The 461,373-nt window shown below is 36.6% G+C and carries 425 protein-coding genes, 16 tRNA genes, 7 pseudogenes and 2 riboswitches (2 of these 450 running past the window's edge); of the genes and pseudogenes, 340 read left to right on the plus strand and 108 right to left on the minus strand.

All coding sequences use genetic code 11. The annotated features are described in order from the left end of the window. From nusA to FHY47_RS02160, 45 genes are all read left to right on the plus strand, one after another. Positions 1 to 1,046, plus strand: the 3' portion of a protein-coding gene (gene nusA / locus FHY47_RS01940) for a transcription termination factor NusA (RefSeq protein ID WP_066100344.1). The gene continues 91 nt to the left of window position 1, outside the view; only the last 1,046 of its 1,137 coding nucleotides appear in the window; the start codon falls outside the window, past its left edge; its stop codon occupies positions 1,044 to 1,046. Further along, positions 1,027 to 1,353 (plus strand): RNase P modulator RnpM, encoded by a 327-nt coding sequence (rnpM, locus tag FHY47_RS01945; protein WP_316245980.1) that lies wholly within the window; start codon positions 1,027 to 1,029, stop codon positions 1,351 to 1,353. Before nusA ends, rnpM begins: the two co-directional genes overlap by 20 nt. Then, positions 1,350 to 1,652: a YlxQ family RNA-binding protein gene (locus tag FHY47_RS01950; protein WP_139891224.1), complete on the plus strand. Its 303-nt coding sequence runs from the start codon at positions 1,350 to 1,352 to the stop codon at positions 1,650 to 1,652. Before rnpM ends, FHY47_RS01950 begins: the two co-directional genes overlap by 4 nt. 19 nt (positions 1,653 to 1,671) lie before the next feature. Further along, the gene (gene infB / locus FHY47_RS01955; protein ID WP_066100338.1) at positions 1,672 to 3,975 is read left to right on the plus strand and encodes a translation initiation factor IF-2; all 2,304 of its coding nucleotides are present in this window, start codon (positions 1,672 to 1,674) and stop codon (positions 3,973 to 3,975) included. Beyond that, positions 3,972 to 4,250, plus strand: coding sequence for a DUF503 domain-containing protein (locus FHY47_RS01960; RefSeq protein WP_066100337.1), 279 nt, complete (start codon positions 3,972 to 3,974; stop codon positions 4,248 to 4,250). Before infB ends, FHY47_RS01960 begins: the two co-directional genes overlap by 4 nt. A gap of 14 nt (positions 4,251 to 4,264) precedes the next feature. Next, on the plus strand, positions 4,265 to 4,624 hold the full coding sequence (gene rbfA, locus FHY47_RS01965; RefSeq protein WP_066102267.1) for a 30S ribosome-binding factor RbfA: 360 nt from the start codon (positions 4,265 to 4,267) through the stop codon (positions 4,622 to 4,624). 66 nt (positions 4,625 to 4,690) lie between these two features. After that, a complete protein-coding gene (gene truB / locus FHY47_RS01970) occupies positions 4,691 to 5,617 on the plus strand; it encodes a tRNA pseudouridine(55) synthase TruB (protein WP_066102266.1) in 927 nt (308 codons plus the stop codon). A 39-nt stretch (positions 5,618 to 5,656) separates the two neighbouring features. After that, positions 5,657 to 6,601: a bifunctional riboflavin kinase/FAD synthetase gene (gene ribF / locus FHY47_RS01975; RefSeq protein ID WP_066100336.1), complete on the plus strand. Its 945-nt coding sequence runs from the start codon at positions 5,657 to 5,659 to the stop codon at positions 6,599 to 6,601. Positions 6,602 to 6,729: 128 nt separating this feature from the next. Further along, positions 6,730 to 6,999: a 30S ribosomal protein S15 gene (gene rpsO / locus FHY47_RS01980; RefSeq protein ID WP_066100335.1), complete on the plus strand. Its 270-nt coding sequence runs from the start codon at positions 6,730 to 6,732 to the stop codon at positions 6,997 to 6,999. Between the two features lie 207 nt (positions 7,000 to 7,206). Next, a complete protein-coding gene (pnp, locus tag FHY47_RS01985) occupies positions 7,207 to 9,321 on the plus strand; it encodes a polyribonucleotide nucleotidyltransferase (RefSeq protein WP_066100333.1) in 2,115 nt (704 codons plus the stop codon). A gap of 126 nt (positions 9,322 to 9,447) precedes the next feature. Next, the gene (locus FHY47_RS01990) at positions 9,448 to 10,407 is read left to right on the plus strand and encodes a polysaccharide deacetylase family protein (RefSeq protein WP_139891223.1); all 960 of its coding nucleotides are present in this window, start codon (positions 9,448 to 9,450) and stop codon (positions 10,405 to 10,407) included. 107 nt (positions 10,408 to 10,514) lie between these two features. Then, the gene (locus tag FHY47_RS01995; protein ID WP_066100332.1) at positions 10,515 to 11,747 is read left to right on the plus strand and encodes a M16 family metallopeptidase; all 1,233 of its coding nucleotides are present in this window, start codon (positions 10,515 to 10,517) and stop codon (positions 11,745 to 11,747) included. Positions 11,748 to 11,895: 148 nt separating this feature from the next. Then, complete coding sequence (locus FHY47_RS02000; protein ID WP_139891221.1) at positions 11,896 to 12,153, plus strand: YlmC/YmxH family sporulation protein; 258 nt, start codon at positions 11,896 to 11,898, stop codon at positions 12,151 to 12,153. A 119-nt stretch (positions 12,154 to 12,272) separates the two neighbouring features. Next, positions 12,273 to 13,172 (plus strand): dipicolinic acid synthetase subunit A, encoded by a 900-nt coding sequence (dpaA, locus tag FHY47_RS02005; protein WP_066100326.1) that lies wholly within the window; start codon positions 12,273 to 12,275, stop codon positions 13,170 to 13,172. Beyond that, positions 13,172 to 13,765: a dipicolinate synthase subunit B gene (locus FHY47_RS02010; protein WP_139891556.1), complete on the plus strand. Its 594-nt coding sequence runs from the start codon at positions 13,172 to 13,174 to the stop codon at positions 13,763 to 13,765. Before dpaA ends, FHY47_RS02010 begins: the two co-directional genes overlap by 1 nt. Before the next feature lie 181 nt (positions 13,766 to 13,946). Next, positions 13,947 to 14,990, plus strand: a complete 1,044-nt coding sequence (gene asd, locus FHY47_RS02015) for an aspartate-semialdehyde dehydrogenase (RefSeq protein WP_066100321.1) — start codon at positions 13,947 to 13,949, stop codon at positions 14,988 to 14,990. 73 nt (positions 14,991 to 15,063) lie between these two features. Beyond that, positions 15,064 to 16,317, plus strand: coding sequence for an aspartate kinase (gene dapG / locus FHY47_RS02020; RefSeq protein ID WP_139891220.1), 1,254 nt, complete (start codon positions 15,064 to 15,066; stop codon positions 16,315 to 16,317). Positions 16,318 to 16,343: 26 nt separating this feature from the next. Next, positions 16,344 to 17,219: a 4-hydroxy-tetrahydrodipicolinate synthase gene (gene dapA, locus FHY47_RS02025; RefSeq protein WP_066100317.1), complete on the plus strand. Its 876-nt coding sequence runs from the start codon at positions 16,344 to 16,346 to the stop codon at positions 17,217 to 17,219. Between the two features lie 336 nt (positions 17,220 to 17,555). Further along, entirely contained in the window at positions 17,556 to 19,223 is a 1,668-nt protein-coding gene (locus FHY47_RS02030; protein ID WP_139891219.1) for a ribonuclease J, read from the plus strand. Between the two features lie 113 nt (positions 19,224 to 19,336). Beyond that, entirely contained in the window at positions 19,337 to 19,789 is a 453-nt protein-coding gene (locus tag FHY47_RS02035) for a GNAT family N-acetyltransferase (RefSeq protein ID WP_066100312.1), read from the plus strand. 936 nt (positions 19,790 to 20,725) lie between these two features. Next, positions 20,726 to 21,424 (plus strand): ClpP family protease, encoded by a 699-nt coding sequence (locus FHY47_RS02040; protein WP_373925464.1) that lies wholly within the window; start codon positions 20,726 to 20,728, stop codon positions 21,422 to 21,424. Between the two features lie 2 nt (positions 21,425 to 21,426). Next, complete coding sequence (locus FHY47_RS02045; RefSeq protein WP_139891216.1) at positions 21,427 to 21,636, plus strand: YlzJ-like family protein; 210 nt, start codon at positions 21,427 to 21,429, stop codon at positions 21,634 to 21,636. A gap of 110 nt (positions 21,637 to 21,746) precedes the next feature. Next, a complete protein-coding gene (locus tag FHY47_RS02050; RefSeq protein WP_139891215.1) occupies positions 21,747 to 24,080 on the plus strand; it encodes a DNA translocase FtsK in 2,334 nt (777 codons plus the stop codon). A 443-nt stretch (positions 24,081 to 24,523) separates the two neighbouring features. Continuing rightward, the gene (locus FHY47_RS02055; protein ID WP_066102259.1) at positions 24,524 to 25,609 is read left to right on the plus strand and encodes a BMP family lipoprotein; all 1,086 of its coding nucleotides are present in this window, start codon (positions 24,524 to 24,526) and stop codon (positions 25,607 to 25,609) included. A 478-nt stretch (positions 25,610 to 26,087) separates the two neighbouring features. Further along, entirely contained in the window at positions 26,088 to 26,813 is a 726-nt protein-coding gene (locus FHY47_RS02060) for a GntR family transcriptional regulator (RefSeq protein WP_148629582.1), read from the plus strand. Positions 26,814 to 26,866: 53 nt separating this feature from the next. Next, positions 26,867 to 27,952: a BMP family lipoprotein gene (locus FHY47_RS02065; RefSeq protein WP_066100296.1), complete on the plus strand. Its 1,086-nt coding sequence runs from the start codon at positions 26,867 to 26,869 to the stop codon at positions 27,950 to 27,952. Between the two features lie 180 nt (positions 27,953 to 28,132). After that, entirely contained in the window at positions 28,133 to 29,659 is a 1,527-nt protein-coding gene (locus tag FHY47_RS02070; protein WP_066100293.1) for an ABC transporter ATP-binding protein, read from the plus strand. Beyond that, positions 29,659 to 30,711 (plus strand): ABC transporter permease, encoded by a 1,053-nt coding sequence (locus FHY47_RS02075; RefSeq protein ID WP_148629583.1) that lies wholly within the window; start codon positions 29,659 to 29,661, stop codon positions 30,709 to 30,711. The genes FHY47_RS02070 and FHY47_RS02075 overlap by 1 nt, the downstream gene beginning before the upstream one ends. After that, positions 30,712 to 31,671: an ABC transporter permease gene (locus FHY47_RS02080; protein ID WP_148629584.1), complete on the plus strand. Its 960-nt coding sequence runs from the start codon at positions 30,712 to 30,714 to the stop codon at positions 31,669 to 31,671. Positions 31,672 to 31,933: 262 nt separating this feature from the next. Further along, a complete protein-coding gene (gene yfmF / locus FHY47_RS02085) occupies positions 31,934 to 33,211 on the plus strand; it encodes an EF-P 5-aminopentanol modification-associated protein YfmF (RefSeq protein ID WP_066100285.1) in 1,278 nt (425 codons plus the stop codon). After that, the gene (yfmH, locus tag FHY47_RS02090) at positions 33,211 to 34,497 is read left to right on the plus strand and encodes an EF-P 5-aminopentanol modification-associated protein YfmH (RefSeq protein WP_066100283.1); all 1,287 of its coding nucleotides are present in this window, start codon (positions 33,211 to 33,213) and stop codon (positions 34,495 to 34,497) included. Before yfmF ends, yfmH begins: the two co-directional genes overlap by 1 nt. A gap of 244 nt (positions 34,498 to 34,741) precedes the next feature. After that, complete coding sequence (gene ymfI / locus FHY47_RS02095; protein WP_066100280.1) at positions 34,742 to 35,467, plus strand: elongation factor P 5-aminopentanone reductase; 726 nt, start codon at positions 34,742 to 34,744, stop codon at positions 35,465 to 35,467. Positions 35,468 to 35,581: 114 nt separating this feature from the next. Then, positions 35,582 to 36,376 carry a DUF3388 domain-containing protein gene (locus tag FHY47_RS02100; protein ID WP_066100277.1) on the plus strand — a complete coding sequence of 265 codons (795 nt, stop codon included), beginning with the start codon at positions 35,582 to 35,584 and terminating at the stop codon, positions 36,374 to 36,376. 18 nt (positions 36,377 to 36,394) lie between these two features. Next, entirely contained in the window at positions 36,395 to 37,282 is an 888-nt protein-coding gene (locus FHY47_RS02105; protein WP_140461289.1) for a helix-turn-helix domain-containing protein, read from the plus strand. A gap of 81 nt (positions 37,283 to 37,363) precedes the next feature. Continuing rightward, positions 37,364 to 37,942, plus strand: coding sequence for a CDP-diacylglycerol--glycerol-3-phosphate 3-phosphatidyltransferase (gene pgsA / locus FHY47_RS02110; protein ID WP_066100270.1), 579 nt, complete (start codon positions 37,364 to 37,366; stop codon positions 37,940 to 37,942). Positions 37,943 to 37,985: 43 nt separating this feature from the next. Then, positions 37,986 to 39,233 (plus strand): competence/damage-inducible protein A, encoded by a 1,248-nt coding sequence (locus tag FHY47_RS02115; protein ID WP_148630234.1) that lies wholly within the window; start codon positions 37,986 to 37,988, stop codon positions 39,231 to 39,233. Between the two features lie 258 nt (positions 39,234 to 39,491). Continuing rightward, positions 39,492 to 40,535, plus strand: a complete 1,044-nt coding sequence (gene recA / locus FHY47_RS02120; RefSeq protein ID WP_066100261.1) for a recombinase RecA — start codon at positions 39,492 to 39,494, stop codon at positions 40,533 to 40,535. Positions 40,536 to 41,070: 535 nt separating this feature from the next. Then, the gene (gene rny / locus FHY47_RS02125) at positions 41,071 to 42,630 is read left to right on the plus strand and encodes a ribonuclease Y (RefSeq protein WP_066100258.1); all 1,560 of its coding nucleotides are present in this window, start codon (positions 41,071 to 41,073) and stop codon (positions 42,628 to 42,630) included. A gap of 111 nt (positions 42,631 to 42,741) precedes the next feature. Next, positions 42,742 to 43,539 (plus strand): TIGR00282 family metallophosphoesterase, encoded by a 798-nt coding sequence (locus tag FHY47_RS02130; RefSeq protein ID WP_066100255.1) that lies wholly within the window; start codon positions 42,742 to 42,744, stop codon positions 43,537 to 43,539. 135 nt (positions 43,540 to 43,674) lie between these two features. Continuing rightward, complete coding sequence (spoVS, locus tag FHY47_RS02135; protein ID WP_066100252.1) at positions 43,675 to 43,935, plus strand: stage V sporulation protein SpoVS; 261 nt, start codon at positions 43,675 to 43,677, stop codon at positions 43,933 to 43,935. Positions 43,936 to 44,054: 119 nt separating this feature from the next. Beyond that, the gene (locus tag FHY47_RS02140) at positions 44,055 to 44,975 is read left to right on the plus strand and encodes a dipeptidase (protein ID WP_066100249.1); all 921 of its coding nucleotides are present in this window, start codon (positions 44,055 to 44,057) and stop codon (positions 44,973 to 44,975) included. Positions 44,976 to 45,146: 171 nt separating this feature from the next. Then, the gene (locus FHY47_RS02145; protein ID WP_066100246.1) at positions 45,147 to 46,883 is read left to right on the plus strand and encodes a 2-oxoacid:acceptor oxidoreductase subunit alpha; all 1,737 of its coding nucleotides are present in this window, start codon (positions 45,147 to 45,149) and stop codon (positions 46,881 to 46,883) included. Continuing rightward, positions 46,884 to 47,750 (plus strand): 2-oxoacid:ferredoxin oxidoreductase subunit beta, encoded by an 867-nt coding sequence (locus FHY47_RS02150; protein ID WP_066100243.1) that lies wholly within the window; start codon positions 46,884 to 46,886, stop codon positions 47,748 to 47,750. It abuts the gene before it with no gap. A 345-nt stretch (positions 47,751 to 48,095) separates the two neighbouring features. Beyond that, on the plus strand, positions 48,096 to 49,136 hold the full coding sequence (gene tdh, locus FHY47_RS02155) for an L-threonine 3-dehydrogenase (RefSeq protein ID WP_148629585.1): 1,041 nt from the start codon (positions 48,096 to 48,098) through the stop codon (positions 49,134 to 49,136). A gap of 112 nt (positions 49,137 to 49,248) precedes the next feature. Next, the gene (locus FHY47_RS02160) at positions 49,249 to 50,427 is read left to right on the plus strand and encodes a glycine C-acetyltransferase (RefSeq protein WP_066100241.1); all 1,179 of its coding nucleotides are present in this window, start codon (positions 49,249 to 49,251) and stop codon (positions 50,425 to 50,427) included. 141 nt (positions 50,428 to 50,568) lie between these two features. Here the strand turns inward: FHY47_RS02160 and FHY47_RS02165 are convergent, their stop codons facing one another. Continuing rightward, positions 50,569 to 51,129 carry a GNAT family N-acetyltransferase gene (locus tag FHY47_RS02165; protein WP_066100238.1) on the minus strand — a complete coding sequence of 187 codons (561 nt, stop codon included), beginning with the start codon at positions 51,127 to 51,129 and terminating at the stop codon, positions 50,569 to 50,571. A gap of 537 nt (positions 51,130 to 51,666) precedes the next feature. Between FHY47_RS02165 and lepB (FHY47_RS02170) the strand changes: the two genes are divergently transcribed. From lepB (FHY47_RS02170) to FHY47_RS02190, 5 genes are all read left to right on the plus strand, one after another. Continuing rightward, positions 51,667 to 52,221, plus strand: a complete 555-nt coding sequence (lepB, locus tag FHY47_RS02170; protein ID WP_148629586.1) for a signal peptidase I — start codon at positions 51,667 to 51,669, stop codon at positions 52,219 to 52,221. Between the two features lie 412 nt (positions 52,222 to 52,633). After that, positions 52,634 to 54,172: a tRNA (N6-isopentenyl adenosine(37)-C2)-methylthiotransferase MiaB gene (gene miaB, locus FHY47_RS02175; protein ID WP_139891208.1), complete on the plus strand. Its 1,539-nt coding sequence runs from the start codon at positions 52,634 to 52,636 to the stop codon at positions 54,170 to 54,172. Positions 54,173 to 54,174: 2 nt separating this feature from the next. Beyond that, a complete protein-coding gene (locus FHY47_RS02180; RefSeq protein ID WP_066100229.1) occupies positions 54,175 to 54,606 on the plus strand; it encodes a YlbF/YmcA family competence regulator in 432 nt (143 codons plus the stop codon). A gap of 139 nt (positions 54,607 to 54,745) precedes the next feature. Next, positions 54,746 to 55,957 carry a phospholipase D-like domain-containing protein gene (locus tag FHY47_RS02185; protein WP_187393412.1) on the plus strand — a complete coding sequence of 404 codons (1,212 nt, stop codon included), beginning with the start codon at positions 54,746 to 54,748 and terminating at the stop codon, positions 55,955 to 55,957. A 73-nt stretch (positions 55,958 to 56,030) separates the two neighbouring features. Continuing rightward, positions 56,031 to 57,020, plus strand: a complete 990-nt coding sequence (locus FHY47_RS02190; protein ID WP_066100226.1) for a Gfo/Idh/MocA family protein — start codon at positions 56,031 to 56,033, stop codon at positions 57,018 to 57,020. 230 nt (positions 57,021 to 57,250) lie between these two features. Here the strand turns inward: FHY47_RS02190 and FHY47_RS02195 are convergent, their stop codons facing one another. Continuing rightward, the gene (locus FHY47_RS02195) at positions 57,251 to 58,975 is read right to left on the minus strand and encodes an ABC transporter ATP-binding protein (protein ID WP_148629588.1); all 1,725 of its coding nucleotides are present in this window, start codon (positions 58,973 to 58,975) and stop codon (positions 57,251 to 57,253) included. A gap of 202 nt (positions 58,976 to 59,177) precedes the next feature. Between FHY47_RS02195 and FHY47_RS02200 the strand changes: the two genes are divergently transcribed. The 3 genes from FHY47_RS02200 to FHY47_RS02210 are packed head-to-tail and all read left to right on the plus strand — an operon-like array spanning position 59,178 to position 63,975. After that, positions 59,178 to 60,629: an ABC transporter permease gene (locus FHY47_RS02200; protein WP_373925463.1), complete on the plus strand. Its 1,452-nt coding sequence runs from the start codon at positions 59,178 to 59,180 to the stop codon at positions 60,627 to 60,629. 14 nt (positions 60,630 to 60,643) lie between these two features. Further along, positions 60,644 to 62,119, plus strand: coding sequence for an ABC transporter permease (locus FHY47_RS02205; RefSeq protein ID WP_139063783.1), 1,476 nt, complete (start codon positions 60,644 to 60,646; stop codon positions 62,117 to 62,119). A 47-nt stretch (positions 62,120 to 62,166) separates the two neighbouring features. Next, positions 62,167 to 63,975 carry an ABC transporter substrate-binding protein gene (locus FHY47_RS02210; RefSeq protein WP_395940458.1) on the plus strand — a complete coding sequence of 603 codons (1,809 nt, stop codon included), beginning with the start codon at positions 62,167 to 62,169 and terminating at the stop codon, positions 63,973 to 63,975. A 162-nt stretch (positions 63,976 to 64,137) separates the two neighbouring features. Here the strand turns inward: FHY47_RS02210 and FHY47_RS02215 are convergent, their stop codons facing one another. Further along, complete coding sequence (locus FHY47_RS02215) at positions 64,138 to 64,899, minus strand: TPM domain-containing protein (RefSeq protein WP_066102243.1); 762 nt, start codon at positions 64,897 to 64,899, stop codon at positions 64,138 to 64,140. Next, positions 64,899 to 65,414 (minus strand): LemA family protein, encoded by a 516-nt coding sequence (locus FHY47_RS02220; RefSeq protein ID WP_180349931.1) that lies wholly within the window; start codon positions 65,412 to 65,414, stop codon positions 64,899 to 64,901. The genes FHY47_RS02215 and FHY47_RS02220 overlap by 1 nt, the downstream gene beginning before the upstream one ends. A gap of 485 nt (positions 65,415 to 65,899) precedes the next feature. Between FHY47_RS02220 and FHY47_RS19395 the strand changes: the two genes are divergently transcribed. The 6 genes from FHY47_RS19395 to FHY47_RS02245 all read left to right on the plus strand — a co-directional run bounded on the left by FHY47_RS19395 (position 65,900) and on the right by FHY47_RS02245 (position 69,320). Further along, positions 65,900 to 66,070: a hypothetical protein gene (locus FHY47_RS19395; protein ID WP_225983674.1), complete on the plus strand. Its 171-nt coding sequence runs from the start codon at positions 65,900 to 65,902 to the stop codon at positions 66,068 to 66,070. 44 nt (positions 66,071 to 66,114) lie between these two features. Continuing rightward, positions 66,115 to 66,477, plus strand: coding sequence for a hypothetical protein (locus FHY47_RS19400; RefSeq protein WP_257468940.1), 363 nt, complete (start codon positions 66,115 to 66,117; stop codon positions 66,475 to 66,477). Positions 66,478 to 66,653: 176 nt separating this feature from the next. Further along, complete coding sequence (locus FHY47_RS02230; RefSeq protein ID WP_066100214.1) at positions 66,654 to 66,971, plus strand: hypothetical protein; 318 nt, start codon at positions 66,654 to 66,656, stop codon at positions 66,969 to 66,971. A 304-nt stretch (positions 66,972 to 67,275) separates the two neighbouring features. After that, entirely contained in the window at positions 67,276 to 67,659 is a 384-nt protein-coding gene (locus FHY47_RS02235) for a hypothetical protein (protein WP_139891203.1), read from the plus strand. A 234-nt stretch (positions 67,660 to 67,893) separates the two neighbouring features. Further along, the gene (locus FHY47_RS02240) at positions 67,894 to 68,547 is read left to right on the plus strand and encodes a response regulator (RefSeq protein ID WP_066100207.1); all 654 of its coding nucleotides are present in this window, start codon (positions 67,894 to 67,896) and stop codon (positions 68,545 to 68,547) included. A 125-nt stretch (positions 68,548 to 68,672) separates the two neighbouring features. Next, on the plus strand, positions 68,673 to 69,320 hold the full coding sequence (locus FHY47_RS02245) for an EAL domain-containing protein (RefSeq protein WP_187393413.1): 648 nt from the start codon (positions 68,673 to 68,675) through the stop codon (positions 69,318 to 69,320). Between the two features lie 130 nt (positions 69,321 to 69,450). On the opposite strand, the gene FHY47_RS02250 is transcribed toward FHY47_RS02245, so the two are convergent. Then, positions 69,451 to 70,161 carry a DsbA family oxidoreductase gene (locus tag FHY47_RS02250; protein ID WP_066100201.1) on the minus strand — a complete coding sequence of 237 codons (711 nt, stop codon included), beginning with the start codon at positions 70,159 to 70,161 and terminating at the stop codon, positions 69,451 to 69,453. Between the two features lie 472 nt (positions 70,162 to 70,633). Here FHY47_RS02250 and ppc point away from each other — a divergent pair, with 472 nt between their 5' ends. The 9 genes from ppc (at position 70,634) to FHY47_RS02295 (ending at position 81,163) form a co-directional block, all read left to right on the plus strand. Next, positions 70,634 to 73,384: a phosphoenolpyruvate carboxylase gene (gene ppc / locus FHY47_RS02255; RefSeq protein WP_139891202.1), complete on the plus strand. Its 2,751-nt coding sequence runs from the start codon at positions 70,634 to 70,636 to the stop codon at positions 73,382 to 73,384. A gap of 518 nt (positions 73,385 to 73,902) precedes the next feature. Continuing rightward, positions 73,903 to 74,364: a competence protein ComK gene (locus FHY47_RS02260; RefSeq protein ID WP_187393414.1), complete on the plus strand. Its 462-nt coding sequence runs from the start codon at positions 73,903 to 73,905 to the stop codon at positions 74,362 to 74,364. A 378-nt stretch (positions 74,365 to 74,742) separates the two neighbouring features. Then, entirely contained in the window at positions 74,743 to 74,964 is a 222-nt protein-coding gene (locus FHY47_RS02265; protein ID WP_066102241.1) for a DUF2187 family protein, read from the plus strand. 739 nt (positions 74,965 to 75,703) lie between these two features. Further along, positions 75,704 to 77,242, plus strand: coding sequence for a class I adenylate-forming enzyme family protein (locus FHY47_RS02270; RefSeq protein ID WP_148629591.1), 1,539 nt, complete (start codon positions 75,704 to 75,706; stop codon positions 77,240 to 77,242). A gap of 24 nt (positions 77,243 to 77,266) precedes the next feature. Continuing rightward, positions 77,267 to 78,157, plus strand: a complete 891-nt coding sequence (locus FHY47_RS02275) for a R2-like ligand-binding oxidase (protein ID WP_066100189.1) — start codon at positions 77,267 to 77,269, stop codon at positions 78,155 to 78,157. 109 nt (positions 78,158 to 78,266) lie between these two features. Further along, complete coding sequence (locus tag FHY47_RS02280) at positions 78,267 to 79,445, plus strand: acyl-CoA dehydrogenase family protein (RefSeq protein ID WP_148629592.1); 1,179 nt, start codon at positions 78,267 to 78,269, stop codon at positions 79,443 to 79,445. 82 nt (positions 79,446 to 79,527) lie between these two features. Beyond that, positions 79,528 to 80,292: a beta-ketoacyl-ACP reductase gene (locus tag FHY47_RS02285; protein WP_066100185.1), complete on the plus strand. Its 765-nt coding sequence runs from the start codon at positions 79,528 to 79,530 to the stop codon at positions 80,290 to 80,292. Positions 80,293 to 80,306: 14 nt separating this feature from the next. Beyond that, positions 80,307 to 80,756 carry a MaoC family dehydratase N-terminal domain-containing protein gene (locus FHY47_RS02290; protein ID WP_066100182.1) on the plus strand — a complete coding sequence of 150 codons (450 nt, stop codon included), beginning with the start codon at positions 80,307 to 80,309 and terminating at the stop codon, positions 80,754 to 80,756. Beyond that, on the plus strand, positions 80,753 to 81,163 hold the full coding sequence (locus FHY47_RS02295) for a MaoC/PaaZ C-terminal domain-containing protein (protein WP_066100179.1): 411 nt from the start codon (positions 80,753 to 80,755) through the stop codon (positions 81,161 to 81,163). The genes FHY47_RS02290 and FHY47_RS02295 overlap by 4 nt, the downstream gene beginning before the upstream one ends. Before the next feature lie 39 nt (positions 81,164 to 81,202). Here FHY47_RS02295 and FHY47_RS02300 read toward each other — a convergent pair whose 3' ends face one another. Together FHY47_RS02300 and FHY47_RS02305 are read right to left on the minus strand one after the other, a co-directional pair. Continuing rightward, a complete protein-coding gene (locus tag FHY47_RS02300; protein WP_066100178.1) occupies positions 81,203 to 81,559 on the minus strand; it encodes a helix-turn-helix domain-containing protein in 357 nt (118 codons plus the stop codon). A 225-nt stretch (positions 81,560 to 81,784) separates the two neighbouring features. Next, positions 81,785 to 82,375: an FtsB family cell division protein gene (locus tag FHY47_RS02305; RefSeq protein ID WP_066100175.1), complete on the minus strand. Its 591-nt coding sequence runs from the start codon at positions 82,373 to 82,375 to the stop codon at positions 81,785 to 81,787. 213 nt (positions 82,376 to 82,588) lie between these two features. Between FHY47_RS02305 and FHY47_RS02310 the strand changes: the two genes are divergently transcribed. After that, positions 82,589 to 83,110: a type 1 glutamine amidotransferase domain-containing protein gene (locus FHY47_RS02310; RefSeq protein ID WP_066100172.1), complete on the plus strand. Its 522-nt coding sequence runs from the start codon at positions 82,589 to 82,591 to the stop codon at positions 83,108 to 83,110. 62 nt (positions 83,111 to 83,172) lie between these two features. On the opposite strand, the gene FHY47_RS02315 is transcribed toward FHY47_RS02310, so the two are convergent. Then, positions 83,173 to 83,475 (minus strand): hypothetical protein, encoded by a 303-nt coding sequence (locus FHY47_RS02315; protein WP_066100171.1) that lies wholly within the window; start codon positions 83,473 to 83,475, stop codon positions 83,173 to 83,175. A gap of 320 nt (positions 83,476 to 83,795) precedes the next feature. On the opposite strand from FHY47_RS02315, the gene FHY47_RS02320 reads away from it, so the two are divergent. Beyond that, a complete protein-coding gene (locus FHY47_RS02320; protein ID WP_262365954.1) occupies positions 83,796 to 84,029 on the plus strand; it encodes a metal ABC transporter permease in 234 nt (77 codons plus the stop codon). 533 nt (positions 84,030 to 84,562) lie between these two features. Beyond that, positions 84,563 to 85,759, plus strand: coding sequence for a S1C family serine protease (locus FHY47_RS02325; protein ID WP_066100167.1), 1,197 nt, complete (start codon positions 84,563 to 84,565; stop codon positions 85,757 to 85,759). A 191-nt stretch (positions 85,760 to 85,950) separates the two neighbouring features. Here the strand turns inward: FHY47_RS02325 and FHY47_RS02330 are convergent, their stop codons facing one another. Together FHY47_RS02330 and FHY47_RS02335 are read right to left on the minus strand one after the other, a co-directional pair. Next, positions 85,951 to 86,436, minus strand: coding sequence for a DUF2628 domain-containing protein (locus FHY47_RS02330; protein WP_066100164.1), 486 nt, complete (start codon positions 86,434 to 86,436; stop codon positions 85,951 to 85,953). A 76-nt stretch (positions 86,437 to 86,512) separates the two neighbouring features. Next, a complete protein-coding gene (locus tag FHY47_RS02335; RefSeq protein WP_140461299.1) occupies positions 86,513 to 86,707 on the minus strand; it encodes a hypothetical protein in 195 nt (64 codons plus the stop codon). 203 nt (positions 86,708 to 86,910) lie between these two features. Between FHY47_RS02335 and gnd the strand changes: the two genes are divergently transcribed. Beyond that, positions 86,911 to 87,807, plus strand: coding sequence for a phosphogluconate dehydrogenase (NAD(+)-dependent, decarboxylating) (gnd, locus tag FHY47_RS02340; protein ID WP_148629593.1), 897 nt, complete (start codon positions 86,911 to 86,913; stop codon positions 87,805 to 87,807). 1,130 nt (positions 87,808 to 88,937) lie between these two features. On the opposite strand, the pseudogene FHY47_RS19480 reads toward gnd, so the two are convergent. Further along, positions 88,938 to 89,228 (minus strand): annotated as a pseudogene (locus FHY47_RS19480) (3D domain-containing protein); the annotation flags it as partial. 1,438 nt (positions 89,229 to 90,666) lie between these two features. Here FHY47_RS19480 and lepB (FHY47_RS02350) point away from each other — a divergent pair. From lepB (FHY47_RS02350) to FHY47_RS02360, 3 genes are all read left to right on the plus strand, one after another. Then, entirely contained in the window at positions 90,667 to 91,197 is a 531-nt protein-coding gene (gene lepB, locus FHY47_RS02350) for a signal peptidase I (RefSeq protein WP_066102238.1), read from the plus strand. A gap of 152 nt (positions 91,198 to 91,349) precedes the next feature. Next, the gene (locus FHY47_RS02355; protein WP_066100150.1) at positions 91,350 to 91,646 is read left to right on the plus strand and encodes a hypothetical protein; all 297 of its coding nucleotides are present in this window, start codon (positions 91,350 to 91,352) and stop codon (positions 91,644 to 91,646) included. A gap of 205 nt (positions 91,647 to 91,851) precedes the next feature. Beyond that, positions 91,852 to 92,331, plus strand: coding sequence for a DinB family protein (locus FHY47_RS02360; protein ID WP_066100145.1), 480 nt, complete (start codon positions 91,852 to 91,854; stop codon positions 92,329 to 92,331). Between the two features lie 348 nt (positions 92,332 to 92,679). Here FHY47_RS02360 and FHY47_RS02365 read toward each other — a convergent pair whose 3' ends face one another. Next, positions 92,680 to 93,147: a hypothetical protein gene (locus FHY47_RS02365; RefSeq protein WP_139891193.1), complete on the minus strand. Its 468-nt coding sequence runs from the start codon at positions 93,145 to 93,147 to the stop codon at positions 92,680 to 92,682. Between the two features lie 38 nt (positions 93,148 to 93,185). Then, positions 93,186 to 93,557, minus strand: coding sequence for a hypothetical protein (locus FHY47_RS02370; protein ID WP_148629594.1), 372 nt, complete (start codon positions 93,555 to 93,557; stop codon positions 93,186 to 93,188). A 386-nt stretch (positions 93,558 to 93,943) separates the two neighbouring features. Between FHY47_RS02370 and FHY47_RS02375 the strand changes: the two genes are divergently transcribed. Next, positions 93,944 to 94,504, plus strand: a complete 561-nt coding sequence (locus FHY47_RS02375; protein ID WP_066100133.1) for a transglycosylase SLT domain-containing protein — start codon at positions 93,944 to 93,946, stop codon at positions 94,502 to 94,504. Between the two features lie 175 nt (positions 94,505 to 94,679). Here FHY47_RS02375 and FHY47_RS02380 read toward each other — a convergent pair whose 3' ends face one another. Next, a complete protein-coding gene (locus FHY47_RS02380; protein ID WP_180349930.1) occupies positions 94,680 to 95,153 on the minus strand; it encodes an 8-oxo-dGTP diphosphatase in 474 nt (157 codons plus the stop codon). Between the two features lie 283 nt (positions 95,154 to 95,436). Further along, the gene (gene yfkAB / locus FHY47_RS02385; RefSeq protein WP_140461303.1) at positions 95,437 to 96,564 is read right to left on the minus strand and encodes a radical SAM/CxCxxxxC motif protein YfkAB; all 1,128 of its coding nucleotides are present in this window, start codon (positions 96,562 to 96,564) and stop codon (positions 95,437 to 95,439) included. Positions 96,565 to 97,086: 522 nt separating this feature from the next. On the opposite strand from yfkAB, the gene FHY47_RS02390 reads away from it, so the two are divergent. The 6 genes from FHY47_RS02390 (at position 97,087) to FHY47_RS02410 (ending at position 100,610) form a co-directional block, all read left to right on the plus strand. Further along, a complete protein-coding gene (locus FHY47_RS02390) occupies positions 97,087 to 97,392 on the plus strand; it encodes a hypothetical protein (RefSeq protein ID WP_148629595.1) in 306 nt (101 codons plus the stop codon). A 356-nt stretch (positions 97,393 to 97,748) separates the two neighbouring features. Beyond that, complete coding sequence (locus FHY47_RS02395; RefSeq protein ID WP_066100123.1) at positions 97,749 to 98,063, plus strand: thioredoxin family protein; 315 nt, start codon at positions 97,749 to 97,751, stop codon at positions 98,061 to 98,063. Between the two features lie 563 nt (positions 98,064 to 98,626). Beyond that, a complete protein-coding gene (locus tag FHY47_RS19115; protein ID WP_225983677.1) occupies positions 98,627 to 98,767 on the plus strand; it encodes a hypothetical protein in 141 nt (46 codons plus the stop codon). A gap of 23 nt (positions 98,768 to 98,790) precedes the next feature. After that, positions 98,791 to 99,021: a hypothetical protein gene (locus FHY47_RS19120; protein WP_262365955.1), complete on the plus strand. Its 231-nt coding sequence runs from the start codon at positions 98,791 to 98,793 to the stop codon at positions 99,019 to 99,021. Positions 99,022 to 99,383: 362 nt separating this feature from the next. Further along, positions 99,384 to 100,145 carry a threonine/serine exporter family protein gene (locus FHY47_RS02405; protein WP_225983679.1) on the plus strand — a complete coding sequence of 254 codons (762 nt, stop codon included), beginning with the start codon at positions 99,384 to 99,386 and terminating at the stop codon, positions 100,143 to 100,145. Between the two features lie 12 nt (positions 100,146 to 100,157). Then, positions 100,158 to 100,610 carry a threonine/serine exporter family protein gene (locus tag FHY47_RS02410; protein ID WP_077247931.1) on the plus strand — a complete coding sequence of 151 codons (453 nt, stop codon included), beginning with the start codon at positions 100,158 to 100,160 and terminating at the stop codon, positions 100,608 to 100,610. Between the two features lie 244 nt (positions 100,611 to 100,854). Here the strand turns inward: FHY47_RS02410 and hemH are convergent, their stop codons facing one another. Next, complete coding sequence (gene hemH / locus FHY47_RS02415) at positions 100,855 to 101,829, minus strand: ferrochelatase (protein ID WP_222861895.1); 975 nt, start codon at positions 101,827 to 101,829, stop codon at positions 100,855 to 100,857. A 126-nt stretch (positions 101,830 to 101,955) separates the two neighbouring features. Between hemH and FHY47_RS02420 the strand changes: the two genes are divergently transcribed. Next, on the plus strand, positions 101,956 to 102,849 hold the full coding sequence (locus tag FHY47_RS02420; protein WP_373925461.1) for an alpha/beta hydrolase: 894 nt from the start codon (positions 101,956 to 101,958) through the stop codon (positions 102,847 to 102,849). A 410-nt stretch (positions 102,850 to 103,259) separates the two neighbouring features. On the opposite strand, the gene FHY47_RS02425 is transcribed toward FHY47_RS02420, so the two are convergent. After that, entirely contained in the window at positions 103,260 to 103,808 is a 549-nt protein-coding gene (locus tag FHY47_RS02425; RefSeq protein ID WP_066100113.1) for a 2'-5' RNA ligase family protein, read from the minus strand. 269 nt (positions 103,809 to 104,077) lie between these two features. On the opposite strand from FHY47_RS02425, the gene FHY47_RS02430 reads away from it, so the two are divergent. Together FHY47_RS02430 and FHY47_RS02435 are read left to right on the plus strand one after the other, a co-directional pair. Continuing rightward, positions 104,078 to 104,386, plus strand: a complete 309-nt coding sequence (locus tag FHY47_RS02430) for a GNAT family N-acetyltransferase (RefSeq protein WP_395940463.1) — start codon at positions 104,078 to 104,080, stop codon at positions 104,384 to 104,386. A gap of 281 nt (positions 104,387 to 104,667) precedes the next feature. Next, positions 104,668 to 105,198, plus strand: a complete 531-nt coding sequence (locus FHY47_RS02435) for an NADPH-dependent FMN reductase (protein ID WP_066100107.1) — start codon at positions 104,668 to 104,670, stop codon at positions 105,196 to 105,198. Positions 105,199 to 106,510: 1,312 nt separating this feature from the next. Here FHY47_RS02435 and FHY47_RS02440 read toward each other — a convergent pair. Next, positions 106,511 to 106,963, minus strand: coding sequence for an RrF2 family transcriptional regulator (locus tag FHY47_RS02440; RefSeq protein ID WP_066100101.1), 453 nt, complete (start codon positions 106,961 to 106,963; stop codon positions 106,511 to 106,513). 166 nt (positions 106,964 to 107,129) lie between these two features. Between FHY47_RS02440 and hmpA the strand changes: the two genes are divergently transcribed. After that, the gene (gene hmpA, locus FHY47_RS02445) at positions 107,130 to 108,341 is read left to right on the plus strand and encodes an NO-inducible flavohemoprotein (protein ID WP_066100099.1); all 1,212 of its coding nucleotides are present in this window, start codon (positions 107,130 to 107,132) and stop codon (positions 108,339 to 108,341) included. A 1,013-nt stretch (positions 108,342 to 109,354) separates the two neighbouring features. Here hmpA and FHY47_RS02450 read toward each other — a convergent pair. The 4 genes from FHY47_RS02450 to FHY47_RS02465 form a co-directional block, all read right to left on the minus strand. Beyond that, positions 109,355 to 110,038 carry a Na-translocating system protein MpsC family protein gene (locus tag FHY47_RS02450; RefSeq protein ID WP_140461306.1) on the minus strand — a complete coding sequence of 228 codons (684 nt, stop codon included), beginning with the start codon at positions 110,036 to 110,038 and terminating at the stop codon, positions 109,355 to 109,357. 236 nt (positions 110,039 to 110,274) lie between these two features. Further along, the gene (locus FHY47_RS02455; protein ID WP_139891187.1) at positions 110,275 to 112,128 is read right to left on the minus strand and encodes an ABC transporter ATP-binding protein; all 1,854 of its coding nucleotides are present in this window, start codon (positions 112,126 to 112,128) and stop codon (positions 110,275 to 110,277) included. Then, positions 112,125 to 113,855, minus strand: a complete 1,731-nt coding sequence (locus FHY47_RS02460; RefSeq protein ID WP_140461307.1) for an ABC transporter ATP-binding protein — start codon at positions 113,853 to 113,855, stop codon at positions 112,125 to 112,127. The genes FHY47_RS02455 and FHY47_RS02460 overlap by 4 nt, the downstream gene beginning before the upstream one ends. 14 nt (positions 113,856 to 113,869) lie before the next feature. Next, positions 113,870 to 114,316 carry a MarR family winged helix-turn-helix transcriptional regulator gene (locus FHY47_RS02465; protein ID WP_066100083.1) on the minus strand — a complete coding sequence of 149 codons (447 nt, stop codon included), beginning with the start codon at positions 114,314 to 114,316 and terminating at the stop codon, positions 113,870 to 113,872. 310 nt (positions 114,317 to 114,626) lie between these two features. Here FHY47_RS02465 and FHY47_RS02470 point away from each other — a divergent pair, with 310 nt between their 5' ends. Continuing rightward, positions 114,627 to 116,387: an ABC transporter ATP-binding protein gene (locus tag FHY47_RS02470; protein ID WP_139891185.1), complete on the plus strand. Its 1,761-nt coding sequence runs from the start codon at positions 114,627 to 114,629 to the stop codon at positions 116,385 to 116,387. Between the two features lie 154 nt (positions 116,388 to 116,541). Here FHY47_RS02470 and FHY47_RS02475 read toward each other — a convergent pair whose 3' ends face one another. Beyond that, positions 116,542 to 117,768: an aminopeptidase gene (locus tag FHY47_RS02475; RefSeq protein ID WP_066100078.1), complete on the minus strand. Its 1,227-nt coding sequence runs from the start codon at positions 117,766 to 117,768 to the stop codon at positions 116,542 to 116,544. A gap of 128 nt (positions 117,769 to 117,896) precedes the next feature. After that, a complete protein-coding gene (locus FHY47_RS02480) occupies positions 117,897 to 119,198 on the minus strand; it encodes an NCS2 family permease (protein WP_066100075.1) in 1,302 nt (433 codons plus the stop codon). Between the two features lie 428 nt (positions 119,199 to 119,626). Then, positions 119,627 to 119,753, plus strand: a riboswitch (cyclic di-AMP (ydaO/yuaA leader). Positions 119,754 to 120,119: 366 nt separating this feature from the next. Between FHY47_RS02480 and FHY47_RS02485 the strand changes: the two genes are divergently transcribed. Next, positions 120,120 to 120,776 (plus strand): response regulator transcription factor, encoded by a 657-nt coding sequence (locus FHY47_RS02485; RefSeq protein WP_066100072.1) that lies wholly within the window; start codon positions 120,120 to 120,122, stop codon positions 120,774 to 120,776. Next, positions 120,769 to 122,247 carry a sensor histidine kinase gene (locus FHY47_RS02490; RefSeq protein WP_180349908.1) on the plus strand — a complete coding sequence of 493 codons (1,479 nt, stop codon included), beginning with the start codon at positions 120,769 to 120,771 and terminating at the stop codon, positions 122,245 to 122,247. The genes FHY47_RS02485 and FHY47_RS02490 overlap by 8 nt, the downstream gene beginning before the upstream one ends. Before the next feature lie 229 nt (positions 122,248 to 122,476). Here FHY47_RS02490 and FHY47_RS02495 read toward each other — a convergent pair whose 3' ends face one another. Together FHY47_RS02495 and FHY47_RS02500 are read right to left on the minus strand one after the other, a co-directional pair. After that, the gene (locus tag FHY47_RS02495; protein ID WP_066100066.1) at positions 122,477 to 123,700 is read right to left on the minus strand and encodes an MFS transporter; all 1,224 of its coding nucleotides are present in this window, start codon (positions 123,698 to 123,700) and stop codon (positions 122,477 to 122,479) included. Positions 123,701 to 123,710: 10 nt separating this feature from the next. Beyond that, positions 123,711 to 124,130, minus strand: coding sequence for a MarR family winged helix-turn-helix transcriptional regulator (locus FHY47_RS02500; RefSeq protein WP_139891183.1), 420 nt, complete (start codon positions 124,128 to 124,130; stop codon positions 123,711 to 123,713). Positions 124,131 to 124,310: 180 nt separating this feature from the next. Here FHY47_RS02500 and FHY47_RS02505 point away from each other — a divergent pair, with 180 nt between their 5' ends. Continuing rightward, entirely contained in the window at positions 124,311 to 124,931 is a 621-nt protein-coding gene (locus FHY47_RS02505) for an FMN-dependent NADH-azoreductase (protein WP_066100058.1), read from the plus strand. A 122-nt stretch (positions 124,932 to 125,053) separates the two neighbouring features. On the opposite strand, the gene FHY47_RS02510 is transcribed toward FHY47_RS02505, so the two are convergent. Both FHY47_RS02510 and FHY47_RS02515 read right to left on the minus strand, forming a co-directional pair. After that, positions 125,054 to 125,914, minus strand: coding sequence for an EamA family transporter (locus FHY47_RS02510; protein ID WP_148629597.1), 861 nt, complete (start codon positions 125,912 to 125,914; stop codon positions 125,054 to 125,056). Positions 125,915 to 126,170: 256 nt separating this feature from the next. Continuing rightward, complete coding sequence (locus FHY47_RS02515; protein WP_139891181.1) at positions 126,171 to 127,703, minus strand: FAD-dependent oxidoreductase; 1,533 nt, start codon at positions 127,701 to 127,703, stop codon at positions 126,171 to 126,173. A 142-nt stretch (positions 127,704 to 127,845) separates the two neighbouring features. On the opposite strand from FHY47_RS02515, the gene FHY47_RS02520 reads away from it, so the two are divergent. The 4 genes from FHY47_RS02520 (at position 127,846) to FHY47_RS02535 (ending at position 129,896) form a co-directional block, all read left to right on the plus strand. After that, positions 127,846 to 128,319 carry a DUF2243 domain-containing protein gene (locus FHY47_RS02520; protein WP_140461313.1) on the plus strand — a complete coding sequence of 158 codons (474 nt, stop codon included), beginning with the start codon at positions 127,846 to 127,848 and terminating at the stop codon, positions 128,317 to 128,319. Beyond that, entirely contained in the window at positions 128,312 to 128,770 is a 459-nt protein-coding gene (locus FHY47_RS02525) for a hypothetical protein (protein ID WP_066100045.1), read from the plus strand. Before FHY47_RS02520 ends, FHY47_RS02525 begins: the two co-directional genes overlap by 8 nt. A 101-nt stretch (positions 128,771 to 128,871) precedes the next feature. Then, complete coding sequence (locus tag FHY47_RS02530; RefSeq protein ID WP_066100042.1) at positions 128,872 to 129,669, plus strand: type II toxin-antitoxin system SpoIISA family toxin; 798 nt, start codon at positions 128,872 to 128,874, stop codon at positions 129,667 to 129,669. Positions 129,670 to 129,716: 47 nt separating this feature from the next. Continuing rightward, complete coding sequence (locus tag FHY47_RS02535) at positions 129,717 to 129,896, plus strand: hypothetical protein (protein ID WP_139891179.1); 180 nt, start codon at positions 129,717 to 129,719, stop codon at positions 129,894 to 129,896. A 326-nt stretch (positions 129,897 to 130,222) separates the two neighbouring features. Here the strand turns inward: FHY47_RS02535 and trhA are convergent, their stop codons facing one another. Continuing rightward, on the minus strand, positions 130,223 to 130,873 hold the full coding sequence (trhA, locus tag FHY47_RS02540) for a PAQR family membrane homeostasis protein TrhA (RefSeq protein WP_066100039.1): 651 nt from the start codon (positions 130,871 to 130,873) through the stop codon (positions 130,223 to 130,225). 414 nt (positions 130,874 to 131,287) lie between these two features. Here trhA and FHY47_RS02545 point away from each other — a divergent pair, with 414 nt between their 5' ends. Beyond that, on the plus strand, positions 131,288 to 132,166 hold the full coding sequence (locus tag FHY47_RS02545) for a Cof-type HAD-IIB family hydrolase (protein WP_066100036.1): 879 nt from the start codon (positions 131,288 to 131,290) through the stop codon (positions 132,164 to 132,166). A 299-nt stretch (positions 132,167 to 132,465) separates the two neighbouring features. Next, positions 132,466 to 132,903 carry a GNAT family N-acetyltransferase gene (locus FHY47_RS02550; RefSeq protein ID WP_077247926.1) on the plus strand — a complete coding sequence of 146 codons (438 nt, stop codon included), beginning with the start codon at positions 132,466 to 132,468 and terminating at the stop codon, positions 132,901 to 132,903. A gap of 284 nt (positions 132,904 to 133,187) precedes the next feature. Here the strand turns inward: FHY47_RS02550 and FHY47_RS02555 are convergent, their stop codons facing one another. Next, the gene (locus FHY47_RS02555; RefSeq protein ID WP_066100033.1) at positions 133,188 to 133,562 is read right to left on the minus strand and encodes a YuzC family spore coat inner layer protein; all 375 of its coding nucleotides are present in this window, start codon (positions 133,560 to 133,562) and stop codon (positions 133,188 to 133,190) included. Positions 133,563 to 134,005: 443 nt separating this feature from the next. Here FHY47_RS02555 and FHY47_RS02560 point away from each other — a divergent pair, with 443 nt between their 5' ends. The 3 genes from FHY47_RS02560 to FHY47_RS02570 all read left to right on the plus strand — a co-directional run bounded on the left by FHY47_RS02560 (position 134,006) and on the right by FHY47_RS02570 (position 138,166). Continuing rightward, positions 134,006 to 135,388, plus strand: coding sequence for a DHA2 family efflux MFS transporter permease subunit (locus tag FHY47_RS02560; RefSeq protein WP_066102227.1), 1,383 nt, complete (start codon positions 134,006 to 134,008; stop codon positions 135,386 to 135,388). A 311-nt stretch (positions 135,389 to 135,699) separates the two neighbouring features. Continuing rightward, on the plus strand, positions 135,700 to 137,145 hold the full coding sequence (locus FHY47_RS02565) for a UDP-N-acetylmuramoyl-L-alanyl-D-glutamate--2,6-diaminopimelate ligase (protein ID WP_066100031.1): 1,446 nt from the start codon (positions 135,700 to 135,702) through the stop codon (positions 137,143 to 137,145). A gap of 166 nt (positions 137,146 to 137,311) precedes the next feature. After that, entirely contained in the window at positions 137,312 to 138,166 is an 855-nt protein-coding gene (locus tag FHY47_RS02570) for a DegV family protein (protein WP_140461315.1), read from the plus strand. A 55-nt stretch (positions 138,167 to 138,221) separates the two neighbouring features. On the opposite strand, the gene FHY47_RS02575 is transcribed toward FHY47_RS02570, so the two are convergent. The 4 genes from FHY47_RS02575 to FHY47_RS02590 all read right to left on the minus strand — a co-directional run bounded on the left by FHY47_RS02575 (position 138,222) and on the right by FHY47_RS02590 (position 142,292). Continuing rightward, a complete protein-coding gene (locus FHY47_RS02575; RefSeq protein ID WP_148629598.1) occupies positions 138,222 to 139,109 on the minus strand; it encodes a DUF6612 family protein in 888 nt (295 codons plus the stop codon). Positions 139,110 to 139,796: 687 nt separating this feature from the next. Next, positions 139,797 to 140,867 (minus strand): DUF3900 domain-containing protein, encoded by a 1,071-nt coding sequence (locus FHY47_RS02580; RefSeq protein WP_066100020.1) that lies wholly within the window; start codon positions 140,865 to 140,867, stop codon positions 139,797 to 139,799. Positions 140,868 to 141,073: 206 nt separating this feature from the next. Further along, positions 141,074 to 141,535 carry a hypothetical protein gene (locus FHY47_RS02585; RefSeq protein ID WP_139891175.1) on the minus strand — a complete coding sequence of 154 codons (462 nt, stop codon included), beginning with the start codon at positions 141,533 to 141,535 and terminating at the stop codon, positions 141,074 to 141,076. Between the two features lie 313 nt (positions 141,536 to 141,848). Then, positions 141,849 to 142,292, minus strand: a complete 444-nt coding sequence (locus tag FHY47_RS02590; RefSeq protein ID WP_066100014.1) for a hypothetical protein — start codon at positions 142,290 to 142,292, stop codon at positions 141,849 to 141,851. 1,224 nt (positions 142,293 to 143,516) lie between these two features. On the opposite strand from FHY47_RS02590, the gene dacB reads away from it, so the two are divergent. After that, the gene (gene dacB, locus FHY47_RS02595) at positions 143,517 to 144,986 is read left to right on the plus strand and encodes a D-alanyl-D-alanine carboxypeptidase/D-alanyl-D-alanine endopeptidase (RefSeq protein ID WP_148629599.1); all 1,470 of its coding nucleotides are present in this window, start codon (positions 143,517 to 143,519) and stop codon (positions 144,984 to 144,986) included. A gap of 124 nt (positions 144,987 to 145,110) precedes the next feature. On the opposite strand, the gene FHY47_RS02600 is transcribed toward dacB, so the two are convergent. Next, a complete protein-coding gene (locus tag FHY47_RS02600) occupies positions 145,111 to 145,338 on the minus strand; it encodes a hypothetical protein (RefSeq protein WP_139063780.1) in 228 nt (75 codons plus the stop codon). Between the two features lie 412 nt (positions 145,339 to 145,750). Here FHY47_RS02600 and FHY47_RS02605 point away from each other — a divergent pair, with 412 nt between their 5' ends. Then, positions 145,751 to 145,963 (plus strand): hypothetical protein, encoded by a 213-nt coding sequence (locus FHY47_RS02605; RefSeq protein ID WP_140461317.1) that lies wholly within the window; start codon positions 145,751 to 145,753, stop codon positions 145,961 to 145,963. 301 nt (positions 145,964 to 146,264) lie between these two features. Here the strand turns inward: FHY47_RS02605 and FHY47_RS02610 are convergent. Together FHY47_RS02610 and FHY47_RS02615 are read right to left on the minus strand one after the other, a co-directional pair. Next, a pseudogene (locus FHY47_RS02610) lies at positions 146,265 to 146,636 on the minus strand (DUF4306 domain-containing protein); the annotation flags it as partial. Between the two features lie 211 nt (positions 146,637 to 146,847). Beyond that, positions 146,848 to 147,885, minus strand: a complete 1,038-nt coding sequence (locus FHY47_RS02615) for an endonuclease I family protein (protein ID WP_148629601.1) — start codon at positions 147,883 to 147,885, stop codon at positions 146,848 to 146,850. Between the two features lie 394 nt (positions 147,886 to 148,279). Between FHY47_RS02615 and FHY47_RS02620 the strand changes: the two genes are divergently transcribed. From FHY47_RS02620 to FHY47_RS02635, 4 genes are all read left to right on the plus strand, one after another. Beyond that, positions 148,280 to 148,675: a hypothetical protein gene (locus FHY47_RS02620; RefSeq protein WP_066099998.1), complete on the plus strand. Its 396-nt coding sequence runs from the start codon at positions 148,280 to 148,282 to the stop codon at positions 148,673 to 148,675. Between the two features lie 465 nt (positions 148,676 to 149,140). Beyond that, entirely contained in the window at positions 149,141 to 149,908 is a 768-nt protein-coding gene (locus tag FHY47_RS02625) for an alpha/beta fold hydrolase (protein WP_066099995.1), read from the plus strand. A 333-nt stretch (positions 149,909 to 150,241) separates the two neighbouring features. Continuing rightward, positions 150,242 to 151,663, plus strand: a complete 1,422-nt coding sequence (locus FHY47_RS02630) for a hypothetical protein (protein ID WP_066099991.1) — start codon at positions 150,242 to 150,244, stop codon at positions 151,661 to 151,663. A 62-nt stretch (positions 151,664 to 151,725) separates the two neighbouring features. Further along, complete coding sequence (locus tag FHY47_RS02635; protein WP_066099988.1) at positions 151,726 to 152,202, plus strand: BsuPI-related putative proteinase inhibitor; 477 nt, start codon at positions 151,726 to 151,728, stop codon at positions 152,200 to 152,202. A gap of 179 nt (positions 152,203 to 152,381) precedes the next feature. Here the strand turns inward: FHY47_RS02635 and FHY47_RS02640 are convergent, their stop codons facing one another. Continuing rightward, a complete protein-coding gene (locus FHY47_RS02640; RefSeq protein WP_066099986.1) occupies positions 152,382 to 153,362 on the minus strand; it encodes an ABC transporter permease subunit in 981 nt (326 codons plus the stop codon). Then, positions 153,355 to 154,191, minus strand: a complete 837-nt coding sequence (locus FHY47_RS02645) for a peptide ABC transporter permease (RefSeq protein WP_140461319.1) — start codon at positions 154,189 to 154,191, stop codon at positions 153,355 to 153,357. The genes FHY47_RS02640 and FHY47_RS02645 overlap by 8 nt, the downstream gene beginning before the upstream one ends. A gap of 810 nt (positions 154,192 to 155,001) precedes the next feature. On the opposite strand from FHY47_RS02645, the gene FHY47_RS02650 reads away from it, so the two are divergent. Then, on the plus strand, positions 155,002 to 155,376 hold the full coding sequence (locus FHY47_RS02650; RefSeq protein ID WP_066099981.1) for a DUF2750 domain-containing protein: 375 nt from the start codon (positions 155,002 to 155,004) through the stop codon (positions 155,374 to 155,376). Positions 155,377 to 155,753: 377 nt separating this feature from the next. On the opposite strand, the gene pepT is transcribed toward FHY47_RS02650, so the two are convergent. Further along, entirely contained in the window at positions 155,754 to 156,986 is a 1,233-nt protein-coding gene (gene pepT, locus FHY47_RS02655) for a peptidase T (protein ID WP_148629602.1), read from the minus strand. Between the two features lie 164 nt (positions 156,987 to 157,150). Between pepT and FHY47_RS02660 the strand changes: the two genes are divergently transcribed. Further along, the gene (locus FHY47_RS02660; RefSeq protein ID WP_066099977.1) at positions 157,151 to 158,074 is read left to right on the plus strand and encodes an aromatic acid exporter family protein; all 924 of its coding nucleotides are present in this window, start codon (positions 157,151 to 157,153) and stop codon (positions 158,072 to 158,074) included. Positions 158,075 to 158,135: 61 nt separating this feature from the next. Here FHY47_RS02660 and FHY47_RS02665 read toward each other — a convergent pair whose 3' ends face one another. Next, positions 158,136 to 158,552: a hypothetical protein gene (locus FHY47_RS02665; protein WP_066099976.1), complete on the minus strand. Its 417-nt coding sequence runs from the start codon at positions 158,550 to 158,552 to the stop codon at positions 158,136 to 158,138. 358 nt (positions 158,553 to 158,910) lie between these two features. Here FHY47_RS02665 and FHY47_RS02670 point away from each other — a divergent pair, with 358 nt between their 5' ends. Then, on the plus strand, positions 158,911 to 160,398 hold the full coding sequence (locus tag FHY47_RS02670) for an aldehyde dehydrogenase family protein (protein ID WP_066099972.1): 1,488 nt from the start codon (positions 158,911 to 158,913) through the stop codon (positions 160,396 to 160,398). 145 nt (positions 160,399 to 160,543) lie between these two features. Here the strand turns inward: FHY47_RS02670 and yidC are convergent, their stop codons facing one another. Further along, positions 160,544 to 161,326 carry a membrane protein insertase YidC gene (gene yidC, locus FHY47_RS02675; RefSeq protein WP_308810529.1) on the minus strand — a complete coding sequence of 261 codons (783 nt, stop codon included), beginning with the start codon at positions 161,324 to 161,326 and terminating at the stop codon, positions 160,544 to 160,546. A gap of 26 nt (positions 161,327 to 161,352) precedes the next feature. Further along, positions 161,353 to 161,670, minus strand: a complete 318-nt coding sequence (locus FHY47_RS02680; RefSeq protein ID WP_187393415.1) for a hypothetical protein — start codon at positions 161,668 to 161,670, stop codon at positions 161,353 to 161,355. 318 nt (positions 161,671 to 161,988) lie between these two features. Between FHY47_RS02680 and FHY47_RS02685 the strand changes: the two genes are divergently transcribed. After that, positions 161,989 to 162,294 (plus strand): DNA-binding protein, encoded by a 306-nt coding sequence (locus tag FHY47_RS02685; RefSeq protein ID WP_148629603.1) that lies wholly within the window; start codon positions 161,989 to 161,991, stop codon positions 162,292 to 162,294. A 113-nt stretch (positions 162,295 to 162,407) separates the two neighbouring features. Here the strand turns inward: FHY47_RS02685 and FHY47_RS02690 are convergent, their stop codons facing one another. Beyond that, positions 162,408 to 162,824 (minus strand): organic hydroperoxide resistance protein, encoded by a 417-nt coding sequence (locus FHY47_RS02690; protein WP_140461321.1) that lies wholly within the window; start codon positions 162,822 to 162,824, stop codon positions 162,408 to 162,410. 182 nt (positions 162,825 to 163,006) lie between these two features. On the opposite strand from FHY47_RS02690, the gene FHY47_RS02695 reads away from it, so the two are divergent. The 19 genes and pseudogenes from FHY47_RS02695 (at position 163,007) to FHY47_RS02770 (ending at position 179,200) form a co-directional block, all read left to right on the plus strand. Beyond that, a complete protein-coding gene (locus FHY47_RS02695; protein WP_066099964.1) occupies positions 163,007 to 163,633 on the plus strand; it encodes an NUDIX hydrolase in 627 nt (208 codons plus the stop codon). A 58-nt stretch (positions 163,634 to 163,691) separates the two neighbouring features. After that, positions 163,692 to 163,850, plus strand: coding sequence for a hypothetical protein (locus tag FHY47_RS19405; protein ID WP_316245981.1), 159 nt, complete (start codon positions 163,692 to 163,694; stop codon positions 163,848 to 163,850). Then, a complete protein-coding gene (locus FHY47_RS19410) occupies positions 163,850 to 163,999 on the plus strand; it encodes a GNAT family N-acetyltransferase (RefSeq protein ID WP_316246002.1) in 150 nt (49 codons plus the stop codon). The genes FHY47_RS19405 and FHY47_RS19410 overlap by 1 nt, the downstream gene beginning before the upstream one ends. A 128-nt stretch (positions 164,000 to 164,127) precedes the next feature. Beyond that, positions 164,128 to 164,751: a pyridoxamine 5'-phosphate oxidase family protein gene (locus FHY47_RS02705; protein ID WP_148629605.1), complete on the plus strand. Its 624-nt coding sequence runs from the start codon at positions 164,128 to 164,130 to the stop codon at positions 164,749 to 164,751. 421 nt (positions 164,752 to 165,172) lie between these two features. After that, entirely contained in the window at positions 165,173 to 166,093 is a 921-nt protein-coding gene (locus FHY47_RS02710; protein WP_139891164.1) for an ABC transporter ATP-binding protein, read from the plus strand. Beyond that, positions 166,086 to 166,940: an ABC transporter permease gene (locus FHY47_RS02715; protein ID WP_066099955.1), complete on the plus strand. Its 855-nt coding sequence runs from the start codon at positions 166,086 to 166,088 to the stop codon at positions 166,938 to 166,940. The genes FHY47_RS02710 and FHY47_RS02715 overlap by 8 nt, the downstream gene beginning before the upstream one ends. 361 nt (positions 166,941 to 167,301) lie before the next feature. Beyond that, positions 167,302 to 168,693 carry an FAD-binding oxidoreductase gene (locus FHY47_RS02720; protein WP_139891162.1) on the plus strand — a complete coding sequence of 464 codons (1,392 nt, stop codon included), beginning with the start codon at positions 167,302 to 167,304 and terminating at the stop codon, positions 168,691 to 168,693. Positions 168,694 to 168,792: 99 nt separating this feature from the next. After that, positions 168,793 to 169,191: pseudogene (locus FHY47_RS02725) on the plus strand (thioredoxin family protein); the annotation flags it as partial. A gap of 9 nt (positions 169,192 to 169,200) precedes the next feature. Continuing rightward, a complete protein-coding gene (locus FHY47_RS19130; RefSeq protein ID WP_262365993.1) occupies positions 169,201 to 169,353 on the plus strand; it encodes a hypothetical protein in 153 nt (50 codons plus the stop codon). Between the two features lie 356 nt (positions 169,354 to 169,709). After that, the gene (locus FHY47_RS02730; protein WP_066099948.1) at positions 169,710 to 170,258 is read left to right on the plus strand and encodes a nucleoside/nucleotide kinase family protein; all 549 of its coding nucleotides are present in this window, start codon (positions 169,710 to 169,712) and stop codon (positions 170,256 to 170,258) included. A gap of 22 nt (positions 170,259 to 170,280) precedes the next feature. Then, positions 170,281 to 170,577 carry a DUF2087 domain-containing protein gene (locus FHY47_RS02735; protein ID WP_262365956.1) on the plus strand — a complete coding sequence of 99 codons (297 nt, stop codon included), beginning with the start codon at positions 170,281 to 170,283 and terminating at the stop codon, positions 170,575 to 170,577. A 415-nt stretch (positions 170,578 to 170,992) separates the two neighbouring features. Then, a complete protein-coding gene (locus FHY47_RS02740) occupies positions 170,993 to 171,637 on the plus strand; it encodes a hypothetical protein (protein ID WP_140461326.1) in 645 nt (214 codons plus the stop codon). A gap of 89 nt (positions 171,638 to 171,726) precedes the next feature. After that, positions 171,727 to 171,885: a hypothetical protein gene (locus FHY47_RS18790; protein WP_187393416.1), complete on the plus strand. Its 159-nt coding sequence runs from the start codon at positions 171,727 to 171,729 to the stop codon at positions 171,883 to 171,885. A gap of 167 nt (positions 171,886 to 172,052) precedes the next feature. Continuing rightward, positions 172,053 to 172,769 (plus strand): 5-oxoprolinase subunit PxpB, encoded by a 717-nt coding sequence (gene pxpB / locus FHY47_RS02745; RefSeq protein ID WP_140461327.1) that lies wholly within the window; start codon positions 172,053 to 172,055, stop codon positions 172,767 to 172,769. Then, positions 172,763 to 173,740, plus strand: coding sequence for a 5-oxoprolinase subunit C family protein (locus FHY47_RS02750; protein WP_066099934.1), 978 nt, complete (start codon positions 172,763 to 172,765; stop codon positions 173,738 to 173,740). Before pxpB ends, FHY47_RS02750 begins: the two co-directional genes overlap by 7 nt. Beyond that, positions 173,733 to 174,512 (plus strand): LamB/YcsF family protein, encoded by a 780-nt coding sequence (locus FHY47_RS02755; RefSeq protein ID WP_066099931.1) that lies wholly within the window; start codon positions 173,733 to 173,735, stop codon positions 174,510 to 174,512. Before FHY47_RS02750 ends, FHY47_RS02755 begins: the two co-directional genes overlap by 8 nt. 77 nt (positions 174,513 to 174,589) lie before the next feature. Further along, entirely contained in the window at positions 174,590 to 175,780 is a 1,191-nt protein-coding gene (locus FHY47_RS02760; RefSeq protein WP_066099928.1) for an NRAMP family divalent metal transporter, read from the plus strand. A gap of 754 nt (positions 175,781 to 176,534) precedes the next feature. After that, positions 176,535 to 177,389, plus strand: a complete 855-nt coding sequence (locus FHY47_RS02765) for a malate synthase (protein WP_066099925.1) — start codon at positions 176,535 to 176,537, stop codon at positions 177,387 to 177,389. 530 nt (positions 177,390 to 177,919) lie between these two features. Next, positions 177,920 to 179,200, plus strand: a complete 1,281-nt coding sequence (locus FHY47_RS02770; protein ID WP_148629606.1) for an ADP-ribosylglycohydrolase family protein — start codon at positions 177,920 to 177,922, stop codon at positions 179,198 to 179,200. A 113-nt stretch (positions 179,201 to 179,313) separates the two neighbouring features. Here the strand turns inward: FHY47_RS02770 and FHY47_RS02775 are convergent, their stop codons facing one another. Beyond that, positions 179,314 to 179,571, minus strand: coding sequence for a hypothetical protein (locus tag FHY47_RS02775; protein ID WP_148629607.1), 258 nt, complete (start codon positions 179,569 to 179,571; stop codon positions 179,314 to 179,316). A gap of 388 nt (positions 179,572 to 179,959) precedes the next feature. On the opposite strand from FHY47_RS02775, the gene FHY47_RS02780 reads away from it, so the two are divergent. Both FHY47_RS02780 and FHY47_RS02785 read left to right on the plus strand, forming a co-directional pair. Continuing rightward, entirely contained in the window at positions 179,960 to 181,711 is a 1,752-nt protein-coding gene (locus tag FHY47_RS02780) for an Hsp70 family protein (RefSeq protein ID WP_066099917.1), read from the plus strand. A 37-nt stretch (positions 181,712 to 181,748) separates the two neighbouring features. Further along, positions 181,749 to 184,055, plus strand: coding sequence for an SEL1-like repeat protein (locus tag FHY47_RS02785; RefSeq protein ID WP_148629608.1), 2,307 nt, complete (start codon positions 181,749 to 181,751; stop codon positions 184,053 to 184,055). A 226-nt stretch (positions 184,056 to 184,281) separates the two neighbouring features. Here the strand turns inward: FHY47_RS02785 and FHY47_RS02790 are convergent, their stop codons facing one another. Continuing rightward, positions 184,282 to 185,226 (minus strand): ATP-grasp domain-containing protein, encoded by a 945-nt coding sequence (locus tag FHY47_RS02790; RefSeq protein ID WP_066099910.1) that lies wholly within the window; start codon positions 185,224 to 185,226, stop codon positions 184,282 to 184,284. A gap of 162 nt (positions 185,227 to 185,388) precedes the next feature. Between FHY47_RS02790 and coaA the strand changes: the two genes are divergently transcribed. The 9 genes and pseudogenes from coaA to FHY47_RS02835 all read left to right on the plus strand — a co-directional run bounded on the left by coaA (position 185,389) and on the right by FHY47_RS02835 (position 195,342). Then, positions 185,389 to 186,324 carry a type I pantothenate kinase gene (gene coaA / locus FHY47_RS02795; protein WP_066099908.1) on the plus strand — a complete coding sequence of 312 codons (936 nt, stop codon included), beginning with the start codon at positions 185,389 to 185,391 and terminating at the stop codon, positions 186,322 to 186,324. Positions 186,325 to 186,354: 30 nt separating this feature from the next. Beyond that, positions 186,355 to 186,919, plus strand: a pseudogene (gene maa, locus FHY47_RS02800) (maltose O-acetyltransferase). A 207-nt stretch (positions 186,920 to 187,126) separates the two neighbouring features. Continuing rightward, on the plus strand, positions 187,127 to 187,876 hold the full coding sequence (gene pssA, locus FHY47_RS02805; protein WP_066099906.1) for a CDP-diacylglycerol--serine O-phosphatidyltransferase: 750 nt from the start codon (positions 187,127 to 187,129) through the stop codon (positions 187,874 to 187,876). 371 nt (positions 187,877 to 188,247) lie between these two features. Continuing rightward, positions 188,248 to 189,987, plus strand: coding sequence for an ABC transporter ATP-binding protein (locus FHY47_RS02810; RefSeq protein ID WP_148629609.1), 1,740 nt, complete (start codon positions 188,248 to 188,250; stop codon positions 189,985 to 189,987). Positions 189,988 to 190,019: 32 nt separating this feature from the next. Next, positions 190,020 to 191,795: an ABC transporter ATP-binding protein gene (locus tag FHY47_RS02815; RefSeq protein WP_225983715.1), complete on the plus strand. Its 1,776-nt coding sequence runs from the start codon at positions 190,020 to 190,022 to the stop codon at positions 191,793 to 191,795. A gap of 456 nt (positions 191,796 to 192,251) precedes the next feature. Beyond that, a complete protein-coding gene (locus FHY47_RS02820; protein ID WP_066099901.1) occupies positions 192,252 to 192,464 on the plus strand; it encodes a DUF1659 domain-containing protein in 213 nt (70 codons plus the stop codon). Positions 192,465 to 192,506: 42 nt separating this feature from the next. Next, a complete protein-coding gene (locus FHY47_RS02825) occupies positions 192,507 to 192,725 on the plus strand; it encodes a DUF2922 domain-containing protein (protein WP_066099898.1) in 219 nt (72 codons plus the stop codon). Between the two features lie 74 nt (positions 192,726 to 192,799). Continuing rightward, entirely contained in the window at positions 192,800 to 192,949 is a 150-nt protein-coding gene (locus FHY47_RS02830; protein WP_066099896.1) for a YvrJ family protein, read from the plus strand. 323 nt (positions 192,950 to 193,272) lie between these two features. Further along, complete coding sequence (locus FHY47_RS02835) at positions 193,273 to 195,342, plus strand: catalase (protein ID WP_148629610.1); 2,070 nt, start codon at positions 193,273 to 193,275, stop codon at positions 195,340 to 195,342. Between the two features lie 65 nt (positions 195,343 to 195,407). On the opposite strand, the gene FHY47_RS02840 is transcribed toward FHY47_RS02835, so the two are convergent. Next, positions 195,408 to 196,781, minus strand: coding sequence for an MATE family efflux transporter (locus FHY47_RS02840; RefSeq protein ID WP_225983684.1), 1,374 nt, complete (start codon positions 196,779 to 196,781; stop codon positions 195,408 to 195,410). Positions 196,782 to 196,959: 178 nt separating this feature from the next. Between FHY47_RS02840 and fosB the strand changes: the two genes are divergently transcribed. The 4 genes from fosB to FHY47_RS02860 all read left to right on the plus strand — a co-directional run bounded on the left by fosB (position 196,960) and on the right by FHY47_RS02860 (position 201,098). Further along, positions 196,960 to 197,379, plus strand: a complete 420-nt coding sequence (fosB, locus tag FHY47_RS02845; RefSeq protein WP_140461336.1) for a metallothiol transferase FosB — start codon at positions 196,960 to 196,962, stop codon at positions 197,377 to 197,379. Positions 197,380 to 197,713: 334 nt separating this feature from the next. Continuing rightward, on the plus strand, positions 197,714 to 198,673 hold the full coding sequence (locus FHY47_RS02850; RefSeq protein ID WP_148629611.1) for a DMT family transporter: 960 nt from the start codon (positions 197,714 to 197,716) through the stop codon (positions 198,671 to 198,673). A gap of 372 nt (positions 198,674 to 199,045) precedes the next feature. Beyond that, positions 199,046 to 199,756 carry a 6-phosphogluconolactonase gene (locus FHY47_RS02855; protein ID WP_066099884.1) on the plus strand — a complete coding sequence of 237 codons (711 nt, stop codon included), beginning with the start codon at positions 199,046 to 199,048 and terminating at the stop codon, positions 199,754 to 199,756. A gap of 379 nt (positions 199,757 to 200,135) precedes the next feature. After that, positions 200,136 to 201,098: a S8 family peptidase gene (locus FHY47_RS02860; protein WP_066099880.1), complete on the plus strand. Its 963-nt coding sequence runs from the start codon at positions 200,136 to 200,138 to the stop codon at positions 201,096 to 201,098. Positions 201,099 to 201,289: 191 nt separating this feature from the next. Here FHY47_RS02860 and FHY47_RS02865 read toward each other — a convergent pair whose 3' ends face one another. Further along, positions 201,290 to 201,580: a hypothetical protein gene (locus FHY47_RS02865; protein WP_066099877.1), complete on the minus strand. Its 291-nt coding sequence runs from the start codon at positions 201,578 to 201,580 to the stop codon at positions 201,290 to 201,292. Between the two features lie 241 nt (positions 201,581 to 201,821). On the opposite strand from FHY47_RS02865, the gene FHY47_RS02870 reads away from it, so the two are divergent. Beyond that, on the plus strand, positions 201,822 to 202,331 hold the full coding sequence (locus FHY47_RS02870) for an LURP-one-related family protein (protein WP_066102213.1): 510 nt from the start codon (positions 201,822 to 201,824) through the stop codon (positions 202,329 to 202,331). Between the two features lie 59 nt (positions 202,332 to 202,390). Here FHY47_RS02870 and FHY47_RS02875 read toward each other — a convergent pair whose 3' ends face one another. Further along, positions 202,391 to 202,654, minus strand: coding sequence for a hypothetical protein (locus FHY47_RS02875; RefSeq protein ID WP_066099872.1), 264 nt, complete (start codon positions 202,652 to 202,654; stop codon positions 202,391 to 202,393). 772 nt (positions 202,655 to 203,426) lie between these two features. Between FHY47_RS02875 and FHY47_RS02880 the strand changes: the two genes are divergently transcribed. Beyond that, positions 203,427 to 204,248: an STAS domain-containing protein gene (locus FHY47_RS02880; protein ID WP_066099869.1), complete on the plus strand. Its 822-nt coding sequence runs from the start codon at positions 203,427 to 203,429 to the stop codon at positions 204,246 to 204,248. Between the two features lie 64 nt (positions 204,249 to 204,312). On the opposite strand, the gene zupT is transcribed toward FHY47_RS02880, so the two are convergent. Continuing rightward, complete coding sequence (gene zupT / locus FHY47_RS02885; protein ID WP_066099864.1) at positions 204,313 to 205,122, minus strand: zinc transporter ZupT; 810 nt, start codon at positions 205,120 to 205,122, stop codon at positions 204,313 to 204,315. Between the two features lie 207 nt (positions 205,123 to 205,329). Here zupT and FHY47_RS02890 point away from each other — a divergent pair, with 207 nt between their 5' ends. After that, entirely contained in the window at positions 205,330 to 205,812 is a 483-nt protein-coding gene (locus FHY47_RS02890; RefSeq protein WP_175354207.1) for a GNAT family N-acetyltransferase, read from the plus strand. A 25-nt stretch (positions 205,813 to 205,837) separates the two neighbouring features. Beyond that, positions 205,838 to 206,380 carry a GNAT family N-acetyltransferase gene (locus FHY47_RS02895; RefSeq protein WP_066099858.1) on the plus strand — a complete coding sequence of 181 codons (543 nt, stop codon included), beginning with the start codon at positions 205,838 to 205,840 and terminating at the stop codon, positions 206,378 to 206,380. 108 nt (positions 206,381 to 206,488) lie between these two features. On the opposite strand, the gene FHY47_RS02900 is transcribed toward FHY47_RS02895, so the two are convergent. From FHY47_RS02900 to FHY47_RS02915, 4 genes are all read right to left on the minus strand, one after another. Further along, on the minus strand, positions 206,489 to 206,965 hold the full coding sequence (locus FHY47_RS02900; RefSeq protein WP_066099855.1) for a MerR family transcriptional regulator: 477 nt from the start codon (positions 206,963 to 206,965) through the stop codon (positions 206,489 to 206,491). A gap of 21 nt (positions 206,966 to 206,986) precedes the next feature. Then, a complete protein-coding gene (locus tag FHY47_RS02905; RefSeq protein WP_066099853.1) occupies positions 206,987 to 208,024 on the minus strand; it encodes a MerR family transcriptional regulator in 1,038 nt (345 codons plus the stop codon). Positions 208,025 to 208,384: 360 nt separating this feature from the next. Next, the gene (locus FHY47_RS02910; protein WP_139891144.1) at positions 208,385 to 208,609 is read right to left on the minus strand and encodes a hypothetical protein; all 225 of its coding nucleotides are present in this window, start codon (positions 208,607 to 208,609) and stop codon (positions 208,385 to 208,387) included. Between the two features lie 431 nt (positions 208,610 to 209,040). After that, positions 209,041 to 209,475, minus strand: coding sequence for an LptM family lipoprotein (locus FHY47_RS02915; protein ID WP_066099846.1), 435 nt, complete (start codon positions 209,473 to 209,475; stop codon positions 209,041 to 209,043). A gap of 540 nt (positions 209,476 to 210,015) precedes the next feature. Between FHY47_RS02915 and FHY47_RS02920 the strand changes: the two genes are divergently transcribed. The 4 genes from FHY47_RS02920 to FHY47_RS02935 all read left to right on the plus strand — a co-directional run bounded on the left by FHY47_RS02920 (position 210,016) and on the right by FHY47_RS02935 (position 212,650). After that, complete coding sequence (locus FHY47_RS02920) at positions 210,016 to 210,765, plus strand: aminoglycoside phosphotransferase family protein (RefSeq protein ID WP_148629612.1); 750 nt, start codon at positions 210,016 to 210,018, stop codon at positions 210,763 to 210,765. A gap of 145 nt (positions 210,766 to 210,910) precedes the next feature. Beyond that, a complete protein-coding gene (locus tag FHY47_RS02925) occupies positions 210,911 to 211,375 on the plus strand; it encodes a hypothetical protein (protein ID WP_148629613.1) in 465 nt (154 codons plus the stop codon). Positions 211,376 to 211,621: 246 nt separating this feature from the next. Continuing rightward, entirely contained in the window at positions 211,622 to 212,341 is a 720-nt protein-coding gene (locus tag FHY47_RS02930; protein ID WP_066099835.1) for a YebC/PmpR family DNA-binding transcriptional regulator, read from the plus strand. 108 nt (positions 212,342 to 212,449) lie between these two features. Continuing rightward, positions 212,450 to 212,650: a ChaB family protein gene (locus FHY47_RS02935; protein WP_066102205.1), complete on the plus strand. Its 201-nt coding sequence runs from the start codon at positions 212,450 to 212,452 to the stop codon at positions 212,648 to 212,650. 28 nt (positions 212,651 to 212,678) lie between these two features. Here the strand turns inward: FHY47_RS02935 and FHY47_RS02940 are convergent, their stop codons facing one another. The 3 genes from FHY47_RS02940 to FHY47_RS02950 form a co-directional block, all read right to left on the minus strand. Further along, the gene (locus tag FHY47_RS02940) at positions 212,679 to 212,987 is read right to left on the minus strand and encodes a hypothetical protein (protein ID WP_148629614.1); all 309 of its coding nucleotides are present in this window, start codon (positions 212,985 to 212,987) and stop codon (positions 212,679 to 212,681) included. Positions 212,988 to 213,169: 182 nt separating this feature from the next. Further along, a complete protein-coding gene (locus FHY47_RS02945) occupies positions 213,170 to 213,946 on the minus strand; it encodes a C40 family peptidase (RefSeq protein ID WP_066099829.1) in 777 nt (258 codons plus the stop codon). A gap of 145 nt (positions 213,947 to 214,091) precedes the next feature. After that, complete coding sequence (locus FHY47_RS02950; protein ID WP_066099827.1) at positions 214,092 to 214,358, minus strand: acylphosphatase; 267 nt, start codon at positions 214,356 to 214,358, stop codon at positions 214,092 to 214,094. A gap of 264 nt (positions 214,359 to 214,622) precedes the next feature. Here FHY47_RS02950 and FHY47_RS02955 point away from each other — a divergent pair, with 264 nt between their 5' ends. The 5 genes from FHY47_RS02955 to FHY47_RS02975 all read left to right on the plus strand — a co-directional run bounded on the left by FHY47_RS02955 (position 214,623) and on the right by FHY47_RS02975 (position 220,463). Then, positions 214,623 to 215,162, plus strand: a complete 540-nt coding sequence (locus FHY47_RS02955) for a histidine phosphatase family protein (protein WP_148629615.1) — start codon at positions 214,623 to 214,625, stop codon at positions 215,160 to 215,162. A 130-nt stretch (positions 215,163 to 215,292) separates the two neighbouring features. After that, positions 215,293 to 216,360: an undecaprenyldiphospho-muramoylpentapeptide beta-N-acetylglucosaminyltransferase gene (locus FHY47_RS02960; RefSeq protein WP_066099816.1), complete on the plus strand. Its 1,068-nt coding sequence runs from the start codon at positions 215,293 to 215,295 to the stop codon at positions 216,358 to 216,360. 94 nt (positions 216,361 to 216,454) lie between these two features. Then, complete coding sequence (locus FHY47_RS02965) at positions 216,455 to 217,954, plus strand: amidase (RefSeq protein WP_148629616.1); 1,500 nt, start codon at positions 216,455 to 216,457, stop codon at positions 217,952 to 217,954. Positions 217,955 to 218,095: 141 nt separating this feature from the next. Beyond that, positions 218,096 to 218,275, plus strand: a riboswitch (cobalamin riboswitch). A gap of 192 nt (positions 218,276 to 218,467) precedes the next feature. Then, the gene (locus FHY47_RS02970; protein ID WP_066099809.1) at positions 218,468 to 219,439 is read left to right on the plus strand and encodes an ABC transporter substrate-binding protein; all 972 of its coding nucleotides are present in this window, start codon (positions 218,468 to 218,470) and stop codon (positions 219,437 to 219,439) included. Continuing rightward, positions 219,429 to 220,463, plus strand: a complete 1,035-nt coding sequence (locus FHY47_RS02975) for a FecCD family ABC transporter permease (protein WP_148629617.1) — start codon at positions 219,429 to 219,431, stop codon at positions 220,461 to 220,463. The genes FHY47_RS02970 and FHY47_RS02975 overlap by 11 nt, the downstream gene beginning before the upstream one ends. A gap of 80 nt (positions 220,464 to 220,543) precedes the next feature. Here the strand turns inward: FHY47_RS02975 and FHY47_RS02980 are convergent, their stop codons facing one another. Beyond that, positions 220,544 to 221,029 (minus strand): CDI toxin immunity protein, encoded by a 486-nt coding sequence (locus tag FHY47_RS02980; protein ID WP_077248052.1) that lies wholly within the window; start codon positions 221,027 to 221,029, stop codon positions 220,544 to 220,546. A 63-nt stretch (positions 221,030 to 221,092) separates the two neighbouring features. After that, positions 221,093 to 222,121: an IS1595 family transposase gene (locus FHY47_RS02985; RefSeq protein WP_148629618.1), complete on the minus strand. Its 1,029-nt coding sequence runs from the start codon at positions 222,119 to 222,121 to the stop codon at positions 221,093 to 221,095. A 119-nt stretch (positions 222,122 to 222,240) separates the two neighbouring features. On the opposite strand from FHY47_RS02985, the gene FHY47_RS02990 reads away from it, so the two are divergent. The 14 genes from FHY47_RS02990 to FHY47_RS03055 all read left to right on the plus strand — a co-directional run bounded on the left by FHY47_RS02990 (position 222,241) and on the right by FHY47_RS03055 (position 242,302). Beyond that, a complete protein-coding gene (locus tag FHY47_RS02990) occupies positions 222,241 to 223,038 on the plus strand; it encodes an ABC transporter ATP-binding protein (protein ID WP_066099802.1) in 798 nt (265 codons plus the stop codon). A gap of 94 nt (positions 223,039 to 223,132) precedes the next feature. After that, entirely contained in the window at positions 223,133 to 223,660 is a 528-nt protein-coding gene (locus FHY47_RS02995; protein ID WP_140461344.1) for a hypothetical protein, read from the plus strand. A gap of 271 nt (positions 223,661 to 223,931) precedes the next feature. Continuing rightward, entirely contained in the window at positions 223,932 to 224,357 is a 426-nt protein-coding gene (locus FHY47_RS03000; RefSeq protein WP_066099796.1) for a hypothetical protein, read from the plus strand. A gap of 521 nt (positions 224,358 to 224,878) precedes the next feature. Continuing rightward, the gene (locus tag FHY47_RS03005; RefSeq protein WP_395940459.1) at positions 224,879 to 225,907 is read left to right on the plus strand and encodes a PTS sugar transporter subunit IIC; all 1,029 of its coding nucleotides are present in this window, start codon (positions 224,879 to 224,881) and stop codon (positions 225,905 to 225,907) included. Positions 225,908 to 226,659: 752 nt separating this feature from the next. Next, on the plus strand, positions 226,660 to 229,227 hold the full coding sequence (gene pulA, locus FHY47_RS03010) for a type I pullulanase (protein ID WP_148629620.1): 2,568 nt from the start codon (positions 226,660 to 226,662) through the stop codon (positions 229,225 to 229,227). Between the two features lie 410 nt (positions 229,228 to 229,637). Further along, the gene (locus tag FHY47_RS03015) at positions 229,638 to 230,981 is read left to right on the plus strand and encodes a glycoside hydrolase family 28 protein (RefSeq protein ID WP_148629621.1); all 1,344 of its coding nucleotides are present in this window, start codon (positions 229,638 to 229,640) and stop codon (positions 230,979 to 230,981) included. A gap of 290 nt (positions 230,982 to 231,271) precedes the next feature. Continuing rightward, the gene (locus FHY47_RS03020; RefSeq protein ID WP_140461346.1) at positions 231,272 to 232,609 is read left to right on the plus strand and encodes an ABC transporter substrate-binding protein; all 1,338 of its coding nucleotides are present in this window, start codon (positions 231,272 to 231,274) and stop codon (positions 232,607 to 232,609) included. A gap of 161 nt (positions 232,610 to 232,770) precedes the next feature. Further along, positions 232,771 to 233,715, plus strand: coding sequence for a carbohydrate ABC transporter permease (locus FHY47_RS03025; protein ID WP_148629622.1), 945 nt, complete (start codon positions 232,771 to 232,773; stop codon positions 233,713 to 233,715). 8 nt (positions 233,716 to 233,723) lie between these two features. Then, positions 233,724 to 234,560: a carbohydrate ABC transporter permease gene (locus FHY47_RS03030; RefSeq protein WP_148629623.1), complete on the plus strand. Its 837-nt coding sequence runs from the start codon at positions 233,724 to 233,726 to the stop codon at positions 234,558 to 234,560. Between the two features lie 28 nt (positions 234,561 to 234,588). Further along, on the plus strand, positions 234,589 to 235,908 hold the full coding sequence (locus tag FHY47_RS03035) for an ABC transporter substrate-binding protein (protein ID WP_066099773.1): 1,320 nt from the start codon (positions 234,589 to 234,591) through the stop codon (positions 235,906 to 235,908). Positions 235,909 to 236,007: 99 nt separating this feature from the next. Beyond that, positions 236,008 to 237,102 carry a glycoside hydrolase family 88/105 protein gene (locus FHY47_RS03040; RefSeq protein WP_375138408.1) on the plus strand — a complete coding sequence of 365 codons (1,095 nt, stop codon included), beginning with the start codon at positions 236,008 to 236,010 and terminating at the stop codon, positions 237,100 to 237,102. A 512-nt stretch (positions 237,103 to 237,614) separates the two neighbouring features. Then, entirely contained in the window at positions 237,615 to 239,420 is a 1,806-nt protein-coding gene (locus FHY47_RS03045) for a cache domain-containing sensor histidine kinase (protein ID WP_140461347.1), read from the plus strand. Continuing rightward, positions 239,407 to 240,969, plus strand: coding sequence for a response regulator transcription factor (locus FHY47_RS03050; RefSeq protein WP_148629624.1), 1,563 nt, complete (start codon positions 239,407 to 239,409; stop codon positions 240,967 to 240,969). Before FHY47_RS03045 ends, FHY47_RS03050 begins: the two co-directional genes overlap by 14 nt. Positions 240,970 to 241,456: 487 nt before the next feature. Next, complete coding sequence (locus tag FHY47_RS03055; RefSeq protein WP_066099764.1) at positions 241,457 to 242,302, plus strand: sugar phosphate isomerase/epimerase family protein; 846 nt, start codon at positions 241,457 to 241,459, stop codon at positions 242,300 to 242,302. Positions 242,303 to 242,451: 149 nt separating this feature from the next. Here FHY47_RS03055 and safA read toward each other — a convergent pair whose 3' ends face one another. Next, on the minus strand, positions 242,452 to 243,054 hold the full coding sequence (gene safA / locus FHY47_RS03060; RefSeq protein WP_148629625.1) for a SafA/ExsA family spore coat assembly protein: 603 nt from the start codon (positions 243,052 to 243,054) through the stop codon (positions 242,452 to 242,454). 373 nt (positions 243,055 to 243,427) lie between these two features. Here safA and FHY47_RS03065 point away from each other — a divergent pair, with 373 nt between their 5' ends. From FHY47_RS03065 to FHY47_RS03075, 3 genes are all read left to right on the plus strand, one after another. Beyond that, positions 243,428 to 243,709 carry a putative periplasmic lipoprotein gene (locus tag FHY47_RS03065; protein ID WP_148629626.1) on the plus strand — a complete coding sequence of 94 codons (282 nt, stop codon included), beginning with the start codon at positions 243,428 to 243,430 and terminating at the stop codon, positions 243,707 to 243,709. Between the two features lie 127 nt (positions 243,710 to 243,836). Beyond that, positions 243,837 to 244,517: an HAD family hydrolase gene (locus FHY47_RS03070; protein WP_140461351.1), complete on the plus strand. Its 681-nt coding sequence runs from the start codon at positions 243,837 to 243,839 to the stop codon at positions 244,515 to 244,517. A 176-nt stretch (positions 244,518 to 244,693) separates the two neighbouring features. Next, entirely contained in the window at positions 244,694 to 246,718 is a 2,025-nt protein-coding gene (locus FHY47_RS03075) for a penicillin-binding transpeptidase domain-containing protein (protein ID WP_225983686.1), read from the plus strand. A 284-nt stretch (positions 246,719 to 247,002) separates the two neighbouring features. Here the strand turns inward: FHY47_RS03075 and FHY47_RS03080 are convergent, their stop codons facing one another. Together FHY47_RS03080 and FHY47_RS03085 are read right to left on the minus strand one after the other, a co-directional pair. After that, a complete protein-coding gene (locus FHY47_RS03080) occupies positions 247,003 to 247,299 on the minus strand; it encodes a hypothetical protein (RefSeq protein ID WP_140461352.1) in 297 nt (98 codons plus the stop codon). A 211-nt stretch (positions 247,300 to 247,510) separates the two neighbouring features. Then, positions 247,511 to 249,613 carry a 5'-nucleotidase C-terminal domain-containing protein gene (locus tag FHY47_RS03085; protein ID WP_187393417.1) on the minus strand — a complete coding sequence of 701 codons (2,103 nt, stop codon included), beginning with the start codon at positions 249,611 to 249,613 and terminating at the stop codon, positions 247,511 to 247,513. A 302-nt stretch (positions 249,614 to 249,915) separates the two neighbouring features. Between FHY47_RS03085 and FHY47_RS03090 the strand changes: the two genes are divergently transcribed. The 3 genes from FHY47_RS03090 to FHY47_RS03095 all read left to right on the plus strand — a co-directional run bounded on the left by FHY47_RS03090 (position 249,916) and on the right by FHY47_RS03095 (position 253,414). Beyond that, positions 249,916 to 250,671 (plus strand): NAD-dependent epimerase/dehydratase family protein, encoded by a 756-nt coding sequence (locus FHY47_RS03090; protein WP_148629628.1) that lies wholly within the window; start codon positions 249,916 to 249,918, stop codon positions 250,669 to 250,671. A 78-nt stretch (positions 250,672 to 250,749) separates the two neighbouring features. After that, complete coding sequence (locus FHY47_RS19135) at positions 250,750 to 250,872, plus strand: hypothetical protein (RefSeq protein ID WP_258188141.1); 123 nt, start codon at positions 250,750 to 250,752, stop codon at positions 250,870 to 250,872. A gap of 274 nt (positions 250,873 to 251,146) precedes the next feature. Next, positions 251,147 to 253,414, plus strand: a complete 2,268-nt coding sequence (locus tag FHY47_RS03095; protein WP_140461355.1) for an AraC family transcriptional regulator — start codon at positions 251,147 to 251,149, stop codon at positions 253,412 to 253,414. A 48-nt stretch (positions 253,415 to 253,462) separates the two neighbouring features. Here the strand turns inward: FHY47_RS03095 and FHY47_RS03100 are convergent, their stop codons facing one another. After that, entirely contained in the window at positions 253,463 to 254,332 is an 870-nt protein-coding gene (locus FHY47_RS03100; protein WP_066099743.1) for a carbohydrate ABC transporter permease, read from the minus strand. Positions 254,333 to 254,612: 280 nt separating this feature from the next. Here FHY47_RS03100 and FHY47_RS03105 point away from each other — a divergent pair, with 280 nt between their 5' ends. From FHY47_RS03105 to FHY47_RS03160, 12 genes are all read left to right on the plus strand, one after another. Then, a complete protein-coding gene (locus tag FHY47_RS03105; RefSeq protein WP_077247914.1) occupies positions 254,613 to 255,599 on the plus strand; it encodes an ABC transporter permease in 987 nt (328 codons plus the stop codon). A gap of 36 nt (positions 255,600 to 255,635) precedes the next feature. Beyond that, positions 255,636 to 256,262 carry a YesL family protein gene (locus FHY47_RS03110; RefSeq protein ID WP_066099741.1) on the plus strand — a complete coding sequence of 209 codons (627 nt, stop codon included), beginning with the start codon at positions 255,636 to 255,638 and terminating at the stop codon, positions 256,260 to 256,262. Between the two features lie 71 nt (positions 256,263 to 256,333). Then, complete coding sequence (locus tag FHY47_RS03115; protein ID WP_148629629.1) at positions 256,334 to 257,830, plus strand: extracellular solute-binding protein; 1,497 nt, start codon at positions 256,334 to 256,336, stop codon at positions 257,828 to 257,830. Positions 257,831 to 257,905: 75 nt separating this feature from the next. Continuing rightward, positions 257,906 to 259,477: a glycoside hydrolase family 43 protein gene (locus FHY47_RS03120; protein WP_262365957.1), complete on the plus strand. Its 1,572-nt coding sequence runs from the start codon at positions 257,906 to 257,908 to the stop codon at positions 259,475 to 259,477. Further along, complete coding sequence (locus FHY47_RS03125) at positions 259,477 to 260,598, plus strand: glycoside hydrolase family 88/105 protein (RefSeq protein ID WP_066099733.1); 1,122 nt, start codon at positions 259,477 to 259,479, stop codon at positions 260,596 to 260,598. The genes FHY47_RS03120 and FHY47_RS03125 overlap by 1 nt, the downstream gene beginning before the upstream one ends. Continuing rightward, positions 260,599 to 261,957 (plus strand): glycoside hydrolase family 28 protein, encoded by a 1,359-nt coding sequence (locus tag FHY47_RS03130; RefSeq protein ID WP_148629630.1) that lies wholly within the window; start codon positions 260,599 to 260,601, stop codon positions 261,955 to 261,957. Positions 261,958 to 261,970: 13 nt separating this feature from the next. Then, the gene (locus FHY47_RS03135; RefSeq protein ID WP_148629631.1) at positions 261,971 to 262,873 is read left to right on the plus strand and encodes a dienelactone hydrolase family protein; all 903 of its coding nucleotides are present in this window, start codon (positions 261,971 to 261,973) and stop codon (positions 262,871 to 262,873) included. 13 nt (positions 262,874 to 262,886) lie between these two features. Beyond that, positions 262,887 to 264,539, plus strand: a complete 1,653-nt coding sequence (locus FHY47_RS19490; RefSeq protein WP_187393418.1) for a pectinesterase family protein — start codon at positions 262,887 to 262,889, stop codon at positions 264,537 to 264,539. 681 nt (positions 264,540 to 265,220) lie between these two features. Then, on the plus strand, positions 265,221 to 266,651 hold the full coding sequence (gene uxaC, locus FHY47_RS03145; protein WP_148629632.1) for a glucuronate isomerase: 1,431 nt from the start codon (positions 265,221 to 265,223) through the stop codon (positions 266,649 to 266,651). 57 nt (positions 266,652 to 266,708) lie between these two features. Continuing rightward, the gene (locus tag FHY47_RS03150) at positions 266,709 to 267,722 is read left to right on the plus strand and encodes a LacI family DNA-binding transcriptional regulator (protein WP_066099720.1); all 1,014 of its coding nucleotides are present in this window, start codon (positions 266,709 to 266,711) and stop codon (positions 267,720 to 267,722) included. A 74-nt stretch (positions 267,723 to 267,796) separates the two neighbouring features. Continuing rightward, entirely contained in the window at positions 267,797 to 269,266 is a 1,470-nt protein-coding gene (locus tag FHY47_RS03155; protein ID WP_148629633.1) for a tagaturonate reductase, read from the plus strand. Between the two features lie 12 nt (positions 269,267 to 269,278). Continuing rightward, on the plus strand, positions 269,279 to 270,766 hold the full coding sequence (locus FHY47_RS03160; RefSeq protein ID WP_148629634.1) for a UxaA family hydrolase: 1,488 nt from the start codon (positions 269,279 to 269,281) through the stop codon (positions 270,764 to 270,766). 209 nt (positions 270,767 to 270,975) lie between these two features. Here the strand turns inward: FHY47_RS03160 and FHY47_RS03165 are convergent, their stop codons facing one another. Both FHY47_RS03165 and katA read right to left on the minus strand, forming a co-directional pair. After that, positions 270,976 to 271,758, minus strand: coding sequence for an alpha/beta hydrolase (locus FHY47_RS03165; RefSeq protein ID WP_066099711.1), 783 nt, complete (start codon positions 271,756 to 271,758; stop codon positions 270,976 to 270,978). 568 nt (positions 271,759 to 272,326) lie between these two features. Beyond that, on the minus strand, positions 272,327 to 273,778 hold the full coding sequence (gene katA / locus FHY47_RS03170; RefSeq protein WP_139063775.1) for a catalase KatA: 1,452 nt from the start codon (positions 273,776 to 273,778) through the stop codon (positions 272,327 to 272,329). Positions 273,779 to 274,281: 503 nt separating this feature from the next. Here katA and FHY47_RS03175 point away from each other — a divergent pair. The 4 genes from FHY47_RS03175 to mutL all read left to right on the plus strand — a co-directional run bounded on the left by FHY47_RS03175 (position 274,282) and on the right by mutL (position 280,197). Beyond that, the gene (locus FHY47_RS03175; RefSeq protein WP_066099705.1) at positions 274,282 to 274,716 is read left to right on the plus strand and encodes a DUF4395 domain-containing protein; all 435 of its coding nucleotides are present in this window, start codon (positions 274,282 to 274,284) and stop codon (positions 274,714 to 274,716) included. A gap of 216 nt (positions 274,717 to 274,932) precedes the next feature. Continuing rightward, positions 274,933 to 275,532 (plus strand): outer spore coat protein CotE, encoded by a 600-nt coding sequence (gene cotE, locus FHY47_RS03180; RefSeq protein ID WP_148629635.1) that lies wholly within the window; start codon positions 274,933 to 274,935, stop codon positions 275,530 to 275,532. A 105-nt stretch (positions 275,533 to 275,637) separates the two neighbouring features. Then, entirely contained in the window at positions 275,638 to 278,250 is a 2,613-nt protein-coding gene (gene mutS, locus FHY47_RS03185) for a DNA mismatch repair protein MutS (protein WP_148629636.1), read from the plus strand. A gap of 15 nt (positions 278,251 to 278,265) precedes the next feature. Beyond that, the gene (gene mutL, locus FHY47_RS03190; RefSeq protein WP_148629637.1) at positions 278,266 to 280,197 is read left to right on the plus strand and encodes a DNA mismatch repair endonuclease MutL; all 1,932 of its coding nucleotides are present in this window, start codon (positions 278,266 to 278,268) and stop codon (positions 280,195 to 280,197) included. Positions 280,198 to 280,541: 344 nt separating this feature from the next. Here mutL and FHY47_RS03195 read toward each other — a convergent pair whose 3' ends face one another. Both FHY47_RS03195 and FHY47_RS03200 read right to left on the minus strand, forming a co-directional pair. Next, positions 280,542 to 281,726, minus strand: coding sequence for a hypothetical protein (locus tag FHY47_RS03195; RefSeq protein ID WP_148629638.1), 1,185 nt, complete (start codon positions 281,724 to 281,726; stop codon positions 280,542 to 280,544). Next, positions 281,727 to 283,850 carry an N-6 DNA methylase gene (locus tag FHY47_RS03200; protein WP_148629639.1) on the minus strand — a complete coding sequence of 708 codons (2,124 nt, stop codon included), beginning with the start codon at positions 283,848 to 283,850 and terminating at the stop codon, positions 281,727 to 281,729. 267 nt (positions 283,851 to 284,117) lie between these two features. Between FHY47_RS03200 and FHY47_RS03205 the strand changes: the two genes are divergently transcribed. Then, positions 284,118 to 285,020 carry a hypothetical protein gene (locus FHY47_RS03205; RefSeq protein ID WP_148629640.1) on the plus strand — a complete coding sequence of 301 codons (903 nt, stop codon included), beginning with the start codon at positions 284,118 to 284,120 and terminating at the stop codon, positions 285,018 to 285,020. A gap of 380 nt (positions 285,021 to 285,400) precedes the next feature. Here the strand turns inward: FHY47_RS03205 and FHY47_RS03210 are convergent, their stop codons facing one another. Next, the gene (locus FHY47_RS03210; RefSeq protein ID WP_066104258.1) at positions 285,401 to 285,814 is read right to left on the minus strand and encodes a YkvA family protein; all 414 of its coding nucleotides are present in this window, start codon (positions 285,812 to 285,814) and stop codon (positions 285,401 to 285,403) included. 183 nt (positions 285,815 to 285,997) lie between these two features. Between FHY47_RS03210 and FHY47_RS03215 the strand changes: the two genes are divergently transcribed. Then, complete coding sequence (locus tag FHY47_RS03215; RefSeq protein WP_148629641.1) at positions 285,998 to 286,219, plus strand: hypothetical protein; 222 nt, start codon at positions 285,998 to 286,000, stop codon at positions 286,217 to 286,219. A gap of 45 nt (positions 286,220 to 286,264) precedes the next feature. On the opposite strand, the pseudogene FHY47_RS03220 reads toward FHY47_RS03215, so the two are convergent. Further along, positions 286,265 to 286,959 (minus strand): annotated as a pseudogene (locus FHY47_RS03220) (YqjF family protein). 1,014 nt (positions 286,960 to 287,973) lie between these two features. Here FHY47_RS03220 and miaA point away from each other — a divergent pair. From miaA to FHY47_RS03240, 4 genes are all read left to right on the plus strand, one after another. Beyond that, positions 287,974 to 288,924 carry a tRNA (adenosine(37)-N6)-dimethylallyltransferase MiaA gene (gene miaA / locus FHY47_RS03225; protein ID WP_139891113.1) on the plus strand — a complete coding sequence of 317 codons (951 nt, stop codon included), beginning with the start codon at positions 287,974 to 287,976 and terminating at the stop codon, positions 288,922 to 288,924. Positions 288,925 to 288,953: 29 nt separating this feature from the next. Then, entirely contained in the window at positions 288,954 to 289,181 is a 228-nt protein-coding gene (hfq, locus tag FHY47_RS03230; RefSeq protein ID WP_066104248.1) for an RNA chaperone Hfq, read from the plus strand. Between the two features lie 271 nt (positions 289,182 to 289,452). After that, positions 289,453 to 290,406 carry a stage V sporulation protein K gene (gene spoVK / locus FHY47_RS03235; RefSeq protein ID WP_066104245.1) on the plus strand — a complete coding sequence of 318 codons (954 nt, stop codon included), beginning with the start codon at positions 289,453 to 289,455 and terminating at the stop codon, positions 290,404 to 290,406. Positions 290,407 to 290,697: 291 nt separating this feature from the next. Continuing rightward, positions 290,698 to 291,456: a hypothetical protein gene (locus FHY47_RS03240; RefSeq protein WP_148629643.1), complete on the plus strand. Its 759-nt coding sequence runs from the start codon at positions 290,698 to 290,700 to the stop codon at positions 291,454 to 291,456. 127 nt (positions 291,457 to 291,583) lie between these two features. Here FHY47_RS03240 and FHY47_RS03245 read toward each other — a convergent pair whose 3' ends face one another. Then, positions 291,584 to 292,186: a trimeric intracellular cation channel family protein gene (locus FHY47_RS03245; protein ID WP_148629644.1), complete on the minus strand. Its 603-nt coding sequence runs from the start codon at positions 292,184 to 292,186 to the stop codon at positions 291,584 to 291,586. Between the two features lie 145 nt (positions 292,187 to 292,331). Here FHY47_RS03245 and hflX point away from each other — a divergent pair, with 145 nt between their 5' ends. From hflX to glnA, 4 genes are all read left to right on the plus strand, one after another. Beyond that, positions 292,332 to 293,582, plus strand: a complete 1,251-nt coding sequence (hflX, locus tag FHY47_RS03250) for a GTPase HflX (protein ID WP_066104235.1) — start codon at positions 292,332 to 292,334, stop codon at positions 293,580 to 293,582. A 15-nt stretch (positions 293,583 to 293,597) separates the two neighbouring features. Beyond that, a complete protein-coding gene (locus FHY47_RS03255; RefSeq protein WP_139891110.1) occupies positions 293,598 to 294,863 on the plus strand; it encodes a methionine gamma-lyase family protein in 1,266 nt (421 codons plus the stop codon). 685 nt (positions 294,864 to 295,548) lie between these two features. Further along, on the plus strand, positions 295,549 to 295,962 hold the full coding sequence (locus FHY47_RS03260; RefSeq protein WP_066104229.1) for a MerR family transcriptional regulator: 414 nt from the start codon (positions 295,549 to 295,551) through the stop codon (positions 295,960 to 295,962). A gap of 46 nt (positions 295,963 to 296,008) precedes the next feature. Continuing rightward, entirely contained in the window at positions 296,009 to 297,343 is a 1,335-nt protein-coding gene (glnA, locus tag FHY47_RS03265) for a type I glutamate--ammonia ligase (protein ID WP_066104225.1), read from the plus strand. A 112-nt stretch (positions 297,344 to 297,455) separates the two neighbouring features. On the opposite strand, the pseudogene FHY47_RS19550 reads toward glnA, so the two are convergent. Next, a pseudogene (locus tag FHY47_RS19550) lies at positions 297,456 to 297,688 on the minus strand (tyrosine-type recombinase/integrase); the annotation flags it as partial. 211 nt (positions 297,689 to 297,899) lie between these two features. On the opposite strand from FHY47_RS19550, the gene FHY47_RS18800 reads away from it, so the two are divergent. From FHY47_RS18800 to FHY47_RS19495, 6 genes are all read left to right on the plus strand, one after another. After that, on the plus strand, positions 297,900 to 298,037 hold the full coding sequence (locus FHY47_RS18800; RefSeq protein WP_180349899.1) for a hypothetical protein: 138 nt from the start codon (positions 297,900 to 297,902) through the stop codon (positions 298,035 to 298,037). Positions 298,038 to 298,144: 107 nt separating this feature from the next. Next, on the plus strand, positions 298,145 to 298,267 hold the full coding sequence (locus FHY47_RS19145; protein ID WP_257468928.1) for a hypothetical protein: 123 nt from the start codon (positions 298,145 to 298,147) through the stop codon (positions 298,265 to 298,267). A gap of 290 nt (positions 298,268 to 298,557) precedes the next feature. Further along, positions 298,558 to 299,175 carry a glycoside hydrolase family 25 protein gene (locus FHY47_RS03275; RefSeq protein ID WP_139891109.1) on the plus strand — a complete coding sequence of 206 codons (618 nt, stop codon included), beginning with the start codon at positions 298,558 to 298,560 and terminating at the stop codon, positions 299,173 to 299,175. A gap of 163 nt (positions 299,176 to 299,338) precedes the next feature. After that, positions 299,339 to 299,653, plus strand: a complete 315-nt coding sequence (locus FHY47_RS03280) for a hemolysin XhlA family protein (protein WP_066104219.1) — start codon at positions 299,339 to 299,341, stop codon at positions 299,651 to 299,653. A gap of 12 nt (positions 299,654 to 299,665) precedes the next feature. Continuing rightward, entirely contained in the window at positions 299,666 to 300,043 is a 378-nt protein-coding gene (locus tag FHY47_RS03285) for a hypothetical protein (RefSeq protein ID WP_066104215.1), read from the plus strand. A gap of 167 nt (positions 300,044 to 300,210) precedes the next feature. After that, positions 300,211 to 300,333 (plus strand): phage holin, encoded by a 123-nt coding sequence (locus tag FHY47_RS19495; RefSeq protein ID WP_375138409.1) that lies wholly within the window; start codon positions 300,211 to 300,213, stop codon positions 300,331 to 300,333. A gap of 98 nt (positions 300,334 to 300,431) precedes the next feature. Here the strand turns inward: FHY47_RS19495 and FHY47_RS03295 are convergent, their stop codons facing one another. The 5 genes from FHY47_RS03295 to FHY47_RS03310 all read right to left on the minus strand — a co-directional run bounded on the left by FHY47_RS03295 (position 300,432) and on the right by FHY47_RS03310 (position 308,133). Then, entirely contained in the window at positions 300,432 to 302,813 is a 2,382-nt protein-coding gene (locus FHY47_RS03295; RefSeq protein ID WP_148629645.1) for a DUF6359 domain-containing protein, read from the minus strand. A gap of 428 nt (positions 302,814 to 303,241) precedes the next feature. Next, entirely contained in the window at positions 303,242 to 303,400 is a 159-nt protein-coding gene (locus FHY47_RS18805) for a hypothetical protein (RefSeq protein WP_187393419.1), read from the minus strand. Positions 303,401 to 303,688: 288 nt separating this feature from the next. Further along, positions 303,689 to 304,456, minus strand: coding sequence for a YqjF family protein (locus FHY47_RS03300; RefSeq protein WP_139891106.1), 768 nt, complete (start codon positions 304,454 to 304,456; stop codon positions 303,689 to 303,691). Between the two features lie 268 nt (positions 304,457 to 304,724). Then, a complete protein-coding gene (locus tag FHY47_RS19070) occupies positions 304,725 to 304,997 on the minus strand; it encodes a phospholipase A2 family protein (protein WP_139891105.1) in 273 nt (90 codons plus the stop codon). A 190-nt stretch (positions 304,998 to 305,187) separates the two neighbouring features. After that, complete coding sequence (locus FHY47_RS03310; RefSeq protein ID WP_148629646.1) at positions 305,188 to 308,133, minus strand: SH3 domain-containing protein; 2,946 nt, start codon at positions 308,131 to 308,133, stop codon at positions 305,188 to 305,190. A gap of 283 nt (positions 308,134 to 308,416) precedes the next feature. Between FHY47_RS03310 and FHY47_RS03315 the strand changes: the two genes are divergently transcribed. After that, a complete protein-coding gene (locus FHY47_RS03315; protein WP_139891103.1) occupies positions 308,417 to 309,109 on the plus strand; it encodes a DUF1919 domain-containing protein in 693 nt (230 codons plus the stop codon). 109 nt (positions 309,110 to 309,218) lie between these two features. On the opposite strand, the gene FHY47_RS03320 is transcribed toward FHY47_RS03315, so the two are convergent. Further along, positions 309,219 to 309,680, minus strand: a complete 462-nt coding sequence (locus FHY47_RS03320) for a PH domain-containing protein (RefSeq protein ID WP_066104197.1) — start codon at positions 309,678 to 309,680, stop codon at positions 309,219 to 309,221. Positions 309,681 to 310,059: 379 nt separating this feature from the next. On the opposite strand from FHY47_RS03320, the gene FHY47_RS03325 reads away from it, so the two are divergent. The 3 genes from FHY47_RS03325 to FHY47_RS03335 are packed head-to-tail and all read left to right on the plus strand — an operon-like array spanning position 310,060 to position 312,346. Further along, positions 310,060 to 310,860 carry a hypothetical protein gene (locus FHY47_RS03325; protein ID WP_066104194.1) on the plus strand — a complete coding sequence of 267 codons (801 nt, stop codon included), beginning with the start codon at positions 310,060 to 310,062 and terminating at the stop codon, positions 310,858 to 310,860. Between the two features lie 24 nt (positions 310,861 to 310,884). Further along, complete coding sequence (locus tag FHY47_RS03330) at positions 310,885 to 311,964, plus strand: toxic anion resistance protein (RefSeq protein WP_066104191.1); 1,080 nt, start codon at positions 310,885 to 310,887, stop codon at positions 311,962 to 311,964. Between the two features lie 13 nt (positions 311,965 to 311,977). After that, a complete protein-coding gene (locus FHY47_RS03335; protein ID WP_066104187.1) occupies positions 311,978 to 312,346 on the plus strand; it encodes a hypothetical protein in 369 nt (122 codons plus the stop codon). Positions 312,347 to 312,593: 247 nt separating this feature from the next. Here FHY47_RS03335 and FHY47_RS03340 read toward each other — a convergent pair whose 3' ends face one another. Then, complete coding sequence (locus FHY47_RS03340; protein WP_066104184.1) at positions 312,594 to 313,871, minus strand: dicarboxylate/amino acid:cation symporter; 1,278 nt, start codon at positions 313,869 to 313,871, stop codon at positions 312,594 to 312,596. 213 nt (positions 313,872 to 314,084) lie between these two features. After that, positions 314,085 to 315,128 (minus strand): DctP family TRAP transporter solute-binding subunit, encoded by a 1,044-nt coding sequence (locus FHY47_RS03345; protein ID WP_139891101.1) that lies wholly within the window; start codon positions 315,126 to 315,128, stop codon positions 314,085 to 314,087. An 88-nt stretch (positions 315,129 to 315,216) separates the two neighbouring features. Between FHY47_RS03345 and FHY47_RS03350 the strand changes: the two genes are divergently transcribed. From FHY47_RS03350 to FHY47_RS03380, 6 genes are all read left to right on the plus strand, one after another. Beyond that, on the plus strand, positions 315,217 to 316,797 hold the full coding sequence (locus tag FHY47_RS03350; protein WP_139891100.1) for an ATP-binding protein: 1,581 nt from the start codon (positions 315,217 to 315,219) through the stop codon (positions 316,795 to 316,797). Positions 316,798 to 316,809: 12 nt separating this feature from the next. After that, positions 316,810 to 317,499, plus strand: a complete 690-nt coding sequence (locus FHY47_RS03355) for a response regulator (protein WP_066104175.1) — start codon at positions 316,810 to 316,812, stop codon at positions 317,497 to 317,499. Between the two features lie 182 nt (positions 317,500 to 317,681). Next, the gene (locus FHY47_RS03360) at positions 317,682 to 318,743 is read left to right on the plus strand and encodes an NAD(P)H-dependent flavin oxidoreductase (RefSeq protein ID WP_140461377.1); all 1,062 of its coding nucleotides are present in this window, start codon (positions 317,682 to 317,684) and stop codon (positions 318,741 to 318,743) included. Between the two features lie 326 nt (positions 318,744 to 319,069). Continuing rightward, a complete protein-coding gene (locus FHY47_RS03370; protein ID WP_187393420.1) occupies positions 319,070 to 319,471 on the plus strand; it encodes a hypothetical protein in 402 nt (133 codons plus the stop codon). Positions 319,472 to 319,604: 133 nt separating this feature from the next. Next, positions 319,605 to 320,312 (plus strand): Type 1 glutamine amidotransferase-like domain-containing protein, encoded by a 708-nt coding sequence (locus FHY47_RS03375; RefSeq protein ID WP_140461379.1) that lies wholly within the window; start codon positions 319,605 to 319,607, stop codon positions 320,310 to 320,312. A gap of 126 nt (positions 320,313 to 320,438) precedes the next feature. Further along, the gene (locus FHY47_RS03380) at positions 320,439 to 321,362 is read left to right on the plus strand and encodes a TIGR01777 family oxidoreductase (RefSeq protein WP_148629648.1); all 924 of its coding nucleotides are present in this window, start codon (positions 320,439 to 320,441) and stop codon (positions 321,360 to 321,362) included. 25 nt (positions 321,363 to 321,387) lie between these two features. Here FHY47_RS03380 and FHY47_RS03385 read toward each other — a convergent pair whose 3' ends face one another. Next, entirely contained in the window at positions 321,388 to 321,756 is a 369-nt protein-coding gene (locus FHY47_RS03385) for a hypothetical protein (protein ID WP_140461381.1), read from the minus strand. Between the two features lie 187 nt (positions 321,757 to 321,943). Here FHY47_RS03385 and FHY47_RS03390 point away from each other — a divergent pair, with 187 nt between their 5' ends. The 8 genes from FHY47_RS03390 to FHY47_RS03425 all read left to right on the plus strand — a co-directional run bounded on the left by FHY47_RS03390 (position 321,944) and on the right by FHY47_RS03425 (position 331,279). Further along, positions 321,944 to 323,086 (plus strand): acyl-CoA dehydrogenase family protein, encoded by a 1,143-nt coding sequence (locus tag FHY47_RS03390; protein ID WP_148629649.1) that lies wholly within the window; start codon positions 321,944 to 321,946, stop codon positions 323,084 to 323,086. Positions 323,087 to 323,501: 415 nt separating this feature from the next. Beyond that, positions 323,502 to 324,449 (plus strand): L-lactate dehydrogenase, encoded by a 948-nt coding sequence (locus FHY47_RS03395; protein ID WP_306821530.1) that lies wholly within the window; start codon positions 323,502 to 323,504, stop codon positions 324,447 to 324,449. An 18-nt stretch (positions 324,450 to 324,467) separates the two neighbouring features. Then, positions 324,468 to 325,484 carry a PTS sugar transporter subunit IIC gene (locus FHY47_RS03400; RefSeq protein WP_140461383.1) on the plus strand — a complete coding sequence of 339 codons (1,017 nt, stop codon included), beginning with the start codon at positions 324,468 to 324,470 and terminating at the stop codon, positions 325,482 to 325,484. Between the two features lie 369 nt (positions 325,485 to 325,853). Further along, positions 325,854 to 326,054, plus strand: coding sequence for a cold-shock protein (locus tag FHY47_RS03405; RefSeq protein ID WP_050614125.1), 201 nt, complete (start codon positions 325,854 to 325,856; stop codon positions 326,052 to 326,054). Positions 326,055 to 326,643: 589 nt separating this feature from the next. Beyond that, complete coding sequence (locus FHY47_RS03410; RefSeq protein ID WP_148629650.1) at positions 326,644 to 327,516, plus strand: pirin family protein; 873 nt, start codon at positions 326,644 to 326,646, stop codon at positions 327,514 to 327,516. A gap of 473 nt (positions 327,517 to 327,989) precedes the next feature. Next, positions 327,990 to 329,582: a PTS transporter subunit EIIC gene (locus FHY47_RS03415; RefSeq protein WP_262365959.1), complete on the plus strand. Its 1,593-nt coding sequence runs from the start codon at positions 327,990 to 327,992 to the stop codon at positions 329,580 to 329,582. Positions 329,583 to 329,758: 176 nt separating this feature from the next. Further along, positions 329,759 to 330,445, plus strand: a complete 687-nt coding sequence (locus FHY47_RS03420) for an N-acetylmannosamine-6-phosphate 2-epimerase (protein ID WP_140461385.1) — start codon at positions 329,759 to 329,761, stop codon at positions 330,443 to 330,445. A gap of 39 nt (positions 330,446 to 330,484) precedes the next feature. Further along, entirely contained in the window at positions 330,485 to 331,279 is a 795-nt protein-coding gene (locus tag FHY47_RS03425) for a MurR/RpiR family transcriptional regulator (RefSeq protein ID WP_262365960.1), read from the plus strand. Positions 331,280 to 331,719: 440 nt separating this feature from the next. Here FHY47_RS03425 and FHY47_RS03430 read toward each other — a convergent pair whose 3' ends face one another. Beyond that, positions 331,720 to 332,400 (minus strand): EcsC family protein, encoded by a 681-nt coding sequence (locus FHY47_RS03430; RefSeq protein WP_225983687.1) that lies wholly within the window; start codon positions 332,398 to 332,400, stop codon positions 331,720 to 331,722. 627 nt (positions 332,401 to 333,027) lie between these two features. Between FHY47_RS03430 and FHY47_RS03435 the strand changes: the two genes are divergently transcribed. The 15 genes and pseudogenes from FHY47_RS03435 to FHY47_RS03505 all read left to right on the plus strand — a co-directional run bounded on the left by FHY47_RS03435 (position 333,028) and on the right by FHY47_RS03505 (position 350,707). Further along, a complete protein-coding gene (locus FHY47_RS03435) occupies positions 333,028 to 334,311 on the plus strand; it encodes an extracellular solute-binding protein (RefSeq protein WP_148629651.1) in 1,284 nt (427 codons plus the stop codon). A gap of 66 nt (positions 334,312 to 334,377) precedes the next feature. Next, positions 334,378 to 335,253, plus strand: coding sequence for a carbohydrate ABC transporter permease (locus FHY47_RS03440; RefSeq protein WP_148629652.1), 876 nt, complete (start codon positions 334,378 to 334,380; stop codon positions 335,251 to 335,253). 13 nt (positions 335,254 to 335,266) lie between these two features. Continuing rightward, entirely contained in the window at positions 335,267 to 336,115 is an 849-nt protein-coding gene (locus FHY47_RS03445; protein ID WP_139891075.1) for a carbohydrate ABC transporter permease, read from the plus strand. 6 nt (positions 336,116 to 336,121) lie between these two features. Then, positions 336,122 to 337,846, plus strand: a complete 1,725-nt coding sequence (locus tag FHY47_RS03450; RefSeq protein WP_148629653.1) for a cache domain-containing sensor histidine kinase — start codon at positions 336,122 to 336,124, stop codon at positions 337,844 to 337,846. Next, on the plus strand, positions 337,843 to 339,417 hold the full coding sequence (locus FHY47_RS03455) for a response regulator transcription factor (RefSeq protein ID WP_148629654.1): 1,575 nt from the start codon (positions 337,843 to 337,845) through the stop codon (positions 339,415 to 339,417). Before FHY47_RS03450 ends, FHY47_RS03455 begins: the two co-directional genes overlap by 4 nt. Positions 339,418 to 339,420: 3 nt before the next feature. Further along, positions 339,421 to 340,860, plus strand: a complete 1,440-nt coding sequence (locus tag FHY47_RS03460; RefSeq protein ID WP_148629655.1) for a glycoside hydrolase family 1 protein — start codon at positions 339,421 to 339,423, stop codon at positions 340,858 to 340,860. A 304-nt stretch (positions 340,861 to 341,164) separates the two neighbouring features. Continuing rightward, positions 341,165 to 342,490, plus strand: coding sequence for a hemolysin family protein (locus tag FHY47_RS03465; RefSeq protein WP_140461391.1), 1,326 nt, complete (start codon positions 341,165 to 341,167; stop codon positions 342,488 to 342,490). Between the two features lie 356 nt (positions 342,491 to 342,846). Then, the gene (locus tag FHY47_RS03470; protein WP_066104124.1) at positions 342,847 to 343,155 is read left to right on the plus strand and encodes an HIRAN domain-containing protein; all 309 of its coding nucleotides are present in this window, start codon (positions 342,847 to 342,849) and stop codon (positions 343,153 to 343,155) included. Positions 343,156 to 343,452: 297 nt separating this feature from the next. Then, on the plus strand, positions 343,453 to 344,025 hold the full coding sequence (locus FHY47_RS03475) for a hypothetical protein (protein ID WP_187393422.1): 573 nt from the start codon (positions 343,453 to 343,455) through the stop codon (positions 344,023 to 344,025). 479 nt (positions 344,026 to 344,504) lie between these two features. Then, positions 344,505 to 345,002 (plus strand): hypothetical protein, encoded by a 498-nt coding sequence (locus FHY47_RS03480; protein WP_148629657.1) that lies wholly within the window; start codon positions 344,505 to 344,507, stop codon positions 345,000 to 345,002. A 376-nt stretch (positions 345,003 to 345,378) separates the two neighbouring features. Then, positions 345,379 to 345,727 (plus strand): annotated as a pseudogene (locus FHY47_RS03485) (GyrI-like domain-containing protein); the annotation flags it as partial. Positions 345,728 to 345,961: 234 nt separating this feature from the next. Next, positions 345,962 to 346,636 (plus strand): response regulator transcription factor, encoded by a 675-nt coding sequence (locus FHY47_RS03490; RefSeq protein ID WP_066104114.1) that lies wholly within the window; start codon positions 345,962 to 345,964, stop codon positions 346,634 to 346,636. Between the two features lie 59 nt (positions 346,637 to 346,695). Further along, a complete protein-coding gene (locus FHY47_RS03495; RefSeq protein ID WP_262365961.1) occupies positions 346,696 to 347,649 on the plus strand; it encodes a sensor histidine kinase in 954 nt (317 codons plus the stop codon). Positions 347,650 to 347,946: 297 nt separating this feature from the next. Further along, positions 347,947 to 348,714: an ABC transporter ATP-binding protein gene (locus FHY47_RS03500; RefSeq protein WP_148629658.1), complete on the plus strand. Its 768-nt coding sequence runs from the start codon at positions 347,947 to 347,949 to the stop codon at positions 348,712 to 348,714. Then, positions 348,704 to 350,707 (plus strand): ABC transporter permease, encoded by a 2,004-nt coding sequence (locus tag FHY47_RS03505; protein WP_148629659.1) that lies wholly within the window; start codon positions 348,704 to 348,706, stop codon positions 350,705 to 350,707. Before FHY47_RS03500 ends, FHY47_RS03505 begins: the two co-directional genes overlap by 11 nt. 343 nt (positions 350,708 to 351,050) lie before the next feature. Here FHY47_RS03505 and FHY47_RS03510 read toward each other — a convergent pair whose 3' ends face one another. Further along, positions 351,051 to 351,785: an alpha/beta fold hydrolase gene (locus tag FHY47_RS03510; protein ID WP_066104104.1), complete on the minus strand. Its 735-nt coding sequence runs from the start codon at positions 351,783 to 351,785 to the stop codon at positions 351,051 to 351,053. 110 nt (positions 351,786 to 351,895) lie between these two features. Further along, positions 351,896 to 352,018 carry a hypothetical protein gene (locus FHY47_RS19155; RefSeq protein ID WP_262365962.1) on the minus strand — a complete coding sequence of 41 codons (123 nt, stop codon included), beginning with the start codon at positions 352,016 to 352,018 and terminating at the stop codon, positions 351,896 to 351,898. Positions 352,019 to 352,256: 238 nt separating this feature from the next. Here FHY47_RS19155 and FHY47_RS03515 point away from each other — a divergent pair, with 238 nt between their 5' ends. From FHY47_RS03515 to FHY47_RS03600, 18 genes are all read left to right on the plus strand, one after another. Further along, positions 352,257 to 352,745 (plus strand): hypothetical protein, encoded by a 489-nt coding sequence (locus tag FHY47_RS03515; RefSeq protein ID WP_066104100.1) that lies wholly within the window; start codon positions 352,257 to 352,259, stop codon positions 352,743 to 352,745. A gap of 529 nt (positions 352,746 to 353,274) precedes the next feature. After that, a tRNA-Leu gene (locus FHY47_RS03520) sits at positions 353,275 to 353,356 on the plus strand. A gap of 7 nt (positions 353,357 to 353,363) precedes the next feature. Continuing rightward, a tRNA-Gly gene (locus FHY47_RS03525) sits at positions 353,364 to 353,438 on the plus strand. Positions 353,439 to 353,452: 14 nt separating this feature from the next. Beyond that, positions 353,453 to 353,538: transfer RNA gene (locus tag FHY47_RS03530), tRNA-Leu, on the plus strand. An 18-nt stretch (positions 353,539 to 353,556) separates the two neighbouring features. After that, positions 353,557 to 353,633, plus strand: a tRNA-Arg gene (locus FHY47_RS03535). Positions 353,634 to 353,641: 8 nt separating this feature from the next. Next, positions 353,642 to 353,718 (plus strand) — tRNA-Pro (locus tag FHY47_RS03540). 13 nt (positions 353,719 to 353,731) lie between these two features. Further along, positions 353,732 to 353,807 (plus strand) — tRNA-Ala (locus tag FHY47_RS03545). 118 nt (positions 353,808 to 353,925) lie between these two features. Further along, positions 353,926 to 354,018: transfer RNA gene (locus tag FHY47_RS03550), tRNA-Ser, on the plus strand. Between the two features lie 47 nt (positions 354,019 to 354,065). Further along, positions 354,066 to 354,139 (plus strand) — tRNA-Met (locus tag FHY47_RS03555). Positions 354,140 to 354,144: 5 nt separating this feature from the next. Next, positions 354,145 to 354,221: transfer RNA gene (locus tag FHY47_RS03560), tRNA-Asp, on the plus strand. A 16-nt stretch (positions 354,222 to 354,237) separates the two neighbouring features. Next, a tRNA-Phe gene (locus FHY47_RS03565) sits at positions 354,238 to 354,313 on the plus strand. A 44-nt stretch (positions 354,314 to 354,357) separates the two neighbouring features. Beyond that, positions 354,358 to 354,430, plus strand: a tRNA-Thr gene (locus FHY47_RS03570). Between the two features lie 12 nt (positions 354,431 to 354,442). Further along, positions 354,443 to 354,526 (plus strand) — tRNA-Tyr (locus FHY47_RS03575). Positions 354,527 to 354,534: 8 nt separating this feature from the next. Next, a tRNA-Trp gene (locus FHY47_RS03580) sits at positions 354,535 to 354,608 on the plus strand. A 90-nt stretch (positions 354,609 to 354,698) separates the two neighbouring features. Continuing rightward, positions 354,699 to 354,772, plus strand: a tRNA-Gly gene (locus FHY47_RS03585). Positions 354,773 to 354,861: 89 nt separating this feature from the next. Then, positions 354,862 to 354,936: transfer RNA gene (locus FHY47_RS03590), tRNA-Asn, on the plus strand. 3 nt (positions 354,937 to 354,939) lie between these two features. Beyond that, positions 354,940 to 355,011: transfer RNA gene (locus FHY47_RS03595), tRNA-Glu, on the plus strand. 392 nt (positions 355,012 to 355,403) lie between these two features. Then, complete coding sequence (locus tag FHY47_RS03600; protein WP_140461395.1) at positions 355,404 to 355,604, plus strand: hypothetical protein; 201 nt, start codon at positions 355,404 to 355,406, stop codon at positions 355,602 to 355,604. 599 nt (positions 355,605 to 356,203) lie between these two features. On the opposite strand, the gene FHY47_RS03605 is transcribed toward FHY47_RS03600, so the two are convergent. Beyond that, entirely contained in the window at positions 356,204 to 358,054 is a 1,851-nt protein-coding gene (locus tag FHY47_RS03605; protein ID WP_148629660.1) for a V4R domain-containing protein, read from the minus strand. A 206-nt stretch (positions 358,055 to 358,260) separates the two neighbouring features. Between FHY47_RS03605 and FHY47_RS03610 the strand changes: the two genes are divergently transcribed. The 8 genes from FHY47_RS03610 to FHY47_RS03645 all read left to right on the plus strand — a co-directional run bounded on the left by FHY47_RS03610 (position 358,261) and on the right by FHY47_RS03645 (position 365,592). Then, the gene (locus FHY47_RS03610) at positions 358,261 to 359,205 is read left to right on the plus strand and encodes a VOC family protein (RefSeq protein WP_148629661.1); all 945 of its coding nucleotides are present in this window, start codon (positions 358,261 to 358,263) and stop codon (positions 359,203 to 359,205) included. An 11-nt stretch (positions 359,206 to 359,216) separates the two neighbouring features. Then, positions 359,217 to 360,044 (plus strand): alpha/beta fold hydrolase, encoded by an 828-nt coding sequence (locus tag FHY47_RS03615; protein WP_262365963.1) that lies wholly within the window; start codon positions 359,217 to 359,219, stop codon positions 360,042 to 360,044. Between the two features lie 147 nt (positions 360,045 to 360,191). Then, entirely contained in the window at positions 360,192 to 361,382 is a 1,191-nt protein-coding gene (locus tag FHY47_RS03620; RefSeq protein ID WP_066104087.1) for an acyl-CoA dehydrogenase family protein, read from the plus strand. Between the two features lie 72 nt (positions 361,383 to 361,454). Then, on the plus strand, positions 361,455 to 362,330 hold the full coding sequence (locus FHY47_RS03625; RefSeq protein WP_148629663.1) for an acetaldehyde dehydrogenase (acetylating): 876 nt from the start codon (positions 361,455 to 361,457) through the stop codon (positions 362,328 to 362,330). A 12-nt stretch (positions 362,331 to 362,342) separates the two neighbouring features. Next, entirely contained in the window at positions 362,343 to 363,356 is a 1,014-nt protein-coding gene (gene dmpG / locus FHY47_RS03630) for a 4-hydroxy-2-oxovalerate aldolase (RefSeq protein ID WP_066104081.1), read from the plus strand. A gap of 102 nt (positions 363,357 to 363,458) precedes the next feature. Continuing rightward, entirely contained in the window at positions 363,459 to 363,929 is a 471-nt protein-coding gene (locus FHY47_RS03635; protein ID WP_066104078.1) for a flavin reductase family protein, read from the plus strand. A gap of 45 nt (positions 363,930 to 363,974) precedes the next feature. Beyond that, entirely contained in the window at positions 363,975 to 364,784 is an 810-nt protein-coding gene (locus FHY47_RS03640) for an FAD synthase (protein WP_066104075.1), read from the plus strand. A 19-nt stretch (positions 364,785 to 364,803) separates the two neighbouring features. Further along, complete coding sequence (locus FHY47_RS03645) at positions 364,804 to 365,592, plus strand: 2-keto-4-pentenoate hydratase (RefSeq protein WP_066104072.1); 789 nt, start codon at positions 364,804 to 364,806, stop codon at positions 365,590 to 365,592. Between the two features lie 481 nt (positions 365,593 to 366,073). Here the strand turns inward: FHY47_RS03645 and FHY47_RS03650 are convergent, their stop codons facing one another. Then, a complete protein-coding gene (locus FHY47_RS03650; RefSeq protein ID WP_066104069.1) occupies positions 366,074 to 366,985 on the minus strand; it encodes a LysR family transcriptional regulator in 912 nt (303 codons plus the stop codon). A gap of 164 nt (positions 366,986 to 367,149) precedes the next feature. Between FHY47_RS03650 and FHY47_RS03655 the strand changes: the two genes are divergently transcribed. Continuing rightward, positions 367,150 to 367,908 (plus strand): SDR family NAD(P)-dependent oxidoreductase, encoded by a 759-nt coding sequence (locus FHY47_RS03655; protein ID WP_140461402.1) that lies wholly within the window; start codon positions 367,150 to 367,152, stop codon positions 367,906 to 367,908. Positions 367,909 to 368,759: 851 nt separating this feature from the next. Here the strand turns inward: FHY47_RS03655 and FHY47_RS19430 are convergent. Both FHY47_RS19430 and FHY47_RS19435 read right to left on the minus strand, forming a co-directional pair. After that, positions 368,760 to 368,969 (minus strand): tyrosine-type recombinase/integrase, encoded by a 210-nt coding sequence (locus FHY47_RS19430; protein WP_316245982.1) that lies wholly within the window; start codon positions 368,967 to 368,969, stop codon positions 368,760 to 368,762. A 208-nt stretch (positions 368,970 to 369,177) separates the two neighbouring features. Further along, on the minus strand, positions 369,178 to 369,672 hold the full coding sequence (locus tag FHY47_RS19435; RefSeq protein ID WP_316245983.1) for a tyrosine-type recombinase/integrase: 495 nt from the start codon (positions 369,670 to 369,672) through the stop codon (positions 369,178 to 369,180). 499 nt (positions 369,673 to 370,171) lie between these two features. On the opposite strand from FHY47_RS19435, the gene FHY47_RS03665 reads away from it, so the two are divergent. The 10 genes from FHY47_RS03665 to FHY47_RS03710 all read left to right on the plus strand — a co-directional run bounded on the left by FHY47_RS03665 (position 370,172) and on the right by FHY47_RS03710 (position 382,350). After that, complete coding sequence (locus tag FHY47_RS03665) at positions 370,172 to 371,764, plus strand: long-chain-fatty-acid--CoA ligase (RefSeq protein ID WP_148629664.1); 1,593 nt, start codon at positions 370,172 to 370,174, stop codon at positions 371,762 to 371,764. Between the two features lie 302 nt (positions 371,765 to 372,066). After that, positions 372,067 to 372,681, plus strand: coding sequence for a TetR/AcrR family transcriptional regulator (locus FHY47_RS03670; RefSeq protein WP_066104057.1), 615 nt, complete (start codon positions 372,067 to 372,069; stop codon positions 372,679 to 372,681). Between the two features lie 67 nt (positions 372,682 to 372,748). After that, a complete protein-coding gene (locus FHY47_RS03675) occupies positions 372,749 to 373,891 on the plus strand; it encodes an acyl-CoA dehydrogenase family protein (RefSeq protein WP_140461404.1) in 1,143 nt (380 codons plus the stop codon). A gap of 34 nt (positions 373,892 to 373,925) precedes the next feature. Further along, on the plus strand, positions 373,926 to 375,563 hold the full coding sequence (locus FHY47_RS03680) for an AMP-binding protein (protein WP_254654701.1): 1,638 nt from the start codon (positions 373,926 to 373,928) through the stop codon (positions 375,561 to 375,563). Between the two features lie 12 nt (positions 375,564 to 375,575). Further along, the gene (locus tag FHY47_RS03685) at positions 375,576 to 376,928 is read left to right on the plus strand and encodes an acetyl-CoA carboxylase biotin carboxylase subunit (protein WP_139891593.1); all 1,353 of its coding nucleotides are present in this window, start codon (positions 375,576 to 375,578) and stop codon (positions 376,926 to 376,928) included. An 11-nt stretch (positions 376,929 to 376,939) separates the two neighbouring features. After that, the gene (locus tag FHY47_RS03690) at positions 376,940 to 377,155 is read left to right on the plus strand and encodes an acetyl-CoA carboxylase biotin carboxyl carrier protein subunit (protein WP_066104050.1); all 216 of its coding nucleotides are present in this window, start codon (positions 376,940 to 376,942) and stop codon (positions 377,153 to 377,155) included. Positions 377,156 to 377,171: 16 nt separating this feature from the next. Beyond that, a complete protein-coding gene (locus tag FHY47_RS03695; RefSeq protein WP_148629665.1) occupies positions 377,172 to 378,089 on the plus strand; it encodes a hydroxymethylglutaryl-CoA lyase in 918 nt (305 codons plus the stop codon). Then, complete coding sequence (locus FHY47_RS03700; protein WP_066104044.1) at positions 378,089 to 378,862, plus strand: enoyl-CoA hydratase; 774 nt, start codon at positions 378,089 to 378,091, stop codon at positions 378,860 to 378,862. The genes FHY47_RS03695 and FHY47_RS03700 overlap by 1 nt, the downstream gene beginning before the upstream one ends. Before the next feature lie 25 nt (positions 378,863 to 378,887). Next, entirely contained in the window at positions 378,888 to 380,420 is a 1,533-nt protein-coding gene (locus FHY47_RS03705; protein WP_139891590.1) for an acyl-CoA carboxylase subunit beta, read from the plus strand. A 19-nt stretch (positions 380,421 to 380,439) separates the two neighbouring features. After that, a complete protein-coding gene (locus FHY47_RS03710) occupies positions 380,440 to 382,350 on the plus strand; it encodes an AMP-binding protein (protein WP_148629666.1) in 1,911 nt (636 codons plus the stop codon). A 224-nt stretch (positions 382,351 to 382,574) separates the two neighbouring features. Here FHY47_RS03710 and FHY47_RS03715 read toward each other — a convergent pair whose 3' ends face one another. Next, positions 382,575 to 383,225 carry a 2OG-Fe(II) oxygenase gene (locus FHY47_RS03715; protein WP_139891588.1) on the minus strand — a complete coding sequence of 217 codons (651 nt, stop codon included), beginning with the start codon at positions 383,223 to 383,225 and terminating at the stop codon, positions 382,575 to 382,577. Positions 383,226 to 383,735: 510 nt separating this feature from the next. Here FHY47_RS03715 and FHY47_RS03720 point away from each other — a divergent pair. Continuing rightward, positions 383,736 to 384,185, plus strand: coding sequence for a hypothetical protein (locus tag FHY47_RS03720; protein ID WP_066104031.1), 450 nt, complete (start codon positions 383,736 to 383,738; stop codon positions 384,183 to 384,185). Between the two features lie 447 nt (positions 384,186 to 384,632). After that, the gene (locus FHY47_RS03725) at positions 384,633 to 387,104 is read left to right on the plus strand and encodes a helicase-related protein (RefSeq protein ID WP_148629667.1); all 2,472 of its coding nucleotides are present in this window, start codon (positions 384,633 to 384,635) and stop codon (positions 387,102 to 387,104) included. Between the two features lie 196 nt (positions 387,105 to 387,300). Here FHY47_RS03725 and lexA read toward each other — a convergent pair whose 3' ends face one another. Beyond that, on the minus strand, positions 387,301 to 387,927 hold the full coding sequence (lexA, locus tag FHY47_RS03730) for a transcriptional repressor LexA (protein WP_066104026.1): 627 nt from the start codon (positions 387,925 to 387,927) through the stop codon (positions 387,301 to 387,303). 153 nt (positions 387,928 to 388,080) lie between these two features. Between lexA and yneA the strand changes: the two genes are divergently transcribed. From yneA to FHY47_RS03775, 10 genes are all read left to right on the plus strand, one after another. After that, positions 388,081 to 388,404, plus strand: coding sequence for a cell division suppressor protein YneA (gene yneA / locus FHY47_RS03735; protein ID WP_066104023.1), 324 nt, complete (start codon positions 388,081 to 388,083; stop codon positions 388,402 to 388,404). 69 nt (positions 388,405 to 388,473) lie between these two features. Continuing rightward, positions 388,474 to 389,124, plus strand: a complete 651-nt coding sequence (locus FHY47_RS03740) for a YneB family resolvase-like protein (protein WP_066104021.1) — start codon at positions 388,474 to 388,476, stop codon at positions 389,122 to 389,124. A 76-nt stretch (positions 389,125 to 389,200) separates the two neighbouring features. Then, a complete protein-coding gene (locus FHY47_RS03745) occupies positions 389,201 to 389,431 on the plus strand; it encodes a DUF896 domain-containing protein (RefSeq protein ID WP_066104018.1) in 231 nt (76 codons plus the stop codon). 138 nt (positions 389,432 to 389,569) lie between these two features. Further along, positions 389,570 to 391,576 carry a transketolase gene (gene tkt, locus FHY47_RS03750; RefSeq protein WP_066104013.1) on the plus strand — a complete coding sequence of 669 codons (2,007 nt, stop codon included), beginning with the start codon at positions 389,570 to 389,572 and terminating at the stop codon, positions 391,574 to 391,576. 120 nt (positions 391,577 to 391,696) lie between these two features. Continuing rightward, entirely contained in the window at positions 391,697 to 392,029 is a 333-nt protein-coding gene (locus FHY47_RS03755) for a PadR family transcriptional regulator (RefSeq protein WP_148629668.1), read from the plus strand. After that, a complete protein-coding gene (locus FHY47_RS03760) occupies positions 392,026 to 392,667 on the plus strand; it encodes a hypothetical protein (RefSeq protein WP_148629669.1) in 642 nt (213 codons plus the stop codon). Before FHY47_RS03755 ends, FHY47_RS03760 begins: the two co-directional genes overlap by 4 nt. An 81-nt stretch (positions 392,668 to 392,748) precedes the next feature. Further along, positions 392,749 to 394,233: a DUF4153 domain-containing protein gene (locus FHY47_RS03765; RefSeq protein ID WP_148629670.1), complete on the plus strand. Its 1,485-nt coding sequence runs from the start codon at positions 392,749 to 392,751 to the stop codon at positions 394,231 to 394,233. Between the two features lie 375 nt (positions 394,234 to 394,608). After that, positions 394,609 to 394,722, plus strand: coding sequence for a TetR-like C-terminal domain-containing protein (locus FHY47_RS19555; protein ID WP_180349939.1), 114 nt, complete (start codon positions 394,609 to 394,611; stop codon positions 394,720 to 394,722). A gap of 167 nt (positions 394,723 to 394,889) precedes the next feature. Next, entirely contained in the window at positions 394,890 to 395,333 is a 444-nt protein-coding gene (sirA, locus tag FHY47_RS03770; RefSeq protein WP_066103999.1) for a sporulation inhibitor of replication protein SirA, read from the plus strand. A 167-nt stretch (positions 395,334 to 395,500) separates the two neighbouring features. Beyond that, positions 395,501 to 395,716, plus strand: a complete 216-nt coding sequence (locus tag FHY47_RS03775; RefSeq protein WP_066103996.1) for a YneF family protein — start codon at positions 395,501 to 395,503, stop codon at positions 395,714 to 395,716. A 361-nt stretch (positions 395,717 to 396,077) separates the two neighbouring features. Here the strand turns inward: FHY47_RS03775 and FHY47_RS03780 are convergent, their stop codons facing one another. The 3 genes from FHY47_RS03780 to FHY47_RS03790 all read right to left on the minus strand — a co-directional run bounded on the left by FHY47_RS03780 (position 396,078) and on the right by FHY47_RS03790 (position 397,887). Further along, entirely contained in the window at positions 396,078 to 396,620 is a 543-nt protein-coding gene (locus FHY47_RS03780; protein ID WP_066103993.1) for a hypothetical protein, read from the minus strand. 241 nt (positions 396,621 to 396,861) lie between these two features. Next, entirely contained in the window at positions 396,862 to 397,032 is a 171-nt protein-coding gene (locus tag FHY47_RS03785) for a type II toxin-antitoxin system antitoxin (protein ID WP_139063817.1), read from the minus strand. A 9-nt stretch (positions 397,033 to 397,041) separates the two neighbouring features. Continuing rightward, positions 397,042 to 397,887 (minus strand): SPFH domain-containing protein, encoded by an 846-nt coding sequence (locus tag FHY47_RS03790; protein WP_139891992.1) that lies wholly within the window; start codon positions 397,885 to 397,887, stop codon positions 397,042 to 397,044. A 222-nt stretch (positions 397,888 to 398,109) separates the two neighbouring features. Here FHY47_RS03790 and FHY47_RS03795 point away from each other — a divergent pair, with 222 nt between their 5' ends. Beyond that, complete coding sequence (locus FHY47_RS03795) at positions 398,110 to 399,879, plus strand: ABC transporter ATP-binding protein (RefSeq protein ID WP_148629671.1); 1,770 nt, start codon at positions 398,110 to 398,112, stop codon at positions 399,877 to 399,879. Next, positions 399,858 to 401,651 carry an ABC transporter ATP-binding protein gene (locus FHY47_RS03800; protein ID WP_148629672.1) on the plus strand — a complete coding sequence of 598 codons (1,794 nt, stop codon included), beginning with the start codon at positions 399,858 to 399,860 and terminating at the stop codon, positions 401,649 to 401,651. Before FHY47_RS03795 ends, FHY47_RS03800 begins: the two co-directional genes overlap by 22 nt. Positions 401,652 to 401,826: 175 nt before the next feature. On the opposite strand, the gene FHY47_RS03805 is transcribed toward FHY47_RS03800, so the two are convergent. Further along, complete coding sequence (locus FHY47_RS03805; RefSeq protein WP_077248028.1) at positions 401,827 to 402,003, minus strand: aspartyl-phosphate phosphatase Spo0E family protein; 177 nt, start codon at positions 402,001 to 402,003, stop codon at positions 401,827 to 401,829. A gap of 233 nt (positions 402,004 to 402,236) precedes the next feature. Here FHY47_RS03805 and FHY47_RS03810 point away from each other — a divergent pair, with 233 nt between their 5' ends. The 10 genes from FHY47_RS03810 (at position 402,237) to FHY47_RS03850 (ending at position 408,320) form a co-directional block, all read left to right on the plus strand. Further along, complete coding sequence (locus tag FHY47_RS03810) at positions 402,237 to 402,944, plus strand: cytochrome c biogenesis CcdA family protein (protein ID WP_066103982.1); 708 nt, start codon at positions 402,237 to 402,239, stop codon at positions 402,942 to 402,944. 61 nt (positions 402,945 to 403,005) lie between these two features. Next, complete coding sequence (locus FHY47_RS03815) at positions 403,006 to 403,365, plus strand: response regulator (RefSeq protein ID WP_148629673.1); 360 nt, start codon at positions 403,006 to 403,008, stop codon at positions 403,363 to 403,365. Between the two features lie 54 nt (positions 403,366 to 403,419). After that, positions 403,420 to 403,917 carry a CcdC family protein gene (locus FHY47_RS03820; protein ID WP_148629674.1) on the plus strand — a complete coding sequence of 166 codons (498 nt, stop codon included), beginning with the start codon at positions 403,420 to 403,422 and terminating at the stop codon, positions 403,915 to 403,917. Between the two features lie 541 nt (positions 403,918 to 404,458). After that, complete coding sequence (locus tag FHY47_RS03825; RefSeq protein ID WP_140461419.1) at positions 404,459 to 404,722, plus strand: hypothetical protein; 264 nt, start codon at positions 404,459 to 404,461, stop codon at positions 404,720 to 404,722. A gap of 185 nt (positions 404,723 to 404,907) precedes the next feature. Then, positions 404,908 to 405,444 (plus strand): ATP-binding protein, encoded by a 537-nt coding sequence (locus FHY47_RS03830; protein WP_066103966.1) that lies wholly within the window; start codon positions 404,908 to 404,910, stop codon positions 405,442 to 405,444. Positions 405,445 to 405,591: 147 nt separating this feature from the next. Continuing rightward, a complete protein-coding gene (locus FHY47_RS03835) occupies positions 405,592 to 406,023 on the plus strand; it encodes a VOC family protein (RefSeq protein ID WP_148629675.1) in 432 nt (143 codons plus the stop codon). A gap of 255 nt (positions 406,024 to 406,278) precedes the next feature. After that, positions 406,279 to 406,428 carry a hypothetical protein gene (locus FHY47_RS18815; protein WP_187393423.1) on the plus strand — a complete coding sequence of 50 codons (150 nt, stop codon included), beginning with the start codon at positions 406,279 to 406,281 and terminating at the stop codon, positions 406,426 to 406,428. Between the two features lie 217 nt (positions 406,429 to 406,645). Next, complete coding sequence (locus FHY47_RS03840) at positions 406,646 to 406,993, plus strand: hypothetical protein (RefSeq protein ID WP_148629676.1); 348 nt, start codon at positions 406,646 to 406,648, stop codon at positions 406,991 to 406,993. Positions 406,994 to 407,171: 178 nt separating this feature from the next. Further along, complete coding sequence (locus FHY47_RS03845; protein WP_187393424.1) at positions 407,172 to 407,552, plus strand: DUF3021 family protein; 381 nt, start codon at positions 407,172 to 407,174, stop codon at positions 407,550 to 407,552. A 153-nt stretch (positions 407,553 to 407,705) separates the two neighbouring features. Next, positions 407,706 to 408,320, plus strand: coding sequence for a hypothetical protein (locus FHY47_RS03850; RefSeq protein ID WP_148629678.1), 615 nt, complete (start codon positions 407,706 to 407,708; stop codon positions 408,318 to 408,320). A gap of 319 nt (positions 408,321 to 408,639) precedes the next feature. On the opposite strand, the gene FHY47_RS03855 is transcribed toward FHY47_RS03850, so the two are convergent. Then, a complete protein-coding gene (locus FHY47_RS03855; protein WP_148629679.1) occupies positions 408,640 to 408,825 on the minus strand; it encodes a hypothetical protein in 186 nt (61 codons plus the stop codon). 945 nt (positions 408,826 to 409,770) lie between these two features. Here FHY47_RS03855 and rsgA point away from each other — a divergent pair. Further along, a complete protein-coding gene (gene rsgA / locus FHY47_RS03860) occupies positions 409,771 to 410,859 on the plus strand; it encodes a ribosome small subunit-dependent GTPase A (RefSeq protein WP_225983692.1) in 1,089 nt (362 codons plus the stop codon). 349 nt (positions 410,860 to 411,208) lie between these two features. On the opposite strand, the gene FHY47_RS03865 is transcribed toward rsgA, so the two are convergent. The 3 genes from FHY47_RS03865 to FHY47_RS19160 form a co-directional block, all read right to left on the minus strand. Further along, on the minus strand, positions 411,209 to 413,821 hold the full coding sequence (locus tag FHY47_RS03865) for a calcium-translocating P-type ATPase, PMCA-type (RefSeq protein WP_187393425.1): 2,613 nt from the start codon (positions 413,819 to 413,821) through the stop codon (positions 411,209 to 411,211). A gap of 525 nt (positions 413,822 to 414,346) precedes the next feature. After that, positions 414,347 to 415,189, minus strand: coding sequence for a manganese catalase (locus FHY47_RS03870; RefSeq protein WP_139891984.1), 843 nt, complete (start codon positions 415,187 to 415,189; stop codon positions 414,347 to 414,349). Between the two features lie 301 nt (positions 415,190 to 415,490). Next, a complete protein-coding gene (locus FHY47_RS19160) occupies positions 415,491 to 415,619 on the minus strand; it encodes a hypothetical protein (protein WP_257469051.1) in 129 nt (42 codons plus the stop codon). A gap of 468 nt (positions 415,620 to 416,087) precedes the next feature. Between FHY47_RS19160 and FHY47_RS03875 the strand changes: the two genes are divergently transcribed. Then, complete coding sequence (locus tag FHY47_RS03875) at positions 416,088 to 416,519, plus strand: DUF2621 domain-containing protein (protein ID WP_148629680.1); 432 nt, start codon at positions 416,088 to 416,090, stop codon at positions 416,517 to 416,519. A gap of 100 nt (positions 416,520 to 416,619) precedes the next feature. Here the strand turns inward: FHY47_RS03875 and FHY47_RS03880 are convergent, their stop codons facing one another. Continuing rightward, complete coding sequence (locus FHY47_RS03880; protein ID WP_148629681.1) at positions 416,620 to 417,189, minus strand: HD domain-containing protein; 570 nt, start codon at positions 417,187 to 417,189, stop codon at positions 416,620 to 416,622. A 241-nt stretch (positions 417,190 to 417,430) separates the two neighbouring features. Here FHY47_RS03880 and FHY47_RS03885 point away from each other — a divergent pair, with 241 nt between their 5' ends. Next, positions 417,431 to 417,931 carry an NUDIX domain-containing protein gene (locus FHY47_RS03885; RefSeq protein ID WP_148629682.1) on the plus strand — a complete coding sequence of 167 codons (501 nt, stop codon included), beginning with the start codon at positions 417,431 to 417,433 and terminating at the stop codon, positions 417,929 to 417,931. A gap of 78 nt (positions 417,932 to 418,009) precedes the next feature. Here the strand turns inward: FHY47_RS03885 and FHY47_RS03890 are convergent, their stop codons facing one another. Both FHY47_RS03890 and FHY47_RS03895 read right to left on the minus strand, forming a co-directional pair. Continuing rightward, positions 418,010 to 418,621, minus strand: a complete 612-nt coding sequence (locus FHY47_RS03890) for a hypothetical protein (RefSeq protein WP_148629683.1) — start codon at positions 418,619 to 418,621, stop codon at positions 418,010 to 418,012. A 420-nt stretch (positions 418,622 to 419,041) separates the two neighbouring features. After that, positions 419,042 to 419,182: a small acid-soluble spore protein P gene (locus tag FHY47_RS03895; RefSeq protein ID WP_077248027.1), complete on the minus strand. Its 141-nt coding sequence runs from the start codon at positions 419,180 to 419,182 to the stop codon at positions 419,042 to 419,044. 147 nt (positions 419,183 to 419,329) lie between these two features. On the opposite strand from FHY47_RS03895, the gene FHY47_RS03900 reads away from it, so the two are divergent. The 7 genes from FHY47_RS03900 (at position 419,330) to FHY47_RS03930 (ending at position 426,797) form a co-directional block, all read left to right on the plus strand. Beyond that, positions 419,330 to 419,605, plus strand: coding sequence for a hypothetical protein (locus FHY47_RS03900; RefSeq protein ID WP_066103951.1), 276 nt, complete (start codon positions 419,330 to 419,332; stop codon positions 419,603 to 419,605). Positions 419,606 to 419,834: 229 nt separating this feature from the next. Next, positions 419,835 to 422,564: an aconitate hydratase AcnA gene (gene acnA, locus FHY47_RS03905; RefSeq protein WP_148629684.1), complete on the plus strand. Its 2,730-nt coding sequence runs from the start codon at positions 419,835 to 419,837 to the stop codon at positions 422,562 to 422,564. A gap of 159 nt (positions 422,565 to 422,723) precedes the next feature. Further along, positions 422,724 to 423,218: a TlpA family protein disulfide reductase gene (locus FHY47_RS03910; RefSeq protein ID WP_066103947.1), complete on the plus strand. Its 495-nt coding sequence runs from the start codon at positions 422,724 to 422,726 to the stop codon at positions 423,216 to 423,218. Positions 423,219 to 423,344: 126 nt separating this feature from the next. Next, the gene (locus FHY47_RS03915) at positions 423,345 to 423,476 is read left to right on the plus strand and encodes an FbpB family small basic protein (protein WP_077248025.1); all 132 of its coding nucleotides are present in this window, start codon (positions 423,345 to 423,347) and stop codon (positions 423,474 to 423,476) included. 68 nt (positions 423,477 to 423,544) lie between these two features. Beyond that, positions 423,545 to 423,688, plus strand: coding sequence for an acid-soluble spore protein N (locus FHY47_RS03920; RefSeq protein WP_066103946.1), 144 nt, complete (start codon positions 423,545 to 423,547; stop codon positions 423,686 to 423,688). Positions 423,689 to 424,035: 347 nt separating this feature from the next. After that, positions 424,036 to 426,342, plus strand: coding sequence for an AAA family ATPase (locus FHY47_RS03925; protein WP_148629685.1), 2,307 nt, complete (start codon positions 424,036 to 424,038; stop codon positions 426,340 to 426,342). Positions 426,343 to 426,377: 35 nt separating this feature from the next. Next, entirely contained in the window at positions 426,378 to 426,797 is a 420-nt protein-coding gene (locus tag FHY47_RS03930; protein ID WP_148629686.1) for an acyl-CoA thioesterase, read from the plus strand. A 46-nt stretch (positions 426,798 to 426,843) separates the two neighbouring features. On the opposite strand, the gene FHY47_RS03935 is transcribed toward FHY47_RS03930, so the two are convergent. The 3 genes from FHY47_RS03935 to plsY all read right to left on the minus strand — a co-directional run bounded on the left by FHY47_RS03935 (position 426,844) and on the right by plsY (position 429,525). Next, entirely contained in the window at positions 426,844 to 427,134 is a 291-nt protein-coding gene (locus FHY47_RS03935) for a HesB/YadR/YfhF family protein (protein ID WP_066103940.1), read from the minus strand. Between the two features lie 334 nt (positions 427,135 to 427,468). After that, complete coding sequence (locus tag FHY47_RS03940; RefSeq protein WP_066103938.1) at positions 427,469 to 428,608, minus strand: CapA family protein; 1,140 nt, start codon at positions 428,606 to 428,608, stop codon at positions 427,469 to 427,471. 308 nt (positions 428,609 to 428,916) lie between these two features. Continuing rightward, positions 428,917 to 429,525, minus strand: coding sequence for a glycerol-3-phosphate 1-O-acyltransferase PlsY (gene plsY / locus FHY47_RS03945; RefSeq protein WP_066103936.1), 609 nt, complete (start codon positions 429,523 to 429,525; stop codon positions 428,917 to 428,919). A 171-nt stretch (positions 429,526 to 429,696) separates the two neighbouring features. On the opposite strand from plsY, the gene FHY47_RS03950 reads away from it, so the two are divergent. The 4 genes from FHY47_RS03950 (at position 429,697) to FHY47_RS03965 (ending at position 435,744) form a co-directional block, all read left to right on the plus strand. After that, the gene (locus FHY47_RS03950) at positions 429,697 to 430,107 is read left to right on the plus strand and encodes a CoA-binding protein (protein WP_148629687.1); all 411 of its coding nucleotides are present in this window, start codon (positions 429,697 to 429,699) and stop codon (positions 430,105 to 430,107) included. Positions 430,108 to 430,444: 337 nt separating this feature from the next. Further along, entirely contained in the window at positions 430,445 to 432,412 is a 1,968-nt protein-coding gene (parE, locus tag FHY47_RS03955) for a DNA topoisomerase IV subunit B (protein WP_395940464.1), read from the plus strand. Then, positions 432,406 to 434,841, plus strand: coding sequence for a DNA topoisomerase IV subunit A (gene parC, locus FHY47_RS03960; RefSeq protein ID WP_148629689.1), 2,436 nt, complete (start codon positions 432,406 to 432,408; stop codon positions 434,839 to 434,841). The genes parE and parC overlap by 7 nt, the downstream gene beginning before the upstream one ends. 147 nt (positions 434,842 to 434,988) lie before the next feature. Further along, on the plus strand, positions 434,989 to 435,744 hold the full coding sequence (locus FHY47_RS03965) for a hypothetical protein (protein ID WP_140461426.1): 756 nt from the start codon (positions 434,989 to 434,991) through the stop codon (positions 435,742 to 435,744). Between the two features lie 227 nt (positions 435,745 to 435,971). On the opposite strand, the gene FHY47_RS03970 is transcribed toward FHY47_RS03965, so the two are convergent. Further along, on the minus strand, positions 435,972 to 436,391 hold the full coding sequence (locus FHY47_RS03970; protein ID WP_148629690.1) for a F0F1 ATP synthase subunit C: 420 nt from the start codon (positions 436,389 to 436,391) through the stop codon (positions 435,972 to 435,974). Between the two features lie 460 nt (positions 436,392 to 436,851). Here FHY47_RS03970 and FHY47_RS03975 point away from each other — a divergent pair, with 460 nt between their 5' ends. The 4 genes from FHY47_RS03975 (at position 436,852) to FHY47_RS03990 (ending at position 439,525) form a co-directional block, all read left to right on the plus strand. After that, complete coding sequence (locus tag FHY47_RS03975; RefSeq protein WP_139891974.1) at positions 436,852 to 437,769, plus strand: nucleoside hydrolase; 918 nt, start codon at positions 436,852 to 436,854, stop codon at positions 437,767 to 437,769. A 170-nt stretch (positions 437,770 to 437,939) separates the two neighbouring features. After that, positions 437,940 to 438,389, plus strand: coding sequence for a staygreen family protein (locus FHY47_RS03980; RefSeq protein ID WP_139891973.1), 450 nt, complete (start codon positions 437,940 to 437,942; stop codon positions 438,387 to 438,389). A gap of 81 nt (positions 438,390 to 438,470) precedes the next feature. Further along, complete coding sequence (locus FHY47_RS03985) at positions 438,471 to 439,031, plus strand: YcxB family protein (RefSeq protein WP_148629691.1); 561 nt, start codon at positions 438,471 to 438,473, stop codon at positions 439,029 to 439,031. Then, a complete protein-coding gene (locus FHY47_RS03990) occupies positions 439,028 to 439,525 on the plus strand; it encodes a metallophosphoesterase family protein (protein ID WP_139891971.1) in 498 nt (165 codons plus the stop codon). The genes FHY47_RS03985 and FHY47_RS03990 overlap by 4 nt, the downstream gene beginning before the upstream one ends. A gap of 48 nt (positions 439,526 to 439,573) precedes the next feature. Here the strand turns inward: FHY47_RS03990 and FHY47_RS03995 are convergent, their stop codons facing one another. Both FHY47_RS03995 and FHY47_RS04000 read right to left on the minus strand, forming a co-directional pair. Then, complete coding sequence (locus FHY47_RS03995) at positions 439,574 to 440,596, minus strand: HAAS signaling domain-containing protein (RefSeq protein WP_066103916.1); 1,023 nt, start codon at positions 440,594 to 440,596, stop codon at positions 439,574 to 439,576. Continuing rightward, positions 440,583 to 440,930: a PadR family transcriptional regulator gene (locus tag FHY47_RS04000; protein ID WP_139891970.1), complete on the minus strand. Its 348-nt coding sequence runs from the start codon at positions 440,928 to 440,930 to the stop codon at positions 440,583 to 440,585. The genes FHY47_RS03995 and FHY47_RS04000 overlap by 14 nt, the downstream gene beginning before the upstream one ends. 406 nt (positions 440,931 to 441,336) lie before the next feature. Between FHY47_RS04000 and FHY47_RS04005 the strand changes: the two genes are divergently transcribed. The 7 genes from FHY47_RS04005 (at position 441,337) to FHY47_RS04035 (ending at position 447,468) form a co-directional block, all read left to right on the plus strand. Further along, positions 441,337 to 441,888, plus strand: a complete 552-nt coding sequence (locus FHY47_RS04005; RefSeq protein WP_066104338.1) for a site-specific integrase — start codon at positions 441,337 to 441,339, stop codon at positions 441,886 to 441,888. A 131-nt stretch (positions 441,889 to 442,019) separates the two neighbouring features. Then, positions 442,020 to 442,520 (plus strand): hypothetical protein, encoded by a 501-nt coding sequence (locus tag FHY47_RS04010; RefSeq protein WP_066103913.1) that lies wholly within the window; start codon positions 442,020 to 442,022, stop codon positions 442,518 to 442,520. 303 nt (positions 442,521 to 442,823) lie between these two features. Then, on the plus strand, positions 442,824 to 443,102 hold the full coding sequence (locus FHY47_RS04015) for a hypothetical protein (RefSeq protein ID WP_139063816.1): 279 nt from the start codon (positions 442,824 to 442,826) through the stop codon (positions 443,100 to 443,102). Between the two features lie 39 nt (positions 443,103 to 443,141). Beyond that, entirely contained in the window at positions 443,142 to 443,420 is a 279-nt protein-coding gene (locus tag FHY47_RS04020; RefSeq protein WP_148629692.1) for an alpha-amylase family glycosyl hydrolase, read from the plus strand. Between the two features lie 442 nt (positions 443,421 to 443,862). After that, a complete protein-coding gene (locus FHY47_RS04025) occupies positions 443,863 to 445,176 on the plus strand; it encodes a sugar ABC transporter substrate-binding protein (RefSeq protein WP_148629693.1) in 1,314 nt (437 codons plus the stop codon). Positions 445,177 to 445,261: 85 nt separating this feature from the next. After that, positions 445,262 to 446,563, plus strand: a complete 1,302-nt coding sequence (locus tag FHY47_RS04030) for a carbohydrate ABC transporter permease (RefSeq protein ID WP_148629694.1) — start codon at positions 445,262 to 445,264, stop codon at positions 446,561 to 446,563. Further along, positions 446,560 to 447,468: a sugar ABC transporter permease gene (locus tag FHY47_RS04035; protein ID WP_148629695.1), complete on the plus strand. Its 909-nt coding sequence runs from the start codon at positions 446,560 to 446,562 to the stop codon at positions 447,466 to 447,468. Before FHY47_RS04030 ends, FHY47_RS04035 begins: the two co-directional genes overlap by 4 nt. 158 nt (positions 447,469 to 447,626) lie before the next feature. On the opposite strand, the gene FHY47_RS04040 is transcribed toward FHY47_RS04035, so the two are convergent. After that, entirely contained in the window at positions 447,627 to 448,619 is a 993-nt protein-coding gene (locus FHY47_RS04040; RefSeq protein ID WP_066103902.1) for an aldo/keto reductase, read from the minus strand. A 575-nt stretch (positions 448,620 to 449,194) separates the two neighbouring features. Between FHY47_RS04040 and FHY47_RS04045 the strand changes: the two genes are divergently transcribed. From FHY47_RS04045 to FHY47_RS04095, 13 genes are all read left to right on the plus strand, one after another. Beyond that, a complete protein-coding gene (locus FHY47_RS04045; protein ID WP_148629696.1) occupies positions 449,195 to 450,055 on the plus strand; it encodes an HAD family hydrolase in 861 nt (286 codons plus the stop codon). A 188-nt stretch (positions 450,056 to 450,243) separates the two neighbouring features. Beyond that, positions 450,244 to 451,155, plus strand: a complete 912-nt coding sequence (gene murQ, locus FHY47_RS04050) for an N-acetylmuramic acid 6-phosphate etherase (protein WP_066103898.1) — start codon at positions 450,244 to 450,246, stop codon at positions 451,153 to 451,155. 25 nt (positions 451,156 to 451,180) lie between these two features. Further along, positions 451,181 to 452,041 carry a MurR/RpiR family transcriptional regulator gene (locus FHY47_RS04055; protein ID WP_148629697.1) on the plus strand — a complete coding sequence of 287 codons (861 nt, stop codon included), beginning with the start codon at positions 451,181 to 451,183 and terminating at the stop codon, positions 452,039 to 452,041. A gap of 22 nt (positions 452,042 to 452,063) precedes the next feature. Next, the gene (locus FHY47_RS04060; RefSeq protein ID WP_066103894.1) at positions 452,064 to 453,428 is read left to right on the plus strand and encodes a PTS transporter subunit EIIC; all 1,365 of its coding nucleotides are present in this window, start codon (positions 452,064 to 452,066) and stop codon (positions 453,426 to 453,428) included. Next, complete coding sequence (locus FHY47_RS04065) at positions 453,425 to 454,426, plus strand: MupG family TIM beta-alpha barrel fold protein (protein ID WP_148629698.1); 1,002 nt, start codon at positions 453,425 to 453,427, stop codon at positions 454,424 to 454,426. The genes FHY47_RS04060 and FHY47_RS04065 overlap by 4 nt, the downstream gene beginning before the upstream one ends. 183 nt (positions 454,427 to 454,609) lie before the next feature. Further along, entirely contained in the window at positions 454,610 to 454,861 is a 252-nt protein-coding gene (locus tag FHY47_RS04070; protein ID WP_140461438.1) for a GlsB/YeaQ/YmgE family stress response membrane protein, read from the plus strand. A gap of 210 nt (positions 454,862 to 455,071) precedes the next feature. Then, the gene (locus tag FHY47_RS04075; RefSeq protein ID WP_148629699.1) at positions 455,072 to 455,344 is read left to right on the plus strand and encodes a YhdT family protein; all 273 of its coding nucleotides are present in this window, start codon (positions 455,072 to 455,074) and stop codon (positions 455,342 to 455,344) included. Next, positions 455,341 to 456,780, plus strand: coding sequence for a sodium/pantothenate symporter (panF, locus tag FHY47_RS04080; protein WP_140461439.1), 1,440 nt, complete (start codon positions 455,341 to 455,343; stop codon positions 456,778 to 456,780). The genes FHY47_RS04075 and panF overlap by 4 nt, the downstream gene beginning before the upstream one ends. A 237-nt stretch (positions 456,781 to 457,017) precedes the next feature. Next, positions 457,018 to 457,164: a hypothetical protein gene (locus FHY47_RS18820; protein WP_175354260.1), complete on the plus strand. Its 147-nt coding sequence runs from the start codon at positions 457,018 to 457,020 to the stop codon at positions 457,162 to 457,164. 70 nt (positions 457,165 to 457,234) lie between these two features. Continuing rightward, positions 457,235 to 457,369 (plus strand): DUF6254 family protein, encoded by a 135-nt coding sequence (locus FHY47_RS19075; protein WP_219847586.1) that lies wholly within the window; start codon positions 457,235 to 457,237, stop codon positions 457,367 to 457,369. A 109-nt stretch (positions 457,370 to 457,478) separates the two neighbouring features. Then, positions 457,479 to 458,093, plus strand: a complete 615-nt coding sequence (locus tag FHY47_RS04085) for a PH domain-containing protein (protein WP_066103882.1) — start codon at positions 457,479 to 457,481, stop codon at positions 458,091 to 458,093. Positions 458,094 to 458,704: 611 nt separating this feature from the next. Continuing rightward, positions 458,705 to 459,112, plus strand: coding sequence for a hypothetical protein (locus FHY47_RS04090; protein ID WP_140461440.1), 408 nt, complete (start codon positions 458,705 to 458,707; stop codon positions 459,110 to 459,112). A gap of 179 nt (positions 459,113 to 459,291) precedes the next feature. Then, complete coding sequence (locus tag FHY47_RS04095; RefSeq protein WP_139891959.1) at positions 459,292 to 460,956, plus strand: FAD-binding dehydrogenase; 1,665 nt, start codon at positions 459,292 to 459,294, stop codon at positions 460,954 to 460,956. 38 nt (positions 460,957 to 460,994) lie between these two features. Here FHY47_RS04095 and FHY47_RS04100 read toward each other — a convergent pair whose 3' ends face one another. After that, positions 460,995 to 461,373 carry the final stretch of a glycoside hydrolase family 3 protein gene (locus FHY47_RS04100; RefSeq protein WP_066103876.1) on the minus strand. Its footprint extends 1,388 nt past the window's final position, so the window shows 379 of its 1,767 coding nt (coding positions 1,389-1,767); its start codon lies off the right edge, out of view — the gene reads right to left on this strand; it ends in the stop codon at positions 460,995 to 460,997.

The following is a 461,373-nucleotide window of genomic DNA, read 5'->3' on the forward strand; positions in this document are numbered from 1 at the left end:
TTGTATCAGCCTATAAGAGAAATTTTAATCAGGCTCAAAATGTCCGTGTGGATTTTAATTTGGTGAATGGATCCATGCGTGTATTTGCTCGTAAAGAAATTGTTGATGAAGTTTTTGATTCCCGCCTTGAGATCTCTTTGGAAGAAGCAAAAAGCATCAATCCAAACTATGAAGTAGAAGATGTTCTGGAGCTTGAAGTTACACCAAAAAACTTTGGTCGTATCGCAGCTCAAACAGCTAAGCAAGTTGTAACTCAACGTGTACGTGAAGCTGAAAGAGGCATTGTATACAATGAATTTATTGACCGTGAAGAAGACATTATGACTGGAATTGTCCAACGCCGTGATTCTAAATATATATATGTAGCTCTCGGTAAAACAGAAGCATTGCTTCCAGCCAATGAGCAGATGCCGAATGAATCCTATCAACCGCATGAACGTTATAAAGTATTTCTAACAAAAGTAGAAAAAACTTCAAAAGGGCCGCAAATTTTCGTTTCACGTACACATCCGGGCCTTTTAAAGAGATTATTTGAACTTGAGGTGCCTGAGATTTTTGACGGCACAGTTGAAATTAAATCTGTTGCCCGTGAAGCAGGAGACCGCTCAAAAATATCAGTTCATACTGATAATCATGAGGTGGATCCGGTAGGTGCTTGTGTAGGTCCTAAAGGCCAACGTGTTCAAGCGATTGTAAACGAACTAAAAGGCGAAAAAATTGATATCGTAAAATGGTCAGATGACCCTGTTGTTTTCGTAGCTAATGCTTTAAGTCCTTCAAAAGTACTTGAAGTCATTGTGAATGAAGAAGAGAAGGCAACAACAGTTATTGTACCTGACTATCAGCTTTCCCTGGCAATTGGTAAACGTGGGCAAAATGCTCGCCTTGCTGCAAAGCTTACTGGGTGGAAGATAGATATTAAGAGTGAAACAGATGCGCGTGAAGCGGGAATCTATCCTGTTAATCGCCTGACTGAAGAAAGTGATGAAGACGAGCTCGAATTTAAAGGCTTTACTTTCGGACTCGATGATGAAACAGAAGAATGATCCTATTGGTGAGGTGAAAATGGTGAACAACCGAAAGAAAGTACCGCTGAGAAAATGTATCGGCACCGGTGAAATGAAACCAAAAAAAGAAATGATCCGGATTGTTCGCTCCAAGGAAGGAGAGGTTTCAATAGATCCGACCGGCAAGAAATCAGGCCGCGGGGCCTATTTGAGCCTATCTGAGGAAGCCATTAACGCTGCCAAAAAGAAGAATAGCCTATCTAATCATCTGGAGGCAGATGTAGATCCTTCTATATACGAAGAACTTTTAAAGCTGGCTGCTAAGGAGAACAAATCACGACCATGATGCAAAAACAATGGATGTCCCTTTTGGGACTCGCATATCGAGCGAGAAAAGTTATTTCCGGGGAAGAATTGGTTATAAAAGAAATACGCTCTCGTCGAGCGAAAATAGTTTTATTATCAAAAGATGCTTCTTTAAATACGGAAAAGAAAATCACCGACAAATGTCATTTTTACAAAGTACCGATATGCCGAGTTGAAAACCGAACCGTGCTTGGTCAAGCAATAGGCAAGGATTCAAGAGTGGTAGTCGCTGTACTTGATGATGGATTTGCAAAGAAATTAATCTCCTTGCTCGATTAACTAATTCGGGGGTGAAGGAATGGGTAAAGTACGTGTATATGAATATGCGAAGAAGAACAATGTTTCTAGTAAAGTGGTAATTAATAAACTTAAAGATATGGGGATTGACGTCAATAATCATATGACGGCTCTAGAGGATCAGGCAGTAGAAAAATTAGAAAAACTGTTTAATCCTAAATCGGAAAAGATAAATACCGAGAAACCTCAAAATACTAACCAAACTAGAACTAGTCAAAATCAGAACCAGAACCAAAACCGAGGAAATATAAACGGGCAACAACAAAAACAGCAAACAAATAGTAACCAGCAAAGAGGTGGCCAGCAAGCTTCAAGGCAATCTCAAAGTTCCGCAAGACCTAATCCTGGTGTAACAGCAACTAGGAATAACCAGGGAACTAATCAAAATACAAAGAATAAACCGGCATCTAAGGGTAATGAAGGGAAAAAAAGCGTGCAAGATAATCAAAAAAGAGGTAACTTCAGAAATAATCGAAATAAAAAAAATAACCAACGTCATCAAAGTAAGTCAACTTATCAACCAACACCTAGAAAAGAAAGAGAATTACCGGAGAAAATCACATTCACCGAATCTCTGTCTGTGCAGGAGTTAAGTAAAAAGATTTATCGTGAACCAAGTGAAATTATTAAAAAACTATTTATGCTTGGAGTCATGGCAACGATTAATGCAGAATTAGATAAAGATGCAATTGAACTTATTTGTGCTGATTATGGCGTAGAAGTAGAAGAAATCATTAAAATTGATGTAACAGATCTTGAAGCTGTCATTGCGGATGATGAAAATCCAGATGAAAATACAGTGGAAAGACCGGCAGTAGTTACGATTATGGGTCACGTTGACCATGGTAAAACAACATTGCTGGATGCAATCAGAAATACAAAAGTTACTGAAGGCGAAGCAGGCGGAATTACGCAGCATATCGGTGCTTATCAAGTTGAGGTAGATGGTAAGAAAATCACGTTCCTTGATACACCGGGACATGCTGCCTTCACTACAATGCGTGCGCGTGGTGCTCAAGTAACGGATATTACAATTATCGTTGTAGCTGCTGACGATGGAGTAATGCCACAAACAGTTGAAGCGATTAACCATGCTAAAGCAGCAGAGGTTCCAATTATTGTGGCAGTTAACAAGATGGATAAAGAAGGAGCTAATCCTGATCGCGTAAAACAGGAATTGGTTGAAAATGGCCTGGTACCAGAAGAGTGGGGCGGGGATACTATTTTTGTACCAATGTCTGCGAAAAAAGGTGAAGGTATCGAGACATTGCTTGAAATGATTTTACTTGTAAGTGAAGTAAATGAATATAAGGCAAATCCTAAACGTAAAGCCATTGGTACGGTTATTGAAGCGGAATTGGATAAAGGACGTGGATCTGTCGCTACTTTACTTGTTCAAAATGGAACACTGCGTATAGGAGATCCAATTGTTGTTGGAGATACTTTTGGTAAAGTACGTGCGATGGTAAATGATTTAGGCCGCCGTGTTAAAGAAGCGGGTCCATCCACTCCGATTGAAATTACCGGATTAAACGAGGTGCCTCAGGCAGGCGATCGCTTCGTTGTATTTGAAGATGAAAAAACAGCACGCCAGGTTGGGGAAGCTCGTGCTCAAAGACATATCTTAGCTTCACGTAATGAAAGCTCCCGTGTAACACTTGAAAACTTGTTTGATCAATTAAAACAAGGGGAAGTAAAAGAAATTAATATCATTGTAAAAGGTGATGTTCAAGGTTCTGTTGAAGCGGTAGCTGCTTCCTTGCAAAAAATTGAGGTTGAAGGCGTAAAAGTTAAAATTATTCATGCGGGTGTTGGTGCAATTACTGAATCCGATATTATTTTAGCGACTGCCTCTAATGCAATTGTAATTGGTTTCAACGTGCGTCCGGATGTTAATGCTAAGCGTGCTGCTGAAGCTGAAAAAGTAGATGTACGTCTGCACAGAATTATCTATAAAGCAATCGAAGAAATCGAAGCAGCGATGAAAGGGATGCTTGATCCTGAGTATGAGGAGAAAGTAATCGGTCAGGCTGAAGTTCGTCAAACCATCAAAATTTCCAAAGTAGGAACAATTGCAGGAAGCTATGTAACAGATGGTAAGATTACACGTAACAGTGGAATCCGTCTAATCCGTGAAGGCATCGTAATCTTTGAAGGTGAACTGGATACACTTAAACGCTTCAAAGATGACGTGAAAGAAGTAGCTCAAGGCTACGAATGCGGAATAACGATCAAAAACTTTAATGATATTAAAGAAGGCGATGTTATCGAAGCATATGTAATGGAAGAAATTAAAAGAGCATGATTGCTGCGGCAGAATGTGAATGTTTGATTCCTAATGCTCAATCCTTAAAGGAAAAAAGAGCGGTTCTGCAGCGCGTTATGACGCGATTAAAACAAAAATTTAATGTTTCTGTCGCAGAGGTTGACTATCAGGACATGTGGCAACGCACGGTTATCGCAATCGTGGTTGTCTCGTCGTCCAGAACCAGTTCTGAAAGGGAATTGCAAAAAGCATTATCCTACCTCGATTCTTTTCCTGAATTGGAGAGTATTGCGACAAATATAGAATGGCTTTAAAAGAGGTGAAAAATATGAGCCTTAGAGCTACCCGTGTGGGAGAGCAAATGAAAAAAGAACTCAGTGATATACTTGGCAGAAAAATCAAAGATCCACGAGTTGGATTTGTGACTGTCACAGATGTTGAAGTTTCTGGAGACCTTCAGCAAGCCAAAGTCTATATATCGGTTCTCGGTGATGCCGAAAAAAGAGAAGATACACTTAAAGGTCTTGCTAAAGCTACTGGATTTATTCGTTCTGAGCTGGGCCAGCGTATTCGATTACGAAAAACTCCGGAAATTATTTTTGAATTTGATGAGTCGATTGACTATGGAAACAGAATTGAAAATCTATTGCATCAAATTCATCAGGAAAATAAAGAACCCAATGAATAAGGACTAGGATAGACGTTATGTCTATCCCCTTTTTATATAAAAAATTAGGAGAACAGGGTGATAGTGATGGAAGAGTTAAATGGAATCCTGATTCTCAATAAACCGGCAGGATTTACTTCTCATGACTGTATTATGAAAGTCAGAAAAATACTGAGGATGAAAAAAGTCGGACATACAGGAACGTTGGATCCGGATGTCACAGGTGTACTGCCTATATGTCTTGGAAAAGCAACCAGAGTTGCGGAGTACATAACGGATGCTGGTAAAGAATACATAGGTGAAGTGACTATTGGCTGGTCCACAACCACAGAAGATGCTTCGGGCGACATGGTGGATAAGAAGGTAATTGAGAAGCCGATAAAACGTACTAAGATTATCGAGATTTTGAACTCGCTCACAGGAACGATTGTTCAAACACCTCCAATCTACTCAGCTGTTAAAGTAAATGGAAAGCGCTTGTATGAGTACGCATTAAAGGGAGAAAAGGTAGACATACCCTCGCGTAAGGTGAATATTTATGAAATTGAACTTTTGGACGATAGAGAACTATTTGAAGGTGAATCCATTTCGTTTTCTTTTCGTGTCTCATGTGGGAAAGGAACGTATATCAGAACGCTCTCCTGCATGATAGGTGACCAATTAGGTTATCCAGCCCATATGTCTAAGCTCATCAGGTCACGCTCAGCGGCTTTCACCCTTGAGGAGGCAATTACACTTGAACAGCTGGCTTTACATGCGGAGAAGGGCACTGTAAGCGATGTACTGAAGCCTATAGAAGAAGGTGTTCCCAATCTGCCGATTATTAAGGTTTCCAGTGAAATTGCAGAAAAAGTCCGTAATGGTGCTGTACTGACCTCTGACAACCTATCTGCTGAAAATACGGAGAGTCCTTTTGCTATTTTTAATGAACAAGAAGAACTAATGGCAATTTATCAGCATCATCCAGAGAAAAAAGGATTGTGTAAACCGGTTAAAGTTATTCCATTTATATAGTATGATATGGATGGAGATTGAAATTAGAGGGGAATAGAGATGAAAATAATCAATATTACACATCCCCATGACTATAAGCGGGGGGACTTTCCGCCAATAGCAGTAGCTCTTGGTTATTTTGATGGCGTTCATATTGGCCATCAAAAGGTTATTGAAACGGTAAAACAAATTGGTGAAGAAAAAGGGCTGGCAACAGCGGTGATGACATTTGATCCTCACCCATCTGTCATTTTGAATAAACATATAAAGCACGTGAGGCTTTTAACACCATTGCAGGATAAAATTGAATTAATGAAGAACATAGGGTTGGATTATCTTTTTATTGTCCAATTCACACCTGATTTTTCAAGTCTTTCACCACAAAAATTTGTGGATGATTATTTGATTTCATTGCATATTCAGCATGTGGTTGCCGGCTTTGATTATTCATATGGACAATACGGAAGAGGAACTATGGAAACTCTTCCGCACCATGCAAAGGGTATGTTTGATGTAACAACCGTGTCAAAGCAAGATATTGGAGAGGAAAAAATCAGTTCAACTCGTATTCGAGAGGAATTAATTAACGGCCATACTGAAACAATTAATCAATTATTAAGCAGGTATTTCACTGTTAAAGGATGTATTGTAGATGGAGAGAAACGCGGGAGGCTATTAGGGTTTCCTACTGCCAATATAGAAGTGGACCCCGATTATTATCTTCCTGGTACCGGAGTTTATTGCGTACGTATGAAAGTACGCGGTAATTGGTATAATGGTATATGTAATGTAGGCTATAAACCTACTTTTCATACGGAAAAAGAAGAGATTCCCACTATAGAAGTACATCTATTAGATTTTGAGGCTGATATCTATCAAGAGAGAGTTGTGGTAGAGTGGCATAAACGCATACGGAGTGAACAGAAATTCAGCTCTGTGGAACAATTGGTTACTCAGCTTGAAAAAGATAAACAATTCGCAATAGAATATTTTGGAGTGAATTAAGTACTTGCTTTTTTAACCGAGAAGTAGTATTCTTAATATCGTATGAAAAGAACCTTTCCTTGGCTAAGCGCATCACCAACGTTCGCTCAGGAATAGGGGATTTTGAAAATTTTAGGAGGTGAATTAGGATGGCATTAACGCAAGAGCGTAAAAATGAGATCATTAATGAGTACAAAACTCATGAGAGCGACACTGGTTCTCCAGAAGTTCAGATCGCTGTCCTTACTGAACAAATCAACACACTTAACGAACACTTACGCACTCACAAGAAAGATCACCACTCACGTCGCGGTCTTTTGAAAATGGTAGGTAAACGTCGTAACTTACTTACTTACCTGCGTAATAAAGACGTTACTCGTTATCGCGAATTAATCAACAAGCTTGGTTTACGTCGATAAACTACTCAGAAAAAGCGGGATTTTTCCCGCTTTTTTGTTATACATAGAGGAGAAAGAGGAAAGTTAAAGGGTAATGTCGCTTTTTAACTCGACAACTATGGAGTATACTAATATTAATTTGATTGAAATCCAACAGATCTTGTCAAAATGATGAGAAACAGGATAAATTTTGTAAGATTATTGTAAGTAGAGAGGAGCAATGAAGAAATGGAGCAAACAAAACGCACATTTTCTTTAGATTGGGCAGGACGTCCATTAACGGTTGAAATCGGCCAATTAGCAAAGCAAGCTAATGGTGCTGCTTTGATTCGCTATGGCGATTCAGCCGTATTAAGTACAGCTGTAGCTTCAAAGGAACCGAAGAATTTAGATTTCTTCCCATTAACTGTAAGCTATGAAGAAAAATTATACGCAGTAGGTAAAATCCCTGGAGGGTTCATTAAACGTGAGGGTAGACCAAGTGAAAAAGCGGTACTTACAAGTCGTCTAATCGACCGTCCAATTCGCCCGCTGTTCGCAGATGGGTTCCGTAATGATGTACAAGTAGTCAGTATGGTTCTTAGTGTAGATCAAAACTGCCCAACTGAAATGGCAGCTATGTTCGGATCCTCATTGGCACTTTGTGTTTCTGATATCCCGTTTGAAGGCCCAATTGCCGGTGTTATTGTAGGTCGCGTTGATGGAAAGTTTGTCATTAACCCAACGATCGAACAACTTGAAAACAGTGATATTCATTTAACTGTTGCAGGAACAATGGATGCTATTAACATGGTTGAAGCAGGAGCACAGGAAGTGCCGGAAGAAACCATGCTGGAAGCTATCATGTTTGGACATGATGAAATCAAGAAACTGATTGCATTCCAAAATGAGATTGTGGCTGCAGTTGGTAAAGAAAAACGTGAAATAACTCTTTATGAGCTAGATGCAGAATTAATCGAGGAAGTTAAAGGTATGTGTTTAGAAGAAATGAACACTGCTGTGCAAGTTCAAGAAAAACATGCTCGTGAAGATGCAATCAAAGCAGTAAGAGAAAAAGTTGTTGCTGTCTTTGAAGAAAAAGAAGCTGATGAAGAAAAGCTTAAGCAAGTAAATGAAATCTTGAGTAAATTGGTGAAGGATGAAGTTCGCCGTTTAATTACGGAAGAGAAAATCCGCCCTGATGGAAGAAGTCCTGAAGAAATTCGTCCATTATCCTCTGAAGTTGGCTTATTGCCTCGTACTCATGGTTCCGGATTATTTACTCGTGGACAAACTCAAGCCCTTTCTATTGCTACACTGGGTGCATTAGGAGATGTTCAGATATTGGACGGGCTTGGCCTTGAAGAGTCTAAACGTTTCATGCATCATTATAATTTCCCGCATTTCAGCGTTGGTGAAACTGGACCTATCAGAGGACCAGGCAGACGTGAAATCGGACATGGTGCATTAGGTGAGAGAGCGCTTGAGCCGGTTATTCCAAATGAAAATGATTTTCCATATACTATTCGTCTTGTGTCAGAAGTACTTGAATCTAATGGCTCTACGTCTCAGGCAAGTATTTGTGCAAGCACATTGGCATTAATGGATGCGGGTGTTCCAATTAAAGCGCCGGTAGCAGGAATTGCAATGGGTCTTATTAAAAAGGGAGAACATTATACAGTTCTTTCCGATATTCAAGGAATGGAAGACCACTTGGGAGATATGGACTTTAAAGTAGCAGGTACAGCAAAAGGTGTAACTGCACTTCAAATGGACATAAAAATTGCAGGTCTGACTCGTGAAATCTTAGAGGAAGCATTAATGCAAGCTCAAAAGGGCCGGAATCATATTCTGAATCACCTTACAAGCACATTAGAGCAGCCAAGAAAAAATCTTTCTCAATATGCGCCTAAGATTTTAACGATGGCTATTAAACCTGACAAAATCAGAGACGTTATTGGACCAAGCGGAAAACAAATCAATAAAATTATTGAAGAAACCGGTGTAAAAATTGATATCGAGCAGGATGGTACAATCTACATCGCATCCACTGATCAGGAAATGAATGAAAAGGCTAAAACGATTATTGAAGATTTGGTACGCGAAGTTGAAGTTGGCCAAATTTATCTTGGTACGGTTAAACGTATTGAGAAATTTGGATGCTTCGTTGAAATCTTCAAAGGTAAAGATGGTCTTGTCCACATTTCTGAACTGGCAGAAGAACGTGTAGGAAAAGTCGAGGATGTAGTAAAAATTGGTGATGAGATCCTTGTTAAGGTAACTGAAATAGACAGACAAGGAAGAGTCAACCTTTCTCGTAAAGCAGTTCTAAAAGAACAAAAAGAAAAAGCAGAACAGAAATAAACATGACTTGGTCGGCTAGGAGACATTGGTTTCCTAGTCTTTTAATCATGTTCATATCTAATTATGGATTCTTGCGGTTCTAACCCGTCCTACCTGCTCATACATTTTGTGTGAGGAGGAGAAGAGATGGATAAAAAATTGTTGCAATTTCTTGCATTTTGTACCATTTGCGTTATATCATGGGTGTTGGTGCAAAGCTCATTTATGGACCAATATGTAAAAGGTATTCCAAATGGAACTGTCGCTTATGTTACAAATACAAATGATGAACTGTACCAACAAATTGAACAAGCAGCTAAAACATATAATCAAGAGCCTGTAGACGCTGTTATAGATAAGGTGTGGAAGAAAACACCCGGATACAATGGCATTCAGGTCAACATTGAGAAATCTTATAAAAAGATGAAAACTAAGGGTAAATTTCAGGAAGCTCAACTCATTTTCAAAGAAAACAGCCCTAATGTTCATTTACAAGACTTGTCACCATCGCCAATATACCGTGCGAATCCAAATAAACCCGTTGTATCCTTTATTATTAATGTAGCCTGGGGTAATGAGTATATTGAAGGAATGCTGGACACTTTAAAGAGACATAAGATTCATGCTACATTTGTATTGGAAGGACGCTGGGTAAAGAATAATCCGGATCTAGCCAAGCGGATAGCAGCAGCCGGTCATGAATTAGGGAATCATTCATATACTCATCCAAATATGCAACAATTATCAGCTGCGGCTGCCGAGAAAGAAATCAGCGAAACAAACCGGGTCATCCAGGAGGTAACAGGATATACTCCTAAGCTATTTGGACCTCCGAGCGGAAGTTTTAATGATCGTACAGTTAAGGTTGCAGCAAGTCTTGGAATGGAAACCATATTATGGACAGTTGATACAGTAGATTGGAAAAAACCCACACCGGAAGTCTTAACAAAAAGGGTCCTTGACCACATACATAAAGGTGCGCTTATTCTTATGCACCCAACAGAATCAACATCAAAATCAATGGATATATTAATCAAGAACATTGAGAAGGAATATAAAATTGTACCTGTCAGTGAGGCATTCAAAGAAGAACGTATAAGTCCCTGAAGACTTTCCTGCCTTTATTTTGGCGGGAAAGTTTCTCTATGCTATAAAAATGTATACATATTGGGTATGGTAATAAAGAGGGGCATCATGAATAGGAGGAACATTTGTTGATAAAAAAATATACTTGTCAAAATGGGGTCCGTATCGTATTGGAAACAATCCCTACTGTTCGTTCAGTGGCGATTGGTATTTGGATTAAAACCGGTTCCCGAAATGAAGATTCCTTAAATAATGGAATTTCGCATTTCTTGGAGCATATGTTTTTTAAAGGAACAACAACAAGATCTGCCAAAGAAATAGCCGAATCATTTGATCGGATTGGCGGTCAGGTAAATGCTTTCACCTCAAAAGAATATACGTGCTACTATGCCAAAGTATTGGACGATCATGCACCTTATGCGCTGGATGTTCTTGGTGATATGTTCTTTAATTCTACATTTGCTGAAGAGGAATTGAAAAAAGAAAAAAATGTAGTTTGCGAAGAGATTAAGATGTATGAAGACACACCTGATGATATTGTTCATGATATTTTAAGCCAGGCTGTTTACGAAAAACACCCGCTTGGTTACCCTATTTTAGGTACAGATAAAATTCTTGATACCATTAATTCAGAGACATTGAAACAATATGTCTATAATCACTATACACCTGATAAAGTGGTAATCTCGATTGCAGGAAATGTGGATGAGAGTTTTATCAAGCAGGTTGAAGGTTTATTTGGAAGCTATGAAGGCGGTACAGCACGTCCTGAATTGGAAAAACCAACTTTCCATACCAATAAGATTGTCAGAAAAAAAGATACCGAACAAGCCCATTTATGTCTTGGGTATAACGGTTATGATATAGGCAATGAAAATATTTATAGCTTAATCACTCTGAACAATGTACTTGGAGGATCTATGAGCAGCCGTTTATTCCAAAATGTGCGAGAAGAAAAAGGGCTTGCTTACAGTGTCTATTCCTATCATACCTCCTATCAGGATAATGGTATGGTGGTTATTTATGGTGGAACAGGGGCAAATCAAGTTCATCAGCTTTATGATACAATACAGGAAACTCTTACTGAATTGCGTAATGACGGCATTACTGCCAAAGAGCTTGATAACTGTAAAGAGCAGCTGAAAGGAAGTTTGATGCTAAGCTTAGAAAGCACAAACAGCCGAATGAGCCGTAACGGTAAAAATGAGCTGTTATTGGGTAGACATCGAACTCTTGATGACATAGTTGAATTAATCGATGCTGTTTCGCTTAACAGCGTAAATCAGTGTATAGAAGATATTTTTACAGACTCCTATGCAGCAGCTTTATTGGGTCCGCAAGATGAGTGGAACTTAGATTAAAAAATAAATCTCTGGCAAGCTGGCGTGAACATCCATTGGATTTTGCGCCGGCTTGTTTTTTTGCGTGTTTGGAACAACTTTTTCTTCTAAAAGGATGTCACTCATTCATATAGTGAGATTAAGCAGAATGTGATAGGAGTGTCCTAAAATGAAGCTGAGCGAATTAAGTGGCAAAGAAATTGTGGATGTAAAAAAAGCAGAACGATTGGGCGTCCTTGGTCAAACTGACCTTGAGATCGATGAGTTAACCGGACAAATAACCGCCCTTTTAATCCCATCTGGAAAATGGTTTGGTTTTAGAAAGAATGGTGATGAGGTCCGTGTGCCATGGAGTCAAATAAAAAAGATTGGTACGGATATGGTCATCATTGATATTCCTGATGGAAATTCAATAAAGGAAACTTAAAAAACGCCGAAGGGCGTTTTTTTTTTGTTTACCTCGTTTTTATCACGTCTGGTTCCTGTATTTCATACTATGGGTTGTATGAATTGATCTTTAAAAAATAAAGAAGGTGAAAATCTTCCATGCTCACAGGAATGAATATTGCCGTTCTTGGTGGAGATGCCAGGCAGCTTGAAGTGATTCGAAAATTAACCGAGTTGGACGCAAAGGTATATTTAACAGGTTTTGAACAGTTAGCACATGCATACACGGGAGCAGTAAAGGAAAAACTGGAAGATTTGCCGGTAAAAGAGCTGGATGCGATTATTTTGCCTGTTGCTGGCACAAATATGGAAGGTAAGCTGGATACCATTTTTTCAAATATGCAAGTCATCCTGACAGAAGCTTTTTTAAAGGAGACACCGGAACATTGTACAATCTATTCCGGTATAAGCAATGATTATTTAATAAATATAACGAAACAGGCAAACCGTAAACTAGTTCAATTATTTGAACGAGATGATGTAGCTATTTATAATTCTATTCCCACAGTAGAAGGTACCATTATGATGGCCATTCAGCATACAGATTTTACGATACACGGATCAAATGTGATTGTTCTTGGATTAGGAAGAGTGGGAATGAGTGTGGCACGTGCTTTCCATGGACTCGGGGCCAAAGTTCAAGTTGGTGCCCGTAAATCAGAACATATAGCCAGAATAGAGGAAATGGGGTTAACTCCCTTCCATTTATCTGCGTTGGAATCTGTGGTTGAAAATGTGGATATTTGTATTAATACGATTCCTCACAAAATCATTACCGCAGGAATTATTTCAAGGATGCCGTCCCGAACGTTGATTATTGATTTGGCTTCGAAACCGGGCGGAACAGATTTTAGATATGCAGAAAAACGTGGAGTTAAAGCCATATTAGCACCAGGGTTACCCGGTATAGTGGCCCCAAAGACAGCCGGTCAAATTATTGCAAATGTGCTGGGACAGTTATTGTTGGATGATTTAGGAAATGGAAGGGAGACACCATGATGGATGTTAAGGGGATGAGAATAGGGTTTGGATTGACAGGATCGCACTGTACGTATGATGAAGTATATCCACAAATTGAAAAGCTAGTACATGCAGGAGCCGAGGTTGTCCCTGTTGTCAGTTATACTGTTAAAAATACCGACACAAGATTTGGCAAGGGAGAGGATTGGATAGCAAGAATAGAAAAACTGACAAACAGAAAAGCGATTGATACCATCGTCGATGCGGAGCCTTTAGGTCCCAAATATCCGTTGGATTGTATGGTGATTGCACCCCTGACAGGTGTTTCGATGAGTAAATTTGCAAATGCACAAAATGATTCACCCGTTTTAATGGCTGCAAAAGCTACACTTCGGAATCATCGCCCAGTTGTTCTCGGTATATCGACAAATGATGCCCTAGGTTTAAATGGTGTGAATTTAATGAGACTCTTAAGCACTAAGGACATATACTTCATTCCATTTGGCCAGGATGATCCTGAAAAAAAACCAAATTCTATGGTTGCCCGAATGGAAAGTCTCGTGGAAACGGTGGAATATGCTCTTGAGGCAAAACAAATCCAGCCTATTATCATCGAAAAATACAGAGATTAAAGTGCATGATTTAAAAAAAAGATATCTTATGATATATTTTATAGAAGAATATATTCATTGTTCTGAAAAGAAGGTTGCTCCTTTTATAAAAAATATATAAATAGCTATGACAGCATATCTTATTATTTCTAGTAGTTTACATGAAAATAAATACCTAATTTTATAGGAAGGGGTAACAAACATGAATGAAAAAAAATTACACGTAGCTGTAGTCGGGGCTACTGGTGCAGTTGGACAGCAAATGATTGACACTCTTCAAAAAAGGAATTTCCCTATTGGGAAGATAAGTCTGTTATCCTCTTCTCGTTCAGCAGGTAAACAAATCGAATTTAATGGAGAGACCATAACAGTACAGGAAGCAAAGCCAGAGAGCTTTGAAGGGGTAGACATTGCCCTGTTTAGTGCTGGCGGAAGTATATCTAAAGCATTAGCTCCTGAGGCTGTTAAAAGGGGTGCTATCGTTGTGGATAATACAAGTGCCTTCCGTATGGACGAAAATGTTCCGCTTGTAGTTCCTGAGGTGAATGAGGATGATCTTCGTAAGCATCAGGGAATCATAGCTAACCCTAATTGTTCGACAATCCAAATGGTAGCAGCACTTGAACCAATCAGAAAAGCCTATGGACTTAAAAAAATTATTGTTTCCACTTATCAGGCTGTTTCTGGAGCGGGTGCAGCAGCTGTTGAGGAATTAAATACGCAAGCAAGCGATATTTTAGCCGGTAAGACTGTTAATCCATCTATATTACCTGTTAAAGGTGCGGAAAAACATTATCAGATAGCTTTTAATGCTATTCCTCAGATTGATGTTTTCGGTGAGAATGGGTATACATTTGAAGAAATGAAAATGGTAAATGAAACGAAGAAAATTATGCATTTGCCGTCACTGCAGGTAGCAGCAACATGCGTTCGCCTTCCAATCGCAGTTGGTCATTCAGAATCCGTGTATATAGAAATTGAAAATAACGGTGTCAGTGCTGAGCAAGTAAAAGAAATATTACTAAATGCTCCTGGAATTGTCCTTCAGGATGATCCCGCCAATCAAGTCTATCCAATGCCGGCAGATTGTGTTGGGAAGAATGAAGTTTTTGTTGGGAGAGTAAGGAAAGATTTGGACGAAGATGCCGGGTTCCATATGTGGGTTGTTTCCGATAACCTATTAAAAGGGGCCGCCTGGAATTCTGTTCAAATTGCAGAGAGCCTTATTCGATTAGGGCTAGTGTAATTATTGAAATGATAGGATATCTTGGCCTTCTTATTTTCTCTAAAGTAGGAAGGCTCATTTTGGGGTGTAAAAAGTGAAGATCATCATTCAAAAGTTTGGCGGTACCTCTGTAAAAGATGCAGAGAGCAGAGAGTATGCGTTTCAACATATAAAAAGAGGTATAGGCAAAGGGTACAAAATAGTGGTTGTTGTATCTGCAATGGGAAGAAAAGGTGATCCATATGCAACGGATTCCTTACTTTCACTTGTTAATGAAAAAGGAATGTACTTGGGGGAACGTGAGCAGGACTTGCTATTATCTTGCGGAGAGATAATCTCAGCGGTTGTATTTACCAATATGCTCTTAGAAAAAGGAATTCGAGCGACTGCCTTAACTGGCGGACAGGCCGGTTTCAGAACAAATAATGACTATACAAATGCAAAAATAATGGAAATGAAGACCGATAGACTGATTGATGAGCTAGGAAAATCAGACGTTATCGTTGTGACTGGTTTTCAGGGTATTGCTGAAAATGGCGATATTACAACGATAGGGCGCGGCGGCAGTGATACATCTGCTGCAGCCCTTGGAGCTGCACTGAAGGCAGAGTATGTTGACATTTTTACGGATGTAGAGGGAATTATGACAGCTGATCCCCGTATTGCGGAACAAGCCAGACCGCTGTCAGTAGTAACCTATACAGAGGTATGTAACATGGCCTACCAGGGGGCTAAGGTCATTCATCCACGTGCTGTTGAAATTGCGATGCAGGCAAAGGTGCCGATGCGAATCCGTTCAACCTATGCTGAAGGTGAGGGTACGCTGGTTACAGGTCATCCGAAACACCGTCGAGGCAGTGATATACAGGAACGTCTTGTTACTGGTATTGCCCATGTAAGCAATATCACTCAGATAAAAGTAAAGGCTAAGGAAGATCAGTATGATCTGCAGGCGGAAGTCTTTACAGCGATGGCGAATTCAGGCATAAGCGTTGATTTTATTAATATTTATCCAAATGGTGCTGTGTATACTGTCTCCAACAACGATGCTAATAAGGCAATTTCGGTATTACGTGAATTAGGATATGAGCCTGGTATCCAATCAAACTGTGCCAAAGTGTCTGTCGTTGGAGCCGGGATAACGGGAGTGCCGGGAGTAACAGCGAAAATTGTTACTCCATTATCAGAACGAGGCATACAGATTCTGCAATCCGCAGATAGCCACACAACGATATGGGTATTAGTTAAAGAAGAAGATTTAGTAGAAGCTGTAAATGCTCTTCATAATGCCTTTAATCTCCATTTAATGGACGATGATCTGTTTGAATGGGAAGAACTTGCGGAATAATAAAATATAAGATTGGAAGTGGAAATATGGGTCTTTTTGGACGCGTGTCCACCGCGATGGTTACACCTTTTGATAATAAAGGGAATATTGATTTTGGTAAGACTGCAAAACTCATAGATTACTTAATTGAAACAGGCACAGATTCACTGGTGGTTTCAGGAACTACTGGTGAATCCCCAACCTTGTCAACAGAAGAAAAAGTGGCATTATTTGAATATGTCGTGAAAATTGTAAACAAACGCATCCCTGTGATAGCAGGAACTGGCTCAAATAATACGTATGCGTCCATCCATTTAACAAAGAAGGCGGAAGCGGCCGGTGTAGATGCGATTATGCTTGTAGCGCCTTATTATAATAAACCAAACCAAGAGGGGCTATATCAACATTTCAAATCTGTGGCGGATGCTACTACTCTGCCGTGCATGATTTATAATGTGCCAGGCAGAACGGTGACGAATATTCATCCGGAAACCGTTATTCGCCTGTCAGAGATTCCGAATATTGTTGCTGTAAAAGAGGCCAGCGGTAATTTAAATGCAATGACAAAAATTATTGCCAACACACCGGATGATTTCGATTTATACAGTGGAGATGATGGTTTAACTTTACCTGTACTTTCAATTGGAGGAGCAGGTGTGGTCTCGGTGGCCTCCCATATAATTGGACGTGACATCCAAAAAATGATTGAACATTTCTACGCTGGTGAAATGGCTGAGGCAGCCCAAATGCACCAGAAATTACTGCCAGTCATTGAGGGGTTATTTTTGACACCAAGCCCAGCTCCTTTAAAGACAGCCTTGCAAATCAAGGGTATGAGCGTTGGGTCTGTTCGTTTGCCTCTTGTACCAATGAATGAAGTTGAACGGAACACATTGATAAATCTATTAAATACATTAAAATAATGCTTAGTTTGTCTGTTTTTAGAGTCTGCCTGAGGATAAGCCAATCCAATGCGATTGGCTTATCTATCTATTTAGTACAATTTTATACATATTCTTTTTTATACATGTTTAGTTAGCATTGAAGATGTCTGCTTTTTTTGTTATGCCTATAGCAAACAAACAGCAGTGTATATATATTATGAACCTAAAGAAAAGCATATTTTCAAAAAAAGAACGATAGTCGGAATTCATAGATAAATCTAAAAAGATGATGTCAGTGGCATGCCGATACACTATCGGTTATAATGGATTCAACTGGAAAATGGACGAGTAGTTGATAACAGGAGGAACAATAAATTGGTTAAACAAATTAGACAGAAGATCAAAGTAATTGCATTAGGCGGAGCAGGAGAGATTGGAAAAAATATGTATCTCGTCGAAGTAGACGAAGATATATTTGTGCTGGATGCCGGGTTAATGTTTCCGGAAACCGAAATGCTTGGAATAGATGTAGTAATTCCAGATATCTCTTACCTTATCGAAAATAAAGAAAGAATTCAGGGGATTTTTCTATCCCATGGTCATGAGGATCATATTGGTGCACTCCCTTATATTATTGAGGAATTGGATGCACCGGTTTATGGTACAAGATTGAGCATAGAATTAACAAAATCCAAAATCGCAGAAATTAACGAAAATTTAAATGTTGACTTTGAAGTAATAGATTCAAATACATCCCTGCGTTTTTCTTCTGCAAGAATCACATTTTTCAAAACAAATCACAGCATTCCTGATTCTGTTGGAATCTGTATTGAAACAAAAGATGGTGCAATCGTTTATACGGGTGATTTTAAATTTGATCAGGCTGCCCAGGGACTTTACAAAGCGGAAATTGGCAAAATGGCAGCAATCGGTGAGTCAGGAGTTCTCTGTCTATTATCAGATAGCTCAGGAGCAGAACGGATTGGATTTACACCTTCTGAATCCCTTGTTGCAAGAAATATGTCTGATGAATTTTACAATGCAAAAGGCAGAATTATTGTAGCATGCTATGCATCTAATCTTAACGGTCTACAGCAAGTGTTCAATGCTGCGTTTGATAATCATAAAAAAGTAGCGGTTGTCGGTAAATCTATGGAAAAAGTATTGGAAATTGCCTTGGAATTTAATTATTTGGATGTCCATGAGGATGTGTTGATTCCGATAACTGAGATCGACCAATATGAAGATCGTGAAATAATTATCCTTGCGACTGGATTGCAGGGAGAGCCATTTGAAGCACTGCAAAAAATGGCTAAGCATGGTCATAAACAAGTTAATATTAAGCAAGGTGATACTGTATTATTGGCGGCTAATGCTGTCCATGGCGGAGAATTGCTTATGTCCAGGACTATCGATTTATTATTTAGAGCAGGTGCAAAGGTAGTAGCTGGTAAAAATCAAATCCATGTATCGGGCCATGGCAGCCAGGAAGAGCTAAAAATGATGCTTAACCTCATGAAACCGAAGTATTTTATTCCCATCCAAGGTGACTATAAAATGCTAATTGCTCATATGCGCATTGCAAAATCAATTGGCTTTAACCAAAATCAAATCCATATACCAGAAAATGGTGAGGTTATTGAAATAACAAATGACTCGATTGAAAGCGCTGGAAAAGTGACTGCTGGGAATGTTTTGATTGATGGAAGTGGCGTTGGTGATGTAGGAAATATTGTCTTGCGTGACCGCCGTTTGCTATCTCAGGACGGAATTCTAATTGTAGTTGTGACTTTAAGCCGTGCGGATAAGAGTATAGTAGCAGGTCCTGAAATCATTTCACGTGGATTTGTGTATGTTCGAGAATCAGAATCATTAATGGAACAATCAACAAATATTGTGCGTGAGATTGTAATCAAAAATACTTCTAAAGACCATTTTGACTGGGCCGGAATGAAACAGGAAGTCCGTGATAGTCTAAATCATTATTTGTTCGATAAAACAAAAAGACGCCCAATGATTTTACCAATTATTATGGAAGTGTAAAAAAGGACGTAAATGGCTATCCAGCGGATAGCCATTTTTCTTATTCGGGTAAGTTCCTGGTGAAAAAGATAGGCTAGTTTATGAATTAAAGAAGAATGGGAGAGTGATACATAGTGATTACATTTGAACGCGTAACAGAAGAGAATTTATATATAGCAAAAGAAATGATGGATTCTAATTCTTCCTATTTTGATAATGAGTACGGTATATCGAAAAATAGGGAGGAAGTGTTAAAATTATTGACTCCAAACCAAGGTGATTATTTGATTAAAGCCGAGGATACGTATATTGGACTAACTGCTTTTATGGAGCATAAAGAGGAGCAGCTCGTTACGATTAATCTGATGATCATTCATGCAGATTACCAGGGATTTGGTTATGGTACTACAGCCTACTATGAATTGGAGGATCTATTTATCAAGCGTGGATTTAAAAAAACTACACTGAATGTGAGAAGTGATAACAACAGAATCAAATTATTTTGGGAGAGAAATGGGTATACAGCTAGTGAACAAGATACAAGTAATGAGAAAGATAGGGTTCATTACGAAAAGCATCTAGTTTAGTTTTAAGGTTACAGGCGGCTTGTTATAGAAAAGCCGCTCTGTTTTGTTTCTGCTCACATTTAAGACTGATGATATGGAAGTAATTTCACCAATCAAAAAAAATAAAAAAAATTTAAATGAAAACGGTTTATTCTCTTAGAAATGGGTATTATATAAATAAGAAAGGAGGAAACAATAAAGTTTAACACTTCAGGTGACTCAATCATATAGTGTTCGTTCCGTAAAAGGAAGCTTAAGTAATAAGAGTGAACGATATATGATCGAAACTATTTCTAAAAGGATTATGTGAATCTTAAACAAATGTGATAATGTGGTTTAATTCTAATGGTGAATTCTTAGGAAATTAACTCAAATGGGGAAGGATTGAAAGACAGATTTATACTGGATAGTAAGAAGTTTCAGTATAAAAAAGTCCAGATATGTTTAACCAAAAGCCTTTCACCGGATATTTTTCAAAAGGGTGGAGTTAATAATAATAGGATTCTTACCAAATGAAAAACCAAAAAAGGCAAGGTGATGGTCACAATTGGATAAGAGTGGAATGGTTGTTTAGTTCCACATAATCAGGATTGATTGAAATGGAAAATCGGGTATGAGTAACCAATAATTGAATATGCAGTGTGTTTTCAAGGTAAACGTAAAAGGTGTAAAGAAACCTTTATAATGCGGAACTAACACACTTCAGCTGAAAAGTTTGTACAGAAGTACCGGGCAGTAAAAAGTTATAATCAGCTGATGCATGGTTGAGTCTCCTAAGGTGTTAAACGATTGTTTCTCCTCAAGAATCCTAAATAAGGATTCTTTTTTTTGTATGTACTAAGTGCCCCTCAAATTGAATGGAAATGATTCCGCTGTACATACTAAAGGGGAGAGCGTTTTTGTAGAGGGGGATTAAGAGTGGATAAAAAGTTAGAGGTACCTCATGAGGAAAAGCCAGTGGATGATAATAAGGGAGCTCCCAGTGCACTTGTAGATAAGATACAAGCTTTGGGACAAACCAATGTGCCGCAGTTGCCAAAAGATTCAACCATCCATTGTTTAACGATTATAGGGCAAATAGAGGGTCATGTACAATTACCTCCACAGAATAAAACAACAAAATATGAACATGTTATTCCACAGCTGGTGGCAATAGAACAAAATCCTGATATTAAAGGGTTATTGGTTATCTTAAATACCGTTGGGGGTGATGTGGAAGCAGGGCTTGCTATGTCAGAAATGATTGCTTCTCTATCAAAGCCGACTGTATCTATCGTTTTGGGGGGAGGTCATAGTATCGGCGTCCCTATTGCAACTAGCTGTGACTATTCTTTCATAGCAGAAACAGCTACTATGACAATTCACCCTATTCGTCTTACAGGACTTGTAATCGGAGTACCCCAATCATTTGAATATCTTGATAAAATGCAGGATCGGGTTGTGAATTTTGTGGTCAAGCACTCAGACATTAATGAAGACACATTTAAGGATTTGATGTTTGCGAGAGGAAATCTTGCGAGAGATATTGGAACAAATGTAGTGGGGGAAGATGCTGTGAAAACAGGTTTAATTGATGAGGTTGGCGGAATCGGTGCAGCGATTTCAAAGCTTAACGAGATGATAAGAGAAAAAAGTGACTCTTCGAAAGGAGATTAAATATGACTTTTTATACAATTATGCCTTTGGATACTTTGATGTATGAAGAATTATATCAAGCCAGTCATGAAATGTTTAAGAAGGATGGTATTCCGTTTATTGGTGAAAGATTACCTAATGGAGCAGTAAAGGTTAACCGGATTATCAGTACAGATCCGAATGATTACTTATCAGAGACACTTGCGCCAGGAGCGGTAATTAACAACCTGTAATAGCAGTCAGTGTGTATTATTTATGCTATAATAAAGGGTGAACGGGGTAAAGGCAGCCAAGTTGGCTGCTTTCTTTCGTTTTTAATTCTATATGAAATACGGGTGGTCGAATGAGTAAGAAAAAAAAGAAATCTCGCTCCAAAAAAGGTGACCAAATAAAGTCAACTTTAAAATATGAAATATCGGGACTTTCTATATTTGGGTTTTCTGCGATTGCGATGGCAAAGCTTGGGGCAGTAGGTACTTCATTCGTGTTTCTTTCTAGGTTTTTTATGGGTGAGTGGTACATTTTACTTCTGCTTGGCTTAATGGTCTTTGGTGTGTTCCTAATGTGGAAAAGAGAGATTCCGTTCTTTTTTAAACGCCAGCTGGTCGGTATATACTTCATTATTTTAGCAATCTTACTCTCATCACATATTATTTTATTTGAGAATTTGTCCTCTAATAATGGATTTACCCAGCCAAGTGTCATTTTAAATACCTGGGAAATCTTTTGGATGGAATTACAGGGAACTGCAAGTACCATTGATCTTGGCGGTGGGATGATAGGTGCAATCCTTTATGCCGTCTTCCATTTTTTATTTGCAGATGCCGGCAGTAAATTTATTTCATTTTTATTGATTGTTGCAGGTTTAATTCTTATAACCGGTAAAGGCTTAAGTGATTCAATTGGCAAAGTACTTGGTGCGATTGGAAGATTTATCGTCAGCCAGTGGAAATCGTTTATGGCTGAACTGCGAGAGCCTAAGACTTCAAAGAATAAAAACAAAAACCAGAAAGCTAAAAGTAAAAGTGAATCGGTACAAGCTTCCTCAGTACTACAAGATGAGGGAAGTAATCCAGAAAAAGAAGATACACTTGAAGAAAGAATTATTTCGAATTTTGCTGATCGTGCCTATTTGGATGAGGAAATTGATGATAAGAAAAATGATGATCAGATAAGTAAACCAAATGATAGCACAGAAGCTCCTGCTGAACCTGTGCCACATATGAATTTTACAGAAGTTGAAAATGTGGACTATAAACTTCCAAAATTATCGCTATTGAAGTCACCAAAAAAAGCAGATCAAAGTGGAGAATATGAATTAATACATACAAATGCTGAGAAATTAGAGAGTACTTTTAAAAGCTTTGGAGTGAAAGCTAGGGTCACTCAAGTTCACTTAGGACCTGCAGTTACGAAATATGAAGTACATCCTGATGTAGGTGTAAAGGTTAGTAAGATTGTGTCATTATCAGACGATCTGGCATTAGCGCTCGCTGCTAAGGATATACGTATTGAAGCACCAATCCCAGGTAAATCAGCGATTGGGATAGAAGTGCCTAATTCAGATGTAGCAGTCGTTTCATTAAGAGAGGTTCTCGAGGTACAGCCTTCTGAAAAAAGCGGTTCTAAACTATTAATTGCTTTGGGTAGAGACATATCAGGTGAAGCAGTTTCTGCTGAACTGAATAAAATGCCTCACTTACTCGTAGCCGGAGCAACCGGAAGCGGGAAAAGTGTCTGTATTAACGGAATCATTACTAGTGTACTCATGAGAGCAAAACCACATGAAGTTAAAATGATGATGATTGATCCAAAAATGGTGGAGTTAAATGTTTATAATGGAATTCCTCATCTATTAGCTCCAGTTGTAACGGATCCTAAAAAAGCAGCTCAGGCATTAAAGAAAGTTGTTATGGAAATGGAAAGACGTTATGAGCTGTTTTCCCACTCAGGAACTCGAAATATTGAGGGGTACAATGACTTAGTGACGAGACAAAATTTAGAAGAAGGCGAAAAAAATCCTTTATTGCCATATATTATTGTCATTGTGGATGAGTTGGCAGACCTTATGATGGTTGCGTCCAGCGAGGTGGAGGATGCGATAACAAGGCTTGCACAAATGGCAAGGGCTGCAGGCATACATTTGATTATTGCAACCCAGCGGCCATCTGTAGATGTTATAACAGGAGTTATAAAAGCTAACATACCATCAAGGATTGCCTTTAGTGTTTCCTCCCAAATTGATTCAAGAACCATATTAGATATGGGAGGGGCAGAAAAACTTCTCGGTCGCGGGGATATGTTATTCCTGCCTGTAGGTGCGTCAAAGCCAGTACGGGTACAAGGTGCCTTTTTATCAGATCAGGAAGTGGAAGATGTAGTAGACTTCGTGATTTCTCAGCAAAGAGCCCAATATCAAGAGAATATGATTCCGGATGAAGTTCAGGAAACAGTAAGTGAATCAACAGATGACTTATATGATGAAGCCGTCAAATTAATTGCTGATATGCAAACCGCCTCTGTTTCGATGCTCCAAAGACGATTCAGGATTGGGTATACAAGGGCTGCACGTTTGATCGATGAGATGGAAGCTCGCGGTGTCGTTGGTCCGTATGAAGGAAGCAAACCAAGAACTGTACTTGTTCCCAAGGACTTCGATCAAGCTAGTAATTCATAAAAAGAGCAGTATAGATACCAAACCCGAAAGTTAGATTAAAAAACTAACTTTTGGGTTTTTTAGTATGTTAAATAACTGAATTTTGAACTGTAAAGAAATTTTATAAGTGAGTATTTTTTCAAAAAGTTATCAATAATTTTATATTAGGATAATTTATTTATTTTTACTTAAATTCATGTTAAATTAAAATCGAATTAGCAAACATATATATATATAATTATCAGGAAATAATTTTTCCGGATAAGAAGTACATGCACTTATTTATTGTACATATTTGTATAATACAAAAGCGAAAAATTGTACCCAAGTACACAATGCACCATTTAAGTATGGATTTTCTATAATCATTTAACAGATTCATCTAAAACGATGTTATGTGTAAAAGGATAGGGAAAAGCTCATACTATATGGAGCACCGACTAATTATTTTGGAGGTTGTTATGTTGAAAAAGAGTAAATTTGGACTGGCTTTGTCTCTTGTGCTAGCTGCTAGTACCATTCTTGGTGCTTGCGGAAGCAAAGAGGAGAGCAATGAAGGCGGCACGGCCAATGAGAAAAATAATTTCACTGTCGCAATGGTTAGTGACACAGGTGGTATTGATGACAAATCCTTCAATCAATCTGCATGGGAAGGTATTCAAGCTTTTGGTAAAGAGAATGGATTAAAAGAAGGTAAAAACGGCTATACCTACCTGCAATCTGAATCAGATGCTGATTACACCACAAACTTAAACCAACTTGTACGCCAAAAGTATAATTTAATATATGGTGTCGGATTCACAATGGAGGATGCAATTAAAGAAGCGGCTGATCAAAATCCGGATGGGAAATTTGCAATTATCGACTCAGTGGTTGAAGCTGATAACGTTGCAAGTATCACATTCAAGGAGCATGAAGGTTCATTTATTGTAGGTGTTATTGCCGGTATGCAAACAAAATCCAATAAAGTTGGCTTTGTAGGTGGAATAGAGAACCCGCTAATTCAAAAATTTGAAAAGGGCTTTATTGCTGGTGTTAAAACAGTAAATCCTAATGCTGAAGTACAAGTGAAATATACAGGAAGTTTCAGTGATGCATCTCTTGGTAAAGCAACAGCATCAGCTATGTATAAATCAGGTATTGATGTCATTTATCACGCAGCAGGAAATGGTGGTAAAGGAGTCTTCACTGAGGCAAAAAACATTAAGAAAAGCAATCCTGAAAAAGATATATGGGTAATTGGTGTAGATAAAGACCAAGCTGATGAAGGTGAAATCAGCGGTACAGACATGAACGTAACGCTCACCTCCATGGTTAAGCGTGTTGACTTAGCTGTACAAGAAGTTTCAAAACAAGCGATGGAAGGATCCTTCCCAGGAGGAAAGAACGTAGAGTTTGGTCTTGAAAATAACGGTGTTGATATTGCACCGACTAAAGATAACTTATCTGACGATATACTTAAAAAAGTTGATGAATATAAAGGTAAAATTAAGAATGGTGATATAAAAGTACCATCTACTCAAAAAGAACTTGATGCATTTTTAAAATAAGATAAAGGGATAAGGGCCTCGGTCCTTATCCCTTTAATCTCTAAAGGACCTATTAGGACTTAGCAAAGGGAAAATAGTTTTGAGGATGGACCACGATACCAGTCTTTCGTAATTAGGCTAGAAGAATATGAAAGGTATTTTAGAAAAATATTAAAAGTCAGTCACATGGTACAAAAGGGTAGCCTAGCGATTAGATGGAAAATAGATATTTATTGAATTTTTTTTCAGTTTATGTTTTAACAGAATATTTATAATATATAAACTTTTTTTGTAGGAAAAAAGACTTACGTGAAAAAAAGTCAGATATACCAGGGTTTTTTCGACATTTCCGTGGAAAAAAACGGATAAGGTAACGCTTCCAAAATATGATATTTTTGTGAATAGCTATTTCTTTCTTTGGAAATACATGATAAATTATGAGTGGTTAGTAGATAACATCAATAGAATGAGAGTGGGAAATTTCCTGGGGGAAAAGAGTATGTCTATCAGACACGACAACCGACAATTATATCTGCAAGTAATCGACAAGATTAGACAGGACATAAGAACCGGTATCTATAAGGAGCATGAAAAATTGCCATCTGAGTCTGAATGGGCCAAAATACTCGGTGTGAGTAGAGCGACATTAAGAGAAGCACTCAGAATTTTGGAAGAGGATAATGTGATTATACGCAGGCATGGGGTAGGTACTTTTGTGAATTCCACTCCTTTATTCTCTTCGGGAATTGAACAATTAAAGAGTGTGACAGATATGATCTGCGAAGCAAACATGAAACCAGGAACAATTTTTTTAAACTCATTCATAGAGGGTGCAACAGAAGAAGATATGCGAAGGTTCGACTGTCAAATTGAGGATCAGTTTTTAGTAATCGAGCGAGTCAGAACTGCTAATGGGGAACCTGTCGTTTATTGTTTGGACAAGATACCTGTTCGTGTGTTACCGGATCCAGTTCTTTACCAAGAGGAATCATTACTTCATGTCTTGGAAAAAACTGCTGGTATACAAATTACATACGCTGTGGCTGATATCGAACCACATGGCTATCACGAAAAGATTTCACCTATTTTAAATTGCAAATTGGACACTGCTCTGCTTTTACTAAAACAAACTCACTATGATAGTAAGGACAAACCATATCTATACTCGGCCAACTTCTTTAAAGCGGATACATTTCGCTTTCATATTTTGCGTAAAAGAACATAATTTATGCGCAAAATAAGAGAACTACTGCCAAAAAAATATAGGGGGTTAAGACCTTGAAAAAACGCAAATTTGGAATGGCATTGTCACTAGTTCTGGCTGCGGGCACAATTTTAGGTGCTTGTGGAAACAAAGAAGAGAAAGGTAACAGCAGTGAAACAGAAGGTAAGGACAATTTCACAGTTGCCATGGTAACAGATACAGGCGGGGTTGATGACAAATCCTTTAACCAATCCGCTTGGGTAGGTATACAACAGTTTGGTAAAGATAACAATCTTGAAAAAGGTAAAAACGGTTATGATTACCTCCAGTCCAAATCTGATGCTGATTACACTACTAACTTAAATCAGCTGGTACGACAAAAATTTGACCTTATTTATGGGGTAGGTTTCTTATTGTCTGACTCCATTACAGAAGTTGCCGAGCAAAATCCTAAGAGCCAATTCGCATTAATTGATTCTGTTGTAGATGTTGATAACGTGGCAAGTATCACATTCAAAGAGCATGAAGGATCCTTCCTGGTAGGTGTAGTAGCCGCGATGCAAACTAAATCCAATAAAATTGGATTTATTGGTGGAGTTGAAAGTGAACTTATTAAAAAATTTGAGAGCGGATTTATAGCAGGTGTTAAATCAGTTAAACCTGAGGCAGATGTTCAGGTAAAATATGCAGGTGATTTTAATAAAGCTGATATTGGTAAAGCTACAGCACAAGCAATGTATAAATCCGGTATTGATATTATCTACCATGCAGCCGGCGGAACAGGTAAAGGCGTATTTACAGAAGCAGTTAACATCACTAAAAATGATCCAAGCAAAGAAATCTGGGTTATTGGGGTTGACTCTGACCAAGCAGCATTAGGTGATGTACCTGGTACAGACAAAAATATCACATTAACATCTATGATTAAACGTGTTGATTTGGCAGTTGTGGAAGTATCCAATCTTGCTAAGGAAGGCAAATTCCCTGGCGGAGAAAATGTTGAATTTGGTTTAGAAAATGATGCAGTTGATATCGCACCTTCACAAGAAAACTTGTCAGATGAAATTAAAACTAAAGTTGCAGAATATAAAGAAAAGATTAAGAGTGGAGAAATTAAAGTACCATCTACTCGTGAAGATTTAGATACATTCTTAAAATAAGCACTTCCTAGTAAGGGATGAGGATGTGATCCTTATCCCTTGCGATTACCTTGGCTGATGTCAGTCTGACATCAGACCTTTAAGCAATATGGTAAAGGAAAGGTTGCTAAAACTAGATTGGCAACTTTTCTTTTGTCATCTTACTTATGAATCTTCTCTGGAAAAAGGAGTGAAAAAACTGTGGACTATGTTATTGAGATGTTGCACATCCGTAAAGAGTTCCCGGGCATCGTCGCAAATGATGATATCACCTTGCAATTAAAAAAAGGTGAGATTCATGCGTTGTTGGGAGAAAATGGTGCAGGAAAATCCACGTTAATGAATGTCTTGTTCGGTCTTTACCAGCCAGAACAAGGGGAAATCCGTGTAAATGGTAAGGAAGTAAAAATTACAAGCCCAAATATTGCAAATGACTTGGGCATAGGAATGGTGCATCAGCATTTCATGCTTGTTGATACGTTCACAGTAACAGAAAACATTATTCTTGGTAAGGAGCCCACCAAAGGTGGAAAAATTGATTTAAAAGAGGCTGCCCAGGAAGTTAGGCAGTTATCAGAAAGATATGGATTGAAAATTGATCCGGATGCCAAGATTTCTGATATCTCTGTAGGTATGCAGCAAAGGGTTGAAATCCTTAAAACTCTATATCGTGGAGCTGACATTCTTATTTTTGATGAACCTACAGCCGTATTGACACCACAGGAAATCAAAGAGTTAATACAGATCATGCAAAATTTGATCACTGAAGGTAAATCCATCATACTGATTACTCACAAACTTAAAGAGATTATGGAAGTCTGTGACCGTTGTACGGTTATTCGTAAAGGAAAAGGAATTGGTACTGTAAATGTCAGTGAAACGAATCCTAATGAATTAGCGAGTCTGATGGTAGGGCGAGAAGTGGTTTTTACAACTGTGAAGCAGGATGCAAATCCAAGTGGAGAGGTATTGAATATACAAGATCTTGTAGTTAAAGACTCCCGTGGTGTTGAAGCAATTCGAAGCCTTAACCTATCCGTTCGTGCAGGAGAAATTGTGGGGATTGCAGGTGTCGATGGAAATGGACAATCTGAGCTGATTGAAGCAATCACTGGCCTGAGAAAACCAGAATCCGGTACCATTTCTATAAATGGGACTGAAATCCAGAAGAAGAGTCCAAGGAAAATTACAGAAACAGGAATTGGGCATATTCCTCAGGATCGACATAAATATGGTCTTGTACTAGACTATTCAATTGGCGAGAATATGGTTCTCCAAACATATTATCAAAAACCACTTTCAAAATGGGGAATCTTAAATTATAAAAATATCTTTAATAAAGCTCGTACTTTAATTAAAGAGTTTGATGTTCGTACTCCAAGTGAGTATACTCCGGCAAGAGCTTTGTCTGGAGGAAACCAGCAAAAGGCGATCATTGCTCGTGAAATAGATCGAAATCCTGATTTGTTAATTGCTGCTCAGCCAACACGTGGCCTTGATGTAGGAGCTATTGAGTTCATTCACAAACGTTTAATTGAGCAACGAGATCAGGGGAAAGCAGTATTGCTTGTTTCCTTTGAGCTGGATGAAATTTTAAATGTTAGTGACCGTATTGCTGTTATATATGAAGGTTCCATTGTGGCTATTGTTGATCCTAAGAAAACGACTGAACAGGAACTCGGATTATTAATGGCAGGAAGTAAGGTTAAGGAAGCGGGGAAAAGCTAATGTATAAAAGATTATCGAACTTATTAATCCCTGTTATAGCTGTCTTGCTCGGTTTAATCGCAGGTGCTATCGTAATGTGGGTCAGCGGTTATGATCCGATAGCTGGTTATGGAGCTTTATGGGATGGTATATTCTATGATTCCTATGCAATAGGTGAGACAATCCGTCAAGTGAGCCCTTATATACTTGCAGGTTTAGCCGTTGCCTTTGCATTTAGGACTGGACTTTTTAATATTGGTGTTGAGGGCCAGTTTTTAATGGGATGGTTAGGTGCTGTTTGGATTGGAACGTTATTTACTGACCTTCCTAAAATCATCCATTTGCCGCTTGCGGTCATTGTTGCTGCTTTAGCTGGTGCTTTATGGGCATTCATTCCAGGTCTCTTAAAAGCTAAATTTAGAGTGCATGAAGTTATAACAACCATTATGATGAACTACATTTCTCTTCATGTAGTCAACTATATTATCAGTTACGTTTTAACTGATAACATGGACAAAACTGAAAAGATTGCTCCATCAGCATCTTTACGTTCTGATTTTTTAGCTGAAATGACGATTAACTCTAGATTACACTGGGGATTTGCGGTAGCAATTCTTGGAGCAATCATTATGTGGTTTTTATTAGAAAAAACAACAAGAGGCTACGAATTAAAAGCGGTTGGTTTTAACCAGCATGCATCTAAATATGCAGGTATCAGTGTAGATCGTAATATAGTATATGCCATGCTGATCTCTGGTGCTTTTGCAGGACTTGCCGGTGCTATGGAAGGACTTGGAACATTCGAGTATATTGGTGTAAAAGGAGCGCATACAGGGGTAGGTTTTGACGGAATCGCAGTGGCATTACTAGGTGCCAATACAGCGATAGGTGTTGTACTTGCTGCTTTATTATTCGGTGGATTGAAATATGGTTCATTGAATATGCCAATGGAAACTGGAATACCAACTGAAATCATTGATGTAGTTATAGCTTTAATCATATTCTTTGTTGCATCCAGTTATGTTATTCGTCTCATGCTGAGAAAGTTTAGCAAGAAAAAGGGGGTGGAATAAGTGAGTTTTTTAGAGATACTAGCGATACTTGTTCCTTCTACACTTGTTTACGCCTCTCCACTTATTCTGACAGCCCTCGGTGGTGTATTTTCTGAGCGTTCTGGTGTAGTAAATATTGGATTAGAAGGTTTAATGGTAGTTGGTGCTTTTACAAGCATTGTATTCAACTTGACATTTGCAGATACATTTCATGAATGGACTCCTTGGATTTCATTAGTTGTAGCTATGGTAGTTGGTGGGGTTTTCTCCCTATTGCATGCAGTTGCATCTATAACATTCAGGGCTGACCAAACAGTCAGTGGGGTAGCCATTAATATGTTGGCGCTTGGAGCTTGTATGTTCCTTGTGAAATTAGTTTACGGAAAAGGACAAACTGATAAAATTGCTGAACCATTTTACAGTTTTGATATACCTGGTTTAAGTGATATACCTGTATTGGGTAAAATTTTATTCTCAGATGTATATTTAACCTCGATCCTGGCGATTGTGATTGCTGTGATTTGCTGGTATGCCATTTATAAAACACCGTTTGGTTTACGCCTTCGTTCAGTTGGTGAACATCCAATGGCCGCTGACACAATGGGGATAAACGTTAATAAAATGCGTTATATTGGTGTTATTTTAAGTGGAATTCTGGGAGCGTTGGGTGGAGCTATTTATGCTTCGACTATTGCTTTAGACTTTACTCATGCGACAATATCCGGACAAGGTTTTATGGCGCTTGCAGCTATGATATTCGGTAAATGGCATCCAATTGGTGCAATGGGCGCAGCGTTATTCTTTGGATTTGCGCAATGTTTAAGTATTGTAAGCTCAATGCTGCCATTCTTTAGTGACATTCCGAATGTATATATGTTAATTTTGCCATATGTATTAACGATTCTGGCTTTAACAGGATTTATTGGACGTGCAGATGCTCCAAAAGCATCCGGTACGCCATATATCAAAGGAAAACGTTAAAAGGTAAACTCATTCATGATTTAATCAAAGACAAGTGCTGTTCTTATTGCAAGAGCAGTCCTTGTCTTTTTTTTTCTCACCTAAAGCGTGTCGATTTTAATTAGATCGAATTTAGAAGAAAGAATGAAAGAAGGTCAGGGTCAGTTCCTTGATTTACATTCCATTTAACCTGTATATTCAAACTAAAGGTTTAAAAAAAATCCTTGAGACGAACAATATGGTTAAGAACCTGCATAACATTGAGTAAAGGGAGGTCAAAAATATGGCAGTTATTGATGAGATTAAACTAAAACAAGCTGGCATTACGATTCATTTTGTACCAACTAAGAAATTTAAAACAACGACGCTTGTTTGGAAGATGAAAGCACCTTTAAAGGAAGAAACCGTTACATATAGAGCTTTGTTGCCAAATGTCCTGCAAAGTAATACAGCTGCATATCCAACATCTACAGCTTTCCGCTCCCATCTAGATCAATTATATGGAGCCAGTCTTTTTACAGATGTCAGTAAAAAAGGCGAATATCATATTATGAGTTTTCAAATGGAAATGGTAAATGAACGATTTTTATCCAAGCCTGAACCGCTGTTGGAACAAGCGTTTAAGCTTTTACATGATGTTTTGATTAATCCTAATGTAAAGGGAGATGCTTTTGATGCAGATACAGTTGCAAAGGAAAAGCGTGCTCTGAAACAAAGGCTGCAGGCTGTATATGATGATAAAATGCGTTATTCTTCATTACGCTTAACTCAGGAAATGTGTATGGAAGAAAATTATCGGCTGGAAGCAAACGGGATTATAAGCGAAGTCGATGAAATCACTCCTGAATCCCTATACAATTATTATAAAAAAGCGTTTGCCGAAGATGAATTGGACCTCTATGTAATTGGGGATTTGGATGAAGCCAGGGTAACGCAAATGTCTAGTGAATACTTTCAGTTCGCGGAGAGAAAACCTGAACGGGTTATGCATAATAAACATGATATCCTTGAAGTGAAAGAACTGAAAGAAACGCAGGATATCAAACAGGGTAAGCTGAATATTGGCTACCGAACAAATATCACTTATGGCGATCGAGATTATTTTGCTTTGCAAATGTTTAATGGGATATTTGGAGGGTTTTCACACTCTAAACTTTTCATAAACGTTCGTGAAAAAGCAAGTTTGGCGTATTATGCCGCATCACGACTTGAAAGTCATAAAGGTCTTTTAATGGTTATGTCCGGCATTGATAATAAAAATTATAATCAGGCAGTAACGATCATAAAAGAACAAATGGAAGCTATGAAAAAGGGCGAATTTTCGGATCAAGAAATGGAACAAACAAAAGCAATCATTAAAAATCAATTGCTCGAAACGATCGACACCTCCCGTGGTCTAACAGAAGTTCTATATCATAATGTGGTTGCCGCTGTTGATAAACCATTGGATGATTGGTTGTCTTCGATTGATAGAGTAACAAAGGATGAAATTGTGGCTTGTGGAGAAAAAATTCAAATGGATACGATCTATTTTTTAAGTGGAGATGAGGTGACTGAGTAATGGAGAAAATACTATTTGACCAGCTTCAGGAAGAATTATATTTCGAAAAAATGGATAATGGTTTGTCTGTGTACATCCTTCCGAAAAAAGGATTTAATAAGACCTATGCCACTTTTACAACTAAATATGGATCAATCGATAATCATTTTAAAGAGCCCGGTGCAGATGAATATTCCAGGGTCCCGGATGGAATTGCCCACTTCCTAGAGCATAAATTGTTCGAAAAAGAAGATGGTGATGTATTCCAGCAGTTCAGTAAACAAGGTGCAGCGGCCAATGCTTTTACATCCTTTACTCGAACAGCGTACCTTTTTTCCAGTACAACGGATGTAGAGAAAAATTTAGAAACATTAGTTGATTTTGTCCAGGAACCATATTTCTCGGATAAGAGTGTGGAAAAAGAAAAAGGGATTATTGGCCAGGAAATTACCATGTATGATGATAATGCAGATTGGAGATTATATTTCGGTATTATTGAAAATCTATATCATAATCATCCTGTGAAAATTGATATAGCTGGTACCATTGAGTCGATTTCAGGAATAACAAAAGAACTGCTCTATAAGTGCTACAATGCATTTTATCATCCAAGCAACATGCTTCTGTTTATTACAGGGCCATTGGATCCGGAAACAATCATGCAGCAAGTTCGTGACAACCAGGCTAAGAAAAACTTCGATAAACGTGGGGAAATCGAACGGAAATTTGATGCAGAGCCGGCTAATGTCGCTACTAAAAAACGCTCAACCAATATGCATGTCCAGACGCCTAAGTGTGTGGTTGGATTGAAGGCAAATAATCCAACTCTCCAGGGGATTGATTTATTAAAACAAGAGCTATCTATCAACCTCTTTCTGGATATGACTTTTGGAAAAAGCTCCGAGTATTATGAAAAACTATATTCTGAAGGGTTAATTGACCATTCATTCTTTTATGATTATACACAGGAATATGGATTTGGATTTGGAATGGTCGGCAGTGATACAGATAAGCCGGATCATTTAGAGGAAGAATTGAAAAATATTCTTTTTGCGGCCCGCGAAGGAAAAATTGTAACAGAGGAAAAATTAAATTCAATTCGTAAGAAGAAAATTGGTGCCTTCCTCAGGTCATTGAATTCACCTGAATCGATAGCCAATCAATTTACACGATATGCTTTTAATGACATGAAGCTATTTGATGTTGTGACTGTTTTGGAAGCTTTGACCTATGATGAAGTGAATAAAGCAGTACAGGAATTTATAGATGAGGATAGAATGTCAGTATTTCAAATACTTCCATCCTGAATGGGTAAGAGCCAAGCCGTAATGGTTTTGGCTCTTTTTGTATTTAAATTTGTTTATATAATACAAGGTAAACGGACAATTAACCAGCTTAACTGATTCACTGGTTTACGATAACTATTTGGTAGGATTAAAGAAGCTTATATTAGAAACAATTGACTATTTTCAATTGGTGGTTTTACTTTTCATCTTCAAGCTTTATAATGAAAAGTATTGTAAGTGTTATTTACGGCAAGGGGTTTTTATTATGAATGGAAAATATGCACTCATTACGGGTGCTAGTGGAGGAATTGGTCAAGCAATTGCATTACGTTTGGCTGCAGAGGGCTGGAATCTATATCTCCATTATAACCGTAATCTTAGCGGAATTAATTCGCTTTTAGATCAGTTAAAACCATTTCAAATACAGGTGAAAGTAATTCAGGCTGATCTAAGTAAAGATGGCGGACATCAAGTTATAATTGACGAAATTAATCAAATTGATACGATAATACTAAATAGCGGTGACAGTCATTTTGGTTTAATAACAGATATAACCGATGACCGAGCCAAACAGATGGTTTCATTACATATTACATCTCCCTTTTTATTGACTAAAGGACTAGTTCCTAAGTTAATACAAAAAAAAGATGGCAGTATCATTGCCATTACTTCTATTTGGGGAGAAGTGGGTGCTTCCTGTGAAGTTCTTTATTCAATGGTAAAAGGTGGACAGAATTCTTTTATCAAGGCACTTGCGAAGGAGCTTGCACCTTCCGGAATCCGTGTAAATGCTATATCACCCGGTGCAATTTCCACACCTATGCTCAATCGATTCGATTCTGAAGAGCTTAGAGAATTGGAAGAAGAAATCCCAATGGGGCGGCTGGGGCATCCGAAGGATATCTCTGGAGTTGTTTCCTTTGTCCTCTCAGAAGACTCCAGTTATATAACAGGGCAGATTATCAGTGTGAATGGCGGATGGAATACATAAGTATTTAATGCTACACTATGTATTTTGCTTTCCACTCGTCAGTAAATCAGATATGATAGGATATAGGGAAAATATTGAAGGAATTTGTCAAATATTTCTCTTAGGGGGAACGGTATGGACAAGAAGGAATGGTATTTTGAATATGAAATTAAAATTAACCGTCCCGGTTTGTTAGGGGATATTTCTTCTTTGCTAGGAATGCTCTCCATAAATATCGTAACCATCAATGGTGTGGATGAGGGGAGAAGAGGTATGCTTCTCTTGGCGAAGGATAATCGTCAAATTGAACGCCTGGAATCAATTCTGCAAACAATGGATACGATAAAAGTAACTAAACTTAGAGAGCCGAAATTAAGAGATCGGTTAGCAGTCAGACATGGTCGTTATATACAAAGAGATGCAGATGATCGAAAAACATTCCGATTTGTAAGAGAAGATCTTGGGCTTCTAGTTGATTTTATGGCCGAGCTTTTTAAACAGGAAGGCCATAAACTAATTGGAATCAGGGGTATGCCCCGGGTTGGTAAAACTGAATCGATTGTTGCTGCAAGTGTTTGTGCGAATAAGCGGTGGTTATTTGTATCTTCCACCTTATTAAAACAAACCGTTCGAAATCAATTAATTGAAGATGAATACAATGAAGATAACTTATTTATTCTGGATGGGATTGTTTCAACTCGCAGAGCCAATGAAAGGCATTGGCAGCTTGTGCGTGAGATCATGAGACTTGATTCAATTAAAGTTGTTGAACATCCTGATGTGTTTGTACAAAATTCAGAGTATACAATGAACGATTTTGATTATATTATTGAACTACGTAATGACCCGAACGAAGAGATCACATATGAAGCAGTAGACCAACAGTCCTCTTTATTTGGAGGATCCGAATTTGGATCGTTTGATTTTTAGTGATTAGAAGGTGTTTATATGACGGAATTAGGTAAAGTATTAAAGGAAGCCAGAGAGTCTAAAGGATTAACCCTGGATGACCTTCAACAGATAACCAAAATACAAAAGCGTTATCTTGTTGGTATAGAAGAAGGCAATTATGAAATGATGCCGGGCAAATTCTATGTCAGAGCGTTTATTAAACAATATGCTGAAGCAGTTGGATTAGATCCTGAACAGCTTTTTGCGGAGCATCAAACGGATATTCCTGCGGCAGTTCAGCAGGAGGAGATTCCTCAAAAATTATCTAGAGTGCAATCGAAAAAAACATTGCCAGTACAGCATTCAAAGTGGATGGAAGTACTTCCTAAAATTTTGATAGCTGTGTTCCTTGTTGCAGTAGTGGCTATTATTTATTACTTTGTAGCAAAAGCCATTGGTAATAATGATGACACAGGGACAGTTAATCAAAACGGTGACCCTGTAAGACTTGAGCAGGGTGAATCCACAAACCAAGAAGAAAACACCAATGAGAAAGAAGAAACGGAAACAGAAGAAGAAAGTAATCCAGAGAATGCTGAGGAAGAATCTAAAGAGCCGGAAGAAGCAGGTTCTGCTGAGCTGAAAGTGACCTCCGCGAATGGAAAAAATACAACATATGAATTAAGTAATACAGATGAATTTAAGGTATCAGTAAAATCTACCGGCGAGACATGGGTATCTGTTAAAAACTCCAAGGGAGAAAATCTCTTCAATGGGGTGATTCAAAATGGAGAAAGCCAGGATTTTGATCTTTCAGATGATAATCAAATAGTCATGAATATAGGGAAAACTCCAGACACTGAAATTTTTGTTAATGATGAAAAACTAGAGTATGAAAGTGAACTGATTGTCCAAAACATAACGATCGATTACACGAAGGAGTAAGATTGGAAGGTCATCAATGGATGGCCTTCTCTCGTCTATCCTTTTATAAATAAAATTTAAAAGTAAAGTGAGGAACATCAAGTGAATTTACCGAACAAGATAACAATTTCCAGAATTTGCATGATCCCTGTGTTTATGATTATCATGCTTCCTTCCATTGATTGGGGAACGTGGGTGATTAACGATGTGGAGTTGCCTATCTCTCATTTTGTTGGAGCTATCATTTTTATCATTGCTTCCACTACTGATTGGATTGATGGATATTATGCTAGAAAACATAATCTGGTCACAACCCTTGGAAAGTTTCTTGATCCGTTGGCAGATAAACTTCTTGTATCTGCAGCATTAATTATACTTGTAGGATACGAGTTGGCGCCTGCTTGGATTGTTATTTTAATTATCAGCCGTGAATTTGCGGTAACAGGTCTTCGCCTGGTTCTAGCCGGTGAAGGTGAAGTGGTTGCAGCGAATCAATTGGGTAAAATTAAAACATGGACTCAAATCATAGCTATAGCTGCATTACTATTGCATAATCTACCATTTGCTTGGATTAATTTCCCGTTTGCTGATATAGCTCTTTACGTAGCCTTATTCTTTACTCTATGGTCTGGCTGGGATTACTTTGCTAAGAATAAACATGCGTTTTTAAATTCTAAATAAGGGTATCATTCTAAATATAACTTGTTAAATGGCGGGTGACAGAATGAATGCAGAATTAATAGCGGTAGGCTCTGAGTTATTACTTGGACAGATTGCAAATACCAATGCTCAGTTTATATCAAAAAGCCTGGCAGAGATAGGTATTAACGTATATTACCATACAGTAGTTGGGGATAATCCTGTACGATTAAAAAAGGCTATTGAAATTGCAGAATCCCGAGCAAATCTCATAATATACACTGGTGGGTTGGGACCAACAAAGGATGATATAACAAAAGAAGTTGTAGCTGCCCATATAGGTAAAACATTAATAACAGACCAAAAAGCTATGGAAAATATTGAAGAATATTTCAAGAAAATAAAACGGGTGATGACAGAAAACAACCGGAAGCAAGCATTGGTTATTGGAGGATCGGAAGTATTCCCTAATCAAAATGGAATGGCTCCCGGAATGGTTGTGTCTCATGGGGATTTTCTTCACATTTTATTACCAGGTCCTCCAAGTGAAATGCAGCCAATGCATCAAAATTTTGCAGTTCCTTATCTTTTGAGATTAATGGACAGGGTGGAGCGTATAGATTCCCGAGTCCTCCGTTTCTTTGGTATTGGGGAATCACAGCTTGAAACAGAAATAGAAGATTTACTGGATCAGCAAAGTAATCCGACAATAGCGCCTCTTGCCTCAGATGGAGAGGTAACTCTTCGGATTACAGCTAAACATGAATCTATTGAAGAAGCTGACAAACTATTAAAAGAGACAGAAGAAAAAATTCTTTCGCGTGTGGGAGAATATTTTTACGGATATGATGATGCGACTATTATGACTGAACTTATCAATCTTTTAAAAGAAAATGAGCTTACAATATCGGCAGCAGAAAGCTTAACCGGCGGAATGTTTCAGGAAAAAATGACGGATATACAGGGAGCCGGTTTAATCCTTAAGGGCGGTATTGTTGTTTATACCAATGAAGCAAAGGAAAAGCTTTTGAAGGTCGAACAATCAACCATCGACCAATATGGAGTTGTCAGTGAGCAATGTGCTATGGAAATGGCTGATAATATTAAAGCCATGCTCCAATCTGATATTGGGATTAGTTTTACTGGAGTAGCTGGACCAGATGAATTGGAAGGTCATCCGGTAGGGACTGTTTATATCGGTATAGCCATTTCCGGTCAGAAAACGTACGCAAAGAGATTGGACTTAGGCGGTATGCGTGAGGTTAATCGGGTAAGAAGCATGAAGTATGGCTGTCATTTTCTTATCCGAAAGTTGAGAGAGTTATATGCATAATAGAAAACCCCAACTTATATGGTTGGGGATTTCTATTGTTTATAAAATTGAGATAATTTTAGTTTTACTTTAATTACTGCTAAAAGCATTCTGTTTGCTAGAGAGTTTCTTTAAATTTATTAGCAAAATTACCATTAAAACAATACGAATAAATGTTCGCTTTTTTACTTGTTAAATGGGGACAGATGAGGTATAGTATAAATAAGTTCTAAATTATACATGTAATGTTTTTATATAGATATGGGGAGGAAATAAACTGTGAGTGAACGTCAAGCTGCGCTCGATATGGCGCTAAAACAAATTGAAAAGCAATTTGGTAAAGGTTCAGTAATGAAGCTGGGGGAAAGAGCAGACAGAAAGGTTTCTACCATTCCAAGTGGTTCGCTTGCTCTTGATTCAGCCCTCGGTGTGGGTGGATATCCAAGAGGTAGAATAATTGAGATTTATGGACCGGAGAGTTCCGGTAAAACGACAGTAGCTTTACATGCAATTGCTGAAGTACAGGCACAGGGTGGACAAGCAGCATTTATTGATGCAGAACATGCTTTAGATCCGGCATATGCACAAAAGCTTGGCGTAAATATAGATGAATTATTACTTTCCCAACCAGATACAGGTGAACAGGCATTGGAAATTGCTGAGGCGCTTGTACGAAGTGGTGCAATTGATATTATCGTTGTTGACTCAGTGGCTGCTTTAGTACCAAAAGCTGAGATTGAAGGTGAAATGGGAGATTCTCATATGGGTCTACAAGCCCGTTTAATGTCTCAGGCTCTTCGTAAACTTTCTGGATCCATTAATAAATCTAACACCATAGCAATCTTTATCAACCAAATCCGTGAGAAGATTGGTGTTATGTTTGGTAACCCAGAAACAACTCCAGGTGGTCGTGCTCTTAAGTTCTATTCTACGGTTCGCCTTGAAGTAAGACGTGCAGAACAACTGAAACAGGGAAATGATATTGTAGGGAACAGGACTAAAGTAAAGGTTGTTAAAAATAAAGTGGCTCCACCTTTCAAAGTGGCAGAACTTGATATTATGTATGGTGAGGGTATTTCCAAAGAAGGAGAAATCATCGACATTGGTTCTGAATTGGATATTATTGAAAAGAGTGGGTCTTGGTACTCATATAATGGAGATCGCTTAGGACAGGGAAGAGAGAATGCGAAGCTCTTCTTAAAAGAAAATCCAGATGTTCGGGATGAAATTTCCATTAAAATCCGCTCAGCCTATGGATTAAACGGTGAAGCGAAAGTGGTTGAAGCAGCAGAGGAAATGGATAAATTTGATTTACCTGAATAAGTAGTTTGTAATGGGCAAACCTGATTATGGGTTTGCTCTTTCTATAGGTGGGCCTCAGGGTGTGTTTTATTATAAATTTAGCTGTTTCTGAAGAGAATCATGAAAGAAATAATATTTAGGTAGTATAGTGACTGGCAGAGTATGATCAATCAGTAAGTGTTGTTTGAGAAAAATCTATAACTTTATTAGAAAAGATGCGAAAAACAAATAATTTCTTCGGCTTTTGTACTTTTACTCAACTTAATGGGAAGCGGCTGTCTTAAAGTGGAGAGTATTATTAGAAACTATGACCTAGGTGGATAGGGTCACGAAAATTGTATATCTGTCTGTATTTTCTAAAAACGATTAAAAGAGCGTCAGGACTTGCTCTTGACAACAAATTTTCATAACTTTACAATAGAAATGTATTAATATCTTTTTTTATGACATGCCTAAAAGCGATTGTGCTGTATATTTTTAGATGATGTACATGCCAGAATTGAAAACAATGTAGTAAAAGAGATTAAAAAAGTTAATAGCAAGAGGAGGTGTAATGATGGATCCAATCGCTATCATCTCCATTTTGCTTGGCCTAATTGTTGGTGCAGTTGTTGGCTATTTGTTAAGAAGATCTATAGCTGAATCTAAAATATCCGGCGCAACGAACGCAGCTGAAAAAATTATTGAGGACGCAAAGCGTGAAGCGGACGCCTTGAAAAAGGAATCCCTTCTTGAAGCAAAGGATGAGATTCATAAGCTTCGGACTGATGCTGAAAAGGAAGTTCGTGATCGACGAACTGAATTACAGAGACAGGAAAATCGAATTCTACAAAAAGAAGAGAATCTGGACCGTAAAGCAGACTCTCAAGATAAACGTGAGGCTTTATTGGAGAAGAAAGAAGATTCTCTGAACCAAAGACAACAGCATATTGAACAGATGGAAAGCAAAGTGGACGAGATAATTCAAGCTCAAAGTTCTGAACTTGAACGTATTTCTAGCCTGACTAGAGAAGAAGCAAAAGCCATTATCCTTGATCGTGTTGAGAAAGAGCTATCACATGATATTGCAATCATGATGAAAGAGAGCGATAACCGAGCGAAGGAAGAAGCAGACAAAAAGGCACGTGAAATCTTGTCACTTGCGATTCAACGTTGTGCAGCAGATCATGTGGCCGAAACGACCGTTTCTGTTGTTAATCTTCCAAATGATGAAATGAAAGGTCGAATTATCGGTCGAGAAGGACGTAATATTCGAACACTTGAAACGTTGACGGGAATCGATTTAATTATTGATGATACACCTGAAGCTGTCATTTTATCTGGATTTGATCCAATTAGACGTGAAACTGCAAGACTTGCCCTTGAAAAGCTTGTTCAGGATGGGCGTATCCATCCGGCTCGTATTGAAGAAATGGTTGATAAAGCAAGAAGGGAAGTCGATGAGCATATCCGTGAAATCGGTGAGCAAACAACATTTGAAGTTGGGGTTCATGGCTTACACCCAGATTTAATAAAAATTCTTGGCCGCTTAAGATACCGTACAAGCTATGGTCAGAATGTGCTTAAACATTCGATGGAAGTAGCTTATTTATCCGGCTTGATGGCAGCAGAACTTGGTCAAGATATTACATTGGCAAAGCGCGCTGGACTATTGCATGATATCGGTAAAGCGATTGACCATGAAGTAGAAGGAAGCCATGTGGAAATAGGAGTGGAACTTGCTACGAAGTACAAGGAACATCCTGTTGTCATTAATAGTATTGCTTCTCACCATGGAGACGCCGAACCAAAATCTATAATTGCCATTCTGGTAGCAGCTGCTGATGCATTATCTGCAGCTAGACCTGGAGCTAGAAGTGAAACGCTTGAAAACTATATTCGTCGCCTTGAAAAACTTGAGGATATTTCTGAATCCTATGAAGGTGTTGAAAAATCATTTGCAATCCAGGCAGGACGAGAAGTTCGTATTATTGTTAAGCCTGAAAGTATTGATGATTTAGAGGCACACCGATTAGCCAGAGATATTAGAAAACGTATTGAAGATGAACTGGACTATCCGGGACATATTAAAGTGACGGTTATTCGTGAGACCAGAGCAGTTGAATATGCAAAATAAAGCGGTGTTCCTCACCGCTTTATTTTTTTGGAGATCGAAACTTTTTTAAACAAAAAAGTTAAACTATACCAAAGATAATCTTGGCCTAGTTTCAAAGAAAGGAAAGCGAAAATGAGGTTATTATTTATAGGGGATATTGTTGGATCACCTGGAAGAGCAATGGTGAAAGAATATTTAGGGAAGTTAAAGGAAAAATATAGACCGCAGTTTGTCATCATTAATGGAGAAAATGCTGCAGCTGGAAGAGGGATTACCCAAAAAATTTATAAAGAATTACTTGAGTACGGAGCTAATATCATTACACTTGGTAATCATTCCTGGGACAATCGTGATATTTTTGAATTTATAGGAGAAGCAAAATATCTGGTGCGCCCTGGGAATTTTCCGGAGGGAACACCGGGCACGGGACTTTCCTTTGTTAAGATGAATCAGTTTGAATTGGCTGTTATTAACCTGCAGGGCAGAACCTTTATGCCTGCGCTTGATGATCCATTTTTATGTGCAGATAAATTGGTAGAAGAGGCCAGTAAGCGAACGCCATTTATATTTGTTGACATGCATGCTGAAGCAACCAGTGAAAAACAGGCAATGGGATGGTATCTGGATGGACGAGTGTCAGCGGTAGTTGGGACCCATACACATGTCCAAACAGCTGATAACCGAATTCTGCCTAAAGGAACTGCTTACATGTCTGACGTAGGAATGACAGGGCCTTATGATGGTATTCTAGGAATGGAACGCGATGCTGTCATCAAGAAATTCTTAACAAGCCTGCCTGTGAGATTTGAAGTACCAAAAGAGGGAAGAGCTGTACTTAGTGGTTTAATTATTGATTTAGATCCTAAAACGGGCAAAGCGAAAAAAACTGAGAGAATTTTAATTAATGAAGATCATCCATTCTTTTATTAAAAACGATTGCGAGGAGCCAACCTATAGGGGTTGGCTTTTTTGTATGGTATATCTTTTGTTCATTATGAATATAGTTAACAGAAAAAACATACTCACTAGGGGACATGTCTTGGAATAAGATGAGGAGGACCAGAAATGGAAATATTAAAGGTTTCAGCAAAATCTAATCCCAACTCTGTGGCTGGAGCGCTGGCTGGAGTACTTAGAGAAAGAGGAGCAGCAGAAATCCAAGCAATAGGTGCAGGTGCATTAAACCAAGCAGTAAAAGCCGTAGCGATTGCAAGAGGATTCGTCGCACCCAGCGGGATGGATCTTATATGCATTCCTGCTTTTACAGATATCTTAATTGATGGTGAGGAACGTACCGCCATAAAACTAATTATAGAACCACGGTGAAATGAAACTGCAGTAAAACTGGAGCTGACTCTGATAAGGGATCGGTAGGCGTATTCTCCGACCGGGAGGATGCTCCTTTTTGTTAACCGAAGCTAACATAACATGGGGGATTAGCTTAAATGAGAATATTTGATGCACATTGTGATGTGTTAATGAAGCTGTTTCTTAATCCAAAATTGGACTTTTATCATAGCAGGGAGCTAGAGGTAACAAATCTTGGTTTGAAAGCAGCTAATATACAAGTACAAGTTTTCGCTATTTATATACCGGAAAATGTACATCCTTCTATCCGCTTTGATGCAGCTCTTGCCATGGTGGATATTTTTTATGACCAAATAATTGGCACAGGGAAGTTAAAATTCATTCGAAAGTATAAGGATATTGGCAGGCTTAAAGAGGGAGAGACAGGTGCGATTCTCATGTTGGAGGGTTGTGACTGTATTGGCGACGACATGTTGAAGTTGAAGCTATTACTGAGGCTTGGTGTTACAGTGGTAGGGTTGACATGGAACTGGGCTAATCTGGTCGCTGATGGTGCATTGGAAAAACGCGCTGCCGGTCTAACCGCCTTTGGGAAAAAGGTAGTTGAATTGTTGAATGTTACGAACAACTGGTGTGATGTATCTCATTTATCGGAGAGAGCATTTTGGGATTGCATGGAAATACATAGCAGACCAATTGCTTCTCACTCAAATTGCCGATCGCTAGTTGATCATCCAAGAAATTTGAGTGATGAACAAATTAAAGCATTAATTCAAAAAAAATCGGTTATGGGACTTACATTTGTCCCTGAATTTTTAACAGGTACCAATCAGGCAAACTTGACTGATGTATTGAGGCATCTGGAACATGTTTGTTCACTTGGAGGTGCCCGTCATGTAGGATTTGGATCTGACTTTGATGGGACGACAACAAGCGTACATTCTCTCAGCAGAGTGGAACAATATAGTAATCTGGTTAACGAGCTGCTGAAGTATTATAAGGAAGAGGATGTCCGTCACTTCTTATTTGATAATTTTGCATCAAGATATGGCCAATAGGGGTTGAATTGAATACGCTATTTCTTTATTTATGGTTTTTTTAGAAACTTAAGCTTAATATTGTAGACATAATGGTATATTCTAGTAAATAATAAAATTATTGTTAATAGTTTTATAGCTGACATGAAAAACCAATATTTCATATAAGGGAATCGAAGGGGTGTAAAGGAAATGAATAAACAACTTTCATGGAAAGTTGGAGGGCAGCAAGGTGAAGGCATAGAAAGTACTGGAGAAATTTTTTCTATTGCATTAAATCGTCTGGGATATTACTTGTATGGGTATCGCCATTTTTCTTCCCGTATTAAAGGGGGCCATACAAATAATAAAATTCGAGTAAGCACAACACAGGTTCGATCAATAGCCGACGATTTGGATGTGTTAGTGGCATTTGACCAAGAAACCATTGATGTGAATTATAAAGAATTACATAAAGACGGTATTATTTTGGCCGACACCAAGTTTGATCCCAAAGCTCCTTTAGATACCGAAGCAGTACTCTATTCCGTCCCATTTACAGAAATAGCCTCTCAGCTTGGGACATCTTTGATGAAGAACATGGTAGCTATCGGCGCTTCTAGTGCTGTGCTTGGTTTAAATATTCAGGTATTTTCAGAAGTGGTTGAGGAAATATTTGGAAGAAAAGGAGCCGCTGTCGTTGAAAAGAATTTAGAAGCGATTCAAGCTGGCTATGACTTTTTAATGGAACAAATGGGTAACAAGGCTGGAGTGTTGCAGCTAGTAGAAGCTGATGGAAAAAAACGTTTATTCATGATTGGTAATGATGCGATTGCCATGGGTGCTCTGGCTGGTGGAACTCGCTTTATGGCTGCCTATCCGATTACGCCTGCCTCTGAGATAATGGAGTATTTAATTAAGCAACTGCCAAAGTTTGGAGGAGCCGTCATACAGACAGAAGATGAGATTGCTGCTTGTACGATGGCAATTGGCGCAAATTATGCAGGTGTACGCAGTTTAACAGCTTCAGCTGGTCCAGGTTTATCGCTAATGATGGAGGCAATTGGATTGTCGGGTATTACAGAAACTCCGCTTGTAATTGTCGACACACAACGTGGAGGCCCTTCGACAGGTATGCCTACAAAACAGGAACAATCCGATTTGATGGCAATGATTTATGGAACTCATGGTGAAATTCCAAAAATCGTTCTTGCACCAAGTACAGTGGAGGAAGCATTCTACGATACAGTAGAAGCTTTTAATTTAGCTGAAGAATATCAGGTTCCGGTGATTATCCTTTCCGATTTACAATTATCATTGGGTAAACAAACCGTTGAGCCTTTAGATTTTAGCAGGGTTGAGATTAGGAGAGGTAAATTAATTTCTGAGGAGTTACCTGAGCCTACTGATAAAAGTTATTTTAAGAGATATGCTGTAACGGAAGACGGGATATCACCAAGACCTCTTCCAGGAATGAAAAATGGAATCCATCATGTTACAGGCGTTGAACATGATGAGACGGGAAAACCCTCAGAGGTTGCTTCCAATCGTGTAGCTCAAATGGATAAACGAATGCGCAAAATCGAGTCTGTAAGATTTAAAGATCCAATCCATATAAATGCTGTCCATGAGAATCCAGACTTGCTATTGGTCGGATTTATTTCTACTAGAGGTGTCATTGAAGAGACGATGAAAAACCTGGCTGATGACGGGATTAAAGTCAACCATGTACATGTAAGGCTTCTTCATCCATTCCCTGCCCATGAGTTACTGCCCTATGTTCAGGATGCGAAAAAGGTAGTTGTTATCGAGAATAATGCAACAGGACAACTTGCCAACATTCTGAAAATGAATATTGGCCATGCCGAGAAGATTACGAAGCTTTTAAAATATGACGGCAATCCATTTTTGCCGTACGAAGTGTATACAAAATGCAGGGAGTTGGTTTAAATGGCTACATTTAAAGACTTTAGAAATAATGTAAAACCAAACTGGTGTCCCGGCTGTGGTGACTTCTCTGTTCAGGCCGCTATCCAGAGGGCAGCAGCTAATGTAGGTCTGGAACCGGATCAACTTGCTGTGATTTCCGGAATAGGCTGTTCAGGCCGTATTTCCGGTTATATCCAATCCTATGGGTTTCACAGTATACATGGCCGTTCTTTACCAATCGCACAGGGTGTCAAAATGGCGAATCGTGATTTAACCGTCCTTGCCTCAGGTGGAGATGGTGATGGATTTGCAATTGGCATGGGTCATACAGTACATGCGATTAGGAGAAATATTGATATCACCTATATTGTTATGGACAATCAAATATACGGTTTAACGAAGGGTCAGACATCACCGCGCTCTGCAGCCGGCTTTAAGACGAAATCTACGCCTGGAGGTTCGATTGAACAGGCGATATCTCCAATGGAAATGGCCTTGTCAGTTGGTGCGACTTTTGTGGCGCAAAGCTTTTCCAGCGACTTAAAAGATTTGACAGCATTGATTGAAGCAGGTATTCGTCATAAAGGTTTTTCTTTAATTAATGTTTTCAGTCCATGCGTGACCTATAATAAAGTGAATACGTATGATTGGTTCAAGGGTAATTTAACAAAGCTTTCAACAATTGAAGGTTACGATCCATCCAATAAAGAAGCAGCGATGCAGACGTTAATGGAGCATAAAGGCTTAGTTACCGGCTTAATTTATCAAAATACTGCTCAGCCTTCCTATCAGGAATTAATTCAGGGGTATGCTGAAAAACCTTTATCTTCTGCTGATTTGAAATTGACTCAGGAACATTTTGATAAATTGACAGCAGAATTTATGTAATTGAATAAACACCGGCCGAGTAATCGGTCGGTATTATTTTTATGTAATGTGAGGTAAGTATTCATGGAGAAATCTCTTGAAGAATGAACCCCTTGATATATCAGGGGTTTTTATTATGATTAGCAGATACCTTTGATAACGACTTATACATGGGGATTCATTCTTAGATGACAATGTAGGTTGTCTTAGTCCGGACAAAATATTCACTTTAGTATACTTTTTTAAAAAAATATTCTTCTTATAATCAACTGTCCGCCATACGAGGAATAGCCTATTTACATAATTAAGTTAAAAATTTAAAATTTTGGTATAAACCAGGTTTTTTTAGACAGGAGTGTGTATACGGTGGATGGAAAAATGAAAGCGGTTGTAAAACATAAAAGAGGTTATGGAGCAGAACTCCAATTGATTGATATTCCTTCTATCAAAGAGGATGAAGTGTTGATTAAAGTAAAGGCGACGTCCATATGCGGGACGGATGTCCATATTTATACTTGGGATGAATGGTCTCAACATAGGGTTAATCCTCCTTATGCATTTGGGCATGAATTCTCAGGAGAGATTGTTGAAGTGGGAAATAAAGTACAGGATTTCCAGATAGGTGATTATGTTTCCGCTGAGACACATTTAGTTTGTGGAATCTGCCCTCAATGTATGACGGGACAATATCATATATGTAAAAACACAAAGATAATTGGGGTTGATACACAGGGGTGTTTTGCTGAATATGTAGCTTTACCGGCATCTAATCTTTGGAAAAATCCTGTAGATATGCCTATAGATGTAGCTTCTATACAGGAGCCTATGGGGAATGCGGTCCACACCGTATTGTCAGGTGAAGTAGTCGGGAAAACGGTCGCTATTATCGGTTGCGGTCCAATTGGTATTATGGCAGTGGGAGTGGCAAAAGCAGCTGGGGCTTCACAGGTCATTGCGTTAGATCTTAATGATTACCGTTTAGAGCTAGCGGGTAAATTGGGCGCTACTGTGATGATTAATTCATCGAAGACAGATCCTGTTCAGGCAGTTTATGATTTAACGGGTGGAAATGGGGTTGATATTGTTTGTGAAATGAGTGGTCATCCTATAGCCATCGATCAAGGATTTAAAATGATTACGAATGGAGGCAGGTTTTCTATTTTAAGCTTACCCTCTAAGCCTGTGCCTCTCAATATTACTGATGATATCGTTTTTAAGGGGATAACCGTTCAAGGAATTACAGGGAGACAAATGTTTAAAACGTGGCAGCAGGTTTCCCGATTGCTGGAATCAGGGCAGGTTGATGTTAAACCATTAATCACCCATCACTTCCCTTTAGAAGAGTATGAAAAAGGCTTTGACCTTATGATCAAAGGTGAGTGTGGAAAAGTGATATTACTGCCGTAAAAGGGTGCTGAATGAGGAAGAGTAATAAATTTATTCAATACTATTGATATAATGCAAAAATATAGGGAATAGAAGGAATATAAGGTAAACAATTGGATGAGGAGGAAGCGATTTGAAGGGGTTTGAATACTTGCAAACAGAATTAGACGAAATGAAAGGAACAGGTTTGTTCCATCCATTAATTCCTCTGGAATCAGAACAAGGTACAAAAGTTAAGATTAATGGGGAAAATTTGATTCAATTATCATCTAACAACTATCTTGGATTGACTTCACATCCTCGTTTAAAGGATGCAGCGCTTGATGCCATTGAAGAATATGGAGTGGGAACAGGTTCGGTACGTACAATTGCCGGTACCATGGATATGCATATAGAGTTAGAAGAGAAGTTGGCGAAATTTAAACATACGGAAGCGGCTTTAGTATTTCAATCTGGATTTACAACGAATCAAGGAGTTCTATCCGCGATTCTTACACAGGAAGATGTGGTTATATCGGATGAATTAAACCATGCTTCCATAATCGATGGAATAAGACTAACAAAAGCTACACGCCGTGTTTATAAGCATGTCGATATGAACAGCTTGGAGGATGTCCTGAAAGAGACTCAATCCTATCGTAAACGCTTAGTTGTAACAGATGGTGTCTTTTCCATGGATGGCAATATCGCACCGCTACCCGAGATTGTGGAGTTAGCAGAAAAATATGATGCACTTATTATGGTCGATGATGCGCATGCCTCAGGAGTACTTGGCCAAAATGGGCGTGGAACCGTCAATCACTTCGGTTTGGATGGACGTGTTCATATTCAGGTAGGTACGTTAAGCAAGGCTATAGGGGTTCTTGGAGGATATGTGGCAAGCAGCCGTACATTGGTTGATTATTTAATTCATAAAGGCAGACCTTTCTTATTTAGTACATCACACCCGCCTGCAGTGACAATGGCTAATATAGAAGCAATTGATGTATTATTGGAAGAACCGGAATTAATTGAGCGTTTGTGGGAGAATACAAAGTTTTTCAAAGAAGGACTAGAATTTATGGGCTTTAATACCGGAAAAAGCGAAACACCGATCACTCCCATTATCGTTGGGGATGAGGCTTTGACAAATAAGCTGTCTAATAAATTAATGGAATATGGTGTATTTGCTCAGGGGATTGCATTCCCAACTGTTGCAAAGGGTCATGCACGTGTCAGGACCATTGTAACAGCAGAACATTCCAAAGAGGAGCTGGCTAAAGCATTAAATGCATTTGAAAAGGCTGGTAAAGAGCTGGGGATTATTAAATAAACTGTATGAATGGTCTTTCGAAAATAGTTATTTAAAATAATAGGCTACTTAGAGGGAACTTCAGATATCTCTAATTAACAAGTTAATAGTAATACAGAAAAGCATTAATTCATGAAGAACGTGAATTAATGCTTTTTTTAGTTAGTTAGTCTGTCGCTTGTTCCATTCTTCTCTCAGTAAACCATATACATGTACATCATGGAATGACCCAAATCTGAAGATTTCATTTCGTAATGTACCCTCCTTACTAAAATAGCATTTTTCGTAAGAGCGGATAGCATTGGTATTAAAACTGAACACCTGAAGTTTGATTTTATGGATATGGATGTAATTAAAAACAAAAGAAATTAATGTATTCATAGCATCTGTGCCAAAGCCTTTATTGTGCCACTCGTTGCCAATGGATATCCCAACAAAACACGTGCTATTCTTCCAGTTAATTGCGAATACACCACATGATCCAATAAGTTCATTTGATTCTTTCTCAAAAATACCAAACATAAACTCTTCTTTTTTCCCACTAATCGTTTTGAAAAAATTTGTGTGATCTTCAGCTGTTAATGGAAATGGAATATCATCATTTGCAAGTAATAGTGTACTATTTTCATTTTCAATTTCAGCAAAGCGCTCAAAATGATGTGGTTCCATTTGTTTCAATAAAACTGTTTTACCTGATAAATAGTTATCAAAAAATTGTTTCATGTTTTTCTCCCTTTAATAAGGGGTGCAGTCGGAGATACACTCCCTCAGATTATTTGTTGGTTAACAAAACATCTACTGCCATATGCGCGGTCATATCCACAACTCCTTTTTATTAATAGTATAACTATATCCCAAAACCAAATATTTGAAAATTACAAATAGTATTTAAAAGGATTCTCGCTTGTTTAGGATGAGTAACCTTTAGGGTCGATATCTCTGAAAGTAGTTTTAATGAACAAAATGAAGAAAAAGCAGTGGGGGGAAACTTGTCATTGATTCACTAGGTAATCCTATTCAGGTGGCTTTATTCTTTTTTCTATGTAATTGTCCTATTGCGCTATCTGTTTTTTTGCTATTCTCCAACAGTCTTTAAGTGGTACAGAAAATTCATTAAGAATGATAGAACATAAAGGCTTGTTAGCTCATTGACATTGTACGTCTTATACATCCAACACGTTTGTATTGTTCTTTGTAAGGGAATGAATGAAGAAGAGAACAGAGCGGGTGTACATGAATTAGGTTAAAGGAGTACGGTTTATGAATGATAAAATAAATATAGGAAAAGAAGCTATGTCAGTGTTTAAATCTGTCGTATTGGCAATTGTTATTGTGACTTTAATGCGTCAGTTTGTTTTTACGCCAACTACAGTGAGGGGAGAATCTATGCTTCCCAGTCTCGAGGATGGAAATCGGGTTATCTTAAGTAAAATGACAACGATTAACCGTTTTGATGAGGTCGTATTTCATGCAACAGATTCATCTGATAGTTATGTAAAACGTGTAATTGGTCTTCCAGGAGATACTGTTGAGATGAAGAATGATGTTCTATATATCAATGGAAAAGCGGTTGATGAACCTTATCTGGTGGAATTTAAGAAGGATTTACAAGAGAGGGAACGTCTGACTGAAGATTTTACATTGAGGAATTTGACAGGTAAACAAAAAGTTCCAAAGGGACAAATGTTTGTTCTTGGAGATAATCGCTTGTACAGTAAAGATAGCAGGATATTTGGTTTTGTGCCGATGGATCGAATTATTGGTGAAGTGAAACTGCGCATTTGGCCAATAAGTGATATTGGTTTTGCGAAGTAACATGAATAGTGTTGGAGGATGTTTGTCTGCCTTATATCAAAGAATACATTGGTATAACGCAGACAAACATTTTTTTGGAGACATATGTGATTGATTTAGGGATTGTTTAGAAAGACAAATGCTCTTAAGTAATAGGAAGAACCAAAAAAAATTGTATATATGCCTGTACAGGTATTTTTATCTGCATGTTTATCCCAAAAAAGGCTATTTTACACTTCATATTGAGAAATTTGCCCAAAACCATTATACTAAATGAATGTGACAAAGATAGTTTTAAAAATGATTGCAATACAGTTTGTAATTGTTATTTTTGAGTTTAGTGCTTTTATAATTGTGTTTATGAGTGGTTTGGTCTATTTAATAATATATATAGATTTAATCAATAAGTGTGGATACATGGAAGGGGATTTATATGAACGAGCAGCAACGATTGGATACAACGACCGCTGTTAAAAATGACAAAAAGCAAGAGAAAGATTATAGCAAGTATTTTGAAACGGTTTACATGCCACCATCCTTAAAAGATGCTAAGAAACGCGGAAAAGAAGCGATTAATTATCATAAGGATTTTAATATTAATGAACAATTCCGTGGTATGGGTGAAGGACGCAAGTTTTATATCCGTACGTACGGTTGCCAAATGAATGAGCATGATACTGAAGTTATGTCCGGTATCTTTTTAGCTCTTGGATATGAACCAACTGACAGCGTGGAGGATGCCAATGTAATTTTATTGAATACATGTGCCATTCGAGAAAATGCTGAAAATAAAGTGTTCGGTGAACTTGGCCATTTAAAAGCATTGAGAAAAAATAAGCCTGATTTATTGCTTGGTGTATGTGGATGTATGTCACAGGAAGAATCTGTTGTGAATAAAATTTTACAAAAGCATGCCTTTGTAGATATGATATTTGGAACACATAATATCCATCGTTTACCGGAAATACTGATGGAAGCATATATGTCCAAAGAAATGGTTATTGAGGTTTGGTCCAAGGAAGGGGATATTATTGAGAACCTTCCAAAAGTAAGAAAAGGAAACATCAAGGCTTGGGTTAATATTATGTATGGCTGTGATAAGTTCTGTACGTACTGTATTGTTCCATTTACACGTGGAAAGGAACGGAGCCGCAGACCTGAAGATATCATTCAGGAGGTTCGTCAGCTGGCTGCTCAAGGATATCAGGAAATCACATTGCTTGGGCAAAATGTAAATGCATACGGTAAGGACTTTGAAGATATCGACTATCGTCTAGGCGATTTAATGGAAGAAATTCGTAAAATCGATATCCCGCGTGTGCGCTTCACGACAAGTCACCCTCGTGATTTTGATGATCATTTGATTGAAGTTCTGGCTAAGGGCGGAAACATGATGGATCATATCCATTTGCCTGTTCAATCCGGTAATAATGATGTCTTAAAAATCATGGCTCGTAAATACACTCGTGAACAATACTTGGAATTGGTTCGTAAAATCAAGGAAGCAATCCCTAACGTCACACTGACAACTGATATTATAGTTGGCTATCCGAATGAAACGGACGAACAGTTTGAAGAAACGATGTCTCTTTATCAAGAAGTTGGATATGACTTGGCTTATACATTTATTTATTCTCCGCGTGAAGGTACACCAGCCGCAAAAATGAAGGATAATGTTCCGATGGAAGTCAAAAAAGAGCGTCTTCAACGCTTGAATGCACTGGTAAACGAAACAGCCAACAAAAAGAATCAATTATATAAAGGCCAAATTCTCGATGTTTTAGTTGAAGGGGAAAGTAAAAATAATCCGGATGTACTGGCGGGTTATACAACTAAAAATAAATTGGTTAACTTTAGAGCTCCAAAATCTGTTATCGGTAAAATTGTAAAAGTAAAAATTACAAATGCTAAAACATGGTCACTTGATGGTGAGTATGTGGAAGAAACAAATGAGGTAGAGGTGGGAGTTTAAAAATGGGGAACTACACGAAAGAACAAATTATTGACAAAGCAAAAGACTTGGCTAAAATGATCTCAACGACTAATGAAGTTGATTTCTTTAAACGAGCGGAAGCACAAATCAATGAAAATAAAAATGTAGCTGAGTTAATGTCAGTAATCAAGGGGTTACAAAAGCAATCGGTCAACTTCCAACATTATGGAAAGACAGAAGCCTTTAAAAAGACAGAGGAAAAATTAGCGAAGGTAGAACGTGAATTGGATGAAATTCCGATTGTCCAGGAATTCAAACAATCGCAGATGGAAGTTAATGATCTTCTGCAGATGGTAGCTAATGTCATCTCAAATACAGTGACAGATGAAATCATTAAAGCAACTAATGGTGATTTGTTACGTGGGGAAACTGGCTCAAAAGTAAAAAATAATTCTCACAGCCATAGCTGCTAATTTTAGAAAGCCATACATTACTCCTTTATTAAAAAGGTGTGATGTGTGGCTTTTTTACTTATTTAATAATATGGATTCATTTACACATACTAAGCAAAAAGGAAGATGTAATTTGTCTTCCATTCAAAGGACAGTCAGGATGCTGAAAAAAATAATTATATATTTCATTAACGGTCTTTTACTGTTTAGTACCTTTATAGGCTTGCTTTTAGTATGGGTGAATTATGATATTAAAGCGGGAAGAGAAGCGGCGGAAGCAGGTAGCCAACCTCATACCTATCCAATTCGTAACAGTAATTTTGGATTGTACACGGATTGGAAAACTTTTTATCCTCAGTTTTCAAAAGATATTTTAGAGGCTAAGGAATATGTGTATATTCATTATTTTTCAATTGGTAGCGGTGAAGCAAGCGAAAAATTTTTCGATTTATTGAAGAAAAAGGCGAATCAAGGAGTCGAAGTTTATTATTCGGTAGACCGAGCAGGCTCTTTAAAGGGTAAGAATGATTGGTTTGATGAACTGAGAAAAGCAGGGGTGCATATAACCTATAGCAATGATCCTCATTTTCCTCATATTTGGTACTCCATCCAGCATAGAAATCATCGTCGAATAGCTGTGATAGATGGGAAAATCGGATACACAGGCGGACTTAATGTAGCACAAAAATATACAAAGAATACATGGCATGATTATCAGATCCGTATGACAGGTGAGGGTGTTCAGGACTTTGAACAACAATTTTGCGAGGATTGGAAGGTAAATACAGGTAACTCTCCACCTATACATAAGGTTGACTTGGAAAAAGGAGAAACCAATCATTATTTGAAGGTATATTCAAGTGGATTTGGCTTGGTTGAGGATTTTATTCAAGAATTCGATGCGGCAAAAAAACAAATTATAATTGCGACCCCCTATTTTATTCCAGATAATCGTGATTTTATGGATGCTTTAAAACGGGCAAGAAAACGTGATGTGGAGGTTATCATCATGTGGCCCAAACATTCAGATGGATTAATGTTAACCCAGGCTGCGTATCCTTTTGTCAGAGAAGCACTCGAAAACGGAATGAAGGTATACCAATATGATAAAGGAATTTTCCATGGGAAGGTTGTCCTAGTAGATTATGAAAGATTAATGACTGGAACAGTCAACATCGATTCACGTTCATTTAGGTTGAATGATGAAATGACTTTATTTATGAAATCATCACCATTTAGTCAAACGGTTCAAAAACAATTAGATGTAGATCTCGGGGATTCAAAGGAAATTAAATTAGATTATTTTGATAACCTTAAAATGAAAGATAAAATACTGATGAAAATTGCCAAATATGTACATTATTATCTATAATAGAAGTAACTTCTAAGAAACGGATCATTGTAATGATCCGTTTTTTTTAGGACTTTGGAAAGGAGAAATAAGAATGCCAAAAATAAAATGGGGTATTTTAAGTACGGCAGATATTGGGCAAACTCAAGTGATTCCCGCCATTAAACGTTCTGTCCATGGAGAGGCAACAGCGATTGCCAGCCAAAGTCAAAAGGCTAAAGATGTGGCTGCAAGCTTGGAGATTCCGAGGACATATGATTCATACGAAGAATTATTAGCGGATCCTGAAATACAAGCTGTTTATATTCCATTACCAAATCATTTGCATGCAAAATGGACAATGGAAGCAGCAAAAGCTGGTAAACATGTGTTGGTTGAGAAGCCAGCTGCTTTGACAGAGGCAGAAACAATTGAAATGATGAATGCGTGTGAGCGTTATGGTGTGAAAATGATGGAAGCGTTCATGTACCAATTTCATGCCCAACATAAACGTGTAAAAGATATTATTAAAACGGGAGAAATAGGCGAGGTAAAGTATATGTATGCCAGTCATTCGTTTTTATTAAGTGATGATGAGGATAATATTCGTTTATCTTCGGAAAAAGGGGGAGGGGCCCTATATGACGTTGGCTGTTATAATATCCATGCTATCAGGCATATTTTAGGAGCTGAACCAATAGAAATAATGGGCTTTGCAGATCTGAATAATCCTTATGATGTAGACTTAACTACCACAGCGCATATGACGATGGATAATGGTGTGCGAGCGATGTTTGATTGCAGTTTTGAAATGACTAATCGAAATGAATACCGCGTGGTTGGCACTCTAGGAGAGATTATATGCAGAAATGCTTATCGTCCAGATCTTGTTGGACATCAAGGGGAATTATTGGTTAAAAGCGGAGGGGAGACCCGAAAAGAAGTGATTATGTGTGATCAATATATGATGCAAGTGGATCATTTTGCAGAATGTATACTTAACGATCAAACCCCAGCATATACGCCATTGGATACCGTGCAAAATATGAAAATAATTGAAGCTTGTTATAAATCAATCAAAGATCAAAGTATTGTTAAGTTGTAACTTTTAATTGAGGTCTGTTAAGTGCGAAACATAAGTTTTTTCTGTGAGTATATGAAAGAAGAGTTTAGACAGATCAACATTGATTATACTTACTATATACTGCCAGACGAGCAAAATTTCCAGTTTGTGTATCCAGTTGTGGAAGAGCTGGTTATGTAAAAAACAAAGAAGTGGAAAGAGGCATTCAGGATCTTGGATGCCTCTTTAAGTTTTCAAACCAATGATTAAGGCTAAATGGCAACCCAGTGTCCGGCAGACACTTCCACTAGTTTTGTGTTTTCAACATTATACTCTTTTTTCTCTGTTTTAATTGATCCATCATTTTTTCTTTTTTGTGTTTCAATCTTTGGATCCGGGATAGGGATCGAGGCCAATAACGATTTTGTGTAATCATGCTGAGGGTTAGAATATAATTCTTCACTTTCGGCCAACTCTACTATTTTTCCTTTATACATGACGGCTACCCTATCGCTAATGTGTTTAACCATGGAAAGATCATGAGCGATGAACAGGTAGGTGAGACCGAGCCGTTGTTGCAAATCTTCCATCAATTCAACGATCTGTGCTTGGATGGAGACATCGAGGGCTGATAATGGCTCGTCACACACGATGAAGGCAGGGTCGACTGCTAATGCCCTGGCGATACCGATTCGTTGTCTTTGCCCTCCAGAGAATTCATGCGGATATCTCATCGCGAATGCAGGATCCAAACCAACCATATCAAGCAAAGTCTCAACCCGTTTCTTTCGATTTGATTTATTGGTGGCGAGATGATGGACATCCAGTGCTTCACCTATGATATCCAATACCCGCATCCTTGGATTGAGAGAAGCATAAGGATCTTGAAAGATCATTTGCATATGACGCCGCATGATGAGCATTTCATTAGGAGAAAAGTCGTTTAGCGCCATACCTTTAAAAAGAATATCCCCTCCGGTAGGGGTATGTAATTGAAGGATTGAGCGTCCGGTAGCGGATTTACCGCTTCCTGATTCGCCGACGATTCCTAATGTTTCCCCAGCTTTAATACTGAAAGAAATATCATCTACTGCTTTTATTGTATTGCCTTTGCCAATATCGAAGTATTGCTTAAGATTGCGCACTTCCAGCAACGGGACATCTTCAGTATTTCTGATTATATTAGGTACCGGTTTCAATTTCTTCTTTTCATTTAGTTTCGGAAGTGCATGAAGTAACTTCTTTGTATAAGGGTGAGTGGGTGAGGTAAAGATTTTCTCTGTCGAACCAGTCTCTACAATTTCCCCGTTTTGCATGACGGCTACTCGGTCGCACATTCCAGCTACTACACCAAAGTCATGCGTGATTAAAATGATTGAAGTTCCGAACTTTTCTTGCATCTTCTTCATTAGATTAAGGATTTGCGCCTGAATGGTGACGTCAAGAGCAGTTGTAGGTTCATCTGCTATTAGCAAAGACGGTCGGCATGCCAATGCTATTGCAATCATTACCCGCTGTCTCATTCCCCCAGAAAATTCATGAGGATACTGTTCATAGCGAATTTCGCTGTCCTTAATACCGACCAATTCCAACATATCGAGCGCTTGGTTTTTGGCTTGTTTATCGGATAGATTTTCGTGTTTTATTAATCCTTCTGCAATCTGATCTCCGATTTTCATGGTCGGATTCAAAGATGTCATTGGATCTTGGAATATCATTCCGATATCGCGTCCACGAATGACCTCCATTTCTTTTTCTGAGTATTTCCCAATATCTTTTCCGTTAAAGAGAACCGTTCCGTTCTTTCGTCTGGCGCTCACTGGTAACAGCTGCATGATTGAACGTGCAGTGACGCTTTTACCACTGCCTGATTCACCGACAATTCCTAAGGTTTCTCCTTTATTAAGTGAAAAGCTGATATTTTGTACAGCTTGAAATTCCTGTTCTTCTTGTTCAAAAGATACCGATAGGTGTTGCACTTGCAATAATGAATTCATCAAAAGACACCTGCCAAATCATCATATTGGTCCAAAAAAGGCTAATGGATATATTTCCTCGTACTGTTGACTTTTACCAATTGCTAAAATAAAATATACTATACCACTCGGAAAAGTGCAATTATTCTTAAATCTTTTGTTTATACGAATGATTATATGTATTCGGCTAAACGCTGAAGGAAAAAAGGAGGGGATATTATTGATTAATGAGCAGGAGTGGAAGGGGAACCATTCTTTTGTACAGAGGATAGATCAAATTTTTAGGAAAATGATGGCTAACTCTGCATATAAAAGTTTCCTCCTGATTTTGGGGGCTCCGCTCTTTTTAATTGTTATGTTTTATTATCTTTTCAAAAGAAACAAAGGTAGTTATACAGCTGCAGAAGCAGAGCTAAAGCAATCCCTTATCGATTCTGGCCATTTCACTGCTTTTAAGAAGGACTATCAGGATCAGCTTAGAAAAAAGCGGGATTTCTTTGACAAGAAAGTAGACGATAAGGAGATTGAGCAAAAAGCAACCCAACTTGCCGAGCATCGATTAAATGTCTATATATCAGAGTTAATGGTCTCTTCGACTCGCGATGATAGTGAACCGTGGAAAGGGAAGATGCAGTTCGAGGATGTATTTTCTGTATTGCTCCGCGAAAGGTGGTTCTTCTTCATTTCCTTCATTGCTGGTTTTTTTATGTACATATTGATGTTTATCTTTAGTTACCCTTATGTAAAATACGTGATGGAACGTTTAATCATGACTATTTTCGTTGTTTTGGGTGTAAGTATACTTGTCTTTACGATTTTGTATATTTCACCGTTCAATCCTGCTGCTAACATATTGGGAGAAACGGCAACGAAGGAGCAGATTGCCGCATTCAATACTTTGCATGGATTGGATCAGCCCTACTTTATTCAATTACGAGACACCATAATCGGAATCTTCACTTTTGATCTAGGTAGTTCTTTTGCTGGAAATGAAGACGTGATATCTTCCATTATGCGTAAGTTTCCAATTACATTGACGATCGCCGTCTTTTCTTTATTGCTCGCAGTACTGGTCGCATTACCAACCGGAATCATTTCGGCTATCAGAAGGAATACAATCTTTGATCATTCTTTTATGTTAATTGCCTTGCTTGGACTATCAATTCCGAGTTTCTGGCAAGGGCTGATCTTCATATTGGGCTTCTCGGTTCATTTAGAATGGCTACCTGCAACGTATCGTGCTAACAATTGGCTTTCGCTAATCATGCCTGTCGTGGTACTTGGAACAGGACTGACAGCTGCAGTTGCCAGAATGACCAGGTCATCGACACTTGAAGTCATACATGAAGATTATATGTTGACGGCAAGGGCAAAAGGTTTAAGTGGAAAAAGAGTTGTCATGAGACATGCAGTACCAAATGCTCTTATCCCAATTATTACGGTGATAGGACTACAATTTGGAGGAATGCTCGGAGGGGCAGCAGTCACAGAAAAAGTGTTTAATATCAGCGGTCTGGGCAGTTATATTGTCGATAAACAATTTATACCGGATGTGCCGGCAGTAATGGGCGCTGTCATCTATACAGCCATTATCATTTCTATTGTTAATATGTTCATCGATATCTTGTATGCATTCTTTGATCCGCGGATTCGGCATAAGATGAAACAATACTAAAGCAGGTGTATGAAATGAATAGTTTAAAAGCTTCACAGGAATATAGACAGGCGAAGTTCGCTTTAGGTATTTCTTTGATACTTACAATCATTTTTCTGCTAAATGTCTATGATTTCAAAAGTATGGAAAGTAGAGGATTTTTCTTATGGATGTTTGGGATTTATACCTGCTTTACTGCCATACAGGGCATTTTGCTGAGGAGAATGAAAATAGACTTACTGGAAAAAGGAGATATTTCGATTATTACCAGGAGGCTGGGGATTATTCAACTGGCAAGTCTATTCAGCGGGAATGTCTTTTTGACAGCAGCTGCGTTGATCTTGATTAAAAAGAAGAAAAATCTCTATTACTCTCTTGGAATTTATATGCTATTGGTTGATTGCTTTGTAATAGGTGTTTCTGCCCTTAATTTGTTTAAACCGTATGTGTCAAACAGTTTTATGACAGGAATGGCTACCTTGATTGCGATAACATTGTTCCATCTGTTAGGTGTTTTGTTGCTCCTGAAAGGGAGACTGCATAAGAAGGCATCCATCGTTGTCGCTATTTTCTTTCTGTTGAGCACCCTTACCGGAAATCTGTTTTCTCTAGTGTTTGGAATAACGATCCTACTAAGGGCTAGAAATCTGCAGTATGGTGTTAAGACTGAGTGGGAATCAATATGGGAAAGGTTATCAAAGCATTTTGCAGCGATGCTGAGTTTGTTTTTTATCATCTTTCTGTTCATGATTTCAGTGTGCAGTATGTTTACTTTTGAAATGAGTCTTGCAATCGAAAATAATTACGGAGCAATCTTGCAATCTCCGAGTCTCGTTTATCCATTCGGTACGGATAATTTCGGCAGGGACGTTTTTTCCAGGCTTGTATTCGGTGCTAGAATATCACTCATTGTTGGTTTCCTGGCTACCCTTATTCCTGTATTGATCGGAGGATTCCTAGGTGCCATCTCAGGCTATTATGGCAGACATACTGATAATATCATCATGCGGCTTTTAGATATTTTATATGCTATCCCAGGTATTTTGCTGGCGATTACAATCATTGCTGCCTTTGGAGCTAATACTGTTAATTTGATTATCGCCTTAAGCGTAGGGGCTATTCCTACATATGCCAGGACGATGCGCGCTAATGTGCTCCAGGTTTCTAATTATGAATTTGTAGAGGCTTCGAGGGCTCTTGGAGTAAAGGATCGTGCCATCATTTTCAAACATATCATCCCTAACTCCATGGCTCCTATGATCGTGAAATCCACTTTAACAATAGGTGCAGCTGTCATATCGACAAGCAGCTTAAGTTATCTTGGACTTGGGGTTGAACCACATATACCAGAATGGGGAAATATTTTGCGAATTGGAAGCGCCTACTTGGAATCTAATCCTTATCTTGCTATTTTTCCTGGAGTAGCAATCGTTTTGCTTGTGTTGTCATTCAATTTTCTTGGGGATGGTCTGAGGGATGCACTTGATCCTAAGCTTGATCGATCATCCTGATTATGAAAAGAAGCTTTATCAAATATGAATCATTTGGGGGAGTTATTTTGAAGATAAAAGGATTTATGCCGTTATTGCTTGTATTCTTATTGGTTCTTAGCGCATGCACAGTCCAAACAAAAGATGATGTAAGTAATAAAGTTAATGATGGTGAAAAAAAGGAAGCTTTTGAGATTGAAATATTGAGTACGAGTGCCAACGAGTCAGATGTAAATATTCTTCGTGATCAACTTACGAAAAATGGATTTGAAGTCAAATTGAATCTTCAACCGGATTTCGGAAGCTTTAAAGCACAGGAAGATGCAGGCAATTTCGATGTGTCTATGTCGAGTTGGACCACAGTTACGGGTAATCCGGATTATGCGGTGCGATCGTTGTTTATAACAGGAGGGGATTATAGCATTATATCAGATCCTAAATTGGATAAATTGATTAATAAAGCATCTACTCAAACTCCAGAAGAATATAAAGGAACCTACAAAGAGTTAGAAGACCACCTTGTATTTGAAAAGGCTTATATTGCTCCTTTGTATATATCCAACAAAAATCAAGCGGTTAATACAGATATATTAAAGGAAAAATCCGTACGTTTGTCGAAGTCGCGGGCCTTGGCGTGGGATTCAATTGATTTTGCCGATACTACAAAGCGTGATAAGGAACCTTTGAAATTGACACAGTCGATGTCTACGCTAACTTCTCTTGATCCAATCAAAGGGAATGATGGTTCCATCAACCAATTGAATACGAATATGTATATACGTTTGGTGAATTTGACTGACGATGATAAAATCACCTCGGATGCATCCTTATCGTTGAATCATGCCATTGCTGAAGGAAATACGGAATATTATTTTGTACTCAGAAATGACATTCGGTTTGCTAAAGTAGAAAATAAAAAGGCAGTTGACTCAGGTGAAAGAGTCGGAGCAGAAGATGTCATATTTTCCTTGAATCGTGCGAAAGACAAAGATTCCGTACCGGACCACAGAACATACAGCTTGCATGAGCATATCAAGAAAGTAGAAATCGTTGAGGACGTGGCGAGCCTTGAATCAGTGAAGCTTTCCAATGAGAAAGGCACCGTAAAGGACGCTCTTAATAAAGATCTGGAAAGTGAAATAACGGGACTAGTCAAAGCAAAAGAGGATGCCGATCAAAAAAATGGGAAGTATCAAGTCGTAAAAATGACAACAACTGAGCCATTCCCACAGGTGTTGAATTATCTGGCCCACCAATCTGCAGGAATTGTTTCGAAAAAACAAGTTGAAAGCATCAATACTTATGATGTAGCTTCTTTCGATGTCAAGAAAGATATCCCTTATGGAGATCAAAGTACGGTAACCGAGGGCAGCCAATATAATAACACGTTATATACAAGCGGACCTTATATAATGCTGTACAAAAATGACTATGAAGCTGTATTCCAAAAGAACCCTGCTTATATGGAAGGGGGAGAATACGAACCATATATTAATAGAGTTTCCGTACGATTTATCAAAGACCCTGATAGCGCATTTAGTGCACTACGAAGCAGTGAAATCGACATGCTATCCGGTGTACCAGAAACAAAGTTTGATATTCTTAAGGAAGACAGCAAGATGAAACTACAAAGCATCCAGAGTAATGCCGTTTCTTACTTGTTATTTAACACGAAAAATCGTGATGTTGCACAAAGTGAGAACTTAAGAAAGGCAGTTCTTTATTCCATTAATCAGGATGAGTTCATTCAATTCTATAAAGGCGATAAAGCAAAGGCTATTTCAACCGTCAGCCCACTTGTTGATACAGGTAACGAATTATCCCCTGATGCTGGAAAAGTCAAAAAAGCTTTAGAAGCCTATCGCTCTGAAAAGTAAATAGAAACAAAAAAAGAATCCCGAAAAGGATTCTTTTTTGTTCAGTATGACTGATTAAGAATATATTCTGTATATACAAAATACGAAACTGGGAAAGGAAAACAACTGATTTTCTATCGCCGGGTTCAATTATGGTATTGATTAGTTATAGGTATTTATAATTTACCAGCCTCTCGAAGCCCCGCCGCCGCCAGATGAACCGCCACCGCCGCCGCGATTTCCACCTCCACGACCTCCGCCGTTCCTTGAAAATGCAGACAGAATGTGAAGAAGCATATAAGTAAATGTACCACCAAAGAAAGTCATATCAATAATGATAAATGTAACAAGTGCAGCTCCTATTAATAGTTTTTTCCAGGTCGCCATACCGCCTTCATTATTTACTTCGGAGACATAAGCTTTCGAATCGGTTGATTCATTTAGTTGATATTCCTGAGAGACGACATTAAATAATTCCTTATACGTATTGATGACAGCCTCGTTAGGTTGGTTAGATTGCATATATGGAATAGTATACGTGTCCAATATTCTGCCAACCTTTCCATCAGGCAATGCCCCTTCAAGACCGTATCCAACTTCAATACGGGCTTTTCTATCCTTATTCGCTATTAATAAAAGGACACCATTATTAAGTTCCTTATCACCTAGCTCATATGTACGGAAGGCATCCAGTGCGTATTCTTCAGGTGTTTGATTATCTAAAGTATTTACGGTTAACACAGCAATTTGGGCTTTTGTTTGATCTTCCAATGTACGACCTAACTGAATCAACTGTTGTTTCTCACTGTCATCTAATAGATTGGCGAAATCCTGAACGTAAATATCCCCTTGTGGTTTGGGAACAGCTGCGGACACTGGACTTCCAATCAAGCTGACCAATAAGAATAAGAAAGTCGCCATTGAGTGGAGAATTCTTTTAAACATCATTCAGTTCCATTAAAATCTACTGTCGGTGCCTGCTCTGCGCCATCAGCAGCTTTAAAATATTCCTTGCTATCAAAATTAAATAATCCGGCAATCAAGGCACCGGGAAATTGCTTCACTTTTTTATTATAAGTGGATACTTCCGTATTATAATCCTGTCTTGCTACAGCAATCCGATTTTCAGTACCGGCCAGTTCATCCATTAATTGCTGGAAACTTTGATTGGCCTTCAGATCAGGATAGTTTTCAACAACAACTAATAGTCGATTTAATGCACCTGTAAGTTCATCATTGGCCGTTGCTTGTTCCTGCGGTGTATTAGCACCGGCAAGATTTGCACGAGCAGTTGAGACATCATTTATAACGGCTTCTTCATGCTCGGCATACCCTTTAACGGTATTAACTAAATTAGGAATTAAGTCCATCCTTCTTTGTAATTGGTTGTCGATCTGGGAATAAGCTTTATCGACATTCTCTTCTGCGTTCACAAAGCCATTATAACTCGAAGCAAACATAGCGATTATAATGCCAATAACCACAACCCCAGCAAGTAATATGATTGATCCTCTTTTCAATATTTTTGCACTCCTTTCTTACACTATATAACGTTTGATGGGTGAAAAAGTTTCATTAATCATCATACCCCTAAATATAAAAAAGCAATCTTAGTTGAAAGGCTTCATTTCCTAATTATAATGGGGTTTACCTAATAAAAAGAATGTTTTAATTAATATTCTTGCCAAATTGTCAGGTTAGTATAGTAAAGAGAAATGTTAAAGAGAGGTCAGTCTAAATCAGATAATAATTTGCAAGCAAGTTGAAGCCAATTGAATAAAATGCGACAGAGTACTGTCGGCCATTTATTATCTAAACAGTATAGGAAGAGTTTTGTTGAACTATTCTCCAAGTTCTAGGTGATAACCTGGCTATTGTATTAAATGGTTAAAGGGTTGTGAATTGAGGAATATATTGACTATCTTATTCTTGGAAGGGGTTGTTTATGATTAGACGGGAGTTAAATACTCTTGTCTTTATCTTAATTGTGGTTATTAATGCTTTGGCTAACTTGCTGCCAATCAACGGTCAGACGACAGGAGAAATATCAAATCGAATTGATGTATTAATCACACGTGCAGGTTACGCATTTTCTATCTGGTCTTTAATATTTTAATAGGTATATGGATTATTCGACAGTATCCAAGGGAGCGTCGAGGATTGCCTGTTTATACAAATACTAGCATTATATTTATGTTAAGCGGGCTATTGAACTGTACGTGGATCCTGACCTGGCATTATGAATATTTCATAGCTAGTCTTGCTGTTATGTTTACCTATTTAATCAGTTTGATCATCTTGTATAGGCGAATGAAAAATAGCAATCCTGGCTTATTAGACATCGCACCATTTTCAATCAATCTTGGATGGATTAGTGTTGCGACAATTGTTAATGTAGCTTATGTATTGAAAGAATATGGGTGGGACGGCTTTGGTTTATCCGGTGAGATATGGACAGCTATTATGCTTGTGGTTGGTACAGGACTGGCGATTATCTTTAAATTTAAGGAATCGAATTATTGATATCCCTTTGTCTTTGTTTGGGCATACAATGCGATTGGAATTCGTAATCAGGAGACTTCAGAGGGCATTGCCTACATGGCATATGGGTTGGCTGTTATCATCTTTATTGCATCATGTATCCCGGTAAACAAACAAAAACAAACATATAATCACAACGTAAGGTAGATAAATAGTTAATGTTAAAGAGGCTGGGACAAATAAAACGAAATAAAGACAATAGAGCTCAGCATAATCCTCCTTCAAATATACCGATCAGAATGCTAGTTTATAAATTTGAAAGGGATATGAAGGGTATACATAAAAGAAAGTTTGGAGAATTATTCCGTGATTGGCTGAACCGGATTCATTTAAATAATGATGAGCTGAATCGTCAATTAAGCGAAATATATGAAAGATCTCGTTATGGGGAAGAGGATATTCCGAAAAACGATGTAAAGGTATTTAAAGAGATGCTTAAGCAAATTAAGAAACAATTGGATAAATCAGCTGAATAATTGGATATAAATAGATATGATAAGCACCGACTGGATAATAAATAACAAAAATATATTATAGCACGTGCAATAATGAATTAAATTTATAGCAATGTAATAATACAGCTGCTCACAGATATTCTTCTAGAAGGATAAAAATTTCATGATTATTAGTTAGATAAATAAGTAAAAGGGCTTATCTTCCTTAAATATTAAAATGACTTTGGGCATCTTTTCATATCCGTAGGTAACGACTTATACTAAAAATATAAATTAGTCAGAATATTTGGTATTATGGAATTGGAAAAACTCTAAAGCAGGGAGGATGAAAGATTTGTTGATTCATTCACACGAAAAGAGTTTACATAAAAATAGAAGCAGGATAAGTACACAGGTACCCTATATGGATAATCCGGATCAAAAACTTGATGTTTTATTAAATGTAGCCGGGAATGTACTTTTGGTTCAAGGTTATCTGATGGAATTTGAGAAGATGATTCAATTATCTAAAGATGCAAAAAGGATAAAGAGACAGTACATAAAAATTATGAATTATATTAATGCGGAATTGCATGAAGATTATCGGGAATATTATTCAGAACGTGCCCAAACTTTATATGCTGAGTATATGAGATCATCTAAAAAAAGAAACTTTGGAGGAATCCATATACTTCATAGATACATACCACAGCGTAAATCCATCTATTAATAACTAATCATATTATTTTTCTGATCTTTATAAGAGCCTCATTTCCTTTTTAGGGAATGAGGCTCTTAGTTTATTTTACAATACTAGGAATACTTAGGAAAAAAGTATATACTTCGACAAAACTTGTTATTATACTAGGACTATAGACTTGTTTTACCAAAAATTACAAATAGGTAAAGTGTATAAAACTTTTCAATAATCCAGTAACGAAGGGTAAGAAGTGACGTGGAATGTATGAGTAAAATAAATATTCTTATAGGAGAGAGTCAGGCCATTATTCGTGATGGATTATTTATGATTTTGAAGGATGAACATGACTTTGAAATGACAGGTTGTGCTGGAGATACTGATAGTCTTATAAAAATGATGTCTGAGCAAAAACCAGATGTAATACTCCTTGATAGCAATCTTCCTCCAAATGGAGGGAATGAAGCCTTAGCAATCATTAAAAATGCCTATCCTTCCAGTCAAGTAATCATGCTTGCAGCGGATACAAATGAAGATGAAATCATCGATAGTATCAAAAAGGGAACAACCGGGTATATTTTAAAAAATGTGGAAACGAAGCATCTTCTTTATTCAATTAGGCAATGCGTGAATGGGCATATCGTACTGCCCTCTATTATTCAAAAGAATTTAATTATGTATTTACAAAATGAACCATCATCGCCAATACCAATTAAACTGGAGAAACAGGGAATTAACCTGAACGATCGGGAACATGACATTATTAAACTATTGTCAGAAGGGCATACAAATGAACAAATAGCCCACTATTTATTCTTATCTAATGGTACAGTTAAGAATTATGTAAGTCAGCTATACAGAAAGTTTAAAGTAAATAACCGTTCAGAATTGATGGCTTATATATATTCTTTAGTGAATTAAATAAATAGGAATGAAATAGTCGATTGAACTTCACCCAAGAATGGTCGATAAATAGAGTGGGATTCTTTTTAATACTCACTAAATTATTGATTAGGCTGCTAGAAATGAAAAGAGGTGAGCTATCTTTGTTTAGTCATTATTATACCTATGGATTCATGTCGCCGGCTGTATTCATCAAGATAGCTGAAGAGGCCAAACTTATTGTACCGCTTGAAAGGTTAATTATCCGGCAAGTTATCCAGCAAATTAAGGTATGGAAAAGGGAAGGGATATATATTCAACTTATTTCAATAAATATATCTGTTATTCATTTTTCACAGGAGGACTTTGTTGAATTTTTTGCAGAAGCATTAAAAGAATATGGGTTAACCGGGAAAGAAATTGGTATTGAAGTGATCGAAACTATCATGATGCATGATAAACAGGAAAATAATCATTTATTACAACAGCTCCGTCAAATGGGGATACAAGTCAGTATTGACGATTTTGGAACCGGATATAGTTCATTTAGTTATTTAAATCAATTGGCTGTTGACACTTTAAAGATTGATAAAAGCTTTGTTGATGATTTCGAAAGTAATAGTAAAATCATTTCTGCTATTATTTCGATGTCACATTCTCTAAATTTGAAAGTAATCGCTGAAGGTGTGGAGACGGATAAGCAGATGGCATTTCTAAAAAGTATCCGCTGTGACGAAGTCCAAGGTTATTTATATTCAGAACCTGTGCCTGCACATGAACTAAAAACAAAGCTTAGGAGAATCGCTAATTAACTAGTAAATTAGGTCCTTGTTCTTATGCATAGAACAAGAGGCTTTTTAGTTGAGGGAAAGTATCTGTCCAAAAATAAAAAACGCGAGCAAGGCTATTAGGATCTATTGCCTTCTCGCGTTTTATTCAATTTTAATCGAAGCATCCATCATCTGTGCAAAATTCATTTACATGTTGTTTGTTTGAAGCGGTCATTAATGCCATATCATATTCTTCTTCCCATACATCCTGAAGCACTTCTTTAAGTGTTTCAGTGCTTTGGGCTCCGGAGATGGCATATTTATTATTGAATACGAATAAAGGGACTCCCTTAACTCCTATTTGTTCGGCTATTTGTATATCCTCATTTACTTGTTGTTTATATTGCTCCGTGTTAAGTACATCTAGTACTTCATGTCCGGGAAGTCCTATTTCATTTGTAAGTTTCAGAAGGGTTGCGCGGTCTCCTATATGCAGTGATTCAGAAAAATAAGCTTTAAGTATTCGTTCAGTCATCTCCTCGCTTTTCCCATACTCCTTAGCATAGTGGGTAAGACGGTGAGCATCTGTTGTATTTGTAGGAATCATTGAATCAAAGCGAAATATAATCCCTTCTTCGCGGGCCTGTTCAGATATATGTTCATTCATTTTTCTGGCATGGTCAACTGTAGTGCCATATTTAGCAGCAATAAGCTCATGAATATTTGAATTTGATTTCTTTGGAGCATCAGGCTGCAGTTGATAGCTGTGAAAATGTACTTCTATCTGATCTTTGTATATGAATTCAGCTATGGCGGCTTCTAATCGCCGTTTCCCTATATAACAGAAAGGACAAGCATAATCGAACCATATATCAACTCTCATTTTTCAAGCCTCCCTGGTCTATCTGGTTGTATGTTCAAAGTATACATTTTCAAATAGGGCATGACAATATACATGCTTGCAGGTGTGTGTCTTATCGGGTAACAGTTCGGAGTTTAATTGCTCTATGTAGTTTGCCTTAGATACATATTATACATGTTGATATATATATGAATGCTGCAACCAGAGTATCTGGACTAATTAAATTTTCCGCTTTTGAACAAAGGAATACTGCATTGGATTTACAAAGGAATCCTGATAAATACAGTTATTTTATTTGATTATAATGACTTTTACAACAATGGAATAATCCTTTTTAAAAAGCGAAAGAGATATGTCACTTTATACATGGTTATCAATAAAACAATGAAATTGAGTTAAATAATGTCATTTATTTAGATAGTTATATATAATTAATAGAAATACTCGAAATATTTGAAGTATTTATTGGTTAGAGAGTGGGAGGGATTTTTGAGTGGTCACAAAACAGGATACGAATCAGCCGTTGCGCAAGGAAGTAAAATTGCTAGGCAATATACTAGGAGAGGTTCTCATCTATCAGGGTGGACAAGAGCTTTTTAATACCGTTGAAAAGATTCGTACAATGTGTAAATCTCTTCGTTTACACGTGGAAGATGAGACGTATCATACATTAAAAAAGGAAATAGAAATGCTTAGCCCAGAGACAAGAATGCAAGTTATTAAGGCTTTTTCCGTTTATTTTCACTTAATAAATGCAGCTGAACAAAATCATCGTATTCGACGAAAGCGTGAATATCAACTGAACAATTCCGATGAGCAGCCTGGTTCAATTGAAAAAGCCATCCAATCTATGAAGGATAAAAATATTAGTGGTGAAATTATACAGCATGTTCTTGAACGAATATCACTGGAATTGATTATTACTGCCCATCCTACAGAGGCGGCTAAACGGTCTATATTAGAAATCCAAAAGAGATTATTACTTCTCCTTAAAACGCTTAATAATCCTATGTTAACCGAAAATGAATATAAGGAAATTAAAGAAGACCTCTATAATGAGATTACTACTTTATGGCATTCTGATGAATTAAGGGACAGGAAACCAACAGTCATTGATGAAGTCAGAAATGGATTGTATTATTTTGATAAGATTTTCTTTGATGTCATACCCGAAATACATCAGGAAGTAGAAGACAAATTGACTGAACATTACAGCGGTGAAATCTGGAATGTGCCAAATTTTCTTCGATTCGGTTCATGGATTGGAGGGGATCGGGATGGAAATCCGTATGTAACCCCAGCTGTTACATGGGAAACTCTAAATAGACACAGAGCATTAGTTCTCAAAAAATATGAAAAGGCTTTAATTGAATTAATGAAACGTTTATCTCACTCAACAGTCCAAATTAGAGTTGGTGATGAGATAATGAGATCGATAGAATTGGGAGAATCAAAATATATAAACGACGATAAAAAATGGCCTGTCAAAAATGAAGCGTACCGTCGTAAATTGGCTATTATGGTTGAACGTGTCCGCATGGTGGCTAATGATGAACGAGGGTATCAAACATCGGAAGAACTGCTTGAGGATCTACTGATGATTAAAGAAAGTATAGATACGCATCATCCAAAAGGGCATCAGTTAAAGCTTTTACATAAATTAATTAGACAGGTTCAGTTGTTTGGCTTCCACCTTGGAACATTGGATATTCGAAATCATAGTGATGAGCATGCAGGTGCCATTGATGAAATCCTAAGGAAAATTAAGATTACAGACAGTTATGCAAATTTGACTGAGCCTGAAAAAGAAAAGCTGCTGGAAAAATTGTTGATGGATCCAAGGCCGCTATTGCTAGACAATGAAGAATATACCAAGGAAACGCAGGAAATTATTACGGTATTTAAATTAATCAAAAAGGCCCATAAAGAATTTGGAAAAGCATCCATTAGGGTCTATATCGTCAGTATGACACGTTCGGCAAGTGATTTGCTGGAAGTTTTATTATTGGCCAAAGAAGCGGGATTATATAAGCTTCATGCAGATGGTACAGTTGAAAGTGATTTGAATGTAGCTCCATTACTAGAAACAATAGAAGATTTGTCAAACGGACCTGCTATTTTAAAAGCATTGTTTGACCTGCCAGTTTATCGTGAGCATCTAAGAAAGCTGAAAAACCAGCAGGAAATTATGCTGGGGTATTCGGATGGCAGTAAGGATGGGGGGACTCTGACCGCCAATTGGAAGCTTTATAAAGCACAGATAGAACTGCATGAATTGGCAAAGGAATATGATATTTCAACAAAATTCTTTCACGGCCGTGGTGGTTCTCTTGGCCGTGGTGGCGGGCCTTTGAGCAGAAGTCTTCTCTCTCAGCCGCTCGAAACACTGGGAGACGGGGTGAAAATAACAGAGCAAGGAGAGGTATTATCGTCTCGTTATTTAATAGAAGACATCGCATATCGTTCCTTAGAGCAAGCAACGTCAACGCTTCTGGAAACGGCTGCTAATGTTTCGAAATCTTCTGAACAAGGCCATTTAAGGGATGATAGCTGGGTACGCGCCATGGAAAGTATCTCTGATATCTCTTATGAAAAATATCAGTCACTTGTATTTAAGGATGAAGGTTTTTTAACTTACTTTAACCAAGCTACACCTCTAAAAGAAATTGGTGAACTGAATATTGGTTCCAGACCGATGGCTCGTAAAAACAGTGATAAGTTTGAAAATTTACGAGCTATTCCCTGGGTGTTTGCCTGGACACAAAGCAGACAGTTATTTCCTGCTTGGTATGCTTCCGGTACTGGTCTAGCAACATACGCATATAAAGAAAAAGGCAATATAGAGACATTGAAAGAGATGTATCAGGATTGGCCATTCTTTAGATCCACAATTGATAATTTGCAAATGGCATTAATGAAAGCAGATCTTAAAACAGCGAAAGAATATGCTGATTTGGTTGAAGATCCTTTAATTGGAGATCGGATATTTGAGGATATAGTGGAAGAGTACAACAAAACCAAATCAGTTCTGCTTGAGATAACTGGAGATGAAGAATTACTTGATCAAACACCGAATATTAAGGATTCAGTTCGTCTTCGAAATCCTTATGTGGACCCATTGAATTTCATTCAAGTTCACTTAATTAAAGAACTAAGAAGTTTAAAGGAAGTGGATACCCAATTAGTTGTTCAGGTATTACATACGATTAATGGTATAGCCGCAGGTCTTCGTAATACAGGATGATTGATTAAGGTAGGGAGGATGACAGTAGAGTCATCCTTCTTTTTATTTTCTTGAAATGCGTAAAAGCATTTATTTGAATTTATTGTGAAAAATTAAAAATTAAATTTTACAGGTAAATTTTCTCCGAATTTAAAGGTTTTCCTACGGGAAACATGAAAATTATACGGTAAAAACTGCTTATTTATTATGATTTTGCTATAATACCAATTTCAAAATATATTATTATAATATAAAAACCTAAGGATGTAAATAAACGATAGATTTTAAGGTAAAGACGCTTATAAAAAATGATATAGGAAAGATTTGGAGAAGAATGTCGGTTGTCATATAATTATTTAAGGATAGGATAAAAATCCTATCTATTTCCAGGAAAGGAGATTAAGAGGATATAAGAAATTGGGCCTGCAGTCTGGGGGACCGGGCCCAATAGTCTGTTGCTGGGTACACCAACATAATAGTAGTATACCCATTATTGAATAGAAAGCAAATATAATTCAAAAAGGGTGGAGTATATGATAGTGGAAAACAGACCATATATTAGGATAGATACAAAGGTTTTAATACCCGTTTTTGTGGAAGGTTATTTGTATACTCAGTTATATTTTCAGGATACTTTTTATATGGTGGAGAAATCTCCGCTTGCTATTTTAAAAGACAGTATCATTGGCTATGGTGCTGATTATCAAGGGGCAAAAAACAGTTCAAAATCATATCTGGGAGGAAGTTATATTTTGCCTCTGCAGATTAGCGGCCAACATAGTATTTATATGTTTCCGACTCATTCTTGTCGTGATGTAGAATGTGCTTGGATAGCACTAGATCACTATCGAGGATGCGACCCGATTGATAGTAGTGAGTGTTACGTATACCTTTCCAATCAAACAACTATAAACATTAATTGTAAAGCATCCATACTAATGAAACGATATAATAACGCATTAAAGCTAAAAGATAAAATAGAAAAGTTCAGTCTCACTTAATGATCTTTCTTTGAAATCATGAAGGCTGTTTAATAGAAAGTTTCGTAATTTTGAAAAATGATATTCTAAAAGTTTAGATTAAAAGAATTCAGCACTAGACTGGATTCTTTTTTGTTAGGTTTTAAGTGCAAAGCGACAGACGTACTGCTACTTCTATCTATTTAAGATATAAATAGTAAATAATCAGAATAGTAGTTATTTTAGAAAACAAAATGAGAAAATAGACTCTTTTTTTTGAAAACTCAATTGATTCTTAATACTATTTGTGTTAAATTCTATGTAAATGGTCACAAATTACACTGATTTGTTGAATTAATTACTAAATTATGCATAAAAATTTATATATTAGTCTGATGAGGAGGAAAAGAAGTGGATAATATGCTACTAAATGAACTTGCTATAGAGGATAAAGGTAAAGTGGGAGATATCGTTGAATTTGAGCGACGTGGTCTTTCTATTTTAGGAAAAGTATCAATTGTTAGGGAGTTATCATGTATTGTTGAAATAGATGAAGAAGTAGCAGAGCATTTTTGTTATGAAACACCGAGAACGGTCGTGCGCCATAATAATTACAAAGTAGTTAGATCATCATCCATGTAACCTGTATCTGTCTATAAAACTAGCACTTAAACTGAATGAAATAGATTTAATAATCTGAAATATTCATATATAGATAAAAGCACTCGGTTTATGAACTGTACATAAAAGTTAGCTGCTTATCTAACTTTCTTAGTTCAGATTTTTATGCTGAGTGCCTTTATCTGTTCATTCTTCTTGTAACCAGTGACTTGGTCTATCAATCTGTATAAAAAGCTGGTTATTCCCACAACAAAAAAAATTTATTCCCCCAACAAATTATCATAATAATTTTTCTGAATATTTAAAATTATAGGTAGGAATTTAAAGGTCGTGTAAAGAACATATTGTAAGAAGCATAGTGGAATTAATCATCTGAAAAAAGATAGCTTTGTTTGTATCGACAGTTTTTTAAAATTTTATTTGAAAACGTTTACATGCAAAAGGGGTGTTTAATAGGCTTTGTTTATTCTTTTATTTACGTCCTGGAGTCTTTAGATAAAAAGGTAAAGTAGTACCGTAATCTTTCTTTGTTTCTAATATGCAAGAGAATGGTTAACTGCTACATTGAAAATCCTTTGGTAAATTTATGAATCCTCTGAGGTATCGTAGCGTTTTAAATAGGAATAACACTTCAAGATTAGCAGTGTTCAGTTTGATATAATTGGTAGTTTTAATTGGTAGGTCCTTATAGGAAGCTTCAAGCTGGAGACATGAGAATTTATTTTTTTTGTGAAAAATTCCGCGAATTGGAGGAGAAAAAGTGAAGCTATCACAATTGCTTGATTCGAATATCGAAAAATTCGATGAGTACTCTTTTTTATTCTATGGAAACAAGCAATTTACAAATGTAGAGACAAGGAGATATGCCAATCGATTGGCCAATGGATTTAGAAATAGAGGGATTCAGCCAGGAGACAGAATCCTTGTCATTATGCCAAATATGCCTGAAGTATTAATTGCGTATCAAGGGATAACAAGAGCCGGTGCTATCATTGTACCTGTTATGTTTTCACTCCATCCAAAAGAAATTGCCTATATTGCCGCAAATTGCGGATCCAAACTAATTATCACCTCTAAAATCATACTCGATCATATCCAACAAGCGATTGATTTATTAAACATAAAACCAACCGTAATTATTACAGATGATGATACTTCCAGTACTGCGATTAATATATATGAATATATGGATTCCAATGAGAATTTGGACAAGCGATTTTCTATAGATATCGATTCAAAAGATACTGCTGTTATTCTCTATACCTCAGGTACTACAGGTAACCCAAAGGGAGTTATGCTGACTCATTCAAACCTCTATTCAAATGCGGTTAACTCTGCCAAACATGCTAATACAGAGAGAGGAACGACACTCGGAATTCTTCCGCTAGCTCATGTGTATGGGTTAACCATATCAAATACATGTTACATAGTGGGAAGTTCAATTGTTATCTTCTCCAGGTTTGACCCTGCAAAAACATTAGCAGCAATAGAAAAGCACAGAATTAAATCGTTTGCCAGTGTTCCTGCCATGATTCATGCCTTGGTCTCGTATCCTGATTATAATCAATACGATCTTCAAAGCTTGGAATCTATAAGTTCAGGTTCTGCGCCATTACCCACTGCCTTGCTGGCAGCATTTGAAGAAAGGTTTGGGGCAAAGGTTTATGAAGGTTATGGATTATCTGAGGCCTCACCTATTGTTACAGCTCATAAAAAGGGTCAGCCGGTTAGACCCGGATCTGTTGGATTTCCTATACCGGGGGTACAAATTAAAATTGTGGATGGATTGGCTTTGGAGCTGCCAACCGGTGAGATTGGAGAAGTGGTGGTGAAGGGAGAAAATGTGACACCCGGTTATTTTCACAATGAAAGCGAAACAAACAACGTATTAATAGACGGTTGGTTGCATACGGGAGATTTAGGACGTATCGACGAAGATGGTTATTTATATATTGTCGACCGAAAAAAAGATTTAGTTATCCGTGGAGGGTTCAATATTTATCCACGTGATGTAGAGGAGATATTAAGTCAGCATCATGCGGTATCTGAAGTGGCTGTCATTGGAATACCAGATGCCAGTATGGGTGAAGAGTTGGTAGCATGCATTGTCAGGGAATCAAAAAAAGATATCCAGGAAGAGGAAATAATTGCATATTGCCAGGAACATCTTGCAAAAAATAAAACGCCAAGAAAAATATTATTTTTTGATGCACTACCGCGGAATGGTGTAGGGAAAATTCTGAAGACTCATCTCCGAACTGCCGCATCCGAGAGAATAATAGAGAGGGACTATAAATAATTTTAATGAAGGGAGTTTATAAATATGAGAGAAACCATTACAGCTACGTCAAGAGGCCTCTTGGTAGATTCATTTCCATATCGTTTGTATCAAAAAGCAAAAAGGGTGGGGACATGGAATCCAGCTGATATCGATTTTACAAAGGATGCTACGGATTGGAAGCAGGCAACACCGGGACAAAGGCATAGCATTCTTCGTCTTCTTTCACAATTTCAGGCAGGAGAAGAAGCTGTCACACTTGATTTATTACCGCTTATGATGGCAATTGCCAAGGAGGGACGGATTGAAGAGGAAATGTTCCTGACTACCTTCCTGTTTGAAGAAGCAAAGCATACTGAATTTTTTAGAGCCGTCTTGGACGCAATTGGAGAAAAGGGTGAGTTAAATCCTTTATTAACAGATACGTATAAGCAAGTATTTCAAGTCATTTTACCAAATGCAATGGATCGCCTGCTTACAGATCAATCACCTGAGGCGATTGCGGATGCCTCCACTGTATATAACATGTTTGTAGAAGGGGTACTTGCTGAAACGGGATATTTTTCATTTTATCAATCGCTGGAAAAATCAAATTTAATGCCAGGATTGCTTGAGGGAATTGGCAATTTGAAGAGGGATGAATCTCGCCATATCGGCTATGGTACTTACTTGCTTCAGCGTTTGATTTGTGAGCATCCTCATATATATGATGATGTTGTCATGAAACGGATGGCGGAGTTAACGCCGATGGCTCTAACAATTGTGGAAGAGGGATTAACAGATGCGGATATAGAGGCATTTGGGACAAGCCCTGAAGAGGTTGTTAACTTTTCCATGAAGCAGCTTCAAATTAGAATGGATATTCTATCAAGGGCGAGAGGAAAGAAAATTGAAGAGATCTATAGAACTTCTGAAAGCGAAGTTGGCATGATTTAAGTAAGAACACTCGACTCTATAAATCTAGTAAATCTATTCAGGTGCTCTATAGAGCATCTGTAAATAAAACATACCGACTGGTTAGTATTTAAATGATAGGGGGATTAGTATGTATTTACGTTTAACTGATGAACAAAAAATGGTTCAAAAAACAATTCGTAGATTTGTGGAAAAGGAATTAATGCCATTAGAAAATGAAGTGTTACGAAATGAACGAGAAGGGAAACCAAGCCTCTCTCCGGGTAAGCTTAAGGAATTACAATTAAAAGCGAAGGAAGCTGGATTTTGGGGCATTAACACACCTGAAGAATATGGCGGCGCTGACTTAGGTCAGATGATGATGGCTATTGTAGCTATTGAGGTAGCCAAAACGTTTGTCCCTTTCACCTTTGGCGGTTCAGCGGACAATATTCTGTACTATGCAAATGATGAACAAAAGAAAAAATACTTGATCCCTACAATAAACGGTGACAAGAAATCCTGTTTCGCCATGACAGAACCAGGTGCAGGCTCGGATACGCAAAATATAAAAATGACAGCTGTAAAGAATGGCTCAGAATGGGTCCTTAATGGAGAGAAGACCTTTATTACGGGAGGAAATGATGCTGACTTTGTTATGGCCATGGCAATTACCGATAAACAACAGCACATCGAATCAAGAGGTCGTGAAGGAGTAACCTGTTTTATCGTAGACCGTGATATGGGATGGCGTTCTGAGTTTATCCAAACGATGGGGGAAGGAGGTCCAGCCGGATTAGTGTTTGATAATGTTCGAGTTCCTGAGGAAAATATCTTAGGTGAATTGCATAAAGGATATAATTTAGGGCTTGAATGGATTGGCTTTGCAAGATGGATTGTAGGAGCGCGCGCTGTTGGTGCGGCTGAGCGATTATTGCAAATGGCAATTGATTATGCAAAGGAGCGTATCACATTCGGTAAACCAATTGCCGAGCGACAAGCCATTCAATGGCAGATAGCTGATTCTGCGGTTGAGATTGAAGCAGCGAGGTGGCTTATCTTAAATGCTGCATTTACTCTTGATCATGGGGAAGATAACCGGCATGTAGCGTCGATTGCAAAATTGTATGGGGCCAATATGGGAAATCGGGTGGTCGATCGGGTTTTACAAATTCATGGTGGTATGGGTTATACGAGAGAATTACCGATTGAGCGTTGGTACCGTGAAGCAAGACTTTGGAGAATTTATGATGGAACTGACGAAATCCAGCGAATGATCATCGCCCGTAATCTTATAAAAGGTCATGTTAAAATAGGAGAATTTAGCTGAATCAACTCCTAATAAAAGGAATTTTATGGTTTTTGTAGAAATAATTAAAGTTTATCTTATTTGAAAGGGATGTGAACGTAGCATGACTGGGAGATTTGAAAATAGAGTGGCCATTATTACCGGAGGAAGTAGAGGGATAGGTAAAGCAATTGCAGAAAATTTGGCCGTACAAGGTGCTAAGGTAGCGCTTTTTGATGTAAATGAAGAAGCACTGCAAGCGACTGCGGAACAATTTAAACAGAAAGAATTTGATTGTATGACTCGTGTTGCAGATGTTACTTCATCAGAGGAAGTGGAGAAAGCTGTAAAGGAAGTATATGAACACTATGGCGCTATTGATATTCTGGTTAATAATGCAGGAGTCATCCGAGATAACCTGATTTTTAAAATGACAGATACAGATTGGCAATTGGTAATGGATGTTCACTTGAAGGGCTCCTTTAATATGACTAGAGCAGCGCAAAAATATATGGTCCAGCAAAAGTATGGGCGCATTATTAATATCTCCTCCACCTCAGCGCTTGGGAACAGAGGGCAAGTGAATTATTCTGCAGCAAAGGCCGGTTTGCAGGGGTTTACTAAAACCTTGGCTATTGAACTGGGTGGGTTTGGTATTACGGCTAATTCAGTGGCACCTGGATTTATTGAAACAGATATGACAAAGGAGACAGCTGCTCGAGTCGGTATACCATTTGAACAGTTAATTGAAGCAAATGTTTCAATCATTCCTGTTGGACGCAGTGGTAAACCTGAAGATATTGCTAACGCTGTTTTATTTTTTGCTGATGAAAAGTCTTCGTTTGTAAACGGACAGGTTTTATATGTGGCAGGTGGACCTAAAAATTAATTGAGGTGAGATGAATGTTTGCTCAAGCAGTAGGCAAGAGATCAAATCGAGTGTTAAATAGAGTTGACAGAGAACGTGTTAAACAATTTGCCAAAGCAATTGGAGATGAGCATCCTATATATGTTGATCGGGAATATGGCAAGAAATCAAGATACGGTGAGAATATCGCTCCACCAACATATCCAAGAGTATTCAATTATGGAGAGTTAGAAGGTCTGGAGCTGCCATCTAAAGGACTAATCCATGGAGAGCAAATCTATCATTATGAGAGACCTTTATTAATAGATGAAGAAGTATATTGTTTTGCAAAAGTAAAAGATTATAAAGAGAGAACTGGAAGTAACGGAAAAATGGGCATTTTGCGGATTGAAAACAATGGTGAAGATAAAGAAGGAAACTCGATATTTACTTCTACCATTGTCATTATTATAAATGAAGTTGTGCAAAAGGAGTTGAAAGCATGACATGTTTGCTTGATATACAGACTGGTGATGAATTGGAAGAAGTAAAATTGGAACCTGTTTCTAAAGAAGCATTGGTTGAGTACGCTAATGCTTCTGGGGATCATAATCCTATCCATAAGGATGAGGAGCAAGCAAAAAGATTAGGACTTCCGGGTATTATAGCACATGGAATGTGGACAATGGGGAATCTGTCAAAACTGTTTACCCCTTATTATGAGGATGGATTTATAAAAGATTTTACAATTCGTTTTCGTGACATGGTCTTTTTGAACGATTCAATAAGATTAAAAGCAAAGCTTGAAACAAAATTAGAAAATGAGTTACATTTTATCGTTTCTGCTATTAATCAAAAAGAGCAGGAGGTACTGAAAGGTACCGTAGTGTATTATTTATACGAAACTAGTTAAATACAGGCAGCTTTTAAGCTGCCTGTATCCGGTAAATGATTAACGATAGAAGAGGCCTAATGAGATATCTAACAGACGCTGTTTTTCATCCTCTGTTAAGGTTCTGCCATATAGCACAATCTCATTCTCATGCATGAATTTATGCAAGTCATAGGATCCTTGTAACTGTGTTAATTCAGGTATTTTTCGTTCATTAGAGTTACCCAGTAAATAATCGACAGATACATCAAAATAATGGGCAAGTTCCAATATTCCGTCAATACTTGGTTCGCGTGTTTCCCGTTCGTAAGATCCCATGGTTGATTGTGCGACCCCTATAATAGCTCCTAGTTCTTCCTGTGACAAACGCTTCTCTTTACGCAACTCTTTTAACCTGCTTCCAAAAGAGGATTTCATGGTTGCTCCCACCTTTTACGAAACGTATTGTATATATATATTATAGGACAAAAGTTACAAATGAGCGAGTAATAAGGTGTAAAATGTCTCTTTATAGTACATTTTATATGTCTTTTTATCGTGCATAATTAGAAATCACCCAAATTGTGCCTATGATCTCTTTTATCCTTCTTGTTGTCTAAACAATGCCGTAATCCATATTTAAGTATTGCCAATCAGTATGGCTCAACCATTAATTTCGTAAACTTTTCCTGTTGTAACGTTAACTCCATACCATCCCCAGGTTGCGGTATGCTGGCTTTCTCCCTCATCAACTACTACTTCATATACATGTATAGATAAATCCTCAGTGCCTGATATCTTCCCTTGGACTTCGAAATGAACGTTTGATTCATTGGTATAATTAATATGATCCTTTACGAGATTAATAGCCTGATCCTGAGCGGATTCGAGATCAGAAGTGCCCTGTTGTTTTTCGTTTTCTTCATCAGACGAGAGTTTGGTTGTTTCATCTTCAACCGTATTCGTTGTATCAGCAGTGTTTATTTTATCTTCTGTGGAGTTTATATTTGAATCAACATCATCGGTAATAGGTGATTCCTCTTCGGCGTATTTTTCGATTTCTTTGTGTAAATTTATGATTTCCCTTTCCAACTGTTTATTGTTTTCTTTAGCAAGATTAATTTCTTTATTTAATTGTTCCAGCTCAGCGGAAGCTTTAGAATGCTGATAGTAATATTGAATGATTAATCCGAGGCTAAACAAACCTGCTAAAACAAATAATAGTACTATTTTTCTTGTGTTTAATTTTCTCATATGAATCTCCCTCTTGTTATTTTAATATAATTTTATAAATAAATAGGCTAGATGTGTAGTCTAAAATGCGAATATTCCGTTTTATCTTGAGTTGCTAAAGTGTGTTGATAAAATTGATTTAATAAATGCATAAGTGGTTGATATGATTACGAAGAATAGTTTTATAAGAATAGGGAATAGGTACATAAGAAATGATTGATAGGGAGTGACATTATGAGATTAAAGGATAAGAAGATTCTAAGTTTTGTACATCATGAATTTGAGGACCTCGAATTGTGGTATCCAATTCATCGACTGCGTGAAGAAGGAGCAATAGTTCATTTGGCGGGTGAACAGGCAAAAGTCAAGTATATTGGCAAGTATGGCGTACCCGCAGAAAGTGAGTATAGCTTTGCAGAAGTAAATCCAAATGATTATGACGCAGTTTTAGTTCCTGGAGGCTGGGCTCCTGATAAACTTCGCAGATTTCCAGAAGTATTAGAGTTTATCCAAAAAATGGATGAACGGCAAAAACCAATCGGACAAATTTGCCATGCAGGCTGGGTATTGATATCAGCTGATATTTTAAAGGGAGTAAAGGTGACAAGTACACCTGGAATACGAGATGATATGGTCAATGCAGGAGCTTCCTGGTATGATGAAGCGGTTATCGTAGACGGACATATTGTTTCAAGTCGACGCCCGCCTGATTTACCGGATTACATGCGTGAATTTATCAAAGTACTAGAGAACTAATAAAGAAGCCAGTGTTTAAATGTAAACACTGGCTTCTTTATATTGTCTGTGGATCCTAAGACTTAAGATGGAATAGCTACTCTTAATTGTCGAATCACATTATTAATATATTTTCTGTTTTTGTAAATGAAAAGTTTTAATTGATCACCTGAAAGCTGTAATTCATCTATGTCGCTATAAAACTCTCCCTTACCATGCGCTGTCCATTTTCCTTCTTTATCATAAAACATTAAGGTCCAGTGGCCACCTCTAATATGGTCTTCAAAGATAAAGTAATACTTCTTACCAACTTCATCATAAGAAGAGATAGATTTAAAATCAGCCAGGAATTGATCGATATCTTTTTTATACACAATGACCTTCATACAAGTTCCCTCCTAATTTATTATTCTACTCTTAACATGAGTTTTTTATAAGAAACATGTGTGTATGGTGTCCTATAAGATTTAATTATATAATTTTATCTGAATTTTCACCATAGCTAGATTTTCGATATTGTTAACTAAAATTTAATATGGAGAAAGTTCTTTTAAATGACCAAAACTGTAATATTTTTTATTTATAATTATTATAAATAAAAAGGGTTCTTGGAGAGCGAATGGGATGGAATAGATACACTTATAAAACTTTTTTAGTGATATTGATATTTTAAAGGTTTATAAGTGTTTTTTAAAGGGGGGAGAGTGTGGGCGCTATTCTTGTTATAGGTATGTTGATTATACCGGCCTCAACTGCCTATCTTTTAACAGAGCGCCTGAGTGTCATGATTATGATCAGTTTAATAGTTGGGGTAAGCTCCGTTTTCGGTTATTACACAGCCGTTGTTTTAGATGTCTCTATTGCCGGTTGTATGGTTGCAGTGTCTGGCTTGATTTTTGGACGTGTTTTTGTTCTCACCTACCCATGGAATCGTGTTTAAAAATTTCCAACATAGAAAATTAAGAAATTATTTTATTTAAAATGTTCAAAGGTAAATGAAGCGATTGTCTAATAAGCTGAACAGAAGCAGTTTATTGAGCAATCCTTGTTTTGTTTATGTTCTTTATTCATCTGGCGGTTTAAAGTATGGTAACATGCTAAGGGAAGATTTTAGGTAAAAAGGATAAAAGGAGTTTTTATGAAAGTTTTTAAGTTCATCAGTTCTTCACTTGTAATTGTAATAGCTTATTTTTGTCGTTAAAGAGAGCATTTGGCTTTATCCGTACTTGCATATGTCGATAGGATTCATGTTTATGGTGACGTGTATTGAACAAATACGTTTAAAACATAAGGGATTAGCTATAGTAAACGGTGTGCTATCGTTTTTCTTTTTCAGTTTAGCTCTTATTAGGCTATTCTACGCTGAATTGTAGAATATTTTATGACCATGCTTCATTTTTCTGGCGTGAATGACGAAATAATGTATAAGAGATGATGGTCATTTAGCTGTCAATGAAGAAGCAGGTGTAAAGAATGAAATGTCGCTATTGTCAGAATGAAATAAATACCCGAAGTAAGTACTGTTTGCATTGTGGTAAATTGAAGAATGGACCAAAAAGAAAGAGATCAAAAGTTGTCTTGGTTTCTTTTAGTATCATCGCTATTCTTTCAGCAAGCATCTATTTATTAGCTGCAAATCAAACGGATAATCATAAGCAGGTCGAATATGGAAGCATAAAAGAAATAAAATTGGTACATAAAGAGAATGGAAAAACGAATCAAGCAGAGGAAATTAAAACAACGCCTAAACCGGCAACTGAAATAAAAGTAGATACCAAAAAAGAGGTTTCTGAGATTATAACTGAATCACTTGCAAAAGTTTTTACTATTTTCACTGAGGATAATCAAGGTACTGGATTTATCATTAATGATCATGGAGATATCCTTACAAATGCTCATGTAGTAGAGGGCTCTGTTGATATAACAGCAATCGATTATACAAGTCAATCCTATGCAGGAAAAGTCATTGGATATTCGAATATCCATGATGTCGCAATTATCAGGATACCTGAATTGGCGAATCAGCAATCCTTGGGGCTAGCTACCCAGGAATATGCTTCGATAGGTGAGGAAGTAATAGCATTGGGGAGTCCGCTCGCAAAAACTAATACAGCAACTTTGGGAACAATTGCAGCCATTAACCGAAGTTTTTATATTGGGGAGCGTATATATGAAAATATTTACCAAATGACTGCTCGGATATCTCCTGGAAGCAGTGGCGGTCCATTAGTATCTGTAAAATCAGGCAAAGTAATTGGAATCAATTCAGCGAGATCGATTGAGGATGAATCAATTGGGTTTAGCATTCCCCTGAAGGATGTTTATTCGTTTATCAGTGGTTGGGTTTCAAATCCGTTATCGGAGAGTGATATACCAGGCTTGTTTTATACGGAGACCGGTGATTTTCATTTTGAGGAAGAAGATGAAGAAATTGACGAAGGATATTTTGAAGGTGGAGAAACAACTGATGAGCCAGGGGTTTATTACGAAATTCCTGAAGACTGGTATGAGGTAGATGGGGAATATAATAATCAATCTGAGGCTGAAAAAGAGGATGTTATTGAAGGAAATCTTTTAGACAATAAACAAGAGGAACAATTAATAGTAGAACCCAGTGACGAAAAACCAGTAAGTATTTCTGTAAAAGAACAAAAGGAGAACGAAGAATAATCAACTTCTGTAAGGTTATCCATTATGGAATTTTCGCTGAAGTAATTTTGGGGTCTAATTATAATAGACAGAGGGAAAAAATGTACATATTTGCCGAAGGATAGGAATCGTCTGATCTAAATTGAAAACCTTATAGGTCAATAGTGTTAGAGTGATTTGGATAATCACTCTAATTTTTTGTTAAGTATCATTTAAAAATATGAGGCTACTATAATTTTAATATCGTCGATAAACACATAGGTATGAATAAGAACAAAATAGATAAGTAAAGGCAAAATAAAACACCAGCTGGTTCGCCCTTTTTTTATTAGTAAGCGTTTCATCTCCTTTTCATCGAGATGTGGATGTTTACGTCTTATCTGTTCAACATGTTTTTTTGTACCGGCTAAATATAAAAGATTACCGCTTCTGCCTATATAAAGGTGCATTAATGCGGCAAAAACTAACCAATAAAACAGGTGATTACGGAATAGAAGAGATACCAAAATATCAATCAGGATGAAAATACCGACAATCAGATATCTTTTTCGATATGCAAGCCAGAACATCCCGAAGACTAAACCGAAAAAATTCCAACTTTTAATTCTATGATTCTCATTTAAAAATGAATGATAGTGATCGCCGATATATACCTTTATATTTTGTTTTTCCTGCTGAGAATCTTCTAATTTAACCATAAAAATACCTCATTTTTATTTACACGATTGAATGATGGTTGATCAATGACTGCTACTAAATTTTATTATTAAGCTATTATATTTTGCCATTGCCATTGCACTCAGGACATTTCTTTATGGCAGGATATAATCTGGTTGCCCTTTTAAAGGCTTCGTCATAGGAAAAATGGCTTACTTCAATAAGGCGAACTAACTCACGATCTAGATTTTCATATTGCTCATGTTGTTCATCAACTATATTCCCATCAAAGCATTCTTTGCAAATTGCCATCTTATTACTCTCCTTTATTATTTATCTATATAGAATTTTAACCAATTTTTGTTGATTAGGCAAAGAATTGGAAACCTCACTGCACAATTAAGAATTCGAAAGTTTAGTATTAGACTATTTGGCAAGATGTGAAGGATTGAAAGGTTTATTTGTTGAAAATAACGGTATGTAACTAATAAAGATATTAATAAGGAGGAGACTTGATGAAGTTAGGTTTAATTGGTCTTGGCAAGATGGGGATGAATTTGGCTAAAAATTTAATAGACCACCAAATTATTGTGCATGCTTATGATGTAAATTCAGCTTCGGTTGAGAGCCTTCAAAAATATGGTGCCATTGGCAGTCCTAATATGAAAGAAATAGTGGATAAACTGGAGCAACCCAGAGTCATATGGCTGATGGTACCACATACTGTGGTTGATAATGTTATAGAAGAGCTTTTTCCACTGTTAAGTCCTGGAGATATTTTAATAGATGGGGGAAATTCAAATTATAAGGAATCGATGAGACGAAGCAGGGTATTAAAAGAAGCTGGAATCTATTTTATGGATGTCGGTACTTCCGGGGGAATGGAAGGAGCAAGAAATGGGGCATGTTATATGATTGGTGGCGATCAAAACGCATGGAAAGTGATTGAACCATTATTTGCAGCCACTTCCGTACCAAATGGGTACTTATATGCAGGTGATTCGGGGAGCGGACATTATTTAAAAATGGTTCATAACGGAATTGAGTATGGGATGATGGCAGCTATTGGTGAGGGATTTGAAATCCTCGAAAAAAGTGAGTTTAATTTTGATTATGAACAAGTAGCAAGAGTCTGGAATAATGGATCGGTTGTGCGCTCCTGGTTAATGGAATTAACGGAGCAAGCTTTTGCTAAAGATGCCCGTTTGGAAGAAATTAAGGGAGTTATGCATTCGTCTGGTGAAGGAAAATGGGCACTAGAAACTGCTTTAGACCTTCAAGCCTCGACACCAGTAATGGCATTGGCCCTATTAATGCGTTTTCGCTCACAGGAAAATGACACATTTAACGGTAAGGTTGTAGCTGCTTTAAGAAATGAGTTTGGCGGCCATAAAGTCGAAAAAAATGAATAAATACAAGTAGTACATGATTAATAGATTAATGAACAAGCATACCTGTTAATGGAGGTATGCTCTTTGTATAGGGGATTTGTTACTAATTTGATCAACTCTTTGCGACCAAAGAACGAGTGAATCAAATACTTTTAACAAAGATATAAAGTTTATCACGGAAAAATATTTATGGAAGTGTGAAAAAGCCAGCTTCATTAGGAAACGGACAACGGATTATTCAACTAAGTCCCCGACTGCGGAATGGGAGATTATTATCAATTAAAGGCTTTCCATCCTTTATCGCCCATGACAGTCAATTCGGAAGCTGGAAAGCTATCATGAAAATATAGGACTCCTGTCTCATTATCACGAATAATTTTAGATAATCCCCTGTATAAACATCCTCAAAATGTTTATTTTCCACTATGACATACTCTTTTTTGGTTTGTTGAAGTAGCTAACTTCATATATAATGGCACCACAAAATAGTAATTTTATTCTTCTTATAAATCAAAATCTATTAGAAAACAGCATTTTATAGAAGCGACCCACAAAGTTAATTAGTAAATCATAATACTTAAAGAAATGATAAATAATGATTTGGAGATGTAGAATAAGTATATTCGAGTAGCTATTTAAATTCCTATATAGGAATTACTTTACAGGAAGTGGTTCATTGAATGGACATAGATGATTTATTGAAGTAACCGATGATTCTCAATTCATAATTCATAAGAAATAAATATGTGATTTTTCAAGATTTAATAAGCCAATAAAAATACGAGAAACAGCTTTTAATAAACAAAATTAGATTAAAAAAGATTGGCTTATTGTTTTGTCAGTAGCATCACAAAGTTCTATCTTTATCATTATAAATGGAAGATGAGCGGAACCTGACTTTAAAGAGGTCATGCTATTTAAATCCCCGATACCCTTAAGAAGTCATGAGGATGAATAGATCATAAATAAATTTAATTGATTGTAATTGTTCTTGATATATTTATAGTGTTGTACGTAGGTTTAGACAGGGTGAGTAAGAATGTATTTCAGTTGTTTTTAAGGAGAAATAGTAGATTGAAAAAGAAAAATATATATAAAACACCTTCGAGAACTGGATGTAAACTCGAAGGTGTCGTTTAAAGCGAAATGTGTTAGTTTAAAATTTGAATGTTAACTTGTTTACGTCCCCAATTAAGAGCAGCATCTTGTGTAGGGATGAAAACATCTATTTTGTTCCCTTTAATAGCACCACCGGTATCAGCAGCAGTAGCATATCCATAACCTTCAACATAAACTTTTGAACCTAATGGAATTACACTAGGGTCAACTGCGATTACTTTAGCATTTGGATTCGCATTTAAATCGACTCCGGTAGCAGTGACGCCAGAACAACCGTTACAACTAGCTGTATAAGCTGTGGCTGAAACAGAGAGAGTTTTTCCTGCTTTTTGCCCAGTAGACTTTGCAGTAGTAGTTGTTGTCTCTGTTTTTGTTTCAGTTTTAGTAGTTGTTGATGTAGTTGTTGTTTTTTGTTGAACAGCTTCAGTATTATTTTTTGCCGGTTGGCCTACACCAGACAAATTAAGGACTTGACCTGGTTGAATAATTTCTGAATTTAAGCTATTCCAACTTTTTAGCTGATTAATAGAGATTTTATTTTTAACAGCTATCTTCCAAAGACTATCACCTTTTTTAACGGTATAAGTTTTTGGTTGGTCTTCCTTTACGATCAATTTAGTATTCTCAATAATGATATCGGAATCTAAATTATTGAGTTCTTTAATATGATCAACAGAAGTGTCGTATTTATTTGAGATACCCCATAGTGTATCACCTTTTTTGATTGTGATTTCTTGGGCAGATGCTTGGGGTCCGCCCATAGCAACGGCGATGGAAGCTACCGCTACGAATGATAACAAAGTTTTCTTCATGTAGTTTGAACCTCCTAAAATTGTTTGTTTTGAGCTAACAGTGACAATCTTATCAGGTTTACGAGAAAGAAGTAATAACGAGGAGATGATAAATTCATTACTGATATAACGGGAATATGTCAAATACATATCTAATAATTTGAATATTCAGAAAACTATAGGTAAAAAAACTTAATAAAACCATGGTATTAATATATTTTTCTAGTAAATTTAGATAGAGGAGTTTTTGTCATAATTGTCACAAAAATATCCATTATTTTGAATTAATGGTAAAAAAAGAGATTAAAAAAACTGAGAAAAAATATTAAACTTATGAAAAACAATGCTTAAAATTGGAAGAAAAGGGTAATGAATGGGTGTGATTGCTATAAAGTAAAAAATGAAAATATCAAAAATTATAGTTCGTAGTTATAAGAATAGATGTAAATTTAGTTTTTAAGAGAATGGATGTTGATAACTAATTAGTAATTAAAAGAAACTTTAGTAAATTCATTTTCCTGTATGTAAGGAAGCATATTAGCTGGTCGATTTTCATTCTTTTGTTGTAATAAAATAATCTATTCCTATTATACCCTAAAATATGACATAGTTCTAAGGTTTTTTTAAATAAATTAGGTTAACGGACTTAATTCGTCAAAAAGATAATTAATCAGTTCTTGAAAGAATCAATATAATAGAAGAAACACGATAACAATTTGTTAGAAATCTGCTAATGAAACGCTAAATTACCGTATGTCGAGCTTATAAAGATGAGGAGATTGTTTTTAGTCAGATATCGGAACGAAAGAGAGTAACTGATGCCATATCTGGATAGTATGTAATAAAGAATTGACTGGATACATAAGAACTTAAATAATGCCTTATATGCTTGGAGGATTGAAAAGTTTTATTACTTGAGTTCCAGCCCTTTTAGAAAGATGAGGTGAATTATTTGATTCCTGATAGAAATATGAAAAATGAAACATTTAGCTGGTTAAAGTCCATTCTGATCATTGTTGCTGTCATTATGTTAATCAGGACTTTCCTATTTACTCCGTATAAAGTGGAAGGAGTATCGATGGAACCTACTCTCCGCAATCAAGAGAGAATACTGGTCAGTAAATCATTAGTAGAAAAGAAATATAATAGAGGAGATATTGTCATCATTAAGGGTGATAACAGTGAAATGTTCATTAAGAGAATAATTGGTGTAGCAGGGGATAAGATTGAAGTAAAAAATAATATCCTTTATATTAATGATGTTCAGAAAAAGGAAAGATATCTGGATAAAAATCGACAAGAAACCCATGAAGAAGGCGAAAAATCAAATGGAGATTTCGAAGCGATTCTTATTCCTGAAAATGAATATTTTGTTATGGGTGATAATCGTCTTGTAAGTATGGATAGTCGCAATGGATTAGGGTTAATTAAACAGGATCAGGTTATAGGACAAGGTAAATATGTCTTTTATCCATTTACCGATTTAAGAAAACTGGACTGAGGAGTCTTCTTAAATCAATGAAAAATAATTCTATTTCAAGTACATATTAATAGTTTATAAAAAGTGAATTTCTTAATAATAGTAAAGTATGTGGTGTATTGTCATTTTTTGTTATAAAATAAAGTTAATATATGGAGGCGGAGGTAGTCTGCGTGGTGTATATATTAACTTTATTCATTGTTATGATTGCTTTTTTATTGTTTATTAAATATAAACGGGATGAGAGAAATACAATTATACTCAGGATGAATGAAACGTATCCAAATGCGAATGAATATGTAGTTGCCATTAAATATGAGTTGGAGAAACAAGGGAAATATGTTGCCTACTCTGGCAATGGACATTTTATCGTTGATGGAATGAATTACAAGATAAAGGAACGGAAAAAAATCATAACAGACGGTATATCGATGCAGCTTACTATACTTAAGTGTCTAAAGTCCTCCTGATAAAGAAGAAAACATCCAACCAAGATTGGATGTTTTTTTGATTGAATTGAATTTCTTATCTTTAGAGGTTTCGTACTATGGAATGGTAATTTAGTTGATTTTTAGCTTCATTTAAATAGTTATTCTAATTGGTTACAAAGTAGGAAGGGAATTGTCAATCACAGCCCGAAATAAATGGATATACCACAATTTAGGAGGGTTGAATATGTTAAAAAGACATGAAGTACTCTTTAAGCAATTGGCTGATTATCGGCATGAATTGTTAGTGGCGGTGGATTCGATGAATGAGGATGAGGTGAATATTGTACCTGAGGGATTTCGAAATAATATACGATGGAACCTGGGACATGTATACCTGGATCAATATTTGTGGATTCAACATTTGACAAAGGAACCAATCATCCTGCCTAATCATTTTAATGAATGGTTTGGTTATGGTACGAGCCCGGAAGATTGGAGGGGAGAGGTTCCTAAACTTGATTATTTAAAAAGACTGCTTGCTGTACAGCCTTTTATGATTCGAGATTTATATGGAGAAAGACTGGAAGAAGAATATTCTGTAACGGAATCTGGAATGTTTACAGTGGAACAAGTCCTCGTTAGAACTATTTTTCATGAAGGAATACATTTGGGGAATATTCTTGCATTGAAAAAGCTTGTTACATCTCAAGAGGTATTAAGTTAAAATAATTTAATCCTTATAGGAAGACAAGTAAAAAAAGCTGAATGAATCCCTATTTTATATGCATGATAGAATAAAAAAACATTCAACTCCATTTATTTGTTTTCCTCTTTAATTAGTAGCCATATATCCCTTGTGCTAAATCAATTAAATTATATAACTCTAAATAATAATTATTTGTAATGATTTTCTTGGAAAAATATGAAGAAGTGCACTTAAAGTGCATATGGAATCCATAAAGTGATCAGAAACTGTAATATATAATATATCTAAAAGCCTCGCAATTCCCAATGGATATGTTTTTTTAAGAAACGGAAATGTTTTAATGGTACTGTTAAATGGCTGACCTCCTTAAATATCATTACTTCGAATATCCAAATACCATAATGAAGATTTTTGTAATTTTTTATAAACTCCATCAGTCCATCCTGTACTTTGTTCCTTTTCGAAATCTCCATGATTCAAAATCCAACGAGCTATTTTTAGTAGTTCCTCATCTTTAAGCTCTTTCTGAATAGCTGTTAATTTGTCCAACCAAGGCTTTTTTGGTGAACTGCCAACAGCATTATCTAACCAAATTATACAATCTCTTTTAATTTCGAATGTCCTGTAACTATTAGTTTTGAGATCATTAAAAATGAAGCTTATAATTTGATAGCACCCCTGATTATTATTTACTTTGTAATGAACAAGGTAATGTATGATATCCGTATTATCTGGTTTTATAAATCCTATAATTTTCTTGAAATCCTTGATAGTATGATGGAATCCTCTTATCTCATTTAGGTCCAGTAGGTATTTAAGAGCTTTATTGCGCATAAAAAAATCAGCAGAATGAAAGAATTTACTTAGTTTTTCTATTTTCCAAATATAATCAAACCTATTAAAGAAAATGCTTCATCTATATACTCTTTAATCTTCCATGTAGTACGATCTATAACGGATGAAAAAACATTGCCCCACATAGAGTCGTAAATCTTAAGAAGCCGACCTAAAATATATTTTAAAGAACTACTATCTAAAGAATCTGATGCTCCCTGCAGAGTATTATAAATCGAAAAAAAACCCTCCGTTTGTTTGCTCCCTATTTCTTTCTTTGTATTGATTTCGATCAATGATTCCACCCAATTATCTATCAATTTTGCTTCTTCTTTTTGTAGTTTAAGACTGGCGGCAAAAGTAGCAGCTTGAAGAATTTCTGTTTCTCTGTATCTTTCTAACTCGTTCAAAAACATAGATTCACCTTCTATTCGTGGATTATTAAATTGAAGTACAGAGCTTTGGTGGCTAAAAAAAGGGTGTGCGTGTGCGGTTCTTTTTTATTTATTTTCCAACCCCCCTAAGAGAATTGCTGCTATTGCAACCATACTGAAATGATAGATTTTCCTATAAAAAGTAAAACCTTTTTATATAGAAGAATATTGATTTCTAAATCAGTTCACTCCATTTTTATATTGAAATTGTACTACTTATTTTACAAACAGATTACATAGAAGACATCATCCTTACAATAACGTTATAATCTGATGAATTCATACATTTCTGGCAAAGACTTTTGATATAGTACAAGAGTAACAAAAAGTAGTAAAAAAGTTGCTAATGAAAAGGAGTTTATATGATTAAATTACAACCTAAACTATTTGGGAAAATTGCTATCAGTTTACTATTCATTTTTGCGTTAATCGCAAGTACGACTATACCGGGACAAAAAGCTGATGCAGCAAGTAGCAGTTTAGCTGGATTTAAGTATTCAAAAAAAGTTCCTTTGCCTAAAGCTCAACAACAATATCTCTATAAAATGACTAAACAAAGAGGATTGGATTATAAAGAAACGCTGGCAGTGATGCTGCATGAAAGCAATATGAAAGTAAAAGCAAAAGGTGGAAGTAATTACGGATATTTCCAAATTAATAAAATTAACCATAAAAATTTAGCTAAAATTACAAAGACAAAGAACAAACCCTATGATCCATACGTAAATATGAATTGGGGAACATACATGTTATCCGATTTACAAAAGAAATATAAGAAAAAAGGTTATAAGGGTACTGCTTTAAAAGAAGCTACCTTGAGTGCTTATAACAAAGGTGAAGGTGGATTTAAGAAGTATGGAAAAGCCAAAGCCTACATAAAAAAGCATAACCAATGTCTAGCGAAAGTTAAAAAATGGTTCTAATTAACACTAATTAACAACAGCGTTCGTTTATCGGACGCTGTTGTTATTTGATTAATGAAAGTGCATAAATATCTATAATTATAAGGAACAGTACTATAATGATTAAGGTTTATCGGAAGAATTTTATTTAAACAGCAATTAAAAAGAAGTATCTAGAATCTCGTGTACCAGTAGCTTAGGTCTTCTTTATAGAAACTTTACCTTCTTGATTTCTCTCATTATCCAATTCGACCTGAATCTCAAATGTTCCTTCTTCAAAAAACAATGGAAATCTTCTTCTTATAGATTCTTGCATAGGGAGATTAGAAGCTTCATCTATATGAACCCATACAGGTTTACCCTCGGTTGAGTTTTGCAACAATGTGCCGCTAAAACTAGTAGCTAAATAGTTAAAAATAATATGTCTGTCATGTTTTTCGGGATTGACATACTCATAAAGCCCTTTGTAGACAAGATTACTTACATTTAACCCTGTCTCTTCTTTCACTTCTCTAATAGCGGAATCCGTAAAACTTTCTGGAAACTCTACTTTTCCTCCTGGTGGTATAAATCCCTTGAAATGATCGTGTTGTCTATTTAATAACAGGACATAATCTCCATTCTGAACCAAACAAACAGTCCAAAATTTGTAATGAATAGATTGCTCCAGTTCCACCTAATTCACCTCGATCATCAGTCTTTAATAACTATCGGTATTAAATTTAATTTTACCTTAAAATTCCATAATATCACCAAACTAAATTAGATAAACCAGATTGATCAAAAGATAAAAAAGAATGGAGAAGAAATGAGGGATGTCGGGGATTGAACAAAGTGTTTGGTGGTTTAATCGATCCTTTCCTATCTATATAGACATAAAAAATGGCCGATTTCTAAAAATCGACCATTCTTTTTTTAAATAGCGGTCTGTTCGTATTTAAAAGATGGAACCGTTATAAATTGGTTTTATTTAATTTGAAATTCATTTCTGGATAATAAGCGTTTTTAACCAATACATTTGGACCTAGGCATTTTACTGTCGGGCAATGGCAATTTAATGAATCGGCCAGGCTTGATTTCATCCAATTATTATAGGCGACAGGCAATGACTGCTCCTTAATATTGCCAAGTGGCGGAGTATCTCCAAAGTCAGTTACGATTACATCACCACTAAAGATATTTACATTTAAACGAGATCGTCCGTCAGGGTCGTTCCGAACAGTCACGTTTTTACTTGAATATAATCTTTGCAGTAATTCGAGATCTTCACTGTTTTGGCTGCATGGGTAAAAAGGCAGTGTACCAAACAGCATCCAAATGTTTTCATTACGAATATCCAGAAGATGGTGAATGGCTTTTCTTGTTTCATCCAATGAAAGTGTTTCTAAAGTAGATGCAAAAGAACTAGGGTACATAGGATGCACCTCATGCCTTTGGCAGCCCATTTCTTCAACAATTTGTTTGTGAATATGTTCTAAATGGGGGAGCGTTCTTTTATTGAGCATGGTTTCAGCAGATACGAGTACTCCCGCTTTCGTTAATGCCTGGGAATTGGTAATAATTCTATTAAATAAGACTTCTCGCTGTTCACGAGTTGGTTTTCTTTCCATCATAGCAAAACCGCCATCTATAAAATCATCGATGGTTCCCCAGTTATGTGAAATATGTAAAACATCCAAATAAGGAATAATTGTTTCATATCTCTCTAACGGAAGTGTTAAATTAGAATTTATTTGTGTTCGCACCCCACGTGAGTGTGCATATTTTAATAGAGGCTGAACATAATTTTCAACACTCTTTTTTGAGAGCATAGGTTCACCGCCGGTTATACTGATGGAACGTAAAGCAGGGATTTCTTCCAGACGGTGTAAGATTAGTTCCAAAGGCAGAGCATCAGGATCTTTCGGTTGCAGGGTATATCCAACAGCACAATGCTCACAACGCATATTACATAGAGTTGTGGTTGTAAATTCTATATTAGAAAGGGTTAGCTTTCCATATTGTTCTATATCCATATAGGTTTCCCATGGGTCATAATCCGGGCTTAAAGGCGTTGCTTTTTGTGTGCTTTTCGTGATCATCCTATTACTCCTCATAAAAATTCATATCCCATATTATGGTCATTAATTTAGAAGTATGTCAACATTCTTATAATTGAGATTCTATAAAATTATTAAAATTGAAATGGAGAGAAGACTCGGATAATAGATAAAGGGCATAAGAATATCCTATTAGCTTCAGTGAAAATAAATGATTGGGTTAAGATTGGGTAGGATATGAGGATTTAATCCCCACTTACAGAAATATTTGGTAAAAAGCGGAAAATATATAACGAATATGCTAATTTTATTTTGATGGTAGGCGTTTAATTTATACTTCGAGAGCTAAGGGGAATTTTATAAGTGATAATTCAAGATGGATTAAGAAATTAGTATCTACAATGTAACGGTAAAGTTTAACGCACTGGGGGAGCAAACATTAGGATAATCATAAGAAATTTACTATCGGTTATTATTGTTTCTGTATTAACATCCTTATTTCTTACAGGTACTTCATATATCTTAGGAGAACAAAGTGATAATGTAATTAAATTTTTTTAATTCTTGGCATTTCCATATTCATTCCTGTTTGTTTTTCTTTATGGATTTATAGCATCAATCATTGGAGAAATAATCGCTGGTCTAGTACAGCATAAAAAAGCACGACTTCTAATAAAAATTACAGTATATGGAATGTTTCTTTCAGGATTTTTATTTGTAGCAATGGAGACTAAATTTTTTGCTTATCTTGGGATTGTTGCAGCGATTTTGTATGTAGTAATAGATGAATATCTTAGAAAAAGAACAAACCTAGCTTTTACGGATTCACACTATAATAAAGGATCTGTTGGGAATGACCATATCGATTAATAGAAAAAGGATTTATTGAAATAGCAGAAGCAAAGGTAAGCTTATATGTAAAAATTGTTTTCTGCATTCGAATAGAACTACACCCATTCGAACGAGCGACCCAAATGAGGACATCTCTACTGATTCTTGCAGTGTGTTTTTTAATAAATCAATCGCTTCTTCTGTTTATTCTATAGACATTAGATGTAACTATAGCATAAAAAACCTCCATTACAGTAATCTCATTATATAAGCCTATTGTACCAATTTATGAAGAGAATAGTTATTATTGTAAACATCATAATAAGCATTTAAAATGTGTAAAGTATTTAAAATGTTTACTATAGTAATAGAGAAAGAGAAGGGAGATTTAGAGAATGCAACAAGTTACATCTATAGAAGAATTTGATAATCAAATAAAAAGCGATAAACTAACAGTAAATATATTTACGACTACTTGGTGTCCAGATTGTAAACGACTTGATTTATTTATTGACGAAATTATTACGGAGCATCAAGATAAACAATGGTTTACAATTGATAAAGATGAATTACCCGAATTGGCAGAAAAAGAAAATGTTATGGGAATTCCGTCCTTATTAGTTTATAAAAATGGAGAAAAAATAGCTCATTTACATAGCGCTAATGCTAAAACGCCTGATCAAGTCAGAGATTTTTTAAGCAATTTCTAAAAAAGAGGTTAACCAATCATCTCTATTGCTGAGAAAAATTATCCAGGCATAAAGTAGATTAAATAAAGAGCATAACAGATTAGAATATCATATCTGTTATGCTCTTTATTATTGGCTTTATTCGTATATATTATTGCTTTTGCACCTATTTTACATAGTTTGCTTTATAAGAGAAGTAGATATGTATAGTACGTCTCAAACTAGGTTGGTCTAATATGGATGCTTCTCATTGAATGGGAATGGATTCTATAGCCAGTGAGAACGTTCTGATTAAACTTTTTGAATATAATCACTCAGTAGCGAGTGGAGAGGGATTCGATCCGCTAAGCTGTTCGCTCCCTAGAGAAGGACCTTAGCATGCAAATGAAAAATATCTATCACTATATAATGTAAATAAACGAGAATATAAGGAGTAACTGAAGAAAATAAACGGAACGAAATCTTTAAATATTGCATTTTTAATACTGATAATATCTGTCCTATCAGCTTGTGTTTCAAATCCCGATTTCGAGTTATACGAAGGAAATGCCTTACGGATAGCTGTTGTTGGAGAAAAACCGGAAGTGAAAGAAGAACAAGTGGAATTTACAGAAATTTCATTTGGAGAAATGACAAACAAAGAAATGAACTCTTATGATGCTGTCATTATTTCGGAAAATAACCTTTTGAAGCTGCTGAAAGTCAATATGCAGATGTTTACTTAAATTCTGCTATCCCTTACTTTTTTATGAGAACAAATCATTATGCCTCTTTTACTGAAAAAGATTTGGAATACGATAAAATAATGAATTGGACTTCAGGTAATAGTTATGCTGTTGGAATTTTTACAACACAAGATGATGATACATTAAAAAAGTGGGGATATGGTTTATATAATGATGAAAAAAATGATGAACATATAAAAGATGTATATTCCAGGATTTTCAAGACAATAGATGAACTAAATTCAAATGAATAATCCTAATAATATAAATTGGGGCGTTAGATCAATAATGGAGACAGCTATAGTCGGCTGTCTCCATTATTGATTTATTAGCAACAAATGTCTGGACAGAGCCCTGTTATTTAAGCTGAATTACAGTAGTATAATATTTGAAGTAATTTAGTCTAATTTATGGATTTCCTGATAATTGGATAATTCATAACAAGAATATCGACTTAATCATTGCGAAATAGTGAATTATAGGGTTAGATTATTAGTCTTATCCTCTCTATTAACAAAGTTTTAGTTTTCGCTCATTTTACCTCTATCTTTTCAGAAAAATTATTGTACAATATATAGGCATTGATTGATATTAAATGTGAAGTGAGTTGACGAAAGTGGCAGTAGACAAAAATAAGATTATTATTGATGCCAGTCTTCTGGCCGGGCGTATTATGCTGGAAAACGGAGCGGAAACGAGCCGGGTAGAGGATACAATGGAAAGAATGATTAGTACTTCACTAGGAATAAAGCATGGAACAAATGCATTTACATATGTGACAGTTAATGGAATTTTTGTGAATATAGGCTTGGACAATACGAATTTCGTTAGAATCGATAATCGGGATCATAATCTTGAAAAGGTAACGAAGGTCAATCAAATATCAAGAATGTATTCAGAAGGCCGTCTGACAATTGAGGAAGTTCTTTCGGAACTGAAAGCAGTGGATCAGGACCCGCTTGACTACCCCTTATGGTTCAGACTTATTTGTACAGCTGTATTGAGCGGAAGCGTTATGCTGATTATGAATGGCACATTTGTGGATTTACCGGCTAGTATGATTGGTGGCCTTTTGTGTTATATAACCTATTTAATTGGCTTTAAAATAATGAAAACACCATTCATAGTGGAATACATAGCTGCTTTTTTGGGTGGGATTGTTGCCTATTATATTAACAGTATAATGGGAAGTCATTTAAATTCCGTCATGATAGGGACGGTTGCACCGCTTGTACCTGGAATTGCGATGACCAATGCTATTCGCGATATGATGGCAAAGCATTATCTCTCAGGAACAATCCGGTTAGTGGAGGCTGTCTTCATTGCGGGTGCGATTGGTACGGGTATTGCTACCGTCTATTATTTATTTATCAATTAGGAGGCGGAAATAGTGAATCAGATCCTTATTCATATGGTTTTTAGCTTTCTATCATCGATATCCTTCGCAGTTATTTGTAATGTTCCGCGCAAGTCTATACCAATAGGAGGACTTGTAGGGATGTGCGGTTGGATGGGATACTGGATTTTAAGCACGGAAGGGTACGGCGTATTTCTATCCAGTATAGTGTGTTCGTTGTTATTAGCCTTTGCTGGACAAATCTCTGCACGAATTTTTAAGATGCCGCTGACTGTCTTTTATGTACCGGGATTGGTGCCAATCGTTCCGGGAATAACAGCTTTTCAGGCATTTCGTTTATTAACACTACAGGACTATGATGGTGCGCTAATCGGATTTTTAAATGTTGGTTACTGTGCAGTTGGAATTGCAATTGGACTGGTTGTATCAGATATCCTATTTAAGAGCAGTTTATATATGATTAAAAATTTCAAGATAGTTCGTTAAGGCAGTATGATAATAATCATACTGTTTTTTAGTGGAGTTAATTAGGAGAGAAAATTATCTAGTGGAATAGGTTCCTTTAAATGAATATATGATAAAAATGGAAGAAATGTTGCTAGATTAGAAATTCATGAACCGAGCTAAATAAACAATAAAGGACGTTCCAGAAAAAGGGTTGGTTCTTTATTGTTTATTTTTTTGCTGGTTATGATAAAATTAAATTGGAATATTTTCCAATATTGCTATGCTAAATGATTTTTATTGGAGCCAAATAAGGCTTAATGATATCCATCAGGCATTCAATAAATAAAGGATCGTCATTGGCAGCTTCTATATAATGATATTTTTCACCGCCGTTTTCCATAAAAATAGTATGATTCTCAACCTGAAGTTCTTCCAGTGTTTCCAGGCAATCTACTGTAAAACTGGGAGCGAGAATGTGAATATGTTTAGAACCGCTTTTGGCAAGATGACGTAACGTTTCACTGGTTGAAGGTTCAAGCCAAGGTTCCTTACCAAATTTAGATTGATAGCATGTAATGATAGTGTGATCTGGCAATTCTTTTTTTAGAGCTTGAGTGGTTTTTAAGCATTGGTATGGATAATCGTCACCATCAGATACATATCTTTTAGGTATGCCATGATAGGACAGGACTACCGCATCAGGGTGGCCATGTTCTTTTGTGCATAGTTCAATACGCGTTTTTAATAATTTAATCCATATTGGATGATCAGGGTAGTCACGTATAAATATTACTTCCGGGATATCTCTCCATTTAGATAATGTTTGGTTCAAATGATCCCATACAGATCCTGTAGTAGTGGAGGAATATTGCGGAAATAAAGGCACGACAATTAATCGGCGCATTCCCCATCTATGCAGCTTTTCTAATTCATCCTTTATAGATGGTTTACCATAATTCATAGCAAGTGAGACTTTAATATTAGAATGTGCGAATTGTTTCTCTAATTCTTGTTTTTGTTTAATAGAGATGGTTAATAAAGGTGATCCTTCATTCGTCCATATAGATTGGTAGAGCTTTGCGGTTTTCGGCGGCCGTGTTCTCAGAATAATTCCGTGCAGGGCAGGCATCCATTTCCACCTAGGTAAATCAATTACTCTACTGTCACTTAGAAATTCTTTTAAATACGAACGTACAGAGGACGTGGTTGGTTGATCAGGTGTACCCAAGTTAACTAAAAGAATAGCTGTCTTTTCCATATCCATTCTCCTGCCGTATAATAATATTGTTATTATTATTTTAATATATATATAATTTATATTACAAAAACTTTTTGTACAAAAACGTACTATTTGACTCAATTGTTACAGTCCCAGATAAAAGGAGTGTGTATATTGCTTGTTCTAAATCAAAAAATACTCGCAAAGACCATTCGGATGATGGAACGTAAGATGGTACAGGCCTCCTTCCTGAAACCTAGTATAAAACCTAACGTTGAAAGGGAGGAGCGGTTGATTGAAACAAATTTAGGAAATACTCGCGTCATTACATATCGGCCAAACCGGAATACAGAGGGACCATTACCCGTTTTTGTGAATATGCATGGCGGTGGATTTGTGATGGGAAGTGCTGAATTGGATGATGCGTGGTGTCCTGTGATAGCGGACCGAGCCAGTTGTTTAGTAGTGAATATTGATTATCATCTGGCACCAGAATATAAATTTCCTGCTGCAATATATGAATGCTATGATATTCTGAAATGGCTTTATGAGAACCCCAATGTCCTTCAGGTAGACAATAAGCGAATAGCAGTTGGGGGACATAGTGCAGGTGGGAATTTAGCAGCTGCTCTTTGTTTGCTGAACAAGGAGAGAGAGCAGATTCCTTTAGTGAAGCAAATCCTTAATTATCCACCGCTGGACCTTGCTACTGATCCGGACCTGAAATTCAAGCATAAAAAAGCCATACCACCCAGACTGGCAAAACTGTTTAATGAATCCTATTTAAAATCAATGAAAGATGCGGAAAACCCATTGGTCTCTCCTGTATATGCTGAGGATTTGGAAGACTTGCCGCCTGCTTTAATCATCACTGCTGAATTTGACTCTCTTGCAGATGAAGCCGACTACTATGCAAGCCAGCTTGAAGAAGCTGGGGTGACAGTCAAGAAGAAGAGGTACATGGAAGCTGCACATGCATTTACTCATACAGGTGAATTGAAACAGGCTGAAGAGGCATGGCACTTAATTAGTGATGAATTAAAAGAGGCCTTTTCCTAGATTAATGCTGGGCTTACGCTGTCCTGATGATTTTTGATAAATCTATATAAATAAATCGAAAAACAATGGCGGTTCAATTCATTTAGAGTTGGACTGCTTCTTTTTATAAGCACATATCCTTAAACATATTTATTGAAAAAGTTCATAATAATGTTATTAAATGGATATATATACATGAATGATGGATTTTATTAATAATAAGGCTGTTTTGTATAGTTTGTGCCCTGTATAAATGGGTATAATTGATTTAAGGATAATATTGGAAATTATCTCTATTGGTTCCATTGGCTTGAATCAGGAAAAGATTTAGGATTTAATAAACGCGTGAAACAAATGTTTATTTCAAAAAAATCTAATTATAAAACAGTTGGAATGTTGAGAAATGCATAAAAAGACCTTGATATGTGTGATCACCTTAAAGAGATATCTAAATATTTTTCATATCTTTGCTTTTCAATGTTCAGTTCATATATTCTAATAAAATCTACTGTAAAATTAGGGTACGGTTTCAACTCTCTATCTGCTATTTTTTCCATTTCTATTAGTTCTTTTTTAGAGAGCCCAGTAGAAATATTTCCACCGTATTTTTCTTTCCCCAGAGTTAAGTGAGGTACAAAGGCATCAAGTTCAAAATACTGTTTTATTAAGTCTTCTGACGGTGAAATCTCATTAATGATTTTTTGATGCAATTTGTGTAAGTTAGTTGAGTTAACACTCAAATATAAAACGCTATCTCCAAAATAGTTGGGCTTATCTAATGATACTTGAAAAGGTTTGAAGGTATCGCATACGGTTTGTACCTTATCAATCCATTGTTTATCTGGAGTTAGTCCTCCTTGTGCTTTCAATGTTATGTGTGGTTCTACACCCGATTGTTTAATCCATTTACTTTGAAAATGCTCAATACGTTCCAAATATTCTTCAGGTGGAACAATCCCTATAAAATACTCCAAATTCATTCTTCTTTACACCCTTATTTTCAGTTTTAATTATTTTAACAGAAAATTCCGAACATGCAAATGGAATTATTACGTGAAAAACAACAGCCATAAAAAAGATGCTATTCATATACTTTTAATGAGACAAAGAAACTTTAACTGTCTCGAAGTTTAAGACTTTAATATAAAATTTGTATTCAATTATATCTTCAATAGTCCTTATGAGGATTAGCTTCTAAAATGTTATATACCGATAATCAACCAGTCTATTCATATACTTTACAGATGTCATAAATAATAAAAGATGGGAGAGGGTTATTGTGCCTGGCTGTAGTAACGATTTTTATATAGCAATTGGCGGTAATATTGTTGCTCAGATAGAATTTGTGGCAGATGAGCAAGAGGTATCTGAACAAGGGAGTATCATCATTAATCATACATTAGTTGCAAATAGCTACAGGGGGAAAGGTTTGGGCAAGGCATTAGTAAACCGTGTAGTATTGCATGCAAGAAATGAAAATAAATATATTAAGCCCGTTTGTCCATTTGCAAAAATGATGCTTGAAAATAAAAAAGAATATCAGGATGTTTTAATGTAATCCAATAATCTAAAATGTACACACCTATTTCACTTCCTTATTTGCAAAAGTAAGGATTTTTGTTTTTAAAATATGGATATACAAAATCTGTTTGGGCCGAGGTACTTCTTGTTTTGCTGACATTAAAGAGGCTTTCACCCCTTTATGTTAATGATTTGTTATTTCGAATACAGATTTTTACGAAAAGCAGAAATAGTAGATATTCCGTCCTCCAAAAAGTATGATAAAAGTATAGAAATAACAAAATATGGCGATGCATGGAGTGGGAGTGTGAATAGGTAATGAAAGTAATAGGATTATCAGGTTCCATAATTGGTGAAAAAACACCTAAATCAGTGGAAGAGGTATTGGCAGCTGTAAACAAAATAGATAATCAATTAGATACAGAATTAATAGATCTTAGAAATTATAATGTGGAATTTGTAAGAGGCATTCCTTTTTCATCCTATAATCAGGATACCCGAACGGTAGTCAATAAACTAAACGATGCGGATATTATAATAATTGGTACACCCATTTATCAGGCGTCGATACCGGGTGTTCTAAAAAATCTATTTGATCATTTAGCTCCGGATTGTTTTAAAGGAAAAGTGGTAGGAATTGTTACGAATGGAGGATCTGAAAAACACTTTTTAGTAACTGAGTACCAATTAAAACCGATATTATCTTATTTCAAAGCGATAATACCATTTAATAATGTATTTTTACATACAAGCTGCTTTGGACCTGGCAATAAAATTGTAAATGAAGAGGAGAATAATAGGATCCAAGCATTGGCTCAGGAAGTTATTGATTTAAAGGAGATTCACTAAAATTTTATCAGATCCTCTAACTAAATGTGAATGAGAAAAATGGTATCTGCATTCCTAGCATTTCAATAGAATATAGAGCATTCAAGATAAAGATAGGAGTAGACGACTTACTAAGACATAAAAAAGTAAGAGATTTTCTTCCTACAGAGAATTGGATGAAGAGATTGAATTGATTTTTAAACTGCTCAATCTCTTTTTCATTCAATTTATATGAAAGGGTTAATTGTGTTTATTAAAATCAGATGAATAGTTTGAAATATCGCTTATTAATGATTTATCTTCATTGATATCCAATGTACGAAGTTTCATAATTAAATGTACGCGTCGTTTATAAAAATCTTTGTGTGATATGGACCGGTTATCATAGTACATTTGATAATTTTTTCTCAATTCATTTAATAATTCATTATATTTTTTTTGAGCGCACACTATATCACCTTCTTTCCTCATGATGTTATATTTAAATAATATCACAAAAGATTCTGTTAATTCACCGTTAAAATTTTTCCACATTCAAAATATTATGTAAATTATAACCCTTAAGACTAATGGTTAGTATCAAGTTCCTGTTAAAGGTAGAATCCTATTTAGAATTAGACCGAGATTGTTTATAGTAAAAATTGTATCACGACGAATTTCCTTTCGTAGGTTCCAACCTTCGCATAGAATGACATTCAAAAAAGCTTCAGGTAATGATAAATGGTCTAAAATAGACCATGATATCAAAGAGAAAAACTTACTGCCTTTTAAAGAGAGGCGAGGCTGGGACAAGTATTTCAGTTAATGATAAACCCAAACTATTAGGTGATATTTCAATTGGATATTCGCCGGCTAGGTTGCGTTTTAATTGTCTTCAATAGAAAGGTTCATTCTGCATACGATTATTCATATCAAGTGGAATGGAACGGAAGCCACTCGACTCCTTGGGAAGTAGAGGAGGCTTAAGACCCAGCAGGCTCAGCCGAGGAAGCGCCCAATGGAACAGACTTTTTTCTCAAACTTAACTCTTTAATAAGCAACAAAGTCTAGTAAGATTAATTTAGATATCGTTCGTCTACAGGATTGTTTTCAAGTTATTTCCCAGCCTCGTTTTTTTATTTGCTTATCTATAATACTCTCACAGCGAACGATTATGATTATTGGAATTTAGATGATAGAAGAATGAAGATTTAATATAGGACGGTTCTCTTCAACGATTTAATGTGGTACGTAAATATAATTTGTCTAAAAAGGCAGTGCAACAGGCCATAAATGACTGCCGCACTGCCTTTTAAATAGATTTGTATCATAAATGTTATTTCTAAAGTGGATTTTACGAATCATTGTTTACTTCGGAATAAGCTCCTAGAAATTGAGCTAACACTTCTTTGTTTTGAGATATATCTGCGAGTGTATAGCCATCTAATACGTTTAAAAAAGCATACAATGCTTTATTTAAAATACCTCTCAACGTACAAACAGGAGAGATGGGACATGTATTATGATCAGAAAAACACTCAACTATGTTAAAATCTTCTTCAGTTTTTCTTACTAAACCCCCGATATTGATTTCATGAGGTTTCATTGCCAGTCTCATGCCGCCATTACGCCCACGTATTGTTTCTATATAACCTAACTTGCCCAGCTGGTATATAATTTTCATTAAATGATTTTTGGATATGCCATAGGCATCAGCAATTTCTTTTATATTTACTAATCGATCGGGATGACTTGCCAAGTACATAAGCACCCTGATGGAATAGTCACTGAAATTTGTTAATCGCATAGTCACGCCCCGCTTCAGATTATCTACTCATCTTTAATACTACCATACATAAATAGGCTTCCAAAGAAAGTTCACAGAAAAGATGTATCTGAAATATTGCTTTTACTTTCCAATAGAGTAAAATTAAAGATGTATTTCAAATACATCTTTAAAAGGGGATTTTTATATGTTGTCTACTCAAACAATCGAAATTGTGAAATCAACTGCACCAATATTGGAAACAAGGGGTAAGGAAATAACTACGGTATTTTATAAAACGATGTTTGAAGCACATCCTGAGCTTTTGAATATTTTTAATCATGCAAATCAAAAAAGAGGCAGACAGCAGACTGCATTAGCAAATACGGTAACAGCTGCGGCCTATTATATCGATCAATTGGAAGTGCTTCTGCCGGTTGTAAAACAAATTGCACATAAACACCGTAGTTTAATGATTAAACCTGAGCATTATCCGATTGTAGGAAAATATTTATTGTTGGCTATTAAAAAAGTATTAGGTGATGCGGCTACAGATGATATTTTAAAAGCGTGGGAAGAGGCCTATGGGGCAATCGCTGATATCTTCATAGGGGTTGAACGTGAAATGTATGAAGAAGCGGAAAATAAGGTTGGTGGTTGGAGAGACTATCGAGAATTTGAAGTCATAAAGAAAGTGAGGGAAAGTGACGGTATTACTTCCTTCTATTTAAAACCAACCGATGGGCTGGCAATACCCGAATTTGAACCGGGCCAATATATAACTGTTCGGGTTCAAATTCCAGGAGAACAGTTTATGATGAATCGCCAATATAGCTTAACGAATGTATCCAATGGTGAATACTATCGAATTTCTGTAAAAAGTGAAAGTATGCATGACAATCCTGATGGTAAAGTATCTAATTACCTGCATAAGGAAGTTTGTACGGGTGATATAGTACAACTAACGGTACCAGCGGGAGATTTTACTTTAGAAGAGGACACCGAGCCAATTACCTTTATAGCTGCCGGAGTAGGGATAACGCCATTTATTAGTATGTTGAATACACTTTATAAACAGGAATCATTAAGAAAAATTACTTTGATACACGCGTTTAAAAACAGGAAGCTTCAAGCATTTGCTGATGAGCTCTCCATGTTAAACAGGCAAATGCATGATATGACAATCAACTTTTATAATGAAGAAGCTGATGTAATCGAGGAGAATTATAAAATAGGCAGAATCAATGAAGAGGTATTGAGGCAATTAGATCAGAATGGAATTTTCTATGTTTGTGGGCCAGTCGAATTTATGCAAGGTGTCATTCAAATGCTTTATAAACTAGGCGTACCGCAAGAAAAAGTACGGTTTGAATTTTTTGGACCTTCCATGAAAATCGAAACAGTAACAGAAAAAGTGTGAAAAAAACATGCTGGGAAGTTTATTCCTGGCATATTTTTTATAAATTCCTCGTCTGTTAAACTCTTTGTTGTGAAAATCAGCAGAGAATATGTTTTGTCTCCGTAACTCACCATGATTTTATTATTCTATAACGATCCCAAACATTACTAAAAGTGTGCGCTGAATTGATTGGTTTAATAGATTAAAAGAGGGGAGGATGGTAAAGGAATATACAGAGATAAAGATTATAAAAAACAATAAGAAGAATTCCTCAAGCACCTTTAGTGCGTTTGTTGATCAGGTATTAATTACCGTCATTTGTTTAGTGAAAGACATTCAAATGAAGTGCCTAAGGATTAATCTAATACTTCTTGCCTTAAATCGGTATGTTCAGAGACACAACTATCTCAGCTGGTTAACCCTAAATGATTAATCTGCAGCTGTACACAAAAACCAGGTTTCTTTTAGTCTATATGTACATTTCATATGTTTGCATTGACATTTCATAAAGGTAGCTGATTGAATGGCTAGATAGTCAGTATACTTAATAAAAGGATCACCCGATAAAATCAGTCTCTATTCATATCGGTTAATAATTTGGTGTCGTGTATAATATGTACCGTAGCGAAACAAGAATTTCAATTGTAATTGACTCTCATTGATACAGAAATAATAAACAGTGTTAGTCGAATTTGACTCTTTTTTATAATTAATTGATAAAGAGCTTGCAACATTTTCTATATAATGTTCCATTTCCATCCGTTTAATTATGTGGCTGCCTAATAATTTCTGTTTCTTAAACGAATCTAATCTGTCTAATAGTTCCTTCTTTATTAGTATACAATCTTCCATATTTATAGGTAATCATCCCCTGTTTTTTTTGAATTTATTCATAAAAAAAGCCAGAAAAGGACAAATTTATTAATCCTTTCCTGACTTATGTATGGTTCTATGCCCACTCATTGCTATCAGTTATTTTATTAAGATGTTACAGATAACTTTATCGCAGATGGGGGTTATTGTCAATCAACCAATCAACTTTGCAAAATGAAAATAATATAGCTAGTATCTTTCTCGAAATTCCAAAAAGTAAATTTATCGATTATTTTGGTGTTTAAATAGTTCTCGAAGTTTCTTTTATGCTCTATTATCAAACGTTTCTCCAAATCCCGCTTCGCGATCGTTAATTGTTCAGTAAAGCCGAACTTGATCAATTCCTTTTCGATCGGAACCATTATACCTTTTCGGACAATCATCAGCTGCCGCTTATTGAGCATAGTTGAATAGATTTCCACTGGTTCTTTTTGAGCAAGCTTGGTAACCTTCGCTAATTCTCGTTCGACTTTCTCTCTATTTCTATAATCACTGATGCTCGTTGCTGTTTTTGATAGCGTAATAATAAACATGCCAGTCGAAGTTTGCAAATTCCAATCATAAAAGAATTCATCAACTTTTGTTCCTAATGCTGCTTCAATATAGGAGGTGATGTCTTTGATTATGGTTTCCATGAGAAGGTCCCGGTTCTTTTGCACGTAAACTTCACCATCTTGATTAGCCAATAAGGATTTCTCCATAGGGGAAAGGAAATCGGCAAGATGCACAGCAAGAGTAGGAGACGATAACGTACAAATAACGTGGCTGGGGCCCCGTCCGAAGGTTTCTCTTAGCATTCTTCCTATATAACTGCTAATGTCTTTTTCGGCTTTTGTTATATCCATATCATACACCTCAGGCTTTGTGACTTTCTTATCATTTATCCCTAAGTAATTTTTTTGAAACATCAGACAAAGACTTATTACAGGGGATTTTAGTCTGAATTAAAAGATTAAAGTCAACGAAAACATCTAGAAACGATTAGGACATGAGAGGGGTGATTGGTCAAACTTTGGCGCTGCGGAAATAATATTTAATATTATCAAATGTGCCGGGAAGTTTTCTTCCCGGCACATTTGTTTTATACAGCTTCATCTGCAAACTGGCTGTTATAAAGATCCGCATAGAAACCATTTTGTCTCAGCAACTCATCATGAGTACCTTGTTCAATGACGGTTCCTTTATTCATTACTAGAATTAAATCTGCATCTTTAATCGTGGATAAACGGTGAGCGATCACAAAGCTTGTACGATTTTCCATTAAGCGATTCATCGCTTTCTGAATAAAGATTTCAGTTCTTGTATCAACACTGCTTGTTGCTTCATCCAAGATTAGAATAGAAGGGTTTGCTAAAATGGCACGAGCTATTGTAAGCAATTGTTTTTGACCCTGTGATATATTGGATGCTTCTTCATTTAATTCAGTTTCATATCCTTCTGGCAATGTACGAATAAAATGATCGGCATGAGCTGCTTGGGCTGCTTCAATAATTTCTTCACGAGTGGCACCTTCACGACCATAGCCAATATTATCTGCAATGGTACCATTAAAGAGCCATGTATCCTGAAGAACCATACCGAATAATCCATGGAGATCTCCGCGTTTCATTTCTTTAATATCGACACCATCAATTTTTATGCTTCCGCCATTTAATTCATAAAAACGCATTAACAGGTTAATCATTGTTGTTTTACCTGCACCGGTCGGACCTACTATGGCTACTTTTTGCCCTGGTTTGACATCAAGATTCATATCTTCAATCAATAGCTGATCCTGCTTATATCCGAATGCAACATGATCAAAAACCACATGTCCTTTTGGATGAGAAATCATTTGTGGATTCGTTGTTTCTGCTTCCTCCTCCTCCTCATCTAGCAGTTCAAATACACGTTCTGCAGAAGCAACAGTAGATTGAATAATGTTAGCGATATTCGCCGTTTGAGTAATCGGTTGTGTGAATTGGCGTGCATATTGTATAAAAGCCTGTATATCACCAACTGTTATTCTTCCGTTTGTAACAAAAATACCGCCAACTACACATATGAGTACATATCCGATGTTTCCGATAAATTGCATGAAGGGCATAATTACACCTGAAATAAACTGTGCTTTCCAGGATGATTCGTATAATTTTTCATTTATTGCCTCAAACTCTTCCAAAGCTTTTTCCTCTTGGCCAAAGGCTTTCACGACCTCATGTCCAGTATAGATTTCTTCAACATGGCCACTTAAATTTCCAAGTGATTTTTGTTGGCCAGCAAAGTAGGTTTGAGATTTTTTGGCTACAAATACAGCGACTACTCCGCTTAAAGGTAATGTTAAAAGAAGAATTCCTGTCATAACCGGGCTGATCGACAGCATCATAATAATAACACCAATAATCGTTACTACACTGGTAATAAGCTGTGTTAAGCTTTGTTGTAAGGTAGTGCTGATATTATCAATATCATTCACAATCCGGCTTAAAGTTTCACCTGTAGTTGTTCCATCAAAATACTTTAAAGGCAGCCGAGATACCTTAGCTTCAGCTTCTTCTCTTAATGTAAATACCGTATTTTGAGCAACGCTTGCCATAATATATTGCTGGATAAAGGCGAAGATTGAGCTAAACAAATATAAGGCGCCGAGTAGGAAGAGAATTCGAATGATATACTCAAAATCGATGCCTGCGCCAGGAATACCTGACATTTTTTCCATAATGCCTTCAAATATTTTGGTTGTCGCTTTACCTAATACTTTTGGGCCGACAATGGTGAAAACCGTACTGAGGATTGCAGCCAGCAATACAGTTAAAAGGCGAAATTTATAAGGTGCTAAATAACGAATTAATCGTTTTAACGTACCCTTAAAATCTTTTGCTTTTTGTATCGGTGCTCCTGGACCACCTGGAGGACCAAATCCCGGATTTGATTGTCTTCTTGTCATTCTGCTCATGCAATCTCCTCCTCAGAAAGCTGTGACTTCACAATTTCTTGATAGGTTTCACATGATTTTAGTAATTCTTCATGTGTACCAATTCCCATAACATTTCCTTCATCCAATACAATGATACGATCGGCATCCATAACCGTAGATACACGTTGGGCAACCAATAAAACCGTTCCTTCCGTGGTTTCACTTTTTAAAGCTTTCCGCAGCTTAGCGTCCGTTTTGAAATCCAGTGCAGAAAAGCTGTCATCAAACATATAGATTTCCGGTTTTCGAACCAAGGCTCTCGCAATGGACAGACGTTGCTTTTGTCCTCCGGAAATATTTGTACCGCCCTGAGAAATAGGAGAGTCAAAGCCTTCCTTCATATTAGAAACAAAATCATAGGCTTGTGCGACTTTTGCAGCATGGATGACTTCCTCATCACTGGCATTCTCATTTCCGTAGAGGATATTTTCCTTTACGGTACCGGTGAATAAAACAGCTTTCTGAGGAACTAGACCAATTCGGTTACGTAAATCCACTAATTCCAGTTCCTTAATATTGATTCCATTTAGATAAATACTGCCTTCAGTCGGTTCATAAAAACGAGGAATCAGCTTTAATAATGTTGATTTCCCAGAACCAGTTCCGCCGATAATGGCTGTAACCTCACCAGGACCAGCGCTAAATGAAAGGCCTTTTAAGGCAGGTTCTTCGGCACCTGGATAGCTGAATGTAACATTCTTAAATTCCAGGTAGCCAGTTTTAGTTGGTTTAGCTTCATGTTTAATTGGCTCATCTTTAATAGTGGGCTTAATCGCCAATACTTCATTAATACGAGCTGCGGAAGCAGAAGCACGAGGAATCATGACAAACATCATGGAAAGCATAACCATGGAGAACATAATTTGCATGGCATATTGAATAAAGGCCATTAAATCACCGACCTGCATATCTCCATGATCAATCCTGATTGCACCAAACCAAACAACCGCAATGGTTGTATAGTTCATAATCAGCATCATGAGCGGCATAAGTGTAGCCATTAATTTATTCACTTTGATAGTAGTGTCTCTTAAGTCTTTGTTGGCCTTCTTAAAACGTTCCTTTTCAAAATTGATCCGATTAAAGGAACGAATGACACGGACACCAGTCAAATTTTCGCGAATGACACGGTTTACAGCATCCAATCTGCGTTGAACCAGTTTAAATAGAGGGACGCCTTTCCAGATGACAAAAAGAATAACGCCCACTAAGACCGGAATCGCAAGGATGATAACCCAGGATAGTTCGGGATCTTTTGAAAAGGCCATAATAATGCCACCAATAGCCATTAAAGGTGCCATTATCATCATTCTAAGGATCATGTTAAGGACCAATTGTACCTGTGTTATATCATTGGTTGTTCTTGTAATTAAGGAAGCAGTACCAACTTGTTCAAATTCATGAAGTGAAAAATTCTCAACATGGGAGAATACTCTGGAGCGAAGATTTTTGCCAAATGACATGGATACTTTGGCGCTGAAGTAACTTGCCGTAATAGAGCAAAGCGTACCAACTGCAGCAACCAAAAGCATAAATCCGCCAATTTTCCATATGTATGGTATGTTCTGATTAATGACACCTTTGTCGATGATGTCAGACATCAATGTGGGTAAGAATAATTCTGATAATGACTGTATAAATACCAATGCGAATATAAAAACAATCGGTAATTTATACGGTGCTAAATAGCGAAACAATTTCCTCAAAAATTAACAACTCCTTAATACTGATTTTCATTAAAAAACTCATACACTTTGGTTAATAATCGGGTGAGTTCCTTACTATCATCTAATCCGATATATTCCTCTAGAAGGGTAAAAGTTTGATGTAATTTAGCAAGTGCTGCATCTGCTACAGAATCTCCCTCACATGTTAATGTAACCAGTACCACCCTGCGATCATTTTTATCAATTCTGCGGGTAATTAGGTTATGCTGTTCCAGCTTATTTAAAATGGGGGTAACAGATGGCATTTTAACATTTAACTGCTTGCTGATCTCGGATACCTTAATCTCGGTAATATGTTGAGTTTTTTCTTTGATACATGTCAAAACTCTTATTTCACTTGGTTTATATCCTTTTATTGTTTTCTTTTCCCAATCCAATTTGTCAAACTGTGTAAAAGCCCTGATCAATTTTTCAACTGATCGGTCTTTGTTAACTGTCATACCTCCACCTCTAAAACAAAGTCTTCCTAATAGTTAAGTAACCAAATTAAAAGCAAATAAAATTATATTTATATAATATATACAAGTCAATATAGCTATACAGTTTCAGAAAGTGTAAAATATGACAAATTAAATACGATGGTTTTGTAGGTCTGTTAAATAAAAGAAATAGGAAATGAAAAAATGTATAATGTATAAAACATATTAAATTCAGCTTAAAATCCCAATGTTTTACATAATTAGGATTGTCTTTATATCAGTTCTTCGGTAACGTTATATATAGAAGCTAAACTCAGGAGGAAGAAAGTTTATGAAAGAAAGAAAACAGAAGGGGAGTTATAAACGCTTTTTTCGGTTATTGCATGCAACGAACCCTTCATATGGAAGACTTGGTTTTGCACTCGGTCTGAGTATTATTACTACCCTTATTGGGTTGCTCATTCCATTGTTAACAAAGGAATTGGTAGACGGCTTCAGTATGTCTTCATTATCTAAAAGTCAGATTCTCATAATTGTATTGGTGTTTATTGCTCAAGCTGGTTTAAGTGCATACGCGACCTATGCACTTGGATATAATGGTCAAAAAATCATTGCAGGCTTGCGGGATTTATTATGGAAAAAGTTGATTAAGCTGCCTGTATCGTACTCTGACAAATATGGTTCAGGGGAAATGATTAGCAGATTAACAAATGACACAATGGTCGTCAAAGAATTGATAACTACCCATTTAGTTGGGGCTATTACTGGAATGATTTCAGTTATTGGGTCTATAACGATATTATTTATCATGAACTGGAAATTAACCCTGTTAATATTTATTGTTTTCCCAATAGCAGCCATGATTTTAATACCAATTGGCCGAATTATGCTTAATATCTCGAAGGAGACCCAAGCTGAAACTGGTAGATTTACAGGGGTATTAAATCAGGTCCTACCTGAAATCCGCTTAGTCAAGGCATCCAATGCAGAAGAAATTGAATATAATAGGGGAATGTCAGGTGTAAACCGGTTGTTCGCTCTTGGTTTAAAAGAAGCGAAGACCCAGTCTCTTGTTTCACCAATTATCACATTAGTGCTAATGGCTGCTCTAGTAGGAATTATTGGGTATGGCGGTATGCAGGTAGCGAGCGGAATTATTACAGCAGGTTCGCTTGTAGCTTTTATTCTTTACATTTTTCAAATTATTATGCCTATGGGGCAAATTACGACATTTTTTACTCAATTGCAGCGTTCGATGGGAGCAACCATGAGAATAATTGAAATCCTGAATGAAAAAGAAGAGGATTTACTCAAAGGGAAAGAACTAGTAAAAGCAAATGTCGATATCGTTCTCGATGATTTATCATTTGGATATGCAGAGGAGTCTTTAATTCTTCGTCATTTAAATGCAAAGATTGAAGCGGGAAAAGTAACAGCGATTGTTGGACCAAGCGGTGGAGGGAAGACGACTCTGTTTAAATTGCTTGAACGCTTTTACGAACCAAGTGAGGGATCAATCAGGATAGGTGAAATTCCTATCGGTGAATACAATTTGCAATCGTGGCGGAAGCATATTGGGTATGTATCTCAAGAAAGCCCGCTGTTGGCAGGTACGATCCAGGATAATATATGTTATGGTTTGGAAAGGGAAGTCACCTCCGCTGAACTGGAGCAAGCAGCTGAAATGGCTCATGCACTTGAATTCATTCAGCAGCTTCCAGAAGGATTCCAAACGGATGTAGGGGAGAGGGGATTGAAGCTGTCAGGAGGACAGCGCCAACGAATTGCGATAGCAAGAGCGTTATTGAGAAATCCAAGTATTCTAATGCTAGACGAGGCCACATCAAGTTTAGACAGCCAGTCTGAACAAATCGTGCAGGCTGCATTAAATAAACTAATGGTAGGGAGGACGACAATCGTTATTGCCCATCGATTATCAACCGTCGTCAATGCCGATCAGTTGTTATTTATTGAAAAAGGTGAAATTACAGGTAGAGGAACACATGAAGAATTAATGCAAACTCACAAGCTCTACCATGAATTCGCAACACAGCAATTAAAAATTAATGAGAATTTAAAAGAGAAGGCATAAATTGCACAAAGCATAACAATTTTTTTTGATATTTAAGAATGAACAACTAGCTAAGCGAAACCAAAACTCGCTTAGAAATATTTTACTAAGCGCGTTTTGGTTTTTTTAAAAGCAATTTTACTATTATTTAAGGGTTATAAACCTGTAAATAGAATCAAAACGCCCAATTCCCATTTCGGAATATGGCCTCACGTGTACCATCAGGCAATTCTCCATCAATGTCCATATCAGCTGAACCAATCATAAAGTCCTCATGCACTTGGCTGATATTTACCCCATACTTATGCAATTGTTCGATATTCATTTCTTCTCCACCTTCGAGGCAAAATGGATATCCAGCTCCAATGGCGAGGTGGTTAGAAGCATTTTCATCAAATAACGTATTATAGAATAAGATATTTGATTCAGAGATCGGTGAATGGTGAGGTACCAGCGCAATTTCACCCAGGTATTTAGCTCCTTCATCAACATTGATAAGATGATTTAAAATTTTATTTCCTTTTTTTGCCACGGCATTTACGATTCTTCCTTCTTCAAATGTTAACGTAAATTCATCAATTACATTGCCGCCATAAGCTAACGGTTTTGTGCTTGAAACCGTGCCATTTACTCCATTTTTTAAAGGAATCGTAAATACTTCTTCAGTAGGCATATTGGCTACGAATTCTTTGCCGGTTGAGTCTTTAGCTCCTGCTGCGCACCACTTATGTTTCTCGGAAAGTTCAATTCTTAAATCCGTACCAGGTGCTTTATAGTGTATGTATTTATATTTTTTGTTATTTAAATAATCAGCTTTACTGATTAATGTATCAAGATGCTCCTCCCATGCTTGGATAACATTTTCCTGATCAACACGGACTGAAGAAAAGATGGCATCCCAAAGTAAATCTAAGCTGTTTTCTTGTCCAGGGAATATTTTTTTGGACCAACCCTCACCTGCAGCAGCAACGACTGTCCAACTGATCTTATTGGACTGCATTGCTTCGCGTAAATTATTGAGAGCCTTACCTGCAGCCTTTTGAAAATTAGCGATCCGATTTGAGTCGATCCCATTCAGTAAATCCGGATCTTGAGAGACAATCGTTATAAAAGTTGCACCTCTTTCAACCATTTCGTTTCTGGAGGCAGCCATCCATGAAGGAAATTCAGTAAATGCCTCGTCAGGTGCCAGCAAATATTTCGTTCGGTTAATTTCTTCATCACTCCATTCCACAAAAACCTGCTTTGCACCTGCTTCATAGGCTTTTTTAACAAGTTTACGTGTAAATGGTGCAGTTTCAATAGTGGATATGATGAATACAATTTGATCCTTTTGTACATTAGCAGCTTTCTTAACAGTCAAGTCAGCATAACGATCTAATTTTTCTTCAAAATTATTCATGGATTAATCCTCCCCATACAATATTATTTACTATAAAAGTATATCATCTAGATATCAGAAAATATCAAAAATTTATTTGGATAAAAATATAGAGCTGGATCTATAAGAAATCCAGCTCTATATTTTTATTAATGTCCTCCTAAGAAGACCAATTGAATAAGGAATAGTACACCAAAGATGTAAACAAGAGGTGGAACTTCTTTCGCTTTGCCACCAACTAATTTCAAGATTGGATAAATAATAAATCCAAATGCGATTCCAGTAGAGATACTTGAAGTTAAAGGCATCGCAAGGATAATAACAAATGCTGTAAAAGCTTCATCAAACTCAGACCATCTAATCTTTGATATACCTTCCATCATAAAGCACCCAACAATAATTAAAACAGGAGCTGTAATGGAAGCTAAGTTTGAGATGGCTCCAATAAATGGTGAGAAGAATAATGCTAAGCTGAACAATATAGCAACAACTACTGCTGTTAAACCAGTACGACCACCGGCAGCAACACCTGTACTTGATTCTACATATGCTGTTGAAGGACTTGTACCAAAAGCAGCACCAACAGTAGTAGCGATAGAATCACCAAGGAAAGCTTGCTTTGCCCTAGGAAACTTACCGTCTTTTAATAATCCGGCCTGTTCGGATACAGCCACCATTGTACCTGTTGTGTCAAAAATCGTTACGAGTAGGAATGAAAATACAACGGCGTATAAGCTGTTAGTGAATACACCACCGAGATCTAAATCAAAAAATGCTATTCCTTCTGGAAGTGAAGGGAGTAATTGCTTGGCTGTAATGTCCAGCATGCCTGTAAAATAGCCAATAATTGCTGTAATAATCATTCCAATAAACAAAGCACCAGGTACTTTTCTTACCATAAGAATAAGGGTAATGAATAAACCGGCAATTGTTAATAATGGAACAGGAGCAGTTAAATCACCTAAACCAACAAGATTGCTTTCGTTTGCGACAAAGATTTGTGCTTGTTTAAAACCAAGAAACGCTATGAATAAACCAATACCGGATGTAATTCCATATTTAATAGAAAGAGGGATGGAATTAATGATCTTTTCACGTAAATTACTAAAACTTAATAACATAAATAAAAGTCCGGCGATAAATACTGCGCCTAAAACCACTTGATAGCTAAGTCCTTGTGTCGCAACAACACTCGTAAAGTAAGCGTTTATTCCCATACCTGGCGCAACGGCGATTGGGTATTTTGCATACAAGCCCATAATTAAAGTACCAATTACTGCCGAGATAATGGTAGCAATAAATACCTGATTAAAGGGAATTCCTGAAGCGGAAAGGATTGCCGGGTTAACTATTACAATGTACACCATTGTAAAGAAAGTAGTTATACCAGCTAAAACTTCCGTTTTAACAGTAGACCCGTTTTGGCTAATTGAGAAAAATTTGTCTAACAATTCGTATACCTCCATCTATTCACCTTTAAAAAAGCGAACGTTTTTGACGACATTTAATATAATATTCGCTTTTAGGTTATTTTTCAACCACAAATTAATAATTATATTAATTATTTGCAATAACTACTTATAATATGAGGATTAAAGAGAGGCTTTATCCTAGTTATGAGGTTGATATTTAAAACATTATCATACTAAAACTGATTGTTAGTATTAGAAGTCATTATGAATAGTGCTTCAACATTTCAGGACTTTGATTTGTAAATGGTTGATGTTACTTTTGTGACTTCTGTATAGGTTGAAATACAAAGTAGACTGTGACCAAAAAACAAAAAGAAATTTATGTGAATAAATTAAAAATATACAAAAATTAGTAGATGAAAATATTTACATTTTTCATATCGGGAGTATTATTATCAAAGTTTCTAATTTCTAAATCGCTTAAGCATAATTGCGCGGGGGACCCATTGTGTTCTAGGGTGAATCCATTATGGTAGGGCTACTCAGTAGGCACGAATTCGACAGCTAACTCCTCAGCGTTTTATGAGAAGGAAGGTGGAACTTGTGAGACGAAACTAATATAACGTCTGCAGGTCTATTTATTGATGGCTTGCAGGCGTTTTTTGTTGATCAAGCTATTAATTTATTAATTTCTTAATAATAAAAGCGGGTGAGCAGAGTGGTTTCATCAATAAAACGTATACTCATTGGTCGTACTTTAAAGTCAATATAAACACAGAGTGATTTCCGCTATTAATGGAATCACTCTTTTTTTGCTTAAACTACACATCCCTTTAGATTTAATAGTTATATGAAATAATGATGGCATTTTTATGCATAAAAATACAAGTAAGTATTTACCTCAAAAAATTATGGTGATATAATTTATTTACTTTTTTAAAGAGGGTGATTCCCATTAGAATGTTAATTTTAGAAGATGAGCCTGTTGCGAGAAAAGTACTAAGGAAAAGGCTTGAATTACAAGGATATACAGTAGATGATTTTGACGATCCAGAGGATGCAATTATAGCTTGTGATAAAGTGAAATACGATTTATTAATTTTTGATATTACCATTCATGGTGCAATTATTGATGGTTTGGAAGCTGCTTCTATTATAAGGAAAAAACATAATATTCCCTTTGTCCTCGTTACCGGAGCAGATTCGTCAGATGCAAGATTGCGAGGATTACAGGAAGGTGCGCTTTTGTATTTTACAAAGCCTTTCAGCTACAAAGAACTTGTCCTTAACATAAAAAATATTATGGAAAGTACAGCAGTAAAAAATAATTCGTATTATATACATAGAGGATTAAAAATTGAGCCTCTTCGTGGTACGATTACGAAAGAAGATGGCAGTGTTGAAACGCTATCGAAAATTCCAATGCAGGTGTATACGTATTTATTAGAACATAAAAATCAAGTTGTCAGTAAACAAGAATTATGGGAAAAAATATGGACTGAGCATGGGGATATGAGTGATGACATTATTAATACAACGATAAATCGGATTAGACGAAAGATAGGTAAGAATAGCATTAATACGATTAAAAATGTTGGATATGAAATCAATGACTAAAAATTGGCTTACTGTTAAACGGTTTACCATTTTATCCAATATTCTCATGTTCTTGATATTTACAGGCATAGTCTTACTGCAAAATATTAATCGGGTAAACGATTATGCAAAACATCGAATCAATGAAGTATTGCCGAACTTCTATTTGGTTGAAACTCATTTAGCTGAATACGGTTTACAGGAAGACTTTCTAAATGATAAATTCGGTAAGCTACCTGGTGCTTATGAGTATATGATGATTTTGGATAATGACTCAAGTTATCAAAATATTGCTTATAACCAAACATCAAAGAATATCAATATTTATGAAGGAAAAGATAAAAAATATTTACCAATAATTAAGTGGTTATTAGGTCAGAGTCGAGAAGACATCTATGTAAAAGATGGTTTAAGTGATAAAAAAATTAAGGTTGAGTTTTATGAAGTTAATGGATCTGTAATAGCTGAAATTGAGCATGCCATTCATACGGAAGCATTCAATGGTCAGTTATATACGAAAATAAATCTCTCGGTTCTGCTTATTGAAGATTTTAAAGAAATACTCATCACGAATGGTTATTTATATTTGATTATATTCATTTTTTTCTTTTTGTTTCAGGCCTTATTATTTGAAACTATTTTTAAACCTTTATCGAAGATGACCAATCATTATAAGCTGAAAAACAAGTTTAATATTACACCCCATTTTATGAATGACTATATGTTAAGGGAAATGGAAGAGTTAAACAATGTTACCAATAGTAGTGTTGAAAAAATGCTCGCTGTAACCGACGAGACGCATGCTTTCCTAGAAGAGATTGTCCATGAGGTTCGGAATCCTGCTCATAATATTAAGAATACCATTGAATATTTGGAGGACCTGATTGATAACGAAACTCATCCTGAGATTAAAGAAGGATTGTTTCATATTAAAAACCAATCTAGTAATATAGATTCGTTATTAACAGGTATTAAATTATCGCATGAACTTTATTATTTAGGAGGAAATCCTCCCGATAGCTGGATAGAACCAAAAGGTTGTATTGAACCATTAATGGCTGCCTATATGAGGAATTACCCCTCCTACACATTTATTTTTAATGATAATGTAAGTAAAACCACCAAAATCTGGATTGATGAGTATTCATTTGAATTAGTCATGCAGAATTTATTGAGCAATGCAGTGAAATATTCTACAAAGGAATCAACCATTTTTGTGGGAATTAGAGAGAATAAGCTTGATAATACTATTAATATTGACGTAACCAACACTGGCTCATCTATCCATTATTCTAATATCAATAAGATCTTTGATAAGTATGTACGTCTAAGTATGGCTAAGCAGATAACGTCTGGATCGGGTATTGGGTTATGGATTGTTAAAAGGGTTTCTGAAATTTATGATGTGAATATTGATGTAAATAGTACAAATCAATCAGCAACCTTTTCGCTGAAGTTCAAGCATATTAAACAGGAAAATATTGAAGAATAGCGCAGGGAAGAGTGGGGCAACAATTTAATGCATGCCTCACTCTTTTTTACATTACTGAATATTTCTTGGAGAATACGTTTTATTACTTGAAGTTTTAGCTGCTTTAGAGCATTTATCATAGCGGTTAAAATAGAATGAGAATGCTATTATGCTGAATGAAAATCGAATTAATAGAAAAAAGCGGAATATCCAAAATCGGACATTCCGCTTTTTTTCCTTAATGGTGATTTTAATTTGATTTTGTTTCCTCTAGCTTTGTTAATTTATTGCGCATCTCTAAAGAATCCTTTTTTCCATGCATAAAATAATAGACTACGATTAATGCCAATACGAGAATCGACATGATTAGATAGAGATTTCGATAGCCTGTGAAAGGAATAATCATTCCAAGTACATATGGGCCAATTCCGAAGCCTACATCCAAAAAGATAAAAAAGGTTGCTGTTGCTAAACCGATTCGGTGAGGAGGAGTCACTTTTACGGCAATAGCCTGAGTTGTAGATTGGATATTCCCAAAACCGAGTCCAATAATTGCGCCGGCTAAAAGCAAAATAAATCCGTTATTAGCATAGCTTAATAGAAGAAGTCCAAGGGCAAATACAAGTAAGCAGGGATACATAATAATATTAGATCCTTTTAAGTCTAACAAGCGGCCAGTAAAAGGTCTTGACACTAAAACCGCTGCTGCATAAACGACAAAAAAGAAACTTGCTGCTTCAACTAATTGAATCTCTTCTGAATAGAAAGTAATAAATGATAAGACGCTTGAATAGCATAGGGCTCCCAGCATCATAACGATAGCAATGGGGATAGCCTTTGGTTCAATAAAACTGGAAAGCTTAACTCTATTGTTTTCTGATTCAACAGAAGTGTGAGATTGTTCATTTTGTATTTTTAATAGAAAGGCAGTTAAAAAGCTAACAGCTCCCAATGCTATACAAAAGCTGAAAATGACTTCAAATGTTGTATGCTGTTTTAAATAAATACCTAAAAAAGGACCAATCGCAGTAGCAAGAGTGGCACTAAGGCTAAAATATCCAACGCCTTCACCACGTCGTTCTGCTGGTATGATTTGCGCTACAATGGTACCGGTAGCCGTACTTGCAATTCCTAATCCGATTCCATGTAATAAGCGGTTAACCATCAAAAAAGACAAGCTATTAATCCCAAAATATAAAATAGTTGTTAATGTAAAAACGATAAGTCCGAATAATAATATTCTTTTTCTGCCGTATTTATCGATAATTCTACCTGTCAGAAGTCGGCCAATAAGTGCTCCAATAATAAAAATTCCGGTAACCAGTCCTGCTTCACTCGTTGAAGCACTAAATTGTTCAACAGCATAGACCGAAATTGACACCATTAATAAATAAAAAACAAGTGTTAATAAAAAATTAATGGTGGATACAATGATAAAATCTTTTGTCCATAATTTTGCTCGTTCCGTTTGCATAGTTATCTCCTTACTCATTAAAATTTTGCTTAATCCTTTCTAGGATATTTAGGAATTGTTCTTGTTCATCTGTCGTAATACCTATTAACTTTCCAATCTGAAATTCATCAATCTCACTTCTTACAACTTTATATTGTTTCTCTCCTTTAGCAGTCAGTTGAATATTTTTCTTCCTTTTATCTGAGCTTGAAAATGACTGAATATACCCTTGCTGCTCGAGGCTGTTGACTGTGCGGGTTATCGCTGGCTTTTCGATACTTTGATATTTAGATATCTCAACAAGGGTATGTGGCCCATAATTAAAAAGGATATACATAATTGTCCATTGTGGTCTGTTCAAAGCATATCTACCTAGAATTTCATTTAACTGGTCAATATAAGGTTTATGCACCATAGACAACTCGTGAAATAACTGTTGATATCTTTTCATTTTACCTCCTTATAAATTAGTTACTTTAGTTAACTAATCCAATTTTTTTATTATGGCAGAGAAGAGGAGAAGATGTCCAGTCTTTTTATAATGGTAAAAGATAGGCATATTATTTTGCTTTGAATTCAAACTATATTAAAATAAATTTACAAATCATATATCGTACATGGAGGTATACATATGACTAAAGTTTTATTTGTTAAAGTAAACGATCGACCGGCAGACCAAGCTGTTTCTGTTCAAATGTACAATGCATTTTTACATGCATATAAAGAAGCAAATCCAACTGATCAAATTACAGAGCTGGATTTATTCCAAGTAGAACTCCCTTACTATGGAAATGCGGCGATTACCGCTCTTTATAAAAACAATCAAGGAATCGAATTAACAGAAGAAGAAACTAAATATGTTAATTTAGCAAATCAATATATCGATCAATTCTTATCCATGGATAAAATTGTTTTTGCCTTCCCTCTTTGGAATTCAACTGTTCCTGCGCCATTAATTACGTATATTTCGTATTTGGCTCAAGCCGGAAAAATGTTTAAGTATACTGCTGAAGGTCCGATAGGATATGCAGCTGATAAAAAGGTAGCACTATTGTCTGCAAGAGGTTCTGATTACTCAGCTATACCAGGAGCGGAAATGGCAGTTAATTTAGTTAAATCTGCTATTAGCCTTTGGGGAATTACTAACCCAGAAGTTATGGTTATTGAAGGACATAATCAATACCCAGACCGTACGGTTGAAATTGTTGCAGAAGGGCTTGAGAAAACCGCTAAACTTGCTGCCCGCTTCTAATTAAGAAACATCAATACTATATCGTTGGATTTACCATTAATATAGAAAACAATAAAAACAGTGGGATTCGATTAAGAATTCCCACTGTTTTTATATATAAAGGACGATAAATGACGCGTTTGTTAAAAAATAAGCAGAATAGTACCAATTGTAATCGCAATACCACCAATAATCGTATTTTTATTAGGTTTTTCTTTTAAAATAATAAAGCTTAACACCATTGTAATGACTACGCTGAATTTATCGATGGGAGCTACGATAGACACCTTTCCGATTTGAATGGCAGCAAAGTAGCACAACCAAGATAAGCCAGTTGCGAAACCCGATAGGATTAAAAAGACATAGGACCTATTAGAGATCGTTTTAAGATCTTTTTGCGTTCTTTGGAAAAATACAATGCTCCAGGCAAAAATTAAGATCACTACAGTACGAATGAAGGTGGCGACATTTGAATCGACATCCTCGATACCGATTTTCGCCAATATACTGGTTAGTGCTGCAAAAACGGCTGATAAGACAGCCAGGAAAATATACGACTGAAGATAGCCTTCTTTCTTCTTTTTTTCTCTCTTACCGATAAGAATAAAAGTACCAATCGTAATAACGACCCCTCCTGCAATCACTAACGGAGTCAACGGTTCCTGAAGGATGATAAAGGATAAAATAATTGTAATTATGACGCTTGATTTATCAATAGGAACTACTTTTGATACATCACCAATTTGTATGGCCTTAAAAAAACATAGCCACGATAGGCCAGTGGTTATACCTGATAAGATAATGAAAATCCATGCCTTAGGATGGATAGTATACAGCTCATCCCATTGCCCGGTTATTCGAACAACGGCATAAGCCATAATTAGGACTACAAACGTTCGAATCGCAGTGGCCAAATTTGAATTCACATTATTAATCCCGATTTTTGCTAATATTGACGTTAATGCTGCAAATAAAGCAGCCAGTAAAGCTAACAGTATGCTCATGAAAATCCTCGCTTATTTATGTACTTAGAATCGGTTTGTTCCTCTGGTTTTTTCTAACTTTAACTATAACTCAATTCCATTTAAAAAGGTATTTGGTTTCATATAAGTTTAAATACTTGATTCTTGAGTTGTATTTACATGAAGAAAAAATACACTCCTTATGTCACATAGATTATCTACCCGGCATAAAAAGTGTATTTTAGTTTTAGGATTCAAAGGATATATAGTAGGGATATGGGAATCTCATTTCAAGCTGTTAATTCAAACGTTCCAACGGTTTAACTGCTGGGCCTTCGATGACTTCCCCGTTAGGTGCAAAGCGGGATCCATGACATGGGCAATCCCAGGAACGTTCTCCATTATTCCATTTCACTTCACACCCCATATGGGTACAGGTAGTATCTACTACACAAACGTTACCTGTATGGTCGCGATAGGCACCGGCTCTTTTACCATTAAAGGTAACGATACTGCCTTCATCGGGTTTAAGTTCATCTGGACTGATATCTTTATCAGCAAGTTTTCCTTTAATTAATTCTTTTGCTACATTTATATTTTCTTTTATGAATTTACCGGCAGATTGTATATGTGTTTCTGAACGAGTGGGGGTAAACAGATCAAAATATGGATTTTCTTTTCCACGTACTAAATCACTTAAAATTAGAGCAGCGACAGCTCCGTTCGACATTCCCCATTTCCCAAAACCAGTTGCAACAAAAATATGATCCTTCATAGAAGAATATGGACCAATATAAGGGACATAATCCAATGTTTCTAAATCCTGTGCTGACCATCTGTATGGAAGGTCATTAACTGTGTAATACTTTTCGGCAAAATCCTTTAGTGCTTCATAATGCTTAAATGGATTTTCGCTTTGACCGGTTTTATGACTTTCTCCTCCAAATAATACCAGGGTTTTATCCCCGTCTTTTGTATGGCGGATTGAGCGGGTAGGCTGCTCGGCGCTAATGTACATTCCATCTGGTAGGTCTTCCTTGATTTCAGCGGCAACAATGTAAGAGCGTTTCGGGCTCAGGCGAGAGAAGTACAGTCCCTGCATATCATAGAATGGATAGTGGGAAGCAATCACAACTTTATTGCAATAAATGGTATGTCCATTCTTCACTTTAACTTGAACAGGTCCTTTATCGTCATCTTCAATAGCTTCTACTGGCGATTGTTCAAATACTTGTCCGCCTTTTTTTATAATCAGGTTTAAAATATGGCCTAAGTATTTAACTGGATGAAATTGTGCTTGATTAGGCATAATAATGGCATTTTTGATTGGATAAGGCAAAGGCAGGTGTTCGACAAGTTTACCTGGAATGCCCAGTTTTTGATAAGCTTCGAACTCTGACTTGATTTTCTTTTCAAATTTTTCAGTCTCTGCGTAAAGGATGGCTTCCTGTTCTTCATAATCACAATCGATCTCTTCTTCTTTGTAGAGAGAATGGATAAATTCAAGGCCATCCATATTTGCCTGATAGTATAGTTTCGCTTTTTCTTCACCTACCGAATTAATTAATTTGTCATAAATTAATCCATGCTGGGCGGTTATTTTTGCTGTTGTATGGCCTGTTGTCCCATTCATCACTTCGCTTGCCTCAACTAATGCAACCTTTACTCCTTTGCTGACCAATTGATAAGCCGTTAAAATACCGACTATTCCAGCTCCAACTATAACAACATCTGTTTCTAAATCATTTTGTAGCTTATTAAATTTCAGTTCTTCTTGATTCTGCATGAACTTCGTCCAATATGAACTCGATTGATTAGGTAATTGATTCATTTTAACCCCTCCGGTTTTTCCAATATAGTATATAGTTACCCATGTTTTGTTAAAAAAATCAGCTAATTATGATAAACGGATTGTTTATAATGAAGACCGATTGGATATTAAGTAAAAAAATGGGGGCTGGAGGGGAATTCGATTGAGGAGTCAAACTAAAAAGAAATTATTAGTAATAGGAAGCTTTCTGTTGGGATTCGGCTTTATGGGTGCTATGGATGGGATTATTTTTCATCAGCTTTTACAATGGCATAGTGTCGTGATGGAAACGAGTCGCTCAGGTCAAATCATGAGTGATGGGATTTTTCATTTTGCGGTGACGATTGCTTTGGTGGCAGGGGGCTTTATTTTATGGCTTGCTGGTAACCCATCAGACCAAAAGCAGGGTGTCAAACAGATTATTAGTTGGTTTTTAATTGGCTCAGGTTTATTCAATATGTTGGAAGGGATTGTTAATCATCATATCCTGCAGATTCATAGGGTAAAACCAGGTGATCCCAATGCTTTATTCTATGATATAGCGTTTCTGATAGTTGGAGCTATTTTATTTTTGATTGGTTTGTATTTGAAAAATAGTGCGTCCAGGCATAAGGGTGGCGAAGAGATTCATGTATAGAATACTTAGCTTTATTGTTATCGCTGGGTTTGTATCCATCATGCTATATTTTCATCAACAAAGCAGCCATTTCAGCAATGATGCTCATGCTGGGCATACGGGACAACATGATGGATTAGAAATAAGCAATATAAGTGAAGTGAAAATTCCGGAAATTAATGGATGGATCAAGCAGGATCAAACAGGGTGTTGGATGCTGAAAATCAACACAAAAAACTTTTCGTTTAAACCAGAAAAGCTGGGTTCGAATGAGCAACGAATTAATGAAGGTCATGCCCATCTATATATGAATGGAGATAAAAAGAATAGAATTTATGGTCAATATTATGATTTAGGCACACTCAAACCAGGGGTGTACAAGGTGAAGGTTACGTTAAATACGAATAATCATAAAGCACTAATGTATAACGGTAAGGAGATTGCCTATCACTATAAACTTAAGGTGAAATAGATTACAAACAGTCATCTGACAATTCAGAAGATATACCTATATGGTAATTTGGAATTAAATGGTATGATTATTCATATAAATGATTATCGATGGAGGATGAAATGTTTGGAAAAATTTATATTGCTATTCTAGTATGTTTTTCTCTCGTTTCTTGTATGATGGCCATCGTAAAACCTTCCATATTTGACTTGCATTTAAAAAATTTTCGCCGAAGCCTTTATACGTTATTTGTGCTTTGCCTCGGAATCGGCATTATTGCAGGCGGAATAAATATAACCAACTGGACATATATATTGAGTTTAACTGCAATCGTTGTTTTTATCGATTTATCCGTTCTTTTAACACCAAGCATTTTAAAGATATGGCAGGCAGAGTTTATAACAGGTTCTGAATTTCTTGAAGCTACCATAAAGGAAAATGAAAAAATTCAACGAGCGACGGTGACAAAGGTAGAGCATATGTCCTTATTAGTACAGGATGCTATCTATTATTTTGAGCAAAAGCCTGTTCCTGAAAACGGAGAAGAATATGAGAGAGAGTTAAAGAAATATCTTGTCCTGTATTGTGAGGAATTTGGTTTGTCAGTTGATATCAATCAGTACGAAGCTGACGATTCGATTGACTTAGATATATCCGTCAGGGAGAGAATTAAACAAAAGCTTATCAGGATTGATCATATACATAATTTCGATTTTAATCAGCAGCTTTTACAAAGCTTTACCGATTCGATTTTCAATTTAGAGGTTATCACCCTTGAAGACCACGATGCTTTGTTAATTCCTATCCATTTACAAATGTATAACTTTATTATAGTTTTAAAGAAAGATAAGGGCATTCCCATTGAAGTGGATGGTGTTCATATTGCTAATTTAGTTCACATTTATGATTCGTTTATGTAAAACTTTGGTATAATAAGGGTATAAAAGTTAAGGAAGAGAGGAGTAAGATGGCTATGAGGCGTAGGAGAAATAACATTCAGTCTGACGATTCCGCTGAGGCAATGGCAAAAAACTCCCAGTCAGGTCCCAAAATCACCCATCTCTCTGATAAATCAGTCAGTAAGCAGACAAAGAAAGTAAAAGAAATGAATAAAAAAGCATTGGCTTATATATACTCTGTAAAATAACAAAGTGATGGGACTTTGTTATTTTTTTTGTATTGCTTTTTTGTGTTATAGCATAAGCTATAACAAAATGCACATGTTAGGAGCATAAAATATGACATCTAAGAATGTAACTAAACAATTAGGAAAAAACAGAAGGTACACAGTTTTGGGCAATAAGGCATTAAGGATCAGTAAAATGAATCATGAGGCCATTAGAGTTTTAAAAAAACTTCGAGGTAAATTTGGATAATTGAAGAGACTAAAGGCTAAATAAAACATTCGTTAAAGATAAAAAAGACAGCTTCCGGATAGGGAGAGCTGCCTTAAATTGTAATAAGAATATGTTATTATTTATCCCATGGAAGTAAGTAGAAGAGAATACAGAAGAAATGCATAACACTTCCGGCGATAACGAAAAGATGCCAAATGGCATGATGGAATTTGAAGCCTCTCCATACATAAAAGATAGCACCTACCGTGTATAGAATACCTCCAGTAACTAATAAAATCATTCCATTTGGCTCAAGGAAGTTGACCAATGGTTTCCATGCGAAGACAATCATCCAACCCATTACTATGTAAAGAAGTGTTGATACGATCATATATTTTTTAACAAAAAATGATTTAAAAACTGTTCCCCCAAAAGCTATTCCCCAGACAATACCGAATAAAGTCCAACGTGTCCAACCGTCCAATACAATAAAACAAAATGGCGTGTACGTACCTGCGATAAAAAAATAGATAGCTGAATGGTCGAATATTTCAAATACATTCTTAGCTTTGCCCTGGGGTAAGCTGTGCAAAAGAGTGGAGCACAGATACATAAGAAGCATTGTTATTCCAAATATAGTAAAACTAACGATGTGCCAAGCGGTCCCATATATAGAGGAATGGAAAACCAGCAAAATCAGCGCTACTATACTTAATATAACACCCAGGCCATGGGTAACTGCATTTGCGATTTCTTCACCTTTGCTATAAACATGAATGTCCTTCATTAAATTTCCTTCTTTCTAGTACAATATGAATTATTATCATTAGTATAATGCAATATCATTAATATGTAAATATTAATACTCTATATTATTGCTTCGACAATTCATTATATAGTTTTAATAACTACTTATCACCCTTTTTATAGTATGCATGTTAAATGAGATATTTTTGAATTCATCTTAATTAAGAAAAGGAAACTGGTTATCAGTTTTTTTGTGGTTTACGCAGGTCTGTTATATGAAAGATTTAACTATACCAAGACTCGCATTAGTTCTTCTGAGGCGTGTTGTTTAACTATTCAATAAGAATCATTATTTTAACCATTATAAATAATGAATGGCTTCTACGAATTTAATGAATATAGTAGTATACTAGTATGGTATTTATTTAAGTTACAGTAAAAGGAATGATTGACGTTGAGATTAATTGCAACAGACATGGATGGGACTTTGTTGAATGGTAAAGGTCGTATCAGTAAGGAGAATATAATCGCAATTGAAAAAGCACAGGCGGAAGGGATTCAGGTAGTTATTGTTACAGGAAGACCATACAGTTATGCCTTGATGCCATTGGAACTGGCTGGATTGTGTTGTCCTGTAATTGCATTAAACGGAGCTGAAATAAGAGACGAGCAGGGAGAAGTATTAAATAAACTCCCACTAAAAAAAGAATGGTGCCGCTCAATTCAAAAAGTACTGGAAAATAAAAACGTATATATTGAGTTTTTTACTAACGTTGGAGTTTTTTCTAAAAGTATGGAACAGTATATTGACATTAGAATGCAATTAAAAATGGAGAGATTCCCATACGCTGATGAAGCTCTAATGCTAGAGGATGTTAGAAGAAGAGCGGAGGAACGATTTAAATTCGAACACTGCCATTTTGTAGATAACTTTGAAGGTATATACCTGGATGAAGAATTGATTATCTATAAGATTTTAGTATTATCAGCTGATATGGATGAATTGGCACGTATAAATAGCGAATTAGCCGGTGAAACCGAGTATATCATTACCTCTTCTGAGCGCGGAAACATAGAATTTAATCATCCAAAAGCTCAGAAAGGAACATCATTAAAGATGTTGGCTGATCAATTTAATATCGAGATGAAAGAAGTTATGGCACTTGGTGACCATTTAAATGATGTTTCCATGCTTCAGCTGGCTGGACGTGGAGTAGCTATGGGAAATGCTTCCGATGAGGTGAAAGAACTCTGCCAATATCATACTAAAACGAATGTAGAACATGGTGTTGCCTGTGCGATTGAAGAAGTCCTTGCAATACGTCAAGTTTAAGGTAGTTAGTATGATTACAGCTTAAGTCAATTCTAAATGAGATTGCTAATAATATATTTCATCAAGTCTAATTCTAACAAAACTCAAACTTTATATATGATATATGATTTTCTGCTGATTCTAACGTGATATGTTTATAAATTTTCAGTTGTTAACATCCGTATATACATTCATTTTGTTTATATAAATATGTAAAACAATAGCGAAATAGAATGATTGGTGTATAATGGTAACGGAGCTGACTCCGTAAAATTTTGCAGGGTTATAATTGATCTAATTATAGCCTCAGGAGGAAAAACATGACGATAAGCACAGAAAATATTATGGAATTGATTACGGTTGACCAATGGGATGATGCATATTCAATAATGAAGCAATTACGTACTGATTTGGATAAGCATTCGTATTTAGAATTAATGAATCAAATGCATAAAGAAGGGTACAGGCTTTTTGCATTGTTTTTAGGTGAAGAAGTGGTAGCTGTAATTGGTGTTAGTTCTCGTGTGAATTTCTATAATAAACGTCATATCATTGTTCATGATTTGGTAACAACTGAAAGTAAACGTTCGAGAGGATATGGGGAAAAGCTGCTTGTTTTTATTCATGAATGGGCTAAGGAAAATGGTGCGAATTATGTAGCATTAGAATCTGCTCTTTCACGCACGGATGCTCACCGCTTCTATGAAGAAAAGTTAGGCTACGATAAATGGTGTTACTCATTTCGTAAAAAGCTGTAATACATGATTTCAGATTCTGCGGAACGCCCTTCTTTCGGCATACAAGGTGCAAGCTTTGCATATTTTATTTTTTTTGCCGTGACCATTTTGATATTTGCGTAAATCTTTATCTTTCTTTTTGCAAATAGAACATTTATTGAAAAAAGTGAACATACAAACTTTCTCCTTTAGGAATAAAATAATAGTAGCATAGAACTACTATGAGTATGATAATGAATAACAAAAAAGCCGAAGAAATGTTGTTAATCAGCATTTCTTCGGCTTTTTTGATATTTGCTGATGACTTAAAAAGCTTCATGCCACAGCATAGTTATGGTTAAGGCACTGCTGGAGTCATTTGGATTACCTGGGAATAATTTAATTAATATGGCTCCTGGTGTAAAGACTACCTCTGGGCGATGCTTTAAAGGTAAACTGTTAAGCATTCCTAAGATTTCATTTTTTTGCCCATGCTGAGCATACGTCATTATTTGTCTTGAAAACTGTGGATTGTTTTGAATGTGGTTAGTTATGGTGTAGGCATCATTTATAAGCTCCTTGGCAACCCCTGCTGAATTAATAAATATTACTGGTTGAACTGGAGGAAGCTGGCGATCATAATTTTGGTAATTATTATGGTAACCGGGGTGCATATTATTCATGTCATATGGATTATTCATGTTCCTATCTCCTTTTATCAAAGTAATTATAAATGAATGGATATTAAAGATGGTCTATAGTATTCATACCTATGAAGAGGACTGGCGATAGGTGAATCTTTGGATATGTAAGGAGAAGATGCCTGGTTAAAGTGTTAATGATACTTTTACTTATAATTACTCCTTGTTTTATTGGGATTTTAGTTGGGTCCTTAACCTAGACAACCTATATAGCTGGTTGTCTTTTTATTTACTCTTCTTTAAAAGAAGAACTAAGAAAAAAATTCCACTAATAATCTGCTTTAAATAAGGCATGATATATCAGAAAAATGATATAGACGATCTAGCAGATTAACTCATTGTAAGTGTATTAGAAACTTTTTGATGTGAAGCTAACAGGAGGTATTTCATTGAATGCTGGAAAAGTGGATTTAGAAGAGAAAAAGGAGTTCAGGGCTGTACCAATGATGGCAGTTTTGGCAGTGGCAGCATTCATTGGTTTATTCAGTGAAACAGCCTTAAATTTGGCTTTAATCAATATTATGCATGACTTTAATATAGAAGCTTCAACAGCACAATGGCTGACCACAGGATATTTATTGACATTGGGAATTTTGGTACCTGTTTCGGCTATCTTAATTCAAACGTTTACGACCAGGCAATTGTTTTTTTTCTCTCTGGCGATGGGAATTGTTGGCACATTGATTGGTGGCCTTGCGCATTCATTTCCTATATTGGTGTCGGCGCGAGTCATCCAGGCCATTGGAACCGCTATTCTTTTACCCTTAATGACTAATTGCACACTTATTATTTTTCCTCCGCATAAACGTGGGGTAGTGATGGGATTAATGGGGCTTGTTATCATGTCTGCTCCTGCATTTGGCCCTACCTTCTCTGGAATCATTGTAGACCAATTAAGTTGGCATTGGATTTTTTGGACATGTTTGCCGATATTATTGCTTTCCATGGGTGCCGGGATATTTTTTATGAAAAATGTTACAAAACTAACAAAACCAAAGATCGATATAAGGTCAGTAATACTTTCCTCAATTGGATTTGGCGGGATTGTTTACGGATTTAGTGCTGCCGGAGAGGGCGGAGGTGGATGGGGAGAAGCACATGTGTTACTCCCTATTGGAATCGGTCTATTTTTCTTGATATTGTTCTCCTTCCGTCAAATTTATACTGATAATCCTATGATTAATTTGCGCGTATTCACTTACCCTATGTTTTCCCTGGGTGTCTCATTGGTTTTTTTAGCTATGTTAATGATTTTATCGAATGCCATTCTATTACCGATGTATTTAAAAGGAGGGCTACTATTATCGGCATTTACAGCTGGTTTAACGCTTTTGCCTGGTGGGATAATGAATGGGATTATGTCTCCAATTAACGGAAAATTAATGGATAAATATGGGGCGAGATGGTTGGTGGTTATTGGGTTTGTATTAACTAGTATAGCGAGTATTTTATTTTTACAAATCACAGCTGATACTTCTTTATCGACAATTATCATAATGCATGTTTGCTTATCAATTGGCATTGCTTTTATCATGATGCCTTCACAGACAAATGGCTTAAATCAATTACCCAGAAAATATTATCCTGATGGGACCGCTGTCATGAGCACGCTTCAGCAAATTGCCGGAGCTATCGGAACTGCATTGGCGATTACCTTTATGACAATGGGGCAAAATTCATATTTAAATGAAGCAGGGAGTTATCCTAATTCAGAGGTTCTAACGGAGGCTCTCATTTATGGTGTGAAAAAAGGGTATATCCTTATAATGGTTGCTTCAATTACCGGGTTATTATTATCTTTATTTCTGAAAAGAGTGAAAGTATAGAGAAAGAAAACTCCTTATGTGAAATAGGGAGTTTTCTTTTTGGGTATATAGGCCGATTATTTTGAAATAAATGTATATATTAAAGTAAAAAAATAATCAAAAAGTGTAAAAAGGGTTTATAAGTTTGTAAATAGAGGAATTTAGGTATAGGTGTTGTTCTGTTTGTATAATATGAAAGCTAATACAAAACATATAACTAACTATCTTTTATACAGATAGTAAATCGGAAAAGATAGTGAATTACCATAGAATACCACAAAAAATCTTGAATATTTTCAGAGAAGCAGAAGAACAAAAGGGGTTGCTAAGACTTGAAGCTTAAAAATTTGTTGAGTGATGTCGCAAAAGTGTCAGATAAGGATAAAGAAATATATATTACCGGGATTGCTAATAATTCATTAGAGGTAAAAGAGGGATTCATATTTGTAGCCATTACAGGATTTCAGGTGGATGGTCATACGTATATTGAAAAGGCAATTGAAGCTGGAGCGAGAGTTATAATCGGCGAAAAAGAAATCACTGATCTATCGGTCCCGTATATTAGGGTTGAAAATAGCCGCGCTATCCTGGCTGATTTAGCTAAACGTTTTTATCCTGTGCAAGCAGATAGAACAATTATTGGAGTAACAGGTACAAATGGAAAAACTACTACTTCGTTTATGTTGAAGCATATCCTTGAAGCTTATGGTAGATCCTGTTCTTTATTTGGTTCGGTTTATAATTATATAAATGGTGAAAAATCTACACCCTCTGTAAATACAACCATGGATGCATTGCAATTACAAAAAGAATTATCAAGAAGTCAAGATGATATTGTCATAATGGAAGTATCTTCACACGCACTGTCACAATATCGAGTGAAAGGGATTAGCTATGATTATGCTCTTTTTACAAACTTAGACCATGACCATTTAGATTATCATAAGGATATGGATGATTATTTTTCAGTAAAAGCACAGCTTTTTACTCAATTAAAGCCAGATGGTGCTGCTGTGATTAATACGAATAACAAATGGGGCAGTAAACTTGAAAAAAGGTTATGCGGTACTAATGACCAAATTTTTTGTGTAGGGAATAAAGAATCTGATTTGTATATTCAGCAAAATAAAACGGGTGATATACAGTTTGTATATAAAAATAAAGAAATCTATCCTATTAGGCTTTCTATTAAGGGAAAACATAATATTCAAAATGCGGCGCTTGCATTTCTAACAGCGAGAAATATGTGTGTACCAGGTGAAGTAATAATTAATGCACTACAATCATTCCCTGGCGTGCCGGGGAGATTTGAAGTAGTGAATCACCCGACAGGTGCACAGTTAGTTGTAGATTATGCTCATACTTGCGATGCTTTTGCACAATGTCTTAAAACCGGAAGAGAGATGGGGGCAAAGCGCATCATTCATATCTTTGGATTTAGGGGAAATCGAGATGTGACAAAGAGACGTGGTATGGTTGAAATCTCGAAAAAGCACAGTGACCTATGTATTTTAACGCTGGATGATTTAGGGACCGAATCTTTTGAGGGGATGATAGAAGCACTACATGATTTAAAGCCATCTGCCAAAGGGAAGGTCATACCGGATCGTACGTCGGCAATCGAATATGCTTGGAAAATTGCAAAAGATGGTGACTGGATTTTTATTACCGGAAAAGGCAATGAAGTTTATAAAAATACGTATCTTTTACCGACTAATTCCGACATAGATACATTAACTTATCTTTCAAAAGAGGAAAAAACAGTTAAGGTAATTTGAGCCTGATTGCAAAATTTGTTGAATAAATAATAATATAGTCGAATTTCCAAGAAAACGTTTGACTATAGTAAGTAGTTAAATTATATTAAGTATGTAGTAATGATTACTACATACTATTTTTAATATAAAATTGGTCATACCATTTTGTTTAAAAGGGGAAGAGGGAATGAAACAAGAACCACCAAGAATTGCTTGGATTACAGACACGACATGCACATTAAACGAGAATTTTATTAAAAAAAATCGAATAAATATTATTCCTTTACAAATTGTTATCGATGGAGTTTCATACAAAGAAACAATTGATATTACAGAAAAAGAATTTTACGAAAGAATGGCAAGTGAAAATACCACTTTCCAATCATCACAACCATCAATTGGTGAATTTGTTGAATTATATGAAAAACTGAAAGAAGAGTATGATTATGGAATAGCGTTCCATTGCTCGGGTAAACTATCAGGTACTTTTTCAACATCTGTAATGGCTGCTGAGCAAGTAGGTTTTAAATTGTTTGCAATTGATTCACGTACTGGATCTTACCCTCTTTCTTATTTGATGAAAAAAGGTATAGAGTTATTTGAACAGGGTTTTGATGCTGAAGAAATTGTCAGACAAATCGAAGAAATCAAAACGAATGCAAGGCTTTTCCTCATACCGTCTAATCTTAATCAGCTCCATAAAAGCGGGCGAGTCTCAGGAAGCCAACGGCTCATTGCTAACTTGTTTAATATTAAGCCTATTCTTTCTATAGAAACAGAAGGGGCTAAAATTAGAGAAAAAGTTAGAACTGAAAAGAGAGCTATCCATTATATATTGGATTTATTAAGAGAAGATATGAAAGTTTGTAAGGTTAGTAAAATAGTAGTTATCCATGCTGATGACGAAGAAAATGCGCGTAAATTGGAAAAACAAATAAATGAAGAATTTAACTCCATTCCTACTGAGCGAATGCTATTGGTTCCTGTTGCTGGAGTCCATACAGGAGTAGGAACAATCGGAGTCTCATGGGTATGTGAATAAATAGTAAAACTAAAGAAACTAAAGCTCCTCGACTGGGAGCTTTAGTTTTTTATAGTTACATACTGGTTGTATCATTTAAATTTATTTCGTTTGGATTATCCAATGCTTCCTTAGGAAGTACAATCTTATCAATTTTATTATAGTCATAGTAGCTAGATTCAATACTTTGTTCTAATACAAGGGAATTTCCGTTTTCCGAGATACCTATATTCATATCTACATTCATCACCGATGGTAAAAAAGTATTTTTGTCTATAAAGATTTCATATTCGACTTCTTGTAGTGTCATAGATTTCAGAGCTGTTTCTAATTCAGGTATATTAGCAGGTAATGATCCTTTTACGTATTCATTTAATTTTTCATCATTGCCTGCTAAAGTTAAAACATATTGATCAGCTTCCTGCTCAAAGGTAAAGTCGTCTGCAAATGACTCTAAATCTTTCAGAGAATCTAATTGATTCGTTCCCGGCTGTAAATTAAGCCCTTTCGCCACCTCAGTATAATCTGCATTATATCTTCCCCACTGATCTCCCTCGATATCGTGCATGAAAAATCCTTCATCTGTTAAATATTGATCGATTTTACCTTCCTGTTCTCCGGTTGCTGGATTTTTATAATAAATTTCAATCTGTTGGTATAAGGACAAAGGTTCCTGAATCATTTTAGAGTCTGTCCTTGTTTCTGTTGTCAAAATGATTCCATCAGCTTCAGTTGATATTTCTTGATCTATATCTAATTTAAGACCAAGACTTTTAACTTCAGAAGAAGCCTCAACCATTTTTTTATAGACTTCCTTGGCTGTTAGTTCAGATTCACCATTTTTTGTTTCCTCTGCCTTTGCTACCTCATTGCCATTTTTAGATACCGGTGAAGCTTCCTCATTACAAGCAGTTAAAAATAAAATGAAAAAAATACTTCCCAAATAAGATACTGACTTCTTCAACATATGTTCCTCCTTGATATTGAATTCACTGAAAACGAAGTACATTCTAAAGCATATTAAGCAAAGTCATATATGTATAAATTAATTGCAAGTTTGCAAGTGCTTAACTAAGTAGACAATTGGACTGATATCAGGAAATGAATTTTTTATACTGATTGAGATGATACCTAATGAAGAGAGCATCTGGAGATTATTCATAGTGGTAATGATCAAATCAACAATAACACAATACCCTAAATTTTGTAAAAAATGCATCTTTATAAATATAATTAATATTTTGTTTGAATATGATTATAGCAACTGTATTACTAGTTATATAAGTAAACAAAACAGAAGAGAAGGGGGGCAAAAGCTGGTGTGAATTCTGAATGGAGGATACCGCTACATTAATCTAAACTTTAAATTTATAAATGATAATCTAAAAGTAGCAAAGAATGGCTGGATCAATGAAAGGGGTTCTGGCCTATTTTATATAGCCGGTTTTGTCAGAATGCAGATAAATTTTTTACTAGCAATAGTGGCAAAAAATGGATTGTCTTAATATCCAATCTTAAATAGTGTTTAAAAAAATAGGCTGTCGACAAAGTCGGCAGCCTAAAAACCATCTAATCTAAAGGTTATCATATATCAGGATTTATAGCTTTAAAATCAGAACCCTTCTTTAAATCATGGAATTTAACCTATGATTTAAAAAGTATTATTTTCATAGGTCTTTTTATTTATTTTATCGATTACCCTATGCAGGTCATCAGGTTTGTGGAATTCGATGGGGGAGAATCCCTTCTCAAATAAAATTTGCTCTGCTTCAATCACCAATACATAACGATTGTTAATTTTGGCTAAATGAATGGTTTCACCGAAATCGGCCAGCAATCCTTTAATATTCGTATTATCCAGCTTCATCTTTAGTTCAATATCCGGTTCTTGTTCAACAATTTGAGCGGCTGCTTCTACAACTTGTTCAGTTGTTAATCGTTCCTGAAGCTCACGCTTGGGACTGTCAGCCCAGATTTCAATAGCTTCTTCAAACTGACGGCGTTCCTCACTTTCGGGCTCATATACTTCACCAATATGCTCCTGTACCATGTCAATGACATGATTCTTCACTAATTCTTGTTTAGATTCACCATACTCTACAAATTTTAAAAAATCTTCGAAATATCGGGCATGTGAGGATTGATGAATTTTTAATTCGCTTTCCTCAATCATGCCTTCTTCAGGCATATGAGGGTATAGAATGGATTTCATATTTTTAGTAGTGATGGCCATCTCGACATTGCGAATTAATGTTTTTTCATCAGATATAGAAGCGACCTTTGGTTCAAAATCACATTTCATTAAAAATAAAAATCGATGTTCGAAAAATTTCCGCGGTACGGCTGAAGCCATAACAAACACACCGCCCCGAACTGCACTTGTATCAAGATAAGCATGAACGAATTCCTCACTGAATGCTTTAAAATCTTCTTTATTATCAGCAAAGCGAGTACGGTTAAATGCATTGTAGTTTGGATTTGAATCCAATGTATGACCTGGTTCAATTATAAAATGGCCCAGCTTTGTTGGTACTTGTTCTGAATTGGGATGACGATCGACTTTACGCTTTACGATTTTCTTGAATTCGCCATCAAGGAAATCTTTAAGAGCACTTTCCTCATATTCATCTGTATCAAGTGTTTGATAATGCTTAGCTGTAGGCTGTTCCTTATCTTCTGTTTCCACAACAAAGAAAGATAAAAATTTAATCTCAAATTCCATGTTATACACCTTTTTTCCTTAGAGTCAGCCTTTTCAGTATCCCAAAACAGAGGTATTTCGTCAATGAAGACATGGTCGAAGATCGAAATAAAGAAAGCTGAGAGTTCTTTTTAAATTTAACCAACCATCTAGCCATGAACTTTCCTTAGTGATGCAATAATAAAAGCGAATGAACAGGGTGCTTCATTCGCTTAGAAGGTAGATATTCAGGAGGCTTCTATACTGTTTTTATGATTCCTGTTAAGTACCAATAAACGTCTTTTTAATTCATTGGCATATAGGATATCATGATGTTTCATAGCTATATTAAGTAAATCTAATAAATCATCAAGTGTTAGATGAGGGGTTGATTGTTCGTCAACAGAAGGCATTTGATCTTTAAGAGGGTTATCTTCATTCTGATTGGTATAAAAATCAGTGAAAATATCTACCAATAAGGCATCTGTGATTTTTTCCCCATTTGTTTCTGGTAGTCGATTCTGAGACTCAAGTTCTTCTACAACACAATCGAATCCTTTATCGGATAAGGAAAACTCTCCGTTTCTGCCGAATAATTGTTTGAAAATAGTAAGTAGGACTGGAGTTGTTAATGATATCAATAGCTTTTCATATACAGTTTTTGTCTGCCTGATTTCTGATACTATGATTTCCTTAGTCGTTGATTTCATTTAAATCCCCCTCAAAAAATAATAATCGCACAATATTTTGTTGGGACCATAATAACATATACCTTTATATGATTTACACTGTAGTGAACTGAATAATTGCAATTGTCACAATATAGTAGTATTTTCCCTATATTAGAAGGAATACCCTGTAATTAGATGGCATCTTTGTTGGAAATACTTCTATATGTAATCGCTTGGCAAAATAATCTATTTATAATGGTTGCTGATCAATTTTGATATTTTATTGTAATTAACATTTGTACGCATTAAAAAGGATGCCTTTTAAAAAAGCATCCCCACATATTTATAATTTTTATCGTAATAAAGAACAAATTTGAGAAAGGCGATCTTTAATATGTTCTGCATAAAGCTCATCATGATCTTCGTTTGCGAAATTAAGTAAATCTAGTAGGTCATCTACTGTTAAATCATTTGTTTCTTCTTTGGAGTCCCCTTCATCATCCTCCAAAACGGTCTCAGCCGTGACGTGCCTGCCAATCTTGTCATAAAATAAATGAATCAGTGTTGAACTGGCATATGGCACAGAAGTGTTTGGAAGCTCTTCCGTGTGGTCTTTCAATTCAGTAAGAATTTTATAATAAGCATTTTCACTTAACCGGTGTGTCCCAGAAGGTCCGAATAAATTATAAAACATTTTTATAATAATCGGAGCTGATAAAGAATGTAATAATTTTTGAGAAACTTGGTCTGATTGATTTAGTTCAGCAATAATTGTATGATATGTGTTTTTTTTCATCTTAAGACCTAACTTTCCTTTTTTAATAATCTATGATAGAACAAAAAATAAAAAAAACAAAATATTTTGATTCCATATGAATCATATATTTATAATTTCATCTAACATAAATCATTCTTATAGCAAGGTTTTAACGTTTGTTTTTTAGAGGTCCTCTTGAAATACGGAAATGTTATTACAAAATAAAGGAAAATAGGTGTTAACATTTGGCAAGGGATTACGGTATAGTGAAAGTAGAAGACTTTCAGAAAGGTTGAATAAGATGGCTCATATTATAATATTTAACAAAAATATTCTTACCACTATTATTTCTTTTATAAAGATAATTTGCTCTGCACTATTTGTTGGATTCATTGCTGTTGCTGGTATAGCATTAGTGATTTACACTTTTATGATATTAGAGGAATTCATTTCCTCAATTATATAGGTTGTGCTCGGTTTAACATATGCTTAGATTTTAAAATGATTGTTTACATAATATTTTTATTTAGTATTAGTAAAAGTTTTGACTAATGAATCTAAAAACAACTAAAAGTATAGAATTATGTATATATCTCTACATTATATAATAAGAATTAACTACATAGTTAAGGTGACAGCTTGTCTCTTCATTGGTCATTCAAATTAAGTATGTTCTACATATTTTAAAATTAGAGGTTATGGCTACTCCAATCATATAAAAAAGGATGCTAACGCCTGGCATTATTCTTTTTATAATATGATTGGTGATTCGAGCTGTTTGAATACTGTTGCCAAGACCACACTATAACTTTATAGGTCTTTCCATCCTTGTACATATTTTTCCCCTTGATAACCCCAACATTTACTCCAAACATCAAGACAAGCACTGGGGGTACTAACCCTGTTTCTGAAAACGTGTTTGTACATAATCTTCCTAACTCACAGTCTTTTTTAGCTGTTTCTTCATCCCCACACTATATAGCTAATAAATCAGAATATATAAAGTTAAGGGGGAGCAACCAATGTATTCGCGAACTATATCCCTTCTCTGAATGTTTTAACAATAGAAGCAGTACTAGTAAATATGATTAGGGAGAAGATAATTAGTAAAAAGTGTGAGGTCATTTTTTTAAAAATGATTCTCCTTTTAGGTGCTTTCATATACAAATTAATATGGCTATGCCTTCATAGCCAGTTATACTCTGCTGTTTAATAAAAGTGTTTAAAAAAAATATAGAAGGGGAGAGTCCATTGTACAAGCAGATGAAATGGTTATGTCTGTTAATGGTTGTTATGGTTATTAGTTTTAGCTCTGTCAGTCCCTTGAAAAAGGACGAGGCTTCTAATGCCGCTGGAGGAAGCCAGTTAAGCTCTAAAATCGCCAAGGTGCTAAGCCATCCTGATTTAAAAGGTGCCAGTATTGGAATAAGCGTGAGAAATGCATCTAATGGAAAAATAATATACAAGCATAATGGGGATACCAGATTAAGGCCGGCCTCAAGTATGAAGTTAGTTACCGGTGCTGCTGCTCTTCAATTACTTGGAGAAAACTATCGTTTCAAAACTGAGATCTATACAGATGGTAAACAAAAAGGAAGTACCTTAAAGGGAAATATTTACATCAGGGGGAAGGGGGATCCTACTCTAGGGGAGAAGGATCTAGACAATATTGCTTTAGCTCTAAAAAAGAAGGGGATAAAGAAGATTAAAGGAAATCTTGTGGCGGATGATACATGGTATGACCAAATCCGATTATCATTGGATATGCCATGGAGTGATGAGCAAGAGTATTATGGTGCTCAAATTTCTGGATTAACCTTTTCCCCCAATGCTGATTATGATGCAGGTACAGTGATTATACAAGTCAAGTCTGGCAATAAAGTAGGTAAAGCCGCCTCTGTAACCATGACTCCAAAGACGGATTATGTGAAGATATCGAACAAAACCAAAGTTGGTAAGGTTAACAGTAAAAATACTGTTAAGATACATAGAAAACATGGCAGCAATGGAATTACTGTCACCGGGAATGTCCCTCTAAATTCCGGTACTACAAAAACATGGATTTCTGTATGGGAGCCTACTCGATATACCCTTGCTTTATTTAAAAGATCTTTAGAAAAGCAAGGCATTAAAATTACTGGGAATTATACAGCCGGAAAAATACCAGCTAAGCCTACAAAGCTTGCCACCGACCTTTCACCTAAATTGGGTACGATTCTTGTACCATATATGAAGCTTAGTAATAATACAATATCTGAGGTTCTTGTAAAAGAAATGGGCAGGGTAAAAGGAAAAGTGGGAAGCTGGGATAAGGGATTATCAGTTGTTGAGGGCCAGTTTGTCGATTTGGGGATTGGAAATGATGCCATACTTATGAGAGACGGTTCAGGGTTGTCTCATGTTAGTATGATCTCAGCTAACGCATTAACAAATTTACTTTATAAAGCGCAAACCAAACCATGGTATAAAACATATAAGAATGCACTTCCAGTAGCAGGTGATAGTGATCGAAGTGTAGGAGGGACATTAAGAAACAGAATGAAGGGCACAGCTGCACAAGGTAAAATCATAGCCAAAACAGGTACGATTTCAACGGTCAGTAGTTTGACGGGATATGTAAAAGGAAAGAAGGGGAATAAATACGTTTTCTCCATCATTATTAACAATGCCAAGAAAGAAAATCAGCTGAAGAAAATTGAAGACGAGATGGCTGTCATTCTGGCTAGCAATTAGAAAGAACAATCCAATTAAGTAGGACCTGCACTATTATGAGCTCAAGACCATCTAACCTTGGTGCAGGTCATGCTGATATCTGAATTAGTTTTGTATTTTATAGTAATCTATAAATTATTTGAAATCATGAGTATAAAGTGATGAAGATTCTTAATAGGAAGATCATTGGTAATAAAATGATAAATTTTGTCACGGAGTATTTCGATAGTCCTTCAATAACTAAAATGGCAAATACGGCATATATGGTTATAAGCAATCCGAAAATCCAGTCATTAAAGCCAAAGTTCAACTGTAAAAAGGTTATGCAAATAATCGCTAAGAAATGGAGACCGTCGTACTTATCTCTGTTCAAAAAAACCGCTCCTTTCCTTTATAGTCTATTCATGATGTAGGAATGGGAACATTTTAAAAACATCATTAAAACAAATAAACATGTAACTGACGTCTTTATTCTGAGGCACATTCGTTCCTTTAAACTGTACACTATGTCAATTGTATTTTTATAAACATAAGGGGGAGACCTATATTAGGTATTACCTTATACTATAAAGTTAATGGCAAAGGTATACCTCCTATTTTTGTAAAATTCATTGGTACATAGAATAATGCTAATTAGTTGGAATCCTTTTACTTAAAAAGCGGCATTTAGCAATTCTAAATGATAATTTTTGATGATAAAATCAATAAATAAGTTTCACTTAATTATTGAAAAAATCAGAATACATGTTTAAGAATATGCTGATGAATTATGAGGAGGAAAGAGAATGCTTTTGCCTTCTGTTGTACTTGCGGTGATCGGTATATTACTCATGATGAGTGGGAACTCGATTAGAAAAAAAGGAAAAACGTCCTTTATCGCAGGGAATAATGAAGTCTTTATTCCGAAGAATGAGAAAAAATTGGCTGAAAGAATAGGGTGGCTATTGGTTTTATTTGGTTATGAAACCGTTGCTTTTCCCATCTTTTTTATTATATAAAAATCCTTGAAGGATACCATTTCGCAATATTGGCAATTCTTCATTTGGCGATTGTTTTTATTTTTATGCTTATGGATCAATTCGAAGCAGGGAATTCATAAGAAGATATGCCTCTTGGAGTACTCCTTTTTAAAACTATTCATTACAAAAACATTGACTTAGCACATTAGACATATCGACAATGGGATGGTTTTTGCAATTCCGCTAATCTCATCCTTAATCATTAACAGAGTTGAAACAAAAGAATGTCGCAATAAAAGGAGTGGAATTTCCACTCCTTCTTTTAATTATTGGTATTATTTTAAGTCTCATTTTGCTTAAATGTAGATTGTGTGAGTGTTTGAGTAAAGTGCTGATAGGCTAAGAGAGAGGAAATAATAACTCCTGATAGTAGTATGCTGGAATAAATAAATTTTGTCCCCACATGATCAGAGAGTATCATTAAACCTGCACTTGCCATTACACAAGCCAAGACCGAAAAATAATAAGCATGAGTCTTTGGATTTTTAATACCAATATAACTGGCTAAGATGAGGATACTAATGAGACATATCAACATAATAGCAGGAAAAAACGGCTGGAATTTTGCAGCATAAACCAGGTAATCTAATTTTGATACTTGATCGGCATGTGAAATTCTTTCTGCTGTAAGCATAGTAAATGGAGTGGACCACCGCCATTCGAAATGTCATCTCGGAGAGCACTTCCTTCATAGAAAGCGGCCATTGTTGATAAACATAGCAATAACAATGAAGCTGAAAGCGGAATAATGGTTTTCAGTTTCATTTTGTATCCCTCATTTTTTATAGTATGGATCATGTAGTTACCAAAAAATATGACTGGAATCTTCAATTGTTAGCAAACTCTGAAAAAATATCTTATAATCATGTGAAATCCAGCTCAGGAAAATCAATATAGGGATTTCGATTTCCTTGGAGTTTAAAAATTGCCCAATTTCGATGTTTTTCATGAAGAGAGACCGGATGGTTGTTGTGCCATTTTTTGTATAGGTCGATATCAATCAATGACATTTTTTCTTGTATAATTTCATCAGGATACCTCATTAAAAAATATAAGCATGCTCGTGCTATTTCACCTTTGCCATTTTCAGGCTCAAACCTTTGATTGCCATCTCTTTTTCCGCAAAAGGATTTTATGACTTCTTTATAAGCTCCAGGTTTGTAGTCTTCAAAATCATAATAAGGAATATTACTTCTGAATGAATTACAATCTTTTTCACACGTAAATAAATGATGAAGATCTCCAACCATGGGGTGTCTTTTCTCAAACCACGATTGTGGAATGACATGTTCAATATTGAATTGGAGAGACCGCAATACGGACTCAATCAATATATTTTTATGTTCATGAAGCACTCCGAAATCCTTACTCAATACTTGTATCATTTGGTCGATTGCCGCATCTTCCAGCAGTTTATCCTGAGCAATTACATCACCGGGATTTAAGCTTTGGCCGGAATATATGCTTTTTATTTGACCATCTTCACGCAAATCTACCCATGAATGGAGCGCTTTTCTGCTGGTTGAATAGGAGAGCTGGGGATTATGAGTTCTTGTCAGCAATTCGGTCAGCTCCGAAACTAAATTGTCATTTGAAAAGTCATCCAGTGGAAGGTTTTTGTAATACATATCAATAATGCTCTGGTCCTCTTTTTCATCGTAATAAATTTCATTAATCATGTCTGTAACTAGCTGGAATTCAATTTTCTCTGTAGGTTGTTCCTGAAGTTGGCGGGTAAGGGGTTGTGTAACATGAATAATAGAGTCATAGCATACATTAAGAGTTTCCTTTATCAAACGGTGTGAGGGATTTTTATGGAATAAAGCTAGCAAAAAATGGACGGTATCCTGCAAGATTATTTCATAGGAATGAGAAAAAGACGGATGGATTCTTTTTTTCATCAGCTTCACCTCTTTATTTTGATAATATCAAGTGTGGAAACAAATGTAAATAAATGATGGTTACAGATTATCTAGAGGTTAAGAAATATATGATTTCAGTAGAATGATTATAAGATAATCATAGAGTGAATATTAACAAAAAGGGTGTAGAAATTCTTCGAATAATAAAATTTTCTATAAATCAATGTATAATATATCGTTTAAAGTTAGAATTAGCTATTGTATACGAGGGTAGAACTATTTATTACATAATGTAATCATTATTCCAAAATTGTAGTTATATTTAAAAGAAAATTCTAAATATAATTACTTTTTATATCCTTCCATATATAAGAAGACAACTTTTGGTAAACCGTTTATACTTTTAAGTACTTAGCAGAAGGAGTTGGTATTTATGGTTACAAGCACTAGTTTAGAAGTAGAAGAAGAGATTAAGGCTATACAAGCTGAACATGAAATGTTAGAAGACACGCCTGAGGATTTCTTTGAAAAAGCTCCGTATCACTACAAAAATAATTACGGTGTAAAATTTGCTGCAATCATTGAAGAAGACTCTGTATTATTTACGAAGGATGATCAGGATTGGGGAAATAAGCTTTTAAGATTCTCAAAAGGTCAAGCTGAAGAAGCTATTATTCAATTAAAAAAAGAACAGATAGGTAAACTTGATAGAGAATCGATTAATATGCATAATCCAATGAATCGAATTTTAATCAGTATAGGAGAAACTCTTTTTTTAGCATCTGTATTACAGACTGCACTTGAAAAATGGCGCAGTCCCAAAAAATAAATATTTGAATATTACTATTATAACGAAATAATACCTCTAGTCTCATAGACTTGTCTATGGGGCTTTTATTATATCGGCCGATGTTAATTTATCATGAACTATAAAAAGTGCTTTTTCTCTTTTGGCTTATTTAATACTCTGATTATCGTTTGTTTCACAAAGTCCCTTACTGAAAGATTCAGTATGATTAGACTATGTATCGTCTTTTACCGCTGCTCCTTCATTTATTAAAAATATTTGTATATCTAGCACCCAAGAGGAAATAAATGTTAGAAGTGATAAATGCTTGATCAAACGCTAGCAGGAAGCGAAAAAATTATAGATATGTTCGGTATCTGATAAATGGAAATGTTTACGGATATTACTTTTGGGCATACATCTAATGTAAAATACTCTAAAATTTGAAACCATGAGTGTTGCTGTACGTAATGATAGTATATGTTAAATAACTAAAGGATGAAAAATTTGTTACATTATAAAATCTATAGTCAACAACATAAAGAATGGGTTGTTTTAGTACACGGTGCAGGAGGTAGCTCAACTATTTGGTACAAGCAAATTCGAGTATACCGTAAGCATTTTAATGTGTTGGTCGTCGATCTTCGCGGCCATGGTGATTGTGAGATTGAGAACAGTCCAACTAAATATACACTTGATTTGGTTAGCGAAGATATTTTAAATGTTTTAGATGAAGTAAAGATTGATAAAGCTCACTTTGTAGGAATTTCACTGGGGACAATGCTGATTCGTCAGTTAGCTGAGACGAACCCTGAAAGGTTTCATTCGATGGTACTTGCAGGCGCTGTAATACGTATTACACCAAGGCTGCACTTTTTACTTGGTATCGCAAATATGTTTAAGAAAATAATCCCATTTATGTGGTTATATAAACTATTTGCCTGGATTTTAATGCCGAGAAAAACCCATGAAACTTCACGTCATTTATTTGTTCAAGAGGCGAGAAAAATTAAGCATAGAGAATTTTTGCGTTGGTTATCACTAACTGGTGATATCGCAAGCTATTTATTGAAAATCAATGAAAAAGATACACATATTCCTACATTATATATTATGGGAGATGAGGATTATGTGTTTTTAGAACCAGTGAAGCGGCTAGTAAAAAAACAATCATCAAGTCAGTTAGTCATATTAAAGGATAGCGGTCATGTATGTAATATAGATCAAGCTGCCCAATTCAATGAGATATCCTTACAATTTTTATTGGCGCATTGAAATAACAAAAAGCCAAAGTTGATGATAGTAAAGCGATTGGCATATATATCGATTAAACAATTCATTTACTAAAATAATCTTAATTCTTTTACATCGGTTATTAAACCTTTTAGAGTGATGTGGTAATCTCTCTAGAAGGTTTTTTATTTTGGACTGTGAATGGGTGTGATGAGAGAATATAGTCCACTCTCCTCTTAATATTAGTACTTGTTTTGTATATATTGAATATAAACCCAATTATTCATCATAGGTTATTATATAAACCAATCAATAAGTTTTTTAATCCAGTATTGAGGGAAAAGAGAGATAGATAGAGAGATGGGGGTATACAGAATGTCTAAGATAGAAATCCCAGAACTTCAAGTGGAACAATCCTACCTACAGTTCATCTTCCCCTTTCAAATAAAGGACTCACGGAGTGAGGGCTTGGTTCAGCAGTTAATAAAAGAGCAGTGGGAGTTTTTTGATTTAAGAGATACAAGTCAGGATTGCAAATTTTATGGAGATATACGAGTATCTCATGAACGCATGGAGAAATTTTTTCTTCCTAATATGGAGCCCATTTTATTTCCCCCAACTATAAAGGATAAAAATGCATTTCGTCGCTTTAGTAAAATTATCAATCAAAAGGGTTGTTTACAATCCAAGTATTTAGAAACTGATTTTATATTAGTATCTTTTGATATCTTTGTTTGTCCGTATAATATTGGCATTATGAATATGCGAATTAATTTGCCTGATCATATGAGCTATAATGATGTTCTTCATTTTATAGACTTATTCAGACAACTAGATAAACCGCATGATATAGTTATTAGATTAAATGAAAAAGAGTATTCTGAAACAAAAGGAATTATTTTCAATGAATATTGTCCATGGCTGGAGGATCATTTATCAAAGAAAGAGCATACAACCTATTTTGGCAGTTTGCCATTTTTTATAGAAGAACGTATGCAAGTTTACTACTATTTAGCTTTCGAAAAGAATACCCTCCTGGATGAAATTTCTTTATACAGAGCCGCTTTGATTAAGGGATATGATAGGGAAGGACATCCCTATGCCGGTGCTAAATCGGAGGCATACATCCATCGCTTTTGTGATCAGCATGTATATGATCGATGGGGCGATTCTTCCTATTATATAATCAGTAATTATGCATTTGTCTGTCTATCAAATGAATGTGAAGAGAAAAGTAAATTTATTGCTGAGCGTATGTATGGAGAAAATTTTTACACAAATATTTTATTCTTTTTCAATCGACTCCTCTTATTAGAATTATCGTATGAGAATTCCCAGCTGAGAGTGGATGATAAAAAAGGTTCTATTGAAAAGCTTATCATTCGAATCACGAATTTTTCTGCACAATTTTATCAGCCTGAAGTACATAGCCGGATTTTTGGGAAAGAAATCTATTTAAAAATGAAAGATATTTTTCATATGGATGAGCTTTATAATCATGTGAACCGAACACTTGGCAATCTCTATAAAAACCACGAAAAGCTAACAGGGAAACGACATGAATATTTACTTACGTTTTTAACTACATATACGGTTATTTCGGGAATTTACGGCATGAATCTGGTCATTGAACAGGATTGGAAAGGGAATATTAACTGGTCCCAGGCTGCATCCTATTCCTTCTTTGAATATATCGCTTTATTTGTAGCATTATCCGGAATTGCGTTGGGTGGAGTGTTAGGAATCGTAACAGTCTATAAATGGATGAAGGAAAAAATAAAATCTAAGAATGATTGAGCAGGGGAATGGCAGATGATTGTAGAACCTAACAAACAAAGGAATTATAAGGAGGTGTGAGTTTGAAAAAAAGTCTAAGCTTTATTTTATGTATCCTCCTGTTGGCAGCATGCGGGCAAGAACCCAGTCCAAACAAAGGAAGTGATGATAAACCAGTGAATATAGATAAGAGTACAAATCGTATCAATGATGCAAGTTTAACGTCAAGCTTAGTCCAAAAGAACAAAGTCGAAAATGATTACTTATTTGTATATACAGTTGAAAACGAGACAGCGAAACCGATTAAATTAACGTTTAACAGCGGCCAAACGTTTGATTATATTTTAAAGGATCAAGCGGGAAAAACAATCATCCAGTATTCAGAGGGAAAATCCTTTATACAGGTTATTACTGAAAAAGAACTGGTTAAAGGAGCGCAATTAACGCATGATATCCATTTGAAAGACCTTGAACCTGGAGAATACACTCTAGAAGCATGGTTAACAGCCAAAGGGGTGAAGGATGACTCAAGGAAAAAAATTCAGTTCAAAGTAGACTAACGAAAGGAGGGTACCAATTTATATTATATTTGGATACTTAACCTTCAAATCAATGTAAAAAAATAGCCCAATCATATTTTAATTTTATAATATGATTGGGCTATTTTTTTATGATTCAATTCCTAATGATTCTACCTTATACAACTATCAAGCCAGACACATTCGTGTTCATTAAATAGTTAGTTTTGTGTTTCTATCTTCTTCTTAGCAGCACGTTTTCTCGGTTTAGATACTTTAGCCAGATATAAAGCTTTATTATTTATTACATCTGTGAACCCGCTTAGCATCATTTGAGCGGATAAAATGGTTAATCCTAAAAATAGGATAGGTATAAGTGGTAACCAGGGATACCCGATCAGATTATCGTAAGCTTGGCCAATCAAACCTGACCATTCGTGAGAAGCTGAGTTAGCATTTCCATCAGAATCCTGTAATGTACCGCCAAAGAAAATTTTTAGTACTCCTAGATGAGCTAATACAACGAGTACTTGTATGTACTGCTGAATCAAAATAATAACGATATTTTCTTTTAAATGAGGAAGTATATGTGTCTTTAATTTATGTAGTTTACCGCCACCTAACACCATAGCAGCCTCCATGAATTCTTCTTTATGAAGTTTTTTTATTTCATTAGCTTGATAGATAGCCAATGTCGGTACAGCATAAAAAGTTAGAATTGCTATTTCAAACAAAGCTCTTTCCCAAAATGGAAAAGGAGAACCATCTCCTCCATAGACAATTACACTGAATAGAACATAGTATGCTACTAACGTTAGTGGAATCACCGTAATTGGATCAAATATTTTTTCGTACCAACGAATATACTTTTGGCAATATACTCCTAAAAAAGCGCCAAATATTAAGGCAAATAAAACCCGTAAGATAGCAATGAGAAAAGCAATCCCTATCGTAAATTTTGCACCATGTATAATCATATGAAGTAAATCTCTTCCACCTGAATCTGAACCAGCTATAAACCCATGTGTAAATGGCTGGTAAGGAGGAGAATCTACTATATTCGCTTGATCATCCATATATAGAGGCACAGTTCTAATCGTACTATCGTTAAAGAGTGTATTAGCCATACTCAAAATCAATAAGATAAATACAAATAAAAATCCAACCATAAATGTTTTATTTTTTAGCAAAAGTTTAATCAATCGCTTCACCTCTTACAACCGGGGGAATTAACCAATCGCATATACGATAAATAAGATATAATGGCAAATAAATCATCAGTATACCGATTACAAATATTTCGGGTGATTTTCTAAAGATAAAATAGATAATCCCTGTCATATTGAACATATACTCCAAAATAACCAAATTAGATATAACAAACCAAATCGCCGTTTTGGAATAGTGGTATAAACTGAATAATACATTTTTAAATATATGAATATTAAATATGTATAGTGGCTTCATTCCCTTAGTTACAGCATATTCTACATATAACTTCCCTTGTTCTTTCTCAAATTGCTGTATTAAAAATTTAGTCAACAGTAAGGTTAAAGGCAAACTAAGACATACAATAGGGAGAAAAAAGGCCCGATCATCCCCCGCGGAAGCTACGTTAAATAAGAGCGTACCTGTTTTTTTAAAGGACATAATAGTAAGAAATTGAAGTGCGATTATATAAAATATATCTGGTAGGGACTCAATAATCGTGAGAAACCACATAATCTTACCTTTAATTGTTTGAAAAACTAATAGGATTAGGTAAGTTAATAAGAATGCAAGTATGGTTGAAATTAAAAGTGATGCAACAATCAGTAGGACTGATTCTTTATAATGGTAGAATATTTGTGGAAAAACTGGTCTTTGGATGCCCATCCCATATGTGATATCTAGAGGGTGTAATAACGATAGAAAAGTGTTTTTGATTTCTACTAAGAAAGCAAAAAAATTAACAGAAATATCTCTGAAGAGTGTTGGCAATGCACTAACGCAGATAATTACAAAAATGGCTATAAGCACTTCTGTTATCATTACTGCAGTTTTTTTGAAAATTAAAATAAAATCATCTCCTTTTTATCCTAATTTTTGGATATAATTTTATCATAATTATATCTATCTTTTTTGTCTATAAATTATTTTTGTTTCCAGAATACGAATCTTTAAGTCTATTTACACGAATATATGGTTATTTAATAAAAGGAAGTTTGTTAAAAATAACTGAGAGGAAGTGATTAATAATAAAAGGTTTCTGCCCATATTTTTGCTTATTTTTCTTGTAACGTTAGTAAGCTGTTCTCCAAAAAAAGAAACCGAAAATAATAAACCAAAAGAAACCATAATGAATCAAGAATGGCAAGTTCGTAATGAATATAAATTTTATTAACGGTAAATCCAGAACCTAATTTAATAGCAGGTAAACCATTTGGGTAGGTATTCCATTTTACTGCCCCTTTTAAAACCTTTGAAGGTAAAGAATTAGCTATATATGCCTATCATAAAGAAACAGAAGAGAAGATAACGGCTCTAAATCCAATAAGAATCAAAGAACCGTCACCGGGTTATTCAAAATTATAGCGTTTTACAGTTAATTTTGAAGTTCCTCAAAGTGGGTTATGGCGTTATGAAGTTATATAAGACAATGAGTTTTATGCAGACGTTGTTTTTTTAATTAAAAATAAATAGAGTAATAGATTTAATAGCGGCATTGATTCAAGGCGAATTACTGCCTTTTTTCGATGAATTCTTACAGGGGTAAAGGGCAGTTCTTCGGAAGAAAGAAGGACTTTCTATTTTATCTGTCGAATAAATTTAAATTATATGTCGTGAAAAGGAATGGTCTATATGAAGTTAATTAAACAATTTATTTTAAAACGTCCTGCTGAAAAAAGACTTACTTATTTTTATGCTATGGTTGTGACGGATGAACAGGTGTGGCTACTTCGTGATAAAAATAATGGCGACTTATTACTATTAGAAGATGAAGGAGAATATCATTTTTTGCTTCCAGTTTGGCCAAGCCGAAGTTTTGCTGAAATAGAGGCTGCTAAAATAGATCATAATTCATACGAAGCTTTTAACGTTCCATTAACTACATTTTTAGATGATATACTTGTTGATATTGAAAATGACCGTGGTATTGCGGTGATTTTTCCTAACGGGAAAGATTCGAACATTCAATCACGTGATGAAATTAAGGAAATGATTCGTAATCTATAGGATAGGTTGTTCCTACTGGCTGGGTAGGTTAAATGAATAATAAATGGAATTATTTTGTACTGTGAAAGGGGAATAGGATTGTGATTTTTAATTATAGTGATTTTATTAGTCTATCTCTTTGACTTTGTAAAACTGAGAAAGCAAAATGAAATAATAATCGCACAAAACGAAAAAGTTATTGCCCTATTGGAGAAAATTGAAAATAAGTAGTATATATTTTGCGGCTTGCGGAGGGATATAATTGGGGTTTTAATAGTTCTTTTATATTGGATATACCATTTTCCTTGTCTGGTTAAATTCAAATAAAAGAGGATACCTAGCCTCTATAATAGACTTGGTATCCTCTATTCTGCACACTCTTTTTCATATAAGAGAAATTATGCCCGTTTCTCAAATAATTGTACAAGTTCTATGATGACTTCGGTGGCTTTTTCCATACTTTCAACAGCTACATATTCATATTTACCGTGGAAATTTTCTCCTCCGGCAAAGATGTTAGGAGTAGGCAGGCCCATATAGGATAGTTGGGAACCATCTGTACCGCCGCGAATTGGTTTAACAATTGGTTTAATGCCCAAGTTTTCCATGGCTTGATGGGCGACATCGACTATTTCCTTTACAGGTTCAATTTTTTCTCCCATATTATAATATTGATCATTCATATCTAATATAATATTTTCTTCGCCGTATTTAGCCTTGTATTTTGCAACAAGGTCTTTCATCGTCGCTTTTTTGGCTTCAAATTTTTCACGGTCATGATCGCGGATAATATAAGCGGCATGAGTACGTTCTACATCACCGTTTAACGATAGGAGATGATAGAAGCCTTCGTAGCCTTCTGTATATTCGGGTGATTCTTCTTTTGGAAGCTCATCATTGAAATTCATGGCAATCTTTAAGGAGTTGACCATTTTATTTTTAGCGGATCCTGGGTGGACATTGGTTCCTTTAAAAGTCAATTTTGCCCCTGCAGCATTAAAGCTTTCAAATTCAAGTTCACCAATGGGACCGCCATCCAGTGTGTAAGCAAAGTCAGCATTAAAACGCTCCACATCAAACTTATGAGGGCCTCTGCCAATTTCTTCATCCGGTGTAAAAGCGACACGAAGTTTGCCGTGCTTAATTTCCGGATGTTTAATTAGGTAATCCATTGCCGTTACGATTTCAGCGATGCCTGCTTTATCATCAGCACCAAGCAGAGTAGTGCCGTCAGTGGTAATAAGTGTTTTACCTATATACTCTTTTAGCTCAGGAAAGTCTTTCGGTGATAGGATGACATTAAGATTTTTATTAAGCGTAATATCACCGCCATCATAATTCTCTACGATTTGTGGTTTTACATTCTTACCGGTAAAATCAGTAGCCGTATCGACATGAGCAAGGAAGCCGATTGTTGGTACTTCTTTTTCTGTATTCGCGGGAAGGGTGGCAAATAAATAGCCATTTTCATCAAGTGTTACTTCTTCCATTCCTATTGTCTGCAATTCATCTTTTAGAAGATTTAAGAGGTCAAATTGCTTCTCTGTAGAAGGGCATGTTTGACTGTTTTCATCGGATTGGGTATCAATTTTTACATATGTAATAAAGCGTTCAACTAATTTATTATTCATCAGATTCATCTCCTTCTGTATTCCTATTATAACGAAAGTTTTATTGATCAACAAAAAGTTATTCGAATTTTCTTTAGGTTAATATTTCCGTACAGAGGTAATTTTATTTATTTCGGGTATTCTTATATAATGGGGATGGAAAGAAAGAAGGGATCGATACAACCATGTTTACAATTGGAAGCCGCACAGTTAAGACAGCGATTGGCGCGATGATTGCCTTGGTTATTGCTCAAGTTTTGTCGCTGGAAAATACAGCAACCGCTGCAGTTATCACCTTATTAAGTGTTCAGAGTACACAGCGCAGAAGTATACAGATTGCATGGCAGCGGTTTGCAGCTTGTATACTTGGGATTTTATTGGCTGTATTGATATTTGAAGGATGTGCTTATACAGCTGTTGCAGTAGGTTTATTATTATTTATTTATATACCGGTCATGGCTAAGCTGGGGCTTCAGGACGGTATTGTACCTGGTTTTGTTATTGTCATGCAATTATACATATCGCAAAATATTACGTATGAGCTTATTTTAAACCAAATCTGCATCGTATCGATTGGAATTCTGGTCGCTCTTTTGTTCAACTTATATATGCCAAGTGTTGAAGGTGAGATTAAGAAGATTATAAAGGAGCTAGAAGGAAATTTTAAAGTGATCTTCTTGCAATTCGGTCAGTTTATTCGGAAAAAAGAACGTGTTTGGAATGATGAATACATTATTAAAACAAAGAAGCTAATCGAAGTGGGTATGGAATTAGCCAAGAGAAGTGAGGAAAATTCCTTTTTTAAAAGAGACTCCTATTATTTGCAATACTTCACTAAAGTGCATCAGCAATTCCAAATCGTTGAGCGAATGGCTCCTTTAATCATTCATCTGCCTACAACATTTGAGCAGAATGAAATGGTAGCTGACTTCGTAGATGATTTGGGTGCAAATATAGAAGACCGGAATCGTCTACTGTTAAAATTACAGAATCTAAGAGGTAAGTTTGAGAATATGGATTTACCAAAAACAAGGGAGGAGTTTGAAACTCGTGCTGCCCTGTTAATCTTGATCAATAAAATTGAGCAATTTATCGAAATCCAATCGTAGTAAAGAGAACGTGCTGTTTTCAAAACAGTTCGTTTTTTTGTGTGGAAGAAAGGTATGGCGTCTATAATATTGCTGCTTCTGGCCGTAAACTTTCACAGTATTCATGCAACAATTTCCATCCATCTTCATATCTTTTAAATCTCTGTACAAACAGTTTAACAACCTCTTTCTTTTCACCATCCATTTCAAATGTTACCCAAAATAAAACAATGACCTCATCCTCAGACGCTGGAGTAGTATGTAAAATAGTAAAATTCCATTTTGGGTTATGTCCGCAATATTGTTCAAAAGCTTCTGCCCATCCTAGGCAAGCCTCCTTATATCCCCAATCTGAAACGACACCATCCGCATTTGCCCAACGAACAGATAAATTCAGAGAAAGCTTGGAAATCATCAATTCAGTATTACAGCTATTCCATATAGATTGAAATTCAAGAAAGAAGGACTTAAAATCCTCAATAAGTACTGACTGATTCAAATTGGAACCTCCTCGTTAAAGTAAAGATGGAGCCTCTTTAATACTATTCTATACAATGGATATATTTCCCTTTTATCAATAAGAGAAACTATTTTGTATGAGAGCATTTTATCATTCATTTTGAAAGCATGTGTTTAAAAATGCAAAAAGCGCGTCTATGTTGCTAAAAGAACACAAAAGTACAATATAGATCAAGCTTTGCTCTTTTTCAACAAATATATGGTGTATTGAATTAATTCATGTCAAAAAGGAGCGAACGATTCATTTGCTCTTCAGATGGTAATTAATTGAAAATGGAAAATAGATGGAATATACTGAAAACGTTCACAAAATGATGGATATAAATGGAGGGAATTAAATGACCACTACTATAAGCTCTAATATTAGTCCCAAATTAGCAGAGTTTCTAAAAGGTACAAAACAGTTATATATGAATGGTGAATTCGTAGACTCAGTATCTGGTAAAACATTTGAAACAATGAATCCTGCTACTGGTGAAGTTTTGGCTGTGATTTCAGAAGCGCAATCTGAAGATATTGATTTAGCTGTCAAAGCTGCACGTAAAGCATTTGATCAAGGACCATGGAGAACAATGAATGCTGCAGAACGCAGTCGTTTAATATACAAATTGGCAGATTTAATGGAAGAAAACAAGTTGGAGTTGGCTCAATTGGAAACATTGGATAACGGGAAGCCTTTCCGTGAAACATCTAATGCAGATATTCCATTAGCCATTGAACACTTCCGCTATTTTGCAGGTTGGTCGACTAAAATCATGGGACAAACCATCCCAGTAGCCGGTAATTTTTTTAATTATACAAAACATGAACCAGTTGGAGTGGTTGGGCAGATTATCCCGTGGAATTTCCCATTATTAATGGCTGCCTGGAAACTCGGAGCGGCACTTGCTACCGGGTGTACAATCGTATTAAAACCAGCAGAAAACACACCTCTTTCTGCATTATACCTGGCACAACTAATTAGTGAAGCTGGATTCCCGGATGGAGTCGTCAATATTGTCCCAGGATATGGTCCGTCAGCAGGACAACCATTGGTCGATCATCCAATGATCGATAAGATTGCCTTTACGGGTTCGACTAAGGTGGGTAAACAAATTATGAAATCAGCTGCTGATACGCTGAAACGCGTAACATTGGAACTTGGAGGAAAATCGCCGAATATCATTCTTCCGGATGCAGATTTATCAAAGGCTGTTCCGGGTGCATTAATGGGTATCATGTTCAATCAGGGGCAAGTTTGCTGTGCAGGCAGCCGTTTATATGTCCAAAAGAAAATGTATGATAATGTCGTTTCTGATTTAATAACGTGTGCCAAGGATATTAAACAGGGTAATGGGTTAGAAGAAGATACAACGATGGGCCCGCTTATTTCCGCCCAGCAGCAGTCCAGGGTAAAAGGATATATTGACCAAGGTGTTGAAGAAGGAGCCGAAGTGTTAATTGGAGGGGATATTCCATTTGATAAAGGCTATTTTGTATCACCGACCGTGTTTGCAGATGTAAACCATAGCATGACAATAGCAAAAGAAGAAATATTTGGACCTGTTGTAGCGGCCATGCCATTTGATGATATTGATGATCTTATACAAAAAGCCAATGACAGCAACTACGGGTTAGCGGCAGGTGTTTGGACACAGGACTTGAAAAAGGCTCATCAAATCGCACATAAGTTACAAGCGGGTACGGTATGGGTAAATACCTATAATACATTTGATGCGGCTTCTCCTTTTGGAGGGTACAAACAATCCGGTATTGGTCGTGAAATGGGAAGCTATGCACTCGATAACTACACAGAAGTGAAGAGTGTATGGATTAATATGGACTAAGATCTTTAAGAAAGCAGTGTGGTTATGGACGGTAATCACACTGTTTTTCCTTATTTGGTTAATCAGTTAAATAAGAGCATAAATAAGCCCCATAAAAGTCAGAGCTATGTCTGTCTTTTATGGGGTGATTTTATTTATTAAGAGCTTAGCTTTTCTTTAAAGATGGCTCAGTTTGAATTTTTGGAAGGTCTTTTGGTTCTTCCTGTTTAAAGATACTTTGTAAAACGAATGTCTGGATGATCAAGAAGATTCCGCTTGTTATCCAATAGAGCGGAAGAGCAGCCGGAGCCGAAAAAGAAATGAACATAATCATCATAGGTGACAAGAGTCCCATTAATTTCATTTGATTCTGCTGTTCAGGCTGCATTTGGCTTGAGCTGACTTTGAATTGGAGATAGTAAATCAATCCGGCAATTAACGCCATGATCATGTTCGCCTCGCCAAGACTAAACCAAAGGAAGTCATGGGTTGCAATTGTATGTGAGTCCCTAATGGCATAATAGAATCCCATTAATATCGGCATTTGAATCAGCATTGGTAAGCATCCGATATTGAGAGGATTTACGCCATGCTTCTGATAAAGCTGCATCATTTCCTGTTGAATTTCTGCTTTCTTCGCTGCATCAGTTGTTTGTTTTAATTTTTCTTGTATAGCTTCCATCTCAGGCTTTAAAACTTCCATTTTCCGTTTCATATCAGCTTGAGTTTTATACTGTTTAACAGTCAACGGCATGAGCAATAATTTAATCAGCAACGTAGCCAAAATAATGGCGAGCCCATAATTCCCCTGAAATAGATCTGCATTAAATTCCAGTAAGGATAATAAGGGAGAGACAATAAAGTGTTGGAAAAAACCGTCTCCGTTAGAATTGGCTGAACATCCACTCAACAACATTCCTGCGAATAAAACACCTATTAATTTTTTCAATCCATTTCCTCCGATCATGTATTTGTTTATACGATGGGATGGAAATGGCTGCTTTCTTTATCTCCGGGGTTTACCTTAATACGAAATAAAGTGAAAAAGCGTTGAATATGGCGTTTATCTATAATTGGCTGTTTCTTATTGCTTTTTAAAATCGGTTGATTCGTTCCTTCTTCATAGTGGTTACTGAAAAGGACTTTATTTTGCTTATGCACTATGAATAAGGCGGCTAACGGAAAGACAACCGAGAATAAAAAGGCAATTATTAATGTCTGCTGTATGACATCATAATCGTATTCAATTAATAATCCTATCATGGCTGGCAACTCTCCGTTTAAGATTTTCAAATTATGAAGTGATTTGTTATGGATACTATACCATTAAATGAATGCCAGGGATAGAAGAAGTTCTCTTATTAAGTGAGAAGAGACGAATAAGAAGGGAATAAAGTTTTAGCTGAGAGGTGAAGCAGTTTTTTGATTGATATTTACTTATATAAACAAAGGTGTTAGCTACCTTAATCATTATGCTGCAAGACCAAAATAAAGTTTAATAAAAGGATTTAACAATATTTTAATCGAATAAATATAGATGCATATAAAAGAGTCGGAATTCGAAGGGAAATTTCTTTATGTTTACTAGAATTAAAGAAGGGGGAGATAGATTTGGAAATAGATATATCAGGTGCAGGAATAAATTTTGGGCTATTTTGTATTGGAGTTGGATTAGCTTTATTGGGGCATTACGTAGGTAAAGGACTCATAAATTTTCGTCAGTCTAAAAATGTAATTGATTACAATGTGTTTTTAAAAGAGAGTGACCTAGCCTATGTTTTTAAATTAAATAGGAATGAAATAAAGGCTTTATTGACTGAATATCAGGATGTCCCTAAGCTGGTATTAAACGGAACTACCTATTATCCTAAAAATCAATTAATTGAATGGATTTCATCCGAGAATTTTAGCAGTTAAACGGACGGTTTAAGTAAAAAAAGAACAAACGGCTGGTTTCCCAGTCGTTTGTTCTGTTATTTATAAGCGAATAGACTCTATCCTATAAAAATACTTATATAGAAAGTAAGTAATCACACCGTAATAATGGTTACCTCAATATTTCCTCGCGTTGCTTTAGAATAAGGGCAAACCTGGTGGGCCATATCAGCATATTTTTTAACTTCTTCTTTATCCAAACCAGGGATAGAGACATCTAAGCGGACAGCCAGTTTAAAACCGCCATCTTCTTCATCTTTACCAATCGTTACATTAGACGTGACCGTTGTATCTACTTTTTTTCGATCCTTACGTAATACGAGGTTTAATGCACTGTCATAACAGGCAGCATATCCTGCTGCAAACAGTAATTCTGGGTTTGCAGCTTGTTCTCCGCTACCTCCCAATGCTTTTGGTTGCCTCACATCTAAATCTATAATCCCGTCTTCAGATTTTACATGTCCTTCACGACCGCCTGTAGATGTGACGGTTGCTGTATATAATGGTTCCATCAAACCAACTCCTTAATTAATGATATATAGCACTTTTCCCTATTTTGGTTTTATTAAACAGATTGTCAAAAGAATAGGTATTAATCATTATGAAAATATTTCCTTTTTTATCTAGACTACATAGAAAAGCTAGGCATATAATAATGGTGAAAGTAAATATATGGGAAGTAGTGTGTATATGTATGGAAACAGAAATGCTAACTATTTTTGATGAATCAGGTTCCGCGATTGGGGTAGCCACACGCGATGAAGTCCATAATAAAGGATATTGGCATCAAACCTTTCAATGTTATGTGGTTGGAAAAGAAAATCATGAAGAATATATGTATCTTCAACTTAGAAGTCATTTAAAAAAAGATTTTGCTAATGTTTACGATATAACTGCAGCGGGACATATTCTTTCAAACGAAACGGTAGCTGATGGTGTAAGAGAAGTTAATGAGGAACTTGGATTAAATGTTACCTATGATCAACTAAACAGCCTTGGTATGTTTCCTAATGTAATAGAAACAGAGACAATCAAAGACCATGAATTAAGTCATGTTTTTCTTTATGAAATGACAGAACCTATGGAGACTTTTATCCTGCAGCCGGAAGAAGTATCTGGAATGGCAAAAGCTCGATTATACGATTTTATTTCTTTTTACAATGGAGATTCAGATCATTTGGAGATTGAAGGCTATAAGCAGGATTCTAGCGGAGGTAAAACCTGGTTTAAGGAGACAATAAGTAAGGACCGGTTTGTACCGCATTCTAAGCAGTATTTTGTTAGCGTGGCAGAAGCTATTTGCTCTAACCGGAAAGCTTAAATCGAGGAAGTGCTTAGAAAAGATAAACGATCGGTAGCATAGTCAACTGAATCTCGGAATGGACATAGAAATCAAAGTAAATTATAACTCAATATATGCCGAGTCTATGCAGCAAGTCTATCAATCTGTGGGCTGGAATAAGCATACAATTGAAATGATTAATCAAGTATTCACAGTAAGCACGCATGTGCCATTGCTTTTAAAGAAGATAGACTAATTGGTTTTGGAAGAGCGCTATCAGATGGTGTATTTAATGGTGCGATTTATGATCTCGTAGTCCATACAGACGAACAGGGTAATGGAGTAGCTAAGGAAATTATTAACTCTCTATTAACACAATTGAATCCGTATCTTGTATCCACTTAATTTCGACAGTCGGAAACGAGGAATTTTATAAAAAATGCGGATTTTACCCATTGAAAACAGGTATGGCCCGCTATTTGAATCAGGAGTTGGCTGAAACCTATTTGGTTAAATAAAAAAGGGGGAATACAATGTTTGAACAGATTATAACGGAGGCAAATGAACTGCGTGCTCTGATAGGAGAACCAAGTAAACTAGTAAAAAATAAAGTGATTAAACGATTGGATGATCATTGTGTTCATTTCATAAGCAAATCTCCGTTTGTGTTTTTTGGTACAACGGATGGAAACGGGAATTTAGATGTTTCACCTAGGGGAGACCAAGCTGGATTTGTTCGAATATTGGATGAAAATTATTTGATAATTCCAGAACGGAGAGGCAATAAAAGAATGGACACCCTATACAATCTTCTAATGAACCCTGGAGTAGGCTTGTTGTTTATTATTCCAGGCTTGGGTGAAACCCTCCGTGTAAATGGAAAAGGGTACGTAGTAAAAGATCCAGACTTGCTTGAGTGTTTAGGTGTTAATGGAAAGACACCAAACATCGGTATTGGGGTTAAGGTAGAGGAATGCTTTATTCATTGTGCAAAAGCATTTATTAGATCAGAATTATGGAACCCGACAACGTGGCCAGATAAAAATTCTCTTCCTCAAGCTTCAAAGATACTTGCAGCGCATGCCAGCAAATTGAAAACAAGAGCTGAAGACATTGAAATTCAATTAAAGGAGGGTTACACAACCAGATTATATTAAGCAATTTTTTTGTTGCTCTCTGATAGTAATCTTATTCTTTCGCCACAGTAAAAATAAGACTGTTTTCGTAAGGATGTGGCTGTTCTTGTTATTTAAAGAAATCACGCGTTAATTCATGTACCTTTTTACATATTTATAGAGTGGTTTTACATCATTAATCGGTTTATTTTTTAATACATTAAGAAAATTGAGGAGCATCATATTGTCGTGTAAATATCTCGAAGTTCTCCCTCAATCTGTAAATCCAGTCTATATATGTTTTAATCAGGATAGAATGTTCACTTCACCGCATATATTCCATCGCCAAATTGCTTCTATCCGAGCTATAATATAATTAAATATTACAAATTGACCCCATTTTTAAAACTCTCCAACGAAAAAACATTCTAATCTGCCTATTTATATGAATTGAGGTGTTTATATGGAAAAAATCATTGAGGTACGCCGCCTCACCAAAACCTATGGTGACATTACTGCGGTGAATGATATTGATTTTTATGTAGAGCAAGGAAAGCTGTTTGCCTTCCTCGGTCCTAATGGCGCGGGCAAAAGCACGACAATTGATATGTTATGCACGCTCTTGAAGCCAGATAAAGGAGAAATCATCATCAATGGCTTTCAGATTGCTAAAAATGATTCAAAAATCCGTGAATCAATCGGGGTAGTCTTCCAGGAAAGTCTGCTCGACCCTCTCCTGACTGTACGGGAAAATCTCCTAACAAGAGCCAAATTCTATCAGATTCCAAAATCGGAGCTCAAATCCAGAGTGGAACAAGCAGCGATTGCAGCTGATGTCATGGACTTTATTGATCGCCCATACGGAAAATTATCAGGAGGACAAAGGCGCCGCGCTGATATAGCAAGAGCTCTTGTGAACACACCGAAGGTTCTTTTCCTGGATGAGCCGACTACCGGTCTTGACCCCCAAACAAGAAGAAGTGTTTGGGAGACGATTACGAACCTGCAAAGAGATCAGGGACTGACTGTATTCTTGACGACACATTATATGGAGGAAGCCGCCTCTGCCGACTATATCATGATTATTGATGATGGAGAGATTGTGGCAAAGGGAACTCCTTATGAACTGCGAAATACATATAGCTCAGATATGCTGAAAATTGAACCGATTGACTATGCTGCTCTCGATGAGCTTTTTCAAGCCAATGGAATCAGTTACAAAAACGAGCATCAACTGATGATCATTAAAATAGCGAATACAAAAGAGGCCCTCTCGATTCTAAAATTGGCAGAGCCCTTGATTGCAAATTTTGAAGTGATGCATGGGACAATGGATGACGTGTTCATCGAAATCACAGGAAAGGAAATACGTGCTGATGTTTAATTTAGCAAAGCGTAATCTAAAACTATTTTTTCGGGATAAAAGTGCGGTCTTCTTCTCCTTATTGGCCGTCTTCATTATCATTGGCTTATATGTCCTCTTTCTTGGAGATACCATTGCAGGGGACATGACCGAAATTAAGGAAGCTCGATACTTAATGGACAGTTGGATTATGGGCGGTCTTCTTGCCGTTACCTCTGTCACGACGACAATGGGCGCTTTTGGCACAATGGTAGAGGATCGGGCAAATGGCAATGCAAAAGATTTCTATGCTTCGCCATTAAAAAGGTATCAAATCGCTGGTGGTTATGTAATCAGTTCATTTATGGTCGGCCTCATCATGTGTATGGTCACTTTTGTCTTAGCGGAGATATATATTGTCGCAAACGGTGGGGAGCTTTTGCCACTCATAGGTATGTTAAAAATCATTGTGTTGATGTTCCTATCGGTTCTAGCCTCAAGCGCAATGGTGTTTTTCTTAGTTAGCTTCTTTTCAAGTGTTAATGCATTTGCAACTGGCAGTACGATTATCGGGACATTAATCGGATTTCTTACCGGCATTTACATACCAATTGGCAATCTTCCTGATGCTGTACAAATGATTGTGAAGATCTTTCCGGTCACCCATGCAGGCGTCTTATTTCGTCAGGTATTTATGGAAGAGCCCTTAAAAATATCATTCGACGGTGCACCAAGTGCTGCAGTCGATGGTTTTAAAGAAGAACTGGGTGTTGTGCTGACATATGGTGACTTTACTGCCCAAGGCAGCACGCATATTCTTGTCCTGGTAGGAGTCACCATTTTATTTTTCGCTCTTGCCGTATGGAATGTATCACGAAAGAAATCTTAGCAGGGGACATAGTTTCCTGCTATTTTCATGCACTAATATAGTTATCTTTTTCCTGAATCAATTTCATGTTAATCCAGCTAAATTGCCCTTCACCGCATCCTCAACCAGTATTTTTTAATAATGACTCTTATTCGATTATTATATCGAAGCTGTATGATCCTTTCTTATTCCCTAAAGCTTTAATTAGAATCAATATTAGGGAATGTGAATTGCAAATATTTTCCTAATATTTGATATAATGGTAGAGGTTGGAGAGAATTGAAAGTAAGAGGAATTACTATAAAGGTATATTTTTATAATTCAAACAGCAAAAATACCATTAACAAATACCGCGGAAAAATGATAATAAGGGGCGAATAAATTGATCAAAACCACTGAAGAATTGTTAATTGCTCTGCGAAGTGTTATTCAAGAAAGCCGAGTAACGACCAATCATACTATTTTAGAACAACACAGCATAGATGAATCGTATCATCGTGCTAGTCTGCCTGATATAGTAGTGTTTCCGACAAACACAGAAGAAGTGAGGGAGATAATTACTATAGCGGATCAATATAAAGTGCCGATTGTGCCATTTGGAAGGGGAACAAGCTTGGAAGGGCATGTTATTCCTTATGACCATGGAATCATGATTGACTTTTCTCTTATGGATAAAATAGTAGAGGTTAGGGAGAAGGACTTTCTTGTGAAAGTTCAACCAGGGGTGACGCGTTCTCAGTTGAATAAAGAGCTGAAAAAATACGGATTGTTTTTCTCCGTAGATCCGGGAGCAGATGCAACACTTGGTGGGATGGCAGCTACAAATGCCAGTGGAACAACATCTGTTAAATATGGAATTATGCGTGACCAAGTTCGGGATTTAGAGGTTGTTCTCGCAGATGGCACAGTGATTCATACAGGAAATTTAGCAGAAAAATCTTCTTCTGGCTATCATTTAAATGGTGTATTTGTTGGTTCGGAAGGGACACTTGGATGTTTTACTGAATTGACATTAAGAGTGTACGGTATTCCTGAAAATATTATGGCAGCGCGAGCATCCTTTAAAACAGTTAGTGATGCTGTTGAAGCAGTCTTGAATATTTTACAAGCGGGAATTCCAATTGCAAGAGTTGAGCTCGTAGATGAACCTTCTATGAAACAAGTAAACCTTCATAATAAGACGGCCTATCTGGAACAGCCAACCTTATTTTTAGAATTTGAGGGGAATGAGGCGGGCTTAAAGCAAGATGTTGAATTTATGAAAGAGATTGTGGAGGCTCACAATTGTGAACGTATTGAATTCGAGACCGATAATGCTGCTCGAAATCAGCTATGGGAAGCTCGCCATAATCTAGCTTACTCCTATATTCATGGACACCCAGGAAAAAAACTCATGATAACCGATGTTTGTTTGCCCCTTTCCGAGTTAGCAGGTGCTATTGCTCATGCAAGAGAAACACTTGATTTGTTAATGCTTACAGGCGGTGTTGTTGGGCACGTCGGTGATGGCAATTTTCATGTTCTGTTAATGATTGATATGAATGATTTTGATGAACTGAAAAGAGCTGATCAATATAATGAAATGATTGTCATGTATGCACTTGAACGAGGAGGAACTTGTACAGGAGAACATGGTGTCGGCATTGGGAAACAGAAATACCAAGAGAAAGAACACGGAGAAGCACTGCTGGTGATGGAAAAGATTAAACGGGTACTAGATCCAGATAATCTTCTAAACCCAAATAAAATTTTTAAAATAAAGAAAGAGAAATAAATAGATTGGTAGAATTTGTTTTAACCTTGATAGCTCTCTTAAGATAGAGACATGTATTGGTGGATGAGTTTTTATAATGATAACAGGAGGGTTTTAGGGGTGGAATTACAACAATGGTTTGAAAAAGGTTTAACAACGGAACAGTATATCGATGGTATGAAAACAAATAAAGAAAATCTCCTAAAGGTATATGAATCGTTCCATCTATCAGGGGAGAGTAAAGAGGCGCTTTTAACTATACCGCCCACTGGGATTAAGGTTATTGTGTTGACAGAAGATTGGTGCGGGGATGCAATGGTAAATATCCCGATTTTACTGCGTATTGCAGAGGCAACAAATATCGACGTTCGTTTTATCCTGCGTGACAGCAATTTAGAGTTAATGGATTAGTATTTAACCAATGGAACGGCTCGATCGATCCCGATTTTTATTTTCATAGATGAGGATGGAAATGAATTAACCGTCTGGGGACCACGCGCTGCTAAAATTCAACAAAGCTTTGAGGAATTGAAATCACAGTTACCAAGCGCAGATGCCCCTGATTTTAAAGAAAAACAACTTGAGATGTTCAAAGAATTTGTAAATAAATTTACGGTGGATTATGATACTTGGCATGTTATTGCAGATAGCATTATTAGTAAGTTAAAAGAAATTAAGTAGCGAGTGATTCATCTAAAAGTATTAGAAGAGGATATATCACCGAGAAAAGCTTAGGCGACATACAAGGACGGGCTTCAATGATTCAATAGAATGGAATCCAGCCGTAAAATTTTGACAATCATTTAACTTCAGGCTTCGGTAATTAGGAACTTAAAATCTAGATAATTGAATGTGTAGAGAAAATATTTTTGGAAAGGACAGAAGGAGCAGGCTTCCCAACAAGAAGAAACCTGCTTTTATATATGGGCCATTAAAAAATGTGAAAGGATTGCAAAGTCAATAAAAGACGGTGGAACTGCAAAGTTAGTCAAGTACTCAAAGGAATAGAATGCTGGTTATATGAAAGGATTTTTGAATTGGAGAAATATAAAAAAAGAAAGTGTCCGTTTGTTATTTCAATTGCTGCTGTTTCAGGTGGAGGAAAAACGACCATCACCTCTTACCTGAAAAATAATTTGCAAAATAGTGGAACTCTATCCTTTGATGATTATGATTTTAATGGTCCCAATGACATGATTAATTGGATTGATAATAGAGGTAATCCAGATGATTGGGATTTATCACCGCTTCTTACAGATATAAAAAAGTTAGTTAATGAACCGCTGGATTACATAATAGTAGATTTTCCATTCGCTAATTTACATAGTCAAATGAAGGAAATTATTGATTTTGCAGTATTTATTGATACTCCACTGGATATTGCCATGGCACGAAGATTAACTCGAGATTTTAGAAATGGTGCCGTTGAGGAGATTATGATGGATTTAAATTACTACATTGGTTGGGGAAGAAGGGGATATCTTCATATGTTGAATACGATCAAACCGATTTCTGACCTCATTGTAGATGGAACATTACCTGAATATGAGATTGTAAATATTATTACTAAAAAAATAGAAACATAGTTGATTTTAGGGGGTAAACATGGTGAATATACGCTATGTAACAACAGAAGAGGAAAAGCAAAAGGTCTTGTCAGCCTATTTTAAAGAAGGTTTGAGTGGTCAATTAGATACTTTTCCGAGTAAGGAGAAAAGAAAGCTGATCATTTTACAAAATATAAGTGAACGTTTTGAACTGGGGAGAGTATATTCAGAAATAGAAATTAACGAAGTATTGAAAACAATTTACGGTGATTTTGCAACAATTAGAAGAGAGCTTATCGTGTATGGATTTATGAATCGCAGCAAGGATTGTTCGGAATATTGGATAAAAGAAGATTAAATGGATAAAATTTATATTGAGCAAGCCAAGCAAAAATGTTAGGGGATAATAGGATATTTAAATTATGTTGAATGATGAACTATTTAGTCTCACCCTTTGGAGACCGGTATTCTATCAAACTATAGCGAAAGTCCACGGCTGTCAAATTGACGGTCTTCTTTTATGCTGTTAAAGAGCAGTTTAGTTGAAAACAAATAGTGGATTGATAAACTGAAATAAGTGTATATTTATACTATGAGTGTAATAATGAAACTAATTTGATTAGTAGGTTTTGTAATCATAATACAAGTATACTGCATGAAATAAAAGTTTATTTACATAATATGATTATTATACGGCAATCATTTCTTTTGACCGACGAAAAAGGGTATCGGATAACTAATTATATAAATTATACAACTAAGGGTGAGGTAGCATGAAAAACTTATTAAAAAAGATAACCCGATTTTTCAAAACAGATAAAGAGTTATTTATTGAAGAATTGAACGATTACCGCCAAATATTAGATGATGCTATAAAAATTTTAGAGGAGAACATTCAAATTTTAAAGTTAGCATTAGCAAAGCATATAGAAATCGGTCATTACTTGGATATGAAACAATCGAACAAGCTTATTCGAATTGAAAGTATAAATAAGTTAGTCACACAGTATGTGGATCATAAGAAAGATACAGCTGCCAGGGAAATGATTCGAGAAAAAGTTAAGGAACAGCAGAAATTACAATGTCTGAATGAAATAATAGATATGCATAATCAAAGAATCCAAGAATATCAATATAGGCTAAATAAAGCCCTTTGTGTTTTAGATAATGATAAAAGCAATCGAGAAGCTTTTATTATCAAACAGAAAATAGCATTACAGGAATTGGTGATTTCTGAAAAGTTAGACAGAGGGAACTGCAAGAAGCATATTGAACGGATTAAAAGGGAAATTATCGATAAAGAGTCCTATAAAGAACTTAATCCAAAAGAGGATACAGTAAATGAAGTGTTAATAGATAGCGAGATTGAGAAGGAACTTTCCATCTTTAAACTGAATTACTCTTCAAGTAATGTGTAAATCCTTTAAAATCAAAAGCTTATGTTGAGCTTTTATGAGGTTAGTTTTGGTCGGGCTAATCGAATAAAGGTTTATGATGCCATTAACGTATGAATATTAAGATTGAAGACAGGGAGATTATTTCTCTGTCTTTTTTACTTTTTCATTTAGGACTTCGCTTTCTTGCTGTTAAGAATGATCATTGCCATACTATCTTGTTCGATATTATCTTGGTTCAGTTTATCAACAGAAGAATTGAATTGAAGTAAGGATAATTACAACGATAACGAATGGAGTAAATTATAAATGGTGATAATTTAAATATTTTAATAATTCAAACACTTAAAGTATAATAATGGAATATCTGGAGATTTTTATTATTCCTACAAAACATTACATATTTCTCTTGAATGGGATGGAAGGTGAGGGATGGTAGTTGAATTATTCGTTACATCCACTTGGAGACCGAGCAATTTTAATTGAATTTGGCAAAGAGATAGATGAAGAGACCTATAACTCTGTCCGAAAGATAAGCAACATATTGGAAAGTGAGCAACCTGAGTGGCTGATTGAGGTGGTTCCCGCGTATACAACACTTACCTTATTTTATTCTCCTGAATATGTTTATCGAGCATTTCAGGAAAGTCGGCTACCATATGAAGTAATCACTAGTGAATTAAAAAGATTGCTAGACCGTCTTCAACCATCAATTAAAAACGAACAAAGAAGAGTGGAAATTCCAATTTGCTATGGCGGAGAATACGGTCCGGATCTAGTATATGTGGCTAAATATAATTATTTAACTGAACAGGAAGTTATTGAGATTCATTCAAGTGGTGATTATCTTATATACATGCTTGGTTTTGCACCTGGATTCCCCTATATTGGAGGAATGTCTAAGGAAATTTCAGCACCAAGAAGAAAATCGCCAAGACAAAATATACCCCCGGGAACGGTAGGAATTGCTGGTGAACAAACAGGAATTTATCCAATTGAAACACCAGGAGGTTGGCAGTTGATTGGTAGAACTCCTCTGAAATTATTTAATCCAACTGATTCGTCACCCACTTTATTGCAAGCTGGGGACCGGGTTCAATTTAAACCAATTAGCCCTGAAGAGTATGTCAGTCTGGAGGGGGAACGGCAATGTTAATAATTGAAAAATCGGGTTTGTTAACCTCCATTCAGGATTTAGGAAGGTATGGATTTAAAAAATATGGGATTATCACAGGCGGAGCAATGGATCCGTTATCTCATAGAATGGCAAATCTGTTGGTCCAGAATCATGAAAATGAACCGACGATTGAAATGACCCTCTATGGTCCAACTATACGATTTTTAGAGAATACGATAGTTTCTTTGTGCGGAGGAAACTTATCCCCTTCTTTAAATGGCAGGCCAATGCAAATGGCAAGTCCTATTCACATTCAAAAAGGGGATGTTCTGACATTCGGCCAGCCTAAGACAGGATGCCGTGCCTATTTAGCAATACGCGGGGGCATAAAGATTCCAAAAGTGATGGGGAGCTATTCCACTTATTTACGTGCACAAATAGGGGGATTCAAAGGGAGACCTTTGCAAAAGGGCGATCACTTAGGGGCTGGTCCTTTAAAACTTGAGAGGGATGTAATTAGCACGAAGTGGTTTGCTTCGGACTTGTTGCATATAGAGCCAGAAGGCCGTAAAAAGGTAAGGGTTTTAAAGGGCAGGCATTTTGAAGAATTTACAAAAAGGAGTATAGATGCCTTTTCTAAGCAATCTTATAAAATTTCTCCTCAATCAGATAGAATGGGTTATCGTCTTGATGGAGTCTCGCTTGAACTTTTTAAGCAGAAAGAGATTATTTCAGAAGCCGTCACTTTTGGGACGATACAGGTTCCTGCAAATGGGAAACCAATTATATTGATGGCTGATAGTCAGACGATCGGCGGCTATCCAAAAATAGCAGAAGTTATTTCGGTTGATTTGCCAGTTGTTGCCCAGGCAAAACCAGGTGATTCTTTGCAATTTGAATTCGTCACATTGGATGAGGCGCAGCAGCTTTATATTAATCAAGAAAAACAACTGAAAATTTTAAAAAGGGGAATTGGGATGAAATTTAATAAGGGGAAACAATATGTATAAGATTGACATTAATTGCGATATGGGAGAAAGCTTTGGGCAGTATCGATTGGGGCGAGATGAAGAGATACTAAATTATGTATCTTCAGCTAATATAGCCTGTGGTTTTCATGCAGGCGATCCATCGACAATGAAGAAAACAGTACGGTTAGCGCTTTCGAAGGGAGTTGGAATAGGAGCACATCCGGGTTTTCAGGATTTAATAGGTTTTGGGCGCAGGGAAATGAGGGTTAGTCCTGAGGAAGCCTATGATCTGGTAATCTATCAAATCGGTGCATTATATGCGTTTACAAAGGCAGAGGGAGGCAAGCTACAGCACGTAAAACCGCACGGAGCTTTATTTAATATGGCGGCAAAGGATGTTGCTCTGTCCGAAGCCATTTCGGAAGCGGTATATGATGTCGATCCTGAATTGATTTTATTTGGATTATCCGGTGGAGAATTGGTGAAGGCGGCCAAACGTATTGGTTTACGTGCTGCCAGTGAGGTTTTTTCAGACCGCACTTATCAGGCGGATGGAACATTAACCTCCAGAACGGAAGCCAATGCATTGATTAAAGATCCAACAAAAGCCATTCATCAAGTTGTTCGTATGGTGAAAGAGCAGAGGGTTACTTCCGTTCAGGATGAGGTGATAACGATAAAAGCAGATACAGTCTGTATTCATGGAGATGGAGAAAACGCGTTGGAATTTGCAAAGCAAATCTCAGAAACATTAAAAAGAGAAGATATCGAAATTCAAAAAATAGATCGTTTCATAAATGAATTGATATAAAAAATCTCTTTGGAAGACATTTGAATACAGCTGGTTGTTATTCTAACTAATGAGCCAAAGCTGGATGGGGGAGTCGTATGAAAAAGAAAGAATCGCATTTGAGTATTTTAGTAGGGGCTGCCTTTTTAATGGCCACATCAGCGATCGGCCCAGGATTTTTAACACAAACGTCTGTATTTACTGAACAGCTATTGGCGAGTATGGGCTTTGTTATTTTGATATCCATTATTATAGATATTGGGGCACAGGTGAATATTTGGAGAATTATAGCTGTATCAGAAAAGAGGGCGCAGGATATAGCGAATGAATTACTACCGGGATTAGGTTATTTTTTAGCTACTTTAATTGTATTAGGGGGATTAGCATTTAATATTGGGAATATTGCGGGGGCAGGACTCGGTATCAATGTAATCACTGGGGTCGATGCAAAATGGGGTGCGCTTTTAAGTGGATTAGTTGCGGTAGGAATATTCTTAGTTCGTGAGGCTGGTAAAGTAATGGATCGGTTTGTACAAATTATGGGCTTTATTATGATTTTTCTTACTGTTTATGTAATGTTCACAGCTAATCCTCCCTATGCCAAAGCTCTTGTACATACAGTGTGGCCTGATGAGATTAATCTGCTGGCGATTGTCACATTGGTTGGAGGAACAGTCGGTGGTTATATAACTTTTGCGGGTGGGCACAGATTAATTGATGCCGGGTTGACTGGAAAACAAAATTTACCTCAAGTTACTAAGAGTGCGGTTAGTGCCATTGGCATTGCATCCATCATGCGAATATTTTTGTTTTTAGCAGTATTGGGAGTGGTTTCACAGGGCTTTGTTTTGGATGCCGGTAATCCGGCAGCCTCTGTCTTTAAGCAAGCTGCAGGGAATGTAGGATATAAAATGTTTGGGGTCATAATGTGGGCTGCTGCCATTACTTCAGTTATAGGTGCAGCATATACATCGGTTTCCTTTATCAAAACCTTTAGTAGTTTTGTTGATCGTTATCAAAAATGGTTTGTCATTGCTTTTATCGTTATTTCAACGGCAGTGTTCGCGACAATTGGCCAGCCTGTACAGATTCTCGTGCTGGTGGGGGCATTAAATGGTTTGATTCTTCCTGTGGCTCTTGGTGTTATGCTAATAGCAGCCTATAAGAAGAAAATAGTAGGAGACTATAAACAGCCTTTATGGCTTACTGTTTTTGGTGTAGTTATCGTTATTGGTATGGCGATAATGGGAGGTTATTCACTCATTAATGGTTTGTCACAATTGTTTTAGTAAATAATCTTTGATTAATGAGTCTCAATATCATTTAATCCATTGAGAAGTTATAACATCTAGATTTTAATCAAAACCCTAATTTCGTTCATATAATCTTTGTGAAAATCAGGGTCTTTTTATGTAATGTTCCGCATATATGGTTCGTGGCACGGATTCATTCATCGGTTAATTTTCCAGGAAAGGAATCAACTTATTGTATATTATATTCACCCCTGTTTATCACCGGTAATCAGCGGTGATTTAAGCGGATTTCCTTAGAGTTTTGCGCCTTTTTATACACCTTAAATTTATGGTTATTATACGTAAGTGCGTGGAATAAAATTTCATTTTACATCAATACAAAATGTTTTGTCAATAATTAATTTGTAAAAATATCAAAAAAATGGTATAATAGTTTTACAGTTGTTTTTTATCGTATTTCAAATTCCGCTGGACTTTTCTTTACAGATAGAATTTGCATACGTTTTTTTTTATATACTTTTATAAAACGAAGGAAAATTCAGATGTTTTTTAAGCTTTAAAGTAAGTTAGTTGAATAAAATTTTCAATAAACTATTTATCCCGTTCAAACTGGTGCTAAGACTCCGCCTTCAAACGTAAGCAGAAGCAATCACGGTTAAGGCGGAGATAAGCGTCGGTAAGAACCCGATTGGTTCAACGAATGCTCGGGAGGGGATGAAAGAAAACCTTCACCGAGCAAAGTTTCACTTTATTAGTAAACGAGTTTTTATATACAAGGAGGACTTTAATAATGAATCTAATCAATAAGAAAGTTACACACAAACGTTTTGGAACGGGTAGTATAGTTGGGCATAATGAGTCTAAAATTGAAATAAATTTCGAATCGGAAAATAAAATGTTTGTTTACCCTGATGTTTTTGGAGAGCATCTAAAACTACATGATAAAAGTGATGCTAAGTCACTCGAAGAAATTATACAAAAAAAGGAAGACGAACTAAAAGAGGAAGAATGGAAAAAGGAAGAAGAAAAAAAACTACAACGAAAAAAACAGGAACTTCGCGTAGAACACGAAAAACTTATGAAGCATCATAAGCTACATCCTGAATCACAAATGGTTTTTTGGTGTGACACAGAAGAACAGAATAGTTCTCTTTCAGAGTGGAAGGTTTTTTCGGGTGTAATAAAAAGCGGTAAAAACAAAGGAAATCCGAACAAGCCAGTCCGTTTACATCAAAATAGCGCTGTCCTGTTAACTGCAGTCGATTCCAATATGTCTGAAAAAGACAGACGTATCTTAGGTGTCTATATGGTGCATGAAAATTTTGTCGGAAAGATGTGTGAAGATGGAATTATTCCTGCTCATTCAAAATACAGAATCCAACTTACAGAAGAGGAATCAGATCAGTTGGCTTTCTGGGAATATTATGTAAATGAGAAAAATCCAGAAAAAATGACATGGAATACAGGTAAATACCGTTATTTCGATAATTTATGGATGGCTCAAATTTTACTTGCTATCATTTCGTTGAAAAGTGACCCGAATGAACGAGAACTTGCACAGCAATTCTTTAATCATTTTTGTAAAATGAATCAGATCATGGAACAAGATATACCAAAGCCTAATGGCGCTATAATGCGTACTTAGACGCTAGTCTAAAGATTAGTTGAAGACGAATAAAAAATAGCGAGCATATGTCATTAAAACCAACAGGATCATGTGTACACACATATAGTATACTCTAGGTTGAGTGAATGACACAGATTGAAACAGTTTTAATTCGAATGAAAGTACCCTAATCTCTGAGCGGAGATTAGGGTTTTTTATATGCCGTGTGAAAAAGTAAAATTAAAAATCTGATTTTTGATTTATAGGTATATGAACCACTTGATGTTATATTAAAATATTGGTGGAGACGTATATATAATTAATTTTATACTGTGAGTGGTTACTGAAGTGTAGATATATTTAAAAATTTGAATAGCTCTTTTGCAAACTATATTTGTTTTCGTGAACAATGAAACCTCAGTAAGAGAAGCTGGAACATTAGAAATTTGATTTTTTATTACCAAGGTAATGCTAATGACTTAAAGGTTGTTACAGTTGTCTGTCTAAATTTCCTTTCGTTTTTTAAGCCTAGAAATAGTGAGTTGAGTAATGAGAGAGAGGGATTATTTATGATTGGTGCGATTATAGGTGATGTTGTTGGATCTCGTTTTGAATTTAATAATCATCGTAGCAAGGAATTTGAGTTGTTTACCGAAGAGTGCCGAGTAACGGACGACAGCATTATGACTCTTGCGATTGCTAAAGCTTTTATGGAGACAGAAGGGTCTATTCACTCTTCTATCACTGCAAGGGATTATGACGGTGAGTACGAGACACTGCTTGAGAGTATGTCGATTACATTTATGCAAGAATTGGGGCGTAAATATCCGAATTGTGGGTTTGGTGGGATGTTTGCGAAATGGGTCTTCAGTGATAATCCCGAACCTTATAACAGTTTTGGAAACGGGGCAGCGATGCGAATAAGTCCTGTAGGTTTTTTAGCCAGAACCGAGAATGAAGCAAAGGATTTATCTAAGATTGTTACCAGAACAACCCATAATCATGAAGAGGGAATAAAGGGTGCTGAGGCTACCGCTCTAGCCATATTTATGGCGAGACGTGGATTTACCAAAAGTGAAATTAAAAATAGGATTAATGGTTATTACTATCATTTAGATTTCTCAATTGATCAAATCCGAGACACATACGTGTTTAATGAGATATGCCAAGAGACCGTTCCGCAAGCGATTGTTGCTTTTTTAGAATCAACGTCCTTTGAAGATGCAATTCGTAATGCCATTTCGATTGGTGGAGATAGTGATACTCTGGCAGCCATTACCGGCGCTATAGCGGAAGCGTATTACGGAGTACCTGAAACCCTGAAGGAAAAGGTATTAACCTATTTGGATGATGAACTGCAGTCTATTTACGATGACTGGTGTCTTTATAAGAACGAACATCACTCTGGTAAGTTCACAGTACTAACAAAATATATACCTAAAATTTGTGATACGGGTTCCTTTGGTGAATGGTTTATAGATCGAGAGTATAATGAAACACTAGGGCAATCCATCCAAATGCCATATGTCATGTATAAAAAGCTTATAAATTTATTTGTTAAGGAATTCTATCACTTTTCCGAATCCCATCCGGAATACAATTTGACCAGTTACAGTGATATTTTGGAGAGGAATGGTCTTAAATGGAATCAGGAAGCAATGCGTAATGCGGATGAGGATTCTCTCGATGCCCAATGTATCCTTGCACTCATTATGGGTGCCACTCGAGCGGAGCGATTCAGTGAGGGGGCTCTGCTAAGCTTTTTTGAGGATGGATGCATGGTGAAGTGGCTAAAAAGGTTGAAAACGATTGATGAGAATAATTCTACTGGTATTAATGGAATTTGTTAAACTGGTGAGTATCCGGAAAGAAGAATGTTAAGTACCAATATTGTGTAATTAATAAAGGATTATATCCAGAGTATTTTAAATAATCATCTGGGCGTAATCCTCACGTATATGTATCAATACATAACAATCGCATACTTTTTTTCTTCTTCCTCTTCATCAAAGATAAAGGCAAAGTTAAGTGTCACATCCACTCCATCTTCTGTTAACCAATTAAAAGGAAAAGTGGCAGGCTGAGCACTAGTTGTTAATCCATGCTTTAAAATTACCTTTCTTTCGAATGTGCTGAATGCTTCTTCAAGTCCGTGCTTCTGAAAATCGTATTCTGTTATTAAATAATTTTTTAATAAGGGCCAGCTGTAAAATTCAATCACGATAGAAACTCCTTTATTTGTATAGAATCAGGTTTATTATAAGTGTTGCTTGATGGATAAACAAATTCAAGTGCTTGATTACAACATATACATAAGTTTGAACCATTATTCTAAGAGCACAATGGCAGTAAAGCCTTTGTGTTTTTATTCGTTATAAAAATTAATATACGATATTTGATACCGTAGCTGTTAATTCACTTTTTCTCTTTTATATAATTACAAACTTTAATCTGACCAACCAATCAGGTATAAAAAATCGTTAAATAACTTGAATTAACGTTTAATTATAAGAATTTAGAGAAATTATATTAATATAGAATAAATGCTCTTATTAAGAGAAATAGACTTATAAAATCGAAAACAAGCTAATGTGAAGGAGAGAGGGCAAATGGTCAAAGGACTAGGAATTGACTTGGGAACAACTTTTTCATGTGTGGCGTATATCGATGAAAACCAAAATCCAATTGTATTAAAAAATGCAGAAGGCAATGCTACAACACCATCTGTTGTTTATTTTGAATCACAGGAAAATATTGTAGTAGGAGAAGTAGCAAAACAAAGCTTGGTATCTGAACCGGATAATACGGTAGCCTTTATTAAGCGTGATATGGGGAAAATAGACGATGAAACAAAGGCGCCAATTATGAGAACAATTCATGGAATAAGTATGTCTCCACAAGAGATTTCGGCAAAGATTCTTACGAAAATAGTCAAGGATGCTAATGCTGAGCTAAGGAAAATAGGGAAATTAAGTGATGGAAATCCAGATATTAAGGATGTGGTGATTACCTGTCCTGCCTATTTTGGTATGGCTGAAAGAGAGGCAACTAAGGCTGCAGGCAAGATTGCAGGTTTAAATGTAATGAATATTATCCCAGAGCCTACAGCTGCAGCATTAAATTATGCTCATGTTAATAAGGGTAAAGAACAAACCGTTATGGTTTATGATTTAGGCGGAGGTACATTTGACGTTACGATTATTGAAGTCCACGATGGTATTCCGCGAGTTATTTGTACAGATGGTAGTCATACATTAGGCGGGAAAGATTGGGATGATGCACTTGTTCAATATTTTGCTGAAAAATATATAGAAGAAAAGGGTGAAGACCCTAGAGAAAACCTGGATATCTTACAGGAGTTATTTTTAAAGGCGGAACAAACTAAAATAACTCTGAGCAACAGAGAATCAGCACCAATTATGATTATTGGTGATTCAGGACGAATAAACTTTACGATGACACGCAACGAATTTGATGAAAAAACGAAGGATCTATTAGAAAGAAGTATTAGTTATACAGATAAATGTTTGAAAATTGCTGCAGCGAAAAAATATGGAAAAGATATTGAAGCTATAACGAATGAAGAAATAAATAAATATCTTCATGAAGAACTTACCGACATATTATTAGTCGGGGGTTCTTCCAAAATGCCTCAAGTATCAAAATTAATTCAGAGTAAATATGGTATTAAAGCAAAAGAAGCAGACTTGGATGAGGCTGTTGCAAAGGGAGCGGCCATTTGTGCAAGCAATGATTATGTGGAATTCAGTGAAGAAGACTGGCAATTGGTAAAAAAATCAGTTGGCGAGCAAGATTATGATTTTGTGAAAGAAGCGATTCAGGAGGGAAATGAAAGCATAATCAAACAGTATGAAGATGTACTGCCAAGACATATGGTTCAAAAGCAAGAATCGCGTGGCATGATTTTTACAAATGTTTCTCCAAGAACATACGGAACAGCAGCCTATGAAAGCTCTTCCAGAGATAAACTAGTAATCTTTAATTTTATAAAAAGAAATGATGAACTTCCACAAAAACAAACCCTGATGTTTTATACGATGGATGAAGGGCAAGTTGGAGTGGATATTGACGTATATGAATCATTTACTATGAGTGCAAAGGCTGAACTTGAAGAAGGTAATAAAATTGGATCAGGAATACTTGAGTTTCCAAATAGCATGCCGAAGGGAACACCTATTGAGATCACACTTCGCATGAATAGTGCTGGTTTATTGGAAGTTAGTGCCTTTCATAAAGAAACAAATAGTATGTATAATGGTACTTTTGATGTTTCGAACTCTTTATCCACTGAGGAAACAAAACGAGCTATAGAACGTAATAAACACCAATCATTCAATTAAGAAGAAAATCATACAACCTTGGAATGTGGTGATTGATATGACGAATGATAATTATTTTGATTTGTTTAAACTTAAAGTGGATGAGTCGCTGATATTAAATCCTACTTCTGAGTATGAAGAGCAAATAAATAAAGCTTTTTTAGAAACGGAAAACAGATGGAAGCAATTAAAGCTAAAACATTTAGGTAAGAAAAGCGATGAAGCGTCTGAAAATTTAAAGAGATTGAAAGCACATGAATTTGATATTTTAAAAAATCCGACAGAACGACAACGGTATTACTTGAAAATTAAAGAGGAGAAGCAATCGGAACTAAAAACTAGATTAATCGAATCTAATGAAGAGGATATGGATCTTGAAGCTTTAAAGAAACAATACCATCAATATCTAGATGAATCGGAAATTGAAAAAATAGTCAAAGAGATATTTAAAGCTAAAGAAAGACCAGATGAAGCCATATCAATGAATCTACTTAATAAGCTAGCCATTTATGAAAATGAATTGAAACAGTTAGGAGAAGTGAATTTATTTACTGCTTTTGGATTTGATGAAAAAGTAAACTATGAAACAGTCAAAAATAAAATCAAGCAAAAACAAGATGATTTACAAAAAATATATGATGAGCACCCAAATGATAGTAGTTATAAAAAATATATTAATAAGAAGGATATCCTGAAAAAGTTTGAAAAAGAAGTGTTCTTAACAAATGATTTCAAAGATCACTATGAGGAATATAAACATTTTCTAAAATATTCAATGTTTATCCAATTATTACTGAATATGAAAGATAAGGATATTACTACCATTTATTTCAAAGATATTTTATTGGAGAAAGTAAAAGAAGAAGGTATCGATGAAAAAAAATTCATCTTGTTTTTATTAAAAAACCACAAGTATTTTGGCATTAAAGGTATTTCTCCTGTTACGGATTATTATATCGCCAATGTCGGGCATAAGGATTTTGGAGAGGAAGATACTCAACAAACATTGCAAAAAGTTCTTTCTATAAAAGATTATGAGTATCATTGTGGTCGTGAGGCATTAAAAAATAAAGAGTTTGATAAAGCTTTTGAGCATTTTAAAGAATCTAATATTATTGATCACAGTTATGCACTGTATGAATTAGCTGAATTATATTATACAGGTACAGATAGCCTTCCTAGGGATCTGAATAGGGCAATAAAATTACATGAAGAGGCGATAAATAAAAACAATTCTAAAAAAGGAAATAATAAAAATTCGTTGTATCGGATAAGTCAGATGTGTTTCAGTGGAGAGGGTTGCGTAAAAAATGAACAAGTTGGTTTTAGTCATTTAAAGGAATTTGTCAATAATTTGCATGCTTCGAATGATTTTTACAATCAAGCTCATTTAGATTTAGGTGACTGTTATTATAAAGGGAAAGGCACTACTAAGAATTATAAAAAAGCACTGGTTCATTACAACAAAGTAAGTGATGAAACGGCTAAAGGAAGAATAAGAAAAATAGAGCGAGAGATTACTTATAGGCCAATTATAATGATTGGGATAACTTCAGGTTCTTATATTTTATTGTGTTTAGTATCTTTGTATTATTTACAAGAAGTTCTTCCAACTGATTTTAATATAGCTAATGTATTAATCTATTTTGGGATATTATTTGCATGGATGATCTTTACAAGCTTGTATTTCTATATAAATCCATCATGGTTAAATCAACTAATCAAGTTTGATAATATAAGGACACTTCAGGCAAAGATTGTACAATATATATATTTAAATAAAAAGCGGATATTAACCATAGCGATATTATTGTTTGGATGTGTTTGTTTCTTGTTGTTTTACACGGAGGGGTTAATTAAACCTTGGTTAACTGAAGCAGACGTTGGAGAAATCCCGGAATTTTTATCCCTCCTATTAAATTATGGAGTAAACTGGGTTTCTGTGGGAATATATTTAATAGTGTTGTTTCCTCTATATATTATTAAGGAAGTTCATAGTCCAAATGACGCAATTAAGGTCAATGTTAAAACAATCATTTTTGACGGAGTAAAAACTTATTTATTCGCATCAGGTATCTATTATGCTATCCAGTGGTCTGCAGAAAACGTATTAACAGAGTTTAGTGTATTAAAGTATATTGGAATAAGTATTTTTTTGTTGATAATCGTATCAATAATTAATACTACAAAAATAATTAATCGGTTATTTAATGGAAAGTTAACCGTATATGTATTTGCGGTGTTATTGTTGTACGGTTCATTAACTTGTGCATTAGTGGCTGAAAATAACGGGGACTTGCCAATAGCTACTACATTGCTGCAAGTCGCGTTTACCTCTCTTTTTATAGAGACAAAGAACCCATAAATTATTTTTTGACCTTGGGTTAGTCGTTTTGCTAATTAATACAAGAAATGATTCAATAAATAATACGTTAAATTAACTTTAATACCATCTAATTGGTAATGGTATAGTTAGCTCTATATGAAAATAAATTTCATTATATAATTAACAGACCTCCAATTGTAAAAACAATTGGAGGTCTTTCGTTCTTTAAGATTATAGGTAAAGAATATTAATACTACAGGCTAGATTAAGACCTATTTGCTTTATCTAATTCGGCTCCCAAAAATTTTGCGAGCTCAAGCATTCCATATAGGCCTGCCTCAGCTTCGGCGTCGGAATTATAGTTTGTATTTGTATTGATATCATATGTGTAAATCATTCCATCCTGATCACGGATAAACTCAATTCCGGCAATGTCAATACTTGCTGAGGTAAGAAATTCTTCGTATTTCGCAATAATAGGATCATTGAAATCCTTAATAATTTTAAATTGCGGAGATATATCCTCTTGTTCTCCAACTGGGCAAAATAAATCCTCTATTTGGCAGGCATCGGCAGGACATAATTCAAAACCTTTTGATGTATCAACACGAACAGCATAAAGAAATTTTCCTCCAATAAATTCACAACGGGTTATTGAAGAATCAGGAGAGAGGATATATTGCTGTATGAGTGTGATCCCATCTACTGGCTCTTCAAAAAGAGGGCTGTTTACGTATTCCTCTAGGGCTTCTACAGATTGAAATAGCTGCACACCAAGACCTTTTCCAGCTCTGTTGTGTTTAGTAATAAAAGGTGTCATTCCAAGTTTTTTAGCGGCAGAAATGATATTACTCCGACCGACAGCTGCAATCGTGGCAGGAGTTTTGATACCTGAAGCTTGAAGAGCTGTATATTGATTGATTTTGCTGATTTCCATTCCTAAAGCCTTTGAACCGTTAAATACTTTTCGATTATGACGTTCGAGCCAGTTGATTACTCCGCTAGCAAGTTCAGGTGCATAACGGTGTCCGCGTGTGTGGGATGACGCACTCATACGGTTGTAAAAAATACCATCTGGCGGTGTATCCGTCAAATCGACTAAGCCCTCAGCTAAATGCCAGTTTTTGTATGGAAGGTTTAATTCTTCCATTCTATTAATTAAATGATTGGTCCAGTCATCATTTTCATGAATGATATGTATATGTGTCATTAGGAAAATCTCCCTCTAGTTTTCGTCAATTTATGAAAATCATACCATTTAACTTGGAATTGGGTCAAATGTTGAAATTTAGGAAAAATAATTATTGCAGTGGAAAAACCGTTTGGCAAAGTTTATACTGTTGATTGAGAAAGAGATTAAAAGGGAGATACCATGCCAAATTTTTCGCCATACAGATATTTTTCAAAAAAAGACTGGGCTAACTTGCGATTTAATACGCCAATGACATTGACTCAATCGGAAATAGAAGAACTTCAAGGTGTTAATGAAAAGCTTTCTGTTGAGGAAATTACGACTATTTATCTGCCGTTAACCCGTTTATTAAATTTATATGTGAACTCATCACAAATGCTGCACACGGTCACGGACACATTCTTTGGGAATACCACAAGAAAAGTGCCATATGTTATTGGTGTAGCAGGAAGTGTGGCTGTAGGGAAAAGTACAACAGCCCGTATTATTCAGGCTCTTTTATCCCGATGGCCAAATACTCCACAGGTAGAAATTATCACAACCGATGGATTCCTCTATCCTAATGCTGTGCTGGAGGAACGAGGAATAATGGACAAAAAGGGCTTTCCTGAGAGTTATAATACGAAGGAATTAATCAAGGTTTTATCTAGAATTAAAGCTGGTCATCCAAAAGTGAAGGCACCTATATATTCGCATCTATATTATGATATAATGCCTAACCAATATACCGTCATCCAACAACCGGATATCGTCATCGTGGAAGGAATTAATGTTCTGCAAACTCCTAAACAGGATGATCATTTTCCAAGTGTTTACGTATCAGACTTCTTCGACATCTCCATCTATGTCGATGCCACTGAAAATAATATTTATAATTGGTATGTTGAACGTTTTAAAACGCTTCGTAAAACCGCTTTCGCCAATCCGGAGTCTTATTTCCATCGTTATGCCGATTTGACGGATGAAGAAGCAGACGAAATTGCAACAAATATTTGGAACACCATTAATAAAATCAACTTGGACTTAAATATTGCTCCAACTAAAACGAGAGCGAACATTATTCTTAAGAAGGATTCAGATCATTCTATTTCCTCGGTGAAATTGAGAAAGATTTAAAAGGATGTACTCATAGGGAGCAGGTGAACTATGGCAACTGAGAAACAGAAAATGATTAATGGAGAATTATATAGGCCACTAGATGAAGAGCTCGTCCATGACCGTCTCCGTGCCAGGAAGCTTACGAGACTATATAATCAGACGATAGAAACTGATTATGCAGAACGAACCGCTTTATTAAAAGAGTTATTCGGTTCAACCGAAAAAAATTGCTATATTGAACCGACTTTTCGGTGTGATTATGGGTACAATATTCATGTTGGTGAAAACTTTTATGCTAATTTTGATTGTGTTATCTTAGATACATGCGAAGTGCGAATTGGTCAAAATTGTATGCTTGCACCTGGTGTTCATATTTATACTGCTACACACCCGCTCAACCCTGATGAACGAAATTCCGGTAAAAGAATATGGAAAGCCGGTCACAATTGGTGACAATGTATGGATTGGTGGTCGGGCGGTTATTAATCCAGGAGTTACAATTGGTAACAATGTAGTGGTAGCATCAGGAGTTGTTGTAACGAAAGATATTCCAGATGATGTGGTTGTTGGCGGTAACCCAGCCCGCATTATAAAACGAATTGATAAAGAATAAGATTCTATTCCCGTTTACATAATGAGTTGTGTAGGAAGAATAATATTCCTTGGTGCTATTATTCCATTGATAAATGAACTTATTGTTAAAATGAGATTATTTTGATTACATTATATGGGTACTTTTGATAAAATTTAATTAATAGTTTAAGATATAATAGCACTTATAACTTCAAATGAAGTACGAACAAAATTGAGGATGTGAAGAATGAAGAAACATATACCAAATTTATTGACTTTAGGAAATCTTTATTGTGGTTATCTGTCCATTTCTTACATTATCAGCGGGGATGTGCGAAATGCGACTATACTCATTTTTATTGCATTGATGCTTGATGCGCTGGATGGAAGAATGGCAAGAATTTTAAGGGTAGCCGATGATATGGGAAAACAGCTTGATTCATTGGCTGATATTGTATCATTTGGGGTCGCGCCTGCCTTTTTAGCATCTTATACATATTTATACGATTTTGAACAATATGGTCTTTTGATTGCCGGTTTGTTCCCGCTTTTTGGATGTTATCGACTTGCAAGATTTAATATTACGCCTACTGAGGAATCATTAAAGCATTTTAAAGGAATCCCAATTACATTTGCAGGGGGACTTGTTGCCTTTTTAGTACTATTTGAAAACTGGATTCATGTCAGCGTATTTGTCATTATATTCTTTAGTTTGGCAATCTTGATGGTCAGTACCATTAAAATCCCAAGCTTCAAAAAGGTAAAATTAAATTATTATACGGTCATTATAACTTTATTCCTATTGTATATGTTTTATCTTATTGCAAAGTCAGGGTTTAAAAGTGTTCCTGAATTTTTCTATGTTGCCATTGCTATTTATATTATCTTTATCATTGCCAGATACATAAAAGGTAAGACACCTAAGTTTCGTCTGAAAAAAATGAGAACGATTCGGGTCAGAAAAAAGAAAATTAATAAAGGAATGAAAAAGAAATAATGATCTATTGAGTCTACTGCACCTTATATTCCTTTTTGGTTTCTATGACATAGAAAGTTAAAAGGCATTCAGGTTTTAAAAATAAGAAGACTCATATTCAAACGTTTTATGATCCTCTGAGCTTTTTCACACCCCAAATGTTGGATTTCGAATCTGACTTTTGGGGTGTTTATTTATGGTTAATTTTTGAGAAATGGATAGCTGGGGAAGAATCCTATGTAACAATCGGAAAGAAAGGGTAGGATTCAGATTTAGATATGGAGTCTGAAAATTAAGACATCCGAGATAAGCTATCCTGCAACTATTTCTAGCTATTATCCTAAGTAAATGAAATTGATTGTTTGACAGCATAAGTGAAGGTGAGGGTTTTTATGAATTCATTTTTAGCATTAATCAAATATCTAAAGTCATACAAGTTAATTGTATTGCTTGGCCCCTTATGTATGATTGTGGAAGTAACTATGGACCTGATTCAGCCGACAATCATGCAAAATATTATTGATAAAGGGATTGCTTCGAGTGATAGTCGTTATGTAGTAACAATGAGTATATTTATGCTGTTCTCTGCAATTATAGGGCTGCTTGGTGGTATGGGAAGTACGATATTCAGTACGCGCTCAGCGATCCATTTTTCAACTGACCTTCGCAGAGATGTTTTCGAAAAAATTGATTACTTTTCTGGAGAAAATACAGATAAATTCGGTGCTGGAAAACTGATTACTATTATGACGAATGATATATCAGCCGTGCAGCAGGCTGTCATGATGACCTTACGTATATTTGTTCGTGGCCCAATTATGTTTATTGGCAGTATTATTATTGTGTTTTTTACTGCCAGAGAACTTTTTCCAATTCTTCTGGCAGTTGTACCTGTATTAACAATATTAATCGTTTTATTTACATGGAAGGCCGGTCATCTTTTTCAAATGGTGCAGAAGGCAATTGATCGTGTCAATACGAAATTACAGGAAAACCTTGCTGGAATCAGGGTAATTAAAGCATTCGGTACACAGAACCATGAAATGAAACAATTTCAGATTGTTAATAAGGAATTAACAGCGGTCAATATCCGTGCTGACCAAGTCATTATGGGGTTAATGCCCATACTATTGTTTATCGTTAACATGGGAATAGTTGCGGCTATTTGGATGGGTGCGATTAAGGTTGATAACGGAAGCTTGAATGTGGGAGTAATTGTAGCATTTATAAATTATTTAACAATCATTTTGAACTCCCTTATGACAAGCAGTAATGTTCTCATGCAAATCACTAGAGCTTTTCCATCTGCAGGGCGGATTGTTGATGTATTGAATACAGAGCAAGACATTAAACAATCTGACCAACCGCTTGTTCCTGTACCGGATAAAGGTACTTTGGAATTCAAAAATGTGAGTTTTAGTTATAGCAAAAATGGGGAGAAAGTTCTTTCTAATGTTTCTTTTAGTGTACCGAGTGGACAAACACTTGGAATCATTGGAGCAACAGGTAGCGGAAAGACAACGCTGGTCAAATTACTACCTAGACTTTATGACGTGGATGAAGGGCAAATCCTGTTGAATGGAATAGATATCAAAGATATGGATATACAAGAATTACGAAAGTCCGTCGGATTTGTACCGCAGAAAGCGTTGTTATTTTCTGGAACTATTAGTCAGAATTTAACTCAGGGTAATGAAAATGCAACAAAGGACGACATGACAGAAGCTCTTCAAAATGCTGAAGCCCTTCAATTTGTAGAACAATTAGACCCGGATTATGCATATGAACTCACTCAGGGGGCAACTAACCTATCAGGTGGCCAAAGACAAAGAATATCCATTGCTCGGGCTTTTATACGGAAGCCATCCGTAATTATATTGGATGATTCTACTTCAGCGGTGGATGCGATATCAGAAAGCCGTATCAGAAAAGTATTGATAAATAAATATCCGGATTCAACTAAAATTATTATTTCTTCAAAGCTTTCATCATTAAAACATGCGGATCAAATTTTGGTTCTTGAGGATGGTAAAGTAACTGGAATTGGCAGCCATAGTGATCTTTACCAAAAAAATGAACTCTATCGTGAATTATGCTCTATACAGAGTGAGCAGGGGGTGAGCCATCTATGAGCCAGCAGACGCAAACTCAAAAACAAGTGAATATGAGACCAGGTCACAGACATTCATTTGGGCCTAAAAGCAAGGCAAAACATCAAAAGGAAACGGTCCTAAGAATATGGACCTATCTTAAAAGGCGAAAATTAACACTGTATGCGTCAATCATATGCGTACTATTTTCGACTGTGTTCAGTTTGCTTGGTCCTTATTATATTGGTATCACAATTGATGAATATGTACTTGTTAAAGATGTAGATGGTTCTATTCGAATGACTTTGCTATTAGCCGTTATTTATATAGCAGGTGCGATTCTTACCTGGCTCCAGCAAAACTTGATGATACATATTTCATTAAAAACGATTCGGACAATTAGAGAAGAATTATTTTCAACCCTGCATACATTAAGCCTCCGATTTTTTGATAAACGCTCATCCGGCGATTTAATGAGCCGGGTAACCAACGATATTGATAATTTAAATAATGCATTAAGCCAAAGTGTAGTCCAGATTTTTTCTTCCTTACTGACAATCATTGGTGTCTCAATCGCCATGTTTGCATTAAATTGGGTGTTGGCTATTGTCTCATTTCTTGTGATACCCCTTATGATTTTTACATCCAAAAAGATTATCCAAGTGAGCAGCCGTAATTATGCCAAGAGGCAGCAAAATTTAGGTAACCTGAATGGGTATGTAGAAGAAGCAATAAGCGGCAAAGAGGTCATCACTCTTTTTGGACGAGAGCAGGAGACTATCAAGGAGTTTAAAAAGATCAATGAGGACTTGCGTGAATCGGCTATACAGGCTGATACATATGGTGGTTTTCTCGGCCCTGTCAATAACTTTATCAATAATCTCGGCCTTAGCTTGATTATTGGCACTGGGGCCATCATGTCGGTGCATGGGCTGACAACAATAGGTGTAATCGCTGCTTTTGTTACGTATTCAAGATTATTTTTCAGACCGATCAATCAGTTATCCAATTTGATGAATACGATTCAATCCGCTATAGCAGGAGCTGAGCGTGTGTTTGAGATAATGGATGAAGTACCTGATTTAAAGAATAAAAGGGGAGCTATACCAGCGACTTCTATAAAAGGGAATGTCCGATTTAAAGGTGTTCGATTTGGCTATGAGAAAGAGAAGGAAATTATAAAAGGTATTTCCTTAGAAGCTAAAAGCGGACAAACCATAGCATTGGTAGGCAAAACTGGTTCAGGAAAAACGACTATTATTAATCTGCTATCAAGATTCTATGATCGATTAAGCGGTGAAATATGGATTGATGACAGATTAATAGAGGATTATTTAGTCGAAGATTTAAGAAAAAGGATAGGAATCGTTCTACAGGAAACATATTTGTTTTCTGGAACAATCATGGAGAATATCCGTTATGGTAAACTGGATGCCTCTGATGAGGAGGTCATTCGAGCTGCTAAGATTGCTGCTGCACACCAGTTTATTAAACATTTGCCAAATCAATATAATACAGTCATCACATCGGGTGGTATCAACTTAAGCCAGGGTCAAAGGCAATTAATCTCGATTGCACGAGCGGTTTTAGCAGATTCAGATATTTTAATATTGGATGAAGCCACTTCAAGTATTGATACACGCACAGAAATAGCCATTCAAAACGGAATGAAGAATTTGACTAAGGGTCGTACAACCTTTGTAATTGCACACCGCTTAAAAACAATCGAGAATGCTGACTGTATATATGTCATCGATGATGGGTTGATTGTGGAACATGGAACTCATAACGAGCTTATTCAAAATAAAGGGTATTATCACAGACTATATGAAAGCCAATTCACGACTTGATTTCACTATATAATATGCTTTTCAAAAGAAGAGCAATGGATTTACTTCCGTTGCTCTTTTTTCGTTCAAACTGGAGTCAAGATCCTCACTTCAAACGAATGAGAAGCAATAACGAATAGTGGGAGACTAGCGGATTAGTTCAACTGACGCTAGAGCCCTGCACCGAGCATGTATACTATCTTGCTTTCGGTCTTACAATTACATTCATCAGTACAGGGATATTTCTGCCAAGAATAAAACTGTACTTTACTTCCAAAAAAGTACAAATTGCATTCAAAAAAGAAATTTATAATAGGAAGAATGATTGCCTAATATCATAAACAGCACGATATCGAGATAAATACATCGGTTGCCCAGAAATATCAAACTAGCTAAGAATAGAGAAATAATATTTTTTATAGATGCTCCTTTTTAGCTTCTTTATTTATATATAAGAGGTGAAAAGGAGGTGAGAACATGGAAAACCAATTTTTAGAGTTAACAAAGCTGCAAATTGAATTTGTTGTTGGGGTTGATGCACAAGGGGAACCAATCACCCAAAAAAGAACACTATCCAATATTAATAATGGGGCGGATGGTGAAGCATTAAAACGATGTGCAAATGCGATTATCTCTCTTCAAGTCCATGAAGTAGCAGGGGTAAGGCGCTTGGATACTTGGCAAATCTAGTATCGGTAGAAGGGAATATCGGATAGAAAGGAGGGGCTACAGATGGAAAATGTTCTAGAATTATATTTTCTAACAGAAGAAGGTAAAACTGCTAAACTATCAATTGATAACCCAAAAATGCCAGTTGACCAAGAAGCGGTTAGACAGGCAATGGATATCATTATTGAATCGAAAGTATTCTTAACAAAATCAGGTTTTTACGTTAGTAAAGAAGAAGCACAGTTAGTTGAAACAGCAAAAACCGAATATTCATTTATGTAATTGATGAACAGATGGCTAATCCAAATAAGCTGGATTAGCCATTTTTTAAGGATTGAGCGAGGAGGTGGCAATCCGTGAACGATTTAATTCCGTTAATTAAAGATGTGGGTTTCCCTATTGTGGTAACCGTTTATCTTTTATACCGTATTGAAGGGAAGCTGGAGATGCTGAATAATTCCATACAATCATTGCCTTTAATGCTTAGTGAACTGATCAAAAAATAATTATAAGGCTTGCCATCAGTAAGAATGGCAAGCTTTTTTTATTGGGCCATCACTCATTGCGAATACTAAGTGCCAGTGTAGTAAGTGCAAGTGATACGTATGAAATAACAACCGCTTTCAACACCAATACAGCTCTCTGGCTTCGGCTTTCTAGTTTTATCCTATATGTTTTATTTTCTACCTAATTAACATTTCTATATTAATTCCTTTTAACTTTTTAAGGTTTAAAAATAATGAATCAGTGGTATTTTTTGAAAAATGTGTATTTTTATATATGTTTATGTATATATGAAACCATTAGACAAAGAGATGAGGTAGAGATGATGGCTGATAACCATATTCAAAACAAAAAAGACAAGCAATTAGATGATTTTAGAGTGGATAATAGTGAAAAAAAATTAACAACCAATCATGGTGTACGAGTTTCTGAAGATGAACATTCTTTAAAAGCGGGTGACCGTGGACCGACTCTCATGGAGGATTTTCATTTTCGGGAAAAAATGACGCATTTTGACCATGAGAGAATTCCGGAACGAATTGTCCACGCTCGTGGTTTTGGTGCACATGGTTATTTTCAGGTGTATGAACCAATGACGAAGCTGACCAAAGCAAGTTTTTTGCAGGATCCATCTAAAAAAACACCAGTCTTTGTACGATTTTCCACTGTGGCAGGCTCCAGGGGATCTGCTGATTCTGTAAGGGATGCCCGTGGATTTGCAACCAAATTTTATACGGATGAAGGTAATTTTGATCTCGTAGGAAATAATATTCCTGTATTTTTCATTCAGGATGCGATTAAGTTTCCAGATTTAGTTCATTCCTTTAAGCCTGAGCCACACAATGAGATGCCTCAAGCAGCAACAGCCCACGATACTTTTTATGATTTTGTTGTAAATAATACTGAATCTGCACATATGGTTCTATGGACGAACTCTGATAGGGGTATACCTAGAAGCTATCGGATGATGGAAGGGTTTGGTGTCCATACATTTAGACTTGTAAATGAACAAGGAGAAGCCCATTTTGTTAAATTCCATTGGAAACCAATACTTGGGGTCCATTCTCTTGTCTGGGATGAAGCGCAAAAAATCGCAGGTAAAGATCCTGATTTTCATCGTCGTGATTTATATGAAGCGATTGAAATGGGAAATTATCCAGAGTATGAGTTTGGTATTCAGGTAGTTAAGGAAGAAGATGAATTTAAGTTTGATTTCGATATACTGGATCCTACTAAAGTGTGGCCAGAAGAACTCATACCTGTACAGAAAATAGGTAAAATGACGCTTAATAAAAATGTGGATAATGTATTTGCGGAAACGGAACAGGCGGCATTCCATATTGGTCATATTGTACCGGGAATTGATTTTACCAATGATCCATTATTACAGGGGCGTCTATTCTCTTATACGGATACACAGCTGTTAAGGCTTGGGGGACCGAACTTCCAACAAATTCCGATTAACCGCCCGATTTCACCCGTACACAATCACCAACGTGACGGATATCATCAAATGCGTATCGATAAAGGACAGGTTAGCTACAATAAAAATGGGTTAGCCAATAATTCTCCATCACCGGCCTCTCTTGAAGAAGGCGGTTTCGAGCATTATCAGGAAAAGGTAGATGGATCTAAAGTTCGGAAGAGAAGTGAAAGTTTTAAGGATCACTACAGCCAAGCTAAATTATTTTGGAACAGCATGTCTTCAGTAGAAAAACAACATATCATCGATGCATTCCGCTTTGAGCTTGGTAAATGTCTAAGTAAGGATATCCAACAACAAGTTGTTAATATGTATGCGAATGTGGATCATTATTTGGCTGAACAAATTGCGATTGGTTTAGGTCTTGAGGTACCATCAAATACTGAAGTTAAAGAATCAAAAGTAATTGATTCATCACCTGCACTCAGTCAATTGAATACAACCATGGGTGCCGCGACAAGAAAGGTTGCTGTCCTTGTCCATAATGGATTTGATGGAATTGATTTAAAACAGGCGCTGGTAGCCTTTGAGGAGGCTGGTTTAATTGCTGAAATTGTTTCTGAGAACCAAGGAGAAATAACTAGCGCTAATGGAGCTGTGTTAAAGGTAGACCAGACGTTTTTGACAACAGATTCAGTTTTATATGATGCTGTCTATCTTGCTTCGGGTCAACATAGTGTAGATGCTCTAAAAACGATCAACAAGGTGAATGAGTTTATAATGGATGCATTCAATCACTTTAAAGCAATAGGTGCCCCAAAAGAAGCTGCAGATTTGGTTGCTCCATTTATCCGGACATCTAATGGAGCTGCCGGTATTATTACCTCGGCTTCTGATGAACCAATAAATAAGTCAGTTGAGCAGTTTATTGAAGCGGTTGCTAAGCATCGCCACTGGGATCGTATTCAATAAGAAAGTTCAAATATTGATTAAAAAGCCTCTAATCCACAACAACGGATTTAGAGGCTTTTTGTCAGTTAGGAAATATGAATAGGATCTTGTTTTTTTGTCTGATGAGCGAATTTTTTCTCCCATGGACGGCTGTGCCAGCGTTTGACTGCAAAGATTGCACGGAACCATTCGTCAATTCCCTGAGCAATCCATATTCCGAGTAAACCAAGCCCGAATGTAATGCCAAACAAATACCCGAAACCTACAGTAAATGTCCACATAGATAAAATGCCGATAATGACTGGGAAACGAACATCCCCTGCTGATTTTAATGAGCTCATTAAAACAATGTTGACAGCTCTGCCAGGTTCAACAAAGGCAATTCCCCAGAGAACAGGCAAAGCAATCGCTAAAATGGCCGCATTAGATGTAAATAACTCAATCAATGAATTTCCCATTAGTGCAAATGTCAGTGACACAGCTGTAGAGGCAAATACAGCTATTTTTACGGTTTTCATTCCTCTTTTTAAGGCCTGATCAAAGTGACCGCCCCCTATATATCTTGCAACCAACAGTTGTGTTCCCTCGCCAATCGCAACGCTGAATAAATAACAGAGCATTGTAATATTCGTTAAATAAACACGTGCAACTAATGAAGCATCACCGAGGGTGGCAACGAAAGCAGTTACCAACAGCTGTGAAAAATGATAGGATAAATTTTCACCGGCAGAGGGAATACCTATTTGAAAAAGATTTTTCATGTCTTCAGTGTTAATATGAAATAAATCACTTAATCGGAAGCGCAATGCAAGCTCTTTGGCAACGATCATTATTAAAGCGACCACTGCAAAACTTCGAGCAATAACCATCGTCCATGAAACACCAGTCACACCGGTTATCGGAAGATTGAATACTCCGTAAATACTAATGACATAGCCTAGTGTGCTGATAATATTCATAAAGAGTGAAACATACATAGGTTCCTTTGTTCTTCCATGGCTCCTGAGAATAGCGCTTAGAACAAGTGAAATTGACTCAAGAAATAAAGAAAATCCAACAATCCTTATGAATAGAAGAGCATAGTCATAAACCTCTCCGCTAATGTCAAATAAATTCAATAAACTCTGCCCGAAAATAACTACAATAAGAGATATGAGGACACCAAACCATACATTAATGCTAAATGCAGATCTTGATAATTGTCTTGCTTTATCAAGACGCTGTGCCCCGATCCTTTGTCCAATTAAGATCATCGCACCAATAGAAGAGACATTAAAAACTAAGATAAAAATACTTATTAATTGGTTGGCGACACCTACTCCTGCTGCAGCTAGGTCAGAATAATGTCCAAGCATCAATGTAGCCAGTAACCCCATTGCTATATGTAAGCTAAGCTCTATAAATAAAGGCCATGATATAGAAAAAAGCGATTGATTTTTTAAATTTTCTGTATTTACCAATCCGTCTGACTCCTTTAGTTTAAATTAAACACCTAATAAATCATTCTATAATACTTTACCATTATATGTATAGAAGAGATTATGAAAACATGAGTTTTATCTTTTGGAAGTATCTTTTATCTGGGGGATTTGGTTCGTTTTCAAGTATAATGAACCAAAAACAAAGGGTGAATAAAGGATGAATATAAAAGGGATTAATCATTTGTTATTTTCCGTATCCAATCTGGATCAATCCATTTTATTTTATGAACAAGTGTTCGAAGCGAAATTACTTGTAAAAGGGAGAACAACTGCATATTTTAATTTTAATGGTTTATGGTTAGCATTGAATGAAGAAAAAATGATACCTCGGAGGGACATAGAATATTCATATACCCACATAGCTTTCTCCGTAGAAGAAGCAGATTTCGATGAGTGTATAAATCACTTAAAAAAGTTAAACGTGAATATTCTTCCAGGAAGAATAAGAGATCTAAAAGATCAGCGATCCGTTTATTTTACTGATCCTGATGGACATAAATTTGAGTTCCATACTGGGAATCTTGATGATCGTCTTTCCTATTATAAAGAAGCGAAAACCCATATGAAGTTTTTTTAGTTGATGTGAAAGCAGCTTAAAGTAATCATTATTCTATATTTATTAAGCTTGGATGCCAATGATAATGTATTCACGCAGCATTTAAAAAAAGATAAAATGATTGAAACTTGTTCCTTAATTCTAACTTTTTTGCCGTTACGAATATTACACGTTTCATAGATAAACGTTTGAGGAAAAGAATGATTTTCTTGTTATTAGAAGGTTGTTAATAATTCCAAATGTACATTTTATTTTACCTACGCATCTTTTACATTTGTAAAACCTTTTATAATAGATGGTTTAAGAGAAAGGCATAGCCATTTTGAGAAGAATTTAGTATAGGGAGTTGATGTGAGTGCAATCCATATTGTTAGGTATATTGGCATCTTTTTTCTTTGCGGTGACATTTATACTAAACAGGTCAATGGAACTCTCAGGAGGTAGCTGGCTTTGGAGTGCGTCATTGCGCTATATTTATATGATTCCATTTTTAATGGCAATTGTTTATTTCCGAAAGAATTTATGGCAATTGTTTGTTATTATGCGAGAAAACTTAAAGGCATGGTTTTTTTGGAGCTTTATTGGTTTTGGGATGTTCTATCTGCCTTTATGTTTTGCTGCAGCATATTCTCCAGGGTGGCTTACAGCAGGAACCTGGCAAATTACAATAGTGGCAGGTACTTTATTGACACCATTGTTTTTTGAATTTAAAGAGGGGATTTATTCAAAAAAAGGTATCATACCTAAAAAGCAATTGTTTTTCTCATGCTTTATTTTACTGGGGATTTTATTGATACAGATGGAAAATATGAATCAGTTAACAATAAAGGAATTCTTATTTGGTTTTATCCCAATCCTGATAGCAGCATTTGCTTATCCATTAGGAAACCGTAAAATGATGGAAATTACAAAAGGTCGGTTGGATGCATATCAACGAGTACTAGGAATGACCATAGCCAGCTTACCTCTTTGGATTATGGTCTCCATTCTGGCGCTGTCTACAGTTGGACCACCAAGCCCTATGCAAAATATTCAAACATTGATAGTTGCTATTTCTTCAGGAGTCATTGCCACCGTTCTATTTTTTAAAGCAACCGATCTCGTTAACCGTGATATGAAAAAGATGGCAGCGGTGGAGGCCACTCAATCCATGGAAATTTTGTTTGCTTTAGCAGGAGAGATGATATTCTTATCTATTTTATTTCCGTCCATCTCGGCTATGATTGGAATATTTATTGTCATGTTTGGATTAGTCTTGCATAGCTTAAGTTCTGTTGAGAAGAAAGAGAATACGATTACTGCAAAAGAAATATAAAAAGGTAGAAATATATAAATAGTAATCCTAAAATGTTAATTCTGCTGAAATTGACATTTTTTCTTTTTTTATCTCCTAGTAAGACTTTATTCTGATTAATTTAACAAAAATTTCAGACATCTTTCTTGCCTAGGAGGATGGAAGCATTGTATTATTGGAAAGGTAGTTTGATAAAACCAACAATTTCTTATAACTTCTAACTTCAATACAGTTTATAACCTCCTCTGTTTAGTACATAAATGATTACTTACTCCGCCTCTGTACTTTCTCTTAAATTTCACAAATTGGACTAGTTAATGAATGACTGAATAGAAATACATCTTTAGGATAATGAATTAAATGCTTAAATATTGGAAGGAGTATTGTGAGAAAATGAACTATACAATTTTTAAAGATTACGAAGAAATGTCCACATCCGCGGCTGAAATAATCATACAAGAAATCAATGAAAAACCAAACCTTTTTATAGGTCTCCCTGCAGAAAATAGTCTAAGGCGAGTATTGGAGATATTAGCGAACCAATATTCATTGGGGTTGGTTGATTTTTCAGAGTGCCGTTTTGCAGTTATGTATGAATGGATGGGCAGAAGCACTTATGATGAAGGCAGCTGCAATCAATTCCTCTATAAAGAATTTTTTTCTAAAGTTAATGTCAAAGCTTCACAATTGGTTTTTTTTAACGGAAAATCTGAGATACCTCATAAGGAATGTAAGAGAATTGACAATGATATTATTAAAAACGGGGGATTAGATTTAGTCCTATTGGGAATTGGCGGAGATTGCAAGATTGGTTTTATTAGTCCCAGTAGTTCTTTTTCTTGTTATTCACATGTTCGCCGCATAGGAGATAAGGATTATTATAATCAGTCTGATACACAGGATCTGCCTGCAGCTTACTTGGTAGGATATAAACATATAATGGGAGCACGGGAAGTTATTGTGTTGGCGAATGGTTTGCATAAAGCGCAAATAATCAGGAAAACGTTAAAGGAGAATTTACATTTACATACACAAAAGAAAGTTTTACACCAAAATACAACTTTCTTATTAGATCAGGAAGCTGGAAGCTTATTAAGGGTTTAAAAAACGTACATGGTATAAAAATCAATATTAAGTAAAATAATCAGTCAGCTTTATTACATACCATTTTCTGAATATTCATTATACTATTTATCGGTTTTGAATCAGTGAAGAGGTCGGATAATCGTTTTTTGTATTAGTGATAAAATACGATTTTGTCTTTCATTTTTGAATCACGCCCATTGTTACACTCAGGTTAATTATAATGTTAACTTGTCAAATTATAACGATTGATAAGTAGTAACCATGAATCATGAATAATTATGTAAATAAGCTAATTAAAAATCAGTGCGAATGTACCTATGATATTTTTGTATATATTGTTAAAATATGGGTAACAACTGGTACCGGCTTCAAATTAATCTCAAGTGGAGGAGATAAGATGAAGAGAGAAGTGCAAGTTATACCATATCATATTGATCAACAGCTTGATTCAGTCAATGAGGTGCCAAAGGGCATTGAAATGATTGAAGCCCCTGAAATCTGGAATGTTACGATGGGTGAAGGTGTAACCATTGCAGTGTTGGATACTGGTTGTGATGTGAACCATCCTGATTTGGCAAAGCAAATTATTGGCGGCCGGAATTTTACTACAGACGATGATAGTGACCCTGATAAATTCCAGGATTATAACGGGCATGGTACACATGTGGCGGGAACAATTGCAGCCACGCAAGATAAAAGTGGGGTAGTTGGGGTTGCTCCAGCTGCCAAGCTGCTTATTCTGAAAGTATTGGATAAGGATGGCTTCGGTGAATATGACTGGATTATTAACGGGATTCTTTATGCAATCGAGCAAAAAGCAGATATTATTTCTATGTCTCTAGGGGGAACAGAAGATGTACCTGAGCTGCATGAAGCAATTAAGAAGGCAGTAATGAATAATATTGCAGTTATTTGTGCCGCAGGCAATGATGGAGATGGTAATGAAGAGACGGAAGAGCTTTGCTATCCGGCAGTTTACAACGAAGTCATCAGTGTTGGCGCAATTGATCTCGAACACCGGTCATCCCGATTCTCTAATTCGAATAAGGAGATTGATTTGGTAGCACCTGGTGAGAAAATTCTATCCACTTATTTGAACGGAAAATATGCGACTTTAAGTGGAACATCTATGGCTACGCCTCATGTGGCAGGAGCAATGGCTCTTATTAAGGTTATGACCAATAACAGCTTTGAACGTAACTTAAGTGAGCCGGAAATATATGCACAATTAATAAAGAGAACAATACCGCTTGGGAACTCACCTAAATTAGAGGGAAATGGCTTGCTGTATTTGACAGCCCCTGACTATTTAACAGAGCTGGTTAATAAACTGTCCTTAGATGATGCTATAAATATGTAGATTGTTGACAGTACAAAAGTATTCTTGAATCGTTAAAAAGATTTATGATGCGAATGAGAAGATTTGAAAAGCTTCATTATAACAGTGATAGTAAGATTGGCCGCGTAACCATAAAAAGGACCGCCACACTGAATAGCTAGCTCAGTATGGCAGTCCTTTCGTTTATGTAGGAAATGGATTAGCATTCTTTTTTAATGATGACGATTGATATGGTTTGTGTTGAAGATGCGCCAGCCTCTGTGAGTCAATGCGCCAATAAAGGAAATGAAGAGGAGAGCGCCAGTCCAAATTTCAAATTGTTCAGGAACATAGTTGAAAACGGAAAATGCTAGATTCTCAACTTTAAGGCTAAAAGATAAAATAAGTACAAACAAGCCTATCATTAACAGTTCTTTAAATAAATTAATAAGTTTAATGTTGTTCTGATCCCAGCGAATAAGAAAGAGAGCAATCGCTAGGGCGCCAAATAAATTCCAATCCAATGTCTCCACTCCTTTATTAGTTATTCTTTTAATATATGAAAAATGATTGGTGGGCAGGGCGGATAAAGGGCTTCATTAACGAATGCCAATCATTTAGGGGTACATCGTGAAAATGGATAATTTTGTATTCATTATAAAGGTAGACAAACTTCAGTGGCAATATATATTTTAAGGCAGGAATACGGTTTTAGATGTAGAAATGTTAATGAAGAGGGAATTAAGAATGTCAGGGAGTGGCAATATGGATTATAAGAATTTATACTTTACAGATAGTTTTTTTTCATCTGGCCAAAAAGATATTTATACAAGGGATGAACACATTGTTGGTAAATTAGATTTAAAAAGTGCCTTTACTTCCACAATCGATGTATTAGATTTGAAGGGAAATATTTTGATTAGCGGCAAATTCCCGCTTTTCAGCAACAGGTGGATCGTTACAAATCAAGAGGGGGATGAACTTGGCTTCGTACGTGCAAGATTTAGCTTTTTTGCCAAAAAATACGAGTACACAGCTCATAACCGGGGAGTATTCCGCATTGATTCAGAAACCTTTTCCAAAAGATATGAAATCCTCAGTGAAAAAGGAAAGCAAGTTGGCCGATTTAGAAAAGTCAACTCCATCTTATCAAGTCCTGCCTATGAATTATCTAAAACTTCCAATGAAATCGAAATAGGTGAAATGATAGCTGTTGTCATGGGTGTAAATGCTATTCAAAAAAGGAGTCATTCGGCTGCGAACAGTACCGTATAAACGAGAGATTACTCTTTAAAACTTTAATTGATAGAACTAAAAGAGTAAATAGAGGTGACTTAGCCAGAATGATTGAACGCGATAATAATTGAAGTGCCTCCAATAAGTAATTGAACAATAAAGTTGAAGGCACCATGATAGGTTTTTAATATATCTAATTGGATAATCTTAATAAGTGTTATCATGGTAATAATGGGACAGACAAAATAAGCGAGCTGGGAAAAAGAAAATGTCCAATCCTGAAGTAAGGACTCTGTTAATAAGGGTAAAAGGATAAATAAGTTCATAGCTGTGACTCCATATAAGGATTTTATCGTTATCATCCTTAACCTCCGTTAAAAATTTTCATAATCCATATTAGTATATAATTGAATTTACAAAAAAGTAGTAGAAATTAAGAGTAACAATTTTTAATCAAACAAATGCTATGAGACTAAAATGAACTCTGTAAGCGAGATTATATGGGTTCATTCTAGTTTTTTTTATGTTCTTCTAAGTGACCAACGATTCGTTCCAGAATACTAACCCTTCATGACTTTTCTTTTTTAAAGGCTGTTTTCGTGATGGTTATACCAAATGGGGGTTGATATATTAAGCTTAAAGAGGGAATAACGATATTTTTTATAGTAGACTGAAGATCCGTTAGTATATTTAAGTTGTTGCAACTCAATATTTGATAACTGCCTCAATTGGTTTCGCTGGCTTAAATTAGGAAAGAGTTTAGGTGTGGAAAACACGTATAGACACAACTACATACAAGCTCAAAAATGTCAAAGATCCCCAATATCTTTTATACATTGAATCCCCCATCTAATTAAAATACTACAAGTATTTATATCACATTTCTCTTCGTATTTATTGGATTTTTTTCACTTTATTTTCCTCTAATTTGGGTTTTCGCACTCAACCTTTGACTACTAACAACAAACTATACGAAAAGCCTTTATAAAGGGTAAAATCCTTTGTAGCTTTTCTGTCATACGAATTAATAAGATGACCTATTAAATACTTTAGAAAGGAAGAGTTAATATTTTACGATTTTTGAAGTGTCTGATAAAATTTATGTAGCCAGACGACTATAATAGGAGGGATAGAATGGATACAACCTTGGATAAAGCTGCCATGATCAAAGAATATATCGTGGAAAATCGCCAGTCCTTTAGTGATATGTTATTATCTGAAGCAGTAAATGTCAGGCGGAAAATAGAAGAAATCTTACTGATTGGCAATATTGATTTGATAAATAACGCCCATAAACTGGTTATATACGTTCTTGACCAGGAGAAGAAAGAAGTTATTGATTTTGCTAAGCAAGAAGGCATAGCTTGGGCTACTCATTCCCTTACTTTGAATTTTAAATTGGAATGGGTACAGGCAATAAGAAGAACGATGTGGGCATTTATCAATCAATTTGTTCAACAATCAGAAGAATCTTTTAATATGGAAGATTTTTTTATTATGGAAAAACAAATTAACAATCAAATTGATAGTTTCTTGAATACTTTCTTTATCAGCTATTCGAATTATAAAGATATATTAATTGAAAAGCAGACTAAAATGGTTGAAAATTTATCCGTCCCGATTATACCGATCACACCGACGATTTGTATCTTACCACTAATCGGTGTATGGGATGATAATAGGTCCAAAATTATAGAAAAGAAAGCGTTACAGGCAGTTGGAGAACACCATATCCAAACCTTAATTATTGATTTATCCGGTATAGCTGAGATGGATCCTGATGTTATTGATCAACTAATGAAGTTAATTGAGGGTACTTCAATGATGGGGTGTGAATCCATTATCACAGGACTTCGCCCCGATATTGTACAGCAAATTATCCATATGGGGATTAATTTTGAAAACAAAGCTACTACAATGGGCAGTCTTCAACAAGCTATCAAAAGATTTCTTTAAAACTTTTAAGTAAAAGAAAAGTAGGCCCTGAAAATTCAGGACCTACTTTTTTTGAAATAGCTGGTTAAATAAATAATAATAAACTGATTGCCATTAACGCCATCCCTGCTATCAACCCATAAATGGCATGGTGACCTTCATCATACTTTTTAGCTGCAGGTAATAATTCATCCAACGAAATGAATACCATAATCCCCGCAACCGCCGAAAAGATAATTCCAAACAACATATCAGTTAAGAATGGCATTAACAGTAAGTAAGCTACTAGAGCACCGACTGGCTCTGCCAATCCGGAGAGAAATGAAAGTTTAAAGGCTTTTCGTTTGTCCCCGGTCGCAAAATAGATAGGCACGGCAACCGCTATCCCCTCGGGAATATTGTGAATAGCGATGGCGACTGCAATAGCAATTCCTAAGCCAGGATCCTGTATTGCTGATGTAAATGTAGCGATACCTTCCGGGAAATTGTGAATACCAATTGCCAAAGCGGTAAACACACCCATTTTCATAAGCTCATCACTATGAATTTCACTTCGCGGCTTATTCATGTCCTCCACTTTTTTTGGTTCATGAGGATTCCCTTGCTTTGGGATAAAACGGTCAATTAAGGCGATAAGTAAGATACCGCCAAAAAAACCAACCACAGTCATTGTATAGCCCTTTTCATAGCCTAAAGCACTGACAAGAGAATCTTTTGCCTTAACAAAAATTTCAACCATTGAAACATAAATCATGACGCCGGCAGAAAAGCCAAGGGAAACGGATAAAAATACTTTATTGGTACGAGATGTTAACAGAGCAATCAAGCTCCCGATTCCTGTTGCTAAACCAGCCATGAGTGTTAATGCAAAGGCAAATAAAATAGTTTGATCCATTATGAAAACCTCTCTAACCTTATAACTTAAACATAGTGTACCTTTTTGAATCAAGTAAAATCAAAATATAACTCTATAGATTATAATTCTATACTCTAATTAATATGTTCGTCAAAAGTATATTGTTCATAAAAAATTGAATCTTTAAAATAAATTAGGTATTATAAATTATTACTTCTATTTTGAAAAATATGGAGGATGAAACATTTGGATACTTCTAAAATTACATTAGCTAGTTATTCCGACGAATATATAGAAGGTATAAGAGATTATAAGCTACCCCCTGAACAATATCTATTTACATCATATCCGCTCGAAGCATTAGAACAAGTATATCAGGGTTGTGATAAGTTTCCAGTGTTGATTCTTAATAACGGAAAGGCAGTCGGCTTTTTCTGTTTATACAGTGGAAAAAGGGTGGCTGAAGTGACGACAAACCATAGAGCACTGTTATTAACCAGTTTTTCAGTTAATTATAAATACCAAAAGAGAGGGTTTGCCAAACAAGCATTATACTCCATCTCCAACTTTATCAAAAATCATTTTGAGGAAATTGATGAAGTTGTTCTGCTAGTGAATATGAAAAATATCCCTGCTCAATCCTTATACATAAACTGCGGCTTTAAGGATATGGGGGAGAGGAGAATGGGGAAAAGAGGAGAACAAATGGTTTTGCATTTGAAGATTTAAGGGGATAAGAAATGGAGGAGTTAAAATGGATTTTGTAGAATTAGAAACTAAGCGTTTACAATTAGTAAGATTAAATACCTCTCATCTAAACCAGTATTTTACGATCATGTCTAAACAAGAAGTAATGGAGTATTATGGGATGGAGCCTTTGACCAAAAAGGAAGATGCTGCTTTAATTTTTGCAACTCTGGATAGAGGGCTGGCACTTGGGCAATCCATAAGGTGGGGTATTACTTTAAAGGAATCTGGTCAGTTAATTGGTACAGTTGGCTTAAATAATCTTAGTTTAAAAAGCAAACGTGCCGAGATTGGGTATGAGATTCATCCGGATTTTTGGCGGTTAGGATATGCAACAGAAGCTATTATATCAGTAGTAAACTATTCCTTTCATCAACTTGATTTATTCCGGATAGGGGCTATTACGTATCCGGCTAATACTTCATCTAATCATTTGTTGCTGAAAATGGGTTTTACATTAGAAGGGACACTTCGAGGATATTTATATCAGAGAAATCAATCACATGATGCCTATGTATTTTCAATTACGAAACCGGAATGGAAACACTGATAAATACTCCGCTGTATTATTTTTCGGCGGTTGGACGTATACAGACATTAATAAAGCAAATAACGGAACTTATTGAAAAAGTCCCGTTATACTTCTAAGTTAATATCCTTATAACCCAAACATGATTTGTGTTATTTTCCGTTTCCTTTTTCGCCTGGATTTTATTGTATCAAGTGCAATCGGCTTAGAAATAGCGGGAGGTTTTTTTGTTCCGCTTAATTGGGTCTCAAGATGATCCATTCGAGTTGTTAGTTCATTTACGATTGACAGTAAATCCTCAAGTTCATTTCGATGTTGGAGTAGCTGGATGGACGCAACACCATCCGCTTTTTTATACAGTTTTAATTCAAGTTCATTAACTTTTAGTTTTAGTTTCTCTACCTCTTCGTTATTTGGATGAGAGAGCATTTGAACGGATTGAATTTGATCTTGATTATGATAGTGTTCCAATTGGCTGAATTCTTCCTTTGTAAAGATAAAGTGCCCTTTAGAATTTCTGGCAGGTTCAATAGATAGGTGTTTAACCCAACGTTTAACTGTACTCGATGAAACCCCTAAGATTTTAGCTACTTCGTTTGTATTCATTTTTAATACCACCTTTAGATTTTACTTCTTGCGTCGAAAACTCCACCATTTCTTTTCTGCTGGAACCATATCCTTTTCCTTTAAAGTCTGTTTATCTTGCTTATTTTTTTCTGTTTTGACTTTTCCTTTTTCCTTTGTTTTATTCTTTTTAACGTCTTTAAATTTCACTGTTTTTGGTTTTTCTATTTCTTTTGTAGGTGCCGCATCTCGGAAGCTCATGACCATTTGTTTAAAAGCTTCCTCTCGTTGACGGATGTCATTTCGATACTGGTCTAATTCATTATTCATCGTTTCGAAATACTGCTCGCGATCCTGATACATGGCCTCTGTTACACTTTTAATTTCTTGTTGTGTTTCAGTTACGGACGCAGAGAGGTCTGCAAGTAAGTCACGATAACCATCTGCGGCCGCTTCGGATATCCGTTTGGAAAACGATTCAAAGGCTCCCTCTGAAGACCTCGCAATGGTGGTCGTTAGTGCTCCGAATGTTTCGGATGTACGCTCTGATGCTTTTGAAACATTTAGAGAAAGTTTTCGTAACTCTCCGTTTGTTTTTATATTGGATCGTTGAATCGTTTTCGATAGGCCTTTAATCGTATCAATTGAACCTTGTGAAATTTCTTTTTTTACCTCTTCAATCATAAGGTTCCGATTATTTCGTAACTCTGCTGACATTTCTTTCATTAAATTATTCTTATAATCATCCATGGCTACCAAGAAATCCTCCATCCTTGGTTCAGCTGGTTTTTCTACAACAGCCAAAGAGGTTCCGGAATCTTCAGAAGGGGGTTCTGAAACAGGCTGTTTTTCTTGAGTTAAATGTTTTTGTAGCATGTCCTTAATAATTTCCTTACTAAGATTTTTATCACGCATTTCCTTTATTCTTTTTAAAATTGAAATTTCAACTTCAGTATAAAAACGGGCTCCCTGTTTAGAACGCGGAATAATTAATACGCCATTTAAGTCCTTTTCCCATTGGCGGATTGTTCCTGCAGGTACATTTATTCTCCGTGAAACTTCTTTAATGGAATATGCTCGTAAGATTTGATTATCTTTCATAATTAACAATCCTTTCCCTTTGTCGTTTAGGTATATTTGTATCTTTCTAATACATGTATTCTTCACAGGCAATATACTTTTCCTGCTGCATGACAAAAGCTATCAAAACAAGTTGTATTTCTTCAGTGTCCTTGTTTTTATGTTCATTTCGGGAGGTTTACCTATCTAAAAACAGAGAATGCTGGGAAGGATTCATAATACGGACGAGGCATGGCAATTATATGCACGATAAAGGGGGAAACAGGATAGGTTGAAATATTTTGCGGTAGAAAAAAGTGAAGTTTGTAGCTTAACAGTAAAAAGGTGTAGGACAAAAAAAGCAAATAAAAAAACCCTCAGCAAGTACCTGAGGGCCAAACATTAAGAATGTTCTTTTACAAAGTTATAAACAGAATATCCTAGCATTGCCATTCCGATAAAGAAGACAAACCCGCCTAACAAAACTCCGTTGGAAATACTCTCAAGAACGGTTGTGTTGGAGTATACCTCAATACCATTTGGCTGTATGCTTCCGGAAACTTTAAAATGTCCTATAACAGCAAAAATAATGGAAAGTATAAATAACCCGTATGTTTTTAATTTCATTTGAACCCCACCCTTTGTAGGAATAGTAAAAAAATTTAAATTGTTACAATTATCGTAACAGATTGTGTATATTTTGTGAACAAATAATGCTTAATTATTTTTTTGTTAAGAGATCCTTAATTACGCAGGGCTGATTTCCAGGAATTCATTGTTTGTTGAGCATAAAATTTACGGAAGTAAAAAGGTGAAAAATGAATCATTTAGATTTTGTTATTAGCAATCGGTGCAGTGATGTATTTAGTTTGCGAAAGTAAAACCCAAAGGATCTTATATAGTAGCGAAAGTTGGCGTTGCTAATTTAGAGGGGATACTTCCTTTGAAAAGGTATCCAAATTAATGAAATCAAAAAAGATGTTCATGAGAAAAGGCCAGAGGGCATTTGGCCTCTGACCTGTTTTTTTTCATGGGCTTTCAATTTATGCTAAGATGATTTACTGTCTTTCCAATTTGATAGTAGTAGTTGTTCCCATAGCTGATGCTTCATAGGAAATCACACCATCTTTATAAGTGAAATCTTTAGTGTCAGCACCAGATGCTAACAAGGCACTGTCAGTTTTTTCTTTATCATTTTTAGATGTCCATTCATATTCATTAGTGGATTTAGTTGGCGCTTCATATGTGCCAGACCAGTACAATGATTTTGTTTCCCCTTTATCACTGATCCAGTTGATTTCAATTGTGCCATCTGCAATAGTGGCTTCCTGCCAAGCTTCATCAGAATTGCTATTAATTTGAACCCATGTACCTGAAAGATCTAGTGGTTTAGCAGGTGTATATCCCTCCTGTTTACTACTAGATGAACCGCCACATGCAACTAACCCCGTGCACATTACAAGTGCAAGTATTATGAAAAAAAATTTCTTCATGTTTTTTTTCCTTTCTCACGTAAGATACCTATTTTTGTAATTACATTTTAATGAACATCAGGGAAGAAAGAAATAGTTTTATGCCTTTTGGTAATAAGTTACATTTTCTTGATGACTGCGCTAAGGCAAAGAGAATTCGAATACTTACGGATTAGGCCAAAGAAACTTCCGAATGTCCCTATTGCCAGAATGAATGTATAAATAAAACACAGGAAATGTTTAAATTTATCAGTTAACCACCATAACATTCCGCATTATCTAATAATATGACTGGAGGGGAATAGCTCTATTTGATTGATGAACCTCAGGAAATATAGATAGGATGCAATTATAAGAAGTTAATTGCAATCTTTATTTTTGTATAAATTCATCCTTAAATGAGGCTCTTTTGTTGATAAGCGGCATTAAACGTACTATAGAAAGAGGAATTACACAGTATTTGTTGAAATATAAAGAAGTAATCAGGCAATATATATATTATTTTTTAGAGTAATGTCTACAGTGGAAGCTACATGAGTATGAATCAAGGGGAGATATTCAATGGAATTAGCCGCTCCATTCGCGATGGGGAATACAGCAAATATATATCTTTGGGATAATAAGATTATCAAAGTATTTAAAGAGTATTTACCAGCGACGGAAGCAAGGTATGAAGCTAATAAGCAAAAGCTAGTTTTCTCTTTGGGACTTTCTGTTCCAGAAATAGTGGATGTGACAGTAATAGATGGAAAACAAGCAATCATAATGGAGTACATTAAGGGCAGAACATTTGGCAGTATCGTATCTGAAAACATGAGTAAAGCTGAATATTACATGAGTATGTCGATTGATATACAACAGGAAATACATTCGGTTATTGCTGATTCTCTTGAACTCATGACAGATAAATTAATACGCCAAATTGAACAGGCAGCAGTTTTAAAAAGAAAACATAAGGATATTTTGATACAAAACATGAATGAAATGTCATATGATAAGCGACTTTGCCATGGTGATTTCCATTTATTTAATTTAATCGATTCAGACAATAAAGTAACGATTATTGATTGGGTAGATAGCAGCGTAGGAGATATTCGTGCTGATGTATGTCGGACGTATCTTTTGTATTCAGAAGTTTCAATGGAGTTGGCCGAAATGTATTTGCATCTGTATTGCGTGAGAAGCGGGTTATCAGAAAAGGATGTTTTGCAGTGGATCCCAATTATTGCTGGAGCAAGATTAGCAGAGCATGTTTCCTTGGAAAAATCTAAATATCTATTGGAGATTGTTCATCAGCATTGTCCGCTATAGAATAAGATTTATTAAAATATCCATACTCGTAAGAGGGTTATTAATTTACATAATATTATTATGGTTTTGTATAGATGTAAAAGGTGACAGTTTTAAAATCCCAATAAGTCTTCTTTGAGAGTTAAGAGAATGGAGGTAACAGTATATGAGAAACTATATTATGGGTATGTTAATATTCGTTATACTTCTAATGACAGGTTGTTCAAATAATGCCGATAAAGAAACCATTGCGAATGAATTTCCTCCATCTATGAAGGGACTAGTATTGGTTAATGGAATTGAGTATCAGATGGAGAAAGGGAATTATAATTGGGAAAGGATTATCGGGAGTGAGAAGGAAATGGTGCAAACAGATTACGCCTCTCCTTACCAAATAGCAGACAACATGGAACCAATTAAGGTTAAATCTATTCAAAAAGCCACTATCGAAATTGAAGACAACCCGAATATTAAAATTTATTTATGGAATGAAAAGGGCAGAGGACAAGAAATTGAACATAAAAATAATCAATTTTATATTCCTGCAAGTAAAGGCCGTTATATATATGAGGTATTAGCTGAATGGAATGATGGTACGATTTCTTATACCTTTGTGTTAGATATTGAGTAGCATTAATAAGATTAATTAAAGGGTTTCTTTACTGAGTGAATCGCTCCCTGATATTAAATTTAAAATCTCTATTCCTTCATTATCTTAACCGTTAAATGTATAATATATGAGGTATAATAGTAAAGTTGCTTCATTTATACATAGAATCTTGGAGAGACCAAGGGATTGTAACAAAAAGTATTGAAGTAAAAGCTTATTCGTATTACTATTTTTAAGTAGATATATAGTGGAAAGAGAGTGTTCATAATGGGACGTAAATGGAATAACATTAAAGAGAAAAAGGCTTCTAAGGATGCTAATACCAGTCGTATTTATGCCAAATTTGGACGTGAAATATACGTAGCTGCAAAACAGGGTGAACCAAGCCCCGAATCTAACCAAGCATTAAAAATGGTACTTGAACGTGCAAAAACATACAGTGTACCAAAAGCAATTATTGATCGTGCGATTGAGAAAGCTAAAGGCGGAGCAGAAGAAAACTATGATGAGCTTCGTTATGAAGGTTTTGGGCCAAATGGTTCCATGGTGATTGTGGATGCATTAACGAATAATGTTAATCGTACAGCTTCAGAAGTCCGTGCAGCGTTTGGTAAGAATGGCGGGAATATGGGTGTCAGCGGATCTGTTGCCTATATGTTTGATGCTACAGCAGTTTTTGGTATTGAAGGGAAAACATCTGATGAAGTGCTTGAATTGCTAATGGAAGCAGACATAGATGTTCGTGATATCCTGGAAGAAGATGAGGCGGTTATCATCTATGCAGAACCGCATCAATTCCATGCTGTCCAAGAAGCATTGAAAAATGTGGGAATTACAGAATTCACTGTGGCAGAGCTTACCATGCTTGCTCAAAATGATGTAACGTTGGATCCAGATGCACAGGCGCAATTTGAAAAAATGATTGATGCAATTGAAGATTTAGAGGATGTTCAGCAAGTTTATCATAATGTTGATCTTGGTGAATAATTTTATTTAATGTCTCTCCGGGGTATTCCTTTGGAGAGACTTTTTGTTTAAAGAAAGGGGATACAAGGTAATAGAATGTTAAAACATTTATTACTGGAGGTTTATCATATGCCCTACAAATCTGTTAGTGAACTCCCAGATTCCGTAAAGGACTCGTTACCGCATCATGCTCAGGAAATATTTAAAGAAGCCTTTAATTCGGCAAGAGAAGAATATGATGAAGAAGAAACAGCTTTTAAAGTAGCCTGGAGTGCGGTGAAAAATAAATACAAGAAAAACGATGATGGCGAATGGGTAGAAAAAGAATAGGCTAATTTAAGAGGAATACTCCTTTCGATTATGGAGTATTCCTTGTTTTTTCATAAAGAATTTTTAAATCATAAAATTTAGGGTGATTTAATAAATGAAGATTATCTGATAAGAGAATTTCCTTTAGGGCATCTTCCTTTGAAATGGGGTAGCCAATGCTTTCTTGTTCAACCCATTGCTTTTGTTCAATAATCAGATAGCTGCCATCTTCCAAACATGATATTCCTTTATGATAGGATAAGCCATCATTTAGTTGCTCCCAGTAATCTCGTTCAGTTTCTCCTTGAATGGATGCAAATAGTATATGTAATGGGTCATTTCCAAATACTTTAGCCATCTGACAATCTCCTTACATAACCGATTTAAGAATATGATGTCCGAATGATATTCAGCTATACGGCTAATTCCTAATTGTATAAATTTAGATAAATCCTCAAATAATGAAATCATAATTCAGAAGAAAAAATAAAAAATCGGCAAGCAATAGTAGCTTACCGATTTTGATTGATAAAGATATGCTTATAGGCTTCTTGCACCTAAGTATTTTGGTTTCCAATAGGATGATGTCATATCAGCCTGTACAACACCGCTGGAGCCAGCGTGGATGAATTTATTGTTTCCAACATAGATTCCCATATGAGAAGCACCGGAAGTATATGTTTCAAAGAATACAAAGTCACCTACAGAAGGTGTGTTTACTTTCTTCATAGTAGAGAAGTAAGTTGCTGTGTTAGTACGTGTAAAGCTTGGGCGTTCTTGTTTAACGATATAGTAAATGAACCCGCTGCAATCGAATCCTGATGGTGTTGTTCCACCCCATTTATAAGGAGTGCCAATTAAACTTTTTGCCGTAGCAACCATGCGCTCAGCTTCTGATTTTGTAACCGTACTGCCTGAAGTGGTACCAGTTGAAGTAGTTGATTTGCTTACAACCAATACTTGTCCAACATAAATGGTGTCGCTTTTTAAATTATTCCAAGATTTTAAGTTTGCAACAGTTGTATTATAGGTATTTGCAATTTTCCATAAAGAATCACCGGATTTTACTGTATATTTCTTTGTAGAAGTGCTTGCAGTCGTATTTTCACCAATATTAAGTGTTTGACCTATGTAAATAGTATCAGACGTTAGGTTGTTTTCCTTTTTGATTGCAGACACAGTAGTATTATATTTAACTGCTAATTTCCATAAAGAATCACCTTTAGAAACTGTGACGGTAGCAGCAGAAGCAGCACCAGCAAAAATAGAAGACGCCAGGACAGCGGTAGCAGTAATAGATAAAACTTTATTCTTCATGTTGACCCCCACTAAACTTAGTAAAATTTTAAAGTACTAGCCTAGTGTAGTAGATTCGACAAAAAATTACTAGGTATGTTTCCTAAATGTAACAAAACAGAAAGTTTATTGTAATAAAAGTGAGTTTTCTGTGTTTTGGATAAGTTTACTTAATTGTAAAATTTTTATATTCAGTAGCGACCTGAGTGTTAACCTCTACATGGTTTATTCGACTATATTTTGGGCCTATTCTAATTTTGCCAAGAAAATGATCCAATGCTTCTTCTGTTCCTTGTGCAACAATTTCTACATCACCATTTACTAAATTACGCACCCACCCGTGTATATCATAATCTTTTGCTGTAAGCAGAGTAAAATAGCGAAATCCTACACCTTGAACAATCCCAGAGACAATTATGTGATATTGCTTCATTATTTATCCTCCTATTCTGATATATAGATAGAATCCCAATATCTTTAATCCCAAGCATCTCAAATATTTAGAATTTACATGAGTGTACAAGACTAGGTGCTTCAGCACTACTTGTTTTAAGAATTCATATTTCTATATTTTAATGGTACTTATTTTTTATTTAACTATCAACAATAGGATGACGTACTAACCAAAGCTCTAATGGAATTCCTTATATGGTAGAATATAGTAAATAAAATTTATAGGGAGTAGGAGAGTGTCGTGTTGAAATACATATATTTAGTTCGACATTGTGAGGCTACCGGACAGGGTTCTGAATGTAATTTAACAGAAAAAGGGAAAATACAGGCGAGGGAACTAGCTGATTTTTTTAACTCTATTTCAATAGAGCGTATAGTCTGCAGTCCATATAAAAGGGCAATTGAGTCTTCTGAAGCAATTGCTGAAGAAAAGAATATACAGCTCGAATATGATGATCGTTTAAAGGAACGGATCTTATCTGGACATGATTTACCTGATTGGAAAAATAGATTATACCAATCGTTTTTGGAACGCGATGTTAAATTAGCCGGAGGAGAATCCAGCAATGAGGCTGCTAAAAGAGGTTTTACTGTAATAAAGGAGGCATTGGATAGCGAGAATCTCAATATATTAATCGTAACACATGGTAACTTACTGACTTTAATCCTAAATCATCTGGATGAATCCTTTGGTTACGAAACTTGGTTGGGTCTGACTAATCCGGATGTGTATTGTTTAAAGATAGATGAGGATCAAAGCAATATCACAAGGGTGTGGAAGTAAGTCACTGATGACATCTCCGTTTTTGATTAGCAAGGTGAATAGGAGAGAATAAAATTTAGATTTCATGTCTTAGCATACATATTAATGGTTACTTTCCATGACTCGTTTAAATTTGTCGGAGGTTTATAAAATGAAAAAAAGAATCATTTTAACAGGTGGGGGATCAACTGGGCATGTTGCTGTCAATTTGGCGCTCATTCCCTATTTGATTGAAAGGGATTGGGAGATTTACTATATAGGATCTAAAGAGGGAATTGAAGTCTCTTTGATAAAGGAGTTTGATCGTGTCACTTATTTTCCAATATCCACAGGTAAACTTCGCAGATATATGGATATAAAAAATGTAAAAGACCCTTTTAATATTTTGAAAGGCTTTATGCAATCAAGAAAGATTATTAAGCGGTTACAGCCGTCCATAATCTTTTCAAAAGGTGGCTTTGTTTCCGTTCCTGTCATTCTTGCTGCGGCGAGTAGAAAAGTACCGATCATTTCGCATGAGTCAGACATTACACCAGGGTTGGCCAATAAGCTATCATTGCCTTTTGTTCAAAAAATTTGTTATACCTTTCCGGAGGCTAAAAATCATATTCCTGCAGAAAAGTCTTTTTTCTTAGGGCCCATCGTAAGAGATGAACTGCGTCAGGGTGACCCATCGATTGGAATGAAAATATGCCAATTTAATACAAGGAAACCTGGATTATTGATCATGGGAGGCAGTCAGGGTTCTGAAGCAGTGAATAAGGCTGTGCGTAAGGACTTGGATCGATTGCTCAAAACCTTTAATGTCATTCATTTATGCGGAAAAGGAAAGGTAGATTCCACCCTACATCGTGATGGATATGCTCAGTTTGAATATATTAACCAAGGCTTGGCAGATATATTGGCTATGACAGCTGTGGCTGTTTCAAGGGCCGGTTCAAATTCTATTTTTGAATTTTTAAGTTTAAAAATTCCAATGGTCTTAATCCCGTTATCAAGGAAAGCCAGCAGAGGCGATCAAATCATGAATGCTGAATCATTTAAAAAGCAGGGTTTTGCCTATGTTATTGAAGAGGATGAGCTTTCGTTAAACACGTTAGCTGATAAGGTAGAAACTATATTTAAAAACAAACAGATGATTATCGATAAAATGAACAATTTTGAGGAAGAAGATGGACTGGAACGCTTGTATGAATTGATTGATACCTATAAAATTTAATGTTGAAATGATAAGTATTATTCTATATACGAAAAAAGCATTAAAACAGAACACTAAACAGGATTTGTAGCCAAAAAGTAGGAGTGTCGGAGCAATGAATCTTAAATGTTATACCCAATATGATGGACTTGGGTTAGCGAAGCTTGTAAAGGAAAAACAAGTATCCGCAATAGAATTAATAGAGGACGCATTTGAACAAATAAATGAACTAAATCCTAAAACAAATGCAGTTGTTCGAACTAGATTCGAAAAGGCAATGATGGAAACTGGAAAGTCTGAATCTATATACGGACCTTTTGCAGGAGTACCTATCTTATTAAAAGACTTATCACAATCTATTAAAGGCGAACCGATTACAGCGGGTTCAAAATTACATGTAAATCGGATTGCTAAACGGGATTCTAATTTTGTGAAAAAAATTCGTGAGGCAGGATTTGTCATTATTGGACAGACGAGTTCTCCGGAGTTTGGTCTGAAAAATATTACTGAGCCAGCTGTATATGGAGCGACACGTAATCCATGGAACCTGCAGCATTCATCGGGTGGATCAAGCGGCGGAGCATCAGCCAGTATAACTTCAGGTATGGTCCCAATTAGCGGTGCCAGTGATGGCGGCGGCTCTATTCGTATACCGGCATCATTCACTGGATTAGTAGGCTTGAAGCCAACAAGGGGAAGGACACCCGTTGGTCCAGGTGTGGGCCGCCAATGGCATGGAGCTGCGGTAGATTTTGCCTTAACCAAAACGGTTCGTGATAGTGCAGCTATGCTGGATGCCTTGCAAATCATTCAGCCGGATACTGCCTTTCAGGTACCTTTATATAATGGGAGCTATTTGAAGGAGCTTTCGAATCCATTGAAAGAAAGGTTTAAAATTGCTTTTTCCACAAAGTCTCCGGTGGGAACACCCGTTAGTGAAGAAGCTGTAGAAGCGGTACATAAGACAGTCAAATGGCTGGAACAGGCAGGGTTCACCGTTGAAGAATGTGATAATGGGGTAGATGGAATCCGCCTTATGGAAAATTACTATATTATGAATAGCGGAGAAATGGCAGCAGATATACTGTCCATTGAGGAAGCCATTGGACGGCCGATTACCGTTAATGATATAGAGATAGTCACATGGGTACTCAGAACTGCCGGGCAGAATGTATCAGCTGTTCAATTTACACGCAGTTTAGCTGAATGGGATACGGCAGCTGCACAAATGGCCAGGTTCAATGAGGATTATGATTTGTATTTGACGCCGGCAACAGCTTTCTCAGCTCCAAAGGTGGGCGAATTGACGCATACGGATGAACAGAGCTTGCAGTTATTGAAAGTATATGAACTAAAACCCTCTGAACAGTTAGCAATGGTCTATGAAATGTTTAAACCAAGTTTAACGTATACGCCTTTTACACAGTTGGCGAACATCATCGGACAGCCTGCGATTAGCTTGCCTGTTCATATGACAGATTCTGGCTTACCCCTTGGAGTGCAATTGATGGCTCCAAAGGGAAGGGAAGATTGGCTTCTTAAAATAGGAGCGTTGTTAGAGCAATCCGATATATGGGTTGGACAGAAAGGGAATCCATATATTGGATGGCGATAAAAGTGATAGATCGACTAGAAGATGCGTGTAATTCAGTTGGTCAATTAAAACAGTCATTTCACTTGTTTATATTTATGTGAATTCCTATATATCAAAAATATCTTCCGTTTACATTTTCAACATGATATATTAATAGTACGAAAATTTAAAACAATCATAAGTGCTCACTTTTGTGAGGTAAAAGGGAATCCAGTGTAAATCTGGAACAGCCCCCGCTACTGTAAGAGCTGATGAAATCACGTGACCACCTTTAAAAGAGGGAAGGTGTGAGAGTAAAGTGAAGCTCAGAGTCAGGAAACCTGCTTATGAATGTGTATTGCTTACTTTTCGGTGGGAAAAGGGATGGCGAACGTAGAGATGATTGTGTCTTTGCGCTGATTTTGACAGCGTTTTTTTGTCTGTGCATGAATCAAGCCTGTTTTCCTTAATCGGGAAGACAGGCTTTTTTATGTTTAATATTTCAGCGTAAATTCGCTAAATATAAATAAATTTTGAAAAAGGGAGAATAGTGAGATGAAAAAGATTGCAAGCTTATCACTTTTGGTGTTCTTATCCGTTTTTGCATTGTTTGCATGCGGAAATGATGAGACAGTAAACAACCAGGAAAAAGAAACAAACCAGGAAACAAGTGAGTATCCGAAAACCTTAACAGACGGTCGTGGGGAAGAGGTGACCCTTAAAGAAAAACCTTCAAGGATTGTTTCGACCACATTGGCTATTGATGAATATTTATTGCCTTTGGTTGATGAGGAGCGGATTGCCGCGGTAACGAAAATGTCTACAGACTCAGGGATTTCGAATGTAGCAGATCTAACAGATGGAATTGATACAAAAATTGAATCAGTCACATCTGAATTGGTGCTGTCACTTCAGCCTGATTTAGTGCTGATTCCTTCCTATGTAGATCCTGAGGTTCTTAAACAAATTGATGCTGCAGACATCACCACCTACCAACTTAAAGATGATTCCTCTATATCAGGTGTATTGGATGGTCTAATGGAGGTTGGTACCATTGTTGGCGAGGAAGATAAAGCAGAAGAAATCATAGCTGATGTCAAAAAGAGGATGTCAGATTTACAAACGAAAGCAAAAGCACAAACAGATAAAAAACGAGTGGTTTACTGGACACAGCAAAATTCTTCAGTTACTGAGAATACTACAATAGGAGAAATCATCACCTTAGCAGGCGGGATAAATGCCATTACAGAAGCGGGCATTACCGGTGAAGAGTATCCTGATTATCCAAATCTTTCAAAGGAAAAATTAGTTGAGATAAATCCAGATGTGATTATTACAAGCGATTGGCAGTATGACGGTTCAAAAGCAACATTCGTCGAGGAATGGCAAAAGGATCCGGCACTTAAAAATCTTAAAGCCTTTAAGAATAATGAAGTGCATGTGATAGATAGCGCAAATTTAACAACGGCTTCCCATTTTGTGATTGAGGGAGCAGAAGATATTTATCAAGTTTTATATGGAGAATAATATGGTTTGTAAACAGTCTAAACAGGTTCTTATTTTTGGAATCCTGATTTGTTCCTTGCTCGTATCGTTACTTTTAGCAACCATGTATGGCGGGGTCATCGTTCCATTTACGGAAACTGTGAAAGTATTACTCTCACTGCTTCCATTTATAGAGTTTGACTATAACCCAATGTATGAAACAATCCTTGTGCAGATTCGCCTGGGGCGGGTTGTTGTGGCTGGATTAGTCGGGGCAGCCTTGGCAATATCGGGAGTCGTGATGCAAAGTGTGTTTCGCAACCCGATGGCTGACCCCGGCATAATTGGTGTTTCATCAGGTGGAGCATTCGGAGGTGTACTGGCCATCTATTTTGGTTTGGCCGCGATCCATTCTCTTTTCGTCCCATTAATGGGCTTTATCCTTGCTGCATTGACTTTGTTTGCAATTTATATGATTGCGACCAATCAAGGAAGGACCTCAGTACTGACATTGCTGCTGACGGGTATTGCGATTAGTTCTTTTTTATCAGCCTGTACCTCTCTGCTAATCTCTTTTTCGAATGCAGGAGTGATGCAGCAGATTGTCCAATGGATGATGGGGAACTTAAACGGGCGTGATTGGAGTCATGTACAAATATTAACTGTTCCTGTTTTATTTTCGATTTGTGTCTTTTTGTACCATGCCAACGACTTAGATATCTTTCTGCTGGGTGAAGAGCAGGCCCAGAATATGGGGATTTCCGTTCAGCGCACCCGTAATCTATTGTTAATTACTGCTTCATTAGTAACTGGAATGAGTGTCTCATTAACGGGAGCCATCGGTTTTGTTGGTCTGATTGTCCCTCATATGATCCGTATGATCATTGGGCCCTCGCATCGAAATTTACTACTGGCTAGTGTCTTAGGGGGAGCGAGTTTCTTGATTCTTGCTGACTTAATATCCCGTTTGGCCATTAGGCCTGCTGAGATTCAAATCGGTAGTATTACAGCTTTTTTTGGCGCTCCGTTTTTCCTTTATTTAATTTTAAAAAATAGGCTGTGTTAAATTTCAATGTTGATATTAGGTGAGATTAAAGGGAAACCTTATCAATAAGGTTTCCCACCATCTGTTTATCACGAACGATTTTACAACCAACCCACAGATATTATGTCATCGTGGAAAAACTCAATCACATATTTTGATAAAGGGCAGTAAATCCACTGGTCTGGTCCCATACTCATAATCTCTTCAATATTGTCCAAAGCTGTCGTTAATGAAGTCTTGACCACAGGGTATTTGTATAATCCGACAATTATATAGACTGGTAACGTATTTTCCAAACTTTGTTGTGATAGGAAAAACGGTATATTTGAAATATCTTCGTTCGGGATAACTATTTTGTTACTCAACTTATCCCAATCAATTCTTCCGTACCACGCAATCGGAAAGCATTCTGTCATTTCAGTTTCAACCTTATCACTTTCTTTTTCATCTAATATTTCCACTTTATCTTTATCAGGGAATAGTTCTAACATCTCCGTAATTCGTCGTTCGGTTTCTAATTTTTCTTCATTCTTTTTTCTTTCTCTCAGTATTTCTTCCAAACGCCTTTTTCTTTCTTCTCTTTCCATAAGTTAATTCTCCCTTTCAGATAGCTGTGCTAAATAAACAGGTTTTTCAAAATAGAGAAGAAACTAAGCTCTGAATTTTGATAAACGTAAACTATCATAAGTATCAGTCATTTCAAATACAAATGATGTGAGTAAGAACTCTTTAATGTTGTGTTTTGTGCTTTCGTTACTCCTGCTATCTACAAACAAGAACCACGCAAGGTAGTTATCTAAATACTTTGTAGCCACACCTTTAAATCGGTCTATCCATTGTTTCATACGAGAATGGAGACCATTTACATTTTGAATGTGATACAAGCCCTTGATAACGTGCTTACCATCGTTTGATTTAATTCTGTAATGTTCAATTCCTTTCTCTTTAGCATAGGTTTTGTAGGCTCTCCAAGCGTCTGTAACAAGTACATTATTCGGTGTCAGTTTAGAACCTATCATATTTTCTACCTTGGTTTTAACAACACGCCCCATACAAGCTACTTTTGATACAGTTGCTTTGGTGCGGTCTCTTGCGACAAGAACACAAACTTGTTCGTGGCTTATTCCTCTATGCTTAGATTTGCCACCTCGCTTACGAGGTTTTCGTTCTGTAATGCCACGTTGTCCTTTTTGAGAGTATAGGAAATAGGTCTCGTCAACTTCGACAATACCTTCGAATTGCTCAAAATCCAATTGTTTTAATGCACTTAACAATTTGTGTCTCCAATAAAAAAGTGTAACCCAAGTAACCCCTACAATTTCGGCAGATTTTCGCAGAGAATAGCCTTTAAACATACAGTCAACAAACGTAATCCATTCATCACCTTTACGAGTACGATATAGAACAGTGTTTGTTGTATCAGTAAATGTTTTACTACAACACTTGCAACGATAGCGTTGACGACCATTGTGTTTTCCAAATCGAACAATATGTTCAGATGCACAATGAGGGCATTGAAAGCCTTCTTTAAAACGAGTTTCTCGCATTTCATTGATTAGGCGACCACCGACAGAGGAAGAAGGTTCAACGTAGCGTTTTACCCATTGAAACACTCGTTCTTTTTCTGTATGTGACAAATTGCCGATATGTTTTAATAGATTACTGAACGCTTTGCTCAACCTTGTCGCCTCCCGAATGTTTGTTCTAATGGTAATTATACAAACTTTTCGGTAAGGTTTCAAATATCAACATTTACCTTTAACAGAGCCAAAAAATAAAAAGAAGGGGGAAATCTGAGATGACAGCTATTTTGAATGCGGAGAAACTCAGCTTTAGCCGTGGCAAACAGGTGATTTTAAAAGCAATGGATATCTCTTTGGAAACTAACCAATTTACCTGCTTGATTGGTCCGAACGGTACCGGAAAATCTACTTTACTGCGCTTAATGGCAGGATTGCTAAAGCCACCTGCAGGGTCAATAGCCTTTAAGAATCATGCTCTCTCTGAGATGACTACTCTTGAAGTGGCCAAAGCAATCACCTATATGCCACAAAGCACGGTCCTTGACTATGAATTTACAGTGAGTCAGGTAGTACTTATGGGAAGGCATCCGCATCGGAAGAAATGGCAATTCTCACAAAAAGATGATAATCAATTGGCAGAGAAAGCGATGAAACAAACAGGAATTTATCATTTAAGAGACCGTTATATCACATCCCTTTCAGGAGGAGAACGTCAGCTTGTTTTCTTAGCTAAAGCCATCACTCAGAATTCTGAGGTTATTTTGTTGGATGAGCCAACTTCAGATCTGGATATTTATCATCAGGTCCAAATTGCCGAGGTCATCCGGGAGCTTGTAAAAGAGGGAAAGGCTGTCTTCGCGGCCATCCATGATATTAATTTAGCCACTCGCTATTGTGATCGACTCATACTTATGGGAAATGGAGAACTCGTTGCAGCAGGGGAACCCGAACAAGTCATTACGGATCTTAACTTGATGCGTATTTTTAAAACTCATACGTATACATACAATGATTCCTATTTTGGAAAAAGGCAGATGATTCCTTATGCCATAGATATAAAAGGGGAGGCATGAAGAATTCGTGTGCGATGGCCTTCTATGTGAAGGCGTCGCGGAGTTACCATTATTTCATACTAAAACCTAAGTTTTAAATAAGGGGGAATGAACCTTGAAAAAAGACTGGCGTTACTCCAGTTATCCATTCATGAGAGAAAAAAGCTGTTTAGTTGATTATGAGATTCGCACTGATACTTTAACTACAAGGCTTGGAGCTGTTTTCCCGTTATTGACTGAGAAAGAGCAAGCAGTCATTGATGACCTTCGTAAGGTTCAAGCGCTATGCTATCATGTGAACGGTTCTGTGCGCGGAAAATTGGCGATAACTGAAGCAGATTTACAGTGGTTGAGTGATAGATATGATTTTTATGTTGAGAAAACAGGGGAAAAGGTAAAACAATTCGTATTACCGCAAGGAAGCAACGCTGCATGCGCACTTCATGTCGTACGCAGTGAGGCCAAGAAATCCTATCGTGCCCTGCATAAAGTTAGTGAAGAGCGAGAAGTGCTAGACATCTTATTTGATTTCCTAGGATTGCTCGCAAATGTTTGTTTTGTGATGGCTGTTTATGTAAATCAGGTGAACGGCATACAGGAAATTCCTTTTGTCAGTAAATCATATGCTGTGAAAAAGAAATGAATGTTTAAGCCTACATCTAAAATAATAGAGTTAGATAGATCTTGTTATCCATTTTTAATGAAGAGAGAATGTATGATTTGATAAAAAGAAAAGCACGATTCTTTCATAACCAAAGAAAGAATCGTGCTTTTTTATGGATGAAAAGAGGACACATTAGTAGGGAATGTAATTCTAGCCATGTTACGATTAAGTTATATTAAAAAGAAACAAGCAGAAGTAAAATTTGAGTTTAATTAAACCGGAAACTAAATACTTTAGGAGTGTTGCCACCGTGCTGGATAAATTTAAACAGAAATTTAACGAAATAAGTAAAAATGGAGTGACCGTTCCTATTAAGCCAGTAATGTTAGAACAACTAATAAAAAGACAGTCTGGCCAAAAAGATATAAAAGTAGAAATAACAACAGGCCACTTGAATATTCGCGGTACAACAGATAAAAATATTTCATATATGATAAGTCTGAAACCTATTCATATGGAAAAAAGAATGATTATTTTTGAAATTGAGAGTTTGAATCCTACTGATATGAATAAAGATGAAATTAAAATACTTAACAGTCCGCCATTTTCAGATTCTACAAATCAGACGGTTAAAATGGATTTTAATTCCTGGGATATCGTGAAAAAGATACCTGTTGGAAAAATTAAATCGTATGAGATGAATGATGGGACAATCAAGTTAACATTATCATTATAAGAAGAGCGAGGATTTCCGTAAAAGTACGGAAATCCTTTTTTTTTGGACCAAAAAGATTATACGCAGCAGCTATTATAAACAGAGATACTCAAAATCATTCATATACTTCGCACTGGTTATGAGGTAGAACAAGTTTTGTGTATTTGCCCGTTTTTATGTTACTTTACGACTAAAATAATTAATAAGTATTCGTAAATCAAAATGTGTAATTAGATTATATTTAAAAATAGAATTATTGGCTGTGGAAAGTGGAGAGTGAAAAAAGGAAAATGCCAGAAACCAACTATTACTGTAAGTTAAAAATATAATATGAATATGGAAATTCAGTTGATAAAAACGTTATGGAATTATTTTGAAGTTAAAATTATTAATTTATATTAAATTTTCAAAATATTTTGCTATTTTTATTTTAGGTGTGTTAATATATCTAAATACTAATATCTCCAATAAAGGAAGGATGCAGAAAAAAGAAAACATAACACCTTTATTTTTCAGAATATTTAATTAACTACTAAGGGGCGATGGGGATGAAGAGAAAAGAATATATTATTGATCGAATGTATAAGGCATCTACGGGAATCGCAAATGCCGTTTTAGTAACATTAGGAATCGGTCTATTATTCGAATCAATTGGGGGTTACTTTGATTGGCAAATATTCCTTACTATTGGAGGAGCGGCAAAGGTCTTGCTTGCGCCTGCTCTTGGTGCAGGGATTGCCTATCAGCTTGGAGGTAACTCATTAGTACAATTTAGTGCAATGGCATGTGCCTCTGTTGGTGGAGCCGCTATTCAAAAAACAGCAGAAGGTGCTTTTACGATTGTCACTGGACAACCTATATCAGCTGTATTGGCTGCACTCATCGCTACACATATAGGCAAGAGGATGGTTGGTAAAACAAAATTGGACATTATGGCAATTCCGATTACAGCTATTTTTATTGGTGGGATTTCCGGAGTTGGATTAGCAGCGGTGACAACACCATTACTAACAAGGATAAGTGCACAAATTACAGCTTCTGTAGAAGGCTCTCCTTTAATTGGATCGATTGTCTTATCCTTAATATTTAGTCTTTTATTAATGACCCCAGCTTCATCAGCTGCGCTTGCGATTGCTCTGCAGTTGGACCCAGTATCAAGTGCAGCAGCCTTGATTGGCTGTACGGTACAATTTGTAGCCTTTACAGCAATGAGCTATAAAGATAATGATTTAGGTGGCTTTCTTGCACAATCAATCGTGACACCAAAGGTACAGTTTCCAAATTTGATAAAAAACCCAATCTACATTATACCTGCGTTTACGGCTGCCGCAATTGCTGCGCCAATAGCTACGATGGTCTTTGATTTTAAAGTACCGTATGAACTAGGCGGGATGGGGCTAAGCTCGTTGATTGCACCGATAAACATCTTAGCTAATCAAGGGATGGGCATATTCCTCAACTATGTAGGAATAGGGATGGTGCTTCCTGTTATGATTGCTCTTGCGATTCACCGCCTCCTAAAAATGGCTGGAAAGGTTAAAGCAGGTGATCTTCATCTTGAAGTTCAATAGTTGTCTGCTTTGTCTCTTTTGAAATATTGACTCAGATAGGGGTTTAGGTAAATCATACGAAGAAGAGAATCTATTTTGATAGAATGTGTTAAAAATGAACCTAAACAATGATGAATAGAGAAAGTTAGTTCTATTTTCATTTTATTGAACATATAAAAATTTTACGTGGTGGGTAGATGGTTTCTGTATGATGCAGAGACCATCTTTCTTCGTGTACAGAATGATAGCTTAGTTGCTTGTTGATTTAAAATATAAAGTACTTCAGTTTACTTAAGTACAAAGAATGTTTCAGGTGGGCCATGAGTTTAAGAATATGGCTAGAATATTTCACGATTATTCTTTGGGGGATAATATGTCTTCGTAATCAATAATCAGATTATTGTTGGGGTGAAAAATATCTCCATTATGTAAGAGAATTCTGCAATATAGTAGCAGATACATATAATTAATGACATTTGTATGTTGATGGGCAACTTTCCTTCTGTCAAAGAGGACTTATTCAAGAATTACGGATCTTTTTGGTAAGGTAAAATGATTCAACTGCCTGAAAATCTTCTTTCGTGTATTTTATATGAAGGTATAGGTATAAAGTCCATATTTCTGAATCATATTCTTCTAAAAATAGGAAAACGTAAACTGTTCTTCAGAAAGCTAGTTTACTAGAATGGAAGGGTGTAATTATGAAAACGATTACATATATGAATTTATGCAATCGTTTGCCTACTAAGAGAAGAATGAAGGAGGAGTGGAAGATGTCTGTGAGAAAGAAGAGAATTATCGCGTGGCTAGGCACATTTTGCTTGTTATTGACAATGCTCCCTCAGCTAAGTGCAAAAGCAGAAGATGGAAACACGGAGATTGTCATCCATTATCAGGAAAATGATGATGCAAAGGATTGGAATCTATGGGTATGGCCTGAAAATGGAGAAGGTCATGTCGAACAGTTTGAGGAAGAAGATGCATTTGGAAAGGTTGCGAGATTTACACTGGAGGGACTTCATGAGCGGGTTGGCTTTATTATTCGTACTGATTCATGGGAAAAAGATGGAGGCGACCGTTGGATTGAAGGAATAAAGGATGGAAAGGCGGAGGTGTGGATTATTTCAGGAGATGATGAAGTGTACTATTCAGAACCAAACAGTGAGCCGAGCATCAAAAAGGCAGCGATGGACAGCTTTACAGAAATCACTGTCACGACAAATAATCCACTTGATATAAACAGAACAGTGATTGAGCTTGAAAATGCACCCATTCAAGCAATTATTCCTGAGGAAGGGAATAACTCAGTAACAAATAAGTTTACGATAAAAACAAACAAGAAGCTTGATGTGCGTGGAAGCTATGCCGTGAGAATTGAGGGCTATGGAGAGCGGGCTGTTGAGATAGGAGGAGTGGTGCGGACAGAGGAGTTTGATCGCCAGTATTATTATGGTGGCAATGATCTTGGGAACACCTACTCACGTTTTTCGACCAACTTCCGTTTATGGGCTCCAACAGCTCAAGAGGCAAAGCTCGTTCTTTATGAAAATTGGAATGATCCTAAGGGCAAGGAAATTACGATGAAGTCGGATAAAAAGGGGACATGGACGGCTAAATTAAAAGGAAATCAGGATGGTCTCTTTTACACATATAAAGTGAATATAGGTGGGAAATGGACAGAGGCTGTTGATCCATATGTAAGGGCAGCGTCAGTCAATGGTCAAAAAGGAGCCGTGATAGAATTAGCGAAAACAAATCCGAAGGGCTGGGATAAACATAAGAGACCAAAGTTAGCGAATCCAGAGAGTTCAATTATTTATGAATTGCATGTACGCGACTTGTCCATCCAGTCAGAAAGCGGAATTAAGCAAAAGGGGAAATATTTAGGCGTTACGGAGAAAGGTACAAAGGGACCAAATGGGCTTCCAACCGGTCTTGATCATATACAATCATTGGGAGTAACTCATGTTCAATTTTTGCCAATCTATGATTATAAAACAGTAGATGAAACAAAGCTTGACGAGCCACAGTATAACTGGGGGTATGACCCACAAAACTACAATGTACCGGAAGGGTCTTATTCTACCAATCCCTATGAACCTAAAGTGAGAATAAAAGAACTGAAGCAAATGATCCAAACGCTCCATAAGGAGGACCTACGTGTAGTAATGGATGTTGTCTACAACCATATGTATGATGCTGCAGAGTCAAACTTTCAAAAGTTGGTTCCTGGCTATTACTACCGCTACAACGAGGATGGTACATTGGCCAATGGTACCGGTGTCGGCAATGATACTGCCTCCGAGCGAAGAATGATGCGTAAATTCATCGTCGACTCCTCAAGCTATTGGGCGAAGGAATATAAACTGGACGGATTTCGATTTGATTTAATGGGAATCCATGATGTTGAGACAATGAATGATGTAAGGAAGGCTTTGAAGCGTATTGACCCATCATTTATTATCCATGGGGAAGGTTGGGATTTAAATACTCCGCTTGCGGCTGACATAAAGGCAAATCAGAAAAATGCTGAAAAAATGCCTGGCATTGCTCATTTCAATGATGACATTCGAGATGGACTGAAGGGCAGCGTATTTGAAGAGCAGGATAATGGATTCGTAAATGGAAAATTGAATATGGAAGATCGGATCAAAAAAGGCATCATGGCCGGTCTTGATTATGATAATAACCAGGCGACATACCGTGATCCGGAACAGGTCATCACTTATGTAGAAGCACATGATAATCACACCCTTTGGGACAAGTTGGAATTGACGAATCCAAATGCAAGTTATGAAGAGAAAAAACAAAGACATAAACTGGCCTCGTCTATCATTTTAACTTCACAGGGGATCCCATTTATTCACGCCGGACAGGAATTTATGCGAACTAAGTATGGAGACCATAATAGCTATAAATCCCCAGATGAAATTAATCAATTAGATTGGAAACGGAATGCAGAATTTGTGAATGAAGTGAAATATATGTCGGGGTTGATAGATCTTCGTAAAAACCATCCAGTATTCAGGATGACGGAGGCCAGCGCAATAAAGGATAGTATTCGCTTTTTGGATACACCGGTAAATACGATTGTCTATACGATTACTGAACCATCAAGAGGAAAGCAAAATGGGAGCTATTTTGTAGCACATAATGCCAACACAAATGATGTTGAAGTTGTACTTCCAAGAAACGCTGTATGGAATGTACTCGTTAATGCGAATGAGGCTTCCTCGAAACCCATATATAAGCTGAAAGGGGATAAGGTAATTATTCCAGCATTAAGTACGGTTGTGTTTCAAGAAAGGAATAAATGGAGTAAACATAAAGAAAATAAATAGAAAATCGATATGGTAGGAACTCCTCTTTAGGATTGAAGAAGGAGTTCTTTTTTTATAAATAAAAATAACAATACTAATATTAGCATAGAAGAATAGATGTATTAGCTACGGGAATCTAGAAACTAATGAATTGATTATCGGTACATAAGTTATATCAGCGCTTTAAAAGCAAATAAAATATTATACATTTCTGAAAAAAATTTGAATTATATTTATTTGTCATTTTTTTTAAAATAAATGTAGTACATCATCTTTAAAAAACAATATTTTAAATCTTTCCATAGCAAACATTAAAATAAAAATTTCTTGATGGAATTAGCTTTTTCTGATTTTTGAGAGCAAAGAGATGATCTCTGACGGATACATCGATTACCCATATCCATATAATAATAGATTGAGGAGGAATACTAATGACGATTTCCGTTCCCTCTTGCGTATACGATATTCAAAATTTTGGTGCAGTAAATGATGGTGAGACAATTAATACAGTAGCTATAACTCAAGCTATTGAAACATGTTCAGAAGCAGGTGGAGGCACTGTTTACATACCTGCAGGTGAATGTTTAACAGGGGCAGTGATATTAAAAAGTAATGTTCATTTATATATAGAAGCTGGAGCTATCCTTAAGTTTACGACAGATATTAATGCATATCCGATTGTGAATTCTCGGTGGGAGGGAACGGAACAAGAAGTTTATGCTTCCTGTATTTATGCAGAAAATGTTGAAAATGTCTCGATAACCGGTCACGGTACAATAGATGGTAATGGTGCATTTTGGTGGGAGGTTTTCCGTAGGAAAGAAAATCAATATCCAAGGCCAAAATTAGTCAGTTTTGATTCATGCAAGCGAGTCATAATCTCTGGATTGAAAATGATTAATTCTCCGAGTTGGACTGTCAATCCAATTTGTTGTGAGGATGTCACAGTCAATTTGGTTACGATTGTAAATCCACCGGATTCTCCAAACACAGATGGCATAAATCCAGAATCATGTAGAAATGTGAGAATTTCAGATTGTCATATTGATGTAGGAGATGATTGTATCGCGATAAAGGCTGGCACAGAAGCGACAGACAAACGTATTCCTTGTGAAAATATAACGATTACGAATTGTACAATGATACATGGTCATGGAGGCATTGTACTAGGAAGTGAAATGAGTGGGGACATCAGAAATGTAACTGTGAGTAACTGTGTGTTTGAAGGAACTGATCGCGGTATTCGGTTAAAATCAAGACGTGGCCGTGGGGGAGTAATTGAAGATATCAGGATTAACAATATCGTTATGAATAGGGTGATTTGCCCATTTATTGCTAACCTTTATTATTATTGCGGGCCACGAGGGAAAGACGAGTTTGTATCTGATAAAAAACCATATCCCATAACAGAGGAAACCCCTGTTTTCAGACGAATTCATTTTTCTAATATTACTGCTCGAGAAGTGAGCGCGGCTGCAGGCTTCTTTTTTGGATTAGCTGAGAAATATGTGGAAGATGTGACATTTAATCAAGTTTCTGTTGCAATGGCTAATGATGCTGAACCAGGGTTACCTGCAATGATGGAAGGACTGGAGCCAATGAAACAAGTTGGTTTCTATTGTTCTAATGTTAAGGATATGATATTTAATCAAGTTATCGTATCTAATCATAAGGGTCCGGCATTTTGTATTGAGAATGCTATCGGAATTGAAATTAAGGACTGCAGTTCGCGGACAGAAGAACCCAACTTATATGTTATGAAGAATGTTAAGTAAATATAATATATAAAACTTGTATTTGGATACAAATATTTTAAGAAGATGGTGTTTTACTAAACGCTCTCTCTTTTTATTGAATAAGGCATAAAAAGCTCAGGAAAACTAAATAAGAATAGAAATGACTTGCCTATTCTCTAATGTAGATATCATTTAAAAAGCCCTTTTGAAGTATGTTTCCAAATAGCCGTTTTTAAAAGAATACAATTATATACCTATTAAATAATCATTATATCAATTACGCTAAACTTAATGTAGGTAGGAAAGACAGGGAATGAAGGGGAAATATAATGGTGTATATGAAAATAATTGCTCCAGTTTTTGTAATTGCTATAGTAGGCGTACTATTGGCAGGGTATGGGGCAATAAATCCTCAGCCAATAAAACAAATAGATGATAAGGTGGAAATTACGTTTTGGGATGATAGTGAAGATCCGGACCGCATAGCTCTATGGGAAGAGTTAATTAAAAGGTTCGAGGTAGAAAATCCAACAATCGAAGTGGAATACATCGCCCTGCATAAGGATTCAGCAAAATCGAAATTTGACTCAGCAATTGCTTCAGATGATACACCAGATGTAGCAAGTGTCTATACGAGCTGGCTTCCCGAGTTTAAGGATCGAGATGCTTTACTTCCATTGGATTCTTACTTTGAAAACTGGAGTAAGAAAGAGAAGATAAATTCAAAAGCTATTCAATTTAACCGAAAAATAATTAAAGATAATCTATTATATGGAATTCCATACACACAAAATCTTGATATATTATGGATACGTTCGGATTGGTTTGAAGAAGAAAATGTGAAAATACCGGAAACGTGGAATGAGTTTTTTCAGGCGGCTAGAAATATGACAGATAAATCAAAAGATCAGTTTGGTTATTCTATTCGTGGCGGTGTTGGAGGTTCATTCCAACTACAAAGGCTGATGTATGCTTATTCAGGTATCGGGGAGTATATCAAGGATGGGAAGAGTACAATAAATAATCAAAAGCATGTAGAATTCTTAAAGGATTATTTTGCATTATACCAGGAATATACGCCAAAAAGTGATATAGCTAATGATTATAATGCGTTAATTGCTGGCTTTGATGCTGGGCGAGTGGCGATGATTCAGCATAATCTTGGTTCATATGGGGATCATATGAAATTATTAAAAGACAATCAATTTCAAGTAATTCCGGTGCCGAAATCGATGGATGGAAGATTTGTAGTTGAAGGGGGAAACACGATTGGTTTAAGCATCTTTAAGGATACAGAGTATCCGAAAGAGTCATGGGAATTTGTTCGTTTTATCAATTCAAAGAGTGCTCAAAGCTATTGGAATCAAGTCGTTGGTCAAATTCCAACCAACTCAGATGTATTAAATGATAGCTGGGTAAAGGAATCGCTTCATATAAAGAAAGCAATTGAAATTTATAATGACCCAGAAACGATTATTTACGAACCTGCCTTTTATCTCCCTGAATATCGATCCATTCTTAATTTAATGGTAGATTCAGGTATTCAATCAGTGTTAAGCGGAAAAAAGACTGTTGAAGACTTCTTAGATGAATGGGCAATAGCGATAGAGGATGCAATGAGACGGTACGAGAATAAATATCCGGTTCAAACAAAGAGACCAGATTGAAGTCAATCTGGTTTTTCTTTGTCATTATTGCTAGGTATTGTTTGTAGAAGGATTATCTAAAGAATTAAAATACATTAATATATTTATCAAAAATCTAAAAATCTTTAATTATTTAAGAAAGCGGTTTCAACTATAATGAAAGCATGAAAGGAGGAGGAGAAATGGGTGTTCTTGAAAAAACGAATGAAACCGCTTTCGAAAGGGAGGGACCAGAGAGGAAGAAGCGAAAAATAAAAAAAGAGAAACTTATTCCTTATCTATTTTTACTCCCATCATTGCTTTTTGTTGCTGGTTTCTTATTTTATCCAATTGCAACAGTTTTTTATTACAGTGTTCAGCACTATGATATATCAGCACCCTATTATAACGGATTTGCTGGTCTTGAAAACTTTGTGAATATTTTTACAAACGATAAATATTTCTTACCAAGTCTATGGAACAGTATTAAGTGGGTTGTAACAGAAGTTGGTTTGCAATTGACCTTTGGAATGATTTTAGCCTTACTATTAAATCAAACTTTTAAGCTAAGAGGACTTATACGTGCTATCGCCTTTGTTCCCTGGGCAATCTCTGGTGTTTTAGCTTCTGTAATGTGGTCTTTAATGTATAACGAGCATATGGGGGTTATCAATGATTTGCTCATGAGGTTTGGGATTGTAGATGAACCGCAAGCATTCTTAGCAAGTACTTCCACGGCGTTTGCATCTGTTGTAATTGCAGAATTATGGCGAGGAATCCCATTCTTCGCAATTACATTATTGGCATCATTACAAAGTATTCCTGAAGAATTATATGAAGCTGCTCGGGTTGATGGAGCAAATAGATGGAAAACACTCATTTTTATTACTCTACCGCAATTAAAAAATACAATTATTTTAACAACCTTACTTAGAGTTGTTTGGGAGTTTAATAACGTAGACCTTATCTTTAACTTAACAGGTGGAGGGCCGTCTCACTCAACTACCACACTGACAATGTATATTGCTGATCTTGCCGTACACGGCAGTAATTTTGGATATGGATCAGCATTAACAGTGATATCTTTCGGAATCCTATTCATTTTTGCTATCATTTATCTCAAATTATCACGCTATGAAAGGGAGTGATTTCTGAAATGTTGACAAATAAAAAGGTGATGGATAAGTTTCTATTCTTGTATCTGCCGCTAACTTTCATGTTGAGTTTTACAATATTCCCAATATACTGGACGATTAATACAGCATTAAAATCTGAAGGGGATATCATGAAACGCCCGTTGGAATACGTACCTTTGGCGCCAACACTAGATAACTTTGTGACAGCATGGAGCAGTGTCGGGTTTGCAACTTATTTTAAAAACAGTCTGATTGTCGGAATCAGTACTGTAATAATAGTAATCGTGTTATCTACATTATCTGGATATGCTCTAAGTCGTTACCAGTTTAAAGGGAAAAAAGGATTTCTATTAATGCTTTTATGTACGCAATTCATACCAAGGGCAATGATGATTATTCCACTTTTTATCATCTTTAAAAACCTTGGCCTAATCAGTAATCCGCTTTCACTCATTCTTACATATACAGCGGTTGAAATACCTTTTACGACGATTTTGATGACTGGCTTTATATCGAATGTCCCAAAAGAATTAGAAGAAGCTGCACAGATTGATGGTTGCAGTAAGTTGCAAGCCATTCGCTATGTGGTACTGCCGTTGCTGATTCCGGGAATTGTTGCCACAGCTGTGTTTACGTTTATCTATACTTGGAATGAATTCTTAATAGCACTCATGTTAACGAATCAACAATCAATGTTCACATTGCCAGTAGGATTAAGCTCAATGATGGGAGAGTTTAACGTGAATTATGGTGCATTAGCAGCAGGAAGTGTAATTGCTCTTATTCCGGCAGTCTTACTGTTTGCTTATGCTCAAAAACACCTTGTTAACGGTATGGGTGGAGCAGTAAAAGGTTAATATTAATTCATTTATGGGGGGATATAAAATGTTAAAATCTACAAAATCCTTACTAGCACTATTATTGGTAGTAGGTGTACTTCTTGCAGGTTGTAAGGGAGAAGAGGGAGCCACTGGAACATCAGGGGATGAAAAAGTTAAGATAACGTTTTGGGATGAGAACGCAGGACCAGAGCGTACGCCAATTTGGAAAGAATTGATTGAGCGTTTTGAAAAGGAGAACCCGAATATTGAAGTTGAATATGTAGGGATCCCAAATAAATCATCAAAATCGAAATACGATGCTGCAATCGCTGCTGATGATATGCCTGATGTAGGCTCAGTTCAAACAAGTTGGTTGCCTGAATTCTCTATACGAAATGCCTTACTGCCTCTTGATTCCTATTTTGAAAAGTCTGAGTTGAAGGATTTGATTAATAAAGGAGCAGTTGAGTTCAACAAGGACATTACACAAGATGGCAAGCTATACGGTCTTCCATATACACAAAACCTTGACATTCTTTGGATACGATCAGACTGGTTTAAAGAAGATGGCGTGAAGGAGCCTGAAACCTGGAATGATTTCTTTACAGCTATCGAAAAAATGACAGATAAAGAGAAACAACGCTATGGATACACAATCCGTGGAGGTGCGGGAGGTTCCTTCCAGTTGCAGCGTTCTATGTATGCTTATAGCGGAATTGAAAATTACTTTGATGAAAACGGAAAAGCGACTATTAATGATTCTAAACATGTAGAGTTTATTGAAAAGTACTTGGCCAATTATAAAAAATTTACACCAAAGAGTGATATCACAAACGGCTACAAAGAAATGATTGCTGGATTTGACACAGGTGTTGTAGCGATGGTGCATCATAATATCGGCTCTTATGGGGAGCACAAAAAGTCATTAAAAGACGGACAATATAAGGCAATCCCGCTTCCTAAAACTGAAGATGGAAAATACGTAGCAGAAGGCGGAAATGCAATTAACACTGCAGTTTTTAAAACAACGAAACATCCTGACGCTGCATGGAAATTTGCGGAGTTTATTAACACAGCTGAGTCCCAAAGCTATTGGAATGAGCAAGTGGGTCAAATTCCAACCAATTCAGATGTCTTAAAAGAAGAATGGGTTAAGAACAGCCATCATATTAAAGTTGCTTTCGATGTATACGATAACCCAGAAACTATTCTTTACCAGCCTCCTTTCTATTTGCCAGACTATCGTTCTATCCTTGACAATATTGTCGACCCTGGTACTCAATCGGTTATGAGTGGAGACATGACTGCACAAGAATTTTTAGATGAATGGGCAAAGGCAATTGAAGATTCACAAAAACAATATGATGGAGTATTTAAAAAATAGATGAATAAGTATGGGGTGTTGATTGCATTAACACCCCATTTATATTTATAAGAAGTAAAGAATTATAGATTGAAAGGAGAGTACATAAGAATGACTCATATTCAGGAAACAGTGAACCAGAAGGCGTTGATACTGGCTGAGAAAGCATGCCAAGCAATAATGAATACATACCAACCGGAGGAGCTCCCACCAGCTAATTCCTTTCACTATCATCAAGGTGTCTTTTTATACGGGATGTTACGTGTTTGGGAAGCCACAGGAAAAGATGAATATTTCGATTATATGAAAGCCTATATTGATAGTCTGATTGATGAAGAAGGGAATCTTTATTTTGCCAGGGATGAACTTGACTCTGTACAAGCTGGAATCTTGTTATTCCCTCTTTATAAAAAGACAAAGCATCGAAAATATATGATTGCTGCAAGGAAACTCCGCCAGTTATTAGAAACGATTAATCGAACGGAAGAAGGTGGATTCTGGCACAAAGATAAATATCCGTACCAAATGTGGTTAGATGGATTGTTCATGGCAGGACCGTTCATGTTGTTGTATAGCAAGAATTTCCAAGAAGATGATTTAATTCAAACGGTCCTTCGGCAAGAAAAGCTTATGAGAAAGAATATGACTGATAATGAAACTGGCTTGCTTTATCACGCTTGGGATGAGAAAATAGTTCAGCCTTGGGCGAATAGTGAGACAGGTTGTTCTCCAGAATTCTGGGGCCGTTCCATTGGATGGTATGGAACCGCTGTCATTGATTTGTTAGAGCTTTTAGGAGATAAAAAACGTGGACAGGAAGAACTTATTCCTTCGCTTCAAAAACTAATCCGATCTATTGCTGCATATCAGGATGAAAAATCAGGATTATGGTACCAAATTGTGGATAAAGGGGATCGTCAGGATAACTGGTTAGAGTCATCTTGTTCCTCACTATTTCTCTACTTCATTGCCAAGGCAATCAAACACGGGTATGTAAATGATTCCTATCATGCAATAGTCCATAAGGGATATAATGGTTTGTTAAAACTTATGGTTAAGGAAGAAGAAAGTACTTTGACACTAAGTGGTATTTGTATTGGTACTTCAGCTGGATTATATGATTACTATGTAGGTCGTCCAACTTCCGAAAATGATTTGCACGGAATGGGTGCATTTATTTTAGCTAGTATGGCTATATATGACCTTTCTAACTAGATTCGAACTTTTTACATCTAGAACTCAATATTTTCAAGTGACGTCAAGAAACCTTTTCTTATGTTGGAGTTTGTTCAACTTAGAAAAGGTTTCTATAAAATTTTGAAAGGAGGAAGGATAGAAGCATTTTGTTACGACTGGCAAAACAGGCTACATATAGTGGAAGTGGTTAGCGCAGGGAAAGGGATGAAATATGTAAATTGAAAAGAGAAAGAATTTAGATATTGTTTAAAATGATTTAGATTGAAGTGGTTGATTATAGATGGAGCGGTTTTGGTCTTAGTAAAACAATTTATTTAGTACCTGATTAAGACAGGGTTTGGTTTTTATAGTCTTAGAGAGTAATGATGTATATTTTCTTGGTAATCGTCTTTAATAACTAGAATGATTATTCAATCTTATTATTACTATATCCGACATGGCTTAATTGGTGTTTTAGGAATGCTAGCTACCCACACAAAGAATAATTTGGTAAAATTAAGAAATAAGCCCTTTAATGAGGAGTAGCTAGCATGATTACTGAAAGAACGAAAACTTTGGTAAGAAAGTATTTTTTGTTTTCTGTAAAATCGACAATTAATTCACTGTATCTTCCTATAATGATTGTTTTTATCATTATTATTGGTTGGGTATCCACTTTGCTCGCAACAAAACAAATAGAAGAAAATACATATAATAGTATGAGTGATACCGTCTATCAAACGAAAAACTACTTAGAATACATGCTTTCTGATGCATTTCAACAGTTAGTTGCCATATCTAATGATCCAAAAATTCAAATGCTTGCTGTTGATGAAGAAGGCGATGTAAGTCCAGAGACATATATTGCTTTTGATAATAAACTACAAGTTATATACAGTCACTTTAACGTTATGCTTGAATCGATATTAATCGATATTAATCGTGGTGAATTTTCCGTTTACCGGAACAGTGACCAGAGCTTTCCAACTATTTCATATGAAGATTATTTTGAACCAGACCGAGGGAATAATGAATCCTATTATTGGCGTAATCTACATAGTAATCAAGCATTTGCAGAAGGAAACAAGGTAGTATCAGTTTATAAGTTAATTAATAATCAAGATACATCAACAGAAGGAATTATTTTATTTAATTTTCGAGAGGACTTCTTTAAGCAAATTCTTAATAAATCTTTAATAGAAGGAAATGGGTATTTAACTCTCATCAGTCCAGATGGGCATTTTGAATCAAAGGATGTAGAGGAAGAATATCAACTAGACGAAAGTATGATTACATATTTACAAACTGTTAATAAGGACGTTGGAAGACTAACGTTTAAAAATAAGAATAACGAGACCATGATAGCCTTATATGACACGATTGGCGTGAATAAGTGGAAGCTGGTTTCGATAATACCTCAATCAGAAATTCTTCAGCGAGTCAATTATATTAAGTATCTGACCTTCACACTCATTGCGGTAATGAGTGTTATAGCGATATTTCTCTCAAATTTCATTGGCCGATTTGTATCAGGCCCATTTGAAAAATTAGCAAGACAAATGAAAACAATTGAATCGACAAATCTTCATTTGAATTTTGAAATGTCGGGTCCAAAAGAAATGAAGATCCTTCAAAATGGTTTTAATCAACTAAATATACAAATTCATGCTTTAATGAATCAAATACGATTGGAGCAAGAGGAGAAGCGGCAATTAGAGTTTGCTGTCATGCACGCCCAGATTAATCCTCATTTTCTCTACAATACTCTCTATTCAATTAAGGGGTTGTCTGATATGGGATTAAATGAGGATGCAAGTAAAATGGTAATGGCACTCTCTAGCTTTTTTCGAATTGGCATTAGTAAAGGAAAAGAAATAATATCAATAAAGGAGGAAGTCGAACATATTGAGAACTATTTATATATACAAGAAATGCGATATGGCGATGATTTTTCCTATAAAATTAATGTTTCAGAAAAGATTCTCAATTACAACATTATTAAACTATCATTACAGCCGTTGTTAGAAAATTCTATTTATCATGGTGTTAAACAAAAACGGGGCCAAGCAAAGATAGAAATTTGTGGCTACGAAAAAGACGATTTAATTTATTTAGATGTAATCGATAACGGTAGCGGTATCAATAAAGAAAAATTGGAAGATATTCAAAAGGAACTCAATTCAGCTTATGGAGAAAAGAAAAGGTTTATTGGTGTGGGTTTACAAAGTGTTAATGAACGCGTGAAAATTCATTTTGGTAAAGAATATGGAATATTCATAGTAAGTGATCAAGGAGAAGGCACGAAAGTAACCATTATAATTCCCAAAACAAAAGGGGAAATCAATGACCATGTATAAAGTAATTATTGTTGAAGATGATCGTATTATCCGTCAAGGCTTATGTAAAACAATTCCTTGGGAGCATCATGGTTTTTGTGTTGCAGGGGAGGCAGGGGATGGAGAAATTGCAATGGAATTAATCGAACAGGAACAGCCGCAAGTTGTGGTTTCTGATATTAATATGCCTTTTATGAATGGAATTGAGATGGCCAAGCTTGTGAAAGAAAAAAGCCCAACATCGAAAATTATTTTTTTAACGGGCTATGAAGATTTTAACTATGCACAAGAAGCAATCAAATTAAGAGCGTTTGACTATTTATTAAAACCAGTAGACTCAACTCTGTTGCTCGAAAAAGCAAAAGAAGCAGCGTTTGAATGGGAAAAAGAAAGAGCGGATTATAAGAAAATTCAAGCATCTATTCCGTTACTTCAGCAGAATTTCCTTCAAAAGCTTGCCAGGCAGGAGAAAGAGCGTGTGGATATCGAGGAAGAATTATTCTCACTCGGAATTCATTTAGAAGGCCCTTTTTATTCCTCTATGCTGATTCATTGTGAACAAGAGGAAGGATTAATCGATAAGTTTAGCGCTAAGATAGCAACCTTGATATCAGAATCTGTGAAACCATGCATGGGAGTGGTTTTGAATGCCGGAGAAAATGAAATTGCTATCTTTCTATCCTTAGAAACGAATCAGAATAACAGGATGAATTTGTTGGCAAATAATATCCTCAAGCTGATGGGTTCGACTAGACTATTAATGACCATCACATTAGGCAGAATATATAATAATTTATTCGAGTTAAGCAATTCATTTCTAGACTGTCGGTTGGCCATGGATATTAGGCATATTATGGGACATGGTCAAATTTACTCTATTGATGATGCCCCCTCTGATTGGCAGATAAGCAAAGAAAAGTTGATAGGAATTGAACGTAAACTAGAGGAACAAATAATACTAGGTTTACCTGGGTCAATAACTAAAACTCTTGATGAATTAAATGAAGTCATTTTTAATTGCAGAAACCTTACATTAAAAGAAATGAAGATACTAGCAATTAAATTTAGTTCAATGCTTTTCTATGAAATTGAAAAGTGGAAACAGGAAGAAATGAATAGTTTTGATTCATCCATATACTACGATGATATCATGGGTTTGAAATCGCTTAATGAAATGATGGAAATCCTTCAGCGCTTAGTTCAGGAATGGGCCTTGTTAATGAATAAGGGGCTAAAAAATAATCGTTACTCTCTTGTCGATCAGGCAATCAATTATATGAAGGAATCTTATCAAGAAAGTGGATTAACTTTATTAAAAGTAGCTAAACAAGTGCACGTTAGCCCACCATATTTAAGCAACTTATTTAAAGTTGAAAAAGGGTTTAACTTTGGTGACTTTTTATTGGAACTAAGGATGAATAAAGCGATTGATATATTAACCACTGAGTATGTTAAAACATATGAGGTTTCGGAGAGGGTTGGTTATAACAATCCTCAGTATTTCAGTATTTGTTTTAAGAAATATACGGGTTATACCCCAGCCGAGTTTCGTAAAAAACATCGAGCATAATGTTAATTTTTTATGAAATAAATTAAAATTTTAATGGATTTTAGGGCATAGGTTTAACTTATTTCATTCGACCGATATAATCGAATCAATTGAAGAATTTATTTACTAATCAACCAAAAAACATCTTTTGAGTGATCGGATTAAACGGTTATAAATGATGATCCAGTTATCAAAGAATTAACCAATTTTCATAAAGATAAGTAGGATGTTATCGTTGGTGCCGACACTGTATTAGAAGCGTTAACTGCCAGGATTGCAGTTTTAACGGGGCACGATTTATTATAAGTCCAACATTTGATAGTGAATCCCCAAAAATATGTAATCGCTATTAAATTCCGTATAGGCCTGGTTTTATGACAAATTTAGAAAGTAGCTACCACCCGTAGTTGATGGCAGAGGGGCAGCAAAATAAATTGGTCTATTTAATGCCTATCATAATTGAAAATGATACGGTCATTTTTAAATATTGCTATACTGGAGGAACGAAATGAAAGCAAATATCGGAATACGAGCGCACGACATAGAACATCTTCCATTAGAACAATTAGCAAGTGTCGTTTCAAGGAAAGGATTAACATCAGTACAATTGGCTTTGGCAAAGTCGTTTGGTTCTGACTTTGAGACAGGTTTTGGCACATTGAGTCCGGGATATGCTCATCATATTGGAAATGCTTTTCGTAAAGAAAATATTCAAATAGCTGTTCTGGGTTGTTACATTAACATGATCCATCCTAATGATACAGAAAGGATAAAAGAGTTAGACCGTTTTAAGGAGCATATTCGTTTTGCGCGAGATTTTGGCTGTAGTATTGTTGGAACGGAAACAGGAAATATAAATCCTGAAAACGTCTATACAGAGGAGAATTTTACAGAGGGACCGTATCAAAAGGTAGTTAATAGTGTACGAGAACTTGTTAGTGAGGCAGAGAAACATGGAGTTATCGTAGGAATCGAAGGGGGTATTAATCACCCTATTCACACGCCTCAACGAATGAAACGCTTGCTTGAAGACATCAACTCTAACAATCTTCAAGTCATTTTTGATCCGGTGAATTATCTGACAGTAGATAATTATCTCTACCAAGAAGAGGTCTTTAAAGAAGCTTTTGAATTGTTTGGCGAACGAATTGTCATTCTTCATGCGAAAGATTATATCATTGAAAATAATCGGGTCAAAATGGTGCCGGTGGGCACAGGTTTATTAAATTATAAAGCTGTATTTCGATACATAAAGAAAAATAAACCCTTTATTAATATATTGCTAGAAAACACTAGGGAACCATATATCAATGATAGTATAGCTTTTATGCAAAAAGAGTATGAACTAGTCTAATGGATAATCGTTATACAAACTGAGGAAGGATTTAGCCGGGTTACGTAAAACTCGGAACTTAACTAGAGGTCTTTATTAATCACTAAATTTGTTACTTCTAGATACAAACCTTAATATTCGAAAAAGAGAAAGCCAAAAAGGCTTTCTTTTTACTTAGAGATAAATTGCTGAGTCCAGATGTGGCCAGACTTCGCATAACCTACGCCAATATGAGTAAACTTCGAGCTTAAAATATTTGCTCTGTGACCTGAGCTATTCATCCACGCATTTACAACTTGTTCAGGTGTTGTTTGACCTTTTGCGATGTTTTCACCGGCAGATTTATAATTGATGCCAAAGTTTTTCATCATGTCGAATGGAGAACCATAAACAGGACTAGTGTGACTAAAGTAATTATTATCTCTCATATCTTCTGACTTGTATCTAGCTACTCTGGCAAGCTCCCAATCATATTTTAATTCCCGCAAACCTTGTTTTGCTCTTTCAACATTGACGAGCCTGATAACTTCTTGCTCATAGGCCTTAACATCGTCTTGAGTAGGAATATTGATCTTTTGACCAGGATAAATCAAGTTTATATTTGAAATTTGAGAATTGGCTGCAATAAGTTCGCTGATTCCTGTCTCTGTTTTAACAGCAATCTTCCATAAAGTATCACCGGAGACAACCGTATATTGATAGTCTGCAAAAGCGGTGGCTGTAGGTAGCAGTAAAGTAGTTGTGAGTATAACTGATGTGATTTTTTTCTTCATCTTTCCTCTCCTTAAAATTTTTATTACGGGTTCGATTATATAAAAGAATGGAAGAGAATTGGTTGTCAATATCAGGAATCTACTAATATTGCCATTTGAACCCCTCTAGAAAGGGATTTATACAAATTTGGTAAATGATAGAATTGGCGATATAACTATTAGAGGGAGAGCTGATTTTTTAATAACCGATTATTAATGTTAAGAGTATAAACATCCAAGCTCGGGGCTTTTTTGTTGCGAAGATAGGGGTTAAGAGATGTGTTGAAATTTGATTTAGAAAATAATGAAATATGACAAATTCAAAAACAGTATATACGTTCCTTCTATAAGTCTTTTATACTAGAAGTAGGCAAATGGAAGGGGGGGCCATATAATGAAAAAGATGTTAATCGCATTAGGTGTAACATTATTATTTACAGGGTGCAGTGCTAGCGAAAGTTCAATTAAGGTAAACGAAAAGGTGAAGATTGAGAGTTCTGTTGGACAAAAAGCCGTACATACATATATTAAGAAAGCAAAAGCTCATCTCAGTACAGCTCCTAATTATAATCCGGCAGTCTATGATGATCGGCTTATGAAAATGGCAAGTGATTCATTTCAGATATCTGTGGAAGAAGCAACTGAGATTTACAAAGCCTATGAATATGATAAATAATTTTTTTATTTAAATTTAAAGCGCTTTCATTTGATGGGAGTAAAACTTTATTTTAGTTCTGTATTAACCTTCTTACAAAAAGGGTAATAAACTATTGATAGGGCTAATACAGAGAGGAAGTGGCACGGTGAGTCTCCAGACCGTTCTGTTTGATTTTGATGGAACTATTGCCGATACTTTACCTGTTAGTTTTGAAGCTTTTAGGTATGTGTTTAATAAATATGATCAAAGAAGTTTAACTGATGAAGAGATTATTCAATTATTTGGTCCCATTGAGGATGTTATTATAAGAAATCATTTACGTAATAAGGAAAAGGTGGAGCATGCCATAGAAGATTTTTATGATTTATATGAAAAAGGGCATAATCGTGAGTTTGAATACTTAACAGAAATTCAGGAAATGCTGGATGTTTTAAAGGACATGGATATAAATCTGGGAATTGTTACTGGAAAAAGCAGAAGATCATTAACACTCTCACTAGAGTTGTTGAATCTATACGACTATTTCGATGTGACCATTTCTGGCGATGAAGTTAAAGCACCTAAACCCGATCCTGAAGGGATACAGAAATCACTATTTTTACTCCATAATGATCCATCTGAGGTCATCGTTGTTGGAGATAGCCAGGCTGATATCGCTGCAGGAGCTTCAGCGCACGTAACGACCATCGCAGCTCAATGGTTTAGCACAGTTCAAACGAGCTTGTATGGAACAAAGCCTACTCATATTTGTAAGACTCTTCCTGATTTTATTAAATTGATAAAAAAATATAAGCATGAAACTTCAATTAAAATACACAAAAAATAAATAGTTTATTCTAATTAATTCCTTTTAAATTAACTCTTTGTAGTTAAACTTAAAAGGTTTTTTTGTCTATTCGCTTTAGTAAAATTGTTTATAAGCTTTATTTTGAAGATGAAACATTGTGAAAATCATTGATTAGTTTAGTATAATAGTCTTGTATGTGAAAGGGGGCTCTCACGTTGAAGGTTAAAAAAACCATATGGGGAAGTATAGGAATGTTATTAATGGTTCTTATCTTGGCTGGTTGTAATGAAACTGTCAGTCCAGAAGAGCGATTGAAGGAATACATAAACCTGTGGAACGATCAGAAATTTGATAAGATGTATTCGAACTATGTAGCAGACTCAGCCAAAGACAAGTTTAAAAAAGAACAATATGTCGATCGATATCAAAAGGTCTATAAGGACCTGGAGATTTCCGATTTATCAGTTAAAAGCGAATTCAAGGATGAGAAAGAGCTGAAGAGGGATCAAAAAAGTATAACACTTCCCATTCAAGTAAAAATGAATTCCCTTGCAGGACCGATTGAATTTGAAAAAGAAGTAACCATGAAGCTTGAAACGAAGGATAAGGAAGAGAATTGGTATGTAGACTGGGATACAACTTATATTTTCCCTGAACTTCAGCCAGACGATAAGATTGGGATTAAAACGACAACTGGTAAAAGGGGCGAAATCCTTGATCGTAATGGAAATGGACTTGCGATAAATGGAATTGCTCAAACTGTAGGTATAACACCAGAGAAGTTTGATGAATCCAAAAAAGCTGAGTTAACAAAATTATTGAATCTTAGCAATGACTATATTGATAAACAGCTTAATCAAAGCTGGGTTCAGCCAGGTTATTTTGTGCCAATTAAAACAATCCAAAATAACCAAACAGAGCTGATTGAAAAATTAAAAGTTATTAATGGTGTCAGTTTCCAAGAAAAAGAGATTCGGGAATATCCATATGGTGAAAGTGCAGCCCATTTGACAGGATATGTAGGTACTATTACTGCTGAAGAGCTAGAGAAAAATAAAGATAAGGGCTATTCAAATGACAGTATAATTGGCAAAAGAGGGCTTGAGCAATTATTAGAGGATAAACTGCGCCCGAAAGATGGCAATACGATTTATATTAACCGCGAAGATGACCCTATAGTCATTGCTGAAACAGAAGCAGAGGATGGGGAAAGCTTTAGGTTAGTATTGGATGGTGAATTACAAAAACAAGCATTTCAAAATATGAAGGGAGCTGCGGGGACATTTGCTGCGGTACATCCAAATACAGGAGATGTATTGGCGCTTGTAAGTTCTCCGTCGTTTAATCCAAACGACTTTGTACTGGGAATTAGCTCAGAGAAGTATAGTCAGCTGGAAAATGATAAAAAACTGCCATTGTTAAATCGATTTGCGGCCGCTTATTCACCTGGTTCAACGATCAAGCCGATTATTGCAGCAATTGGTTTAAAAACGGGTAAGCTTGACCCAGAAAAACAGCTGAATATTAAAGGCTTAAAATGGTCTAAAGGGAAAGAATGGGGAAATGCCTCTATTACAAGAGTAAGCGATCCAGGAAAACCTGTTAATCTTCAAACTGCCTTACAAATCTCAGATAATATTTATTTCGCACAGACAGCTCTTTCGATTGGTGAGACTGATTTGATTAATGGATTTAAGGAATTAGGGATTGGCGAAGAAAAATTCCCGCTCGAATATCCAGTCCGCGCATCACAATATTCAAATAGCGGCAAATTGGAGAGCAGTAAATTATTAGCTGATACTGGCTATGGTCAAGGAGAAGTATTAATGAGTGCGGTTCATTTATCCAGTATTTACGGTACAATTGTCAATGATGGAAAATTGATGAAGCCTCGTCTTTACCTTGATACTGAAACTGCCGTTTGGCATGATTCTTTTATTACTGCTGAACAGGCTAAAACATTGAAAACTGACTTGAGGAAGGTTGTTACAAGCGGCACAGGAAAGGCTGCAAACACACCTAAACTGGAATTGGCAGGTAAGACAGGTACAGCTGAGCTGAAAAGCACACAAGGAGAAGAAGGTATTGAAAATGGGTTATTCGTAGCCTATGATCAAAAAAATCCGAAGGCTGTCATGGCACTGTTAATAGAAGATGTACAAAATAATGGCGGAGGTAAAAATGTTCAATCCATTGTTCAAAAGACATTCTTGGATTGGGATTCCTCTGAAATTGATTAATTAAAAAGGTAAACAAAAAATAGAAAAGAAGCTTCCATTCAGAACATGAACGATACTCTGGATAGCGGACACTGATAAAAAAGTGCCACTATCCGGGGGTATCTTTCAAGTAAGGGTGGGAGCTTCTTTTTTCACGCTTCTTTACAGGTTTTATTTTTGCATCATCCAAGTTAATAGTTCTTTTTATTTTTTCATCAATACTTTTAGTTATTTACTATCTTCTGCTGAGTGCACCTTAAATAGATAAACTAGTAATCTGAAAAAATAATAGTGATGTAAATCGATTAACGGGATTTAATTCTCCTCACCAGGTAGATGATGCCTGCTAAGATGATTCCTGCGATGCTCACAAATCCCATTAGCAATATAGAAAAGCCTAATCCAATGTTCGCATCTTCAGAGGGGGTAATCACTTCAGCAATAATTAAGAACGTATACAAGCCAAAGGTAGCTAGGTAGATTAATAGTGCTGCATAACGCTCGCTTTTACTCCCTTGCCTGGTTACTGCATAAACGCAAAAAAAGGAAAACGCCAGGAGAGCGTACCTCAAGATAATCTCAGTATAATTAATATAATCCATAATCATCGCATCCTATCTCGATTTATTTAATATATTGAACATCCTATCTCATTATAAAGTTAAAATGGGTATTTATGGAATAAGTAAAAAGGCATGTCCTGTCAAAAACTTATTTTATCCGTTTTGTTAGCCGATTAAGGTTAACGAAATTACTGTAACAGTCATTGGAAAAGGCATCAGTCTTAAACTGATGCCTCTTATTTTCTTTATCTTAATTAGCTACATCAATAATCCTGCCTTCAACATTAGGTGAAACAGTTTGTTCAGGGAAGGACTGGATGTAATCGGAGAAAATCTCCCAATCAACGAAGCCGGGTTCGCTTACGCGGCCATCTGCATAAATATCAGCAAAGACAGAATAACCATCCCCGCCTTTGGCAGTGAAGATGTTCGTAGCAGCGAAGTAGGTCTGTGTATCCACGAGTGATGTATATTCACCATTCTGGTTTATTTCGACTGATTGCACGCGTGTGCCTACTGGTTTAGAGCTATCATAGGTAAAGCGCATGCCTGCGACCTGCAGGTATCCACCGCTAGCGCTTGGAGCAGCACTAACGCTATGTTCAAGAGCTGTTTTCAATGCCGCTCCGCTAATTTCCATGATTGCGAGTGCATTGCTGAAGGGGAGGACTGTCATAACGTCAGCTAATGTGATTGGCCCTGCCTTTAAGGTTGTCCGGACACCGCCACCATTTTGTAGGGCGATGACAGTATTTGGATTGATGGCTTTTGCCTTATCGAGCATTCCATCAGCAATCAAGTTGCCAAGATTAGTTTCGCCTGTTCTTGCAGCAGGATTGCCGCCAATCAGATCGACGGCTGTTGTTCCGACAACTTGCTTTTTCTTTGCGTCAACAACAGGCTTATACTTCGCTAGAATTTGAGCTGCTGCCGGGTCTTCGGCAAAGATATAAGATCCTTCCGCATTCTTAGCATCAATGCTAATCAGTTCGCCATCATAGGCGATAACTTTTCCTTTTTTATCAAAGCTCACATCAAGCTCACCAAGATATTTGGAATACTCGTTTGCTTGTACGATAACAGTCGGTTCTTTGTATTTATCTACAACGACTGGCTCATTCAGTTGTGAATGAGAGTGGCCGCCAACAATAATGTCAATACCTTCGACTTGATTAGCAAGCTCGAGGTCATTGTCTCCTCCGCCATCATTGTAGCCAATATGGGTAAGGGCGATGATTTTATCGACACCTTGTTTCTTAAATGCTTTAACGGAGGCCTTAGCTGAATTGATATATTCCTCGAATCTAACATCACCAGGACTAGAGATACTGGTAGTCTCAGCGGTCGTTAAGCCGAAAATACCAACTTTCTCCCCGTTTACATTTTTAATGATACCGTCGTAAATTTTTCCATCATGTGGCTTAGCAGTATATGTGTTTTTCTGAAGTCTTTTCATGAGGGCATCATCGCTGAAGTCAACATTTGCACTCACAAATGGGAACTCAGCGCTTTGAACGAATGGCAGCAAAGTCTCAGTGCCAAGGTCAAACTCGTGGTTACCGAAAGTAAATGCATCGAATCCGGCTAGATTCATCAATTCAAGATCGGCTAGTCCCTTAAATTCGTTAAAATAAAGGGTGCCAGAGAATACATCACCAGCATGGAGAAGAAGATTATTCGTATTTCCATTGCGATGTTCATCAATCGCGGTTATTTGTCGTGGTGTATTTTCAATATTTGCGTGTGTATCGTTCACATGAAGAACACGCAATTGATAATCTGGGGCTTTTAGGGCTAGTTGCAGCATGGAAATAAGCTCAGATAAGCTAACCTTTTGGTTATAACCAAATTCAGTATCGGAAATAGACTCAGCGATACCGTATAGAAGGATAGAACCGATTCTTTCCGTGTGTTTAGCAGGTACATCAGAGAAGTCTGTTACTGTGCTTCCTTTCAACTCGAAAGCCTTCGCAATCCAAACAGCAAGCTCCCCACGAGTTAAAGGCTCATAGCTGCCAAACTTATTCTTGCTTTTCCCATCAAGAATACCGGCATAGACTAATGAGTTTACTGCTTTTTGGGACGATTTTGGCACATCTGTAAAGTTTGTCTTTGGAGCTTTCTGGTTATCGAGTTTTAATGCGCGCGCCATCAGAGCAGCTGCATCAATTCGAGATATGGATCTCTGTTTCTTCATACTTTGGGACGAAACGCCCAATTCCTGAATAAAACGTGCTTCATTCTGGCGATCAGCTGTCTTTGCATCCACAGCCGGCGCAACCAATGTTCCAGCAAGCGCAACAACCATTGTTATAATGGCCAACATACGATAAAACTTCAATCGAAACTTCATATACCGCTCCCCTTTTGTTTGATATGGCCAAGATATAGGCCTCATATCTGATTATAATTAGTTTTGGAGGGAATCGACATAATTTTCAAATAAATGGTAAAATAGAACTATTTATTTTGTGATTATTCAAGTTAGTATACCTATTTAGCACCCTTTTATGAGCCATTTACTTGGCTTCTGTGAGGTATCGGATATCACAATTCTTAGGTATTTTTATAAATATGTTGAGTTTGTAAAAAAAAGGGAGGGGTAAAATAAGATATATAATAGCGATTTGGTATATTTAATCTAGGGAGGAAGATATGAAAAAAAAGGTAGTTATAATTGGCGGATCAGGAACCATTGGTAAAGTGCTAAATGAAGGTCTTAATGAAAAATATGAGGTAATTATTCTGGATAAACAAAAACCATCCTTTCAAGCTGAATTTATCGAAGTGGATGCCACTAATTTTGACCAATTATTAGAATGCATACCAGGTGATTCTGATGCTTTGGTCAATTTGCTAACAATCAAGACAGAACATGATTTGGAAGTTCTTGAAGAATTTCATAAAATGACAGAAATTCATTTCATCGCTTCTTTCTATATTTTACGTGCCGCTGTTGAATTGGAAATTCCTAAAATTGTCTATGCGAGCAGCAATCATACAACAGATAGGTATGAAAGGGAAGGGAGGTCTACATTTGGAAGAGAGATTAATATTAGCGATTATCCTAATTCACGAGGTCTTTATGGTGTATTGAAGCTTGCTTCTGAAAGTATTGGGCACATATTTTCTAAAGAGATTGGATATCCCCATTCGGTCATTAACCTGAGGATTGGTACTGTAGTCCCCTATGAAAAAGAAGCGGTAAAAGAAAATGAACGTTTGCGTCATACATTGTTATCGCATACAGATGCTGTACAATTATTTGACTTGGCAATAGAATCTACAGTTAAGTATGGGACTTATTATGGCGTCTCAGATAATCCTGATAAGCCATGGACAACAGAAAATGCTTGGAAAGAGCTTGGATTTATATCAAAAGTGAATGCAATAGATGTGTCTAAAGAGTAGAGGCCGCCATTTAAATGAAGGTAGGCCTTTTTGTGTGCCTTAAAACCTCCTTTATATCAAGTATGTGGTGCCAAGTGTTTGGATAGAGAAATCCTATTATTAAAAAGCATGATTGCGAAGATTCCAGAAGAAATCAGCCATTCAGAAACAGGTTCTTCTTCAATGATTAGCACGAGCTTAATACCACTCAATCGACCATAATAATGATTTATATAACTTGCTTGTATTTTTCTATAATGCTGTCGTTATATGAAATATTTCATTAATATTCGTATTTTTCATCAATTAATATATTAATCAATTAGCAATGTTGGAATTTAATTGGAAAAATACAATTAATATTATAGCGGAAGATGGCCAATGAATATCTTTCATAAAATTATTATAAACATTTCGTATTGACACTTTTTTACAGAATACTATATGGTTGTTTATGTAAGCGTTTGAATAATTTTGGCAACGAGGGGTGTTTAGGATGAAGCATAAACCCAAGTACTTTTACCGAATATTTTTCCCATTCGTATTGGTTGGAAGCCTTGTAATGATTATCTTTAACTGTTTTGCATTCCTTTTTACGAGGGATTCTCTGGAAGAGAAAATTATAGTTGAAAAACAAGAAAATGTCGTTCAGACAATGAATACTCTTGAGCAAAAACTTCAAGTAGTAGACTATATATTTAACGCTTATATTTATGATTCATCCTTTAATTCTATTGTCAGCGATTCTTTAACTGCAAAGGATTTTAGTACATACAAAGAAATTGATCAGCAATTAAATTACATATCCTCCTTTGGCCCAAGCCAAACTATAGCTGAATTGATTAGCTTAAAAGGTAATTGGGCAGTAGGAGAACACGGGTTAGAAAGGTTATCGAACGAGAAGAGAGAAATGATTATAGAAAAATATCTTTCTCTTCCCCATGTATCTACCTGGTTGAAGGAAAAAAAAGAAGCCAACATTAAGCTTGTTAAGCAGGTACCATTTTCCCAATCAGATAAAACAGGTGTATTGGTTGTTACGATTCCCTTAAAATCGTTTGGGGATCTGATATACAAACCGTCACATAGTGATCCAATCTACATCTTAAATCAGGAAGGTTCTCTACTTTATCACAGTAATGCTCCTGCCTCAAATGAGGATCCTATTGATCTGGACATTTCAAATGTAATAAGAACCAGTGATAAGCCGACAGGGCTTATGAAGGTAAAAGGAGATAAGGATGAATACAAGGTGGTCTATTCCAAGTCTAGCTATAATGGTTGGGTGTACATTACTAAAATAAATCAATCAGAAGTTGCCCAAGCGATGAAACCTACAATTATTGGAATAAGTGCGATGAGTATCTTTATGCTATTGGTGACAATCGTGATTGCTTATATAAGTTCAGACTATTTTTCAAAGCCGATTAGAGAACTTCAGAATTTTATTCCAAATATACATAAAGAAGGAGTTCGCGATGAATTTGAGCTAATCGGAAATTCTCTGAAAGATGTTATGAAAAAAAATGAATCTTTGGAAAGCATGGTGACTACTCAGCATGAGCAATTGAAGACTTTATTTATGCTTCATTTATTTCATGGCCGATTGGATGAAGAGGAGATTAATGAGGAATTACGCAGTTTTAAATTTCCGCAGGACTGGCGCTGCCTCTATGTCCTTGCAATTCAGTTTGATGGTGTGAATAATTCAGATTATACAAGAAAGGATAAGGACTTGCTTTTATTCTCAATTAATCAAATTGTATCTGAAATGATTGATGAAAACGAAAGATTAGCGCCAGCCGTCATTGATGACAATACTCAGGGTACAATCTTTTTAGGCAGTGGAGAAAAGAATGATAATGATATTACCATCCTGAATCAATATGCTGAAAGTATACAAAAAAAGGTGAAAGGCATATTTAATTTAACGATTAGTATAGGGATTAGCAGTCCTTACAAGAAGTTAAGCGACAGCAAGAAGGCGCTTAAAGAAGGAATAGATGCATTAAAATATCGGTTAAAAGTGGGAAAGGAATCTATTATTTTTTATGAAAGTGTATCTTCCATCCTATCAAACAATCAGATTAATACTTATTTCCCTAAAACACTAGAAAATCAATTATTCGATACTATTAAATTAGGTGACAGTGAAAAAGCAAAGGATACATTGTATCAGCTGCTTGCAGATTTATTTAAAAACAACCCAAATCCTCTTGGACTTGAAGTCAATTTGATGAGGTTTTTGAATGATTTATTGAATCTCATGCAAATTATGGGGATGGAACAATTGACAATGGAAGAGCATCAAACCATTTATCAAGCGATATCTGATATGAAAACATCCGAGGAAATTGAGAGATTTGTCACTGATAGAATCGTGTATCCTATGATAGATACTGTATCAGAAAGAACTGATTCACAATATAAGACGATCTCCAGTAAGATTATACATATTATTCAAACGGAATTTGATCAAGATCTTTCACTTGAAGTAATTGCGTCTCGTCTCCATTATAATAAGAATTATTTAAGTAGTATATTTAAGAAGGAATTCAAGCAATCATTTAGTGAATACTTAGCTTTTTACCGTTTTGAGATGGCTAAAAATTGGCTCATTGAGACAAATATATCTGTTAAGGAAATATCAGAGAGGCTTAGATATAATAACTCGCAGAATTTTATTCGTTCATTTAGGAAGTTAGAAGGGACTACACCAGGAAAATATCGAGAACTGCATCGGAAGGATGAAATGTCAATGTAGGCGTAAAAAAGAACAGTCTGATTACAAACCAGACTGTTCTTTTATGGGTTACGCTTTCACTGAGCCGACAAAAGCACCTTTAATAAAATATTTTTGCAAGAAAGGATATAGAATCAACATTGGTAGAGTGGCGACAGAGATAACCGCCATTTTAATCGTTTGGGCAGGAGGAACAACCTCGACAACTGAGTTATCTGCCTGCATGCCGCTTGATACAATGACGATTTGGCGAAGTAAGACTTGAATGGGCCATTTAGATGAATCATTAATATAAAGAATTGCGTTGGTATATTCATTCCAATAGGCAACCGCATAGAACAAAGAAATTGTTGCGATTGAAGGTAATGAGAGAGGTAGGATAATTTTAATGAAAATCATAAAATCATTGCACCCATCCACTTTTGCTGATTCCTCCAGGCTTTCGGGAATCGCTTGGAAAAAATTCCTCATGATAATGAGATTGAAGGCACTGATTGCGATAGGCAAAATGAGTGCCCAGTAGGTATCAATTAACCCTAAATTTTTGACTACCAGGTAAGTCGGGATCATGCCTCCACTGAATAACATCGTAAAAACGACCACAAAGTTTAAGAACCGTCTGCCAACCAAATATTTTCGGGAAAGGGAGTATGCCATTAAGGATGTCAGAACCATACTAACGAGCGTCCCTACTCCAGTCACCCCAATCGAAACGGCAAAGCTTTTAAAAATGGTTGGTGTTGAAAAAATATACTCATAGGCACTTAAAGTGAAGGTTGTGGGAAACAAGATAAAATCCTTTTCAACTACCTCTTGGGTAGTAGCAAAGGAGCTGGCAATTACATTTAGAAATGGAATGAAGCATGCCAGGCCAATAATAAGTAATAATGAGTAATTGAAAAAATTAAAAATTCGATTTCCGATACTCTTCTCTTGCAAGTAAACCCCTCCTTAAATATTGCTTATCCTCACTATATCAAGCTGTCTTTTGGAACGTCTATAATCATTTTTTCAACTGATATCCATGCAATTAACTAAGAGAAAAATTGGTATGCTCAATTCTAAAAGAAAGTAATCATTACATCAGATTAGTTTTAGAAAACGCTTACAAAAAGCTGTTAATTCAGCAATCTAACAGGATGATTATAGACGTTACTTGAAATTTTCTTTAATTTTAAAATCAGGAACATTGAAGTAAGAAAAAGGAGGGATGTTTTTGATGAAGGATACAGCGGTTGTCGTCAAAGATGATCCGCAGGGAACAGCAACACTCCATAAAAGAACTGGGGTGAAGAATTTGAGCAAAAGGTTCATAACGAACCTCATTAAATATAAATTTCTTTATTTAATGTTGTTACCTGGTCTGTTGTATTTTATTATCTTCAAGTACTTTCCTATGGGAGGATTAATCATCGCTTTTCAGGATTATCAGCCTTTCCTGGGAATCAGCGAAAGTCCATGGGTGGGATTTAAACATTTTATTCGCTTATTTACAGAACCAACATTTTTTACATTATTATCAAATACATTAATACTTTTTGCATTAAACCTGTTTATTTTTTTCCCGATCCCTATCATTCTCGCGCTCATGTTAAATGAAGTAAGAATAAAAATGTTCAAGAATGCAATACAAACAGTCATTTATATTCCGCATTTTATGTCATGGGTCATTATTGTTTCTATTTCTTATGTATTTTTAACAACCGATGGGGGCATTGTTAATGAAATGCTTGCCCAGCTTGGAGGTCAGAAGGTTGATTTCTTAACGGATGGTGCCTGGACTAGAGCAATTTATATACTTCAGATTATATGGAAGGAAATGGGTTGGTCGACAATCATTTATCTTGCAGCAGTAACAGCGGTTGACCCTCAGCTTTATGAAGCGGCTAAGATGGATGGAGCGAATAGATTAAGGCAGATATGGCATGTTACTCTTCCCGCCATTCGTCCTGTAATCATCATTCTTTTAATCTTGAAAATTGGACAAACACTTGATTTAGGATTTGAACACGTTTATCTTCTATTAAACTCATTGAACCGTGAAATGGTAGAAATCTTTGACACGTATGTGTATACGGCTGGATTGAAAAATGGACAATTAAGCTATAGTACTGCTGTTGGTTTATTTAAAGGGTTGGTCGGACTTGTTCTAGTCATAGGTGCCAACAAACTCGCCAAGAAGTTTGGAGAGGATGGGTTGTATTGAAAATGATAGCGCTATCATTATGTGGAGGGGAAAGAAATGGATAGGTTTGGTGAGGGTTTAAACAATGCGTGTAATTTTGTCCTCATGTTGGTTTATCTGCAACTCTTATGGTGCCTCTTTACATTAGCAGGTGCTGTAGTTGCAGGAATAGGACCATCCACTTGCGCGATGTTTACCGTTTTACGTAAATGGATCCGTGGAGATAAGGATATTCCGATTTTTAAAACATTCCTTAAAGTCTATCGAACAGAATTTAAAGAAGCTAATCTTATCGCGATTGGCTATATGGCGGCTGGAATTATTCTGTATATAGATTTATTGTATATAGAATCACAAGCTTTAAGAGGGCTTTTGATTGTAATAGGATTTCTCTATCTGATTTCACTACTATTTATTTTTCCGATGCTGGTTCATTATGAATTGGAGAAGGTTCGAGATAAGCTGAAATATTCCTTGATTATTGGTATTTCGTATCTGCAATACTCACTGATTTTGATTATCATGCTAGGTGTTGTCTACTTTTTTCTCTTCATGATACCAGGTATTTTAACTTTTATAGGTATTAGTATTGGCGCATATCTCATTATGTGGATGACGCATCAGGTCTTTAAGAAGATAGAACTTCAAACAACTTATGTACAAAAAGAAGAAAAGGTTTCCTAGCGAGAGAGGAGGCGGAATAACAAATCTGCTTTTAACAATTTAATCTAATTTTTTATATAGGAGGAATGGAAATGAAAAAAGCAAGCGGAAAATTATTGGCTTTATTGGCTGCTTCCCAGTTAGCGTTGTCTGCATGTTCAAATGATCAAGATACAAGCGGTGAGAGTTTTGCTGCTGATTCAAAAGTAGACGTTACTTGGACAGCGATTCTACATACCGCATCACCGCCGACGGATGTTATACATGAAAAAATTGAGAAGTTAACCAATTCCGATATTACGTTTAACTGGGTGCCAGATGCCTCCAAAGAAGAAAGAATAACCGCAGCCCTAGCATCTGGAGAGCTCTCGGAAATTGTGTCTTTAACCATGCTTACAAATTCATCTGTCAGACAATCCTTAAAATCCGGAATGTTCTGGGATGTTGAGAAGTATCTCGATGACTATGAAAATTTAAAAATGATTTCAAAAGATATGCGAAAGGCAGCTTCCATTGATGGGAAATTATATGGTGTGCCATTTCAAAAGGATTTAGCTCGATCCGGCTTATTGCTCCGTAAAGACTGGTTAGATAAGCTCGGATTAGATGTACCAACAAATTTAGACGAATTATACGAAGTAGCTAAAGCGTTTACAGAGGATGATCCGGACGGAAATGGGAAGGATGATACGTTTGGTTTTAGTGACCGTAATGAACTGAAATACGGTAGTTTTAAAACGCTTAGTTCATATTTTGGTGCTCCAAATACTTGGGCTGTAGATGAGTCAGGAAAATTCTCCGCGGAATTTGAAACGCAAGCATATAGAGACACGATGAAATATTCCAGAGACTTATATAAAAATGGGTATATGGACAGAGATTTCGCTGTAACACCGAAAAATAATCAAATCGAAAAATTTGCACAAGGTAAGGCCGGTATCTTTACTGGATTGGTCAGCATAACTCAGTTACAAACCATGGCAGAGGGTATACAAGATGAAATGGAAATTGTCCCTGTAAACAAAATAAAGAGCCCGGATGGAGAATATCATATTTGGTCTGAGAACAGTGGTGTTGGCGGGCTAATGGCATTCCCTAAATCTGAAGTTAAATCAGAGGATCATCTGAAACGCCTATTACAATTCATTGATGATTTAATAGGTAAAGAGGCGTTTATGTTAATGACAGGCGGAATTGAAGGAACGCATTACGAATTTGGTGAAAATGAAGAGTTTAAAATTATAGATAATGATTTATGGCAAAAAGATGTCCAGCCTTTCTCAAGCTCACGTCCAAGTGAAATTACTCATACACTCATAGATGGAAATCCTGGAAAACAAAAAGTAAACGAACAAATCAAAGAGAATGCGAGCTTTGCTGTATTAGATCCAACGCTTCCACTGGAATCACAGACAGCAAATGAAAGAGGAACCGAACTTGAAAAGCTGATCATCGATGCTACTATTCAATATATTATGGGAGACATTGACGATAAAGGATTTGATGAGCAAGTTGAAAAGTGGAAAAAATCTGGCGGAGATGCCATGAAAGAAGAATTTGAAGCATCCTATAAGGAAACAAATTCCTAAAAAAACTAACAGTCCTTCTTTATTATACCGAGAAGGACTGTTTATCCATTATTACGACTGAGGGGTGAATCATTTTTGCCAATACAACCAGTTATTCATAACCCAATTCTTACTGGGTTTAATCCAGATCCATGTATCATACGGGTAGATCAAGATTATTATATTGTCACATCTACCTTTGAATGGTTTCCAGGTGTACCGGTTTATCATTCAAAGGATTTATGCAATTGGAGGCACCTAGGGAATATTCTGACCGAGGTGAATTTCTCTGGGAATCCTGATTCATGCAGTATTTGGGCGCCGGCATTAAGCTATCATGAAGATATTTATTATTTAGTCTATACGGATGTGAGAAGAAGTAAATTTCCATTCAAGGATGCTCATAATTACCTGATAACTGCGTCCGATATTATGGGACCGTGGTCAGAACCTATTTATTTAAATAGTGGAAATTTTGATCCTTCATTGTTTCATGATGAAGACGGAAAGAAATGGCTGTTAAATGTACATTGGGATTATCGGATCGAAGGAAGAAATAAGTCTGTTGGAATTGTTATGCAAGAATTTTCCGCTGAAAAGAACAAATTAGTCGGCCCCATATTTAAAGTGTTTGACGGTACTGTTTTACGCAAGACGGAAGCTCCCCATCTTTACAGGCATAATGATTTCTATTATCTTGTGACAGCCGAGGGAGGAACAGGACGTACACATGCCGTTACTATTGTAAGATCAAAGGATATAATCGGCCCTTATGAAGTGGATCCTCAAAATCCCATGTTAACCTCGGCCAACAATCATGAATTAATGCTTCAAAAGGCTGGTCATGCAAGTCTTGTTTGCACACAAAACGAGGAATGGTATATCGCTCATTTATGCAGCCGACCTATTGATGGAAACTATTCCATTCTTGGCCGCGAAACAGCCCTGCAGCGTGTGTGCTGGAGTGATGATGGATGGCTTCGTCTGGCGTGCGGTGGAAATGAACCGGAAGTAGAAGTACAGGCTCCAGCATTAACGCCGCATCCATTTCCGTCAGATAATCAAGATTTTGATGATTTTGACAATCTGCAACTGCATAAATGTTGGAATACGCTTAGAATGGCACCAAAAGAAGAATGGTGCAGCTTATCCGAAAGGAAAAGCCATTTGCGGATTAGAGGCGGTGAGTCCCTTCACTCCTTGCACGAGCAGCATCTGATTGCAAGAAGACAAGAGGATCTAAAATGTGAAGTGGAAACATCAATTGAGTTTGAACCAGATACATTTTTACAAATGGCAGGGCTTGTGCTCTATTTCAATACGGATAATTACGTTTATTTTTATATATCCAGAGATGAAGTGGTAGGAAAATGCCTTCAGATCATGCAGTGTGTAAAAGGTGATTTTAGTGTATGCAACCAGGTCTATTCGATAGAAGGCAGCCAAGTATGCGTATTGAAAGCAACGATAGAAGGTACGATGGCCAGATTTTTTTACAAGACGAATGTGAAGGATTGGACTGCAGTTAAAGAACCTATCAGCATTTCCCATCTTTCAGATGAAGGAAATGGTTTTACAGGTAACTTTGTTGGAATATGTGTACAGGATATGCAAGGAACAAAGAAGCATGCGGATTATGATTACTTTTCATATCGGAGGGGAAGTTGATGGAGAAAACAGCCACGAAAAGTTGGGCACAAAGAATGGTAGATTCATGTATGGTGAGAAGGCCATTATTGTCTTCGGGTGTTAATAATGATAAATGGTCTTATGATTATGGAGTGGTCCTAAAAGGAACAGAACTGGTTTGGAAGCAGACAGGAAATAGATCATATTTCAAATATATTAAGAAAAACATGGATGCTTTTGTGAACGAGGAAGGGGATATCCGCGAATATCGGCTCAGCCATTATAATATCGACCATATTAATAATGGCAAGGTATTGATAACTCTATATAAGGAAACTGGTGAGGAAAAATATAAAAAAGCTATTGATTTACTGCGCAGCCAATTGCGCACACATCCACGCACATCACAGGGCGCCTTCTGGCATAAAAAAGTTTATCCTTATCAAATTTGGCTTGATGGATTATATATGGGATCTCCATTTTATGCAGAATATGCGATATTATACGGGGAAGAACGTGAGTATGATGATATAACCAAACAGTTTATCATATGTGCCGAGCATACGAAGGATCCCAAAACCGGGCTATTCTACCATGCATATGATGAAAAAAAGGTCCAGCCGTGGTGTGATCCGGAAACAGGGCTTTCAAAGAATTTTTGGGGACGTTCAATGGGATGGTTTGTGATGGCCATAGTAGATGTATTGGAAATACTTCCTGAAAATCAAAAAGACAGGGGTGAATTAATCTCCATTCTTCAAGGGGCGCTTCTGGCATTGAGAAATGTTCAGGATCCACAATCTAATGTATGGTATCAGGTTCTTGACCAAGGTGACAGGAAAGGTAATTATCTTGAAGCATCAGCGTCCTGCATGATTGTATATGCGATTGCAAAGGGCATAAGGCTTGGTGTACTGAACGATGACTGGAAGGCGATTGCATCTAAGGCATATCAAGGAATTCTTGATGAATTTATAACCGTAACCGCTGAAGGACTTGTGAATCTAAACAAAAATTGTCAGGTTGCAGGTCTCGGGGGGCCGGATAAACGAGATGGCACATTTGAATATTATATTAGCGAACCAATTATAACGAATGATTTAAAAGGAGTCGGAGCTTTTGTTCTTGCTGCAGCTGAAATGGAAAGGGGGGATTTATAAATGAATCATGTCACCCATAGTTTCTATAATATTAACGATTTTGGAGCTGTTGATGATGGGGAAACCTTAAATACAAAAGCAATTAATGAGGCTATATTAGCTTGCTCGACAGATGGAGGGGGAACGGTCTATATACCTTCAGGACGTTTTCTGACAGGTGCAGTGATATTAAAAAGTAACGTTCATTTATATCTCGAGGCTGGGGCCTACGTAACTTTTTCTAATGACTTAAATGAATATCCAGTTGTAACATCCAGGTGGGAAGGAGTAAAGAGGGAAGTGTATGCATCATGTCTATATGCAGAAGATGCAGAGAATATTTCTGTTACAGGACATGGAGTTTTAGATGGGAATGGCGAGTTTTGGTGGAAAATCTTCCGAAAGAATGAAAATAAGTATCCAAGACCAAAGCTGGTAAGTTTTGATTCATGTAAACATGTTTTGATTGATGGGATCAAAATGATTAATTCTCCGAGTTGGACAGTTAATCCCATTTGCTGTGAGGATGTGACAGTCCATAATATATCCATTCTTAATCCGGCAGATTCTCCTAATACAGATGGAATCAATCCAGAGTCTTGTCGGAATGTACGCATTTCTGATTGCCATATAGATGTAGGCGATGATTGTATAGCTATTAAGTCGGGAACGGAAGATACGTTAACCCGAGTGCCATGTGAGAATATTACTATTACAAATTGCACGATGATTCATGGTCACGGTGGAGTTGTGATAGGTAGCGAAATGAGCGGGGATATTCGGAACGTGACTGTAATGAACTGTATATTCGAAGGGACTGACAGGGGAATCAGGTTGAAATCAAGGAGAGGACGCGGCGGGGTGGTAGAAGATATTCGTGTCTCCAATATTGTCATGAATGGAGTGATTTGTCCGTTTATTGCTAATCTTTATTACTATTGTGGACCAAGAGGAAAAGATAAGTATGTCTACGATAAAAATCCCTATCCGGTAACTGAAGAAACACCGCAATTTAGGAGAATTCATTTTTCACATATAACAGCCCGTGAAGTGAGTGCGGCAGCTGGATTTTTATATGGTCTTGCAGAAAGATTTGTAGAAGACATTACATTTGATTATGTTACAGTTGCAATGGCTGAGGAAGCAGAGCCAGGATTGCCGGCAATGATGGATGACCTTGAGCCGATGAAGCAGAGAGGATTCTTTTGTTCAAATGTTTCAAATATCCGTTTTAACCATGTTACAGTTGAGAACCACACTGGCCCAGCGTTTTATGTGGAAAATGCTCATGATATTGAACTATCCAATTGCCGTTCGAAAAATCCAATGGATGAGACAGATCCCCTATATGAGTTTAATAATGTCACACTCATTGATTAGGAGGATTTAGCAAATGAATGAGACATTGCAGGGTGATAGAAGAGCGCTTCTATATTCCTTACTAGGAGATTTGCCTGAGCGTAGCAATACATTATCTTGTCGAAAAGTAAAAGAACTAGCCGTAGAAAATTATATGGTCGAAGTTATTTGGATAAATGAAGTAATACCGGCTTATTTTGCTCGGCCCCGTAATGTATCAGGGAAAATGCCAGTTGTAATGTTCAACCATTCTCACGGAGGTAATTATCATATTGGAAAAACAGAGTTGCTTCATAGTAGTACCTATCTTCAATCAGAATCTTATGCTAAAGCACTGACGGATCTGGGATATGGTGTTTTATGTATGGACATGATTGGATTTGGAGAAAGGAAAGGGAAAACGGAAAGTGAATTGTTTAAGGAAATGATCTGGAAGGGTGAAGTTTTGTGGGGGAGAATGGTTTATGATAGCCTTCGTGGGCTTGATTATTTGGTTGAAAGAGAGGATGTCGATTCTTCGAGAATAGCCACACTTGGCATGTCCATGGGTGGATTGATGTCATGGTGGCTTGCTGCTTTGGATACGCGAATACGAATCTGCATTGATATCGCTGCCCAGGTTGAGGCGAATACATTAATCGCTTGCAGAGGTCTTGATCATCATGGTTTTTATTCTTATGTGCCAGGTCTATTAAAGTATTTCCAGACATCGGAAATACAGAGTTTGATTGCACCTCGCCATCATCTTAGTCTGGTTGGTACGGATGATAAGCTGACCCCGCTTGCAGGTCTGGATATTATCGACGACGAATTAAAATCAGTGTATGATAAGGCAGGATTTTCCGAATACTGGAAAATGATTCGCTACATGTGCGGCCATATTGAAACAAGCGGAATGCGAGAAGATGTCCTTATGTTTTTAAAAAATCATTTATAGGGTGTTGATTTGTATGATTGTTGCAAAGGATGGTACTGGCTCTTTTACAACCATTCAGGAAGCCATTGACAGTATTACGAGTACAAATCAGGAGAGAATCACCATCTATATTAAGGATGGTATTTATAAGGAAAAGCTTGAAATTCATAAACCAAATATCTCATTAGTTGGTACTCATCGGAACAAAGTGAAAATTGTATATGATGACTATGCCAAAAAGGAGTTTCCGAACGGTGAGAATATGGGTACATTTTGGTCATATAGTACCATTATTACTGGTGATGGATTTTATGCAAAGAATATTACGTTTGAAAATAGTGCGGGAAGCGGGAGTATTGTTGGACAGGCGATTGCTGCCTATGTTGATGCCGATAGGGTAGAATTTCACCATTGCTCATTCCTTGGAAGTCAGGATACGTTATTTACGGGACCGTTGCCGCCAAAGCCAATTGAAACAAGCCGATTTGGAGGTCCAAGAGATGAAGAGGAGAAAAGAGTAGGTAGGAGCTATTTTTCTCATTGCTACATTGAAGGGGATATCGATTTTATATTTGGTTCGGCAACGTCTGTATTTAAAAGTTGCGAAATCCACAGCTTGAATCGAAACAAGGAAATAAACGGGTATATTACAGCTGCCTCTACTCCGTATGAAGAGGCTTATGGATATGTTTTTTTTGATTGTTTTTTAACCAGTGATGCCAAGCCCAGGAGCGTTTATTTAGGTCGTCCATGGAGGGATTATGCCAAGACTGTCTTTCTCCGTTGTTGGATAGATGAGCATATAAAAGAAACTGGTTGGCATGATTGGGATAAGCCATTAGCCAGAGAGAATGCCTATTACGCAGAGTATAACAACCATGGTCCTGGAGCAGACATGGACAAGAGGACGCCCTGGGTGCATATACTACCCAAGGAGGAAGCTGAAAATTATAAAATTGAAACGATTTTTGGGTCTCTTCAGGATTGGCCGACACTCGGAAAGTTAGAAAAAGCCGGGGTTCACATATTCCTGGCAGGAGATTCTACTATGGAAGAAGTCAAAGCTGACCAAGGGAATAAACGGGGGTGGGGTGAATTTTTAGACCCGTTCTTTATCGATGATGTTCTAATTATTAATGAAGCCCGCGGTGGACGCAGTTCAAAAAGTTTTATCAATGAAGGTCATCTAAATTTGATACTAAATAGAATCATGCCTGGTGATTATTTGTTTATCCAATTCGGCCATAACGACCAAAAGGCTGAAGAGGAAAGAGCCACCGATCCCTTCACGACTTATCAGGAGTATTTATCAGTCTTTGTAGAGGGTGCTAAAGAGAAAGGAGCGATCCCTGTACTACTAACATCGATCAATCGAAGAACCTTTGATGAAGATGGAAATTTCGTTAATTCACTTGGAAGTTACCCAGATGCTGTGCGTCAGTTGGGTGATCACTTAATGGTACCTGTTATTGATTTATATGAAAAAACAAAGTCTCTTTACGAAACCTTTGGTGCTGAAGAAACGAAGAAGTTGTTTGCTTGGTACGCGTTGACTAATCCATCAAATCCTACAGATGATACTCATTTCAGTTCATATGGGGCAGAAAAAATGGCAGAGCTTGTGGCAGAAGGAATAGAAGAGTTAAGCCTTCCACTTAGGGAATATCTAATAAAGAATTATGTATAAAAATACTGAGAGGCATGGTTATTAAATGATACTCATGCCTTTTTGGGTGCGCTCGGCAGTGGTGTAAGCTTTAGGGATAAGGTCCCGAGCCTCGAGGGCAGAAAGTAGGGGTTAGCCAAAAAAGCAGCAGATTTAATACCAAATGCCAATATGGCATCGGTTGAACAGAGTAATCATTTACCTTTTGTAGAAGAGGACGAGAAATACAAACTACTTGTAGATTAAACAGTAGATTATTAGATATGTTCAGAAGTCAGGAACTCATTCACAAGCTAAGAATGATGTGAAAGTGCTAAAGTTCATAATTGGTTAAAGAAAGGCTGTAAGAAATACTTCTAAGATGATTGCGGCTCCTTAATAAATGCTGAGATACGTATGGAGGTTGTTCTCTTACAATAATTCATAATGATAAATTGAAAGCGCTTATTTTTTGAAATTAATGATCTATATATCTTGTAATCAGAACTAGAATAATTTAACATTAAAGGTAGAATACCAATGTTTGTTAGTTAAAAGTATAGTATGGAAAGTTAGTAATCATGCACTTTATTCTATATATTTGCTAAATTGTATGTGTTTGTTTTCTAAAAATGTTAACGTGTGCAAAAGTGGGAGATTAGATTAAACGTGGTAGTTAGTTCATTTTGAATGCCCAACCTATATTAGAAAGCTGGTGCTATTATGAAGAAATTTATGGATGAAGATTTCCTGTTAAATAATGAAACAGCGATTCGCTTATACCATGATTTTGCAAAAGATAAGCCAATTATCGATTACCATTGTCACCTAAGTCCAAAGGAAATATATGAAAACAAACGTTTTAGAACTATTACAGAGATTTGGTTATACGGTGATCATTACAAATGGCGTGCCATGAGAAGCAACGGAATCGAGGAAAAGTATATTACTGGAGATGCAACTGATTATGAAAAATTTCTGGCCTGGGCAAGAACTGTTCCTATGACAATAGGTAATCCATTATATAACTGGACACACCTGGAATTACAAAGATTTTTTGGAATCGGCGATTTGTTGAACGAAGATAGTGCTCCGGAAATCTGGGAAAAGGTGAATGCTCTTTTAAATAGCCCAGGTTATTGTGCAAGAGATTTCATCAAAAAATCCAATGTTCGGGTTATTTGTACGACTGATGATCCTATTGATTCTCTCGAGTATCATTTGAAATTGCAAGAAGAGGATGACTTTGATGTTCAAGTATTGCCAAGTTTTCGTCCAGATAAGGGACTCGAGATTAATCGCGAAGGGTACCTAGATTGGGTGGATAAACTTCAGGAGATATCTAATGTAAAAATCACTTCCTACGATGCCTTTTTACAAGCCATGGAGTCAAGAGTTCGCTTTTTCCATTCTATAGGCGGAAGAGTATCTGACCATGCCATTGATTCGATGGTGTTTGCTGAAACGACAAAAGAGGAAGTCATTCATATTTTTGAAGAGGCTTTGCAAGGCAAGAAAGTTTCAAGTGAAGATGAAAAGAAATATAAAACATATACGCTGAAATTTTTAGGTGGGTTATATTCTGAACTAGATTGGGCGATGCAGTTCCATATTAATGCGTTAAGAAATAATAACACGAAAATGCTCAATACCCTTGGCCCTGATACTGGATATGATTCTATCAATGATGATCAAGTTGCTAAACCTTTAGTCCGTTTATTGAATGCAATCGAGTTGGAGAGTGGTCTGCCTAAGACGATTATTTATTCGTTAAATGCGAAAGACAATGATGTTATTGCGGCGATCATAGGCAGCTTCCAAGGCGGAGGAGTTCCTGGGAAAATTCAATTTGGAACAGCATGGTGGTTTAACGATAATAAAACAGGTATGTTAGAACAAATGAAGTCACTCGCCAATTTAGGGTTATTTACGCGTTTTATCGGTATGCTGACAGATTCAAGAAGCTTTCTTTCTTATACCAGACATGAATATTTCAGAAGACTTGTTTGTTCATTGATTGCTGATTGGGTTGAAAATGGGGAAGTACCAAATGACATAGAATTCTTAGGGGATATTATTCAAGGGATTTCCTATAACAATGCGACGGAGTATTTTCAATTTGAAAAAGTGGGGATATCAGCCGGGGACTATTAAATTCTAGTTTTTTTGATATGATGGATTGAAGGACTGATATTAAGAAGGACGGAATCAATGGTTACCATTAAAGATATCGCAAAAATAGCAAATGTTTCTCATACAACTGTATCAAGGGCACTTAATGACAGCCCCTTAATTAAACCAGGTACAAAAAAGAAAATAATCGAGATTGCATCTCAGCTGAACTATACTCCAAACTATAACGCCAAAAGTCTTGTAAAGCAGAAGTCCTATACGATTGGGCTTTTCCTGACAAGTCTTACAAATGGTACTTCTTCAAGTTTTTTTGTAGAAACTGTAAAAGGAGTAAATTCTGTAATTACTCAACATTATAATCTATTTGTTAAAGGCATTGAAAATCTTGATGATTATACTACGATTCATCATAAACGGTTTGACGGTATTATACTAATGAGCCAAAGTGATCATGATGATGATTTTATTGCCTATTTAAAAGAAAAAAAGATTCCTTGTGTGGTTTTGGGACGGGATATAGGAGATTCCACTCTTTTGAACATTGTATCAAATGACCGGGAAGGTTCCTCACAAATCGTTAAGTATTTGATTCAACAGGGACACCGGGACATTGCTATAGTTGAAGGGATTAAAGGATTTAAATCATCAATGGAGCGAAGAGAAGGATATTTGAATGCACTAAGTGATCATCATATTCCAATTAAAAATGAATATATTATTCAAGGAAACTATGATATGGAAAGTGGTTATCTAGCTTTGGAAAAGTTACTCACATTGGAACGCCCTCCGACAGCCATTTTTTGTTCAAATGATGATATGGCCATTGGTGCAATGAATGCGGCTTTTGCAAAAGGATTGACGGTGCCAAAGGATATCTCGATTGTTGGCTTTGATGATATCGAATTTGCCCAGTATACGAACCCATCTCTTACAACCGTGAAACGGCCGATTGAAAAAATTAGTTCACTGGGAGCAAAAAAGATGTTAGAAATGTTGGAGATGGATGAAAATACGGAATTGCCAGGTGGGAAGATTTATGTCGAAACGGAACTTGTCATCAGACGTTCGGTTTCCCCTTTTAAATCAACCTAGCCGTTACTAGTCATTTGACTAGTAACATATTTTCATAAAATGTTAACGTGTGCATAAATGGGAGGAGTGACCCCGTGGAAAAGTTATCAAGAAATTTAGTAAAGGAAGCCAACCTATATCCCGAAAAGATTCTGCAATTTGGGGAGGGAAATTTCCTGAGAGCATTTGTTGATTGGCAGATCGATCTATTGAATAGGAACACTGATTTTAATGGAAGTGTAGTCGTGGTTCAACCGCGCGGCCAAGACATGGTAGAAAAAGTAAATGATCAAGATGGCTTGTACACGCTTTATTTACAAGGTGTAAAAGAAGGAAAGGCTGTGAAGGAGCATTCAATTATCAGCTCTGTCAGCAGAGGCTTAAACCTTTATACACAGTATGACGAGTACTTAAAACTAGCTGAAAACCCTGAAATGCGCTTTATCTTTTCGAATACAACCGAAGCTGGGATTGCATTTAATGAAAAAGATCGATTAGAGGACCGACCACAAAGTAGTTTCCCAGGTAAGTTAACTGCTTTCTTATATCGCCGCTATCAAACGTTCAATGGGGACAAAGAAAAAGGGTTTATTATCATCCCATGTGAGCTAATTGAGCGGAACGGAGAAAAGTTAAAAGAATTGGTGCTTCAATATGCTGCACTTTGGAAGCTTGAAGAAGGCTTTGTTCAGTGGATTGATAAGGCAAATACTTTTTGCGGGAGTCTTGTGGATCGAATTGTTCCAGGATATCCACGGGATAGTATTGATGAGATTACGAAAGAGCTTGGATATCAAGATGATCTGGTTGTGGTTGGGGAGCAGTACCATTTGTGGGTGATAGAAGGTCCAGAATGGATTCGTGAGGAATTCCCAGTGCATAAGGTTGGTTTAAATACATTGTTTGTCGAGGATATGACACCTTACAGAACAAGAAAGGTACGTATATTAAATGGGGCTCATACAGCACTGACACCAGTTGCCTATCTATATGGATTAAATACGGTAGCTGAAACAGTTGAGCATGATGTGGTTGGTCAATTTGTAAAAGAACTGATTTATGATGAAATCATTCCAACATTGGATCTACCGTTAGAAGAATTGCACTCTTTTGCCGATGCTGTTCTAGAACGATTCCAAAATCCATTTATTCAGCATTTCTTATTAAGTATATCGCTTAATTCAATGTCAAAATTTAATACCAGAGACTTGCCAACTTTACTGGAATACTACAATCGTAAGCGGGATTTGCCTAGAAAACTAATATTCTCTCTTGCTGCATTGATTTCATTTTATAAAGGAAAAAGAGGAGAAGAGGAAATCAAGTTATCTGATAATCAAGATATATTAGATCTATATAAGGAGCAATGGGGCCACTTTAATGGAACATTGGAGAGTACTAACGCAATTGTTACCAATGTACTGGGGTATGAAGAGAATTGGGAGATGGATTTAAACGAGATACCAGGTTTAACAACTGCTGTTACAATGGATCTTTTTGAAATTGAAACAAAAGGTATGAAGCAGGCAATTGAGGCCGTTTTTGAACAAAAGACAGCAAAATAAGGGGGAAAGACAATGTTAGATATCATTCACCTAAATGAAAATGATAATGTGATTGTCGCGTTAAAGGATATAGAGGCTGGTTATAAGATTGTTGTTCAAGGGAAAGAAATCGAGGTAAAGGAAAGTATTAAAAGGGGACATAAGATTGCAGTCGAAGACATTGCTATTAATGCAAATATCGTGAAGTATGGTTATCCGATCGGGCATGCTATCAAGGGGGTGTCCGTTGGTGAACATGTCCATACGCACAATACGAAAACGAATCTGGAAGGGATTCAAGAGTATCAGTTCAACCAAAAACTCACAGCTAATCCCTATAAGCAGCAGTACTTAACATTCAAGGGCTTTAGAAGAAAAAATGGTGATGTCGGTATCCGTAATGAGCTCTGGATTGTACCAACGGTAGGTTGTGTCAATGGGATTGCGGAAAGAATGATTAAGCTTTTTGAAAAAGAAGTGAGAGATATAAGCCCATTCGAAAACATTCTCGTATTGAAACATAATTATGGTTGCTCTCAGTTAGGAGACGACCATGAGAATACAAGAAAAATTTTAATGGATGCTGTGTTACATCCTAATGCTGGTGGTGTTTTAGTTTTGGGATTAGGCTGCGAAAATAATAATTTATATGAATTCAAGGAAAGTCTGGGAGAGTTTGACGAAGGTCGTGTCAAATTTCTTAATTCGCAGGAAGTCTCAGATGAAATTGAGGCAGGTGTTCATTTACTAAAAGAAATTTATGAGAATGCCAAAGGCGACAAGCGTGAAGAGGTACCGTTATCAGAGTTGAAGATTGGATTAAAATGCGGAGGCTCTGATGGACTATCTGGTATTACTGCTAATCCTCTCTTAGGAAGACTTTCAGATTTCCTTGTAGCTCAAGGAGGAACCACGGTTCTAACGGAAGTACCTGAAATGTTCGGTGCAGAAACTATTTTAATGGAGCGAGCTCAGAATTCGGAAGTGTTTGAAAAAACGGTAGGATTAATTAATGAATTCAAAGAATATTTTATGGAAAATAAACAACCAGTCTATGAAAATCCATCTCCCGGAAATAAGGATGGAGGAATTACTACATTAGAGGATAAGTCACTTGGCTGTACGCAAAAAGCTGGTACTTCTACTATCGTTGATGTTCTGAAATACGGGGAAAGATTAGAGCATAAGGGTCTAAATCTATTAAGTGCACCCGGAAATGATCTCGTAGCCTCTTCAGCCTTGGCTTCTGCAGGTTGTCAGATGGTATTATTTACGACAGGGCGCGGTACACCATTTGGATCCTTTGTTCCTACGATGAAAATTTCCTCCAATACTGCTATTTATGAAAATAAGCCACATTGGATTGATTATAATGCCGGAGTGCTTCTGGAAGAGGAGCCAGATGTCGTTTTACAGGATTTTACGGAGTATATTATTAAAGTTGCAAGTGGAGAACTGGTCAATAACGAGAAAAATGATTTTAGAGAAATTGCGATTTTTAAAACCGGCGTCACTTTATAAATGCGATCAATCAAATCAAAGAAAAAACGATAGGACGGTTCCTATCGTTTTCTTGTGGGTGCGCCCGACAGGGGTGTCCGTGGCGAAGCGGAATCTGAAGGAAGTCGGAGGCAAATCTCCCCCAAGGAACACGAACTGCATACAAGGCTAACTAAGTACATTGGTGTGAGAGGTCGGGGTTAATCACCCTTCCTAATCAATTCTTACTTTTAAAAAGTTCCGTAACCCTGTTTTCGCAGCCAACCGGCGCACACATTTGTCCATTGAGCTACATCTTGATCCTCTTTGGAAAGACCAAGTCCGTGTCTTCCTTGCTGAAAAATATGCAATTCATAAGGAATCTGTGCCTTGCTCAGCGCCTGTGCATACATAATACTATTCTCGACTGGAACTGCTTTGTCATCCGCCGTATGCCATAGGAAGGTTGGGGGTGTTTCTTTACTGACATTTCTTTGATGGGAGAGAAGATATAGGTCCTTATCAGTAACTCCTTCACCAAGCAGGGAGGTAACAGATCCTTCGTGTGTATATTCAATCATGGATATGACCGGGTAGCAAAGAATGGAAATGTCAGGCTTAGATGATTCTTCATCAATCACATCCATATTCTCATAGGCTGGATAATCAGACAGATTCGAGAGACTTGCTGCTAGATGGCCGCCAGCCGAAAAACCAAGAATACCAATTCTCTCTTTATCTATATTCCATTCTTTTGCATAATAGCGGATAAAGCGGATGGCACGTTGAGCATCTGCAAGCGGTGCAGGGTGTTTAGCCGGAGAAACCCGGTAATCGAGCACAAAAGCGTTTATGCCAAGAGAATTGAGCCATCTTGCAACAGGTACCCCCTCATGCTCAGCTCTCCTTTGATATCCACCTCCAGGGCAGACGATGATTCCTCCACCATGCATTCCTTCTCTAACAAGGTAAGGCGTAAGGGTCGGTATCTCATCATTTATTATTCTTGTCTCCGGCCATATCATGTGTTTCATAAAATTTCCTCCCATATCTGTCTTTTCTTTATTATATAGGAACTCTGAGTAGTATTTTAAGAATGAATACTCACAGCGAGTGATACATTCAAATTTATAGAAAATAAGTATATTTTGAACCCGGCAAGGATAATGTTTATTTGTTAATTAATTGAATCGGTAACCTCGTTATATCAAGATCAGTTTGAAATGTTTTGTAAGATTATTGCAGATGGTGTTGGAGTTATAGTTGGAGGTGTAATGGTGAAGAGGTTTAGTGCATGGTCGATGTTCTTGATAATTTTAGGAATTATTACTTGGTTTCGTTGGAGTGATTTTTAGCTTTGTAGCAATTTCTAAATCAGAAAGAAGGGGATTGAAATTTCTGTCACTCTGGTCTTTTTTTATCATGCTTTTTTTGATTAGTTTATTTGAGCCGTTTCATTTTATTCGAGTCCTTACTTGGCTAAAAAATACTACTTAAAAACTTGGAGGAGAAGGGGAAATTGTGTCTTTATTAAAAAAAGGTACTGCGTATAGCAGTACCTTAAACTTAATTGAGAACGTAAAATACGATTAAATTATTCTATTAAACTTCTTCAGTTACTGTTAAACCAAGTCCTGCAGCTACAAGTGTTCCGTATTCAGGATCAGCTTTGTAGAAATGCTGGATTTGACGTTCGATAATTTCAGGTACAGTCACACCTTGCATAGATCCAACGATGTTGTTAACCAGGTTAGCGCGTTCTTCACTGCTTAACAATCTGTAAAGATCACCAGCTTGAGTGTAGAAATCATCATTATCATAAGAAGTGCTTGCAGCATAGCCTTCCACTTCAAATGTTGCTTGTTGATCTTCAGGAGATTCTTGTGGACCTCCGAAGCTGTTTGGCTCGTAGTAGACAGAAGAACCGCCATTTATACTTGGGTTCATTTGGCCGTCACGTTGATAGTTATTTACTTCAACTTTAGGACGGTTGACTGGTAAGTGATTATGGTTTGCTCCCACACGGTAACGGTGAGCATCTGCATAAGCGAATAAACGACCTTGCAACAATTTATCCGGTGATACATCAATACCAGGAACAAAATTACCAGGAGAGAATGTAGCTTGTTCTACTTCTGCAAAATAGTTTTCTGGATTTCTGTCTAATACCATGCGGCCAACTTCGATTAAAGGATAGTCTTTTTGAGACCAAACTTTTGTTACATCGAATGGATCGAAACGATATGTGTTGGCATCTTCAAGCGGCATGATTTGTACGCATAATTTCCATGCAGGATAATCGCCAGCTTCAATTGCATTGTGTAAGTCTTCGATATGGTAGTCTGGATTTGTACCTGCAAGCTCAGCAGCCAAATCAGTAGATAGATTTTTTACCCCTTGTTCTGTTTTCCAGTGGTATTTAACCCATACGGATTTACCTTCAGCATTCGTCCATTTGAAGGTGTGGCTACCAAATCCGTGCATATGACGCCAAGTAGCAGGAATACCACGATCAGACATAAGAATCGTTATTTGATGTAAAGATTCTGGTGAAAGTGACCAGAAATCCCAAACAGCATTAGGGTTTTTCAAATGTGTTTTTGGATCTCTTTTTTGTGTATGTATGAAATCAGGGAATTTGATTGCATCACGGATAAAGAAGACAGGAGTATTGTTACCAACGATATCGTAGTTACCTTCTTCAGTATAAAGTTTTACTGCAAATCCACGAGGATCACGTAATGTATCAGCAGAACCAAGTTCACCTGCAACTGTAGAGAAACGAATGAACAAAGGAGTTTTTTTGCCAACTTCAGATAAGAAAGCAGCTTTTGTATATTCAGTTAAATTCTTTGTAACCTCGAAATAACCATGTGCTCCGCCGCCTTTTGCATGTACTACACGCTCAGGTACACGTTCTCTGTTAAAATGAGCTAATTTTTCTAATAAATGTACGTCTTGAATTAAAGTTGGTCCGCGTCTTCCAGCTGTGATGGAATTCTGGTTATCTCCTACAGGAGCTCCCCAACTAGTTGTTAATTTTTTGGACATTATTTATACCACCTTTTTCGTATGATAAACCTATTATATTTATTTTTTATAATATTATCAATTAAAAACTACTATTTATTTAAAATAATTATAAATAAAAGGAGATTTAGTGAAAGGATGCTTATTTAATTCATTGTGAGAGAGCTCTTACAGGTAGGGGTTTTACCTTTAGAAATAAAGCAAGCAAGAGAGGCAGCAAGGAGATTCTCAATTAAGAAGCAGGTATTCTTATTTATGTTCTTTTAATTAGAGTATAAAATTATCAAGTTTATAAAAAATCTACTATCGAACTAGTTCGTTTACAAAATGAATGGGAAAGTTATTATCCTTTATCAACTTCCTTGCTGTCAATTAGAATGGTTCATGATTCTTCCTCTAAATACAATTAATGACTAAAAGTATTGATGAGAAATATAATTTAATTAAATTCTTATACTTTCCCATTTATGGTTAAACAGAGTAAGATGAAAAATAACATATAAAACATATTGGAGAGGTGTGAAATAATGGGAGAAACGGTCCGCACAGTTCCGAGACCATTGGTACGTTTAAACCAATGGGTGATTTTTCTTAGCGTGGTCGCTACTTGGGTAACAGGTGTTGAATGGATTTTAGCACTGCCTTTATTTGCAGGAATTATGGGTTTAGTCTTTGGATTCAATCCAATCATGCAAGCAGGTAAATTATTTTTAAGAAAAAAAACTTCTGATTATATCCCGGAAGAGTGGGCTCAGCAACAATTTAATCAAGTGATCGCTGTTATTTGTCTTGCAGGCGGCCTGATCAGTTATATGCTTGATTGGATGATTGCTGGATATGTATTTACGGCCATGGTTGCTATTGCATCATTCGTTGCTATCCTGGGATTTTGTATAGGCTGCTTTATTCGTTTTCAATGGCAGCAATATATGTATAAAAGATCGACAAACAAAACAGTTTAAAGAAAGTATTAGGATCCTGTAAATAGCAGGATCCTTCTTCATACTATTATAGAAGAATTCCGCATAACTTGCTCCTATTTTTAAATCAAGGTCACCTTTCTTCAGCATGGGCATAAACTGTAGCATGCAATCCTTGTTGAACTGATAATTAATTTGCACGCTAGACATTTATCATGCATAGGATGAAATGAAAATGGTTGAGGAGGGTAACCTTGTATGTCGCAATATAGAGAAATTATCACGAAGGCAGTAGTGGCAAAGGGGCGTAAGTTTACCAAGGCAAATCATACGGTTTGTCCAGACAACGATCCTACCAGTATACTGGGCTGCTGGATTATTAATCATACGTACGAAGCTAAGAAACATGGTAAAAAGGTAGAAATTGCAGGATATTATGATATCAATATTTGGTATTCATATTGCAATAATACAAAGACAGAAGTCAGAACAGAAAAGGTTCCGTATAAAGATACCATCAAATTAAAGTATCGGGACCAAACAGTCTATGATGATAATGAAGTCATAGCCAAAGTGGTTCAACAACCGAATTGTATTGAATGTCTAATTACTCCAGATGGTGAAAAAATTTCTGTTCATGTTGAACGTGAATTTTTAGTGGAGATTATTGGTGAAACAAAAGTAACTGTTTCAATCAGGGAAAATGCAGACACCGATGAGGAAAGCTGGGAGCTTGAGGTAGATGATGACGAACTGGAGGAAATTAATCCTGATTTCCTTGATCATAGTGAGTCATCCAGTGAAGAGTCCAGCTCCTATGAATCAGGCAGGAAAAAAGGCAAAAGCAAGCGGGATTAAGGAACTAGAGAGAAAACTCTCTAGTTTTTTTGTTGTTAGATGAGCTTGGCTCCTATGATATAATACTTCTATTATATATTTGATTGAAAGAAAGGTTTTGGGAAAATGGCAGTAGCAACCTATACTCCTATGATTCAACAGTACTTGAGTATAAAGGCAGATTATCAAGATGCATTCTTGTTTTTCCGTCTCGGTGATTTTTATGAAATGTTCTTTGAGGATGCCATTAAAGCATCAAAAGAATTGGAGATAACCTTAACAGCGAAGAATGGTGGAGGAGAACAAAAAATTCCAATGTGCGGGGTTCCTTATCATTCAGCGCAGTCTTATATTGAAACACTGGTAGATCGTGGTTTTAAAGTGGCCATCTGCGAACAAACAGAGGACCCAAAAGCGGCAAAAGGGGTCGTTAAACGTGAAGTTGTCCAATTAATTACTCCAGGTACAGTGATGGAAGGAAAGAGCCTCGCTGAAAAGGAGAATAATTATCTTTCAACTATTTCATCTATAGATGGATTGGGATTTGGAGTGGCTCATATTGATTTAACGACTGGCGAAAATCGAGTAACCCATTTTTCCAATTTTAAAGATGTGTTAAATGAAGTTTCGGTTATAGGATCTAAAGAAGTTGTAGTTCAGCCCGATATCGGCGATGAAAAAGAAATTTTATTAAAAGACAGAGGGATTGTCACGATTTCTTATGAAGCCGATTCGGAAACGAAAGACGAGTTTAACCATCTGGTAAATGAGCTTCCGAAAAAAGACCTAAAGCATACGGTAGCCCGTTTGCTCAATTATATACAGCGTACTCAAAAGAGGACGATTGAACATATTCAACCAGTTGAATTATATGAAACGGAACAATATTTAAAAATTGATTACTATTCAAAAAGAAATTTAGAGCTCACGGAGACTATTCGTTCAAAAGGTAAAAAAGGCTCTCTTTTATGGCTTCTAGATGAAACTAAGACGGCCATGGGCGGCAGAAGATTAAAGCAATGGATTGAACGCCCATTAGTCAGTGAATCCGAAATAGAAGCTCGGTTATCGATGGTTGAAACATTTATGAATCAATTTTTTGAACGGGAAGAGCTGCGTGAGCTATTACATGAAGTGTATGATTTGGAACGTTTAACAGGCCGTGTTTCCTATGGCAATGTAAATGCACGAGATTTACTGCAGCTGAAGCGTTCCCTGCAGCAAGTACCGGCTATTATTGATGTGATTGGAAGGCTGCCTATTGATACGGCTAAACAAATCGCTTCCCGGATGGATCCGTGTGAAGAAGTGACGGATTTACTTGAGCAGGCGCTGCATGAGAACCCGCCGATTTCCATCAAAGAGGGAGGCATTATTCGCGAAGGGTATAATGAAGATTTAGATCGTTATCGCGATGCTTCCAAGAACGGGAAAACCTGGATCGCTCAGTTGGAACAAAAGGAAAGAGAGAGAACGGGTATCCGTTCGCTAAAAATTGGTTATAATCGTGTATTTGGTTATTACTTGGAAATAACAAAGGCTAATCTTCATCTCTTAAATGATGATCGATATGATAGAAAACAAACTCTTGCAAATGCAGAACGTTATATCACTCCAGAATTAAAGGAAAAAGAAACAATCATCCTCGAAGCAGAGGAAAAAAGTACAGGTCTGGAATACGATTTGTTCTGTGAATTACGTGATCAAATTAAAGATTATATACCTCGTCTGCAAAAATTAGCGATGGAAATCAGTGAATTGGATGTTTTACAATGTTTCTCTACTATTAGTGAACGTTACCACTATGTAAAACCACAATTCTCTCATACACGCCAAATGAGTATAAAAAATGGCCGACATCCAGTTGTAGAAAAGGTTTTAAAAGCGCAGGAATATGTACCGAATGATTGTTTCTTGGATAAAAAGAAGGAAATCTTATTAATTACTGGACCAAATATGTCCGGTAAGAGTACGTATATGCGCCAGGTTGCTTTGACAGCAATTATGGCCCAAATCGGCTGCTTTGTACCTGCAGACGAAGCAACACTGCCGATCTTTGATCAGGTATTTACTCGAATTGGTGCTGCGGATGATTTGATATCAGGACAAAGTACATTTATGGTTGAAATGCTTGAAGCGAACCATGCGATTACGAATGCAACAGAAAACAGTTTGCTTCTATTCGATGAAATCGGAAGAGGAACGTCAACCTATGATGGAATGGCATTAGCCCAATCGATTATCGAATATATTCACCATCATATTGGCGCAGCTACCCTCTTTTCCACGCATTATCATGAGTTAACAGCTCTATCTGATCAACTCAGCAAGCTGAGTAACGTACATGTTCGTGCAATTGAGCAAAATGGCACAGTCATTTTCCTTCATAAAGTAGTCGATGGACCTGCTGATCGCAGTTATGGTATTCATGTTGCCAAGCTTGCAGAAATGCCGGAGACGGTGATTAAGCGAGCGCAAGAGATATTAAACGTCCTTGAACAAGGGGACAAGCAACCAAAACCTACGCCGCCAGTCAAAACGGATACTGAGGCAGAAATGGTCAATGAACAAGCGCAATTATCATTCTTTACAGAAGAGAAAAAGGAAAAAGGATCCACAGTGAACCGGCAATCGAAAGAGTGGAAGGTAGCGGAAGAGCTTAAATCCTTATCTATATTAGAGATGAATCCTTTAGAAGCTTTAAACGCCTTATATGCATTACAGAAAAAATTAAAGTAGGAAGGAGAGAACGATATGGGGAAAATTGTACTGTTAGATGATCTATTATCCAATAAAATCGCTGCCGGAGAAGTAGTAGAGAGACCTGCATCTGTTGTAAAAGAGTTAGTGGAAAACTCAATAGATGCTAACAGTACGGTAATTGAGATTTATGCTACGGAAGCCGGTCTTGAATCCATTCGCATTATTGATAATGGGGAAGGGATGGAAGAGGACGATGCCCTCAATGCATTTCACAGGCACGCGACCAGTAAAATAAAGGACGAAAACGATTTATTCAGAATTCGTACGCTAGGTTTCCGGGGTGAGGCATTGCCTTCAATCGCTTCTGTTTCCAAATTCGAATTAAAGACCTCAACAGGTGATGGACCTGGAACCCGTCTTTTACTCGAGGGCGGCAAGGTCCTTACCCATGAGTCCTATTCAAGCCGTAAAGGAACCGATATAACAGTCAGTGAACTGTTCTTTAATACACCGGCTCGTCTGAAATATGTTAAAAGCGTTCATACAGAGCTTGGGAATATAACCGATGTCGTAAATAGGCTGGCACTGTCGCATCCGGATGTATCGTTTAAGCTGGTTCACAATGACCGTACTTTATTACAAACATCAGGCAACGGCAATCCACTTCAGGTGCTTGCTGGGATATATGGGATACAAACTGCTCAAAAAATGCTGCCATTTGAAGCATCCACGCTTGATTTTTCAATAAAAGGCTATGCCGGACATCCAGAAATGACGAGGGCTTCGCGTAACTATATGACCATTTTGGTAAATGGAAGATTTATTAAGAATTATTTGATCGCCAAAGCAGTCATGGAAGGGTACCATACTTTATTGCCTATTGGACGTTATCCAATTGCGATGCTCAATATTGAAATGGATCCTTTATTGGTTGATGTGAATGTGCATCCTTCCAAAATGGAGGTTCGTTTCAGTAAAGAGCAAGAGCTGATGGCATTAATTAGCGAGGCCATCCAGAATACGTTTAAAAAAGAGACATTAATTCCAACAGGTGCTCCTGTTAAACGTGAGGAAAAAGCAAAAACGGAACAAGCTCAATTTACATTTACGGAGGAAAGAGCCAAGCGGCCTGAGCCGCCAAAGCAGACTCCTCCAATGGTAAAGGCAACTGAAGGATTTTCAGTGATTTATGATCCGCCTGAGATTGAACAGCCGAAGCGGGAATTCGAGGCTCCTATTTCAGTTGAGCGGGGTGAGATTGGAAGGGTGTCAGTAGAAGAAGAGGTAGAAACTGCCCCGGCTATCAGTTCAGAACCGGGTTCCGAAAGTATCGGAACGATTGTGGAGCAAAAAGAAGAGGAAATAAAGCCGATTCAGGAAAATCAGGACATGCAAGAAAGTAGAATTCCACCTTTATATCCGATTGGACAGCTGCATGGAACGTATATTTTGGCCCAAAATGAACAAGGGCTCTATATGATTGACCAGCATGCTGCCCAAGAGCGGATTAAGTATGAGTTCTTCAAGCATAAGGTGGGAGAGGTCAACAAAGAACTGCAAGAAATGTTGGTACCGATGACACTGGAGTATTCAACAGATGAGTTTGTGAAGCTGGAAGAACATAAAGAAGAGCTGGAAGCGGTCGGAGTATTTTTAGAACCATTTGGATTAAATAGTTATATTGTCCGCGCCCATCCAACCTGGTTCCCAGCAGGCATGGAAGAAACGATCATCGATGAAATGGTCCACCAAGTATTAACGATGAAAAAGGTGGATATCAAGAAATTGCGTGAGGAAGCGGCAATTATGATGAGCTGTAAGGGGTCAATTAAAGCCAACCGGCATTTGCGTAATGATGAAATCAGTGCATTACTGGATGAATTGCGTCATACAAATGATCCATTCACATGCCCGCATGGCCGTCCAATTATCGTTCATTATTCGATTTATGAGCTGGAGAAAATGTTTAAACGGGTTATGTAATAGATGAAGTAACATAAAAAGGTGGTGGGAAATTAGTTATTTTTCGCCATCTTTTTATAAAAAAATGATAGGATCCAGTCTATTGTATTTTTGCATAAGTTGTACAAGTAGAGATGATGATGAATTGATGGTTGAAAATTACAAAGAAAATACATTGAAGGGTAACACTGTTTAAACCAATAAACGCTTCCAGAGAAAAACGATTGATTTGGCAATAATAGAAGTGATGAAAGTAAGTATTTATGAGGATTAAATAGAATTAGTTTATTATGTAACATTGATTTTGGGGACCGTTTTGTTTATCTGGCCCCCATGTTTGTTGATAATTGAATAATTTACGAATGTTAAGAAGGAACGGCTACATTAATACTACGTCGATACATTAATAAATATTGTTCATTAATAAATCTTGGTATATTTGTAATTAAGTCATAAACCATTTCTTGATCCTTCAAAAAATCTCCTAAAGTGAAATTTTCGGGGAATAGTTCCCATTTTTGGTTTAATTTCTGACTTAGTGAAGCTTCAGATAGGTGGATTAGTGAGTTTCTTATAGCGCGTATTACCTCATCAAAATCGAGTGGCATAACATCAGCTGTAAGGATTTGTTCCTCATCCCGTGCAATTCGTAGAGCTTCTCCTAAGCCGTTAACTTTTTTTACGCCTTCGCTTGTGGGGTTACTTATTGAAAAATGGTCAAGTAAAAATTCAGGTGCTTTTATTAATAAATCAGTTCTTTTAGAATTTATTTTCCTTTTAATCTGTACTTCTACTTTTGGATGTCCACCAGAGGAAGTATTGAACAATGCGGGGATTTTTGGCATTGTTTCTTGAAAAGTGAATTTATATGCATTATCTACTACTTCAACATCGGCTTTTGTAAATGGATACTCTTTTACTGAAGAAGCTCTAGAATTAAAAAGATATCCTCTCTTAGCTAAAATATCTCTAAGAGTAGCTTCCATCGCTATAGAGATTAGTGCAACAGCAACGGAATTCATTCCTTCTTTATAACAATTAAAGGAACTTCCTATATATTCCAAAACATACTTGGGAACTATTTCATTTATTTCTCCAGAATCTGTTAACGTAAGATGTTCCAATAAGACTTTTTGCGAGTCCTCGTAATGAGCCGCTTTAAGTGGAATATCCCACTCAATAGCCCAGTAACCAGGATCGGTTAATTTTATATACACACCCTCCTTATTAGTTTGAAATGATAATGCATCTAGTAAATCATTATTGGAAACGCCTTGTATACCGCCTTTTTCTTGAATTTCATACCAAACCCCCTGCAATAATCTCATTGCAAATTCACGTCCCCTAAGTACACCAGTAAACCTTATAAGTCTACTTTCTATTTCATTGTGTTTTTGAATATATTGTGAACTATTAATGGGTATGCAAAACCTTGAATCTAGCGATTTCATAGTGTTAAATATTATTGAGTCATGTCCATTTAATATGTTTTTCATTTTTTGGTAAGTATTTAATAAATTATCAGGAGGAATGTGGAATAAAAGATTCATTTAAAAGTCCTCCCTTTTAGTAATATTCTTTACTACACTTTTGTAATGTTTTTCTGCATCTTGCAATTGCTGCTTTGCAAATTTAACTTTTTCCTTTAGTTTGCGAAGCTCATTTACAATATATTCCTGTGATTTTATACTGGGTAGTGGAATTAATAACTTTTTTAGGTTTTGTAAAGAAATAGAAGGCATTACTGAGCCGGTAGACATATAAAGGAGTTGATTATTTAAATATTCACTATTTAAAATAACTTCCAGATACTCAGGAAGAACTACAGAAATATTAGGGCGGATAAGTATAACATGTTGACTAAAATAACTCCCGTTTAGTTCTGAACTAGCTAGAGCAGCGGACCCTAGATAAGTACTAATATTGTTAAGCAAAATATCATTAGATTGTATAGACAGATGTGGTTTATGAACCTTATCAAATGATGAATGACCAACGCTTGATGTAATTATCTCCATTGAACGGATGCATGCAGGACCTACAACTTGAATACTACCATCCTCATCTAATTTTATTTGTTGTCCACGCATAACTCCTTTAACAATTTCTTTTAATGGAACCAAAGGATAGGGACTAGATGAATGGAGATTTCCCTCTTTTAATTGTGTATACCGATTGGGTGTAAAATTATTAAAATCTAACTCCTCGCTGGAAATTATCCAAGATATTGAAGTCGAATTTACTTGAGTGTTTTGTAATGTCCAATTCTCAAATTCATTAATTACATGTGAAGGTTGATCTAGCTCGAGGGAATTATATGAGTCTTTGATTGGCAGTTCATCGATAAGTGCCATAAATATTTCGTATGGTTCTACTATGTTAATTTTATCTAATACTAAGATACTTGATTTTACATTTGAGTATGGATGAAAGGCTTTACTACCGATACTAATTATTGCCGTAATCTTTAAATTATGAAATAATTCCATTCTAATTTTTTTCTTATTATTAGAAAATAATAAGCTATCAGGAACAAGCATTACTATACGACCGTTTTCCTTAATGGTGTTCATTGCTGACTGTAAATAAATGTCCTCTGACTTACAATTAACCAAGTCTACATCTTGAATATTCGGTAAGAAAGAATAATTTAAGTCTTCTCTAAAAGGCTTTTTGGAAAAATGAGGAATGGTAATAATGTTGCTGGGTTTTGGCAATGAATCAAATACATCTTTAGAAAAATAATGATAATTTAAGGACTGAACATTGTATCCAAAGAGAATTTGTTTTATTTTTGACCATAGAGCACTTTGAATATCCGGATTGATTTCTACTAAATTAGGTTGACTGCTACCATTACTGTTATGTATAATTGCCGCTAAAAGATTTCCGTTAATATTACATATATCCCAAATATCTGACTTATTGTTAACTTTGCTAAGGCGAACCATAAAATCTGCTAACCACTTAGATACTCCAAATTTATTATACGAATTAAAGATATCTATTAATATATCGAGAAGCTCGTATGGATTCATAGAAGTGAAATTTATTAAATCTAGTATTTCTAAAGCCAAATGTATGTTAATGGTCCTTGTAAAATGTAATTTTGGAAGATTTTCAAACTCTATAAGTAGAGAAATGGGATCTTCTTTAGAATTTAGTAATTGTCCTTTTAGATATCCATTTCCTTTCTCTTCCGTTATTTTGGCTAAAATTAAAATAAGTTTTTCTCTATCATCTAAACCTGATGTTACATAATTAAATTGCGTTAATGAATTGACAAGTGCTTCTCCTGAGAAGTTAAGATTTTTTAAATTTCTTTGATATGATTTGATTGGTTGACTTAATAAGGAAGGACGCCCAGTCTCATCAGTTGTGAACCACAGGGATCGATTCCCATCAGTAAAAAGATAATACGGCGCATCAATTAAGCGAGCATATGATTGTAGTTGCCGTACGTACGAATTAAATTTTATTTCCTTTTCATCGATAAATGTCTGTAAAAACCTAGTGGATTTTGCTTCGACTGCTAGCCAAGGCTTATCATTTTGATAGACTATAAAATCAATTCTGTGACCACTTTTTAACTTTACCTCGCTTTTAATTTCATGGGGGAAATATCCCAAATCAATGAGGTATTTGCTTATAAGTATTGTAGCATTTTCCTTCATAGGACTGATTTCCTCCTTTTTCAAGCATATGAAAAAAATACCATATTAAACTAATAAATTCTATATGTAACTAGTACAAAAAGTATAATATTCATATATTTATTTATCTGTTGTTTTTCGTTATTAGATTCTATAAGAAAATAAATGCAAATCCAATCGTTCTTAGTTTAACTTTTATTGAAGTGGACCTGGCTTGATCTTTTAGTATAATTAGATAAAGCTTTATTTAACTAAAATCTATATAAACTCGTATAATTGGAGGCATAAATGGTAAAAATTGAAGAAGCATATAGTTTAGAATATGGGGAAGTAATTGATGTTGAGAAGGCTTATGAACTTTTTTGGGACGAGTTAATAAAGGATAAAAGAGCTTTTGAGTGTCCAGGTTGTAGTTTGAAAATAACTGGGGCAAATATTGATAAAGAAAGAATAGAAATGAAAAACACACCTCATTTTAAATCTTATGGTGAGCATGATATAGGTTGTAGCTATAATGTGAAAAAATTAAAAGGAATAAATACTATAAGCCAGACTAAAAAAAGAGAACAATCATATATTGATAATCAAATAGATTCATTCTTTTTAGAAAGACCAGAGAGTCACCAACATGTTGGAATAGGTCAACATATGAAGTCTGAAAATAACGATAAGGGATTCATTCAACAAAATAAACGAAAAAGAGAGGATTATCAAAGGAAAAAATCCTCTAACTATTATAGTATTAAACCTTTGATTTCTAAATTTATTAAATACACAAATGAAAATAAGACTGAGGAGAACTACATAAAAATAAAGGGTTATATGATCTCGTATAAAGAAATGTTTATAGATTTTGCCCAAGTAGACTTAAATAATATAAGTCCTTATAAAAGAATTTACTATGGTGAGGGTGAAGTGCGTTTTATAAAAGGTAAGGGTGATTATATTATTTTTTTCAAACCTGGTATAAAAAATAATAATAATAAAGAGACTACGCTTTATTTATCGAATGAAATTATCCAAAAAAGTTTAAACAAGAATAAATGGATATCTGAGTTGGAAAGTTTATCTACAAATCAAAAGAAAGTTAGATTTTTTGCTTATTGTAAAATTTCTAATAAAGAAACATTAAAAAATATTAATTTAAATTATTTATCAAATTTAGATTCCTTTGATTTTAGGATATTGTAATATTTCATTAAAAAGAGTAAAAGTATCTCTAAAAAACTATATGATACAAAGATAAGTAGTTGCTTATGGGGATGTGCTCCCCAGGTACTGCTTTTTTAATGGAATTTAACAGAGAGTCTATTACGTACGCTTATATAGGTATTTTAGTTATTGGGATGAATGAAGAGAATCACTAATATAATAATCAAATTGGAATGAAAATTAATGAGAATGTTAATCTTTGAGATTGAGCAGAATATGTTAAGAAACTCTTAGCGTAATATTCCTAATGGATAGGTTTAAAACGAGTGTATTTCTTCGATTAAAACCAAGATTAATCAATCCAGTTACGAAAAAAAGGTGTCAAATCAGTCTATAATACTGATCAGACACCTTTTTAATTACTCAATATCAATAGTTTGCTCTTGCTTCGCTTGCCATAGTTTGAATTTCTCGAGATCTTCAGTTATTTGCTTAATCGTAAATCCGATAATGGCTGCATCATCAGCAAAACCAAGACCTACAATAAAATCAGGGATAAAATCAATAGGTGATACAAAATAGATAATGGCTGCGATTATAGAAATAATCGACTTTTTAGGAATCTCTTTATAATCACCCTTTACCCAAGAGCGAAACATGGTGATAAGTAATTGAAGATTGTCCCATACCTCTTCCAGTGCATTTTTGTTTGTATTTGATTTCGTAGTTGCTTCATCTAATAGCTCATTTGATTTTTTTGTATTATTTAAATAGGTTTTGGCTGAATCGATGTATTTTTTATATTTATGTATTCCTTTGTTTTGTTCTTCCATTACTCATTCCTCCTAAACGACAACTTGTTTACATTTTAAGGTATATTTCTTCAACTAACAACATTTCAGTGATTGGCTTGAAAATAAATTAAATACCTCTCATTAGAAGTGCTGCTTAATGTCTTTTTCCCTAAATTTGTGTATACTAATCCTATCCTGAGAAAAATTGAGGTGTATAGAGTTATGAGTAAAAGTCGGGCTAGAAAATATAGGTTGAAATTGGAGAGGGAAGGCAAGCGCAATCCTGAGACTCTACGGGGCGGCCTATATACAATTGATTTGAGTACAAGAATGACGAAAACAAAGAAGGATAAAATGGAACAATTTAAACATAAAAAGAGATTTCAGCATCTAACAAAGGATGAGGGAATCTCTTTTTATTTGGCTCTAAGGAGATGTGTATAAAAGGAGTCAGTATTTTAGTCCATGGCACTGAGACCTTATACTATTCTATGTACTGAAACGATTAGTGAAATGGTGAACCAAAGGCCAAGCACGCACCTCAATTTTTTTGCAAAATGAAATATAGGCATTTCACCATTAATATCAATACCTTGCTTGGATAGAACGGAATTCTTGCTGAATTCTGCTTCTGCCTCTTGTAATATCCAAGGGTCATGTAAAATATCACAGCGAAGCGGTACTCCTGATAAATTTAAGGTATAAAAGCAGTAACGCTCGGCCATCCATTCCTCGAAAGACCCTTTAGCTGCCTGAAATGGTTCTGAAATTGGTCTATAGCTACAGGCTAACTCGATTTCATGGTCATGTAGTCTCTTACTTTTAAATTCAATGTTTGTATCATTAGTCTGGATCTTCATATCAGTGTACCAATACGGTAAGTGGTATAGTGTTCTAGCCCCTTTTACAGCAAGCCAATTGGAAGCATCCAAACTAAAAAAGTACACACCTGGCTTTCCATTGAGAATGACATATGTACGAACATTTAGCTCAGGAAATTGATCTGTTCCTGGAATAGGGGGTAATCCCCGGAGTCTAATACCCGACATACGAAACGGTACAACCCCAATCCAGCATATGCCATTATATGAATCCAAAGGGAGCACTTCAGGTACTAACTTTCGTAATACTTCATATTTAATTGGATAATGGGCAAATAAAAGATCGCTCCATGTCTGCTTCATTGTCCAAGGTAAATTCGGGAGAGCCCATGGACGATGACTGTCATCCCATTGGTTTTTATCGAGCTTTAGTTGTTCTCCCAAAGCCATCACTTCCTTAACATTTTTTTTGGAATTGAACTCCTTCTAAAATAATCGTTACCACTTTACTGAAGTTAAGTAAAACTACATCAAAAGTTTAAAAAAACATCATGAGAATTAGCATTGATTTTGCAATTTTACATGGAGAGAAACAACCTAATTAATACCTATTATACCGTTAAATTGAAATGATTTTATATTATTAATCTATTTTAAAGTAACTATTGTAGATTTAAATTCAGGATCTTACAGATAAATGTAAGCCTTGTAGAAAGAACTTTCCAACGTGAAGAATTAGATGGGTTTGTAAGTTTCCTATGGAATCGAGATGCCAGTGGTCATATTGAACCCGCTATTTCATCTGTGGATAAAAAATAAGAAAAGAAGAAGCGAGACAAGAACATACATGGATCCTATAAAAGTCTTATAGTTATAAAGTTCTCTAATACCGGTTATTAAAAATAGGACGAATAAATAAACAAAAAGTAATTGCACCAAGGAGAAGACTCTATATGAAAAAATATAACCCAGTAAGAAAAACGTAAGTAAGCCGGTTAACACCTGTATGAACCGGAGCATGAAAACAATCTCCTCATTTCTATATATGTAAGATACCTTTCTCCATCCTCAGCAATTTGCTTCGCGTAATATCGTTTACGCCTTCAAATGTATGAAACCTCTATAATAAATATTGATTAGGTAATTGTTATATGATTGATTACTGAAGCACCTTAATTATAGGGTTAGTATTAATAGAACTTATCTTAAGGTTAAAGTTCATCTAAAAATTATTTAAAAATAATAAAAGTGTGAAAAAAGAATTGAATAAAGACCATTTAAACTGACTATACTGGTTAGATGTTACTCGCTCATGTTCAGATTATAATGATTTATGTTAAGATAAGAAAAAAATGAATAGGGCAGTGTGAAGCATAAATGGAAAAACAGAAATTGGTCGTGATTATTGGACCAACGGCAGTGGGAAAAACCAAATTATCAATCAATTTGGCCAAGAAGTTCAATGGTGAAATTATAAGTGGCGATTCAGCACAGATTTTTAAGGGTATGGATATAGGAACTGCTAAAGTTACAAAGGACGAAATGGAAGGGATTCCTCATTATTTAATTGATTGCAGGGAACCATCTGAATCCTATAATGTTTATGATTTTAAGCAAGAAGTGCAGCAGAAGATTAATGATATAACGAATAGGGGAAAGCTTCCTATATTAGTGGGTGGTACCGGTTTGTATATTCAATCCGTCCTCTATGATTACCAGTTCCCTGAAACCACAGCAAATCCTAATATTCGAGAAGAGCTGGAAGAACGAATTGAACAAGAAGGGCCTGATGCTGTTTATCAAACACTTGTTGAGATTGATCCCGTTGCTGCAGAAAAAATACATCCTAATAACACAAAAAGAGTTATCCGTGCTTTAGAGGTATTTTATGATTCAGGAAAGCGTTTCAGTGAACAGGAACAATCCACAGAGAGAACATTATTATATGATGTGGCTTTGATTGGATTAACGATGGACCGCGATCTTTTATATAAAAGGATCAATGAACGAGTGGAAGCAATGATGCAGCAGGGTCTTGAAGAGGAAGTCAGAAAACTATATGCAAAAGGATTAAAAGATGCACAATCCATGCAAGCAATTGGATATAAGGAATTTGAGGGACTCTTTGAAGGAACTGAAACACGAGAAAATGTTATAGCTCAAATACAGCGGAATTCCCGTCGGTTTGCAAAAAGACAATTTACTTGGTTCCGAAATAAGATGGATGTTCACTGGTTTGATATGACCAATTTGGCTGATTTCGAAAAAATTTCTGAAGAAATATCGCTTGAAGTGGCAGGAATGCTCGCTTTAAAGGCGAATAGATAAACTATAGAGAGAAAAGAGGAGGCAAAAAAATGAAACAAGGAATCAATATTCAAGATCAAATTTTAAATCAATTGCGTAAGGAAAATGTATATGTAACAATCTTTTTACTTAATGGATTTCAGTTACGCGGACTGATAAAAGGGTTTGATAATTTTACAGTCTTAATTGAAACAGAGGGTAAACATCAACTGGTCTACAAACATGCGATTTCAACATTTGCTCCTCAAAAAAATGTACAAGTTGACCTTGAAGGTTAAGGATAAGTACGGCAGACTCCCTCTACGGTGAGTCTGTTTTTTATTTAACTGATTTTTTCATTCTGTATGGAGGGTGTTGGGAATATAAATAAGGAGAGGAAATATAATTATTTTCCGGGCAATCGCAGTATGTGACAATCAGGCACACCTTTATTGGTAAAAAATAAATTTATATTGTAGTTTCAGGGGTGCCCTTGTCTATTTTGCCTTCACTTTGTCGAATGTGTTAGGTAAAAAAGGGGGGACACGGCTTCATTAAAGAGGTGATCAAATGGAGCAACAGCCAATGCGAGTGAGAAATAATGGGCAAATTAATGTTGTATTGAAAAATGGTCAAGCAAAGGCTCAGGTTAAGCCGATTCTAAATGTTCCTCCATTACCAAAGGATATACCTTCTCATCATATAGCCCTAAAAGAAATTGAAGCTGAATTGAATAGTCTCGTAGGCATGGAGGAAATGAAAAAAGTTATAAAGGAAATTTATGCATGGATTTATGTGAATAAACAACGGGAAGTAGCTGGCCTTAAGGCTGAAAAACAGGCGCTTCATATGATGTTTAAAGGTAATCCCGGTACTGGAAAAACGACGGTCGCACGGCTTATAGGAGATTTATTTGTAAAGATGAATGTCTTGAGCAAAGGCCACTTAATCGAGGCTGAGCGGGCAGATCTTGTAGGAGAATATATAGGACACACAGCTCAAAAGACGAGAGATTTAATCAAAAAGGCAATTGGGGGTATTCTTTTCATTGATGAAGCCTATTCTTTGGGAAGGGGTGGTGAAAAGGATTTTGGTAAGGAAGCGATTGATACATTGGTAAAGCATATGGAGGATCGGCAGCATGAATTTATTCTTATTCTTGCCGGATATTCACGGGAAATGGAGTATTTTTTAACCTTGAATCCAGGCCTGCAATCCCGTTTTCCGATTGTCATTGATTTTCCGGATTACACGGTTGATCAATTAATGGATATAGGGAACCGAATGTTAAGTGCCAGGCAATACGTTTATAGTCTGGACGCGGAAAGAAAACTGCGCGATCATCTATATTATTTAACAAATGTTCTACATCTTAAATCCTTTTCCAATGGTAGATATGTAAGGAATGTAATAGAAAAATCAATCAGAACTCAGGCAATGCGTCTTTTGCTGTCGGATCAATATGAACGTCGGGAATTAATGACCATCCGAAGTGATGACCTAGTGTTCGATACGTTTGAGTAAGAGATACGAATAAATATGAGTGCCCCGTAAGCTGTCATAAAGCTTTTGGGGCATTTGTTTTTTTGAGAAATAGTCATAATGAAATATTTCTAAGATGGTGATTATTAGTAGGTTAGAATACTAAAATCAAACGCAGGGAATTAACGAACTACCACGTCTAAGTAATCTATTAATAATTTAGATTTTGTGGTAAATTTTAGTTAGTTGCATAGGTTGGAATGGTAGATTTTATATTAACAATCTCTTGCCATAAAGATCGAGAAGTGGAATGAGAGTAGAAGGTTAAACGAGATGAATTTGATAGAAGAAATTATATTTACAAGCAAACAGGTAATAATTGATGCAGATTGTAAAAAAGAAGATTTGATTGTTTTGTTAAAAAACACCGGTGAAAATACGGTTCAATTAAACGGAGAACTTATTTTAACTCTTCCCAAGGGTCACCATATTATTCGATTCACAAAAGACCATTTCTGTCTTTTATACAATACGACTCTATCTTTTTATTCATTAACGGGTAAATTTGTATCTGAATTTGAGGTTGGTTCACATATTCATGAGTTATTTCCTTACAAAGATGGCGTTCTATGTACATATGGAGATGAAGGTGTATATGGAGAGGGTATTGGAAACAATATATTGAACTATGTATCTCCATTCAGTGGTTTAGAGTCTTTTTATAACAAGGCTATCCACTATAATCTTGACTATAATCCTCTGTTTGCTCGATACAAGCCCTATGCTGGTATCAATCCAGAGAGAAATGAGTTGGTATTACTCAACGAGCAACTTGAAGAAGAAAAAACGATGAAAATTCCTTTTGATACAGGAAATTTAATTACCTTTGCACTTACCTACAAATACGGCTTATTTATAGAAGAAAATAAACTATGTGTATGGGAATTTGAAACAACAAAATGCATTCTTGAGTATAAGAGGGAGTTCTCTTCTAAAATCAGAGCTATTTTTCATCGTCATGATTTTTCATTTATAGAGATTTCTGATTATGAGGTAAAAGGATTCATGCCAGTTGTGGAGTATGGCACTTAAGGTAATCAATACAGATTAAAGAGCCTTGCTAAGAAAACAGCAAGGCCCTTATCATTTTTCATCTAGACTATATAAATACGAATCTATGAAAGTGGATTAGTAGGATATTTATGTAGTGGATTCTTAATCAGTAACTTCTCTTAACAACTGGTAGATGCCATTCATATAGATAAGAAAGCATTCGTAAAAAGGTAATAATAATAAATAAAAGGTATAATTCAAGGTTGGATGTCATCGTTCCGAGGCCGATTAAGAGACCTGCAATACCTGCCCAAATTGCGTAAATCTCAGATCTTAACAGTATTGGCTTCCTGCCTGCGAGGACATCTCGTACGATACCGCCGCCACTTCCTGTCAGGATAGCAGCAAATACAACCGCAATAAGCGGTAAGTTCATTTCCGTTGCTAGTAAAGCGCCCTGTACAGCGAATGCGCTTAAACCGATTGCGTCAAAAAAATTCCCCCACCTGTTCCAATGCTTTAAAAGCGAATGCTGAAATAAACAAACAATAGTTATAGAAATGAATGCGATAAAAAATAATCCGTTTTGTTCCCAAATATGGATTATTGGGATCCCGAGCAGCAAATTGCGAATGGCACCTCCCCCAAAGGCTGTTACAAATCCGAGTAAATAAAGGCCAAATAAGTCATATTCCTCTTCCATCGCCACCAAGGCTCCGCTGGTCGCAAAAGCGATTGTTCCGATAATGCTTAATACATCCCATGTCATACTTTTTTCTTTTTCTCCTTAAATAAAATTCAAATAATCATTTAAAATCTGGCTAATTTATCATATCATTTGAATACAGTGTTTGGAACGGGTGATTTTTTTGGTATGATAAGAAGAATAGTGAACTATTGAGGGAAGTGACATAATGGAAGAAACATATGAAAAAGCTATACTAGTTGGTTGTCAGCGAGAAGATATTGATGACAGTCGATTTGAATCCTCTATGGAGGAACTTGAATCACTAACGGAAACTGCCGGAGGGCAGGCTCTTGTATTAGTGTCTCAAAAGAGAGTTAAGCCTCATCCTGCTACATATATCGGAAAAGGGAAAGTCGAGGAGCTTATTGCATTAGTTGAAGAGCTAGAACCGGATGTCGTAATCTTTAACGATGAATTGTCTCCCAGTCAAATACGAAATCTAGGTAAAGAGCTGGGAACTAGAATCGTTGACCGTACCCAGTTGATTTTAGATATTTTTGCTCAACGTGCGCGTTCTCGCGAAGGTCAAATGCAAGTAGAGTTAGCCCAATTGCAATATATGCTGCCAAGATTGGCGGGGCAAGGTACTGAATTATCAAGACTCGGTGGCGGTATTGGAACGAGGGGACCGGGGGAAACCAAACTGGAATCTGACAGACGCCACATTCGACGTCGCTTGGATGAGATCAAAAGGCAGTTGGATTCAGTTGTTAAGCATAGGGAACGTTACAGAGCACGCAGAAAACGAAATAATCGTTTCCAAATTGCATTGGCTGGCTATACGAATGCCGGTAAATCAACCTTGTTTAACCGTCTGGCTGAAGCGGATTCTTATGAGGAAAATCAACTGTTCGCTACCCTTGATCCGATGACCAGGGAATGTCTTCTTCCATCTGGATACAAGGTCCTTATCAGTGATACTGTTGGATTTATTCAGGATTTACCTACCTCCCTTGTTGCGGCATTTAGATCCACGCTTGAAGAAGTGACAGAATCCGATGCCATTTTACATGTAGTGGATTCTTCTCATCCTGATGCTTATAATCATGAGAAGACCGTTCAAAAAATTATCGAGGATTTGGGTGCTGAGGATATTCCTCAATTGATTGTCTATAACAAAAAAGATGCCGCCCATTCTGAATTTGTACCGACATCCAAGGAAAAATCCATTCATATATCTGCTCGTCAGGATGAAGGGATTCAACAACTCCTTTTAGAAATGGAAAAATTGGTTGAAAGCTTTATGGAACCATATTCCGTAATGATTCCAGCTAATGAAGGGAAAATTATAGCCCGGTTAAAGGATGAGACAATCGTTAAATCAACCGAGTTTCATGAAAGCAATGAGACCTATCATCTAAAGGGACTTGCTTTAGCAGACCATGCAATCATGGGAATTATTAAAAATTATGAGTAGGAGTAGGAATACAACATGTTTGAACAATTAAAGAACGGTGAGAGAATTAAAGAAACTGTTCAGGAAACTGAAAAAATGATTGCTGAAAGATTTTTAGAAATTGAAGAAAATGTAGACTTTAATACAGCGAAGGTATTGAAAGCCTTCCAGGAAAATCAGGTTAGTGATGCCCATTTTAATCCATCAACAGGTTATGGGTATGATGATATGGGAAGAGATACATTGGAAAAGGTGTTTGCTCATGTATTTGGAGCCGAAGCGGCACTTGTCCGCCCGCAAATCATATCTGGAACACATGCTATTTCAACTTCCTTATTCGGCGTGTTACGCCCTGGAGATGAGCTTTTATACATCACTGGAAAGCCATATGACACGCTTGAAGAGATTGTTGGCATACGCGGAAGTGGTATAGGATCCTTAAAGGAATATCAAATATCCTATCAATCTGTCGCTTTAAAGGAAGATGGGTATGTTGACTTTGATGCAGTAGCAAAAGCCATTAAACCAAATACGAAGGTAATTGGAATTCAACGCTCAAAAGGCTATGATAACCGTCCATCATTTAAAATTGCAGAAATCAAGGAAATGATTCAGTTTGTAAAAGCTATCAAACAGGATGTCGTTGTCTTTGTTGATAACTGCTATGGAGAGTTTGCTGAGAAAATGGAGCCTACTGAGGTTGGTGCGGACCTAATGGCTGGTTCCTTAATTAAAAATCCTGGCGGAGGTTTAGCGAAAACGGGTGGTTATATTGCCGGTAGAGCTGATTTAGTAGAACGATGCGCTTATCGTTTAACAACACCGGGTATTGGTGCTGAGGCGGGTGCTTCCTTGTACAGTTTATTGGAAATGTACCAAGGATTCTTCCTGGCTCCGCATGTTGTTGGACAATCCTTAAAAGGAGCAATCTTTACAGCAGCTATGTTAGAAAAATGGGGATTTAACCCTTCACCTACATGGAACGAACCAAGAACAGATCTAATCCAATCAGTCCAATTCCATGACAGAGATAAGATGGTGCTGTTCTGTCAGCAGATTCAGTTCGCTTCACCAATTAACTCTCATGTGACGCCATATCCTGCCTATATGCCTGGATATGAGGATGATGTAATCATGGCTGCCGGAACGTTTATCCAGGGAGCGAGTATCGAATTAACGGCTGACGGTCCGTTAAGACCGCCATATACCGCTTTTGTACAGGGTGGTCTAACGTACTCACATGTTAAAATAGCCATTTGCAAAGCGATCGATCAGATGATTGAAAAAGGATTAATTAAGTAACTGATAATAACTCCCTTATTTTTGGAATAGGGGAGTTTTTTATTAGTAAAAATGGTCAGTGTGAGTTACAAGTAACCGATTATTTGCAGAGCGTGGGATTCAAAGTGAACTCTGTTTATCTATATCATATTAGCTGTTTATTGAATGGCATCGCATAGCATAGGTGTCTGAAAGGTGGAGGATAGGTGTTATGCTGCACCCATGGCACACCTATGCCGCACCTATGCGGGGTCAAAGGTGTCTGGAAGGTGCTGAATAGATGCTATGCTACATCTTTGTTACACCTATTCCTAATTAAAGGTGTTTGATAGATGTAAGATAGGCGTAGGATACCGTGGCTTTCCTGCATCTTCTATACACCTCTAGTGTGTCTGTGCAATATCTTTTCTGTATCTTGGTGTATTTGCTCCATAGAGGTAGGTATACTTTTTAGTGGAAAAGAGTTGAATTAATGTGTAAATAGAAGTGCTTTTTTATGTGAAATTCAAAATAAGGACCAGCTTGTTGCTTTTATTCATAAATTAATAGGTTAATTGTCTGAATTTGGGGTAAAAGAAGTAAAGCAGTTAAAATGATACATTACTCCAGAGATTCCATGTCAGAAAACCTTACATATGATTGACAAAGAAGTTTACATGGCATAAACTAACAATATCAAGAAGAGGTATTGAAGGAGGATGTAGTGGTGAGCGGTAACATCAGAAGAACCATGCCACTTTTTCCAATGAGTATTGTCATGCAGCTGACCGATTTAACTGCACGTCAAATCCGTTATTATGAAGAACACAAATTGGTTTATCCAGCCAGAACAGAGGGTAATCGAAGGATGTTTTCGTTAAACGATATTGATCGTCTTTTGGAAATTAAAGAATTGCTTGATCAAGGCATAAATATGGCTGGAATTAAAAAAATTCTTGAACCTTCTATTTATAATGAAACTGAAATAATTGCTAAAGATGAACATTCTAAAGAAGAAACAAAACCAGAATTGACCAATGCGCAATTAAGAAAATTATTGCGTGATGAAATTTTGAAGGCTGGCCGCTTTACAACGAGAGGCAGCAACCAATCTGGTGATATGCATCGGTTTTTTAATTAAAAATTAAAATATAAAAAGCTTTATTATTTAAGGAGGAAAAAGGAAGATGGGGAAATACACTGCGGATGATATTAGAAAGTTAGCTAAAGATGAAAATGTGAAATTTATTCGATTACAATTTACCGACATTCTGGGAACAATTAAAAACGTAGAAATTCCAGTAAGTCAGCTTGATAAAGCATTAGAAAATAAAATGATGTTTGATGGTTCATCCATTGAAGGGTTCGTTCGTATCGAAGAATCTGATATGCTTTTATATCCAGATCTTGATACATGGGTAATTTTTCCTTGGACTGCTGAAAAAGGAAAAGTGGCTCGTTTAATCTGTGATATTTACAATCCGGATGGCACACCTTTCTCAGGTGACCCACGTGCTAATTTAAAACGTGTGTTAGAGGAAATGAAAGAGCTAGGTTTCACAGATTTCAATCTTGGGCCTGAACCAGAATTCTTCTTATTCAAATTGGATCAAGCAGGGGAACCAACTTTGGAGTTAAATGATAAAGGCGGATACTTTGACCTTGCTCCTACAGATTTAGGTGAAAATTGCCGTCGCGATATCGTTCTTGAGCTAGAAGAGATGGGATTTGAAATTGAAGCTTCCCACCATGAGGTAGCTCCAGGACAACATGAGATTGATTTTAAATATGCTGATGCGATTACAGCATGTGACCAAATCCAAACGTTCAAATTGGTAGTAAAAACAATTGCTCGTAAACATGGCTTGCACGCAACTTTCATGGCAAAACCATTGTTCGGTGTGAATGGTTCCGGTATGCACATGAACTTATCTTTATTCTCTGATGGAAAGAATGCTTTCTACGATACAAAAGGAAATATCGAATTGAGCGAGACAGCTCATCAATTCATTGCTGGTATCATTGAGCATGCGCCTGCGTTCACGGCAGTAACAAATCCAACAGTTAACTCATACAAACGTCTAGTTCCTGGATACGAAGCACCTTGTTATGTTGCATGGTCTGCTCGTAACCGTAGCCCACTAATCCGTATTCCGGCTTCCCGTGGATTGAGCACACGTGTTGAGGTACGTTCTGTTGACCCAACTGCAAATCCATACCTAGCTATGGCGGTATTACTTAGCGCTGGTCTTGATGGCATTAGAAATCAGAAAAAAGCTCCGGCGCCAATTGACCGTAATATCTATGTAATGTCTGCACAAGAACGTGCTGAAGAAGGTATTAAAGATCTTCCGTCTACATTATATCAAGCGTTAGTAGAATTACAAAAAAACCCAGTCATCATGAATGGTCTAGGTGATCATATCCTGGAACACTTTGTAGAAGCAAAAGAGATTGAATGGGATATGTTTAGAACCCAAGTTCATCCATGGGAGAGAGAACAATATCTTCAAATGTATTAATAGCTGAAACCCTTGACACTGCTAGCGTCAAGGGTTTTTTATTTGGTGGGGCAATCACATGTTTTTAGCTTGTCCAAATTTTCACCCCGCTTTTGCCCCGCCTCTAAACATTTTAACTTTTTGTGAAATCTTCAAATTTCTCCATAGTATCTTTTTCGATTTTCTTAGAGACGCGAGAGTACACATCAGCGGTGATCTGAATGGATCCATGACCCAATCGTACTTGGATGTATTTCATCGAAGCTCCTGATTCTAGAAGTAGAACAGCATGAGTATGCCTTAAAGCGTGAATTGTATCTTTGGCAATCCGGCTCTTTTATGGATTCGTTCCATAGCATTAAATAGTTACAGGAAATGAATATCCTGTGCGAAAGGTTTCGTGGATTTAAAGTATAATTGGAACATACTATGCGGTAACATGAGAAGAATAAATAAGAGGGTTCCTAAGTGGGATTCCTCTTATTTGTATATGACAAATGAACCGCATCTTGAGCCTCTTGTTGAAGTTATATACCAACGCTATTATTAACGTAAGTCGGATAAAGGATGATTATATATGAAGAAACTTTTGTGTATTTTCCACACCATGCGGTTACGCTATTTGCTTCAACATGTGGAATCATCTAAGGAAGTGAATCAAAAAATTCTTCTTTTGCATTTAAAATTAAACGAATTAGAAAAGCTGAAAATTTAAAATTAAAGGGACTTTCCACTCTGGAAGTCCTCTTTTTTATAAAAACTTTTTACCTCTTATTAATAAATCGCCTCTGACTGATATTATAAAAGTAGGAGGCGATAAAAATGAGATACACATGGAAAACTGATGCTAGAATTCCATGGGAACCGGAAGCGGATGAATTTCTGGAGAAACAACTAAGAATACACTCTAAAGAGAAGTTTGCTGTTATAGCGAGAAAAAATTAGCCCATCCACTTTGTGAAGGACATGGCGAAAAGCCCTTTATAGATCGCCTTAGTTGGATAAAAAACGGCAAGCAGAATCCAGGTGTATGCTCGGCCAATATAGTGCACACAATCCCTTAAGGGAAGGGGAGAAGTCTTACCATTTAAGGATTTAATATAAAAAAGCGAGTCAGTTTTTATGCCCAGCAAAATTGCTCGCCTCTGTCAAAAACTATAGTTGCCGTTTAATTTATTTTAAGTGTCCTCCAGGGCTCTTTTTATATATTCTAATAAAAGGGGGTACTGATAAAAATGGGGAAAATTATAGATATTTCACATCACCAGCCACCATCATCTATAAATTATGACAAACTAGCCAAGGAAGTGGATTTAGTTATTGTTCGTACTCAGTATGGATCTTCTACAATCGACAGACATTATAAAACTCATCACAAGGAATTTAATAAGCGTGGTGTACCAACTAATGCCTATGCGTGGGTAAGAGGTATTTCGATCTCTGATATGGAGAAAGAGGCTACTGATTTTTATAACCGGACTAAAGAATTTAGCCCGCCTGTTTACTGGCTTGACGTTGAGGAGAAGAGCATGAAAGATATGAGAGCAGGGGTTAAGGTCTATGCAAAGAAATTGAGAGCTCTTGGGGTGAAGAAAGTAGGGATATATATTGCCAATCATCTTTATAAATCCTTTAATATCGATATAAGAGACTTTGATGCTGTTTGGATACCTTCTTATGGGCGTAACAATGGCATGCGAGCAAGTAGCAGGAAACCTGACTATGTTTGCGACTTATGGCAGTTTACAGACAAAGGAATAGTAGATGGATATGCTGGTAATGTAGACTTGAATGCAATTATAAGTAATAAACCATTGAGTTATTTCACGGGTAAGTATGATCAAATCACATAGTATGAGGGGACTTCTAGTTGGAGTCCTCTTTTTTTGCCTAAAGTGATGCTCGTGTAAAGTGAGCCATTCTCTTGGCCAACTATTCAGACATTAAATGATAGTTACAAAGTCTAATTATGGCACAAAAGAAAGATTCTTCGCATATGATGAGGGTGAAGGTTACATGTTAAAACAGTTGGTGATGAATATGTTAGAAGAGTTCAAAGAGTACAAGCGTCAGACGGAAGGGCAATTTGATAAACAGGACGTGCGTTTTGAAAAACATGAACTCCGGATGGACAAGCAGGAGGATCGGTTGGACCAAATGCGTAGTACACAAATTGTACACGATCAACAGATTGCTGGTATTTTAGAAACCCTAAAAGACATTAAAGGAGATACTGTATGGTTAAGAAGAACTGTGACCGCTGCCGTTATAGGTGGAACTATTCCAGCGGTTATCGGTTTTATTGTGTTTGCTATACAAAAACTGAACTAAGGAGGGTGGATGATGAAAAGGTCTATACCATATTTTGAGGCACTAGTTAGTATATTGAGCTATTACCTTGCTATGGTATGTATGTTCAACAATGATATGTTTCAGCAATTGCCAGAGTTATATGGAACTTTAAGTCAGTTGGGAAGCGAGACATTGTTTGCTCTCATTTTCTTTTCTGCAGCTACCATTAAGGTTATTGGGCTGGTTATTAATAGTTATGTAATGAGAAAGTTTGGGTTAGGGTTATCCGCCTTAATTTATTTAATCATTGCTGTTTCTTATGCCACGAGTGAAATGTCCTTAAATTGGGGGGCAGGGATTTTCTTTTTACTGTCAGCATTCAGCCTTTTAAATATATTTGAAGTTAGGCATACTAAGTTAATGGAGTGATAGAATGAATTGGAAAGTACGTTTTAAAAACCCAACCTTATTATTGCATTTGCTACTTTAGTCACCAGCTTTATATATAAGTTGCTCGGTTTAATAGGAGTCATGCCGTCTGTCGCAGAAGATGATACACCACAATTAGTTTTGATTTTTGTGGTTATTTTAGCTGGATTGGTATTGTTCAGGATCCGACCATTAAAGGAATAGGAGACAGTAGACAAGCCTTGACTTATGAAGTGCCAAGAGATGACAAACCCGATGTATATGTACCATTGGGTTTCTTGTGTTCATAATATGCGTTACCTAAGACGTATCATCTCAAAACTCTGCCTTACATAAAAGAAGAGAAGGCAATCCTTTTAGGACCGCCTTCTCAAGAATTTATTGAGCATTATTTTAGCATGGTTTGGATTAATACAGGGTCATGATCACTTGCCCGTCCGTGTTCTTCCATGAAGGCAGCGTTGATGTGAACGATATCAACAGCTGTACGCAATGTTAGTGGTTTCGAAACAAGGATATGGTCTAGCACTTGTAAATTTCCTTGATAGGCATACGTATAGCGGTCAATTGAGGGAATCAAATCAATCATATTCGTCAGTTCCCTTCCCTTCAGTGTTTTGAGTGTATCTGTAAATTCAAAGTCATTTAAGTCTCCGAGAGCAATAATATTGGCATTCTTGTTCTTGGACTGGATTTCTTTTACAAATTGATTCACCACATTTGCTATGCTAATGCGCTGCTCCTCACTAGACAATATAGCCGGCTGGTTTTTTCCAAAGAGCGGCTGATCTCCGCCTTTTGAATTAAAATGGTTAGCGATGACGATAACATCCTTCCCATTAAAGGTGAATTGGGCAGCTAAAGGCTTACGACTACTATCGAAAGCAGGATTTTCAGGATCAATTCGTCCTGGATTAGCTGTCAGTTTGCCATCTTCATAGCTGACTGCTTCATTCGCACTGCCTTTTGGAGCAGGAGTGAGTGACACTCGCTCTGGGTTATATAAAAATCCAACGCGAATATTCGCTCCAGGAGCGCCTCCGTCTTGATTATTAACCGGCGCAATATCTGTGAATGAATAAGAAGGACCGCCCAACTCTTTGATTTTATCAATCAATGTTTGATAGCTTGCACTTGCATCTGTATTACCGCTATTTGTGGCACCATCATTATCCTGTATTTCAGTAAGTCCAATGATATCAGGCTGATTTAAATTGTCAGTAATGGCTTTTGCAAGTTTAGTAGTTTTCTCGTCGCTTTCCTTCGGGGAGAAATTTTCTACGTTATAGGAAGCGACTGTCAGTTTTTTGGCATGTTGCTTAAATTTCGTTACCTCTTGTTTCAGGCTACCGTTTTTAAGCTCTGGTAAATTTTCTTTATCAGATAAGATTCGGTAATTGCTGAAACCATAACTTACAACACCATGAATATCTCCAGTAAATGAATCGCCTGTCTTGGTAACAAAGCTTGAATCACCAGTATCAATGATGAGTCGCTCAGGGTTATAATCGTTTTCTGAAATCCTCAAGCCTTTTGCCAGGGTGTTGAGTAAAGTATATTTTGACACTACATATAGTTCGCCATAATCCTGCGGTGCAATAACCTTCGGCTGTTTAATGTTTACGAGCATTCCCTCTAGGCTCTCGTAATAATCAATCCCGTCCTGATATGGATCAAACTTGCTGAACTGGTCGTTATCGATGATTCGTGTTGGCTGTCCTTTAAGCGGGCTAATCTCAATCGGCTTAGGGAGCGGTTGTGAGTCATTTACAATCGTAATGTTAGTAGCATTGATTTCTGTAACCGGTAAATCCGTTGTTAATTTTTCTGCATAACCTTCAAGTACCCATTCTTTAACCTGACCGCTTGCTTTAATGGTATTACCAACTTGTGCAGCATGGTTTCTTTTATAGACAAGTATGCCTTCTGAGGTGGCAGGGTTTTTATCAGGCGTTAGAGATTGCATGTAAAAGTTGTTAGCATCGGCAATATAAGTTACGATGCCTTCAACATCTGCCACATATTGATCCTGATATGGAGAGTGGTGCTCGGCACCTTGAATGTCATGTATCTGTAAACCGCTAGTGGCAATGTAATAGGCTAGTGATACAATATCACTGTTTTTATAGCCGTCTGCTACGACGATTGCTTTAATTGTCGTGTTTTCTGCGATGATGATAGGGGTCGTGTACACTTCGCTGTCTATGGTAGGTTCCATCCCATTTGTTGTGTAGTAGATGGTTGCGTTTTCCGTCTCTGTAGTTAAGGAAATAGCTGTTCCAGCTGATACTGGTCCTGGAGAGACTGAGCTCGCAGCAGCGGCAGCTTTCGGAGTTGGATCATGTTCTTCTGCAAAAACAATGGAGGTAGGTGATTTTAATCCAGGCAATGTATAGTAAGCCTCAAGATTTCCAGTAACGTGAATTTTACTCCCGATGATGGATGGATTAGACTGAAGCCCAAATTCTGCTCGGAATTTAGCCGGGAGCTGGATAGGAAGCAGTTTTTCTTTATCCGTTTCATTGGGTGAATCAGCTAACGCAATATTAAAATCACTGCTGAATGGTGCTTCAAAATTGTAGCTATTATTTCCTGTCGTATGGGCAACGATATAGCCTTCAACAGTAGCATTGCCTGTATTGTTTGCTATTGCCTCTGTTACAGTAATTGGTCCATCTGCCTTGGGTGTTACCGCAGGAATGAACGATAAGAGGAGCAGGAACACGAGAAAGGCTGGGACGAAGAAACGATTAATATTGGATTTTGACATTCGACACTCTCCTTTAAATTTCTATCATTTCTCCCATATACTACAAAAAAGAGGGCAATTAGTACAGGGTGGTTAGATTCATCTTTCAATTGAAAGTTATAGTCAATATAAGTAAAAAGTCATGATTCTATTGTTTTTTAGAAAGGTATTGACTCTGAATCCTCAATTTTTTGAAGTTAGAAATATCGTTTAGTAAAAAATATCGAGTTTCTTCTATTAAATATAGGGCTGAGAGAATACTATAGCCAGAATGAGCCTAGGAGAGAGCTTTTTATTTTCATTAGATTAACATCTTAATGAAGTTAAGGTGCAGATTTGATGAACTAGGATAGGAAAATACGGGGTAAGAATTATAGAAAAAATGAAGAGAAAACACTAAGTAGGAAAAGTATGAATAGAGGTTGAATGTAGGCAAATAAAAAACCCCGTTAATCGAGACGGGGTACTTTAAGTTCAGCATATCTTTTTGCAACCAAATGCTTCAGTTGCTCTAAATCTTCTAATGTAGTTTTATTTCCGATATAATCTTTAATCACCGGAGGTATGGTTACTGAATTCGTTTTTTTCGTTGGCTCTTTTATGTCCATTTTTAGCATCTATCCTTCTGGAAAACTATTATAGTACCATTATATAGTTACAATGTTACGAATAGATTAATAGGAGTTTACATTTTAATATTATTAAGAAGTCAAAAGAAAGCCAATTTACCGAAAAGATAGGAGTAAGCATGGTAGCAATCATTTACCCAACTGATGGGTATGATAAAAGGGAGAATGAATTAAGAAGAATTCAGTTAAATACTTTTATCTAACCAGACTAAAGAGAGTATATTTTCGTTTAACATAATATAGTCGAGATTACACCTATTGTATAGATTATTTGTCTGTGGAGTGTTTAATTTTGCCCACAATTTTTGGAGGGAAAAATAAAAATCGCTTTCTTCTCGAGTAATGCATATGCTGTGGTGCAGGATCGAGTGTTTCATCTCCTAAAAAGTCGAGCATAGTATTAGTTGAAATATGCGCATGAACCATACTTACTTTCCATTGATCGTGATGAATATCTCCGCGTATGATTAAATCGCCCCAAATACTATACATACTGTATCGTTCTAATAACCAAAAATCCAAAGAGTCCGGCAGGGGTTCGTATAAAATCTGTTTACGCTCATAATGAACATCGAGTTGATAGGTTTGTTTACTGCTTTCTCGTACACTTTGAAAATAAAATTGATCCCTATCTTGTTGAAAGTACATATGTGCTTTTTTATAAGGTAGGCCCAAGCCCACTTGTGCTCCCAAGACGGCTAATAGTTTATCAGCATCCAAACTAAAAAAATAAATACCAGGAACACCCTTGTATTTAACATATGTACGTACATTCAGCTCTAAATAAGTATGAAGATATGGAAAATGTGGAAGCCCTCTTGCTCTCATTTTAGTTATCTTAAAGGGAATAATCGAAATCCATGCTTTTCCTTCATATAAATCAATCTCCAATTCCTCCGGCACATATGGACGGAGAAGGGTGGGATCTATTTGATAATGTAAAAATAGCATATCATTCCATACCTGGGTCAGTACCCACGGTGATTTCGGTAAAGGGAAAGGGCGATGTTTCGTTTCTTTCAACTCAAAATACATAAATTCCGCCTCATTTCTCTAGGTATATTAAATGTTTTGCCCATATATATAGATATTAAACATTCCGATAAAGCAACACGGCATAATAAAAAGAATAGAACAAGAGGGAATGCAATTTACATAATATTTAAGAGTGATTATAGCTGAGGGAAATATGGAGTTAAATATAAAATTTCCAGATCTAATAGTACTGATGTAATGTATAGGTAAAAATAAAGACCTCTCTAATCAAAAAGATTTGAGAGGCTTTTTATAGTTTCTGATTAAATTATCGGAGATCATACCTAAGGCGCATGACATTGTAAAACAATCGAGCATCTCGTCCCATTTTTGTTCGAGGATTTATTTGTGATTGAAGGCAGTTTAACAGCATCTCGTCACACTGTTTGGTGGGTCCAAATCTCTTATAACAGTCATCATGTTTCTTGCAGCATGAGTCTACTTGATTAGTAGGTCCCCATGGACCGGAACAGCCAGGACCGCACCAATTATATCCTGGATAACATAGTCCTTTGCCTGCACGTCTTCTTCTTCTTTGCATACTTCCACCTCCATATAAATCTTTATAATTAATATATGAGGAGTCGGACAAAACGTAAGGGCGGATAAATAGTGAATGTTTCCTTTTGTTTTCTAATGGGCTGTTGTGACAAAACAAATATATCCTTATAGAAAAAAGCCCAGAGTGAATCTCTGGGCTAAAAACTAAGATATGACAATCTCACAATCTATTATTTATTCAATTCACGGATAATATGCATTCCGGAAACCCATCCTTGTGTACCATTTGAAAGTTTCACTTTATACCATCCATTGCTGGTTTCCGGATTGTTTTTTGAATCAACCGATAGCTCAATATATTGATAATTAGATAGGGTACCGACTATACTGCTGCCTGTATTCGCAGCAGAACGGACTTTTAAGGATGTAGCATCCACACGCGCCAGATTTTTAACGGACATGTATTTATAATAACTGCTTAATCCAAAACTGGATGTATAATACATTTTCCCTTTGTATTTTACTTTTAAAGACTCATTGTTATGTTTTTCTAGTAAATTAAAGGTTTCTCCTGCTTGAATGCTGACAGAAGATCCTGAGTTTGTTTTTGTGACATATTCAGAACTGACCCAGCCGGTTTTTCCGTTATATTGAACCTTACACCAGCTACCACTTGCACTAAGATAGGTTATCGTTTTCCCATTAGGAATGGTGAGCAGAATAGAACCATCTGTTGAAGCACTTGATCGCAAATTTAGGTTTGAAGTTGTCTGATAAACGGTTGAACCTGTGTTATCTGCTGATGTCAGATTAATTGTTTTATGGGCTACAGCAAGAGTACCGGTAGGAAAGACATCTTTTGCATCAGAATAAGAGGGTCTGCTTGGCACCTTTTTATTCGGGGTGGCATTTTTTGCACCCTCGTTACTGTAATCAAGCATTGCCGACATATGTTTGGCAATCGCTTTTCCCCAATTTGAATCGCTCGCATAATAAAAATTCATCCCGCTGCTTAGGCTGTCGATTCTATTCCCATTACTATCTTTAACGGTAGAACCAAGATAAGCACCTTTATAGGACCAGTATCCTTCATTTAAATACGTTGCTTTCATCATTTGAGCAATAAATTCAATATTTGATTTGATTGTATTAAATTTGACAGCACCCACGAATGGAGCTGCATCGTAGGCTCCGTAACCAAACAGATTATTTTTTGCCAATGATATAGTCGATTTACCGAAATTGCTCTCATGAATGGCATGTGCTGCAAGATACAAAGCGTTCACGCCATACTTGTTTGCTGCATCAATAAATATGCTTCCCCTGTTATATAGAACACTGTTGGAGAAGGTTGCATTTTTCGCAATATACGTATTAATCTGAGCAGCTGTTACGGATGATTTTGTCCTTAAATCCATCGTTACATAGGAATCTGAACTGATTGGATTAGAGGAATCGGAGGTAGATGCTCCTTTTACCAGGTAGGATGAGTTGACCCAGCCTGTAAGTGAGTTAAAGGAAACCTTATACCATGCCCCTTTTTTGGATAAATACGTAACCTGCTTTCCTTTAGGTATAGTAGTAATGACTGTTGCACTGGTAGAGCCTGAAATTCGAAACTTCAAATTAGCAGTTGTCGTATAAATCTCTTTATTCTTTACTTCCTCTTTTTTATCTTCAGTTGTTTCCTTTAGGAATTCAGAGCTGACCCAACCTGTTTTGTTTCCATACTTCACCTTAAACCAAAAACTGTTTTTTGATAGATAGGTAACTTTCTCTCCTTTTGGTATAAGCGTTAATACAGACCCCTGGGTAGAAGCCTCAGTTCTTAGATTCAGTTTAGCAGTAGTTTGATAAGTCAAATTCGCCTTTGGTTTTTCAACAGAAGGGGAGGGACTCTCATTTTTAACCGGTGTAACACCTTTTAAATAACTGGAGCTGACCCAACCAGTTTTACCGCTATATTTCACCTTGAACCAAGAACCACTCTTGGAAACATAAGTAACAGATTTCCCTTTAGGAATTGTCGTTAAAATGGATCCTTTCGTTGAAGCAGAAGAACGTAAATTTAAATTTGCTGTCGCTTGATACTTCACCTCTTGCTGTGGTTTTGCCACGGTAGATGGTGTGCCTGTACCGTTTGTTGGTTTAGCAGCAGCTGAGTTAGCTTTTAAATAACTGGAGCTGACCCAACCGGTTTTACCGCTATATTTCACCTTGAACCATGAACCGCTCTTAGAAACATAAGTAACGGATTTCCCTTTAGGAATCGTCGTAAGAATAGATCCTTTTGTGGAAGAAGAGGATCGTAAATTTAAATTAGCTGTTGCTTGGTACGTAACCTCTTGCTGTGGTTTTGCCACGGTAGATGGTGTGCCTGTACCGTTTGTTGGTTTAGCAGCAGCTGAGTTAGCTTTTAAATAACTGGAGCTGACCCAACCGGTTTTACCGCCATATTTTACTTTGAACCATGAACCGCTTTTGGAAACATAAGTAACGGATTTCCCTTTAGGAATCGTCGTTAAAATAGCTCCTTTTGTTGAAGCGGATGATCGTAAATTAAGGTTAGCTTTCGTTGTGTAGGCTGATGAACTGCTGGTAACAACAGCAGATTTCACCACAGCAGGTTCAACCTTAGCTTTCTCATTTATTTTTTTTACATAATCTGAACTAACCCAGCCCGTAGTAGTTTGATATTTTACTTTAATCCAAGAACCGCTAGTGGAAATATAGGTTAGGGTTTTCCCTTTAGGTATGGTTTTCAGGATTTTCCCATTGGTTGACGCTTTGGATCGTAAATTAAGATTAGCTGTAGTTTGATAGCCAGACACAATTGCTTTACTAGAAGTAATATTTTCAGCTTTCTTCACATACTTATTATTGACCCATCCTGTGCGATTGTTAAATTTCACTTTGAACCAAGAACCACTTTTTGCAAGGTAGCTAATCTTTTCCCCTTTAGGGATGGTTAAGAGTACAGTGCTTTTAGTAGAATTACTGACTCGTAAATTTAAATTAGAAGTGGTTTCGTAATACGTAACACTAGATGCTTCTGCCTTTTTGGTGTCCAATAATTTTAATGATGTATCCCCGCTATATAGGATAAATCCTGCAGATAATAAAAGTGTTGTACCCTTATAGACCAATGGCTTATGGCTTGCCTTTTGATTTTGCAAATGTACATCCTCCTTTATTCTCCCTCAGTTTTACAAGGCTGTATGGCATATATTTTTGTCAGACAACTGCAAAGACCAGTTAAATCAATCCCAAACATATTTAAGGATAAAATGAGTAACTAAAAAATGTCTCCATCATAAAATGTCATAGAGGGTGCTATATCACATATCGGCATAATTTGGGAAATCTTTAGCGAGAAATGTAAGATTCCATAATTTAGATGTTATTTTTTCATTAAAAAAAGGAATAAAGGTAATAATAATGTAGAAAGGGGGAGATAAAATGGAAGGTTATCTACAAAAAATAACGAAAAAGATATCTAGTTATTGTTTTCATCTGGATATGAAAAAGAAAGTGAAAAACAGTCATTTCACGATTGTCTCAGACAATGATTGGGGTAAGAAAGTATACGATGATTTAGGTATGGAATACAACTCTCCATTTATTGGAATGTTCATATTTGCACCGGACTATATTGAGCTTTTATCTAACTTTGAGCATTATATGAAATCTCCCCTTAAATTTACACTCCATTCAAAATATGATGGAATAACGGATATCTATCCCATTGGGCTGTTGGACCAGAAAGTGGAGATCCATTTCTATTCCTATAAGTATAAACAGACAGCATTAAATGACTGGAATGAAAGAGTTAAACGCATAAATTGGGATCAGTTGTTTTTTAAATTCAGCGATCAGTATCAGTGCAGAAAAGAATGTATTGAAACGTTCAATCAGTTGCCTTTAAAAAACAAAGTCTGTTTTACGGCTAGGCCAATGGGACATTTAGACAATGTGATTTGTTTTTCAAATCAACACATAGAAACCAAATTACAAAATGAGCTAACGGATTATAAGAAATACTTTGATGTAGCATCTTGGCTGAATACAGGGGAAGTGATTAAGAAAGAGCCTGAAAAAAGAAAAGCCAATTTTGAACTGCATTTTCCTTTTAAGCTAATCGACAACAAATAGATAATTAATTAAAACACCGGTGTTTTCCGGTGTTTTTTATGTGCTCATGGTATTAGACCGACGCTGCAGGCAGATTGCACTTAAAAAGGCTAATCTATTAATTCTTATCCTAACTCTCCGTACGATTTTCAAAATGGTAATCCGTTTTTATATGTGGATTTTGCTTTAATAATTGACGAACAAATTCAGTTTGGTTTTTTGGTGAAATGGCAATCGTATTAAATCCTGTAAAATTAATTTCTATTTTATTCATAGATTGGGCAGGATCTGTAAAAGGATTTCTGGTTTTTCTTATACTACTAATCGTATCAATCTTAATTTCCTTCTTAAATGGACCGTAGTGTATGGTGAGGAGATTTTCCGCAATTGTATATCCCGTTTTAAGCCATATCCACATTAAACAAAAACCAACTGGTACTAAGAGTACGATTTTAATCCATTGCTTGTCTAAGAACTCAGGGGTCATCCAAACACCAAGGTCTGGAAAGAAAATGGGTGAAAGAATAAAAATAAATGCGAATAACCAAATGGTAGCGGTTATCCATAAGTCTCTTTTTGATGAAAAATACATGCTATCATCCTCTATTCGTTTGAATTTATACTTTCTTGGTGGTACGTATGTAGATGTAATTTACCCTTCAAATTAACAGGTGAATTAATGGAAATTCGCCGTCGATTGGCCGTTTTACGATTTGGGTCAGCTTTCAATTTGTATTTTACCAAAACAATCCATATTTTAGGTGTGTAAAATAGTTTCTATTCTGAAATTTTAAATTAAGATATTCGCTTAGGGAAAGAAATAATATATAAATATAGTTTTTCTTGAGATATCCATTATTTTTGATAAAAGTGCTACAGGAAATGAAAATTACCAATGTTTTTTGAAACTATCTGTCTGTTTGTTCGTATGTATAGTATGGTAAAATTGCCTTAGAAAGGGGTGACTGTTTATGTTCTATATGATCCTTCTTGGATTGGTAGGAGCTACAGCTGTAGTTTTTCTGCAGGACGCAAAACCAGCAGGACCAAAACAGGAACGTTTGGCAAATGTGATGAAGCGAATAGCAGGTAAAAATCAAAAAGACCAGTTTGTATGCACTCAATTGGATGATCGTTATGCCCATTATGTATATGAATTGGATTCAAATATACTATCTATCTTGGCTGGACCGGATTACATTACGATTAATGCGCAAAAAGCTAAAACCAAACAGCCTTTACTTGATGTTCGATACGATACAAGATCGAGAGTTTATACAGAAAAGAAAATCTCTGAACAGTTATTAAAGAAAGAAAGCGATCTAGAAAAGATTGACCTGTTTTTAAGATGGGCCATTATGAGTTTTCAGCCGGAAAAAATGAAAATGATATATCAAAATAACAATAACTTTACTGCTCTTATAAACGAGCTGGAAGATGCGAGAAAAAGAAACTATCTCTCATCACCGATTGATCATGCCTTTACTCAAATTATCCCAAGCCTGGGTTATTTACTGGAGCATGTGGATCTCATCTCTGATGTTGATTATGAGCATCAGGTTAAGGAGACAATAATTAAAGATTTACGAAAGCTGATAGCTGACTTTAGTCAATTGGAATCCAAACAACAAGAAAAGTATGAACATGATACATTAAATCGACTGATTATCATACAGGAGCGAATTACACAAATTCGCAGACATATTGACAATACAAGGGAATTTGACTTAAAGAAAACATTGACTACAATCGATCAAAGATATGAAAAATAATGTCGGACAAGAGGTGGAAAACCGATGAGTGAACAAAATAGGGAATTTGACGAAACAGCGATTCAATCATTCATAAATCCCGAAGATATGAAAAAATTAAATGATGAAGCAACTCAGGTCGTCAAAAAAATATCTGACACCGATGCACATAATATTGACTCCGTCCTAGAGCATTTAAGCAATTTCGGCGGCAATGAGCAACGTATGGCTGGTGAATCATTAAACAGTCTGCGCAGACCAGTTAAAGATATGATGGACAATAAGGACAATCACGATATACCAACTAATCTGCTGAAGCTTCGCGAGGCGGTTTCTGACCTGAATCCAAATGCTTATCAGACAAAAGGAATAGCAAAGATTGTTCCGAAGTTTTTGCGCAAGAGTTCAAATGAAAAGTTTATTGCCAAGTATCAAACAGTGGAAAAGAATATTGATGAAATCGTACAGTCCTTACTTAGAGGAAGAGATATGCTTCAGGAGGATAATGCTGAGCTTGATGTCATCAAAAAAGATGTCCATGAAAAAATTTATCTCTTAGATAAACAAATCTATATGGGTCAGCATCTTTTCCAAATGATTGAGGATAAAAAGAACGATCCGGAATGGCAGAATAAGCAGCAGCTTGTCATGGAAGCTCAGGAGAAAATCATTGTACGAACAAAGAATATGAGCTCTATGGTAAATGTGCTGCAACAGTCCCTTGCTTCCGTTGATATTATCAAGAAAAATAATGATAAATTGAAAGAAGCCATTCGGAATGCAATCGATACGACTAAGAACTTAGCACCCGTTACATCTGCAATTCATTTGGCATTGCAAAATCAGGAACGAATCATTACAGCAATTAATGATGTTAATGAAGCTACAGAAAACATGATTTTGGCAAACGCACAAATGCTAAAAGAAAACACAGAAAAAACAACGAAGCTCTTGGAGAATCCATCTATCTCGATTGAAAAGCTGCAAAAGGCTTACCAGGATATTTATTCTGCCATTGAGACCCAGGAAGCATCCAGCAGAAGGATTATCGCCAGCAGTAAAGAGTTTGTAACGAAGCTGGATGATATGAACAGAGAAATGAAAACGAAGCTATTAAATCAATAAGGGGGAAGAAACCATGCAATATGTTAGATATTCTCTCTTGCTACTAACCTGTTATTTGACCGTGATGTTTAGTGGATTGATACCAGTGGTATTCTTTGATTCATTCGGAATGTTCCTGGGTTCCTATATTTCCATGTCCATCGGGATTACAATTCTTTTATTTGGCTTATTCTTTATGAAAATGAAAGAAAACCATTCATTGAAAATGAGGTTGCTTGTCATTAATACGATTGGTTTCCTGCTATTCCATTTTAATTTTGCAGGATACACTTCATACAACTCCATGGTACTGTGTTATCCCATCCTAGCAGTCTTAACATTGGTTGCATACGACAAGTATTATAAAAAGCAGAAGGAAAAAGGAAATCGAATATACTACTGAAACGCCGATTGATTCGGCGTTTTTTTTATTTAACTGTTCTTCAGAGACGGGACGTCAGATAGGCAGTCTTTTCATTATGCAGCTATCTTCTCAGGTATGGATTAAGAGCAATAATTAAATTAACCTGAAAATGAAAAATAATAAGTATCACAGGTTGATCATCCGTATATGAATGGAAAATTAGAAAAAGTATTTAAAAAGAAAGACAAGCTGGCAGATGGAGGCACGGCTTGTCTTTCTCTTTGTTTTATAGATTGTCTGCAGGAGAAGTGGCATCATACCTCTTTGGTTGTTCATCAGGCACAAAATCCGCATTGAATTCTTTCTCTGATTTAGAAACAACAACAGTTGCCACACCGTTGCCAATTAGGTTCGTAATTGCACGTGCTTCAGACATGAAACGATCGACACCAATTAATAACGCCATTCCTTCTACCGGAATCATTGGGAAGGCAGCCAAAGTGGCGGCCAGTGTGATAAAGCCGGATCCTGTCACCCCTGCAGCGCCTTTTGAGGTTAGCATCAATATGCCAAGCAAGGTCAGTTCTTGCCAGATGGTCAAATCAATCCCATAGGCCTGGGCGATAAAGATGGCGGCCATTGATAGATATATAGATGTACCATCAAGGTTGAAGGAGTACCCTGTAGGGATGACCAAACCGACGACTTGCTTTGAACAGCCGTAGTTTTCTAGCTTTCGCATCATTCCCGGCAGGGCAGATTCGGAAGATGATGTACCAAGAACCAGCAGAATCTCTTCTTTAATATAGGCCATGAACTTAAAGATATTAAAACCGTAATATTTTGCAATTGAGCCGAGGACCAAGACGACGAATAAAAACATAGTGAGGTACACAGAGCCCATCAATTTTCCGAGTGAAACAAGCGATCCAAGACCGAAATTTCCGATTGTATAGGCCATTGCGGCAAACGCGGCGATAGGGGATATTTTCATAACCATATTGACAATCTTAAAGAATATATCAGCTATTATTTCAAAGAAGGTGATGACTGGTTTGGCTCTTTCGCCGACAGAAGCAGCAGCCAGTCCGAATAGAATTGCTGAGAACAAGACCGGAAGCAGTTCCCCTGAAGCAAGGGCGCCGACAACATTCTCAGGAATCAAGTTCAGAATGAATGCTCCGAAGCCCTGATCCGATTCAGCAGCCTGTGCCGTATATTGAGATACATCGCCAGTTTTTAAATTCTCTGTATTAAGCCCGCTTCCAGGCTGAACAAAGTTGACGACAAGAATACCGATTGCTAAAGCAAGAGTGGATACAATTTCGAAATACAATAAAGCCTTGCCGCCAATCTTCCCGATTTTCTTTAGGTTGCCCATGCTTCCAATCCCAATGATTACTGTCAAAAAGATAATTGGAGCAATCAACATTTTAATTAATTTTATGAATAAATCAGCAAGGATTTTTAAACTGGCACCGAACTCAGGGAAAATTGCCCCTACCATAATCCCTAAAATGATACCGGTGACAACTTGGACAGTTAGATTCTTAAAGATTTTCAAAGCCAACCCTTCTTTCTGTTTTATTGTTAGCGCTTACAATTTATTGTGTTTATCTTAAAGGATAAAGAAGGAATTGTGGGATTATGGTTTTAATGTTCTTTTTGGTCTTTTTGGTCACCAGGATAATTATCTTAATCGAAAGAATGAGCATATTTCTTTAATCAGCATCCAATCTATATGAAAAAGAAAGACCTTCCGTAGGGGAAGGCCTCATCAGTCAATCGACTCTTGAATCTTTTTTAATAGTTTTTCGTCGAATTGGGTCTTATAGTAATCATACAGTGGCAAGAAAGTTTGCTGCCATTGCCGTAATTCTTCGTCACTTAGATGATAGATTTCAAGCTCAGCGGAAGCTTCCAATTTCGCTAAGGATTCTCTGTTCATTTGCTCGGATTGCGTTAAGTTCCAAGCTGTCGCTTCGTCCATTGCTTCGATGACTGCCTGCTGTAAATTCTTTGGAAGACTGTTCCAAAACTCATTGTTAATCATGACTGCATATCCAAGAATACCATGGTTGGATAGTATCATATGATCTTGCACTTGATAGAAACCCTTAGAATCAATGTTAGAGATCGTATTTTCTTGGCCGTCAAGCTTCTCCCTTTCTAATAAACTATAAACCTGGTCAAAGGAAGCGCTTCGGTTCTCTGCACCAACAAGGTTCAGCTGCCTTTTGAGCATGTTACTTGGCATGGTACGCAGAGTAAGTCCCTCAAGATTATCTGGCAGTTTAACAGGAGAATGGGCCGTTGTAATTTGTTTAAATCCATTATTCCAAAAGGCCAAGCCCTTTACACCATACTCATCAAGCATCCCTAATAGCTCTCCCTTTATGGGACCTGTGAAAATCTCTTCTATATCTTTATAATTCTTCAATAAATACGGCAGATCGAGAACTTGCCATTCGGGAATCCAATCTGTCACTTTTGAGAAGGAGGGAGCAATCATCTCGATATCGCCATTTTGCAAAGCTTGCAGTTCCTCCCCATCTGAGTAGAGTGTGCTGTTTGGATATACCTCTACCTGGATAGCTCCGTTAGTCTTCTTCTCGACTAGCGTTGCAAATTTATCAGCGGTGAGCCCTTTTGGTGTATTTTCGGCAACAACATGACTAAAGTTGATGACAATTTGTTCGTTTAAGCCCTCTTGTTCAAAATCAGGCGGTAAGCTTGCTTTCTGCCCAAAATCATGCTGAACCCCCATGTATATCACCAATACGGCAATGATGGAAACAGCTGTTATTAAAAAACTTTTCATATCATATCCCCGCCATATTATTCTTTTCAATATTCTACCATGTTTTTTGGTGGTACAATGGAAAAAAGTTACTCGAGGAGTTTTGGGCATGAAGCAAATATCTATCCATTGGAAGATTATGACTATGACTTTCTTCATCATTATCTGTTCTTTTGCTGTTGCAGGTATCTTTGTGCTCGGAAGTTTCATGGAAAAGAAGGAGGCAGAAATCAGCGAACGGAGCCTGCTCCTCTCAAGAACGGTTGCTGAATTGCCTGAGGTGAGGAAGCTGCTTTCAGAAGGCGGTGACAAAAGCAGAGCGGAAGAAATAAACCCAGTTGTTGAGCGGATTAGGGTTATCAATAATGCTGATTATATTGTTGTGCTCAATAATAATCGTATCCGACTGTCCCATCCTGTCAAAAGGATGATAGGTACAGTGTCAAAAACGGCAGATGAGGATGCTGCGTTTACGGAACACAGCTATGTCTCTAAAGCGAATGGAGAAGCAGGCACAGTTATGCGCGGATTTGTTCCTATTATGGATGATGAACATAATCAGGTAGGGGTGGTTATCACAGGATATCTGACCCCAACTCTATGGGAAATTGTATGGGGGACAAGGATTGAAATCTTCTTGGCTATTGGTTTTTCGCTGCTACTTGGCGCATGGGGAGCATGGTCACTGGCACGGCATGTTAAAAACCAAATGTTTGGGCTTGAGCCACATGAAATAGCTCGTCTCTATGCCGAACGGAATGAAACCTTCAATGCCATGCATGAAGGAATTATCGCTATTGATAATGATATGACCATTACGGTTTTTAATGAAAAGGCCTATCGTATCCTTGGTGTAGATAAGCAAAATCTAATCGGCAAGAATATTTATGATGTTCTGCCTGATACAAGATTGCCAGAAATCATTGATTTTAATCACCCGGTCTATAATAAGGAGTTATTGGTCAACCAGCATTCCATTTTGAGTAATCGTATTCCTATTCAGGTAAGGGGCAAAACGATTGGAGCCGTCGCAGTCTTTCAGGACAGGACAGACGTGAAGAAGCTAGCCGAGGAGCTTACAGGCGTAAAGGCTTTTGTTCAGGCTCTCCGTGTTCAAAATCATGAACATAAAAATAAGATGCATACAATCGCAGGCTTGCTTCAGCTTGGTAAATATAAAAAAGCAACTGAATATATCTTCCAAGCTAAAGAAGAACAAGAAATGCTCACTGATTTCCTACATGAACGCATTAAAGATGACAATCTATCAGGTTTGCTTTTAAGTAAGGTTAGCCATGGGAAAGAACTAGGTATCGAAGTCGAAATAGATAAGAACAGCAATTGGACTCATTTTCCAAATGGGCTTGACCATCATGATTTTGTCGTCATTATCGGAAATCTTATTGAAAATGCATTCGAGGCTGTACAGAAATCTATCCAAAAAGAGCGTAAAGTGTCTATTAGCTTGGACCAAACGGATGAATCTACATCAATTTTGGTGGAGGATAATGGAATTGGGATGGATGAAGCCGTCATCAATAATCTATTCAAAAATGGATACACCACCAAACAAGAAGAAGGACATGGGATTGGGATGTACTTGATTCATGAAATTGTCGCCAAAGGCGGCGGCAATATTGAAGTGGATAGTTCTCCTGGTGAAGGGACCAGCATTGTCATTACTTTTTAAGGGGGAAATGAAATGGAAACAGTTACTGTATTACTAATTGAGGACGATCCAATGGTACGCGAGGTTAATCGTGGGTTTATTGAGAAAATAGAAGGCTTCCATGTCGTCGGTTTTGCCCCGAACGGTAAGGTGGGGCTTGAACAAATAGAAATCTTGAAGCCAGAACTTGTTTTAATGGATATATTCATGCCTGAACAGGATGGGCTTGCTACTATCCGCAAAATCAGGGAAAAGGCCATTTCGACAGAGGTCATCGTCGTTACGGCAGCTAATGACCAGCAGACAATTCGGGAAATTCTGCAGTTTGGAGCTTTTGACTATGTCATGAAGCCATTCACCTTTGAGCGAATGAAGCAAGCGCTCGAAAACTATAAGGCATACAGGGAGCAATTCAAACAGAAAGAGGAGTTGACTCAGGATGAATTGGACCGTCTCTTGCGCAGCCAACCTGAACAGGGGCATAAAATGAAGAAGGAAGTACTCCCTAAAGGACTTAACCCGGCAACAATGGAGAAAATACTTCTATTCATCGAAGAGAAAAAGAAACCAATCTCGGCAGAAGAAGTTGCCGAAGGGACTGGACTTGCAAGAGTCACAGCTCGTCGTTATCTGGAACATCTCGAAAAGCAAAACAAAGTAGAAATTGTATTACAGTATGGCGGGATAGGACGGCCTATCAACCGTTATCAAACGGTTAATTGATATTAGCATTAATCAGTTAAGAAGCTACAAAAGCTAAATATTTCTTGTTTTATCAGAGAATTATTGCAATATCCATTCAAGGTTATTCAACGTTTGGCAACCTAGCAATGAAAAGTAAAAAATACAATACATCCTGGGGAAAAACTTTATTATAAATTCAAAAAAATGAGGGGGAACTCGTTATGGAGAATAAATTGATTCAAGAGTTAGGGATTAAATATCCCATCTTACAAGCTCCTATGGCAGGCGTGACCACTCCAGAACTCGTTTCATCAGTTTCAAATAATAATTGTTTAGGTAGTATTGGAGCCGGTTATTTAACAGCAGATAAAACAAGAGAATTCATACATAATGTAAAAAAGTTAACTAAACATCCATTTGGTATAAATCTTTTTGTACCTGAAAATCATGAATTAATAGAAGATAAAATTTTAAAAACGAATAGTTTATTAGACCAATATCGAAAAGAACTTCAGATAGTAAAGGATGATTTGTCGATTTCTACTAAATCAGAATTCGATGAACAAATTGAAATAGTATTAAAAGAAAAATTGAAGGTTTGCTCGTTCACATTTGGTATTCCAAGTAAAGAGATTGTGAAAGAATTAAAAAAGGTCGGAACAGTTGTTATAGGTACTGCAACAAATGTAAAAGAAGCCCAAATAGTTGAGAGTATAGGAATGGATGCAGTGGTTGTTCAAGGCAGCGAAGCAGGAGGACATAGAGGATCATTTATGAATCCAGATAGCTTAATAGGGTTAATGTCTTTAATTCCACAAGTTGTAGATAATGTTTCCATACCTGTTATTGCTGCAGGAGGGATTATGGATGGAAGAGGTGTCACAGCGGCTTTATGTCTTGGTGCAAAAGCAGTTCAATTAGGCACAGCTTTTTTAACTACAAAAGAGAGTGGAGCACATCCATTACATAAGAAGGCTATTCTTAATGCATCAGAAGAAGATGTATTATTAACCAGGGTCTTTTCTGGTAAGACAGCCCGGGGTGTTAACAATAAATTCATGGAAAATATGAGAGAGTACGAAAATGAATTGCCGGCTTATCCTTATCAAAATACATTAACTAAAGAAATAAGAAGGGTAGCAAGTGAACAAAATAATAAGGAATATATGTCACTTTGGTCTGGGCAGAGCCCAAGATTAAGCAGGGAAGTATCGGTTAAAGAATTAATACAATCTCTTCAAGAAGAATCAAAAGGGATTCTGAACCAGTTTGTAAATTTATAATTTATAATTTATAATTTATCTTTTATTTTTACTTTTGAATAAGAACAAAAACCACCAAACTAATAAAAATAAATATCCTATGGTTGTAAATATGGACCAGATCGCTCCATGTTGTAATAGACTAATTAAATGTTCAAATTCGTTCATTTTTTCTGCTCTTCCAATACTGTTTATCAAACTGATTATTAGAGCCACTTATTAGTATTTTCTTAACAAATTTTAAATACTGGAAGGGAATGATAGCTTAAGGATGGAAATATAATGGTAGTAGGCAGGCTCATGATTACTTTTTAAAGGGAATGAAGGGGCGATCAGATGTGAATATGATGGCGAAGGTTAAACTCATATTTTATGCAGTAATCGTATTTTCGATTTATCTGTATGCCATTTTCTATTCTTTTGGGGATCATGATTTGAATTTAAATCACACGTCTAGTAAACAAATCACTGCTTCCTCGGATGAGGATATCAGAAGAAATGTTCAAATAAAATTTATCCTTTTGAATTCATCCGGTCATGCACTTGGTGAAACTGATATTTTGATTAAGAAAAACTCTAAGAATCAAGACAAGAAACCCTTAAATGTTCAAACTAATAGTAAAGGTGAATATGAGTTGACCATAGAACCTGGTTCATATGATGTCCATTTAGAAAAAAATCGCTCTGTACAAAAACAAGTAACTATTCATTCTAAGGATGATGGTAAATCAATAGTACTGAAGTTTTAAAGAAGCCTTAAGTAAGGCTTTTTTATGCATTTGTTCATTATAAACGCTGTTAACAAACATATATTAAACGTTATTTATAGACTAAGTTTTGCCTGAACGTTATTGGTCGTCAAAAGTAAGGGAGGATTGAGCTATGCGACAGATTATTGCCTTAGGAGGCGGAGGTTTCTCAATGGAACCGGATAATCCGTTATTGGATCGATATATTTTAAAACAGGCTACTGTAAATAGGCCAAAAATATGCTTTGTACCAACTGCCAGCGGGGATGCGGACGGGTATGTACAAAGGTTTTATACCTTTTTTAATGAGCAGGAGTGCGAACCAACTCACTTATCATTATTTAAGCCTCCAACCAAAAATTTGCAGGATTACATACTCGAACAGGATATTATCTATGTAGGTGGAGGTAATACGAAGAACTTATTAATTCTCTGGAAAGAGTGGGGATTGGATCGAATACTGAAAACTGCTTATGACCAAGGAATCCTATTGTGCGGTATAAGTGCAGGTGCAATTTGCTGGTATGAGGAAGGATTGACCGATTCATTTGGAGATACACTTGAACCAATAAAGGCATTGGGGATATTAAAGGGGAGTCATTCACCTCACTACGACGGTGAAATGAATAGAAGACCTGCCTATTTACAAATGGTTAAAGATAGATTAATAAATCCAGGTATTGCTGCTGATGATGGAGTAGGGCTTCATTATGTAAATGGAGAGCTGGTAAAAGTAGTGAGCTCCAGACCGAACGCCGCCGCCTATAGTGTTAAAATTTCTGAAGATGGCATTGAGGAAAAAATCCTGGAACCCTTTTATTTAGGAAAGGAAGACTTATAGAGAGAATAACACGTTGTGCTTATTATAATGTTTACATCTTTTTCATATGAAGGAAGTAGAAAAGTAAGCAAAAATAGATTAAAAGTCTTTCTGAATTGATAGTCGCAAATGAATGGGGTGCGGAGGATGAAGATAGCGATTTCCGGCGGTAGCGGTTTTGTTGGGAAGGAACTTGCTGCATTATTAGTCAGGGAAGGTCACGAGGTTTATATTTTGACCCGTAATAAAAATAAGCTGACAATGTCAACTGTTAAACCAGTCGAATGGCTTAATGAATATAGTAAACCAGAAGAGGAATTGGAAGGGATTGAAGCTATTGTTAATCTAGCTGGCACATCCCTGAATTCTGGTCGTTGGACGGAGAAAAGAAAAAAGCAAATTTTAAAAAGCCGTATAAATGCTACAAATGAGATCTATAGGATAATAGCAAAGCTTGACCCTAAACCTCGAATTTTAATCAATGCAAGTGCTATTGGTTGTTATGAGCCATCTCTAGAACAAACCTATCATGAGGACTGGAAACAAGCAGGTGACAATTTTCTGGCGGAAACTGTTGTTCAGTGGGAGCAGGGAGCCCAAAAAGTAACAGATTTTGGAATGCGAGTCGTATTTGCCCGTTTTGGTCTAATTCTTGGTGCCAAAGAAGGGGCTTTTCCAAAATTGATTTTGCCCTATAAGCTATTTGTCGGAGGTAATTTAGGTTCAGGCCGACAATGGTATTCGTGGATTCATGTTGAGGATGTGGCAAATGCAATTTTATTTTGTATCCGAAATAACCAAATAAATGGCCCGGTGAATTTTACCGCTCCGCATCCAAAGAGAATGGAGGATTTCGGTAAAACTCTGGGTGAGGTACTTAATAAACCGCATTGGACAACCATTCCTTCTATTTTCATGAAGACAGCTCTTGGAGAAATGAGTACGTTAATACTGCAAGGGCAAAAGGTGATACCCAAAAAATTAATCGAAGCCGGATACTCATTTATCTATCCGGATTTAAGGTCTGCTCTAAGGCAATTAGTAAAACAAAGAAAGGACTCGCGGAGGTAAAAGCAGAGTCCTTACTTCTTTTGAATTATTTTTCGTCATGAAAATCATGATTTTCATGCTCATCATGATCATTGTCTGCTGAATGTTCATAATGATCCTCTACATGATCATCATATTGGTCGTCTGTATGATCCTGCTCTTGGTTCCATTGTTGACCGAAGAATAATGGACGTCTTCTTTCCTTGTATAGGTTTCTTGAAATGCCAATTATTTTCTTGAAGCGGATGGCTATTATGCTAGTTTGACCTCTATTTGTGGTAAGCAGCAACAAAAAGTCGCTCTTTAACGCCTTTAATTCCCCGTAATATGAACCTTCAACTGTAATAACCTGGACTTGTTCACCAATTAGATCAGAAGCATAATCAAAAAAATCTTTATCACTTTCATTACTCAAATGTAGTCTCCCCTCTCTTTATAATTAGTTAATGCACGTTATAGATCATTTGCATAGGTGTTTTGCTTAGGGAATAGGGGAATAATTATAGTTTGGTAATGGGTATAGAAACGGCAAAGTGATATGATAAACATATAAACCATACTATTCAACCCAGAATAGTTTTTTCGATAAGGGAGCTGGCAACATGGAGGAATATTTAACAAAGCAACAAGAAACTATTTTGCAGCAATTAAAAGACGTAGCAAAAGAGTTTTCTGTAAGAGCACAAAAATATGACGAGGAACGCTCATTTCCAGCCGAGAATATTACCGATTTGAAAAAAATGAAGTATACAACCTTAACCTTGCCACAGGAATTTGGAGGAGCAGGGGAAGGGTTAACGACTTTTTTGCTTGGCCAGGAGATCATCGCCCAGCATTGCGGTTCAACGTCACTAGCAATTGGGTGGCACAATATGGTGATCCTGGAGCTCTTAGAAAATAAAACATGGACAGAAGAAAATAAAAAGAAACTATTTAACGAAATCGCTGACGGAGCTTTGGTTAATCGTGCCGCATCTGAACCAGCGACAGGTAGCCCAACAAGGGGAGGTAGACCAGAGACGATCGCTCTTAGAAAAGGAGATAAATGGATTCTTAACGGAAGAAAAACGTACACCTCACTGGCTCCGGTTTTGGATATTTTTCTTGTAAGTGCATGGATTCCTGACGAGGAAACGATTGGTTGGTTTAAAGTATACAAAAACCAGAGCGGTGTGAGTATTGATGAAACATGGGATATGATCTCGATGCAGGGAACTGGCAGCCATGATTTACTTATGGAAAATGTAGTGCTTCGTGAAGAAGATTTTGTGGAAAGAGCTTCTGCTAGAAAAGCATCAGGCTGGCTTTTACATATACCTGCCTGTTATATCGGCATTGCAATGGGAGCGCGTAACTATGCGATTCAATTTGCAAAAACGTATTCACCAAACAGTTTAAAGGGCACAATCTCTGAACTGCCGCATATTCAGGCAAAGATTGGTCAAATGGAGCTTGAGCTGATGCAGTCTAGGAGCTTTTTATATTCTATTGCTCAAAGATGGGAGCAGTATCCTGAGAAACGTGAACAAATGGGTCCTGAATTGGCAGCTGTTAAAACGGCTATAACCAATCAAGCAATCTCGATTGTCGATACAGCCATGCGAATAGTCGGCGCACAAAGCCTGCAACGGAAAAGTCCAATGCAAAGATATTATCGTGATGTTCGGGCAGGTCTGCATAATCCTCCTATGGATGATTCTACGCTGACCTTACTTGCTAAAAATGCGTTGGAGAAACAGGTGTAATAGAGAGAAAACAGTTGGGATGTAACATAGTTAAAGAAAATATTAAATGAACTTTTCATCGTTTCTTATATTCAGAAAGAATCCTCATTAAGATAATGAGGTTCTTTTTTTGTCTTTATTCCAAGTTGATTGGGGGTCACTTTTTCCAAGAATAATTTTTTGAAGAAGCAAATGAATACCGGTTTATATCCATTAAACTCATTAAAGGGATATACAAAAAAGCAAAAGTGCTATTCATAGCTTAATTTCCAGCTTGATTTTATTCAAAAAAAGTAAAGTTAACTTTTTAATGTAATAAATGTATATTTAGTGAAAAATACCACATTTTTCTTGACCATGAAAAAATAAGAAGCTATATTGATAATGCGTTATGTGAAAAGATTCACATATTTAACATCTTAGAGGAGTGAGTAATTTGAGAAATCTAAAAAAAGTAGCAATGGTAGGAACTGGTTTGGTTGGATCAAGTGCAGCCTATAGCTTAATTAATCAAGGAATTTGCGATGAATTAATTATGATTGACATTAACCATGAAAGAGCAAAGGGTGAAGTTTGGGATTTATTACACTGCATCGACTTTTTGCCAAGCCGAACGAAAATTACTGCGGGTTCCTATTCTGATTGCGAAGATGCAGATATCGTTATCATAACTGCTGGTCCTCCTCCTAAAAAAGGTCAGACACGACTAGATACATTGGAAATTAGTGCAAGGATTATGAAGTCTATTGTTTCGGAAGTAATGGAAAGTGGGTTTGACGGTATCTTTTTGATAGCATCCAATCCAGTTGATATTATGACTTATATGGTATGGAAATTATCTGGCCTTCCGAGAAATAGAGTAATTGGTACTGGAACTTCATTAGACTCTTCAAGATTGAAAAATTATTTATCGGAAATTTTACATGTTGATCCAAGAAGTATTAATGGTTATACAATGGGTGAACATGGAGACTCTCAATTTGCCGCTTGGTCCCACATGACTGTTGGGGGAAAACCACTTCTACAAATTTTAGAAGAAGGAAAAGAAGAAATTGGGGAAATCGATTTAGATTTATTATTGCAAAAAGTGAAAAGAGTAGGGTTTGAGATACTAGAAAGAAAAGGAACCACCTACTACGGTATCGGATCAGCTCTGGCATCTATCACTAAAGAAATATTTAATGATTCTCATAAAATTGTCGCACTTTCTACTATTCTTGATGGCGAATATGGATATAAAGATATCTGTACTGGAGTGCCTTCTATCATTACAAGAGAAGGTATTAAAGAAGTAGTTGAGTTAAACCTAACTAGCACAGAAAAAGAAAAATTTGATCAATCGAATGAAATACTACGTGAATACATGAGAAGCATTGGCTTTTAACAACAGGAGGAATGACAGATGAAAAAAGAATATATAATGCCTAGAATATTTAATGCTTCAACTGGTATTGCACAAGGTATTTTCGTTACGCTGGGTATCGGACTATTAATAAAAAATATAGGTTCCATTTTGGATTTGGCATGGATGATTGAAATTGGCTCAATAGCTACAGGGTTAATGGCACCAGCAATCGGGGTAGGTATTGCAATTATGCTAGGAGCGAATGGGTTAGTGGTATTCTCTGCGGCCATAGCAGCAGCATTGGGAGCAGGCGCTATTAGTATTACCGAAGCGGGTATGTTGATTAAATCAGGAGAACCTATTGGTGCTTTAATAACTGCAACATTAGCAACCTTTATTGGAAAAAGATTGAGCGGCAAAACACCGCTTGATATGATGTTAGTTCCATTTGCAACCATATTAATCTCTGGATTTGTTGGAATACAGCTTTCAACAGTAATAGCACCTATTTTAACATCCGTTGGTGCGTTTATTAAAACATCAACAGCCGGAAGTCCTTTGATCGCTTCAATCGTTTTGGCAGTAGTTTGGGGATTATTCCTAGTATCTCCAGCATCCTCCGTCGCATTAGCTATAGCACTTGAACTGTCAGGTATCGCTGGTGGAGCCGCTCTAGCAGGTTGTGCTGCTCACTTTGTTGGTTTTTCTGTTATCTCAGCAAAAGAAAATCAGTTAGGAGGTATACTAGCTCAAGGGATTTGTACGCCAAAAGTACAATTGCCCAATATAACAAAGAATCCATATATCCTGCTACCGACATTGTTAGCAAGTGCAGTGGCAGGTCCGGTGTCAGCTTTAGTATTTAGTATAGAAGCTCCTAAAGAAATTGCAGGTATGGGTTTAAGTTCATTTGTGGCTCCTATTCAACTATTAACTACAAATAATCTGGGTTATATCATTCCAGCGATGTTGATTACTTATATAATATTACCTGCAGGTATTGCATATGGCACTTATTATCTATTAAAGAAAAAAGGTAAGATTAAAGAAAATGATTTAAGCTTACCAGTATAACGAATAAAGAGAGCAGGGTAAATCTAATGATTTACCTTGTTTTACTTTTTAAAGGTTTTTTGACTGTAAAATAAATTAAATCCAAAGTGAAATGTTACATTCATTAAAAGAATATGTTTCAGAACACTAATGCAGTTTTTTTGATATGTTCAATTAAGTACAGTATCTTTTGAAGAAGATAAGTGACAATGTTCGTGGGTTAATGGAGGGTATAAGTCTAATAATTTGCTATTATAAGATATGTCTGTTATTCTAAAGAAGAATTATTTTTGTTCGTTTTCAGATTGAGAAGCGATTTTGATTTTCGTCTAAGGTTTTTGAGCAAGGATAGTAATACATTGTGTGGAAACACACTAGGAGGCAACAATTATGGAACAAGGTAAAGTGAAATGGTTTAATGCAGATAAAGGTTTTGGATTTATCGAACGTGAAGGCGGAGAAGACGTATTCGTACATTTCTCAGCAATCCAAAGCGAAGGCTTCAAATCTTTAGACGAAGGTCAAAGTGTAACTTTTGAAGTAGAACAAGGACAACGTGGCCCACAAGCTACAAACGTTCAAAAAGCTTAATAACAGCTAATAAATAGACCCTACATTTGTAGGGTCTATTTTTTGTTTAATCAATAATTTTGTGAATAAAAATAAAGCCCTATTCAAGAAATGAATAGGGCCTCTGTAACAAACGTATGAAACTAGTAATATCAAATGGTAGGCTAAGTATAGCGCAGTGGTTGAATAATCACTAATTTAAACAGGGATTATACTGTGATTTTTCAATGACGAATCGGAATATTATGGTAATATGTTAATGGTAAGATAGTGGGATATCAATAAGGGGAATAGTAATGGATTCTGAAATAAAAAAGAGTTTGCAGTAAAAGTATTTGGTGAAGAAACAATCACAGAATACAAGGGCTAGGGTTTTAAATCAAGAACTAAATGCCTTTCAAAAGAAACTGCCTTAGGGAATATTGAAATGATCGTTGATGACTTCTTTAAGGAATTTCAATTTATGCTATGGGGGAAACAGTCTGAACAATTAATTGGAAAGTTCCTAATAAGAGCTAAAAAGAAACCCAATTGAAATTAAGTAAAGTAGTTAAAGCTGTATGAAAATGAATTTATTCATATGTTTAAAAGTCCAAAAGGAGGTATTGAAATGTCTAATGAATCAACATTTCAGAGAGAAGTAAAAGATTTTTGGTATCCAGAATACAATAAAAATGGATACCCTCATGTTCAACAAGGAATGATTTTAAATCCTGAGAGGAATGAGGAATTTTCCCCGTTTATTCTAATGGCTGAAGACTGGTTTAAGCGTGGAACCTTCTCCGACCATCCCCACAGAGGGTTTCAAACTATAACTTATGTTATTGATGGAAGGCTTGAACATATAGATAATGCAGGAGGGTATAGCATTTTGGATGCTGGTGATGCCCAATACATGAATGCCGGTTGGGCAGCTAGGCATGCGGAAGAGGCTTTTGATGATGATCTTATTCATACCTTACAGTTATGGCTGAATCTGCCAAAAAGTCTAAAGCATACAGAAACAAGTTATCAAAACATCTATGTAGAAGATGCTCCTGTTGTGAACGTTGAAGGGGGTTACATTCGAGTTTACTCAGGTGATATTGCAGGGGTAACAGGACCTATGAATAGTTTGGTTCCTATTACGATGGCAGAAATTAGCCTCCGTGAAGGAACTGATTACACACATGTATTGCCTGAGAATCATAATGCATTCTTGTATATGTTGGCGGGGGAGATGGAGTTCGGAGAAAGTAAGACAAAGATAGCTAAAACAGGGGCGGCTACCCTATCCTTTAATGAAGAAGGCTCAGATTCTAACTCAAGTGGATTAAAAATAAAAGCATTATCTCGTTCCAAAGTATTGATTTATTCAGGCATCCCTATCCGCGAAGAAATAGCGTTTGGTGGACCATTTGTGATGAATACACAGGAAGAAATCAAGGAGGCGTTCCGCGATTTTCAGCACGGATTATTTGGACCACCTGCAGTAAAAAAATAAATCAAATTAGAGAAATAGAATATATTTTCAAACAAACACCAGATGGATAATAAACATCTGGTGTTTGTTTGTATAGTTTGAACGTATGTTCTTAAACTATCGAGTGTGTTGATCCAAGAAGTGTGTTACTGACAAAATTAATCAATGTTCTTTCCAAAAGAAAAAATAACCAATCATAAGATACATATATATTTTATTGAGCTCAGCTCCGTTCCTAATCCTACATCCCATATTTATTGCCCTACAAATAATCTACAAAAGGGATGGACAGTACACGTGGAACTTGCGAAAATCATAAATTTTATCAATATAGTAAAATTATTCTAAAAATTATTTGCATATTAATATGGTACTCTCATATAATAGAAGATAATAAATTACATAAAATATTATTTATGATAATTATTTTCAAAAGTAACAAATGATTGGGCAAAGGGTTCTATAATTGATTGAAAATGGAGGGATACGAATGTTTGAAAAACTACAACGTAGGAAAAGCCTTTATGATTCCTATTGCTGTTTTGCCAATAGCGGGGATTATGCTTGGTATTGGTGCAGCTTTTACCAACCCCCTTATGGTAGAAACCTATGGGTTGGAAGGAATACTCGGAGAAGGGACATTTTTGTTTTATATTTTAAGCACCATGTCTGCAATTGGTAATATTGTTTTTGCTAACTTGCCTTTGATATTTGCTGTCGGGATTGCTTCGGGGTTAGCATTACAGGAAAAAGGTGCAGCGGGTTTATCGGCAGCAATCGCTTTTCTTGTCATGCATGTTATCGTTGGTACCATTCTAGGTTTCCTGGGCCATACACCAGAGACGACAACTGTAGACTATTTCTTATCTCAGGGTCTAGATCCAGTTGAAGCAGCGAAGCAGGCAAACGTATATGGGTACGAGCTTGGTATTTTTACAGTTAGAATTGGCGTGCTTGGAGGAATTATTGTTGGTTTACTAGTAGCCTTTTTAGCTAATAGATATTACAACAAGCAGCTTCCAGAAGCACTTTCGTTTTTCTCTGGAGTAAGATTTATTCCGATTATTTCAGTATTTGCAATCAGTGTTGTAGGGGTGATTATTCCATTTGTTTGGCCATATGTTCACATTGGAATTTCAACCTTCTCAGAATTCTTTGGACGAACAGGACCAATCGGAATGTTCTTCTATGGATCGCTAATGAGACTTCTCAATATCTTTGGACTTCATCATGCTATTTATCCACTATTCTGGTACACCTCACTTGGTGGAGAATTAGAGGTTGCAGGGAAAATCGTACAAGGTGGACAAAGCATTTTCTTCGCACAATTGGCTGATCCGACTGTTACGAAATTCTCAGCTGAAGCAACGAAGTATTTCACAGGTGGATACTTACCAATGATGTTCGGTCTCCCAGCAGCCGCTCTTGCTATGTATCATACAGCTAACAGTAAAAATAAGAAAATTGTCGGTGGTATTCTATTTTCAGCGGCCTTAACATCCTTCTTAACAGGGATTACTGAACCTATCGAATTTACATTTCTTTTTGTAGCACCATTACTTTATGGGATTCATGCCATTCTAGAGGGGATTTCCTATGCTGCTTTATATGCTCTAGATGTATCGGTAGGGGTTACTTTCTCAAGGGGTATCATTGATTTTACATTATTCGGTCTATTACAGGGTAATGATAAAACGAATTATATTTGGATTCTCATTCTCGGAATTCCAACAGCACTCATCTACTACTTTGTATTTAAAACACTTATTCTAAAATTGAATTTAAAAACTCCAGGTCGTGGGGAGGAATCTGAGAATAAGTTATATACGAAGAAAGATGCACTGCTAAAAGACATTGATATAGAGGATGTAATCACAGCCTTAGGTGGAAGAGAAAACCTAGTGGACGTCGATGCATGTATAACTAGATTAAGAGTCACCGTCAAGGATATCGATAAAGTTGCAGAAGATTCCGTTTGGAAAGATGAACTGAAGGCAAAGGGACTCTTTAAGAAAGGCAAGGGTGTTCAAGTCGTATATGGAGCCCTCGCAGAGATCTTAAAAAATGAGATAAACAACGTTAAATAATCTTAAAAGGTTAATAGGTGGAGCTGTAGCGGAATTATGTTTTTTCCTTCCTTAATCTAAATAATAATGCTAAGCTACCTCCACTATTTAAGTTTCGTTAATTGGATTTGCTGCAGGAGAGTCGTTTTCCAACTGTAATCATCAAGGTAAAAAAACAGAAATAGTAGGTGAATAAAATGTTAGACCATATTAAAAAAGGGCTGGTTGTTTCATGTCAAGCCCAAGAGAGTGAGCCTCTTCATAGCTCATTTATCATGTCAAAGCTTGCTCTGGCTGCCAGGCAAGGTGGAGCGGCAGGTATTCGAGCAGAATCGAAACCGGACATTATCGCGATTAAAAAAGAAGTAGATTTACCTGTCGTAGGAATTGTGAAGCGAAATTATCCTAATAGTGAAGTTTTTATCACAGCAACAAAACAAGAAGTTGATGAACTAATTGAGACAGGCTGTGAAATGATTGCGATGGACGCAACATTAAGAGAACGTCCAAATGGAGAGGAATTAGCTGATCTAGTTTCATATGTAAAAGAGTATGATCCCCAGGTTCAATTAATGGCAGATATCTCCTCATTGGATGATGCAATGAATGCGGAACGATTGGGCTTTGATTGTGTATCCACAACCCTTTATGGCTATACAAATGAGACAAAAGGATGTAAATTATATGAGAATGATTTTGAATTTATCAAAACAGTCTTAAAAAATGTCTCAATCCCTGTGATAGCTGAAGGAAATGTTATCACTCCCGAAATGGCGGGAAGGGTACTTGACCTGGGGGCATACTCCGTTGTAGTCGGGGGAGCAATCACTCGGCCACAGCAAATAACAAGTCGCTTTGTTGAAGAAATAAAGAGGGGTTGCTGATCAAATTTAAGGCGGAAGGAGTTATCTATGGTTACGCTCTTGAAGGAAATTCAATCGAAATATTCTTCATTCTCCGATAAAGAAAAAGGCTTAGCTGATTATTTGCTTTCTTCGCCATCAGAAGCTTCTAAGTGCACGATCAAAGAAATAGCAGAAAAAACGAATGTATCCGTTGCAACGATTACCCGATTCTGTAGAAAAGTATCCTGTAAAAATTTCGTGGAATTAAAAATGAACCTGGCGAGAGAAACGCACCATGAAGAAGCGGAGGATATGGATTCCAAAATCAGAAGTCAGTATATGGATGTAATCCGCGATATACAAGGATTAAACAGTCGGAAATCGATAATGAAAGCACTCAAATTAGTTACAAATGCTAAGCGGATTTTTATCTATGGTTTAGGAAGTTCGGGACTTGCCGCACAGGAATTAAATTACCGATTGAGTAGGATGGGTTTTGCCAGTGAAGCTGTAACCGATCCACATTTAATGATTATTAGAAGTACCTTATTAAAAAAAGGGGATTTATTATTAGCTATTTCACGTTCTGGGCAAACCCGGGAGTTAATTTCATCAGTTAATGAAGCGAAGAAAAAAGATGTTAAATTAATCTCTTTAACGGCTTATGACCATACATATCTAACAAAATTATCGGATGAAGTGCTATGGACCGTCCATCCCGTTCGCAATGCCTACTTATCAACCGGTCTTGATTTAAGCGCGCTTTACCTCATCGACTTAATTAGTATGCATTTCTTGGAGGATCCAACTAGGAAAAAAATCTATCAAGAGACCATTTCCGCAGTATCGTCTCAAATCCATATTAATAGTTGAAAAAGAGAAGTTTAAAATACTCCGCCTGAGAGAGTTGATTTGTTTAAAATCTGCCTACCTTAGGAGGAGTATTTTTTTGTAAAAAGATATTCATATTATTGATCTGTCTTTTCAAAACGTTGAGTATGTACATATTTTAAGTACGGTCGTGATATCGAGATAATCTTTCATTTTCCTAAAAATATTGAAGATGCTAATTATAAATATTAGGATACTCGTGCTTAGGTTTATATTGGTGAGTTCATTCAACAAATTATAAATTAAGAATACCATTGAAAGGTAATAGGTCATTCATTGGCATTCTAGAGTGTAATAATTGAAGATAAAAAATACATATTATATTACCTCTGTATGATGAATATTAGAGAATGGTGGTAGAATACGTTACTTGGAAAACCGAGTATTTATCTAACATTAAAATGTACATTAAGGTAAGGTTATTACAACATATCAATAATATCAGGTTCGTCATCATTATATGATTTAGGCTCTTGAATAAACATCTTCTTGGCTAAGTTACCTATTGTATTGGTTGCAAAAGCATCTACAGTTCCTCCAATAATTCCACCTGCTACAGGAACCATTTTACTTAAATTAATGACTCCTTTTTCTCCAAACTTTGTTAGTAAACGAAATCCTACAGCATGATTAATTTTTTTAATAACCTCAAAAGGTATTTTTTTTATACCTGTTACTGCAAGCTTCCTACCAATTTGAATCCCTGTATTTTTAAGAATGTCTTTAGCTCCGTTTCCTGCTAAACATACATAAACAAAAGTTTTAACCTGATCATCTTTTAGATCATATCCCCCCATATGTGCAATAGCTGCTACCATTCTCATTTGTACGAATATAACACTAGTTATATTTGCAGGGACAGCAACTGGCAAAGTAATAAGTCCTCCTACTCCTGTTAAGAAGCCACTTGTGGCACTTTTAGTATTTTGCCAATTAATTAAACTTTGAACTTTTTGATCAAGTGTACCACTTTTTTGTAAATAACTTTCAGCTAACTCTATGGCTGTGTCCATTCCAGCTATTCCGCCATTAATTGCTTTATCATAAGACCAATCTAAGGCATTCATTATAGCATCGTGGGTTAATCTTTTTTTCTCGTCCACTATATATTCACCTTACCTCTCAGTATTATACTAATATTATAAGTTATTTATCTGACTGTGCTAATTGTTTAATTGATATTATTGTTATCAAAACTAGTTTTTTCAGCAATTGCGGATAACCGGCCATATTTCTAATAGAATCCTTTAATAATTCTGTGGCTCAATACAATTTTCTTTACTATTGGAAGCGAATCTAATCTGTCCAGCTTTCATATTCGGGAATTTTGTAAAACCTACTAATAATTTCTTCATTTAAATACCTCCGTTGATAAAAATAATTATATAAAAGTACGTCTCTATTTTTGTCTCTTCTTGTATGGAGTATATAAAGGTAAATTCGGTCGAGGATCTAGATAATCCATCTTTAACAACAGATTAGTACTGGAGATAATACAGCACTCAGAAAAACGCTTTTTAAGAGTATATAGACCCTCGGCTGCATAAGATGTACAAGCCCTCTTCTGGTTTAGACAGAGAAGACCCTCCTTGTACTTAACCACAGCATCCCAACCACCTTTCCCAAGAATTTTAGATGTTTTTATAGGTTTGTAGGATATTTCAATCAGTAGGTAAGCGTTATAATGAATTTTGTAAGCGCTTTAATTTACGATAAAGGGGGAAAAGACGATGAAGAAATTAGGTTTAGTCCTAATGGGGTTACTGACGGTGCTAGCTTTGGCTGCGTGTAGCGATGATGATGAAAAAGCAGGTCAATCCACGAAGGATGGGGCAATTGAGCTTACGCTTTGGACTGACTGGACCGAGGATCGGCCGGAAAATACTCTTTACAAAGACATTATTTCTAAATTCAATAAAGAACACGATGATATTCAGGTTAAGGTAGAGGCCATACCACATGACCAATATGAAACTAAATTAAGAACACAAGCTGCTGGTAACCAATTACCTGACATGATGCGTGTATGGCCTGGGGCGAGAACAGAGCCTCTTGCTGAAGGTGGAGCCATCCTTCCCTTAAACCCAATCATTGAGAACTGGGATGGAGTTATTCCTGATGCCATTCTACAAGACTATGCGTTAGATGATAATTATTACGCAATCCCTTCAAACATTAGTATTACAGGATTAATTTACTATCATAAGGACATTCTTCAAGATGTAGGGTTTGATGAGTTTCCAAAAACATATGCAGAATTTAAAAAACTTGTAAAAGCACTTAATGATAAAGGAACGACTCCAATTTCTTTAGGTAACAAAGCAATCTGGCCATTACAATCTGTTTACATCTCTACTATTGCTGATCGCTTTACTGGAAGTGATTTCTTAGAGAATACATTAAATGGAGATGGCAGCTTCGAAGATCCGCAATTTATCAATGCATTATCTGTGATCGACGAATTAACAAAATTAAAGGCATTTAATGAGGATATAAATACCCTTGATGAAGCTCAATCGCGAAATGAATTCATTAAAGGAACTGCAGCACTCCACTTTGCTGGTTCATGGGCACTTGGTCCAATCTTAGACAGTGTAGAAAATATTGATAACATTGGTGTAGCTCCATTCCCTACATTTGAAGGTGGTAAAGGTGATCCTGCCAAGATTGCTGGGGCAGCTGGCGGGGGAATCGCCGTTAACAGCAAGTTAAGTAAAGAAGAGCAAGAGGCTGCTTTCACATTCTTAAAATACTACTATGGTGATGAACTATACCAAGGCTTAATCAAAGCGAATATTATCGTTCCAGCTACTGTTGAAATGGATGACAGCATTCCACAAATATTCCAGGATGCTAACAGCTTTGCTCAAGGTGGATTAGTGCCAGTATATGATGCAACATTAACTCCTGAACTTACTGATATTATTAACAATGGCTTGCAATCTATTACCTTAGGTGACAAAACACCTGAACAATTAGCGGAAGAAATGCAAAAAGAAAACAAAAGTAAATAATCGTCTATAAGTTCTTTCACAGGTTACTTCATGCAAGTAACCTGTGAATGTTTAGGGGGGAAGAAAATGAAGTTAACTAAGAAGACTAAAGGGGCGTTTTTACTAGGTATACTGCCTGCTTTCTTACTATATATTGTTTTTGCCATTTATCCGATTCTCCAATCCTTCTATTATTCATTCATGGATTGGAACGGATTCAATGAAATGACCTTCGTAGGATTAGATAACTTTAAAAAGCTATTTGCGGATTCGCTATTTTGGAACTCTGTCAAAAATAATATATACGTAGTATTAGTCTCTGTGCTGGGCCAAGTTCCACTTGCTTTATTTTTTGCCCTTTTATTGAACCGTAAAATGAAGGGTGCGAAATTATTTAGAACAATTGGGTTTCTGCCAGTTGTTTTATCAACCGTAGTGATCTCCTTAACTTGGAGTTTGATTTTCAATTCCCGTAATGGATTAATCAATGAATTTCTACGATCAATCGGGTTAGATTCACTTGCACAAAATTGGTTGGGAGATACAAAGTGGGCAATGGCATCTGTCTTAGTAGTCGTAGTTTGGCAGTTTGTTGGTCTATACTTAATTATTTTTCTGGCCGCATTACAAAATATACCTACAGAAGTATTAGAAGCCGCTAAAATGGATGGCGCATCGGAATGGGCAACAACCTGGAAGATTACGATTCCAATGATTTGGGAAACCATTCTAGTTGCAATTACGCTTTGTATTGCAGGCAGTTTGAAAACATTTGATTTGATCTATGTCATGACACACGGTGGTCCTGCACATTCAACGGATGTTATGGCACTCTATATGTTTAATGAAACATTTTCAAAATTGCAGTATGGTTATGGTAGTGCAGTGTCCGTATTTATTTTCTTCTTTAGTCTGATCTTAATAGCAATTGTAAACAAAGTATTAGGAAAGAAAATGATTTAGGAGGTGGGTATAGATGGCGAAAACAAATGAAATACCTAAGAAAAGAAGCTTCAAAAAAGTAAGCATCTATATAGCATTAATTATATTTGCAATCATTAATGCATATCCAATTATTTGGATGGCAATCAACTCCTTTAAATCCGAGAAGGAGTTTGCAACAAACCAATTTGGGTTTCCAAAGAAATTTATAATAGAAAACTATACTGCCGCTTGGGATATTGCTAACTTAGGTGTCCTGTTTAAGAATAGTATTTTTATTACTGTAACAGCGACTGTATTAACCGTTTTTATCGGGGCGTTAGCATCTTATTTCTTATCTCGATTTGATTTCAAGATGAGCAAGTGGTTATATGGATTTTTCATCTTTGGATTATTAATACCGATTCATGCCACATTAGTACCTATGTTTATTCTAATGAAAAATTTAGGACTATTGAATACACCCATCACCTTACTCTTTCCCTATATCGCTTTTCATTTACCCATTACGATCTTTATCCTCACCAGCTTTATGAAGGGCTTTCCTAAGGATATTGAAGAATCTGCAATCATGGACGGGTGCGGAGTTTTTAGAATATTTTGGTCCATCATCCTGCCCATGTCACGTCCGGCAATCGCTACAACTGTCATTCTTAATTTCATCTACAATTGGAATGAATTTTCATTTGCGCTAGTGTTAATTAATGACCCAGAGCTTCAAACATTGCCACTAGGTTTAGCAAACTTTGCAGGTCAATTTACAACCGACTATGGTGCCCAAATGGCTGGTTTAACGATGTCTTTAATTCCAATTGTCATTTTCTACATGATTTTTGAAAAGAATATTGTTAAAGGTATGACAGCTGGTGCGGTAAAAGGGTAAATGAATATGATTCGAAATTGGGGCCTAAAAAAGAAGTTTATGATTATATTCCTTGTATTCATCACACTACCAACAGTATGCTACGGCATTCTCATTTACTACCAAACAACCGAAGTACTTAAAGGTCAGCTGGAAGAGGATATCATAGAAATGCTAGAAAAAGATGAACAGAGCCTTTTGTCCATCATACGAGATGTTGAAAGTATGTCCTCCTATATGATTTACAGCGAGGACTTTCGAACATTTTTTAAAACTACAGATGAAATCCCTATTGCGGATAAAAGTAGTATGGACGGGATAAAAGGCTATTTTACTTTTCAATTGATGTCAAATGAGTATATATCCTCCATCTTATTACAAGGAGGAAATGGTGAGGAGCTGGCATTTGGTGAACCTGTTTTTGGAAACGAGGATAAGTTAGATCAGGCTGCCATAGACGGAAAAGGATCTCCCATTTGGAGCGATACCTATGGGGTTACAAGTGGGTGGGATGGGAAAAAATATGTTATTAGCCTCTCTAGAGTCATTAACGATTTAAATAAGATTAATCAACTAATTGGCATCGTAAGAATCCGTCTTGATCAGGAAAAAATTAAGAGAAATTTAGAAGTAAAACAAGGTAATTACCTGGTCATGTCAAAGTCCGGTGAAGTTATTCTTCATTCAAATCAAGAGCTAATAGGAAAAAAATACAATGATCCTGCCTTTATCGATTGGGTCAATCATAGTGAGAACCTAGCCTATGATTTTACAAAAAACAACCATAACTATAAAGCTGTTAAAAAAAAGCTGAGTGGGACAAATTGGACATCTATCGTGATTGTAAATGAGGAGCACTTGGTCAAGGAACTGTATACCGTTCGAAATTCGATTCGTAATATGATTTTTCTTCTTCTCATATGTGGAATCATCGCTTTTTATGGATTCTATCGCTCTAATATAAAAAGAGTAATTGAATTAACTGGCCAAACACACCAGCTTGAGAAAGGGGACTTCTCGGCGAATGTGGGCATTTCAACAAATGATGAAATTGGTCAACTAGGGAAACAGTTTAATAAAATGGTCAAAACAATTCAAAGACATATTGATACAGAATACAAACTGACTATTAAACAAAAGGAATCTGAATTAAAGGCGCTTCAGAATCAAATTGATCCACATTTTCTATACAATACATTAGACATGATTCGATGGACGGCACGCCTTGAAAATGCAATGGAAACAGGTCAACAAATTGAACAACTATCAAAAGTATTCCGAATGAATTTAAATAATGGTAAAATGTGGGTTACAATAGAGGAGGAAATAGCCTATATTGAATCTTATTTAGAATTACAAAAAAGCCGCTTAGGAGAACGTCTATCTTTTTACATTTTTATTGATGATCAAATCAAACGTTCCTACATAATGAAACAATTAATGCAGCCACTAGTTGAAAATTGTATCCAGCACGGTTTTAAAGAATTACCCAGACAAGGAATCATATCCATTCACTGCTACCAAGCGGAAGATCAGTTATGGATCGATGTGATAGATAACGGTTGGGGTTTCGAAAAAGGTACGGAAGATACTGGTTATGCAATGAAAAACCTAAAAGAACGTTTAGAGATTGCGTTTGGAGAACCTTATGGTTTGCTGGTGTTAGAAGCTGAATCCGGAGCATTGGTAAGACTAATCCTGCCACTACTTTGGCAGCCCATAAACATGGAGAAATCAGGTGAACACTCGTGACTTTTAAAATGTTAATAGTGGATGATGAACCTATTATTTCCCGTGGTCTGCGTTTAACGATTCCCTGGGAGACCATCGATGTCGAAGTAGTAGACACAGCACATGACGGAGAGGATGCCATCGAGAAGGTTATACAATATGGCGATATAGACATTGTTATTACAGATATAAGGATGCCAAAAATGGATGGACTGCAGCTGGCGCGTTTTCTGTATGCAAACTACCCTCAAATTCGGACGATTATTCTTAGTGGATTTGAAGAATTTGAATATGCCCAGCAAGCTATCAAATTGGGTGTAGATAACTATTTTCTTAAACCGGTTGATATTAATGAGCTCGTGGAAAATGTTAAAGAGATAACCAACGAAATGAAGCAAAAGCGGCAGCAAAAAAAAGAACTGGACAAAATAGGATTGAGAAATGCAATCCTCCAACAAGTAACAAATTTACAAAGGTCTTCACCTGTTAAATCAGATGACTATAACGGCTTCAGAATTTATCCATTTATTAGTATGCATCAAAATTATAAACGAAAAATAACTAGTTTGTCAGAAGGGGAATATGAAGAGTTTTTAAGAGGATGGGAGAAAAGCATTGAGAGGAAACTACAAGAATATGGACTTACCTCTTATTCGTTCTTTACTGAAAAAAATATACTAGTTACCTGTGTTCATAGTGATGATGGTCGGAAAATGACGTCGGATATCCGGCAAAGTTTAATTCGAAATGATGGATTAAACCTTCAATTTGTTTGGAGCGATGAGTGGATTCCTGTTGAAGAACTCATGGTCGTACTAACAGAACTACTAAATAAAGGAAGGTATTTAGCTTTCACTGAGTGTACTAGCATTATAGTTTCAGATCAATTGAGACGGGATACCCTTCAATCGTACCCAACTAAACTTGAAGAGCAATTAATAGAAGCTATTATTCAAAAGAAAGATTTAGACCTACATACTTTTACGAATGAATTATTCGGATACTTTACAATACATGAATTCTTCCTGGATGAAGCTGTTCAGGTTTGCAGAGAGATGCTTAATAAAATTTTGGATCACTATAAGTCTCTGAGTGGGAAAAACGTCAGGAAATGGGATCTTTATTACAGTGAGAGTATAAATGTCCATGAATATAACTCATTCGAATTGTTGAGAGAACTTTTTTATCTGGACCTTTCCTCCATTCGTAAATACCAATCTGAGCTGAAGAATTTTGACAAACAGGATTTGTTAATCAATCACGCGAAGGAATACATACATGAATACTACAGAACAAATATTAGAGTTCATGAAGTAGCGGAGGTCCTTAATATAACCCCTAATTATTTCAGTTCTCTATTTAAGCAGAAAACAAGCGTTAATTTCAATGAATACGTTAACCAATTAAGAGTGGATGAAGCAAAGATCTTACTTGCGGAGACTCCTTTTAAGGTAAACGAAATATCCGAACAAGTAGGATTCCATGAATATAAATATTTCGTGGGAGTGTTTAAAAAACTGACAGGAATGACTGCGACGGACTATCGGAAATTTAGAAACCTGCAAGATAGAAAAACTGGGGAGAGATCATAATAGATGGAAAAAATAACATGGAAGCTACCAAAGGACTTTATTTTAGGAGCATCATCTTCTGCATGGCAAACTGAAGGCTGGACCGATAAAAAAGAGTCTCAGGATTCATATTTAGACCTATGGTACAAAAAGAATAAGAATGTTTGGCATAACGGATATGGACCTGCTTCTGCAACTGATTTTTACAATCGCTATCAAGAAGATATCAGTTATATGAAGGAAATTGGTCTATCCCATTTTAGAACATCAATCAATTGGTCTCGTTTTTTAACGGATTATGAGAATGCTATTGTGGATGAAGAATACGCAAGCTTTGTCGGAAACGTTATTGATGAATTAATTAGAAATGGCGTAGAGCCGATGATCTGTCTGGAGCACTATGAATTGCCTGCTTATTTATTTGAAACATACGGCGGTTGGGGTTCAAAGCATGTGGTTGAATTATTTGCAAAATATGCAGAAAAAGTATTTGAACGTTATGGGAATCGTGTGAAACACTGGTTCGTATTTAATGAGCCAGTTGTAGTCCAAACACGCATATACTTGGATGCGATTCGTTGGCCATATGAACAGAACACAAAAAAATGGATGCAGTGGAACTATAATAAAGGGCTTGCTACTGCTAAAGTGGTGAAGTTATTTAAGGAAATGGGATTAAAGGATCAAACAGGAGCCAAAATTGGGACCATCCTAAACCCTGAAGTTACCTATGCTCGTTCATCATCTGAACACGACCAAAAAGCAGCTAGGATGTATGACCTGTTCTTCAATCGTGTATTCTTAGATCCAGCCATTAAGGGTGAGTATCCACAGGAATTATTTGAGTTAATGGAAAAACATGATATTACTTTCGAGCATACAACCGAAGAGCTGCAGCTTATTAAGGAAAATACGATTGATTATGTGGGCATTAATCTATATTTCCCACACCGCGTCAGAGCACGTACAACTGCATGGAGTGAAGAAACACCTTTCCACCCTGAGTACTATTATGAAAAACACGAGCTAGTAGGTAAGAAAATGAACCCATATCGTGGCTGGGAAATCTACCCGCAAATTATGTTTGATATGGCGGTCAGATTGAAAGAAGAGTACGGAAACATTGAATGGTTTATTGCTGAAAATGGAATGGGTGTAGAAAACGAAGGCAGATTTAAGAATGAAGAACAAATCATTCAGGATGATTACCGAATTGAGTTTATAAGCGAACATTTAAAATGGCTCTTAAAGGCAATCGAAGAAGGAGCCAACTGTAAAGGCTATATGCTTTGGGCATTCACCGACAATGTATCACCAATGAACGCATTCAAAAACCGGTATGGTTTAGTTGAAATTAATTTAGACGATAACCGCAATCGAGCACTTAAGAAATCTGCTTACTGGTATAAACAAGTAATCGAAACAAAAGAATTTGAAGCAGAGAATGACGATTTTTATAGGTGAGTTGGGATGACCATTCCAGAATGTATCTAACCTCAAAGGCCATGAAATCAATTTGATTCGATAGGATTAATGGATAAAGGGAAGGATATTAGATGATAGCTAGCTATATGGACAGTCTTATTTTAAGCTGCTAAAAAGGCGATATTTTAAAAAAATATATAAAATAAGTCTGTGAAAGGTTCATTTAGATGAAATATATATGGTAATGTATTATCTTGTTTTGAGCATAATAGGGAAATAGACTATGGTGTATAGTAACGTTATAATAATTGGAAAATTTAATTAAGGAACGGTGAAGATTTTTTTGGACAGCATTTGGACCTCAATTGTAATTTTGTTAATACTTATCGTGGCAAATGGTATATTTGCTATGACCGAAATTTCAATTGTTACATCTAAGAAGAATAGACTAGAAAAATTGCGAGATGAAGGAAATTCCAGTGCTAGTTATGCTTTGAAATTAGCGGATGACCCAAATCAATTATTGTCGACTATTCAAATCGGAATCACATTAATTGGGGTAATTACAGGTGCATTTGGCGGTGCAACCATTGCAAGCCAGCTAGCTGTTTATATTGAACAAATTAATGGTCTTGCTTCTTTCAGTAATGAGCTAAGTCTGATCGTGGTTGTAGGACTTTCAACTTACTTATCATTAATTATTGGTGAGTTAGTTCCAAAACGGATTGGTATGGGAAATCCAGAAAAAGTAGCATGTGCAGTAGCAAAACCAATGTATTATTTTTCAAAAGTTGGACGCCCAATTATTTGGTTTTTAAGTAAGTCTACTGATTTTGCATTAAAATTTTTAAGAATAAAACCCACAAGCCAACCGAATGTAACCGAAGAAGAAATAACCCAATTAATTGAACAAGGTGTTCATAGTGGGATTGTTGAAGAAATAGAACAGGATATGGTAGAACAAATTTTCTATTTAGGGGACAAACGTCTTAGTGATATTTTAACACCTCGTACGCAGCTTGTTTACATTGATTTAGAGGATTCGTTTGAAGAAAATATGAAAAAAATTAATGAAAGTTATTACTCCAAATTTCCTGTTGGGATTGGAAGTTTAGATGATTTTCAAGGAATCATTCATAAAAAAGATCTTTTATCAAGAATTGTGGCAGGAGAGAATTTTTCTTTAGCGGATTCCGTCAAAGATACACTTGTTCTGCCAGAACAAATGAAAGTATATCGGGCATTGGAAACATTGAAAAAATCCGGCCAGCATGAAGCCGTTATTATCGATGAATATGGAGGAATTGAGGGCTTTGTCACTCTTCATGATATTATGGAAAATATTATTGGAGAAATGCCTGAAAAGGATAATGAAGAAGAGCCGCAAATTATAGAGAGAGATGGAAACTCATGGTTGGCAGATGGTCTTGTTTCGATTGATACGTTTATTAGATATTTTGATTTGGAAGACTTTACGATTCTTAACCAAAGTAAAAACTTCCACACATTGGGTGGATTTATTATTAATAAAATTGGATATATACCAAAAATTAAAGACACCATTCAAGTAGATGACTTTCAACTTGAAGTAGTGGACATGGATCGTGCCCGAGTAGATAAAGTGTTAATCACAAGGCTAGAAAGAGACTCAACAGAAGAAATAATATAAGATGACCTAATTAATGGTCATCTTTTTTATGTGGAATATGTATTAATCAAACTCTCATAAATTGAAGGAGTTAAATCTAAAGAAACGTTAAAAGTCCTAGGAATCATTTTCGATTCTCTAAGGCTTTTTTAATTTTGTGTAATTTTATTGGCAATGAAACAAAGAAAAGGTGAAGGAGCTAAAAATGGTTCCTATTTAGATGATACACGATCCGATAAGAACCTGTGAGCTGCCTTATCTCTTTTATGTGACAATCTAAAAGGCTTTCTACAAGGGATCACTGAAACTTATTTTTGTGAAATTCGTAAATATATATAGAGTAAAGTAATAAAAAGTGTCGCATGGAGGGGATAGAAATGGCAGAGAAATATATATCCGTTGTAGGTGTTTGTCATTATTTTGGAGCGGATATTTTCAAGGTTGGTCAGAAGATAATCTTAAGAAAAGACTTTGATAATAAGCATGATGATGAAGCAATTCAAGCCGAGCTCGATACAATTGGCAAGGTTGGTTATGTGGCTAATAGTTATCAGACAGTTGCAAAAGGAACCCGCAGTGCCGGCAGAATCTATGATACATTCGAGGACGTATGCATGGGACAAGTGGCTTTCATTGTAAAGGATACAATCATCGTGAAATTATTAGGAAATGAAGAGAGTGCTTAAATCAGATCTGCCTGAAAGAATGGCATTAATTTTGAAGTGTTAAACGTAAGTGAAGTAGAGATACGCCGTCCTTAAAGTGAAAGTCTTATTTTAGTAGAGGCTGTGGGTGGCTCTCGCAAGATTTTGATTAAGTTGGAAGTAGAAACTAAAACGGAAAAGGCAGGATATTCATATGGAGTTGCTGACTTTATGTGAAATAATTGTTATAATTTAACAAAAAACCACCGTAGGCGGAGAAAGCTATGGAGACTGAAGTCTATACTTGTGAAGAATTTTTTTCTATCTACTTCTTTACTTATGACGGTAGTTTTAGTCTTGTTTCTACCTCTCATGGTTATTTATGCTTTGATTATTCATTTTACAGGCCAGTATTATGAGAATTTAATCTATTTAATTCTGTTTCTTTTTCTGTTGTGTCTTATAGATATGGGAGTGGGGACTATTATTGATAGCTTTCTTCACGCCGTAACGGACATTTATAAGGATATCTTTGTCAATAAGTTGATTCCGAGTATCTTAACTTTCGCTGGTAGTTATATAGTTATTAGCGCACTTGATTACTTTTTTACAGTCATCAATCTTTCTACAACTGTGAAAGTAATTATCATAGCTATTCATCTTGTTGCTTCGCTGCTGTTTGATAAAATTGACCAAAGTGTGGATGGAAAGAATGAAACGGATGAAACCGATAGTGATATTTATCAAATAGATCCAATGATAGAAAACGAAATCGCTTCTTTGTTAAAATCTGAAATCAATTGGGTTGAATGTGTCAAGATAATCAAGGACAAGCATCCGGATGTTCCTAAAGAAAGAATTGTAGCTGTAACCCGAAAGTTACATATGGATAATAAAAATTCTTCTTTTTAAAAGTAAAGAAGTAGAAGAGCTGCCCTTAGTGGGCGGCTTTTTTAGTAGAGACACTTTTAACAATATTTTCAGTTTATCTGCTCTAGTATGCTATTAAATCACCTTTTAAAGTGGATTAGGAGGGTTTATCTTTAATAACATTTGTTCGTTACCAGTAATTTTTATTACACCAATCTCTTCTAATTGGATTAGATTAATGATTGCTATAGCTATTACTGGGGTTACGGTATTATGGTTATATTTAAAGAGTACTCTAGTGAATCTGCAAAAAGAGGTGTAGATAGAAAAATGTATTGTTTTAGGTGCCTATATGCAATATACTACCTTTGTGAATTAACATACAAATGAAAAAAACAATGCACATGATCATTAGCCAATCACAGGCTGATGATTGGTTAAGAGTTTGTTGAATAGGCATTGTTTCGCTTAAAGATTTGTCATTCACAAAAGTATAACGGTAAGTAAGATAGGTGACTATTATGAGCAGAAGTGTAAGACAATATATTGGAATTATTGCGGCTATTATCATTTACTATATCATCCATGAGGGAGCGCACCTCCTAGTAGCTTTTTATTACGGGGTTTTTAAGCAAATCAATTTCATGGGGCTCGGGGTTCAGGTGGATGTATATCATACCCTGATGACAGATATTCAGATGGGAATTTTCTGTCTGGCGGGTGCGATTGCAACTCTTGTTTTCAGTTGGCTTCTTATTATATTTTGTAAACCAATCTGTTCAGTAAAATCAAAGGTTTTCCGGACCATCGCATGGTATACCTCACTAGTCATGCTACTGCTTGATCCGCTATATTTGAGCGTACTTTGTGGATTTTTTGGTGGGGGCGATATGAATGGTATCTCACTGTTTTGGCAGGAATGGTTTGTGAGGGCTCTTTTTGCAGGAATTGGGATTGTCCATGCGTTGGTGATATTCCGGTACTTGCTACCTAAGTATACAAAGTCCTTTTCTGATTAAGATTATTAGCAATTGCAAAGGAACTAAACAAGATACAGGTGGAAAGCCTTGTGTATACCGTGAATATGTTTTGATTAGCAAGAAATTTAATAAAATGATATGAACCAAACGACTTATTTGATGCTGAGCCGAAGAACTTGTGGGAAATTCACTCTTTCTCTTTATTCGGAAGTAGAAATGCAAGCAATGAAATGATAAAAAGGAGAATGGCAAAAGATGCTGTTTCTCCTTTTATTTTTGTAAATGAACAAATAGGTTGGGAAATGTTTGGAGCAACAAGAAATCCAGTTTTAAAATAAAATGTAGCAGAATTAAAAAGGCTTATCAACGGGCAGTTGACAAAGAAACTGATTAATTAAAGCATACTCTAATTATTAAAAAGTCGGCAAAATTGAATGGAGTATTTGATAATTCTACAATTTTAGGTATACCTTAAGATAACCCAGAGATTACTCCTAAAGAGGAATATCGTTATGAAGTTTGCGTTGTTAAAAATAAAGATTTTAATGTGGTAAAACCAGCTCATGTTGGTAAATTTCCTGGTGGGAAATACGCTGTTTTCTCGCTTGATCATACAAAAGAGGCAGTCAGTTAATTTTTGGGGCAATATTTTTTCGGAGATAGAAAGAAATAATCTATCCATTAGAGAACAACTAATTATAGAAAGATATACTTCACAAATGATTGATAATCATTTGTGTGAAATATTAGTTCCTTTACGGTAACGGAGCAGGAGCAGGGACATTTCCTGAATTGCAGAATTCCAAACCTTATCTGATTTGTGATAAGATAAACATCATTTATTTGGGTTTTTCTACACGATAATCCAATATTCAAAGTAATATAATGAAAAATGAGCTATTGACTAAATATAAAATACAGCCTAGCTTCATTGTAGGGTGCAGGATTTTTGTTGCTCAAGAATGAACAATTGAAAAGCTCGTTAAGGGGTGATCACTATGCAAAACGCAAAAATATTAATCATTGAGGATGCAGAGACGCTTCGTAGAGAATTAACCGCATTTTTAAAAAATTATGGTTATGAAGTGGAAGCACCGGATGATTTTCAAAATGTCATGAACTATGCAAGTCAGGATGATGTTCATTTAATTTTATTGGATATTAATTTGCCTGTGTACGACGGTTATTATATTTGTCGCGAAATCCGTAAATACTCTCAGGTACCCATTATTATTGTGACAAGTAGAGACACGGAAGTTGACGAATTGATGAGCATGAATATAGGCGCAGATGATTTCATTACGAAGCCGTATAACACGCAAATTTTGTTGGCACGCATTGAAAATATTTTAAGAAGGACATATGCAAAACAAGAAAGTGCTGTAATGACTTACAAGGATTTGAAGCTGCATTTGGCTAATGGGACAATTTCCTATCAAGGCAAGAAAGAGGAACTAACAAAAAATGAATTAAAAATCTTACATTGTTTAATGAAAAATAATGGAATTATTGTTTCTAGAGAACAGCTGATGGAGGATCTATGGTCATCTGATTTATTTGTGGATGACAATACGCTATCTGTTAACATTACTCGACTTCGTAAAAAGATAGAAGCAATCGGTATGGAAAACCCGATTGAAACGAGACGAGGATTGGGGTATATCATGTCATGACATTGTGGGCATTTTTAAAGGAAAGAGTCGTTTTTATTACGGTTAATGTTTTTCTTTTTATGACGGTAGCATTATTTTTAGCTTTTATTTCTATACAAAAGGGTGTTATTGCTATAGTCGGGTTAGGCTGGTTTGGTCCGCTGCTTACATCTTATTTTCTTGAATTTATGAAGAAAAAACCTTTTTATGATGGGGTAATAGAAAATGTTGAAAATCTTGATCAAAAATATTTGCTATCTGAAATTATGGATGAGCCTGATTTTTTAGAAGGAAAGATTTTATATGACATTTTACGGACGAGTGACAAGCAGGTGCATGAATATGTCAACCACTACAAGACTATGCAATCGGAATACCAAGAGTATGTTGAAGCGTGGGTCCATGAAATTAAGACACCGATTGCATCTAGTAAGCTAATAATTGAGAATTATCAAGGTGGTCCGATTGTTGGCTTAACTGAGGAATTAACGAAGATTGAGGATTATATTGAACAGGCCTTGTATTATGCGAGAAGCAGCAGTGCCAGCAAGGATTATATTGTGAAGGAATTTCGTTTAAAAGAATGTGTTTCCAAAGTAATTAAGCGAAATGCAAAAGCGTTTATTCATAAAAAGATTCAGCTTAAGTTATCAGAGATAGATGATGTGGTCTATAGTGACGAAAAGTGGGTTGAGTTCATAGTGAATCAAGTAATCATTAACAGTATTAATTATTGTTATAAAGAAAATAGTTTCATCTCTATTTATACGACTAATCATGAGCATAATCTTATACTTCATATTGTTGATAATGGCATTGGTATTGATGAAAAGGATGTCGGAAGAGTATTTGAAAAAGGATTTACAGGAGAAAATGGACGCATATACAGAAAGTCAACAGGCATCGGTCTATATCTTTGCAAAATGTTGGTAGATAAGCTGCATTTAGGGATTACGATCAAATCACAGAAGGATGTAGGAACCGAGGTAAATATCATTTTCCCGAAAAGTAAATTGGTTTTATTAGAGTCTTGAGAGAAAGGCTCTTTTTTATTACGAAAATAAGATTATTACTGATTTGTGGTATGAATTTGTATGGTGGTTTTAGCCATCAATCTCCAGTGCAAGTTGACATGTAATTCGCCACTCTCACCGAAAAGTTAAGATCAATTATCTCCATCCGTCGTTTTCCTTTCCATAGACGAAGGATTCAAATCTACACGGTACTAAACTGGTAGCTTTCAAAAATGTAAGGTTTATGCAACCAACTTCAATATTTGTATTGCTGTAGGGGGGATATACTAAAAGCATAAAAGAGAGGAGAAGGTTGTTATGAATACAGTTTTGGAAGTAAAAGATATAGAGAAATACTATGGTAATAAAGGAAATGTGTCAAAAGCCATTAATCATATAAGTTTTGATGTAAAACAAGGGGAATTTGTTGGGATTATGGGTCCTTCAGGCAGCGGGAAAACGACACTGTTGAATTGCATTTCTACAATTGATCATGTAACAACGGGTCATATTCATATAAATGGTCAGGATATTACGACATTAAAGGCTGGAAAGCTTGAGAAGTTCCGCCGGGATGAGCTAGGATTTATCTTTCAGGATTTTAATTTGCTCGATACATTAACAGCGTTTGAAAATATCGCGATCGCTTTAACCATACAAGGTCGTAAGCCGGCTGATATTACAAAGCTAGTAAATGAAGTTGCCGATAAATTAGAGATTACGGCGGTATTAAATAAGTTCCCATATCAACTGTCGGGTGGACAAAAACAACGTGTTGCTTCAGCCCGAGCAATTGTAACGAACCCGTCATTAATTCTCGCTGATGAGCCGACAGGAGCACTTGACTCAAAATCTGCCCGATTACTGCTAGATTTATTTGAGAAATTAAATAAGGAGTTGCAGGCTACAATTTTAATGGTCACACATGATGCGTTTACAGCAAGCTATGCACATCGGATCTTGTTTATTAAAGATGGGGAAATTTTTAATGAACTGGTGAGAGGTGATGATACGAGAAAAGAATTTTTCGGCCGTATCATTGAGGTGGTAACACTTCTCGGAGGTGACACGAATAATGTTATTTAAATTATCTGCTCGCAATGTGAAGAGAAGCTTCAAGGATTATGCAATTTATTTCTTAACATTAACATTTGCAGTCTGTATATTTTATAGCTTTAATTCGATTTCAGCTTCGGCAGCTATGTCTAGTTTAAGTGCCAGTCAGTCGGAAATGATTCAATCGATAACACAATTAATTTCAATAGTATCTGTTTTTGTTTCGATTGTGTTAGGGTTTCTGATTTTATTCGCAAACAATTTCTTAATCAGACGACGAAAAAAAGAGCTCGGAATTTATATGACGCTAGGTATGAGTAAATATAGTATATCGTTAATAGTTGTAATGGAAACACTTTTTATAGGTGTTTTATCGTTAATGGCCGGATTATTACTGGGAATATTTATATCTCAAGGATTGTCCGTTCTAGTGGTTTCGTTATTTAAGGCAGATATGACAAAGTTCGAAGTCGTCTTTTCCAGTGAAGCGATGTTCAAAACAATGAGCTATTTTGGGATTATCTTTCTGTTCGTTATGATCTTTAATAGTTTAGTGATTTCGAAGTATAAGCTCATCGACTTGCTAACAGCCGCTAGAAAAAATGAAAGCCTGAAGATCCGAAAAATATCAACATCAATCGCGTTCTTTGTTTTATCCTTCATTACTCTTGGGATCGCTTATACTGTTATTTTAAAGTATGGTTTAACAGAAAGTTTGACTGTCACGTGGACCTGCGTTGGACTAGGGTCACTTGGAACGTTTTTGTTTTTTATGTCTCTTTCTGGATTTGCTCTTAATATGCTGCAAAGAAATAATACTATATATTTTAAAGGCTTAAATATGTTTGTTCTACGCCAAATAAGCAGCAAGGTAAATACAACCTTTGTATCCATGACTATCATTTGCTTAATGCTCTTTTTCACAATTGGTGTTTTATCAACAGGATTTAGCATAAAGGCAGCGGGAGAAAAACAGCTTGTAAATCAAGTGCCGTATGATGCAACATTCTACCTGTATGGAAAAGAAGATACGCAAATAAAGAATATAGATCAAGCGATTGAAATATTGGGTATGGACTTGGATGAGATGGGTGAAAATAGTTCCTTTGAATTATATGAAGCGGATTCTACGTATAACGAATTATTGCGTCCTTTTGCAAATGCAGAGTTAGAACAATACTTTGATATGGCAATCTCTCGTAAAAAAATCTTATTGATGAAAGAATCTGATTATGTAAAGCTTTTGCAAATGCAAGACGTTGAACCGAAAACGTTTAATAAAGGAGAAGTACTCCTAATATCAGATGATGAGACTTATTTTGATGCAGTGAATGCCTATATTAAAGAAAATCAGTCCATTCATTTGAACGCTATGGATTATACGATTGTTAATCGTCAAGTAGAGTATGTACAATATATAAATGATTATCCAGGAAGAGTTGCATTTACCGTGATTGTTCCAGATCAAGCTATTGAAGGTATGACACCTAATATGTCACTGTCTAATGTTAATTACAGTAGTAATAGTCAAGTGAATGAAGACGAGCTTTATCATTTAACTCAAAATGAAGAAGTTTATTCTAAATATGGTTTTTATGTCAACGTAATGACTAAGCAGATGTTGTATGACCAAAGTATTGGATCGTCTACAATGATTGTCTTTATGGGTATTTATCTTGGGATTGTGTTCCTCATTTCAAGTGCAGCTGTACTGGCGCTTCAGCAGTTATCTGAAGCTAGTGATAATATGGAGCGCTATAGCATGCTAAGAAAAATAGGTGTAACAAGTAAGGAAATTAACAAGGCGATATTCGGTCAGGTATTTATTTACTTCATGATGCCATTGTCTTTAGCAATCATCCATTCGATTTTTGGAATTAAAGTGGTCAATCAGGAACTTCTGATGATGGGTCAACCTTCCGTTTTCATACCGGCTTTGTTTACGGCGTTAATTATGATTATTGTATATGGCGGTTATTTCATAGCAACATATTCAGGGTACAAGCGCATTGTGAAAAATTAAAAGAGAAGCTGTGTCAAAAAAGAGTTGTTTTGGCACAGCTTTTTTACTGTTTAAATTAGGGCTTGTGGGTGTTTTTAAATGCAAAATTTACTGTTTCAGAACGAATATCTGAATTTATGGGGAATCATACTAGTAAAAGGAATAATGGTTCGAGACTATTAGTAGTGTAATTGAATAATTGAAAAACATCTGTGAAGAGACTATGGGTTTTATTTAAAATAGTCAGAAATAATAGCGCTTGTGAGGCGCGGTTACCTCAAATGAAAGATAAAAGTTTAAAATAGCCCGCCCGTAAAACGGGTGGGCTATTACAGTATCAGATGTGTTAAAAGAAACTGGGCCCTTATCTTTGATATTGAGTCAGCCATTTTAACGTTTCTTCTATTATTTCATCCTGCTGTTCTTTTGCTGAAATCGTGGATTTTCCGTCTCCATCTTGCGTTCCATACATTCCGAATTGGGCATGGTTTCCGCCTTTAACCTCATATAAAGTTGCTTCAGACGAAAGCAAATGTTTTGTATCAGCTATTTTATCAGTTGTCGTTAACCCATCAAACTCGGCATACAAGGAGAGGATGGGGAGGTCAGTTTCTGAAAAATTAATGGAATCGCTCGGATAGGAACCCAATAAGATTAAACCTCTTACATCTTCTAGATGATCGTATGCATAAGATGCTGCGGCTACGCCGCCAAGTGAATGCCCGCCTACATACCAATTCGTTATATCGCTGAACTCATCTATAATTAAATCCGCCTGATTAATATCGAGTAGGGCAAAGTTCAAGTTGACTTTTGGGACAACCACCAAATAACCTTTATCCGCTAAACCTTGGGCATAGTAGCTATATGCTTCAGGCTCTACTTTTGCACCAGGATAAAGAATGATCCCGCTTTTTGGTTTTTCTATTGGTTCGAACACAAGCCAGTTTTCTTTCATCTGATTGTCATCTAGATTTATGTATGATGTAACTTCTTCTGATGCTTTGTACGTTTGTTGGGACCAAAAATAGAAGCCGGTAAGACCCAACACAAAAATAATCAATAGTATACTTAAGCTAATTGTAATAATTTTCTTCATAAAATGTCTTCTTCTCTTTCATAAATGATATACAATTTCAATTTTAGCATAAAGAGCTTCTAAGCTATGTATAAATTCTTTCTAAAGCATAAAGCAGGTAATTCGGTTTCTTAATCAAGTAAGAATTGTAAGTCTACATCGTTCGCTGAATCGAAGCGCAAGGCAAACGCCGGTTTTTTCACCAATTTTATAGATGTGCCGGAGCAAGCAATCACTAAGGTGTTCAACACCATCATGGAAAGCAGGGTGATGCATCTGCTTGTTTTTGTGGAAAAGAAGGCAAACACGGTTAAACAGATATTTGAAGGACAAATATCTGAGGCCTTCTCGCTTCGGTTTTGAAGGAGCATCCGAATGTCATTGCCATCGCCGAGAAGCTACGCTTGGAGGAACTACCATGATTTAGTAGAATAAAAGAAAATAAGCCGGGTGGGGGAATGTTCCCGACGGTCTCTTTTGGAGGGGAATGACATGGTTGGCGTAAAAACGGTGAATCTTGACGGTGAAGAAATCTATATTTTTAATAGTGCGATATATATATTGGAAACTTCATCCGGATTTTCATTGGAGCTCGACATCATCGTGAGCGAGGTAGCCCTAAAGAAATATAGCAGTCGCGAGAGTATTATCGCTGAAATTGAGCTGAGCGATAGCCGAGTAATCAGCTCATTTATGTACATAAAATCAATTCCTGGCCGTCTACCGCAATTGAACTTGAATTGTGTGATTGATGGTCCCTATGAGTACCAGGGCTTTGACCATATCGACGAGAATGGGATTAATTTTCCAGACGTTGAGAAGGGGATTTCCCTTGCCGACATCAGGAAAGTCGAGATGCCTGATGAAAAGATCACCCTTAAGCTTACGCTGCCAATTGACCAGGTCGAATGGCTTCGTGGAAAAACATCAAAAGAACTGAAACAGATATTCAAAGCAATTATCTATGACCAGATGAATTAAATATATCTACATATTTTAAAGAAAATACACGGCAACTTTTTGGTTTTTGATATCAGAATCATTAAGGCATTGTTAAGTAGGTAAAAGTTAATTGGAAAAGCGAGTAAAAATCTCTAAAAGCTAAGAAGATAGGAGATTTTTTATACTAGAATTGGTATCTATATTTCTAATGGTGCTAGGAATATCACTCTTTCCGTTTCAAACAGTAAAATGATAGTTATGTCTTCTAAGATAATTTGAAAATAAAAGGGATATTAAGGATCTTGAGTTGTTTATATAGCTATAAGCAAGGGCTCTAACACCGTATAAAAGAACCTGTATTCCTGTGTAGGATAAATGGATTCATTGAAGTTTAATCTTTTTGATAGAGAGAAGAAAAATAAATTAATATTTCCATATATTTCTTATTGAAATATAGATAAATACAGATTAAAATAATAAAGCAGTCAACGAGAGGGTTTGAAATTAATCAATTAGAACCTCGAGGATCGCAGGTTCGAGTCCTTCATGGCTCACCATCTATAAACATGCGGGTGTGGCGGAATTGGCAGACGCACCAGACTTAGGATCTGGCGCCTTATGGCGTGGGGGTTCGACTCCCTTCACCCGCACTTATATGCGAAAGTAGTTCAGTGGTAGAACACCACCTTGCCAAGGTGGGGGTCGCGGGTTCGAATCCCGTCTTCCGCTCCAATGCCAAGTTATATGCCGGGGTGGCGGAATTGGCAGACGCACAGGACTTAAAATCCTGCGGTAGGTGACTACCGTGCCGGTTCGAGACCGGCCCTCGGCACTAGTTTTTTGCAAGAATGCGCCCGTAGCTCAATTGGATAGAGCGTTTGACTACGGATCAAAAGGTTAGGGGTTCGACTCCTCTCGGGCGCGCCACTTCTTTGCGGGAAGTAGCTCAGCTTGGTAGAGCACTTGGTTTGGGACCAAGGGGTCGCAGGTTCGAATCCTGTCTTCCCGACCATTTTAAAAAAAATGGGGCCTTAGCTCAGCTGGGAGAGCGCCTGCTTTGCACGCAGGAGGTCAGCGGTTCGATCCCGCTAGGCTCCACCATAACTAATTTAAACCCAAATAGGATTTTGGTTTTGGCGGTGTAGCTCAGTTGTTTAGAGCATACGGATTATAATCGTTCTGTCATAGATTCGAGTCCTACAAGGTTTATTATATATATGGAGGAATACCCAAGTCTGGCTGAAGGGACCGGTCTTGAAAACCGGGAGGCGGGTTAAACCGCGCGGGGGTTCGAATCCCTCTTCCTCCGCCATATATACCTTAAATACCTTGTAGTATATGGAAACAAATTATTATTGTCGCGGGGTGGAGCAGTCTGGTAGCTCGTCGGGCTCATAACCCGAAGGTCGCAGGTTCAAATCCTGTCCCCGCAATAAATGGTCCGGTAGTTCAGTTGGTTAGAATGCCTGCCTGTCACGCAGGAGGTCGCGGGTTCGAGTCCCGTCCGGACCGCCATTTACATAATGAAGTTGGCTCAGTAGCTCAGTCGGTAGAGCAAAGGACTGAAAATCCTTGTGTCGGCGGTTCGATTCCGTCCTGAGCCACCATTATAAAATAAGTTTTAATATGTTTAATCTTACCTAAGTATTATGCCGGTGTAGCTCAATTGGTAGAGCAACTGACTTGTAATCAGTAGGTTGGGGGTTCAAGTCCTCTTGCCGGCACTCAAAATAATCGGAGGGGTAGCGAAGTGGCTAAACGCGGCGGACTGTAAATCCGCTCCTTCGGGTTCGGCAGTTCGAATCTGCCCCCCTCCACCATTTATAATAGGGGCATAGTTTAAAGGTAGAACAGAGGTCTCCAAAACCTCCAGTGTGGGTTCAATTCCTACTGCCCCTGCCAATAAATATGGCGATTAGAGAGAAATGGTTAACGCATCGGATTGTGGTTCCGCCATTCTTGGGTTCGTTTTTCATCAGCCCTCCCATTGTTGCGGGTGTAGTTTAGTGGTAAAACCTCAGCCTTCCAAGCTGATGATGAGGGTTCGATTCCCTTCACCCGCTCCAAAAATATTATAATGGGCCTATAGCTAAGCTGGTTAGAGCACACGCCTGATAAGTGTCAGGTCGATAGTTTGAGTCGCCCATACTATTATTCCGCAGTAGCTCAGTGGTAGAGCACTCGGCTGTTAACCGAGCGGTCGTAGGTTCGAATCCTACCTGCGGAGCCATTTGGCCCCTTGGTCAAGCGGTTAAGACACCGCCCTTTCACGGCGGTAACACGGGTTCGAATCCCGTAGGGGTCATAAAACCATGTACAAGATGTACATGGTTTTTTTATTTGCCACCAAACTTCTGATAGCTGTTGACCTGCAATCTTTTATCTTTAGTGTGACCTACGGATGCTTATCAGATTCTAATGGTAAAAGTTGAGAGAAAATTCCTTTTGAGTAAAACGTAATAGGTTTCGAAAGGCCTTATATGTATCAAAATGAAAAAATAGATAAAAATCTAGAAACACGCATAAAATATAGTATGAAAATAGCAGTGCACACCTTCATTCAATGTGCACTGTTTTTATTATTCCCTCAATTCAATTAATAAGCTAACTTATCCCGCTATATTTTACATTTATTCCTGTCTTATTACATTGTGATATATTTACTATATGAAATATTAAAGAGGTGCTTTTGATTGAGTGACAAAGCAGTTGTTTGAATATTTATTAACCGTGAATAACCTGCGTTTTAAGGTTATCCGTGATTATAAAGAGTATGAGAAAACTTGGTCCAAGTCATCCCTTGAGGAATACGGGGAAGACGTGTATGTAATGGGGGAGGGAGAAGAGGAGGATGCTATCCTAAAAATACACAGGAAAAACCGTAGGCGATGCCGATAGCACACCTCCCGATCCCGATGAATCCATAAGGGAGTGGATTACCTACTCGTATGATAACGAGAAACATTCCCCGACAATCCCAGATTCAAAGGTGATTACAGAAGGAGATTCACACGTAGAAGTCAGGCTCGATGAGGACTCGAATCGGTTCGGTGAACATTTTGGATTTAATAGAAATAATGGAGACAGCTGAATCCAATGGAAACACTAGGCTTGTGCAGTATCGTGTGCAGCTTCTGTGCAGTATTTGTCCAATGTATAAAAATACAGGAGTAATGGGTTTTTACTGAAAATAGAAAAAGGCTCAACACCTTGATACACTTGGGGTTAAGCCTGAAGTATGGACCCCACCCTGTCAATTTACTATTCTGAATCTTATATACAATATATGCATAAATAGAGTCCAAACAGTCCACTAATTCAGGGTGCCATTGATTATTTATACAAACTGAATCTCTTAATTCCGTTGTTTATAGAAACCCATAGTATCAATTTGAATTCTTAGAAAAAATTTAGACCAGAAGCAAGGATCTGTGCGTTTGTTTAATCTGGATTATTAGTATGATATTCCTCTATATCAACTTTTAGCCGCCATTGGATTAACTATTTGTAAAATCCACAATAAAATTACTGTCTTGAGTATTGTTAGTCTTAAAATATATTTCCATCGCTTTCAATAAAAGAAGGATTTGGAAATTCTCATTAGGATCCTTAAAATCTGTCTTCAAATACTCTTTCAAGTTTTCTAGTCGATAGAGAAGTCCACTCTTTGAAATCTTTAATAAGCGTATCGTGGATTCAATTTTTAAATTATTATTTAGATATATATATAAAGTTTCTAAGAGCTCAATCCGTTTTTGTTCCTTTAATGAAAAGATTCCTGCAAATCGATTATTCGCAAGTTGCTTAATATGTTCTATATTTAAATCATTAATAAATATTGATAAAACACTAATATCTTTAAATGCAGTAATGGATGCGTTGGGGTTGGAGATGAGAGCAATTGCAGCCTCATTATAGTGAGAGTTTGCCTCCAAAATGCTATGTCCTATCTCGCTGTAACCAATTTGAACAGGATAATTAGGGAATTGTTCCATTAAAGCTTCTCTTAAATTACTAAAAACCTTCTGAACCATAGAATGATCTTTTAGAGGATGAAATAACAAAATAACTAGTTCCATCTCCTTAAAAGAAATAAGTATACGCTGTTTTTTTAAGTGTTCCCGAACAAAGTTTTCAAACTCTTTTTGAATCCTATACATATTATTATTCCTTCTCACAATAGCAACGGTGTATAGTTGGTTAATATCAATATTAAAGTAGCGAGACCTAGAAAGAATCTGATTTATATCTGTTAAACGTTGATGCAAAATATCATTAGTAAACTTGGATTCACTCTCTGCTTTTGATTTTTCTATAATAGAATTCATCATAAGTAGAACAGAAATTACATTTGTCAATTTAGATAGTATTAAATAGTCATATGAGGAAAATGTTGTTGGATGCATCGATATAACTGACAAATATGCAACGACTTTATTTTTAATGACAATCGTGTTTGTTAAACGAACATGATTATCTAATTGAACAACCTTTTTTGTGAAAGGAAGTTGCTGACGCTTTTCAAAAAAATAAGTACCTAATTGATTTCTCTCATTTTGGTCATATATCTGCATATCCTGCTCAATTAATTGTCTATCGATCTCTGATAAATTAGTAGAATGTACAAAGTTATAAAATATATCTTCTATTAAAAAGGTTCTGCCAAAAATTTTTTCAGCTTCTTTAAATATATCCTCTACTGTTGCTCCATCAATAATCGCTTGAATCATTTCACTTTGAATATTGCCAAGTTCAATCAGATCAAACGATACTTGATTTTCAGAGTTTTCATTTGATTCATCAGGTAAAGGGTTAACAGTATAAAACTCCCATGTACAATTTTCGTCACCTCTTGCTACACAGGTTTTCTCAACTACCTTTACTTCAAACTGAAAAATGGTGCTCATATAGCCAGTAGCAAATCCCATAAGTGTATGACAAACTGGTACATCACTTTGACCAAAATAATCTAGATGAACTTTTGCCTCGTAAGACTGTAACCACGTTCCTATACCATAAACAGCCTTAACTGATTTATCACCATAAAATTCCATATACCCTTCGAAAATCGAACCGTTTATATGTCCTTTTTCACAATGAAGAGTAGGCCCTTGTTTAAGTAGATCTTGTATATCGAAATATTTTTCTCTCATTCGGTGAGCTTCTGAAACCCCTAATTGATACCCATAATTAAACATTAATTCTGTTGCTTTCTCTATCCCATTTATTTCAATGATATCTGCTTTTAGAAAACTTAAAGCCTTAACGATTGCAATATTGTCGATATCTTTCTCCCTATTTTCAAGATGAAAAGTAGTCCTTTTTAAAGAAATAACACGTTGTTCCAACCTATTCCCCCCTTAATTGTAAGAAGTGCCTCAAAAAATATTGTTATTTCTCTCTTAATACTAAAATACCATAAAAAAGAAAAAACCAAACGAAATATACTGAAAACGCTTTCAAATTAATACAATTAGTCTGTTTTCAGAATATTTTATATCTAATATATTGAATGTGTAAATGATAAAAAACAAACAAAAAAGGGGAAAAGAAAATGTTACCAGAGATTGCTAAACTAGGTCATATTGCTTTAATCACACCGGATTTAAAAAAATCACTATGGTTCTTCTCTGAAGTCTTAGGTTTAGAAGAAACAGAAGTAGTGAATGGTACACATTATTTACGTGCATGGGGAGATTTTGAACACCATACACTATCGCTAAAACAAGGGGAAAAATCAAAAGTAGATCACATTGGTTGGCGTACAAAACGTCCTGAAGATGTAGAGAAATTTGCTGAATTACTAACTGAGGCTGGAGCAGAAGTGAAGTGGGTTGAATCTGGTGAAGAAGCAGGTCAAGGAAGAGCAATTCGCTTTGAGTTACCCAGTGAGCATCCATTTGAAATTTATTATGAGATGGAAAAAACGCATCCAGATCAAGACCGCAAATCCGTGCTAAAGAACCAAACTTATAAATCTTGGAGAAAAGGTGCTTCACCTCGTCGTATTGACCACGTGAATCTAGCGACTTCACACGATCCATCAGTAATTCATAAATGGTTAATTGATAATTTGGGATTTAAAATGCGTGAATATGTAGATTTAGGAAATGGAGTTATTCAAGCTGGTTGGTTAAGTGTAACTCCATTGGTTCATGACATAGCTGTTATGGCTGAACCGGAAGCTAAAACACCTAACCGTTTACACCACCTAGCTTATTGGTTTGATAATGCCCAAGATATATTACGTGCAGCTGACATTTTAAGTGAAAATGGAATTGAGCTTATTGGGCCAGGTAAACATGGTATTTCACAGGCAATTTACTTATATGTAAAAGACCCAGGTAGTGGTCATCGTGTGGAACTATTTTCAGGAAGTTATTTGATTTTTGAACCTGATTGGGAGGCTATTAAGTGGACTCCTGAAGATTTAAAAGTTGGTTTAACTTATTGGGGACAAGATCTTCAGGGAATGGATGCTGATTCAACAGAAGCATAGGAGGGACTATAATGAGCTATTCAACAGAAACTTTAGATACAGGTCGGTTTCAAACGTTCTATTGTGAAGCAGGACAAGAAAATGAAGAAGTAATCGTATTCCTACACGGTTCAGGTCCCGGAGCGAATTCAGTAAGTAATTGGCAACATATTTTACCAGAGCTTGCAAAGAACTATCATGTGATTGCTCCTGATATGTATGGATTTGGAAATACAAAACACCCCGAAGTACACCCAAAATCATTTTGGGAATGGACTCAGCTACGTGTTGAGCAACTGCTTGAACTACTTGATAAGAAAAACATAGAGAAATTCAGTCTCGTAGGTAATTCAATGGGTGGTTATGTGTCGTTAAATGTTGTTATGTATGCACCTGAACGAGTGAAAAAAGTTTTACTTATGGGCAGTGCTGGTGGAGAAACACCGCCTACTCCGGAAATAATACGAATGGTTGGTTTTTATAAAAACCCAACGTATGAAAACCTACGAAACTTAACAAGTTGGTTTGTTTATGATCCTGCAACGATTCAAGATTCATTAGAAGATATTTTAGAAATTCGATATGAAACTATTCAACGTGAAGAGATTCGCAATTCCTATTTGCAAAATATGTTCCCTATGCCTGGGGAAGGTCATATTCCTCCCAATGCATTACGTCAAATGAAACAAACATTCTTACTACTGCATGGTTTTAATGACCGATTTGTTCCAAAAGAGAGCAGTATTAATTTGATGGAACATTTACCTAATGCAGAGCTTCGTTTATTTACACAGTGCGGACATTGGCTGCAGGTAGAAAAGCGAGAAGATTTCATTAGAGCAGCTAAAGAGTTCTTCTAGTTAACTAGAATACAATAACGTGAGGTCACTAAAGAAGAGATTTTAATGTTTTTTAGTGGCCTCACCAGTATTTAAAACTCCGAATATAATATCTTCGCTAACTAAGATTTGTTATAAACTTGAAAACGTATAATAGGAGGGTTATAAATGTCAGTTGATACAAAGCAAAAATCCAAAGGATTTACAGATGTTGAACTAGAGCTTATTGAAAAAGCACGTGAAGCAGGCCTACTAGCAGAATCAGAAGTAGCAACTTCCGAAATAAATGCCTCTGTTTCTCGAAACTATGTTAATAAGTTAATTGAATCAGGAATTACTCGTGCAAATCTACCGAAAGAATATGGTGGTCCACAAATTTCGTTACGTGGCCTTGGAGAAATTGTACGTACTATCGCGTACCATAATATCTCAGCTGCATGGTTAGGTTATTTCTTCCCTTTACACAACTCCTTAACAGCACACCTTCCACAAGAAGGTAGAGACGAAATTATAAATTCAAACGGTTTGATCGTGGATGTTTTCGCACCAGTTGGACAAGTAACCGTGGTTGATGGCGGTGTTCGCTTAACAGGTACTTATAACTATACAAGCGGTGTTAACTTTGCAGAATGGATTGGTTTAGGGGCAATTGCTCAATTACCTGAATCAAATCAACCAGAATTAATTATGTGTTTCATGCGTAAAGATGAAGTGAAAGTAAATGAAAATTGGGATACATTTGGTTTACGTGGTTCAGGTAGTAACCAAGTGATTGCAACGGAAGTATTTATTCCAAGAAGACGCGTTTTAAGACTTGAATTAGCGAATGATACACGCCGTCCACCGGAGGGTTCTAATTATGATCCCGATTATCCTTATTACCATGTACCATACTTCTCTGCATTCTATCTTGGGTTTCCAAATATGGCATTAGGTGGAGCTAGGCGTTTGCTGGATGAATATAAAAAGAGAACAGAAGCACGTGTTCGTCTACATGGAGAAAATGAAAAAGATTCTCCTCGTAGTCAGCGAATTCTAGCTAAACTTATGTTGGAATATAAAAAAGCGAATGGTTTAATGGAACAATATTACGATCTATTAGCAACTTATGAAACAGAAGGTCCATACGAAAAAGGGGAGTTTTCTTCACTACGTGCAGAAATTATTAAAATTTGTCAAGAAATCGCTACGACAGTAATGGTCTCACTCGGTGGGGCATCTCTAACAAAAAATGACACAATTGAAGTGTTTGTACGAGACATCATTGCCGTAGCCACACATATAACGTCTCTATATGAAGATGCACTATACACATATGGTCGTAATTTATATGGCTATCAAGGAATTGGTATGGGCTAATTCACCTTAATAACGAGTCAAAAAATGAATGTTTATTCAATTGAAATATGAGTAAACAAGGGGGATTTAGACATGGCAAAATTAAAGGTAGCCATTTTAGGGTCAGGCAACATTGGTAACGATTTGATGAAAAAAATTCAGCGGTCCTCTTTTCTAGAGTTAACGGCTGTTATAGGGATCGATCCCAACTCCGAGGGCTTACGAAAAGCACGTGAAGCAGGTTTTCAAGCTATCGATACGGGAATTGAAGGCTTTCTTCAAACTCCAGGACTTGCAGATGTTGTGTTTGACGCAACTAGTGCTTATGCACATGTGAAGCATGCAAAGCTACTAAAAACTCACGGTAAGAGAGTAATTGACTTAACCCCAGCAGCAATTGGACCACTTACAGTACCAACAGTGAACCTTTACGAACATCAACAAGTAGATAACGTAAATATGGTGACATGTGGTGGACAAGCAACAATTCCAATTATTTATGCAGTATCTCAGCTTTATGAGGTAGAATATGCGGAAATTGTTGCCACAATTGCAAGTAAAAGTGCTGGCCCAGCAACACGTGCGAACATTGATGAATTTATCGCAACTACTTCACGTGCCATTGAGGTTGTCGGCAAAGCAAAAAAAGGAAAAACAGTTTTAATTTTAAACCCTGCTGAACCACCAATTATGATGAATGACACGATTCATCTGTTAGTAGATCATCCGGTAACAGATGAGGAAGCATTGATTGATGCACTTAAAAAAATGGAAAAAGCAGTTCAGCAATATGTTCCAGGGTATCGCTTAAAAACACGTCCATACATTGAGGGAAATCGTATCACTGTATTCCTGGAGGTTGCCGGTGCTGCTGATTATTTACCTGCTTACGCTGGTAATTTGGATATTATAACAGCTGCAGCTATTAAAATTGCTGAGGAATGGGCAAAGGCAAAGACAACTGTGTAAAGGAGGAATACGATGAAACGCGATATTATCATAACAGAAGTAGCTTTACGAGATGGCAGTCATGCGGTCCGTCATCAATTTACAGTTGAACAGGTTAGGAAAGTTGTTGCTGGCTTAGATTCAGCAAACGTACCATATATCGAGGTTGCTCATGGAGATGGTCTTGGGGGATCGACGGTTCAGTACGGCCATTCACATACGAATGAGTTTAAGCTCATCGAGGCTGCTGTAGAAACTGCCGGAAATTCAAAAATTGCTGTACTTTCCTTACCAGGAATTGCAACGAAGCCTGATATTAGACTTGCAGGAGATTTAGGTGTTTCTATGGTTCGCGTCGCTACACATGTCACGGAGGCAGACGTTTCATTACAGCATCTAAACTTAGCGAAGGAGCTGGGTCTAGAAACAGTTGGTTTTCTAATGATGTCTCATATGGCTGAACCAAGTAAAATTGTAGAGCAAGCAAAAATTATGGAAAATGGTGGAGCAGATGTCATTTATATTGTAGATTCTGCAGGTGCTCTACTTCCAATTCAGGTAGCGGATCGAATAAAAGCATTGAAACAAGAAATAAACGTTCCTCTAGGTTTTCATGCACATAATAATTTGTCACTGGCTGTGGCAAATTCATTAACTGCTATTGAACATGGAGCTGATCGTATAGATGGCAGTATCCGTTGTTTAGGAGCTGGTGCTGGTAATACACAAACCGAAGTCCTAGTAAGCATATTGGATAAAATGAATATTGTTACAGGAATTGATTTATATAAAATAATGGATGTAGCTGAAGAAATTGTAGCGCCAATTCTGCCAACACCTCAAGAGATTACACGCGGTAGCTTAGTATTGGGGTATGCGGGTATTTATTCAAGCTTCTTATTACATGCGCAAAGAGCTGCAGAAAGATTTGGTGTAGATGCACGTGATATTCTCATAGAGATCGGTAAACGTAAAGCAGTTGGTGGTCAAGAGGATATGATTTTAGAGGTTGCTGCGGAGTTGAAAAGTGGAACAGTAAAGGCTTGAAAATTATTTTTAAGCAAGTTTTGAAGATCCTTTATGTTTAAATACGAAAAATAGGCTATCCAGTAAATCTATAAAAGTTAAATCATTAGGGGAGGTTTAAAAATGGATGATCGTTTATTTAGAAGTGCAATGGGTAAATTTGCAACTGGTGTGACAGTCATTTTAACAGACCTAGAGGATGTAACACATGGAATGACAGCGAATGCTTTTATGTCCGTTTCACTTAATCCAAAATTAGTAGTGATTTCGATTAAAGAAAACGCACGTATGCTTCCTAAAATCCAACAAGCCAAAAAGTTTTCAGTCAATATTTTAAGTTCTAATCAGGAAGAAATTTCCAAAGTATTTGCAGGTCAAATTAAAGATCAGGAGGTAACATTTAATCGTTTAACAGATGTACCTGTTATTCCTGGGGCTATTGTGCAAGTTGCTTGTGAAGTTTCTGCTGAACATGTTGAAGGTGACCACACATTATTCATTGGTAAAGTAACTAACATTACGGTTGAAGATGGTGATCCATTATTATTTTTCAATGGAAAATATCGCAGCCTCGAGGAATTAGTTGAAGTATAAGGGAAATAGGAATCTCTAACAAGGATGATAGAAGGAGTTATGCTAATGAAAACGATTTTAATTAATGCTCTAAATTTACAGGGAATTTATACTAAGGTAACTCCTTGTGTTATGGCACTTGGCTATTTTGATGGTGTCCATCTGGGACACCAGCGTGTCATACAAATTGCCCGTAAAGAAGCAAATAATCGTGGATTTCCATTAGCACTAATGAGTTTTAGACCACATCCTATCAATATCTTGTCTGGCGGGAAGCGATGTATTTCTCATTTAACAACACTTTCTGAAAAAGAAATGATGCTCAATCGTTTAGGTGTGGACATATTTTATCTTGTCGATTTTACACTTGATTTTGCAGCACTGTCACCCAAACAATTTGTTGATGCCTATTTACTAAATCTTGGTGTAACACATGTGATTGCAGGTTTTGATTTCTCTTATGGATCTAAAGGTGCAGGAAAACTTAAACATATTCCCAATGATTCAAAATATCAAATTACTGTAACCGAGGTACAACGTGTAGACTATTTAGGTGAAAAAATTAGTTCAACAGCAATTCGACAACGATTACTATCGACCGATGTGCATGAGATTCCTCATTTTCTTGGAAAGCACTATACCGTTAAAATGCTTTGGGATGGAAATCAATTCAAACCTATGGAGCCGAAGATGCTTCCTAATGAGGGGATTTATGAGGTTGTGTTGGAGTACGGTCAGTATAAAATCAAGTCAATTGTTTCTGTCAACGAACATGGTAATATACGAATTATGGATTCGTTCAATAAGGTAACAAAGGGAAATGTAAAAATTCACTGGCTGCAGCCTAGCCAATCAAGAAGTTTAACTAGAATTTAATCTTTAGAGGAGGGGAGTTATGGTAACAGAGCAATTAATATCTAATGTAATTCAACTGCTTGATAAAGCACATGAAAAACATCAATCAATTATACCACTTACAATACAAGAGCCGACAATGACTATTGATGATGCCTATGCCATTCAAGTCAAACGAATTAAAATTGCAACAATGCTAGGTGATCGTATCACAGGCAAAAAAATTGGTTTAACATCATTTGCAATGCAAAATCTCTTAGGTGTAGATCAACCGGACTATGGACATCTTTTAGAGTCGATGTATGTAGAAGAGGGGGCAGAAATTTCCCTAAGTCAATTATTTCAACCAAAAATTGAAGGCGAAATTGCATTTGTACTTAAGGAAGATTTAGTTGGCCCAAATGTTACTGTAGATGATGTTCTACGGGCAACAGATTATGTTGTACCTGCCCTTGAAGTTGTTGATAGCCGTATTAAAGATTGGAAAATAAAACTTGAAGATACGGTTGCCGACAATGCCTCTTGTGGACTTTATGTTCTTGGATCAAATAAAGTTCACATAAGTGACGTAAATTTAATTAGCATTCATATGCAACTTTTAAAAAATAACCAAGTGATTAATGAAGGAAAAGGGATGGATGTTTTAGGAGATCCGGCTCTATGTGTTGCTTGGTTAGCGAATAAATTATCGGAATATGGTGTCACACTTAAAGCCGGGGAGGTTATTTTATCAGGTGCCTTATCCGCAGCGGTAGTAGTAGAAAAAGGAGATCAGTTTACAGCCAAGTTTACACAAATTGGTGAAGTAAATGTTCACTTTGTGGAATAAATTTAGACCCAATATGACTTTGATAAAATAACTATCAAACTAAGAGCATTGAATTAGCAAATAAAACCTATTGGCAGCTACTTCCATGAAGTGCAACCTTTCATAAGGTTAGAAAAAATCCGTTTTCCTTTAGAAAGCGGATTTTCTATAATTTACAATATTGTTTTATTGCACTTCTTTTTCTATTTCAGATTTTTTAAATACCAGCATCCTTAAGAGAGGCTTCAGAACTTAGTGGCGGTTATGTCCAATTTTGTCCCATTATGCCCCGTCTTAATCTTAGCTACTTCTAATTGTTTAACTCTTCGTTTTTGATGTATGTCATTAATAACTTTCTTCCTTTAGGTAAATGAAAGGCTCTTGCATTAAAGCTACCATTATAAATGTAGGGGAATTGGCAGTTCTAAACATGATTACTGGGTTATTTTTCATTCCAATATTTTAAAAAAAGTCATAAGTATGATTTTTTAAGTTTGCTAATTTAAATGTCAATATATTTATTAAATTGTTTTTTTGCAAATTCCACCATAACACGTGTTATTTCTGAATAGTTAGTATTATTTAACCTCACAAAACCAATAAATTGGTTTTGTGGAAAAGGTACTATTAAATCAATGAGAACAATATCCTCTTGTTGAATAAAATAAGGATCAGTTATGAAACTATAATTTAAGCCTATGGTAATAGCAGTATTATTTGAAAGACTTTTACGGATTGAATCTAAATTATTTGTTCTTAAAGCAATATCTATCTTATCAAAATTATTATCACTAGATAAAATATCCATTATTTTATAATCATCATGAATTGCTATTGGATAGTCACTAATATCTGAAAGTGTGACTGATATCTTTTTGGCAAGTGGAGATGTATTATTTACCGCAATCACAGTTTTACAAGAAGTTACTTTTTCAAAGTAATATTCCTTTTTTTCTAATTGATCTTTATCATCAAATGCTAAAAGAGCAATGTCGATATCTTGATTTAACAGTTTCTCATATATTTGTGTTGTACTTCCTTCGAATAGGTTGGATTTTATTAGAGGATAAGTTTTTTTAAAATCTGAGAAGGAGTCAATTATTAAGGGCATAAAACCGGGTAATGAACCGAATCTTATGGTTCCATTAAGTTCATTCTTGATTATTTGGATGGTTTCATTTAGAATCTCAATTTTTAAAATTATTTCCCTAGCTTTATTAATTATTAATTGTCCCTCTTTAGTAGGAATTGTACCAGATCGAGACCTTTTAAATAATTTGATATTAATTTCCTTCTCAAATTGTGATAAAGATTGGCTTAATGTTGGTAAAGTGATATTTCGATTATTTGCCGCTAATGTTAAAGACTTTGTTTTAGATATTTCTACAATGTTTGCTAGTTGTTCTAAGTTCAATATATTCACCCCTTATATACTTAAAAAATAACTAAGTTAACTTAAATATAATTAAATATATTTAAAATAACAATTCATTTATAATAGAAATGTACTAAAATTTTCACAAATTAAATTATTATGACATTGACATTATATTCTTTTGTCATAAAGGAGGATTTGAAATGAGATTACAAAATAAAGTAGCTATTATTACTGGAGCTGCAAGCGGAATGGGTGCAGAAGAGGCAAAACTATTTGCTAAAGAAGGAGCAAAAGTAGTTGCAACTGACGTACAATATGAAAAATTAGAAGAGGTTGTAAATGAAATTATTCGTAATGGCGGAGACGCCTATGCAATAAAGCATAATGTAGCTTCTTCTGAAGAATGGGAATTTGTTGTTGAACAAGCAGTAGCTACTTATGGTAAGGTAGATATTTTAATAAACAATGCAGGGATCGGTGGTAAAAATCAATTTGGTACACCAGAAACAACTGAATTGGATGAATGGGACATGGTAATAAATATCAATCTTAAAAGTACTTTTTTAGGTATGAAGTACGTCCTACCTATTATGAAAAAAGTTGGGAGCGGTTCCATTGTTAACATATCATCTATAGCTGCAATGATTGGTACAGCAGGTCCAACTGCTTATACTGCAACAAAAGGTGCAATCCGTTCGATGACAAAAAATGTTGCTGCAAGTTATGGTAAATTTAATATTCGAGTGAATTCGGTTCATCCCGGCTTTATTAATACACCAATGATGAAAGGTACATTAGAAGATGAAAAAGCTTCTGAACATATTACATCCATTATTCCATTAGGCCGTCCATCTGAACCAATTGAAGTGGCACAGGGAGTATTATTCCTTGCATCAGATGAAGCAAGTTATTTAACAGGTACTGAATTAGTGATTGATGGTGGAGCTACAATAATTTAATCACCATCAATAAATGCTATTTAAAGGTTATACAAATTTTGTGAATAGAAGCTATTTTGTTCAATTAATAGCTTCTTTTTTATTAGAAATTTAATAAATTTTTATTTACGTATAATCAGAATAGAAACAACCAACGAAAAAATAATCCTTATATATCTTCCGGAATTTTTCTGATCTTTTTTAGTAGTCCTATTAATAGTATTATAAAATTTAATAATAGAGATACATAAGAACTGAAATTATAAGTTATCAAGCTATAGACAAATAACATACAAAAATTATTAACGTTGCTAGCATACTTTCCCTCCTAAATATTAAAAGCTCCTTAAAAACTACAAAAGTCAATTAACATTCCTACAATAAGCTAAAAATCACTACTCACTACTAAAAATAGACTACCCAAAAATCAGAAAAAATGAACTTTTATAAAATTATCTAAGAATTAAATTGGAAATGAATACTATCCTGTAGTGTAAAAACTATAGCATATCGGCCTTGATGCGGAAGAATGATCTAATAATATTTAAGATTCACTTATGTTAGAATATTCACAAACAAAGTGAAAGGAGAGCTAGTTTTGAAATCTATTTTACTAAAGTAGTAGGTTGATTGAGCATATATCTTCTTGTAATACAAAATTCCCATCTTATTTAACTAACGTTGTTGTAACGCTTGATATTAGTGGTTTCTAATTATAAGAATTGCCTTTTCTAAATGATTAGATGTATCTTTACCTATAATAGAAAATTCCCAGCCTTAACCGAAAAGTCATTCATATCAAGGGATACAGCAATTTTCTATTTGTCTACCATAAAAAAGATAGACCATAAAGTCTATCTAAAGAGTGTTGATTATACCTCCACTGTATTTAATGGATTATACTTGTCGTTTTGTTCTTTTAAATCATTTCCCCACATGGCAGCGTATTTTTCGGTTACGGCTATTGAGGAATGTCTCATTAGTTTTTGGATAGCAAATGTACTCATTCCAGAATGGATGCATCGTTGACAGAAGGTGCGTCGGAAAGTATGGGCTGATAATCTGACATCTTTAAAATTCATAATTCGTGCTAACCGTTTAAATACATTTTTTAAGGCATCGGGTGTGAATTCTTAGTTGTAACGATTAGTAAAGATATAATCACTTAAATACTCACGGCCAAATACTTGTTCACAGTATAGGTGGTAGGAAGACAATTCGTGAATAACCTTCTTTGTCACAGGAATAGATTCGCGCTTACGGTTTTTACCGAATAAAGAAAGGGTTTGATTACATGTCTAAATCAGTCCATTTTAGTGTAGTAAGTTCAGATAACCTGATGCCTGTACCAATTAAAACAATAATGTTTGTATGATCTCGATAGGCAACAAAGGGCTTTTTTCTATTAATCCTTCTATAGTAATGGAGCAGTTGTTTAATGTGATAATCCGTAAATACATCTATTCGGATATCTTCTTTGGCTTTGGGTACTTTGGTGGCAGGGCTCTTTTTAATTACTTCACATTCAACCATATTATTAAAGAAGGCTCTTGTACGATGTAACTTAGTGTTTGTGGTAGTAGGCTTATTACCCTTGTCCTTACAGTGAATTATGTATTGTTTAACATGAGAAGGGGAGACATCTTCAACAATAAGAACTTCATTCTCGTTGAAAAAGCGTAACATTTCGTTGAGGATTAACTTGTAAGTTTCCATAGTCTGTGGAGTTACATTTTTAAACTCTCTGTCTTCATAAAAATCTTGGATAACAAACTTTAGTAACATAGAAAATACCACCTCACATGATTTTGTGAAGTGGTCGTTGAGTATCGTAACAGGTTTTGCTACGACCATAACATTTTAGGTTATGAGAAAGTTGATTCAAACCTTGCTACGACTATAAGTATGATCCCGACTGGGTTCGAACCAGCGACCCCCACCCTGTCAATTTACTAGTCTGAATTTCTAAATTTAATCAAAGTAAGATAGTTTCTATTTTTTCATATAGACCGCAAACAATAACGGATTATTCATTCAAGCATTCTTCGGATTGCTTTTTTATATTTCTTTTTCATTATTATTGCAGGAAATATAGTTCGTGCTTGTCGAATTAATTATTTGGGAGAGAGTTGAATATTTTAGCGGGAAGAGATTTTTAGAAATTGATATTCCGTGTGAAATGTCAGAAGTTAAATTAATTCCTCCTATCATTTGAAAAGTCCAGTGAATATGTTACGCCTAATTAATTCGGAATATTTAGATTTTGGAGAAGGGGGATACAGTAATGAATGTACCATTAATACTTACGCAATTCTTAGACAGGGCCGTAAGCTTGTATGGGGACAAGCAGGCCATCATATGTGAAAACAGGGTATTTACATATCAAGAACTAAATGAAAGAGTTAATCGGTTATCTCACGGTTTAAAGAATTTGGGGGTTCAAAAAGGGGATCGTATTGCCTACTTAGCACCAAACTCTGTTGAAATGCTGGAGGGCTTTTATGGGATTTTCCAATTGGGTGGTGTGATGGTACCACTAAATAGTCGATTAAAGCCAGATGATTATCAATTTATTTTAAACCACAGTGAATCGAAAATTTTATTCGTTGATCAAGACCTTTACCATTTGATTTTGCCAATTAAAGATAAGCTAAAAACGATTGAAAAAATTATAGTTCATTATAAAGATTCAGAGACAGAAGAGGTAGGATATGATGTTTGGTTGGAAGAGCAAAGTAAAGAGGCATTTGAGAGATTTCCGTTAGAAGAAGATGATGTATCCAGCCTTCTTTATACAAGTGGAACAACTGGGAATCCAAAGGGAGTCATGCTGACTCATCGAAATAACTATATTCATGCGTTAAGTACGATGCATCATCTTCGCATAACGGATGAAGATGTGTTACTTCATGTCTTACCGATGTTCCATGTAAATGGTTGGGGTTCTCCGTTTTATTATACGGCTAACGGTGCTACTCAGGTCTGCTCTCGAAAAACGACACCTGAGATGATTTTTTCTGCCCTGGAAAAACATAAAGTAAACGTTATGCATATGGCTCCAACCGTGTTAAATGCACTCCTGCAATATTTCGATCAGAATAGCTCAAATATTGAACAAGCAGTTCGCGTTGTCATTGCCGGTTCGGCACCACCGCCAGCCTTTGTTAGACGAGTGGAAAAAGAGCTGGGCTGGGATTTCATACAAGTATATGGAATGACTGAATCTTCTCCTTTAAGCTTGATTTCAGTTGTTCGCTCAAAATTAAAGGAGTTACCTACTGAGGAACAATACAGAATTAAATCGAAGGCTGGGATATCGATGGTTGGCTGTGATGTTAAAGTTGTGACTGAGCATGGAGAAGAAGTCGAGCATAACGGTAAAGAGATTGGGGAAGTCATTACAAGAAGTAATGGAGTCATGTTAGGATACTGGAAGAATGAAGAGGCAACGATGGAGGCGATTAAAAACGGATGGCTTCATACGGGAGATATGGCTACTGTAGATGAATATGGACATATTGATATTGTCGATAGGAAGAAAGATGTTATCATAAGCGGAGGAGAAAATATCTCTTCCATCGAGGTTGAGGGCGTGTTATATGACCACCCTGATGTATTAGAAGCAGCGGTAATCGCTGTTCCTCATGAAAAGTGGGGAGAAACTCCGCATGCCTTTATTGTTCAAAGAGAGGGAAGAAACGTTTCTGAAGAGGAATTAATTGCATTTACAAGAGAAAGGTTAGCTCATTTTAAAGCGATAACAGGAGTAACCTTTGTAAGCGAACTACCAAAGACAGCTTCTGGGAAAATACAAAAGGTAGTCCTTCGTAATGATTACTGGGAGGCAGCCGGAAAAGGCGGGAAATTCGTCAATTAATAAAATATCAACTGAAGATTATTATGATAGGTAACTAGTAGGATTAGATTAGGAAAAATAAGTATAATCAATATAAAAAAGACTCGCTATCTGATTAGCGAGTTTTAACTTTCTTAGAATCTATTTAATGGTGCTACATATTTCGATTTAATTAATTAATTTAAGAACTACACTCAAAGTAGATTTCACATTCATTTTTAACTATCCAATCAAAACCTAAATATTTGAATAAATAAAATAATTTGACAATTTCAAGAAGTTTAAGTTAGAATCTAAATCATAATAAATGAACATGGAGAGGGGTGAAGAAAACGGAATTAAAGGATCGCATTCTGGATACATCTGTTAAGCTGTTTGAAAAGCACGGCTTTCATGGTGTTTCAGTAAATGATATTGTTCAGGCCAGTGATACTTCAAAGGGTGGTTTTTATCACCATTTTCAATCAAAGGATGAATTGCTTTTCTCTATACACGACACATTTATCTCCTATGTCTTACGTAAAGCCAAAGAGGCTATCCACCATTATCAAACTCCACCAGAGAAACTTCAGCAGATTATTTACTCGTTTACGAAAGTATTTGATCTCTACCAATCTCACATATCAGTCTTTTATCAGGAAAGTAAATATTTAAAACCGGAACTGGATTCAACTATTAAACTGAAGCGGGATGAGTTCAGGCTATTAATATACGAAGTCATTAAAGAAGGTCAGGATTCCGGAGATTTTCGAAAAGAGATTCCTTTTGAAATCAGTGGTCTTGCCATATTGGGAATTGTGAACTGGACCTCAAAATGGTATCAACGAAACGGGCCAATGCCGATGGATCAGATTTCTGTGTATTTTACTGACTTTATTATGCATGCTCTATTAACCGAAGAGGCAAAAAGGAAATACGGACATTTTTTTACCACATAATTAAAGCGCTTACATATCTATAACAGACCAACCAGTCGGTCTTTCACAAAATGGTAGGAGGATGAAAATGAACTTTGAATTGAGCACGGAGCAAAAGATGGTCCGCAATATGGCAAGAGAATTTGCGGAAAAGGAAATTAAGCCAATTGCGATTGAATTAGACCGGGAGTCAAGATTCCCTGAAGAAGTATTTAAGAAAATGGGTGAATTAGGTCTGCTCGGAATTCCCTTTCCGGAAGAATACGGAGGCTCCGGTGGAGATACGATCTCTTATGCGCTTGCAGTAGAGGAAATTGGAAGAGCCTGCGGAGGTACGGGCTTGAGCTATGCAGCTGCTGTATCACTTGGATCGAGTCCGATTTATTATTTTGGAACCGAGGAGCAAAAGCAACAGTACTTAACTCCATTAGCAAGTGGTAAGGCCTTAGCATCATTTGGATTAACAGAGCCTAATGCCGGATCAGATGCCGGAGGGACGAGAACAAAGGCCGTGCTAGAAGGAAATGAGTACGTAATTACAGGAGAAAAATGCTGGATTACAAATGCCGGATTTGCAGAAACGATTACGGTCACTGCGGTATCTGGTAAGACCAATACCGGAAAAAATATTATTTCCGCCTTTCTTGTACCAACTAATACGCCAGGGCTAAAGATTACTAGCAATTACGACAAAATGGGTGTTCGAGCTTCGAATACATCAGAAATAATCCTCGACCATGTTCGGGTACCTAAGGAGAATGTCCTTGGAGATCTCGAGGGAGGATTTAAACAATTTTTATATACACTGGACGGCGGCCGGATTTCAATCGCGGCTTTGGCGGTCGGGATTGCTCAGGCAGCATTTGATAAAGCGCTTGCCTACAGTAAGGAACGAATCCAGTTTGGACAGTCCATCTCTAAGTTTCAGGCTATTCAATTTAAGCTGGCAGACATGGCAATGGAAATTGAGCTGGCGAGAAATATGGTATTAAAGGCTGCCTGGCTTAAAGATCAAAAAAAGAATTTCACAAAAGAATCTGCCTATGCCAAGCTATTTGCTTCTGAAATGGGATTCCGTACATGCAATCAGGCGATTCAAATTCATGGTGGATATGGATATATGCGTGAATACGAAGTGGAGCGTTACTTACGTGATATGAAGTTATTGGAGATTGGCGAGGGTACATCAGAAATTCAGCGACTTGTAATATCCCGCCAACTAGGTTGCTAGCCTTATATTTTTTTTAGTGATAAGGAGGAACGAGATGGCGGATTTGGTTCAGAAAACAGTGGGTGCTCTTTTGGATGAAATAGCTCAAGAGAATGCGGAGCGAGAAGCAGTTGTTTATGCAGATCGAGGTCTTCGGTATACGTATAAACAGTTTAATGAAGTTTGCAAGGAGGCAGCCCGAGCGTTTATGTCGCTTGGAATGGAAAAGGGAGATCATCTTGCCATATGGGCGACTAATACTCCTGAATGGCTGATTACCCAATATGCGACAGGGAAGATGGGGGCGGTGCTCGTTACGGTAAATACGAGTTACAGAGCCAAAGAGCTAGAATACCTTTTGCAGCAGTCTGATTCAAAAACACTTATTTTAATGGAAAATGTGAAGGATCATTCCTATATTGAAACACTTTATGAAGTCATACCGGAATTAAGAGATGCACCTCCTGGAGAGCTGGTATCAGAGAAGCTGCCTTATTTAAAAAATGTTATCGTGCTCGGTGAGAATCGATATCCTGGTACGTACAGCTGGGATGATGTGATAAAAATGGCCTCCCACACATCAGAGCAGGAATTGGCTGAAAGGCTGGATTCCTTACACGACAGCGATGTCATCAATATGCAGTATACGTCTGGGACAACTGGTTTTCCAAAGGGAGTCATGCTGACTCACCGCAATATCGTCAATAACGCGATCAATATTTCTGAGGGAATGAAGCTGACAAATGAAGATCGTATGTGTATTCCAGTTCCTTTTTTCCATTGTTTTGGGTGTGTATTAGGAACATTAACAGCCGTTTCTGTTGGTGCAGCCATGATTCCATTGCAGGAGTTTAATCCGCGCAGTGTTTTACAGGTTGTTGAAGAAGAAAAATGTACCGCTCTTCACGGTGTTCCGACGATGTTCATTGCTGAAATGAATCTGGAGGACTTTGAAGAATACGATTTATCCACTCTGCGTACAGGTATAATGGCTGGTTCCACCTGCCCTATTGAAGTCATGAAGGGTGTAGTGGAAAAGATGGGGGCCAATGAAATAACGATTGTATTTGGACAGACCGAATCTTCACCTGGTATCACTCAAACGAGGACGGACGATCCGCTTGAATTGCGAGTCAGCTCCATTGGCAGATCGATGCCTAATATTGAGGTGAAAATCGTCGAGCCTGGCACTGAGAATGAAGTGCCTCGGGGGCAGCATGGCGAGTTAATCACACGCGGTTACCATGTCATGGAGGGTTATTACAAAAATCCAGAAGCAACTGCAGCTGCGATTTCCAAAGATGGCTGGCTTCATACCGGTGATTTGGCTGTCATGGATGAAAATGGGTATTGCGCTATTACTGGCAGGCTTAAGGACATGATTATCCGTGGTGGCGAAAATATTTATCCAAGAGAAATAGAAGAGTTTTTGTACCAGCATCCTTCTGTACTTGATGTCCAGGTCATTGGTGTACCAGATGCCAAATATGGTGAAGAAGTAATGGCATGGATCATTCCTAAAGAAGGCACATCCATAACAGCCGAGGATATCCGTACTTACTGCCACGGGAAGATTTCAAGGCATAAAATTCCGCGCTATATCGAATTTATAGACGAATATCCGATGACAGCTTCCGGAAAAATTCAAAAATATAAGCTTCGGGAACAATCCATGCAGATTTTGGGAACGTGAGGAGGAGCAGCATTGTTTAAGAAAATATTAATTGCCAATCGAGGGGAAATCGCTTCAAGAATAATCCGTACCTGTAAACGCCTTAATATCGAAACGGTTGCGGTTTATTCTGAGGCAGATCAAGAGGCACCATTTGTTAAGGAAGCAGATTTTGCTTTTCTTTTGGGTGGTCCAAGAGTAAATGAAAGCTATGTTAATACCGCGAAAATATTAGAGATTGCGAAAGAGCATGATGTGGAAGCTATCCATCCGGGTTACGGATTTTTAAGTGAAAACAGTGAGTTTGCGAGGGAATGCATAAGAGAAAATATTGTTTTCATTGGTCCCTCTCCGGATGTCATTGAACTAATGGGACAAAAGACAAAGGCAAGGGAGGCCATGGAGAAGTCAGGTGTACCGGTTGTGCCTGGAATATCATACCCGCTTGCTGATGCGGAGGAGGCAGTCAGGGTAGCTAAGAAACTCGGATATCCTGTAATGCTGAAAGCCTCTGCTGGCGGAGGCGGGATTGGCATGCAGTCAGTCTCAAATGAAATCGAGCTCATAAAAGCATATGAAGGCAATCAAAACCGAGCCCAAAGTTTTTTTGGCAATGGGGATATGTTCCTTGAGAAAGTCATTGTGAACCCGAGACATATTGAAATTCAAGTGCTGGCTGACAAGCAAGGCAATGCTGTATACCTTTGGGAACGTGAATGTTCCATTCAGCGCCGTAATCAAAAAGTGGTAGAAGAAGCACCATCTCCATTTGTTGATGAGAGTTTACGGAAAAGAATGGGCGAAACAGCATTAAAGGCCGTACGCGATTTAGGCTACTATAATGCCGGTACCTTTGAATTTTTAATGGATGAACAAAAGAATTTCTATTTCCTTGAAATGAACACGCGCCTGCAGGTTGAACATCCGGTAACAGAGGAGATTACGGGAATTGATATGGTTGAGGAGCAAATTAGGATTGCCTATGGGGAGAATTTACGTTTTACCCAAGATGATATTCGGTTAGAGGGTCATGCTATTGAAGTGAGAGTCTATGCGGAGGATCCCGTTACGTTCTTACCATCACCCGGGCAAATAACCCATCTGAAATTACCGAATGGTCCAGGTGTACGAAATGAGGTTGCTATCAGTGGTAACTCTAAGGTAACACCATTTTATGATCCGATGATTGCAAAACTAATTGTGTCGGCATCAAGCAGGGAAGAAGCTATAAGCTGTATGACAAAGGCACTTCAAAGCTATGAAATTCAGGGAATTAAAACAAATCTACCCATGCTTTTAACGGTCATCCAGCATGAAGCATTTAAGGCGGGAGACACAACAACTGGGTTTATTGAAGCAAATCTTAAAAAAATGAAAAACAGATAGGAGAGGTAATAATGGCTGAAGAAATCAAAGCAAGTATGGCAGGAAATGTATGGAAAATACAAGTGAAAGAGGGAGATACCGTTGAAAACGGTCAGGACATGGTCATTTTGGAATCTATGAAAATGGAAATTCCTATAGCCGCTGAAGGAGACGGACTCGTCACAGAGGTTGTCGTAAACGAAGGGGATTTTGTAAATGAGGGCGATGTTTTAATCCGTATTGACTAGAAGGGAGAGAACTTTTTTGGAGATACCTGAATTTGTACAAATAAAAGAAGTTGGCCCCCGGGACGGTTTGCAGAACGAGATGAATATCACTCCGACTGAACAAAAAATAGAATGGATTGACCTGTTGAGCGAAACGGGTCTTTCTTATATTGAAATTACTTCTTTTGTTGCTCCTAAATGGATACCGCAGCTGGCTGATGCGCTAGAGGTATCGAGGAAAATCAAGCGCAAGAATACGGTCACTTATGCGGCTCTAGTGCCCAATCGAAAGGGATTGGAAAATGCGCTTTTAGCAAATATCGATGAAGTTTCTATTTTCATGTCAGCGAGTGAAGCACATAATCAAAAAAATATAAATAAATCCATTGCAGACACCTTTCCAATTCTTCAGGAGGTTGCAGAGGATGCATCAAAGGAAGGAAAAACAACACGCGCTTATGTATCGACAGTGTTTGGCTGTCCGTACGAGGGCGAGGTTCAGATTGACGCTGTCTTACATATATGCGATAAGCTGTTCGCGATGGGGGTAGATGAAATCTCTCTTGGCGATACAATCGGTATTGCCCATCCAAAACAGGTTGATTTTGTACTGGATGAAGTAACAAAACGGTTTAATAAGGATCGTATTGCGCTACACTTTCACGACACCCGCGGCATGGCGCTGGCTAATATATTAGTAGCTTTAAAGAAAGGGTATACGATCTTTGATTCCTCGCTTGGCGGTTTGGGCGGCTGTCCATATGCACCTGGAGCTTCAGGAAATGTAGCAACTGATGACTTAGTTTATATGCTTGAGAGGATGGGGATTCGTACGGGTATTGATGGAAGAATGTTAGCTAAAGCTGCAGATTATATTCAAAAACAGATGGGTATCCCTTTGTCGAGTAAACAAATGGCTATCCAGGAGAAAAAAGAAGGGAGAAGGGTCAACTGATGATCAAGCAATCCATACGAGAAGACGGGGTAGCGGTGATTGTATTAGATCAGCCTCAGAAATCCAACGCTTTATCTATTGAGATGTTAAAAGAATTGCAACAAACACTGCGTCTATATAAAGAAAATTCATCTATTCATTGCATAATCATTACTGGAAGCGGTGACAAAGCATTTTGTTCTGGTGCTGATCTAAAAGAACGGTTAAATATGACGCCAGCACAGGTAGGTGAAGCGGTCCGATTAATTAAGGAAACCATTTCCATGATTGACCAAATGCCGCAGCCGACGATTGCATCCATTAATGGGGCAGCATTTGGCGGAGGGCTTGAGCTTGCATTGGCATGTGATATCAGAGTGGCCAGCCATCATGCTAAGATGGGGCTCACAGAAACCTCTCTGGGAATCATTCCAGGCGCAGGCGGAACACAGAGGCTGCCGAGATTAATTGGAATCAGCAAAGCAAAGGAGCTTATTTTCACCGCTCGCAGGATAGATGCCATTGAGGCACTGCAAATTGGCCTGGTTAATCAAATCGCAAAGCCGGATGAACTGGAGACGATGAGCCTATCAATCGCAAGGAAAATTGCAGCCAATGCACCTATCGCAGTGAAGGAAGCTAAAAAAGCGATAGAAAGAGGTATGGAAACAGATTTAGTACATGGTTTGCAAATTGAAGAAATGAGCTATCAGGTTACGATTCCAACGAAGGATCGTATGGAGGGACTCATCGCATTCAAGGAAAAACGTAAGCCTGTATATACCGGTGAATAAACTCTCAATAGAAAGGTAGATGACGATGAACACAATTCAAAACGACCTTATAGAACGAATAGAAAAAATAAAAGGAGGCGGAGAAGAGAAGTATCATCAAAAAAATAAAGAAGCAGGCAAATTGTTCGTTCGTGAGCGTTTGGAGCTATTGTTTGATGAAGGCGTTTTAGCGGAGGATGGATTGTTTGCGAATCATTCTGCGGAAGGTTTACCGGCTGACGGGGTGGTAACTGGATTAGGGAAAATAAATGGTCAAACGGTTGCTGTTATGGCCAATGATTCAACCATTAAAGCAGGATCATGGGGTGCACGGACGGTTGAAAAAATCATTCGTATTCAGGAAACTGCTGATAAGCTTCAAATTCCTATGCTGTATTTAGTGGACTCAGCCGGTGCGAGAATAACGGATCAGGTAGAGATGTTCCCTGGACGCCGAGGGGCTGGCAGAATTTTTTATAATCAGGTAAAACTGTCCGGGAAAATCCCGCAAATCTGTTTATTATTTGGCCCATCTGCAGCAGGCGGTGCCTATATTCCAGCATTTTGCGATATCGTTGTGATGGTGGAAGGAAATGCTTCCATGTATCTTGGTTCTCCTAGAATGGCAGAGATGGTGATTGGTGAGAAGGTCACATTGGAACAAATGGGCGGAGCGAAAATGCATTGTTCTGTATCAGGTTGCGGAGATGTTCTTGTAAGCAGTGAACAAGAGGCAATCGAATATGCCCGGAAATATCTATCCTACTTCCCAGCCAATTTTGCCGAAAAAACAAAAAGCACCGAAGAAAAACTACCTCAAGTATCAGACAAAACAATCGCAGATCTTATCCCTCAGAATCAAAATGCACCTTTTAATATGTATGATCTCATTAATCAATTAATAGACGAGGATTCCTTTTGTGAAATCAAGAAAATGTTTGCACCTGAATTAATTACTGGTCTTGCCCGAATGGGTGGTAAACCGATTGGTATTATTGCCAATCAGCCTCGTGTAAAGGGTGGAGTCCTTTTTCATGATTCTGCTGATAAAGCAGCCAAATTCATTAATCTATGTGATGCTTTCAATATCCCCTTGCTCTTTTTGGCCGATATACCAGGCTTTATGATTGGCACTAAAGTAGAGCAGGCAGGAATTATCAGGCACGGTGCAAAAATGATTGCTGCCATGAGTGAAGCAACCGTTCCAAAAATCTCTGTTATTGTTCGGAAAGCGTATGGAGCTGGCCTTTATGCGATGGCCGGTCCAGCCTTTGAACCAGATTGCTGTATTGCCTTGCCGACTGCCTCGATTGCAGTGATGGGTCCAGAAGCGGCAGTGAATGCTGTGTATGCCAATAAAATTGCCGCGCTGCCGGAAGAAGAACGTCAAGGCTTCATTATGGAAAAAAGAGAAGAGTACAAGGAAGATATTAATATTTATCGCCTCGCCTCAGAAATGATCATTGATGATATTGTTGAACCTAATGATTTAAGAAGTCAATTAATCACTAGATTTAGCTTATATCAAAGTAAATATCAGGTCTTTTCATGCCGAAAACATCCGGTTTACCCGGTTTGAGGAAACGGAGGGTTCTTTCATGAGCCAAGTAGCCTGGATACCCGATCATCGTACGATTTCTAACCTGCGTCTTTATAAATGGATACAAGAACTGGGCTTTAAAGACTATGACCAATTTTATGCTAAATCGATTGAAAAACCCGAATGGTATTGGGGAGAGGTCGAAAAAGAATTGGGGTTCAGTTGGAAAACACCATATAAAAAAGTAATGGATTTATCAAATGGGATTGAATTCCCGGATTGGTATGTCGGTGGAACCTGTAATATTGTGGATTCTTGTATAGAGAAATGGATATATTCTGATCATCATGCAATCGAATATGAAAATGAATTAGGACAAACAAAGAAAATCTCCTTTCCGCAATTATATGGTTGGGTGAGCCGAGTGGCAGGAGGGTTATTGGAACAGGGGATTGTACGTGGAGATAGAATAACCATCTATATGCCAATGATTCCGGAGACCATTGTAGCCATTCTGGCTGCTGCAAAAATTGGAGCGGTTGTCTCGCCTGTATTCTCCGGTTTTGCAGAGGATGCCCTAAAGACACGGGTAAACGCAGCAGGCTCCAAAATGATTATAACGGCAGAATCCTATACTCGACGTGGTAAAAAGGTCGATATGTTAAAGACAGTTACAAATGTTTTAGATGAAATGGATACTTTGGAGAAGGTAGTTGTAGTGGGAGAGACTGGGATGCGTGGCTCATTTGTATCCTGGACTCAAATCGAAGCAACTGATTCGGTGGACACCTCTGCTGAAATGAAGAGTGATGACCCATTCATGCTCATTTATACATCAGGGACAACAGGTAAACCAAAAGGAACAGTCCACACTCATACCGGTTTCCCGATAAAGTCAGCGATTGATGCAAGAATCTCAATGGACGTGGTCAAAGGTGATAAGCTTCTCTGGATAACCGATATGGGCTGGATGATGGGACCATTCCAGTTGTTTGCCAGTTTAATGAACGGAGCTACGATTATGCTTTACGATGGGGTGCCTGACTACCCAACAGCTAATCAGATATGGAAGTTAGTTGAAAAGTGGAAAGTTACGCAATTAGGAATATCACCTACATTAATTCGTTCTCTTATGGCAAGAGCTGATGATTCGATTGGTTCTCATGATCTTTCATCTCTTAAAGTGTTTGGATCAACGGGTGAGCCTTGGAATCCGGATCCATGGAATTGGTTGTTTGAAAGGATTGGGAAAAAGAAAATCCCGATTATTAATTATTCAGGAGGCACCGAAATATCCGGCGGCATTTTAGGAAATGTTTTATTGAAGCCTATTGCTCCTGTTACATTTAATTCACCGATGCCAGGCATGGATATTACGGTATTAAATTCATCCGGTGAATCTGTTACGAACGAGGTGGGTGAGCTCTGTATTCGCGCTCCTTGGGTTGGCATGACTAAAGGCTTCTGGAATGAGAAGGAAAGATACTTGGATACATACTGGAGCACCTATAAGAATACCTGGGTTCATGGGGATTGGGTTAGTACAGACGGCGTTTTTTGGGAGATTAAAGGGCGGTCTGATGATACATTGAATATAGCAGGAAAAAGAGTAGGTCCGACTGAATATGAATCCATTCTTATTAAGCATGAAGATGTGATTGAAGCGGCTGCTATCGGTATTCCGGATGAGCTTAAAGGGGAATCCTGTGTATGCTTTGCCGTTTTACAAACGAATGTAAAGGGGAGTACAGAGCTAGAAAATGAGCTCATGAAGCTTTTGGGCAATCAGCTTGGAAAAGCACTCAAGCCTTCAGCTATTTACTTCGTGAGCGACCTGCCAAAAACGAGAAACCAGAAAATTATGCGCCGAGTCATCAAATCTACCTTCCTTAACCAAGATGCAGGTGATTTATCCTCCTTAGTCAATCCGGAGATCGTACATGAAATCAATCAGATAAAAATAAAATGATACCCAGTTAGTTGGAAGCAAGTGTGCGAATCACATGCTGGTAAACAGCTATCTGATAGTTAAGCGTTGGCATGGATAATCTCCATGCTTTTTTAATTAGTTTTATAGTTAATATAATTGGGTTGTTGTATTCTTGAAAACTTAACGATTAAAATAATTTAATAGAATGTATCGGAACAAAAGAAAAAGCAAGGCATACATCATTGCCTCGCTTTACTGTCCTGTTAACGAATACGCTGTTTCCGAATCCATTGAGTAGCAATCCATTTTTCACCTTTGGTAACCGGGGCACCGCCATGTAAGGTCTTTTCGTTCAGAGATTCGTCTTGGTAGAAATATTCAAAGTAAACCGCCATTCCTTTTTGTGGAGCGACTGATAAATCTAGGTGAGGGAAATACGTTTCTCCGCCTTCTTCCACATCATTTAGGTATAAGACAATTGTACTAATTCGGTTATTTTGAGCAGCTGAACTTGTCGAAGCAAAATAATCAAAGTGTGCTTTGTATTCTTGACCAGGAGTATAGCGAAGGATATGGAGATTCTCGCCATGTTCAGACGGAATGGTAGTGATGGCAGCTAGCCGTTGTTCAATGCGTAAAACGGTTTCATTTTGAGCATCTTCAATGAAAGCACCTGAACTCGTACGCATACCGTTTACTTCACGGGTTGCTCCAACGGTTGAGCGTTTCATATCCTGCTTCGCTAACTCTATCAACGTATCGCATTCCTCGTCGCTTAACACGTTTCCCAATACCACAACAAGTGGTTCACCGTGACGAGCTAAGATAGGAATTCGTCTGTTCTCTGTCTCAATGAAATGACCTGTGTGGGGGAAAATAGGCGTTTCTTTTTGTGGATGAATGGTCGTTGTCATATATTGCTTCCTCTCCCATCTTTTCTCTGTTCCATTTGTTATTTTATCATGTATTTTAATAAATCCGATTAGAATTCTCATAATTATTTATGGAAGAGAAGATTTCAAAATAATAATATATGAGTTTGAATGGGAGCAAATATTAAAAAGAATATATTCTCAAACATATCTTGAGACAAGAGAGCTCAATGGATATATAACGTTGCTGGTTGTAGTACAGGTTTTTAAGTCGTTATTAGCAAATTATGGGTGGGGGATCATTGTTATATCTGGCTTTATCAGTTTCAGACAGGAATCATTCTGGAACTACAATTTATAATCAAGGTTGATTTTCATAGAATTTAATTATTGAACTAAAAAATGAATTCTTGAAATTTATGGTAATATATATTTTGAAATGATTCGCAGTTTAGTAGAAAAAGTTATAGAGTGGAATTCAAATCATTTCAAAATAAATTTATTGATTAAAATTAAGAAATAAATTTATGGAAGTGAACGGAGGGCTTGTATATGTCGCGTATTCAATTTTTAGCATCGTCTAAGCCATTTATAATGCCTGAAGAAATAGAGAATTACCATAATAATGGAATAGATGAATTAGACATGTGTTTCTCAGTGTATGAAGCAGATAAATGGTGGTGTGATATTGTTAAACCTGTTTTATCAATGCCATACATATATGAAGTCGGAGTTCTTGGTAATCATTTTTTCGTTTATTTGGAGAAATATATGGATATTGGTGATGTTATCGAGCTTTATGAAATACCTGTTCAACAGTGGTATGAAGAATATATACAGCGTGTCCTTGAAGTTCCAGAGCCAATTATGATCAACGTTGGTAGTTACACCTACCAAAATCAATATGGATTGTTTAGGCTTAACCCTAAAAAATGGGTAGAAGAGCTTAGCCATCGAACATTATTAACTGAACGTGGTGTAACAACAATTGTGAAATATTGATAACTCTCTACTTTTAGGAGTTTCCTCTGATGGGCTCTCTTGATTATACATAAGGAAAGAAATGAAAAAGGCTTTAGTTTTGTAAACGTGGCATTTGAAGGAAAGAAACCAAAATTTTAGTTCAAGAACTTTACTATAAAAGAATAAATCAAAACTCCTCAATGAATGGGGAGTTTATTTTGTTTAATACTTTAATTTTGCTGTATATACAGAAAATGCGCCATCAAAGCAAATAAAATGGAACAATTATGATTGATCCGGTGATATTATATGTATGATTTAAATAAAGTAATGAATCAAATGGGTCTAATATCAAAATTAAGAAAAAATACTTATAGAACATAATAATATTATGTAAACAAGATTATTAAATTTATAGATATGCGGTTAATCGTATATATTAGCCTTATAAGAGAATTTTTATGGCAGTTGAAGGAGAACGGAATAATGGACATAACGAATAAAGGGTATAAAGAAGCAGTTGAAAAAGCAAAAAATGACATTCTGAATGATATTTCCTTATATATGGAAGAAAGTGAAACAAAGCCTGCTGTTAATGATTATTTGGAAAGCAGAGAACGTTATTTGAATCAGATTTGGAATTTAGCATGGAAGAGTCGAACGCTTCAGCGGATGAATAGAACTGAAAAAATTAAATTTTTGGGGCTTCGTGGTATAGAAACAGAAGGAGCCTCCAAGAAAGCAATTAATAAAATGGTTGAACAAGAACTGAGTGGACTAAAATCCTTTGATATGAAAAGTTGGATCCAAGATTACTTTGGAGAAACAGATGAACGATGGAATGAATTATTTGAATCAGTAAAGTTAAAAAAATTGAAAGCAAATTATGAGATTACCGTTATAAAAGATGAGGCCTTAAGTATTTTGAGCAGTAACAAGCTTTATTTTTATTTAAAGCTCAGATATAAAGTGGCAAATCAATTACAAAAGGATATATCAAATGTGAAGGGGTTCAATCAAGCCCAATTTGAAACGCTCAACGACCTCTTATATTGGGGATATGATGTATACCAGGATGATTCTGTTTTTGACGAATATATTTATCAAAATCTAATCGATACCTTTGTTTACGAAACCATATACCCATTTATACTATCAGAATTGCCGAATCAGATCATAAACCAATATGAGAATTTGTTTAAAGGGTCGATTAATCATAAGTTGATCAGGCAATTGATTGGGGCTAATATTAGTGAATTTCAATGGGAATATGAAAGTGAAATAGAGCAGGAATTGATTGAGGACCTTATAGATGTTCGAAACCACCCGGACGAATTTGATATACAAATGCCGTTATACCATACTCAGCACAAAGAGAGAATTGAAAAAAGAGAACAGAAATTAGAAGAGCTGAGGAAACAGGAAGAAATAAAACAAAAGAAACTGGATGATATTTTTGGAGTTGAATACAAAACAACCGTTTATAGTAACACTAAATATATTCTGCATATAGGAGAAACAAATACCGGAAAAACCTATCAGGCGTTAAATAGATTAAGGGAAGCTGCATCTGGTATATACCTGGCACCTTTAAGGCTATTGGCACTTGAAGTATATGAAACGCTTAAAAACAACGGAATTGCCTGTGCATTAAAGACAGGTGAAGAAGAAAAGGATATTGCAAATGCCACGCATTATTCCTGCACAATTGAAATGTTTACCGAGAAAGATGAATTCGACGTCATGGTTATAGACGAAGCGCAAATGATCGCAGATAAAGATCGTGGGTTTTCTTGGTTTAGAGCTATTAATAAAGCGCGTGCACGGGAAGTTCACATCATAGGCAGTCACAATTCGAAAAGGATGATTTTAAATCTGCTTCAGGGAAATGATATTGAAATTCATGAATACAAACGTGATATACCGCTGATTGTAGAGAAAAAACCTTTTAAGATCGAACATACCAAGGCAGGAGATGCATTGATTGTATTTTCTCGAAATAAAGTGCTTCAAACCGCTTCAAAGCTGGAAAGAAACGGCCATAAAGTAAGTGTCATCTATGGAAGTATGCCTCCTGAAACAAGAGCTAAACAAATTCAGAGGTTCATTAACAGGGAGACGCGAGTGATTGTATCTACAGATGCTATCGGGATGGGGCTCAATCTACCGATTAGGCGGGTCGTTTTTCTGGAAAATGATAAATTTGATGGCACGAGAAGACGTTTATTAACCTCCCAGGAAGTAAAGCAGTTAGCAGGCCGTGCCGGCCGTAAAGGTATATATAATGAAGGAAGAGTGGCATTTACTGATCAAATTGGTTTAATGAAACGGTTGTTAAATGGTGAAGACCGGCCGATCAGTACATTTACAATAGCACCTACACAGGGTGTATTTGAACGTTTTAAACGTTATCACTCGAGTTTTGATCAATTCTTTGAATTATGGGATGAATTTAAAAATCCTTCCGGCACAACAAAAGCACCGCTTACTCAGGAAAAAGCTTTATATCATTTAATTCGCCATGAACAAATAGAAGGACGAATGTCGATAACTGATTTATACGGTTTTCTGCATTTACCTTTTTCAGCGAATGAGGAGAGCCTCGTTAATCAATGGCTCTATAATATGAAAGCCATTGTGGATAGAAGAGAATTGAGAGAGCCTTTAATAAAGAAAGATTCCTTGGATGAACTTGAATTATCTTATAAATCAGTAGGATTGCATTTATTGTTTTTGTATAAATTAGATCGAAGAAGTGAAACGGTCTATTGGGAGCGAGTAAGAGAAGAAATCAGTTCAGATGCACATAATCAGTTAAGAAAAGGGGTTAAAAAATATCAAACAAAGTGTCGGTCATGCAATAAGCCGTTAAGTTGGAATTATCCATTTGCTATTTGCCAGTCGTGTTATGAAGAGAGTAAACGATCAAGATACTATTACAAAGGATGGGATATATAGGACCTTCAAGCTTGCAATCAAAATGGTTGCAAGCTTTTTTTGTATCACATAATAATATTATGTAAACAACGAGATAAATAAAAGTATTAATCTATTTATAAAATGGAATATGCCAATTCTTAAATGCATAAGTTTAATAGAGATAATAGATTTTAAACACAAAAGTAGAACCGGCTGAAAGCCGGTCCCAACGTTCTTATTGAATATTTCTGTATAACCCGATCACTTTGCCAAGGATGCTGACATTTTGTAGAATGATAGGCTCGAGCATAGAATTTTCAGGCTGCAGACGGAAATGAGTATCTTCTTTAAAGAAACGTTTAACGGTAGCTTCATCATCTTCAGTCATGGCTACGACAATTTCACCGTTGTTTGCTGTATGCTGCTGGCGAACAATTACATAGTCACCGTTAAGTATTCCAGCTTCAATCATACTGTCGCCCATAATTTCTAGCATAAACACATTTTCATCGGCAGGAGCCATATGCTCAGGCAGAGGGAAGTATTCTTCTATATTTTCGATAGCTGTAATAGGCTGCCCTGCAGTTACTTTCCCGATTAATGGTACATTAACTGAATTTGTTTTTGGAATATGGTCATGTGGATCCATATCCAGGATTTCAATAGCACGTGGTTTGGTAGGATCTCGTCTGATGAGTCCTTTGCTTTCCAATCGCGCTAAGTGACCATGAACCGTGGAACTAGAAGCCAGTCCGACTGCTTCGCCAATTTCTCGAACGGAAGGCGGATAGCCCTTCGTTTTTACTTCTTCTTTAATATATAGCAAAATATCCTGTTGCCGTTTGGATAATTTAGTAGTCATCTCCCGCACCTCTTTTAGCTTTTCTTGTTTTTAGTATATCATTTCCTGTTTAACAGTACAAACATAAGTTCGTTTTTTGTATTGACACAAAACGTTTGTTCGGTTTATACTTGATTTATATTAAACGAACATACATTCGATGGGGGTTTATTTATGAAAAAATTATGGACTTCTTATAATTATTCCATCTTGTTTTTTATCGGTCTTTTCTTATTAATAACTACAATGATAGTAACAAATATTGAAGCACCAAAAGACGATTATCAACAAATCACGGTTAAAAAAGGAGATACAGTTTGGGATATGGCTGAACGTTTTGACGGCAGCGAAATGACACAGACTGAATTTGTCTCTTGGGTTCAGGAACATAATGACTTGCACATTAATCATTTAAAGGAAGGGCAAACGATTGTGATTCCTGTAAAGAAAATGAACGAAAATACAGAAATGCTACACTTAGCAGATTCTGATAAATAACTATATAATCAGTAAGGTCGGGAATGTTTCCCGGCCTTATCTATATGTAAAGAAGAATGGTGAGAGAAAATGAAGGTTGGAATTTATTGCAGAGTCAGCACAGATAAAAGTTCACAGGAAACATCACTGGAAAGGCAGGAGCAGGAGTTAACAAGACTGGCTGCCATAAAGGGGTTCGAGGTGGTAATAATCGAGAAAGAACAAGCCAGTGGATATGATTTAGAACGAGAAGGCATTCTAATCTTGCTGGAAAAAATGAAAAATAGAGAAATCGAGGGTCTCTTGATTCAGGATGAAACAAGACTGGGCAGAGGAAATGCCAAGATTGCTCTATTACATTGCATCTATAAAGAAGGGGTTAAATTATATACGGTTACTCATAATGGTGAGCTTGAGGTTTCTGAAACAGATGCCATGCTTTTGCAAATCATCAGTATAGTAGAGGAATATCAGCGAAAATTACAAAACAGTAAAATCAGAAGAGGGATGAAACGAGCAATTGAAAATGGATATAAACCACAAAGAAATTTAGCAAATCAACATCTTGGAGGCGGAAGAGAAAGGTCAGAGGTACCTTTACAGGAGGTTATTGAGCTGCGTATTAAAGGATTAACATTTGCTGAAATTACGGAGAATTTAAACAGAAAAGGCTATGATCTCTCAAAAGCCACCATTCATCGAAGATATTCAGAATATATGAAAAAGAATACTAATCAATAGTTCATTCTTGAAAATTACGCAGTTTTTCTATACGATGACAATATCTACTTATATTTTATATAGAAGGAGCAATACCATGCTGCCAATGCATAAAATTAAAAGAATTAATGAATTATCTAAGAAATCAAAAACAGTTGGCCTTACAAAAGAAGAAGCCACTGAACAATCTCTTCTGAGGAAAGAGTATTTGGAAACCTTTCGTACCTCAATGAGAAATACGGTTGAAGGTTTGACAATTATCGATCCAGAAGGTAAGGATGTCACACCTGAAAAAATAAAAAAATTACGTAATAATAAATTACATTAAGGGTATAGCATAATAGGTTAGACTCCAAAAAAATATCTTAAGGAGTGACGATTTTGTAGCATTTACCAACAAAGTCTTGTCAACCTGTTTATACTTCATTAATATAAATTAGAAGGTTAATCTGAAAGGATGTAGGCAATGTTCACAGAAAAAGATAATTTATCTATCACAGCTATTCGTACTCTTTCAATCGATGCAATTGAAAAAGCTAATTCAGGTCATCCTGGTATGCCAATGGGAGCTGCTCCTATGGCTTATACTCTTTGGACCAAATTCATGAACCATAATCCAAAAAATCCGGATTGGTTTAACCGTGATCGTTTTGTATTATCAGCAGGACATGGTTCCATGCTTTTATACAGCTTATTGCACTTATCAGGTTATGGCCTTGATATGGAAGAAATTAAGAATTTCAGACAATGGGGCAGTAAAACACCTGGACATCCTGAATATGGACATACAAAAGGCGTAGAAGCTACAACCGGACCACTTGGCCAAGGTATTGCGATGGCAGTCGGTATGGCAATGGCGGAACGTCATTTGGCGGCAGTCTACAATAAAGATAACTTTGATGTTGTAGATCATTTTACATACAGCATTTGCGGAGATGGAGATTTAATGGAAGGGGTATCAGCTGAAGCTGCTTCTCTTGCTGCCCATTTAAAATTGGGACGTTTAGTAGTCCTATATGATTCCAATGATATCTCTCTTGACGGCGAATTAAACATGAGCTTCTCTGAAAGTGTTGCTGAGCGTTTTAAAGCTTACGGATGGCAATACATTCGCGTAGAAGACGGTAATGATTTGAATGAAATTGCTAAAGCGCTTGAAGAGGCAAAAACAGATCTTGACCGTCCTACTATGATTGAAGTAAAAACAGTTATCGGATACGGTGCTCCAAATAAATCCGGTAAATCTGCTGTTCATGGTGCTCCGCTTGGCGAAGACGAAATGAAATTAACTAAAGAATATTACAAATGGACATTCGAAGAAGATTTTTATGTGCCACAAGATGTTTATGACAATTTTGAAGAAACTGTTGTAAAAGCTGGTGCTAAAAAAGAAGAAGAATGGAACCAATTATTTGAAAGCTATAAAAACGAATACCCTGAACTTGCTGCTCAGCTAGAAACAGCAATTAAAGGCGAATTACCTGAAGGCTGGGATAAGGATATTCCTGTTTATGAAGCAGGAAAAGCCGTTGCTACACGTAATTCAGGTGGAGAAGTATTAAATGCAATCGCTAAAAATCTTCCATCTTTATTTGGCGGATCCGCTGACTTAGCTGGATCAAACAAAACGATGCTGAAGGGCGAAAAAGATTTCTTGCCAGGCTCCTATGATGGCCGTAACATTTGGTTTGGAGTACGTGAATTTGGTATGGGTGCTGCATTAAACGGTATGGCACTTCACGGTGGTGTGCATGTGTATGGAGGAACATTCTTTGTATTCTCTGATTACCTGCGTCCAGCTATTCGTTTAGCAGCGTTAATGAATCTTCCTGTCACATATGTATTTACACATGACAGTATTGCTGTTGGAGAAGATGGTCCAACTCATGAACCAATTGAGCACTTGGCTGCATTGCGCGCAATGCCTAATGTTTCACTTATCCGTCCGGCTGACAGCAATGAAGTGGCAGCTGCATGGAAAGCGGCATTAACAAGCAAGTCTGCACCAACTGCGTTAGTATTATCCCGCCAAAACTTAACTACGTTACCGTTATCAGCTGAATTAGCTGAAGAGGGCGTTGCTAAAGGTGGATATGTAGTTTCACCTTCCAATAAGGATACTGCCGATGCTATATTGTTGGCATCTGGATCTGAAGTAGGATTGGCTGTTCAAGCACAGGCTATATTAGCGAATGACGGCATTGATGTATCAGTTGTCAGCATGCCATCATTTGATCGCTTTGAAGCTCAATCTGCTGAATATAAAGAATCTGTTATCCCTTCAACTGTTAAGAAACGCTTAGCAATTGAATTAGGTACATCTTTCGGATGGGACCGTTATACAGGTGATGAAGGTGAAATATTGGCAATTGACCGCTTTGGTGCTTCCGGCCCTGGTGAATTGTTAATGGAAAAATTCGGATTCACTCCATCTAATGTGGTTTCTTTAGTAAAAGAAATGCTACAAAAATAAAATATATTTTTAAAAAATCGCCAGGGTCTTTCTCTGGTGATTTTTTTATGAATATATTTACAAACAATTCCAAATGATGTATGTTTGATATGTACCTAATAATTCTAGGTAGGTGAAGAAATGTTTAATCGTGAACTTGTAAAAGGAAGTACATCACTTCTTGTTCTGCAGCTTTTGCAAGAAAGAGATATGTATGGGTATGAATTGGTGAAAGAAATGGATCACCGCAGTGACCATGGATTTCTGATGAAGGAAGGCACGCTGTATCCTGCTTTGCATAAGCTTGAAAAACAGGAATATATAGAGTGCTACTGGGTTGAACAAGAGAAGGGACCCGCTCGTAAGTATTACCGTATTACTCTGGCTGGCAAAGAGATGCTAGAAATTAAAATAAACGAATGGAATCGATATGTCCAGGTCATGAACAAGGTAATGGGGAGAACAGAAACATGAGACGGGCTGAAGAAGATTATTTACGTCAGCTTGATCGATTGCTGGGTGCTCATCCTGAAAAAGGGACTATTATGGAAGAATATAAGTTGCATATTTCTGAAATGGCCTGCGATATCATTTATGAGGATGAGTCACCCGATTTAATCTATAAAGAGCTATCGATGCGGCTGGGTACACCAGAAGAAGTTGCTTTATCCTGGAAAGAGGAATTAACCCTTACACCAAGAAAAACAAGATGGATCTTTGCAGGAATTAACTTGTCCCTTTTTATAAGCGGAATTTTGTTAACATTTATCAACCATACATACGATTGGAATTGGGCCAAGGAAATATGGTCTTTATTAACATCGATTCCTGTACTTTTGATGGCCATCTATATTGGTTTTTGGGTCTTGCTTGGTTATGAAATTGGCAAGGAATTTGGACATCAGGGCAAAAAGCTTATTAAGAAAACGTTTTTGGTTACGGTGATACCTAACATTATCTTAATGTATTTGGTTATCTTTAACCTCGTACCGGATCAATGGTTTGACCCCTTACTGGATAAACCATTTATTATTGCATGTGTATTTTGTACGTTTATCTTATATCCAGTCAGTTTTGCTGGGTATCTATGGGGGAAGAAAGCCTCGCTTTGACTATTTGCCTATATACATAGAATAACTATGTATATTTATCACTATATACCTAGAATAACTAGGTAGAGGGGGATCCTTAAAATGGATATTCAGTTTAAAAAAGAAGATAAAGTATTTTTACTGTTATGTATAGCGCTAGCCTGTTTTGCTGAGTTATCTTTTTTACATGGAGAAGTAGGGATTTCCTATCCGTTGTTCTTATTTGCTTTTTATGGTCTGTTTTTTTGGAGGTTTCGGAAAACGAAATTTACTCATATGCGAATTGGAAGCCTTCTGATGGTTTGTATTTGGATTCTTGGTTTATCTTATTTCTATCAATCTAATGTCCTTTTTTATCTAACGAATGGGTTGGTTATACCAATTCTTGTAGCAGCTCAGCTAACACTTATTACAAATCAACAAAAAATTGATTGGAGCAGAGTCAACTTTATTAAACAATTGAAAACAAAGTTGGTTAATAGTATTAAATATAATCAGCAATTCATCTCCTACATCCTAAAAAAATTCAGAAAAGAGGGAGCAGGAGAAACTAAGGGAACGGCTAAAAGTATCGGTTTGGGAATTGTTATTGCATTCCCGATACTCATCATCATTATTTTATTGCTTGTATCGGCAGACAGTCATTTTCAAGCGATATTTATGCACATCCCTGACTGGTTATTTTCCGTACAAATAGGTGAATTCTTTGGAAGATTGATAGTTATTGTCCTATTTGCTCTTTTGTTTTATGGTTTTCTAAATGTATTACATTTAAAACAGCCGCAAACACTGTCCTCTAACATGAAAGAGACAGGAAGTGTCCAGTTCGATTCAACCATTGTGACAACGATTCTGATCCTGATCAATGGAGTCTATCTATTATTTACAATTGTCCAGTTTAAATATTTCTTTGGCAGCCCGCTTCTCAATGATATGACCTATGCTTCAAGCGCGAGAACAGGATTTGCCCAGTTAATGTTGGTTACCCTCATAAATTGGTCCATACTGCTTGGAACCCTAAAGTATGTATCTGTTCAAATGAACGCTGCTAAAAGGCTTATACAGGTCCTTCTCAGTCTTTTAATCGTATTTAGCGGAGTTATGCTAACATCGGCTTTTATGCGCCTCTATATGTATGAAGAGGCCTATGGATATACGATTCTCAGAATACTTGCACATACGATTATGCTTTATCTGGCTGTCATTTTTACCTATACATTAGTAAAAATCTGGATTGAACGAATTGCATTAAGACATTTTTATTTTTTAACCGGATTATTGTTTTACACTGGATTGCACATTGTTCAGCTGGATCAACTAATCGTAGATAAAAATATAAGTAGATATAAAGAAACGGGTAAGATTGATCTATATTATTTAAACGAATTATCCTATACAGGATTATCTGGACTGATTGACTTATATGAATCAGACCCCAATTCTGGTGAATTGAAACATCTATTATCAGTCCAATATGAGCAAATGAGGAACACTGACTATACTTGGCAGTCCTATAATCTTTCCAGAGTTGAAGTTTATGATAGGTTAGAAAGTCTTAACCTCACTAAGCATGAAAATGGAGATTAACAACAGCTAATCCAGTACTGGTCATATTCTTGCTATAAAGTAGATATCAGATAACGGCAACCGGTTTTTGGAGGATTCCAGCAGAAAACGGAGTACTGGCTAATTTGATTTTTGAAGGATAAATAAGTAAAAAGCCTGGACTTATGGGTCCAGGCTTTTTGTAAACAAGCTTATTTAAAGTGTTTATGTCTGTAGGCTAATCCATTTAAAAATATGAAATATATCAATTTTATTTTCCTCAGCTGCCCTTGATCCTAGCGAGTAGGGAATGGATATAATTTTTAGAAGGTACAAAAAATGTAATCATTAATGCGATGACACTCAATAATGTCATGAAATAATAAGCATCACTTGCCCCTAAATTAGAAAAAGTCTATCACCGGATATATTAGCTCATCAGTATTGGGAATTATCATATGGTGGATAAAAGACGGACTTCATTTCAGTTCTGAATATGTAGCCAGTCAAATTACAGAATTATACAGATGATCAATGGTGATAAGAGTAAATCATATGTATAATGGGTATAAGAGATTAATTTGAAAAATCAAAAAAATATTTACTCGACAAAATTAGAACAACTCTGCACGTTCATTTTACATAATATGCAACAATAGTTTTTTATACTATATGTAAAGAGAATTGGAGGTAAGAGTATGCGCACTTATATTATTTATTTAATAGAGAATGAATTTGCACGTCATTATTATGGACGAGAATATATGTTTTTTAACTTATTCCAGGATTATGAACAATCTGAAGGGGATAAGAAAAAAATACTCCGCAGGCAAATTAACTTTGTTACTAAAAAGATTCATGCACAGCTTTTTACCTCTTTTATGGAAAATCAACTAATGGAAAATAAAGATTGTTATATGGAAAATGGGGTATATTATATCAGAAAGCGAAATGTCGGCCAAAGCGAAGCAAGCTTAGGATATCGCAATCATTCATTGATTCTGCATGCTACTGGAACGTATGAATGTGAGACCATATTTTTTGAATGGCTCAGGCAGTGGAATCCATATTTTTTAGCCTTGGATATAACTAAGGAACGGTGCGCTTGGCTCAGACCTATTAAACAGAGGTTATATGTATGAAGTAGAATAAGACAGATTTCACTATGAGATTGTTATAAATACCGTGGAATTTATTCTATTATGTCTGTTTGTATCAAAATCTGATAGAAATATCACAATAGTTATGGTATTATTACTTTGGTTTAGTACAATGTCTTTGTGACAGCACGGAGGAGGTAGTTTAGGTTATGGGATATTATATTCTTACGGCAGTGATTGCTTTGATTGCTGGTGTGGCTTTAGGATTCTTTATCGCTCGTAAATACATGATGGACTATTTAAAGAAAAACCCACCAATCAATGAACAAATGATTAAAATGATGATGACACAAATGGGTATGAAGCCATCCCAAAAGAAAGTAAATCAAATGATGAATGCGATGAACAAGCAACAAGGGAAATAAGCCTTGTTACATCTGGGATTCTAAGGTCATCTGATTATACATGGTTAAAGTTTACTGTCTTTTTTACATAAAAAGATGTAACCTTCATCGATATTTTTTAGTATATTGGTGAAGTTTTCTTGGCTTAGTTTAAAACCACTTTTCTGTAGAGAATGTTAAACCATTAAATACGGAGGAGTGGTTTTTTCTATTGTTGGTGCTGAGTTTTCAGACTATAGCGTTAAAAGCTTATTGATTATATGGCTACTTCCCTATTTTATAATCTTTAGGGCAATCAAATGGTTCATTAAGAGATAAAATTAGCTTTTTATGTTAGTCTATAAACACGAAAACCCCCTCTTTGCGAGAAGGGGTTTTTATATTATTTCACTGGAATAGTAAACGAAACATCTTCACTGTTCATGAAATCCTCAGTGGTTACGTCACCCAGTATTAACTTTATCTCTTTAACGGAATTAACATCAATGGTTTTACCATCAGGTGCTAAAAATTCAAGTACTCCTTCTTTTTTAACCCCACCTTGGATCTCACCACTAACATCACCATCAGTTAAGAACATGTTGGCATCCAATTGCATATCGCCAATTACAGCTGATCCTTGGTCGGGATAAAATTGTAGAACTCCATCTGTAGTATTTTGAACATTGATACCTACTTGGATTTCATTTTCTTCAATTTTAATGTCGCCTAGTCCAACTTTTAGTCCTTGTGCTGTTACTTGTTGAGAAGAAGCATCAATGGTTTTAGTTCCATCATCTGTTTTTTGTGTTTCAGTTGTTTTAGTGTCTGAAGTATTACCAGTTGATACACTTTCTTCTTCTCCGCCACCTACAATAGCAACAATAATAAGTAATACAGCAATAACTATGATTCCTAAGCATCCAATCTTAAAGAACTTTTTCAAGTTAATCATCTCCTTATGAATCTTATATCTAAATTATAATACAATTCTAAAAATAATTAAAAGTAGAAACGGGGATTTTGACATTGAGCAAACATAGACTGGTGGTTTTTATGTGTGCTCAAAAAGCGTCAATAGGAATGGTATAAGAGTGTTTATTAAATCACCACAATAAAAATAGAACGTTTGTATTATTTTAAACAAACGTTCTAACTATGCTTCTGGCTATCTAATAGTCTCGAATTTATTCTTGTTGTTCTTGATCATCCTTCAATCGGCCTGCTTTTTTTACGGCTTCTTTTAAGAGGATTTCTATTTGAGCATTTACACTGCGAAGTTCATCATCTGCCCATTTTTCAAGTGCGTCATAAAGTTTAGGATCAATTCTTAGCGGATATGCTTTTCTTTTGGCCATCTTAAAAACCTAGTGAATGCTTCCTGTATTAATAATTGGCTGCGTTCCCTTTTCTGAAACAATTGCAACCATTAAGTTGTTGACCATTTGTGCTTTCTTGTCTTCATCAAGTTCAACAATATCTTCATCCGCCAATTGGTCGATCGCACTTTTCACCATTCCAATGGCACCATCAACAATTACCTTACGGGCAGCCAGCACAGCCTGGGCCTGTTGTCTTTGTAACATAGCGGAAGCAATCTCAGAAGAATAGGCTAGATGCATGATTCGTGCCTCAAGCACATCCACACCAGCTACCTCTAAACGTTTTTGTAAATCCTCTGCTAAAAAAACAGCAATTTCATCACTATTTCTCCGTAGTGACAGATCGGTTTCTTTGTCAAAGTGATCATAGGCGTATTGGCTTGCGATATGACGAATTCCCGTTTCACTTTGGATTTGTACAAACTCTTTGTAATCCTTCACATCAAAAGTTGCCTTCGCACTATCATTGACACGGTATACCACCACGGCAGCTATTTCAATCGGATTACCTTCTAAATCATTTACCTTTAGGGTATCGCTATTGAAATTGATGACGCGCAGTGAAACGCTGGATTTGATGGTAAAAGGTATTGCCAACCATAGACCTTGCTCGCGTATGACTCCTACATATGTTCCGAAAAATGTTAATACTTTTGCTTCGTTTGGTTGGACAATGGTGATGCCAGACAATAATACGGCAACAGCTATTAATAATACGATTGGAAGTACAGTTGATCCATTTATCAACATATAAGCACTAATGCTGATAATGACCAACCCTGCAAGGACGCCTAAATAACCATTCATTTTAACTGCCTTCTTTTCAACCATCTTAATGCCTCCTATATATCAAAGTGATATCACAATTATATCACTTATTTAGTTAGATAGTTAGCTTTTTATAACAAAATATACCAAATATTCTAATTAAGCTTGTAAAGCAATCCTAAAATACACCTGTATAATTATTCGGAAAGTTTAAAATAATCTTCCTTTGGTTTATTTGATTTGCTAAAATAAGGAGGCCTTATAAAAGAGAAAAGGAGGGCATTTGTGAAGATCTTTGTAAAGCTAAAATGGTTTTTTAAGAAAGAAAAAAAAGCATACATAATTGGCATCATTATGTTATTATTCGTAGCTATTTTGCAGCTGATTCCACCTAGAATTATAGGAATTGTAGTTGATCAGATTAATAATGATTCTCTGACAGGTGCAGGTCTTTCGAAATTGACTGTTATTTTAATTGCTTCGGGCGTTGGTATGTACATATTAAGATATTTTTGGCGAATCAAGATCTTTGGTTCAGCCGTGAAGTTAGCAAGAGAACTTCGTTATCGATTATTTGATCATTTCACGAATATGCCGTCATCCTTTTACCAGCGTAAGCGCACCGGAGATTTGATGGCACATGCGACCAATGACTTAAATGCAATCCAGCAAACCGCAGGAAGCGGTGTCCTATCCTTGGTTGATTCGCTAACGACCGGTGGGTTTGTTGTTCTGGCCATGGCCTTTATTGATTGGCGTTTAACGTTGTTTGCATTGCTTCCTATGCCCGTTATTGCCATCTCAACAAGCTATTATGGGAAGCTATTACATAAAAGATTTAGGGCTGCTCAGGCTGCCTTTTCTGAATTGAATGACAAGACCCAGGAAAGCATAAATGGGATTAAAGTGATCAAGACCTTTGGCCAGGAAAGAGAGGATATTGAATCCTTTCGGTCTTCCTCTAATGATGTAGTGGATAAAAACATATCGGTGGCGCGTATAGATGCCTTGTTTGATCCAACTATCAGTGTAATGGCGGGACTTTCTTATTTTATTTCAATCGCTGTTGGCGCGAAATATGTGATGGAGGGCAGTTTGACGATTGGTGAACTTGTATCTTTTTCAACCTATCTAGGATTATTGATTTGGCCGATGCTCGCTTTTGGATTCTTATTTAATATCGTGCAACGGGGGAACGCATCTTATGATCGAATTACTGAACTCCTAGCTGAAAAAACCGATATTTTTGATAAAACTGGCGCTCTTAACGAACAAGCCAGTGGTGATATAGAATTTGAGATTTCATCCTTTACTTATCCTGATGAAAAGAAACCTGTACTGGAGGATCTCTCATTTACGATAAAAAAAGGGGAAACTCTCGGAATAGTTGGGAAAACTGGTGCAGGTAAAACGACTTTATTAAAATTACTGATTAGGGAATTTGAGACAACAGAAGGGTGCATAAGCATTGGAGGACACGAAGTCCAAAATTATACGTTGAAATCCTTACGAGAAGCAATTGGGTATGTACCACAGGATCCTTTTTTATTTTCAGCAACAGTTGGTGAGAATATCGCCTTTGCTAAACCGAATGCTACCAAAGGTGAAATTAAAGAAGCAGCAAATCTTTCATATATTCATTCTGATATTGAAGGCTTTACGGAAGGATATAATACGGTTGTAGGTGAACGTGGAGTCTCGCTTTCTGGCGGTCAAAAGCAAAGAATCAGTATAGCAAGGGCATTGATGCTTGATCCTGAAATCTTAATTCTGGACGACTCACTATCGGCAGTCGATGCCAAAACAGAGGCAACAATCCTACAGAATTTAAAGGAAAACAGAGTACACAAAACAACGATTATCACATCCCATCGGTTAAGTGCTATCCAGCATGCCAATCTAATCATTGTTCTCAAGGACGGTAAAATCGTTCAAAGAGGTACACATAGGGAGTTAATGGACTTGGAAGGCTGGTATAAAGAAATGTACCAACAGCAACAATTAGAAGAATTGGTGGAACAGGGGGATAAGAGATGGATGAACTTAAATCAATAACAGGAAAAGAACAGCGAGCAATTCTCTTCCGTCTCTTGTCCTATGCCAAACCATATAAAAAGAGATTAATAGGAGCATTTTTCTTATTATTTCTTGCGACAGTGGCTGACATCACAGGACCTATTTTAGTGAAGATATTCATTGATGATTATTTAACGCCAATGAATATGCAGTATAAGCCAATAGCTATTTTGGCAATCGGGTATTTGATACTCCTGTTTGCTAAAATGTTTATTACTTATTTCCAAGAGTTTTCGTTCCAGCTTGTCGCTTTAAAAATTATTCAGCAGCTTAGGGTTGATATTTTTAGTAAAGTGCAAAGCCTTGGATTGAGATATTTTGATAAAACTCCTGCAGGAGCGATTGTATCCAGGATTACTAATGATACAGAAGCAATTAAGGATATGTTTGTGACTGTGATTGCAGCTTTTATATCCAGTGGATTTTTCGTGATAGGGACGATTATTGCGATGTTTATTTTGAACGTTAGGCTTGCTGTGTTTTGTTTATTCATCCTGCCCATTTTATATTTGCTTATGAGATTTTATCGTAAATTCAGCAGTGTTTTTTATCAAGAACTCAGGGAAAGGCTAAGCCAGTTGAACGCCAATTTAAATGAATCTCTCCAGGGGATGTCTATAATTCAGGTGTTTCGCCAGCAGAAACGCTTAAAGGATGAGTTTGAGGAGATTAATCAAAAACATTATGAAGCAGGAATGAGGAATATTAAGATAGATGGGTTATTGCTAAGGCCAGCGATAGATCTAGTATATATATTTGCGATTGTTCTTGTGCTCAGTTACTTTGGGATCAACTCGATGAATTCAGTAGTTGAAATAGGTGTTTTGTATGCGTTTGTAAACTATATTGATCGTTTTTTTGAACCAGTTAACCAAGTGATGCAAAGATTATCCTTATATCAGCAGGCAATTGTGGCTGGATCAAGAGTATTTGCTGTTTTGGATGAAAAAGAGTTAGCCCCCGGGGCAGAGAGCATTCAAACGTATAAAATCGAGCTGGGTGTCGTTGAATTTAAAAATGTTAGTTTTTCTTATGATGGAAAGAGAGATGTACTAAAAAACATCTCCTTTAAAGTCAATGAGGGCGAAACAGTTGCACTTGTTGGACATACGGGTAGTGGAAAAAGTTCTATCATAAATTTGATCATGCGTTTCTATGAATTTAATAGAGGAGATATATTAATTGATGGGAAATCCATCAAAAGTTATTCAAATGAAGAACTGCGGGGGAAGATGGGGCTTGTATTACAGGATGCTTTCTTATTCTATGGGTCTGTTAGAGATAATATCAGTTTGCATGATCAAACAATAACGGACAATGAAATAGAAGAGGCAGCTAAATTTGTTCAGGCGCAATCCTTCATTGAAAAGCTACCTGATAAATATAATCATTTAGTAGTGGAGCGGGGAGCAACATTTTCGAGCGGTCAAAGGCAGTTGATTGGCTTCGCGCGAACAATCGTGAGAGATCCTAAAATTCTTATTCTTGATGAAGCGACTGCCAATATTGATACAGAAACTGAAGAGGCTATTCAAAAAAGCCTGGAAAAAATGAGAAAGGGCAGAACGACAATTGCAATTGCCCACCGTCTTTCCACAATCCAAGATGCTAACCTTATACTTGTTTTGCATCAAGGCCAAATTGTTGAACAGGGAACACATCAGGAACTGCTGGCTAAGCAAGGGCTTTATTATAAAATGTATTTACTTCAAAATGGTATCCGTTCAAGTTTCAACAAAGATGTAAGCTGAAATAAAGACTCTAACTAAATAAATCGCATCCGATTCATCGGATGCGATTTATTGTTCTTCTGAAATATACTTTAGGGTGACTCCTGAAACTGTTTGAACAGTGTTTTAATGGAAAAAGAATGAGTTCTTCTAACTCTATTCTATCCTTATGTGTTTAGGTTTTTCTTACTTTAGCTTAACATGATATTTTTGATCTATTGTATGTTTTTTCAGGTTGATAGTTGTTTAACAGATGATCGAGTTCCTGGCTATATTGAATGGTTGTTTGAGATGATAATCCATTCTGAGAGACGACAGTAACTAGTTCTGCACGCTTGATTTCTATTTTATCTAACAACTCTTGATTATCCATGGTTGCAGATCCTTCCTCGTTTAGTGGATTATGTTTAAATTTACAAGGTTATAACATATTCTTACAGAAAAGAATTGCGGTAAAACTATTATACATAAATTTTACTAAAAATGTAAAATATATTGAAAAATTAAAACTATACTCTTTATCATCTGCTCAGACAGTTACTTTATATGGAGTAATTTGGTACAATGTAAGATGGAATGAATTAGAAACAGTGGGGGTAATTTCATTTGGGTGATATTAATATATTTTTGGCATTCGGAGCAGGTTTCCTCAGCTTTATATCTCCATGCTGTCTTCCGCTTTATCCGGCCTTTCTTTCTTATATAACAGGAATGTCGGTTGGAGAATTAAAAAATGATAACGCGATGATGCATAAAAGGAGCCTATTACATACTTTCTTTTTCTTAATTGGATTTTCCATTATTTTTATAGCACTGGGATTCAGTGCATCTTATATTGGAACCTTCTTTGAAAACTATGGAGATATTATCCGGCAATTAGGTGCTATTCTTATAGTCTTTTTTGGCTTAATTATAATTGGCTTCTTTCAGCCGAAGTTTCTTATGAAAGAACACCGTTTTGAATTTAAAAATCGTCCGGGTGGTTATATCGGATCAATTTTAATAGGAATTGCCTTTGCAGCAGGATGGACTCCATGTACTGGACCTATTTTAATGGTTGTCATTGGGATGACCGGAACCAACCCGGAATCTGGTATGTTCTACATGTTAGCATATATTTTAGGATTTGCTATTCCGTTTTTTATTATGTCTTTTTTTATTGGGAAATTAAGCTGGATCAAACGCAACTCGGATAAAGTTATGAAGGCAGGCGGAATGTTAATGATTCTGATGGGAATCGTTTTGTTTTTTGATTGGATGACCAAAATAAGCTCCTATTTTATCGCTTTATTCGGAGGGTGGAGTGGTTTTTAACTAGTTTTAATCATATTCAGCACAGAGTTATACTTTTATTTTGTAACAGGGGTAACTAAAGATGGCTAATATTCTAATAGTGGATGATGCAAAGTTTATGCGGTTGACGTTGGCAGCTATCCTTAAAAAAGGAAATCATCACATTGTTGGAGAAGCAGAATCAGGTATAGAGGAAATTGATCTATATGAAAAGCATAAGCCTGATTTGGTTACTATGGATGTAACGATGCCATTAATGAGTGGATTAGAGGCGACCAAAGTAATTAAGGGTAAATACCCGGATGCCAAAATTATTATGTGTTCGGCAATGGGTCAGCAAAAGATTGTCAGAGAATCCATAGAAGCGGGTGCAAAAGACTTTATTATAAAACCATTTGAAGAGATAAGGGTAATAGATGCGGTCAAGCGTGTCTTGGATTAACATAAATCGTATTAAACGTTTGAAATTTATGTATGCTAAAAGGAATGATGATATATGATGTTTGCAGTATCTACAATACTTGCAGTGATAATGGGACTTTTTGTTTTTGCAGTAAGGATGAAGGCATCCCAAAAACCGGCTTCAATCAAAAAGATTATATTGCCGCCGTTTTTTATGAGTACCGGTGCACTTATGTATGTATTCCCGTATTTTCGGTTAACTGGAATGGAAATACTCGAGGCAATCATACTGGGCATGTTTTTTTCCATATTTTTAATAAAGACATCCAAATTTGAAATTAAAGATAAACAAATATATATGAAACGGTCGAAAGCTTTTGGAATTGTCCTTATAGGACTCATTTTAATCAGAACCATCCTTAAGGTATTTTTAAGTTCATCAATTGATTTGGGTGAAACAGGAGGATTGTTCTGGCTATTGGCTTTTTCAATGATTGTGCCATGGAGAATAGCGATGTATATGCAATATAAAAAGTTTGAGAACATCTTAAATGATACACAGGCAGGTAATAATCCGGTTACTTCCGTATAAATGATAAAAAACGACCTTTGGTCGTTTTTTTAATTTTGGCTGTTTTAACCCGAATCATGTTAATCGTGTTGAATTTGTTTCACAAAATACAACCGTATTTTAAATTGAAGATATTTTTGAGGAAGATCATAAAAATAAAAGGCTGTTTTCGCATAGATTGTTGCTCTTGAATAAAAGGATATAAATATCCAATTTGTGGTACAGTTGAATTAAGATGGCTTGTTCAACAAACGGGGCAGGTTAGCGGAAGAAGGACTTGAACAAAATATGGCGAATAATTGATATTAGAACATACCAACGACTAAAAGACGATCAACGAATTAGGGATAAAACCAGTAAATAAATTTCAGGGAGAGTAACATGAATTTTAATGAGTCGGTTTTGGATGAACAGCTTGAAATACTAAAAAGCTTTTTATGCCATTTATTCTAGTTTTAGATATTTAAATGAGAAATTTGATAACCTATGTAGATTTGGTTCTCAGGAATTTTGGAAGTATACAATAGATGCACATTACTTTCAGTTAATTAATCTCTGGTGTATGAATTTTGGCACTGACGAAAATGAAATACACTGGAAGAAGCTTGGATTAGATGGTGATTTAAAGCCAATTATTTTGTCTAACATAGAGTTAAGTGAGAAAGATTATAATTTGTACTGGAAGAGTTTGAAGGATTGGCGAAATATGTATTCAGCACATAGAGTACCAGGATTTAAAGAAAAGACACCAGACTTGAAAATAGCCCGAATGGTAGTATTTATATATGAAGACTGGGTTGAAAGGAATATTGATGCAATCAGTTAGTTATTCCTCATTGAAACTATATGAGGAAAACTTTAAAGAAGAATTAAATTTATCAATTAGCACTTTGCTAACAGCGTCAAAATAATACATAGTCTTTAAGCAGGGATAAATATTTTTGGCTATTATAGCTTATTGAACTAAAGGGGCAGAAGAGTTGAAGAAGCCTATGATTAAGGATGGGGAAAATGAAAGAAAAAATACACATATTGGGAGCCTCTGGTTCTGGTACTTCAACGCTCGGTTCTTCATTATCAAAGGTCTTACCTCATACACATCTTGATACTGATGACTACTTTTGGACAACTAAATTTACTAAACAAAGAGAAGTACCTAAAAGAAGAGAAATGCTTGAAAAAGATTTATTACTTAATGAAAACTGGATTCTTTCTGGTGCAGTGTGTGGTTGGGGTGATAACTTTAAAAGTTATTTTGACCTTGTTATATTCTTATGGGTTCCGCAAGATATAAGGCTTGAAAGGTTAAAGCAGAGGGAATATGAGCGTTATGGAAGTCAAATATTAACTGGCGGAAGCAAATATGAACAATCGAAAACTTTTTTAGAGTGGGCTTCTCTTTATGATAGTGCGGGAATGAAAGTTAGAAGTAAAAAATTGCACGAGCATTGGATGGCAGACTTATCTTGTCCAGTATTAAAAATTGAAGGGGATTATTCAGTCAATGAAAGAGTTGATATTGTCTTAGATTATCTAAATACTAATTGAACTAACAGGGGCGTTGATCCAAGAAGGATTAATGTCCTTTTCTGTTGAACTCCTTATGGAAGTAAGGGGCAGTTTAGTTGAAGAAGGAGAATTTAAACGTTTTGTTGAAATCATTACTTTATAAAAATATATGAGGGGTGAATATAAATGGTATTGCAAAGAATAAGCCTAATTACTATCGGTGCATTCAATTTGCCTATTTTACGTTCGTTTTATAAAAATTTGGGATGGGAAGAAACAGAGATAAGTTCTGATAATTACGCTGTCTTTAAAACGGCAGGTGTTAATCTTTCAATATTTCCTATTGAGGAATTGGTTAAGGATGCAGCAGTTGAAATTACTCAAAGCGTAGATACCTTTCGAGGAGTATCTTTTTCAATCAACGTAGATAAACCCGAAGAAGTTGATAAAACAATTGATGCTATTAAAAAAGCAGGTGGGAATATTTTAAGAGAACCAAGCGATGCCTTCTGGGGAGGAAGAACAGCTTATTTTTCGGACCCTGAAAACAACCTTTGGGAGATTGCTTGGAATCCAGATTCAGTATTCGATGAACGTGGAGCTATGATTTCCTTTTAATAGGTTCTTACTTATGTATGCCTTGTATCAGTTTTCTTAAAGTACCAGGGCATTACTCCGAAGGGCTGTGATCAGCTCTTTTTTGTTATTCCGTTAAAGGGGCAGGTTAGTGGAATACGTAATGTAATTGATTTAGTTATGGTAAAATTTATTATATATGTTGGAAATATTGTTAATTGTGTAATGGAGGGAAAATTAGGCTGATATACCAAAAATAATGAATGGAGTATTACGGTATATGATAGGGGGGATAAAATGGGCCAGAATCTAAAGGAAAAATCCAATTTTGGTCAGCAAATGACTGCCAAATGGCTTGCGTTTGTTCCTAGAAGTCTACGTTATTTATTGATTTTTGGTGGATTATTATTGTTAATATATCTTGTAAACAAAGGAATATGGTTTTAAATATAAGTATGATACATTCAGCTACAACATTTTAAATAAACGTAAATACACTATCAGGGCCTTGATCAAGTAGGATTAATGCTTTTTTATTGAATTTCTTATTGTAGTAACGGGGCAGTTTAGCTCAATAAGTGAAAGGATAATATCACCATTTTGTAGTAGTATGGAGAGAGATAACTGAATTAATACAATTTAATGTAAAGAGAAGGGGATTATGATGAAAATAAATTTAATGATTTTTATATCATCCATAAAAGAACAAAAAGAAAACAATATCGGAGAAATAGTTATAAAAACATTTGAATCTAACATTCGTCCTGTAAAAGGGGACATTTTAGATGATCCAGGATTCCATCCAGGATTTCACAATGGATATGAAGTTGTTAAGGTTACAATGAATTATGCTTTAAATGAATGCTTCGTTTCACTATGCCCACTTGAGTTAGAAAGGGAAGAAATCGAGATAGAGACCTACATAGAGAGACTTAAAGTAAACGGTTGGTGTGTTGTCTCAAAAGAAGAATTGAAAAATATGTTTGCAGTAAATGGTTCAAATAATTATTAGACAAAGATTCACCAAGTTTGTTAAGAATTGCGACTAAATTAACGGGGCGACTGCGACTAGGAGCAGTCGCTTTTTACTAAAGGGGCAGGTTAGCGGAATAAGAAATTTTCTGAAACTTCGAACTAGTATCCATCGTATATAACTAATAACAGGAAATACCAAGAAAGGGGATTTTATGTTGCAGTTGCTTTTAAAGGGATTATATAGAGGGTCTATCTCATTTGGTATCTTACTAATAATTTCACTGTCGTATAAGTTGCAAGGGCAATCAGATGATTCGAGTGTTTATTTTTTTTATGGCCTTATAGCCTTTTTTCTTGGGTTGACAAGCGTCATATATCAAATTGAACAATGGAGTTTTTTAAAGCAAATTTTTGCTCATTATATGGCGATGCTGATTACTGTTTTTCCAACGTTGCTATTAAGTGGTTTTTATCCGTTAGATTCATTTAAAGATGTATTTGATGTGTATCTCCAATTTAATAAAGTGGGGATTATCTTATTTTTGATTTCATATTTTTTTTCACGTAAAAATGCTAATAATAGCACATCAATATGATTGAGGTATACGACTGACGGAGGGCATTGATCTAATAAGGATTAATCCCTTTTGTGTTGAACCTCTTATGGAAGTAACGGGGCAGTTTAGTTTAATAGGTCAATTAATTTGAACTTACAGTAACAAATATATAAGTAAGTATGGGGGATAATTTTGATTAAAGGATATTCAAAAATTTACTTACAAAAGGTTGAAGGTTTAAATAAACAAGGGTTAGTTTACTCAATAAATACAGATGGTAAAACCATAGGAAAATTACAAGAATCAAAAAAATCCTCGAAAAAGGCAGGCAATCAAATGATAAAGCTGGCCAGCCTGCTTCTCCTAGCTATACCTCAGAGAATTATCGTAGAAAATTTAGAGATAGATTTATTAGATGAAGAAGGAAAAATCGTAGGTTATATAAAAAAGGAGATTGGATTTTATAAAGATTTAACTTTATACACGAAAAATGGAGAACATATTGCCACTGTGAAATCAATTTCAAAAGGTAAGTCACCATCAATAAAAGTTATTGATGCAAATGGCAATGAATTATTAACAGCAATAGGTAGTTATGATGCAATAGATTTCACAGTTAGGGATAGCAGTACAAACAAACTGGTTACTTCAATTAAGAAACGCTCCTTATTTTATGAAACGATAAAAGAAAATTTATTCAACAATGATGTTTATCATATAGGGGATAGTGATCATAAAGAGGATATAGTATTTGAACTTATTGGGATAGTGGTTGCTATTGATATTCACTTCCATATGGGGCAATGAATTGTGAACTTTTCTACTTTACCTATGGGCATTGTCCAAGTAGGATTAATGCCCTTTTATATTGAATTTCTTATGGAAGAAACGGGGCAGGTTAGTGGAAGAAAGATTTGCTACTTTGCAGTGCAACCAAGGACTAAGAGAAGTTCAAAGAAGCGTTAACGAACTGCTATTTGATATATAATTTAGAAAACTTATAGAGGGATAAGTCGACACATCTAATAGTAAAAAAACAAAAGATATATTTTCATAAGACAAGGTTATTTATGTCTTCTTTTTTGTTAACATCGCCCTTTAGTATAGAGATGTTGAAAAAAGAAGATCAAGATTTTTTAGCCCGATCTATCGCAATGCGAATTGTTACTCCGATTGCCCCACCTATTCCCATCAAAACAGCAACGTCTATAAAATTCTTAGATGGTATATCCTTGAAAACCAAATCAAAAATCCACATCAGCACTAAGACTGTAGCAATCAAACTCAATATACGTAACAAACCTTTTATCATTATTTTCCTCCTGTGTGATTTTTTTTATTGTATCACAACTGTACTATTTATATCGATTAGTTACTTATTACATGAACCAGGGCTGCAGGGCTTTATTTTATACCGAAAGTTTGGTGTTTAGCTCACCTTCTTAATCTGCAAAAAAGGGGGAATCTAGCAGAAGGTTAAGACTGTCATAAGACGTTCAGTTATTATGCGACTAAAGGGGCAGGTTAGCGGAAGAAGGATTTTAATATATCTAAGTGGGATTTTTACAATAGACGAGATAAAGAAAATGGGAGTTTTAAGTCCAAGGGATAAAGGGGTATCAAAATGCGGTTTTATTTTCGAACAATGAAAAACAATATATTTTTATCTTTAATTACTTTAATGGTATTGATTCTTACAGTCGGATTTTGGTATGGAATACCCTTATTCGGGTTATCAGATTTCTTTTTTGAAACGAATGTACCCATATTCGTTCAATTTGTTTTAATCTGCCTGAGTGTTGGTTTTTGTTTTTCAATAATTTGTATTCCATTTCATCTATCTTTCGCTAAAGAATATACCATAAACAAAAAGAAAAATATGATAAATACTTTTTTTATAACTCAAGGTACTTTAATTATGTTTGTAGCATTTCTATTTGCAGTTTTTTATTTAACCGTATCACTTTTAGCATTTTAAACCTTTAACTTTAACTGCGATAGCCGAAGATCAAAGCTGTCAAAATTGACGGCCTTTTCTTATGCTGCTAACGGGGCAGTTTAGTGGAAGAACATTGTTTAATTTGTGTTGAACATTAGAGTTGGATTGTACTAATATAAAACTTATAAGTAATGAAAGGAGCTGCTGTGTTTATGTATAGCAAGCGAAATGTGGAGATTGTAACAAATAGGGAGGTATGCACAAAATAAACTAATGCATAAAACCTCCCAAAAGTTATTATCTAAACTTTAGGAGGAAATGAAATTGAATAATATTGATATGAAAAATTTAGGACTTACTGAAGAATTCATACAGGAGTCTACAATATATAAAGACCTTTTTATTGGGCGAGTTTCATCACAATCTAAAAATTTATATAAGGTGATTACAGAAAGTGGTGAGGTTGTTGCTGAGATATCCGGTAAGTATCGCTATAATGTAACAGGAATTTCTGAATATCCTGCTGTTGGAGATTTTGTTATGATCGACAGAACAAATAATTCAAAGGGGAACGGAATTATTCATCATATACTTTCACGAAAAAGCGTATTTGGACGTAAAATGGTAGGAACCAAAAAAGATATTCAGATTGTCGCTACAAATATTGATACGGTTTTTATTTGTATGTCACTGAACAATGATTATAATCTGCGTAGACTAGAGCGTTATCTTTCTATCGCTTGGGACAGTGGTGCAAACCCAGTTGTTGTACTTACAAAGTCAGATTTATGTGATGATATAGCATCAAGACTTGATGAAATATATTCTATTGCAATTGGTATAGATGTGATTGTTACAACAAATACTTCTGATGAAGGATGCCAATCTTTAAAAAAGTATCTTTCAAATGGGAAGTCAGTAGCGTTTATAGGTTCATCTGGAGTTGGGAAATCAACCTTAATTAATTGCCTTATCGGCCAAAACTTATTAGATACAAATGAAATAAGGAATGATGATAAAGGCAAACATACTACTACAAGCCGTGAATTAATTATGTTGCAAAATTTAGGTGTTGTTATAGACACTCCTGGTATGAGAGAGCTTGGAATTATAAGTGCAGATTTAACCAAGTCTTTTTCTGATATTGAAGACCTTGCTAATGATTGTAAATTTAATGATTGTACACACCAACATGAGCCAAACTGTGCAGTACAAAAAGCAATGAAAGATGGATTTTTGTCAATTGAAAGGCTAGAAAGCTACTGGAAACTAAAAAAAGAGACTAAGTATCAAGGTTTGAATTCTAAAATGATTGAAAAAGAAAAGGCAAATGAAATGTTTAGTAGCATAGGCGGCATGAAAAATTTCAAGAAATTTAAAGAACAAAATAGAAAGAAAAGAAGATGAAGTTTTATAGCTCTTTGAAGTGAAAAATAGGTAACAGCTCGATGTTGAGCTGTTACCTTATTTTTTGGTAGATAGTATAGTTAAATGAGATTTTATTTATAATATTTGTGAAGGAATGTACTTAAACAAACAGGAGAGTTAGTCCAATAACAAGTACAACCACTTCCTTTTTGGAGGTGGCTATTTTCATAAAAACAAGCGTTAATCAATAGCAACAATACTTACGAAAACAGCCAAGTAAAAATAGCTAGAGGCTATTCTAGTAACACCAAGGGGAAAAGAATCAGAAAAACCGAATGGATTAGCCGAATAAAAAGCACCCAATCGGGTGCTTTTTAACTGCTGGAAATTAGGTTGTCTTAGTTCTTCTGATCAGTTTTTCAATCTCAATTACAATGATTGGAACAAATCCAAGTCCAAGCGCGATCAGATAGTATTCAGAAGGAAGAGGAGTTACCTCGAAAATATAAGCAAGCGGTGGTATAAATACAATCGCAACTATAAGTAAAAGTGAAGCAAGCAGGGCAAGAATCATATATTTATTTTCACGAATATCGGATTGGAAAATAGATTTGGTTGTTCTTACATTTAGAACATGAAAGAGCTGCGAAAGTGATAAAACTAGAAAAGCCATTGTTTGGGCAGCGCCTAATGAGTTCAGATTGACTCCTGCCAGATAAAAGCCGATTAAGGAAAGTACAGCAAACATCAACCCCTGAAGGACAATCCGGTAAAGGAGCCCACCTGCAAAAATTCCTTCTGCTTTTGGCTTCGGTCTCCTCTTCATAATATCTTCTTCAACAGGTTCCATTCCAAGAGCGAGTGCAGGAAGTCCGTCTGTCACTAAGTTCAGCCACAAAAGATGGATGGCAAGGAGCGGTGTTTGTTGCCAAATAATCATGGCAATGAAAACAATAAATATCTCACCCATATTAGTGCCAAGCAGGAATTGAATGGCTTTGCGGATATTATCATAGGTACCGCGACCTTCTTTTACTGCATCGACAATTGTCGCAAAATTATCATCCGTCAAGATCATATCTGATGCTCCTTTCGCGACATCCGTCCCCGTTATACCCATCGCGCAACCGATATCAGCTGCCTTCAAGGCAGGAGCATCATTAACCCCGTCACCTGTCATTGATACGATTGCACCTTTTTGCTGCCAGGCGCGGACAATCCGTATTTTATCTTCCGGTGACACACGTGCATAAACAGAGTACTCATCGATTGAGTCATTTAATGCTTGATCGCTCATTTTTTCAAGTTCTGCACCACTAAGAGACTTTTGTCCGGCATTTAATATACCGAGTTCTTTGGCAATGGCATTTGCTGTTCCAATATGGTCACCTGTGATCATAACCGGGCGTATACCAGCTCTTTTACAAACCTGTACGGCATCCTTAGCTTCTGCACGTGGAGGATCAATCATTCCAAGCAAGCCGACAAAGTGCAAATCATGCTCAATCTCATCGCTATTAGGGTGATCAGGAACACTGTCAAGTTCCTTAAAAGCAACAGCGATAACACGCATAGCTTCATCCGTCATTTGGTTGTTAATTCTCTTGGCAGCTTCAAAATCACCAGTTTTACAACGGTTCATCAATACATCAAAAGCACCTTTTGTTAATGCATAAGGTTTTCCTTCTATTACATGGATGGTTGTCATTAGCTTTCTGTCAGAATCAAAAGGAATCTCACCAACACGGGGTGCTGCTTCATGAAGGCTTTCTTTTGTCATTTGATTCTTAAGCGCTGCTGAAAGGATAGCAGTCTCTGTTGGATCGCCGATGTGCTTTTCTTCTCCATCTACGATTTCAACGGTCCCATTTGATGCAAGTGAACCAAGGCGAAGCAAGGATTTAATTGGACCGGAAACATGGTCAGTTATATCTTCTGGTTCACCTTTAACCCAGGCTTTGATGACTGTCATTTTATTCTGTGTAAGTGTACCTGTTTTATCAGAGCAAATAACAGAGGCACTTCCTAAAGTTTCAACTGCTGGAAGCCTGCGTATAATAGCATTTCTTTTGACCATTCGCTGGACGCCGAGTGCTAAAACGACTGTGACAATTGCTGGCAAACCTTCTGGAATAGCAGCGACTGCTAAGGATACTGCAGTCATAAATATCTCTAGTATCGGCATCCCTGAGAAGAATCCGATAGCAAAGATTACAATACTGATGGCAAGCGCCAGCAAGCCGAGGTACTTTCCTAGCTTGCCTAGTTTTTGTTGCAGAGGTGTCTGACCTTGGTCAGCTGATTCAAGCAATTCGGCAATCTTGCCCATTTGTGTATCCATTCCGGTTCCAATTATAATTGCTTTTCCGCGACCATAGGAAACACTGCTGCCTGAAAAAACCATATTCACTCGATCTCCAAGGGGTGCATCCTCATTAACTGTTGCATTCTGATCCTTTTCAACTGGAACGGACTCTCCAGTTAAAGCTGACTCCTCAATTTTTAAGGAAGCTGCATCAACTAATCTTCCATCAGCCGGAATGAAATCACCAGCTTCAAATTCGATTAGATCACCAGGCACAATCTGGCTTGCTTCAATCTCGGTTAATTTTCCATTACGGATGACTTTTGCCCGTGGAGAGGAAAGGTTCTGTAGTGCCTCGAGTGATCTTTCCGCCTTATTCTCCTGAACAACTCCAAGTACAGCATTCAATATAACAATACTTAAAATAACAACTGGTTCAATATATTCCTTTGTATCATGGCCTTTAAGGGCGACGAAAAAGGAAACCGCAGCCGCGATGATTAGAATCAAGACCATGATATCCTTAAATTGTTCAAAAAAACGTTGGACGAGCGACTTCTGTTTCTTTCCTTTTAATTGATTAAGTCCGTATTTCGCTTGGTGTTCCGCTACTTGTGCGTCGCTTAAGCCAAGCTTACTATTTGTCCGATATTCCTTTTCGATATCATCGAGTTTTTTCATATGTGGATTATTCATGAAGAAACCTCCATTCTTTTTCACTAAATATGCCTTTAGCATATCCAAAAGAGAGCGAAGGATTCTTTTAAGATAATAAATTAATAAAGAAAGGTAGACTTACTCAATATCTTCTTTTGATATCATAAAGAATTAATGAAATACAACTATTCACTCGAATTGGACATGCCGATAGAAGTGAGATAGTTAATGAATAAGCATTGTTTTATTACTTAGATACGATAGGTAAATATTATCGATTAATGGGGGAGGGGGGATGTTTTTATAGAACATGGAATGAGTGGCTAATGTTCCCCGGAATTTAGATTACTTTACAGTACAGAAATAAAATGTGATTCGATATTCTTTTTAAATGACACATAGAAATGAAAGAATTTTTACGATATTCACCAATAGGGGATGCAATAGTAAAATAAGGACAAGAAGAGCAGGGGAATCAATGGAAAATATCTATGAAAAAAGGACTTCAGAATAACACTTATTCTGAAGTCCTTTTGTATGCTAATCAAAAATATACATTAGCGTTTATAAGATTGATTTATCTGTGTCCATTGGCAATGTGTTATGTGTTTCAAGTGGAGCTGGTTTTAACATTGGTTTTGCGCCTTCTGCAGGTGGAACGACAGCTTCATAGCGGAATTCACCTTGTCCATCCGGAGCTTCACCGCTTGCCCACGTTCCAGTACTGCTTTCTTCGCCTTCAGAGAAATTATATAAAGAGTATGCGATATCTAAGCGTTCTTTTTCACGAGGGAATGTGCTTGGAACAAGTAATCCTTCTTGTTCTTCTAATTCAGCGATTGCTTTTGCCCATAGATTTTGGTGATAAGAATCACGTGCAATAAGAACGGAAAGCAAATCTTTAATTCCTGGATCATCTGTCATTTCATAAATACGGACTGCAGCTAATCGACCTTGTGATTCAGCGTTTAGGTTAGAGCGGAAGTCAGCCAATAAGTTGCCGCTTGCTGTTACATAGCTTCCCATCCAAGGGTTACCAACACTGTCCTGTGGACGAGGATTTAATCCAGAAACAATAGCATGTTGTGGATTCATACCGCTTAGTACAGCAGCGACTGCTGGGTCAGCCATTGCTTTTTCCTGATCTTTAAGTGGTGCGTCATCAAGAAGACGTGCGACCATAGTCGCTAACATTTCAACGTGGCCGATTTCTTCTGTACCGATATCAAGTAAAAGGTCTTTATATTTTTCATTGCCGCGTACGCTCCAGCCTTGGAACAAATATTGCATCATAACGGACATTTCACCATATTGTCCACCAATCAGTTCTTGAATTTTCTTTGCCATCAATGGATCTGGTCTAGTTGGTTTAGCTTCGAATTGAAGTTCTTTTTTATGAAAAAACATATTCATACCTCCGTATATAATAGTATTTTGTGAGCGATTGCTCGTACAATCTATTACATACCCAGCGTTTTTAGGAAGAAACATAGAAATTTTATAAAATCAGGTAATAGAGGTGTGAAATGCTATGGTAATATTGACATAGAGAATAAGAAATAAATTTTATTTTCAAGTGTATTTTTACATATTTTTTTCTTGGTTGTCGAAAATTTATGGTCTATACATAAAAAATGTCATAATAAGAAAAGAGCACCCAGAATACATGTATTCTGGGTGCTTTAGTTCGATAGGCGATAGCGCCAGATTAATTTTTCATTGCACCGATTGGCGTTAATTGTTCATTAGGCTGTTGCTTGGTTATTGATTCCATCTTCTTTAATTCTTCTCGAAGTAATCGTCTGACTTCCCTGCGTCTGTGTACTTTTTTTCCCATTAAGTAAAGACCTCCTTAAAGTAGTGGAAATGCAACAAACCAATCTGACCCTTAACAAAAATAACCACAATCCCTGATTAGATTAAAGAAATATCTAGATTGAATGATATGAGGAAACTATACAGTATATTCATTACTTCTTTAATACAGTCAGATTGTTATCTTTAGTTATATCAGAGATTAATAATTCTGACAATTAAAAACAATCTCAATTAACAAGGGAAAACAATAGAGAAAAGCCCAAAATCTTTGATATATTTACGTAATACACCCTTTTCCTGCAATTCTTTTTATTTTTCTCCAAAATCCATGTTAGGAATGGAGGTTCCCTTATACTAATTTTGTACAAACAATTTAGTAATTATTAGTCAATTTAGTTGAAGGTTTCCAACTCTTTGTTATAATAATACATGGAAAATGATTGTTAAATTAGGGGATTGTGTATTACTTAACTGGGGTGAATGATTTATGTTAGAAGGATGGTTTTTATGGTTCATCCTGTTTTGGGTTGTCTTTATGATTGGTTTTATGGCCATCGGTGGATTTTTTATGTTTCGAAAGTTCTTAAAAAAACTGCCCAAAGAAGATGGAAAATCAGATATGGACTGGGAAGTTGAATTTGTTAATCAGACAAGGCATCTATGGAATCAGGAAGAAAAAGATTTTCTAGAAGAATTAGTAAGCCCGGTTCCTGAATTATTTCGAGATGTAGCAAGGCATAAAATCGCAGGGAGAATCGGTGAACTTGCACTTAAAGAAAAGGCTAATAAGATAACGATGGATCTTATTATTAAAGGGTATATTCTAGCAACACCAAAACGTGATCACAAATTTCTTCGAAAAAAATTAGAAATTGAAAAAATAGACGTCAGTCCATATGAAAAATACTTCTCTATTTGACCTCTTCTTTTTATGAAGAGGTTTTCTTTTACGGAAATAGCGTTTGATTGAAAATAGGACCTTAATAGGTCCCCGGGTTATTATGGCTGTGTTTGACAAATTATTTGTTGTTACTATCTTTTATAGAATCAAAAAAGCTATTTACGTCTTTAACGTATTGATGGAAAAACTCCGGAATCTCTTTGTCGTCCAAACCATAAAAGCTATTCATTGCAACCCCTCTGATATACCATTCCTGAGAATCCAGTCCTCTTTTAAAGCAGTTCCAAATTTCACTCCCCAATAATTCATGTCCGGCAGTCATGGATTTTAGGTTATCCCATTTATCAGCAACAATAAGAGCCTTTACTTCAAGAGGCGCTTCTTTAACAAGCTCAAGTGTATGCTGCTTACGTTCTTCCCAGGTTTTTGTTTTGTCCTCTGTATGAGCAGAAACATAATGCGCGACTTTAGGTCCAAACTCCTTTTCAATCTGTTCAATCGTTGTATCTGTGTCCTCCACAGTATCGTGCAGTAATGCTGCAATCACCAATTCTTCACAAAAACCAGCCTCTTCAAGAGTTTTAGCCACCTGCAAAGGGTGTATAATATAGGGTTCATTTGACAGCTTACGTACTTGTCCGGCATGTGCCTCCGTTGCAAATTGTACTGCTTTTTCCTTTAATGTCATTCATTCAGCCACCTTATCTATATATACTGAAATTTCACTATCTTATTATAAATAAATAATTCTGTGCAGCTAGAATATATAAAATATACATATGATTATGGGTATTATATCATATTTAGCTTTGAGGCAGGTCTTATGCGTTTTATTTATGAATATGTATAATAATATATTACACAGAAAGCTAAAATTATATATAATCATACTGTGGATTATTAGAAAGATTTAAAAGGGGTCATAAACCATGGAACTTATCAAGGAAATTTATGATGATGCGTCAGAACAGTATACGGATCATGCATACCGTATTAGAAAGGCATCCAGAGCTGTAGTCATTAACGACCGTGATGAGATTGCTCTTTTATTCGTTACAAATGGAAACTATCATAAATTGCCTGGTGGAGGCATTAAAAGCAATGAAACTATTTATGATGCATTAAAAAGAGAGGTAGAAGAAGAAGTAGGAACCTTAATAGAAGATATTAAGGAACTGGGACTTACTATTGAATACCGTAATAATGAAGAGCTTCTTCAGATATCTTATGGATATATTGCTAAAACTACTGGTGAACTTAAAGACCCGATGTATACCGACGATGAGATTAACGACGGATTTGTATTAAGATGGGTGCCAATCAAAATAGCGATTGAAATATTAAAACAAGACATGCCTTCTAATTATGCAGGACAATTTATTCAGCAAAGAGATCTGGAATTTTTATTAAAAGCTGACGAACTGATTTAAAATAATGTAAGTCACTACTTTAAAAGCTGCACTCCAATTGTTAGAGATTTAATTGACAATTGGAGTGCTTTTTTAATTTCAGTTGAAATAGGTTTCTAAATCAGCTAAAGAATAGGCATCTGAAACACCTTTTTTGGAATATAAATATTGAATTAGATTTTTATCATCTTCATACAGATCAGCTAGTCCATAATAAATATTCTTTAAATAGGGAAGAGAAGGTGGAGTGATGTTCTTTTCAGCGATAGTTCGATTATCTGTAAAGGTGAAAATCGGATATCCATCCGTCTCACCTAAGTAGAGAATATTACCATACCAAGAATCGTTAAAGGAATAGGTATGAACATTTTTGGCTAATTCAAGATCTATCTCCATTTTATAATTGTCATTCTCCTGCTGTACAATTTGTTTGAACTGTTCGCTTGTAATTAGGTATTTCTTACCGTATGTCCTTGTATTCGTATCTCTATCAGTATTGATAAAAGCGACACCGCCATCCCAACGACCTGAGTATTCAGCGAAGTACATCTCATAGGGAAGAGAAATCGGAGCAATTTTTTCTGGATAAGCAGGATTCGTGCACCCACGTTCATTTTTTGTAGAACCCTCTGGTGTCCCTCCGCTTATATAACAACGAAAGCGGCTCTCTAATAAATTGGATCCATAACTTGCGTACCATACATAATCCATTGTCGTATAATACCTCCTCAATAAAATTCTATATAGATATACGTACCACAAAAGGGAATGATTACACATGAACATGCGGGAGGCAGATTAATTCCTTAGAAAAATCAAACGTATCGTGAGTACGCACAAAAACGGTAAGCTGTGTAACCTTCAGAAAAAGAATTTTAAACAATCAGGGAGAGAAAAGGGAAAGTTAATAATAATGTTTTTAGTTAAAAGGAGAAAATTTAAAAATATAGAGGATGTTAGTAGTTGTATTAGGTCTGCCAGTAGGAAAGGCTATTAAAGATAATACAAAGCCTTTTAATCAATGTTTCTGTTGAAAGTCTGAGGATCTTTTCCTGAATACTATCTATGAGCGGAATTAAAATGCGAGAGAAAAAAATTCCTCCCGCAGTCTTTTAAGAAAAGATAATGCTGTTACATATCGTGATGAGAATGATTTTTTTGACGTGTATGCTGCCTGTTTTTCACTTTATGAGAACCGCTTAAGGGTGCAGGTTGGCCAGAGTGATTTTTATCTTTAGGACCTTTTTGATGGTTAGCGTTTTTATTTGACATATAACATCCCTCCTAAGAATAGTATGAGAGGCGATTAAATGATTATACAGGTATATTATAACGGGTATTAAGAAGCTGATTCACATCATGAATAAGGCAATAAACTTCCGTACATCATAAAAGATATATTGTTAAGGAGGGGTGTACGTGCCTTATCACAAAAATAAAGTTCAAGCCTTTCAATCCGCCCAAAATGGCGTCAGAAGAGCGGTGGATGCACATGAAAATCTTGAATCTATGCAGCATGATCCTCAATTTGGCCATGAAGTGGGACATTTGTGGGAAGAAATTAATGAGGCGTATCAGCAGGTTGAAAATGCTTATGAAGTGGCAAGTGAACATCAAAAGGACCAACTGGATGATTATAGAAATACATTAGACAAAATGGTTTCAGATTTAGACAAATTTGAAAAATATCGATAAGGTACCGGCCAGCTAATATTACTTTGCTGGCCGGCTTTTATTTTATCAGGAAAATAATTACCAATAAGCAGAACTTATGACAGGTAATAAATTACTTATATTTTACTTTATGGAAAGGTTATATTAATATTAAATTGTTAGAATATTAGGATTGAATGAAAAGTGTTTTACTTTTCTACAATTTATTACTATATTCTGTAATATCTTTTACCTAGAGGGGGTAATTTGATTGGGGAAAAATGATGTGTTCGATTCACGGAGATTTTTTGAAATCGACGGTAAACGCTATCATTACTACAATTTGAATGTATTGGAAGAAGCAGGAGTTGGAGAAGTTTCCAAATTGCCTTATTCCATTAAAGTTTTACTGGAGAGCGTTTTGCGTCAACAGGATGGGAGAGCAATTAAAAAGGAACATGTGGAAAACCTTGCTAAATGGGGAACAGAGGAAATGTCAATCGATATTGATGTACCTTTTAAACCTTCCCGTGTTATATTGCAGGATTTCACAGGTGTACCGACTGTAGTCGATTTGGCTTCATTACGTAAAGCCATGGCTGATATTGGAGGAGATCCGGGTAAAATTAACCCTGAGATCCCGGTTGATCTTGTTATCGACCATTCAGTTCAGGTTGATAAATATGGAACTGCAGATGCGTTGCAGATTAATATGGATTTAGAATTTGAAAGAAATGCGGAACGTTACCAATTCCTAAGCTGGGCACAAAAAGCATTTGATAATTACCGTGCGGTTCCACCAGATACAGGGATTGTTCACCAAGTGAACCTTGAGTATTTGGCTAATGTTGTACATTCAGTAGAAATGCCGGATGGCGATTATATGACATTCCCAGATTCTTTAGTGGGAACTGATTCACATACTACCATGATAAATGGTCTGGGTGTATTAGGATGGGGTGTAGGCGGAATTGAAGCGGAAGCTGGAATGCTTGGCCAACCTTCTTATTTCCCAGTACCTGAAGTTATCGGTGTACGGTTTATTAATTCCTTGCCAAACGGAACAATGGCTACAGATTTGGCGTTAAAAGTAACTGAAATACTGCGTAAAAGTGGTGTGGTTAATAAATTTGTAGAATTTTTCGGCCCTGGGATGAGCGCTCTTTCACTTTCAGATCGTGCGACCATCGCAAATATGGCACCGGAATATGGCGCTACTTGCGGTTTCTTCCCAATTGACGAAGAATCTCTTACTTATATGCGTTTGACTGGACGTACAGAAGAGCATATCGCAATTGTTGAGCAATATTGTAAAGAAAACGGTTTGTTCTACTATAAAAACAGTGATGAACCAAGATATACAAAAATTATTGAGATTGACCTTTCAGAAATTGAGGCTAATCTATCCGGTCCAAAACGTCCGCAGGATTTGATTCCTTTATCTAATATGAAATCTGCCTTCAATCAAGCTTTAACAGCTCCGGTTGGAAATGCAGGATTCGGTCTTAGTCAAGATGAAATTAATAAAAAAATCACTGTTCAGCTGAATGATGGCCGTCAGGCGCCGATGAAAACAGGTGATATTGCCATTGCTGCCATTACAAGCTGTACGAATACCTCTAACCCATATGTTATGCTGGGTGCTGGACTAGTTGCTAAGAAGGCTGTGGAATTAGGATTACAGGTTCCACATCACGTAAAAACATCATTAGCTCCGGGATCAAAAGTCGTTACAGGCTATTTGCGTGATTCTGGTCTGGGAACATACCTTGATAAACTTGGTTTCAATGTTGTTGGGTATGGCTGTGCTACATGTATCGGGAACTCCGGTCCATTAATGGAAGAGATTGAAGCAGCTGTTTCTGAATCAGATTTACTTGTTACTTCTGTCTTATCCGGTAACCGTAACTTTGAAGGACGTATTCATCCGTTAGTAAAAGCAAACTATTTGGCATCACCGCCATTGGTTGTCGCATATGCCTTAGCAGGTACAGTGGATATCGATCTTGAGAATGATCCAATTGGAAAAGGTAAAGATGGAAAAGATATTTATTTCAAAGATATCTGGCCATCCAGTGAAGAGGTTAATAAACTTGTACAGGATACCGTAACATCTAATCTCTTCCTTAAAGAGTATGAGCATGTATTCGATGACAATGCAAGATGGAATGAAATCCAAACCAGCAACGAACCTTTATATAATTGGGATTTTGATTCAACTTATATTCAAAACCCACCTTATTTTGTAAATATGGATCCTAACCCAACAGAAGTAAAACCGCTTGACGGACTGCGCGTTGTCGGATTATTTGGAGATTCAGTTACAACAGACCATATATCTCCGGCTGGATCTATTGGCAAAGATACACCAGCAGGTAAATACTTGCGTGAAAAAGGAGTTGCTATCCGTGACTTTAACTCATACGGTTCTCGTCGTGGAAACCATGAAGTTATGATGCGCGGTACTTTCGCTAATATCCGAATCCGTAATCAGATTGCTCCAGGCACTGAAGGTGGATATACAACGTATTGGCCAACTGGTGAAGTGATGTCTATCTTTGATGCATGTATGGAATATAAAAAAGATGATACTGGCTTGATCGTATTGGCTGGGAAAGATTACGGAATGGGAAGCTCCCGTGACTGGGCTGCCAAAGGTACCAACCTACTTGGAATTAAAACGGTCATTGCGGAAAGCTTTGAAAGAATTCACCGTTCCAACCTTGTATTAATGGGTGTACTTCCGCTTCAATTCAAAGAAGGCGAAAGCGCTAAAACACTTGGTTTAACTGGAAAAGAGAGAATCTTTGTTCCAGTTAATGAAAATGTTAAACCACGTGACATCATCGAGGTAACTGCAGTTGGAGAGGACGGAACAGAGAAGAAATTTGATGTTTTAGTTCGTTTTGATTCTGATGTGGAAATCGATTATTATCGTCATGGCGGTATCTTACCAATGGTTTTACGAGGAAAATTACAAGAAGCATCATCTACTAAGTAACGATAAAAAACTGACTTCGGTCAGTTTTTTATTTTTGTTTAGAATAACTAATTGTAAATATGAAGTTATCAGGATGAGATTTTCACGCTTTCGTAAAATTGGAAATACTGATACAATTTCAGGTGGGGAATATACTATTTGTGGCTGGGGGAGTTTAGTGTGAAAAAAATCATCGGGTCACTTTTATTGCTGATACTGATTGGAGTAGCATTTTATCAAGTGTTGAATCAGCCTGATACACCTGTCAAGGCTGATGAGGGCAAAGAAGCAGTCGACTTTACATTAAAAGATCCAGATGGAAAGGAAATTACACTATCTGATTATAAGGGGAAAAAGGTGTTGTTAAACTTTTGGGCAACCTGGTGCAATCCGTGTAAAAAAGAGATGCCTGATATGGAAAAAATTAAACAATCTCATCCTGATGTAGTTGTTTTAGCCGTAAATATAGATTCTGATCAGGATATAAAAGGATTTATGAGTGATTTAAAACTTACGTTTCGGACTGTATTGGATGTAGATGGTGAAGTGAACAAAAAATATAAGGTTGTGTCCATTCCAACTTCATTCTTCATTAATGAAGAGGGAGTTATTGATAAAAAGGTTGTAGGGTTAATGGAATATAAACAAATGGAAGAGCATATCGCAAACATGTAAGCAGCCTTGAAGGCTGTTTTTTCATATTTTAAAGACTAATTAGTTATCGTTATTTTCTAAAAATGTTATAAATACAGAAAAAGTAGGCAATGATATTATAAAATAAAGTATGGATGGTGGTTGACGATGAAAAAGCGTAAGCGGATGTCTTTAGCAGATTTAATACTGGAAAATAAAAAACAAATTATAATGGATAAACATGCAATGGAAGTTCTAGAAGATCGAATCGATAAAAGAATGATGGAACGAGCGGAGTAATATCCAATATCTACACCTTATAAGTCATGCGTAAGTAAGCATGATAAGAAAGAAGGGGTGAAGATAAAATGGGAAATCCGAAGAAAAATTCCAAGTCATTTGTACCAAATCACATTGGAACTCAACCTAGAGCTGCCGGTGGAAATAAAGGCAAACAGATGCAAGATACATCCGGAAAGCATCCAGACGTGATTCAAACAAAAGGTGAATAGCTGAATAATTTAATCTCAAATCTGCCTGAATCCTAATGGAGACAGGCAGATTTTTTAGTTGGTTAGAATCCAGGAAATTTACTTCGCGTTCATTAATGAATTAAAAAAACTATGTTCCAAATCTTCATGGTGAATTTTAAAACCAAACCCAAGTAGCCAAGAAAAATAATCCGTAAAAAGAGGGACAAATGAAGCGGCCATTACGACTAAAAGACAGAACTTCTGAATAAGAGAATGTTTAATTTCAATAGTTGACTGGTGAATCATACATTAAGCTAAAATGATTAATCTGGAACGTGTTGTATGATAGGATGGAGACATCGACTGAAAAAAGGATGAAGCAGTAAATGGAATTATCAATAACCAATTATAAAAATATGATTGATGAGTGGGAGAGAACGTTGACTAAAGAAGGTTCACTCCCCATAAAAACAGAATTACTTAGTGTGCTTCAATTTATATGTAAAAACCAGGGTGAGTGGGGAATATCAGCAGATTTAGAAGGAAAGCTGTTATATTTATTAGCCCTGGAAAGAAGTAAGCAAGAGGAACAAGATGATTTATATTATCTATTATTAGATGAAGCAAACCGATTATTGAATAATCGCTCTGAAATACAACGATTGCTGGAAACTAAGCAGCTCAATCGTTTTAATGACTTATATACTGGCTTTTCTACTCCAACTTTACGAGAAACGGATAATAGAACTGCAAAACGTAACACGGTCGGGCAGATTATGAATGAAACAAGCAATTACATGAACCGTACAACTGAAGCATTAAAACAAATCAATCAACTGGCAGAAACAGATTTAATCCATACTGCAAAAAAATACTTAAATGATATATTTGACGGTATGCAAAAGGTAATCTCTACGGCAAAAGAGTATGAAGAAACATTAAGCGGGAATTTCCATACCGCAATTGTTTATCAGGAGTTAAAATCCTCATTAAATCTTCTGAATAGCCATATTCATCAATTTAACGAGTTTATATCACAGCATGAAATTGTTGATGCAAAGGATCAAGTAAGTGCCTTAGCAGAGTTGAACGAAATGGTTGGGCTGATTGAAATAAAAAAACGGGTTAACCAGCTTTATCAATTTTTGAAGTATCAAAAACACCGTGAAGAATTAGGATTCAGTAATACAGGTGATATTAGCCTAAACATGATTTTAACGGGTAATCCTGGAACCGGTAAGACTACTTTGGCCAGATTATTAGGGAAAATCTATTATGAATTAGGGATATTGCCAAAGGAAAAAATTGTAGAGGTTGATCGTTCTAAATTGGTTGGGGCTTTTGTTGGACAAACAGAAGAAAATGTTCGTAAAGCTGTGGAAGAGGCAGTTGGAGGCGTTCTTTTTATTGACGAGGCATATAGCTTAAAAAGAGAGGGCCAACAAGGAACAGATTACGGGCAGACAGTGATAGATACACTTATATCTCTCATGGATAGTGCAGAGTATTCTGGAAGGTTCGCCGTTATATTAGCAGGATATCCTGAGGAAATGAGACAGTTTCTGGATAGTAATCCTGGTTTACGCAGTCGTTTCCCGAATTTTAATTATATGGAGTTACCAGACTATTCATTGGATGAAATGATTGAAATTGCGATTCACACGGCAGAAAAAAATCATTATTTTATCGCACCTGATGCGATTCCATCTTTAAAAAAACGAATTGAATATGAGATGGTTGATCAAACTTTCGGTAATGCCCGAACAGTTAAATCAATTGTTATGGATGCAATCTTCCATAAAGGTTCTACAGGTGAACGGCAAGCCAATGAAAGCTTTTTAAATTATCTTCTTCTGCAAGAAGAGGACTTTTCTTCTCAGTTTCCTGTATCCACTGGAAATCCCCAGGCAGAACTAAAGAATCTTGTTGGTTTGGATATGATTAAAGAGGAAATTCATAAACTTTCAGCATTTGTAAAGATACAGCAATCCAGGAGACAGGCTGGAGTAAAAACGGTACCTGTCCAGCTTCATGCGGTTTTTACCGGGAATCCTGGAACTGGTAAAACAACAGTTGCAAAGCTGTACTCGGAAATACTGCGAGATTGTGGACTGTTGAAGAGAGGTCATCTAGTTGTAGCTAGCCGTGCTGATTTTGTAGCTGGCTATGTCGGGCAGACAGCCATTAAAACGAAAAAGAAGGTTCAGGATGCATTGGGCGGTGTATTATTTATTGACGAAGCTTACTCCTTACTAAGCTCTTCCAATTCAGATTATGGAAAAGAAGTTGTGAATACTTTAGTGGATGAGATGACCAAACATAATGAAAACCTTGTCATCATCTTGGCAGGATATCCTGATGAGATGAAGGCGTTGCTGTCCAGTAATCCAGGATTTTCATCCAGGTTCAAAAAGTTCATGCATTTTCCGGATTATAGCACAGAGGAATTGATGCAAATTATTGAAAATTATGCTCGTAAATATCAGTATATATTGGACCAAGCGGCAAAAGATTACTTAGTTGAAAAGTTGAACCTAATTGAGATTGATGGGAATGGACGATTTGCTATTAATTTGGTTGACAATGCGATACAGGTACAGGCGGTTCGATTAATCGAGCAGACGGGAGAGGATCTGGCTGCGGTCGATTACTCTACTCTGACAAAGACTGATTTTCAAGATGTGTTAGAATAGAAAAAGGACTATTGTAGAATAGGAGTGTAGAGGGAATGTTTGTTTCAAAAAAAGAAATCCAATTATTTTACGCAGATACTGATATGATGGGTGTTATGTATCATGCAAACTATCTTAAATGGTTTGAGCTGGGCAGAACAGCCCTTATTGAGGATTTGGGCTATAAATATACGGATATGGAGGAAGCAGGCTATTATGCACCTGTTTATGACGTTCATGTAACCTATAAAACACCATTACGATATAGTGATCAGGCCTATGTACATACTTGGGTAGAAGAAAATAATGGAATAAAAACACTGTATGGATATGAAATCCGGAATCAGCATGATCAAATTTGCGCAACTGGAACAACTACGCATATTGTAGTAAAAAAAGATAATTTCAGACCGATTCAGTTTAAAAAAGCATTTCCGGAATGGAATGCAAAATACGAAGAAATCAAACGAAAATAGATAAAGAGAATCCCCTGTGTCAGTGGTACACAGGGGATTTCTGTTCTTATTTGCTATAGGAGAACGTGGGCTCAGCCTTCTGTTCGTCAAAGGTTATATTGAGGTTATTTCCGTCAAAATACCATATATCATCCTCATTAATAAAATAGGTGATTCCATCCTTTAATAAGGTAACAGTGGCTTGTTTTCCTTCCTCTTTGCTGATTCCCAAAGAAAAGCCTGATTGTATAGGGCTATAGCCTCCATAACGGGGAAAGAACCGAAGGCAGTCGCCTTTTTCAAGTTCCAATTCTGCTTTATACCATGCAGCTGATTGCTCATCGATTGTAATTTCCATGTTTGAATCCTCCTGATATGTTTATTGGCAGATAAAGGTGAGCTATCTAACTACTGAATACTACCATTATGACATAATTTTAATAAGATAACGATTGGTAACACTCAGTAAACAAAAGGGTGTATCACTAGAGTGGTTTAAACTGTTTCAATTCCCACTTTTTATTCGGTGGAAAATTCATCTCTGATAAAGACTCAGTTGCTGTTAGATTATTATTATAATACTCTATAGCCCTTATCCATCTCTTTTAATCTTTTTCTCTCCTAAACTTGAAAAAGAAAAACTGTCCCAATGCAAATTAAGCAAATTTGGAACAGCTCGTTAGTTTAAATTCTTATTTTATGGATGGATGGCTAAGCATAAAATCAGTCAATTTTTCTTTATCGATCTTTTCCTGTCCAAATACATCTTCACTTCCAAACGTATTTATTCTGTAGTCACGGTCGTTTTGATTAGTTACATAGGTTGGAGAGAAGTTTACGTTAGTTACTTCGGTCTCAGTTCCCTTAGCTGACCATTCTTTACGAACGCTAATGGTAACCATACCGCCAATATCTTTATAGTTATTTTTTTGGGCGGAGATGAAGTTTCCTAATGAATAGACAACTAATGTTTTTTTCTGATTGGATTCTATCCATTCAATTGGTTGAAGGACATGCGGATGATGCCCAATAATAATATCTGCACCTGCATTAGACATTAATTTTGCCATTTTTCTTTGTTCATCAGATGGGTTTCTTTGATATTCCAGTCCCCAATGAGCATTAATGAGTATAAGATCCACTTTATCACGTAAATCCTTGATATCTTGTGAGACTTTTTTACCATCTAAGTAATTGACTAAATAATCTTTTCCATCCGGAATAGGAATCCCATTCGTTCCATATGTGTAAGAGAGAAAGCCGATGTTAATACCATTTACGTTCATGATGCGGTCTTGTTTGGCATCCTCTTCATTCTTATGAATTCCTACGTAAGGCATATCAATTTTATTGTAATACTCGATTGCACGCAGAATACCTTTTTCACCTTTATCGAGGGAATGGTTATTTGCTAAGGTTACGAGGTCTATTCCAACGTCTTTTAAGGTGTCCGATATTTCATAAGGTGAATTAAATGTCGGATACCCCGATAACCCCAAGTCACTTCCGGCTGCAATAGATTCCTGGTTGGCAATCGTAAAATCTGGGTTGCTTAGCATGTCTTTTACAGGTGCGAACATATCTGAGAAATCATAACCAGAACCAGTATCTGCATCTTCATATACCTTATCATGCAAAAGTATATCTCCGATGGCTCCAATTTCAGCAGTAGAATGGTAGTTACGTTCAGATAAGAAAACTTCCCTATTATGGGTTAAAGCTACGTTTTTTTCTTCATAATTATTGAAAATCTCCTGAGTGTTTAGATATATAAGTATACCTATAGCTGCGGTAATGATTAAAAATGATAGGAGGGCTATTTTTTTCTTCATTCTTCACCTGCTTAGTAAATTTTTCTAAATATGAGTACATATTTTTAATATATTCCTACATGTATATTGACACTTTTTAGATTAAAATGCAAAATAAGGTATTTTTCTGGTTTCATATGACTGATAATTTTATACTAAATTATCCGATCGTTTAATCCTATTAGGTAATCAGTCGATAGAGGTCGAGCTTTGTTGTTTGAATATGAGATGAGGTTTTCGGAGGAGAATATTGCTTTTGTATTCTGTTTAGCAAAAATAAAAAAGACTGTTTTTGGACCACTAATCGTGATTCCAAAAACAGTCTTATATCATCGTTTAAACAAATTAACCTTAGGTTCTGTTTTATTAATAATACGTTTGATATTAGCGCGATGGCGATAGAAGATAAATCCTGCCAGGAAGATAATTAGGATTAACATGGAAGGATCTCCGCTAAACATGGCATAAATAAGTGCCACAACTGCAATCAACATAGAAGATAAGGACACAATTTTAGTTAGGTATAAGAATACAAAAAAGCATGCAACTAGAATCACAAATAAAAGTGGATCGTATCCGAGCAAAATACCTCCGGATGTAGCTACAGCTTTACCGCCTCTGAATCCGGCAAATATAGGGTACATATGGCCGATAACCGCCAATAAGCCGCATATCAACGGAATAGCAATCCAACTTGGCCATTGATCAGCTTGTATATTAAATATGTATGGCAATAAGGTGGCCAAAGTACCTTTTAAGATATCTATAGTTGTAACGATAATTCCGGCTTTTTTCCCAAGTGTCCGGAATGTATTGGTTCCTCCTAAGTTTCCGCTGCCATGCTCACGTATATCAGTGTTATAAAAAACTTTTCCTATAATTAAGCCTGAAGGTATTGAACCTAGCAAATAGGCCAATATAAACAAAAAATATAACATATAAACAGTTCCTTTCTTACACTACTGGTTAATATATTTTAACATGTACCTGCAAAAAGAAAATAAAAAAATTATTTTTATTAACTTCCCTATTCTGCGCTGACCGTTTATTCTATAATAGCCTATGGGTATACATAAGGATAAATTTTATTATCGAAAGGGGCTATATTCATGATAGAAAATCCAAGCAGAGATGAAATTGGTCTCCTCTTAAAAAAAGCGAAACGAATAGCTGTCGTCGGTCTTTCTGATAATCCGGAACGGACATCTTACATGGTATCTAAGGCCATGCAGGATAATGGATATGAAATTATCCCGGTCAATCCTACAGTGGATAGTGTTTTGGGTGTAAAGGCGGTTGCGACATTGAAGGATATTGAGGGGCATGTGGATATTGTCAATGTTTTTCGCCGATCTGAATATGTGATGGATCTGGCTAAGGAATTTTTGGAAATCGACGCCGATATATTTTGGACACAGCTGGGAGTTATTGATGAAGAGGCCTTCCAAATGCTAAAGGACAAGGATTACACCGTCATTATGGACCGTTGCATAAAAGTGGAGCATGCATTAACTAAATAATAAAAAATGGCCACCAATTGCTCGTAAATAGCTCATTGGTGGTTTTATAATGTTGTAGGTAATAAAAACTAATAGTTGTAAAAACACCGAAGATGATACCATAATTAAGATACAGGGACTTATTTTATTTGTTTTTTACAGGGACTGGAAGCTGGAATGTCTCGTATACATAACCTTTATCTAAACTTTATTTGCGAAACGAAAAATAATCTGTAAAAATAGAGCAATAGAGCTTTAGTGTGCTGTTTATACTATCAAGAACATTTGTTCTTGTTTAAGAATATGTATATAATAGAAGTTGTAACGTAAAGAGAGGGGTACATAAGTGGCAAAAAATATAAAACCTATTGACTATAACGAAGATGCCATCCAGGTACTTGAAGGATTAGAAGCTGTCCGAAAACGACCGGGAATGTATATCGGAAGCACAGACACACGAGGCCTGCATCATCTCGTTTATGAAATCGTTGATAACTCCGTGGACGAAGTATTGGCCGGACATGGGGACGAAATTATTGTAAAAATTCATAAAGATAATAGCATCAGTGTTATGGATAAAGGTAGAGGAATGCCTACCGGAATGCATAAATTGGGTAAACCGACTCCGGAGGTTATTCTAACCATCCTGCATGCAGGAGGAAAATTTGGTCAGGGTGGCTATAAGACGAGCGGTGGTTTACATGGGGTTGGTGCATCGGTCGTAAATGCTTTATCAGAATGGCTTGTTGTTACCATTAAGCGTGATGGTTTTATTTATGAACAGCGTTTTGAAAATGGCGGAAAACCTGTAACGACTTTAGAGAAAATTGGTAAAACCAACCAAACTGGAACAACCATTCATTTTAAACCGGATGAGAGTATTTTCTCTACCATTGTTTACAATCGTGAAACCTTAAGTGAACGCTTACGCGAATCTGCCTTTTTATTAAAAGGTTTAAAAATTGAATTACATGACTTACGTACGGATGAAAAAGATGTTTATTATTATGAGAATGGGATTGAGGCATTTGTTTCTTACCTAAATGAAGAAAAAGATACATTGCATCCTGTTGTAAGCTTTGAGGGGACTCATTCTGATATTGAGGTTGATTTTGCTTTTCAATTTAATGATGGATATTCGGAAAATATTTTATCATTCGTCAATAATGTCAGAACAAAAGATGGCGGAACTCATGAAGTAGGAATGAAAACTGCTGTTACACGTGCCTTTAATGAGTATGCACGTAAATCCGGTTTGCTGAAAGAAAAGGACAAAAACCTGGATGGTTCAGATATCCGCGAAGGATTGGCTGCTATCATTTCTGTAAGAATTCCAGAAGAATTATTACAATTTGAAGGACAGACAAAAAGTAAACTTGGTACCAGTGATGCCCGTTCTGCGGTAGATTCTGTTATATCTGAAAAATTATCTTATTATTTAATGGAAAATGCCGATATTGCGACATCCTTGGTCCGTAAGTCGATTAAAGCGGCTCAGGCCAGAGAAGCAGCCCGAAAAGCAAGAGAAGATGCACGCAGCGGTAAGAAACGCAAGAAATCGGAAGCGTTGCTTTCAGGAAAACTTACACCGGCGCAGTCCCGCAATCCATTGAAGAATGAACTATACCTCGTCGAAGGAGATTCTGCCGGAGGGTCTGCCAAACAAGGGCGTGATCGAAGGTTCCAGGCTGTTTTGCCTTTACGCGGTAAAGTTATTAATACAGAAAAAGCTAAGCTTGAAGATATTTTTAAAAATGAAGAAATAAACACAATTATTCATGCTGTCGGTGGTGGAGTAGGATCCGATTTCTCCATCGAGGATATCAATTATGATAAAGTCGTCATTATGACCGATGCTGATACGGATGGCGCCCATATCCAAGTATTATTGCTTACCTTCTTTTATCGTTATATGAAACCATTAATTGAACATGGTAAAGTATTCATCGCCTTACCTCCTTTATATAAAGTTAGTAAAGGAAGCGGTAAAAGAGAAGTTATAGAATATGCTTGGGATGATGACGAATTAGAAGGTACCATTAAAAAGGTTGGAAAAGGATACATGCTTCAGCGATACAAAGGTCTTGGAGAGATGAACGCAGACCAGCTATGGGAGACGACTATGGATCCAGAACAACGTACCTTGATCCGTGTACGCATTGATGATGCGGCACGGGCAGAGAGACGGATTACCACATTAATGGGTGATAAAGTAGAACCAAGGCGTAAGTGGATTGAAGCCAATGTTGCTTTTGGTTTAGAAGAAGATGGAAATATTTTAGAAAATGAGAACTTAACGGTTGCTGGTGAGGAGGAAGTATTATGACAGCAGAGAAATACCGCGATCTCCCTCTTGAGGATGTGATTGGCGACCGCTTCGGCCGATACAGTAAATATATTATTCAAGACAGGGCATTACCGGACGCACGAGATGGATTAAAGCCGGTTCAACGAAGAATCCTTTATGCCATGCATTCGGATGGTAATACCAATGACAAACCATATAGAAAGTCAGCCAAGACAGTCGGTCTGGTCATCGGTAACTTCCATCCTCACGGTGACTCATCTGTTTATGAAGCCATGGTCAGAATGAGCCAGGACTGGAAGCTTCGCCGTGAATTAATTCAGATGCATGGGAATAACGGAAGTATTGATGGGGATCCTCCGGCAGCCATGCGTTATACGGAGGCACGTTTATCCTCTATTGCAGGCCAGCTTTTACGAGATATCGAGAAGAAAACAGTCGATTTTGTACCAAACTTTGATGATACAGCTGAAGAGCCGATTGTGCTGCCGGCTAAATTTCCAAATTTGCTTGTAAATGGTTCAACTGGAATCTCAGCTGGTTACGCCACTGAGATTCCGCCACATAATCTTGGGGAGATTGTTGATGCTACCATCATGAGAATCGATAATCCGGATTGTACAGTTGATGAGCTAATGACTGCTGTAAAAGGACCTGATTTCCCTACAGGTGGGATCATTCAAGGGGCAGATGGAATTAAAAAGGCGTACGAAACAGGTAAAGGCAAAATTGTCATTCGAAGTAAAACGGCGATTGAAACTTTACGCGGTGGCAGACAGCAAATTACGATAACTGAGCTTCCCTTTGATGTAAACAAAGCTAATCTTGTTAAAAAAATTGATGAATTGCGCCTTGATCGTAAACTTGAGGGTATCTCTGAAGTAAGAGATGAGACCGACCGTACAGGTTTACGGATTGTCATTGAGTTAAAAAAAGAAGTAGACTCTAATGTTATTCTTCAATATTTATTTAAAAATACAGATTTGCAAATTACATATAATTTCAATATGGTTGCCATTCATAAGAAACGTCCGCAGCTTATGGGCATAAAAGCAATGCTGGATGCCTATATTGATCATCGCCGTGAAGTGATAACAAGGCGCTCTGAATTTGATTTGGCAAAAGCTCGTGATCGTCAGCATATTGTTGAGGGACTTATCAAAATGATTTCCATTCTTGATAAAGTAATCGCAACAATCCGTGCGTCTCTCGATAAAAAAGATGCAAAAGAAAACCTAATAAAGGAATATACATTTACAGAGGCACAAGCAGAAGCGATTGTTTCCCTTCAGCTCTACCGATTAACGAATACGGATATTACGGCATTGGAAAACGAAGCTGAAGAACTACGTAAAAAAATTGAAGAGCTGACAACTATCCTTGGCAGTGACAAGAAGTTAATGGCAGTTATTAAAAAAGAACTAAAAGAAGTTAAAAAGGATTTTTCAGATTCACGTAGATCTCTAATAGAAGCTGAAATTCAAGACATTAAGATTAATCTTGAAGTTCTGATTCCAAGCGAAGATGTTATTGTTACGGTCACAAAAGAAGGGTATATAAAACGGACAAGCTTACGATCTTATACTGCTTCAGGCGGCCAGGATTATGGAATGAAGGAAGGAGATAGGCTCCTTCATAAGCTGGATATGAATACAACCGATACCTTGTTGTTGTTTACAGATAAAGGTAGTTATATTTACTGTCCGGTTCACTTACTTCCTGATATCAGATGGAAGGATACTGGTCAGCATATCAGTAATATCGTACCGCTTGATAAGAATCAGAATCTATTAAAGGCTATTCCAGTTTCTGATTTTGAAAAAGGATCGTTTTTATTATTTGTTACGAAAAATGGATTAGTTAAGAAGTCTGAACTTGCACTATATAAGGCAACGAGATATTCAAAACCTTTAACAGCTATTAATCTTAAGGGAGATGATCAGGTTGTGGATATCCATCAAACAGATGGAAATCAAAACATCTTCCTGGCTACTTCTATTGGGTATGGATTGATGTTCCCTGAAAGTGAAATTCCAACTGTGGGAGCACGTGCTGCCGGTGTTAAAGGCATAAATCTCAAGGACGATGATTATATAGTTGCAGGGAAAGTTTTTGCTGAAACTGATTCATCTATGATAGCGTTGATCACACAGAGGGGCGCTATTAAGAAAATGAAACGAAGCGAGTTTGAAATGACTTCCCGTGCAAAACGAGGAGTTGTTATGTTGAGAGAGTTGAAGAAAAACCCACATCGAGTAGCAGGAATAGAATTTGTAAACGATGTTGATACTATTGTGATTTTGTCGGAAAAAGGCATGATAGAAGAAGTTGCATCCTTCCAATTACGACCTAGTGATCGCTATTCAAATGGTTCGTTCTTTATGGATGAAGGCGAAAATGGACCAATCGTTGAAACATGGGTTAAGACTCCCGAAGTATCAAATTCATAGCTTCAATGTATTTCTATCCAAAAAGCTGTAAACAGGATCATCTGTTTACGGCTTTTTTTCTTTGATTTTCATCAGTTATATGCATAATTAAGTTAAATTCCAGGCAATCTATAATGAATAATCCTATACCTGGGAGTTGATGAGTATATGATGAAATGGATTAATCATTTTATAATTTTTTCGATAGTTGGGTGTTTGCTTCTGCCAGTATCCATAGATGCTGCAAAAAAAGATGCAAAAAGCCAGGAAGTTGAACTTGGTTCTTATAAAGTGGATGTGACAGGAGACGGGAAGAAGGATCAAGTATATTTATATGGTAATCCTTTTGATCAGGAGACAAAGTATTACAAGGAATTCAAGTTGGTAGTAAAAACAAAAAAGGGAACTAAAAAGGAAACGATTCAAGGAGGGTTTAAGCCTGCCGTTAAGTTTCTCGATCTTAATGACGACAGTACATTGGAAGTTCTGATGGAGATTCCAACAGGGGGTAGCGGAGGAGTTAATGATTATTATGCCTTTTGCATCTATAATAATAAAATTGAACTGATTGAGCTCCCCGAAACATTAAATATCAACGGAGCATTCAAAAATAATTATCAAGCCACTGTGATGGTTCCAGAAATGAATAAATCCTACTTAATTGATTTAAAAGATCATAAAAAGAAGTATGATAAACTCGGGGTTTATCGAAAAGGGAAATTAAGTGAACCATCTGAAACATTAGTAAGTGAATACAAATCCTTAAAGGTAAAAGACATTGATAAAGATGGTCATAAGGAATTGATAGGCATTCAGCAAATTTCCGGCGCATCCGTGGTTGATCGAATCGCTGAGGTTCGATCAAGCTGGGTATATAAAGAAGAACAATGGGTGCTAAAGGATGTTCAAGTGGTGCCAAATTAAAACCTTATCCCACGATCTACGATTTCCTTTTGAATTTAATGAGTGAGCGTGTTTAACAGGATTTATGTTTAAATGAAAAAAGTCTCCTAGTCGGTAGGATTACGTATCCTTTTCGACTAAGGAGGCTCTTTTTATTGCGGAAATTGCTGATATAAATTAAATTGCCTTTTTATACCGCTGACAACCAGTTTTAGGATATCTTCTGAGAACATCTCCAGCTTGCATATTTATGAATTCATGACAGTAAAACAAGCTACAACAGCTATGGTAGGTATGGCTAATACTAAAGTGACACCCATCATGGTGAGAGTCTTTATTGCTAATTTCAAGTCCCCTGGGGTATTCAAATCATTCGTTATTTCAGAGGATGTACCATAGATGAAGATAATATTAAGAATTGTAACTGCACCTACTATGATAAGGGGTAAAATAACATCAGAAGTTGAAGAGGATAGGTTAATAAAGCCAAAAATGATTAAAATAATGGGAATAGCCTCTACAACAGCTACTTTGATGAACATCTTAGTTTGAATGTTTACTTTTCTTTCTGGGCCATTGACCAATTCCTTGATTGCTGTTCGAACAGCCCAGCTAATGCCAAATGTTGCGATAACAGCAGCTAAAACAAAATAATAAAGAGCTTCCATCAGTAGTACCACCTCAATCAATTATTTTTAAAATAGTCCTATATTAAAAAATCATTCTATTAATAGAATATCACTATTGGATATATTTGTAATGCGATAATCGTTATAGCGAAACAAAATTATTACCTAGCTATTATTTTATATAATGTATTACAATCTAGATCAAAAGTAATTAAAATAGTATATAGATGTAAATCTAAGTAAAAATAGTCAATGATATCACAGTATATGATTAGAATGAGGGGATTTATTAACTGGAAGATTAACTATTTATTAATGATACATATTCAACTCTACGATAAAAATAGTATGATAAACCACTTTCTCGTTTAATTTCGTGTGATATTTTGAAAAAGAGATTTTTTCGTTTAATAAATATCAGATGGTCAACTCATGGCATTACATGCAGCTATCATCATACTGGGAAAAAGTATACTTCAGGAGCAGAGGAGAGAACATAATGAAATCGGTTATCTTAGACGTAGATACAGGAATAGATGACGCATTGGCTATAGCTTATGCCGTTCATTCACCGGAATTAGATATAATAGGTATCACTGCGTGTTTCGGCAATATTCCTGTTGAAGAAGCAGTAAGAAACTCGCAAATCGTTCTAGAAAAATTGGGTCGTTTTGATATCCCGGTGTATGCCGGTGCGTATGAATCTCTTAGGCGTGGACCGCGAAAAGTATATGCTCGTCATGTACATGGTGAGGATGGTCTTGGAAATGTACTTAATGGAGAGAAGCCCAGTGAAATACCAGAGGTCCATGCAGTTGATTATCTGATTGAGCAGGTGAAAAACAACCCTGGTAAAATTACTTATATCTGTGTAGGACCGCTGACAAATCTTGCGCTTGCCCTCCAAAAAGCGCCTGAGATAACTGCTATGTTTGATGAAATCATCATCATGGGAGGAGCGGTTTTCTGTAAAGGAAATGTAACGCCGCATGCAGAAGCAAATATTCATTGTGATCCTGAAGCAGCTGACCTTGTTTTCCGCTCTAATCTACCGCTTTTCCTTGTAGGACTTGATGTAACCATGCAAACCCTGCTTAAGAAGGAGGAACTAGCAAACTGGCGGAAGAAGGAAGATGAACTCGGTTCCTTTTTGGCAGACATGACAGAGTTTTATATGGACTTTTATAAGAAGGCCACTCCTGGCATCAAAGGTTGTGCCCTGCACGATCCACTGGCTGTTGGAGTAGCAATTGACAAGAGCTTCGTCACACTGAAGACAGAACCCATCTCGGTGGAGCTCGAAGGAGAAAGGGTAGGGGAAACCTGTCCCAGTGGAAACGAAAGGCCGCTTGTTCATGTATGTGTAGAAGTGGACGAAAAACGTTTTGTAGAACATTTTTTAAATAGAATTATTTGATGTTATATAAGTGGGTAAAGAGCTATATGACTGTGAAGGTAAACATCTGGTTTTAACATACCAGTTTACGAGTAAGGAGAAAAATAGCGATCTATTTCATTTGCACCATTTTTAGGCTGATGTCATAGAATAGTAAAAAAAATCTTCTTATTTAAAGGAGTGTTTCAGATATGTCCTTCCAGACAGAACAATTGAGTGTGACCTATATTCCGCCGATAACCCCTTCAGGACCTTTAGAGGGTAGAAAATATACATTGACACATTCTGACTTAACCGGACAGTTGTTTTTAAGCATTGGCTGTGAGATTGATGCACTGAACATCAACTGGGAGATGCGGGATGAAGTTGTAGCTGATTGGCGTATGTTAAACGGACAATTTGTCCTAACAGTTTACATTCATATTAGTAAAGGTGAATTTGATGAACAAAAGGCCCAATCACGTTATGATCATTTTGTAAAGATGATGCCTGTAGCCTTACATGCAATTGTACATGGTGATCAAACGTTATTTGCTTACTATCCATGGTTGCTCGATAGCCCCATTTATGTTCAGTTTTCTTCTATTTATCCGGAATACAATAAGATTGAGTATTATGGGACGGTCCGACATTATCAATGATAATGTCGGCTGTCCTTTTTGTTTGCTGTAATTACCTGTTACAATGAAGTTGAAATGAAATAGAAGATGTGAGGGAGTAAAATGCAATTAACATATGATCTTAAGCTGACTGATGTAACCAATTTTTATCTCCACATGAACAAACAATCTGAAATAAGCAATCGGAGAATGAGAAATAGACAACTAAGATTATTTTTGATCACTTTATTTATTTCACTAATCCTGCAATTGCTATATTTTCGACCTACTACACCTATTTACTATTTGATCAGCTTATTCATTGCACTCTTACCGGTACTTTTTTATTCATTCTATTTAGAGAGAATAATCAGAAGGAAGTTTAGAAAATTTCATAAAAATAGCAGGGAGCCTAATCTATTTGGTACATACCGCTTATCCATCGGAAAAGGCGGATTAACAGAGATGATTGATGGTGGGTATGAGGTACTCTATGAATGGAAAGATATTAAACAAATTGAAATGCTGAAAAATTATATTTATATTTATACGAATGCCATTCATGCTGTTATTATTCCGGTAAGGGTGTTCGGTACATTAGACGACTGTACCTTTTTTCTGAATGAATTGAAGAGATATATAAAGGAATCAACAAAGCAAAATATCGAGGTGAATCATCGATGAAAATCATTGTGATATCAGATACCCATATGCCCAGAATGGCAAAAGGACTTCCACCGCGTTTAAAGGAAGAATTGAAAACAGCTGATCTTATTTTACATGCTGGTGATTGGCAAACGAAGGATGTATACGATGAACTGCTATCCTATGCACCCGTTGATGGTGTTTGTGGCAATGTCGATGGAAAGGATCTGATTGACCAACTTGGATATCAAAAAATTCTCACATTAGATGGATATCGAATTGGTTTGGTACATGGGCACGGTAAGAAAGGAACTACAGAGGGAAGAGCAATTGAAGCATTTAGCGGAGAGGAACTGGATCTAATTATTTTTGGACATTCTCATATCCCTGTTAATAAAGACATAAATGGGACAATTCTATTTAACCCGGGTTCTCCGACAGATAAAAGACGCCAAACTGAATACTCATTTGGGATTATTCGGATTGAAAAGAGTTTATCGGTTGAGCATGTGTTTTATAAAAATAAGAGATAAGTGTAAAACAAGAAGGATACAGCTTTATCAAGCCTGCATCCCTCTTGTTTACTTTTTCTTTTTTTGCTGATTTTTAGTAGTCTTATAGGCTTTATAAAATGCAAAGCTGCAATCATACACAGATATTAAAATAACAACTGCTAATGTGATGGCTATAATACCTGATGGTAATGTTCCATTTGTAGATTTTTCAAATAATAAATTGAAGCGTTCGATAAAATCGCTATTGTATAAAGTAGTGTCATACAGCATTTTATAAAGGATTGCTATAACAAATGCGCTTTGGACTGTATAAAATATAGCGATATGGTAGGTCCATTTACCCATCATGTATTTCAATCCCGCTAAACTTATTTCTAACACTGCCAAGGCAATTAAAAGGGGGATATACGTTTTCAGAACTTCTTGGTTAAACAAGGAGGCTTGCAAAACAAGCTCGCCATTAACGGTCTCATACCAGCCTAATAGATATTCAGAAAATAATAGAATTAGGATCCATATAATTGTCCAAATGAGTCCAAAGATTGCTTCCCCTTTGGATATTTGATACTTATGCTTTTGAACAGTCCGCCTCTGCAATTGGTCAGTGTTCCATTTTGGCTTTACAAGGGGGATGCTATTTGTTTTATTTGCAATTTTATCTATAAATATAAATGTAATGGTGACCCAGGTAAATACCTGAAATGCTGCCTGGAGGATTCCTATGATAGAATCTGTAAACATGTCAATTAGAAATGATACAACGGAGGAATAACTGGTATAATCCGTAATCCCGCTGACTATATGACCCAATAAAACCAAGCCCGCCATCAAACCAAAAGCTATTAGTAAGACCCGAATATAACTATCATAAAAAATCGGCCCTATAATATATCGGTTATTTCCGCTATAATCGGCAGCAAGAATTCTGGGGTCACCCAAGCTATTCAAAACGTTCTTTACATCATTTTCAGTATAGTTATGTGGCAGCATATCCTCAATATTCCCTTTGAGTTCCAGCGCAATCTCCTCTTTTGACTCTTCTGGTAGCCACTTTGTAACTTCATAAATATATATATCAATTAAACTCATCACATTCATCCTCTCTTAACAATTGTACCATCTGATTAGACGTTTCAGACCATGCTTCCTTTAATTTTTCATAAATCTGTTTGCCATTGTGGCTCAATTGGTAGTATTTTCTCTGTCGATTTCCATTTAACTTCCAATCGCTAACCAGTAAACCTTGCTTTTCTAATCTTCTCAATAAAGGATAAAGTGTGCTGGGATCAATAGTAACATTTTTTTCTTCAAGGGATTGAACGAGTGAGTATCCATATTCGGGTTTTTGTAATTGACTTAAAACTGCCAGAGTAAGTGTACCTCTTCGCAATTCGATAATGAGAGATTGTATGAGTTCATCCAAAACACCTTCACCTCCTAATTCTATAATAGTGTATGGCATACAGTATTGTTAAGCAAATAATATCCAAAAATTGTTACAAGAAGAGTCAAAAAACGACCTTCATAATTGGGTTTTAAGGTCCTCTTTTTTAATTCCTAAGGTGTTTGTATTCTAAACGTTTTTTGTCGAATGTAGGCGATTTATAGCCTTTTTGGGAAATGTGTAGAATTATGATGGATTTTACCATCAATAATTAGAAAATTCCGAATGTAACAAAGGACTTGAATTGATACATTCGAAAACTGATTAAATCAAGGTTTACAGAAGGTGTGGAATTGAAAAAATCTTGTGTTTGAATGGCCTCTTCACGTACAATAAGAGATGGGAAGAAGGGGGACTGGCAAAAGTGGTTACAGCAACAAAACGAATTAAAAATGTACAGCCTATTCGCCGGCTTGATCAAATAGAGGCCATGAAAAAAGCATTATTACGCTATTGCAGTTATCGGGATTATATAATGTTTACAATTGGGATCAATATTGGGCTGAGGATAGGGGATTTATTGCAGCTACGGGTAAAGGATGTATTGGATGGAACGCATATTGTCATTATTGAACAGAAGACGGAAAAAACGAAAAGGTTTCTGATTAATCCGCACTTGCGAAAAGAAATTAAAAAATACGTCAAGAAAGAAAAACTTTCAAAGGACGATTATTTATTTCCAAGCCGTAAAGGAAATGGACCAATTACGAGGGTTCAGGCTTACCGTGTGTTAAATAAAGCAGCCGAAATGGCAGATATTCAGGATGTAGGGACACATACTCTACGTAAGACATTTGGTTATTTACACTACCAAAAATTCAAAGACATTGCATTGCTGCAGCAAATTTTAAACCATTCCAACCAAAAAGATACGATGATTTACATAGGATTGACACAGGATTTAATGGATGAAACTTTAATGGATTTCTACTTTTAACCAATTATTTACGAACCAACCACCTCTAGAATGGTTGGTTTATTTGTACAGTTAAGCCAAACCTGTCATAATTAAAAGGCATAAAATCCCAATAATAGGATGACAAATACTTTTGATAGGCGGGAGAACGAATGACTAAAAAACAAGATAAGAAAAAATCAAAGTGGCTATCTCTTTTAATATTAATAGTAGGTATATTAGCAGCTGGAGTGATTGGTCTTACTGTCTATTATCATTTGAATGATCCATCTAAAGAAGCAATGGATCAATTAAAGAAAAACCCTCCAAAAAATATATCGAATCAAGAAAGTGTGTTAATTGCTGAATATCACGCTAAATACAATGATTTAACAGGCTATGGCAGTATTGAAGAATTAGATATGTCAGAAGCCAAGAGTTTATCAGCCATACTTGAAAAAGATACGAATGAAATAATTAGCCAGGGGATAGAAAATAAAAAGGTATCGGAAGATTTTAAACAAATCCACGCAATTGCCAAGGCGACCAAAAATAAAGCAGACAAAGAACAGATTCGATTAATACATCGTTATTTTCATGATCTAGATATTGCGATTAATCAGTATAATGATACGAAGGATGTATTTGGGGTGACTAAGACTCTCGGTAAGTAAGTCTCGTGATTTAATGTAGATATTGTAATAGACAGAGAAGAAAATAAATTTTTGATTAAACGCTTAACTTATACAGTAGACATTTTAAAGATAATAAGGATAGACAGGCATAGATAATTGCTTGTCTATCCTTTTGTTTACTGACTTCTAACTGCATAAATAAAGTTCCTGATACTCAAGCGATGAAAATTTCGTCAAAAAACGTTGTGAATTCTCAACATTCTTAAACTATGGATATACGATATGGTAAAATGAAAAATTGTTAAAAAAATAGTTTTCTGATATCCATGTTTCCTTCATATAATGAATGGGAGCGGGGTTTCTTGGGTATTACGGGAAGAGACGTTTGCCCGCTTTGCCATCATGACGGTTGGGGGAAGACAATGGGGGTGTTTGGCGGAAGTAGACAAATGGGTAGGAGAAAAAGAGGATATTTCAATATCATTTTTCTGCTCGAACGCCTGGGGTTATGGAATCGAGGGGATGGGGGGAGGACTGAATATGCCTTTGAAGCAGACTCTGCAAATGGTAAAAGGGACTGTAGGATCCCGGGTCGAATGCTTTGCTTTCGGAAAATCATGACCAGCCGAGAAGCTTCAGCACCTGGGTAAATGACGAGTCATGGCGCAGAGAAAGTGCCCAAGCACTCAGCACCTTGTTTTTGGAACCACGTTTATTTATGACGGGCAGGAAATCAGCATGACAAATATCCACTTCGCGACCATTGAGCAGTACAACGGTGTGGGCATGAAAAATTTACACAATATTGAAATATGGCAAGGGCGATTTATACGAGGAGATCATGCAGATCATTGGAAAAATGGAAGAGACAATTCTCGAACATTAGTACAATGGGATGATACTCATCAAGCGGGAATTACAACGAATAAATCTGCTTAGTTTGACATCAATCCCAACTACTCTCATGCTAATGTGTTCAATCAGAAAAAGGATACGCAAAGTATTTTCACGTACTACAAACAGATGATTCAACTCCGAAAAACCAACCTCTTATTTGTGTTTAGAACTATGACATATCCACCACGTACCACAACTGTGAATTTATACCTATGCCGAACCTTCGGGGACGAGCAGGTGGCGAGTCTGGTCTAATTGGCTCTCCAAGAATGTACCATTGTGATACAGGAAGAACTGAATGTACCCGTTAATGGTTATTTTTGAAAGCGTTTTCTAAAGGTGCCGCTGGATTAACTTTTGTTCGTATGAGGAAATGGTCTATCAGAAACGAAAGTAAAAAAAAGTGTGTATCGCAAAAGCACTTACAGCTTCTGTTTCATTAATTTTATACTTGGTACAAAAATTCCCACATAGGAGGTTTCACATGATCAAGAAAAGAATAGTTGGTATATTGGCATCCGCCACCCTATTGGCAGGAATATTGGCGGGATGTTCGGAAGATGAGACGAAAAAAGCAACCACTGAAACAAAACCCAAGGAAACCACAAAAGAAACACTCAAACCTGAAGATGGAGCAACCCTGATTATTTGGGACAACGGAGCGGACGAGGGCGCCTGGGCGACCTATGTCGCAGAGCAATTCACGAAAAAATACAATGTGCCTGTTGAAGTACAAGAAGTGGGACACACAGACGCAGCAGGAAAATTGGAAACAGATGGGCCAGCTGGCTTAGGTGCCGATGTTTTCAACTCCGCCCATGATCATTTAGGAAAATTGGTGAAAGCAGGTTTGGTATATGACAACTATTATGCCGATGACTATCAAGACATGTTCTTGGAAGCAGCGGTAAACGGGACAAGTTTTGTGGATAAAGATGGAAAAAAGAAAATGTTCGGCTATCCCATCTCCATTGAAACATATGCCTTGTACTACAATAAAGACATCGTAAAAGAGGCACCAAAAACATGGGATGACTTGTTCAAAACAGCTAAAGAATTCCAAGCAACTAGCAAAGGAAAAAATCAGAAATATGGTTTTATGATGGAACCAGGTAACTTTTATTACACACATGCTTTTCTATCTGGTTATGGCGGTTATGTATTTGGAAAAGAAGACACCGATCCAACGGATCTTGGTGTTAACAATGAAGGAGCCATCAAATCGGCGGAATTTATGAAAAAAATCAACAAAGAATTGTTACCGATGAAAAAAGAAGACATTACAGGTGATGTGATTTCCTCTTTCTTCAATGAAAGTAAATTAGCCTACCGAATTTCAGGTCCATGGGATGTTAAAAACCATCAAGATGCTGGTGTGAACTTTGGAATCGCTCCACTTCCAATATTGGATAACGGCGAAACGCCAAAATCCTATTCAGGCATCAAAGCGTACTATGTAAACAGTTATTCCAAATATCCCAAAGCAGCAACTCTTTTAGCTCAAATGGCTTCCAGTGAAGAAATGCTCTTAAAAAGATACGAAATGACAGGCCAATTGCCACCAGCGACTTCGCTCCTTGAAAACGAAACCATCAAAAAAGATGAAGTGTCCATGGCTTTCTTGGAACAGGCGAAAAATGCTGTGCCGATGCCAAATATCCCTGAAATGCAAGCTGTATGGGGACCAATGGAAACGGCTTACACATCCATCTGGAATGATGGAACCGACTCGAAAAAAACGTTTGACGCAGCCAAAGAACAAATTGAAGATGCAGTGGCCACTCAGAATAAAAAATAAAGAGTTCATCTATCAAAAGAGCCGATATCCAGCTAGTGAGATATTGGTTCTTTTTTCTAAGAAGTGAAAAGGAGGTTAAAAACAAATGAAAACACATGCCAAGAAAAGCTTGATCTTTTCTTTGCTGCTTATGGGACTTGGGCAATTGTACAATCGACAGTACATCAAAGGGATCTTATTTATCTGTATGGAGCTATACCTTGTAGTGTTTTGGACATTACCGTTTCGAAATGCTATGTGGGGGTTGGCCACATTAGGGGAAACGGTGCAGACCCGTGTGGGATTTGAAATTCAGCAAGGGGATCACAGCATCTTCTTGTTAATCGAAGGAATCATCTTTTTAATTTGCGGATTGTTCTTTGTATGGATGTATTATTTGAATGTGAAGGATGCTTGGAAAGTCGGACAATGGCGAGATCAAGGGGGAAAACCAAACTCATTCAAAGAAACCCTCCGTGTCTTAATAGATAAAGGATTTCCTTACTTTTTGCTCACACCATCCATTGTATTCACGGCCTTTTTAACCATCTTGCCTCTGATTTTTGGAATTGCGATCGCTTTCACAAACTATTCAGGACCGAACCACTTGCCGCCTGCTTCTCTAGTGGACTGGGTGGGATTTCAAACCTTTGTGGACTTATTTAACTTGAAAACCTGGAACCGAACGTTCATCGGCGTCTTCGGATGGACGATTCTTTGGGCAATTTCAGCCACGGTTACCACGTTCTTTGCCGGAATCTTATTTGCGGTTCTCTTGAATTCAAAGGGAATCAAATTCCGGAAATTTTGGAGAAGCATTTATATCTTGCCATGGGCGATTCCTTCGTTCGTCAGCATTTTGATCATGAGAAACCTATTCAACGGGGAATTTGGACCTATTAACCAATATTTAGAAGTCATTGGACTATCCAGTATCCCATGGCTTAGCGACCCGATGTGGGCGAAATTCGCGCTTGTCATGGTGAATGTCTGGTTTGGATTTCCGTTCTGGATGGTCTTGATGAGCGGCGTCATGACGAGCATAGATCGTGAATTATATGAGGCGGCGCAGGTGGATGGGGCAAACGGGAAGCAACAGTTCTGGAAAATCACCATGCCGATTGTCATGTTCTCTACCGCCCCCTTACTTATCATGCAGTTTGCTGGGAATTTTAATAACTTTAACCTGATTTATCTCATGACGAATGGAGGACCTGTGAATGTGGATTACAGTTATGCAGGCTCCACAGATATTTTAATCAGCTGGATTTACAAACTGACCCTCGACCAAAGCCAATTTAATATGGCAAGCGTTGTGAGCATCCTGATCTTCATTGTTATTGCCATCATTTCGGTTTGGAACTTCAGACGAACGAAAGCATTCAACGAGGAGGACATGATGTCATGAAACAAAAAACACGTGAACGAATTTCATTCGTGTGGAAACATTTTCTGCTTCTCGTGGTGGCCATCTTCGTGCTTTATCCGGTTGTATGGATTCTCATGGGAAGTTTGAATCCTGGGGATTCCCTATTCAGTGCACAGCTTCTTCCTGGGATGGAATGGGGTCTCTTTTGGGAAGGGGTTCGGAGTTTTGATTTCGCTCAAATTGCCCAGTCCGTAAAAGGAATCCGTTTATCCTTAGATCATTTTGTCTATTTGATTCAGAAAACCGAGTATGTGACATGGTATAAAAACACCTTAAAAATAGCACTATGGAACATGGTCATTTCGACCTTTTTAGTGGTCACAGCTGCCTATGCGTTTAGTCGATTCCGCTTTCCAGGCCGGAAAGAAGGAATGATGGCTATGTTGATTCTGCAAATGTTTCCCGGATTTATGGGGATGATTGCTATCTATATCCTGCTTTTACAAATGGGATTATTGGACAATCACTGGGGACTCATATTGGTTTATGCAGGCGGATCCATTCCGTTTAACGCCTGGCTTGTGAAAGGATACTTCGATTCCATGCCTCGCAGTTTGGAGGAAGCTGCGAAAATTGACGGAGCAGGTCATTTCACTATTTTCTTTAAAGTGATGATGCCATTGAGCGTTCCAATTCTCGTCTTCGTAGCGGTTTCGAACTTCATCGGTCCGTGGATGGACTTTATCTTTGCTCGACTGGTTTTACGATCCAATGAAAATAAAACCTTAGCGATTGGGTTGTTTGAGATGGTGACGGGACGAGGAAACACCGAATTTACGACATTCGCGGCTGGAGCAGTGCTTGTTGCACTGCCTATCACGATTCTCTTTATGGCGTTCCAAAAATACATGGTAGAAGGGTTGAAGGCTGGGGCGAATAAATAAGCCCCAAGCCCCCTTACGATGGCAGGTATTTAGAGAGCAAAAATTGTTCGGCATTTAGTAGAATCACGAAAGAACATGATCCCGTAATATTGGTTGGCCATTGATTATTCAATAAGTTTATTCCGAATTGAATTCAGAAACTAAACTGGTTTGTTCAGTTATGCTAAAGAAATGTTATCAATCTGCTGTAACTCTTCTTCTGTGAATGTGATATTTTTTAAAGCTCCAATGTTATCAAGAATCTGGCTAGGTTTGGAAGCTCCTATGAGAACACTGGTCACAATTCCATCTCGCAAAATCCAGCTTATCGCCATCTCTGCAAGTGTCTGCCCTCGCTCCTCAGCTATCTCATTGAGTTTTTTAATTTGAGTTAATCGGTCTTCGGATAAGGCAGAAGCATTTAAAAATCGTCCATCCGTCTTTATTCTACTGTCGTCCGGAATTCCATGTAAATATCGATTGGTTAACATTCCCTGTTCCAAAGGACTAAACGCAATAATACCTTTTTTTAACTTTTTAGATGTATCTTTCAAATCATTTTGTTCAATTGTTCGATCAAAAATTGAATACCTATTCTGATTTATAATAAATGGGCAATGTAATTCTTGTAAAATTTCAGTCGCCTTTTCTAACGTTTTTCCATCGTAGTTTGAGAGACCTACATATAATGCCTTGCCACTTCTAACGATTTGGGCTAGCGCATTCATCGTTTCTTCCAATGGTGTGTGGGGATCCATTCGATGATGGTAAAAAATATCAACATATTCTAATCCCATTCTCTTTAAGCTTTGGTCGAGGCTTGCAATAAGATATTTTCGGCTTCCCCAGTTTCCATATGGACCATCCCACATATCATATCCTGCTTTAGTACTGATGATAAGTTCATCACGATATGCTGCAAAGTTTTCTTTCATAATAAGTCCTAGATTTTTTTCAGCACTCCCAGGTTCTGGTCCATAGTTATTTGCTAAATCAAAGTGAGTAATTCCATTATCAAAAGCGGTAAAACAGAGTTGTTTCATATTTTCATATGAAGCTATATCGCCGAAATTGTGCCAGAATCCTAATGAAATAGCTGGTAATTGAAGTCCACTGTCACCACAGTGGAAATATGTCATAGATTTATAACGTTGTCTTGATGCCTGATACATGTTTTCCCTCCTATATTAAATACTCTTACTTTACTCAGCGTAGCCTTCAAGTAGACTTGAAGTCAAGCGTAGTATTTTGTTTTTTAAGAGTAATTTAAACATTCTAAATTTATATGGAGGAAGGGGAGTCTATCCCAGAATGGAAGAATGATCGGGATAAACTATTTGATGTGTAGATGGTATTTCTTCTATCTTCTCTATAAGAGAATCTCTCTGTTTTAGAGGTGTTAGAAAATCTCCTAAAATACTCCTTTGTAAGATAGATTAACATTGTCTTTTCTTGTTCACAGTTCTTCATTTAGCTTTTCAGCATGCTTGATTTTCGGTTTGTATTTTTGCCAAGCCAGTTCCTTTGCAACAAGGTGAAAATTATCCTCTGTAATTAGCCAGATTTATAATCGGTAATCCCGCTATCTAAGAGGTACGATATACATTGCTATCTAGTTTAACGAATAATAAATAGGTACACAGGTGTTATTCTCCTATTATGAGGGATTGGAAATGTGAATCTTTTGTGTGGTTGCCGGTAAAATATGATAATGTGCATGTATATAGGGACCTGGGAGGGATACTAGATGGAGTATAAATTATTGGCTGTTGATTTAGATGGAACTTTGTTGAATGCGGAGATGGATATTGACAAAGAAACGATAGAGGCCCTGCATGATTTTAAATCAAGGGGAGGAAAGGTAATCATCTGCAGCGGAAGAACGCCTTTGGCGACTAGGTGGATTGCGGAGGCTATCCGTTTATCCGATCCAATCATTGCCTACAACGGAGCTGTTATACAAGGGCGGGACGGGAAGATTATTCAGCAATCTACCTTTAAAAAAGAAAGTCTGTTGGCCTTTATAGATGCGTGCCAAAGCTATGGGGTATATGGGCATTTGTATGAGGGTGACTGTTTACTAGTTCCAGAGAAAAATAAGTGGAATGAAAAATGGATTGAGAATAATATCCTGCCTTTACAAGGAACCGGTGTAGAAATGGGAGGATGTGAACGATTCCGGGCTCAGTGCGAAATCAGGCTGTTTCATTCTTTCGATGAATATGTGAAAGAAAACGAACCTGCCATTCAAAAGCTGGCTGCTTTTCGGAAGGAACAAGGAGACTATGAAGGATTTATGGATCGGCTATTCAACATGGAAAATCATTTTGAAGTGAGCAGCAGCTTCGGTTTCACAAGCCTTGAAATTACTCCACCAAAGACTACTAAGGCTTCTGCTTTGGAATATTTGGCAAAAAGGCTTGGCTTGGATATGTCTGAGGTGGCTGCGATCGGTGACAACTTTAACGATAGACAAATGCTGCTTTCAGCGGGACTTGGCATAGCTATGGGAAATGCGCCGGAGGAAGTTAAGGAAGCAGCTGATGCTGTGACCGAGCCTAATGACCGAATGGGAGTAGCGCATGCAATCAAAAAATATATAATGTAAAAAGGTTTTTTTAGCATATCCTATGTAGTTCTGCATATGAGAATATGCTTCTTTTTTTGGATTAGAATGAAATAAAATTTTAAATATTCAATAAAATTATTGAATATCAATTTCAGTTGGAGTATATTGGAAGTGTTGAGTTACTAGTAAATGGTAATCGTAAAAGGAGCTACCTGGAGGTCTTACTAATGAAAGAAAATCTTAATCTATTAACCACGGAATCACGCAATGATCGAAGTATGCAGATAGACACTTCCAGTCCGATGGAAATTCTGCGAATTATGAATGAGGAAGACCAAAAAGTAGCCGCTGCAGTTCAAGAGGTTTTACCAGATGTTGAAATAGCTGTTCACTTTGCTGTTTCATCTTTCCAAAATGGAGGGCGCCTTATCTATATGGGAGCCGGGACTAGCGGAAGGCTTGGTGTACTCGATGCTGTTGAATGCCCGCCAACATTCAGTACCAAGCCAGAGATGGTACTGGGTATTATCGCCGGCGGAGAAAGCGCATTCATAAAGGCGGTTGAAGGAGCGGAGGATAGGCCGGAGGATGGCGAGAAGGATTTAAAAGACATCACCCTTACTGAGAATGATACGGTTATCGGTATTGCTGCAAGCGGCCGGACACCATATGTTATTGGTGCACTTCGTTACGCACGGTCGGTAGGAGCCAAAACAGTGGCACTGTCGTGTAATAAACAGGCTAGAATCAGTGAAGAAGCAGATCATGCCATCGAGGTGGTCGTAGGTCCGGAAGTGCTTACGGGATCTACTAGACTGAAATCTGCAACCGCTCACAAAATGATTCTAAACATGATTTCAACCTCTTCAATGGTTTTGCTCGGCAAAGCGTATGAAAACTTAATGATTGATGTCCATGTCAGCAACGAGAAGCTCAAAGAAAGAGCTATCGGCATTATTAGCAAAATCACAGGAGTAAGCTATGAAACAGCGAGACAAACATTAGAGGATGCTGATCATCAAGTAAAGGTCGCCTTAGTCATGCTTAAAAAGGATATTAAGAAAGAAGAAGCGGCTCTGATTCTGGAGCAATCTGGAGGGTATGTCCGAAAAGCCATTGAAGCCGAGCTCTCAGATTGATTTAAACACAAGTAGGTGATGATAAGTGGTTTCCGGAGTATTGAAAATGGTAGTAAACAGGGTAGAACAGTTGCCTGCATCTGAACGGAAAATTGCTGAATATATACTGGAAAATCCGTATGAGGTTGTCAATTGTAAAGTCAATGAATTGGCAGAAAAGACGAGTTCAAGCGGGGCAGCGGTCATCAGGCTATGCAAGTCACTGGGGCTGAATGGCTTCCAGGATTTGAAGGTCCGTATTGCAGGTGATCTCGGCAGACCGGAGGAACCGGGATACAGAGACATTGAACGGGATGAAACCGCCGAGATGATCGTCCAAAAGACTTTGAATAATAGTATACAAAGTTTGCGTGATTCCTCTGAAGTAATCAACTACGAAGAACTAAAAAAAGCGGTCGATGTGCTGTTGAAAGCGAAAAATGTCCATTTCTTTGGAATCGGGGCATCATCAATCATCGCCGTGGATGCGCAGCAAAAACTGCTTCGGATCAATAAAAGCGCAACAGCATTTTCGGATGCGCATCTTGTAGCAACATTGATTGCTAACGCCGAGCCGGATGACGTGGTATTCACCATTTCGTTTTCTGGTGAAACAATCGAGGTCATCGAAGTTACAAGACTCGCAAAGGAACAAGGTATCCAAACAATCAGTTTGACTAAATATGGGCCCTCATCGGTTGCAGCATTAGCCGATATTAATTTATATACATCCTATTCGAAGGAAGCTCCGTTCCGGAGTGCGGCCACTTCTTCAAGGTTAGCTCAGCTGTTCATGATTGATATTTTGTTTTTGAGCATGGCGACAGAGCAATATGAAGAAACGGTCAGAGCCATCGATAAGACGAGAGAGGCTATAAGATTTATGAAAGGCAAAACATACAAATAATCAGTTTTTGGGGGGAAAGAAAATGGCTGGTCAAGATTACAAAACTCTGGCTAAAAAAATCTTGGAGCAGTTGGGCGGGGCGAAGAATATTAAAGCCTTTACGAACTGTATGACACGTCTTAGAGTCACACCTTATGATGAATCACTCGTTAACAAAGAAGCCATAAAAAAAATCGATGGAGTTCTCGGCTTTGTTGAAGAAGAAACGCTGCAAATCATTCTGGGTCCTGGACATGTCAATAAGGTCACGGACGAATTCGAGAAGCTGGTCAAGGAATCAGGAGACATCAATCTTAATGAGCGGGCTTCCAGCCTGAAAGGTGAACTTAAAAAGAAAAACAGCACGCCGTTTAAGCTCTTTTTGAGGAAAATTGCCAGTATATTTATTCCTTTGATTCCTGCGTTAGTTGCTTCCGGTTTGGTCAATGGTATTTCTAAGGCTGTCATTCAAGCAGGATGGTTATCGGCTGAATCACAACTTGCAATTATTTTAACAGTTATCGGTGGAGGTTTATTCACCTATTTAGGAATCTTTGTAGGGATCAATACAGCGAAAGAGTTCGGTGGGTCCCCTGCACTTGGCGGGTTAGCCGCTATATTGATTATTAACCCTGCTGCTGCCCAGATTGTCTTGTTCGGGGAAGAATTACTGCCTGGACGCGGTGGTTTAATCGGGGTCATGTTTGCTGCGATATTTATGGCTTTTATTGAGAAGAATGTCCGTAAGTTTGTTCCAGCGTCGCTTGATATTATCGTGACACCGACTATTGCCCTTTTGCTTACAGGTATTATGACGTATCTGGTATTTATGCCTGTCGGGGGATTTGTCTCTGATGTGATTACAGATGGATTGACCGCAGTGCTTGATTTTGGAGGAGCCATTGCAGGATTTGTTCTTGGAGCGACATTCTTGCCGTTGGTCGTGACAGGCCTGCATCAAGGTCTCACACCTATCCATTTGGAATTACTCAATACAATCGGTGACGACCCATTATTACCTATTCTTGCAATGGGTGGCGCAGGTCAGGTTGGCGCTGCGTTCGCTATCTATATGAAAACAAAGAAAACACGCTTGAAAAGAGCGATTGGCGGGGGACTTCCTGCTGGTATTCTTGGAATCGGCGAGCCATTGATCTTCGGAGTTACATTGCCGCTCGGCCGTCCGTTCTTGACCGCATGTTTGGGGGCAGGCGTTGGTGCAGCCTTCCAAGCACATTTCAATATCGCAACGACAGCAATTGGGGTATCCGGTTTGCCGCTTGCATTCCTTGTGAATAACGGTGAGGTACTGCTTTACTTAGTCGGGGTATTAATTGCTTATGTTGCTGGCTTCATCTTTACTTACCTGTTTGGGTTTAAAGATGAAATGGCTGGTGAATTTGATTGATCGGGATTTCCTTTTATTTGAATGATCCGCTGGCTGAGGAACGTATTATCCAAGCAGGCCAAATGGGAGTGAAGCGGGGATTTACCTCGCTTCATATCCCGGAGGAAGCAGGCGAGCTGGCAGTACGTGCCAAAAAGCTGCTACATCTGGCTAAAGGACAGGGAATCGATGTATATGCGGATGTTTCATTAAAAACCCCGGGCCATTTGGGAATCGACAGTTTGTATCAATTGAAGGAATTGGGTATCACCGGGCTAAGACTGGACGATTTCTTTGACCATGGTTTTATTGCTAGTCTGGCTAGGGAATTTAATATTGCGGTTAATTCAAGTATACTGTTTGAACGTGATATACAGCTGCTGCTGAATAACGGACTCAAAACTGAACAGATAATCGGTTGGCATAACTTTTATCCGCGGAGGGAAACAGGACTAAGTGAATCGTTTTTCCGGGAGCAAAATGCATTGTACAAGCGATATGACATTCCGATCTTTGCTTTTGTACCGGGAGGAGGCGAGAAACGCGGCCCTTTATTTGAAGGCCTGCCGACTCTGGAGAAGCATCGATATATATCCCCTTTTGTTGCCGCGCTTGAACTATATAAAGATGGAACGGAAGTATTTGTTGGTGATCCGGAGCCTGGAGAAGACTTACTCAAAAGGATGGACGACTTTGAAAACGGAAAGATTAGCATCCAGACAGAGCAAGGATTCGAAAATTATGGTGAATACCATTTGCGCCCGGATGCTTCCAGGGACGTTCTTCGTTTCATGGACACAAGGGTTGCGGAATCTGTACCGCCTCTGCAAAATAATCCCCGTCCGAAAGGGAGCATAACCATAGATAATGACCTTTATGGACGCTATCGCGGGGAAATGCAGATTACGCTGACAGATTTGCCTGCTGATGAACGGGTCAATGTCGTTGGAAGGGTGACAGAAAGTGAGTTGCTGATTTTGGATCATGTGAAGCCGGGTATGGTCATTGAACTAGTATAGGAATATTGTAAACTCCACCCAACAATGGGTTGGAGTTTTTTTTTGTAGGGAGACATGACTCATGAGAAATGCTTTTCCCTTCGACGTATTTATATCGAGTAGAAAAAGTAGCCATCTTTCCTGCTAAATAAAGCCATTTAGACCTTACCAGCATATACTGTCCATGAAGGAGGGAGCTGAAAAATGTCCTTTATTGGCATCCTGTTTGTTGGTGGCTTTATTGGTTGGATTGCAGGATTACTCATTCATGAAAACGTTCACAATGGGATGGTAGGGAATTTTCTGGGTGGCATAATTGGTGCGTGGATTGGTACAGGGATTCTCGGTGAAATGGGTCCTGAAACTGGAGGGTTTTATCTATTTCCAGCATTCACAGGTGCTCTTGTCCTTACCCTAATTGTGAGCTTTATTTTAATAAAGACAAGTAAATGGTGAAATTATATAATGTGTCTCCTCAAAATCTGATTTTGAGGCTTCTTTGCGTTATACAATTATTTTATTAAGCTATCCATTATAAATTATTTTACCAAATTTTATACCTTCATTTTAAGAGTATAGCTTGGTTAAATGGTAATGTTGTTTGTTTACGTATTATACAAAAAATAATGGCGGGCAAACTAATGGTGCTATTGCAAGGAGGAAGATATGAAAGATAGACGTTTTAAAGTAGCCCATAGGGAAGCAATCATAGGTGTCGTACTTGTCATTATAAATTTTATCTGGTGGTTTGGATTTGCGTATGGGTTAGGATCAGGTAATCCGAAGGAATATATATACATTTTAGGATTGCCAGCTTGGTTTTTTCTAAGCTGTGTAGTCGGCTTTCTTGTTATGGTGGTCCTTGTTACTCTTATTGTCAAATTTTTATTTGAAGAAGTATCTTTTGATGTGGATGACGAAGAGGAGGAGCAATCATGAAGTGGGAGGTCATTGTTCCTTTATTGATCTTTTTAGTTATTATTTTTTATATAGGATTCTGGGCAAATGGAAAATTAAAATCCTCTGATTCCTTCCTGCAGGAATATTTTCTTGGCGGGAGACAATTAGGCGGTTTTGTGCTGGCAATGACTATGATGGCAACATACGGAAGTGCTTCAAGCTTTATTGGCGGGCCGGGTGTTGCCTATACACGTGGGCTCGGTTGGGTTTTACTATCTATGGCTCAACTGGCAACCGGGTATTTTGTATTAATGGTTTTAGGGAAAAAATTTGCGATTATGGCTCGTAAGTATAAAGCAATCACGATTATTGATTTTCTAAAAGGCAGATATAAAAGTGATACGGTCGTCATTATTTCCGCCATCAGTATCATTATATTCCTTTTTGCGTCGATGACTGCCCAATGGGTTGGAGGAGCTCGATTGATTGAATCCTTAACAGGGCTTCCATATAAGACAGCACTTTTCATATTCGCCGTTTCAGTTTTAATGTATGTTATTATTGGTGGATTTAGAGCAGTCGCTTTAACAGATACCGTCCAAGGAGTAGTCATGTTAGCCGGAACCGTCATCCTTTTAATCGCCACCATTATTGCTGGCGGAGGAATATCGAACATTATGTCAGACTTAATGGCTGAAAATCCCAACCTAATTACTCCTTTTGGTGCAGAACGAGATTTAACGCCTTTGTATGTCTCATCTTTTTGGATTTTAGTTGGTGTGGGCGTCGTGGGTTTACCGCAAATCAGCATGCGAGCGATGTCCTATAAAAATTCGAAGGGAATGCACATCGCGATTATCACAGGAACAATTGTGGTAGGTGCTGTGATGCTGGGAATGCATTTAATCGGAGTTTTCGCGCGTCCATTGATACCTGGGATAGAAATTGGTGATATGGTCATGCCTGCATTAACTATGGAGGTCTTGCCACCATTTATTGCGGGTATTGTCTTAGCCGCTCCCATGGCTGCTATCATGTCCACAGTTGATTCTCTTTTAATATTAGTAAGCGCAACTATAGTAAAGGATGTATATATCAATTACATAAAAAAGGATGCTACCGAGAAGCAGATTAAAAGAATCAGCTTTTGGATTACAGCAGCAATTGGAATCGCTGTTGTATTGTTTGCGTTAAGTCCACCTGATTTAATTGTATGGTTAAACTTGTTTGCATTTGGAGGCTTGGAGTCGGTGTTTATATGGCCAGTTATTATGGGATTATATTGGTCTGGCGGGAATAAATACGGCGCGGTTTCATCCATGATTGTAGGAATGGGCAGCTTTATGATTATAGATCGATTTTATCCAAATCCTTTCGGGATGCATACGGTCGTACTGCCGATTGTTTTATCGTTTTTTACCTATGTTTTAATGAGTAAACTGACGAATGCAAAACAACAGTTATCTATTCAATAACAAGTAAGATAATCGCACAGTCAAGGGCGGTCTCAATATTTAGATCAATCAAGCAAAGAATGCATAGCTTTATCAGCATTCTTTGCTTTTTCTTTTATCCACGATCAGCTAATTCAAATAACATTGGAAAAGAAAAAGGAGTAGTCGTCCTTGAAAGAAGATAAAACAATAATTCATAGCTGACAGTGCATATTTACTCTTTACTTTCTAATACTAAATGAGAGAAGGAGGGATCGTATGCCGAAAAGAAAGCATGATGCAGCTCAAAAAAGTAAACAGGGGTTTGATTCTAGTAAAACGGATGCTGAATTCTCAAAGGAATTAGGAAGCGCCAGCGCAAATCAAGCTTATAAGAATAAATCTAAAAAGGCAAAGAAAATATAAAATAAAGGAAAATAGGGCGATATGCTTCAATCTTTTGCAATGAGTCCTATTTTAATTTGGAGGTATATATATGTCACATTCAAAAAAAGAAGAAGAAAGACACTGGAAGCAAAGAAAAAATTCACAGCATCCTCATGACGAAGTAAAAAGTTATAAGAAGCTTGGTGAAGAAATAGCAAAAATAACAAAAAAATATGATGAATAATGACATAAAACACATGGACCATCCATGTGTTTTCTTGAGCATTAAATGAATTTTATACTAATCACTTTTCTGATATAGTAAAAGTATAAACTACAATGGGGTGATATACATGTTAAAGAAAATGGCTTCTGATGCATTGGGTTTGTCTGACGTAGGTGTTATTATTCCGCCGGAAGATTATGACAAAACGGATGCAGACGACTATGTTATGCACGAGGATAATGAGAAGATTTATTTCATTATCAAAACGAAGGCAGACGAATATTGCTTTACAAATCTAGCATTAATTCATGTAGATGGCGAAAATGCTGTCTCATCTAAACGTTTATTAAAACGATACCCATATTCTCAGTATAAGATTTCAAATGTCATGCTTGAAACTGCAGGGCGATTAGATTTGGATACAGAAATAAAGTTTGATGTAGGAAATGTTCATTTTGATATTGACGTCAAGAAAAATCAAATTGAACAATTAAAGGATTTGTATAAAGCATTACTGCGAATTGAGGAAATCACGTATGAAAACTCCATTCAAATGAATTATGCCAAAGAAGGACTCGATCGAGCGGTTCAAACACTCCAACACTCAAGATCTGAGGAAGCATCATTAACAGGCACATATAAAGGGATAACTGAATTTACATTTGAATGGTTAAAATCCTCCTATAATGAATATCATATGAAAGATTTTGGTGCAGTTTTTGAAAAATACATTAATAATTAATTTTGCCTGGATAGAGTGCCAATTTATGAATAAATAACTAAAAAGGGAGTTCTAAAGTCTATTTATTTTAGAGCTCCTTCCTCTTTACTAATTCTTCTGATACCCTCAATAACTTACTCCAATAGTAGGCTCATAAATAAATGTAAGTTAACATACTAGGGATGATGAATCCTTGAGCCAATGCACTCGCATCTGCTGTCTTCCCATTTTCGCCTCATAAATAGTTTAGTCCACTTACTTATCGAACTTATCGACTTTCGCTTCGATTTGCGGAAGTATACACTGACGTATTTTAATTTCTTCTGCAACCCAGAGGAAAATTCCAATTCCAAATTAACTAATTTCCTCATAAATACACCATAGAATACATAATCGGGTCTATTGGAAATAGAGGTGGTTGTCCTCTTATTTTTCATAAAATCTGAAACTCTTGGGACAATTCAATAATAAGCGAAATAAAATCTTGTTGAGAGCCATATAATCGTATGAACGGCAGGGGGATGAATACTAATTTTATAAGAATGAAGTAAATTGGTACTATGTCGGCAACTATCAGGAGAAACGACGGTGTGGAAGAATACTACTATAACACATAAAGGGGGAGGAAGAGGATGGCTAAGAAATATAAAGTGATGGTTATCATAGCAGCTGCAGTATTGATATTAGGGATAGCGGCCTTTGCAGGTTATAAATATTACTCAGACGCGGAAAACAAAATAGCTAGGGTTGCCAAGAATAAAGTGGAAGATGCTTCATCAAAGGATGAAACTTTTGAATTTATTGGAAAGAGCAAAGTTGAGTACAACAAGGATGAAGATTATTATGTCGTGAGCGGATTCATGGAAGTCAATGATGAATATGAGGCTGGACGCAGAGTGATGTATATAGCAATAGTGGAAGAGAACATGGGGGAATATCAAGCTACAGAAGTGGAACGAACAGATGATGAAGTAAAATATGAATTCGTGGATTATTTCTCCGATTATGAGGAAGAGGATGATGAGGAAGATGATTATTGAACCAGTCTGGTACTAGGCTGGTTTTTTATTTATAAAAAGGGAGGAATATAAAACTGTTGATTTAGGCTCATAATTTTAAGCAAAGTAAATTCTTCTTTTTATATCAGTATACATACCTAAATTATGGAACTATAGATTAATATAAGAGTATAAACGTTTATCAAAAAGGGGGAAATGCATTGGAGTTCGATGCGATCGTTATTGGGGCTGGTTTGGCCGGTTTGGTGGCTACAGCAGAAATTGCAGATGCAGGGAAAAAGGTATTATTGCTAGATCAAGAACCTGAAGCTTCATTAGGCGGACAAGCTTGGTGGTCATTCGGTGGTTTATTTTTAGTGGATTCCCCTGAACAACGTCGTATGGGTATTAAAGATTCTAAGGAATTGGCTTGGCAGGATTGGATGGGTACTGCAGGGTTTGATCGAGATGAGGAGGATTATTGGGGCAAAAAATGGGCAGAAGCGTATATTGACTTTGCTGCTGGAGAAAAACGTGCTTGGCTTCATAAACAAGGAGTTCGTTTTTTTCCTGTAGTTGGTTGGGCTGAAAGAGGAGGTTATTTGGCTGAAGGACATGGTAACTCAGTACCAAGATTTCATATTGTTTGGGGAACAGGTCCAGGTATTGTATCGCCTTTTGAAAAAAGGGTAAGAGAGCATATTAAAAATGGATTAGTTGATTATCGTCCTCGTCACCGTGTAGATGAACTGATGAGCAGTAATGGGATAATTCAGGGGGTGAAGGGTTCCATATTGGCAGCCAGTTCGGCTTTAAGAGGTGAGAAAAGTAACAGGGACGTTATTACTCATTTTGAGTTTTCTGGTAAAGCAGTTCTTGTTTCGAGCGGGGGTATCGGAGCCAACCATGATTTAATTCGCACAAATTGGCCAGAAAGACTGGGGCCGCCTCCAAAGAACATGATTTCAGGGGTCCCGGCACATGTGGATGGCAGAATGCTGGGGATATCAGAAGAGGCAGGTGGGCGTATTGTAAATCGAGATCGTATGTGGCATTACACAGAGGGAATCAAAAACTGGAACTCGGTATGGGAAAACCATGGAATTAGAATTTTGCCAGGTCCGTCCTCTATTTGGCTGAATGCAACAGGCCAGCGCTTCCCGGCCCCCAACTTTCCTGGGTATGATACACTTGGCACCCTGGAGGCTATCCAAAAAACAGGATTTGATTACTCATGGTTTATTTTGACACAAAAAATGATTGAGAAAGAATTTGCGCTATCCGGTTCTGAGCAAAATCCGGATTTAACGAATAAAAGTATCCGCAAGGTCTTAAGCAGAGTACTCCCTGGTCCTCCTGGTCCGGTAAAGGCATTTATGGATCATGGCGAGGATTTTGTCATTGCAGATAACTTAGTGGAACTGGTTAAAGGAATGAATGAATTAACAAAAGATAATCTATTAAATTACGAAGAAATTGAAAGACAAATAAAAGCGAGAGATCGTGAAATGGATCATACATTCACAAAGGATTTGCAAATTACGGCATTAAGGGGAGCGAGAAATTACATAGGTGACAAATTAATCCGAGTCGCCAAACCGCATAAAATACTTGATCCTCAAAATGGACCATTGATTGCTGTTCGTTTAAACATTGTAAGTCGCAAAACTCTAGGCGGGCTACAAACAGATTTATCAGCACGAGTCCTCAATTCTAAGGGTGAGGCAATACCTGGCTTTTATGCAGCTGGTGAGGTTTCTGGATTTGGAGGGGGAGGAGTTCACGGATATCGTTCGCTAGAGGGGACATTTCTTGGAGGCTGTTTATTTACAGGCAGGGTAGCAGGCAGGGCAATCGCTTCCTACTTAAAAGAGAAAAAGGATTAAACCGAGGAAGGTTTAATCCTTTTTTTGCTTTTGACAGATTAAATGTATGTGTCTTTTAATCCGCAGTATGCATCAACTGGGCTGTCACCCTTGAATGGTGATTTACCCATCATTTTTTCTACTAGTACTTCAATTGTTTCTTTATTACCGTCATACGTGTTGATGTATGTTTTCACTTGTGGAACATCCGCTAAGTGGAATGGGTAGTTTACAGAAACAAAGATTGTTGGTACTTCGTGTACATAGAACGGAATATCAGGTGTTCCTTTTAACGCATTCCATGTCATACGTTGAACAACTTCACCCATTTTGATATTAGCGATATTAATGATTAAATCATATTTATCTGTTAATTCTTTAATAGGGCGTTTTGCTGCATATGCGTTCATGATGCTCTTCATTTGTTCTTCTGGTGGC

The sequence above is a fragment of the Bacillus sp. E214 genome (assembly GCF_008087365.1).
Taxonomy (GTDB): Bacteria; Bacillota; Bacilli; order Bacillales; family Pradoshiaceae; genus Pradoshia.

Bases quoted from the DNA above. Each gene is read 5' to 3' on its own strand.
- FHY47_RS02440 (WP_066100101.1), bottom strand. From the start codon at position 106,963: ATGCGATTAACAAATTTCAGTGACTATTCCATCAGGGTGCTTATGTAC.
- FHY47_RS03110 (WP_066099741.1), top strand. From the start codon at position 255,636: ATGGATAGGTTTGGTGAGGGTTTAAACAATGCGTGTAATTTTGTCCTC.
- FHY47_RS01950 (WP_139891224.1), top strand. From the start codon at position 1,350: ATGATGCAAAAACAATGGATGTCCCTTTTGGGACTCGCATATCGAGCG.
- FHY47_RS03815 (WP_148629673.1), top strand. From the start codon at position 403,006: ATGGCTAATATTCTAATAGTGGATGATGCAAAGTTTATGCGGTTGACG.
- FHY47_RS02365 (WP_139891193.1), bottom strand. From the start codon at position 93,147: ATGCGCAATAAAGCTCTTAAATACCTACTGGACCTAAATGAGATAAGA.
- FHY47_RS02695 (WP_066099964.1), top strand. From the start codon at position 163,007: ATGGAAACAGAAATGCTAACTATTTTTGATGAATCAGGTTCCGCGATT.
- FHY47_RS02765 (WP_066099925.1), top strand. From the start codon at position 176,535: ATGAATCTAATCAATAAGAAAGTTACACACAAACGTTTTGGAACGGGT.
- FHY47_RS02965 (WP_148629616.1), top strand. From the start codon at position 216,455: ATGAATCTTAAATGTTATACCCAATATGATGGACTTGGGTTAGCGAAG.
- FHY47_RS03025 (WP_148629622.1), top strand. From the start codon at position 232,771: ATGGGTGTTCTTGAAAAAACGAATGAAACCGCTTTCGAAAGGGAGGGA.
- FHY47_RS03790 (WP_139891992.1), bottom strand. From the start codon at position 397,887: ATGGTTGAAAAGAAGGCAGTTAAAATGAATGGTTATTTAGGCGTCCTT.
- FHY47_RS02855 (WP_066099884.1), top strand. From the start codon at position 199,046: ATGAACTATACAATTTTTAAAGATTACGAAGAAATGTCCACATCCGCG.
- FHY47_RS02395 (WP_066100123.1), top strand. From the start codon at position 97,749: ATGCAACAAGTTACATCTATAGAAGAATTTGATAATCAAATAAAAAGC.
- FHY47_RS04015 (WP_139063816.1), top strand. From the start codon at position 442,824: ATGAATGGGAGCGGGGTTTCTTGGGTATTACGGGAAGAGACGTTTGCC.
- yfmF (WP_066100285.1), top strand. From the start codon at position 31,934: ATGGCAGTTATTGATGAGATTAAACTAAAACAAGCTGGCATTACGATT.
- FHY47_RS03080 (WP_140461352.1), bottom strand. From the start codon at position 247,299: ATGGATTATATTAATTATACTGAGATTATCTTGAGGTACGCTCTCCTG.
- FHY47_RS03475 (WP_187393422.1), top strand. From the start codon at position 343,453: ATGACGGTAGTTTTAGTCTTGTTTCTACCTCTCATGGTTATTTATGCT.
- FHY47_RS02920 (WP_148629612.1), top strand. From the start codon at position 210,016: ATGGAATTAGCCGCTCCATTCGCGATGGGGAATACAGCAAATATATAT.
- FHY47_RS03105 (WP_077247914.1), top strand. From the start codon at position 254,613: ATGAAGGATACAGCGGTTGTCGTCAAAGATGATCCGCAGGGAACAGCA.
- FHY47_RS03135 (WP_148629631.1), top strand. From the start codon at position 261,971: ATGAATGAGACATTGCAGGGTGATAGAAGAGCGCTTCTATATTCCTTA.
- FHY47_RS03705 (WP_139891590.1), top strand. From the start codon at position 378,888: ATGAACACAATTCAAAACGACCTTATAGAACGAATAGAAAAAATAAAA.
- FHY47_RS02185 (WP_187393412.1), top strand. From the start codon at position 54,746: ATGCTGAAAAAAATAATTATATATTTCATTAACGGTCTTTTACTGTTT.
- uxaC (WP_148629632.1), top strand. From the start codon at position 265,221: ATGAAGAAATTTATGGATGAAGATTTCCTGTTAAATAATGAAACAGCG.
- FHY47_RS02280 (WP_148629592.1), top strand. From the start codon at position 78,267: ATGTATTTACGTTTAACTGATGAACAAAAAATGGTTCAAAAAACAATT.
- FHY47_RS03255 (WP_139891110.1), top strand. From the start codon at position 293,598: ATGTTTGAACAATTAAAGAACGGTGAGAGAATTAAAGAAACTGTTCAG.
- sirA (WP_066103999.1), top strand. From the start codon at position 394,890: ATGCGCACTTATATTATTTATTTAATAGAGAATGAATTTGCACGTCAT.
- murQ (WP_066103898.1), top strand. From the start codon at position 450,244: ATGAAAGAAAATCTTAATCTATTAACCACGGAATCACGCAATGATCGA.
- FHY47_RS03940 (WP_066103938.1), bottom strand. From the start codon at position 428,608: ATGAAGAAAAAAATAGCCCTCCTATCATTTTTAATCATTACCGCAGCT.
- FHY47_RS02910 (WP_139891144.1), bottom strand. From the start codon at position 208,609: ATGAAATTAAAAACATACGGGTTATTTATACTTTCCATTATTTTTGCT.
- FHY47_RS19120 (WP_262365955.1), top strand. From the start codon at position 98,791: ATGAGAACAAATCATTATGCCTCTTTTACTGAAAAAGATTTGGAATAC.
- FHY47_RS02220 (WP_180349931.1), bottom strand. From the start codon at position 65,414: ATGTTTGCTTCGAGTTATAATGGCTTTGTGAACGCAGAAGAGAATGTC.
- FHY47_RS03800 (WP_148629672.1), top strand. From the start codon at position 399,858: ATGGATGAACTTAAATCAATAACAGGAAAAGAACAGCGAGCAATTCTC.
- FHY47_RS02470 (WP_139891185.1), top strand. From the start codon at position 114,627: ATGAAAGAAAGAAAACAGAAGGGGAGTTATAAACGCTTTTTTCGGTTA.
- FHY47_RS02880 (WP_066099869.1), top strand. From the start codon at position 203,427: ATGGATACAACCTTGGATAAAGCTGCCATGATCAAAGAATATATCGTG.
- FHY47_RS02515 (WP_139891181.1), bottom strand. From the start codon at position 127,703: ATGAATCAATTACCTAATCAATCGAGTTCATATTGGACGAAGTTCATG.
- FHY47_RS02710 (WP_139891164.1), top strand. From the start codon at position 165,173: ATGGAAAAAATCATTGAGGTACGCCGCCTCACCAAAACCTATGGTGAC.
- FHY47_RS03675 (WP_140461404.1), top strand. From the start codon at position 372,749: ATGAACTTTGAATTGAGCACGGAGCAAAAGATGGTCCGCAATATGGCA.
- FHY47_RS02630 (WP_066099991.1), top strand. From the start codon at position 150,242: ATGTCTAAGATAGAAATCCCAGAACTTCAAGTGGAACAATCCTACCTA.
- FHY47_RS03635 (WP_066104078.1), top strand. From the start codon at position 363,459: ATGGATGATCGTTTATTTAGAAGTGCAATGGGTAAATTTGCAACTGGT.
- FHY47_RS03130 (WP_148629630.1), top strand. From the start codon at position 260,599: ATGAATCATGTCACCCATAGTTTCTATAATATTAACGATTTTGGAGCT.
- yfkAB (WP_140461303.1), bottom strand. From the start codon at position 96,564: ATGATCACGAAAAGCACACAAAAAGCAACGCCTTTAAGCCCGGATTAT.
- FHY47_RS03625 (WP_148629663.1), top strand. From the start codon at position 361,455: ATGGCAAAATTAAAGGTAGCCATTTTAGGGTCAGGCAACATTGGTAAC.
- FHY47_RS03330 (WP_066104191.1), top strand. From the start codon at position 310,885: ATGAGTGAACAAAATAGGGAATTTGACGAAACAGCGATTCAATCATTC.
- FHY47_RS03065 (WP_148629626.1), top strand. From the start codon at position 243,428: ATGAAAAAGATGTTAATCGCATTAGGTGTAACATTATTATTTACAGGG.
- FHY47_RS02690 (WP_140461321.1), bottom strand. From the start codon at position 162,824: ATGGAACCATTATATACAGCAACCGTCACATCTACAGGCGGTCGTGAA.
- FHY47_RS02660 (WP_066099977.1), top strand. From the start codon at position 157,151: ATGTTTACAATTGGAAGCCGCACAGTTAAGACAGCGATTGGCGCGATG.
- FHY47_RS04025 (WP_148629693.1), top strand. From the start codon at position 443,863: ATGATCAAGAAAAGAATAGTTGGTATATTGGCATCCGCCACCCTATTG.
- FHY47_RS02530 (WP_066100042.1), top strand. From the start codon at position 128,872: ATGTTTGGAAAAATTTATATTGCTATTCTAGTATGTTTTTCTCTCGTT.
- FHY47_RS02705 (WP_148629605.1), top strand. From the start codon at position 164,128: ATGTTTGAACAGATTATAACGGAGGCAAATGAACTGCGTGCTCTGATA.
- asd (WP_066100321.1), top strand. From the start codon at position 13,947: ATGAATGAAAAAAAATTACACGTAGCTGTAGTCGGGGCTACTGGTGCA.
- FHY47_RS02265 (WP_066102241.1), top strand. From the start codon at position 74,743: ATGCTACTAAATGAACTTGCTATAGAGGATAAAGGTAAAGTGGGAGAT.
- FHY47_RS02375 (WP_066100133.1), top strand. From the start codon at position 93,944: ATGATTAAATTACAACCTAAACTATTTGGGAAAATTGCTATCAGTTTA.
- FHY47_RS03755 (WP_148629668.1), top strand. From the start codon at position 391,697: ATGTTTAATCGTGAACTTGTAAAAGGAAGTACATCACTTCTTGTTCTG.
- FHY47_RS03885 (WP_148629682.1), top strand. From the start codon at position 417,431: ATGGAACTTATCAAGGAAATTTATGATGATGCGTCAGAACAGTATACG.
- FHY47_RS03680 (WP_254654701.1), top strand. From the start codon at position 373,926: ATGGCGGATTTGGTTCAGAAAACAGTGGGTGCTCTTTTGGATGAAATA.
- FHY47_RS02180 (WP_066100229.1), top strand. From the start codon at position 54,175: ATGGGGAACTACACGAAAGAACAAATTATTGACAAAGCAAAAGACTTG.
- lepB (WP_066102238.1), top strand. From the start codon at position 90,667: ATGAAAAATGAAACATTTAGCTGGTTAAAGTCCATTCTGATCATTGTT.
- lepB (WP_148629586.1), top strand. From the start codon at position 51,667: ATGAATGATAAAATAAATATAGGAAAAGAAGCTATGTCAGTGTTTAAA.
- FHY47_RS19160 (WP_257469051.1), bottom strand. From the start codon at position 415,619: ATGGGAAAAAAAGTACACAGACGCAGGGAAGTCAGACGATTACTTCGA.
- FHY47_RS03920 (WP_066103946.1), top strand. From the start codon at position 423,545: ATGGGAAATCCGAAGAAAAATTCCAAGTCATTTGTACCAAATCACATT.
- FHY47_RS03410 (WP_148629650.1), top strand. From the start codon at position 326,644: ATGTCTAATGAATCAACATTTCAGAGAGAAGTAAAAGATTTTTGGTAT.
- FHY47_RS04085 (WP_066103882.1), top strand. From the start codon at position 457,479: ATGTTAAAGAAAATGGCTTCTGATGCATTGGGTTTGTCTGACGTAGGT.
- FHY47_RS03720 (WP_066104031.1), top strand. From the start codon at position 383,736: ATGTCGCGTATTCAATTTTTAGCATCGTCTAAGCCATTTATAATGCCT.
- FHY47_RS02295 (WP_066100179.1), top strand. From the start codon at position 80,753: ATGACATGTTTGCTTGATATACAGACTGGTGATGAATTGGAAGAAGTA.
- FHY47_RS18790 (WP_187393416.1), top strand. From the start codon at position 171,727: ATGAATATTAAGATTGAAGACAGGGAGATTATTTCTCTGTCTTTTTTA.
- FHY47_RS02475 (WP_066100078.1), bottom strand. From the start codon at position 117,768: ATGAATAATTTTGAAGAAAAATTAGATCGTTATGCTGACTTGACTGTT.
- FHY47_RS02490 (WP_180349908.1), top strand. From the start codon at position 120,769: ATGACTAAAAATTGGCTTACTGTTAAACGGTTTACCATTTTATCCAAT.
- FHY47_RS19070 (WP_139891105.1), bottom strand. From the start codon at position 304,997: ATGCAAAGAAGAAGAAGACGTGCAGGCAAAGGACTATGTTATCCAGGA.
- FHY47_RS02820 (WP_066099901.1), top strand. From the start codon at position 192,252: ATGGAAAACCAATTTTTAGAGTTAACAAAGCTGCAAATTGAATTTGTT.
- FHY47_RS03295 (WP_148629645.1), bottom strand. From the start codon at position 302,813: ATGTCAAAATCCAATATTAATCGTTTCTTCGTCCCAGCCTTTCTCGTG.
- FHY47_RS18820 (WP_175354260.1), top strand. From the start codon at position 457,018: ATGCCGAAAAGAAAGCATGATGCAGCTCAAAAAAGTAAACAGGGGTTT.
- zupT (WP_066099864.1), bottom strand. From the start codon at position 205,122: ATGGATCAAACTATTTTATTTGCCTTTGCATTAACACTCATGGCTGGT.
- FHY47_RS02150 (WP_066100243.1), top strand. From the start codon at position 46,884: ATGGCTACATTTAAAGACTTTAGAAATAATGTAAAACCAAACTGGTGT.
- mutS (WP_148629636.1), top strand. From the start codon at position 275,638: ATGGCAGTAGCAACCTATACTCCTATGATTCAACAGTACTTGAGTATA.
- FHY47_RS03150 (WP_066099720.1), top strand. From the start codon at position 266,709: ATGGTTACCATTAAAGATATCGCAAAAATAGCAAATGTTTCTCATACA.
- FHY47_RS03345 (WP_139891101.1), bottom strand. From the start codon at position 315,128: ATGAAAAGTTTTTTAATAACAGCTGTTTCCATCATTGCCGTATTGGTG.
- FHY47_RS02205 (WP_139063783.1), top strand. From the start codon at position 60,644: ATGAATAGTTTAAAAGCTTCACAGGAATATAGACAGGCGAAGTTCGCT.
- rsgA (WP_225983692.1), top strand. From the start codon at position 409,771: ATGAAATTGAATAATATTGATATGAAAAATTTAGGACTTACTGAAGAA.
- FHY47_RS03835 (WP_148629675.1), top strand. From the start codon at position 405,592: ATGGTATTGCAAAGAATAAGCCTAATTACTATCGGTGCATTCAATTTG.
- FHY47_RS19075 (WP_219847586.1), top strand. From the start codon at position 457,235: ATGTCACATTCAAAAAAAGAAGAAGAAAGACACTGGAAGCAAAGAAAA.
- FHY47_RS02305 (WP_066100175.1), bottom strand. From the start codon at position 82,375: ATGAGAAAATTAAACACAAGAAAAATAGTACTATTATTTGTTTTAGCA.
- miaB (WP_139891208.1), top strand. From the start codon at position 52,634: ATGAACGAGCAGCAACGATTGGATACAACGACCGCTGTTAAAAATGAC.
- FHY47_RS02905 (WP_066099853.1), bottom strand. From the start codon at position 208,024: ATGAAAGATAATCAAATCTTACGAGCATATTCCATTAAAGAAGTTTCA.
- FHY47_RS02290 (WP_066100182.1), top strand. From the start codon at position 80,307: ATGTTTGCTCAAGCAGTAGGCAAGAGATCAAATCGAGTGTTAAATAGA.
- FHY47_RS02140 (WP_066100249.1), top strand. From the start codon at position 44,055: ATGAGAATATTTGATGCACATTGTGATGTGTTAATGAAGCTGTTTCTT.
- FHY47_RS02465 (WP_066100083.1), bottom strand. From the start codon at position 114,316: ATGACAGTTAACAAAGACCGATCAGTTGAAAAATTGATCAGGGCTTTT.
- FHY47_RS02230 (WP_066100214.1), top strand. From the start codon at position 66,654: ATGTTAAAGAGGCTGGGACAAATAAAACGAAATAAAGACAATAGAGCT.
- truB (WP_066102266.1), top strand. From the start codon at position 4,691: ATGGAAGAGTTAAATGGAATCCTGATTCTCAATAAACCGGCAGGATTT.
- FHY47_RS04070 (WP_140461438.1), top strand. From the start codon at position 454,610: ATGTCCTTTATTGGCATCCTGTTTGTTGGTGGCTTTATTGGTTGGATT.
- FHY47_RS02455 (WP_139891187.1), bottom strand. From the start codon at position 112,128: ATGAGCAGAATGACAAGAAGACAATCAAATCCGGGATTTGGTCCTCCA.
- FHY47_RS02075 (WP_148629583.1), top strand. From the start codon at position 29,659: ATGTATAAAAGATTATCGAACTTATTAATCCCTGTTATAGCTGTCTTG.
- FHY47_RS03700 (WP_066104044.1), top strand. From the start codon at position 378,089: ATGATCAAGCAATCCATACGAGAAGACGGGGTAGCGGTGATTGTATTA.
- FHY47_RS03490 (WP_066104114.1), top strand. From the start codon at position 345,962: ATGCAAAACGCAAAAATATTAATCATTGAGGATGCAGAGACGCTTCGT.
- FHY47_RS03160 (WP_148629634.1), top strand. From the start codon at position 269,279: ATGTTAGATATCATTCACCTAAATGAAAATGATAATGTGATTGTCGCG.
- FHY47_RS02130 (WP_066100255.1), top strand. From the start codon at position 42,742: ATGAGGTTATTATTTATAGGGGATATTGTTGGATCACCTGGAAGAGCA.
- FHY47_RS19405 (WP_316245981.1), top strand. From the start codon at position 163,692: ATGGACATAGAAATCAAAGTAAATTATAACTCAATATATGCCGAGTCT.
- FHY47_RS03975 (WP_139891974.1), top strand. From the start codon at position 436,852: ATGAAATCGGTTATCTTAGACGTAGATACAGGAATAGATGACGCATTG.
- FHY47_RS02815 (WP_225983715.1), top strand. From the start codon at position 190,020: ATGAGACCAGGTCACAGACATTCATTTGGGCCTAAAAGCAAGGCAAAA.
- FHY47_RS03420 (WP_140461385.1), top strand. From the start codon at position 329,759: ATGTTAGACCATATTAAAAAAGGGCTGGTTGTTTCATGTCAAGCCCAA.
- FHY47_RS03380 (WP_148629648.1), top strand. From the start codon at position 320,439: ATGAAGATAGCGATTTCCGGCGGTAGCGGTTTTGTTGGGAAGGAACTT.
- FHY47_RS04090 (WP_140461440.1), top strand. From the start codon at position 458,705: ATGGCTAAGAAATATAAAGTGATGGTTATCATAGCAGCTGCAGTATTG.
- coaA (WP_066099908.1), top strand. From the start codon at position 185,389: ATGCCAAATTTTTCGCCATACAGATATTTTTCAAAAAAAGACTGGGCT.
- FHY47_RS03930 (WP_148629686.1), top strand. From the start codon at position 426,378: ATGTTTGTTTCAAAAAAAGAAATCCAATTATTTTACGCAGATACTGAT.
- FHY47_RS03035 (WP_066099773.1), top strand. From the start codon at position 234,589: ATGTTAAAATCTACAAAATCCTTACTAGCACTATTATTGGTAGTAGGT.
- FHY47_RS19395 (WP_225983674.1), top strand. From the start codon at position 65,900: ATGATTAGACGGGAGTTAAATACTCTTGTCTTTATCTTAATTGTGGTT.
- hfq (WP_066104248.1), top strand. From the start codon at position 288,954: ATGAAACAAGGAATCAATATTCAAGATCAAATTTTAAATCAATTGCGT.
- FHY47_RS18815 (WP_187393423.1), top strand. From the start codon at position 406,279: ATGGGCCAGAATCTAAAGGAAAAATCCAATTTTGGTCAGCAAATGACT.
- FHY47_RS02580 (WP_066100020.1), bottom strand. From the start codon at position 140,867: ATGGAATTTGAGATTAAATTTTTATCTTTCTTTGTTGTGGAAACAGAA.
- FHY47_RS02250 (WP_066100201.1), bottom strand. From the start codon at position 70,161: ATGAGAGTTGATATATGGTTCGATTATGCTTGTCCTTTCTGTTATATA.
- FHY47_RS02275 (WP_066100189.1), top strand. From the start codon at position 77,267: ATGAGAGAAACCATTACAGCTACGTCAAGAGGCCTCTTGGTAGATTCA.
- FHY47_RS03240 (WP_148629643.1), top strand. From the start codon at position 290,698: ATGAATTTGATAGAAGAAATTATATTTACAAGCAAACAGGTAATAATT.
- FHY47_RS03950 (WP_148629687.1), top strand. From the start codon at position 429,697: ATGATAGAAAATCCAAGCAGAGATGAAATTGGTCTCCTCTTAAAAAAA.
- FHY47_RS02050 (WP_139891215.1), top strand. From the start codon at position 21,747: ATGAGTAAGAAAAAAAAGAAATCTCGCTCCAAAAAAGGTGACCAAATA.
- FHY47_RS03125 (WP_066099733.1), top strand. From the start codon at position 259,477: ATGGAGAAAACAGCCACGAAAAGTTGGGCACAAAGAATGGTAGATTCA.
- glnA (WP_066104225.1), top strand. From the start codon at position 296,009: ATGGGGAAATACACTGCGGATGATATTAGAAAGTTAGCTAAAGATGAA.
- FHY47_RS02330 (WP_066100164.1), bottom strand. From the start codon at position 86,436: ATGGTTAAATTAGAAGATTCTCAGCAGGAAAAACAAAATATAAAGGTA.
- FHY47_RS03090 (WP_148629628.1), top strand. From the start codon at position 249,916: ATGAAAAAAAAGGTAGTTATAATTGGCGGATCAGGAACCATTGGTAAA.
- mutL (WP_148629637.1), top strand. From the start codon at position 278,266: ATGGGGAAAATTGTACTGTTAGATGATCTATTATCCAATAAAATCGCT.
- FHY47_RS02755 (WP_066099931.1), top strand. From the start codon at position 173,733: ATGTATAAGATTGACATTAATTGCGATATGGGAGAAAGCTTTGGGCAG.
- FHY47_RS02105 (WP_140461289.1), top strand. From the start codon at position 36,395: ATGACGGAATTAGGTAAAGTATTAAAGGAAGCCAGAGAGTCTAAAGGA.
- FHY47_RS18805 (WP_187393419.1), bottom strand. From the start codon at position 303,400: ATGGACATAAAAGAGCCAACGAAAAAAACGAATTCAGTAACCATACCT.
- FHY47_RS02620 (WP_066099998.1), top strand. From the start codon at position 148,280: ATGGTTACAAGCACTAGTTTAGAAGTAGAAGAAGAGATTAAGGCTATA.
- FHY47_RS03375 (WP_140461379.1), top strand. From the start codon at position 319,605: ATGCGACAGATTATTGCCTTAGGAGGCGGAGGTTTCTCAATGGAACCG.
- hmpA (WP_066100099.1), top strand. From the start codon at position 107,130: ATGTTGTCTACTCAAACAATCGAAATTGTGAAATCAACTGCACCAATA.
- FHY47_RS02215 (WP_066102243.1), bottom strand. From the start codon at position 64,899: ATGTTTAAAAGAATTCTCCACTCAATGGCGACTTTCTTATTCTTATTG.
- FHY47_RS02115 (WP_148630234.1), top strand. From the start codon at position 37,986: ATGAATGCAGAATTAATAGCGGTAGGCTCTGAGTTATTACTTGGACAG.
- FHY47_RS03710 (WP_148629666.1), top strand. From the start codon at position 380,440: ATGAGCCAAGTAGCCTGGATACCCGATCATCGTACGATTTCTAACCTG.
- FHY47_RS02310 (WP_066100172.1), top strand. From the start codon at position 82,589: ATGAGATTAAAGGATAAGAAGATTCTAAGTTTTGTACATCATGAATTT.
- FHY47_RS03740 (WP_066104021.1), top strand. From the start codon at position 388,474: ATGAAGGTTGGAATTTATTGCAGAGTCAGCACAGATAAAAGTTCACAG.
- gnd (WP_148629593.1), top strand. From the start codon at position 86,911: ATGAAGTTAGGTTTAATTGGTCTTGGCAAGATGGGGATGAATTTGGCT.
- FHY47_RS03980 (WP_139891973.1), top strand. From the start codon at position 437,940: ATGTCCTTCCAGACAGAACAATTGAGTGTGACCTATATTCCGCCGATA.
- FHY47_RS03870 (WP_139891984.1), bottom strand. From the start codon at position 415,189: ATGTTTTTTCATAAAAAAGAACTTCAATTCGAAGCTAAACCAACTAGA.
- FHY47_RS02060 (WP_148629582.1), top strand. From the start codon at position 26,088: ATGTCTATCAGACACGACAACCGACAATTATATCTGCAAGTAATCGAC.
- ymfI (WP_066100280.1), top strand. From the start codon at position 34,742: ATGAATGGAAAATATGCACTCATTACGGGTGCTAGTGGAGGAATTGGT.
- FHY47_RS03725 (WP_148629667.1), top strand. From the start codon at position 384,633: ATGGACATAACGAATAAAGGGTATAAAGAAGCAGTTGAAAAAGCAAAA.
- pssA (WP_066099906.1), top strand. From the start codon at position 187,127: ATGAAGAAACATATACCAAATTTATTGACTTTAGGAAATCTTTATTGT.
- FHY47_RS02435 (WP_066100107.1), top strand. From the start codon at position 104,668: ATGAAAGTAATAGGATTATCAGGTTCCATAATTGGTGAAAAAACACCT.
- FHY47_RS03165 (WP_066099711.1), bottom strand. From the start codon at position 271,758: ATGAAACACATGATATGGCCGGAGACAAGAATAATAAATGATGAGATA.
- FHY47_RS02325 (WP_066100167.1), top strand. From the start codon at position 84,563: ATGAAATGTCGCTATTGTCAGAATGAAATAAATACCCGAAGTAAGTAC.
- FHY47_RS03915 (WP_077248025.1), top strand. From the start codon at position 423,345: ATGAAAAAGCGTAAGCGGATGTCTTTAGCAGATTTAATACTGGAAAAT.
- FHY47_RS02750 (WP_066099934.1), top strand. From the start codon at position 172,763: ATGTTAATAATTGAAAAATCGGGTTTGTTAACCTCCATTCAGGATTTA.
- FHY47_RS02960 (WP_066099816.1), top strand. From the start codon at position 215,293: ATGAAAAAAAGAATCATTTTAACAGGTGGGGGATCAACTGGGCATGTT.
- FHY47_RS02240 (WP_066100207.1), top strand. From the start codon at position 67,894: ATGAGTAAAATAAATATTCTTATAGGAGAGAGTCAGGCCATTATTCGT.
- FHY47_RS03615 (WP_262365963.1), top strand. From the start codon at position 359,217: ATGAGCTATTCAACAGAAACTTTAGATACAGGTCGGTTTCAAACGTTC.
- FHY47_RS02740 (WP_140461326.1), top strand. From the start codon at position 170,993: ATGAAAAACTTATTAAAAAAGATAACCCGATTTTTCAAAACAGATAAA.
- FHY47_RS03690 (WP_066104050.1), top strand. From the start codon at position 376,940: ATGGCTGAAGAAATCAAAGCAAGTATGGCAGGAAATGTATGGAAAATA.
- FHY47_RS02975 (WP_148629617.1), top strand. From the start codon at position 219,429: ATGGAGAATAATATGGTTTGTAAACAGTCTAAACAGGTTCTTATTTTT.
- dapA (WP_066100317.1), top strand. From the start codon at position 16,344: ATGGGTCTTTTTGGACGCGTGTCCACCGCGATGGTTACACCTTTTGAT.
- FHY47_RS02645 (WP_140461319.1), bottom strand. From the start codon at position 154,191: ATGATAACAGAAGTGCTTATAGCCATTTTTGTAATTATCTGCGTTAGT.
- FHY47_RS03865 (WP_187393425.1), bottom strand. From the start codon at position 413,821: ATGAATAATCCACATATGAAAAAACTCGATGATATCGAAAAGGAATAT.
- FHY47_RS02780 (WP_066099917.1), top strand. From the start codon at position 179,960: ATGGTCAAAGGACTAGGAATTGACTTGGGAACAACTTTTTCATGTGTG.
- FHY47_RS03020 (WP_140461346.1), top strand. From the start codon at position 231,272: ATGGTGTATATGAAAATAATTGCTCCAGTTTTTGTAATTGCTATAGTA.
- FHY47_RS03925 (WP_148629685.1), top strand. From the start codon at position 424,036: ATGGAATTATCAATAACCAATTATAAAAATATGATTGATGAGTGGGAG.
- FHY47_RS03895 (WP_077248027.1), bottom strand. From the start codon at position 419,182: ATGTCAAATAAAAACGCTAACCATCAAAAAGGTCCTAAAGATAAAAAT.
- FHY47_RS02860 (WP_066099880.1), top strand. From the start codon at position 200,136: ATGAAGAGAGAAGTGCAAGTTATACCATATCATATTGATCAACAGCTT.
- FHY47_RS03030 (WP_148629623.1), top strand. From the start codon at position 233,724: ATGTTGACAAATAAAAAGGTGATGGATAAGTTTCTATTCTTGTATCTG.
- yfmH (WP_066100283.1), top strand. From the start codon at position 33,211: ATGGAGAAAATACTATTTGACCAGCTTCAGGAAGAATTATATTTCGAA.
- FHY47_RS03055 (WP_066099764.1), top strand. From the start codon at position 241,457: ATGAAAGCAAATATCGGAATACGAGCGCACGACATAGAACATCTTCCA.
- FHY47_RS02935 (WP_066102205.1), top strand. From the start codon at position 212,450: ATGCCCTACAAATCTGTTAGTGAACTCCCAGATTCCGTAAAGGACTCG.
- FHY47_RS02550 (WP_077247926.1), top strand. From the start codon at position 132,466: ATGACGATAAGCACAGAAAATATTATGGAATTGATTACGGTTGACCAA.
- FHY47_RS02970 (WP_066099809.1), top strand. From the start codon at position 218,468: ATGAAAAAGATTGCAAGCTTATCACTTTTGGTGTTCTTATCCGTTTTT.
- FHY47_RS03325 (WP_066104194.1), top strand. From the start codon at position 310,060: ATGTTCTATATGATCCTTCTTGGATTGGTAGGAGCTACAGCTGTAGTT.
- FHY47_RS02100 (WP_066100277.1), top strand. From the start codon at position 35,582: ATGGACAAGAAGGAATGGTATTTTGAATATGAAATTAAAATTAACCGT.
- miaA (WP_139891113.1), top strand. From the start codon at position 287,974: ATGGAAAAACAGAAATTGGTCGTGATTATTGGACCAACGGCAGTGGGA.
- FHY47_RS03315 (WP_139891103.1), top strand. From the start codon at position 308,417: ATGGAAGGTTATCTACAAAAAATAACGAAAAAGATATCTAGTTATTGT.
- FHY47_RS02835 (WP_148629610.1), top strand. From the start codon at position 193,273: ATGGCTGATAACCATATTCAAAACAAAAAAGACAAGCAATTAGATGAT.
- FHY47_RS03990 (WP_139891971.1), top strand. From the start codon at position 439,028: ATGAAAATCATTGTGATATCAGATACCCATATGCCCAGAATGGCAAAA.
- FHY47_RS03350 (WP_139891100.1), top strand. From the start codon at position 315,217: ATGAAGCAAATATCTATCCATTGGAAGATTATGACTATGACTTTCTTC.
- FHY47_RS02715 (WP_066099955.1), top strand. From the start codon at position 166,086: ATGTTTAATTTAGCAAAGCGTAATCTAAAACTATTTTTTCGGGATAAA.
- spoVS (WP_066100252.1), top strand. From the start codon at position 43,675: ATGGAAATATTAAAGGTTTCAGCAAAATCTAATCCCAACTCTGTGGCT.
- infB (WP_066100338.1), top strand. From the start codon at position 1,672: ATGGGTAAAGTACGTGTATATGAATATGCGAAGAAGAACAATGTTTCT.
- FHY47_RS02870 (WP_066102213.1), top strand. From the start codon at position 201,822: ATGGATTATAAGAATTTATACTTTACAGATAGTTTTTTTTCATCTGGC.
- FHY47_RS19435 (WP_316245983.1), bottom strand. From the start codon at position 369,672: ATGTTACTAAAGTTTGTTATCCAAGATTTTTATGAAGACAGAGAGTTT.
- FHY47_RS03440 (WP_148629652.1), top strand. From the start codon at position 334,378: ATGAAGTTAACTAAGAAGACTAAAGGGGCGTTTTTACTAGGTATACTG.
- FHY47_RS03840 (WP_148629676.1), top strand. From the start codon at position 406,646: ATGAAAATAAATTTAATGATTTTTATATCATCCATAAAAGAACAAAAA.
- FHY47_RS02570 (WP_140461315.1), top strand. From the start codon at position 137,312: ATGAAACAAGAACCACCAAGAATTGCTTGGATTACAGACACGACATGC.
- FHY47_RS02045 (WP_139891216.1), top strand. From the start codon at position 21,427: ATGACTTTTTATACAATTATGCCTTTGGATACTTTGATGTATGAAGAA.
- FHY47_RS02925 (WP_148629613.1), top strand. From the start codon at position 210,911: ATGAGAAACTATATTATGGGTATGTTAATATTCGTTATACTTCTAATG.
- FHY47_RS02940 (WP_148629614.1), bottom strand. From the start codon at position 212,987: ATGGCTAAAGTATTTGGAAATGACCCATTACATATACTATTTGCATCC.
- FHY47_RS03715 (WP_139891588.1), bottom strand. From the start codon at position 383,225: ATGACAACGACCATTCATCCACAAAAAGAAACGCCTATTTTCCCCCAC.
- FHY47_RS03015 (WP_148629621.1), top strand. From the start codon at position 229,638: ATGACGATTTCCGTTCCCTCTTGCGTATACGATATTCAAAATTTTGGT.
- FHY47_RS19490 (WP_187393418.1), top strand. From the start codon at position 262,887: ATGATTGTTGCAAAGGATGGTACTGGCTCTTTTACAACCATTCAGGAA.
- dmpG (WP_066104081.1), top strand. From the start codon at position 362,343: ATGAAACGCGATATTATCATAACAGAAGTAGCTTTACGAGATGGCAGT.
- FHY47_RS02950 (WP_066099827.1), bottom strand. From the start codon at position 214,358: ATGAAGCAATATCACATAATTGTCTCTGGGATTGTTCAAGGTGTAGGA.
- FHY47_RS03400 (WP_140461383.1), top strand. From the start codon at position 324,468: ATGAAAAAAGAATATATAATGCCTAGAATATTTAATGCTTCAACTGGT.
- FHY47_RS02285 (WP_066100185.1), top strand. From the start codon at position 79,528: ATGACTGGGAGATTTGAAAATAGAGTGGCCATTATTACCGGAGGAAGT.
- FHY47_RS03335 (WP_066104187.1), top strand. From the start codon at position 311,978: ATGCAATATGTTAGATATTCTCTCTTGCTACTAACCTGTTATTTGACC.
- rbfA (WP_066102267.1), top strand. From the start codon at position 4,265: ATGAGCCTTAGAGCTACCCGTGTGGGAGAGCAAATGAAAAAAGAACTC.
- FHY47_RS02590 (WP_066100014.1), bottom strand. From the start codon at position 142,292: ATGAAAAAAAACACATATCATACAATTATTGCTGAACTAAATCAATCA.
- FHY47_RS02485 (WP_066100072.1), top strand. From the start codon at position 120,120: ATGTTAATTTTAGAAGATGAGCCTGTTGCGAGAAAAGTACTAAGGAAA.
- FHY47_RS03505 (WP_148629659.1), top strand. From the start codon at position 348,704: ATGTTATTTAAATTATCTGCTCGCAATGTGAAGAGAAGCTTCAAGGAT.
- FHY47_RS02585 (WP_139891175.1), bottom strand. From the start codon at position 141,535: ATGAAATCAACGACTAAGGAAATCATAGTATCAGAAATCAGGCAGACA.
- FHY47_RS02810 (WP_148629609.1), top strand. From the start codon at position 188,248: ATGAATTCATTTTTAGCATTAATCAAATATCTAAAGTCATACAAGTTA.
- cotE (WP_148629635.1), top strand. From the start codon at position 274,933: ATGTCGCAATATAGAGAAATTATCACGAAGGCAGTAGTGGCAAAGGGG.
- FHY47_RS03495 (WP_262365961.1), top strand. From the start codon at position 346,696: ATGACGGTAGCATTATTTTTAGCTTTTATTTCTATACAAAAGGGTGTT.
- FHY47_RS02555 (WP_066100033.1), bottom strand. From the start codon at position 133,562: ATGAATAATCCATATGACATGAATAATATGCACCCCGGTTACCATAAT.
- FHY47_RS04035 (WP_148629695.1), top strand. From the start codon at position 446,560: ATGAAACAAAAAACACGTGAACGAATTTCATTCGTGTGGAAACATTTT.
- FHY47_RS03470 (WP_066104124.1), top strand. From the start codon at position 342,847: ATGGCAGAGAAATATATATCCGTTGTAGGTGTTTGTCATTATTTTGGA.
- FHY47_RS19430 (WP_316245982.1), bottom strand. From the start codon at position 368,969: ATGAATTTTAAAGATGTCAGATTATCAGCCCATACTTTCCGACGCACC.
- FHY47_RS03765 (WP_148629670.1), top strand. From the start codon at position 392,749: ATGGATATTCAGTTTAAAAAAGAAGATAAAGTATTTTTACTGTTATGT.
- FHY47_RS03610 (WP_148629661.1), top strand. From the start codon at position 358,261: ATGTTACCAGAGATTGCTAAACTAGGTCATATTGCTTTAATCACACCG.
- FHY47_RS02525 (WP_066100045.1), top strand. From the start codon at position 128,312: ATGTATAGAATACTTAGCTTTATTGTTATCGCTGGGTTTGTATCCATC.
- FHY47_RS03985 (WP_148629691.1), top strand. From the start codon at position 438,471: ATGCAATTAACATATGATCTTAAGCTGACTGATGTAACCAATTTTTAT.
- FHY47_RS03205 (WP_148629640.1), top strand. From the start codon at position 284,118: ATGGTAAAAATTGAAGAAGCATATAGTTTAGAATATGGGGAAGTAATT.
- FHY47_RS01990 (WP_139891223.1), top strand. From the start codon at position 9,448: ATGGATAAAAAATTGTTGCAATTTCTTGCATTTTGTACCATTTGCGTT.
- FHY47_RS02010 (WP_139891556.1), top strand. From the start codon at position 13,172: ATGGATGTTAAGGGGATGAGAATAGGGTTTGGATTGACAGGATCGCAC.
- pepT (WP_148629602.1), bottom strand. From the start codon at position 156,986: ATGAATAATAAATTAGTTGAACGCTTTATTACATATGTAAAAATTGAT.
- FHY47_RS02790 (WP_066099910.1), bottom strand. From the start codon at position 185,226: ATGACACATATACATATCATTCATGAAAATGATGACTGGACCAATCAT.
- FHY47_RS03655 (WP_140461402.1), top strand. From the start codon at position 367,150: ATGAGATTACAAAATAAAGTAGCTATTATTACTGGAGCTGCAAGCGGA.
- FHY47_RS02190 (WP_066100226.1), top strand. From the start codon at position 56,031: ATGCCAAAAATAAAATGGGGTATTTTAAGTACGGCAGATATTGGGCAA.
- FHY47_RS03405 (WP_050614125.1), top strand. From the start codon at position 325,854: ATGGAACAAGGTAAAGTGAAATGGTTTAATGCAGATAAAGGTTTTGGA.
- FHY47_RS03050 (WP_148629624.1), top strand. From the start codon at position 239,407: ATGACCATGTATAAAGTAATTATTGTTGAAGATGATCGTATTATCCGT.
- FHY47_RS03285 (WP_066104215.1), top strand. From the start codon at position 299,666: ATGAAAAGGTCTATACCATATTTTGAGGCACTAGTTAGTATATTGAGC.
- FHY47_RS02495 (WP_066100066.1), bottom strand. From the start codon at position 123,700: ATGCAAACGGAACGAGCAAAATTATGGACAAAAGATTTTATCATTGTA.
- pnp (WP_066100333.1), top strand. From the start codon at position 7,207: ATGGAGCAAACAAAACGCACATTTTCTTTAGATTGGGCAGGACGTCCA.
- FHY47_RS02500 (WP_139891183.1), bottom strand. From the start codon at position 124,130: ATGAAAAGATATCAACAGTTATTTCACGAGTTGTCTATGGTGCATAAA.
- FHY47_RS03320 (WP_066104197.1), bottom strand. From the start codon at position 309,680: ATGTATTTTTCATCAAAAAGAGACTTATGGATAACCGCTACCATTTGG.
- FHY47_RS03500 (WP_148629658.1), top strand. From the start codon at position 347,947: ATGAATACAGTTTTGGAAGTAAAAGATATAGAGAAATACTATGGTAAT.
- FHY47_RS03275 (WP_139891109.1), top strand. From the start codon at position 298,558: ATGGGGAAAATTATAGATATTTCACATCACCAGCCACCATCATCTATA.
- FHY47_RS19155 (WP_262365962.1), bottom strand. From the start codon at position 352,018: ATGGTGTTGAACACCTTAGTGATTGCTTGCTCCGGCACATCTATAAAA.
- FHY47_RS03480 (WP_148629657.1), top strand. From the start codon at position 344,505: ATGAGCAGAAGTGTAAGACAATATATTGGAATTATTGCGGCTATTATC.
- FHY47_RS03175 (WP_066099705.1), top strand. From the start codon at position 274,282: ATGGGAGAAACGGTCCGCACAGTTCCGAGACCATTGGTACGTTTAAAC.
- FHY47_RS03045 (WP_140461347.1), top strand. From the start codon at position 237,615: ATGATTACTGAAAGAACGAAAACTTTGGTAAGAAAGTATTTTTTGTTT.
- FHY47_RS02945 (WP_066099829.1), bottom strand. From the start codon at position 213,946: ATGAAGAATAAAGTTTTATCTATTACTGCTACCGCTGTCCTGGCGTCT.
- FHY47_RS03825 (WP_140461419.1), top strand. From the start codon at position 404,459: ATGAATTTTGGCACTGACGAAAATGAAATACACTGGAAGAAGCTTGGA.
- rny (WP_066100258.1), top strand. From the start codon at position 41,071: ATGGATCCAATCGCTATCATCTCCATTTTGCTTGGCCTAATTGTTGGT.
- FHY47_RS02450 (WP_140461306.1), bottom strand. From the start codon at position 110,038: ATGGATATAACAAAAGCCGAAAAAGACATTAGCAGTTATATAGGAAGA.
- FHY47_RS03200 (WP_148629639.1), bottom strand. From the start codon at position 283,850: ATGAAGGAAAATGCTACAATACTTATAAGCAAATACCTCATTGATTTG.
- FHY47_RS02900 (WP_066099855.1), bottom strand. From the start codon at position 206,965: ATGAATACAAACGAAGTAGCTAAAATCTTAGGGGTTTCATCGAGTACA.
- FHY47_RS02335 (WP_140461299.1), bottom strand. From the start codon at position 86,707: ATGGCAATTTGCAAAGAATGCTTTGATGGGAATATAGTTGATGAACAA.
- FHY47_RS03215 (WP_148629641.1), top strand. From the start codon at position 285,998: ATGAGTAAAAGTCGGGCTAGAAAATATAGGTTGAAATTGGAGAGGGAA.
- trhA (WP_066100039.1), bottom strand. From the start codon at position 130,873: ATGAAGGACATTCATGTTTATAGCAAAGGTGAAGAAATCGCAAATGCA.
- FHY47_RS18800 (WP_180349899.1), top strand. From the start codon at position 297,900: ATGAAGAAACTTTTGTGTATTTTCCACACCATGCGGTTACGCTATTTG.
- FHY47_RS03855 (WP_148629679.1), bottom strand. From the start codon at position 408,825: ATGATAAAAGGTTTGTTACGTATATTGAGTTTGATTGCTACAGTCTTA.
- FHY47_RS02915 (WP_066099846.1), bottom strand. From the start codon at position 209,475: ATGAAGAAATTTTTTTTCATAATACTTGCACTTGTAATGTGCACGGGG.
- pulA (WP_148629620.1), top strand. From the start codon at position 226,660: ATGTCTGTGAGAAAGAAGAGAATTATCGCGTGGCTAGGCACATTTTGC.
- FHY47_RS02505 (WP_066100058.1), top strand. From the start codon at position 124,311: ATGACTAAAGTTTTATTTGTTAAAGTAAACGATCGACCGGCAGACCAA.
- rnpM (WP_316245980.1), top strand. From the start codon at position 1,027: ATGATGAAACAGAAGAATGATCCTATTGGTGAGGTGAAAATGGTGAAC.
- FHY47_RS03390 (WP_148629649.1), top strand. From the start codon at position 321,944: ATGGAGGAATATTTAACAAAGCAACAAGAAACTATTTTGCAGCAATTA.
- FHY47_RS03760 (WP_148629669.1), top strand. From the start codon at position 392,026: ATGAGACGGGCTGAAGAAGATTATTTACGTCAGCTTGATCGATTGCTG.
- FHY47_RS03095 (WP_140461355.1), top strand. From the start codon at position 251,147: ATGAAGCATAAACCCAAGTACTTTTACCGAATATTTTTCCCATTCGTA.
- FHY47_RS04045 (WP_148629696.1), top strand. From the start codon at position 449,195: ATGGAGTATAAATTATTGGCTGTTGATTTAGATGGAACTTTGTTGAAT.
- FHY47_RS03370 (WP_187393420.1), top strand. From the start codon at position 319,070: ATGGCGAAGGTTAAACTCATATTTTATGCAGTAATCGTATTTTCGATT.
- FHY47_RS02785 (WP_148629608.1), top strand. From the start codon at position 181,749: ATGACGAATGATAATTATTTTGATTTGTTTAAACTTAAAGTGGATGAG.
- FHY47_RS03460 (WP_148629655.1), top strand. From the start codon at position 339,421: ATGGAAAAAATAACATGGAAGCTACCAAAGGACTTTATTTTAGGAGCA.
- FHY47_RS03820 (WP_148629674.1), top strand. From the start codon at position 403,420: ATGATGTTTGCAGTATCTACAATACTTGCAGTGATAATGGGACTTTTT.
- FHY47_RS03245 (WP_148629644.1), bottom strand. From the start codon at position 292,186: ATGACATGGGATGTATTAAGCATTATCGGAACAATCGCTTTTGCGACC.
- FHY47_RS03745 (WP_066104018.1), top strand. From the start codon at position 389,201: ATGCTGCCAATGCATAAAATTAAAAGAATTAATGAATTATCTAAGAAA.
- FHY47_RS03875 (WP_148629680.1), top strand. From the start codon at position 416,088: ATGTTAGAAGGATGGTTTTTATGGTTCATCCTGTTTTGGGTTGTCTTT.
- FHY47_RS03515 (WP_066104100.1), top strand. From the start codon at position 352,257: ATGGTTGGCGTAAAAACGGTGAATCTTGACGGTGAAGAAATCTATATT.
- FHY47_RS03805 (WP_077248028.1), bottom strand. From the start codon at position 402,003: ATGGATAATCAAGAGTTGTTAGATAAAATAGAAATCAAGCGTGCAGAA.
- FHY47_RS04040 (WP_066103902.1), bottom strand. From the start codon at position 448,619: ATGTATCAGGCATCAAGACAACGTTATAAATCTATGACATATTTCCAC.
- hflX (WP_066104235.1), top strand. From the start codon at position 292,332: ATGGAAGAAACATATGAAAAAGCTATACTAGTTGGTTGTCAGCGAGAA.
- plsY (WP_066103936.1), bottom strand. From the start codon at position 429,525: ATGTTATATTTTTTGTTTATATTGGCCTATTTGCTAGGTTCAATACCT.
- FHY47_RS03435 (WP_148629651.1), top strand. From the start codon at position 333,028: ATGAAGAAATTAGGTTTAGTCCTAATGGGGTTACTGACGGTGCTAGCT.
- FHY47_RS03640 (WP_066104075.1), top strand. From the start codon at position 363,975: ATGAAAACGATTTTAATTAATGCTCTAAATTTACAGGGAATTTATACT.
- safA (WP_148629625.1), bottom strand. From the start codon at position 243,054: ATGAAGAAAAAAATCACATCAGTTATACTCACAACTACTTTACTGCTA.
- rpsO (WP_066100335.1), top strand. From the start codon at position 6,730: ATGGCATTAACGCAAGAGCGTAAAAATGAGATCATTAATGAGTACAAA.
- FHY47_RS03775 (WP_066103996.1), top strand. From the start codon at position 395,501: ATGGGATATTATATTCTTACGGCAGTGATTGCTTTGATTGCTGGTGTG.
- FHY47_RS03785 (WP_139063817.1), bottom strand. From the start codon at position 397,032: ATGGCCAAAAGAAAAGCATATCCGCTAAGAATTGATCCTAAACTTTAT.
- FHY47_RS02315 (WP_066100171.1), bottom strand. From the start codon at position 83,475: ATGAAGGTCATTGTGTATAAAAAAGATATCGATCAATTCCTGGCTGAT.
- FHY47_RS02165 (WP_066100238.1), bottom strand. From the start codon at position 51,129: ATGAAACAATTTTTTGATAACTATTTATCAGGTAAAACAGTTTTATTG.
- FHY47_RS02895 (WP_066099858.1), top strand. From the start codon at position 205,838: ATGGATTTTGTAGAATTAGAAACTAAGCGTTTACAATTAGTAAGATTA.
- FHY47_RS03645 (WP_066104072.1), top strand. From the start codon at position 364,804: ATGGTAACAGAGCAATTAATATCTAATGTAATTCAACTGCTTGATAAA.
- lexA (WP_066104026.1), bottom strand. From the start codon at position 387,927: ATGACTACTAAATTATCCAAACGGCAACAGGATATTTTGCTATATATT.
- FHY47_RS02000 (WP_139891221.1), top strand. From the start codon at position 11,896: ATGAAGCTGAGCGAATTAAGTGGCAAAGAAATTGTGGATGTAAAAAAA.
- FHY47_RS02360 (WP_066100145.1), top strand. From the start codon at position 91,852: ATGTTAAAAAGACATGAAGTACTCTTTAAGCAATTGGCTGATTATCGG.
- FHY47_RS02825 (WP_066099898.1), top strand. From the start codon at position 192,507: ATGGAAAATGTTCTAGAATTATATTTTCTAACAGAAGAAGGTAAAACT.
- FHY47_RS02510 (WP_148629597.1), bottom strand. From the start codon at position 125,914: ATGAGCATACTGTTAGCTTTACTGGCTGCTTTATTTGCAGCATTAACG.
- FHY47_RS04010 (WP_066103913.1), top strand. From the start codon at position 442,020: ATGACTAAAAAACAAGATAAGAAAAAATCAAAGTGGCTATCTCTTTTA.
- FHY47_RS02535 (WP_139891179.1), top strand. From the start codon at position 129,717: ATGGCTATGAGGCGTAGGAGAAATAACATTCAGTCTGACGATTCCGCT.
- FHY47_RS03085 (WP_187393417.1), bottom strand. From the start codon at position 249,613: ATGAAGTTTCGATTGAAGTTTTATCGTATGTTGGCCATTATAACAATG.
- FHY47_RS03445 (WP_139891075.1), top strand. From the start codon at position 335,267: ATGGCGAAAACAAATGAAATACCTAAGAAAAGAAGCTTCAAAAAAGTA.
- FHY47_RS02930 (WP_066099835.1), top strand. From the start codon at position 211,622: ATGGGACGTAAATGGAATAACATTAAAGAGAAAAAGGCTTCTAAGGAT.
- FHY47_RS02605 (WP_140461317.1), top strand. From the start codon at position 145,751: ATGCTTTTGCCTTCTGTTGTACTTGCGGTGATCGGTATATTACTCATG.
- FHY47_RS04060 (WP_066103894.1), top strand. From the start codon at position 452,064: ATGGCTGGTCAAGATTACAAAACTCTGGCTAAAAAAATCTTGGAGCAG.
- FHY47_RS02760 (WP_066099928.1), top strand. From the start codon at position 174,590: ATGAAAAAGAAAGAATCGCATTTGAGTATTTTAGTAGGGGCTGCCTTT.
- FHY47_RS19145 (WP_257468928.1), top strand. From the start codon at position 298,145: ATGAGATACACATGGAAAACTGATGCTAGAATTCCATGGGAACCGGAA.
- FHY47_RS03880 (WP_148629681.1), bottom strand. From the start codon at position 417,189: ATGACATTAAAGGAAAAAGCAGTACAATTTGCAACGGAGGCACATGCC.
- FHY47_RS03355 (WP_066104175.1), top strand. From the start codon at position 316,810: ATGGAAACAGTTACTGTATTACTAATTGAGGACGATCCAATGGTACGC.
- FHY47_RS04075 (WP_148629699.1), top strand. From the start codon at position 455,072: ATGAAAGATAGACGTTTTAAAGTAGCCCATAGGGAAGCAATCATAGGT.
- FHY47_RS03620 (WP_066104087.1), top strand. From the start codon at position 360,192: ATGTCAGTTGATACAAAGCAAAAATCCAAAGGATTTACAGATGTTGAA.
- FHY47_RS02235 (WP_139891203.1), top strand. From the start codon at position 67,276: ATGAAAGATTTGTTGATTCATTCACACGAAAAGAGTTTACATAAAAAT.
- dpaA (WP_066100326.1), top strand. From the start codon at position 12,273: ATGCTCACAGGAATGAATATTGCCGTTCTTGGTGGAGATGCCAGGCAG.
- FHY47_RS03510 (WP_066104104.1), bottom strand. From the start codon at position 351,785: ATGAAGAAAATTATTACAATTAGCTTAAGTATACTATTGATTATTTTT.
- tkt (WP_066104013.1), top strand. From the start codon at position 389,570: ATGTTCACAGAAAAAGATAATTTATCTATCACAGCTATTCGTACTCTT.
- yneA (WP_066104023.1), top strand. From the start codon at position 388,081: ATGAAAAAATTATGGACTTCTTATAATTATTCCATCTTGTTTTTTATC.
- FHY47_RS02650 (WP_066099981.1), top strand. From the start codon at position 155,002: ATGAAGTTAATTAAACAATTTATTTTAAAACGTCCTGCTGAAAAAAGA.
- FHY47_RS03995 (WP_066103916.1), bottom strand. From the start codon at position 440,596: ATGAGTTTAATTGATATATATATTTATGAAGTTACAAAGTGGCTACCA.
- hemH (WP_222861895.1), bottom strand. From the start codon at position 101,829: ATGGAAAAGACAGCTATTCTTTTAGTTAACTTGGGTACACCTGATCAA.
- FHY47_RS03965 (WP_140461426.1), top strand. From the start codon at position 434,989: ATGATGAAATGGATTAATCATTTTATAATTTTTTCGATAGTTGGGTGT.
- FHY47_RS02980 (WP_077248052.1), bottom strand. From the start codon at position 221,029: ATGGAAAGAGAAGAAAGAAAAAGGCGTTTGGAAGAAATACTGAGAGAA.
- FHY47_RS02875 (WP_066099872.1), bottom strand. From the start codon at position 202,654: ATGATAACGATAAAATCCTTATATGGAGTCACAGCTATGAACTTATTT.
- FHY47_RS03210 (WP_066104258.1), bottom strand. From the start codon at position 285,814: ATGGAAGAACAAAACAAAGGAATACATAAATATAAAAAATACATCGAT.
- panF (WP_140461439.1), top strand. From the start codon at position 455,341: ATGAAGTGGGAGGTCATTGTTCCTTTATTGATCTTTTTAGTTATTATT.
- FHY47_RS02670 (WP_066099972.1), top strand. From the start codon at position 158,911: ATGACCACTACTATAAGCTCTAATATTAGTCCCAAATTAGCAGAGTTT.
- FHY47_RS03935 (WP_066103940.1), bottom strand. From the start codon at position 427,134: ATGGAAATTACAATCGATGAGCAATCAGCTGCATGGTATAAAGCAGAA.
- FHY47_RS02145 (WP_066100246.1), top strand. From the start codon at position 45,147: ATGAATAAACAACTTTCATGGAAAGTTGGAGGGCAGCAAGGTGAAGGC.
- FHY47_RS03360 (WP_140461377.1), top strand. From the start codon at position 317,682: ATGGAGAATAAATTGATTCAAGAGTTAGGGATTAAATATCCCATCTTA.
- FHY47_RS03300 (WP_139891106.1), bottom strand. From the start codon at position 304,456: ATGTATTTTGAGTTGAAAGAAACGAAACATCGCCCTTTCCCTTTACCG.
- FHY47_RS02615 (WP_148629601.1), bottom strand. From the start codon at position 147,885: ATGAAAAAAAGAATCCATCCGTCTTTTTCTCATTCCTATGAAATAATC.
- FHY47_RS03890 (WP_148629683.1), bottom strand. From the start codon at position 418,621: ATGGATTATGTATGGTACGCAAGTTATGGATCCAATTTATTAGAGAGC.
- fosB (WP_140461336.1), top strand. From the start codon at position 196,960: ATGAATATAAAAGGGATTAATCATTTGTTATTTTCCGTATCCAATCTG.
- FHY47_RS02195 (WP_148629588.1), bottom strand. From the start codon at position 58,975: ATGAATTCATTATTGCAAGTGCAACACCTATCGGTATCTTTTGAACAA.
- FHY47_RS03665 (WP_148629664.1), top strand. From the start codon at position 370,172: ATGAATGTACCATTAATACTTACGCAATTCTTAGACAGGGCCGTAAGC.
- FHY47_RS02425 (WP_066100113.1), bottom strand. From the start codon at position 103,808: ATGAATTTGGAGTATTTTATAGGGATTGTTCCACCTGAAGAATATTTG.
- FHY47_RS02770 (WP_148629606.1), top strand. From the start codon at position 177,920: ATGATTGGTGCGATTATAGGTGATGTTGTTGGATCTCGTTTTGAATTT.
- FHY47_RS03970 (WP_148629690.1), bottom strand. From the start codon at position 436,391: ATGGAAGCTCTTTATTATTTTGTTTTAGCTGCTGTTATCGCAACATTT.
- FHY47_RS02300 (WP_066100178.1), bottom strand. From the start codon at position 81,559: ATGAAATCCTCTTTTGGAAGCAGGTTAAAAGAGTTGCGTAAAGAGAAG.
- FHY47_RS03450 (WP_148629653.1), top strand. From the start codon at position 336,122: ATGATTCGAAATTGGGGCCTAAAAAAGAAGTTTATGATTATATTCCTT.
- FHY47_RS01960 (WP_066100337.1), top strand. From the start codon at position 3,972: ATGATTGCTGCGGCAGAATGTGAATGTTTGATTCCTAATGCTCAATCC.
- FHY47_RS03280 (WP_066104219.1), top strand. From the start codon at position 299,339: ATGTTAAAACAGTTGGTGATGAATATGTTAGAAGAGTTCAAAGAGTAC.
- FHY47_RS03005 (WP_395940459.1), top strand. From the start codon at position 224,879: ATGGGGATGAAGAGAAAAGAATATATTATTGATCGAATGTATAAGGCA.
- dacB (WP_148629599.1), top strand. From the start codon at position 143,517: ATGAAATGGTTATGTCTGTTAATGGTTGTTATGGTTATTAGTTTTAGC.
- spoVK (WP_066104245.1), top strand. From the start codon at position 289,453: ATGGAGCAACAGCCAATGCGAGTGAGAAATAATGGGCAAATTAATGTT.
- FHY47_RS02560 (WP_066102227.1), top strand. From the start codon at position 134,006: ATGATGGCAGTTTTGGCAGTGGCAGCATTCATTGGTTTATTCAGTGAA.
- ribF (WP_066100336.1), top strand. From the start codon at position 5,657: ATGAAAATAATCAATATTACACATCCCCATGACTATAAGCGGGGGGAC.
- FHY47_RS04020 (WP_148629692.1), top strand. From the start codon at position 443,142: ATGGCGCAGAGAAAGTGCCCAAGCACTCAGCACCTTGTTTTTGGAACC.
- FHY47_RS04030 (WP_148629694.1), top strand. From the start codon at position 445,262: ATGAAAACACATGCCAAGAAAAGCTTGATCTTTTCTTTGCTGCTTATG.
- FHY47_RS03115 (WP_148629629.1), top strand. From the start codon at position 256,334: ATGAAAAAAGCAAGCGGAAAATTATTGGCTTTATTGGCTGCTTCCCAG.
- FHY47_RS02990 (WP_066099802.1), top strand. From the start codon at position 222,241: ATGACAGCTATTTTGAATGCGGAGAAACTCAGCTTTAGCCGTGGCAAA.
- FHY47_RS03195 (WP_148629638.1), bottom strand. From the start codon at position 281,726: ATGAATCTTTTATTCCACATTCCTCCTGATAATTTATTAAATACTTAC.
- FHY47_RS03830 (WP_066103966.1), top strand. From the start codon at position 404,908: ATGAAAGAAAAAATACACATATTGGGAGCCTCTGGTTCTGGTACTTCA.